At 34.9% G+C, this 461373-nt stretch carries 360 protein-coding genes, 5 tRNA genes and 1 riboswitch (2 of these 366 running past the window's edge); of the genes, 193 read left to right on the top strand and 172 right to left on the bottom strand.

What is annotated here, in order from left to right:
- The 6 genes from IEV84_RS02385 to IEV84_RS02360 form a co-directional block, all read left to right on the top strand.
- On the top strand, window positions 1–805 hold the final stretch of the coding sequence (locus IEV84_RS02385) for a BatD family protein (protein ID WP_188492036.1). It extends 827 nt beyond the left edge of the window; only the last 805 of its 1632 coding nucleotides appear in the window; its start codon lies beyond the left edge, outside the window; it ends in the stop codon at window positions 803–805.
- Window positions 805–1806 carry a vWA domain-containing protein gene (locus IEV84_RS02380; protein ID WP_188492033.1) on the top strand — a complete coding sequence of 334 codons (1002 nt, stop codon included), beginning with the start codon at window positions 805–807 and terminating at the stop codon, window positions 1804–1806. The genes IEV84_RS02385 and IEV84_RS02380 overlap by 1 nt, the downstream gene beginning before the upstream one ends.
- Window positions 1807–1934: 128 nt before the next feature.
- Window positions 1935–2969, top strand: a complete 1035-nt coding sequence (locus IEV84_RS02375; RefSeq protein ID WP_188492032.1) for a VWA domain-containing protein — start codon at window positions 1935–1937, stop codon at window positions 2967–2969.
- A 37-nt stretch (window positions 2970–3006) separates the two neighbouring features.
- Window positions 3007–3768, top strand: coding sequence for a tetratricopeptide repeat protein (locus IEV84_RS02370; protein WP_188492030.1), 762 nt, complete (start codon window positions 3007–3009; stop codon window positions 3766–3768).
- 49 nt (window positions 3769–3817) lie between these two features.
- Complete coding sequence (locus IEV84_RS02365) at window positions 3818–5566, top strand: BatD family protein (protein ID WP_188492028.1); 1749 nt, start codon at window positions 3818–3820, stop codon at window positions 5564–5566.
- 231 nt (window positions 5567–5797) lie between these two features.
- Window positions 5798–6541, top strand: a complete 744-nt coding sequence (locus IEV84_RS02360; RefSeq protein WP_188492026.1) for a tetratricopeptide repeat protein — start codon at window positions 5798–5800, stop codon at window positions 6539–6541.
- A 2-nt stretch (window positions 6542–6543) separates the two neighbouring features.
- Here IEV84_RS02360 and IEV84_RS02355 read toward each other — a convergent pair whose 3' ends face one another.
- The 5 genes from IEV84_RS02355 to IEV84_RS02335 form a co-directional block, all read right to left on the bottom strand.
- On the bottom strand, window positions 6544–6882 hold the full coding sequence (locus IEV84_RS02355; protein ID WP_188492024.1) for a 2Fe-2S iron-sulfur cluster-binding protein: 339 nt from the start codon (window positions 6880–6882) through the stop codon (window positions 6544–6546).
- Window positions 6883–7138: 256 nt separating this feature from the next.
- Window positions 7139–7549, bottom strand: a complete 411-nt coding sequence (locus IEV84_RS02350) for a BrxA/BrxB family bacilliredoxin (protein WP_026713989.1) — start codon at window positions 7547–7549, stop codon at window positions 7139–7141.
- Window positions 7550–7662: 113 nt separating this feature from the next.
- Window positions 7663–8808 (bottom strand): lycopene cyclase family protein, encoded by a 1146-nt coding sequence (locus IEV84_RS02345; protein WP_188492022.1) that lies wholly within the window; start codon window positions 8806–8808, stop codon window positions 7663–7665.
- A 35-nt stretch (window positions 8809–8843) separates the two neighbouring features.
- A complete protein-coding gene (locus tag IEV84_RS02340) occupies window positions 8844–9308 on the bottom strand; it encodes a thioredoxin family protein (RefSeq protein WP_188492020.1) in 465 nt (154 codons plus the stop codon).
- Window positions 9309–9310: 2 nt separating this feature from the next.
- Window positions 9311–11563 (bottom strand): TonB-dependent receptor, encoded by a 2253-nt coding sequence (locus IEV84_RS02335; RefSeq protein WP_188492018.1) that lies wholly within the window; start codon window positions 11561–11563, stop codon window positions 9311–9313.
- A gap of 441 nt (window positions 11564–12004) precedes the next feature.
- On the opposite strand from IEV84_RS02335, the gene IEV84_RS02330 reads away from it, so the two are divergent.
- Window positions 12005–13876 (top strand): Nramp family divalent metal transporter, encoded by a 1872-nt coding sequence (locus IEV84_RS02330; protein WP_188492017.1) that lies wholly within the window; start codon window positions 12005–12007, stop codon window positions 13874–13876.
- A gap of 93 nt (window positions 13877–13969) precedes the next feature.
- Window positions 13970–14623: a metal-dependent transcriptional regulator gene (locus IEV84_RS02325; RefSeq protein WP_188492016.1), complete on the top strand. Its 654-nt coding sequence runs from the start codon at window positions 13970–13972 to the stop codon at window positions 14621–14623.
- Between the two features lie 110 nt (window positions 14624–14733).
- Here the strand turns inward: IEV84_RS02325 and IEV84_RS02320 are convergent, their stop codons facing one another.
- From IEV84_RS02320 to IEV84_RS02265, 12 genes are all read right to left on the bottom strand, one after another.
- Window positions 14734–14859: a FeoB-associated Cys-rich membrane protein gene (locus tag IEV84_RS02320; protein ID WP_188492015.1), complete on the bottom strand. Its 126-nt coding sequence runs from the start codon at window positions 14857–14859 to the stop codon at window positions 14734–14736.
- Between the two features lie 7 nt (window positions 14860–14866).
- Window positions 14867–16966, bottom strand: coding sequence for a ferrous iron transport protein B (gene feoB, locus IEV84_RS02315; RefSeq protein ID WP_188492014.1), 2100 nt, complete (start codon window positions 16964–16966; stop codon window positions 14867–14869).
- Window positions 16966–17205: a FeoA family protein gene (locus IEV84_RS02310; protein ID WP_188492013.1), complete on the bottom strand. Its 240-nt coding sequence runs from the start codon at window positions 17203–17205 to the stop codon at window positions 16966–16968. The genes feoB and IEV84_RS02310 overlap by 1 nt, the downstream gene beginning before the upstream one ends.
- Window positions 17206–17320: 115 nt before the next feature.
- The gene (locus IEV84_RS02305) at window positions 17321–17998 is read right to left on the bottom strand and encodes an SCO family protein (protein ID WP_188492012.1); all 678 of its coding nucleotides are present in this window, start codon (window positions 17996–17998) and stop codon (window positions 17321–17323) included.
- A gap of 50 nt (window positions 17999–18048) precedes the next feature.
- Window positions 18049–18993: a DMT family transporter gene (locus IEV84_RS02300; RefSeq protein WP_188492011.1), complete on the bottom strand. Its 945-nt coding sequence runs from the start codon at window positions 18991–18993 to the stop codon at window positions 18049–18051.
- Between the two features lie 4 nt (window positions 18994–18997).
- A complete protein-coding gene (locus IEV84_RS02295; RefSeq protein ID WP_188492009.1) occupies window positions 18998–19822 on the bottom strand; it encodes an NAD-dependent epimerase/dehydratase family protein in 825 nt (274 codons plus the stop codon).
- A 164-nt stretch (window positions 19823–19986) separates the two neighbouring features.
- A complete protein-coding gene (locus IEV84_RS02290) occupies window positions 19987–20355 on the bottom strand; it encodes a hypothetical protein (protein WP_188492007.1) in 369 nt (122 codons plus the stop codon).
- A 220-nt stretch (window positions 20356–20575) separates the two neighbouring features.
- Complete coding sequence (pyk, locus tag IEV84_RS02285; RefSeq protein ID WP_188492959.1) at window positions 20576–22009, bottom strand: pyruvate kinase; 1434 nt, start codon at window positions 22007–22009, stop codon at window positions 20576–20578.
- An 8-nt stretch (window positions 22010–22017) separates the two neighbouring features.
- Window positions 22018–22506, bottom strand: a complete 489-nt coding sequence (locus IEV84_RS02280; RefSeq protein ID WP_188492005.1) for an IPExxxVDY family protein — start codon at window positions 22504–22506, stop codon at window positions 22018–22020.
- 114 nt (window positions 22507–22620) lie between these two features.
- On the bottom strand, window positions 22621–23361 hold the full coding sequence (gene rnc / locus IEV84_RS02275; protein ID WP_188492003.1) for a ribonuclease III: 741 nt from the start codon (window positions 23359–23361) through the stop codon (window positions 22621–22623).
- A gap of 9 nt (window positions 23362–23370) precedes the next feature.
- Window positions 23371–24624 (bottom strand): beta-ketoacyl-ACP synthase II, encoded by a 1254-nt coding sequence (gene fabF, locus IEV84_RS02270; RefSeq protein ID WP_188492001.1) that lies wholly within the window; start codon window positions 24622–24624, stop codon window positions 23371–23373.
- 235 nt (window positions 24625–24859) lie between these two features.
- Window positions 24860–25096, bottom strand: a complete 237-nt coding sequence (locus tag IEV84_RS02265; protein WP_007137004.1) for an acyl carrier protein — start codon at window positions 25094–25096, stop codon at window positions 24860–24862.
- A 174-nt stretch (window positions 25097–25270) separates the two neighbouring features.
- Between IEV84_RS02265 and purN the strand changes: the two genes are divergently transcribed.
- The 4 genes from purN (at window position 25271) to IEV84_RS02245 (ending at window position 29404) form a co-directional block, all read left to right on the top strand.
- On the top strand, window positions 25271–25840 hold the full coding sequence (gene purN, locus IEV84_RS02260; protein WP_188492000.1) for a phosphoribosylglycinamide formyltransferase: 570 nt from the start codon (window positions 25271–25273) through the stop codon (window positions 25838–25840).
- A gap of 2 nt (window positions 25841–25842) precedes the next feature.
- On the top strand, window positions 25843–26322 hold the full coding sequence (rnhA, locus tag IEV84_RS02255) for a ribonuclease HI (RefSeq protein ID WP_188491998.1): 480 nt from the start codon (window positions 25843–25845) through the stop codon (window positions 26320–26322).
- Window positions 26323–26397: 75 nt separating this feature from the next.
- Window positions 26398–27321, top strand: coding sequence for a PfkB family carbohydrate kinase (locus tag IEV84_RS02250; protein WP_188491996.1), 924 nt, complete (start codon window positions 26398–26400; stop codon window positions 27319–27321).
- Window positions 27322–27505: 184 nt separating this feature from the next.
- Entirely contained in the window at window positions 27506–29404 is a 1899-nt protein-coding gene (locus IEV84_RS02245) for an amidophosphoribosyltransferase (protein WP_188491994.1), read from the top strand.
- A 368-nt stretch (window positions 29405–29772) separates the two neighbouring features.
- On the opposite strand, the gene IEV84_RS02240 is transcribed toward IEV84_RS02245, so the two are convergent.
- Both IEV84_RS02240 and IEV84_RS02235 read right to left on the bottom strand, forming a co-directional pair.
- Entirely contained in the window at window positions 29773–30381 is a 609-nt protein-coding gene (locus tag IEV84_RS02240; protein WP_188491992.1) for a superoxide dismutase, read from the bottom strand.
- A 121-nt stretch (window positions 30382–30502) separates the two neighbouring features.
- A complete protein-coding gene (locus tag IEV84_RS02235) occupies window positions 30503–31186 on the bottom strand; it encodes a ComF family protein (RefSeq protein WP_188491990.1) in 684 nt (227 codons plus the stop codon).
- Window positions 31187–31282: 96 nt separating this feature from the next.
- On the opposite strand from IEV84_RS02235, the gene IEV84_RS02230 reads away from it, so the two are divergent.
- The 5 genes from IEV84_RS02230 to IEV84_RS02210 all read left to right on the top strand — a co-directional run bounded on the left by IEV84_RS02230 (window position 31283) and on the right by IEV84_RS02210 (window position 37498).
- Window positions 31283–32824, top strand: a complete 1542-nt coding sequence (locus IEV84_RS02230; protein WP_188491988.1) for a glycine--tRNA ligase — start codon at window positions 31283–31285, stop codon at window positions 32822–32824.
- Window positions 32825–33156: 332 nt separating this feature from the next.
- Window positions 33157–34020 (top strand): LytR/AlgR family response regulator transcription factor, encoded by an 864-nt coding sequence (locus IEV84_RS02225; protein WP_229732573.1) that lies wholly within the window; start codon window positions 33157–33159, stop codon window positions 34018–34020.
- Window positions 34021–34372: 352 nt separating this feature from the next.
- Complete coding sequence (locus tag IEV84_RS02220) at window positions 34373–34630, top strand: hypothetical protein (protein ID WP_188491986.1); 258 nt, start codon at window positions 34373–34375, stop codon at window positions 34628–34630.
- Between the two features lie 120 nt (window positions 34631–34750).
- Window positions 34751–36805: a tetratricopeptide repeat-containing sensor histidine kinase gene (locus IEV84_RS02215; RefSeq protein ID WP_188491984.1), complete on the top strand. Its 2055-nt coding sequence runs from the start codon at window positions 34751–34753 to the stop codon at window positions 36803–36805.
- Window positions 36806–36811: 6 nt separating this feature from the next.
- Window positions 36812–37498, top strand: coding sequence for a response regulator (locus IEV84_RS02210; protein WP_188491982.1), 687 nt, complete (start codon window positions 36812–36814; stop codon window positions 37496–37498).
- A gap of 200 nt (window positions 37499–37698) precedes the next feature.
- Here the strand turns inward: IEV84_RS02210 and IEV84_RS02205 are convergent, their stop codons facing one another.
- Window positions 37699–38175 (bottom strand): regulatory protein RecX, encoded by a 477-nt coding sequence (locus IEV84_RS02205; RefSeq protein ID WP_188491980.1) that lies wholly within the window; start codon window positions 38173–38175, stop codon window positions 37699–37701.
- A 216-nt stretch (window positions 38176–38391) separates the two neighbouring features.
- On the opposite strand from IEV84_RS02205, the gene IEV84_RS02200 reads away from it, so the two are divergent.
- Both IEV84_RS02200 and IEV84_RS02195 read left to right on the top strand, forming a co-directional pair.
- A complete protein-coding gene (locus IEV84_RS02200) occupies window positions 38392–41601 on the top strand; it encodes a RemA C-terminal-like gliding motility protein (protein WP_188491979.1) in 3210 nt (1069 codons plus the stop codon).
- Between the two features lie 298 nt (window positions 41602–41899).
- Window positions 41900–45475 (top strand): beta strand repeat-containing protein, encoded by a 3576-nt coding sequence (locus IEV84_RS02195; RefSeq protein ID WP_188491978.1) that lies wholly within the window; start codon window positions 41900–41902, stop codon window positions 45473–45475.
- A gap of 86 nt (window positions 45476–45561) precedes the next feature.
- Here the strand turns inward: IEV84_RS02195 and radA are convergent, their stop codons facing one another.
- The 4 genes from radA to panC form a co-directional block, all read right to left on the bottom strand.
- Complete coding sequence (gene radA / locus IEV84_RS02190; RefSeq protein WP_188491977.1) at window positions 45562–46923, bottom strand: DNA repair protein RadA; 1362 nt, start codon at window positions 46921–46923, stop codon at window positions 45562–45564.
- Window positions 46923–48062, bottom strand: coding sequence for an alpha/beta hydrolase (locus tag IEV84_RS02185; RefSeq protein WP_188491976.1), 1140 nt, complete (start codon window positions 48060–48062; stop codon window positions 46923–46925). The genes radA and IEV84_RS02185 overlap by 1 nt, the downstream gene beginning before the upstream one ends.
- A gap of 139 nt (window positions 48063–48201) precedes the next feature.
- The gene (panD, locus tag IEV84_RS02180; RefSeq protein WP_128193109.1) at window positions 48202–48552 is read right to left on the bottom strand and encodes an aspartate 1-decarboxylase; all 351 of its coding nucleotides are present in this window, start codon (window positions 48550–48552) and stop codon (window positions 48202–48204) included.
- Between the two features lie 14 nt (window positions 48553–48566).
- Window positions 48567–49445, bottom strand: a complete 879-nt coding sequence (gene panC / locus IEV84_RS02175) for a pantoate--beta-alanine ligase (protein WP_188491975.1) — start codon at window positions 49443–49445, stop codon at window positions 48567–48569.
- Window positions 49446–49524: 79 nt separating this feature from the next.
- Here panC and IEV84_RS02170 point away from each other — a divergent pair, with 79 nt between their 5' ends.
- The 11 genes from IEV84_RS02170 to IEV84_RS02120 all read left to right on the top strand — a co-directional run bounded on the left by IEV84_RS02170 (window position 49525) and on the right by IEV84_RS02120 (window position 66988).
- Window positions 49525–50328, top strand: coding sequence for a glycogen/starch synthase (locus tag IEV84_RS02170; RefSeq protein ID WP_188491974.1), 804 nt, complete (start codon window positions 49525–49527; stop codon window positions 50326–50328).
- A gap of 22 nt (window positions 50329–50350) precedes the next feature.
- Window positions 50351–52075, top strand: a complete 1725-nt coding sequence (bamH, locus tag IEV84_RS02165; protein ID WP_188491973.1) for a BamH family beta-barrel-assembly machinery protein — start codon at window positions 50351–50353, stop codon at window positions 52073–52075.
- Window positions 52076–52086: 11 nt separating this feature from the next.
- Complete coding sequence (gene glmS / locus IEV84_RS02160; protein WP_188491971.1) at window positions 52087–53931, top strand: glutamine--fructose-6-phosphate transaminase (isomerizing); 1845 nt, start codon at window positions 52087–52089, stop codon at window positions 53929–53931.
- Window positions 53932–54135: 204 nt separating this feature from the next.
- Window positions 54136–57018 carry a TonB-dependent receptor domain-containing protein gene (locus IEV84_RS02155; protein ID WP_188491969.1) on the top strand — a complete coding sequence of 961 codons (2883 nt, stop codon included), beginning with the start codon at window positions 54136–54138 and terminating at the stop codon, window positions 57016–57018.
- Window positions 57019–57340: 322 nt separating this feature from the next.
- Complete coding sequence (gene atpD, locus IEV84_RS02150; RefSeq protein ID WP_188491968.1) at window positions 57341–58852, top strand: F0F1 ATP synthase subunit beta; 1512 nt, start codon at window positions 57341–57343, stop codon at window positions 58850–58852.
- Window positions 58853–58925: 73 nt separating this feature from the next.
- Window positions 58926–59207, top strand: a complete 282-nt coding sequence (locus tag IEV84_RS02145) for a F0F1 ATP synthase subunit delta/epsilon (RefSeq protein WP_188491966.1) — start codon at window positions 58926–58928, stop codon at window positions 59205–59207.
- A 62-nt stretch (window positions 59208–59269) separates the two neighbouring features.
- Window positions 59270–60436 (top strand): aminotransferase class I/II-fold pyridoxal phosphate-dependent enzyme, encoded by a 1167-nt coding sequence (locus IEV84_RS02140; RefSeq protein ID WP_188491965.1) that lies wholly within the window; start codon window positions 59270–59272, stop codon window positions 60434–60436.
- Between the two features lie 52 nt (window positions 60437–60488).
- Window positions 60489–61121, top strand: coding sequence for a dethiobiotin synthase (bioD, locus tag IEV84_RS02135; RefSeq protein WP_188491963.1), 633 nt, complete (start codon window positions 60489–60491; stop codon window positions 61119–61121).
- A gap of 103 nt (window positions 61122–61224) precedes the next feature.
- On the top strand, window positions 61225–62496 hold the full coding sequence (gene bioA / locus IEV84_RS02130; protein ID WP_188491962.1) for an adenosylmethionine--8-amino-7-oxononanoate transaminase: 1272 nt from the start codon (window positions 61225–61227) through the stop codon (window positions 62494–62496).
- A 77-nt stretch (window positions 62497–62573) separates the two neighbouring features.
- Complete coding sequence (locus IEV84_RS02125) at window positions 62574–63728, top strand: beta-ketoacyl synthase N-terminal-like domain-containing protein (protein WP_188491960.1); 1155 nt, start codon at window positions 62574–62576, stop codon at window positions 63726–63728.
- A gap of 293 nt (window positions 63729–64021) precedes the next feature.
- Window positions 64022–66988, top strand: coding sequence for a RemA C-terminal-like gliding motility protein (locus IEV84_RS02120; protein WP_188491958.1), 2967 nt, complete (start codon window positions 64022–64024; stop codon window positions 66986–66988).
- Between the two features lie 66 nt (window positions 66989–67054).
- Here IEV84_RS02120 and bioB read toward each other — a convergent pair whose 3' ends face one another.
- The 4 genes from bioB to IEV84_RS02100 all read right to left on the bottom strand — a co-directional run bounded on the left by bioB (window position 67055) and on the right by IEV84_RS02100 (window position 70194).
- Window positions 67055–68140, bottom strand: a complete 1086-nt coding sequence (gene bioB / locus IEV84_RS02115; RefSeq protein ID WP_188491957.1) for a biotin synthase BioB — start codon at window positions 68138–68140, stop codon at window positions 67055–67057.
- A gap of 83 nt (window positions 68141–68223) precedes the next feature.
- Complete coding sequence (locus tag IEV84_RS02110) at window positions 68224–68664, bottom strand: hypothetical protein (protein ID WP_188491956.1); 441 nt, start codon at window positions 68662–68664, stop codon at window positions 68224–68226.
- 49 nt (window positions 68665–68713) lie between these two features.
- A complete protein-coding gene (locus IEV84_RS02105; protein ID WP_188491954.1) occupies window positions 68714–69151 on the bottom strand; it encodes a hypothetical protein in 438 nt (145 codons plus the stop codon).
- A 104-nt stretch (window positions 69152–69255) separates the two neighbouring features.
- Window positions 69256–70194, bottom strand: a complete 939-nt coding sequence (locus IEV84_RS02100; RefSeq protein WP_188491952.1) for a bifunctional riboflavin kinase/FAD synthetase — start codon at window positions 70192–70194, stop codon at window positions 69256–69258.
- Between the two features lie 212 nt (window positions 70195–70406).
- Here IEV84_RS02100 and IEV84_RS02095 point away from each other — a divergent pair, with 212 nt between their 5' ends.
- Complete coding sequence (locus tag IEV84_RS02095) at window positions 70407–73100, top strand: reprolysin-like metallopeptidase (protein WP_188491951.1); 2694 nt, start codon at window positions 70407–70409, stop codon at window positions 73098–73100.
- A gap of 48 nt (window positions 73101–73148) precedes the next feature.
- On the opposite strand, the gene pth is transcribed toward IEV84_RS02095, so the two are convergent.
- The 5 genes from pth to IEV84_RS02070 form a co-directional block, all read right to left on the bottom strand.
- Window positions 73149–73775 (bottom strand): aminoacyl-tRNA hydrolase, encoded by a 627-nt coding sequence (gene pth / locus IEV84_RS02090; protein ID WP_188491946.1) that lies wholly within the window; start codon window positions 73773–73775, stop codon window positions 73149–73151.
- Between the two features lie 86 nt (window positions 73776–73861).
- Window positions 73862–74266, bottom strand: coding sequence for a response regulator (locus tag IEV84_RS02085; RefSeq protein ID WP_188491943.1), 405 nt, complete (start codon window positions 74264–74266; stop codon window positions 73862–73864).
- Entirely contained in the window at window positions 74263–75372 is a 1110-nt protein-coding gene (locus tag IEV84_RS02080; RefSeq protein ID WP_188491940.1) for a PAS domain-containing sensor histidine kinase, read from the bottom strand. Before IEV84_RS02080 ends, IEV84_RS02085 begins: the two co-directional genes overlap by 4 nt.
- A 293-nt stretch (window positions 75373–75665) precedes the next feature.
- Entirely contained in the window at window positions 75666–76277 is a 612-nt protein-coding gene (locus IEV84_RS02075; protein ID WP_188491935.1) for a 50S ribosomal protein L25/general stress protein Ctc, read from the bottom strand.
- A gap of 65 nt (window positions 76278–76342) precedes the next feature.
- Window positions 76343–77284 (bottom strand): ribose-phosphate pyrophosphokinase, encoded by a 942-nt coding sequence (locus IEV84_RS02070; RefSeq protein ID WP_188491932.1) that lies wholly within the window; start codon window positions 77282–77284, stop codon window positions 76343–76345.
- A gap of 287 nt (window positions 77285–77571) precedes the next feature.
- On the opposite strand from IEV84_RS02070, the gene IEV84_RS02065 reads away from it, so the two are divergent.
- The 21 genes from IEV84_RS02065 to IEV84_RS01965 all read left to right on the top strand — a co-directional run bounded on the left by IEV84_RS02065 (window position 77572) and on the right by IEV84_RS01965 (window position 119064).
- Window positions 77572–77651, top strand: a tRNA-Leu gene (locus tag IEV84_RS02065).
- Between the two features lie 454 nt (window positions 77652–78105).
- Window positions 78106–81225 carry a beta-galactosidase, LacZ type gene (lacZ, locus tag IEV84_RS02060; protein ID WP_188491929.1) on the top strand — a complete coding sequence of 1040 codons (3120 nt, stop codon included), beginning with the start codon at window positions 78106–78108 and terminating at the stop codon, window positions 81223–81225.
- 223 nt (window positions 81226–81448) lie between these two features.
- Window positions 81449–85543, top strand: a complete 4095-nt coding sequence (locus tag IEV84_RS02055; RefSeq protein WP_188491927.1) for a hybrid sensor histidine kinase/response regulator transcription factor — start codon at window positions 81449–81451, stop codon at window positions 85541–85543.
- 58 nt (window positions 85544–85601) lie between these two features.
- A complete protein-coding gene (locus tag IEV84_RS02050; RefSeq protein WP_188491925.1) occupies window positions 85602–86747 on the top strand; it encodes a glycoside hydrolase family 88/105 protein in 1146 nt (381 codons plus the stop codon).
- Between the two features lie 335 nt (window positions 86748–87082).
- Window positions 87083–92269, top strand: coding sequence for a glycosyl hydrolase (locus IEV84_RS02045; protein ID WP_188491923.1), 5187 nt, complete (start codon window positions 87083–87085; stop codon window positions 92267–92269).
- 514 nt (window positions 92270–92783) lie between these two features.
- Window positions 92784–96026 carry a SusC/RagA family TonB-linked outer membrane protein gene (locus tag IEV84_RS02040; protein ID WP_188491921.1) on the top strand — a complete coding sequence of 1081 codons (3243 nt, stop codon included), beginning with the start codon at window positions 92784–92786 and terminating at the stop codon, window positions 96024–96026.
- 42 nt (window positions 96027–96068) lie between these two features.
- Window positions 96069–98039, top strand: coding sequence for a RagB/SusD family nutrient uptake outer membrane protein (locus IEV84_RS02035; protein ID WP_229732572.1), 1971 nt, complete (start codon window positions 96069–96071; stop codon window positions 98037–98039).
- A 19-nt stretch (window positions 98040–98058) separates the two neighbouring features.
- Window positions 98059–99258, top strand: coding sequence for a DUF5000 domain-containing lipoprotein (locus tag IEV84_RS02030; protein WP_188491919.1), 1200 nt, complete (start codon window positions 98059–98061; stop codon window positions 99256–99258).
- A gap of 28 nt (window positions 99259–99286) precedes the next feature.
- The gene (locus IEV84_RS02025) at window positions 99287–100510 is read left to right on the top strand and encodes a DUF4998 domain-containing protein (protein WP_188491917.1); all 1224 of its coding nucleotides are present in this window, start codon (window positions 99287–99289) and stop codon (window positions 100508–100510) included.
- A gap of 385 nt (window positions 100511–100895) precedes the next feature.
- Window positions 100896–102068 carry a glycoside hydrolase family 16 protein gene (locus IEV84_RS02020; protein WP_188491915.1) on the top strand — a complete coding sequence of 391 codons (1173 nt, stop codon included), beginning with the start codon at window positions 100896–100898 and terminating at the stop codon, window positions 102066–102068.
- An 88-nt stretch (window positions 102069–102156) separates the two neighbouring features.
- Entirely contained in the window at window positions 102157–103278 is a 1122-nt protein-coding gene (locus IEV84_RS02015) for a glycoside hydrolase family 43 protein (RefSeq protein WP_188491913.1), read from the top strand.
- Window positions 103279–103300: 22 nt separating this feature from the next.
- Entirely contained in the window at window positions 103301–104494 is a 1194-nt protein-coding gene (locus IEV84_RS02010; protein WP_188491912.1) for a hypothetical protein, read from the top strand.
- 52 nt (window positions 104495–104546) lie between these two features.
- Window positions 104547–105038 (top strand): DUF4488 domain-containing protein, encoded by a 492-nt coding sequence (locus IEV84_RS02005; protein ID WP_188491910.1) that lies wholly within the window; start codon window positions 104547–104549, stop codon window positions 105036–105038.
- Between the two features lie 215 nt (window positions 105039–105253).
- Window positions 105254–106630: a DUF2927 domain-containing protein gene (locus IEV84_RS02000; protein WP_188491908.1), complete on the top strand. Its 1377-nt coding sequence runs from the start codon at window positions 105254–105256 to the stop codon at window positions 106628–106630.
- A gap of 183 nt (window positions 106631–106813) precedes the next feature.
- Window positions 106814–110368 (top strand): family 78 glycoside hydrolase catalytic domain, encoded by a 3555-nt coding sequence (locus IEV84_RS01995; protein WP_188491906.1) that lies wholly within the window; start codon window positions 106814–106816, stop codon window positions 110366–110368.
- Between the two features lie 19 nt (window positions 110369–110387).
- Window positions 110388–112823 carry a glycoside hydrolase family 2 TIM barrel-domain containing protein gene (locus IEV84_RS01990; RefSeq protein WP_188491904.1) on the top strand — a complete coding sequence of 812 codons (2436 nt, stop codon included), beginning with the start codon at window positions 110388–110390 and terminating at the stop codon, window positions 112821–112823.
- A gap of 191 nt (window positions 112824–113014) precedes the next feature.
- Entirely contained in the window at window positions 113015–114031 is a 1017-nt protein-coding gene (locus IEV84_RS01985) for an aldose epimerase family protein (RefSeq protein WP_188491902.1), read from the top strand.
- A 47-nt stretch (window positions 114032–114078) separates the two neighbouring features.
- Entirely contained in the window at window positions 114079–115245 is a 1167-nt protein-coding gene (gene galK / locus IEV84_RS01980; RefSeq protein WP_188491900.1) for a galactokinase, read from the top strand.
- Window positions 115246–115250: 5 nt separating this feature from the next.
- A complete protein-coding gene (locus tag IEV84_RS01975) occupies window positions 115251–116303 on the top strand; it encodes a UDP-glucose--hexose-1-phosphate uridylyltransferase (protein ID WP_188491898.1) in 1053 nt (350 codons plus the stop codon).
- A gap of 24 nt (window positions 116304–116327) precedes the next feature.
- Window positions 116328–117341 carry a UDP-glucose 4-epimerase GalE gene (gene galE, locus IEV84_RS01970; protein WP_188491896.1) on the top strand — a complete coding sequence of 338 codons (1014 nt, stop codon included), beginning with the start codon at window positions 116328–116330 and terminating at the stop codon, window positions 117339–117341.
- A 37-nt stretch (window positions 117342–117378) separates the two neighbouring features.
- On the top strand, window positions 117379–119064 hold the full coding sequence (locus IEV84_RS01965; protein WP_188491894.1) for a sodium/sugar symporter: 1686 nt from the start codon (window positions 117379–117381) through the stop codon (window positions 119062–119064).
- Window positions 119065–119388: 324 nt separating this feature from the next.
- On the opposite strand, the gene IEV84_RS01960 is transcribed toward IEV84_RS01965, so the two are convergent.
- The 3 genes from IEV84_RS01960 to IEV84_RS01950 all read right to left on the bottom strand — a co-directional run bounded on the left by IEV84_RS01960 (window position 119389) and on the right by IEV84_RS01950 (window position 121860).
- Window positions 119389–119922, bottom strand: coding sequence for a putative outer membrane beta-barrel protein (locus IEV84_RS01960; protein ID WP_188491892.1), 534 nt, complete (start codon window positions 119920–119922; stop codon window positions 119389–119391).
- 232 nt (window positions 119923–120154) lie between these two features.
- Complete coding sequence (locus IEV84_RS01955; protein WP_188491890.1) at window positions 120155–120595, bottom strand: LexA family protein; 441 nt, start codon at window positions 120593–120595, stop codon at window positions 120155–120157.
- Window positions 120586–121860 (bottom strand): Y-family DNA polymerase, encoded by a 1275-nt coding sequence (locus IEV84_RS01950; RefSeq protein WP_188491889.1) that lies wholly within the window; start codon window positions 121858–121860, stop codon window positions 120586–120588. The genes IEV84_RS01955 and IEV84_RS01950 overlap by 10 nt, the downstream gene beginning before the upstream one ends.
- A gap of 290 nt (window positions 121861–122150) precedes the next feature.
- Between IEV84_RS01950 and IEV84_RS01945 the strand changes: the two genes are divergently transcribed.
- Both IEV84_RS01945 and IEV84_RS01940 read left to right on the top strand, forming a co-directional pair.
- Window positions 122151–122552, top strand: a complete 402-nt coding sequence (locus IEV84_RS01945; RefSeq protein WP_188491887.1) for a T9SS type A sorting domain-containing protein — start codon at window positions 122151–122153, stop codon at window positions 122550–122552.
- 241 nt (window positions 122553–122793) lie between these two features.
- Window positions 122794–124173, top strand: coding sequence for an MFS transporter (locus IEV84_RS01940; protein ID WP_188491885.1), 1380 nt, complete (start codon window positions 122794–122796; stop codon window positions 124171–124173).
- 18 nt (window positions 124174–124191) lie between these two features.
- Here the strand turns inward: IEV84_RS01940 and IEV84_RS01935 are convergent, their stop codons facing one another.
- A complete protein-coding gene (locus tag IEV84_RS01935) occupies window positions 124192–124911 on the bottom strand; it encodes an NUDIX hydrolase (RefSeq protein ID WP_188491883.1) in 720 nt (239 codons plus the stop codon).
- Window positions 124912–125214: 303 nt separating this feature from the next.
- On the opposite strand from IEV84_RS01935, the gene IEV84_RS01930 reads away from it, so the two are divergent.
- The 10 genes from IEV84_RS01930 (at window position 125215) to IEV84_RS01885 (ending at window position 144943) form a co-directional block, all read left to right on the top strand.
- Window positions 125215–128307, top strand: coding sequence for a SusC/RagA family TonB-linked outer membrane protein (locus tag IEV84_RS01930; protein WP_188491880.1), 3093 nt, complete (start codon window positions 125215–125217; stop codon window positions 128305–128307).
- A 10-nt stretch (window positions 128308–128317) separates the two neighbouring features.
- On the top strand, window positions 128318–129904 hold the full coding sequence (locus IEV84_RS01925; protein WP_188491879.1) for a RagB/SusD family nutrient uptake outer membrane protein: 1587 nt from the start codon (window positions 128318–128320) through the stop codon (window positions 129902–129904).
- Between the two features lie 21 nt (window positions 129905–129925).
- Window positions 129926–130789: a hypothetical protein gene (locus tag IEV84_RS01920; protein WP_229732571.1), complete on the top strand. Its 864-nt coding sequence runs from the start codon at window positions 129926–129928 to the stop codon at window positions 130787–130789.
- A gap of 167 nt (window positions 130790–130956) precedes the next feature.
- A complete protein-coding gene (locus IEV84_RS01915) occupies window positions 130957–133356 on the top strand; it encodes a glycoside hydrolase family 31 protein (RefSeq protein WP_188491875.1) in 2400 nt (799 codons plus the stop codon).
- A gap of 89 nt (window positions 133357–133445) precedes the next feature.
- On the top strand, window positions 133446–135455 hold the full coding sequence (locus tag IEV84_RS01910; RefSeq protein WP_188491873.1) for a glycoside hydrolase family 97 protein: 2010 nt from the start codon (window positions 133446–133448) through the stop codon (window positions 135453–135455).
- A 53-nt stretch (window positions 135456–135508) separates the two neighbouring features.
- The gene (locus tag IEV84_RS01905; protein ID WP_188491871.1) at window positions 135509–137086 is read left to right on the top strand and encodes a GH39 family glycosyl hydrolase; all 1578 of its coding nucleotides are present in this window, start codon (window positions 135509–135511) and stop codon (window positions 137084–137086) included.
- A 42-nt stretch (window positions 137087–137128) separates the two neighbouring features.
- A complete protein-coding gene (locus IEV84_RS01900; RefSeq protein ID WP_188491869.1) occupies window positions 137129–139357 on the top strand; it encodes a glycoside hydrolase family 3 C-terminal domain-containing protein in 2229 nt (742 codons plus the stop codon).
- 24 nt (window positions 139358–139381) lie between these two features.
- Window positions 139382–141466: a beta-galactosidase gene (locus IEV84_RS01895; protein WP_188491866.1), complete on the top strand. Its 2085-nt coding sequence runs from the start codon at window positions 139382–139384 to the stop codon at window positions 141464–141466.
- A gap of 28 nt (window positions 141467–141494) precedes the next feature.
- Window positions 141495–143444, top strand: a complete 1950-nt coding sequence (locus IEV84_RS01890) for a sialate O-acetylesterase (RefSeq protein WP_188491864.1) — start codon at window positions 141495–141497, stop codon at window positions 143442–143444.
- Complete coding sequence (locus tag IEV84_RS01885; protein ID WP_229732570.1) at window positions 143444–144943, top strand: family 43 glycosylhydrolase; 1500 nt, start codon at window positions 143444–143446, stop codon at window positions 144941–144943. Before IEV84_RS01890 ends, IEV84_RS01885 begins: the two co-directional genes overlap by 1 nt.
- Before the next feature lie 221 nt (window positions 144944–145164).
- On the opposite strand, the gene IEV84_RS01880 is transcribed toward IEV84_RS01885, so the two are convergent.
- A complete protein-coding gene (locus IEV84_RS01880; protein ID WP_188491862.1) occupies window positions 145165–146034 on the bottom strand; it encodes an AraC family transcriptional regulator in 870 nt (289 codons plus the stop codon).
- Window positions 146035–146224: 190 nt separating this feature from the next.
- On the opposite strand from IEV84_RS01880, the gene IEV84_RS01875 reads away from it, so the two are divergent.
- A complete protein-coding gene (locus IEV84_RS01875; protein ID WP_188491861.1) occupies window positions 146225–146596 on the top strand; it encodes a T9SS type A sorting domain-containing protein in 372 nt (123 codons plus the stop codon).
- Between the two features lie 151 nt (window positions 146597–146747).
- Here IEV84_RS01875 and IEV84_RS01870 read toward each other — a convergent pair whose 3' ends face one another.
- The 18 genes from IEV84_RS01870 to aspS all read right to left on the bottom strand — a co-directional run bounded on the left by IEV84_RS01870 (window position 146748) and on the right by aspS (window position 164183).
- Complete coding sequence (locus IEV84_RS01870; protein WP_188491859.1) at window positions 146748–147737, bottom strand: Gfo/Idh/MocA family protein; 990 nt, start codon at window positions 147735–147737, stop codon at window positions 146748–146750.
- Between the two features lie 10 nt (window positions 147738–147747).
- Window positions 147748–148464, bottom strand: a complete 717-nt coding sequence (locus IEV84_RS01865; RefSeq protein WP_188491857.1) for a DsbA family oxidoreductase — start codon at window positions 148462–148464, stop codon at window positions 147748–147750.
- A 154-nt stretch (window positions 148465–148618) separates the two neighbouring features.
- A complete protein-coding gene (locus IEV84_RS01860) occupies window positions 148619–149986 on the bottom strand; it encodes an NADH-quinone oxidoreductase subunit N (protein WP_188491855.1) in 1368 nt (455 codons plus the stop codon).
- Between the two features lie 70 nt (window positions 149987–150056).
- The gene (locus IEV84_RS01855) at window positions 150057–151499 is read right to left on the bottom strand and encodes a complex I subunit 4 family protein (RefSeq protein WP_188491853.1); all 1443 of its coding nucleotides are present in this window, start codon (window positions 151497–151499) and stop codon (window positions 150057–150059) included.
- Between the two features lie 9 nt (window positions 151500–151508).
- Complete coding sequence (gene nuoL, locus IEV84_RS01850; protein ID WP_188491851.1) at window positions 151509–153392, bottom strand: NADH-quinone oxidoreductase subunit L; 1884 nt, start codon at window positions 153390–153392, stop codon at window positions 151509–151511.
- Between the two features lie 6 nt (window positions 153393–153398).
- A complete protein-coding gene (gene nuoK, locus IEV84_RS01845) occupies window positions 153399–153719 on the bottom strand; it encodes an NADH-quinone oxidoreductase subunit NuoK (protein WP_026712543.1) in 321 nt (106 codons plus the stop codon).
- 1 nt (window position 153720) lies between these two features.
- A complete protein-coding gene (locus tag IEV84_RS01840) occupies window positions 153721–154260 on the bottom strand; it encodes an NADH-quinone oxidoreductase subunit J family protein (RefSeq protein WP_188491850.1) in 540 nt (179 codons plus the stop codon).
- A complete protein-coding gene (locus IEV84_RS01835) occupies window positions 154261–154806 on the bottom strand; it encodes a NuoI/complex I 23 kDa subunit family protein (protein ID WP_188491848.1) in 546 nt (181 codons plus the stop codon).
- A gap of 69 nt (window positions 154807–154875) precedes the next feature.
- Window positions 154876–155928: an NADH-quinone oxidoreductase subunit NuoH gene (nuoH, locus tag IEV84_RS01830; protein ID WP_188491845.1), complete on the bottom strand. Its 1053-nt coding sequence runs from the start codon at window positions 155926–155928 to the stop codon at window positions 154876–154878.
- 3 nt (window positions 155929–155931) lie between these two features.
- Entirely contained in the window at window positions 155932–156981 is a 1050-nt protein-coding gene (locus tag IEV84_RS01825) for an NADH-quinone oxidoreductase subunit G (RefSeq protein ID WP_188491843.1), read from the bottom strand.
- Window positions 156982–157051: 70 nt separating this feature from the next.
- Window positions 157052–158419, bottom strand: a complete 1368-nt coding sequence (nuoF, locus tag IEV84_RS01820) for an NADH-quinone oxidoreductase subunit NuoF (RefSeq protein WP_188491841.1) — start codon at window positions 158417–158419, stop codon at window positions 157052–157054.
- A gap of 1 nt (window position 158420) precedes the next feature.
- Window positions 158421–158951 (bottom strand): complex I 24 kDa subunit family protein, encoded by a 531-nt coding sequence (locus tag IEV84_RS01815; RefSeq protein WP_188491839.1) that lies wholly within the window; start codon window positions 158949–158951, stop codon window positions 158421–158423.
- A gap of 75 nt (window positions 158952–159026) precedes the next feature.
- Window positions 159027–160265: an NADH-quinone oxidoreductase subunit D gene (locus IEV84_RS01810; RefSeq protein ID WP_188491837.1), complete on the bottom strand. Its 1239-nt coding sequence runs from the start codon at window positions 160263–160265 to the stop codon at window positions 159027–159029.
- Between the two features lie 31 nt (window positions 160266–160296).
- Complete coding sequence (locus IEV84_RS01805) at window positions 160297–160818, bottom strand: NADH-quinone oxidoreductase subunit C (protein ID WP_188491835.1); 522 nt, start codon at window positions 160816–160818, stop codon at window positions 160297–160299.
- A 1-nt stretch (window position 160819) separates the two neighbouring features.
- Window positions 160820–161368, bottom strand: a complete 549-nt coding sequence (locus tag IEV84_RS01800) for an NADH-quinone oxidoreductase subunit B (protein WP_188491833.1) — start codon at window positions 161366–161368, stop codon at window positions 160820–160822.
- A 143-nt stretch (window positions 161369–161511) separates the two neighbouring features.
- Window positions 161512–161877, bottom strand: coding sequence for an NADH-quinone oxidoreductase subunit A (locus IEV84_RS01795; RefSeq protein WP_188491831.1), 366 nt, complete (start codon window positions 161875–161877; stop codon window positions 161512–161514).
- A 234-nt stretch (window positions 161878–162111) separates the two neighbouring features.
- Window positions 162112–162306 carry a cold-shock protein gene (locus tag IEV84_RS01790; RefSeq protein WP_035634121.1) on the bottom strand — a complete coding sequence of 65 codons (195 nt, stop codon included), beginning with the start codon at window positions 162304–162306 and terminating at the stop codon, window positions 162112–162114.
- 128 nt (window positions 162307–162434) lie between these two features.
- On the bottom strand, window positions 162435–164183 hold the full coding sequence (gene aspS, locus IEV84_RS01785) for an aspartate--tRNA ligase (RefSeq protein ID WP_188491829.1): 1749 nt from the start codon (window positions 164181–164183) through the stop codon (window positions 162435–162437).
- A gap of 235 nt (window positions 164184–164418) precedes the next feature.
- On the opposite strand from aspS, the gene IEV84_RS01780 reads away from it, so the two are divergent.
- Window positions 164419–164766: a toxin-antitoxin system YwqK family antitoxin gene (locus tag IEV84_RS01780; RefSeq protein ID WP_188491827.1), complete on the top strand. Its 348-nt coding sequence runs from the start codon at window positions 164419–164421 to the stop codon at window positions 164764–164766.
- A gap of 86 nt (window positions 164767–164852) precedes the next feature.
- Here IEV84_RS01780 and IEV84_RS01775 read toward each other — a convergent pair whose 3' ends face one another.
- The 5 genes from IEV84_RS01775 to IEV84_RS01755 all read right to left on the bottom strand — a co-directional run bounded on the left by IEV84_RS01775 (window position 164853) and on the right by IEV84_RS01755 (window position 170818).
- A complete protein-coding gene (locus IEV84_RS01775; RefSeq protein WP_188491825.1) occupies window positions 164853–166397 on the bottom strand; it encodes a PepSY-associated TM helix domain-containing protein in 1545 nt (514 codons plus the stop codon).
- Window positions 166398–166400: 3 nt separating this feature from the next.
- Complete coding sequence (locus tag IEV84_RS01770; RefSeq protein WP_188491823.1) at window positions 166401–166703, bottom strand: hypothetical protein; 303 nt, start codon at window positions 166701–166703, stop codon at window positions 166401–166403.
- Window positions 166704–166717: 14 nt separating this feature from the next.
- Entirely contained in the window at window positions 166718–167047 is a 330-nt protein-coding gene (locus IEV84_RS01765) for a hypothetical protein (RefSeq protein ID WP_188491821.1), read from the bottom strand.
- 61 nt (window positions 167048–167108) lie between these two features.
- On the bottom strand, window positions 167109–169595 hold the full coding sequence (locus IEV84_RS01760) for a TonB-dependent receptor (protein ID WP_188491819.1): 2487 nt from the start codon (window positions 169593–169595) through the stop codon (window positions 167109–167111).
- A 92-nt stretch (window positions 169596–169687) separates the two neighbouring features.
- On the bottom strand, window positions 169688–170818 hold the full coding sequence (locus IEV84_RS01755; protein ID WP_188491817.1) for an ATP-binding protein: 1131 nt from the start codon (window positions 170816–170818) through the stop codon (window positions 169688–169690).
- Window positions 170819–171170: 352 nt separating this feature from the next.
- On the opposite strand from IEV84_RS01755, the gene IEV84_RS01750 reads away from it, so the two are divergent.
- Complete coding sequence (locus IEV84_RS01750) at window positions 171171–171581, top strand: carboxymuconolactone decarboxylase family protein (protein ID WP_188491815.1); 411 nt, start codon at window positions 171171–171173, stop codon at window positions 171579–171581.
- Window positions 171571–171771 (top strand): hypothetical protein, encoded by a 201-nt coding sequence (locus IEV84_RS01745; protein ID WP_188491813.1) that lies wholly within the window; start codon window positions 171571–171573, stop codon window positions 171769–171771. The genes IEV84_RS01750 and IEV84_RS01745 overlap by 11 nt, the downstream gene beginning before the upstream one ends.
- Before the next feature lie 133 nt (window positions 171772–171904).
- Here IEV84_RS01745 and IEV84_RS01740 read toward each other — a convergent pair whose 3' ends face one another.
- From IEV84_RS01740 to IEV84_RS01720, 5 genes are all read right to left on the bottom strand, one after another.
- Window positions 171905–175081, bottom strand: a complete 3177-nt coding sequence (locus IEV84_RS01740) for an efflux RND transporter permease subunit (protein WP_188491811.1) — start codon at window positions 175079–175081, stop codon at window positions 171905–171907.
- A 124-nt stretch (window positions 175082–175205) separates the two neighbouring features.
- On the bottom strand, window positions 175206–176273 hold the full coding sequence (locus IEV84_RS01735) for an efflux RND transporter periplasmic adaptor subunit (RefSeq protein ID WP_188491809.1): 1068 nt from the start codon (window positions 176271–176273) through the stop codon (window positions 175206–175208).
- Between the two features lies 1 nt (window position 176274).
- A complete protein-coding gene (locus IEV84_RS01730; RefSeq protein WP_188491807.1) occupies window positions 176275–177615 on the bottom strand; it encodes a TolC family protein in 1341 nt (446 codons plus the stop codon).
- Entirely contained in the window at window positions 177615–178211 is a 597-nt protein-coding gene (locus IEV84_RS01725) for a TetR/AcrR family transcriptional regulator (protein WP_188491806.1), read from the bottom strand. Before IEV84_RS01725 ends, IEV84_RS01730 begins: the two co-directional genes overlap by 1 nt.
- Window positions 178212–178243: 32 nt before the next feature.
- Window positions 178244–178765, bottom strand: coding sequence for a YceI family protein (locus tag IEV84_RS01720; protein ID WP_188491804.1), 522 nt, complete (start codon window positions 178763–178765; stop codon window positions 178244–178246).
- Window positions 178766–178959: 194 nt separating this feature from the next.
- On the opposite strand from IEV84_RS01720, the gene IEV84_RS01715 reads away from it, so the two are divergent.
- Genes IEV84_RS01715 through IEV84_RS01705 form a run of 3 tightly spaced genes read left to right on the top strand, consistent with a single transcriptional unit; the run spans window position 178960 to window position 181028 of the window.
- Window positions 178960–179934 (top strand): polyprenyl synthetase family protein, encoded by a 975-nt coding sequence (locus tag IEV84_RS01715; protein WP_188491802.1) that lies wholly within the window; start codon window positions 178960–178962, stop codon window positions 179932–179934.
- 2 nt (window positions 179935–179936) lie between these two features.
- Window positions 179937–180671: a hypothetical protein gene (locus IEV84_RS01710; protein WP_188491801.1), complete on the top strand. Its 735-nt coding sequence runs from the start codon at window positions 179937–179939 to the stop codon at window positions 180669–180671.
- A complete protein-coding gene (locus tag IEV84_RS01705) occupies window positions 180672–181028 on the top strand; it encodes a hypothetical protein (protein WP_188491799.1) in 357 nt (118 codons plus the stop codon). It begins immediately after the preceding gene.
- A gap of 77 nt (window positions 181029–181105) precedes the next feature.
- Here the strand turns inward: IEV84_RS01705 and IEV84_RS01700 are convergent, their stop codons facing one another.
- Window positions 181106–181651 carry a hypothetical protein gene (locus IEV84_RS01700; RefSeq protein WP_188491797.1) on the bottom strand — a complete coding sequence of 182 codons (546 nt, stop codon included), beginning with the start codon at window positions 181649–181651 and terminating at the stop codon, window positions 181106–181108.
- 116 nt (window positions 181652–181767) lie between these two features.
- Here IEV84_RS01700 and IEV84_RS01695 point away from each other — a divergent pair, with 116 nt between their 5' ends.
- The 4 genes from IEV84_RS01695 to IEV84_RS01680 all read left to right on the top strand — a co-directional run bounded on the left by IEV84_RS01695 (window position 181768) and on the right by IEV84_RS01680 (window position 187523).
- The gene (locus tag IEV84_RS01695; protein WP_188491796.1) at window positions 181768–184557 is read left to right on the top strand and encodes a 2-oxoglutarate dehydrogenase E1 component; all 2790 of its coding nucleotides are present in this window, start codon (window positions 181768–181770) and stop codon (window positions 184555–184557) included.
- A gap of 189 nt (window positions 184558–184746) precedes the next feature.
- Complete coding sequence (odhB, locus tag IEV84_RS01690) at window positions 184747–185961, top strand: 2-oxoglutarate dehydrogenase complex dihydrolipoyllysine-residue succinyltransferase (protein ID WP_188491795.1); 1215 nt, start codon at window positions 184747–184749, stop codon at window positions 185959–185961.
- 324 nt (window positions 185962–186285) lie between these two features.
- The gene (locus IEV84_RS01685) at window positions 186286–186702 is read left to right on the top strand and encodes an endonuclease domain-containing protein (protein WP_188491794.1); all 417 of its coding nucleotides are present in this window, start codon (window positions 186286–186288) and stop codon (window positions 186700–186702) included.
- A gap of 29 nt (window positions 186703–186731) precedes the next feature.
- Window positions 186732–187523 (top strand): ThuA domain-containing protein, encoded by a 792-nt coding sequence (locus IEV84_RS01680; RefSeq protein ID WP_188491792.1) that lies wholly within the window; start codon window positions 186732–186734, stop codon window positions 187521–187523.
- Between the two features lie 73 nt (window positions 187524–187596).
- Here the strand turns inward: IEV84_RS01680 and IEV84_RS01675 are convergent, their stop codons facing one another.
- From IEV84_RS01675 to IEV84_RS01655, 5 genes are all read right to left on the bottom strand, one after another.
- The gene (locus tag IEV84_RS01675) at window positions 187597–188361 is read right to left on the bottom strand and encodes a hypothetical protein (RefSeq protein ID WP_229732568.1); all 765 of its coding nucleotides are present in this window, start codon (window positions 188359–188361) and stop codon (window positions 187597–187599) included.
- Window positions 188362–188382: 21 nt separating this feature from the next.
- Complete coding sequence (locus IEV84_RS01670; protein WP_188491790.1) at window positions 188383–188820, bottom strand: retropepsin-like aspartic protease; 438 nt, start codon at window positions 188818–188820, stop codon at window positions 188383–188385.
- A complete protein-coding gene (locus IEV84_RS01665) occupies window positions 188817–191381 on the bottom strand; it encodes a CHAT domain-containing protein (protein ID WP_188491788.1) in 2565 nt (854 codons plus the stop codon). Before IEV84_RS01665 ends, IEV84_RS01670 begins: the two co-directional genes overlap by 4 nt.
- A 158-nt stretch (window positions 191382–191539) precedes the next feature.
- On the bottom strand, window positions 191540–193495 hold the full coding sequence (locus tag IEV84_RS01660) for a PKD domain-containing protein (protein ID WP_188491786.1): 1956 nt from the start codon (window positions 193493–193495) through the stop codon (window positions 191540–191542).
- A gap of 124 nt (window positions 193496–193619) precedes the next feature.
- Complete coding sequence (locus tag IEV84_RS01655) at window positions 193620–194594, bottom strand: hypothetical protein (protein WP_188491784.1); 975 nt, start codon at window positions 194592–194594, stop codon at window positions 193620–193622.
- A 285-nt stretch (window positions 194595–194879) separates the two neighbouring features.
- Here IEV84_RS01655 and IEV84_RS01650 point away from each other — a divergent pair, with 285 nt between their 5' ends.
- The 6 genes from IEV84_RS01650 to IEV84_RS01625 all read left to right on the top strand — a co-directional run bounded on the left by IEV84_RS01650 (window position 194880) and on the right by IEV84_RS01625 (window position 199793).
- The gene (locus IEV84_RS01650) at window positions 194880–195461 is read left to right on the top strand and encodes an RNA polymerase sigma factor (protein ID WP_188491782.1); all 582 of its coding nucleotides are present in this window, start codon (window positions 194880–194882) and stop codon (window positions 195459–195461) included.
- A 5-nt stretch (window positions 195462–195466) separates the two neighbouring features.
- Entirely contained in the window at window positions 195467–196189 is a 723-nt protein-coding gene (locus IEV84_RS01645) for a tetratricopeptide repeat protein (RefSeq protein ID WP_188491780.1), read from the top strand.
- Between the two features lie 464 nt (window positions 196190–196653).
- Window positions 196654–197433, top strand: coding sequence for a TatD family hydrolase (locus IEV84_RS01640; RefSeq protein ID WP_188491778.1), 780 nt, complete (start codon window positions 196654–196656; stop codon window positions 197431–197433).
- Window positions 197434–197494: 61 nt separating this feature from the next.
- Window positions 197495–198637 carry a 1-acyl-sn-glycerol-3-phosphate acyltransferase gene (locus tag IEV84_RS01635; protein WP_188491776.1) on the top strand — a complete coding sequence of 381 codons (1143 nt, stop codon included), beginning with the start codon at window positions 197495–197497 and terminating at the stop codon, window positions 198635–198637.
- Window positions 198621–199649, top strand: a complete 1029-nt coding sequence (locus IEV84_RS01630) for an asparaginase (protein ID WP_188491774.1) — start codon at window positions 198621–198623, stop codon at window positions 199647–199649. The genes IEV84_RS01635 and IEV84_RS01630 overlap by 17 nt, the downstream gene beginning before the upstream one ends.
- A gap of 57 nt (window positions 199650–199706) precedes the next feature.
- Window positions 199707–199793, top strand: a tRNA-Ser gene (locus tag IEV84_RS01625).
- 132 nt (window positions 199794–199925) lie between these two features.
- Here IEV84_RS01625 and IEV84_RS01620 read toward each other — a convergent pair.
- The 10 genes from IEV84_RS01620 to IEV84_RS01575 all read right to left on the bottom strand — a co-directional run bounded on the left by IEV84_RS01620 (window position 199926) and on the right by IEV84_RS01575 (window position 217759).
- A complete protein-coding gene (locus IEV84_RS01620) occupies window positions 199926–201560 on the bottom strand; it encodes a glycoside hydrolase family 32 protein (protein WP_188491772.1) in 1635 nt (544 codons plus the stop codon).
- A 326-nt stretch (window positions 201561–201886) separates the two neighbouring features.
- Window positions 201887–202792 (bottom strand): carbohydrate kinase family protein, encoded by a 906-nt coding sequence (locus tag IEV84_RS01615; RefSeq protein WP_188491770.1) that lies wholly within the window; start codon window positions 202790–202792, stop codon window positions 201887–201889.
- A 19-nt stretch (window positions 202793–202811) separates the two neighbouring features.
- Window positions 202812–204368 carry a glycoside hydrolase family 32 protein gene (locus IEV84_RS01610; protein ID WP_188491768.1) on the bottom strand — a complete coding sequence of 519 codons (1557 nt, stop codon included), beginning with the start codon at window positions 204366–204368 and terminating at the stop codon, window positions 202812–202814.
- Window positions 204369–204387: 19 nt separating this feature from the next.
- Window positions 204388–205785, bottom strand: a complete 1398-nt coding sequence (locus tag IEV84_RS01605) for a DUF4960 domain-containing protein (RefSeq protein ID WP_188491766.1) — start codon at window positions 205783–205785, stop codon at window positions 204388–204390.
- 19 nt (window positions 205786–205804) lie between these two features.
- Complete coding sequence (locus tag IEV84_RS01600) at window positions 205805–207496, bottom strand: RagB/SusD family nutrient uptake outer membrane protein (protein WP_188491764.1); 1692 nt, start codon at window positions 207494–207496, stop codon at window positions 205805–205807.
- A 22-nt stretch (window positions 207497–207518) separates the two neighbouring features.
- Window positions 207519–210623 (bottom strand): SusC/RagA family TonB-linked outer membrane protein, encoded by a 3105-nt coding sequence (locus tag IEV84_RS01595; protein WP_188491762.1) that lies wholly within the window; start codon window positions 210621–210623, stop codon window positions 207519–207521.
- A 13-nt stretch (window positions 210624–210636) separates the two neighbouring features.
- Entirely contained in the window at window positions 210637–212238 is a 1602-nt protein-coding gene (locus tag IEV84_RS01590) for a glycoside hydrolase family 32 protein (RefSeq protein WP_188491761.1), read from the bottom strand.
- Window positions 212201–213556 carry a sugar porter family MFS transporter gene (locus tag IEV84_RS01585; protein ID WP_188491759.1) on the bottom strand — a complete coding sequence of 452 codons (1356 nt, stop codon included), beginning with the start codon at window positions 213554–213556 and terminating at the stop codon, window positions 212201–212203. The genes IEV84_RS01590 and IEV84_RS01585 overlap by 38 nt, the downstream gene beginning before the upstream one ends.
- A gap of 229 nt (window positions 213557–213785) precedes the next feature.
- Window positions 213786–216521 carry a substrate-binding domain-containing protein gene (locus IEV84_RS01580; protein ID WP_188491757.1) on the bottom strand — a complete coding sequence of 912 codons (2736 nt, stop codon included), beginning with the start codon at window positions 216519–216521 and terminating at the stop codon, window positions 213786–213788.
- Between the two features lie 239 nt (window positions 216522–216760).
- Window positions 216761–217759, bottom strand: coding sequence for a GntR family transcriptional regulator (locus tag IEV84_RS01575; protein ID WP_188491755.1), 999 nt, complete (start codon window positions 217757–217759; stop codon window positions 216761–216763).
- A gap of 398 nt (window positions 217760–218157) precedes the next feature.
- On the opposite strand from IEV84_RS01575, the gene IEV84_RS01570 reads away from it, so the two are divergent.
- From IEV84_RS01570 to uxuA, 6 genes are all read left to right on the top strand, one after another.
- Window positions 218158–219417 (top strand): BNR repeat-containing protein, encoded by a 1260-nt coding sequence (locus tag IEV84_RS01570; protein WP_229732567.1) that lies wholly within the window; start codon window positions 218158–218160, stop codon window positions 219415–219417.
- Window positions 219418–219471: 54 nt separating this feature from the next.
- Window positions 219472–222600, top strand: a complete 3129-nt coding sequence (lacZ, locus tag IEV84_RS01565; RefSeq protein ID WP_188491753.1) for a beta-galactosidase, LacZ type — start codon at window positions 219472–219474, stop codon at window positions 222598–222600.
- A 222-nt stretch (window positions 222601–222822) separates the two neighbouring features.
- The gene (locus IEV84_RS01560) at window positions 222823–224979 is read left to right on the top strand and encodes a glycoside hydrolase family 43 protein (protein WP_188491751.1); all 2157 of its coding nucleotides are present in this window, start codon (window positions 222823–222825) and stop codon (window positions 224977–224979) included.
- A gap of 268 nt (window positions 224980–225247) precedes the next feature.
- Complete coding sequence (locus IEV84_RS01555; protein ID WP_188491748.1) at window positions 225248–226447, top strand: BT3233 family polysaccharide utilization protein; 1200 nt, start codon at window positions 225248–225250, stop codon at window positions 226445–226447.
- 42 nt (window positions 226448–226489) lie between these two features.
- Window positions 226490–227329 carry an SDR family oxidoreductase gene (locus IEV84_RS01550; protein ID WP_188491747.1) on the top strand — a complete coding sequence of 280 codons (840 nt, stop codon included), beginning with the start codon at window positions 226490–226492 and terminating at the stop codon, window positions 227327–227329.
- A 30-nt stretch (window positions 227330–227359) separates the two neighbouring features.
- Window positions 227360–228538, top strand: a complete 1179-nt coding sequence (gene uxuA / locus IEV84_RS01545; RefSeq protein WP_229732606.1) for a mannonate dehydratase — start codon at window positions 227360–227362, stop codon at window positions 228536–228538.
- A 540-nt stretch (window positions 228539–229078) separates the two neighbouring features.
- On the opposite strand, the gene IEV84_RS01540 is transcribed toward uxuA, so the two are convergent.
- Both IEV84_RS01540 and IEV84_RS01535 read right to left on the bottom strand, forming a co-directional pair.
- Complete coding sequence (locus IEV84_RS01540) at window positions 229079–229480, bottom strand: DUF6896 domain-containing protein (protein WP_188491743.1); 402 nt, start codon at window positions 229478–229480, stop codon at window positions 229079–229081.
- Between the two features lie 12 nt (window positions 229481–229492).
- Window positions 229493–229798, bottom strand: a complete 306-nt coding sequence (locus IEV84_RS01535) for a ParB N-terminal domain-containing protein (RefSeq protein WP_188491741.1) — start codon at window positions 229796–229798, stop codon at window positions 229493–229495.
- A gap of 315 nt (window positions 229799–230113) precedes the next feature.
- On the opposite strand from IEV84_RS01535, the gene IEV84_RS01530 reads away from it, so the two are divergent.
- Window positions 230114–230833, top strand: a complete 720-nt coding sequence (locus IEV84_RS01530) for a porin family protein (protein ID WP_188491739.1) — start codon at window positions 230114–230116, stop codon at window positions 230831–230833.
- On the opposite strand, the gene IEV84_RS01525 is transcribed toward IEV84_RS01530, so the two are convergent.
- Window positions 230821–231447, bottom strand: a complete 627-nt coding sequence (locus tag IEV84_RS01525) for a hypothetical protein (protein ID WP_188491738.1) — start codon at window positions 231445–231447, stop codon at window positions 230821–230823. The genes IEV84_RS01530 and IEV84_RS01525 overlap by 13 nt on opposite strands.
- Window positions 231448–231616: 169 nt before the next feature.
- Between IEV84_RS01525 and IEV84_RS01520 the strand changes: the two genes are divergently transcribed.
- The 3 genes from IEV84_RS01520 to IEV84_RS01510 all read left to right on the top strand — a co-directional run bounded on the left by IEV84_RS01520 (window position 231617) and on the right by IEV84_RS01510 (window position 235735).
- The gene (locus IEV84_RS01520) at window positions 231617–234061 is read left to right on the top strand and encodes a bifunctional UDP-N-acetylmuramoyl-tripeptide:D-alanyl-D-alanine ligase/alanine racemase (protein ID WP_188491736.1); all 2445 of its coding nucleotides are present in this window, start codon (window positions 231617–231619) and stop codon (window positions 234059–234061) included.
- A 90-nt stretch (window positions 234062–234151) separates the two neighbouring features.
- The gene (mscL, locus tag IEV84_RS01515; protein ID WP_188491734.1) at window positions 234152–234571 is read left to right on the top strand and encodes a large-conductance mechanosensitive channel protein MscL; all 420 of its coding nucleotides are present in this window, start codon (window positions 234152–234154) and stop codon (window positions 234569–234571) included.
- 168 nt (window positions 234572–234739) lie between these two features.
- Complete coding sequence (locus tag IEV84_RS01510) at window positions 234740–235735, top strand: aspartate-semialdehyde dehydrogenase (RefSeq protein ID WP_188491732.1); 996 nt, start codon at window positions 234740–234742, stop codon at window positions 235733–235735.
- A 165-nt stretch (window positions 235736–235900) separates the two neighbouring features.
- Here the strand turns inward: IEV84_RS01510 and IEV84_RS01505 are convergent, their stop codons facing one another.
- The 3 genes from IEV84_RS01505 to IEV84_RS01495 all read right to left on the bottom strand — a co-directional run bounded on the left by IEV84_RS01505 (window position 235901) and on the right by IEV84_RS01495 (window position 237757).
- Window positions 235901–236191 carry a helix-turn-helix domain-containing protein gene (locus tag IEV84_RS01505; protein ID WP_188491730.1) on the bottom strand — a complete coding sequence of 97 codons (291 nt, stop codon included), beginning with the start codon at window positions 236189–236191 and terminating at the stop codon, window positions 235901–235903.
- Window positions 236181–236534, bottom strand: a complete 354-nt coding sequence (locus IEV84_RS01500) for a type II toxin-antitoxin system RelE/ParE family toxin (RefSeq protein WP_188491728.1) — start codon at window positions 236532–236534, stop codon at window positions 236181–236183. Before IEV84_RS01500 ends, IEV84_RS01505 begins: the two co-directional genes overlap by 11 nt.
- Window positions 236535–236761: 227 nt before the next feature.
- Window positions 236762–237757 (bottom strand): hypothetical protein, encoded by a 996-nt coding sequence (locus tag IEV84_RS01495; protein WP_188491726.1) that lies wholly within the window; start codon window positions 237755–237757, stop codon window positions 236762–236764.
- A gap of 161 nt (window positions 237758–237918) precedes the next feature.
- Between IEV84_RS01495 and IEV84_RS01490 the strand changes: the two genes are divergently transcribed.
- From IEV84_RS01490 to IEV84_RS01475, 4 genes are all read left to right on the top strand, one after another.
- Entirely contained in the window at window positions 237919–238269 is a 351-nt protein-coding gene (locus IEV84_RS01490) for a hypothetical protein (RefSeq protein WP_188491724.1), read from the top strand.
- Window positions 238270–238461: 192 nt separating this feature from the next.
- Window positions 238462–240732, top strand: a complete 2271-nt coding sequence (locus IEV84_RS01485; protein ID WP_188491722.1) for a TonB-dependent receptor — start codon at window positions 238462–238464, stop codon at window positions 240730–240732.
- Window positions 240733–241053: 321 nt separating this feature from the next.
- Window positions 241054–243123, top strand: a complete 2070-nt coding sequence (locus tag IEV84_RS01480; protein ID WP_373282892.1) for a prolyl oligopeptidase family serine peptidase — start codon at window positions 241054–241056, stop codon at window positions 243121–243123.
- A 106-nt stretch (window positions 243124–243229) separates the two neighbouring features.
- Window positions 243230–243544 carry an HPF/RaiA family ribosome-associated protein gene (locus IEV84_RS01475; RefSeq protein WP_188491718.1) on the top strand — a complete coding sequence of 105 codons (315 nt, stop codon included), beginning with the start codon at window positions 243230–243232 and terminating at the stop codon, window positions 243542–243544.
- An 86-nt stretch (window positions 243545–243630) separates the two neighbouring features.
- On the opposite strand, the gene IEV84_RS01470 is transcribed toward IEV84_RS01475, so the two are convergent.
- Window positions 243631–245214, bottom strand: a complete 1584-nt coding sequence (locus IEV84_RS01470; RefSeq protein ID WP_188491717.1) for a L,D-transpeptidase family protein — start codon at window positions 245212–245214, stop codon at window positions 243631–243633.
- Between the two features lie 319 nt (window positions 245215–245533).
- Here IEV84_RS01470 and IEV84_RS01465 point away from each other — a divergent pair, with 319 nt between their 5' ends.
- From IEV84_RS01465 to IEV84_RS01430, 8 genes are all read left to right on the top strand, one after another.
- Window positions 245534–246898 carry an ammonium transporter gene (locus tag IEV84_RS01465; RefSeq protein WP_188491715.1) on the top strand — a complete coding sequence of 455 codons (1365 nt, stop codon included), beginning with the start codon at window positions 245534–245536 and terminating at the stop codon, window positions 246896–246898.
- A 106-nt stretch (window positions 246899–247004) separates the two neighbouring features.
- The gene (gene trmB / locus IEV84_RS01460) at window positions 247005–247682 is read left to right on the top strand and encodes a tRNA (guanosine(46)-N7)-methyltransferase TrmB (RefSeq protein ID WP_188491713.1); all 678 of its coding nucleotides are present in this window, start codon (window positions 247005–247007) and stop codon (window positions 247680–247682) included.
- A 39-nt stretch (window positions 247683–247721) separates the two neighbouring features.
- Window positions 247722–248357 carry a LysE family transporter gene (locus tag IEV84_RS01455; protein ID WP_188491711.1) on the top strand — a complete coding sequence of 212 codons (636 nt, stop codon included), beginning with the start codon at window positions 247722–247724 and terminating at the stop codon, window positions 248355–248357.
- 134 nt (window positions 248358–248491) lie between these two features.
- On the top strand, window positions 248492–249631 hold the full coding sequence (locus tag IEV84_RS01450; RefSeq protein ID WP_188491709.1) for a helix-turn-helix domain-containing protein: 1140 nt from the start codon (window positions 248492–248494) through the stop codon (window positions 249629–249631).
- A 6-nt stretch (window positions 249632–249637) separates the two neighbouring features.
- Window positions 249638–249970: an MGMT family protein gene (locus IEV84_RS01445; RefSeq protein ID WP_188491707.1), complete on the top strand. Its 333-nt coding sequence runs from the start codon at window positions 249638–249640 to the stop codon at window positions 249968–249970.
- Between the two features lie 182 nt (window positions 249971–250152).
- On the top strand, window positions 250153–251280 hold the full coding sequence (locus IEV84_RS01440) for an Mrp/NBP35 family ATP-binding protein (protein ID WP_188491705.1): 1128 nt from the start codon (window positions 250153–250155) through the stop codon (window positions 251278–251280).
- Window positions 251281–251294: 14 nt separating this feature from the next.
- Window positions 251295–251534, top strand: coding sequence for a NifU family protein (locus IEV84_RS01435; RefSeq protein WP_026712465.1), 240 nt, complete (start codon window positions 251295–251297; stop codon window positions 251532–251534).
- 77 nt (window positions 251535–251611) lie between these two features.
- Window positions 251612–251929: a 2Fe-2S iron-sulfur cluster-binding family protein gene (locus IEV84_RS01430; RefSeq protein ID WP_071184061.1), complete on the top strand. Its 318-nt coding sequence runs from the start codon at window positions 251612–251614 to the stop codon at window positions 251927–251929.
- Window positions 251930–251990: 61 nt separating this feature from the next.
- Here IEV84_RS01430 and IEV84_RS01425 read toward each other — a convergent pair whose 3' ends face one another.
- From IEV84_RS01425 to IEV84_RS01400, 6 genes are all read right to left on the bottom strand, one after another.
- The gene (locus IEV84_RS01425; protein WP_188491703.1) at window positions 251991–252737 is read right to left on the bottom strand and encodes an SGNH/GDSL hydrolase family protein; all 747 of its coding nucleotides are present in this window, start codon (window positions 252735–252737) and stop codon (window positions 251991–251993) included.
- Window positions 252738–252802: 65 nt separating this feature from the next.
- Window positions 252803–253585, bottom strand: a complete 783-nt coding sequence (locus tag IEV84_RS01420; RefSeq protein WP_188491702.1) for a DUF3050 domain-containing protein — start codon at window positions 253583–253585, stop codon at window positions 252803–252805.
- Between the two features lie 158 nt (window positions 253586–253743).
- Entirely contained in the window at window positions 253744–254922 is a 1179-nt protein-coding gene (locus IEV84_RS01415; protein ID WP_188491700.1) for an acyl-CoA dehydrogenase family protein, read from the bottom strand.
- Window positions 254923–255046: 124 nt separating this feature from the next.
- The gene (locus tag IEV84_RS01410; RefSeq protein ID WP_188491698.1) at window positions 255047–255754 is read right to left on the bottom strand and encodes a tRNA1(Val) (adenine(37)-N6)-methyltransferase; all 708 of its coding nucleotides are present in this window, start codon (window positions 255752–255754) and stop codon (window positions 255047–255049) included.
- Between the two features lie 98 nt (window positions 255755–255852).
- Window positions 255853–256377, bottom strand: coding sequence for a ribosome maturation factor RimM (gene rimM / locus IEV84_RS01405; protein ID WP_188491696.1), 525 nt, complete (start codon window positions 256375–256377; stop codon window positions 255853–255855).
- A gap of 14 nt (window positions 256378–256391) precedes the next feature.
- A complete protein-coding gene (locus IEV84_RS01400; RefSeq protein WP_188491694.1) occupies window positions 256392–256943 on the bottom strand; it encodes a 30S ribosomal protein S16 in 552 nt (183 codons plus the stop codon).
- 197 nt (window positions 256944–257140) lie between these two features.
- Here IEV84_RS01400 and IEV84_RS01395 point away from each other — a divergent pair, with 197 nt between their 5' ends.
- Both IEV84_RS01395 and rbp read left to right on the top strand, forming a co-directional pair.
- Entirely contained in the window at window positions 257141–257620 is a 480-nt protein-coding gene (locus tag IEV84_RS01395) for a DUF6252 domain-containing protein (RefSeq protein ID WP_188491692.1), read from the top strand.
- A gap of 156 nt (window positions 257621–257776) precedes the next feature.
- Entirely contained in the window at window positions 257777–258121 is a 345-nt protein-coding gene (gene rbp / locus IEV84_RS01390; RefSeq protein WP_071184049.1) for an RNA-binding regulator, read from the top strand.
- A 260-nt stretch (window positions 258122–258381) separates the two neighbouring features.
- Here the strand turns inward: rbp and IEV84_RS01385 are convergent, their stop codons facing one another.
- The 12 genes from IEV84_RS01385 to IEV84_RS01330 all read right to left on the bottom strand — a co-directional run bounded on the left by IEV84_RS01385 (window position 258382) and on the right by IEV84_RS01330 (window position 277846).
- The gene (locus IEV84_RS01385) at window positions 258382–258687 is read right to left on the bottom strand and encodes a hypothetical protein (protein ID WP_188491690.1); all 306 of its coding nucleotides are present in this window, start codon (window positions 258685–258687) and stop codon (window positions 258382–258384) included.
- A 198-nt stretch (window positions 258688–258885) separates the two neighbouring features.
- Entirely contained in the window at window positions 258886–260745 is a 1860-nt protein-coding gene (locus IEV84_RS01380) for a rhamnogalacturonan lyase (RefSeq protein ID WP_188491688.1), read from the bottom strand.
- Window positions 260746–261151: 406 nt separating this feature from the next.
- Window positions 261152–263281 (bottom strand): hypothetical protein, encoded by a 2130-nt coding sequence (locus IEV84_RS01375; protein ID WP_188491686.1) that lies wholly within the window; start codon window positions 263279–263281, stop codon window positions 261152–261154.
- Window positions 263282–263285: 4 nt separating this feature from the next.
- Window positions 263286–264365 (bottom strand): glycoside hydrolase family protein, encoded by a 1080-nt coding sequence (locus tag IEV84_RS01370; protein WP_188491684.1) that lies wholly within the window; start codon window positions 264363–264365, stop codon window positions 263286–263288.
- A 1-nt stretch (window position 264366) separates the two neighbouring features.
- Window positions 264367–267996, bottom strand: a complete 3630-nt coding sequence (locus IEV84_RS01365) for a DUF4450 domain-containing protein (protein WP_188491682.1) — start codon at window positions 267994–267996, stop codon at window positions 264367–264369.
- Between the two features lie 145 nt (window positions 267997–268141).
- Window positions 268142–269602: a glycoside hydrolase family 28 protein gene (locus tag IEV84_RS01360; RefSeq protein WP_188491681.1), complete on the bottom strand. Its 1461-nt coding sequence runs from the start codon at window positions 269600–269602 to the stop codon at window positions 268142–268144.
- Between the two features lie 156 nt (window positions 269603–269758).
- Complete coding sequence (locus tag IEV84_RS01355; RefSeq protein ID WP_188491679.1) at window positions 269759–271129, bottom strand: sulfatase-like hydrolase/transferase; 1371 nt, start codon at window positions 271127–271129, stop codon at window positions 269759–269761.
- A gap of 23 nt (window positions 271130–271152) precedes the next feature.
- Window positions 271153–272520: a glycoside hydrolase family 88/105 protein gene (locus IEV84_RS01350; protein WP_229732566.1), complete on the bottom strand. Its 1368-nt coding sequence runs from the start codon at window positions 272518–272520 to the stop codon at window positions 271153–271155.
- Window positions 272521–272559: 39 nt separating this feature from the next.
- Window positions 272560–273672 carry a PKD domain-containing protein gene (locus IEV84_RS01345; protein ID WP_229732565.1) on the bottom strand — a complete coding sequence of 371 codons (1113 nt, stop codon included), beginning with the start codon at window positions 273670–273672 and terminating at the stop codon, window positions 272560–272562.
- 353 nt (window positions 273673–274025) lie between these two features.
- Entirely contained in the window at window positions 274026–275351 is a 1326-nt protein-coding gene (gene xylA, locus IEV84_RS01340; protein ID WP_188491677.1) for a xylose isomerase, read from the bottom strand.
- Between the two features lie 11 nt (window positions 275352–275362).
- Window positions 275363–276844 (bottom strand): xylulokinase, encoded by a 1482-nt coding sequence (locus IEV84_RS01335; protein ID WP_188491675.1) that lies wholly within the window; start codon window positions 276842–276844, stop codon window positions 275363–275365.
- A 3-nt stretch (window positions 276845–276847) separates the two neighbouring features.
- The gene (locus IEV84_RS01330) at window positions 276848–277846 is read right to left on the bottom strand and encodes a GntR family transcriptional regulator (protein WP_188491673.1); all 999 of its coding nucleotides are present in this window, start codon (window positions 277844–277846) and stop codon (window positions 276848–276850) included.
- Between the two features lie 596 nt (window positions 277847–278442).
- Here IEV84_RS01330 and IEV84_RS01325 point away from each other — a divergent pair.
- From IEV84_RS01325 to IEV84_RS01290, 8 genes are all read left to right on the top strand, one after another.
- Window positions 278443–280689 carry a fasciclin domain-containing protein gene (locus IEV84_RS01325; RefSeq protein WP_188491671.1) on the top strand — a complete coding sequence of 749 codons (2247 nt, stop codon included), beginning with the start codon at window positions 278443–278445 and terminating at the stop codon, window positions 280687–280689.
- Window positions 280690–280696: 7 nt separating this feature from the next.
- A complete protein-coding gene (locus IEV84_RS01320; protein WP_188491669.1) occupies window positions 280697–283972 on the top strand; it encodes a SusC/RagA family TonB-linked outer membrane protein in 3276 nt (1091 codons plus the stop codon).
- 18 nt (window positions 283973–283990) lie between these two features.
- Complete coding sequence (locus IEV84_RS01315) at window positions 283991–285487, top strand: RagB/SusD family nutrient uptake outer membrane protein (protein ID WP_188491667.1); 1497 nt, start codon at window positions 283991–283993, stop codon at window positions 285485–285487.
- Window positions 285488–285501: 14 nt separating this feature from the next.
- Window positions 285502–287220, top strand: a complete 1719-nt coding sequence (locus IEV84_RS01310) for a fasciclin domain-containing protein (protein ID WP_188491665.1) — start codon at window positions 285502–285504, stop codon at window positions 287218–287220.
- A gap of 31 nt (window positions 287221–287251) precedes the next feature.
- Window positions 287252–288724, top strand: a complete 1473-nt coding sequence (locus IEV84_RS01305) for a fasciclin domain-containing protein (protein ID WP_188491663.1) — start codon at window positions 287252–287254, stop codon at window positions 288722–288724.
- Between the two features lie 22 nt (window positions 288725–288746).
- On the top strand, window positions 288747–291935 hold the full coding sequence (locus tag IEV84_RS01300) for a SusC/RagA family TonB-linked outer membrane protein (RefSeq protein WP_188491662.1): 3189 nt from the start codon (window positions 288747–288749) through the stop codon (window positions 291933–291935).
- Window positions 291936–291965: 30 nt separating this feature from the next.
- On the top strand, window positions 291966–293723 hold the full coding sequence (locus IEV84_RS01295; RefSeq protein WP_188491660.1) for a RagB/SusD family nutrient uptake outer membrane protein: 1758 nt from the start codon (window positions 291966–291968) through the stop codon (window positions 293721–293723).
- Between the two features lie 174 nt (window positions 293724–293897).
- Window positions 293898–294302, top strand: coding sequence for a hypothetical protein (locus tag IEV84_RS01290; protein WP_188491658.1), 405 nt, complete (start codon window positions 293898–293900; stop codon window positions 294300–294302).
- 77 nt (window positions 294303–294379) lie between these two features.
- On the opposite strand, the gene IEV84_RS01285 is transcribed toward IEV84_RS01290, so the two are convergent.
- The 7 genes from IEV84_RS01285 to IEV84_RS01255 all read right to left on the bottom strand — a co-directional run bounded on the left by IEV84_RS01285 (window position 294380) and on the right by IEV84_RS01255 (window position 300837).
- A complete protein-coding gene (locus IEV84_RS01285; RefSeq protein WP_188491656.1) occupies window positions 294380–295273 on the bottom strand; it encodes a pseudouridine synthase in 894 nt (297 codons plus the stop codon).
- Window positions 295274–295419: 146 nt separating this feature from the next.
- Window positions 295420–296376: a geranylgeranylglycerol-phosphate geranylgeranyltransferase gene (locus IEV84_RS01280; RefSeq protein ID WP_188491654.1), complete on the bottom strand. Its 957-nt coding sequence runs from the start codon at window positions 296374–296376 to the stop codon at window positions 295420–295422.
- A 130-nt stretch (window positions 296377–296506) separates the two neighbouring features.
- Window positions 296507–297943 (bottom strand): sensor histidine kinase, encoded by a 1437-nt coding sequence (locus tag IEV84_RS01275; RefSeq protein ID WP_188491653.1) that lies wholly within the window; start codon window positions 297941–297943, stop codon window positions 296507–296509.
- 204 nt (window positions 297944–298147) lie between these two features.
- Window positions 298148–299086 carry a mevalonate kinase family protein gene (locus IEV84_RS01270; protein WP_188491651.1) on the bottom strand — a complete coding sequence of 313 codons (939 nt, stop codon included), beginning with the start codon at window positions 299084–299086 and terminating at the stop codon, window positions 298148–298150.
- A gap of 112 nt (window positions 299087–299198) precedes the next feature.
- Window positions 299199–299486 (bottom strand): type II toxin-antitoxin system RelE/ParE family toxin, encoded by a 288-nt coding sequence (locus IEV84_RS01265; protein WP_188491649.1) that lies wholly within the window; start codon window positions 299484–299486, stop codon window positions 299199–299201.
- A gap of 2 nt (window positions 299487–299488) precedes the next feature.
- Window positions 299489–299707 (bottom strand): hypothetical protein, encoded by a 219-nt coding sequence (locus IEV84_RS01260; RefSeq protein WP_188491647.1) that lies wholly within the window; start codon window positions 299705–299707, stop codon window positions 299489–299491.
- A 29-nt stretch (window positions 299708–299736) separates the two neighbouring features.
- Window positions 299737–300837, bottom strand: a complete 1101-nt coding sequence (locus IEV84_RS01255) for a diphosphomevalonate decarboxylase (RefSeq protein WP_188491645.1) — start codon at window positions 300835–300837, stop codon at window positions 299737–299739.
- Between the two features lie 101 nt (window positions 300838–300938).
- On the opposite strand from IEV84_RS01255, the gene IEV84_RS01250 reads away from it, so the two are divergent.
- Window positions 300939–301415 carry a TspO/MBR family protein gene (locus IEV84_RS01250; RefSeq protein ID WP_188491643.1) on the top strand — a complete coding sequence of 159 codons (477 nt, stop codon included), beginning with the start codon at window positions 300939–300941 and terminating at the stop codon, window positions 301413–301415.
- Window positions 301416–301469: 54 nt separating this feature from the next.
- Here the strand turns inward: IEV84_RS01250 and IEV84_RS01245 are convergent, their stop codons facing one another.
- From IEV84_RS01245 to IEV84_RS01190, 12 genes are all read right to left on the bottom strand, one after another.
- A complete protein-coding gene (locus IEV84_RS01245; RefSeq protein ID WP_188491641.1) occupies window positions 301470–302213 on the bottom strand; it encodes a BamP family beta-assembly machinery protein in 744 nt (247 codons plus the stop codon).
- A 118-nt stretch (window positions 302214–302331) separates the two neighbouring features.
- Window positions 302332–302802, bottom strand: a complete 471-nt coding sequence (locus tag IEV84_RS01240; RefSeq protein ID WP_188491639.1) for a DUF1905 domain-containing protein — start codon at window positions 302800–302802, stop codon at window positions 302332–302334.
- Between the two features lie 24 nt (window positions 302803–302826).
- The gene (locus IEV84_RS01235; RefSeq protein ID WP_188491637.1) at window positions 302827–303180 is read right to left on the bottom strand and encodes an iron chaperone; all 354 of its coding nucleotides are present in this window, start codon (window positions 303178–303180) and stop codon (window positions 302827–302829) included.
- A 27-nt stretch (window positions 303181–303207) separates the two neighbouring features.
- Window positions 303208–304419 (bottom strand): BaiN/RdsA family NAD(P)/FAD-dependent oxidoreductase, encoded by a 1212-nt coding sequence (locus IEV84_RS01230; protein ID WP_188491635.1) that lies wholly within the window; start codon window positions 304417–304419, stop codon window positions 303208–303210.
- Window positions 304416–305093 (bottom strand): glycerophosphodiester phosphodiesterase, encoded by a 678-nt coding sequence (locus IEV84_RS01225; RefSeq protein WP_188491633.1) that lies wholly within the window; start codon window positions 305091–305093, stop codon window positions 304416–304418. Before IEV84_RS01225 ends, IEV84_RS01230 begins: the two co-directional genes overlap by 4 nt.
- 393 nt (window positions 305094–305486) lie before the next feature.
- Window positions 305487–307292, bottom strand: a complete 1806-nt coding sequence (locus IEV84_RS01220; protein WP_188491632.1) for a glycoside hydrolase family 13 protein — start codon at window positions 307290–307292, stop codon at window positions 305487–305489.
- Window positions 307293–307477: 185 nt separating this feature from the next.
- Complete coding sequence (gene acs / locus IEV84_RS01215) at window positions 307478–309385, bottom strand: acetate--CoA ligase (protein WP_188491630.1); 1908 nt, start codon at window positions 309383–309385, stop codon at window positions 307478–307480.
- A gap of 24 nt (window positions 309386–309409) precedes the next feature.
- Window positions 309410–309772 carry a response regulator transcription factor gene (locus IEV84_RS01210; protein ID WP_188491628.1) on the bottom strand — a complete coding sequence of 121 codons (363 nt, stop codon included), beginning with the start codon at window positions 309770–309772 and terminating at the stop codon, window positions 309410–309412.
- Window positions 309769–312471, bottom strand: coding sequence for an ATP-binding protein (locus IEV84_RS01205; protein ID WP_188491626.1), 2703 nt, complete (start codon window positions 312469–312471; stop codon window positions 309769–309771). Before IEV84_RS01205 ends, IEV84_RS01210 begins: the two co-directional genes overlap by 4 nt.
- The gene (locus IEV84_RS01200) at window positions 312464–312658 is read right to left on the bottom strand and encodes a hypothetical protein (protein WP_188491625.1); all 195 of its coding nucleotides are present in this window, start codon (window positions 312656–312658) and stop codon (window positions 312464–312466) included. Before IEV84_RS01200 ends, IEV84_RS01205 begins: the two co-directional genes overlap by 8 nt.
- Window positions 312659–312799: 141 nt before the next feature.
- Window positions 312800–313360, bottom strand: a complete 561-nt coding sequence (locus IEV84_RS01195; RefSeq protein WP_188491623.1) for an acetate uptake transporter — start codon at window positions 313358–313360, stop codon at window positions 312800–312802.
- A gap of 104 nt (window positions 313361–313464) precedes the next feature.
- Window positions 313465–313884, bottom strand: a complete 420-nt coding sequence (locus IEV84_RS01190) for an IS1/IS1595 family N-terminal zinc-binding domain-containing protein (protein ID WP_188491621.1) — start codon at window positions 313882–313884, stop codon at window positions 313465–313467.
- 333 nt (window positions 313885–314217) lie between these two features.
- Here IEV84_RS01190 and IEV84_RS01185 point away from each other — a divergent pair, with 333 nt between their 5' ends.
- The 7 genes from IEV84_RS01185 to chrA all read left to right on the top strand — a co-directional run bounded on the left by IEV84_RS01185 (window position 314218) and on the right by chrA (window position 327893).
- Entirely contained in the window at window positions 314218–314826 is a 609-nt protein-coding gene (locus IEV84_RS01185) for an RNA polymerase sigma factor (protein ID WP_188491619.1), read from the top strand.
- Window positions 314827–314898: 72 nt separating this feature from the next.
- Window positions 314899–316014 carry a FecR family protein gene (locus tag IEV84_RS01180; protein WP_188491616.1) on the top strand — a complete coding sequence of 372 codons (1116 nt, stop codon included), beginning with the start codon at window positions 314899–314901 and terminating at the stop codon, window positions 316012–316014.
- Window positions 316015–316161: 147 nt separating this feature from the next.
- A complete protein-coding gene (locus IEV84_RS01175) occupies window positions 316162–319626 on the top strand; it encodes a TonB-dependent receptor (RefSeq protein WP_229732564.1) in 3465 nt (1154 codons plus the stop codon).
- 7 nt (window positions 319627–319633) lie between these two features.
- Complete coding sequence (locus tag IEV84_RS01170) at window positions 319634–321172, top strand: RagB/SusD family nutrient uptake outer membrane protein (protein ID WP_188491614.1); 1539 nt, start codon at window positions 319634–319636, stop codon at window positions 321170–321172.
- 147 nt (window positions 321173–321319) lie between these two features.
- Complete coding sequence (locus IEV84_RS01165) at window positions 321320–323935, top strand: alpha-L-arabinofuranosidase family protein (RefSeq protein WP_229732563.1); 2616 nt, start codon at window positions 321320–321322, stop codon at window positions 323933–323935.
- Window positions 323936–324251: 316 nt separating this feature from the next.
- On the top strand, window positions 324252–326624 hold the full coding sequence (locus IEV84_RS01160; RefSeq protein ID WP_188491613.1) for a glycoside hydrolase family 127 protein: 2373 nt from the start codon (window positions 324252–324254) through the stop codon (window positions 326622–326624).
- A gap of 138 nt (window positions 326625–326762) precedes the next feature.
- The gene (gene chrA, locus IEV84_RS01155) at window positions 326763–327893 is read left to right on the top strand and encodes a chromate efflux transporter (RefSeq protein WP_188491611.1); all 1131 of its coding nucleotides are present in this window, start codon (window positions 326763–326765) and stop codon (window positions 327891–327893) included.
- A gap of 191 nt (window positions 327894–328084) precedes the next feature.
- Here chrA and IEV84_RS01150 read toward each other — a convergent pair whose 3' ends face one another.
- Both IEV84_RS01150 and IEV84_RS01145 read right to left on the bottom strand, forming a co-directional pair.
- The gene (locus IEV84_RS01150; protein ID WP_188491609.1) at window positions 328085–328372 is read right to left on the bottom strand and encodes a GIY-YIG nuclease family protein; all 288 of its coding nucleotides are present in this window, start codon (window positions 328370–328372) and stop codon (window positions 328085–328087) included.
- A 52-nt stretch (window positions 328373–328424) separates the two neighbouring features.
- Window positions 328425–328497: transfer RNA gene (locus tag IEV84_RS01145), tRNA-Phe, on the bottom strand.
- Window positions 328498–328596: 99 nt separating this feature from the next.
- Between IEV84_RS01145 and IEV84_RS01140 the strand changes: the two genes are divergently transcribed.
- The 6 genes from IEV84_RS01140 to IEV84_RS01115 all read left to right on the top strand — a co-directional run bounded on the left by IEV84_RS01140 (window position 328597) and on the right by IEV84_RS01115 (window position 334860).
- Window positions 328597–329331, top strand: a complete 735-nt coding sequence (locus IEV84_RS01140) for a type III pantothenate kinase (protein WP_188491607.1) — start codon at window positions 328597–328599, stop codon at window positions 329329–329331.
- The gene (bamG, locus tag IEV84_RS01135) at window positions 329324–330574 is read left to right on the top strand and encodes a BamG family beta-barrel-assembly machinery protein (protein ID WP_188491605.1); all 1251 of its coding nucleotides are present in this window, start codon (window positions 329324–329326) and stop codon (window positions 330572–330574) included. Before IEV84_RS01140 ends, bamG begins: the two co-directional genes overlap by 8 nt.
- A gap of 73 nt (window positions 330575–330647) precedes the next feature.
- A complete protein-coding gene (gene lptC / locus IEV84_RS01130) occupies window positions 330648–331178 on the top strand; it encodes an LPS export ABC transporter periplasmic protein LptC (protein ID WP_229732562.1) in 531 nt (176 codons plus the stop codon).
- 17 nt (window positions 331179–331195) lie between these two features.
- Window positions 331196–331390 (top strand): DUF6526 family protein, encoded by a 195-nt coding sequence (locus IEV84_RS01125; protein ID WP_188491601.1) that lies wholly within the window; start codon window positions 331196–331198, stop codon window positions 331388–331390.
- 3 nt (window positions 331391–331393) lie between these two features.
- Window positions 331394–332653 (top strand): hemolysin family protein, encoded by a 1260-nt coding sequence (locus IEV84_RS01120; protein ID WP_188491599.1) that lies wholly within the window; start codon window positions 331394–331396, stop codon window positions 332651–332653.
- Between the two features lie 107 nt (window positions 332654–332760).
- On the top strand, window positions 332761–334860 hold the full coding sequence (locus IEV84_RS01115; RefSeq protein ID WP_188491597.1) for a peptidylprolyl isomerase: 2100 nt from the start codon (window positions 332761–332763) through the stop codon (window positions 334858–334860).
- A 268-nt stretch (window positions 334861–335128) separates the two neighbouring features.
- Here the strand turns inward: IEV84_RS01115 and IEV84_RS01110 are convergent, their stop codons facing one another.
- Together IEV84_RS01110 and IEV84_RS01105 are read right to left on the bottom strand one after the other, a co-directional pair.
- A complete protein-coding gene (locus IEV84_RS01110) occupies window positions 335129–336061 on the bottom strand; it encodes a GYDIA family GHMP kinase (RefSeq protein ID WP_188491595.1) in 933 nt (310 codons plus the stop codon).
- Window positions 336062–336091: 30 nt separating this feature from the next.
- Entirely contained in the window at window positions 336092–337408 is a 1317-nt protein-coding gene (locus IEV84_RS01105) for a hydroxymethylglutaryl-CoA reductase, degradative (RefSeq protein WP_188492940.1), read from the bottom strand.
- 180 nt (window positions 337409–337588) lie between these two features.
- Between IEV84_RS01105 and IEV84_RS01100 the strand changes: the two genes are divergently transcribed.
- From IEV84_RS01100 to IEV84_RS01090, 3 genes are all read left to right on the top strand, one after another.
- A complete protein-coding gene (locus IEV84_RS01100) occupies window positions 337589–339757 on the top strand; it encodes a S9 family peptidase (protein WP_188491593.1) in 2169 nt (722 codons plus the stop codon).
- A 225-nt stretch (window positions 339758–339982) separates the two neighbouring features.
- Window positions 339983–341524, top strand: a complete 1542-nt coding sequence (locus IEV84_RS01095; protein WP_188491591.1) for a peptide MFS transporter — start codon at window positions 339983–339985, stop codon at window positions 341522–341524.
- Window positions 341525–341578: 54 nt separating this feature from the next.
- Entirely contained in the window at window positions 341579–342040 is a 462-nt protein-coding gene (locus IEV84_RS01090; RefSeq protein WP_188491589.1) for a thioredoxin family protein, read from the top strand.
- Window positions 342041–342049: 9 nt separating this feature from the next.
- Here the strand turns inward: IEV84_RS01090 and IEV84_RS01085 are convergent, their stop codons facing one another.
- The 4 genes from IEV84_RS01085 to surE all read right to left on the bottom strand — a co-directional run bounded on the left by IEV84_RS01085 (window position 342050) and on the right by surE (window position 346565).
- Window positions 342050–344074, bottom strand: a complete 2025-nt coding sequence (locus tag IEV84_RS01085; RefSeq protein WP_188491587.1) for a ComEC/Rec2 family competence protein — start codon at window positions 344072–344074, stop codon at window positions 342050–342052.
- Between the two features lie 39 nt (window positions 344075–344113).
- The gene (locus IEV84_RS01080; RefSeq protein WP_188491584.1) at window positions 344114–344605 is read right to left on the bottom strand and encodes a C40 family peptidase; all 492 of its coding nucleotides are present in this window, start codon (window positions 344603–344605) and stop codon (window positions 344114–344116) included.
- Window positions 344598–345713, bottom strand: coding sequence for a lipid-A-disaccharide synthase (lpxB, locus tag IEV84_RS01075; protein WP_188491582.1), 1116 nt, complete (start codon window positions 345711–345713; stop codon window positions 344598–344600). The genes IEV84_RS01080 and lpxB overlap by 8 nt, the downstream gene beginning before the upstream one ends.
- 72 nt (window positions 345714–345785) lie before the next feature.
- Complete coding sequence (gene surE / locus IEV84_RS01070) at window positions 345786–346565, bottom strand: 5'/3'-nucleotidase SurE (RefSeq protein WP_188491581.1); 780 nt, start codon at window positions 346563–346565, stop codon at window positions 345786–345788.
- Window positions 346566–346760: 195 nt separating this feature from the next.
- On the opposite strand from surE, the gene IEV84_RS01065 reads away from it, so the two are divergent.
- Window positions 346761–349028 (top strand): carboxy terminal-processing peptidase, encoded by a 2268-nt coding sequence (locus tag IEV84_RS01065; RefSeq protein WP_188491579.1) that lies wholly within the window; start codon window positions 346761–346763, stop codon window positions 349026–349028.
- A 75-nt stretch (window positions 349029–349103) separates the two neighbouring features.
- The gene (locus tag IEV84_RS01060; RefSeq protein ID WP_188491577.1) at window positions 349104–349886 is read left to right on the top strand and encodes a DNA/RNA non-specific endonuclease; all 783 of its coding nucleotides are present in this window, start codon (window positions 349104–349106) and stop codon (window positions 349884–349886) included.
- A gap of 11 nt (window positions 349887–349897) precedes the next feature.
- Here IEV84_RS01060 and rodA read toward each other — a convergent pair whose 3' ends face one another.
- The 6 genes from rodA to purH form a co-directional block, all read right to left on the bottom strand.
- A complete protein-coding gene (rodA, locus tag IEV84_RS01055) occupies window positions 349898–351130 on the bottom strand; it encodes a rod shape-determining protein RodA (RefSeq protein ID WP_188491575.1) in 1233 nt (410 codons plus the stop codon).
- Between the two features lie 15 nt (window positions 351131–351145).
- Complete coding sequence (gene mrdA, locus IEV84_RS01050; protein WP_188491573.1) at window positions 351146–353083, bottom strand: penicillin-binding protein 2; 1938 nt, start codon at window positions 353081–353083, stop codon at window positions 351146–351148.
- On the bottom strand, window positions 353080–353586 hold the full coding sequence (locus IEV84_RS16455) for a rod shape-determining protein MreD (protein ID WP_229732560.1): 507 nt from the start codon (window positions 353584–353586) through the stop codon (window positions 353080–353082). The genes mrdA and IEV84_RS16455 overlap by 4 nt, the downstream gene beginning before the upstream one ends.
- Window positions 353579–354406 carry a rod shape-determining protein MreC gene (gene mreC, locus IEV84_RS01045; protein ID WP_188491571.1) on the bottom strand — a complete coding sequence of 276 codons (828 nt, stop codon included), beginning with the start codon at window positions 354404–354406 and terminating at the stop codon, window positions 353579–353581. The genes IEV84_RS16455 and mreC overlap by 8 nt, the downstream gene beginning before the upstream one ends.
- 92 nt (window positions 354407–354498) lie before the next feature.
- Window positions 354499–355527, bottom strand: a complete 1029-nt coding sequence (locus IEV84_RS01040) for a rod shape-determining protein (RefSeq protein WP_071183962.1) — start codon at window positions 355525–355527, stop codon at window positions 354499–354501.
- Window positions 355528–355581: 54 nt separating this feature from the next.
- Window positions 355582–357108, bottom strand: a complete 1527-nt coding sequence (purH, locus tag IEV84_RS01035) for a bifunctional phosphoribosylaminoimidazolecarboxamide formyltransferase/IMP cyclohydrolase (protein WP_188491569.1) — start codon at window positions 357106–357108, stop codon at window positions 355582–355584.
- Window positions 357109–357303: 195 nt separating this feature from the next.
- Here purH and IEV84_RS01030 point away from each other — a divergent pair, with 195 nt between their 5' ends.
- On the top strand, window positions 357304–358554 hold the full coding sequence (locus IEV84_RS01030; protein ID WP_188491567.1) for an ABC transporter permease: 1251 nt from the start codon (window positions 357304–357306) through the stop codon (window positions 358552–358554).
- Window positions 358555–358765: 211 nt separating this feature from the next.
- On the opposite strand, the gene accD is transcribed toward IEV84_RS01030, so the two are convergent.
- The 3 genes from accD to tamL all read right to left on the bottom strand — a co-directional run bounded on the left by accD (window position 358766) and on the right by tamL (window position 363379).
- Window positions 358766–359620 (bottom strand): acetyl-CoA carboxylase, carboxyltransferase subunit beta, encoded by an 855-nt coding sequence (gene accD / locus IEV84_RS01025; protein WP_188491565.1) that lies wholly within the window; start codon window positions 359618–359620, stop codon window positions 358766–358768.
- 70 nt (window positions 359621–359690) lie between these two features.
- A complete protein-coding gene (gene fbaA, locus IEV84_RS01020; RefSeq protein WP_188491563.1) occupies window positions 359691–360758 on the bottom strand; it encodes a class II fructose-bisphosphate aldolase in 1068 nt (355 codons plus the stop codon).
- A gap of 71 nt (window positions 360759–360829) precedes the next feature.
- Window positions 360830–363379 carry a translocation and assembly module lipoprotein TamL gene (gene tamL / locus IEV84_RS01015; RefSeq protein ID WP_188491561.1) on the bottom strand — a complete coding sequence of 850 codons (2550 nt, stop codon included), beginning with the start codon at window positions 363377–363379 and terminating at the stop codon, window positions 360830–360832.
- A gap of 37 nt (window positions 363380–363416) precedes the next feature.
- Here tamL and IEV84_RS01010 point away from each other — a divergent pair, with 37 nt between their 5' ends.
- The gene (locus tag IEV84_RS01010; protein ID WP_188491559.1) at window positions 363417–364148 is read left to right on the top strand and encodes a TrmH family RNA methyltransferase; all 732 of its coding nucleotides are present in this window, start codon (window positions 363417–363419) and stop codon (window positions 364146–364148) included.
- A gap of 5 nt (window positions 364149–364153) precedes the next feature.
- On the opposite strand, the gene porT is transcribed toward IEV84_RS01010, so the two are convergent.
- Window positions 364154–364858 (bottom strand): type IX secretion/gliding motility protein PorT/SprT, encoded by a 705-nt coding sequence (gene porT / locus IEV84_RS01005; RefSeq protein WP_188491557.1) that lies wholly within the window; start codon window positions 364856–364858, stop codon window positions 364154–364156.
- 12 nt (window positions 364859–364870) lie between these two features.
- The gene (ubiE, locus tag IEV84_RS01000; protein WP_188491555.1) at window positions 364871–365602 is read right to left on the bottom strand and encodes a bifunctional demethylmenaquinone methyltransferase/2-methoxy-6-polyprenyl-1,4-benzoquinol methylase UbiE; all 732 of its coding nucleotides are present in this window, start codon (window positions 365600–365602) and stop codon (window positions 364871–364873) included.
- Between the two features lie 168 nt (window positions 365603–365770).
- Here ubiE and IEV84_RS00995 point away from each other — a divergent pair, with 168 nt between their 5' ends.
- Complete coding sequence (locus tag IEV84_RS00995; RefSeq protein ID WP_229732558.1) at window positions 365771–366091, top strand: hypothetical protein; 321 nt, start codon at window positions 365771–365773, stop codon at window positions 366089–366091.
- Window positions 366092–366177: 86 nt separating this feature from the next.
- Here IEV84_RS00995 and metK read toward each other — a convergent pair whose 3' ends face one another.
- A complete protein-coding gene (gene metK, locus IEV84_RS00990) occupies window positions 366178–367428 on the bottom strand; it encodes a methionine adenosyltransferase (protein ID WP_188491553.1) in 1251 nt (416 codons plus the stop codon).
- A 995-nt stretch (window positions 367429–368423) separates the two neighbouring features.
- Between metK and IEV84_RS00985 the strand changes: the two genes are divergently transcribed.
- From IEV84_RS00985 to IEV84_RS00960, 6 genes are all read left to right on the top strand, one after another.
- On the top strand, window positions 368424–368615 hold the full coding sequence (locus tag IEV84_RS00985; RefSeq protein ID WP_188492995.1) for a hypothetical protein: 192 nt from the start codon (window positions 368424–368426) through the stop codon (window positions 368613–368615).
- A gap of 174 nt (window positions 368616–368789) precedes the next feature.
- Window positions 368790–368895: riboswitch (SAM riboswitch) on the top strand.
- Window positions 368896–368966: 71 nt separating this feature from the next.
- Window positions 368967–369929 (top strand): alpha/beta fold hydrolase, encoded by a 963-nt coding sequence (locus IEV84_RS00980; RefSeq protein ID WP_229732556.1) that lies wholly within the window; start codon window positions 368967–368969, stop codon window positions 369927–369929.
- A 23-nt stretch (window positions 369930–369952) separates the two neighbouring features.
- Window positions 369953–372364 carry a bifunctional aspartate kinase/homoserine dehydrogenase I gene (gene thrA, locus IEV84_RS00975; protein WP_188491549.1) on the top strand — a complete coding sequence of 804 codons (2412 nt, stop codon included), beginning with the start codon at window positions 369953–369955 and terminating at the stop codon, window positions 372362–372364.
- Window positions 372365–372375: 11 nt separating this feature from the next.
- The gene (locus tag IEV84_RS00970; RefSeq protein ID WP_188491547.1) at window positions 372376–372678 is read left to right on the top strand and encodes a DUF1330 domain-containing protein; all 303 of its coding nucleotides are present in this window, start codon (window positions 372376–372378) and stop codon (window positions 372676–372678) included.
- A gap of 30 nt (window positions 372679–372708) precedes the next feature.
- Window positions 372709–373140, top strand: coding sequence for an OsmC family protein (locus tag IEV84_RS00965; protein WP_055094582.1), 432 nt, complete (start codon window positions 372709–372711; stop codon window positions 373138–373140).
- 116 nt (window positions 373141–373256) lie between these two features.
- Window positions 373257–374429, top strand: coding sequence for a trans-sulfuration enzyme family protein (locus IEV84_RS00960; protein ID WP_188491545.1), 1173 nt, complete (start codon window positions 373257–373259; stop codon window positions 374427–374429).
- Window positions 374430–374495: 66 nt separating this feature from the next.
- On the opposite strand, the gene IEV84_RS00955 is transcribed toward IEV84_RS00960, so the two are convergent.
- Window positions 374496–375152, bottom strand: a complete 657-nt coding sequence (locus IEV84_RS00955; protein WP_188491544.1) for an outer membrane protein — start codon at window positions 375150–375152, stop codon at window positions 374496–374498.
- 212 nt (window positions 375153–375364) lie between these two features.
- Between IEV84_RS00955 and IEV84_RS00950 the strand changes: the two genes are divergently transcribed.
- Entirely contained in the window at window positions 375365–375775 is a 411-nt protein-coding gene (locus IEV84_RS00950; protein ID WP_188491542.1) for an RrF2 family transcriptional regulator, read from the top strand.
- 86 nt (window positions 375776–375861) lie between these two features.
- On the opposite strand, the gene IEV84_RS00945 is transcribed toward IEV84_RS00950, so the two are convergent.
- Window positions 375862–376644, bottom strand: a complete 783-nt coding sequence (locus IEV84_RS00945) for a sulfite exporter TauE/SafE family protein (RefSeq protein WP_188491540.1) — start codon at window positions 376642–376644, stop codon at window positions 375862–375864.
- Between the two features lie 338 nt (window positions 376645–376982).
- Here IEV84_RS00945 and IEV84_RS00940 point away from each other — a divergent pair, with 338 nt between their 5' ends.
- The 12 genes from IEV84_RS00940 to IEV84_RS00885 all read left to right on the top strand — a co-directional run bounded on the left by IEV84_RS00940 (window position 376983) and on the right by IEV84_RS00885 (window position 393647).
- On the top strand, window positions 376983–377684 hold the full coding sequence (locus tag IEV84_RS00940) for a phosphoadenylyl-sulfate reductase (protein WP_188491538.1): 702 nt from the start codon (window positions 376983–376985) through the stop codon (window positions 377682–377684).
- Between the two features lie 95 nt (window positions 377685–377779).
- Window positions 377780–378679: a sulfate adenylyltransferase subunit CysD gene (cysD, locus tag IEV84_RS00935; RefSeq protein WP_188491536.1), complete on the top strand. Its 900-nt coding sequence runs from the start codon at window positions 377780–377782 to the stop codon at window positions 378677–378679.
- A gap of 102 nt (window positions 378680–378781) precedes the next feature.
- Window positions 378782–380026 carry a sulfate adenylyltransferase subunit 1 gene (locus IEV84_RS00930; protein ID WP_188491534.1) on the top strand — a complete coding sequence of 415 codons (1245 nt, stop codon included), beginning with the start codon at window positions 378782–378784 and terminating at the stop codon, window positions 380024–380026.
- An 87-nt stretch (window positions 380027–380113) separates the two neighbouring features.
- A complete protein-coding gene (locus IEV84_RS00925; RefSeq protein WP_188491532.1) occupies window positions 380114–382204 on the top strand; it encodes a ferredoxin-like domain-containing protein in 2091 nt (696 codons plus the stop codon).
- Between the two features lie 12 nt (window positions 382205–382216).
- Window positions 382217–382840 (top strand): precorrin-2 dehydrogenase/sirohydrochlorin ferrochelatase family protein, encoded by a 624-nt coding sequence (locus IEV84_RS00920; protein WP_188491531.1) that lies wholly within the window; start codon window positions 382217–382219, stop codon window positions 382838–382840.
- 151 nt (window positions 382841–382991) lie between these two features.
- On the top strand, window positions 382992–384044 hold the full coding sequence (locus IEV84_RS00915; protein ID WP_066328690.1) for an NAD(P)/FAD-dependent oxidoreductase: 1053 nt from the start codon (window positions 382992–382994) through the stop codon (window positions 384042–384044).
- A 326-nt stretch (window positions 384045–384370) separates the two neighbouring features.
- Window positions 384371–385372 (top strand): homocysteine S-methyltransferase family protein, encoded by a 1002-nt coding sequence (locus IEV84_RS00910; RefSeq protein ID WP_188491529.1) that lies wholly within the window; start codon window positions 384371–384373, stop codon window positions 385370–385372.
- Between the two features lie 93 nt (window positions 385373–385465).
- Window positions 385466–386218, top strand: a complete 753-nt coding sequence (locus tag IEV84_RS00905; protein WP_188491527.1) for a Cthe_2314 family HEPN domain-containing protein — start codon at window positions 385466–385468, stop codon at window positions 386216–386218.
- A 307-nt stretch (window positions 386219–386525) separates the two neighbouring features.
- Window positions 386526–389210, top strand: coding sequence for a methionine synthase (gene metH, locus IEV84_RS00900; protein ID WP_188491525.1), 2685 nt, complete (start codon window positions 386526–386528; stop codon window positions 389208–389210).
- Window positions 389211–389268: 58 nt separating this feature from the next.
- Window positions 389269–390222 carry a methylenetetrahydrofolate reductase [NAD(P)H] gene (metF, locus tag IEV84_RS00895; RefSeq protein WP_188491523.1) on the top strand — a complete coding sequence of 318 codons (954 nt, stop codon included), beginning with the start codon at window positions 389269–389271 and terminating at the stop codon, window positions 390220–390222.
- Window positions 390223–390364: 142 nt separating this feature from the next.
- Window positions 390365–392737, top strand: coding sequence for a TonB-dependent receptor (locus IEV84_RS00890; RefSeq protein WP_188491521.1), 2373 nt, complete (start codon window positions 390365–390367; stop codon window positions 392735–392737).
- A gap of 313 nt (window positions 392738–393050) precedes the next feature.
- Window positions 393051–393647: a hypothetical protein gene (locus tag IEV84_RS00885; protein ID WP_188491519.1), complete on the top strand. Its 597-nt coding sequence runs from the start codon at window positions 393051–393053 to the stop codon at window positions 393645–393647.
- A 55-nt stretch (window positions 393648–393702) separates the two neighbouring features.
- On the opposite strand, the gene gldA is transcribed toward IEV84_RS00885, so the two are convergent.
- A complete protein-coding gene (gene gldA, locus IEV84_RS00880; protein WP_188491516.1) occupies window positions 393703–394599 on the bottom strand; it encodes a gliding motility-associated ABC transporter ATP-binding subunit GldA in 897 nt (298 codons plus the stop codon).
- A gap of 292 nt (window positions 394600–394891) precedes the next feature.
- Between gldA and IEV84_RS00875 the strand changes: the two genes are divergently transcribed.
- From IEV84_RS00875 to IEV84_RS00840, 8 genes are all read left to right on the top strand, one after another.
- Window positions 394892–395728, top strand: a complete 837-nt coding sequence (locus tag IEV84_RS00875; protein ID WP_188491514.1) for a prephenate dehydratase — start codon at window positions 394892–394894, stop codon at window positions 395726–395728.
- Window positions 395729–395786: 58 nt separating this feature from the next.
- A complete protein-coding gene (locus IEV84_RS00870; RefSeq protein WP_188491512.1) occupies window positions 395787–396932 on the top strand; it encodes a pyridoxal phosphate-dependent aminotransferase in 1146 nt (381 codons plus the stop codon).
- A 76-nt stretch (window positions 396933–397008) separates the two neighbouring features.
- A complete protein-coding gene (locus IEV84_RS00865) occupies window positions 397009–397866 on the top strand; it encodes a prephenate dehydrogenase (protein ID WP_188491510.1) in 858 nt (285 codons plus the stop codon).
- 55 nt (window positions 397867–397921) lie between these two features.
- Window positions 397922–399001 (top strand): bifunctional 3-deoxy-7-phosphoheptulonate synthase/chorismate mutase type II, encoded by a 1080-nt coding sequence (locus IEV84_RS00860; protein WP_188491508.1) that lies wholly within the window; start codon window positions 397922–397924, stop codon window positions 398999–399001.
- 168 nt (window positions 399002–399169) lie between these two features.
- Complete coding sequence (rsgA, locus tag IEV84_RS00855; RefSeq protein WP_188491506.1) at window positions 399170–400147, top strand: ribosome small subunit-dependent GTPase A; 978 nt, start codon at window positions 399170–399172, stop codon at window positions 400145–400147.
- Complete coding sequence (dtd, locus tag IEV84_RS00850; RefSeq protein ID WP_188491505.1) at window positions 400147–400599, top strand: D-aminoacyl-tRNA deacylase; 453 nt, start codon at window positions 400147–400149, stop codon at window positions 400597–400599. Before rsgA ends, dtd begins: the two co-directional genes overlap by 1 nt.
- 189 nt (window positions 400600–400788) lie before the next feature.
- The gene (locus IEV84_RS00845) at window positions 400789–403200 is read left to right on the top strand and encodes an aminotransferase class I/II-fold pyridoxal phosphate-dependent enzyme (protein WP_188491503.1); all 2412 of its coding nucleotides are present in this window, start codon (window positions 400789–400791) and stop codon (window positions 403198–403200) included.
- 123 nt (window positions 403201–403323) lie between these two features.
- Window positions 403324–403716: a DUF7793 family protein gene (locus tag IEV84_RS00840; protein ID WP_188491501.1), complete on the top strand. Its 393-nt coding sequence runs from the start codon at window positions 403324–403326 to the stop codon at window positions 403714–403716.
- On the opposite strand, the gene IEV84_RS16605 is transcribed toward IEV84_RS00840, so the two are convergent.
- The gene (locus tag IEV84_RS16605) at window positions 403684–403797 is read right to left on the bottom strand and encodes a hypothetical protein (protein ID WP_188492936.1); all 114 of its coding nucleotides are present in this window, start codon (window positions 403795–403797) and stop codon (window positions 403684–403686) included. The two genes, IEV84_RS00840 and IEV84_RS16605, sit on opposite strands and share 33 nt — an antisense overlap.
- A 153-nt stretch (window positions 403798–403950) precedes the next feature.
- Here IEV84_RS16605 and IEV84_RS00830 point away from each other — a divergent pair, with 153 nt between their 5' ends.
- The 7 genes from IEV84_RS00830 (at window position 403951) to queA (ending at window position 414524) form a co-directional block, all read left to right on the top strand.
- The gene (locus tag IEV84_RS00830) at window positions 403951–405429 is read left to right on the top strand and encodes a response regulator (RefSeq protein ID WP_188491499.1); all 1479 of its coding nucleotides are present in this window, start codon (window positions 403951–403953) and stop codon (window positions 405427–405429) included.
- A gap of 262 nt (window positions 405430–405691) precedes the next feature.
- Window positions 405692–407602 (top strand): DUF3858 domain-containing protein, encoded by a 1911-nt coding sequence (locus IEV84_RS00825; protein ID WP_188491497.1) that lies wholly within the window; start codon window positions 405692–405694, stop codon window positions 407600–407602.
- Window positions 407603–407607: 5 nt separating this feature from the next.
- Entirely contained in the window at window positions 407608–409626 is a 2019-nt protein-coding gene (locus IEV84_RS00820) for a DUF3857 domain-containing protein (protein ID WP_188491495.1), read from the top strand.
- A gap of 5 nt (window positions 409627–409631) precedes the next feature.
- Window positions 409632–411629, top strand: coding sequence for a DUF3858 domain-containing protein (locus tag IEV84_RS00815; RefSeq protein WP_188491493.1), 1998 nt, complete (start codon window positions 409632–409634; stop codon window positions 411627–411629).
- 2 nt (window positions 411630–411631) lie between these two features.
- Window positions 411632–411958, top strand: a complete 327-nt coding sequence (locus IEV84_RS00810; protein WP_188491491.1) for a nucleotide pyrophosphohydrolase — start codon at window positions 411632–411634, stop codon at window positions 411956–411958.
- Window positions 411959–412070: 112 nt separating this feature from the next.
- On the top strand, window positions 412071–413300 hold the full coding sequence (gene aroA / locus IEV84_RS00805; RefSeq protein WP_188491489.1) for a 3-phosphoshikimate 1-carboxyvinyltransferase: 1230 nt from the start codon (window positions 412071–412073) through the stop codon (window positions 413298–413300).
- Between the two features lie 174 nt (window positions 413301–413474).
- Complete coding sequence (gene queA, locus IEV84_RS00800; protein ID WP_188491487.1) at window positions 413475–414524, top strand: tRNA preQ1(34) S-adenosylmethionine ribosyltransferase-isomerase QueA; 1050 nt, start codon at window positions 413475–413477, stop codon at window positions 414522–414524.
- A 227-nt stretch (window positions 414525–414751) separates the two neighbouring features.
- Here queA and IEV84_RS00795 read toward each other — a convergent pair whose 3' ends face one another.
- Together IEV84_RS00795 and IEV84_RS00790 are read right to left on the bottom strand one after the other, a co-directional pair.
- Window positions 414752–415942, bottom strand: coding sequence for a pyridoxal phosphate-dependent aminotransferase (locus IEV84_RS00795; protein WP_188491485.1), 1191 nt, complete (start codon window positions 415940–415942; stop codon window positions 414752–414754).
- Between the two features lie 101 nt (window positions 415943–416043).
- Window positions 416044–417138 (bottom strand): fatty acid desaturase family protein, encoded by a 1095-nt coding sequence (locus tag IEV84_RS00790; RefSeq protein WP_188491483.1) that lies wholly within the window; start codon window positions 417136–417138, stop codon window positions 416044–416046.
- A gap of 109 nt (window positions 417139–417247) precedes the next feature.
- On the opposite strand from IEV84_RS00790, the gene rsmG reads away from it, so the two are divergent.
- On the top strand, window positions 417248–417877 hold the full coding sequence (rsmG, locus tag IEV84_RS00785; RefSeq protein WP_188491481.1) for a 16S rRNA (guanine(527)-N(7))-methyltransferase RsmG: 630 nt from the start codon (window positions 417248–417250) through the stop codon (window positions 417875–417877).
- Between the two features lie 71 nt (window positions 417878–417948).
- Here rsmG and pruA read toward each other — a convergent pair whose 3' ends face one another.
- The 12 genes from pruA to IEV84_RS00725 form a co-directional block, all read right to left on the bottom strand.
- Entirely contained in the window at window positions 417949–419577 is a 1629-nt protein-coding gene (gene pruA / locus IEV84_RS00780) for an L-glutamate gamma-semialdehyde dehydrogenase (RefSeq protein WP_188491479.1), read from the bottom strand.
- Window positions 419578–419728: 151 nt separating this feature from the next.
- Window positions 419729–420115 (bottom strand): Co2+/Mg2+ efflux facilitator ApaG/CorD, encoded by a 387-nt coding sequence (apaG, locus tag IEV84_RS00775; protein WP_066326834.1) that lies wholly within the window; start codon window positions 420113–420115, stop codon window positions 419729–419731.
- A gap of 81 nt (window positions 420116–420196) precedes the next feature.
- Entirely contained in the window at window positions 420197–421453 is a 1257-nt protein-coding gene (locus IEV84_RS00770; RefSeq protein ID WP_188491477.1) for a type IX secretion system plug protein, read from the bottom strand.
- A gap of 76 nt (window positions 421454–421529) precedes the next feature.
- Window positions 421530–422294, bottom strand: coding sequence for a class I SAM-dependent methyltransferase (locus IEV84_RS00765; protein ID WP_188491475.1), 765 nt, complete (start codon window positions 422292–422294; stop codon window positions 421530–421532).
- Between the two features lie 88 nt (window positions 422295–422382).
- Entirely contained in the window at window positions 422383–422757 is a 375-nt protein-coding gene (locus IEV84_RS00760) for a GxxExxY protein (RefSeq protein WP_188491473.1), read from the bottom strand.
- A 52-nt stretch (window positions 422758–422809) separates the two neighbouring features.
- A complete protein-coding gene (gene map / locus IEV84_RS00755) occupies window positions 422810–423628 on the bottom strand; it encodes a type I methionyl aminopeptidase (RefSeq protein ID WP_188491471.1) in 819 nt (272 codons plus the stop codon).
- 41 nt (window positions 423629–423669) lie between these two features.
- On the bottom strand, window positions 423670–425079 hold the full coding sequence (locus IEV84_RS00750; protein WP_188491469.1) for a TolC family protein: 1410 nt from the start codon (window positions 425077–425079) through the stop codon (window positions 423670–423672).
- Window positions 425079–426434 carry an HlyD family secretion protein gene (locus IEV84_RS00745; RefSeq protein WP_188491467.1) on the bottom strand — a complete coding sequence of 452 codons (1356 nt, stop codon included), beginning with the start codon at window positions 426432–426434 and terminating at the stop codon, window positions 425079–425081. Before IEV84_RS00745 ends, IEV84_RS00750 begins: the two co-directional genes overlap by 1 nt.
- A 4-nt stretch (window positions 426435–426438) precedes the next feature.
- Complete coding sequence (locus IEV84_RS00740; RefSeq protein WP_188491465.1) at window positions 426439–428097, bottom strand: peptidase domain-containing ABC transporter; 1659 nt, start codon at window positions 428095–428097, stop codon at window positions 426439–426441.
- A gap of 6 nt (window positions 428098–428103) precedes the next feature.
- Complete coding sequence (locus IEV84_RS00735; RefSeq protein WP_188491463.1) at window positions 428104–428775, bottom strand: TetR/AcrR family transcriptional regulator; 672 nt, start codon at window positions 428773–428775, stop codon at window positions 428104–428106.
- Window positions 428776–429012: 237 nt separating this feature from the next.
- On the bottom strand, window positions 429013–430536 hold the full coding sequence (gene gpmI, locus IEV84_RS00730) for a 2,3-bisphosphoglycerate-independent phosphoglycerate mutase (RefSeq protein ID WP_188491461.1): 1524 nt from the start codon (window positions 430534–430536) through the stop codon (window positions 429013–429015).
- A gap of 142 nt (window positions 430537–430678) precedes the next feature.
- Window positions 430679–433015 (bottom strand): DUF5916 domain-containing protein, encoded by a 2337-nt coding sequence (locus IEV84_RS00725; RefSeq protein WP_306451624.1) that lies wholly within the window; start codon window positions 433013–433015, stop codon window positions 430679–430681.
- Between the two features lie 354 nt (window positions 433016–433369).
- Between IEV84_RS00725 and IEV84_RS00720 the strand changes: the two genes are divergently transcribed.
- The 3 genes from IEV84_RS00720 (at window position 433370) to IEV84_RS00710 (ending at window position 434374) form a co-directional block, all read left to right on the top strand.
- On the top strand, window positions 433370–434002 hold the full coding sequence (locus tag IEV84_RS00720) for a murein L,D-transpeptidase catalytic domain family protein (protein WP_229732554.1): 633 nt from the start codon (window positions 433370–433372) through the stop codon (window positions 434000–434002).
- A 141-nt stretch (window positions 434003–434143) separates the two neighbouring features.
- Window positions 434144–434216: transfer RNA gene (locus IEV84_RS00715), tRNA-Gly, on the top strand.
- 85 nt (window positions 434217–434301) lie between these two features.
- A tRNA-Gly gene (locus IEV84_RS00710) sits at window positions 434302–434374 on the top strand.
- A 37-nt stretch (window positions 434375–434411) separates the two neighbouring features.
- Here the strand turns inward: IEV84_RS00710 and pepE are convergent.
- Entirely contained in the window at window positions 434412–435119 is a 708-nt protein-coding gene (gene pepE, locus IEV84_RS00705) for a dipeptidase PepE (protein WP_188491455.1), read from the bottom strand.
- A gap of 129 nt (window positions 435120–435248) precedes the next feature.
- On the opposite strand from pepE, the gene IEV84_RS00700 reads away from it, so the two are divergent.
- From IEV84_RS00700 to IEV84_RS00680, 5 genes are all read left to right on the top strand, one after another.
- Window positions 435249–435986 (top strand): hypothetical protein, encoded by a 738-nt coding sequence (locus IEV84_RS00700; RefSeq protein WP_188491453.1) that lies wholly within the window; start codon window positions 435249–435251, stop codon window positions 435984–435986.
- Window positions 435973–436695, top strand: coding sequence for a peptidase associated/transthyretin-like domain-containing protein (locus tag IEV84_RS00695; protein ID WP_188491451.1), 723 nt, complete (start codon window positions 435973–435975; stop codon window positions 436693–436695). Before IEV84_RS00700 ends, IEV84_RS00695 begins: the two co-directional genes overlap by 14 nt.
- Window positions 436685–437434 carry a BamP family beta-barrel-assembly machinery protein gene (bamP, locus tag IEV84_RS00690; protein WP_229732552.1) on the top strand — a complete coding sequence of 250 codons (750 nt, stop codon included), beginning with the start codon at window positions 436685–436687 and terminating at the stop codon, window positions 437432–437434. Before IEV84_RS00695 ends, bamP begins: the two co-directional genes overlap by 11 nt.
- A gap of 108 nt (window positions 437435–437542) precedes the next feature.
- Window positions 437543–437869, top strand: coding sequence for a Sec-independent protein translocase subunit TatA/TatB (locus IEV84_RS00685; protein WP_188491450.1), 327 nt, complete (start codon window positions 437543–437545; stop codon window positions 437867–437869).
- Window positions 437869–438432, top strand: a complete 564-nt coding sequence (locus IEV84_RS00680) for a phosphatase PAP2 family protein (protein WP_188491448.1) — start codon at window positions 437869–437871, stop codon at window positions 438430–438432. The genes IEV84_RS00685 and IEV84_RS00680 overlap by 1 nt, the downstream gene beginning before the upstream one ends.
- 73 nt (window positions 438433–438505) lie before the next feature.
- Here IEV84_RS00680 and IEV84_RS00675 read toward each other — a convergent pair whose 3' ends face one another.
- Together IEV84_RS00675 and IEV84_RS00670 are read right to left on the bottom strand one after the other, a co-directional pair.
- Window positions 438506–439147: an O-methyltransferase gene (locus IEV84_RS00675; protein ID WP_188491446.1), complete on the bottom strand. Its 642-nt coding sequence runs from the start codon at window positions 439145–439147 to the stop codon at window positions 438506–438508.
- Window positions 439148–439403: 256 nt separating this feature from the next.
- The gene (locus IEV84_RS00670; protein ID WP_188491444.1) at window positions 439404–439700 is read right to left on the bottom strand and encodes a hypothetical protein; all 297 of its coding nucleotides are present in this window, start codon (window positions 439698–439700) and stop codon (window positions 439404–439406) included.
- 91 nt (window positions 439701–439791) lie between these two features.
- Between IEV84_RS00670 and rlmN the strand changes: the two genes are divergently transcribed.
- Window positions 439792–440832: a dual-specificity RNA methyltransferase RlmN gene (rlmN, locus tag IEV84_RS00665; RefSeq protein WP_188491442.1), complete on the top strand. Its 1041-nt coding sequence runs from the start codon at window positions 439792–439794 to the stop codon at window positions 440830–440832.
- Between the two features lie 77 nt (window positions 440833–440909).
- On the opposite strand, the gene IEV84_RS00660 is transcribed toward rlmN, so the two are convergent.
- Window positions 440910–441767, bottom strand: a complete 858-nt coding sequence (locus IEV84_RS00660) for a hypothetical protein (RefSeq protein WP_188491440.1) — start codon at window positions 441765–441767, stop codon at window positions 440910–440912.
- 179 nt (window positions 441768–441946) lie between these two features.
- On the opposite strand from IEV84_RS00660, the gene IEV84_RS00655 reads away from it, so the two are divergent.
- Both IEV84_RS00655 and dnaG read left to right on the top strand, forming a co-directional pair.
- Complete coding sequence (locus tag IEV84_RS00655) at window positions 441947–442924, top strand: polyprenyl synthetase family protein (RefSeq protein WP_188491438.1); 978 nt, start codon at window positions 441947–441949, stop codon at window positions 442922–442924.
- A gap of 151 nt (window positions 442925–443075) precedes the next feature.
- Entirely contained in the window at window positions 443076–445130 is a 2055-nt protein-coding gene (gene dnaG / locus IEV84_RS00650) for a DNA primase (protein ID WP_188491435.1), read from the top strand.
- Window position 445131: 1 nt separating this feature from the next.
- On the opposite strand, the gene IEV84_RS00645 is transcribed toward dnaG, so the two are convergent.
- On the bottom strand, window positions 445132–445761 hold the full coding sequence (locus tag IEV84_RS00645) for a response regulator transcription factor (protein WP_188491433.1): 630 nt from the start codon (window positions 445759–445761) through the stop codon (window positions 445132–445134).
- A gap of 96 nt (window positions 445762–445857) precedes the next feature.
- On the bottom strand, window positions 445858–446658 hold the full coding sequence (nadE, locus tag IEV84_RS00640; protein WP_188491431.1) for an NAD(+) synthase: 801 nt from the start codon (window positions 446656–446658) through the stop codon (window positions 445858–445860).
- A gap of 103 nt (window positions 446659–446761) precedes the next feature.
- On the opposite strand from nadE, the gene gldB reads away from it, so the two are divergent.
- The gene (gldB, locus tag IEV84_RS00635) at window positions 446762–447721 is read left to right on the top strand and encodes a gliding motility lipoprotein GldB (RefSeq protein WP_188491429.1); all 960 of its coding nucleotides are present in this window, start codon (window positions 446762–446764) and stop codon (window positions 447719–447721) included.
- On the top strand, window positions 447721–448056 hold the full coding sequence (gene gldC / locus IEV84_RS00630) for a gliding motility protein GldC (protein WP_188491428.1): 336 nt from the start codon (window positions 447721–447723) through the stop codon (window positions 448054–448056). The genes gldB and gldC overlap by 1 nt, the downstream gene beginning before the upstream one ends.
- 119 nt (window positions 448057–448175) lie before the next feature.
- On the opposite strand, the gene yihA is transcribed toward gldC, so the two are convergent.
- Both yihA and IEV84_RS00620 read right to left on the bottom strand, forming a co-directional pair.
- Entirely contained in the window at window positions 448176–448796 is a 621-nt protein-coding gene (gene yihA / locus IEV84_RS00625; protein WP_188491426.1) for a ribosome biogenesis GTP-binding protein YihA/YsxC, read from the bottom strand.
- Window positions 448797–448821: 25 nt separating this feature from the next.
- Window positions 448822–449601, bottom strand: coding sequence for an alpha/beta fold hydrolase (locus tag IEV84_RS00620; RefSeq protein ID WP_188491424.1), 780 nt, complete (start codon window positions 449599–449601; stop codon window positions 448822–448824).
- Between the two features lie 381 nt (window positions 449602–449982).
- Here IEV84_RS00620 and mraZ point away from each other — a divergent pair, with 381 nt between their 5' ends.
- From mraZ to murC, 10 genes are all read left to right on the top strand, one after another.
- Window positions 449983–450453 (top strand): division/cell wall cluster transcriptional repressor MraZ, encoded by a 471-nt coding sequence (gene mraZ, locus IEV84_RS00615; protein WP_188491422.1) that lies wholly within the window; start codon window positions 449983–449985, stop codon window positions 450451–450453.
- Window positions 450428–451336 carry a 16S rRNA (cytosine(1402)-N(4))-methyltransferase RsmH gene (gene rsmH, locus IEV84_RS00610; protein ID WP_188491420.1) on the top strand — a complete coding sequence of 303 codons (909 nt, stop codon included), beginning with the start codon at window positions 450428–450430 and terminating at the stop codon, window positions 451334–451336. Before mraZ ends, rsmH begins: the two co-directional genes overlap by 26 nt.
- Before the next feature lie 7 nt (window positions 451337–451343).
- The gene (locus tag IEV84_RS00605; RefSeq protein ID WP_188491418.1) at window positions 451344–451691 is read left to right on the top strand and encodes an FtsL-like putative cell division protein; all 348 of its coding nucleotides are present in this window, start codon (window positions 451344–451346) and stop codon (window positions 451689–451691) included.
- Window positions 451682–453685: a PASTA domain-containing penicillin-binding protein gene (locus IEV84_RS00600; protein ID WP_188491416.1), complete on the top strand. Its 2004-nt coding sequence runs from the start codon at window positions 451682–451684 to the stop codon at window positions 453683–453685. Before IEV84_RS00605 ends, IEV84_RS00600 begins: the two co-directional genes overlap by 10 nt.
- Window positions 453686–453728: 43 nt before the next feature.
- Window positions 453729–455195, top strand: coding sequence for a UDP-N-acetylmuramoyl-L-alanyl-D-glutamate--2,6-diaminopimelate ligase (locus IEV84_RS00595; protein ID WP_188491414.1), 1467 nt, complete (start codon window positions 453729–453731; stop codon window positions 455193–455195).
- 7 nt (window positions 455196–455202) lie between these two features.
- Window positions 455203–456432, top strand: a complete 1230-nt coding sequence (gene mraY / locus IEV84_RS00590; RefSeq protein ID WP_188491413.1) for a phospho-N-acetylmuramoyl-pentapeptide-transferase — start codon at window positions 455203–455205, stop codon at window positions 456430–456432.
- 1 nt (window position 456433) lies between these two features.
- The gene (murD, locus tag IEV84_RS00585; protein ID WP_188491411.1) at window positions 456434–457765 is read left to right on the top strand and encodes a UDP-N-acetylmuramoyl-L-alanine--D-glutamate ligase; all 1332 of its coding nucleotides are present in this window, start codon (window positions 456434–456436) and stop codon (window positions 457763–457765) included.
- Window positions 457766–457841: 76 nt separating this feature from the next.
- Window positions 457842–459134, top strand: coding sequence for an FtsW/RodA/SpoVE family cell cycle protein (locus tag IEV84_RS00580; RefSeq protein WP_188491409.1), 1293 nt, complete (start codon window positions 457842–457844; stop codon window positions 459132–459134).
- Window positions 459135–459144: 10 nt separating this feature from the next.
- Window positions 459145–460233 (top strand): undecaprenyldiphospho-muramoylpentapeptide beta-N-acetylglucosaminyltransferase, encoded by a 1089-nt coding sequence (murG, locus tag IEV84_RS00575; RefSeq protein WP_188491407.1) that lies wholly within the window; start codon window positions 459145–459147, stop codon window positions 460231–460233.
- Window positions 460234–460356: 123 nt separating this feature from the next.
- A protein-coding gene (gene murC, locus IEV84_RS00570) for a UDP-N-acetylmuramate--L-alanine ligase (RefSeq protein ID WP_188492932.1) crosses the window boundary here: on the top strand, window positions 460357–461373 show its 5' portion. Its footprint extends 336 nt past the window's final position; 1017 of the gene's 1353 nt are visible here — the first part of the coding sequence; the start codon lies at window positions 460357–460359; the stop codon falls past the right edge of the window.

Below are 461373 nucleotides of genomic sequence, written 5' to 3'. Positions count from 1 at the left end.
ACCTTTGGAATTTGAAATTACCGAAGACCGAAATAAAATCCAAAAAGCAATTTTAACCTTAGACAGTTCGATTCCGGTAGAAGTTGCTGTTGAAGATGACGTTTTGTTGAACGAAGCACAAAGACAGAAACAAATTGCGATTCAATTAAAGAAAAAAAGAAGGCAAAATATTATTACAGCCATTGCAACGGTTGTTTTCTTATTGATGGCAACCACTATTTTCCTGATGGTAACTAAAGGTTTTGATTATGTTAAAGACAATATCATTGGGCATCCGTCAAAAGAATTGCTTGAGGGCGAATGGGTGAAGAGCGAGTACGGAAATCCGGCAATAAAAATCGAAACGCCTAAGGTGTTAGTGCGTACCGATTTAACCAAAACATTGCCTAAAGAAGGTTTGGCATTAGTGAAAGAAATGCAGTCTTTTGTTTATGGCAGTTTGATAGATCAGTTTTATTTGATGGTTGCCACTTTTAAATACAAACAGGAAGGTCAGGTTGATTTGAAAAAATCAATGGAACTGTATCTGCAAACTTTAGAATTGCAAGGAGCACAAAACATGATTGTAAAACAGGAGGATTATGAAACCAGAGAAGGCGTTTCCGGTTTAAAAGCTTATGGAACTTTTTCAAGAGAAAATCCAATAACCAATGATAAAGAAAGAGTTTATTATGAAGTATTATTGTTTAGTCATGAAGGAGGATTACAACAAATTTTGATTTTACATCAGGAAGGTGATCAATATGCAAATGAAATTTCAGAGCGCGTATTAAGCTCAGTTGAATTAAAACAAGAAAGTAGATAATGGCAAAAATAACTTTTTTAAATCCGGAGTTTTTTTGGTTGTTTCTTTTGATTCCAATGGCTGTTATTTGGTTGGTTTTAAAGAAAAATCAGCAATCGGCAACTTTAAAAGTGAGTTCGATTAAAGGTTTTAAAACTTCGCCATCAACATTAGCAAAGCTAAAGCCTTATTTGAATGTGCTTCGATTATTAGCGTTAAGTTCTTTAATCGTGGCTATGGCAAGACCCCGAACAGTAGATATCAGTAATAAAACCAAAACTACTAAAGGAATTGATATTGTCATGGCGGTGGACGTTTCAGGAAGTATGCTTGCCAAGGATTTGAAGCCTAATCGTATGGAAGCTTTGAAAAGAGTGGCAATTGATTTTGTGGAACAAAGACCTAATGATCGAATTGGATTAGTGGTTTATGCCTCTGAAGCTTATACAAAAACGCCTGTAACCAGTGATAAAGCTATTGTTGAAGAAGCTATAGGAAGTATCAAATACGATAATGTTTTACAGGACGGAACCGGAATTGGGATGGGATTAGCAACAGCCGTGAACCGATTGAAGGACAGTCAGGCCAAGAGTAAAGTAATTATTTTACTGACTGATGGTGTTAATAATGCCGGTTTTATAGAACCGGAAACGGCAGCCGATATTGCTAAACAATACGGAATAAAAGTATATACTATTGGAATTGGAACCAATGGAATGGCAATGTTTCCTTATGCTATTGGTGCCAATGGAGAGTTTTTGTTTCAAATGATGAAAGTGGAAATCGATGAGCGACTGATGCGAAGCATTGCTCAAAAAACCGATGGAAGGTATTTTAGAGCTACCAGTAATAATAGGTTGGAAGAAATTTATGCCGAGATTAATAAACTGGAAACAACTGAAATAGAAGAGTTGAAATTTTATGATTATGACGAAAAATACAGAGCTTTTGTGTGGTTAGCCGGATTTTTAGTTTTACTCGAAATAGGATTGAGAAATACGGTTTACAGAAGCTTTATTTAAGAAATATTGAATTTAAGTAATTCAATATTTCTTAAATAAAACAAAAATCAATTTTTTAAATTCCAAATTCCAATGGTTAGAATGGAAATTTGGAATTTGGAATTTTTTTATTGGAATTTATATAATTTATGGAATTAGACGAAAAAAAATATTTGTACTTACTTATTATACTGCCTCTTGTGGTGTTGCTTTTTCTTTTCAATATGTATTGGAAAAGAAAAAAACAACAGGAATTTGGGGATTTGGAAATTATAAAAAAACTAAGTCCGGAGCGTTCTGTTTTTAAACCTGTTTTAAAATTGGTAGTGCTTGTTTTGGCATTATTAGGACTAATTATCGGATTGGTTAATCCTAAAATTGGAACAAAATTAGAAACGGTAAAAAGAGAAGGAATTGATATTGTTTTTGCAATGGACGTTTCTAAAAGTATGCTTGCCGAAGATGTAGCGCCCAACAGATTGGAGAAAAGTAAACAAGTAGTTTCACAAATTATCAATCAGTTAGGGAGTGACCGAATAGGAATTGTGGCTTATGCCGGAAGCGCTTTTCCGGTTTTACCTATCACAACCGATTATAGTGTAGCCAAGATGTTTTTGCAAAGCATGAATACTGATATTGTTTCTTCCAGGGGAACTTCGCTGGATGAGGCCATTAAATTATCGGCAACTTATTTTGATGAAAAAAGCAAAACTTCTAAGTTATTGATTTTAATTTCGGATGGAGAAGATCATTCCGAAGGAGCGCAGGATGCAGCCGAAGAAGCTAATAAACTGGGAATGCGCATCGTTACAGTGGGAATAGGAACTCCAAAAGGTGGAACTATTCCGTTAAGAGTAAATGGTGTTGTACAAAGTTATAAAAGAGATCAAAATGACGAAGTAGTCATTACCAAATTAAATCAACCTGATTTAGAAGCTATAGCTAAAGCGACTAAAGGAGGTTATGTAAGCGGAAATAATACCAAAGAAGTTGTGGAGTATATTAGGAAAACATTAGATAATATTCAGAAAACCGAATTTGAATCGACTCAAATGGCCGATTTTCAATCCCAATTTCAATGGTTTTTAGGATTTGCCTTTGTGCTGTTATTTTTGGATTTATTCCTTTTAGAGAAAAAAACCAATTGGGTGAAGAAGTTAAACCTGTTTAACGAAGAAAAATAAATGTCAATTCCTCCGGAAAGAACATAAAAGAATGAAAATGAAGAATTTTATAAAATACAGATTTACTTTTTTGACATTGCTGTTTTTAGGGCTGGGAGGCGTTTTTGCACAGGAAAAAGACAAAACGCTGCCTAAAGCAAATGAAGCATACAATGAAAGTAGATATGCAGAAGCAGAAGCTGATTACAGAATATCTAATTCTAAGTTTCCCAATCGTTCCGTTGCGCCTTATAATTTAGGGAATGCTATTTATAAGCAAAATCAGGCTTCTGAGGCCAAATATGCCTATGCAAAAGCTTTACAACATGCCAGATCGAGCATCCAAAGACACAAAGCGCTTCACAATTTGGGAAATGTATTTATGAAAGAGAAAAATTATACCGAAGCGGTAGAAGCTTATAAAAATGCGTTGAGGAACAATCCTAATGATGAGGAAACCCGATACAATTTTGCATTGGCTAAAAAGATGCTAAAAGAAAATCCTCCAAAAAACGATAAAAACGACAAGGACAAAAATAAAAACAAAGACAAAAATAAGGATAAGCAGGATCAGGATAAAAAAGACCAGGATAAAAAGAATCAGGACAAACAAAATCAAGACAAGCAAAATCAGGATAAGAAAGAAGGAAAAGACAAGCAAGATCCTAATCAGCCGCCAAAGCCACAACCCGGTGGAATTTCTAAAGAACGTTTAGAAAATCTTTTAGATGCGGTTAATAATGAAGAAAAGAAAATTCAGGATAAGGTTAACGCTAAAAAAGTAAAAGGGAAACCGGTTCAAACAGAAAAAGACTGGTAATGTCAATTACAAAAATGTATTCAGATAAAAGAATAAGGATTGCATAAAAATGAAAAGATATTTAGTATTCATATTGTTAAGTTTTCAGGGGCTTTGGGCTCAGGTACAGTTTGAGACCCGGGTGAGCAAAAACACGCTTGGTCTCAACGAAAGATTACAAGTTGATTTTTTCATGAATATTGATGGAGACAATTTTGACGAACCTTCTTTTGAAGGTTTTCGTGTTGTAGCCGGTCCCATGCAACAGGTGAGCCAGTCGTGGATAAACGGTAGAAGTTCTTTTGAAAAGATTTATACGTATTATCTTTTGCCAAATCAAAAAGGAACTTTAGTTATCAAGCAGGCAACTATCGAATACAACGGAAAGATCTATAAAACTTCTCCGGTAAAAGTAAATGTGACTAATGCTGTTGAGCAGCCTAGAGATCCTAATGATATTAGTGTTTCGGCCGATCATAATTTGTATTTAGTTGCCGATGTTTCAAAAACCAATCCGTATATCAATGAGCCTATTACATTGGTTTATAAATTGTATTTTAATAACATCGGAATCACAAATTCGGCAGAAGTAAACAAACCAAAATACAATGATTTTTGGAGTCAAAATATTGATGTTAAGCAGTTTGTTGTCGAAGAAGGAATGTTCAGGGGGCAGAATTTCCGTTATATCGTACTTAAAAAAGTAGTTTTATATCCTCAAAAATCAGGAAAACTAACCATTGAACCGCTTTCTTTGGATATTGATGTGCAGTTGCCTACTAATCGCAGAAATGTGTTTGGACAAATGCTTATCAAAGAAGATCGTAAAAGAGTTTCTACCGGAGCTAAGACTATTTCGGTAAAAGCATTGCCTGAAGCAGGAAAACCTGCTGATTTTTCGGGTGCTGTAGGTAGTTTTGATTTTAGAGTTACGCCAACAAAAACCAGTCTTAAAAATGGTGAAAGTCTGGATTTAGTAGTAAGTGTAGCCGGAAAAGGGAATTTAAAATTATTTAATTTGCCAAAACCCGAAGTTCCTAATGCTTTAGAAATGTATGATGCGGTACATAATGAGAAGGTAAATACACCGCTTTCGGGAATGACAGGGAAAATATCCGATAGTTACACTATTATCCCGCAATACAAAGGCGATTATCCTATAAAACCGTTGCAGTTTTCTTATTTTGATTTAAAAACAGGAAGATATAAAACTATTACTTCGCAGCAAATAGTGATAAGTGTTCTTGATGGACCAACTCCTACTGATGCAGTTGCAACTCCGTCCGGAAGTCAAAAAAATACAGCGGTTGCTAATGAGCAATTCAAGTATATCAAATTGGAAACCAAGTTAGAACCAATGGTAATTAAAGATTTTTTTGGTTCCAAATTATTCTACAGTTTATTGCTGATTCCTTTTGGATTAATACCTGTCATTGTATTGGCTAAGAAGAAAAAAGAAGCCATTGACGGCGATGTTGTAGGTAACCGAATCAAGAGAAATAACCGCCTGGCTAAGAAATATTTGTCGGAAGCTAAAAAGCATATCAACAACAAAGAACCGTTTTATGTGGCATTGGAAAAAGCAATGCACAATTTCCTGAAGGCTAAACTGCATATTGAAACTTCCGAGATGAGTAAAGACAATATCAAAGAAATTTTGTTGTCTAAAAATGCGAATCCGGAAGCTGTAAATGAGTTTATCACTCTAACAGAAAACTGTGAGTTTGCCCGATACGCACCTTCGTCGAGTGCAAGTATTCAGAAAGATTATGAAAAAGCGGTAAGTATAATTTCGGATTTAGAAAAGCAGCTTAGTTAAAGAAGATAACCACAAAGGGCACAAAAATAATGACTGAAAACGAAATAAAAACACCCCGGTCTTCGACCACCCCTCTAAAAGAGGGGAATGACGTTCGAAATTCCCCTCCTCTGGAGGAGTGCCCAACGGGCGGGGTGGCTATAAAAATGTATATATAATGCACTACGGCTTAGTAAAAGTAGGATTGTTTAAATAAGACAATAATTAATTCTTTGTGTTTAAAATAATTTTATGAAAAATATAGTTTATATAATAGTATTAGTAAGCCAGGTTTTCTTTGCTCAAAATAATTTTGAAAAAGGAAATAGTTTGTATAAAAGTGGTAAATATGAACAAGCCATTGATGCTTATACGTCCGAATTGACGGCTAAAAAACATTCGGCAGAGTTGTATTTTAATTTGGGGAATTGTTATTATAAATTGAATAAAGTAGCGCCGGCTATTTATAATTACGAGAAAGCTTTGGTGCTGAATCCTAATGATAGCGAGATTCTCAACAACTTGAAATTTGCTCAAAAACGTACGGTAGATGAGATAAAAGTTGTTCCTACAGTAGGATTTGCAAAATTGCTGCGTGATTTCACAGCTATCTGTCATTACAACAGCTGGGCCTGGATTTCGGTTGGGTTTTCGGTGTTGTTTTTAGTATCATTTTTAGGATATTATTTTTCGGCTTTAACATTGCACAAAAGGTTGTTTTTTGCCGGAATGTTTGTCCTGTTTTTACTTTTATTAATCAGTGTTGCTTCGGCTATTTTTGAGAAAAGTCATTTTAAAAAGGAAAGACCGGCGATTGTTTTTGCCGAAATGACCGACGTAAAAAGTGAACCTCAGAATAAGGGAAACAGCGTTGTAATTTTGCACGAAGGAACCAAAGTCTTTGTAAAAGAAACGGTAGATAACTGGAAAAAAATCCAGTTAACTGACGGAAGCGAAGGCTGGATTGACAGTAATGCAATTCAAGAAGTGAAGTAGCATTACAGTTCCAAAATTTTGATTTCGGCATCGTTTACGTTTAAATCAGCGGTAATATAGATTTGGCAGGAAAGCCGAATATTGGCTTCGTCAAATCCCAATTTGGATAAGGTTGCGGGTTCGTTGCGGTCTTTTACGGCTGAATTTCCCGTAATTCCGGAGGTTTGTACCACACAGGTCGCACATCGTCCTACGCCACCGCATTCGCCAAAACTTTCCAATTGCAATTCTTCCTTAAGCAAATACATTAGACTGGGATATCTGCCATGACGTGTTGTAATGGGGATTTGAATTCCGTTTTCTGTAACAGTGAAGCAGATATTTTTGAGTTCTTTTTCCAAGGTTTTTTACCGCAAAGATGCAAAGGTTTTTCGCAAAGTTCGTTAAGTTTTTTAACCATTAAGGTATTAAGCTCGGTTAAGAAGAGTTCCTTTATCTTTAATCTTTGCTTTCTTTGCGAAAAGGCTTTGAGTCCTTTGCGGTTAAATATTAGATCCTAAATTTCCTAAATTTCTTAATGGTTTAAAACAAAAAACCGCAAATTCACTATTGTGTGTGGAATCTGCGGTAAATTATTTTGTGTCTTTTGTGCTTAAATTAGCAAAATTCGTTGTAAGCATCTTGTAAGTTCTCAGCAATCATTTCAGCCGGACGACCTTCAATGTGGTGACGCTCTAACATGTGAACCAATTCTCCGTTTTTGAACAAAGCCATAGATGGAGATGATGGAGGAAAAGGAAACATGTGTTGTCTGGCTGCATCAACCGCTTCTTTATCAACACCTGCAAAAACAGTAATTAAATGATCCGGTTTTTTAGCACCTTCTAAACTCATTTTTGCTCCCGGACGTGCATTTCTTGCAGCGCAACCGCAAACTGAATTAACAACTACTAATGTTGTTCCTTCCGCTTTGATAGCGTTATCAACTTCTTGTGCACTATGTAAATCTTGAAATCCTGCAGCTGTTAGTTCCGCCTGCATTGGAATTACCATTTCTTGTGGATACATATCTCTTGTGTTTAAATTTGTAATTTTTGAATAGGCAAAGTTACAAAGAATCTCCCGAATTACTTGGTTTGGATTATAAAGTTTTGTTATAGTTTGATAGCCTTTTGTGAACTTTATAAATAGCGGCCTGATTGTAATAATGCTTTTATAAAAAGCAATTTTGGGCATTTTAAAATCACTTGAATATCTTCAATTACTGAAGTTTCTTCGTCCAGAAATTTAAAAATCAGTGCCGGATTTCCGTTTTTAAACATCGAAGAAAAAATGCGGGAACCCAATTCATTTTTTCTGTCCAGAATATCCAATAAAAGCAGGTCGTAAAACCAGAATTTAGTTTTACGGTGGAATTTTTTAAAGTCCGTTTCCTGTTGAAGAAAAGCTACTAATTGTGAAGATTTTTTATCCGCATTTTTAAAAGTATAACCTGTGCTGGCTTTTGTCCATCCGCCGGCAGTACCTATGTTGAGTACTCTTTTGGTGTTTTTTTTCCAAAATGGGTAACAAGTCATCGGGATGCTGCCTTGTTCTTTTTCGATGATTTGGTAGTTTTTAATGACGAGTTTTTTGATGTAATTTTCAATCTCATTTTCGTATTCTGATTTTGCTAAAAGCGAATGCGAAAACAAGGTGTATTCCAGTAAAGCTTCGGTTTCAGATGTTGGCAAAACATACATAAAACGTGTGTTTCCTTTTTGAGCTACTGAAAAATCCATAAAAGTAGCCTGTTCCGGACTGAAAACGGCCTCTTCTGATTTTATTTTCCAACCAATAAAATGCTGCTGTAAAACCGGAAATTTCGTTTGATTGCTTACAACAGCTTTGTTGTAAACGGAATTAAAAACCTGATCACAAGTAAACGAATTATTTTCAGTAGCCACATAAACATGCTTTTCCAATTCGTTAATATCAGTTACTTTTTCATTTAAAAAAGTGATGTTTTTTTGTTTTATAAGTAATTCAAAAACCAAATTGTAAAAATCCAATCCCTGAATCATTTTGTATTGATAGGGTTGAATTTCTAAATTTCGATTGAAATTTTCATTAGCAAACAAAGCCGAATCCCATTTTTTTGAAACGATGGAGTCCCAAATTGCATTTTCTTTTTCCCAGAAACACCAGGTTCGGTCGTTGGTTTTTTTAGGATTTTCATCTAAAAGTAAAATAGTTTTGTCTTTAAATTTTTCGGATGAGACCATTTTATAGACCGTCATTAAAGCAGCGAGGCCTGTTCCGGTAAAAATATAATGGTAGTGTTTCATATTGGTTTTAGAAGATGCTTCCCAAAAGTAACCAATTATTTTATTTTCTCAAGAATTTCAAGTAAGTCTTGGGCTTTTAGATATGAAGCTTGCTGGAATAAGATAGAATAGTCCGGATCTAAAATAGTCAATGTAGGATAAGTGACCTGATTGTTGCTAGTAGCTAATGCTGTTGCAAGTTCGTGAATACCGGTATTGGTTCCGGTGGGTTTGTATTGAAAGGTATGTTTGTTGAAAGTAATGTCTTTTTTGTCTTCAGCATCTAAAGTGACAAAATAAAAGCTGTCGTTGAGTATGGAGATAATTTCAGGATTTTTAAAAGTGGAATTCTCCATCAATTTGCAGTATTTGCACCAATTGGTATGAATGAAAACAATAATGGGTTTTGGGTTTTCTTTCGATAATTGTTCTGCTTCTTCAAACGTATGTGTTTTCAATTGGGCAAAACCCGATGGAATTGCCCAAAAGAAAAACAGTACTATGAAAACGAGTTTTTTCATCCTTATTTTAAAGTATAACGCAATCCGAAAAAGCTGCGAATGCCTTGGTTGGGACCATAAACATAACCTGGATCAAAAGTCAAAGCATACGGGTTATCAGGAGTTGCCTGAACATTTCCGTTAGTGTCATATTCAACATTTTTGTCGAATGGATCGTTGGCGCGGGCAATAATAAACGGATTTCCTTTGTTCGGGGTCCAGTTCAACAGATTTTTTATACCGGCATAAATTTCGATATTTTTAAATTTATTGAAAGTGAACTGAATGTTTTGAATACTCCAGGTAGGCGAATAGTCTTTTCTCGGATCCAATTCGCCCAAAGTAGGTAAACGCATCGGTCCGTAGAGATTTCCGGTGTAATCTATATCCAGGAAAAGTTTGTTAATTCGGTACGAAATAGCCCAGGTTCCTGTAAATTTTTCGGTCAACATCTGACGGGTTTTTATTCCGTCTTCGGTTTTGGAAACATCCATTAACGTTGCACCTACAATGACTTTGAGACCGTTTTGAAAAACCATATCAATATTGGTACTGATTCCTTTGGTAATGGCATATCCATCTAAATTTTTATAAATAATCTGATTCGGATTAGTATCATAATCAGGTATAATCGAATTGGTAAAATGCGTGTACCATGCCGAGGTTTCCAAGCCGATGAAATTGCCGTTTTTAGTGTATATTTTTTTCAGGTAATTCAAATTCGCATTGTACGAACGTTCGGGTTTTAATTCTTCTAAAACAATTACATCGCGAGATCCGGTCAGAGCGGCATGTTCTTCGGTAAACAGATTGACAATTCTAAAACCGGTTCCGGTATTGAATCGAACAATATTATTATCGTTGATTTTCCATTTGTATGCCAGTCTGGGTGTAAAAATAGAACCGTGATTGCGGTTGTAATCATAGCGTGCGCCTAAAAGCAATTTGTGTTTTTCGGCTAAAGTTATTTCGTCCTGAACAAATAAACTCGGAATCCAATTAATGTCTTCCTGTGTTGTTGCAGGTGTATTGTCGTTATAATATTGATAACGGAGAGCTGTTCCAAAGAGCATATCATGTGATGCTATTTTTTTGTCCCAAGTCAATTGTCCAAAACCGATGCGTTGTTTTGCCAGATAGGGAGTATTCCCATAAACCGAATTTTGATCGTGATCGGTGTATGAAAAAGAAAACAGCATCTTTTCTGTAAAAGGCAATTCATAAGCTCCTAATAATTCCCAGCGTTTGGTATAGATACTTTCTCCATAAACATCACTTCCGCCGCGGTATTTTTTCTCCCATTGCAATTCACCACCCCATCGGTCTTCGTAGAAAAAGCGTCCGGCCATGGAAAACAGTTTGTTGCTTTTTCGATTGAAGTTCCATTTTTGAAAAACTGAAGTTCGGTCTTGCAAAGTTACATCAGTGAAATTATCGTTATTGTTATCAATAGGATTGCTGTAATTGAAATAATTAATTCCGGTTAATACCGAAGCCGTTTTGCTGACATTTCCTTTGAAACCTAAATCAATATTCATTTCTCCCCAATCGGTAGTAAAAGCATCAGCTGAGAAAACAGCTGCATTTTTTGGGTTTTTAGTAATAATATTGATTAAACCACCTACAGCTTCACTTCCGTAAAGTGAAGAAGCAGGTCCTTTTACGATTTCTATTCGTTCCAGTAAAGAGTTAGGGATTCCCGATAAACCATAAACGGTTGAAAGTCCGCTCACAATAGGCATTCCGTCTATTAAAACTAAAGTATAAGGTCCTTCGAGTCCGTTGATGTGAATATCTCCCGTATTACAAACATTGCAATTTAATTGTGGACGTACACCATTGACGTTTTGCAAAGCTTCGAAAACATTGGCGGTTGGATTTTTTTTGAAAAAAGCCGGTTTGTAAACCTCTACAGGAACCGGACTTTCCATACGGTTAACCGCTTTGAGTGTTCCTGTAACCACCACTTCATCCAGAGTATTATTTTCTTTTAGATAAAAATCAATAATAACCGCAGTAGTATCAGTAATAATGATTTTTTGAGTTTCAGTTTTTAAACCGGAATAGGAAGCAACAATTTCATACTCGCCCGGATTGATGTTTTTAAAAGTATAAAAACCTTCTGTATCGCTCATAGTCGAAAGCTTGGATTTCTTTAAAACAAGGTTAGCCTGATGCAATGGTGTTCCTTCCGACATAATCCTTCCCTTGATGCTGGTTTGAGCTAAAATAAGTGTTGGTAAAAGAAAGACAAAAGATAAAATTAGATTTTTCACAATTATGATTTAGTTTGTAATAAACAAATATTTAGACAAAACTAAAAATAATATTTGATTAACGAAACAAAATTTTAAATTAATTCAGAAAACCAATTGTTTAAGTTCTAAATGAATTCTTTATCATACAAAAAAGGCATACATTGCTGTATGCCCTTGAGTTATTTTTTGAAAGAAAATTAGTGTCCCGCACTGTTTTCATGACCAAAAATAGTTATTCTGTATGGTGTATTAGACGTTTTTTTTCTTAAAATGCCATTTGGTTACTTGTTTGGATTAGGTAGAACCCTGTTTTAAGCTTCCTGAAAATTATTTGGTCAAAGAAGTCAATTTTACATTATCGGGCTTGTGCCCGTGATGCGCTTAAATTTAGACTTGACTAAAAAAAATATTTGATTCATGTGATTTTTCTATATATTTGCCTTAATTAGTTACAATACAATGGGAAAATCACTCGAAGAAGTTCATCAGTCCGTTTCAACACAGAATAAAAAGTCCGTTTTTAGAAAGATACTTGCTTTTTTTGGTCCTGCTTATTTGGTAAGCGTGGGTTATATGGATCCCGGAAACTGGGCCACTGATATTGCAGGAGGAAGTCAGTTTGGTTATTCGTTGTTATGGGTTTTATTGATGAGTAATTTAATGGCTTTGTTGTTGCAAAGTTTAAGCGCAAGACTTGGAATTGTTACCCAGCGTGATTTGGCGCAGGCCTCAAGAGAAACCTACTCTAAACCGGTTAATTATATTCTTTATTTTTTAGCCGAAATAGCTATTGCTGCCTGCGATCTTGCCGAAGTTTTAGGAATGGCAATCGGGATTAATTTATTGTTTGATATTCCGCTTATTGAAGGGGTTTTAATCACGGTTCTGGATACCTTTTTACTGCTTTTTTTAATTAATAAAGGTATCCGAAAAATGGAAGCTTTTATTATTGTATTAGTAGCAATTATTGGGTTTTCGTTTGTTTTCGAAATGATTTTTGCCCAGCCTGAACTGGATAAAGTAGTCTATGGTTTAGTGCCTTCGATACCTAGTGAAGCCGCTTTGTATATTGCCATCGGGATTATCGGGGCAACGGTTATGCCGCACAATTTGTACCTGCATTCTTCATTAGTACAAACCAGAAATTTTGACAGAAGTCCGGCTGGAATCAAGCAGGCATTGAAATATAATTTTATCGATTCGACCATTGCTTTGAATTTAGCTTTCTTAGTCAATGCTGCTATTTTAATTTTGGCAGCAGCCACATTTTACAGAAACGGAATGTATGAAGTTGCCGAAATTCAGGATGCTCATAAATTTTTACAACCTCTTTTAGGGACTAAATGGGCACCTGTTTTATTTGCTGTAGCCTTAATTGCAGCGGGACAAAGTTCGACAATTACAGGAACTTTGGCAGGACAAATTGTGATGGAGGGTTATTTGAATTTAAGAATCCAACCTTGGGTACGAAGAATCATTACCCGATTAATTGCCATTGTTCCGGCAGTTATTGTGATTTATGTTTTTGGCGAAAGCGTAACCGGAAAATTATTGATTTTAAGTCAGGTAATTTTGAGTTTACAATTGGGTTTTGCTATCATTCCGTTGATCCATTTTGTGAGTGATAAAACAAAAATGAAAGGATTTCAGGTTTCCAGAATCACTCAAATTGCTGCCTGGATTATTGCTTCGATTATTGTTTCACTGAATGCCAAATTAGTTTATAATGAAATTACAGATTGGCTTGAAATTTCAGAAAATCCTATTGTGTTATGGCTTACAGTTGTTCCGTTGGCATTTTTCTTCTTAGGATTGCTACTTTTTATTGTTTTTAAACCCTTTATTACTAAGGCAAAACAGGACATTCAAAATCATTCACCACACCATTTGAAACTGCAATTTTCAAAATCAGAAAGTTATACTAAAAAAAATATAGCGGTTTCGGTCGATTTTTCTTCTGCTGATGAAATTGCTTTAAACAGTGCTTTCGAATTGGGAGGCATGGATGCTAAATATACTTTGATTCACGTAGTAGAAACGGTTGGAGCGATGGTTTATGGCGAAAAAATAGACGATCATGAAACCTTAATCGACGAGAAGTTATTATTGCAATACAAAGAGATGCTTTCGCAAAAAGGATTCAACGTAGCAACCGAATTGGGATTTGGTAAACCTAATAAGGTGATTCCTGCTATTGTCAACAAAGCCGGTTTTGATATTTTGGTGATGGGAACTCACGGCCATACGGGCTTTAAAGATTTGGTTTTTGGTACTACCGTCGATAAATTAAGACATAAAATTTCGATACCTTTGTTGATTGTTAAAAAATAAAAGTATTAAGTAAGTTGTATCAAGTATTAAGATTTTAATTTCAGATTCCTAAAATCTGCAATCTAAAATCTGCAATCTAAAATCTGCAATCCAATGACTTTTTCAGAAGAAAATTATCTTAAAGCGATATACCATCTTACCGTAGTTTCCGGATCGGGAGTAAGCACTAATGCCATTGCCGAAGTAATGGAAACTAAGGCCTCTTCGGTGACGGATATGTTGAAGAAGTTGGCCGAAAAAGATTTGGTTAATTATAAAAAATACCAGGGTGTTACACTAACCGATAAGGGGAAATTAGAGGCTAAAATGATTGTTAGAAAACACCGTCTTTGGGAAGTTTTCCTGGTCGAAAAATTAGCTTTTTCCTGGGATGAAGTGCATGATATTGCCGAACAATTGGAACACATCAAATCGGAAAAACTGATTAATAAACTTGATGATTTTTTAGGGAATCCTACCGAAGATCCTCATGGTGATCCTATTCCTAATGCGCAGGGATTGCTTCCTAAAATTGATAAACAATTACTTTCGGAGTTGGCTGAAGGACAAAAAGGGATTTGTGTGGGGGTAAAAGATACATCTTCAGAATTTTTAAAATACCTGGATAAACAAGGAATTGCTTTGGGTTCTACAATTGAAATTTTAGGAAAAGAAAGTTTCGATTTGTCGCTTCGAATCAAAGTGGGTGAACAACATTTAAATATTTCGAATAAAATTGCCAGTAATTTATTTGTGAAACTATCTTAGTTGTATAAAGAAAATTTACCGCAAATTCGCAAATTTTAATTTCTTTTGAAAGAGAAATAATTTGCGAATTTGCGGTAATAATTTTGAATAATTTTTCTGTTCGGAAAATATTAATGACACCCACAATCGTCACCTCCGCAATTTTTATCCTTTTTTTTCTTCTTTAAAAAGAATTTTTGAAAAAGATAAACAACGGCAATACCAAGGATTAAAAAGGCTATAATTTCCTGAAACATATCGGATTTATTTTAAAATTTGATAAGCTAATAAGGCTGTCAGATAAGCAAAACTACTCATGAAAAGTAATTGCCCCAGAGGCCATTTCCAACTGTTGGTTTCCTTTTTAGTGATGGCAAGTGTACTGGCACATTGCAAGGCAAAAGCATAGAATAACAATAACGATATTCCGCTGGCAAAATTGAATATTTTAGTTCCTGTTTCAGGATGAATTTCAGATGCCATTTTGTTTTTAATAGTCGTTTCGTTGTCTGTTCCGCCCACGCTGTAAATAGTTGCCAGGGTTCCTACAAATACTTCTCTGGCGGCAAAAGAACTAATGATGGCAATACCTATTTTCCAGTCGTATCCTAAGGGAGAAATAACCGGTTCGATGGTTTTTCCCATAATCCCGATGTATGAATTCTCCAGTTTTTGAGAAGCAACGGCATTTTCAAAATCTACTTCGTTTAAAGGCTTTTCGGCTGTTCTTTCTTTTACAATAGTTTCGGCTTCGTTAAAATCTTTTCCGGGTCCGTAAGAGGCTAAAAACCATAAGATAATCGAAATAGCTAAGATTATCTTTCCTGCTCCCGAGATAAAAGCTTTTGTTTTTTCAACTACATTGATGGCAACGTTTTTAAATAATGGCAGTTTGTAGTTGGGCATTTCGACTACAAAGAAAGTTTTGCCACTTATTTTCATAATTTTATTCAGGATATAAGCCGAAAATATTGCCATCCCAAAACCTAAAAGATACAATAACATCAACGCCAGTCCTTGAAGATTTAAAAATCCCAATATGCGGTCATTAGGGATTACCAGCGCAATGATAATGGCATAAACGGGTAATCGGGCCGAACAAGTGGTAAACGGAGTGACCAGAATGGTAATGAGACGTTCTTTCCAGCTTTCGATATTTCGGGTAGCCATGATCGCGGGAATGGCACAGGCAGTTCCGGAGATTAACGGAACGACACTTTTTCCTGATAACCCAAAACGGCGCATGATTTTGTCCATAATAAAAACCACACGGCTCATATAGCCACTTTCTTCTAGTATGGAGATAAATAGAAATAAAAAGGCAATTTGTGGAATAAAAATCAGGATTCCTCCAATTCCGGGAATGATTCCCTGTGAAATTAAATCGGTTAAAATGCCCGAAGGAAGTTCCTCGGCAGCCATATTACTTAAGGAAGCAAAAGTACTGTCGATGAAATCCATTGGAATTGAAGACCAATTAAATATAGATTGGAAAATCACAAAAAGAATGGCAAAGAAAATAATGTATCCCCAAAATTTATGGGTTAATACACGGTCTAATTTAGAACGAAAATCTTTTGCCACACTGCTGTCAACAGTTAATCCTACTTTTAAAACATCATTGATAAACTGGTAACGTTTGATGGTTTCCTGCTGCTGTAAGCGTTTTAATTCGCTGTGCGATTTGGTAAACGAACTCTGGATTTTTTTTCTTTCTAAATTTAAAAAGTTAACATCCTGCGTGATTACTAACCAAAGTTTGTACAATAACAAGTCCGGAAAGGCTTTTTGTAAATTGTTAAAATATTCTTTATCAATAATCGAGGCATTCAAACAAGGTTCGGTCGAAATGGATTTGTAGGTTACAATAAGGTCTTTAAGTTCCTCAATTCCTTGTGATTTTCTCGAACTGATTAGTGCAATTTTTGTTTTTAATTGCTCTTCCAGAAACGGAATATCAAGAGAAATTCCTTTGCTTTCCATGCGGTCAGCCATATTAATAACTAAGATAGTTGGAATTTCAAGGTCTTTGATTTGGGTAAAAAGCAGTAAGTTTCTCTTTAGATTTTCAACATCAGAAACTACTAATGCGACATCAGGATACAACTTGTCGTTTTTATTTAAAAGCAATTCTATTACCACATTTTCATCAATAGAACTGGCGTTTAAGCTGTACGTTCCCGGTAAATCAAGAATGTTGGCTTTGATATTATGAGGCAATTTGCAAAAACCTATTTTTTTCTCTACCGTAATTCCCGGATAATTCCCTACCTGTTGGTTTAAACCTGTAAGTTGATTAAAAACCGAAGTCTTCCCTACGTTGGGATTTCCAATTAAAGCTACGTTAATATTTTGATGAATCATTAAAGCGCATTTTTGATAAGTTCTACTTCAATTTCTTTGGCAGTTTCCAGACGAATAGCCAGATGAGAACCATTGACATCTAAATACAACGGATCTCCAAAAGGAGCTATTTGAAGTAATTCGACCGTGTTTCCCGGCAAGCAACCCATTTCAAGTAACTTTAAAGGAATGATGTCGATATCAAAATCTTTGATAATTGCTTTTTCGTTTTTTCGTAATGAATGTATAGTGGTACGCAAAGTCTTATTTAGATTGAATTAAGATTGTAAAAATACGTATTATATTGTAAAATCGAATACTAATTGCGGCGTTTTATGCTTCAAATAGCGTTAATTAAAGCATAAAAGTTGTTTTTTAATCTGCTTCTTTTCCGTTGCTTAAAAACTGAATGTCTTCAATTAATTTCCGGATGTCTTCTTTTTTAGTACCGTCATAAAAACCGCGAACTCTTTTTTTAGTATCTACCAATACAAAATTTTCGGTATGAACCATATCGTATAATTGGCTGGGTTTGCCCAGTTTTACAGCCAAATAGGATTTTCTGGCCATCTTATAAATTTCCTTTTTGTCTCCCGTAACCAAATTCCATTTGCTATCGTCAACACCATGATCTAAAGCATATCTTTTTAGCACCGGTACACTATCCACTTCGGGAAAAACGGTGTGCGACAACAACATTACTTTGGGATTATTGCGAATTGCTTTTTGAACTTCGGCTAAATTGGTGGTCATTTTAGGGCAAATAGTACCACAGGTTGTGAAAAAGAAATCAGCCACATAAATTTTTCCTTCGTAATCTTTTTGAGTAATGGTTTTTCCGTTTTGATTCGTAAACGAAAAATCAGCAATTGTATGGTATTTACTCACATATTGCACGGTGCTGTCCACCAGTTCCGGATTTACATCGGCAGGATTGTAAATAGGAAGCGTTTTTTGAGGCTTTAGCGCATTGTAAAAAAGACTAAGCGTAATTGCCGAAAAAACTACAAAGATACCAATGAAAATGCGGTATTTATATAAAACAGATTTCATGAATTTTTTTTGCAAAAATACAAAAACTGTATTGGAAATCAGGATGCTCTTTATTTAATTAAAATGTTTGTTTTTTTACGGCTTTTTCGTAGCGATTGATTGACCAGGTACAAACCAAAAAGAGTGACAATTCCGCCTAATGCAATTGAAATACTCAGGCTTTCGCCAAAAATAATCGAACCTAAAAGAACCGCCACCACGGGATTCATATAGGCATAAAGACTACTGACTTCGGGAGGGAGATGCTGTAAGGAATAGATAAAAACGGTAAAAGTGATTAAGGAACCTACAATGACCAGATAAGCTATGGCAAGCCATGTGTTAAGCGGAATTTGGTTAAGATTAACCGAAATTCCGGTAGCACCGTTGTAGGCAAATAAAAGCAGACCCGATATAAACATTTGCAATCCAAGACTGAAATAAGGATTGAAAGTAGCTGCTTTTTTCTTGGTATATAAGGTGCCAAAAGCCCATGTAATGGTAGCAATAACCGATAGTATAATTCCCAGTCTGAAATCAGGAATCAGGAAATCGCCCAGATGTTCATAAAAGATAACACAAATACCTGCAAAACTAATCAGGGTGCCTGTTACGGCTAATTTAGCAATACGTTCCCCTCTAAAAAAAGAAATGAGTACCACCCAAATAGGGAAAATAGCAGCAATAATAGCACCTAATCCGCTGCTGATGTATTTTACACCCGCTGTACTCAAACCATTACTTAAGGTAAAATTCAAAATGGCAAGGATAACGATGGTTTTCCATTGTTTGCCTTTAGGCCAGGGAGCTTTAGTAAGCAAAAAAAAGACAATATAAAGTAATCCCGCAATAAACTGACGAATAGCTGCCATTTGAATTCCCGGAATATAGCGCACTCCTTCTTTGGAAGCAATCCAGGTAGTGCCCCAGAAAAAACCAACCCAAATCAGTGCCAGAATGGGTAGTCCAATGGCATTGATTTTAGTTGAAAAGCTGTTTTTTATCTTAGTAAGCAATGGGTTATAATGTTTTTTTTATAAAAGTATAGTTCAGTTTTTCTATCAAATAATCACTTAAAATGGTTTTTCCTGTCGAAGGATTTTGATAGTTAAATGTAGGTGGAACCAAATTTTCGGCTACCGCTTTTTCGGTATAATAGACTTCCCTGCTGGGATGAAAAGGAGTTACCGCATTTAGAGTTGTGTTCCAGCAGTTTGTTTCAATAATTTTCAGAATAATGCCGATACAATCTTTGAGATCAATTAAGTTGATTGGCGCTTCGGGATTAGGAACATTTTCTTTCCCGGCTAAGAATCGTGCGGGATTGCGGTCTTCGCCAATTAAACCTCCAAAACGCAAAATAGTAGTTTTGAAATGAGTATTCGCTAATAATAATTGCTCAATTTCCAATAATTGTTTACCGCTTTCGGTAACAGGAACAGCAGGACTGTTTTGGTCAATTATCTCATTAGCTTCACCGTAAACTGCTGTCGAACTGATGAAAAGCACGTTTTCTACAGAAGATTTTTCAATAAAAGGCAATAGATTTTCGATTTTTTTGACAAAAGAATTATGCTGAGCATCGGAATAATCCTTGTTTTTTCCTCTTAATTTAGGCGGAATGGCAATAATCAGGGTTTTGCTTCCTGCTAAAAAATCAGCAAATATATTCGGAACAGTATTGGAATCTAAGGTTAATAAAAAGCTTTGAATTCCGGCATTTGTTAATGTTTCCAGTTTTTCGGTTGATGTGGTTGAACCTTTAACTAAAAAGTTTTCTTTCAGTAAGGCTTTCGCCAAAGGCAATCCCAGCCATCCGCAACCCAGTATGCTAATTTGTGTCATTTTACCTTAGATTATTTCAGGATGTAAATTTCCATATAATTATTGGACTTTTGGGATTACAGATTGTTCTTTTTTTGTGGTATTGAATTGGTTAAAATAAAAAGTTTCATTTCCACAAACCTATTTGTAGCAATGAAACTTTTTTGTTTAAGATATTGAAATGTTTAATTACTGCTCAGTGTAATCTTCATTTTATCGCTGTCTAATATCACTTGGTCATCTGTTATGGTGCTTTCAAAAGAGAATGGAGTGCCGTTTTCATCTTTGATGACCAGATTTTTGCCTTTTTTGGTCAAGGCATAGGTACCGTCATTTATTTCGCTTTCCAGATAGCCGCTTACATGTCCGTCCTTAGTAAAAGTCAAAGTTCCATTGCTTAGAATGTCGTTTTTGACAGAATCAAGCTGAGGTGTTTTGGCTTCTACTCCGGTAACTTTCCAGGTGTTGACTAAGTTGTTTCGCTTTTGATTACAGGAAATAATCAGTGCTGTTAATAACGCAGCACCAAAGATAAATAATTGAGACTTTTTCATGATTTTTTGGGTATTAGGTTATACTGTACAAGTTACGAAAAATAGAAATTCAAAATATCAATTTGTAAATAATTGATTTCGTATAACTTATTGCTGGTTAATCATGCTGTTTTGAAAACAAAAAAATGACCGAAATTGAATTTCAAAATCGGTCATTTTTATTTTTTATTCAAAAGCTGTATTTGCTTTTGAATGTATTTTTGTGTTGAAGAAAAGAGATTTAACTGATTTCTGAAACTCTCATAGTGTTTACCATTCCTTTTTCGGAAATAGGCATAGAAGCCAGATTGATGATATAATCACCAGCTGCAACATGTCCTTTTTCTTTAGCGATTTTGTTGATATCAGTTACAGTTGTGTCGGTACTTTCTTCTTTGTCGTAGAAATAAGTTCTAACCCCCCATAGTAAACTCAATTGGGTAAGGATTCTTTTGTTTGAAGTAAAAACTAAAATTTCAGAAGTTTTAGGTCTCCAGGCTGATAATTGAAAAGCAGTATAACCACTATTAGTCATTGTAGAAATTGCTTTTGCCTGAATCGTATTAGACATTTCAGCCGCCTGACGACAGATGGTTTTTGTGATAAAACGATTCGTTTTGATTTGTGGAGTGTTTTGTGGTACCTGAATTAAATCAGAGTTTTCTACGGCCTCACAAATTTGAGTCATTTTTTGGATTACCTGTACTGGGTAATTTCCGGCAGCAGTTTCTCCCGAAAGCATTACCGCATCAGCACCGTCCATTACTGAGTTAGCTACGTCGTTAACTTCGGCTCTGGTAGGAGTTAAGCTGGTAATCATGGTTTCCATCATTTGCGTAGCAACGATAACAGGGATTCTGGCAGTTTTAGCTCTGCGGATTAAGTCTTTTTGTACCAATGGCACTTCGTGAGCAGGAAGTTCCACTCCAAGGTCTCCACGAGCCACCATTAATGCGTCACAGTAAGCCACAATTTTATCCATGTTTTCTAATGCTTCCGGCATTTCGATTTTGGCAACAATTGGAATTTTGTTTTCAGAATGCTCAGCTATTAAGTCTTGAAGATCTTTTAAATCCTGAGGTGTTTTTACGAAAGAAAGTGCAATCCAATCTACTTTTTGACCAATTGCAAAAATAGCGTCAGCAATATCTTTTTCAGTCAAAGCTGGAAGAGAAATTTTAGTATTAGGAAGGTTAACTCCTTTTTTAGATTTTAATTCACCACCCTGAACTACTTTAGCAACTACTTCTGATTTTTTATCAGTAGAAACGATTTCGAAAATTAATTTTCCATCATCCAATAAGATTCTTTCTCCCGGATTAACATCGTTTGGAAAGTTTTGGTATTTCATGAAAACTCTTTCAGCAGTTCCAATAATGTCTTCGGCTGTAGTAAATGTGATTAAATCACCATCGTTAACAACAACACCGTCGTTCATTACCCCAACACGAAGTTTAGGTCCTTGTAAGTCTGCTAGTATGGCTGTAGTATAACCGAATTCTTCATTAAGATCACGAATGATTTTTATTCTGTTTTCTACATCAGTATAATCAGCATGAGAGAAGTTAATTCTAAATACGTTTACACCAGCTTCAACCATGTCCTTTATGATTTCTCTTGTGCTGCAAGCAGGCCCAAGGGTAGCCACAATTTTAGTTTTCTTGTTTGTTGTAATCATTTGCATTAAAAAATTAGATTGTTTTTAGATTTTATTTGTTCTGTATCAACAGTATAAACTGTTGTTATGTTGTCTATAGTGTTTAATATTGTTTTTATTTGATTGATGTCAATGCTGTCATCGGTATTGTCTATTTTTAAAAAATAATCGGCTTTTTTAAATTCAGGCAATAGATAGACTTTTGTCGAAATGCTCTCAGTCGAACTTGAAAATAAGTTCTGGATTTGATCATTTTGTTCCTGAACAACCTCGTTTTTGTTCTGAACTAAATTCCAGGCAACAGTATTTTCTTCGTCATAATAATAAAATCTCGAAAATTTTGTTTCTCCTTCTTTGATATTTATTTGAACTTCATCAGCACTCTTTGCTAGATTTATAGGAAGTTTTTGATTGATAAAATATGCCAATCGGTAATCTTCTAAAGAAGTATGAATTGCGATAAGGTTGTAATCAATCTCATCAAATTCGTCAAGACTTAATTTATGAACAGCCATCTTCATTAAAAATAAAGATGTAAATATACTATTTCTATCGAAGTTTAAGTGTTGAAAATATAATGATTTCGTTAAATTTAAAACGAAAACGTTATAGCTTTGAGGAAATTACTATTATTTTTTGTTCATTTTTTCCTGAAATGCAAAATAGGCGCGTTGAGAAGCTTTTTCTTCGGCTTTCTTTTTAGAAGTGGCTCTTGCTTTTGCAATTACTTTTTCGTCAATGCTCAATTTGACTCCAAATAGTCTTTGCCCGTCTATGGCGTTATCTTCAAAAATGTCATAATGAAATTGTTTTTTTTCTTTTTGACACCATTCGATAATTAAACTTTTGTAGCTGATTACTTTTCCTTCGAGTCTGGAAATATCAACATAAGGGATGATGACTCTTTGTTGGATAAATTTTTCGCAAAAAGGGTAACCTTTGTCAAGATAAATGGCTCCAATGAGTGATTCAAAAATATTTCCGTGTATGTTTTCGCCAAAATGCTGTACCGGAACTTTACTTTCGACAAAACGAATCAGGTCGAGATCTTTTCCTAACTCATTTAGGTGTTCCCGGCTCACAATTTTAGAGCGCATTTTAGTAAGATAGCCCTCGTCTCCGTAAGGTGCTTCGTTAAATAAATGTGCTGCAATTACAGAACTTAACATAGCGTCTCCCAAAAATTCCAAACGTTCGTAACTTATAGCATTACCAGCAGTGTCCAGTTTTCCTGAAGATCGGTGGGTAAAGGCTTTGTGATAATGATTCAGTTCATTTGGGGAAAAACCAAGAATTTTTTGGATGGCATCAAAAAAAATCCCGTCTTCTTGAGAACGGGATTTCTTGAATATTTTTTTAAATATACTCATAGTATCAAATTAGATTCCTAATTTTTTTACTAATACACAAGCATTATGACCTCCAAAACCAAAAGTGTTACTCATTACAACATTCATTTCTCTTTTTTGAGCCGTGTTGAAAGTGAAGTTTAACTTAGGGTCAATTTTTTCATCATCTGTGAAATGATTAATAGTAGGAGGAACGATTCCGTGTTTTATAGAAAGAATAGCAGAAATTGTTTCAATTGCTCCTGCAGCTCCCAGTAAGTGACCTGTCATGGATTTTGTTGAATTCAAATTCATGGTGTAAGCATGTTCTCCAAAAACTTGTTCGATTGCTTTACTTTCAGCCATGTCTCCCAGAGGTGTTGAAGTTCCGTGCATGTTTACTCCGTCAACATCAGTTGGTTTTAAACCGGCATCTCTTAAACAGTTCAGCATTACGTTTCTGGCACCTAGCCCTTCCGGATGCGGAGCTGTAATATGATGCGCATCTGCCGACATACCGCCACCACCTATTTCGCAATAGATTTTAGCACCACGTGCTACAGCATGTTCGTATTCTTCAAGAATGATGGCTCCCGCACCTTCTCCAAGTACAAATCCGTCACGGTCTTTGTCCATTGGTCTTGAAGCTGTTTTAGGATCGTCATTTCTGGTTGATAAGGCATGCATAGCATTAAAACCTCCCATACCTGCAATAGTTACTGCGGCTTCTGAACCTCCGGTTACCATGATGTCAGCATGACCTAATCTAATGTAGTTGAATGCATCAATAATAGCGTTTGTAGAAGAAGCACAGGCAGAAACAGTTCCGAAGTTAGGTCCTCTGAAACCGTATTTTATAGAAATATGTCCACAAGCAATATCACCAATCATTTTTGGGATAAAAAATGGATTGAATCGAGGTGATCCGTCACCAGCAGCAAAATTAAGAACTTCGATCTGGAAAGTTTCTAAACCTCCAATTCCTGAACCCCAGATTACTCCTGCGCGATCTTTGTCTACTTTTTCTAAATCAAAATTAGCGTCTTTCATTGCTTCGTCAGAAGAAACCATGGCATATTGAGCATAACGGTCCATTTTTCTGGCTTCTTTTCGATCTATAAATTCTTCAACATTGAAGTTTTTAAGTTCGCAAGCAAATTGAGTTCTAAATTTTGAAGCATCAAAATAAGTTATTGGTGCAGCCCCACTAACTCCGTTAATTAGACCATTCCAATACTCTTCTATATTGTTTCCAATAGGAGTAAGGGCACCTAAACCTGTTACAACAACTCGTCTTAATACCATATATTCTGTATTTTGTTATCTTTAAACAAGCAAAACCCACGCTTTCTTTTGTTTTTATACCTAAGAGCCATGGGTGTTACATTATGTGTAATTGATTGAAATTCAATCGGACTTTTAATTTAAAAAAAATAATAACACCCGAATTTCTAAAAATATCAATTTTCAAAAAACAAATTCCAATTTTGGGATTTGGATATTCAAATTTTAGAATTTTTAGAAACCGGGTGCAAGTGTATTATTTTTTAGCTTCTTCGATGTAAGAAATAGCTTGACCAACAGTAGCAATGTTTTCAGCTTGATCGTCTGGAATTTGAATGTCAAATTCTTTTTCGAACTCCATAATAAGCTCAACAGTGTCTAATGAGTCAGCTCCTAAATCATTAGTGAAGCTTGCTTCTGTTACAACTTCGTTTTCGTCAACGCCTAATTTGTCTACGATAATCGCTTTTACTCTTGATGCAATGTCTGACATAATCTTTAATTTTAGAATTTAATTTGTGGCAAAAATAAAAAACTTTATTTTAAAACAATCATTTAGTTGATAAATGTAACGTCTAAAATAAAAAATAATTTTGAACAAAGACTTCCTAATGCTATTTAATTTCGTTTTTTATTCTTTTTTTTGTGTGCTTAAATGAGATGAATTATGAAAAAAATTGTTGTTTTTGCTTCCGGATCCGGTACTAATGCTGAGAATATTATTAGACACTTTAAAGGAGGGTCTGTTGGTACTGTTGTAAGTGTTTTTACAAATAACGCAAAAGCAAAGGTGATAGACAGAGCTAAAAATCATGCGGTTCCAGTTGAGATTTTTACGAAATCGGAGTTGTATGAGGATGTTTTGGTTCAAAAAATAAAGGCTATACAGCCGGATTTAATCGTTCTGGCGGGATTTTTATTGAAATTTCCGGATGCTCTTATCGCTGCTTATCCTGATAAAATAATAAATGTGCATCCGGCTTTGTTGCCAAAATATGGTGGAAAAGGAATGTATGGTATGCATGTGCACAGAGCTGTTGTGGAGAATAAAGAAAAAGAATCGGGAATAACCATTCATTATGTGAATGAGAATTATGACGAAGGTGCTATTATTTTTCAAAAACAGGTAACGGTATTGACGACCGATACGCCGGAGGTAGTTGCTGAAAAAATTCATGAATTAGAGCAAAAGTATTTTCCGGGAGTTGTCGAAGATTTGTTAACGGCTAAATCATAAATTTGGATTATCAGGTACATATATATACTGACGGAGCTGCAAAGGGAAATCCCGGGCCTGGTGGTTATGGGGTAGTGATGGAGTTGGTAGGAACCGCGCATAAAAAAGAATTTTACGAAGGTTTTCGGTATACTACTAATAACAGAATGGAATTACTGGCGGTGATTGTTGGTCTCGAAAAGCTAAAAAATCCAAATATGAAGGTTCTGGTGGTTTCTGATTCTAAATATGTGGTGGACTCTGTTGTGAAAAAATGGGTTTTAGGATGGGAAAAGAAAGCTTTTACAGGAAGAAAAAATGCTGACTTATGGCAGCGCTTTTTGCGGGTTTATCGAAAACATCAGGTTGATTTTAAATGGATAAAAGGACATAATAATCATCCCCAAAACGAACGCTGTGATGCTTTAGCAGTTTTTGCATCCAACCAAAAAAACTTATCAATTGATGCTTTTTATGAGAATGAAGAGGGTAAAATATTATGATAATTTTGCCAATTTTAACTTTTGCAAGATTGTAACTTATAAACTATCTTTGCACTTTAATTCGAAATTCATAAAATGAATAAATTATTGATTGTTGGAACAGTCGCTTTCGACGCAATTGAAACTCCTTTCGGTAAAACCGATAAAATTTTAGGCGGAGCCGGAACTTACATAGGACTTTCTGCGGCTTTTTTCAACTTACAATCAGCTATTGTATCTGTAGTAGGTGATGATTTTCCTCAGGAATATTTAGATTTACTAACAGAAAGAAATATCGATATTTCTGGTCTTGAAGTAGTGAACGGAGGGAAGACATTTTTTTGGAGCGGTCGTTATCATAATGACTTGAATTCAAGAGATACCTTAGATACACAATTAAACGTTTTGGCGGATTTTCAGCCAAAAGTCCCTGAAGATTATAAAAATGCCGATGTGGTGATGTTAGGAAACTTGCATCCTCTAGTGCAAAGCAGTGTTTTAGATCAGTTGGAATCGAAGCCAAAATTAGTGGTTTTAGATACTATGAATTTTTGGATGGACTGCGCTTTACCTGAATTATTAGATGTAATCAAGCGTGTAGACGTAATTACTATTAATGATGAGGAAGCAAGACAGCTTTCGGGAGAATATTCATTAGTAAAAGCTGCTGCTAAAATTCATGCTATGGGGCCTGAATTTGTGGTGATTAAAAAGGGAGAACACGGAGCCTTGTTGTTTCATGGAAATCAGGTTTTCTTTGCACCGGCACTTCCTTTAGAAGAAGTCTTTGATCCAACAGGAGCTGGAGATACTTTTGCAGGAGGTTTTGCAGGATTTATTGCTCAGAGTGAAAATGTTTCTTTTGAGAACATGAAAAACGCAATTATATATGGTTCCAATTTAGCTTCTTTTTGTGTAGAGAAGTTCGGAACTGAACGAATGGTGAGTTTGGATAAACAAGAGGTTGTGTCTCGATTAAAGCAATTTAAGTCATTAACACAATTTGATATAGAATTATAATGCTTTGAAGCCTCGGAAACGAGGCTTTTTTTGTTCAATATCTAATACTAACCGGGTTTCTTAATTTAGATTAAGGGATATAAAGGTGAAAAAAATGGAATTTTGTAATTCCAAAATAACAAAGTAAACTTTAGCAATAAAGTTTGATAAAATAGAATAACACAACAACACAAATACAACTACAATGAGCGATGCTTTAAAACATGAATGTGGAATAGCTTTAGTTAGACTACTGAAACCGCTTGAATTTTACAAAGAAAAGTACGGTTCTGCTTTTTATGGGATACAAAAAATGTATCTAATGATGGAGAAACAGCACAATCGTGGGCAGGATGGCGCCGGTTTTGCAAGTATAAAACTAGATGTTGAGCCGGGTGAGCGATATATTAGCAGAGTGCGTTCTAATCAGGCACAACCTATTCAGGATGTGTTTGCTCAAATTAATGAGCGAATTAATGATGAAATGACAAATCATCCGGAATATGCGGATGATGTGGCAGCGCAAAAAGCAAATATTCCTTACATAGGGGAATTGTTTTTAGGACACGTTCGTTATGGTACTTTTGGGAAAAACAGTATCGAAAGTGTACACCCTTTCTTGCGTCAAAATAACTGGATGCATCGAAATTTGATTTTGGCAGGGAATTTTAATATGACTAATGTTAAAGAGCTTTTTCAAAATCTTATCGATTTAGGTCAGCATCCAAAAGAAATGGCAGATACGGTTACAGTGATGGAGAAAATAGGACATTTCCTTGATAATGCAGTAACTGATTTGTACCAGGAATGTAAAAACGAAGGATATAATAAGCGAGAAGCTTCACCTGTAATTGCTGAAAGGTTAGATATTGCCAGAATTTTAACCAGAGCATCTAAAAACTTAGACGGAGGTTATGCAATGGCAGGACTTTTAGGGCATGGTGATGCTTTTGTTTTTAGGGATCCTGCGGGAATTCGTCCGGCATATTACTATCAGGATGATGAAGTTGTAGTAGTGGCTTCAGAAAGACCTGTGATCCAAACGGTTTTCAATGTGCCATTTGATCAGGTAAAAGAGATTGATCCGGGAAGTGCTTTGATTATTAAGAAAAGTGGATTGGTTTCGATGAAAGAGATTTTAACTCCAACAGTTAAAAAGGCTTGTTCTTTTGAGCGAATCTATTTTTCAAGAGGAAGTGATGCCGAAATTTATCAGGAAAGAAAGAATTTAGGGAAATTGATTTTGCCTGCGGTTCTTGATGCTATCGATCAGGATACTGATAACACGGTGTTTTCATATATTCCTAATACTGCCGAAACTTCTTTTTATGGATTGGTTGAAGCGGCTCAGGATTTCTTAAACCAAAGAAAGAACAATTATATTTTAGCTAATAGAAATACTTTAACTGCTGAGACTTTACAGGAATTGCTGGCGGTAAAAATCAGAACTGAAAAAGTAGCTATTAAAGATGCTAAACTTAGAACTTTTATTACTGCTGATGACAGTCGTGATGATTTAGTGGCTCACGTTTATGATGTGACTTACGGAGTGATTAAGCCTGAGGATAATTTGGTGATTATTGATGATAGTATTGTTAGGGGTACAACTCTTAAAAAGAGTATCATAAAAATGATGGATCGTTTGAATCCAAAACGTATTGTGATTGTTTCTTCGGCACCACAAATTCGTTATCCGGATTGCTACGGAATTGATATGGCTAAATTAGAGGGTTTAGTTGCTTTTAGAGCGGCTCTTGAGCTTTTGAAAGAAAGAGACCTGTATCATATTGTTGATGAAGTGTATGCTAAATGTAAGGCACAAGAGAATTACAAGGATACTGATGTGGTGAATTATGTTTCTGCAATTTATGAGCCGTTCTCAGATCAGGAGATTTCAGATAAAATCGCTGAAATGTTAAGTTCGCCTGAAATTAAAGCTGAGGTTAAGATTATATTCCAAACTGTAGAAGATTTGCATGTTGCTTGTCCTAAGAATTTAGGGGATTGGTACTTTACGGGAGATTATCCTACAGCGGGTGGAAACAGGGTGGTAAACCGTGCTTTCATGAATTTTTACGAAGGTAAGGACGCAAGAGCTTATTAATTGGTAAATTGAGTTATTTATCGGTTTTTTAGGTTGTTTATCCTAAATGTTTGTGTGCAATTTATTATCGCCATAAATTTGATATACCATAATATTAGTAGGTTAAGTTTATGGTAGATTTGGGGCAAAAAAGGTGGAAGCAATTCCACCTTTTTTATTGGAATAAAGTGAGGAAGAAAATAGAAAATAGAAAATAGAAAATAGAAAATAGAATAAAGAGGAGAGACGAGCGAATTTTGTATTTGGCTCGTCTTTTTTATTAGAATAAAGTTTAAAAAGAGAAAATTACTATGGAATAGATATAAAAAAAATAGACAAACAACTTTCAAGTCATCTGTCTATTTTCTGTATTCTTTTATCTAAAAATACTATTTTTCTAAAGCATATCTTTTAGCTACTTCAGTCCAGTTGATTACATTGAAGAAAGCTTCGATATAATCAGGTCTTCTGTTTTGGTAGTTTAAGTAGTAAGCGTGCTCCCAAACGTCCATTCCTAAGATTGGAGTTCCTCCGCATCCAACACCCGGCATTAATGGGTTGTCTTGGTTTGGAGTTCCGCAAACATCTAATTTCCCACCTTTTTGAACACATAACCAAGCCCATCCTGAACCAAATTGTGTTGCTCCGGCTTTGCTGAATTTAGCTTTGAATTCTTCAAATGATCCAAAAGCAGCTTCGATAGCAGCTAATAATTCTCCGGTTGGTTGTCCGCCACCGTTAGGAGACATAACAGTCCAAAAAAGATTGTGGTTGTAAAAACCTCCACCATTGTTACGAACGGCAGCATTAGCCATATCAAGATTAATCAGGATATTTTCGATTGTTTTACCTTCCATATCCGTTCCGGCAATAGCAGCGTTAAGGTTAGTAGTGTAAGCATTATGATGCTTTGTGTGGTGGATTTCCATTGTACGAGCATCAATATGTGGTTCTAGTGCGTCATACGCATAAGGTAATTGCGGTAATTCAAAAGCCATGATATTTTGTTTAAGGATTTATAAAAAATTTATCCAAAATTAAACATTTAAGTTTGCAATTGGAAATTCTTGTTCGTTAAATAAATGAGATAATGTGGTTTTTTGTTATTTTTTCAGTTTATTAAGATTGAGCCATTGCCATGCAAACGATGCTGATTTTGACTCCCGGAATCTTTAATAAGGCGCGTGAACAGGCTTCAAGTGTGGCGCCTGTTGTCATGACATCATCAATAATAATAAAATGTTTGTTGTGGTCTTTTTCGGTAAAATGAACGTCAAAAATAGTTTCAATTCCTTCTGTTCTGCCTAATAGGTTTTTCTTGGATTGGGTTTTCGAATATACTTTTCGAAATAAAATAGTCTCATTATAATCAAGTTCCAGTTTTTCAGCAAGTGATTTCCCAAAAGTACTCACTTGATTATAGCCTCTTTCTTTGTGCTTTTTAGGATGTAATGGAACGGGAATGATTTCGTCGGCTTTTAAGGAGGAAATGATTTCTTTTAAATCTTCGGTGTACCATTCGCCTAAAAGTGTTCCTACTTCTTCGTGACCTTTGTATTTTAAATTGTGAATCAGTTTTTGGACTATCCCTTTTTTGTGAAAATAAAGAAATGCTGAGGCATATTCGACAGGAATTCGACCGTAAAATTTCTTGAAAGCTTCGTTTTCTGTTAATAAATGGTGATTGGTAAGCGGGATATTGTGCCTGCAAATGCTGCAAATTACTTTTTCGTTAGCTAATAAAATAGCATCACAACCGGAACAGCTTTTTGGGAAGAATAGATTAATGATGCTTTTAAACATACAAAGTGTTTTTTATTCTAAAAATATAAAAATCAATGCTTCAAACTTTAATTTTTTTCTTTTTTTTAAACTCACTTTTTATATTTTTGCACCACTATGGCAAAACAAGAAGATATTTTTAAGAATGTAGTTTCGCATGCAAAAGAGTACGGATTTATTTTTCCGTCAAGCGAAGTATACGATGGTTTAAGTGCGGTTTATGATTATGCACAAAACGGAGTAGAGTTAAAAAAGAACATCCGTGAATATTGGTGGAAAGCAATGGTTCAGATGAACGATAATATTGTAGGTCTTGATGCCGCAATATTAATGCATCCAACTACCTGGAAAGCTTCAGGACACGTAGATGCATTTAACGATCCATTAATTGATAATAAAGATTCGAAAAAACGATATAGAGCCGATGTTTTAATTGAAGATTATGCTGAGAAGCTAAATCAAAAAGCAATTAAAGAAATCGAAAAAGCAAGAGTCCGTTTTGGAGATGCTTTCAACGAAGCTGAATTTGTTGCTACAAATGCCAGAGTAGTTGAATATAAAGCTAAAGAAAGAGAAATTCTGGAAAGAATGGCTCGTTCTTTAGGAAATGATGATTTGGCTGATGTAAAAGCATTGATTGAGGAATTGGAAATTGCCTGTCCGGAATCAGGTTCCAGAAACTGGACTGAAGTAAAACAGTTCAATTTGATGTTTGGTACTAAATTAGGTGCTTCTGCTGATTCGGCTATGGATTTGTATTTGCGTCCGGAAACAGCTCAGGGGATTTTTGTTAATTTCCTGAATGTTCAAAAATCAGGAAGAATGAAGGTTCCTTTTGGAATTGCTCAAACGGGTAAAGCGTTCAGAAATGAGATTGTTGCAAGACAATTCATTTTCCGTATGCGTGAATTTGAACAAATGGAAATGCAGTTTTTTGTACGTCCGGGAGAAGAAATGAAGCATTATGAATTCTGGAAAGAAGCGCGTTTAAAATGGCATTTGTCTTTAGGTTTAGGAAGAGAAAATTACCGTTTCCACGACCATGAAAAATTAGCGCACTACGCCAATGCTGCAGCGGATATTGAATTTAATTTTCCTTTTGGTTTTAAAGAATTAGAAGGAATTCACTCTCGTACTGATTTTGATTTAAAAGCACACGAACAATATTCTGGTAGAAAATTGCAATATTTTGATCCTGAATTGAATGAGAACTATGTTCCTTATGTGGTGGAGACATCTGTTGGATTAGACAGAATGTTCTTAGCTGTTTTTGCTACTTCTTTAAAAGAAGAAACTTTGGAAGACGGTTCTACAAGAACGGTATTGAAATTACCTGCGGTTTTGGCTCCAACAAAAGCAGCTGTGTTGCCATTGGTTAAAAAAGACGGATTGCCGGAAATTGCACATCAAATTATTGCAGATTTAAAATGGGATTTTAATGTAGCTTATGATGAGAAAGATGCTGTGGGACGTCGTTACAGAAGGCAAGATGCATTAGGTACGCCATTTTGTATTACAGTAGATCATCAAACTGTGGAAGATCAAACGGTGACAATACGCCATAGAGATACAATGAAACAGGATCGTGTTAAAATAGCCGATTTGAAATCAATTATAGAAAGCGAAGTTTCAATGAGAAACTGGTTGATGAAAATGTAAGCATTTTTCATCTTTAATAGCAAAAGGCTCACCGTTTTGGTGGGCCTTTTTTTTGTTTTACAGAGTGTTTTGTAGGAAATGGTTGTAATAATTTGTTGCTAAAATAAAGTTTCAAATGTCCTTTATCGGATTTATTTACCCTTTGTCAATTAGTATTAACACTTCATCGATTTCTATTGTGAACTAATTATAAGAATGACTTAAATGTGTATTTTTAGATTCTAGAATATTGGTTTTTTTTACTAAATATTCAGTATAGTTTCCCCAAAACTACCTCATTAATTTTCTGATAAGTGGTTGAAGTATTTATATTTCAAGTGCTATAGCTATTTATGCCTAATCATTGGGAATTGCCATATATGAATTATTCATACATCATAATTGATGATAATCAAGAAAGTGCTCAAAAGACGAAAACTATCACGGATGGTTTTTCAGAGCTTATATTTTTGGGTATTGCCAGTAATTATGATGAAGGGCTTAATTTAATTCTGGAACACAAACCAAAATTAATTTTTCTTGAAATTGAACCTGCTGATAAAAAAAGTAATTTATCGTTGGCGCTTATAAGTGAATTGTATAGATACTTAAATGTAGTTCCTAAAATTATTGTGACAACTTCTAAAAAAGAATTAGCATTTGAAGCTATTCAATATGAAGTGTCGGACTATTTTATCAAGCCGGTTACTCGCTTTGATATGGTGAAATCGTTGTTGAAAATTGGAAAGTCTAATAAAACGGATTATGCGGAGCCTGTATATGTTACTCCTAAAATAGTAGAAGCTGAACCAGATGAAATTATTGTTCCAAGTGTGGTTCGGGCTGAAACTCTCGGAATTCAGCATGAACCTCTTATATTGTGTGTTAAATCTTATGGTGATTATAGGTACATAGATACCAGAGATATTGCTTATTTTCAGGCAGATAATAATTCGACTGATATTCATTTAATCAATGGTGAAATGGTTACGGCTTTTAAAACGCTTAAGCTTTTTGAAGGAGTTTTGCCTTATCCTTTTGTTCGTATTCATAACAGTTATATTGTTAATAGTAATTGTATTTCCAGAATACACACCGGTAATGCATTGTGTTACATTAAAAACACAGCAATAAAATTACCTTTCTCTAAATCCTATAAAGCAAATATTGATCTTATTATTTCCGAAATATCAAACGGAAATTACTTAGAAATCTAAAAAAGTATATCCATAGCTTTATTATAATAGTGTTTGATTTCCAGAATCCATACCGGAAATACAGTTGCTATATCAAGAATTCCGCGGCTAAAAATACCATTCTCTAAGTCAGATAAGACTAATATTGATCTTATTGTTTCTGAAATTTCAAATGGGAATTATTTAGAAATTTAAAAAATAGCCATTCACCAAGATTTGAGGTTCATTCACTCACAAACAATGTCATTCTACCATAAACGCCTGAAAACACGACAGAAATACGGGTAAGCTATATAATTTTACTACAAGAAAAAGCAACAAAGCGATTTCAATAAACAAGTAAAAAAGTATAAAAACATAAAAAACCCAAATCATGAAAAAATCTATCGTAACAATCGGACTTTTCTCTTTAGTGATGATCTTAACATCTTTTACAACTTCTTCAACTAATGAAGGAGGGACAAGAAAAATTAAAACAGACAGTTATATATCAAGTGACGAAGGTGGAACTAGAAAAATTAAAACAGATAATTTTACATCAAGTGATGAAGGCGGAACAAGAAAAATTAAAACTGATAATTTTACGTCAGGTGATGAAGGCGGAACAAGAAAAATTAAAACTGATAATTAATTAGAAATATATCAGTTTTTTAAATATAGAATTTAAAATCATAAAAAAGCTACCTAAATGGTAGCTTTTTTTATACAGCTAATTTAAAATTAGTATTTTTGGTCAAATTGAAAATTACTATTGAAAACAAATACTGTTAAATTAACTTTTTGGATATTATTGTCTGTCTTTTTGGGATGTACTCAAAAAAAGACAGATAATCAATTGATTCAAACATCCAATGATAGTCTTCCAGTTTATTTTACTTTAGCCAATGATTTTAATTTATCAAGACAGAAAAGATTAGAGTATATTAGGAAAGCTAATGATATTGTGATTAGCCATAAGAATGATTCTCTTAATAGAGTAGATCTTTTTAAAATAGCCAACAGATATTATAATATTGGTGACTGGAAAGAATATAGTAAGACAGTAAATTTAGTTCTAAATAATTCTGAAAATGCTGGTGATACTATCAGTATGGCTAAAGCTTATGGTTATTTAGGCGATTATTATCTTCGAAAATCAATTTCTGATTCGGCTTTTTTGTATTATTATAAGGCAGAAAAAATCTATGCTACATTAAATGATAATTATCAGCTTGCAAGAACAATTATCAATAAGGCGGAATTGTTATTTAGAGTAGGTGATTTTATTGGGAGTGAAAAAGAAGTGTTTAAGGGACTTCGAATAATTAAAGACGATGAAAATGAGGTTGCAAATGAAATTAATTATGATGCCAATAATATGTTAGGTATGGTTTATAATGGTATGGGAGAGTATGAAAATGCAATTTCATATCATAAAAAAGCATTGGAAGTACTTGATAAAATGCAAATAATAGGAATAAGTCAAACCAAGGCAATTTCTTACTTGAATCTGGGCTTGGTTTATGTGAAATTAAAGAATTACAAAGTTGCAAGTGATTATTTTTTAAAAGGAATTGAGCAGCAAAAAATGGATAATCAGGATCCTAGTGTTTACGCATTGCTTTTGGATAATTTGGGTTATTCAAAGTTTAAATTGGGAGAGAATGAAGGGTTGCCTGATTTGCTTTATCAGTCTTTAAAAATAAGAGATAGTTTAAAACTTAATTCAGAAATCCCTGTAAATAAAATACATCTTTCAGAATATTATCAGTCTAAGAATAATCAAGCAAAATCTTTACAGTTTGCAAAAGAAGCACTTGTTTTGGCTCGAAAGATGAATATGCCTCGTGAGACTTTGCTTTCTTTAAAACAGATTACGGCTGTTGATCCTCAAAACGCTTCGAGTTATACAAAAGAGTATATTCGTATTAATGAAGAATTGCAACAATATGAACGTAAAATTGGAGAGAAATTTTCCCGCATACAATACGAAACAGATACGATTAAAGGAGAGTATTCGGATTTAGAGACTAAAAATCGGAATCTGGTTTATTTCTTTAGTGGTTTGACTATTTTGGGACTCTTTTTGTATATCATTAAAGCACAAAAAACTAAAAACAGAGAGTTGCTGTACAAACAACAGCAACAAAAAGCCAATGAGGATATTTATAACCTGATGATTTCCCAGCAAAATACCATCGAAGCCAATAGGGTAAAAGAGAAAAAAAGGGTAGCTCAGGAACTCCATGATGGTGTTTTAGGCAGAATGTTTGGCGTGCGTATGAATTTAGAAGGTTTGAATCAGTTTAACGATGATTTAGCTGTTGATCAGCGAAATGCTTATTTGTCTGAATTGAAAAATATTGAGCAGGATATTCGTGAAATTTCACATGATTTGAATAGAGAAAAATCAGAATTAATTAATAACTTCGTCGCAATCGTTGATAATCTTTTTGAGGAACAACGAAAAACATTTTCTTGTAAATTGTTTTCCAGTATTGATTCAAATATAAAATGGGATTTGGCTGTCAATTCAGTAAAGATCAATTTATATCGGATTATTCAGGAATCATTGCAGAATATTAATAAGTATGCCAATGCAACAACTGTTAAAGTGGAGTTGAAAAAACAGGGAAATAATATCGAATTAACTATTGTTGATGATGGAGTTGGTTTTAATGTTAATTTGAAGAAAAAAGGGATTGGTTTACAAAATATGATTTCGCGTGCTAAAGAATGTAATGGAGAATTTCATGTGAAATCTAAAAAAGGAGAAGGTACAACAATTACGGTTATTATTCCGTTAGAAACAACAACAAATACCTAATAATAAATGACAATTGAAACTGCTGAAGCAAAGCTCAAAAAGAACATCTTAATTGTTGATGATCACCCTTTTATTATTCAAGGCTATAAAAATGCCATCACCCGATATGAACCTAATCGATACGAATTTTCTATCTTAGAGGCTAAAGATTGTGAGTCGGCTTATCACGTGATTACAAATCCTGAAGTTAGTTTCGATATTGCTTTTTTAGATATTAGTATGCCTTCTTATGAGGCAATGAATCTTTATTCCGGCGAAGATTTGGCAAAGTTGATTTTGGAATATATGCCAAATTGTAAGATTATAATGCTCACTATGTTTACAGAGTTTTTAAAGTTAAAAACTCTGATTAATAATGTAAACCCAAGAGGTTTGGTAATAAAAAATGATTTAACATTTGATGAATTATTGCACGCATTTGATAAGGTTATTAAAGATCAAATTTATTACAGTAAATCTATTTTGGCAATGTTAGAGTCTCATGATAATTCCATTGAGATTGATTTATTCGATAAGCAAATATTATTTCATTTGTCCAAAGGAACCCAAATTCATGATATGCCACAATTTATTCCAATATCGTTAAATGCTATTGAATCCAGAAAGTTAAATCTTAAAGAGCTACTGAATGTAGTAGGAGCAGAGGATGAAGAACTTGTAAAAGCTGCTAAAAATAAAGGGCTGATTTTTTAATTTTCCAAATTAGATATTCATTTCGATCTAAGATATGAAGTAAAAAAGACCAATATTGTTTTTCAGTATTGGTCTTTTTCTATCTAAAATTAGTTTTACAAAAGCACCGTTATTCTGTTGTTGTTTAAATTGCTTAGATAATTGGTGTGCGATGTCTTTAGTTAAAAAAAGCGAATTGATTCCGGATGGTTAAATAACTCTTATGATTCAGTATTTTCTAATTCCCGGACTTTGTCATAAATAAGATTACTCTCAAATCCGCGTCTTAGCATAAAATCGCAAAATTTCTTTCGTTTTTTGAGTAAATTTTTTTCCTGAATGGATTCCCAATGCCTGTTTGCCAGAGTGTCAAAAGTGCTGTAATATTCTTCGGAACTGATTTCTTTCAAAGCAATAGTAATCAAAGTTTGATTAATGCCTCTGAACTTTAATTCATTGGTAATACGGGTTTTTCCCCAATGTTTGATACGGTGTTTTCCTCGGGCAAAACTACAGGCAAAGCGCTCTTCGTTTAGAAAATTATCCTGAATGAGATGGGTTATTATTTGGTCGATTTCATCCGAATCCATTTTCATACTACGCAATTTTTGTTCCACTTCTTCGTGACAACGTTCCTGATAAGCGCAATAATGTTCTATTTTATGAATGGCTTCTTTGATCGTAAACACTTCTTTCATTTTATAATAGCATTCCGGATTTAGTATCAGGTAAATGTAGCGATATTTTGTTGCAGTTTACGGCTTTTTTCACGTATGAATTTACAGGAGTAAAAAAAGGTCGGTTAGCGGTAAAATTTGCCGATTGTCGATTTTGTTTTAAGTACTGATTATTAATGTTTTACTTTAAAGGGTTTCTTTTTTGTGAGAATTAAGTGTTTTTTAATCATCTTATTTATGAGAATAACTTTACTCAGGATTGCTCTGGTTTACATCCTTTTAATCTTCTGTTTCAATATGTCAGCTCAGTGCAGTTTGACTACATCAACTAATTCAGGTTCTCTAAGTTGTGGTAGTGGTGTTTTAAGTTCGTGTAATGGTACTATAACTATAGGAAGCGGAACGACACCTATAACCTTGACCATGGATGCCGATTTAGATTTGACAACATGTGGTGTCGTTCAGTTGGTTGTTAATAATGCAACACTTGATTTTTCTGTGGCAAATAAACGGTTGTATCTTTCGGAGGGTTCATCGATTGTATTTGTAAATGGAGGAAGTTTATATCCTTCGGGCGGTACAGGCGGAGGTTGTACAGGCAATGACAGGGTTTATATTGGCGGGGTTTTATTAGCTGCCTGTCAGGGTAGTGCCGGTTTGCTGGGTTTTGATGATTTAATTTCTTTTGGAGGGACAGGAAGTGCAAATTCCAACACGCCGGTTTGCTCAGGAAATACCATTAATCTTTCGGCAACATCTCCTCCTGTTGGTACTTACACTTATTCCTGGTCTGGTCCCGGTCTCAGCGCAACAACTTACAGTAGTAATGCCAATTATTCTTTGACAGCTACAACAACTCCTGTTACAGCCGGTGTTTATACAGTAGCGATGAAAAGAGCATCAGATAGTAAAATTATTACTGCTACCACGACTGTATCAGTAATTGAGACACCAGTTATAACCACTCAGCCTGTTAATCAATTGGATTGCGAAGGTGCTTCGGTTAAATTTAAAGTAATTGCTTCGGGTTCTGGTTTGACATATACCTGGCAACGAAAGCGACCTACAGATTCAGGTTTTACAACTATTTTAGACGGTACAGACAAAACCAAAAATGCTTTGACAAACGAAATTACCGTTGAAAATGTGAGTAGTGCCCAATATCCTGATGGTACACAATTTCAGGTAATTGTATCTAATGGCAATTGTAGTGTGACTTCTAGTGCAGTAACTCTTACTGTAAATGAAATTACTAATGTTTCCGGTGGTACAAATGTTAAGCAGTGTTTTAGTACTAATTATTCTTATACTGTTACGACTTCTTATCCTGCGAATGTGCTTTCTTATCAGTGGAAAAAATCAGTTGCTTCTGGAGTTTGGGATGAAATTAGTGATGGAGGGGCTTATTCGGGAGCCAAGACTGCTACATTGAATATTACCGGAGGAACTCCGGCTGAATCCGCAGAATATCGAGTTTATATTACTTTTCAGGCTTCGGGTGCTGATTGTAATGTAGCTAGTTATACCAGAACACGTAAGATTACTTTTTTACCTCAGTTGACAACTCCGGTAATCACTATTACACAGCCAACATGTTCAGTAAAAACGGGGACTATTACAGTAACTGTACAAAGTATTACCGATGAATATAGTTTTGATAACGGAGTCACTTATCAAAGTAGTAATGTCAAGTCTGGTTTAGCTGTAGGTTCGTATAACGTTATTATTAAGAATGAAAAAGATTGTCTGTCTCCAATAACGTCTTGTCAAATAATTAGTGAAACTTCAATCTGGGATGGAGTCAGCTGGCTCAATGGACTTCCGGATACGACCAGAGGAATTGTTTTCGAAGAAGATTTTAATTCAACCTCAGATATAGAAGCCTGTTCCTGTGAGCTTACCAATGGAGCAAATGTAGTTATAAACAGTGCTCATACATTACGGGTGGTTAATTCAGTTGATGTTACTAATGGCATTTTAACTTTCGAAAACAATGCCAGTTTGGTTCAGGTAAATGATGCTGCGGCAAACACAGGAAATATTAACTATAAACGTTATACTGCTCCTGTAAGGAGATACGATTTTACGTATTGGTCTTCACCGGTTGCAGGACAAACATTGAAAAATCTATCACCCAATACTTTATATGATAAGTATTATGGTTACAATCCCAATACGGGTTGGGCGATTTATTATCATGGTGCTAAAGTAATGGATCCGGGAAATGGATATTTAGTGCGGGCACCTCAGGATTTTAGTCTTTCTACAGCTACAATTGATTATAATCCGCTTTTTATTGGTGTTCCTAATAATGGTGCGTTTAATTTATTGCTATCGGGAAGCAAAACCTATCTTTTAGGAAATCCATATCCGTCGGCTATTGATGCCGATACTTTTTTAGATATAAATTCAGCTGTTTTAGAAGGGACACTTTATTTTTGGACACATAATACCGCACCAAGTAATACCATCTCAGGTTCTTTTGCAGCTAATTATTCTGTTGATGATTATGCAACTTACAACAGAACAGGAGGAGTTGGTTCTCGTGTTTCTTCTGCAGAAGCTGCAGCTACCGGAGGATTTGTGCCAACAGGTAAAATTGCAGCGGGGCAGGGATTTTTTGCTCCGTCAAGTACTAATGGAGGAACATTGATTTTTAATAATAGTATGCGGGTTTCTGGTGGAGCTTCGGGGACAAATAATTCGCAGTTTTTTAAACTCAACAGAAATTCTAAACCGACTGCAACCGCTCCAGTAACAGAGAAAAATAACGTTTGGTTGAATTTAACCAACAATGAAGGCGCTTTCAAACAAACGCTGATTGGATATATAACAGGGGCTACCAATCATTATGATGCAGGTTTTGATGGTGTAATTTATGATGGAAATCAAATGGTTGATTTTTATAGTGTGAATCAGGGTGCACATTTATCTATTCAAGGACGCGCTTTGCCTTTTGTACAGCAAGACAGTGTGTTTTTAGGTTATAAATCAACAATTAAAGGTGAGTTCCAAATTAGTATTGATCACACAAGTGGAATTTTAGACAATCAACAGCTTTATTTAGAAGATAAAGAATTGAAAGTAGTACATAATCTTAGAAAAATGTCTTATACTTTTAGTACCGAAAATGGAGAGTTTAATAATCGTTTTGTAATGCGTTATGCAGCTAATGATGAGGCTGAAAAAGAAGCGGCGATAGAAGCGGTTTCTAATAATGAAGAAGTTGTTGTTTCAGTATTGAGTAATGTAATCAGTGTAAGTTCAGTAGATAATTTGATTGCAGAAATCAGGATTTATGATGTCACGGGAACAATGATTTTCCAAAAAATGAAAGTGTCGGCTAAAGATGTTTTAATCCAAAATCTGAATATGGCTCATCAGGTATTGCTTGTTAAAGTAGTTTTGGAAAACAGTGATAGTATTGTGGCAAAAATTGTCTATTGATTGTAGAGCCATCCCCAAAATAGTATTTCAACTCGTTATCCTGATTATGAAAATAGTCAGGATTTTTTTTTAGATGAATAGAATGTTTAAGAAGGATGAGAAATCAGTGGATTGTTCTCTGAATCCTTTGTTTACAGGGTGTTTGCAAGTGTTAAATATGCACTTCAACGAGAAAACAAGTACATGAACGTTTTTAGTTTTTGGAACAAGAAATTACATTTAATCTTGCTTCATAATTCATTTTTATGGATTGAAAATTAAAGTTTTAAGGCTTGTGCCTGCTCCAAATAGATATTTTATGAGACTAATTTTACCTAAGAAATTTTTTTTTATATTTTTAATTGTTTTGTTTTTTTCTGTTGAAGGATTTTCACAAACATATACAATAACAGGAAATGTTAATGCTTCTAGTTATAGTTGTAGTACATTTTCAGGTTATAATGTTATAAGTATAGGAAATGGAACAACTACTACGGTATTAACAATTAATTCTGGCTTTGATTTAAGTTGTCTAGGGCAGATTAATTTTGTTGTTAAAAATAATGCTACAATTTTGTTTGAAAATGGAGCTAATGATAGAATTACACTTGCAGAGGGGTCAACTATTACTATTAATTCTGGAGCAAATATTGATGGAGGAAATCAATGTACAGCATCTGATAGAATTTACATAGGAGGTTTATTAGTTTCCACTTGTAATGGTCAAGCAAATTCAAATTCTAGTTTTGATGATTTAGAATCATTAGGAGGTACAGGTTCAGTAAATTCCAATTCTCCCGTTTGTGTTGGTAGTTCAATTAATTTAACGGCAACACCACCACCAAATGGTACTTTTACTTACTCCTGGACTGGACCTAATTCATTTACAAGTACGTCTCAAAACCCAACATTTACTGCTACTGCTTCAAGTGGAGGTGAGTATAATGTAGTTATGACAAGAACTTCAGATAGTAAAAAGGCTTATGGTCGAGTTGCAGTAACAGTTAATTCTCTTCCTACCGTGGCAGCTATTGGAGGAGAAGCAACAACAGTATGTGTTAATACGTCAACATCAGCATTTACAAATACAACATCTGGTGGAACTTGGTCAATAACGAATGGTACAGGTACAGCTAGTATAACTACAGGAGGAGTTGTTACAGGTATGACAGCGGGAACTGTAACTGTAAATTATACGATTTCTAATGGGACTTGTTCTAATACTGTTACAAAAAGTTTAACAGTTAATGCTTTACCATCTGCTGGTTTGACAAGTAGTGATGCCGATAATACATTTTGTTCCGGTACTTCAGTTACTTTTACAGCTACTGGAGGGACAAATTATAATTTTAGAGTTGGAGGTTCAAGTGTTCAAAATAGTACGTCCTCTACTTATACTACCACAGCTTTAACTAATGGGCAAGTAGTTGATGTTATAGTTACTAATGCTTCTGGTTGTACAGCAACTAGTTTAGGGATTACTAATACAGTTAATAATTTACCATCTGCTGGTTTGACAAGTAGTGATACCGATAATACATTTTGTACTGGGACTTCAGTGATTTTTACAGCTACGGGGGGCACAAATTATAATTTTAGAGTTGGAGGTTCAAGTGTTCAAAATGGTACGTCCTCTACTTATACTACCACAGTTTTAACTAATGGGCAAGTAGTTGATGTTATAGTTACTAATGCTTCTGGTTGTACAGCAACTAGTTCAGGTATTACCAATACAGTTAATGCTTTACCAACAGCTGGTTTGACAAGTAGTGATGCTGATAATACATTTTGTTCCGGTACTTCAGTGACTTTTACAGCTACCGGAGGGACAAATTATGATTTTAGAATTGGAGGTTCAAGTGTTCAAAATGGTGCGGTCTCCACTTATATTACCACAGTATTAACTAATGGTCAGGTAGTTGATGTTATAGTTACTAATACTTCTGGTTGTACAACAACTAGTTCAGGTATTACCAATACAGTTAATAGTTTACCATCCACCCCAACAGCAGGAACTCCAACAAATCCAACTTGTACAGTACCAACAGGAAGCGTAGTTTTGAGTAATTTACCAGCATCCGGAACTATTACTCGAACAGGAAGTTATAGTAATGATTCTTATGTAATTACTGGTGGTGGAAGCCAATTGATTACCGATCTTTTGCCAGGGGTTTACTATTTTGCGGTTACCAATGGAAGTTGTACTTCGAATACTGTAACAGTTACTATTGTTGCTCCTGAAACAAATACCTGGTCAGGTTCCTGGTCAAATGGGGCCCCTACAATTAATCAAAGATTAGTTTTTGCTTCAGATTACACCAATGCAAATGATGTTGATATCGAAGGCTGTTCTTGTCAGGTTACGGGAACAACTATTGTTACCATAAAATCAGGGCGTACATTAAAAATTGAAAATGGAGTTGAGGTTCAGCCAAATGCGAAATTGATTTTCGAAAATGATGCGAGTTTAGTTCAAATGAATGATGCCGCTGTAAATTCTGGAAATATCAATTACAAACGCCATACTGGCTTTGTAAAACGTTATGATTTTACCTATTGGTCTTCGCCGGTTACTTCTTTAGTAGATCCACAAACTTTAAAAAAATTATCTCCTAATACGCTTTTTGATAAATACTATAGCTATAGTCCAACTTCGGGATGGAAAATAGAATATAATGGAACTGCTATAATGGAAAAGGGACGTGGTTATATTATTAGAGCACCGCAAACATTTAGTATTACTGTACCTGCTGTTGATACAGCTCCGGAGTTTGTTGGAGTACCTAATAACGGATTGGTTTCTTATGAAGTGCCCTCTAGTTTAGTAAACCTGATAGGAAATCCTTATCCGTCGGCTATTGATGCAGATAAGTTTATAGCTGCAAATTCAACTTCATTAGAAGGGACACTTTATTTTTGGACTCATAATACATCGCCAAGTAAAGACATTGCAGGAGATGCTATTTATAATTATACCACAAATGATTATGTTACTTACAATAAAACAGGAGGGGTTAATCTCGCTACAGGTAAAATAGCAGCAGGTCAAAGTTTTTTTGCACCTTCAACTGCAACCGGAGGGACAGTAGTATTTAATAATGCTATGCGATATACTGATGGACAATCTAATTATGATAATTCACAGTTTTATAAATTGAGTAGTACTTCCAAAACAACTGCTAAAGCTACGGCTGAAACCGAAAAAAGCCGAATTTGGTTGAATTTAACCAATAAAGAAGGTGCTTATAAGCAAATGTTAATAGGCTATATCGCCGGAGCGACTAATGATTACGATCGCGGTTTTGATGGTGTGAGTTATGATGGGAATCAGTATGTTGATTTTTACAGTGTGAATCAGGGGACAAAATTGTCTATCCAGGGGCGTGCGGTACCTTTTGTAAAGCAAGACAGCGTGGCTTTAGGTTATAAATCGACTATAGTGGGTGAGTTCCAAATCAGTATCGATCATACTGATGGTGTATTGTCTTCACAGAATGTTTTTTTAGAAGATAAAGATTTAAATATCCTTCATGATCTTAAAAAAGGAGCTTATACTTTCAGTACTGTAAAAGGAACATTTAAGAATCGTTTTGTATTGCGTTATGTAGATAAAAATGCTGTTGAACCGGAACCAGTGATTGAAACACCTCAGGTTGATGAAGTTGATAAAACGATTATGGTTTCAGTGAATAATAATGAAATTACAGTAAGTTCATCTGAAGATTTGATTTCGAAAATCATTATTTATGACGTTTCAGGAAAAATAATTTATCAAAAGGAAAATGTATCTGCCAATGATTTTGTGATCCAGAATTTGCTCTCTAGTCAGCAACTTCTTTTAGTAAGCTTAGTTCTTGAAAATGGCAAAACAATTGCAACAAAAGTGCTTTACTAGTTGAGAGACCTTTTAAAGATTGTAAAAAAAAAATGACCGATACTGAAAAATCAATATCGGTCATTTTTTTATAGTCTATTTTTTTTTTACCCAAAAAGCATACTCGCCACATCTTCAATTTTAGCAACTAATTCAATTTTGATTCCCGTATTTTTTAAGGCTATTTTATTGTATTTAGAAACAAAAATAGTTGAGAAACCTAATTTTTCGGCTTCCTGAATGCGCTGATCTACACGGTTTACGGGGCGGATTTCGCCTGAAAGTCCGACCTCACCGGCAAAACAGAATCCCTTATCTACGGGAATATCTTCATTAGATGATAAAATAGCCGCAACAACTGCCAAATCAATTGCCGGATCATCAACCGAAATTCCTCCTGTAATGTTCAGGAAAACGTCTTTGGCACCAAGCCTGAAACCGGCTCTTTTTTCTAAAACTGCCAAAATCATATTCAGTCTTTTGGCATTGTAACCAGTGGTGCTGCGTTGCGGAGTTCCATAAACGGCGGTACTGACCAAAGATTGAATTTCTATCATCAACGGACGCATTCCTTCTAAAGTTGTGGCAATGGCGGTTCCTGACAATTCTTCGTCTTTGTGCGAAATTAATATTTCTGAAGGATTGGAAACTTCTCTTAATCCGCTGCCGAGCATTTCATAAATTCCAATTTCTGCCGTTGAACCAAAACGGTTTTTAAGTGAGCGTAAAATGCGATAAACATGATTTCTGTCGCCTTCAAATTGTAAAACCGTATCCACCATGTGTTCCAATATTTTGGGTCCGGCAATGTTTCCGTCTTTGGTAATATGACCAATAAGGATGACAGGAATATTGGTTTCTTTTGCAAACTTAATCAGTTCAGCGGTGGTTTCTCTAATTTGAGAAATGCTTCCCGCAGTCGATTCGATATAATCAGTATGAAGTGTTTGAATGGAATCGATAATGACTATTTCAGGCTCGATAGTCTCAATTTGCTTAAAGATGTTTTGCGTTTTGGTTTCTGTCAGAATATAGCAATTATCGCTTGAAGGTATAATTCTTTCGGCACGCATTTTTATTTGTTTCTGACTTTCTTCGCCCGAAACATACAAGGTTTTATAAGGTAGCTTTAATGAAATTTGAAGTAACAATGTACTTTTTCCAATTCCGGGTTCGCCGCCTAAAAGCGTTAGTGAGCCGGGAACAATTCCTCCGCCCAATACACGATTTAATTCCGTATCCGTGGTATCCATTCGGATTTCTTCGGTAGAATCGATTTCGGTAATTTTCAGGGGTTTTGGTGCTCTGTTAGCGGAAGTTGGTTCGCTTTTCCAGGCAACTTTGTCTTGCTTTTGAATGATTTCTTCGGCAATGGTATTCCATTCTTTACAGGCGTTGCATTGTCCCTGCCATTTGGCATAGGAAGTCCCGCAACTCTGACAGAAAAAAGATGTTTTAATTTTCGACATTATTTTACACTTAAACTTTTCATATCATCGTACTTATTGTACATCATTTCTTTGGTCAAATCACCAATTTCTTCCAGTTGCGAAGCGCGTTGGTATTTGGTGGCAGCCTTTTTAGTATCTCCGGTTTTTTCATACATCAAACCTAATTCGTAATCTGCAAGCATGGTTTTTGGGTAATTTTTATTGGCTAACTGGGCTAATTGTTCTAATTCATCGTAAGCCTTGTTTTTTAAAATGGCGGCTTCGATGGCTTTGAAATCGTTGATTCGAATAGGCATTTGCAAGCCTAATTTTTCGGTAGTGTTTTGGTATTTTTTAATTAAATAAACAACGTAGCCTGATGGCAAAATTGCGATTTTTTCGGTAAATTCTGTTGAAGAAATGGGTTTGTAGCTATCAAAAATTTGATACAATGCATTAGGTACTGAAAACAAAACCAAGGAATAATGGGAAGCATTAGTAAATTTATTGTATTGATAATTGACTAATGGATTTGTGACTGATTTTAAGTTGCCGTCCAGTTCTTCTATAGGCAGAAGCAATTGTTTGATATCGCCATCGGCCGAAGACTGATAGTAGAATAATGGTTTTTTAGTATTGTTTAAACTCGTAGCAATTTGGTTTTCCATTCCCGGAGCGAGTTCCGGACTGAGTGAAATGTAAGCGTTAAAAAAAGAGTTTTCTTTGTAAAGAAAGAAATTTAAAAATCCTGCTGTGGTATCATGTCCGGCAATAATTCTAAAAGGAGCCGTGCGGTATTTTTTATCAATAAAAGGAATGAGTTCTTCGCCAATGAAATTGTAAAAAGCAGCGGCTCTTTTGGTTGGAGTGCCTTCTGTCGGGTCAAAAGCACAATCGTTCATACGGCTGTTTTTTTGATTAATTCCTATGATGATTATTTCGGGTAAGTCGTCCCAATACTCCCCATATTTTAATGCTCCCTGAAAAGGATCAAATAAGTAATCTCCGTCTAATAATAATAGAATGGGATATCTTTTAGTTGGATTGGTTTCGTAAGAAGCAGGCAGGCTGATGCTGATTTCTCTGGTTTCTCCGAGTTTATTCGACTTAATTAATTCGGTAGTTTTTTGAGCAAATAATGAAATGGTAAAGAAGAATAAAAGTAGTGTTTGTTTCATGATTTGAGAGTTTTAAAATGAGAATTCTAAATGCAACAGCAAGATACTACTTTTTAGTCAAAGTAAGATATAGCCTAAAAAACAAGAAGCGTTCCTTTTAGGAAACGCTTCAATTATTGTATGTTTTTTAAATACTGATTTAGGTCAATGAATTGTCATTTTCATTTGGGAAAATAATCCAAGGTTGGAAAGTCTTTGCTTCTTCGAAATCTATAGTTGCATAAGAAATGATAATGATAATATCGTCTCTTTGTACTTTTCTAGCCGCTGGGCCATTAAGAGTGATTTCGCCAGAATTTCTTTCTCCTTTTATGGCGTAGGTGTCAAAACGTTCTCCGTTGTTGATGTTAACAATAGAAACTTTTTCTCCTTCAATAATATTAGATGCTTCTAATAAGGTTTCATCGATGGTAATACTGCCAATGTAATTTAAATCGGCTCCTGTTACTTTTACCCGATGAATTTTTGATTTTAATACTTGAATTTGCATGGCACAAAAGTAAATTATTTTAGCGAAATGGTATCAATCAATCGGATATTATTAACAAAAACGGCTATAAATGCACGATAATTTTTATTTTTTAATTGTTCGCTACAAGGAAGAAGTGTTTCTTCATCGGCAATTTCAAAATATTCCAAATCAAAGCTACTGTTGGATTCAAAGACTTTTGTAACCCAGTTTTTTACTTCTTGGCAGCTTTGAGTTTTGAATTTTTCTTTGGCTTCAAGCAGGGTTTTGTATATAATGGAGGCTTCTTCTCTTTCGGTTTTTGATAAGCGTTCGTTTCGGGAGCTCATCGCCAGTCCGTTTTTTTCTCTATAGATATCGCAACCAATAATGTTTACTTCCAAATGGTTTTTACTGACCATTTTTTTGACAATTTGCAATTGCTGGAAATCTTTTTCTCCAAAATAGGCGTTGGTCGGAGATACAATTTCGAACAATCTTTTTACGATAGTTCCCACTCCGTTAAAATGTCCCGGTCTGAATTTGCCTTCCATTTGGTTTTCCAGTCCGTCAAAATCAAAATCCTGTGATGCGACTTTTCCTTCGTAAATATCATCTACCGTTGGGGCGTAGATAATTATATTTGAATCTAGCTGAGCAATTTTCAGAGTGTCTGCTTCTAAGGTTCGGGGGTATTTTTCTAAATCTTCCGGATTGTTAAATTGGGTAGGATTAACAAATATACTCACTACGGTAGTATTGTTTTCTGCTAGTGATTGCTGCATCAACGAAAGATGTCCTTGGTGCAAAGCGCCCATGGTAGGGACAAAACCAATAGTGGAATGAGGCGTTTTAATGGAATTTAAAAAATCGATTAAAGCGGCTTTTCCATAGAAAATAGGCATGGTTATTTTATTAAAATTAAATGCAAACATAATATATTAGTTAATAACTGCATAAAATTTTGTAATTTTGCGTGGTTTTTATTACCAACTTAACTAAGTAAATTACAATATGAAAGATAAGAGGATATTATACGTATCATCTGAAGTGGTGCCCTATCTGGCTGAAAATGAGGTTTCTTTAATGTCTTATGATGTTCCTAAGATGGTAAACGACCAAGGGGGACAGATTCGAATTTTTATGCCAAGATATGGAAATATCAACGAAAGACGTCACCAATTGCATGAAGTAATTCGTCTATCTGGAATGAATTTGGTAGTAAATGACTTAGATATGCCTTTGATTATTAAGGTAGCTTCAATTCCTAAAGAAAGAATTCAGGTGTATTTTATTGATAATGACGAATATTTTAAAAGAAAAGCTACGTTTGCCGATGAAGATGGAAAACTATATCCGGATAACGATGAACGTGCTATCTTTTTTGCAAAAGGAGTTGTCGAAACAGTAAAAAAACTCAACTGGGTTCCTGATATTATTCACGTTCATGGTTGGATGGCAGCCATGTTGCCTGTTTATATGAAGCATTTCTATAAAAATGAAGCTTTGTTTTCGGATACTAAGATTGTGACTTCGGTTTACGGTCAGTCTTTTGACGGTACACTGGATGTTGAAATGATTAACAAAGTTAAGCTTGACGGAGTTCCACAAGAGGAAGTAGCCATGCTTTCGACTCCTGATTATGAGAATATTATTAAAGCAACTGTCATGCATTCGGACGGAGTAATTGTTGCTTCTCCAAATGTGAGTTCAAGTTTAACAAAATTTATTGAAACTTCAGGAAAACCTTTTCTATCTTACGTCCCTAAAGATTCTTTCGCTGATGCGTACAATAATTTTTACAAAGAAATGCTTTAATACCAATTTTTTATTATCAAATATGCGTAATAATTCTTTTTTTAAGATAATCCTACTAGCAATTACGGTCGTTTTTTTTACTTCATGCGATAAAGATTTTAATTCTATCGGAGAAGATTTAATAGGTAATGACCATTTTGGTTTAGTGCCTGAAAGCTATGAAGTACAGGCTTATAATCAAAAAACAGGAGCGGTACAGTCTAATAATTTACCTGTAAATCCTTTAGGGATTTATGATGATCCTGTTTTTGGTACTACCGAAGCCAGTTTTGTTACTCAGGTTGTTTTGTCTCCTTCGAATCCCATTTCAGTAAATCCAGTTATTGGTGCTAATCCTGAGATACAGAGTGTAATTTTAAATATTCCTTATTTTAGTCATGTTGATCCTGATGTAGCAATTACTAGTTCAGGAGACAGTACTTATATTTTGGACTCGATTTATGGACCAGCAAAATCAAGAATAAAATTGAGTGTGTATGAGTCAGGTTATTTTATGAGGGATTTAGATCCTGCAACTGGTTTTTTAGAACCTCAAAAATTCTATACCGATCAGGCTGGTGATTTTAATAATTTGATAGCATCGGCTCGATTAAATGATGATGCCGACGTATCTCAAAATGATGGTTTTTTCTTTAATCCTGCTGAACGCAAAGAAACAACTACGGTTGATGAAAAGGAAACGGTCACACGTTTTGCACCGGCAATGCGTTTATCTTTAAATAAAGCTTATTTTAAAACGAAAATTATTGATGCGGCTAAAAAAAGTGACGGTACTGATCCCGGGAAATTAACAACTAATGATGTTTTCAAAAACTTCTTTAGAGGTTTGTATTTTAAAGTAGAAAAATCGGGTTCAGATGCAGGTCAAATAGCAATGATGAATTTTAAAGCAGGAACTGTTACTGTTACTTACAAAGAAGATTATACTACAACAACAAAAGATGCTAACGGTAATGACGTAACAAAAACAGAAAGAGTAGATAAAACCATAGTACTTAATTTAACCGGAAATACAGTTAGTTTGTTATCAAATACAAACAATCCGGCTTATGATACAGCAATTAATAACCCAAATAGTACTACCGGAGACAGTAGATTGTATTTAAAAGGAGGTCAGGGATCGATGGCGGTATTGGACCTTTTTAATAAAACCGATGTACGAGGATATGATTCAGCTGGAAATCCTACAGTTGGTAAAAATAATGTTCCTGACGAGTTAGACGATTTAAAACAGCTTTCAGCTACTAAAAAGTTATTGGTAAACGAGGCTAATCTTGTTTTTCATGTTGATGGTGCTGCTATGGGATCTAATGAATTACCTAGACGTATTTATTTATATGATTTAACTAATAGTATGCCGGTTCAGGATTATCTATTTGATGGAACAGCAGTAGCGACTGCTAAGACTGGACATTTAATTTATAGTGGTTTATTAAATACTTTGAAAGCAGAAGATAAAACCTATAAGATTCGATTAACAAATCAAATCAGGAGTTTGGTAAAAAACAGAGATTCTGTAAATGTTAAGTTGGGAGTAGTTATTACCGAAGACATCAATAATGTTACAATGAATAAATTGCGTACATCAGTAGTTTTACCAGATAATGTAACAACATTTTCTAAAGTGCCTCAGGCTTCAGTGATGAGTCCTATTGGGGTTGTATTATTTGGAAACAACATTCCTGTAGGAAATGCTGATTATGACAAAAGATTAAAATTAGAAATTTATTACACAAAACCCGATTAATATAAAAATTTATGTGTGGAATAGTTGGTTATATAGGTCACAGAGAGGCTTATCCTATTGTTATTAAAGGTTTAAAAAGACTAGAGTACAGGGGTTACGACAGTGCTGGTGTAATGGTTTACGATGGTGCGATTAAAGTTTGTAAAACAAAAGGAAAGGTTGTTGCTCTTGAAGAAAAGGCACAAAAAGAGATTGCAACAAATGGAACTATTGGAATAGGTCATACCCGTTGGGCAACACATGGTGTTCCGAATGATGTGAATTCGCATCCTCATCTTTCGAATTCAGGTGAATTAGCGATTGTTCACAACGGAATTATCGAAAATTACGCGCCATTAAAAGAAGAATTAATGAAGCGTGGTTATGTTTTTCATTCAGATACTGATACGGAGGTATTAGTGAATTTGATTGAAGAAGTTCAGAAAAAAGAAAAACTAAAATTAGGAAAAGCAGTTCAGTTAGCGCTTAATCAAGTGGTAGGAGCTTATGCAATTGCTGTTTTTGATACTAAAAATCCAGACGAAATTGTTGCTGCCCGTTTGGGAAGTCCTTTGGCAATTGGTGTTGGGGAAGAAGAGTATTTTATTGCTTCTGATGCATCGCCTTTTATTGAATATACTTCAAATGCAGTATATTTAGAAGATGGTGAAATGGCTAATATTAATCTTCGTAAGCCAATTAAGATTAGAAAAATAAAAGACGATAGTTTGGTTGATCCTTATATTCAGGAACTTCAAATGAATTTGGAGCAAATCGAAAAAGGAGGATTTGATCACTTTATGTTGAAAGAGATTTTTGAGCAACCAAGTGTTATCAAAGATACTTACAGAGGAAGATTGCATGCAGATAAGGGGATTGTTCAAATGTCGGGAATTGAAGATAATTTGGAAAAATTCTTAAATGCTGAAAGAATAATTATTGTAGCCTGTGGTACTTCCTGGCATGCCGGTTTAGTAGCAGAATATATTATCGAAGAGTTTGCACGTATTTCAGTAGAAGTAGAATATGCTTCTGAATTCAGATACAGAAATCCAATTATAAAAAGTACCGATGTAGTTATTGCTATTTCTCAGTCAGGAGAAACTGCGGATACTATGGCGGCTATCAAGTTGGCTAAAGAACATGGTGCTTTTGTTTTCGGAGTTTGTAATGTGGTTGGCTCTTCTATTTCAAGAGAATCACATGCAGGTGCTTATACGCACGCAGGTCCGGAAATTGGAGTAGCTTCAACTAAAGCGTTTACAACTCAGATTACTGTGTTGACCATGTTGGCTTTGCGTTTGGCGAAAGCAAAAGGAACTTTATCTCATTCTGATTTCCACAGGTATTTGTTGGAATTAGAATTGATTCCTGAAAAAGTAAAAGAAGCTTTGGGAACCATTGAAAGAGCAAAAGAAATTGCTGCAGCATTCAAGGATGCTCCTAATTGTTTGTACTTAGGTCGTGGTTATAATTTCCCTGTTGCTTTAGAAGGTGCTTTGAAGCTTAAAGAGATATCTTATATTCATGCTGAAGGATATCCTGCTGCTGAAATGAAGCACGGTCCGATTGCTTTGATTGACGAGCAAATGCCGGTTGTGGTAATTGCACCTAAACAAGGGCACTATGATAAAATTGTAAGTAATATTCAGGAAATTAAATCCAGAAGCGGTAAAATTATTGCTGTGGTAACTAAAGGAGATACTCAGGTTAGGGAATTAGCCGATTATGTTATCGAAATCCCTGAAACTTCAGATGCTTTATCGCCTTTGATTACAACTATTCCGTTGCAATTACTGTCTTATTATATTGCTGTTTACAGAGATTGTAATGTAGATCAGCCTCGTAATCTGGCAAAATCAGTTACTGTAGAGTAAAAATTGTTCAAAATAAAATTTTAAAAAGCAAGACGATCTGTCTTGCTTTTTTTATGCAAAAAAAATCCGGTTTTCCCAGTGGTATTCAAAATTGAATTTTCCGACTTATTTTTTGTTAAAACAGCGATTTTTTTGCTTAATTTTAATTAATCGAAAGCCCTTAGGCTGTTTTTGCTTGTCCCAAATCAATAAAAAACTAAATCTATGAGAGCGTATTTATTTCTTTTGTCATTGTTGTTTTGCTCTGTTTCAAACGCGCAAAACACTATTCAGGGAGCAGTTACTGAAATTAATAATCTGCCAATTATCGGGGCGAATATCAGAGTTATTGGCGATTCTGCCGGTACTATTACTGATAGTGAAGGAAAATTTATTCTGAATACTTCTAAGGAACTTCCTTATGAAATAGAGGTGAGTTTTATTGGTTTTGAATCAAAAAAAATAACCATTAATTCTAAAAAACAGCAAATTTCGATTGTTCTTATTGAAAAACATAATTTGCTGGATGAAATTGTGGTTTCGGCTTCCCGAACTCCTGAAAGAGTTTTTGAATCACCTGTTACTATCGAGCGAATGGGTATTGCAGATGTAAAAAAATCGGCATCTCCAACGTTTTATGATGGTTTGGAAAATTTGAAAGAAGTGCAAATGAACACCAGTAGTCTGACTTTTAAATCTATTAATACCCGTGGATTCGCAACTGTGGCCAATTCCCGTTTTCTGCAATTAGTGGACGGCATGGATAATTCATCTCCTTTGTTGAATTTTGTTTTGGGTAATATGGTAGGGATTTCTGAAATCGATGTTCAAAATGTCGAGTTGTTACCGGGTGCTTCTTCGGCTTTGTATGGTGCCAATGCTTTTAACGGTATTATGTTTATGAATAGTAAAAGTCCATTTGCATATCAGGGAATAACAGCTTATGCTAAATACGGACAAACCAGTCAAAAAGCCGCGGGCGTTAATGATTATATTGATTACGGAATTAGAATGGCGCACGCTTTTGATAAGCATTTTGCTGCTAAGGCAAATTTCACATATATGCGCGGTACCGATTGGTATGCTACTAATTACAGAGACAAAACCGTAAGCGGAAGAGACAGAAATCATCAAAATTATGATGGTATAAATATTTATGGCGATGAAGTTGCTACTAATATATATACGGTTGGGCAAACAATGGTAGCTAATAATTTGCTTCCGTCGGGACTGGCGGCATTATTGCCTAATGAAAACGTGTCAAGAACAGGTTACAATGAGGTGGATCTAACAGATAATAAAGCCAGTAATACTAAAATTGATCTTTCGTTGCATTTCAGGCCTTTTGGAGATGAAAATTTTGAAATTATTTGGTTGAGTAAATTTGGTTTTGGAAATGCCGTTTACCAGGGTGCCAATCGCTATTATTTGAATAACTTTTTTATGCAACAGCATAAAATAGAATTCAAGGGCAAGAATTTTTTCCTGAGAGGATATACAACTTCTGAGGATGGTGGTCAATCTTATGATATGCAATTTACAGGAATTAATATCAACAGAGTCTGGAAATCAGATAATGATTGGTTCGGGCAATACGCTGGTGCTTATTCTCAGGCTTATGCCGGTTTGTTTGGTCCGACTTATACAGGAAACGCAGCCGCGTCGCATGCTTTTGCACGTGCTGCTGCCGAAACAGGAAGACTGATTCCGGGAACAGCGGCATTTAATAATGCTTTTAATCAGGTTATTTCTAATCCTGATGTGTTGTCGGGTTCTAAATTAGTTGATAATTCTAAAATTTATCATGCGGATGTGAATTACAATTTTAAAGATTTAATTTCTTTTGCAGAAATTCAAATAGGGGGTTCCTATAGAAAATATGAGTTAAACTCATTTGGAAGAATTTATACAGATGCTAATGGAACTATAAATTACAATGAGTATGGAGCTTATACGCAACTGATGAAAAAGTTTATGGATGAAAGATTGAAATTCACAGGTTCTATTCGTTATGATAAATCTAAAAATTTTGAAGGGAATTATTCGCCAAGATTGTCATTAGTATATTCCGGAGGGGAAAATAAAAATCACAATTTCAGAGGGTCGTTTCAAACCGGTTTTAGAAATCCTACTACACAGGATCAATACATCGGTTTTAATGTAGGGAATGCAGTTTTAATAGGTTCGGCACCGGATAATTTATCACGATATTCAGAAGTGAGGCCGGTTGCCAATGGTTCACCTGCTGTCGGGCAGTTGTATGCGGGGGGTTCTTCGGTAACAATGACAGGTGATAATGCTTATAATAATTCCTATACTGCATCTTCAGTAATGGCTTTTGCGGCTTTTGCAGCGGCTAATCCTGGTAATACACCGGGAGCGGCTGCATTATTACAAAAAACAGATGTTAATTATGTAAAACCCGAAGAAGTAAAAGCATTTGAATTAGGTTACCGTTCCCGTGTTAAAGGGGTGATAGTTGATATAAGTACTTATTATAATATTTACAATAATTTTATAGGAAGTGCCAATGCTATTGCGCCTTTATATGGTAAGGCGTCTAATACTTTTGATTTTGTTTCGGGTGCGCCTAATTATACTACTAATCCCGAAGTGCAATCGTTGCATGCTTTAGCAAATGGGAATTTCAGGATATACCAATTGTACACCAACACGGATGTTGAAATAAAATCATTTGGTTTCGGACTGGGGCTTTCCAGAAAAGTGTATAAGGATTTCGAACTTGGAATAAATTATAATTATGCTGAGTTTAGTTTTGATCAGGCAAAAGACCCTAGTTTTGAAGCGGGTTTTAATACTCCTAAACACAGAGTAAAGGCGACATTTGGAAATGAAAAGCTATTTGAAAATTTTGGATTTAATGTTAGCGGAAGATGGAATAGTGACTACTTGTGGCAATCTGCTATGGTAGATGGTATGGTAGATGGAGCGACTGTTATTGATGCGCAAATAAATTATAGTATTCCGTCCCTTAAATCTACATTAAAAATAGGAGCTTCTAATATTGGTGGAAAAGAATATACACAGGTTTTAGGTGCGGGTTTAATAGGACAACAATATTTTGTTTCTTGGACAGTAAATCCGTAATGGTGTAGATTTAAAATTATATGTACTAATTGTAATTTGGTTCGTTGGTGTCATAACAATTGTAGAGAGTGTTATTTATTTTGACAAAAATCACTTGTTTTTGTAAAGAAGTGATTTTTTGTTTTTTAGGAAAAGTGCCTTTTAAAAGTCGGTTTTAGGGCTGTTTTTATGTCTCATTTTATTTTTTTATGTTTTTTGAATAAAATTGTTGATTTTTTATTTTAAAAAATTATCTTTGCGCTCTGAAAAAACACCTAATTCATTGAATTTTGATAAGGTAAGTTTCGTAAACCTAAATAGCTGTTTAATAAATACATAAGTAATGTCTAGAGTAATAGGAAAAGTTGCCCAAATCATTGGCCCAGTAGTTGACGTTGTTTTCAACGGTAAGGATGTTGAACTTCCAAAAATTTATGATTCATTAGAAATCACTAAAAAAGATGGTACTAAATTAATCCTTGAGGTACAATCTCACATTGGAGAAAATACTGTTCGTACCATTTCGATGGATTCAACAGATGGTTTGAGCAGAGGATATGAAGTAGTAGGAACAGGTAATCCTATTCAAATGCCGATTGGAGCAGATGTTTACGGTCGTTTATTTAACGTAGTAGGTGATGCTATTGATGGTTTGCCAGAATTGCCAAAAACTGGTGAGAATGGTATGTCAATCCACCGTCAGGCACCAAAATTTGAAGATTTATCTACATCTTCTGAAGTTTTATTTACAGGTATTAAAGTAATCGATTTGATTGAGCCTTATGCAAAAGGAGGTAAAATTGGATTGTTCGGTGGTGCCGGAGTAGGTAAAACCGTATTGATTCAGGAGTTGATTAACAATATTGCAAAAGGTCACGGTGGACTTTCAGTATTCGCAGGAGTAGGAGAAAGAACACGTGAAGGAAATGACTTGCTTCGTGAGATGTTAGAGTCAGGAATTATTAAATACGGTGAGGAATTCATGCACTCTATGGAAAATGGAGGATGGGATTTATCTAAAGTAGATTTGCCAGGAATGAGAGAGTCTAAAGCTACTTTCGTTTTCGGACAAATGAATGAGCCACCAGGAGCTCGTGCTCGTGTTGCACTTTCAGGATTATCTATTGCTGAGTATTTCCGTGATGGTGCAGGATCTGATCAAGGAAAAGACGTATTATTCTTCGTTGATAATATCTTCCGTTTTACACAAGCAGGTTCTGAGGTATCGGCACTTTTAGGTCGTATGCCATCTGCGGTAGGTTACCAACCAACATTAGCAACTGAGATGGGTGCAATGCAAGAGCGTATTACATCTACAAACAAAGGATCTATTACATCTGTACAAGCGGTTTACGTTCCTGCGGATGACTTAACTGACCCTGCGCCAGCAACAACTTTCGCGCACTTAGATGCTACAACTGTATTGTCTCGTAAAATTGCTGAGTTAGGTATTTATCCTGCGGTAGATCCATTGGATTCTACTTCTAGAATTTTAACTCCACACATCTTAGGTGATGATCACTATAACTGTGCACAAAGAGTAAAAGAGATTCTTCAAAAATACAAACAATTACAAGATATCATCGCGATCTTAGGTATGGAAGAGTTGTCTGAAGAAGATAAATTAGCTGTATCAAGAGCACGTCGTGTACAACGTTTCTTGTCTCAACCGTTCCACGTAGCTGAGCAATTTACAGGTATTCCGGGTGTATTAGTTGATATTAAAGATACTATCAAAGGATTTAACATGATTATTGATGGTGAATTAGATCACTTGCCAGAATCAGCTTTCAACCTTAAAGGAACTATCGAAGAAGCTATCGAGGCTGGAGAAAAAATGTTAGCGGAAGCGTAATCAGTTTATAGTTTATTGTTAGTAGTTTATAGTTGACTACAAACCATAAACAATAAACCAAAAACTAAAAAAAATGATTTTAGAAATAGTATCACCAGAGGCATCTTTATTCAAAGGAGAAATAACGTCAGTAACCTTACCGGGTGTTGATGGAAGTTTCCAGATTTTGAATAATCACGCTCCAATTGTTTCCTTGCTTCAAAAAGGAACTGTAAAAATTACAGCACCGGAATTTAAGTTTAGCAAAGAATCAGCAAAGTTGTTTTCGAAAGTAAATGATCAAAACTATACTTTAGCTATTTCTTCAGGAACTATTGAAATGAAAGACAATAAAATAATTGTTTTAGCTGACTAAGACAACTTATATTTATACAAAAACGTCAAGCTTAGCTTGGCGTTTTTTTTTATTTTTGATTTATGAGAAATCTTCCTAATAACCTCAAAGTAAAACTGGAATCCAGAGTTCAAAATAACGCATTGCGTCAATTGCCATTGGGTAATAATTTAATCGATTTTTCTTCCAATGATTATCTTGATTTTTCAAAGTCAGAGTCGATTTTTAATGCAACACATCAGTATTTAGTAGATAATAATTGTATTCAAAACGGAGCCACAGGTTCGCGATTGCTTTCGGGGAATCATAATTTGTATGATGTAACGGAAAATTTTATTGCTCAATTTCATCAATCAGAATCGGCTTTAATTTTTAATTCGGGTTATGATGCCAATGTGGGATTTTTCAGTGCTGTGCCACAGCGAAACGATGTTATTTTGTATGATGAATTGAGTCATGCTTCCATTCGTGACGGAATTTCTATGTCGAATGCCAAATCATATAAGTTTAAACACAATGATTTTGAAGATTTAGAACGTTTGATTCTGAAATCCAAACCATTAACCATCAACCATCAACCATCAACGATTTATATTGTTACCGAAAGTGTTTTCTCTATGGATGGTGATTGCCCCAATATAGAAGAGTTGGTTGCTGTTTCTGAAAAATACGGTTGTTATTTGGTTTTCGATGAAGCTCATGCTTTGGGTGTTTTTGGTACAAACGGGAAAGGATTGGTTCAGCAGTTTGGCTTACAGGATAAGGTTTTTGCCCGAATCATGACCTTTGGGAAAGGTTTGGGATGTCATGGAGCAGCAGTTCTAGGAAGTCAGGAATTAAAACAATATTTGGTGAATTTCGCCAGAAGTTTTATTTATACAACGGGACTTTCACCTCATTCTGTTGCCACAATTTTAGTTGCTTATCAGCATTTGGAAATCGAAAACAATGACATTCATTTGTTGAGAGAAAATATCATTCACTTTAATCAGCAAAAGAATCTGTTAGGTTTAAAGCCAATATTTGTCCGAAGCAAATCGGCAATACATTCGGCGATTATTCCCGGAAATGAAAAAGTGAAATGGATTGCCAAACAAATTCAGGAAAAAGGATTTGATGTAAAACCTATACTTTCGCCAACTGTTCCGGAAGGACAGGAGCGTTTGCGTTTTTGTTTGCATGCTTTTAATTCGAAAGAGGAAATTTCGAATGTTTTGCAGTTGTTGGGTGAATTGGTTTTTAAAAGTTAATTCTTTGTGGACTTTGCGCTTTCTTTGCGAACTTTGTGGTTAAACTCAAATTATGAAATTATTTATAACAGGAATAGGAACTGATGTAGGTAAAACGATTGCTTCGGCAATTATAACAGAAGCTTTAGAAGCTGATTATTGGAAACCCATTCAGGCAGGTGACTTACATACTTCAGATAGCCATAAAATAAAAGCCTATTTGTCGAACGATAAGACGGTAATTCATCCCAATAGCTATGCTTTACAAACGCCAGCAAGTCCGCATTTGGCTGCCGAATTGGATAATATTGTTATTGATTTGAAGAAAATAACAGAGCACAATCCCGATAGCTATCGGGACAATAATCATCTTGTAGTTGAGGGTGCAGGAGGAATATTTGTCCCATTGAATGATACCGATTGTGTCATTGATTTAATAAAACCTGATTATAAAGTAATTGTAGTTTCCCGTCATTATTTGGGAAGTATTAATCATACATTGCTCACAATTGAAGCATTACAAAATAGAAAAATCGCTATAGCTGGGATTCTTTTTAACGGAAAAGAAAATCCGTCCACTGAGTCAATTATTTTGAAAAAAACCGGAATCAATTGTATTGGAAGAATTGATGAAGAGCCCTATTTTGACAAAAATGTAATCCGTGAATATGCCGATTTGTTTCGGGAAAAATTAATGAATTTATAAGAGAAAATAGAGAATAGAATAAAGAGAATAGACTTTCTTATCTTTGTCGAAAATTATAGCGTTTAGTCTTTTTTCTATTCTCTATTCTCTATATTCTTATCATATGAACTTAATCGAAAAAGACAGCCAATACCTTTGGCATCCTTATACCCAACATAAAACTGCTCAAACTCCCATTGCTATTACCAAAGGCGAAGGCGCTTTGCTTTGGGATGAAAATAACAAAGAATACATTGATGCGATTGCTTCGTGGTGGGTGAATCCTTTTGGGCATTCCAATAAATTTATCGCCGATGCGATTTATAAGCAATTAACGACTTTAGAACACGTGCTTTTTGGTGGGTTTACGCATGAGCCCGCAGTGGTTTTAGCTGAAAAGCTGATGCAGATTTTACCTGAAAACCAACAAAAAATATTCTTTTCTGATAATGGTTCTACTTCGGTAGAAGTAGCTATAAAAGTGGCTTTGCAGTATTTTTTCAATAAAGGAGAAAAACGAACCACTATTATTGCATTTGAAGATGCTTTTCACGGCGACACTTTTGCGGCTATGGCAGCCAGCGGAATTTCGTTTTATACTCAGGCTTTTCAAGGAATGTTTATTGATGTGGTGCGTATTCCGGTTCCTGTAAAAGGACGTAAACAGGCTAGTTTTGATGCTTTGAAAAAAGTGATTCAGGAGTACAATTGTGCCGGATTTATATTTGAACCTTTGGTGCAGGGAGCCGCTGGAATGGTGATGTATGAAGCAGAAGCTTTGGATGAGTTAATTAAAATTTGCAAAGAAAATAACGTACTGACCATTGCCGATGAAGTGATGACTGGTTTTGGAAAAACCGGAAAAACTTTTGCTATGGATTATGCTGAGCAAAAACCGGATATGATGTGTTTGTCTAAGGCTTTGACAGCTGGAACAATCCCGATGGCGATTACCACATTTACTCAGGAAATATTTGAAGCTTTTTATGATGATGATATCAATAAAGCACTGTTTCACGGACATACTTTTACAGCCAATCCTACAGGTTGTGCAGCGGCTTTAGCCAGTTTAGAGTTATTGCAGACTACGGAAATGCAGGCTAATTTGGTTCGGGTGAATGCAAATCACTTGGCGTTTCAGGAGCGTATTAAGAATCATCTAAAAGTGACAACTACCCGGGTTTTAGGGACTATTTTCGCATTGGAAATTAAAAAAGAAAATGAAGAAACTTATTACGGAACCATGCGTACTAAATTGTATAATTTCTTTATCGAAAACGGAATCATTTTGCGTCCTGTAGGGAATATTGTTTACATTTTGCCACCTTATATTATTACTGATACGCAATTGCAAAAAGTTTATGAAGTGGTTGAACAAGCTATAGAAATGATCTAAATTAATGTCATAATTATTTAAAGGTTTGTGAACTTTGCGGAAAACTTTGCGACCTTTGCGGTTAAAAATAAAAAGTCTTGTCAACAATAATTTCAATAACAGCTTTAGCTTCCATTTCTCCATTGGGTAATGACCCAAAAACCATTTGGGAAAATTACCTTTCTGAGAAACATTTTTTCTCTAAAAAGTATTTAGACAATCAGGAAAGCTGGGTGGCTACGCTGAATGATGACTCGAAAGAAATAGTGTCCAAATTACAAGCTTCAGATATTAAATATAAATCTTTAGATAATTCGGTTTTGTATGCCATGGCAGCTTCACGAAAAGCTGTTAAGGATGCTGGTTGGGATAAAGATGCTGTTTTTGGAATCAATATTGGTTCTTCGCGTGGAGCGACTGATTTGTTTGAAAGACATTTTCAGGAATATTTAGAAACCGGTAAAGCTCAAATTTTGGCTTCACCAACAACCACTTTAGGGAATATTTCTTCCTGGGTGGGACATGATTTACAAAGTACCGGACCTGAAATTTCGCATTCTATTACCTGTTCTACGGCTTTGCATTCGCTTTTAAATGGCGTGGCTTGGTTACGTGCCGGTATGGCTGATAAATTTTTGGTTGGTGGAAGTGAAGCACCTCTTACCGATTTTACCATTGGCCAAATGAGAGCTTTAAAAATATATTCTCACAGCGAAGAAGCTTATCCAAATCAGGCATTGAATTTAGAGAAAAAGCTCAACTCGATGATTCTGGGTGAAGGCGCTTCGGTGTGTTGTCTCGAAATAGGGAAAAAAGAAAATGCCTTGGCTTTCATCGAAGGAATTGGTTATGCCACAGAGATTTTAGAACACAATATTTCTATTTCGGCAGAAGCAACTTGTTTCCAGAAATCAATGAAAATGGCTTTGCAAAATACAAATCCTGACGAAGTTGATGCCATTGTAATGCACGCTCCGGGAACTAAAGCCGGCGATTTAACCGAGTATAAAGCGATTCAAAAAATCTTTGGCGACAGCCTACCTTTATTAACTACAAATAAGTGGAAAATAGGTCATACTTTTGGAGCTTCAGGGATTTTAAGTGTGGAATTAGCTATTTTGATGATGCAACACAATCAGTTTATCGGAGTTCCTTTTGCGAAAGCACAAACACAAGCGAAGCCTATAAATAAGGTGTTGGTTAATGCAGTTGGTTTTGGCGGGAATGCCGTGAGTGTTTTGTTGTCAGTTTAAATGTGTTTTTGACTTTATAAGATTGTTAAAAAACATATTTTGAAAGTAAAATACTTCTTTTTAAAAGTTTTTTTTAATACTTTTATTTCGATTTTTTAGACCCCCTAAAAAAATTATTGTTGACTCGGTATTATCATATCGAGCAGCTGTTTAATTTTTAAAATGGGGCTATGAATAATCATCACTTTCTTTTCTGCATATCAATTAAAACAAAGGGGGCGGCAGTCTGTTTCTCATTTGTATTGTGTTTTTTAATTCCTTTTTTTTCTTATAGTCAGGCCATAAATAAAACTTTGACTTCTTCTGGAAACCTTGAGGTACCCGCAGGGGTTAGTAGTTTGTCTGTTCAATGTTGGGGAGCTGGTGGCGGTGGCGGTGGTTCTAATAATACACTGTCGGCTGCAGGTGGAGGTGGTGGTGGTGCTTTTTCACAAGGAACTGTGACAGTTGGCACTGATAAAGATAATATTAGGGTGTCATATACGGTTGGAGCAGGAGGCACTGGAGGATTATCTGCTAATATTAATGGTTCGGTAGGTGGAACTACAGTTTTTTCTACTATTTCTGCAAATGGAGGAGCGGGAGGTCAAGGAGGAACTTCGTTAATACAATATGGTATTGGAGGTGCAGGAGGAGCTGCGGGAACTTATAAAGGAGGAAATGGAGCTAATGCTTATCTTTTAGGGGCTTCATTAATACCATTAGTTTTAGAAGCAAATGTGAGTGGTGGTGGTGGAAGTAGTGCGGGAATAGCATCAAATGGTAATAATGCTTCGGGTAAGATTGGAGGAACTGCTGTGTCAGGAGGAGGTGCAGGAGGTGCAGGAAATTCTCAAAATGTAATCGATTTATTGTTGTCACCTAATAATCCCGGTTCGTCAGGGAGTTTACCGGGTGGAGGTGGTGGAGGTGCTGTTGGAGTAGGTGTCGTAAATGGAGTAGTTGGAGGGCTTATTAATGGATATATTGCAGCAAGTAATGGAGGAAACGGAGGAAACGGTCAAATAAAAGTCGGTTATACTTGTCCTACTTATAGTATTTCAAGTCTTAGTGTTGATGCTGCTTGTATTCAGGCATCAGTTGTCCGTTTGACGGGAAATTTACCTATAGGGACTTATACTGTAACTTACAATAGAAGTGTTCCTATGGCAACAGGGCTTACAGCTACTATGGTGGTTGAAACAGCTGGAACAGGGACTATTGATGTAGCCGGTTTGCCTGTTTCGGGTTCAAGTATAATTACTATTACAGAATTAAAGTCGGTAGATTGTGTGAGTGCTGTAAATGTGTTTGTTGAGTTTAATAGAGCAGTAACACCAGTTGTCGATGTAGTAACTCATCCTACTTGTGCTGAACCTCTAGGTACTGTGGTTTTAAGTAATTTAGTAATTGGAGGAACAATTCGCCAAACAGGGGTTTCAGTTGCTTCTTATGCAGTAACCGAAAACCCTCAAGCAATAACAGGTTTGGATTCTGGAAACTATAATTTTGTTGTTTCTAATGGACTTTGTAGTTCTTTAACGGTTTCTGATGTTGTAGCTGTTAGCATCAATAATCCGCCACCTGTAAGAACTTGGAATGGATGTTGGGATGCAATTCCTACTCTTGAAAATAAAGTGATATTTGCTCAAAGTTATAATGATGATCCTGAAAATCCTGATGAAAATGTTGATATCGAGGCTTGTTCCTGCGAAGTGAATTCGGGTGCTCATGTGACTTTTAAAACTGGACGATATTTAAAAATTAGAAATGAATTAAAAGTTGATACTGGTGGTTCACTCACTTTTGAGAATTATGCGAGTTTGGTTCAAATAAATGATGATAGTGAGAACGAGGGGGAAATTGTTTATAAACGTCATACAAAACCAGTAAAAAGATATGATTTTACCTATTGGTCTTCTCCGGTAGAAGGGCAAACTCTTAAATCTTTGTCTCCTAATACACTTTATGATAAATATTATGGATATGTGCCTACTCAGGGTTGGAAAATTCATTATCATGGTAATGAAGAAATGTCTCCGGCAGAAGGTTATATTATTAGAGCGCCACAAACCTTTAGTATTACATCGGCTGCTATAGATTACAATCCTAAGTTTGAGGGAAAACCTCATAATGGAGAAATAAGAAAGGAACTAACCGGAGGTTTGGTTTATCTTTTAGGAAACCCATATCCTTCGGCAATGAGTGCGGACGCTTTTTTGGATGAAAATGCGATACAGCTGCAAGGGACACTTTATTTTTGGACACATAATTCACCACCAAGTAATGCTGTAGGTACTTTTCCCGGAAATGATGCTGCTATTTATAATTATACGACTAATGATTATGCCGCCTATAATAGAACTGGTGGAGTAGCAACTCATGCCGCTATTCAGGATGATGACGAAAATGATCCTAATGATAATTTTAATAATGCCGAGCCATCAGGGAAAATTGCTGCTGCCCAAGGTTTTTTTGCACCGACAAGTGCAGAAGGCGGAGAAATTGTTTTTAATAATGGTATGCGTCTTTTAGATAATGCCGTGATGGATAATACGCAGTTTTTCAAATTGGGAACAACACAAAGAAAAACTGATGCTGTAGAAAAAAATCGGTTGTGGCTGAATTTGACTAATGCACAGGGTGTTTTTAAACAAGCATTAATCGGATATATATCAGGAGCGACTAACGGTTATGAAGGAAGTTTTGACGGTATGAGTTATGATGGTAATCAGTATGCCGATTTTTATAGTATTAATCAGGGGACTAATTTGTCCATACAGGGGCGTGCAATCCCGTTTCAAAAACAGGACAGCATTGCTTTAGGTTATAAAACTACTATTGCAGGCGATTTTAAAATCAGTATTGATCATGCCGATGGAGTATTGGCTTCGCAAAAAGTGTTTTTGGAAGATAAATTATTGCAAGTATTACATGATTTGAAAGAACCTTATTCTTTTATAACTGAAAAAGGTGTTTTTAACGATAGGTTTGTTTTACGCTATCAGGACAAAAATGCTATAAATGAAGATACAACTGAGGTTGCGGTTGAAGGAGTTTCGATTGCCACAAATAATAAAGTAATCAAAATTAATTCAGTTGATGTTTTAATTGATGCGGTTTATATTTATGATTTTTCAGGCAAATTGGTATATGCTGATGCAGCAGTTCATACAGCAGCTGCTACTATCAGTGATTTGCTACTGGATTATAAAGCCTTAATTGTGCAAATAGTATTGGAGAATGGCAAAAAAGCAGTGAAAAAGATAATATATGAATAAACTGTTTTTAAATAAAAAAACCATTAGATTTTAGGTTTCTAATGGTTTTTTTATGTGTTTTTAAAACTATTTTCCTTTAACAGATGCTTCTACATTACGTTCAATAGTATGTCCGGGACGAGACCATTTTGGTTTTTCGCCCAAAGGAGCAAATTGAGAATCGGCGGCTTCAACTGTTTTTGGTTGTGAAACCTTTGTAAAAGGTTTTTGCGGATTTAAACCTAACATTTCAAACATTTTCATGTCTTCGTTAACATCAGGATTAGGAGTTGTTAGCAATTTATCACCTGCAAAAATAGAATTAGCACCCGCAAAAAAGCACATAGCCTGTCCTTCTCTGCTCATATTTGTTCTTCCTGCTGATAAACGTACCTGAGTTTCCGGCATTACAATACGAGTTGTTGCTACCATACGAATCATTTCCCAAATTTCTACCGGTTTTTCTTCTTCAAGAGGAGTTCCTTCTACGGCCACTAAGGCGTTAATTGGTACTGATTCCGGTTGTGGGTTCAAGGTAGAAAGAGCAACCAGCATACCTGCACGGTCTTCGATGCTTTCTCCCATTCCAATAATTCCTCCGCTACAAACCGTAACATTGGTTTTGCGAACATTTTCTATAGTTTCTAAACGATCTTCGAATCCTCTGGTTGAAATTACTTCTTTGTAATATTCCTCAGAAGTATCAAGGTTGTGGTTGTAAGCATAAAGTCCTGCTTCGGCTAAACGTTGTGCCTGATTTTCGGTAATCATACCAAGGGTACAACATACTTCCATATCCAGTTTATTGATGGTACGAACCATTTCCAATACCTGATCAAATTCAGGACCGTCTTTTACGTTTCTCCAGGCTGCTCCCATACATACACGGGACGAACCGGATTCTTTAGCACGTAAAGCTTGGGCTTTTACCTGATTAACTGACATCAGGTCGTTTCCTTCAACACCAGTGTGATAGCGTGCTGCCTGAGGACAATAACCACAATCTTCCGGACAACCTCCTGTTTTAATAGATAATAAAGTAGATACCTGAACCACATTAGGATCATGATGTTCCCTGTGAATGGAAGCTGCTTCAAATAGCAAATCCATCATGGGTTTATTATATATGGCGATAATTTCTTCTTTTGTCCAATCGTGTTTTGTAATACTCATTGTATTGTTTTTTTGATGGCTCAAAAGTAGTCAAATTGTTCAAAATGGCAATGCAATAGCTTTAAAAAGGAGGCTGACTGTTATTAATCGGATAAAAAACGATTGTTCCAGTATAACATTAATAAAAGAGTGACAATTATTGATGAGGCAATACCCTCAAATAAAAGTGATATTGAATAAGCATCAATTGAAGGATTGCCTCCAAAGAGAAATGTTGCCGATAAAGATTGTACAAAGCCATCTCCGCCCTGTAAATAACTGTAAATAACAAGCCCGATGATGCTTAAAATAACACCAACTACTGAGGTAACTATTGCTGAAACTGCATTTGAAACAAATTTGTTTTTACCTTCCTGAAGATTCATTTGAATGGTTCTGTTGACTCCGTAAAACACAAAAAAGATGTTTAGTAAACGCAAATAAAATAAATGAGCCAGATTTAATGCTTCCATTAGCAAAAAGTAAATACTGATAGTTATGAAAATAATAAATCCGTTGGTGATTTCTTTTGGTGGTGGTTTCATTTTGGTCGTATTAAAATTATAACATCAATTAAAATAACCATGAAGTTTTCTAGTCTGACGGATATTTTTTCTTCCAATATAGCATTAAAGAAAAAGTTACAATCACAGCCGAAACGATTCCTTCAAAAAGTAAAGAAATGTTATAAGTCATCACCGAAGGGCTTCCTACAAACAATAATGATTCGGATAATGTTCTGATGTAGGCATCTCCTCCTTTAGAATAAATATAGGCTACTAAGCCCATTATGCTTAAAAGCACACCTGTTAATGCTGTTAGTAATGCTGAAATAGCATTTTCGGCAAAGTCGGTTTTTCCTTCAATAAAATTAGATTTTAAGGTTTTGTTGACACCGTAATAGATAAATACGATATTAAAAAGTCTTAAAAAAACCTGATTAGAAAGGTGTAAAACCTCCATTAATACAAAATATAGAGCAATACCTGTAAAAATAATAACTCCGTTGTATAATTCTTTTGGCAGTTTCATACGCTTGATTTTTTAAGGTTAAAAAATAATTGTTTGATATACAGGGTAGTGTCTATCAAATTTACGTAAAAAACAGGAGTTTATTTAATAAAATTCAGGTTTTTTTATTTGGTTTCAAGCTCTTTAATATAAGAAAGCGTTAGGGTTTTATCTTTCTCAATTTGTTCTTTTAATAGGGTTACTGACTCAAATTTTTCTTCTCCCCGGATGCGTTTAAGAATTGAAACGCTAATTTTTTGGTTGTATAAATCGCCATCAAAGTCAAGGTAGTGGACTTCTATCGATAAATCTTCGCCATCAACAGTAGGATTATGACCTATGTTCATCATGCCATATACTTTCTGTCCGTTGATTTCACTGCTTACAATATATACTCCTTTTAGCGGAATCAATTTGTAGTCTTCTTCTATTTTTAAATTGGCGGTTGGAAAACCAATGGTTCTTCCCAGTTGTTTTCCATGGCTGACTGTTCCGGTTACAATGTAATCATAGCCCAGGTATTTGTTGGCCAAAAGCATGTTTCCTTCCTGAATAGCAGTTCTTATTTTGGTAGAACTTACCGAAATGGCATTGATTTCCTGTGCCGAAATTTGCTCAACCTCAAAATTATATTTTTTGCCAAATTCAATCAGATTGTTGATATCGGCGGTTCTGTTTCTTCCGAAACGGTGGTCGTAACCAATGATTATTTTGTGAATTTTAAATTGTTCCACCAATACTGTTTTTACAAAGTCTTCGGCGGTTAATCTTGAAAAACTTTCGTCAAAAGGGTGTATAACAAGATTTTGTATTCCCAATTGCTCCAGTAGATTTATTTTTTCAGAAATAGTATTGAGTAATTTTATTTCGGAACGTTCCTGTAAAATCATTCTTGGATGCGGGAAAAAGGTTAAAACAGCACTTTCGTATTTTTCGTCAAGAGTGTTTTGAATTACTTTTTCCAGTATTTTTTTATGTCCAATGTGAACCCCGTCAAAGGTGCCTAGAGTAAGGATAGTTTTTTTAGGGGAACTGAAATCTTTTATAGAATGAAAAATCTTCAAAGCAATTATTTTATAGTAGTGCAAATTTATGTTATCTAATTTGAATTTTAAGGTATGCTTATTCTATTTTTTGAAGTATTTTGGTTGATTTTGATAAAATAGCAAATAAAATGCAATAAAATCAAATGGTTTCCAGAGTTGAATTAAAACCAGTTTGTTGAATATTTTTTGATGAAAATGCTTTATTTTTGAGACTTAAATATTAGCTGGTCATGAAAATAAATAGTCTATTAGTATTTCTTTTATTGTGGTTTTCATTTATTCATGCCCAAGATAAAGATCCTTGGAAAAGAATCAATTCTTCAACAACTGCAACTTCGGCTAAATTGTTAGGAAAGTTAGATGCTAAAAATGCTATTTTATTTCAGCTTGACGAAGAAGTTTTAAAGGCTAAACTCAAGGAAGTGCAGGACAAAGTACTTTCAAAAACTTCGATACAAATTACGGTTCCAAATGCTCAGGGAGTTTTGGAAAAATTCATCATTCACGAAGATTCTAATTTTGAGCCAGAATTGCAGGCGAAATATCCTGAAATTCGTTCGTATTCAGGAACAGGTCTTACCGATCCTACTGCGGTTTTAAATTTCAGTATGTCTCCATTGGGGATGCAAACAATGATTAGTCGGAAAGGAAATCAGATGGAATTTATTGAAAAAGACACTGAAAATAATAATGATGTTTATGTTGTTTTTGATTCCAAGAGCAAATTAAAAGAACAGCTGCCTTTTAATTGTGCTACTGTCGAGGAACGGATCTTAACAAAAAAGATAAGTAATCAAGCAGCTAAATTAGTGTCGAGTGATAAGAAATTCAGGACTTTAAAACTGGCTTTGTCCTGTACTGGTGAATATGCTAAATTTCATAGTGGTAGTGCCACTCCTACTGTAGCTATAGCTCTGGCGGCAATGAACAATACAATGACCAGAGTAAATGGTATTTTTAGCAGAGATTTGGCGGTAAAATTACTGCTGATTGCCAATAATAATCTTATTGTTTATACTGATGCAATAACTGATCCTTATTCGGCATCTGATGTTGGAGTAGGTGATGAGGATACGCCCGGAACTTGGGGACCGGAATTGCAGAATAATTTAACAACTGTTATTGGTAGTGCAAATTATGATATTGGTCATTTATTTGGTGATAGTGGAGGCGGTGGAAATGCAGGTTGTATAGGCTGTGTGTGCGATGCAGGAAAAGGTAGTGCTTATACTTCTCCTGCTAATGACAGACCTGTAGGAGATGCTTTTGATATTGACTTTGTAGCTCATGAAATGGGACATCAGTTAGGAGCTAATCATACTTTTTCTTTTGATATCGAAGGAACAGGTGTAAGTGTGGAACCCGGAAGTGGTTCTACGATAATGGGTTATGCCGGAATCACGACCGATTATGATGTAGAGCAGCGTTCGGATGATTATTTTTCTTTTGTGAGTATTAGTCAAATTCAGGGTAATTTAGCAACAAAAACATGTCCTGTAATTACAACTATTAGTGCTAACGAGCCTGCTGTCAATGCCGGTTCTGATTATACGATTCCTAAAGGAACGGCTTTTGTTTTAAAAGGAACCGGAGGGTCTTCGACTGCTTTAACTTATGCCTGGGAACAAAATGATTCAGCCACATCAGCTGACGGAGATACCAGTATTGCTTTGAGTACTAAGACTGACGGACCACTATTTCGATCTTTCCCTCCGGTGAGTACAACGCTAAGGTATATGCCTAGTTTCGAAAATGTTTTAGCAGGAAGATTAAGAAGCCGATGGGAATCGGTATCAGATGTTGCCAGAACACTTCATTTTGTTTTAACCGCCAGGGACAATGCTGCCGAAGGATTGGCACAAACTGTTTCGGACGAAATGATAGTGAATGTAAGTGCTTCAGCCGGACCATTTGAGATAACTTCTCAAAATATTGATAATTTGAGTTGGTTTCAGGATACCAATCAAACGGTTAGCTGGAACGTTAACGGAACAAATTCATTAGCGGGTGCATCCAGAGTGAATATTAAGCTTTCTATTGATAATGGTGTGACATTTCCAATTGTTCTGGCATCGGCTGTGGCTAATGATGGTTCAGAAACGGTTAGAGTGCCCAATGTGGCTTCCCGATTTTGCAGAATTTTAATCGAACCAACAGATAATATTTTTTATGCAGTTAATAGTAAAGCATTTGCTATAGGGTATTTGGTGGGGTCAGAATGTCAGACTTTTAATTTTAATGCGCAATTTCCTTATGCTATTCCGGAACAGGGTAATTTTGCTGTTATCAATGCGACTGTTCCGTCTTCTGATTCTTTTGTTTCTGATGTCAATGTCAATGTGGATATTTCGCATAGCTATTTTTCCGATGTTCAGATGGAGCTCAGGAGTCCGCAGGCTACAACAGTTAAATTGCTTTATAACGGTTGCGGAACTAGTGATAGTAGTTTAAAGATTAATTTTGACGATGCCGGAGGGGATTTGGTTTGTGGTAATACTGCTTTGCAAACTGTTGCTCCTTTAGGTGTTTTGAGTGATTTTAATGGTGAAAATCCACAAGGAACATGGTCGTTGCGTATTCGTGATATTTTTACCAATGATACCGGGGTTTTAAATGCGGCTTCGGTAACTATTTGTACACAGAATTATACTTTGGTGCCTTATGAAGAGATAAATAAGGATTTAATAGTGAGTTCGATGGCTAATGATGAGAATTTCAATGTGAAATACATCAGTACCAGTTCGAATGATATTGAAATTTTAGTTTATGATATTTCAGGTAAAAGATTATTTGATGAAAAATTTCAAAATAATGGAGGTTTTAATGAGGATATTAAATTGCAAAATAAACCACAATCAGGAATATATTTTGTGACTTTGTTAGATGGTAAAATAAAAAAGACAGCTAAAATTATTATTAGGTAGGAGTTTTGGATTTATAATAGAAAGGCTGGAAAGATATTCCAGCCTTTTTTATTTTCCGTTAAATGATGTCATGGTGTTTTCTAAACCAGCGGTTCCAAAGGATTTTATTGCTTCTACGGCTATTTCTAAACGCTCCGGCAGTGCTTCTTTTTCGTGGTCATTCCATTCGCCCAGAACATAATCTACTTGTCTTCCTTTTTTGAATTCATCGCTAATTCCAAAACGAAAACGGGTATATTGATTGGTGTTTAGAACTAAATTGATGTTTTTTAATCCGTTGTGGCCGCCGTCACTACCTTTAGGTTTGATGCGGATGGTTCCAAAAGGAAGGTTTAAATCGTCTGTGATGACAAAGATGTTTTCTAGAGGTATATTCTCTTTTTCCATCCAATATTGAACGGCTTTACCGCTCAAATTCATATAAGTATTGGGTTTTAAAAGAAAAAAACTTCTTCCTTTGAATTTGTATTCGGCTAAAGAACCCAATTTTACAGTTTGGAAATCAAGACTTTCTTTTTTAGCTAAATAATCCAATACCTTAAAACCAATATTGTGACGGGTGTTTGCGTATTCGGCACCGATATTTCCTAGTCCTACGATTAGAAATTTCTTCATATAATCTGTTTTGTCTGTTGTTTTTGCTGGTGAAAACAACTGGTTGATCCAGTTTAACATGGTGCAAAAGTAATTTAATTTGTTAATTCATAAATTTGATGCAAGAAAAAAAATAGGATTAACTGTAATATTACTGAAGTATTTTATTAATTGGAGATGTGTTGATTTAATATATCGATTAATTTTATTCGGGATATGGGTTTGATGATGTAACCGGAAACAGTGCTTAATGTTTTTGCTCTTTCAACATCATGTGGAGAAATGGATGAAGTGCAGATGTATATAGTTATTTTGTTTAGATGATTCGATTTTACCTCTGTAAATTCGCTAAGAAACTGCCATCCGTCCATTATGGGCATGAATAAATCAAGAAATAAGATATTCGGTAAAATGCCTTCCTCTTTTGAATGTTGTTTTAGATAAGTCAAAGCTTCGAGTCCATTCATGAAAGTGTTTATCTGTTCCACATTTTGTTGTTGTTCTAAAATCTTTTTTGTTATAAAGAGATAAGTTGTGTCGTCATCAACTAATGCTATTTTTACTGTTTTCATCTTTTTTGATTGTTAATTTTTATAAAGAAAGTTGATCCAGTCTGTTCCTGGCTCTCTACCCAAATTTCTCCGTTCATAGCGTCAATTTGGGTTTTTGTCATAAACAAACCAAGTCCTTTTGCATCTGGATGTTTATGAAAGGTTCTGCGTATTTTAAATATAGCGTCCTTGTGTCGTTCTAAATTTATGCCTAACCCATTATCTTCTATTGAAAGAAGTATGTGGTTTTTAATTTGTTGGGTTTTAATTTTTATGACTAAATTTCTATCGGGAGACCGGTATTTAATGGCATTACTTATCAGATTTGAAAAGATGCTGTCTAGGTATTTTTCAGGATAATAAACTGTTGGAACTTCATCACAGTCAATTTCTACAGTTATATTGTACTCCTTGATTTGTGTTTGAAAATCGATTAGAGATTTCTCTATACATTTACTGAAATTTAGTTTTTCCGATTGTATTTCTATATCCTGTTTTACTTGTAATGATTCTACTAATTTGTTGAATATTTCGTTGATGTGATTGACAACCGGACGTATTCTTTGAAAAGCTTCTTCTTTTTCGTCTTCTTTTTCGGTTTCCTCCATAAAATCCAGTAGCATTGAGATGTTTACTAAAGGAGCTCTGAGGTTGTGAGAAATAATGTTACAGAAGTCGATGAGCTGTTTGTTTTGGTACTCGGCTTTGATTAGCATTTTTTTAATTTCTTCTTCTCCTCTTTTTTTATCTGTAATGTCAGATCGAATAGCAACATATTGATAGGGTTTTCCCATTTGATTTAAAAAAGGAATTATTGTGGTGTCAACCCAATAATAAGTGCCGTCTTTGGCTTTGTTTTTTAATTCACCCTTCCATATTTTGCCGTTGGCTATTGTTGTCCATATACTTTTAATAAAATCCTTGGAATGATATCCGGAATTAATAATTCGATGATCTTGTCCTAGTAATTCCTCTTTAGGGTATTTAGAGATTTTGCAGAAGTTCTTATTAACATAGGTGATAATTCCTTTTTGATCCGTTATTGCAACAATGGAAGACTGATCAAGCGCGTACTTGTAATATGAAAGTTCGTTGTTTTCTTCTTGTATTTTATTTAAAGTATCCATGATTGTTTTCTTGTCGTCTGATGAATTTTATGTTGTATGTACTTAGTCAAAAGACAGCGTTGTTATTTTAAATAAGTCAAAAAAGTTGTATAAATATATTAAAAAAAGAAATTACTAAGGTGTTTTTTTGGTTAAAAAATAATATTTAGATTACAATTGATTTGTTGTTAATTTGAATAGATGAGCTAAAGAGTTTTTTTGTGTGTGGATAAGTTAAATGGTGTTGGATAAAATAAAAACAAAAAAAAGCACCAATCTTTCGATTGATGCTTTTTGTATTGAGTTGAAAAAAATTATTTTTTCTTTCCTTTTGCAGGAGCTTTTGCAGCTTTTGCAGCTTCTTGAGCAGCTTTCATAGCCGCACGAGACATCTTCACTTGGCAAATAACTGTGTTATCTGGGTGCATGATTTTGAAGTCTGGTGTAGGTACTTTAGTAACGTATAATTTGTTACCCATGTCAAGAGGAGTGATATCAGCTTCAACGAAATCCGGAAGATTTTTAGGTAAAGCTTTAACTTTTAATTTACGGTTGTTGATACGTAAATCTCCACCTGCCATAACTCCTTTAGAGTTACCAACGATTTTTACAGGAACTTCAATAGTGATTTCTTTGTTATCATACAATTGGAAAAAGTCAATGTGTAAGATTTTGTCAGATACCGGGTGAACTTGGATGTCTTGTAAAATGGCATTGAATGATTTACCGTTACCTAATTCGATCACAACTGTGTGAGCGTTTGGAGTGTAAACCAAGTTTTTGAATGCTTTTTCTTCTGCTGAAAAATGAACTGGTTGATCTCCTCCGTATAACACGCAAGGAACCGCTCCAGCATTACGTAGGGCTTTAGTAGCAACTTTGCCCACGCTTTCTCTTTCTGATCCTTTAATTGTAATCGATTTCATTTTAAATATTTATATAGTTATTAATTAAACTCTTTTTTAATTCCCTTTTAGGGGGCTAGGGGTAATTACATGATAAACTTTCCGCTGATGGAATTGTTGTTTTGTACCATGTGCATTACTTCTGCGAAAAGCGGAGCGCAACTTACCACTTTGATTTTATTTGATTCTTTCTTCAATGGAATAGAATCGGTAACGATTAATTCGCTTAATTTGGATTCTTCTATTTTTTCGTAAGCACCGCCTGATAAAATAGCGTGAGTACAAATAGCTCTAACACTTAACGCACCTCTTTCCATCATTAAATCGGCTGCTTTTGCTAATGTTCCTCCGGTATCAATCATATCGTCAACAAGGATTACATTACGACCTTTTACTTCGCCAATTAACTCCATGGTGTCAATAACGTTGGCTTGTTTTCTTTGTTTGTAGCAAATAACTACGTCGGACTCTAAGAATTTAGAATAAGCATAAGCTCTTTTTGAACCACCCATGTCTGGTGAAGCTATAGTTAAGTTATCTAACTTAAGGCTTTCTACATAAGGTAGGAATATAGTTGAAGCAAACAGATGGTCAACCGGTTTTTCAAAGAATCCCTGAATTTGGTCTGCGTGCAAATCCATAGTCATGATTCTTGTTGCTCCGGCTGCTTCCAGCATTTTAGCTATCAATTTTGCTCCAATCGGAACTCTTGGTTTGTCTTTTCTGTCTTGTCTTGCCCAACCAAAGTAAGGCATAACAGCAGTAATATGTCTTGCTGAAGCGCGTTTAGCGGCATCAATCATTAATAATAACTCCATTAAATTGTCTGCATTCGGAAATGTAGAGCAAATAATAAAAACACGTAATCCTCTGATCGATTCTTCGAAAGATGGTTGGAACTCGCCGTCACTGTAGTGAGACATTGATACTTTACCTAGAGGGATTCCGTATGCTTCAGAAATTTTTTCCGCCAGATAGACACTTTGTGAACAAGCAAAAATTTTAGCTTCCGGTTCTTTATGTGACATTTAATTTGTTGTTTTTATTCCGCTGCGCTCCATACTATTTGGTTTTTACTTTTTTTATAAAACCGAACATGTATAAATGCCTCGGGTGGAGTGAGTTAGTGTATGTTGTTTTAACGAGCTGCAAATTTAGAAAATTAATTTGACTGTGAAAGTAAAATTTTAAGATTTTTTCTTAGAATGTTTAAGAATATTTTCTACATTTGCACCGTGTTAAAGAAAAGACATTTGGTCTCAGACTAATTTTCTTTATTGCGTTAGAATAATTGTTTATTATTCTTGTCTGCTAAGCCCGGATGGCGGAATTGGTAGACGCGCTGGTCTCAAACACCTGTGGGAAACCGTGCCGGTTCGACTCCGGCTCCGGGTACAAAAGCCTCTTCGAAAGAAGAGGCTTTTTTTGTTTTTAATATTTTTTCGTAATTTTTTGGATTGATTCCGGATTCATCTTTTGAAGGTATTTTTTATCGATAAGAGTGATTTTAGGTATAAAAAATCGCATTTTTCAGCCTCATTTTTTTAAATGAATGTTCAGGTGGTTTTTAACCTGTTTTAAAAGACTTTTGTTGAAATTATCGAAATAAAAGTTGTTTTTAGGCTGTTAATGCTGAAATACCCCCGTTATTGTATCGTATTACCCCTCATGTCTTTTGGGCTGTTGACTAAATTTGTAAGCTGGATTTTGTCATTCCTTATTTAAGCTGGCTATTTTTATTTTTTGGTTAATAATTAGGATGGTTTTTTAATGTGTTTTTTATTAAGCTGATTTGGAATGACAATTTTCTGTTTTTGTAATTAAAATTTAGATAATCAAAAATAGTTAGATGAAGAATGTTTTTTTAGCAGTTGTTTTGCTTTTAGGTTTGCAAGATAATTTTGCCCAGACTAATGAATGGGAAAACCCACAAATTTTAGACAGAGGTAAAGAATCGGGAAGAAGTTCGTTTCTTTTGTTTAGTAATGAAGCTGAATTAAAAGGCAATGATCCAAAGAAATCAGCATTGTATCAAAGTTTAAACGGACTTTGGAAGTTTGATATTGTGAAAAATCCAACACAAAGACCAATGGATTTCTTTGCAACTAATCTGGATGTTGCTAAATGGAAAGAGATACAAGTGCCATCTAACTGGGAAATGCAAGGCCATGATATTCCTATTTATACCAATATTACGTATCCATTTCCTAAAAATCCTCCTTTTATAGGTGGTGATTACAATCCTGTGGCAAGTTACCGACGTACTTTTTCGGTTTCAGATTCCTGGAAAGACAAAGAAATTATGCTTCATTTTGGCTCTATTACAGGTTATGCCAGAGTGTTCCTGAATGGAAAAGAAGTAGGAATGACTAAGGCTTCTAAAACACCGGCAGAGTTTAATATTACTTCATTTTTAAAGCAAGGAGAGAACCTAATTGCAGTTCAGGTTTTTCGCTGGCATGACGGAAGTTATTTAGAAGATCAGGATTTCTGGCGATTAAGCGGAATTGAGCGCGACGTGTATTTACAGGCAATGCCTAAAACGACAGTTTGGGATTATTTTGTAAAAAGTGATTTAGATAATCAGTATAAAAACGGGATTTTTAATCTTGATGTTACTTTAAAATCTTTTGCAAATACGAATATTAAAAATCCTGCTGTAAAAGTGGATTTGTTTGATAAAGAAGGCAAGGTTGTTTTTTCGGAAACTAAAAAAGTAAGTCCGAAACAACAAAAAATCAGTTTTGAAAAGACTGTTGAAAATGTAAAACAATGGAATGCCGAAACTCCAAATTTGTATCATTACACCATTACTTTGCTTGATAATAAAGGGAAAGTATTAGAGATTGTATCTAAAAAAACAGGTTTTAGAAAAATTGAAATCAAAGACGCTCAATTATTGGTTAACGGTAAAGCGGTTCTGGTAAAAGGGGTAAATATCCATGAACATGATGATGTAAACGGGCATGTTCCTAATAAGGATTTGATGATAAAAGATCTTCAGTTAATGAAGCAATACAATATCAATTCGATTAGAATGTGTCATTATCCACATGATACGCAGTTTTATGATTTATGTGATGAATATGGTTTTTATGTGGTGGATGAGGCTAATATAGAAACCCACGGAATGGGGGCTGAATGGCAAAGTTGGTTCGATCAAAAAAAGCATCCTGCTTATTTACCGGAATGGGCACCGGCACATTTGGATCGTGTAAAAAGAATGTTTGCTTTCGATAAAAATCATCCTTCAATTATTATCTGGTCTTTAGGAAATGAATGTGGAAATGGTCCTGTTTTTTATGATGCTTACAATTGGTTAAAACAAGTAGATGCTACGCGTCCGGTTCAGTTTGAGCAGGCGGGAGAAAACAGCAATACAGATATTGTATGCCCGATGTATCCAAGTATTAAAAGCATGAAAACCTATGCTGAGGCCGATAAAAAGCGTCCGTATATCATGTGTGAATATTCACATGCGATGGGGAATAGTAGCGGGAATTTTCAGGAATATTGGGATATTATTCACGGTAGCAAACACATGCAGGGTGGTTTTATCTGGGATTGGGTAGATCAGGGTATCAAAACCAAAAACGAAAAAGGAGTTGAGTTTTGGGCTTATGGAGGTGATTTGGGAGGAGCTAAATTGCAAAATGACGAAAATTTCTGTGCTAATGGTTTGGTGTCTGCTAACAGAATTCCGCATCCTGGTTTGTTTGAAGTTAAAAAAGTGTATCAGGATATTCAATTTCAATTAAAAAATGAAACAGATTTGTTGGTTAAAAATTATTTTAATTTCACTAATCTGTCTAATTATAGTTTCAAATGGGAGTTGATTAAAAATGGGCTAAAAGTGAAGGAAGCTACATTTGATTTGGATGTCAATCCTGAGCAAACTAAAGAATTTCATTTGGATTTAGGAGCTTTAGATGCTAATTCAGAATATTATGTCAATGTATATGCTTTTTCAAAATACGATACGCCTTTAGTTGCTAAAGGACATGAATTTGCCAGAGAACAATTTGCTATTGGTAAGGGAAATTATTTTAAGAATAATGCAATGGTATCTAAAAGTCCGGCTAAATTGAAGTACAGCGTTAAAAATAATGTGCTTTCTTTTGAGACCGAAAGTATTGTAGGAGCATTTGATTTGCAAAAAGGAGAAATATTAAAATATACATCTAAAAATGCGGCTAATGTTTTGATTTCAAATTTTCCAACACCTTATTTTTGGCGTGCGCCAACAGATAATGATTTTGGAAGTGGCATGCAGAATAAATTGGTTCTTTGGCGGGAAGCACATAAAAATCCAACAGTATTAAGTATTGATTTAGACAAAAAATCTCCTGAAGGATTGTTGATTAAAGTGGTTTACAAACTAGCTCAAATAGATGTTCCTTATACTGTGGATTATTTAATTCAAAATGATGGCGCAATAAAGGTTACAGCAGCTATTGATATGACCGGGAAAGATTTGCCTGAATTACCACGTTTTGGTATGCGATTAAAATTAAACGGAGATTATGATAATTTGAATTATTACGGAAGAGGGCCTTGGGAAAATTATTCTGACAGAAACACTGCTTCTTTCATGGGAGTTTATTCAGATAAAGTGATTAATCAATATACAAGAAATTACATTCGTCCTCAGGAATCGGGCTATAAAACCGATGTTCGTTGGTTGATGTTGAGCAATTCAAAAGGTCAGGGTTTAAAAATAGAAGGAAAGCAGGCTATTGGTTTTAGTGCATTGAATATTCCAACAGAAGATTTGGATCCTGGCAAACGAAAATCACAACGTCATCCATCCGATTTGGATTTGAATTCTAAAGATGCGGTTTATCTGCATTTAGATTACAAACAAAGAGGTGTTGGAGGAGATGACAGCTGGGGAAGTTTGCCTCATGATAACTACCGATTATTAGATAAAAAATATAACTATACTTATATAATTTCATTGGTTGATTAGGTAAGTGGTTTTTGTGTGTTTCTTTAGGAAAACCTATGATGTTTATTCATGGGTTTTTCTAATTTTAGAGCTTATAACATTCTGGAGCATTTTTATTAGAATAATTTGATTTTTTATTCATTGTTAGCCAAGTCTTAGTTATTTTAGGCGTTTTATAAAATCAGGCAAAAGAATGAGAATTAGATTGAAATTTTTTTGCTTAATCCCAAAAGAACCGAATATTTTGAGAGATAGATTGCTACTGTTTTTGTTGTTATTAGTTTGTTTTACAGCTCAATCGCAAGCTGTAAAAGGGCTGCCTGTGCCAAATTACAATCAGGAAAAATACGATATTGGCTATTTAGGAATCGAAAACGGATTGGCTAATAATGCTGTGACTTCTGTTTATAAAGACAAACGGGGCTTAATGTGGTTTGGTACTTATGACGGAATAAGTAGGTATGACGGATATAGTTTTACTAATTACAGAAACGAGCCTAATGATGTAAATTCATTAATCAATAACAGAGTTGTAACTATTTGTGGTAATCAAAATGAGATTTGGATTGGTACAAAAACCGGTTTGAGTATTTATAGCTATTCAACCAATCGTTTTAGCACAAGACGCTGCCAGAATCCTAAAACAGCTAAGAATGAATTAATTGATATTGCTATAAATGATATTAAGGATTATCGAGGCAAAATGTATATCGCCACAGCTGGCAGAGGATTGCTTTATTGTTCTGAAAAAGGAGGTGAAATTACTCCAATTCCGCTTTATGTAAACGGAAAATTACAGTGGGATTATCATGTTCAGGGTATTGATTTTGATAGATCAGGGACATTATGGGGTTTTGTTCAGGGAGCCGGACTTGTAATGCTGAAGCCAAATACAAAAAAAATAACGATAGCATTTGCGGGTGTTTTAAGTGGAGGTTGTGTTTTTTATGATGGATTCTCAAATATATGGGTTGCTGTTGAAGGAGGTTTGCTGAAATACAATATAGTTGATAAAACATACAGGTTTTATAATAATCAGGAAATTCAATATCCTATTGCTGATGTAATGTATAAGCCCGATTCAAAAGAACTTTGGATTGCTACAAACGGAAACGGTGTTGTAAAATATAATTTCACTTCAGATTCTTTTTCGCTGTTAAGTACAGGTTTGAATAACGGAAAGTTAAATAGCAATGCTATTTCTTCGTTGTTTTTAGACCGTGAAAACAGGGTTTGGATAGGTACATTAAGAGGAGGTGTGAACAGAATTGAGAATAAGAAAACTCCTTTTTCGACTATTTCTAAAAATGAAAAAACAACAAATACTTTGCCCAGCGATTTTATTTTGTCTTTATGTGAACAAGATAGTAATCATCTTTGGATAGGAACTGACGGAGCCGGAGCCAGTTTATGGGATAGAAAAAATAATGTGTTCACCAATTATTCTTACAATCCCAATAATCCTAATTCGTTAACGAATAATTTCGTTTCGACAATTGTAAAAGACCATAAAGGAACCTGGTTTGGAACTTATGGGGGAGGGGTTTGTCTTTTTAATGCTCAGACCCGGAGTTTTAAAAGATACCAGCTTTTTAATCTTAAATACAATATTGTTCAAAGGAATATCTGGGTACTTTTTCATAGTAAAGATGGGGTTTTGTGGGCTGCCTCTCCGGACGAAGAGGGATTGTATCGTTATAATGCAACTATCGATCAGTTTGATTATGTTGATGCCAAAATCAGTGGGATTATTTCGATGGCTCAAGATGCACTGGGAAATCTTTGGTTAGGGAATTTTACAAAATTAATTAAACTCAATCCAAAGACATTGGAGCGTCAGGAAATTGAGATTAAATATCCTGTGCGGTCTATTGTTTCTGTTTCTAATACAAAAATGCTTGTTGGTACTGAGGGTGATGGTTTGATGATTTTTAATCCTCAAACTTCTCAAAAAAAATTTCTGACTCAGGCAAATGGAATTTCGAATAATTCAGTTTTAAATATTATTCGCGACAATCAGGGTGCATACTGGTGCAGTACCTACAACGGAATTTTTGTATATAATCCGGTTAACGGAAAAATCACTACTTATCATGATGCCGACGGACTTCAGAGCAATCAGTTTAACTATAATGCAGCACTAAAACTTGCTACAGGAGAAATTGTTTTTGGAGGAATTAAAGGTTTTAATATTATTGATACTAAGGTAAACAGCTTAATACATGCTTTTCCTAAACTGGTAATTACTTCGATTAAAGTTAATAATAAAGCTATTGAAGAATCAGGTTTGACAGCATTTGGGATTAATAAATTAGAACTTCCCTACGATGAGTCGATGTTGAATATAGAATTTGCTGCATTAGAGTATAGCTTGCCTGAAAAAATATCTTATGCTTATTTTTTAGAAGGATGGGATTCGCAATGGCATTATGTTGATAATATCCGAAGTGCTAATTATTCCAGATTGACAGAGGGGAATTATACTTTAAAGATTAAATCGACAAATGCAGAAGGGATTTGGAATTCTAAAACCATTTCGCTGCCTGTTACTATTTTACCGCCTTGGTATAGAAGCTGGTTTGCTTATCTAATCTATTTATTAGGAATTGGTTTTGTAATTTATGTTGTTGATAAATACCAAAGAAAACAGGCTCAGTTGAAGTATGAGGTGCAGCTTTCGCAGGATTTGGCTAAACAGGAAAAAGAGTTAAATGAAAAAAAACTAACCTTTTTTACCAATATTTCTCATGAGTTTCGGTCTCCTTTAACAATGATTATCAATCCGCTGAAAGATATTATTTATGGCGATAAACAGCAAATAGATTCCGGGGCAATAGAAATGGTGTACAGCAATTCCCGAAGATTATTGAGTCTAGTAGATCAGTTGTTGCTTTTTAGAAAAACAGAAACTGAGACGGGAAAACTTAAAATTGCAAAAATTGATATTGTTGAATTGTGTAAAGAGGTATTTAGCTGTTTTGTACATCATGCCAAAACTAAAAAAATAGACTATAGTTTTAGTATTTCTGAAGAAACTATCTACGTTTATGCCGATCGGGAAAAAATTGAGATGGCTTTGTTTAATTTGATTTCAAATGCCCTGAAATTTACCGAAAAAGAAAATGGAGCAGTCTCTGTTAATTTGCGTTCTATTGGTAATGAGGTTGTTATAAATGTTGTTGATAATGGAGAAGGAGTTCCGGAGGCTGATAAGGAGAAAATATTTAATCTGTTTTATCAGTCGAATAAAAATATTAAAAACAACCGAAAAGGGTTTGGTATAGGGCTTTATCTGGTGAAACAATTTGTCAATCAGCATCATGGGAAGGTGAGTTGTGCTGATAATGAAAAAGGAGGAGCGACATTTGAAATTAGACTGTTTTTAGGGAAAGAGCATTTTGGAGATATAGAAATACGCGAAGATTTAAGTGACAGAACCTTGTTTTTAGAAGAATTTTTAGAAGACAAAGTAGAGGAAGATACATTGGCTAAGGATGAAGAATCTGAAATTACAGAAGAGTTAATAAAAGATGCCAAAAGTATTTTAGTTGTGGATGATAATCCTCAGATAAGAAATTATTTGAAGAAAATATTGGCACCTAAATACAGTGTAACTGCTGCTGAAAGTGCAGAAAAGGCATTGGAAATAATCAGGAAAGTACAGCCGGATTTAATTATCTCGGATGTGGTGATGGGCGATATGAATGGTGTGGCTTTCTGTAAACATGTAAAATCAGATGAGGAGTTAAAACACATTCCGATAATATTGCTTACCGGAGGAACTTCCGAAGAGGTGAAGTTGAAAGGAGCCGAAGTAGGAGCGGACGATTACATTACAAAACCATTCGATAATGATTATTTGCTGGCACGAATTAATGGAATTTTAACTCGTCGTGATAGTGAACAGAATTATCTCCTTAATTCGGTTACAAAAAATGTCGCAAGTCCAAAATTGTCTGATGAAGACAAAAAACTGCTGGATAAAATAGTGGAAGTAATTGATGCTAATTTAGATGTTGAAAGTTTTAATGTTCAGGATTTAGCAATTGAGTTAGGGATGAGTCATTCTTTGGTATATAAAAAAATTAAAAAAATTACGGGTAAATCAGTTTCTGAATTTACTCGAAATGTGCGATTAAGAAAAGTAGCGACCTTGTTGATTACAACCGATTTGCAGATTAGTCAGGCTGCTTCAATGGCTGGTTTTGGCGATATTAAATATTTTAGAAAGCAATTCCAGCAATTTTATGATATGAATCCTTCTGAATTCAGGAAGAAATATCAAAATGTAAAAGATAACAAATATATATTGAATGAAAGTTTCTGGAAATCAACCTGATTTTATTCATGCCAATTTACCATCTAAAATAATAAATTATTAATCTAATCTATAACCAATGAATTTAAAACAGACACTTTTAGCACTAATAATTGCTGTAACAGTTGTTAGTTGTAAAAGTACCGCAGTAAAAGAAACAGCAATAAAGCAATCTAAAAAAGAGATTGTTGCCATTATTGATAAGGTAAACAATCATTGGCAGGAAACGCATTCGGAATTGGGCAATGCTTTCTGGAATGTTGCTGCTTATCATACCGGAAATATGGAAGCCTATAAGGTTACCAAAAACAAAAAATATTTGGATTATTCGAATGCCTGGGCAGAGAAAAACCAATGGATGGGGGCTAAATCTCAAAATAAATCAGAATGGAAATACAATTACGGAGAAACCGATAAGCATGTGTTGTTTGGCGATTGGCAGATTTGTTTTCAAACCTATATTGATCTGTACAATTTTACAGGAAAAAAAGAGGCGTATAAAATTGCCCGTGCCCGGGAAGTAATGGAATATCAGATGAGTACTGCTGCCAATGATTATTGGTGGTGGGTTGACGGTTTGTATATGGTGATGCCGGTAATGACTAAGTTGTATAAAGTAACCGGAAACGAAATGTATTTAGAAAAGTTGCATTCCTATTTAAGTCATGCCAACAGCATTATGTATGACGATGAGGAGAAATTGTATTTCCGCGATGCAAAATACATTTATCCTAAACACAAAAGTGCTAATGGTAAAAAAGATTTTTGGGCCAGAGGAGACGGATGGATTTTTGCGGGTTATGCGAAAATTATTCAGGATTTACCAAAGAATGCCAAACACAGACAGGAATACATCAACCGATATAAAGACATGGCTAAGTCATTGGCGGCAGCACAACAAAAAGAAGGCTATTGGACCAGAAGTATTCTAGATCCGGAACATGCTCCGGGGCCTGAAACCAGCGGAACAGCCTTTTTTACTTACGGCTATTTATGGGGAATCAATAATGGTATTTTGGATAAAAAGACTTATTTGCCTGTGGTTGAAAAATCATGGAATTACTTAACTAATGTTGCATTGCAGGCTAACGGGGCCGTGGGGTATGTGCAGCCTATTGGCGAAAAAGCCATTCCCGGACAAGTAGTTGATAAAAACTCTACAGCCGATTTTGGTGTGGGGGCTTTTTTATTGGCAGCATCAGAGATGTATCGTTTTGTGGAATAGTTTTATAAAAACTTAAATAAATCGGCTGTGTTTCAATTAGGAAATACAGCCGATTTTGTTTTGTGTAAAAAACAATAGTATGGGGTTTAGTCGAAACTCTTGTTTGGTAAAAAGTTAAATAATTTTTGTATTGTCAGATAATTTGCATTTTATTTATTTATGATGTAAAAATTAGCTGTTTTAATTGTGTAAATACTAATACTACCCTTTTTAAATATTATAATCTCCCCCTCAGTGTCAAAACTGTTAAGGTAAATTTGGACAGTTAATGAGGACTTTATTGCTCTCATGGCAGAGTTTATAACGAGTATATAATAATTTAAAATGATTTCAGTATGAGGAACAATTACACAATTTTATTATTATTTTTAATAGCCTTCGTGTACAAAATACGGGCACAGGCTCCCAGTCTTCCTGTTAAACCAGGACTAGCCACAAGTTTGAGTGGTTCTAAAACTTTTAGTAACAGTACGGACTCAGACATTGTAGTGTTTCCATTGTCTAATCCAAACGAATTTACCTTAGAGGTCAAAGCCAAAATAAATGCAGCTCAGGGAAGAGGTTTGGATGTAGAGCTAAAAAATGCTTCGGGACTTGGAGTAAGGACATCATTAGATAAAACTACTTTTAATAATTCAACCAACTTGTCTTCAATTAGTAATCTGAGTACTTCGGTTGATAACGGACAAGAACAAACGTATAGATATGCCGTAAAAGACGGAGTAGCGCATATTTATCAGGATGGACATTATTTAACGTCTAAAACACTTGATTTTGTAACGGATGCTAATGCGGGTACTCAACCGATTGTATACGGGACAGATAATTTATTGGGAAGATGGGCCGGAATTGTTGGGAATAATTCAGGAAAGCCTACTGATTACGGATGGGCTAATACCTATGCCAGCCTGCCTTGGAACACTGCTAATTCCACAAGTGGTGTCAGGTATTTAGATGTGACTTCGGGGCATACTTATGAATCAGATGGCACGGTTTTCAAAGGACGCATCATGTATATGCGTTGGGATGGCAGCGCCTATTCTTCATCTACTTACAGTTATCCAATAAAATTAGAAAAAGGTTTGCAGTATGAATTTTCATGGTTGTATGAATATGTGTCCAATGCTGCTGCCGGAGCTAAAATGAATGTGTCCATTTCATCTGCGGCTAATGGTACGGGTGCAATAACTTCAAAAACATTTGTTACCGGTAGTGCCAATAAATTGAGAAAAGGCGATTTTACCTTTGTGTCTCAGTCAGATGGGACTTACTATTTGACAATAACGGGTGATTATGCTCTTTTTGGTATTGCTAATCTCAAAATTAAATCGACTAATCTAATCAATAACTGGGATGGTCTAGCCGAAAATAGTGCCGGGAAACCATCAGATTATGGTTGGGTTAATTCAAGTGACCCTGCTGTTTTTAATACAGCTAATTCAACAAGCGGTGTAAGGTATATGGATGTTACTTCGGGACATACTTTCGAAACGGATGGCTCTAATTATTCAGGAAGATTGATGTATATCAGATGGGATAATACGGTTATTGAAAATTCAACCTACTCTTTTCCGGTACAGTTAGAGGCTTCGAGAGATTATCAGTTTTCGTGGATTTATGATTACATTTCAAATGGAGCTCCTAATGATAAAATAAAAGTATCTATAACAGATGCTACGGGAGCTGTTCTTGCTACAAAAATTTTTACATCAGGAGCTATTAATAAATTGAGAAAGGGAGATTTGTCTTTCCAGTCTCAAAGTGCAGGGACTTATTATATTAAGATAACAGGGGATAAGGCACTTTTTGGAATCGGAGATTTAAAAGTTGTATTAGAACAAGTTCCAAAGATTGTAATAGGGAAAAACTATAGTGTTGGAGCTGTAGATATGGTAGTGAATTCGGTGACTTATGAAGATGTTGCCTATGCTCCTGAAAAGATTATAGATCCTTCAGCACAAAGTTTAGAAACTACAACTAACTTAAATGTTGGTGCTTTGTCCAAAACAAAAATGGTTTTAAAATCATCGGCTTCTTTGTATTTAAATAACGCATATAATCCTTTAATTAATTCAACTGTAGATTTGAATTCAACCGATGCCCGTGTGTATTTTGAGAATGTTGAACCATCTGAAGTTATTAGTTCATATCTGAAATTAATATCAGTAAACGGTGTTGCTGCAGGCAATAATGCCAATGTATTTGTCACAACTTATGGAAACGGAGCAGTAGTTGTTCCTCATTCATCAGATTATCAGCCTTTGGAAGTGTTTTCGGGAGAAAATTATGGAGGAGATGCTAAGCAATATAAAATAGTTACTCCCAATACTAACTTAGGTGCTTTTGATAATAATATAAAATCATTTAAACTGAAAAAAGGGTATATGGTAACCTTTGCTTCTAATTCGAATGGAACCGGTTATAGCAGGGTTTATGTAGCCGAAAGTCAGGATTTGATGGTGCCTGTTTTACCGGCTTATTTAAATGGAACGATTTCTTTTATCAGAACGATGAGGTGGAATGAAGTTACTAAAAAAGGATTGGCAGGAGGTAGTCAAGCTGCTCAGGATGCTTTGAATATTTCCTGGTATTACAACTGGAATACAGGCGGAAATACAACTCCTAATATTGAATATGTTCCTATCCGACAAACACTTTATTGGCCGGATTTTGGACCTGCAAATACTAAAGAAGGTTATACTCACTTTTTAGGATATAATGAGCCAGATCGTCCCGATCAGTCCAATATGACAGTTGATCAGGCTATTGGTGGTTGGCCAAGTTTTATGCAATCAGGTTTAAGATTAGGTTCGCCGGTTACATCTGATCCTTTTAATCCTTGGATGGCTAGTTTTATGACCGAGGCAGAGAAACGTAATTATCGTATAGATTATGTTGTGCTTCATTGTTATTGGTACAAAACCGCTGCTCAATGGGCTAGTGATTTACAGACGATTTATAATAAGTACAAAAGACCAATATGGATAACAGAGTGGAATATAGGAGCCAATTGGACAGGAAATAATTTTCCTGATGGACCTACCTTACTTACTGATGCCAATGCGACCAAACATAAAAATGATTTGATTGCGGTTTTAAATGTGTTGGAAAGTGCTGATTATGTAGAACGTTATTCTATATACAATTGGGTTCAGGATGCCAGAGCTATGTATGTTACCATTGATGATGCTTTTAAAACAAGAAACCCTAATTGGGCTAATTATGCTTGGCTACAAACAGCTCCAGTGATAGCAAAATCAGGAACTGATAATATTGTTTTGACTCCGGCCGGGGAATATCATGCTAAAAACCCATCTAAAAAGGCTTATAATCCGGCTAGAGAATATGTTAGTGTGTGGAAACCTAAAGTTGAAACCTTGAGTTATGTACTGTCATCAGATTATAAAAATATTACAATTAATTGGACAGGTACTAATCAAGATTTAGTAAATAAATATGTTCTTGAAAGAAAATTAGAGGGTGAAACAGCATTTTCAGTTTTTTATGAATCAACAGACTATAAGATTGTTAAAATTATTGACCAGGTTCATTCAAAAGCAGAATATAGAATTAAAGTTGTTGGGAAAGATAATACGGAAACAGCTTATTCAGCTATACTGATTTTTGAACAATCAGCACTCGCTGCTACTCCGGCTAATGTAGAAGGGCAAGCATTATCTACTTCAATAATTAAATTAAAATGGTCTGCTGCAGAAGGGGCTTTAAGTTATGATGTCAAAAGATCAGGAGCTGTTGATGGTATTTATGAAAGTATAGCTTCTTATGTAAAAGACACTATTTTTGAAGATACAAATTTAGCAGAGAATACAAATTACTACTATAAAGTTGCATCACAAAATTCGGGAGGAGAAAGTGAAAATTCTACTCCTTTGGAAGTTAAAACATTGACTTTGCAAATTCCAAATGCAGTATCAAATGCCAACTTGTCCTACGGTGATGCAAAAGTGAATCTGGAATGGGATTTTATGTATGATGCTCATTTTTATATAAAAAGAGCAACTTCTTATTCAGGTCCATTTACTACTATAGCTACTGTTGAATCAAATGAATATACAGATATGGCAGTTGAAAACGGAAAGATTTATTTTTATAAAATCTCAGCCTTTAATTCTTTGGGAGAAGGAGCTGAATCAAGTTTATTGATTGGAAAGCCAAACCAGGGAGAAAAAATCACCGGTACTATAATTGGTCATCAGGGATCTTATCAAAATAACGGGTTAACGATAGAAAAAGCTTTTGATGGAAATATAACGACCTATGTGGATGGTCCTACTTCGATAGGGTATTTAGGATATGACTTTGGAGCTGGTATGGGAGCTAATTTAACAGCTATAAAATATATTCCTCGTAATGGTTTTGGAAATCGTATGTCAGGAACTCAGATTCGAGGTTCTAATAGTGATGATTATCTAAATGATTATGAGGTTTTACATACTATAACACAAATACCAGCTGTGAATGTTTTTACTGAAGACAAAGGTTTAGCAACAGGAAATTATCGATATATTTATTGGTATTCACCAAATGGATATGGAAATATCGCTGAGCTTGAATTTTATGGTACTGTTAGTGAAATTGCCGATGATGATCAAGATGGGGTTACAAAAAGTAATGATTGTAATGATAATGATGCAACTGTTCATGTGCCAATGCTATATTATTTAGATACAGATAAGGACGGATTTGGATCAACAGTAACGGAAATGCTGTGTACATCAGTTGCTCCTGAAGGTTATGCAACAAATAATACTGATTGTGATGATAGTAAATTATTATATGCTGATAATGATGGTGATGGATTTGGGGCAGGTATTCCAGTGGCATGTGGTGTAGAGAACAATGATGATTGTGATGATTCAAATGCTATTCAATTGGCGGCATCAATCCCTGATGTTTATGCGATTAATAATGCACAGGAAAAAAATACTATCTATGTTGGTTATGGATCATCTTCGTTGCCAATCAAAGTTATTCCAGTAGGTGGAACAGCACCATATTCTTATTTATGGAGTACAAACCAAATTACTGAGGCAATATCAGTATCAACTGGTGGAAACTACAACGTATTAATAACTGATGCCAATGGTTGTCAAACTTCAGCTTCGATTAATATTAATGTAATAAATGTACAATGTGGCAACTCAGGCGATAAGGTTATAGTGTGTCATAATGGTCAGGAAATCTGTATAAGTTCAAGTGCTGTTCAAGTGCATCTTAATCATGGAGATAAACTGGGAAGTTGCAATACCACTCCTGCGACTATTATTGAAAACGTTACTCTTTTTCCAAATCCAGTTATGACAGTTTTAAATGTTAAAGTAGATAAAGTTTATGACGGAGCAGAACTAGAGTTGTATGATATTTTAGCGAAAAAAGTTAAATGGGAACCATTAATAAGTACAATGCATCAAATGTCTTTGGGTGATTTAAATAGAGGAGTCTACTTCTTGCATGTTAAGAATGGAAAATATTATACTATAAAATCGATTGTGAAAAAATAACTAATTGTGAGTCGGTCCTAAGATAGGTTGACAGATTGATATAAATTTCCCGATTGCATTATGTAGTCGGGATTTTCATTTATATACCTGCTCAGGTGTCTTTATCTTTAAGGGTAAATAAGGTCTTTTATTGGTTTAAAAATTTAAGGTCAGCCCTAGTTAAATTGAGGCTGGCTTTTTTATTTGTATTAAAGAGTGAAATTCGTTTTGTTGTTTTTTTAGAATGATTAATATGTTGTTTTTTATATAAATTTTTGCTATACCTATAAAAATAAGCTGTTTTTATTGGTAAATACTAATTTACCCCTTTTTTATTATTATAATTCCCCCCCTTAAACAATTAGTGTTCTGCTAGATTTGTAATGTGAATTAAATGTTAATATAATTTGGATTAATCATAAAGAATGTATAAAATAGTTCTTTGGGTGTTTTTCATTTATATTATAAAAGTCACGAACTAACAAACTATTAATTAACCAAAAAATTACAAGCAAACATGACAAAATTTATTAGGATGAAAAAGGTTCCTGATTGTGCATTTGGATTTGATTTGAGAAAGAAACTTACATTGTTTTGTGTACTCGCTTCTTTGTCACAGGCGCAGGCGTACACGATCAATTATGCAAGTGAAAAAGGACTTCTGAAAGTACAACAGCAAAAAAGTATAAGTGGGCAGATTAATGACGAAAACGGAATGCCTCTACCGGGTGCAACGGTTTCGATAAGGGACACTAAAATAGGAACTATAACCGATTTTGACGGAAAATTTACTTTGAAGATAGATGCTAATTCAAAGGTGTTAGTTGTGAGTTCTATAGGCTATCAAACAATTGAATTACAAATAGGAAATCGTACTGATTTTAAAGTGCAATTGAAACCAAGTTCAGAAGGCTTAGAAGAAGTTGTTGTAGTGGGATTTGGAACTCAAAAGAAAGAAAGTGTAGTTAGTGCTATTACAACTATTCCTGTTGGAGAAATCAAAGGCCCTTCGAGTAACTTGACAACAATGATGGCGGGAAGAGTATCTGGTATGATTGCTTATCAAAGAAGTGGAGAACCTGGATCTGATAATTCTGATTTCTTTATTCGAGGACTGGGGTCTTTTGGGTCAGGTAAAGTAAATCCATTAATATTAATTGATGGTATTGAATCAACTGCTACAGATATGGCACGTGTACAGCCTGATGATATTGAGTCTTTTTCAGTTTTAAAAGATGCTTCAGCAGCTTCTATTTATGGTGCCCGTGGAGCTAATGGAGTAGTATTGATTACTACTAAATCAGGTAAGGATGGAAAACTTAAAGTGAAATTTAGACAAGAGAATAAAATCTCAGGTAATACTAAGAATTTTAAATTTGCAGACAATATTACTTATATGCAATTAGCTAATGAAGCTGTATTGACTAGAAATCCAATAGGAGTTTTACCTTATTCTCAAACAAAAATAGACCGAACAGCAGCTGGAGCAGATCCTATTCTATACCCTAATAATAATTGGATTGACCAATTAATAAAAGATTATACTTTTAATCAAGGTTATAATTTAAGCGTTAGTGGAGGTAGTGATAAGGCACAATATTATGTGGCAAGTACCTATAATATAGACAATGGAGTATTGAAAGTAGATAATTTGAATAATTTTAACAGTAATATTAAATTAAGGAATTACTCTTTCAGATCCAATGTTAATATGAAATTAACTCCTTCTACTGAGGCTATCGTTAGATTGTATGGACAGTTTGATGATTATACAGGACCACTAGGAGGGAATGATGCTAATGGAAATTGGGTGTCTGGTGGAGGAAACATATTCAATAAAGCAGTTTGGTCTAATCCCGTGGCTTTTCCGGCAACTTATCCAAATGAATTGCTTCCTTATATAGAACATCCATTATTTGGAGGAGCTGTTACGGGTAACGGAAGTACCACTTTGTTGACAAATCCTTATGCCGAAATGGTTAAAGGATATGAAGTTTATAAAGCTTCAACAATTCAAACTCAAATTGAGTTGAAACAGGATCTTAAAGCTTTTACTCCTGGTTTAAGAGCAAGAGCAATGGGTTATGTAAGAAGATATTCATATTACAGGGTATCCAGACAATACAATCCTTTCTTTTATAGTGCAATGGTTAATCCTGATACAGAAGAAATCAGTTTAACACTTTTGAACAGTGGAACAGAAGGTTCTATTGGTACTCCCGGTACTGAATATTTGAATTATAGTGAGGGAGCTAAAAATCTTACTTCAACTTTATATTTAGAAACAGCAGTTAATTATAATAGAGTTTTTGCAGAAAAACATGATGTCTCCGGAATGTTAATTAATATTATGCAAACTAATGAATCAGGTAATGCCGGAAATCTTCAGTCTTCATTACCAAGTAGAAACTTTGGGCTTTCGGGTCGTTTTACCTATGCTTATGATTCCAGATATTTAGCTGAGATTAATTTTGGTTACAATGGATCAGAACGATTTGCTCAAAACAACAGATTTGGATTCTTTCCTTCTTTTGCTGTAGGTTATTCAATCTCAAATGAAAAGTTTTTTGAGCCTTTACTTGATGTTGTAAGCAGTTTAAAGTTTAGAGCCAGTTACGGATGGGTAGGGAATGACCAAATTGGAAATTCAGCAGACCGATTTTTTTACTTGTCTAATGTAAATTTGAATGATGCAAATTATGGGGCTAGTTTTGGGGATTTGAATGGTTATTATCGTCCGGGAGTTTCTATTTCCAGATATGCTAATGAGAAAATTAGTTGGGAGCGTTCCAAGCAAATTAATATTGGTATGGATTTAAAATTATTTAATTCGATTAATATTGTTGTTGATGCTTTTAAACAAACCCGTTCTAATATTCTTCAAACTCGTTCTAATATAGGATCTACTTTAGGACTTGCGGTAACTCCTTCAACTAATTTTGGTCAGGCTGAAAGTCAAGGTATGGACATGTCTATCAATTATAATGAGCATTTTGGAGATAATTGGTTTGTTAACTTCAGAGGAAACTTAACTTATTCTACAAGTAAAATATTGAAATACGATGAGAATTATTATCCGCCGGAATTGGATTATTTGTATAGAAAAGGAAATTCAATTGCACAAAGTTATGGATACATTGCCGAAAGACTATTTGTTGATGATCAGGAAGCTGCCAATTCACCAAGACAATTTGGTACTTATGGCGGAGGAGATATTAAATATAGAGATGTTAATGGTGATGGAGTAATTACTTCTTTAGATCAGGTGCCTATTGGATATCCAACTTCGCCGGAAATTATTTATGGTTTTGGGGGTACATTGGGATATAAAGACTTTGACTTTAGTTTGTTTTTTCAAGGTTCTGCTCGTTCTTCATTTTTTATTAACCCGAGAAATATTTCTCCTTTTGTTACTAATGGAGGGGCTCAAAACGGATTGTTAAAAGTAGTGGCTGATGACCATTGGTCTGAGGATAATAGAGATGTATATGCTTTTTGGCCTCGATTAAGTAATAATTTTATTGATAATAATAATCAATCATCAACTTGGTGGATGAGAAACGGTGCGTTCTTAAGACTTAAAAGTGTTGAGTTAGGATATAATTTACCTGATAAAATTGTGGATAAATTCCATATCTCAGGTTTAAGAGTATATGCCAATACAACAAATCCAGTGGTATTTAGTCAATTTAAATTATGGGATCCTGAGATGGGTGGAAATGGTCTGGGTTATCCTGTTCAATCAACATACAATTTTGGGATATTGCTTGATTTATAAGAGAGTGTTATAAAGTAAAAGCATTAATAAAAACGAAAAATTATGAAACATAATAATAAAATAACCAATAGATTAAGAAAGTCTATTTTACCAATTGCAACTTCTTTTATGGCGTTGTTAGCTCTGGAATCCTGTTCGAGTGATTTTTTAGATGTGGTACCGGATAACGTTGCTACTATTGAAAACGCTTTTAAATTGAGAAATGAAGCCGAAAAATATTTATATACCTGTTATTCCTATCTTCCTAAAGACGGAAGCATATATCATAACACAGGATTTCTTGCAGGAGACGAAATGTGGATTCCGTATCAAACCTCTATTTATAGTGACTCGTTTGAGATAGCAAGAGGAAGTCAAAGAATTTCAAATCCATTTGTAAATGTATGGGATGGAAATTATACAGGAGGTGGACCAAGTGATAGGTATAAAATGTATATTGGAATACGTCATTGTAATATTTTTTTAGAAAATTTGAATGATCTTACTAAAGTACCGGATATTAATTTTGCCGAAAGACAGCGTTGGATAGGAGAAGTAGAGTTTTTGAAAGCCTATTATCATTTTTATTTGTTAAGAATGTATGGGCCAATACCATTGGCTGATAAGAACATAGATATTGATGCTCCTGAAAATGAAATAAACGTAAAAAGACAACCGGTAGATGAGTGTGTAACTTTTATTACAAATCTATTAGATGCAGCTACGGAAAAATTGCCAAATGATAACGAAATTATCTCTACAACTGAAGCAGGCAGAATAACAAAGACTATTGCTTTAAGTGTAAAAGCAAAGGTATTATTGATGGCAGCAAGTCCATTGTTTAACGGAAATAATGATTTTGCAGCTTTGACCAATAAAGATGGGACAAAATTGTTTAATCCTACTTATGATCAAAATAAATGGAAGTTAGCTTCTGATGCAGCATTGGCAGCTATTGAATCGGCAGAAGCAAATGCAAAAAGTTTGTATGTTTTTCCTCAATCACCATTTACGCTTACAGCAGGAACGATGACGCAAATGAGTATTCGTCAGGCGGTATGCGAAAGATGGAATTCTGAAATTATTTGGGGAAATCCTAACAGTCAAACATCTGAATTGCAACAACTATGTATGGCTCCTTTAGATGTAAATCACAATCATAATGATGCCAGAAAAATTTTGTCTCCACCACTTAAAATTGCCAGAATGTTTTATTCTAAAAATGGAGTGCCTATTAATGAAGATAAAACACTTGATTTTACTGACGAGAAAGAATTGCGAACAGCTACTAATGATGAACGATTTAATATAAAAGCAGGTTTTCAAACAGCAAGAATCAATTTTGACAGAGAACCTCGTTTTTATGCTGATTTGTGTTTCGACGGAGGAGTTTGGTATAAATATGATAGTCCTTCTAAAACAGATGACGGAACAGTTTGGGGATTAAAAGGTAAATTTGGAGATCCGGCAGGTGCAACTCATGCGTTTCATACCAATGAGACAGGTTATTTTGTGAAAAAATTAGTCGATTGGAATCAGGTGACCGGTACTACAGGAGGTTCAGTTTACAAGGCTTATGCCTGGCCTGAAATTCGTTTAGCCGAATTGTACTTGATGTATGCAGAAGCTTTAAATGAATCTGAAGGACCATCAGAAGTAGTTTATGAGTATTTAGATCGTATTAGAACAAGAGCAGGATTAGCAGGAGTGGTTCAGTCATGGACAGATTATTCTAATAATCCATCAAAACCAAGTACACAATCAGGTCTTCGTGATATTATTCAACAAGAAAGATTAATCGAATTGGCTTTTGAAGGACACCGTTTTTGGGATTTACGCAGATGGAAAAAAGCGGCTGAAGTTTTAAATACACCTATTACAGGGTGGAATGTTAAAGGAGTTGATGCGCTATCATATTATCAGGTTAGAACGGTATATCAACAAACATTCGTGGCTCCAAGAGATTATTTTTGGCCAATACCGGAGAGTGCAATGATTCAAAATCCAAATTTAGTTCAAAATTTAGGATGGTAATTTTAAAAAAAAATTAGATATGAAATTGAAAATAGTATTTAGAAGTGTTTTCACAGTTGCAATAGCTTCATTAGTTATTAGTTGTGATCAAAATAATCTGGAGCCATTGGAGAATAATACAACACCTCCAGCGCAGGTTCAAAATATAATCGTAGAGAATTTACCGGGTAAGGCAAAAATTACCTACACTTTGCCTTCAGATCAGGATTTATTATATGTAAAAGCAGAATATACACTTGCAAGTGGTAAAACGATGGAAGTAAAATCGTCTTACTATAAAAACTCTCTTGAGGTGGAAGGTTTCGCTAATGAAGGGGAATATGATGTTAAATTGTATAGTGTGAATAGAAGTGAGGCTGAATCTGCTCCGGTTGTGGTAAAAATTCATCCGTTAGAATCGTCTATTTGGGATGTGTTTAGAAGTCTTGATATTAAGGCTGCTTTTGGAGGTCTTCGTATAGAAGCTGCTAATCCTAATCGTGAGGATCTTTCTATTTTAGTTATGGAAAAAAATAATCTTGGGGATTGGGTTGTGGATACAAAAAGTATTTATACTTCTACCGATTTAGTTTCTAAAACTCTTAGAGGATATAGTGTGACAGAGCATAATTATGCTATTACAGTTAGAGACAGATGGTTGAATACAACCGATACACTGTTTACAACAATTACACCTATTTTAGAATTATCTCTTCCTAAATCTGCATACAAACATTTTCCATTACCAGGAGATACTAAAACTCATACCAGTGCAGTTCCTGCGGGTATGTGGGATGGGAATATAATGGACTGGCCAAAAGTTTTCCTGACAAATGGAGCCGAACCGGGACAACACGTAGTAACTATTGATACAGGAGTATTGGCTAAAATGAGCCGTATTGTTATTTGGGATTATCCGGAATATTATTTAGGGAGATCTTATTATTATATTGGGAATCTAAAAGAGTTTGAAATTTATGGGTCAGCGAGTCCTAATCCTGATGGAAGTTTAGATGATACCTGGGTGAAATTAGGAACTTATAATGCTGTTAAACCTTCAGGATTACCATATGGACAGCAATCTAATGAAGATTATGAAACTGCCCGTGCAGGATTTAGTTGGGAATTTGATGTAGCAGCTCCTAAAGTTCGTTACTTGAGAATCAAATCGCTAAAAAACTGGGCAGGTATTGGAACTATGGCAATTGGAGAAATTCAGGTATATGGTAATCCTAATTAATGATGTTTAACAATAAAAAAGTATTATTATGAATACAATGAAAAAATATTTTGTACATGCTTTTGCTTTTCTGCTTGTGGCAGTAGTAATTAGCTCTTGTACATCGATGGATGAAGGTTATAAGGATTTTATTAAGGACGGCGAAATATCCTATACGGGAAAAATAGATTCTCTTCACATCTATTCAGGTAGAAACAGAGTTCAGGTGAAAGGACTTTTTATTTCAGATCCAAAAATAACGGAATGTAGAATTTATTGGGACAATAGAGCCGATTCTGTTGTAGTACCAATTACCAGAACTCAAGGAGTTGATGAGTTAGATATTATCATCGACGATTTAGTAGAAAATGTACATAATTTTGAAGTGCGTACTTTTGATAAATTAGGAAACGTATCAATTCCTGTGTATAAAATTGGTGCGGTTTATGGAGATCGTTATCAAACGTCTTTATATAACAGACCAATAGCAACTAAGTATTTCTCTCCAAAATTAACAACCATAAATTTTGCTTCAATGGATTTATCTACGGGTGCTTATGCGGTTGAAGTGACTTATACAACTACTAGTAATGTAAGTGCTACAGTACAGCTTCCTATTGCGCAGTCAAGATTAGATCTAACTGATTTTAAAATGGGTACTTCATTTACCTATAAAACATTGTTTAGGCCTAATGCAACTAGTATAGATACTTTTGAATCAGTTACTACAACTGTTACCGGAAATGAGATTCAGTATTTGAATAATTTTTATTATCCTTTTGCCAGACTGGCTTATGATGGAGCAAGATGGGGAACTCCTACAGAATGGACTGTTAATGCTGCTGCAAAAAGTCATATTACAGCAGGTGTTAATTATGGAGGATTAGATGCCTTGTATTTTAGTTTTGAGAGTGGCTGGGGACAACCTGCAATTAACAATGGCAAAATTTATCAAACTATGACATTGCCAGCGGGAACTTATAATTATACGGTAAATATAAATGGTACAAGTTATGCTGCCGATGCAAATGACAGAGGGTATTTTGTAGTAGCAACTGGAAACACCTTGCCCGATGTTACTTTAGTTGAAACTTCAGCTAGTACTTTAAAGTGGGAAAGAGTAAAAAACGTAGCTCCACTTATAAAAACTTTAAGTTTTACATTAGCAGTAGATACTGAGGTTTCTGTTGGAGTGGTGACTACCTCGGCGGTGATGACAGGGTCAACAGGTAGGCATTTGAAAATTAATTCTTTGAAATTAGTTAAACAGTAAAAAAGTGAGCAGCATAATAAGTAAGTTATTATGCTGCCTTTTTATGGTTTACTTCTATATAATTAATTTACTCTTTTTTTAACCAAAAACGTTTGAGAACATAAATAATAATTGTCTGTGAAAATAGGCTTAATAGATAACTATGCTCTAAAAGAAAAGAGAAATTTATTCTGATTTCTAATTTATGGTTATGGTAAAATGTGGTTTGTTGAATGAGTGTAGCAATCATTTTTGAGATTCAACTATAGGTGTCAAAGTAAAATCTGATTTAATTGTTCAATGTCTCTCGGGACAATTTTGTAAAATGATTTGTAAAAAAAACGAATATGAGTTTTAATGTTTTAAAGAAACATAAAAGCAATTATTGTTTTTTAAAAAATATGATATGAGTAAAAATAAAAATATCGAGTTTTTTTGTTTAGTTGTCATTGCCATTTTAACCTTAAGCTGTTCAAGCGGCAGTGTTAACGGTTCGGATACGGGGGATTCTGATAGCAATCCGGTTATAGAAAATGTGTTGCCTCAGGTGCAAACAATCGAGGTTAAGAATGTTACAAAAACAAGTGCATCAGTTGATGCAAAATTAATAGATAATGGAAGTGCATCCATTATAAGAAGAGGTGTTTGTTGGAATACTACAGATAATCCAACACTGGAAAATGGAGAGTCATTAAATGCAACAACGGTTAAAGGTTCCGGTGAATTTTCGGCAGAATTATCTAACCTCAAAGATGGACAAATTTTTTATATCAGAGCTTTTGCAACCTCAAATGCCGGAACGGCTTATGGAGAAGTAAAAACGTTTACGACCATCAGAATTCCTAAACCAATTGTGTATTTAGATTCATCCTGTTTTGATAGTAAAGAAAAATTTGATGCAGAATGGAATATGCTTTATCCTTGGGGTTCAGATCACAATGGTTCGGCACGTATGTTTGCCGAAAATGTAACATTACAAACAGGAGGAATTCTTCAAATAAAGTCAGAATGGACTAATTGGGCTTGGGAAGGATACAGTACTGCAGAGCCTAAGCTAAGAATTACGTTTCACTCAGGCGCAATTCATGCAAAAGACCAAATTAAAGTAACTTCTGAGTTACCCTATTGGGAAATTAGCGGCGATTTTAAAGCACCAATAACACCAAGTTCCTGGCCCGCTTTCTGGATAACCGGAGCCTGGAGTTGGCCTCCGGAAGTTGATATTTTAGAGTTTAAAGGAACTTCAAGCACTTTACAAAACACGGTTACCGGACCGGCTTGGAATCAAACAGTTTGGACTTCAGTTCTTACTGCAATACCTGATGCTGCAACAACTTGGCACAATTATAAGTTGACAATGGAAAAAGTTTCAAGTACTGATGTGGTGGTTAAAATGTACATAGATGGTTCACTTAAAACAACAGCTACTAAGGACTTTGTGGGCAAACCATTTTGGTTAATTATGAATATGCAAATGGAGGGAGCAAGCGGAACTACTAATGATAATTCGGTAGTAAGAACCACTCCTCAATATTTTCAGGGAAAAAATATATATGTGGCAGCAACGCCTAAAGAATAATAATGCTGTTTAAAAAGATACAGGCTGCTTATTTGCAGCTTGTATAAATGGATTACTATCTGGTAAAAAAGTAATTAAATATATTAAGATGAAGGTTTTGTCTTTTTTTGTGATGGTTTTAAGTTTAACAACTTCTTTCGTTTTCAGTCAAAGTAATTCTTTTATTCCAGGAAAGCAATGGAAAGACACTGACGGAGTGCATATCAATGCACATGGAGGAGGAGTTATTTATGATAATGGAACTTATTATTGGTATGGAGAATACAAGACTTCGGGCCGTAGTGGAAATACTTCTTTACAAGGTATTAGTTGTTATTCATCAAAAGATTTATACAATTGGGAAAATGAAGGAATTGTTCTAAAAGTTGAAAATGACCTTAATTCTGAAATAACCAAAGGTTGTATTATAGAACGTCCCAAAGTAGTTTTTAATAAAAAGACAGGCAAATACATCATGTGGTTTCATTTGGAACTAAAAAATCAAGGTTATAATGCTGCCAGAGCAGCCGTTGCTGTAAGCGATTCGCCTAAAGGACCTTTTGTGTATAAAAAATCTTTTCGTCCAAATAAAGGGGTTTGGCCAATGGATTTTGATGATAAATTCAAATCAGCATCAATTGGTGAGAATAGATTAAAATCCTGGACTCCTGAATGGTTAGAGGCAATCAAAAACGGAATGCTGGTTCGTAGGGATTTTGACAAAGGGCAAATGTCCAGAGACATGACTGTTTTTGTGGATGATAATGATAAAGCTTATTTGATACATTCATCAGAAGATAATTTGACACTTCATATATCAGAACTTACCGATGATTATTTAGATTTTACAGAAAAATGGACAAGGGTTGCGCCCGCAGGTCATAACGAAGCACCGGCAATTTTTAAAAAGAATGGAATTTATTATATGATTACTTCCGGATGTACGGGTTGGGATCCTAATGAAGCCCGTTCTTTTAGGTCAAAATCTATTTGGGGACCATGGGAATCGTTAGGGAATCCATGTGTTGGAAGAGATGCGGAACTTACATTTTATTCACAGAGTACTTATATTTTACCAGTACAAGGGAAAATAGACCAATTCATATTTATGGCCGACCGATGGAAACCGGATAACCCAATTGATGGAAGCTATATTTGGCTTCCTATAAAATTTGATAAGGAAAAACCAGTTTTAAATTGGTTAGGAACTTGGAATTTAGATGTTTTTTAGAAAATTAATAAAACAAAAAAATATGAAAAAAAGTATTGATTTATTTCTGTTGTTATTATTTGTTATTTGTTCCTGTTCTTCAGGAAGTTCTTCTGAAATTGTTGAGACAGAAGAACCGGATAATTTGGGAGAGTTGGCCACTTTAAAAACAAATGAAGCCGAAGAAATTGCTGCTAAACAAGCTGTAGTATGGGGTGTGCTTCAGGATAATGGAGGAACTAGCGTTTTTGAAAGAGGTGTATGTTATGGAACCACTGCGAATCCTGTTTATGAAGGAACAAAAAAAATAGCAAGTGTTACTAAAGGATCAGGTGAGTTTAAAGCAGAACTTGCTAATCTGGAAGGAGGCACACTTTATTATGCCCGGGCTTATGTGGTGAATAAGAAAGGAGTTGCTTATGGCAATCAGATAAGTTTTAAAACTAAAGATGCAGCTTCTCCATTATTGGTTTTAGGCACCATAAAAGTTGCCGGAGCACATGATTTGTTTTTTGATGTAGAATTAAAAGAACAAGGTGATTTAATTATTCAGGAAATAGGATTGGTGTATAATACCGTGAAAGAGCCCACTGTTGCAAATAATAAAATAGCCAGAAGTACGGTGGAGAGTAAGTTTAAACAGCGTATTTCTAGTTTAACACCGGAGACTTTGTATTATGTCAGACCTTATGCGGCTACACCTTCAAAGGTTTTATATGGTGAAGAGTTTGTAATCAGTACTATTAAAAAAGGGAATTTTACCTATTCTTTTAATCAAAACGGAGCTGATGCTGCTACTGTAACCAGAATAAAAGCAGCATTTGATTTGGCAACAACCTATTACAATAATTTCACATCCATTGTAAAACATGTTACTGTGAATTATTCGCCGGGAACACCTACTGCCGATGCGAATTTTTCAGGATGGATTAATATGGGAGCTAATTCGTCTTACCAAAAAGCCGGTACAGCAATGCACGAAATGGCACATGCAGTGGGAGTGGGGCAACATTCAAAATACACTGAATTAATGAAAACTACCTGGCAGGGAAAACGTGCTAACGAAATTTTACAAATGATGACAAATAATCCGGCTGCGGTTGTAAAAGGAGACGGAATGCACTTTTGGCCTTACGGTGTCAATGGAGCGCATGAGGATGATGGAAGTGATTTTCTGTATATGATGAATGCGTTAATTTTACAAGGAATGAAAACGGATGGTTTGCCTAGTAATTAATCTTAAATAAAGATTTTGTAATTATAATTTTTAGGAACCAAAAAAACTTATTATGAAGCACATTCTTGCATTGTTAATTCTTGTTTTTTCTGCAACATTATCGGCGCAGACAGAACAAAAACATATTCCTGTTTCAAAATCAATTGTTGGAATTTGGCGGCGAATAGACGAAAGAAAACTTGTTAATGGTGAATCTATAAAAATAGTAACAGGAGACTACAAAGTAATTAATGCTGATGGCACCTATTACACCTTTGCAACTTTGCCTTATGAAACAATAATTGTACAATATGGATCTTATGAAATAGAATCAGACAGTACTTTAGTGGAGCACATCATACAGAATGTACTACACCCTCGTCTAAGTGGAAAAGATTCACCTATCAAATACAGCTTGATAGATGAAAATACAATGACGGTGGCTTGGAGTTATAATCTTGAAGGTAAAATTTGGCTAAATGAAAAATGGATTCGTTTACCTTTGGCTGTGCCAACAAGCGTCAGTGGTGTGAAATTTATACAACCTGGGACTCAAAAGCATTAATTGTGGATGACTTTGAGGTTTAATAAAAAAACACTAACCCATACAATATAAAAAAAATATTTATCGATTTATATCTCTAAGTTATTTAACTTATTAAGCATCGAAGCATAAATAGAGTCTCTGAAATTCGAAAGAATATTGGATTTTATTTATGCTTTATTTTTTATCTAGTAGTTTTATAGTTTATCAAGGATGATTATCAAAAAATACTTGTAATGAAAATTCAAAATACAATAAATATCTTTTGCAGACTCATATTAGTTTATTGTTGTACCTCGTGTAGCTTTGATCAGTCTAGCAAGCAAAAAATCCTAGATCAATATGGATTGGAGGTTATTAACTATTTTTATGAAACGGCTTTTCATGAAGACACAAATACAGATGTTTTAAATAATGCTTATAAATGGAAAGATGATATTAAGGTTTCTTTACAAGGTAATTTATTGAAAAATGATTCTTTATTTGTAAAACAAGCCCTTGCTAAAATAAATGCTCTTAATATACCTATTTCAATACATCTTGTTACAGATTCCAAGAAAAGTAACTTAAAAATATTTTTTGGAAATCTTAAAACCTTACAAGATTCTCTAAAATTTAAACTTGAACCTAAACTCTTAGGTGTGGGTCATATAAAAAATAATACTCGGCATCTTACATCTGGAATAATAGGTATTCGAAACGACCCGAAAATTGATTCTCTTGATACTGATGAGTCTTCTTATTTAATGAGAAAAAAAGTAATTTTAGAAGAAATAACTCAAGCTTTGGGGATAATTGGAGATAGTTATACTTATTATGAAAGCCTCTTTTTTGAAGGTAATAATAATGTGGCGGATTTATCTGATATTGATAAAAAGACGATAGAATTTTTGTACGATAAAAATGTATTTAAAGGCTATAAAATTAACAGAAAAGATTTTGAAAAAATGTTTTTTAATGAACTATACTCCTCTTTGGATACTAATAAACTTTACAATTTGGCAGATGAATATGGTTTAGATAATAGTGATCTCTATAGTTTGAAAAAAATAATCTTTAGCGATAAAAGTAAAGAAAAGGGAGTTTTTACAAAATTTGCTAGAAAAAATTTCTTAAAAATTTATGGAGATTCAACGAAAGATCAGTTAGATTTTTGTAAAGCTTTTGCAGTAGAGTTAAGTAGTTTTTCACCCTATTTTCAATTAGAATATGCAGAAAAAACCACAGCGTTTAATAAGATACCTCCTATTGTTATAAATTATAATGAAGCAGAAGAATATAAAGGAAGAATTAGAGTTGTGTCAAATTATTATACAAGTAAAAACATGACTTTTCCGTACAAAATAACAGGAGGAATATTTGTTGATTATTGTAATCCAAATAAAGAAATTATGACTTATTCAGAAGCAATGTTAGTGCATAATCTAAGTGTTGTTGTTTCAGTTTTTAAAATGTTAGGGCTAAATTTCTCAAAAGAATCTTTACTCGATAAAAAATTAAATTTAAAGATTAGCAATAAGCAAAAAAGTTATTTCAAGTTTGTTTACGACCCTCGTTTTCCGAGTCGCATTTCCGAATCAGATTATGAAGAGTTATTAAGAAGAATTAAATAACATGAAAGTATTGGTGTTAACTTGTATACATTCCAGAATTATACATATAACAATTATTATGCCTTCTGTTTTATCTAGTAGCTATGTTTTAAAAACTGGTAGGAACCGGTATTGAAAATTGGATTTAATACATAGCTTTGAATTTCATGCTTTTTAATAACCAGTCTTCTAATTGTATATTTAATGAAAATATTTAAATTAATTTTCTTACTCATCTTTGCTCTGCCTACTCATGTTTTTGGAGCTGATATCCAAATTACTAATCTTAAGGTAGAAAATGCGGTAACTCCTATTGGACTAGATGTTATTCAGCCTGTTTTTAGTTGGCAAATGAAAGCAGCTAACCAAGATAGAGGGTATTCTCAAAAGGCATATCAAATTATTGTAACTAATAATTTAGGAAATGAGGTTTGGAATACAACTAAAGTGATAAGTGGAACTTCTATTAATATCAAATACAATGGAGAAAAGTTAAAAGCTACATCACTTTACAATTGGACCGTTTATGTTTGGGATCAAAAAGGGAAAAAGCATACTTCAAAATCATGGTTTGAAACGGGTTTGCTGAATCCAAAAATGGTAACGAATTCGGATTCAGATAAAGAAACAACCGCCTGGTCAGGGGCTAAGTGGATTGGCGGAAATGCTAATGATATGGTTTTATATTCCCAATACCTTCCTGTTTTTATAATTAATAATACCATCCAACTTGATAAAAAAACGCAATCTAGTCGCGCCTCTTTAATTTTTGGAGCTAATGATCAGCGTTTAATGGATCGAAATAAAAATTTTTATAAGCTGGAGAATAAAAAAGGAGACAGCTATATTCAGGTTGAATTGGATATTGTTGCTTTAAAATCAAATGGAAATGCCAAGTTGAATATTTATAGGGTGGGCTATCATCCAAATGATAAAAAAGATATTCCTCTTAAAAGTTTTTCAATTTCAAATACCATTATCAATAAAGAAAACAGCTATAATGCTCATTCTATAAGCATTCAAATATGCCTAGGAGCTACTAAGATTTATATCGATGGAAATTCAAAAGAGAATTTGGTGGCTAATATCAATTTAAATCCATTAGGTTCCGGTGGTGATTTTATTGCTTTTCCGGTTGTGGGTGATATTGGTTTTTCAGTTCCCAAAGGACAAAAAGCCGCATTTTCAAAAATTGAAATTAAAAATTTTAGAAGTCCTTCTAATATAATTTTTTCGGATACTATTACTACTAATCAAGGTTTGTTTTCATCGTTCCAAGAAGTAACAATTGAGAATAATTCTTATTCAGTAACGGGAGGAAATAATGGAGCTTTTGTTCTGGCTAATCCAAGTCAGAATTCCATGCCTATGCTGCGTACCGTATTTGGAATTGATTCGCCTAAAATAAATAAAGCCCGATTGTATGTCACAGCACGCGGTATTTATGATGTTTATTTAAACGGTAAAAAAATTGGAGACGACTATTTTAATCCGGGATTGACACAATACAACAAAACCCATTTGTACCAAACTTTTGATGTGACCGCAAACGTTCAGGAGGGAAATAATGTTTTAGGAGCAATTCTGGCTGAAGGCTGGTGGAGCGGTGGAAGCACATTTGTTGGAGATAACTGGAATTTTTTTGGAGATCGTCAATCGATACTGGCTAAACTGGTAGTTACTTATACTGATGGCAGTGAAAAAATTATCACAAGTAATCCTGAAACATGGCAGTATTTTAATGATGGACCAGTACAATATGGTAGTTTTTTTCAAGGCGAAATATATGATGCTACAAAAGAAAAAGCAATCGAAAATTGGAGCACCGAAAAATACAATGCATTAGCTTGGCATCAGGCTGTAGCTATAGGAACCGAAGGATTTGTAAGTTCAGAAGGAACGGCGAATTTGCCCAACTTTAACAATTTTAATGATGCCCAATTAATAGGGCAATTTGGTACAACTGTTAAACCAATAAAAGAATTAACAGCTCAATCGGTTACCGAAGTTCGTCCGGGAGTATTTGTTTATGACATGGGACAAAATATGGTTGGTGTTCCAAAAATCACATTGGAAAATATAGAAAAAGGAAAAACAATCACATTGCGTTATGCCGAAGTTCTGTATCCTGATTTGCCTGAATACAAAGGAAATGAGCAGATGCTCATGCTTGAAAATGTTAGGGCTGCCATGTCGCAGGATACTTATGTAGCCAAAGGAGGAACGGAAACCATAACTCCCCGATTTACATTTCACGGATACCGTTATATAGAAATCACAGGAATAGATAAAGCATTGCCATTAACCGATGTAAAAGGAACAGTATTAAGTTCGATACAGCAATTGTCGTCTCAGTATCAAACATCAAATCCTTTGGTCAATAAATTATGGGAGAATATTACCTGGTCAATGCGTGGTAATTTTTTATCGATACCTACCGATTGTCCTCAGCGTAACGAACGCCTGGGATGGAGTGGCGATATTTCGGTTTTTTCCAGAACTGCTGTTCATTTATCCGATGTGAAGCAATTCCTGAAAAGACACATGCTGGCTATGAGGGATATTCAAAGAGAAGACGGACGTTTTCCGGATGTGGCTCCTATAGGTGTTGGATTTGGAGAAACCATGTGGGGAAGTGCCGGAATTACTGTTGCCTGGGAAAATTACCTGCAATACGGGGATGTGAGTTTATTAGAAGAGCATTATCAGGCTATGAAGAGTTACGTCAATTATCTTCTAGCCGATATTGATAAGGAAACCGGTGTTTTCAAAGAAAAAGAAAGAAAGACCTGGGGCTCTTTAGGAGATTGGTTGAGTTTAGAAGATTCTAAAAATGAAAAAACACTATTTTGGGAAGCTTATCTTATTTATGATTTAGAGATTTTATCTAAGGTTGCTGCAATATTAGATAAGAAGGAAGATTGGGAATATTTTTCTAAATATTATAAAGAACGAAAAGATTTTTTCAATAAAACCTACATTGATAAAGCAACTGGAAAAACTTCTTTCAGAGGTAAGATGATAGATACACAAACGTCTTATGTGTTGCCTTTTGCTTTTAATATTTTGAATAAAGAGAATGCAGATTTAGCGATTAAACAGTTTGTAGCTTCCATAAAAAGAGAAAACAAAACAGATCAAGGCGTTGTTTGTCCACCATATTCTTTAATGACCGGATTTATTGGTACGGCGTGGATCAATAAAGCGCTTTCGGATAATGGGTATTCTAATGTAGCTTATCAGTTGTTGCAACAAACTTCTTATCCGTCATGGTTGTATCCCGTAAGCCAAGGGGCGACGACTATTTGGGAACGATTAAATTCCTATACGCATAAAGATGGATTTGGAGGAAATAATCGAATGAATTCGTTTAATCATTATGCTTTTGGAGCAGTGGGAGCATGGATGTATAATTATTCTCTGGGGATTGTGAGAGATGATAATTCGCCGGGATTTAAACATTTTGTATTACAACCGGAACCCGATACTACCACACAAATGACATTTGCTAATGGTTATTATGACTCCATGTATGGACGTATTGAAAGCAGCTGGGAAAGAAAAAACGGTAAGTATAATTTTCATTTTGTTGTGCCTGCAAATACAACTGCAAAGCTTTATTTGCCAGCCATAAAAGAAAGCGATGTGAAAATAAATGGAAAAAAGAACGGAATACAGTTTGTGAATATAAAAAATAATAAAGCTGTTTTTAAAATTGAATCTGGAGAATATTGGTTTGAAACCGATATAAAAAAATAAATTATTTAAAGTAAAAAGAATGATTAAGAAGGTATTTTTATTGTCTTTGTTGAGTTTGTTTGTGGTGAATTGTGTTTCAGCTCAAACCAACGAAAAGTCTGATTTTGAGAGAAAACAAAATTTTGATAATGATTGGAAATTCGCTTTAGGAGATTCACCTGAGAATAGTTCGGTGAATTTTGACGATGGCAATTGGAGAAAATTAGACTTACCTCACGATTGGAGTATTGAAGGAAAATCAGAAAAAAACAATCCAAGTGGTGGCGATGGTGGTTTTTATCCAATGGGAACAGCCTGGTACAGAAAAGTATTTTCGGTTCCTGCCGAATGGAAAAACCAAAAAACAGCCATTTATTTCGAAGGAGTTTACATGAATGCTACTGTTTTTGTTAATGGAAAATCAGTAGGAATGCAGCCTTATGGTTACACTTCTTTCGAATATGATTTGACACCTTACTTAAAATTTGGACAACAAAATACCATTGCGGTTAAAGTGGATAATTCGCAACAAAAAAACAGCAGATGGTATAGCGGTTCCGGGATTTATCGCCATGTTTGGTTAAAGGTTCGAAATCCAATTCACATAACAACATGGGGAGTTGCTATTACTACTCCAAAAGTGACTAATGAAAAAGCTTTAGTTGAGGTTAAAACTAATGTGAAAAATGAAACTGCTTCTTCTCAAAAAGTGGCTCTTTTGATTGATGTAAAAGATGCTAAAGGAAATAATGCAGCAAGTAAAGAAGTTACCGTAGAACTTAAAGCCAATGAAGAAAAGGAAATCGAGCAACAGCTAACCGTTGATAAACCATTATTGTGGTCGCCCGAAACACCAGATCTTTATAAGGCAGAAATAAAAATTATAAAAGTTGGAGAAATAAAAGCTGGCGATGAACCAATTGATGTTGTTACTAAAAATTTCGGAATTAGAACAATTGAATTTTCTGCCGAAAAAGGATTTGTATTAAACGGTAAAAAGACATTGCTCAATGGAGGTTGTGTGCATCATGATAATGGCGCTTTGGGTGCTGCGGCTTATGATCGTGCCGAAGTGAGAAAAGTAGAATTGCTGAAAAAAGCAGGTTTTAATGCGGTGAGAACTTCACATAATTTACCTTCGGAAGCTTTTTTGGATACCTGTGACCGTTTGGGTTTAATGGTTATTGATGAAGCTTTTGATGGATGGAAAGAGTCAAAAACACCTTATGATTATTCGACTCTTTTTGATAAATGGTGGAAACATGATGTAGCATCGATGGTTTTGCGTGACAGAAATCATCCGTCTATCATTATGTGGAGTATAGGGAATGAGATTATCGAACGAGCCAAACCGGAAGCAGTTGAAACGGCAAAGATGTTGGCTAATGCAGTTCGTGCTATTGATCCAACTCGTCCGGTAACATCGGCAATGACTACCTGGACTAAAGATTGGGAAATTTTTGATCCGTTAATGTCAGCTCATGATGTAGCGGGTTATAATTATCAATTGCATCGTGCCGAATCCGATCATGCCAGAGTGCCGTCGCGCATTATTGTACAAACAGAATCTTATCCAAAAGATGCTTTTGCAAATTGGAATCTGGTTCAAAAACACAATTATATCATAGGTGATTTTGTGTGGACAGCAATGGATTATTTGGGCGAATCAGGTATTGGTCGTTATGTGTATCCGGGAGAACCAGCAGGAGAACATTGGGAAGGAAATTTATATCCCTGGCATGGCGCTTATTGTGGTGATGTGGATTTAACAGGTTGGAGAAAACCTATTTCGCATTATCGAAGTATGCTGTATAATAATACTGAGAAATTATATATGGCTGTTCGCGAACCTAATCCGGAAAGTGGAGCAATTAAATTGACTTCCTGGGCAGTATGGCCTACTTGGGAAAGCTGGACCTGGCCCGGTCATGAAGGGAAAAATATTGAAGTTGAGGTGTATTCGAAATATCCAAAAGTAAGGTTGTATCTAAACGGAAAAGTTATTGGCGAAAAAGAAACTAGCCAGCAACAAGAGTTTAAAGCGACTTTTACAATCCCTTATGCAGCAGGCGAATTGAAAGCTGTTGGCGTAGAAAATGATAAGGAAGTAGAAACAACAATTTTAAAAACAGCTAAAAAAGCAGCAAAAATTAAATTAACTGCCGATAGAAAAGAAATTACTGCTGATGGTCAGGATTTGTCGTATGTAGTTGTCGAACTTTTAGACGAAAACGGAGTTTTAGATCCAAATGCTACAAACCAACTTACATTCAATATTTCAGGTGCTGGAACTATTGTTGGTGTAGATAATGCCAGCTTAAAGGATACTGATTTATATGTTGCTAACACTCGTAAAGCCTGGAACGGACGCGCAATGGTAATTATTAAAAGTACTAAAAAAGCTGGAGTTATTAACTTTGAAGTTACTTCGCCAAGTTTAGAAAAATCAACTTTAAAATTAAAAACGATTCAATAGAAGTTAACGGTTTATAAAAGAAAAAGCACAAATAAAGTCTTTTAAATTCGGAAGAATACTAGATTTTATTTGTGCTTTTTTATATCTAGTGGCTAATTTTAAAAACTGGTAGGTAGTGGTATAGTTTAATGCGCTTTATTTCTATTTTTGCTTTTCGTAACCAAATAAACAAAAAAATAAACCATTATTCTATGTCTGCATCTGAAAATAATTCCAATTTAGAATCTGCTGTTGCGAATTTTTATGAGTTAACTAATAAAAACGGAGCAAAATTAAGTGTAATTCCTTTTGGAGCTACAGTAACTTCATTGAAAATTCCAACTAAGAATAATGAATTAGTGGATGTGGTTTTAGGATTTGATACTATTGAGGGATATGAAAAGTCTTTTCAATTAGAAGGTAAACCTTATTTGGGAGCTACTGTTGGACGATATGCGGGTAGAATTAGTGAAGGAAAATTTGAACTAAACGGGAAAACGTACCAATTAGCAATCAACAATGGTGTTAATTCTTTACACGGAGGAATTGACAACTTTAGTCAAAAAAACTGGATAGTAGAATCAGTTACTACTGGCGAAAATCCATCAATCACATTGAGTTATGTTAGTGCGGCTAATGAAGAAAATTATCCGGGCGAACTTTCAGTAAGTTTGACTTATACTTTATCTGAAGAAAACGAATTGATTTTGGAATACAAAGCAACTACTACCGAAGATACGGTTATCAATTTAACACATCATAGTTATTTTAATTTGGACGGACATCAATCGGATGTTGCCGGACAGGATTTAATTGTGCATGCGCAAAAAGTAGTAGAAACAAGAGAAGATTGTATTCCAACAGGAACTATTCTGGAAGTGGCTAATACGGTTTTCGATTACAGAACAGCTAAAAAATGCCCTAAAAACATCGACAACACTTTTGTGGTTGAGAATAATGACGAAGTGAAAGCGACGCTGTTTAGTCCAAAGACCAATTTAAAAATGGATGTTTATACCGATCAGCCGGGAGTGCATATTTATGTGGGCGGAAATTGCGGTCCTGATTTAAAAGGAAAAGAAAATGCAAGTTATCATGCTTTAAGCGGAATTTGCTTTGAAACGCAAAACTTCCCTGACGCGCCAAATCACGCTAACTTTCCAAATGCTGTTTTGAAAAAAGGCGATGTTTACACCCAAAAAACTACTTATAAATTCGAAGCTCTGTAAAGAGTTTTTATCAAAATAACAGTAACACTATACCAATTTTTTAACTAATGAATGATATTTTAATTAACAAAACGGCGGCTTCTTTTAAAGAAATCTTTGGTAATGAGCCGGATAAAATAGTTCTTTCTCCGGGAAGGATTAATATTATTGGAGAACATATTGATTATAATGACGGTTATGTTTTGCCTGCGGCTATCGATAAGATTATTTGTTTTGCTTTTGCAAAAAACAATAGCAATACTTCCAGAGTAGTAGCTTTAGACCTTAACGATGAGTTTGAAATTGATGTTACGGCTGAGGTAAGTTTAGATACAAACGAATGGACTAACTACATCAGAGGAATTATTAATCAGTTAAAAATAAACGGATTTCAATTTGAAGGTGTAAACTGTGTTTTCAGCAGTAATATTCCTGTTGGTTCCGGTTTGTCTTCTTCGGCAGCCTTAGAATGTGGTTTCTTATTCGGGATGAACGATTTGTTCAATTTGAATATAAAACCTATCGACATCGCTTTGTTAGGTCAAAAAGCCGAGCATTGGGTAGGAATCAAATGCGGAATTATGGATCAGTTCTCCAGTGTGATGGGGCAGGAAAACAAAGTGATCAAGATTGATTGCCGCACTTTAGATTATACTTATCACGATGCTAACTTTGCTGATTATTCGTTGATTTTATTTGATTCGAATGTAAAACATTCGCTAATGACTTCGGCTTATAACGAAAGAAGACAGCAATGTGAAGAAGGAATTGCTATTGTAAAAGCAAATTTCCCTGAGATAAAAAGTTTCAGAGATTGTACGGAGCAAACCATAATCGATCTAAAAGACAAAATGAGTCATGACGTTTTCAGACGTTCTCTTTTTGTGGTAAAAGAAATCAACCGCGTGATTCAGGCTTGTGAGGCTTTGGATAACGGAAAAATTGAATTGTTGGGAGAGTTAATGTTTGCCACACACGATGGTTTGTCTAAAGACTATGAAGTAAGCTGCGAAGAGCTGGATTTATTAGTTGATTTAGCTAAAGAAGAAGCTGCAGTTATCGGTTCCCGATTAATGGGAGGTGGTTTCGGAGGTTGTACCATCAACTTAGTTAAAAAAGGACACGAACAGGAAATTAAAGATAAATTCTCAAAATTATATACCGAAGCTTTCGGAATCGAATTGAAAATTTACGACGTTAAAGTAAGTAACGGAACATCACTATACACTAAATAATGACTATGAGACAGTTTGATATTAATGAAGATCCGCATAGAAGATATAACCCTTTAATAAACGAATGGGTTTTAGTTTCACCACACAGAGCTAAAAGACCTTGGCAAGGACAAAAAGAAGCTATAAATACGGTAGCATTACCAGAATATGATCCGGAATGTTATTTATGTGCCGGAAATGTTCGCGCTAATGGCGAAGTAAATCCGCCTTACGAAAGTAGTTTTGTTTTCGAAAATGACTTTGCGGCTTTAAAACAGGAAGCGATTGCTTTTGACGGAAATGCGGAAGGAAGTTTCTTTAAAGCACAACCTGAAAGAGGAATTTCAAGAGTGGTTTGTTTTTCACCAAGACACGATTTGACTTTACCTGAAATGGATGTAAACGGTATTGTGAATATTATCCACACCTGGCAAAAAGAATACACTACTTTAGGAAGTGTAGATTATATCAATCACGTACAGATTTTTGAAAATAAAGGAAGTGTAATGGGATGTAGTAATCCGCATCCACACGGACAAATCTGGGCTCAGTCTTCGTTGCCAACACAGGTTCAAAAAACACAGGATAATTTAAAAGCTTATTTTGAAAAAAACGGAACCAATCTTTTACAGGATTATTTAAATGAAGAATTAAAAGTAAAAGAACGTGTTGTTGTTGAGAACGATCATTTTGCTGCTATTGTTCCTTTCTGGGCAATCTGGCCTTATGAAACTATGATTATCAGCAAACGTCATATCACTAAAATCACTGATTTTACTGAGGATGAAGTAGCTGCTTTTGCTGAAGTTTTGAAAAAACTAACAACAAAGTACGATAATCTTTTCGAAACATCTTTTCCTTATTCGTCAGGAATTCACCAGGCACCAACAGACGGTGAAGAGCATCCGGAATGGCAATTCCACATGCATTTTTATCCGCCATTGTTGCGTTCGGCTTCAGTAAAAAAATTCATGGTAGGTTATGAAATGATGGGAGAATCTCAAAGAGATATTACACCGGAGAAAAGTGCTGAAATGTTGCGAAACTTATCTGAGGTACATTATAAACAAAACAGTTAGACTGTTATTTAAATAAAACAAATTATGAAAATACTAGTTACGGGAGGTTTAGGTTTCATAGGTTCGCATACTGTAGTCGAATTGCAAAATGAAGGTTTTGAGGTGGTTGTTATTGATAATTTATCCAATTCATCTGAAGATGTTTTAAAAGGAATCGAAGCTATTACAGGGAAAAAACCACTTTTTGAAAAACTGGATTTAAGAGAAAAAGCGGCAGTTCAGGATTTTTTCAAAAAGCATGCTGATGTAAATGGAGTAATTCATTTTGCGGCTTCTAAAGCAGTTGGAGAAAGTGTGGGGAATCCTTTGTTGTATTACGAAAACAACATTAATGCCTTAGTATATATATTGCAGGAATTAGAGAAAAAACAGGAAGCTAATTTTATCTTCAGTTCTTCCTGTACGGTTTATGGTCAGGCCGAAACAATGCCAATTAACGAAAATTCGGCGGTTCAACCAGCGATGTCTCCTTATGGAAATACCAAACAAATAGGAGAAGAAATCATCACTGATGTTGCTAAGGTAAGCGGAATCAACGCTATTTTATTGCGTTATTTTAACCCAATTGGAGCCCATCCTTCTGTTGAAATTGGTGAATTGCCAATAGGAGTTCCACAAAATTTAGTGCCATTCATCACGCAAACCGGAATTGGATTACGTAAAGAATTAATGGTTTACGGTAGTGATTATCCAACGCCGGACGGAACCTGTATTCGTGATTACATCCATGTGGTTGATTTGGCAAAAGCCCATGTTGTGGCTTTGCAACGCTTATTGAACAAAAAGAATCAGGACAAAGTGGAAACTTTTAACTTGGGAACAGGAGTAGGAAGTTCTGTTTTAGAAGTGATTCATGCTTTCGAAAAAGTGAGTGGTCAAAAATTAGCTTATCAAATCGTTGACAGAAGAGAAGGTGATGTGACTTTGGCTTATGCCGATACTACTAAAGCCAATGAAGTGCTTGGGTGGAAAACACAATCTACGCTGGAACAAGCGATGGAAAGTGCCTGGAAATGGGAACAAAAAATCAGAAGCTAAACGCTAAAACCAATTAATAATTTTAAATAAAATATCTATGAGCTCAAGTCTCGGATTTGCAGATTATGCAGTCTTTATCATCTACTTTTTAGTAGTTTCTATCTACGGATATATTATCTATCGCAAACGCGAAAAAAACGAACACGATGCTAAGGCGTATTTCTTAGCCGAAGGAACATTAACATGGTGGGCTATTGGGGCTTCGTTAATTGCTTCTAACATTTCAGCCGAGCAGTTTATCGGGATGAGTGGGGAAGGATTCTTCTTAGGGGTAGCTGTTGCCGCTTACGAATGGGTTGCTGCCATTGCATTGATTATTATCGCCATTTGGTTTATTCCTGTTTATTTAAAAAACAAGATTTACACCATGCCTCAGTTTTTGAAAACGAGATATAACGAAACTACGGCTTTGATTATGGCTGTTTTCTGGTTGTTTTTGTATGTTTTTGTAAACTTAACTTCTATTTTATACTTAGGAGCTGTTGCTATTAACGGATTAGCCGGAGGAGATTATCTTCACGTGATCATGTTAGGATTGGCGATTTTTGCGTTGATTATCTCTCTTGGAGGTATGAAGGTTGTTGCTTATACTGACGTTATTCAGGTTGCTGTATTGATCATTGGAGGTTTGGTAACTTCTTATATCGCTTTAACTACAGTAGGGGAATATTTCGGAGTAGGAAAAGATGCTATTGCAGGATTCAATGTTTTGATGGAAAAAGCTCCTGAGCATTTCAAAATGATTATCCCGAGACCAACAGCTACTTCTACACAATTAGAAATTGATAAATACCTTACTTTCCCGGGAATGCTATCTTATTTAGCAGGTATCTGGATTATCAATCTGAACTATTGGGGATGTAACCAATACATCACGCAAAGAGCTTTGGGGGCTGATTTGACTACGGCTCGCACAGGTATTTTGTTTGCTGGTTTATTGAAGTTATTAATGCCTGTAATTGTAATGTTACCTGGTATTGCAGCTTATGTATTGTATCAGGGAGGACATTTACCGCAATTAGTAGGAGGAAAGGACGGAGCTTACTCGGCTATGTTGACTTTCTTGCCTACAGGATTAAAAGGATTATCCGTTGCGGCTTTGACTGCTGCGATTGTGGCTTCATTGGCTGGTAAAGTAAACAGTATTTCGACTATTTATACCTTAGACGTTCATAAAAAATACATTCAAAAAGGAGCTTCAGACAGAGCTCAGGTAAACATTGGTCGTTATGCTGTTTTTGCTTCTATGGTTTTGGCAGTGTTATTCACATGGAATGATGTTTTAGGAATTGGAGGAGTAGGAGGATTTACCTATATCCAAAAATATACAGGATTTATTAGTCCGGGAGTATTTGCGATGTTCTTCTTAGGAATGTTCTGGAAGAGAACAACGGGAACGGCTGCTATTGTGGGAGTATTAGCTGGTTTCTTATTATCAGTATTGTTTAATGAATATGCACCGGCATTGTTTGGTAACGAAACATTGCTATACACGGCTTGGCCAAATGGTAAAGGTGGTTTCGAAATTCCGTTCCACATTTGTATGGGATTGTCATTCTTCTTTACAATGTTGTTGATGATTGGAATCAGTTTTGCAGGACCAAAAGTGAATCCAAAAGCATTCGAATTAGATACTGAAATGTTCAAGGTAAAACCTCAAACTACAGTATTAATTATCATTACATTATTAATTATCGCTGCTTTGTACGTGAAGTTCTGGTAAAAGAAAATAATAGTTTTAAATGTGAAAATGTGGAATCGAATTCGTTTGATTTCACATTTTTTGTTTTCACTTAGTAGAACTCCCTGATTTATACTCTTCAATTTATACGACAAAGAAAATACAATAGACACTTTTTAATAGGTAATTAAAGTAAATCTTTTTCTTACATTTTGTTGAAAGAGATGAGTAGAAAATATAAGTTTGTGGGCACGAATAAGATGCTCGCGCGAGCTGGAGAGTTGGGGAAGTTCTGGTAATATTTAAATAATTTTTATACTTTTTGAAAGTGCGAATTAAAAAGAATTAATTCGCACTTTTTTTGTTTTAGAAGTGTAACGCAAATCCAATGTTTAATTGAAATACATCATCATAAAAATCATCGTTTAATGATACATTATAACGAATCCCCGGCTCGATTGAAACGTTTTTATTTAAGAAAATAGCATAACCACCCTGTAAACCTAAATAGGAAGGGTTTTCGTCGAAATCTTCATAATTCACTCCATTGTACGAAATTTCTAAAGGGAATTTACCTGCGGCATAATACTTCAATCCTAATTTGTAAGCAAAGCTACTTGCAGAGTAATATTCGCCAAAAGCATCATCGTAAAAAGAAGTTTCACCAAATCCTAATCCAAATTTTAAGGCTAATTTATCATCAACAAAATATCCTGCTTCAGCACCAATATTATAATCTGTTTGTCCATCTTCTGACCATAAGCCTATTGAAGTGTTTCCAACTTTCTCGCCAAAACCAGTGTTTGCTTCAATTAACCAACTTCCTTCAGAAATCTGCGATTGTGCATTGGCTGAACCAAATGCTAAAACAGCCATAGCTGCAAAAATTAATTTTTTCATTTTGTATTTCTTTTTTTTTTAAACAAGAATGTAAAACGTCTTTTGCAATCATTTATTTTAGGGTTGTTTACAAGAAAATATCAAAAAACAATAATGTTCTAAAAAATAGTAACTTAATAATCATGTATTCCAACATAACGATTAAGGTAAGTTAGAGTATTCTAGTTGATAAAATTCAAAATAGCTTATGTGCTTTGCGTCTTCTTTTTGCCCTTTGTGGTAAAGCAAGCACTTACATTTTTTTTATCACATAGGTTACAATCCCCCAAATGATGAGCTGGTTTTCTTCTGTGACTTTTATCGGACTGTAATTGCTGTTTTCGGGCATTAGGTAGAGGCAGTCTTTTTCCAGTTTGATGCGTTTTACGGTAAATTCCCCGTCAATATAGCAAATGGCAATTTTGTTGTCCTGCGGTTCAATGCTACGATCCACAATTAGTACATCTTTGTCTTCAATACCGGCATCAATCATCGAATTTCCTTTTACCTTAATATAAAAGGTAGCTAAGGGATTTTCGCTTAACTCTTTATTCAAATCGATATTGTTTTCCATAAAATCAGCCGCCGGCGAGGGAAATCCTGCCGAAACACCGTCGGGGATGAAAGGAATTCGTAGTTCGCTTTCATAATCCGGTTTGTAAAAGCTGAGTTTTTGGTTTTTGTTTATTGACATCGTATTTCGAGAATCTCTTTGAAATTAGTGGTGTATTTATTCGATAAATGTTTCTGGTTCATATCCCAGGTTAGTCTTAAATTCTGGCTGGCCAGTTTTACTTTGGTTTCACCAATTTTAGCGTTGAGACGATCCATAGTTTTCATCAGTGCCAGATGTTTTGGATTTTCTTCTTCGAATAGTTGCAATTGTTTTTGGTTTTCGCCAATGAGTTCGCTGACAATTACGCCTGCTTTTTTAAATTTCAAATGTTCGTTTCCCTGATGCAATTGTTTTAGTAATTCGACAGCGGTATTGGCAATTGTCAAAGTCGAATTGGTGGCATAGGGCAAAGTGATGGCGCTATTAAAATAGTATTTGGATGTTTTTATGGTATGCTTGTCCACAACGAGCATCACAATAATAGTATGACAACAGGATTCCTGTTTACGTAATTTTTCGGCACAAACGGCTGCAAATGTCGTGATGCGTTCCCGCAGTAAATCAAAATCGGCGATTTGTTTGGGGAAACTTCGGGTAATGGCAATGCTTTTCTTTTGCTCAACAATAGGCTCTAAATCTAAAACAGATTGTCCCTCTAACTCCGCTTTTAATCGAAGTCCGGTTACGCCCATAGTATTTTTTATCCAGGCTTCGTGTTGTGGCTGAATAAAATCGAAGGCAGTGTTGATATTGCGCAGTTTTACTTTTTTAGTCATTCGGTAGCCAATGCCCCAAACATCTTCAATTTTGGTCCATTTTAAGGCTTTGATGCGTTTTTCTTCGGAGTCAATAACATAAACGCCCTGAGTTCTGTCCTGGAATTTTTTGGCAATTTTATTGGCTACTTTCGATAAGGCTTTGGTTTCTGCAAATCCTATACATATTGGAATTCCAAGCCATTTTCGAATACGATGCCTCATCTGAAGCCCATAATCATGGTAGTCTACTATGGTTAAACCATCAAAATTCAGGAAGGCTTCGTCTATGCTGTAAATTTCAACATTGGGAGTAAACTGATTCAGAATTGCCATGACACGGCCGCTTAAATCGCCATAAAGCGCATAATTAGACGAAAAGATTTTGATGTTTTTCTCTTTTACCAAGTCTTTAATCTGGAATGCAGGCGCACCCATAGGAATTCCGGCCGCTTTAGCTTCTTCGCTTCTGGAAATTACGCAACCATCGTTGTTCGATAAAACCGCAATGGGTTTGCCATTGAGTTCCGGTTGGAAAACACGTTCGCAGGAAGCATAGAAATTATTACAATCGACTAAAGCATACATGATGCAAAATTAAGCAATACTGCTTTTGAGGAATCTTGTTTCCGAGTTAATTTTTAGCGATTTTGAAAAGAATTTTGATTTTTTCAGAAAGATAATAAAATTGTGAATATTGCTTTTAACTATGCTATTTTACCCACAAACTGTTTGAAATTATCATTTTTTAACTAAAACGTTTTCGTAAAAGGTAATATAGCATACAAATATGAAAAATTACTGAAGTTCAAATAGATACTGACACAGTATCTTTGACCCATATAAAAAAGGAATTATAAATCTAAAAATTCTAAATTATGAAAAAGATTATAAAACTTAGTTTCGTATTAATAGTAGTACTACTTGCTATGAATACTCGTGCAACCGGTGTTAAATTTTCTAAAAATGAAAAAGCCAGTTCAAAAAAGATGGTAACTTTTGCTCTAAATGACATAAACAAAGCTAATGTTTCGATTTATGATGCAAATAATAAATTATTACACACAGAGAAAGTGTACACGTTAAATCTGAATCCGCTTAAATCAAACGAAAAAATCGTGAAAACTTACGATTTGAATCCTTTGGCTGATGGAATTTATTACTTAGTAGCTGAGTCTAATACTAAGATAGTAAAATATGAAATTCTTGTAGTGAATGAAACTGCAACAATCATGTCAGATCCTTATTCAGAAGTGCATAAAACGGTTGCTGTTAAATAATTAAATTGGTTAGGTTAGTAGTAAAGAAGACTCCTTTTAGGGGTCTTTTTTTGTTATATAAACAGGGTACTTATATAAAAACTAGTTATACTAAATAATTAACGAGTCTTCATAGCATTTTGTTTTGAAGCTAATAGTATTATATTTAGATAAAAAACATTAGCAAGTTTGGTGAGTATTGTACTTAATTTTATTATCCTTGTATTGTTATATAACTGGATGTTTAAGTTTCTAAGATTAAATGCGAAATAAGATTAGCTTTAAAGAAAAAGTTGGTTACGGCTTAGGAGATGCTGCTTCTTCAATCTTTTGGAAGATTTTTAGCGTGTATCTTATGTTCTTTTACACTGATGTTTATGGTTTAGCACCTGCTGTGGTAGGGACCATGTTTTTAATAACCAGAATATGGGATTCCTGTTTTGATGTTGTTGTGGGAATTATTGCTGATAGGACTAAAACTCGTTGGGGAAAATTCAGACCTTATTTGTTATGGGTGGCAATTCCTTTTGCGTTAATTGGGGTGTTAACATTTTATACTCCTGATTTTGACGATAAAGGAAAAATTGTTTACGCATATATAACTTACTCTTTGATGATGATGATTTATTCGTTAATCAACGTTCCTTATGCTTCTCTTTTAGGAGTAATGACTTCAGAAAGAAAAGAACGCACTGCACTTTCATCTTATAGAATGTTCTTTGCCTTTGGTGGAAGTTTGTTAGCTTTATGGTTAATTGAGCCATTGGTTTATTATTTTGGTAAAAGTTTAAAATCAGAATCCGGTTGGTTGGGTATGATTGTGGTTTTTGGCATTATTACTACCATTTTTTTCTGGCTTTCCTTTTCTTGGACTAAAGAAAGAATTCAGCCTATAAATGAGAAAGTTAATTTAAAAGAAGATATGAAAGATCTTTGGGCCAATAAACCCTTGTGGATTTTATTAGGTTCAGGGATAGGTATTTTAATATTCAATTCCATTCGAGATGGTTCGGCTGTTTATTATTTTAAATATTATATAGACAGTAGCCAAAGTTATAGCTTAACATTACTTTCGGAGCATTTTATTATCACTCCTACTACCCTTTATTTAGTTTTAGGGCAAGCAGCTAATCTTATTGGGGTTATTGTTGCCACACCGATTGCTAATAAAATAGGGAAGAAAAATACTTTTATGATAGCTACAGTTTTAATCGCTATTTTAAGTGTTTTGTTTTATTTTTTTAAGAAAGAAGATATCGCATTAATTATGTCTTTTCAGGTGTTGATAAGTGTTTGTGCAGGTTGTATATTTCCTTTAATTTGGTCTATGTATGCTGATAGTGCTGATTATTCGGAATGGAAAACAGGGCGACGTGCAACAGGACTTATCTTTTCTGCTTCTTCAATGTCGCAAAAAATAGGGTGGACTATTGGTGGTGCAGGTACGGGTTGGCTTTTAGGATATTATGGTTTTGAAGCTAATGTGGCTCAAAGTTTATTGGTGCAAAATGGAATTTTATTAATGATGAGTATTCTTCCGGCGATAGCAGCTGTTATTGCGTTATTATGTATTTTATGTTATTCTCTTGATGAGAAAAAATTACAAATTATAGAAGATCAACTCGCAGGCAGAAGAGATTAGCTTCTTAAAAAAAACAAATTAAAACTCAAAATTGAATCCTTTTTGAGTTAACAAATCATATATTTCCTGGTCAAATTGGTAGAGTTTAGCTGCTCTGTGTGATACATCTTGCTGTCTTTCATCTAAAGGTTTTAATAACTTCATGTGTAATATTTTTCTTCTGAAATTAGATTTGTCCATTTCTACATCTAAAATTTCTTCATAGAGTTTCATTAGTTGTAATAATGTAAATTTCTCAGGTAAAAGATTGAAACCTATTGGGGCTTGACGTACTCTATTGCGTAAATGTTTTAAGCTGTAATTAATGATTTCATTGTGATCAAAAATTAAATTCGGAATATTTTTAATTTTAAACCATTTAGCATCAGTTAATACTAAGCTGGCTTTCAGTTTGTCGTCTTCTCTTTTTATTAAAGCATAGTAACCTATTGTGAGTACTCTTCTAAAAGATACACGATTTGGGTCTCCAAAAACTTTTAATTGTTCCAGAAAAACATTGTCAAGTCCGGTAAGCTCTTCCAATAAACGATTAGCAGCGTTGTCAATACTTTCATCTTTTTTTATCCAGCCACCCGGAAGCCCCCATTCTCCTTTACTGTCTCCTTCTCCGTGTTGTACTAAAAGAACCTCGAGGATTCCATTACTAAAACCAAATATTACACAGTCAATAGAAATATCATCAATAGCTGATCCTTCAATTATTGGCACAGATTCAATATCATTTTTCTGATTAGACATAAATAGCATAATATTTTACGAAAATAATAAAATATAAGTAATAATGCTTTTGTGGGATATATTATTTGTTATATGTGTATAAATTCTTAAATATAATTGTCTAATATGTTTTTTATTGCTTAAAATTTTGTTAATGTAAAAAAAAGCTATATACTTGTGGTCAATTTAACCATAAGATTGTTTTTTAAATCTTTTTGAAAATCATTCTGTCTTTAAAATGAGTGTTTTGAAATTTTGAGAGTACTTAAATAATTATCATTAAAAAACCATTAACTAAAAAAATTAACCAATTATTAAATTATTATGAAAAGAAAATATTGTATTTCGACAATGCTTCCCTTTTGTATAGCAGTCTTGTTTAGCATGTTTATGCTGCAATCAGGTTTTGCACAACAGCGATCTCTTTCTGTAAGTGGAAAGATAACATCTAGTGACGACGGTATGGGTATCCCGGGAGCTACTGTTATAGTAGAAGGGACTAAAAAAAGTACCACGACCGATTTTGATGGTAAATATCAAATTAATGCAGAATCTGACGCTGTGTTAAAAATCAGCTATATGGGTTATAAAACACAGCAAGTATCAATAAAAAATCAAACAGTAGTAAATGTTGCCATGCAAGTGGAATCAGCAGATCTTAAAGAGGTAGTTGTAATAGGGTATGGTTCACAGAAGAAAAAAGTATCAACAGCCGCTACTTCATTAGTTTCGGGAAAAGATATTCAGCAAGTTGCCAGTCTTGATGTTGTTAATGCTTTACAGGGACAAAGTTCAGGGGTGTCTATTACCTCTACTTCAGGACAACCGGGAGCTGGAATGGCTGTAAATATACGTGGTGTGGGAACGGCAGGAAACAGCTCTCCGCTTTATGTTGTAGATGGAGTTGTTGTGGATAATGGTATTGGGTATCTTGATCCATCCATTATTGAAAGAGTCGATGTGCTTAAAGATGCTTCAGCTGCATCTATTTATGGAGCCAGAGCAGCTAATGGAGTTATATTAGTGACTACTAAAAAAGGTAAAGACGGTAAAATGAATGTGTCTTTAAATAGTTATGCAGGATATCAGGAAGTTGCTAAAAGATTAGACATGCTTAATTCAAATGAATATGCGGTTATTATGAATGAGTCAAGAGTGAATTCCGGTTTTACTCCTTTGTATACTCAAGCGCAAATAGCTGCACTTCCTAATCACGATTGGCAAAAAGATTTATTTAATAATGGAGCTGCAAAACAAAATCACTCCTTAATGATTACGGGTGGGGATAAAAAATCGACTATTGCTACAGGATTATCTTATTATGGACAAGAAGGGCTTATAGGTAGTCAAACTAATCAATCTCAGTATGACCGTATAACATTTAATGTTAATACTACATCTGAAGTTATAGAGAATCATTTGAAGATTGGAGAAAATTTCTCTTTTGCTAATATCAAAAGTAACGGTGTTTCTGATCAGGGATTATACAATAACAGCATAAGAAGTTTTTTAAATGCATCTCCTTTAGATGCGGCATATAATGCTGATGGCAGTTTTGCAACTTCAATTATTGCGGCTGATGTTTTTAACCCGGTAGCTTCTCTGTATCACAATAATTTTAAAGAAGATAAAGTAAATCGTTATGTGGGAAATATATTTGCAGAAGCAAAATTTTTGAAGAATGTTACATTCAAAACGAGTTTTGGAGTGGATATGACGGATAGTTCTTTTCGTTCTTTTAAACCCGTTTATAATGAAACACTTTTTGACAATAACCTTATCTCAAGTGTTACACAAAGTTCCAATAAAAGCAGGGGTTGGTTGTGGGAAAACACATTGCAATATAAAGCTGCTATCAATGATATCCATCATTTTGATGTGTTGTTAGGAACTTCTGCTAAGTCAAACATTTCAGAAAGTATGGGGGCTACAGGTAAAAATTTAACTTTTAATGATTTTGATCACGCCTATTTAAGCAATGCAACGGATAAAACATCAAACACAGTAAATGGTGAAAGATATGATTATAGAATCCAATCTTATTTTGGAAGATTATTATATGATTACAACGATAAATATTTATTCACTGCAACGATAAGAAGAGATGGTTCTTCTGAATTTGGTTCCAATAATAAATACGCTTACTTTCCAGCGGTATCAGCAGGATGGAATGTAGATCGTGAAAATTTCTTTCCACAAAACAGCTTTATAAAATCGTTTAAAATAAGAGCCAGTTGGGGACAAAATGGTAATGATCAATTTTCAAAACGATTTGCTTACATGTCTACGATAAACTCTTATGATAAAAACTATCATTTCGGAACAGGACCTAATGAAACACTTTACACAGGTTCCAGTCCGGATGCACTTTCAAATCCTGATTTGAAATGGGAAACATCTGAGCAAACAGATTTTGGTTTTGATGCTACATTGTTCTCAAATCTTACTTTAACATTCGATTATTATAACAAAACAACCAAAGACTGGTTAGTCCAGGCATCAATTCCTGAAATTGCCGGGGCTACTGCTCCCTTTATTAATGGTGGTGATGTTAATAACAAAGGGATTGAGTTAGGAGTAGGATATAGAACTAATTTTGGGAAAGACTGGTCATTTTCTATAAACGGAAATATATCCCATAATAAGAACGAAGTACTTCGTGTTGCTAATTCTGAAGGTATCATCCATGGAGAAACGAACCTGCTTTTTCAAGGTTTAGATGAAATGAATCGTGTAGAGGTAGGACAACCAATAGGTTATTTCTACGGACTTAAAACCGATGGAATTTTTCAAAATGCAGCTGAAGTAGCAGCGGGAGTTCAGCCTAATGCACTTCCTGGGGACGTTCGTTTTGTTGACTTAAACGCTGATGGGAAAATTGATGCCAGCGATAAAACTAACATTGGAAATCCAAATCCGGACTTTACTTATGGATTAAACCTGGAGCTGTCTTACAAAGCTTTTGATTTTTCAATTTATACTTATGGAGTTTCAGGAAACCAAAATGTTATTGGGCTTCGCAGTATCGAACGTCCTTATTCTAATTATACAACCACAATCTTGAACCGTTGGACAACAGAGGGAAGTTCTAATTCTATACCAAGAGTTACTTATGGTTCGGATGCGAATGGGAATTATACTAAAATGTCTGATTTGTATGTTCAGGATGCGAGCTTCTTTAGAATTAAATCGGCTACCTTAGGTTGTGATTTGACAAAACTAACAAGCAGATTAAATTTCTTTTCTAAATTCAGATTATATGTTGCCGCCAACAATCTATACACTTTTACCAAGTATAGAGGAATGGATCCGGAAATTGGGTTTGGAAACGTAAACCAATCATGGGCAAAAGGGATTGATGTGGGCTACTATCCACAGCCAAGAACTTATATGATGGGACTTAATGTTAACTTCTAATTATCAAAAAATGAAAAATTATATTAAACTTTTTACAGCATCAACTCTATTAGTATTAGGTTCTTGCTCGAATGATTTTTTAGACACTGCACCTGTAACCGAAAAGGTTTCAGAGAATTTTTATACAACTCCGAAAGATGCTTTTGAAGGACTTGTTTCCATATATGATGTATTGCAACAAGAAGGCGGCTGGGCAGGATTTCAGATGATCACAGAAGAAGCTTCAGATAATTGTTTTGGAGGTTTTGGAACTGCTGACGGAATAGCTGTTTTAGACTGGGATCGTTTTAAAAACAGTTCAGATCCGGAAATGAATAATGTCATCTGGCAAAGTTGCTATAAAGGAATATACAGAGCCAATATTTTATTAGAAAATTTAGATAAAGTAAACTGGGGTGCTGATACAGCGCTTAAAGCAAAATATGAGGCGGAAGCCCGTTTTTTAAGAGCCCATTTCCATTTTGAATTGGCGAGAATTTTTGGAGATATTGTTCCACTTGATCATTCTATTAATACAAGCGAATTTAATTCTCCAAGATTGGCTCCGGAAGTTACTTATGCTTTAATTGCCAATGATTTAAAATTTGCGATAGAAAATCTTGGTAATGAAAATTATTCTCAGGTAGGAAATACAAATTATGGTCGCATCACTAAATGGGCTGCTGAATCTTATTTGGCGAAAGCTTTTATATTCTATACAGATTATTATACTAAACCTGATTTAGCAGGTGTAGTGACCAAAGCCCAGGCAGTGACCTATATTAATGATGTTGTGAATAATAGTGGTCACGCTTTAATCGCAGATTATTCCCGTCTATGGCTGGCTGCATCACTTGCGAATTATGCAGGGGAAGGTAATACAGAAATGGTTTGGGCTATTCGTTATAACGGAAGCGGTAAAGGAGATTGGAATCTTCACGAAGGAAATCGTTTGTCAGTATTAATTGCGCCACGTGGCGGAAATATAGGACGATATGCTTACGGTTGGGGTGGACTTCCTGTTACACCTAGTCTTTACAACGCATACGAAGTAGGGGATACCCGTAGGGATGCCACCATCATCAATTTTGCAGGAGAAGGATTGAATTTTGATCCGGCACCAAATAAAAGAGATCAACGCCAATATACAGGATATGCCTGGAAAAAATATTGTCCGGTTACCAATGAAGCCGGAATTGCCGACGTGACTGCCAATGGTGGGAATTTCCAAATTGACAATGTTGAAGATTATGCGGTAATACGATTTTCGGATGTATTGCTAATGGCTGCCGAACTTAATCTCGGTACAAATGATGCTTTTGCAAAAGACTGTCTTGATAAAGTTCGTGATCGTGCATTCCAAAATGCCAATCATCGAGTAGCTGCTAATTTACCAAACATTATGAAGGAGCGTCAATTAGAACTTGCATTAGAAGGACAACGTTTTTTTGACCTAATCAGACAAAGTATGGCTATCACTAAAGCTGCTATTGACAATACAAATAGTGATTCTCAATTTAACGTAACATTTAGACCGGAAACACTAGGATGGTTTGCAATACCTCAATCACAAATTGTACTTTCTAACGGAGCAATAAAACAAAATCCAGGTTGGTAATAACCTTAAAAAATAATGATTATGAAAAATATATTTTTAACATTCGTAACTATAATTACACTAGGGTCGTTGTTTTCTTGCGAACCGATAGAAGACCGCAATAGTCTTCCTGCAATGACGCTTGAGCCCGCAGATCTGAATTTTACAGCTGTAGTAAATGGAAATAAAATAGAATTAAAAAACTTAACTCCCGACGTTATACCTTATTGGAGTTATGTTGATTCAAAAGGGAATGAATTAGGACATTCAAATCTAAATGAAACAACTATTCCAATGCCATTTGCGGGTACTTATACCATTAATTTTTCAGCCTATACAAAAGGTGGTTCAGTAACAGCTTCAAAAACGGTAACCATTTCGGCAAACGATCAAACGTTATTTAGTGACCCCAGATGGGCAATGCTTACTAACGGTATAGCCGGAAAAACATGGGTGTTTAATATGGTTACTGAAAGTCCATTTGCATTTGTTGGAACTGGATATATAAACAAGACAGTAGAAGGAGATTGGGCTTGGTACCCAGGGAGTATCAATGATGTTTCCTGGTCAGGTATAGAAAACAAAGATTGGGGAGAAGTTACTTTCGACCTGAATGGAGGTTATAATGTTAAAGTAACACAAACTTCATTGACTACAGGAAGTGCCGTAAAAACTACTAAGTCGGGAACCTACAATTTTAGTCTTACGACAGCTTCTGTAAATGACAGAATTATAATAAATGGAGGAATTGAAATGCTGCATACTAATGCTTATTATGATCAAACAATGTCAGGTTTTTCATTTTCTAATGTTAGGTTAATAGAGCTTACAGCAAGTTCTTTGAGATATGCTGCGATTCGTAATGATGGCGTACAGGTAGTTATGAATTTAATTCCTAAGAGTTAAATAGAACACCAGAAAAGTTCTTGAATCATATTGATTGATGTTCTATAGTAATTCAGGTATTTAATGAACTAAATAAATTAGAATTAATGCTAAGTTTTAAAGAGCTTAAAGTAATACTATATTTACATCAGTCAAATGATTTAATTAAAAAAATAATAAATATAAAAATGAAGAAAACTCATATAACTACTCTGTTTTCAATCTTTGTTTTTGGGATTCTGGCTATTCCAAATGCAACAGCACAAATTCAAAATGCAGATGTGTTAAATGCACCAATAGATATCAGCAAGGATTTCCAGAATTATCTGAATACCTTTTATTTTGCTGATGAGTTAACCAATTTTGACCCTGCTACAGGAAAGGGAACTATAAAATATTTGCGTTACAATTATCAGACACGTCAGGCTTTCAATAATATGATGATGAAACCTGCTGTAGTTCCTGCTAATGAATTTCCAACGACAGAGTATGAAGTTTCTCCTGAATTGCCTTTTCAGATTCAGTTTGTATCGGATCGTTCTATTCGTATCAAAACTACTTCCGGGCCACAATTTCATCCTGAAAAAGAGTCTTTAATGTTGGTTGATGGAGTAGCTCCAAATCATCCGGAATTATGGAAGTCTTCTAAAATAGAAGGGGGGTACAAATACACAAGCAAGCATGGTTCTGTTGAGATTTTGTCAAAACCATGGCATGTGAAAATTTATGACGAAAAAGGAAAATTACTAACCAGTACACTTCACGATTCTGATTTTAAAAATACTTATACACCAACACTTCCGTTTTCGTTTGTTCGTAGAAACAGCGATTATTCAAGAAGTATGGGAGCTGCTTTTAGCTTAGAACCGGACGAAAAAATATTTGGTTGTGGTGAATCTTTCACACAGTTTAACAAAAGAGGGCAAAAAGTAGTTTTATGGACAGATGATGCCAATGGTATTCAAAACGAAACGATGTACAAACCGGTTCCGTTTTATATGAGCAGCCGTGGTTATGGAGTTTTCATGCACCATTCGACTCCAATTACAGTAGATTTTGGTAGATATTTTAATAGTGCCAATGAAATGTATATTGGCGATGACGAAGCTGATTTATTTTTCTTCATTGGAGAACCAAAAGAAGTTCTGGACGAATATACCAACTTGACAGGGAAAGCTGCAATGCCTCCGCTTTGGTCATTTGGCTTCTGGATGAGTCGTATTACTTATTTCTCAGAAAAAGAAGGACGCGATGTTGCAAAAGATTTACGTAAATATAAAATCCCAACCGACGTGATTCACTTCGATACAGGTTGGTTTGATGTAGATTGGAGAAACAATTACGAGTTTGCTAAATCCCGTTTTCCAGATGCGCAAAAAATGATGTCGGATTTGAAAGACGACGGATACCATGTGTGTTTATGGCAATTGCCTTATTTCACACCAAAAAATACATTGTTCAATGAAATTATGGACAAAAATCTGGCAGTAAGAGATCGCAAAGGGAATCTTCCTTATGAAGATGCTGTGTTGGATTTCTCTAATCCTGAAACGGTGACTTGGTATCAGGGAAAATTAAAGAAATTATTCGATCAGGGAGTTTCAGTTTTCAAAGTAGATTTTGGTGAAGCTGCACCGCCGGAAGGAATTTATCATTCGGGGCGTACAGGTTTCTATGAGCATAATTTATATCCATTACGTTACAACAAAGCAGTTGCCGAAATTACTCAAAAAGAAAAAGGATATACTTTAATCTGGGCCAGAAGTACTTGGGCAGGTAGCCAGCGTTACCCATTACATTGGGGTGGTGATGCCGAAACAAGTAACGGAGCAATGTCTGCCGAATTAAGAGGAGGACTTTCATTAGGATTAAGCGGATTCAGTTTTTGGAGTCATGACGTAGGAGGATTTGCAACTAAATCTCCTGAAAATTTATACAGAAGATGGGCTCCTTTCGGGATGTTTACTTCACATGTAAGAAGTCACGGTGAGCCTCCGCGTGAACCTTGGTTGTACAGTAAAGACTTTTTGGAAGGATTTAGAAAAGCCGATAATATGCGTTATGAGTTGATGCCATATATCTATGCTCAGGCAAAAGAAAGTTCTCAAAAAGGATTACCAATGATGCGTGCTCTGTTCTTGGAATATCCAAATGATCCGGGTGCCTGGTTAGTGGATAATGAGTATTTATTTGGGTCGAGTATTTTGGTCGCACCACTTTTTGAAGAAGTTACAGAAAGAGACGTTTATCTTCCGGCAGGAACCTGGATTGATTACCAAACTAAAAAAGTATACCAAGGAGGATGGCATAAAATTCAGGCTGGCGAAGTGCCAATTGTAGTTTTAGTTAAAGACGGAACAGCAATTCCTCATATTGGATTAGCACAATCTACCAAAGATATGGATTGGAGCAAATTGACTTTAAAAGTATATGCATCTGATGCTACAACAACTGCTACTGCTAAAGTTTTCTTGCCAGAAAGTGAAGCGGTACAAACGATTACTGTTTCTAAAAAAGGGAACAATTTTGAAACAACTTCAAATCCATTAACTGGAAAAACCACTTTCAAAACAGAGTGGATAAAATAAATAAGTTGAGTTTGGTTTAAATTGAAAGTGGGGGTTAGTTAGGTTAGTGCTAACCCCGATTTTTTTAAAATTACAATTAAAAAAACATCATGTTAAAAAACATCATAATTCCGGCATTTTTAGTTGCACTGACAGTTGTCAGTACTGCCCAGGCTCAAAAAAGCAATTCTTATGAACTGGCTTCTCCAGGAGGAATAAACAAAATTAAATTTAACCTCGATAAATCGGCTCCAAAATATGAAGTTTCACACGGGAAAATCCAAGTGATTACTCCATCGGATATGGGTTTTATGCTGAAAAACAATGAAGATTTCAGTTCCAATTTCGAAATAACAAACGTAAAAAAATCAACTTTCGATGAGACTTGGGAACAAGTTTGGGGAGAAAAGAAAAACATAAGAAACCATTATAATCAGTTAGTGGTTCAATTGCAACAAAAGGACAAGAATAAGCGCAAATTGGAAATTCAGTTCCGTGCTTATGATGATGGAATTGCTTTTAGATATGTATATCCAAAACAAGAAACGAAAGACAGCATCTTTATCATGGATGAAAAAACAACTTTCAACCTGAAAGAAGATGGGAAAGCATGGTGGATTCCTGCTAATAGAGAAAATCGCGACGAATATTTGTTTAAAGATGCTCCCGTAAGTACTCTTGATACCGTTTTGACACCGCTTACTATTGAGAGTAAAAGCGGATTGGCGCTAAGTTTTCATGAAGCAAATCTAAAAGATTTTGCCAGTATGACTTTGGTAAACAATATTGGAACACAGCTTAAATCTGATTTAGTGCCTTGGGCTGATGGTGTAAAAGTTCGTGTAAAAGATACGTTTACCTCTTCCTGGAGAACGCTTCAAATTGGTGAAAAACCAGCAGATTTGATTACTTCTTATTTGATTCTGAATCTAAATGACCCAAATAAATTAGGAAATGTAAATTATTTTAAACCTTATAAATATTTCGGAATCTGGTGGGGAATGCATATCGGGAAATACACATTTTGGGAAAGTGACAAGCAAGGTGCCACAACCAAACGTGCCGAAGAATACATGGATTTTACAGCCAAAGAGGGTTTTCATCATTTGCTGATTGAAGGATGGAATAAAGGATGGACTCCAGCCTGGTATGAAAACAAAATGCACATGTTTAGTTTTACAAAAAGTGCAGACAATTTTGATTTAGAAAAAGTAGTAGAGTATGGAAATAAAAAAGGCGTTGCGCTAATTGGCTACCACGAAACAGGTTCAAACCTTATTAATTATTTAAAAGAAGTTGATGATGCTTTCGCTTTGTATAAAAAACTGGGAATGCATTCGGTAAAAATTGGTCACGTAGGTTCTAAATTAAACATGAAAGAAAATCACTTTGGACAATTTGGAGTGAATTATTTCAGATATATTTTAGAAAAAGCAGCTCAATATGATTTGGCAGTATTGTATCATGAATCGATAAAAGATACGGGAGAACGTAGAACTTTCCCAAATATGATTTCAAGAGAAGCGGCAAGAGGACAGGAGTATAATGCGTGGAGCGAAGGAAATCCGCCAAATCACTTAACCATTATTCCGTTCACAAGATTGCTTTCCGGACCAATGGATTTTACACCTGGAATTTTTGATGTTGAGGTAAAACAAGGATTTCCAAGCAAAAGAGTTCATGGCACAACGGCTCAGCAATTGGCATTGTATTTAACCATTTATGCGCCAATACAAATGATGGCCGACCTTCCTGAAAATTACGAAGGAAAACCAGCATTACAATTCTTAAAAGACGTTCCGACAGATTGGGAAGATACCAAAGTTTTAGAGGGTAAAATAGGAGAATACATCACAACCGCCCGTAAAGACAGAAACAGCGCCGATTGGTATTTAGGAACGATTACAAACGAAAAAGCCCGCGATGTAAATGTTTCATTATCATTCTTAGATCCAAAAGTTACTTACGAAGCACAGATATATGCTGATGCAGAAGGAACAGATGAAACACACAATCCATCTGCGGTTGCCATTTCTAAAAAAACAGTAAAAGCTTCAGATGTATTAAAATTACATTTAGGTGGAGCCGGCGGAACTGCAATCCGATTTAAAAAAATATAAATTAATCATATCCGACAGGTTTTTTAAAGTCAGTTGGGTTTATAAAGTTTAATATGAAACAGTATTTATTAGCAGTCCTTTTATTATTTCTGACTTTTTCAAAAATTTCAGGACAAACTGCCAATGCTTCTAAAAGAGTTATAAAAGTCGACTATAATAAATCGGATGGGAAAATGAACACCATGTTCAAAGAATGTATTGGTGCTGGTCGTGCCAATGAAGGCCTAAGAGCTGATTGGCAACAGCAATTGGCTATGGCCAAAAAAGAATGTGATTTCAAATACATTCGCATGCATGGTTTATTGACCGATGACATGGCGGTATATCGTGAGGATAGTAAAGGAAATCCGGAATATAATTATCAATATATTGATGCTTTATATGATTTTCTTATCAGTATCAAAATGAAACCATTTGTAGAATTAGGATTTATGCCTAATGCCTTAGCAAGTGGAAGTCAAACTATTTTTTGGTGGAAAGGCAATGTTACACCACCAAAAGATTATAATAAATGGGGGGATTTAATTAAAAACCTAACACAACATTTTACAGAACGTTATGGATCTGAGGAAGTAAAAACCTGGTATTTTGAAGTTTGGAATGAACCTAACTTATCGCCTGGTTTTTGGACAGGCACTCAGGCAGAATATTTCAAATTATATGAATACGCTGCAAAAGCCATTAAAAGTGTAAATCCAGATTATAAGGTAGGAGGTCCTGCAACTGCCGGAGCTGGCTGGGTTCCCGAAACAATCGATTTTTGTGCTAAAAATAATGTCCCGTTAGATTTTATTTCTACACATACGTATGGAGTGAGTCAGGGATATTTAGATGAATACGGTTCAACAGGGACAGTCTTGAATAAAGATGATTCAAGCGTGAGTGGAGATGTTATCAATTCCGGAAAACAAATCGCAAATTCGGCTAAACCAAATCTTGAATTGCATTATACCGAATGGAGTTCATCCTATACTCCTGCCGATCCAATTCATGATAGTTATCATTCGGCTGCTTATATTCTTCAAAAATTAAAACAAGTGGGGAATGCTCCAAATTCGATGTCTTATTGGGTTTTTACCGATATTTTTGAAGAGCCTGGACCTAGATTCACTCCTTTTCACGGAGGATTTGGATTATTAAACACTCAGGGAATTAAAAAGCCAGCCTATTTCTCTTATTATTTAATGAATAAATTGGGAGAAACTGAACTTAAAAATACTGATACTTCATCCTGGGTGACTAAAAACTCCAAGGGAGATGTACAAGTTTTATTTTGGGATTCTACTTATACACTACCTGAAAAGGATGTTAATAATCAGGCGTATTACATCAAAGATTTACTATCAAAACCAAAAGGAGAAGTAAAAATTGAAGTGGAAGGTTTGCAGAAAGGAAAATACAATCTGGAGATTTATAAAGTAGGATATAAAGTAAATGATGCTTACACCGATTATTTAGCGATGGGCAAACCAAGTCAGCTAAATCGTGAACAGCTAAAATCAATCAAACAAAAAGTTAATGGTGAACCAATTTCAACTGAAAAAGTAACTATTGATGCCTCCGGAAAGTATAGTAGAAGTTATAAGATAAATGAGAACGATGTTGTCTTCTTCAATTTTGTAAAACAATAGGGAATAGAATTTCGGACATTAATAAATTTTAATAATATCATAATGAAAAATACAATCAAATATGTCGCAATGGCTGTATCTATCCTGGCATTTGCTGATGGTCATGCACAATCGGCAAAATCTAAAAAGCAACAAACCATTTATAAAGGTAATGAAATAACTAGCGAGTATGATACTCAGATTAGCAAGTTAATTTCGCAAATGACTTTGGAAGAAAAAATTGGAATGTTGCATGGAAACAGTATGTTTAGTTCTGGAGGAGTTAAACGTTTGGGTATTCCTGAATTAAAAATGGCAGATGGTCCACTTGGAGTTCGTGAAGAAATTTCCCGTGATAATTGGTCTCCTGCAGGGTTAACCAATGATTTTGCGACTTATTATCCGGCTGGAGGGGCATTAGCAGCTACCTGGAATTCTGAGATGGGCTATACTTTTGGTAATAGTTTAGGACAGGAAATGCGTGCCAGAGATAAAGATATGTTGCTTTCGCCGGCTATTAATATCGTTAGAACTCCGCTAGGTGGTAGAACGTATGAATACATGAGTGAAGATCCATTCTTGAACAAAAAAATAGCTGTGCCTTTAATTGTTGGTTTACAGGACAATGATGTTATGGCTTGTGTAAAACATTTTGCAGCTAATAATCAGGAAACGAATCGTGATTTTGTAGATGTTCAAATTGATGAGCGTGCACTTCGTGAAATTTATTTACCTGCTTTTGAAGCCTCAGTAAAGGAAGCTAAAGCGTATAGTATAATGGGAGCTTACAATAAATTCAGAGGTGAATATTTATGTGAGAATGATTATATGCTTAACAAAGTATTGCGCGACGAATGGGGTTTCAAAGGAATTGTAGTTTCTGACTGGGCTGCTGTACATTCTACTGTAAAATCTTTAGAAAGCGGTTTGGATGTTGAAATGGGAACACCAAAAAAGTTCAATGAATTTTTTCTGGCAGATAAATTATTAGCTGCGGTTAAAAACGGTGAAATATCAGAAAAGGAAATTGATAAACATGTGAACCGAATTTTGCATACTTTATATCAGGTAAAAGCAATGGGTGGTAAAAAGCGTGTTACCGGAAGTATTTCAACCGAAGCTCATTATCAGGACGCTTACAAAATTGCTTCAGAAGCGATAGTATTATTGAAAAATGATAACAAGATGTTGCCTTTAAAACTAGATGGGGTAAAATCAATTGCTGTTATTGGTAATAATGCAACTAAAGTAAATGCATTACGTGGATTTGGTGCTGGTGTAAAAACTAAAAGAGAGGTTACACCATTAGATGGATTGAAAAATAGATTGCCAGAATCCATTAAAATCAATTATGCTGAAGGCTATTTAGAGCGTTACGAAGTAAAAAATAAAGGGAATTTGGGCGACATTACCATGAATGGTCCCGTAACGATAGATCAATTGGATCCTGTTAAATTGCAAGAAGCTATAGAGGCAGCAAAAAACTCTGATGTTGCAGTAGTTTTTGCCGGTTCAAACCGTGATTACGAAACTGAAGCTTCAGACCGTAGAGGCTTACATTTACCTTTCGGTCAGGAAGAATTGATTAAAAAGGTGTTAGAGGTAAATTCAAGAACGATTGTGGTTTTGATAGCCGGAGCTCCTTTTCAAATTGATGATTTAAGTAAAAAAACGAACACTTTGGTATGGAGCTGGTTTAATGGATCTGAGGGTGGAAATGCTTTAGCAGATGTTTTGCTAGGGAAAACAAATCCTTCAGGGAAATTACCTTGGACAATGCCAAAAAGCATTATGGATTCTCCTGCTCATGCAACCAATAGTTTTCCCGGAGATAAAACTGTTGAATATAAAGAAGGAATTTTGGTTGGTTACAGATGGTTTGATACTAAAAATGTAGCTCCTTTATATCCTTTCGGATACGGATTATCATACACGACTTTTTCTTTCGCTGGTGCTAAAACTGATAAAGCTTCTTACGGTGTTGATGATACAATCATAGTTTCGGTAACTGTTAAAAATACTGGAAAAGTAGAAGGGAAAGAAGTGGTGCAATTGTATACTTCTAAATCAGATTCGAAAATTGAGCGTGCTGCACAGGAATTAAAAGGATTCCAAAAGGTATCAGTTAGCGCAGGAAAATCATCAACGGTAACAATTCAAGTTCCTGTAAAAGAACTGGCATATTACAACGTAGCAACCAAAAGTTGGACAGTTGAGCCAGGGAAATATACTTTGAATATTGGTAATTCTTCTCGTGATATCAAAAATAAAATTGATATTGTCATAAAATAACATCTGCTATAAACCAACCAAAAAGTGAAAAACATATTTTATATAGCGGTATTATTTTTATTGGTCATCAACATAGTTAGTGCACAAGATAGTTCCCGTTTCTTTCCCAAAAAAGATTTAATGACTTTTGGTGTATATTATTATCCTGAACATTGGGATTCGTTAGAATGGGAGCGCGATATCAGGAATATATCAAATTTAGGATTTCAGTTCATTCATATTGCTGAATTTGCATGGATAGATATGGAACCCGAAGAAGGTAAGTATAATTTTAAGTGGTTAGATACAGTTATTGGTTTAGCTGCTAAATACCATTTGAAAGTTATTTTGGGAACACCCACGTCGATTTCTCCGGTTTGGATGGGAATAAAATATCCGGAGATTTATGTTTTGAATTCCAATTATCAAAGAGCTGAACATGGTACAAGAGGGGTTCAAAGCTTATCTAATCCGGTTTGGAGAGATTTTTCTAAAAAAATTATCACTCAAATGGGACAGCGATATGGTAATAATACCACCGTTATAGGTTGGCAATTGGATAATGAACCTGAAGGAAGAGAAGATTATAGCGCTTCCTCACAAGTAGCTTTTCAGCTTTGGCTTAAAAACAAATATCAAACAATTGCAGCATTGAATAATGCTTGGGGAGCCGCTTTTTGGAATCAAAGTTTTAGTGATTTTGGTCAGATTAAAATTTATAATGCTAATCTTGTAGGTTGGTGGGGAGCAAATCCTCATGCACTATTAGACTTCAAACGTTACACCGCTGATGCACAGGCAGATTTTTTGGATTTTCAAGCTACAATACTTCGGTCTCTAATTTCTAAAAATCAGTATGTTACGACTAATTATACCGCTACATCAGCTGGTGCTGACCCAAGAAGAACCTATAAATTAGATTTTAATTCATTTACTTCTTACCCCAATAAGGGTAATGCTAATATTGGTGACAAAGGTTTTAGATTAGGTGATCCTAAAGAACTTTCTTTTGGTTTGAGTTTTTTTAAACAAGAACATACTAATGCCGGAATTATGGAGCTTCAGCCGGGTTGTGTAAATTGGGGAGCTATAAATCCTTTATTGGAACCGGGCACAGTACGTATGTGGTTGTACCATTGTTTTGGAGGTAATTTATCTTTTGTCTGTTCGTATCGTTATCGTCAAATAAATTATGGTTCAGAACAGTATCATGCCGGAATTACCAAATTAGATGGAGTAACGCTTTCCCAGGGAGGAAAAGACTATCAGCAAACAATAAGTGAAATGAAAATTTTACAAAAAGCATACAATCCTGATGCTAAAATGCCTAAAATAATTCAGGCTCGTAAAACCGCTGTGTTGTGGAATTATGATAATTATTGGAGCATGGGAAGGCAAGGTCAAACGACCCAGTGGAATACTTTGTCATTTTTTCAGAAATATCTGGAAATCGCAAAATCATTTGGAGCTCCAGCTGATATTGTATATGAAAATGATGATTTGAATGAGTACAACATAGTAATCGCTCCGGCATTTGAATTGGTTGATAAAACGCTTATTAGCAAATGGGAAAACTATGTGAAACAAGGAGGGAATTTAGTTTTAACGGTTCGAACGGGAGTAAAAGATAGAAACGGACATATTTTTAGATCGGGTTGGGGAGAAATAATTTCACCTCTTATTGATGCTAAGATTGATAATTTTGATCATTTACCGGCTAATGTTGAAGGGAAAATATCAGCTTTAGGAAAGAGTTATTCTTGGAATAACTGGGCCGATTTAATTGAAGCGAATCAAAAAAAGAATGTTTTGGCAATTTATGCTGATCAGTTTTATGCCGGGAAAGCAGCCGTTGTTACTAATACCATTGGAAAAGGAACCGTTACATATATTGGTGTAGATACAGATGATGCTAGTTTAGAGCGTGATGTTTTGAGAAAAGTATATGAACAAGCAGGAGCAACTACCGAAAATTATCCTGAAGGAGTTTATGTTCAATGGCGTGATGGATTTTGGGTCGCAGTAAATTATTCATCAACAGATTACCAATTACAAATTCCTGCCAAATCAGAAATCCTTATAGGTAACGCTACAGTAAAACCTGCAGGAGTAACTGTTTGGAAAGAGTAGGTTTTTAGATAATTTAAAACTTAAAAAAATGAAGAAAAACATAGCATTTCTTTTTTTGATGTGTAGCATAGTAGTCAATGCAAATGTTCGTATGCCTTTGCTGTTTTCTGACGGAATGGTTTTGCAAAGAAATAAACCAATTCCGGTTTGGGGCTGGGCTAATCCTGATGAAAAAGTAGAAATTCACTTTAATAAACAAGCCAAAATGGTTCAAGCCGACAAAAACGGTAAATGGATGGTAAGTTTGAGTGCTGAAAAAGCTGGAGGACCTTTTGAACTAATCATTACAGGGAAAAACAAAATTGTAATTAAGGATGTTTTAGTTGGCGAAGTTTGGATTTGTTCGGGACAATCTAATATGGAATTCCAAATGTATAAGCTTCCTGATTTTGAAACTCAAAAAGCACAGTCAAATGAGCCAATGATTCGTCAGTTTTTAGTCGTTCAGGATTTAAGCGGTACACCAAAAGAAGATTTAAAGGAAGGAAAATGGACGGTTTCTAACAAAGAAAACATAAAAGATTTCACTGCTGTGGGGTATTTCTTTGCCAAAAAAATATATACCGAATTAAAGATTCCAATCGGGATTATCAATACTTCCTGGGGTGGAACCTGTGTGGAAACATGGACAAGCCGTGAAGCTTTTCAAAAAAGTGCCGAATTCAAAGATATGATTGCCACTGTGCCTTCGGTAAATATGGATGCTATTTTTGAAACTTATAAAAAATCACTTTTAGATAATATCCAAAAAATTCAAGGTTTTGAAGTAACTGATGCCAATCAGGAACAATTTAAAGAACCGGATTTTAAAGATGCCAATTGGCCTGAAATTAAAGTGCCTTCATTGTGGGAAAACCAGCAAATCGGAAATATTGACGGGGTAGTCTGGATGCGAAAAACCATTATTTTAACAGCAGAGCAAGCCAAAAAAGAAGCCATTTTGTATTTGTCAAAAGTAGACGATGAAGACCAAACCTATGTTAACGGAGTACAAGTAGGAACCAATAACATTTGGGATGCTAAAAGAATTTACAAAATTCCTGCTGGAGTTTTAAAAGAAGGAGCAAATGTAATTGCTGTTAAAATTACAGATTATTCTGGAGGTGGAGGTATTTACGGAGATTCAGCCGAATTGAAAATCGATTTCAACGGCTCGTCCATTGCACTTGATGGATTTTGGAAGTTTAAAGTAGTGAATGTTAAAGTTTCGGTTTCGCCAAACAGTTACCCTTCGTTATTGTACAATGCAATGATTAATCCATTAATTCCATATGCTTTCGAAGGTGTTTTGTGGTATCAGGGAGAAGCGAATGTAAGCAGAGCCAATCAGTACAAAAAAGCATTCCCTTTAATGATAACCGATTGGAGAACTAAATGGAATCAAGGCCGTTTTCCTTTCTATTTTGTACAATTGTCAACCTATGATGAGTTTGGTGGAAACAGTACCAAAGGAAGCCGTTGGGCAGAACTTCGCGAAGCACAAACAGAAACGCTGAAATTACCAAACACAGGAATGACAGTAACTACGGATATTGGAAATGCAAAAGACATTCACCCAACTAACAAAAAAGATGTAGGATTGCGTTTGTCTGCAATAGCATTAAATAATGTTTATGGTAAAAAACAAGTGTATAGCGGACCACTGTACAAAGCAATGGAGGTTAAAGGAAACCAAATCGCATTAAGTTTTACTAGTATTGGAACTGGATTATCAACTTCTGATAAAAATGGAATTTTGAAAGGTTTTGAAATTGCAGGTGCAGATAAAGTTTTTTACCCTGCCACTGCCATTATCAAGGACAACAAAGTGGTTGTTGCCAGCGAAAAAGTGCCAAACCCAGTTGCCGTTCATTATGGTTGGGCAGATGATGATACCGAAATCAATCTTTTCAATAGAGAAAATTTCCCTGCATCTCCTTTTAGAACCGATAATTGGGATATGATTACAGCAGAAGAAAAATATAGTGTCAGTAAATAATGAAGAACATATTTCGAATACTTATCATTTTAATGTCGCTTGCTATAAACGCACAGCATCAAAAAAGCCGGCAAAACGCTGAAATATATAAAAATCCAATCTTTGCAGGAGATTATCCAGACCCTTCTATCATTAGAGATGGAGAAGATTATTATATCGTACATTCTTCCTTTAATTATTATCCGGGATTATTAATTTGGACTTCAAAAGATTTAGTCAATTGGAGACCCATTACTCATGCACTAAAAAAGAGTGTTGGTTCGGTTTGGGCTCCAGATTTGGTTAAATACAATAATAAATTCTACATCTATTTTCCTGCCAATAATACCAATTATGTGGTTTGGGCAGATACTATAAATGGGCCATGGAGTGATCCTGTTGACTTGAAGATTGGGAGTATAGATCCAGGACATTTTGTAGATAATAAAGGCAATCGTTTTATTTATTTTAGTAATGGTAGTTATGTACCACTTTCTAAGGACGGACTTTCGGTAACAGGGAAAGAAATACATGCTTATGATGGTTGGAAGATACCAAGGGAATGGTCTATAGAATGTTTTTGTCTTGAAGGACCAAAAATGATTAAAAAGGGAGAATATTATTATCTAACCGTTGCCGAAGGAGGTACAGCAGGACCGGCAACAAGTCACATGGTCATTTCAGCTCGTTCGAAATCTCCTTTTGGACCTTGGGAAAACGCACCCAATAATCCAATCATTAGAACAAATGACAGTTCCGAGAAATGGTGGTCGAAAGGACATGCCTCTATCATTGACGATGTTAAAGGAAATTGGTGGATGGTTTTTCACGGTTATGAAAATGGTTATTATAACATGGGGCGTCAAACACTTTTGCAGCCTATAGAATGGACAAAGGATGGCTGGTTCAAAATGAAAGAAGGAATTAAAACCGAAGACGAGATAAAAAAACCAGTAGGTCAATCCATAAAAAGTGATTTCAAGCTATCAGATACTTTTACAGGAACACAACTTAATCAGCAATGGCAATTTTTTGATGAATATGATTCCCAAAGAATTACATTTTCTTCAAATGGAATAAAAATCAAAGGTAAAGGAAAAAGTATTGGTGAAAGTTCCCCTTTATTATGTACCCCTTCAGACCATTCATACAGGGCTGAAGTTGAGGTTGAAATTGAGGGGAATGGATCGGCTGGATTGGTTCTATTCTATGATACTAAACTATATACAGGTATTGCTTTCGATAAAGAAAATATTATGGCGATTCTTAGGGTTTGGCAATTTCCAACTGAAAAAGGAGTGAACAAAAGACACTTGTTTTTGCGTTTGGAAAAAAAGGAACAAGTTGTAAATATGTTTTATAGCATGGATGGAAAGGGTTGGTTGAAAATTGAAAATTCTGCCGAGGTTTCATCGTTTAATCACAATGTTTTAAGCGGTTTTATGAGTTTGAAATTAGGGCTTTCATCTGTTGGTGAAGGATCTGTAACATTCAGGAATTTTGTTTATAGACCAAAATAAATAATATCTTTGGGCGTGACTGAATTTATAAAAAGTGTTATTTAATTTATTGACTATTAATGTTTTATTTTAAATTTGCTTGGTCTGTTCACGCTACTTTGGTAGCTGGTTTTTTATCTCTGAAGATGAAAATTATCCCTAAATATTTTAGCGTTGGAATTAAAACAAAGAAAATTAGTGAATGTTTTTGGAATAAATGTTACCAGAAAATAAGATAACATTTACTCTAAAAACGATTTTAATTCATGTCTGTATTCTGAGGCATTTTTGCCTGTGAATTCTTTGAATGTTTTGTTGAAATGACTGAAATTGTTAAAACCACTTTCAAAAGCTATTGCCGATATACTGATGGGTTTTTCGGCTAATAATTTACAGGCATGAACCAATCGGTAATCGTTGACGAACTTCGTAAAGGTTTTATGGGTTATTTTTTTGAAATAACGGCAAAATGAAGGTACAGTCATGCTTACTTTTTCGGCAATTTCTTCCAGTTTAATGTGCTCTTTAAAGTTGTCTTTTACATAATTAAAAATAAAATTGATTCTTTCGTTGTCCTGAACGTGCATTTCCATTCGGAAACCTTCGGCATTTAAAACAGTGGCATCTTCGGTGGCTAATTCCAGATAATTGAAAATTTCGATAATACTCAGTAAGCGTTCAAAGGGAGTTTGGTTTTCCATTTTTTCGATTTTCTTCCCAATTTTTCTTTTGGTTTTTCCTCCAAAAGTAATTCCGGATTTAGCCTGTTGCAGTAGGTTTTTGATATTGACCATTTCAGGAATATCGAAAAAATGTTCTCCCAAAAAATCAGGTTTCATTTGGATAACAATTTCATTTTTATTTCCCGTTAGTTCGTCAGTAAAACCACAATGAGGTAAATTACTGCCTATTAAAGTCAAATCGCCATTGGTATAATACGAGATATGACTTCCTACCTGACGTTTTCCGGCTCCGCCATTTACAAATATCAATTCTATTTCTGGGTGATAATGCCAAAAATGCGAGTTGTAATTAATATTGTATTTGGTTAATGTGAACGAACTTCCAAAAGAAGGCTCTATAATCTTGAGTGTTGGCAGGTTTGATTTCATTTTAGTTGTTAGTTGGTTTGGTTATTACTAAGTTAACAAATAAATATGTGATATTATCAAAATTAAGCTAAAACGTTTTCGTAAAAGGTAAAATAACATATTAACAGGAAAATCTACAGTCCTTTTCAAAATCAAGCTTGTGCTATCTTTGGTATTATTAAATGATTATAAATCTAAAAAACATTGTATTATGAAAAAGATTTTAAAAATTAGTTTGGTGTTAGGAATCGTTTTATTAGCGATGAATGTGTATGCAGTTGCAGTTAATTTTTCATTACATAATAAATTTCGTCAGGAAAAAATGATCTCTTTTGGTTTAGAAGATAAAGACCGGGTTAAGATTAGCATTTATGATGCCAATGATAAATTAATTCACAGTGAGAATCTTACGGTAAATGGAAAGCTGGTTAGGAGTTATGATTTGAATAACTTTAGTGAAGGAGTCTATTATTTAGTAGAAGAATCTAAAACTAAAATTACTAAATATGAAGTTTTGGTTTTGAGTGATTCAGCAACAATAATGTCTGATCCTCTTTCAGAAGTTGTAAAAGCTGCTTTGTAATTTAGAAAATTATTTAGAAAAAAAGTTTAAAATTAATTTTTGGCACGAATTATGATAATGATTAATAGGTTAGAAATTTGCTATTTGTTAGTAATTAATTAGTTTGTGTAGTTAAAAAAAAGCTTCGGGTGGTTCCGAAGCTTTTTTTATTTTATAACACATTCATAATGCGATCCATAACCCAGCTGGTATGTTTGGCTGATTCTCCGTTAGAAGGATGGGCTCGCTGTTCTAATAATTGTTCTTTCATTTGTTGTACATGATGGAGCTGTACGTTTTCAGGATGTTCAATAAAGAGTTCGATTTTGCCATTTTCATTGTTAAGAATTACGGGATTTTCATCAAATATGGAGAATTCTATTGTTCCCTGACTTCCGTAAATAATTACTTTGTCTTCTCTGGTTGCTGTGCCAAAATTCCAACTTCCTGTTCCTGTAATTCCATTTTCGTGAAGCCAACAGGCAGCAAGAGCATCTTTAGCTGAATATAAATTTTGTTGGTTAACGCTTATACCGGATACTTCTTTTATGTTTCCCAAAAGATAATTGAATAAATCCAATCCGTGACTGGCTAAATCATCAAAATAACCTCCTTTAGCAATTGCAGCATCGGTACGCCAATTGTAAAAACCTGATAAATCCTGCGCAGAAGCAGGTTTGCTCAGATGCCAGTTGATATGTCTGATTTGTCCAATACTGTTTGCTTCTAACCATTTTTTAATTTGTTTAAAGCGGGGTAACGAACGTCGATAGTAGGCCACAAAAAGAGGAATATCTTTCTTTTGAAATGCTTCATAAATGGCTTTGCTGTCTTCATAACTTGGGGCCAATGGTTTTTCGATGCAACATATTTTACCGGCTTCGGCAACTTTTAAACCGTATAATTTATGTGAATCGGGAGGAGTTGCTATATAAACCGCATCTACTTCGGGATCGTTGATAAGGGCATCTGCGTCTGAATAGAACTTGCTTATTCCATGTCTTTTAGCATAATCCGCTGCCTTTTCAGCATCGCGTCGCATCACGGCGACAATTTCGAATCCTTCTGTTTTTTGATAAGCCGGACCGCTTTTTTTCTCGGTTACATCGCCGCAGCCGATGATTCCCCAACGTATTATTTTGTTCTGTTTTTTGTTGTTCATTTTAGTTCAATTAATTACAACCATCAATACCACAGCTGTCGGCTGAAGTAGCGTTCAAGATAGTAATTTTTGAATCGAATTGCCCTTCTTCCCAAACTTTTTCGAGTGTTTTTACAAAAGTTTCTACATGTTGTGCTCCCGAAATGGCATATTTATTGTCGAAAACAAAGAAGGGAACACCCTGAACTCCTATTTTTTGAGCCATTAGCATATCTTCTTCGACTTCTTTAGTGAAGGAATTTGAATTGATTACTTCATCAATTTTATTGGTATCAAGACCGGCTTCAATGCCTAAGTTTTTGAGTGTTTCCTTATCATTTACATCTTTTCCATCAGTGAAATAAGCTTTAAAAAGTAATTCTTTTAATTCAGATCCCAGTTGGTGTTGTTTAGCCAAATGCAATAAACGATGCCCATTTAAGGAATTAGCCATAACCGATTTCTCAAAGTGAAATTCTAATCCTGAATTAGCGGCATTTTGAGTCATGTTCTCCAGCATTTCTGTAGCCCAATCTCTGTCTTTTCGGTATTTTTCAGCAAGATGTTCCGTTAGATTATCATCTTCCGAAGCTATAAAATTGGGGTCTAACTGGAAACTTTTCCATTCGATTTCAATAGCATCCTGATGACCAAATTGGGTGATTGCATTTTCTAATCTTCTTTTTCCAATATAACAAAACGGACACATAATATCCGACCAGATTTGTATTTTTAGTTTATTTTCCATTTTATTTTAATATCGACAAATTTGTTTGTATATACAAATGTAGTTAAAAGATTTTGGAAGTGTTGGGGTTTTATATTTTTATTGGGAAACCCACATATCAAAAAAAACCATCAAAACGAATCTTGATGGTTTCTAATATAGATTATAGATGATATTACAATAAGTCTAAAACAAAAGAAGGGAACAATCCTAAGGCAATATTTAATACAATAGCAATTACAGCAACGGCATAATACACTGTTGGAGTAGGGATTTTAGTTTCGTTTGGTTCTTTAGTGTACATAGCTAAAATCAGTTTGAAATAGTAACCCACACTAATGATTGAATTGATTACCGCTATGATAACTAATGCAATAAATTCGGCCTGGATAGCCTGATTGAATAAAAACAGTTTAGCAAAGAAACCTCCAAAAACAGGAATTCCTGCCATGGATAATAATGAAGCGGTTAAAATTGCCGCCATTAAAGGATTGTTTTTTCCCAGACCGTGAAAATTAGTAATGTCTTCGTTTTCCTTGGTTTTACAAACGTATAAAATCACTGAGAACGCAGCAATTCCTGCAAGTGCATAAGCCGAAGTATAATATAATAATGTCCCGGATGATTTGGAAATGCTTAATAGTGTCATTAGCATAAATCCGGCGTGAGAAATACCAGAGAAAGCCAACATACGTTTCACATTTACCTGACGCAGAGCCATGATATTTCCAACGGTCATCGATGCGATGGATACAATTACAATGATTAATTGAAATGCAGGGGAAATATCCGCATTCATGGTTTTTACTAATTTGTATAAGGTAGCAACAGCCACAACCTTTGCCAAAGTACTCATTAATGCAGTTGTCAAAGCCGGAGATCCTTCGTAAACATCTGGTGCCCAGAAATGGAAAGGTACAGCGGCAATTTTGAAAAGCATTCCAATAAATACTAAAACAATTCCTATTGGAAACCAGATAGGTAATTCGGCTGAACGGGATAATTCGCTAATTTCAGTAACATCAAAACTACCCATTGCTCCATAAATTAAACAGATACCAAACAGGATAATTCCCGAAGCAAAAGAACCCATCAGGAAATATTTTAATCCTGCTTCGTTACTTTTGATGCTCAATCGGTTGCTTGATGCCAAAACATACAAGGCAATTGATAAAACTTCGATTCCTAAAAAGAACATTGCTAAGTTTCCAAAAGAAACCATAGCTACAGCTCCGGCTAATAAAAATATTTTTATGGCAATAAAATCGGAGATTTTTGTTTGATGATTTTCGTAAAATTTATGAGATAAACTCACTAAGAAAATGGTTAGTATGATAAATAATCCTGAAAATCCCGAAGAAAATTTACCTACTATCAGCATATTGTTATAGTAAGTATTAGGGTTGTTGTATTCAGAGATGTCTAACCCCAGTATCGCTAATAAACCAATAACAACTATTGGAATGATTGCTTTTCTGGCATCAAAAATTTCAAATAAAAGGCATAAAATACCTAATCCTATTATTGCTATTAATGTATTCATATTTTATTTTGTGATTCAGGATTTGAGCTTATAAACACGCAAATCTTTAGTTTGAATTTAATTTTTAATATTATTGAATTCTATTTAATGTTCTTAAAATCTGATCCAAACTAGGAGTGATTAATTCGTTAATAGGTCTTGGATACAATCCAAAAAAGAAAATAACCGCAATAATGATTACCAAAACTAAGGTTTCATGAAAATTTACATCGGCAAATACCTTTGAATTGGTTTCTCCAAGCATTACTTGTTGGTACATTTTCAACATATAATAAGCTCCTAATATAATTGTCGTTCCGCCTAATAGGGCAAACCATACATTAATTTGATACAAACTGTATAAAACGGTAAACTCTCCAACAAAGTTAAAAGTGGTAGGCAATGCTACTGAAGCTAAAACCAAAATCATAAATAAAGAAGCAAATTTTGGTGCCTGAGTTCTGATTCCTCCCATATCGGCAATTGTTCTGGTTCCAAATCTTCTGTAAATGATTTCAGCAGCAAAGAATAATCCCACTACTACAAAACCGTGAGCCAGCATTTGTAAAACGGCTCCTCTTAAACCATCAATGTTTAATGTGTAACATCCCGCAGCAATTAATCCAACGTGTGCCAATGAAGAATAAGCCAGTAATTTTTTCAAATCTTTTTGTCTCAAGGCTACAATGGAACCATAGATTACACCTGCAATTCCAAAACCGATTAATATTGGTAAATAGGTTTTTGAAGCGATTGGAGTTATTGGAATTTGCCAACGTAAAACACTGTATAATCCCATTTTAAGCATAATACCTGATAAAAGCATAGTCCCAACCGTAGGTGCTTTTTGATATACTTTTGCCTGCCAGGTGTGGAAAGGAATAATCGGAATTTTGATGGCATAAGCCAAGAAGAATGCCCAGAATATCCAGAATTGCTCCATTCTGCTTAATTCTACTTTGTGTAAATCCTGAATTAGGAAACTACCTGCTTTTTGGTACAAATAAACAAAAGCAATTAGCATAAATAAAGATCCTGCAAGTGTATAAATAAAGAACTTAACTACTGCTTTTTTGCGCTCTTCAGTATCTCCATTACCCCAAATTAAAGCAATGAAATAAATAGGGATTAATGCTAATTCCCAGAAAATATAATATAAAAGTCCGTCAGATGCTAGGAATGTTCCTGACATTGCAAATGTCATAAACAGGATTAGCGCATAAAAAGACTTAGCATTTTTATATTCATTTCCAAAAGAAGAATAAATAATCAAAGGAGTCAATGTCGTTGTCAATAACAGCATGATCAATGATAATCCGTCAGCTGTAAATGAATAGGAAACAGATGGATTGTTAATCCAATATTTAAAGAAACTGATGTTTTCGCCAACATTATAAGCATTCAATAATGCAATAGAAGTTCCTAAAGCGACTAAGCTGAATAATAATGCCACTTTTGAAGCCAGTTTGTCACCGGCAAAGTAAGTAGCAAATGCGCCAACAAGAAGTATAATTAATAGTAGTGATACGTTCATGATATAAAATTATTGAGCTAAAAATAAATAAGTTACTATGCTGCAAAGTCCTAAAACAAATACAAACAAGTAAAAACCAATACTTCCTGTTTGTAATTTTTTCCCTTGGTAACTTAATTCGTTGGTTACTTTCCCTAATCCAAATACTAATGATGATAAAGACGTTTCTACATAATCTCTGAAGAATCGAGATAAGACATTTGTGGATTTTACAAAAATAGCATCATAGATTTCGTCCACATAATATTTGTTGTAAAGTACTTTGGCAAAACCTGTAATTTCAGCATCTTCAGCCGGAACCTGGTTTTGTTTGATGTATTTTACAAAAGCAATTGTAATTCCAATGATTCCACCAAGAACTGCAACAGCCATCAAAGTGTATTCTGTAGTTCCAAAATGATGTGCTTCGTGCGCTTCTTTGGAAAATAAAGGTGCTAAATATCCGTTTAACCAGCTTCCTGTTGGCAAGCTGATAGCTCCGCCAATAGTGGCTAAAATTGCCAAAACAATAAGAGGGAAAGTAATTAAAGCCGGGCTTTCATGTAAATGAGATTTTTGGTGTTCAGTTCCTCTGAATTCTTTGAAGAAAGTCAAATACAACAAACGGAACATATAAAAAGCAGTCATTAATGAAGCCAGCGAAGCGATAACCCAAAGTGCAATGTTATTGTGAAAAGCAGTCATCAAGATTTCGTCTTTTGAGAAAAACCCTGAAAAAGGAGGTATTCCTGAAATGGCTAATGATGAAAGTAAGAAAGTTATAAAAGTAATTCCCATTACTTTTTTCACTCCACCCATTCTGCGCATATCCTGTTCTCCGTGAAGAGCGTGAATTACTGACCCTGATCCTAAGAACAAACAAGCCTTAAAGAAAGCGTGTGTGATTACGTGGAAAACGGCAATTTCATAAGCTCCAAAACCTAAAGCCAGGAACATTAATCCCAATTGAGAAACTGTTGAATAAGCCAATACTTTTTTGATGTCCGTTTGAACCAAAGCAATCGTTGCAGCGACAAGTGAAGTTACAGCTCCAATAATGGCAATGATATTTTGTACTTCAGGAGCCAAATCAAATACATAATTCAATCTCGTAATCATGAAAATACCGGCAGTTACCATTGTTGCAGCGTGAATCAAAGCCGAAACCGGTGTTGGTCCCGCCATCGCATCAGGTAACCAGGTGTATAATGGAATTTGAGCTGATTTACCACAAGCTCCAATAAACAAGGCAAAAGCAGCAAGCGAAATCATACTAATATCTAAATTATTAGAAGAGGCAATAGCTGTTTTTAAAGTAGTATAATCTAAAGTAGGGAACAAAGAACCAATGATGAAAATACCAATCAATAATCCTAAATCCCCAATTCGGTTCATGATAAAAGCTTTTTTAGCTGCATCATTGTATTCCTGATTCTTATGCCAAAATCCGATAAGTAGGTAAGAGCAAAGTCCAACACCTTCCCAACCAATGAATAATACTAATAAGTTGCTTCCGATAACTAACGTAATCATGAAAAAGATGAACAAATTCAAATACGCAAAAAACTTGTGCATATTCTCATCGTCGTGCATATAGCTAATCGAGTAGAGGTGGATTAAAGAACCAATTCCTGTTACAAATAGCAACCATAAAATAGATAATTGGTCTAAAAGGAAACCAAAATCTACTCGGAAATTGCTAATTTGAATCCAATTGAACAATTGAATTTGTATAGGTTGCTGGTCGATATTAATTTTCGAAAAGAAACAAAGTGTAAGAGCAAATGATAAAACTACAGTTAGTGTTCCCACTACACCGGAAGCCGTTTTTCCTATCTTTTTTCCAAAGAAAATATTAAATAAAAATCCTAAAAAAGGAGCTAATAATAAGAGTAAAGCTAAATTCGTATTCATTATTGTTTATCCTTTTAAGTTTTTTAAATTATTAATATCAATCGAACCTAAATTTCTAAAAATCGATACCAAAATCGCTAAACCTACCGCCACTTCGGCCGCAGCTACCGCCATAGAGAAAAACACAAATACCTGACCTTGTGCATCCTGATGATAGGTTGAAAATGCCACAAACAAAAGATTTACTGCATTTAGCATAATTTCGATCGACATAAATACGATGATAGCATTTCGTCTGTATAAAACTCCGAATACTCCAATACAAAAAAGTATTACAGAAAGGAAAATATAGTTTTCTATGCCTATTTCATTTAAAATATTAGTCATTTTATTTCTCAGTTTTTTCTTTTTTAGACAATAATACTACTCCAATCATCGCAGTTAAAAGCAGGATAGAAGCAAATTCAAAAGGAACCATGTATTCGTTTAATAAAACACGTCCTAATACTTTTATCGATTGGTAATCTTCTCCTGTTGCAATGTATTCTCCGGCTATAGGTTTTGAATTGATAAAAACTAAAATCAAAACAATACAAATTAAGCAAAAGGAAACAATGGCTCCCAGTCGGGTAATACGGGGTTTGTGGACTTCATTTTCTTTATTCAAATTCATTAACATGATGGTGAATAAGAATAAAATCATAATGGCTCCAGAGTAAACAATAACGTGAACAATAGCCAAAAACTGAGAATTCAACAGTAAATAATGTCCTGCAATCGAGAAAAATGAAATAACAAGATAAAGTGCACTATGAATTGGATTTCTGCTGAATATGGCTAAAAAAGCCGTAATTACAGTGATAAACGCTAAGAAACAAAATGTAATTTGTACAGTAGATGCGTGTGCAAAATCAGGAATATGTATCATTTAGTTAGCATTTTTAAGTTGGGTGTTTTTAATAGCCATTTCTAAAGGCATCACTAATTTGTCTTTTCCAAAAATAAAATCCTCTCTTTCATAGCTGGAAGGAACTAATACTTTTGAAGTAGTCAAATAAATTGCATCTTTTGGACAGGCTTCCTCGCAAAGTCCGCAAAAAATACAACGCAACATATTGATTTCATATATTTCGGCATATTTCTCCTCGCGGTACAAATGTTTTTCATTTGGTTTGCGTTCCGCAGCTTTCATCGTAATGGCTTCCGCAGGACATGACAAAGCACATAAACCGCAGGCAGTACAGTTTTCTCTTCCCTGTTCGTCACGCTTTAACATGTGTTGTCCACGATATACCGGACTCATGGTACGTACTTGCTCAGGATACTGAATGGTAACCTTTCTTGAAAACAAGTGTTTCAACGTAATAAATAATCCTTTTACAATCGCAACAAGATATAAACGCTCTAAAAAAGTCATCTCTTTGTTAGAGACTTGTTTTTTTCTTCCCGATAAGGATATGGTTTCTATTGACATCTTTTTTTATTTTTATTTTTTAGCTTCCCGATAGCTATCGGGACGGGACTAATAGTAATCTTTGCTAATTTAAAATCCTAAAAACGCTATAATTTCGTGTCTCAAAATTACAATTCCTGTAATCATGATATTCAATATTGATAACGGAATTAATATTCTCCATCCCAAATTCATCAATTGATCGTATCTGAATCTTGGAATAGTCCATCTTACCCACATATAGAAAAAGATGAAGAAACATATTTTTGCAAATAAAACTCCAATTCCTATTAGGTTTGCTAAATTTACGCCCCAGTTTTCTACTGCCCAACTCATTCCCGGATAATTATAGCCTCCAAAGAATAAAACGGCAAGAATGGTTGAAGAGATAAACATATTTGCATATTCAGCAAATAAGTAGAATCCCATTTTCATAGAAGAATACTCCGTATGATAACCTCCAATTAATTCACTCTCACATTCTGCTAAGTCAAAAGGGGTTCTGTTCGATTCAGCAAAAGCACAGATTAAGAAGATTAAGAACGAAAGCGGTTGGTAGAACACATTCCAGTGCATACCTTGTTGTTGTAAACTAATTTCTCTTAGACTCAATGTTCCTGTCATCATTAATAAAGCAATGATGGATAAACCCATGGCTATTTCGTAAGAAACCATTTGAGATGTAGCTCTTACGGCACTCATTAGAGAGAATTTATTGTTGGATGCCCATCCACCGATGATGATTCCGTAAACACCTACTGAAACTACTCCGAAGAAATACAATAAAGCGACATCAATATCGGCAGCCTGCAGGATGATATCTCTCCCAAAAAGATGGAATTTGTCTCCCCATGGTATTACAGCACTTGTCATTAAAGCTGTACTCATGGCTACTGCCGGTCCAACATAAAATAAAAATTTATTAGGTGTGTTAGGCTCAAATTCTTCTTTTGAGAATAATTTTAAACCATCAGCTAATGGTTGTAAAATCCCACCTTTTCCGGCTCTGTTCGGACCAATACGGTCTTGTAACCAGGCTGCAATTTTTCGTTCTGCAAGTGTAGAATACATTGCCATGACCATAGTAATGGCAAAGACAACCAAAATGATAACACTTTTTTCTATAATAATTGTACTGTCCATTTTTTATAGGTTACCATTGTTAAATTCTTCCTGCTCTTCTTTTTTTAACGGGATTGCCGTCATACTGATTTTTTTACGGTCTTGTTCTCTGCCTTTCAGAATCCCTTCTTCGGTAGCAATATGAACTGTCTCCATTTCTCGGGTGTAATTATTTTGATTGATAACCGAATCTTTATCAAATTTTCTTGGTCCTTCAATAACCCAGTCAGTAACTTCTTTTTTGTCAAAACGACAAGTGTTGCATATAAAATCTTCTACTTCGTGGTATTGGTCTTTTCTTCCGGTAACTCTTTGTATTTCATTTCCAAACATCCAAACCGTAGTTTTTCCGCAACATCCCGGAGTAGTACATTCTCTGTGCGCATTGAAAGGTTTGTTGAACCAAACTCTTGATTTGAAACGGAAAGTTTTATCAGTCAAAGCACCTACAGGACATACATCAATCATGTTTCCTGAGAATTCATTATCGATGGCTTTCGAAATACAAGTCGAAATATTAGCATGATCACCACGATCTAAAACACCATGAACTCTTTTGTCAGTCAATTGATCGGCAACCTGTACACAACGTTGACATAAAATACAACGGTTCATGTGCAATTGAATATTTGGACCAATATCTTCCGGTTCAAATGTTCTTTTTTCTTCTATAAAACGGGTTTTTGATTTTCCGTGTTCAAAGCTTAAATCCTGCAAATCGCATTCTCCTGCCTGATCACAAATAGGACAATCCAATGGGTGATTGATTAATAAAAATTCAGTAACCGATTGACGTGCTTCACGTACTCTGTCTGAATTTTTACTGTTGACTTCCATACCGTCCATACATCCTGTTACACAAGATGCCATCAATTTTGGCATGGGTCTTGGGTCAGCTTCACTTCCTTTGGAAACTTCAACTAAACAACAACGGCATTTTCCACCGCTGCCTTTTAGTTTAGAATAATAACACATTGCAGGCGGAACTGATTCTCCTCCTATCATACGTGCCGCTTGTAGAATGGTTGTTCCTGGTTCTACTTCTATGCTTTGACCGTCTATTGTTACTTTCATTATTACAATATTTTACTCCTGAGAGTGTCTTGTTTTTGAAATCAATCCCGATAATCATCGGGACGTTATTTTAAATCACTTGCTTGCTTACCAAATGTCTTACTTTATCAAAAGGCTCATTCACAAAGTGATCTCTGTTTTTTATTCTTTCCGGGAAACGAACATGGTATTCAAATTCTTCTCTGAAATGACGAATAGCTGCTGCTACCGGCCATGAAGCCGCATCACCAAGAGGACAAATAGTATTTCCTTCTATTTTAGATTGAATGCTCCACAACAAATCGATGTCTTCTTCACGTCCGTGACCTGTTTCGATTCTATGCAATACTTTTTCCAACCAGCCTGTTCCTTCTCTACATGGAGTACATTGTCCGCAAGATTCATGGTGATAGAAACGGGAGAAATTCCAAGTGTTGCGTACAATACAAGCGGTATCATCATAAACGATAAATCCTCCTGAACCCAGCATTGAACCTGTTGCAAATCCACCGTCGCTCAATGATTCGTAAGTCATTAAACGATCTTCACCATTTGCTGTTTTGAAAATCAAATCGGCTGGTAAAATTGGCACTGATGAACCTCCCGGTACTAAGGCTTTCAAAGGTCTATTGGATGACATTCCTCCCAAATATTCGTCAGAATTCATGAATTCATCTACGCTTAATCCCAATTCGATTTCGTAAACTCCCGGATTTATAATATTTCCTGAAGCAGATATCAATTTAGTTCCTGTTGATCTTCCAACACCAATTTTAGCATAATCATCACCTGAATTGTTTACAATCCAAGGTACTGCTGCAATAGTTTCTACGTTGTTCACGACTGTTGGGTTTGCCCAAAGTCCGGAAACAGCTGGGAAAGGCGGTTTGATACGTGGATTTCCTCTTTTACCTTCCAAAGATTCGATCAAAGCGGTTTCTTCTCCACAAATGTAAGCTCCGGCTCCACAGTGAACGTGTAATTCTAAATCATATCCTGTTCCTAAAATATTTTTTCCTAACCATCCTGCAGCTTTAGCTTCGGCAATGGCTCTTTCTAATATTTTAAAAACCCACATGTATTCTCCACGAATGTAGATGTACGAGCGGTTTGCTCCCAAAGCAAAACTGGAAGTAATCATTCCTTCAATCAATAAATGAGGAATAAATTCCATCAAATATCGGTCTTTGAAAGTTCCCGGTTCTGATTCGTCGGCATTGCAAACCAAGTGTCTTGGTTTACCTGATTTTTTATCAATAAAACTCCATTTCATTCCGGCAGGGAAACCTGCACCACCACGACCACGAAGCCCTGATTTTTTCACTTCCTCCACAACTTCATCAGGAGTCATTGATTTTATGGCTTTTTCTACCGAAGCATAACCACCATGTTGGCGATATACTTCGTAGGTTTTAATCCCCGGAACGTTGATTTTGTCTAATAATATTTTCTTTGACATCTTATTTATCGTGTAATATTATTTTATTATCTCGGCAATCAGCAATTAACTGATCGATTTTTTCTTTTGTCAAATGCTCTTTGTAGAAATCGCCTAATTGCATCATTGGAGCATAACCACAAGCGCCTAAACATTCAACACCTCTTACTTCAAAAAGTCCGTCAGCGGTAGTTTCTCCAATGCCAACACCTAATTTTTCGCAGGTATAATCCATTAAATCTTCTACTCCGTTTAGACAGCAGCAAGATGTTTGGCAAAATTCAAACATGTATTTCCCAATTGGTTTTAGGTTGTACATGGTATAGAAAGTGGCAACTTCGTAAACTTCGATAGGCAAAATTTCAAGAATTTCGGCAACCTTATCCATTAGTTCGATACTCAGCCAGTTGTCGTGAGCGTCCTGAACTTCGTGTAAAACAGGCAACAAAGCTGATTTCTTCTTGTCTTCAGGATAATGACTAATCAATTCATTGATGCGGTTCATCAATGCGTCAGTCATGTTTATTTCTTGTTTGTAATGTACTCTTTCCATTCTGTATTTTAGATTTTAGACTTTAGATTTTAGATTTTACAATCTGAATTCTGCAATCTGTATTCTGCAATCTTTTTATGCGTCTAATTCTCCGGCAATAACATTTAAACTTGATAAAATAACAATGGCATCTGATAGCAATGCTCCTTTTATCATCTCCGGATAAGCCTGGTAATAGATAAAACAAGGTCTTCTAAAGTGAAGTCTGTATGGAGTACGGCTTCCGTCAGTTACTAAATAGAAACCTATTTCTCCATTTCCTCCTTCTACCGGATGGTAAATTTCGGCAACCGGAACAGGAACTTCTCCCATTACAATTTTGAAATGATAAATTAAAGATTCCATGTTGTGGTAAACATCTTCTTTAGGAGGCAAATAGTAATCAGGAACTTCAGCGTGATACTCATTTCCTGCCGGCATTTTTTCCAAAGCCTGACGAATAATACTTAAACTTTCCCAAACTTCAGCATTACGCACACAAAAACGATCGTAAGTGTCTCCTGATTTTCCTACCGGAATTTGGAAATCAAAATCCTCGTAAGAACTATAAGGCTGAGCTACACGTACATCATAATCTACACCGGCAGCACGTAAGTTTGGTCCTGTAAAACCGTAAGCCATTGCTTTTTCAGCTGAAATAGCACCTACATTAACTGTTCTGTCAATAAAAATTCTGTTTCTTTCGAATAGGTTTTCGAATTCTTTCCAGGCCGGAGGGAATTCTTCAAGAAAGGTGTTTAATAATTCGAAAGCTTTTGGTGACCAGTCTCTTTCGAAACCACCAATTCTTCCCATATTGGTTGTTAAACGAGCTCCACAAATTTCTTCGTAGATTTCATATACTTTTTCTCTAAATTGAAAAACATAAAGGAAACCGGTGTAAGCTCCGGTATCAACTCCTAAAATCGAATTACAAATCAGGTGATCGGTAATTCTTGCTAATTCCATTACAATAACTCTTAAATATTGCGCTCTTTTAGGAACTTCAATATTCAGTAATTTTTCTAAAGTCATCCACCATCCCATATTGTTGATAGGAGAGGAGCAATAGTTCATACGGTCAGTAAGTGGCGTAATTTGATAAAACGGACGATTTTCGGCAATTTTTTCAAAAGCACGGTGGATATAACCGATAGTAGGTTCAGCATCTATAATTCGTTCCCCATCCATCAATAGAATATTTTGGAAAATTCCGTGAGTAGCCGGGTGAGTAGGTCCTAAATTCAGGATGGAAAGCTCGTTTCCGTCTTCATTTAGATGCTCCTTTATTATTTTAGCATAGCGATGCTCTGGTGGTAATAATAGTTCTGACATTTATAGAATGTGAAAAATTATATATTGTTTTTTAGCAATTGTCTATTGTTCTACCGAAGAAACGATCGTCTTTATCGGTTCTTCCGCCATCTTCCATTGGGAATTCTTTACGCATTGGAAAAGAAATCATTTCATCCATATTCAAAATACGTTTTAATTGTGGATGTCCAATGAAATTGATTCCGAAGAAATCATAGGTTTCTCTTTCCATCCAGTTTGATGTGAGGAAGATATTAGTAACCGTTTTGATTTCAGGATTTTCTCCGTTAAGGTAAGCTTTTATTCGAATACGTTTGTTTTCGTACCAATTGTGCATGTGGTAAACAATTGCAAATTGTTTTTCGACCGGATTATCCGGGTAGTGAATACCACATAAGTCGGTTAAGAAATGAAAACGTAAGTCAGGATCGTTTTTTAAGAATAAAATGATTGCGGTATTATTATTAGCATTGATTTCAAAAGAAAAAATGTCTCTTTCCTGTTGGAAATTAAAAACATCTCCTGCAAAAGTTGCTGCTAATTTTTCTTGAATAGCGGTGTTTTCTAATGCCATTTTATTTGATATTATAAGAAGCTAATAATTCTTGATACTCCGGTGAACTTCTTCTTCTTACCGATTCTGATTTTACCAGTTCTTGTAATTTCATCACGCCATCTACAATTTGCTCCGGTCTTGGCGGGCAACCCGGTACATAAACGTCAACCGGAATTACTTTGTCAATCCCCTGAAGAACGGAGTAAGTATCGAAAATTCCGCCTGAACAGGCACAGGCACCAACAGAGATTACCCATCTTGGCTCCGACATTTGTTCGTAAACCTGACGTAAGATTGGAGCCATTTTTTTAGAAATAGTTCCCATAACCATCAACATATCGGCCTGACGAGGGGAGAAACTTACACGCTCTGAACCAAAACGTGCCAAGTCATAATGAGATGCCATTGTGGCCATAAATTCAATACCACAACAAGAAGTTGCAAAAGGCAATGGCCAAAGTGAATTGGCACGGGCCAAACCTACAACGTCATTTAGTTTTGTGGCAAAAAAACCTTCACCAACAACACCTTCCGGAGGGGCAACCATTTTTATTTTTGAATCGCTCATTTTTATTTTAGATTTCTGATTTTAGATTTTAGATTTTGAGAAATGCTAAAAAGTAAAATCAATTTTTTAAATCAGTATTTTATAGTTTGAAGAGTTTTTGATTTTAAATCTGAATTCTGAGATCTAAAATCTGAAATCTCTTTTTATTCCCACTGTAATGCTTTCTTTTTGATGATGTAGAAAAAACCAACTAAAAGTAAAGCCATAAACACAATCATTTTTATCATTCCTTCTATTCCCAACTCTTTGAAGTTGATTGCCCAAGGATAAAGGAAAATAACCTCGATATCAAACAATACAAACAATATAGCTACAAGGAAATATTTTACCGAGAAAGGAATACGTGCATTACCAACAGATTCAATTCCGCACTCAAAATTCTTGTCCTTGGCAGCTGATTTTCGTTTAGGTCCTAATTTTCCTGAAATAAAGATAGTAGTGACAACAAAACCAATTGCAAGTAGCGCTTGCATTAGTATTGGAAGATAATTGAATTGTTCTGTTTGCATAATAATATTTTTCGCTAAAATAAGTCACAAAGATATGCTTCAATGTTATAAAACACAAGTAGGCAATGAAAATTAGTGGTTGGTTTTAAGACGTTTTTTTCTAGTTTTTAATGATTATAAATAAGCTTTTTTCTGTTTTCTTAAAAAAAACTAAAAATTTAACTTTTCATTATAAAAAAAGCGTCCCGATAATTATCGGGACGCTTAACATTCGGTAACAAAAAAATATTTTGTTTAGATAACTGCAACTTTAGCAGCAACTTTTCCTTTTCTTCCTTCTTCTTCTTCGTAGCTAACTCTGTCACCTTCGCGTAATTCTTCCGCGCTGATTCCTGAAGCATGAACAAAAATGTCTTTTCCTGTTTCTTCGTCTGTAATGAATCCGTAACCTTTTGATTCATTGAAAAATTTAACTGTACCTGTACGCATTGTAATAGTAATAATAATTTATAATAAGACAAATGTAATGTTTAATATCATACGAAAATGATTAATATCAAATTTTTTAATAAAATAATTGATATTCAGTGTATTCAAGGGTTTTCGAAAGATATTTATTATAAATCCAATTGAATGTGTAATTCGTTTAATTGTGCGCTGTCAATAGCCGAAGGTGCATCAATCATCACGTCTCTTCCCGAGTTGTTTTTAGGGAAAGCGATGAAATCTCGGATAGTTTCCTGACCTCCAAGAATGGCTACTAATCGATCTAATCCAAAAGCCAATCCTCCGTGTGGTGGTGCTCCAAATTGGAAAGCATCCATCAGGAATCCAAATTGTGCTTTTGCTTCTTCATCGGAGAATCCTAAATATTTAAACATCAATTGTTGCGTAGCTTTGTCGTGAATACGAATTGAACCACCGCCAATTTCATTTCCGTTCAAAACCATGTCGTAAGCATTGGCACGAACCTGACCCGGATTAGTTTCCAGTAGGGCAATATCTTCTGGTTTTGGAGAAGTAAATGGATGGTGCATCGCATGGTAACGACCGCTTTCTTCGTCAAATTCCAATAAAGGGAAATCAACAACCCAAAGTGGAGCAAATACTTCCGGATTACGCAAGCCTAAGCGAGTGGCTAATTCCATACGTAAAGCACTTAATTGTGCTCTGGTTTTGTTAGCAGGTCCAGAAAGTACAAAAATCATATCTCCGGCTTTAGCTCCGGTTGTTTTAGCCCAATTTGCTAAATCCTCCTGATCGTAGAATTTATCTACTGATGATTTGTAAGTTCCGTCTTCATTGCATTTTACATAAACCATTCCGCTGGCGCCTACTTGTGGACGTTTTACCCAGTCAATCAATGCATCGATTTCTTTACGGGTATAATTTCCGGCTCCGGGAACAGCAATTCCTACTACTAATTCGGCTGCATTGAAAACAGGGAATTCTTTATGTTGAGCAAATTGATTTAATTCTCCAAATTCCATTCCGAAACGGATATCCGGTTTGTCATTTCCATACGTTTTCATCGCGTGCTCATACGTCATGCGAGGGAATTTGTCTACATCAATACCTTTTAATTCTTTTAATAAATGACGAGTCAAACCTTCGAAAATATTTAAAATGTCTTCCTGTTCTACAAATGCCATTTCACAGTCAATCTGAGTAAACTCCGGTTGACGGTCGGCACGCAAATCCTCATCACGGAAACATTTCACAATTTGGAAATACTTATCCATTCCGCCTACCATTAATAATTGCTTGAAAGTTTGTGGTGATTGTGGCAAGGCATAAAATTGTCCTTCGTTCATTCGGGAAGGAACAACAAAATCTCTGGCACCTTCCGGAGTCGATTTAATTAAATACGGAGTTTCCACTTCACAAAAATCCAAATCAGATAAATATTTACGAACTTCCATCGCTACTTTGTGACGGAATAGCAAGCTGTTTTTTACAGGATTTCTTCTAATGTCAAGGTAACGGTATTTCATTCGGATGTCTTCTCCACCATCCGTTTCATCTTCAATAGTGAATGGAGGCGTCAAAGCAGCATTTAATATGTTTAGTTCTGAAACTAAAATTTCGATTTCACCCGTTGGGATATTTTTGTTTTTAGCCTCTCTTTCGATAACGGTTCCTTTAACTTGAATTACAAATTCGCGTCCAAGTGTTTTTGCTAATTCGAATACGGTTTTTTCAGTACGACTTTCGTCAAAAATTAATTGTGTTATTCCATAACGGTCTCTTAAATCGACCCAATTCATGAATCCTTTATCACGTGATTTTTGAACCCAACCTGCAAGTGTTACTTCGGTGTTGGTATGTGAGGCGTTTAACTCGCCACAGTTATGACTTCTGTACATTATCGAAAATTTTAATTATTTGGTTTATAAGTCAGAAAAAAAGACCCGGCTGCAAATTTAGAACTAATTATGTACATTGAATTGAGAAAATTGATTTTTTAACGCCTGCTGTGATTTCTGTTTTTATTTCCAATGTTAAGTTTTTGTTCTATGTTATTAAATTGTTACCAAATTGTTTTTTAAATGTAAATTAATATCTAAATTTGATAAAAGAAATCACTTAAAATTTTAGATTATGAAAAAATATATAGTTATCGGAGCCGTTTTGATTTCAGGAATGATTTTTGCGCAAACCCCAAAACCACAATTAGAAGCCGTAGGAAATAAAGTAAAAGCGACTTATTTTTATGAAAATGGAAAGGTTCAGCAAGTAGGTTTCTTTAAAAACGGAAAATTAGAAGGAAAATGGACTTCTTATGATCAGGATGGAAATAAATTAGCTATTGCCGAATATAATAATGGAGAAAAAGTTGGGAAATGGTTTTTCTGGAATGAATCTACTTTGAGTGAAGTGGATTATTCAAATAACCAAATTGCTTCTGTAAAAAATTGGAAAAAGGAAGCAATAGTTAATATGGATTAAATTTTACACTAGTTAATTATTAATTACGAAAAAGGCTTTTCAGGAAATTCCCGGAAAAGCCTTTTTTTATGAGATTGATTTCTGAATTATTTTGCAGTAGTTCTTAATTTATAAGCTGTATATAATGTCACACCTGAGAGTATAACCCAAAATACATCTACAAAGAACAATTGAAATTGATGATTTGTAAATGACATCCAAAACCAGTTTCCGGTTTTTATTCCGTTGGAAATTGGAATTATAAAACCAAGAATACTTCCTGAAAACAGACAAAATCGATTAGTGAAGTTGTTGTTTTTCTTTAGGATAAAAAAGATGCTCAATAGCAGCCAACTGATAAAATACACGTTATATAGATTATTTTGTCCCAAAGGATAAAAAACTTTGGCGGCTATAAAACTCATTGCTGTTACCGGAAACATACTCAAACAAATGGCTAAGTAAATCCGAACTACTCCTTCGTTAAAGCGTCTTTTTTTCTCTGGCACATTTTTCTTGTCACGGGCAACAAGCCAAATCATAACTCCCGAAATGATGACAAAACAAGTCAGAATTCCCAATACAAAGCTGATAATTTTTAAGGCATAACCACCATAATCCCCAAAATGGATCCGATACAGCACATTTTTCACTATGTCTAAATAGCTGCTGGACGTATAAGGATCTTTCTTAACAACAATTTCTCCGTTTGCTACTTTGTAAACTATTTTGCCAATTGCAGTAAATTTTTTATCGTAGGTTACTTCCCCTTCTACAAGCAGGTGCATATTAGTATCGCCGTAGTTTTGAATTTCTACACGGGTAATGTCAAAATCAGTCCAGTTTTTCTTAGTTGCAGCAACAATTTCGTTAATACTGAAAGATTTGGTTAGTGGTTGGTTTGCAAAATCATAATTGTTTCCGGTGTATTCCAGTTCTTTGTATAATTGATCCTGATCACCCTGATACAAAAACTGAACTGCGGGTGCAACAATTAGCAATTTAATCATAAAAAAGGCTCCGGTTACCGCATATACAAATTGGAAAGGAAGTCCCAAAATACCTAAAGAAGTATGCGCATCTGTCCACCAGGTTTTTAATTTTTCTTTTGGTCTGAAAACATAAAAATTAGATATAATTTTTTTCCAATGCAACAAAACTCCGGTTACAATGGCAAAAAGAAAAAATAAGGCGATAAATCCCGATAAATAATAACCAACAGGGTAGGGAATTTGAGCTAAAAAGTGCAAACGATAGATAAATTCCCCCAGATTATAGGATTCAACATAGGTAGAAGTCTTGTATGTTGCATTGTTCAGGTAAAGAAATTGTCCTTCCCGGGCTTTTTTTGTGGCTAAGCTGTCTTTTGTAGCTTCAAGGGAAACGGCAATGTTTTTTTCGTTGTGGGATTGAGAAATTGTAATTTTTCTGCCTTGTAAATCGTAAGCGGTGTCTAATACTTTTAAAGCTTGATCGTAATTTAATTGGATTTCGTTAGAAATCACTGCCGATTCTCCGCGTTCCCAATTGACAATATCATCTCTGAAAAATGAAAAAGAACCTGCAAAAAATATCACATACAAAACCACGCTGATAACAATGCCACTAATGGTGTGGGTATGAAAAAAGATGTTGTAATTTCTATTATTCATCGTTTATTTTGTTATCGGATTATAGGTTTGACCTAAATACATTAGTCCGGTAAAAAGGAGACTTAAGCCTAAATAGACTAGCCAGATTTTCCAGCCATTTTTAGCTAAAAAAGCCACAATCATTAAGGCTACCCAAAGTATAAAACCGCTAAAAGCCATTGTGATGATAATATTGGCTTTATTGAACCAACTGGCCAGTGCCAGGTGAAAACTAATGGAAACCAAATAACCGCCTAAAATTGCTGCGGTTATCTTGGCAAAACGTTGCCATTTGGATTGGGTTAAATATTTTGGATTTGCCGGCATTTTTTAAAAGTGTGTTAAGAATAAATTTCGAAAAAAACAGCAAGGAAAAGTATCCCTAGTATAAATCGATGATTAATGATTTTTAATGGAGCAAGGATTACAACCAGACTTCCGATAGTCATAATTTGGATTAAAAAAATAAGCGTTGAGGCTCCTGCTGCTTTCCATGAAATCAATATGCTGTAAGCAATTACTAAAAAACCTAATCCAATACAACGCGAAGGTTTCGTGTTTTGCTGAATCCATCTTTCAAGAGGGAAGTTAGTTGATAAAGTTGCTTTTTTAGAGGTATTATACAAAACATAAAAAGCAAAAAATACAGTCAGGCTAACTAATGAAATCATGATTATTTATTTAAGAAACAGCTTTCTTTATGTGAATAAGAAAGCTGTTTTTGTTTGTTTTTTAAAATTTATAAGAGAAACTGGCAGATGCACTTCTCATATTTCGGGGATGAATTGTTGACCATCCATCATAAGTATCCACATTGGCAATATTGTCGATTTTTAAAGTTAAAGTGAATTTTTCATTTCCATAGAAAATAGAAGAATTCAGTACGGTGTATTCTGGAATTGTAAAAGTCCCTGTTACTAAACCATTAGTAATTTTATTTTCTCCGGAATAATTACCTCCAAATCCTAAACCGAAACCTTTTAAAGCATTTTCCTGAAAACGGTAGCTAGCCCATAAATTTGCGGTATTGTATGCTCCGGCACTGGTAGGTCTGTAACCAATGGTGTTAATATCTCCTTTAGTAACATTGGCATCTACATAACTATATCCGGCTACAATATTGAATCCCGGGATTGGATTTGCTATAATTTCCGCTTCAAAACCTTCGTTTTTCTGTGCGCCATTTTGATAGTAAGTAATATCAGTAGCTGAATTTCGGATGTTATAAACGCGATCAGTTACTTTAATTTTGTAATAATTAAAAGTAGCGTATAATTTGTCTTCAAATAAGTTCAATTTTGTTCCAAATTCTAATTGATCAGCATGTTCCGGATTAAAAACACGTGGCGTTCTTGTTGTTCCATTAATATCTTCGGCAGGAGCAACATTTGTAAATCCATTCATGTAGTTAGCAAAAAGCGATACTTTGTCTAAAATAGGTTGGAAAACCACACCAAATTTTGGAGAAAGTGCTGTTTGATTGTAAGTCCCGTTTTGTGCATTCATAAAGCGATCTACACGTAAACTTGCCATAGCAGATAAACTTGGTAAAAAGTTGATTACGTTGGAAACATAAGCGCTGTAAGCTTCCTGTTTTGTTTTACTATTATTTACAGTTGCTCCGGCTAATAAAGCATCGGTTGCATTTTTACTCAATTTACCATTATCACCTGTCCTGATATATTGAGCCGGATTAGTGATTTTGAATATTACTTCATTAACAGTTTGTAAATTATCTTCTCCGATATATACTGCTCCGTTTTGTATATAACCTGTACCATTGTCTATTATTTGACGGTTGAAATAATCCAGTCCGGCAACAAGGCGGTTTCTCATGTTTCCAATTTTGAAATCTCCAATAAAGTTTTGTTGGATATCAGTAGCTAATGTGGTTGAATTTTGATAGTTTATAAACCTTTCAAATACAAGACCGTTGTCAATACCCTCATATTTTCGTACTGTAGAATTGGCTAATCGTAGGTCGGTATTGTCAAACAAATAACTGTAATATCCTTCTGATTTGGCTGAAGTTTTGGAAATAGCGGTTTGTGAAGTCCAAGAATCATTGATTTTATAAAACATTTGTCCTTGTAAGTTGTACGAAGGTGTTTTAATAGATAATTGATTACTGGTGTACGAACGTTTATTGTTGTATCCTAATTCGTCCATATTGTGTACGCGCAATGGAAAAGAACGAGTTAAAAACAACATAGTTGTATTAGTAGCTTCGTTACTTAAGAATTCGGTATTAAATAAAAACGAAAGTTTTTCTGAAGCTTTGTATGACAATGATGGAGCGACAAATATGGCCTTTCTGAATCCGGCATCCTGAAAGCTGTTTTCGTTGTGGTAAGCTGTATTAATTCTGAAATTAACCGTTTTGTCTTCGTTTAATGGTGTGTTGACATCTGTCGTTACCCGGTTTAGACCGTATGAACCTGTGGTGTAGTTGATTTCTCCTCCAAAATGATCATAAGGTGTTTTAGTTGTAATATTAATTAAACCACCGTAAGAGGTTATCGTATTTCCGAATAAAGTTCCCGAAGGACCTTTAATTACTTCTATTTTTTCGATGTTGGCCGGGTCTAAGCTACCGTTTGAGATACCCGGTAATCCATTAAGTGCTCTGGGTTGAACGGAGAATCCTCTTAATGCAAAATATCCTGCACCATCACTTCCACGACCTGTTGAAGTCCAAAGCGGTTGTATTCCCGGCGCATTTTTAAGCGCATCGTCAATATTAGTAACCACCTGCTCTTTTAATAATTCTGAGGAGATTGTTGTATAAACCTGTGGGTTTTCCAGATTTTTCAGAGGTAGTCTTGAAACCTGGACATTTTCTTTTTTAGCAAAATGATTTTTTCTGCCACCGTTAATCAGTACTTCGCTGAGTTCTTCTGAATTTACATTTATAGTTGCATCTTGTGTAAGTTCCTGACCAATGCCTAAACTTATCTTAAGTTCTTTCGTAATATATCCTATTGCTGAAATTTTTAAGGTATAATTTCCAGCTTTGATATTTTTTAGTCTGTAATTTCCTTTGGAATCGGTTATGGTACCTAAACCGGTTCCTTTTAGAATTACAGAAATGTTTTCTGGTGATTGTTTATCGTTTAAAGTGATTTGTCCTTTGATTGTTCCTTTTTCCTGTGCCCAGGTTGTATTGGTTAACAGAACAAAAAATAAGCATAAAACAGCTAGGGTAGATTTTATTTTCATCTTATTTAGAATTGTTATTGATAGCACAAAAGTAAAGCGCAAAATGTTACAAAGCAAATAATTTTAATTTATTCTAAATAATAATAATTTCACTATTGTTTTAATAAGAACTCCTCATAATTTTCAGGCGTAACTATTTTGGAGCTTACATTGTTATAATTGGTCGAAAAAGTCACTGGAATTTTATACTTGGCTTTGGCGTTCCATTTGATTTCACAAGCTAAAATCTGATCTTCGTTTTTTTCAATATAATCGATTTCTTGTTGCTGTGTGGTTCTCCAAAAATACGGACTGGCTTCGCTTTGTTGAATGTTCAAATATTTGATGCGCTCGCTAATAATATAGTTTTCCCATAAACTACCAATGTCAGTTCTTTGTGATAAAGGATTGAAATTCCCTGTAACGGCATTGATAATTCCATTGTCATAAAAATAGATTTTCTTGCCTTTTTTTATTTCGTTTCGAACATTATTGGACAACGCAGGAAGCTTAAAAATCACGAATGCTTTTTCGAGTAAATCGATATATTTTTCCACCGTTTTGTTGTCTATTTGAATCAGTTTACTCAATTCGTTATAATTGACTTCGCTACCTACTTGCAATGCCAATGCCTTTACAATTTTTTGTAGTAAAACCGGTTTCGAAATTTGTTCTAACAAAAACAAATCCTTGTACAAATAACTGTTGGCAATCAATTTGATGTGTTCTTTGGCGTCTATCGGATTGGTTATTATTTCAGGATAATTGCCGTAAATCAAGCGTTGTTCCAAAGCTCTTTTTTCTTCTAATAATCCATTGTGATTGACCATTTCTGAAAAGGCAATTGGATATAAAAACATTTCGTATTTCCTTCCTGTCAAAGGTTCGTTAAGTTGGTTTGCTAATTCAAAACTTGACGAACCCGTAGCAATGACCTGCACTGATTTAATTTGATCCACAATAATTTTGAGTACAATGCCAATATTGGTAATGCGCTGGGCTTCATCAATAACCAGAATTTCGTTATCGCCAATAATGTTTTTTAGTTTCGTTACGTTTGGACTTTCGAATAAAACCAGCACATCCGACTCGTCTCCGTTTAGAAAAAGTGTTTTTTTATTTAAGTTGGTAATTAGGTTTTGGACAAAAGTAGTTTTGCCCACTTGTCTTGGACCAAAAACCAAAAGTGCTTTCCCTTTGAATAATCGTGCTTTGGCGTAGTTGCTTTGTTCTCTTCTTACCATAATGAATTGATTTTGAAGAAACAAAAATAATTAAATTGGGTATTATTCCAAAATTATTATGTTTTTATTGGAATCAATTCCAAAATTATTATGTTTTTTTAGGAATTAATTCCAAAATTATCATGTTATTGCAGAAAGCAGTTTAGTAAACCAATCGATTCCAGATATTGCTAAGAAAAGGGAACAACATTTATTGTTATCAATATTTTCTTTTTTGAAATTTTTAATATTGTTTTACTTTATTGTAAATCAGTTGTTTGATTGGTTTTGTTGGCTTTTTTTTGTAAATTTATAGGTCAAATTTTTATGAAATCCAGATTGGAAATTATTGTATTAAAAATTAGCAAAAAAGATGGCAACAGCTAGAAATCGTTCAGAAGTAGAAGCCGAAATCAGAGAGCATTTAGGCATTGTTCCGGGATTTATGAAAGATATTCCCGAGGCGTATTTAGATTTTGAATGGGAATTATTCAAAAGCCTTCAATTGGGGGAAACACTAATTCCGAATAAATACAAAGAATTAATGGGTGTAGCATTACATTCAGAAACTAAATGCAGATATTGTACCTTGTTTCATGCAGAGACCGCAAAACTCTTTGGTGCAACAGATGAAGAAATACAGGAAGCGGTTCATTATGCAAAAATGTCGCTTGGCTGGAGTGCCTACCTCAATGGCATGCAAACGGATTATGACGAGTTTGCCGGTGAATTGAAACAGATAGGTAATTATGTGAAAGAAAATATGGCACAACATGCACATTGAAAAGAAAAATAATCTGGTTTTTCATATTACACTCAGCGGTTACGAACTAGCTACTTTAATTTCATCGGCACGCTGGGTGGCTGAAGGCGCCAAAGGCGAACTTACAGCTGAAGCTATTCAACAGTTGAAACAGGTAGTTTCCAACTATGATAAAGCAGCTGATAAGCTTACAGAACGGGAAGCAAAATAAAGAGTTTTTATTATGATTCTCGTTTTTTTTTGAGAGTTGTAAACAGTATAGCAAAAGAATCCATTCCTACAAAAACAAAAAACCACCTAAAAATTAAATTTCAGGTGGTTTCTTTTATTATAACGTGAAGATTTTACATCGTGTGTTTTGGGTTAAAACCGTCTTCACTTAGTTCTTTGTGGTCGTAATCGGCAACCATTTCGGCTTCGTAATCGATTTTTTCTCCTTTAGAGAATTTGGCAATGATTTTTTCCATGATTTCATAAATCACCGGAACGATAATCAAAGTAAGGAATAAAGATGAAATCAAACCTCCGATAATTACCCAGGCCAAACCGTTTTTCCACTCAGCTCCGGCTCCTGATGCCAATGCAATTGGAAACATACCAAATACCATCGCAATGGTAGTCATCAAAATAGGACGCAAACGGGCATGATTCGCCTGAATCAATGCTGTTCTGATGGATTCTCCGGCTGCTCTTCGCTGATTGGTATAATCCACAAGCATAATCGCATTTTTACATACTAATCCAATCAACATGATGATACCTAAAATGGTGAAGATGTTTAATGAATTGTTAGTTAATGCTAAGGCCAGCATCGCTCCAATGAACGAAAGCGGGATAGCAAATAATACCACAAACGGGTGAACAAAACTGTCATACAATCCAACCATTACTAAGTAAACTAAGATAATCGCAGCTAATAATGCAATCCCAAGTGTACCAAAACCTTCCGATTGGTTTTCCTGATCACCACCCCAAATGTAACTTACACCGGTAGGTTTTTCTAATTTGTCGAGTTTCTCCTGCCATTGAGCAACAATGGTTCCGGCCGGAACTCCAATGTTTTGACCTTGTACTGTAACCGAAGCCGCTTTGTCTCTTCGTTCCAGTTTACTAGGTCCGGAACCTTCGGTAATAGTGGCGAATTGAGATAATTTAATTTGTTGTCCTAAGTCATTAATGAAAATTAAATTACTTACATCAGTAATATTCTTTCTGTCAAAAGCATTGTATTTGATGTTGATGTCGTACTCATATTCTCCTGCTCTGAATTTGCCGTCTGTATTTCCGCTGTAAGCCGTTTGCATGGTCATACCTACAGTTTGTAACGATAATCCAAGTGCGGCCATTTTATCACGATCCACCTGAACGTTAATCTCTGGATTTCCGTCTTCAACGGTTAATTTAATCTCTGTTGTTCCGGGAATAGTTCTTAATTCAGCTTCCGCTAATTTGGCAAATTTCATTGCACTTTCTACATTAGGACCGGTTACAATCAATCCAAGAGTAGCATCTTCAGCAGTTCCCATAATACCTACAGGAACGGTTTTTACTTTGGCACCCACCAGAACTTTTTCTAATTGGCGTTTCATTTTAGCAGCATAAACAGATGCTTCGTCAGTTCGGTCTTTTTGGTCAATCATTTTAACATCAATCTCCGCTTTATAAGTAGTAGCCTGAGAAGCACCCATTCCTTCTGAAGTTTGACCTACAGTTGTAATTTGGCTATGCACATATTTTTGTTGTTTCAAATAGGCTTCAGCTTTTTGAGTCATAAAGTTGGTTTGTTCCAATGAAGCGTCTTTTGGCATTTCAATTTGAACTAAAAACTCTCCACTATCAGAAGCAGCAAAGAATTCTCCACCGATAAATCCACCGCCCATTAATCCAATAGTCGATGTAAAGAACAATACCACTACAATAACAATAGTTTTGATATAATGGTCTAAACTCCATTTTAAAATTTCGGTAACCCAGTTAGTAAAACGGCTTAACATACTTTCGAAACCAAGAATAATTCTTCCAAAAAGATTTTTGCCTTCAATATGTTCCAGTTTTCCAAAACGGGAAGACAACCATGGAATAATAGTAAAAGAGGCTAAAAGAGATAATAAAGTAGAAATTACTACAGTCATACAAAACTGTGTAATAATATTTGATACTAATCCTGTACTCATGGAAATAGGTAAAAATACTACCACAATTACTAAGGTAATCGAAGTTACTGTTCCTCCAATTTCGGCTGTTCCGTCAAAAGAGGCACGAATACGGCTTTTACCCATTTCCATGTGCCTGTAAATGTTTTCCAATACTACAATGGCGTCATCCACCAGAATACCCACAACCAGAGATAATCCTAATAAACTCATTAAGTTTAAGGTATATCCTAAAAGATAAATACCAATAAAAGTAGCAATCAAAGAGGCAGGAATAGAAATCATTACAATTAATGAGTTTCTGATACTGTGCAGGAAGAACAACATTACTAATGCTACCAGAATTACAGCAATTAATAAATCGTGTAGTACAGAGTCGGCAGCTTCCAGAGTGAAAATGGTACTGTCTTTGGCAGTCTCTAATTTTAAATCATTGACTTTGTAATCACTTTCTAATTTTGCAACGGTTTTAGCAACCAGCTCACTTACCGCAACGGCATTAGCATCTGATTGTTTTACAATTTGCAATACGATAGCACTTTTTTGATCGACGCGGGCAATCTTTTCGGCTATTTTTTGAGTGTCCTGAACATCGGCAATGTCTTGTAAACGAACCTGAATTCCGTTTTTAGAAGAAACCACTAAGTTTCTTAATTCGTTCACATTTTTATATTTACCCGCTAAACGAATTAATATTTTTTGTTCACGGGTTTGAATGTTTCCGGTAGGGAAATCTAAGTTTGATGACAAGATAGTTTGTTGTACCTGTGGAATTGACAAACCGTATCCCTGCATTTTTGTAGCATCAAGGTTTACCTGAATTTCACGTTCCTGACCACCAATGATGTTTACCTGAGCTACACCCTGTACACGGGATAAAACGGGAGCAATTTTTTTATCAATCAAATCATAGAATGCAGCTTCGTCCATTTTTCCGTTGGCACCAATGGTAATAATTGGCATATCGCTCAGCGAGAATTTATTTAGCGAAGGCGTTTTGGCATCCTCGGGCAAATCACTTAAAATGGCATTGATCTTTCGCTGGGCATCATTCATCGAAACATCAACATTGGCATTAGAAGTCAGGGTGATGGAAACCACCGAAAGACTTTCGTAAGACTTAGAATCAATTTTCTTGATGTTTTCCAAGGAGGCTATGGCGTCCTCCATTTTCTTGGTAACCGTGTTTTCAACCTCACTCGGAGAAGCTCCGGGATACACTGTTGAAACCGTAATTACATTCATTTCAAATTTAGGAATCAATTCATAGCCCAGCTGGCTGTAACTGAATATTCCCCCAAGGATTAGTATCGTAAAGAGAACGATAACTAACGAAGGACGTTTTATGGATATTTCTGCTAATTTCATATATTTCTTCTTTTAAGAAGGTTGTTATTTGTTATGCGTTAAAAGCTATTCGTTATGCGATATAGGTTAGCTATTTTAAAACCAGTAAGTCTTAACTTCTAACATATAACTCCTAACATATAACTTATTTAATGATTTCTACTTTACTTCCTTCCTGTAAGTTGATTTGTCCTGTTGTGATAACCGTTTCTCCGTCTGATAAACCGTTTAAGATTTCCACTTTATCACCCAGAATTCTTCCGGCGGTAACTGTTTTTAACTTTGCAACTCCGTTTTCGACAACAAAAACCTGATTACTGCTCACACTACCTACAAAAGCGGTTCTTGGTATTACAGTCATTGTTTGTTTTTGTTGTGCCGATTTGAATACTGCAGTCCCATACATACCTGCTTTAAGGTCGTTGTTACTATTATTTGTAATTTCAATTTCAACCGGGAAATTCAAACTGCTGTCAGCTTTAGCAGCGATAAAAGTAATTTTTCCTGAGAATTCTTTGTCAGGATAAACACTGCTGGTTACAGTAATATTGTTGCCTGTTTTTAAGTTTGCTACCTGAGATTCGTTTACTGTTACTTTTAATTTTAAAGTGTTTACATTTACAATATCGAACATTTTAGTAGGAGGCATAGCAGAAAGCATAGAACCTGGCTCGATCATTTTAGCATTAATAATTCCGTTTATTGGAGCTTTAATTCTAGTGTCACCTACATTAATTTTTGCTTGTTTGTAGTTGGCTTCAGCATTTGTCAAAGCTACTTTTGCCTGATCCAGTTGTTGCTTAGTAACACCACCGGTTTTATAAGCATTTTCAAAACGATTGTAATCTGATTTTGCGTTTTGGTAAGCAGCTTCTGCAGCTTGTGCATTAACATTAATCGCATCACCTCGCATAATAGCCAGAGTTTGCCCTACAGTTACACGATCTCCTTCTTTAGCCAAAACTTTAATTACTTTTCCTGATTTTTCAGCTTCTAAGCTTAGTTCCTGTTTTGGTTCAAAGTTTCCATTAGCGACAAAATCCATTGAAACTTCTTCTGTTTTTACAGCAGCCACTTTTACAGATACGCTGGCATTTTTTTCGGCAACGACAGCAATTTTTGCTTCGTTCTCGGCTTTATTCTTCGTTAAAATAAATCCTATTAAAGCTAGTGAAGCTATAATGACAATTCCGGTAGTTATGTATTTTTTCATGTTATTTATTGATAAGAGTTTTTAGTTCGCCTTTTGATTTGATAAGTTTGATTTCTGCCAGTTTGTAATCTAAAATTGCCGCAGTATAATTGTTCTGAGCTTCGATAGAAGCATTTTCGGCATCCAGTAAATCAGTTAATGATGCCAAACCTTGTAAATAATTGTTGTTGATGTTTTTGAGGATTTCATCAGCCAGTCTCATGTTTTCTTTTTGGTTTTGAAGCGTGATGATGCTGTTTTCAATTTGAGTTTTAGCATTTTTATAATCTAAATCCAATGCTAACTGAGTGTCTTTAATATCTTCCTGAATGGTTCTTAGTTCCACATCAGCCTGTCTTACTTTGGCTCTGGTTCCAAAACCTGAAAAAATAGGTACTCTCAGATTCAATCCTATGGAAGAGAAATCAGACCAGTAAACACCATTAGAAGGTTTTGCAAATAAAGGCATTTCAGGTCCCTGACCAATGTAGTTGTAGTTTGCAGAAAGAGAAAGAGTAGGATAATAACCCGCGATCACTGATTTTTTTTGTAGTTCTAGTAATTCTTCTTGTTTTTTTAATATTAAAAATTCGCTTCTGTTAGCCACATTCGGAGCTTCTGAAAAGGCAGCCGGAGTTACTTCAAATTCTGATTGCGGGATGTCTATTTGAGCATCAATAGGCATTCCGATATAGAATTTCAGTGCGTTTTCCTGTAACTGAACTGAATTGATGATTTGTTGTTTTTGGGTGTTGATATTGGACAGGTTCACCGTCATTCGGTCTAAATCGATTTTTTTAGCTAAACCGTTATCATATTGTCCTTTTACAATGTCACGAACTTTAGTCGTTGTTTTTAAATTGGTTTCCACCAAGGCTAATTTTTGGCGTAACACATACACCTGATAGTAATTGTTAGCTACTCTTTCAATTACTTCTTCTTCGGTGAGTTGATTGTTTATTTGATAAAACTCACGAGTAGTTCTGGCTGCTTTTAAACCTGTAAATACCGATTGGTCAAACAATGCCTGTGTTAAAGAAATGCCTGCTGTAGAAGTCCATTTTTGTCCTAAGGGTGCTAAAAGTGTAGTTCCGGGAGCACCAAAAAAATCTCCCGGTAAAGCATTTAATTGCAAAATAGGATTGTAAGTCATATTTCCGTTAGCCGAAATTTGTGGCAAAGCTCTGGAACGTACTTCCTGAATTTGGTATTCGCTGTTTTCAATTTTTAATTTTGCTTTTTTAGCATCTGCCTTGTTTTCAAGGGCGTATTTAATCGCCTCTTTGAGTGTTAGCGATGTTTTTTCCTGTGCATTTACAATACTTGCAAATGTTAGAATGGTTATTATTAGTAATTGCTTCATTATTTAGTTATATTAAGTAAATTTTTTTCGAGTTCGATAATTCCTTTTTCGGTTGCAATTGCTCTTGTATGATATTCCAATGCTTTTCCTTCCAGTTCGTAAGCGTCTCTTTCTAAAACAGTATTTTCATTTATTGAAAAGACTAATGTGTAATAAAATTGTGTCGCGGATACTATATCAACATTCGGTCTGTAAAGTCCTTGTTCAATTCCTTTGACAATATTTTGAGAGAACATTTGTCGGCAATCTTCCATTTCATTAGTCATCATTTTTTCATAAATATCAGGATAATGTTTTTTTAACTGATAGGCAGGGGAATGATCAAAGGATTGAAACATTTCTTTAAACATTTTACGCATTTCAAAATTTTCTTCGATAGCGTTGTAGTTCTTAGAAATAACTTCATCCATCAGTTTGTGTATGTTTTGATGAATTACCTCGGTTCCTTCTTCAATGAGTTTTTCTTTGTTGCAAAAATATTTGTAAATCGTTTTTTTTGAAATACACATTTCTCCGGCAATATCATCCATAGTTACGCTTTTGAAACCCAGTTTCAAGAACATGTCTGTTGCTTTTGATACAATTTTCTCTTTCATTTTCTCTTAATCAATAATTATATTTTGTGTTGTTAAATGCCAAATTCAACATTAGCTACCAGTTTAATATCTTGTCCTATTGCCAATCCGTTGTTGGAGTGAAATGAATTCGATGCCAATCCGAAATCTTTTCTGTTAATATCGGCGGTAAGTTCAAATGCCAGCTTTTTATTTCCGTCTAAAGAATCTGTTTCTATCAGTTCCACATCGAGTTCGACGGTTTTGGTGATGTCTTTAATTGTTAAATCGCCTTTTAAGAAATTGATGTTTTTGTTTATCTTTTGAAATGATGTCGATTTAAAACTGATGGTTGGGTATTTATTTACATCAAAAAAATCGTTTAGTTTTAAATAGTTGCTAAACTGCTCCAGTTTGGACTCTCTGTTTTTCACATCTAATGAAAAGGCTATTTCGGCATCTTCAATTTCATTGTTGTTAAAATTGGCATGACCCTCAAAATTATTCACAGTTCCTCCGAGATAGGCAATTATTGAATGTTTCATTCGAATTAAAACATCGGATTGGTTTGAATTGACTTTCCACTTTGTTTTCATGCTTCTTAATTTATTTGTCGTATTCAAGGATTTATTAGCTAACGAATTTGATTGTTAAATTCTGTGCAAATATAGAACGGAAACTTTAAACACCAAAATAGTTTCCGTTGTATTTAAGATAATTTAACATTTCATTTATAAACGAAGTTTGTAATCCAGTGCGAATGCTGTAAATTAGCCGCAAAATTAAGTTTATGCACTCCGTTAGTCAATATCAAGAATTTGTAATAGAATATCTTCAGTCACAATTAGAAGTTAAAGAGCCTAAAAATTTATACGAACCTATACATTATATATTAGGACTTGGGGGAAAAAGAATTCGTCCTGTTTTGACTATTATGAGTGCCGAAATTTTTGATGTTTCGTATAAAAAAGCTTTGCCGGCAGCTTTGGCGGTTGAGGTTTTTCATAATTTTTCGTTAGTGCATGATGATATTATGGATGATGCGCCTTTGAGAAGAGGAAATACTACCGTGCATGAAAAATGGAATACGAATACGGCAATTTTGTCTGGAGATGCCATGTTGATTTTGGCTTACCAATATTTTGAATACTACGAACCAAAGATTTTCAGGAAGTTAGCCAAGTTGTTTAGTAAAACCGCTTTGCAGGTTTGTGAAGGTCAGCAGTTGGATGTTGATTTTGAGACACGTCAGGATGTGACGATTCCCGAATACATGAAAATGATTGAATATAAAACTGCGGTTTTGGTAGCGGCAGCTATAAAAATGGGTGCTATTATTGCGGAGGCTTCTACTGAGAATTCCGATTTGATTTATGATTTTGGATTGAATTTAGGTTTGGCTTTCCAGTTGCAGGATGATTATTTAGATGCTTTTGGTGATCCGGAAACTTTTGGAAAGCAAGTGGGAGGTGATATCATCGAAAATAAAAAAACCTATTTGTATTTAAAAACTATGGAATTTGCCGGCGAAGCCGATCAACAAAAACTAAGTGATTTGTTTTCGAATAAAGCGATTGATAATTCGGCTAAAATTGAGCAAACAAAAGAATTATTCGTTAATTCAGGTGCGGCTGAGGCAACGCAAAAAGCAATAGAAGCTTATACTTTTAAAGCTTTTGAATTATTGGATCAAATGAAAATTAAAGAAGACCGAAGAGAAATGCTGAGGGCTTTTGGTCAGAGATTGATGGGGCGTAAAGTGTAAAAATGATAAACAGAATTTTATTCCTTAGTGAAAAACCGAATGCGGGGATGCAGTTACTGCTTGCTTTTTTGTTTCCCTTTTTCACTATTGTTGCGCTGGGAATTGATTCGGTATTGTTTGCGGAACGGTATTTTGACGGAAGGCAAATCACAAACGTTCTTTCGATAGCTTATTTTCTGATTTTCTTTTTTGCTTCCGATTCCTATTTGAGGAAATTAATGTTTACAATGGTTTTTTTGTCTTATTTGGGAGAAATCATTTTTTGTAAATTATTAGGAATGTACCATTACAGGAATGATGCTATTCCTTTGTATGTCCCATTTGGTCATGCAATAGTGTATGCTTCGGGTTATGTTTTTGCACATACAAAATGGGCATTTGAGAATGAGCGAATTTTAAAGAAATATTTCGTAATTGGTTTTTCGTTGCTGTTTGTGTTGGTTGGGATTCTTCTGAATGATGTTTTCTCTTTGATTTCCGGAGTTCTTTTCTTTTTGCTTTTAAAAAGGAAAAAATGGCAAAATTTATATTTTTTTATCGCTCTGTGTGTTGTGTTTATTGAGTTAGCGGGAACTTATTTTCAATGTTGGAAATGGGTTCCGAAAATTTTTGGGTCCGTCCCAACGGTCAATCCGCCTATGGGAGCTGTTTTTTACTATTCAGGAGGAGATGTTCTTTTAGTGAAAATGGTGGCGTTATGGAAAAATAAAAAATTAAAACAAATAATACCTTCTTAAATGAGTTTCATTGCGCCAATATCAACCGATTTATTACTTTCAGAGGCTGAAAGTCAGGATTTGTATCTTAAATTAATAGAGCAGTTAAACAAGGATTTTAATCTGGCTAATGAAGGAGTTGATTTTCCTAAGAGTATTTCTCCTGACGAGTTAAAGATTCAGTTGCACGAAAAAATCTATCGACTGATTCAGTACAAGTTTGCCGAATATCTGAATTTGCTTTATGTAATTGATGTTTCAGAAGAAGAAGTGAAAAAACTCGATGGTTCTGATTTAGTCGTTCTCGCCGAAGATGTTGCTTTTTTGATACTAAAAAGAGAATGGCAAAAAGTCTGGTTTCGAAATAATTTTAAGTAAGTTTCTAAGTGGCTAAGGTTTTTAGATTTTTGAATCATAAATAGCTTAGTGGCTTAGAGTCTCAGCAACTTAGGGTCTCAAAAATAAAACCTCACAAAAGGCATAAAGGCGTCACTGTAAGCACTTTTGTTTTCATCATGTAATATATTGTAGCGTGCGCCAATGGTTACATTATTGCTGCGGTAACCGGCGCCTAAAAACAAACCGGTATTCCAAAAATTGTCGCTGAAATTATTAGTACCAATTCCTTTAACATTGACTCTTAGTTGTTCCAGTTCAGCCGAAAGTTGGATTTCAGGAATGGGGTTGAACAGAGTTATTAAACTCCCTCCGTATAAATTTGAGTTGTAAAAATCTTTTTGCTTTACATAAGTATATTGAGCACCCAGACCCACTGCAAAATATTCGTTGACATTGTAAATAGCACTTGGTGCAACCGAAATATCGGTGTATCGGTTGCCGAAACTTAAACCTAATCCGCCTCCAAATTGTACTTTTTGCCAAAAATCACTATTGGACCTAAATCCTGAATCCTGATATTGAGCCGATAATTGAGTAGAAATAAATACTAATAAGGCAGTCAAAATTGATTTTGAAACGATTGAAGCGTATTTTTTTCTCATAAGTATTGAGGTTTTTAACATTTTAACAGTTAAAAGTGTTTTAATTTTCAAGTAAATTTAGTTGATTATTGTACTTTTGCCAAACTATTTTAACAAAAAGTATATTCAGTAACATTATGGATAGGTTTTCATTTTTAAATGCAGCGCATACCGAGTTTTTCGCACAATTATACGAGCAATATTTACATAGTCCAGATAGCGTAGAGCCAAGCTGGAGAAGTTTTTTTCAAGGTTTCGATTTCGGAATGGAAACTTATAACGATGAAAATCCAGTTCAATACGTTAGAGAAGTAGCTTCAACATCTTCAGTGGCTTCGGCTCCTGCAGATAACAGTAAAATTTCTGAGCAACTTCAAAAAGAATTTAAAGTTGTAAAATTAATTGACGGATACCGTTCCAGAGGTCACTTGTTTACTAAAACAAACCCGGTTAGAGAGCGTAGAACTTTTTCGCCAACTTTAGATATTGAGAACTTCGGTTTGAGTTCAGCTGATTTGAATACTACTTTTGATGCAGCAAAAATATTAGGTTTACAACCTTCTACTTTGTCTCAAATTATCAATCACTTAACTACTGTTTATTGTCAGCATATTGGTATCGAGTATATGTATATTCGTCGTCCGGAAGTGGTAGACTGGATTCAGGACAGATTAAATGTTAATGAAAATCGTCCTACTTTTAATGCTGATGAGAAAAAGGCAATTTTAAATAAATTAAATCAGGCAGTTTCTTTCGAGAACTTCCTGCATACTAAATATGTAGGTCAAAAACGTTTCTCTCTTGAAGGAGGAGAATCTATCATTCCTGCTTTGGACGCTTTGATTGAAAGAGCTGCCGAAAAAGGAGTAGAGCAATTTGTAATGGGAATGGCTCACCGTGGTCGTTTGAACGTTTTGGCGAATATCTTTGGTAAATCTACTCAGGATATTTTCTCTGAATTTGATGGTAAAGATTACGATCAGGAGTATTTTGACGGTGACGTAAAATACCACTTAGGACTTACAGCTGACAAAATCACTAAGTCAGGTAAAAAAATCAATATCAATTTAGCTCCAAACCCTTCGCACTTAGAAACTGTAGGTGCTGTTATTGAGGGTATTACCAGAGCAAAACAAGATAAATATTTCCCTGGGGATTTTTCTAAAGTATTACCTATTGCCGTTCACGGGGATGCTGCTATTGCAGGACAGGGTATTCTTTATGAAATCATCCAAATGGCTCAGTTAGATGGTTACAAAACAGGAGGAACAATCCATATTGTAATCAACAACCAGGTTGGTTTTACAACTAACTACTTAGACGCTCGTTCTTCTACTTATTGTACTGACGTTGCTAAGGTGACATTATCTCCGGTATTACACGTAAATGCTGATGATGCAGAATCTGTAGTTCACGCGATGCAGTTTGCGTTGGATTTCAGAATGCAGTTTGGACGTGACGTATTTATTGACTTATTAGGATACAGAAAATATGGTCACAATGAAGGTGATGAGCCTCGTTTTACACAACCATTATTATATAAAATCATTGCTAAGCACAGAAATCCAAGAGATATCTATGCTGAGAAATTATTATCTGAAGGAATTATCGATGCTAGTTTAGTGTCAACTTTAGAAAAAGAATACAAAGACGATTTAGATCATAACTTAGAAGCTTCCCGTAAAAAAGACCTGACTATCATCACTCCGTTTATGCAGGATGAATGGAAAGGATTCAAACAAGTTTCTGATGATGTGATGTTACAAAAAGTAGATACAAAAGTAGATAGAGCTACTTTAGATTCTATTATCAACACGATTTCTTCTTTACCGGAAGATAAAAAATTCATCAACAAGATTAGAAAAATTGTTACGGACAGAAAAGCAGGTTATGACAATAATACCTTAGATTGGGGAACTGCTGAAGCATTGGCTTACGGATCTTTATTGACAGAAGGTTTTGATATTCGTATCTCTGGACAGGACGTAGAACGTGGTACTTTCTCTCACCGTCATGCGGTTGTGAAAGTAGAAGATTCTGAAGAAGAAGTAGTATTGTTAGACAAAATCGAGAATAAAAAAGGAAATTTCCGTATTTTCAACTCTTTCTTATCTGAATACGGAGTATTAGGATTTGATTATGGTTATGCTTTAGCTAATCCAAACTCTTTGACAATTTGGGAAGCACAATTTGGAGATTTCTCTAACGGTGCTCAAATTATGATTGACCAATACATTTCTTGTGGCGAAGACAAATGGAACAATCAAAACGGATTGGTAATGTTATTGCCTCACGGATATGAAGGACAAGGTGCTGAGCACTCTTCTGCACGTATGGAGCGTTATTTACAATTATGTGCCCGTCATAACATGTATGTGGCTGATTGTACTACTCCGGCTAACTTTTTCCACTTGTTAAGAAGACAAATGAAAACAGATTACCGTAAACCATTGGTAGTATTCTCTCCAAAAAGTTTATTGCGTGATCCAAGATGTGTGTCAACAGTTGAAGAATTGGCTAATGGTGAATTCCAGGAAACAATCGACGATACTACAGTAAACAAAAAAGATGTGAAAACATTAGTTTTCTGTACAGGTAAATTCTATTATGATATCGTTGCCGAGAGAGAAAACAATAGTCGTAATGATGTGGCAGTTGTTCGTGTCGAACAATTATTCCCATTACCAGTGGAGCAATTAAAAGCGATTATTGCACAATATCCAAATGCTGATGATTATGTTTGGGCACAGGAGGAACCTAAAAACATGGGAGCTTATACGTATATGTTAGCTAACTTTGATTTGGTAAAATGGAGATTAGCTTCATTAAAAGCCTATTCAGCACCGGCAGCAGGAAGTTATACGAGAGCTAAACGTCGTCACGCTGATGCTATCAGAATGGTATTTGATAAAAATTTATTTAGATAGTCATTGCGAGAAAAGAAGCAATTGCAATAAAATATTTTTTAGAAGCTATTCCTGCTATACGCTGTATCTTTTTCTTTTTAAAGGAAAAAGAAAAAGGATGCCGCTGCTATCAGGGCTAGAATAAAAAAACAAAAGAGATAACAGTTTACAATTAAAAAAAATAAAATTCATAATTTAAAATAATAGGACATGGTTTTAGAAATGAAAGTCCCATCACCAGGGGAATCAATTAAAGAAGTTGAGATTGCAACTTGGTTAGTAAAAGACGGAGATTATGTAGAAAAAGACCAAGCAATTGCTGAGGTTGACTCTGATAAAGCTACATTAGAATTACCTGCAGAAGCAAGTGGAATCATTACTCTTAAAGCAGAAGAAGGTGATGCAGTAGCAGTAGGAGCAGTAGTTTGTCATATTGATACTTCTGCAGCTAAACCATCTGGATCTGCGCCAGCGCCAGCACCTGCAGCTGAAGCGCCAAAAGCAGCACCTGCGCCAGCGGCTCCTGCAGCACCAGCAGCTACTTATGCAACTGGAACTCCATCTCCGGCAGCTAAAAAAATATTAGACGAGAAAAATATCGAACCCGCAACTGTAACTGGAACTGGTAAAGGTGGAAGAATCACTAAAGACGATGCAGTAAATGCTGTTCCATCAATGGGAACTCCTACAGGTGGAAGCCGTGGTGTGGAGCGTACTAAATTATCAATGCTACGTCGTAAAGTGGCAGAAAGATTAGTTGCTGCTAAAAACGAAACAGCCATGTTGACTACTTTCAATGAAGTAAACATGACACCTATCAACCAATTGCGTAATGAATACAAAGACGCATTCAAAGCAAAACATGGTGGTGTAGGTTTAGGATATATGTCATTCTTTACAAAAGCGGTAACAAGAGCTTTAGAATTGTTCCCTGATGTAAACTCTATGATGGACGGTGACCACAAAATTGGTTTTGATTTCTGTGATATCTCTATCGCGGTTTCCGGACCTAAAGGATTAATGGTTCCTGTTGTTCGTAACGCTGAGAATTTAACATTCCGTGGAATTGAGGCTGAAATCAAAAGATTGGCTTTAAGAGCTCGTGATGGTCAAATTACTGTTGATGATATGACAGGTGGTACTTTTACAATCACTAATGGTGGTGTATTTGGTTCTATGTTGTCTACGCCAATCATCAACCCTCCACAGTCTGGAATCTTGGGAATGCATAACATTATCGAGCGTCCTATTGCTGTAAACGGTAAGGTTGAAATTCATCCAATGATGTACATCGCTTTATCTTATGACCACAGAATTATCGACGGTCGTGAGTCTGTTGGTTTCTTAGTTGCTGTTAAAGAAGCTTTAGAAAACCCGGTTGAATTGCTTTGCGGTGGAAACCCTAAAAAAGCATTTGAATTGTAAAAAAAGAGAATTCAAAATATTTAAAATCCCAAATTCCAATTTTTAAGGAATTTGGGATTTTCTTTTTATATTCGGAAATGGTATTATGCGTAAATAACACCCCGCCCTACGGGCACCCCTCTTAAAAAGAGGGGAAGGTGACGTTTATTTATAATACGTTTTTTTAAGAAAACTAAGTTTTTCCTTCTCAGGATTAGTGGAGAAGGTTAAGTATAGCGTTTATTTTTAATGCGTTTTTTTAAGAAAGCTAAATTTCCCCTCCTCAGGAGGGGTGCCCGTAGGGCGGGGTGGTTACTATACTTGAAACAAAAAACAAATCAGCTTATGAAACCTGAAATTGTTACTTATATTCATGAGAAACCTATTTACAGGAGAAGTGTCGGGATATTACCGCGTAATAAAGCATTATCTGGCAGAGCAAAAGCCTTGCGAAAAGCGGGAGTTTTGTCGGAAGTTATTTTTTGGAGACAAGTACGAAATAATACTTTTTGGTCTGTTGATTTTGACAGGCAGCGAATTATAGGTAGTTTTATTGTTGATTTTTATGTAAAGTCGCTTGGGTTGATTATAGAAATTGATGGTTCGAGTCATGATGGTAAACAAGAATACGATACCATGAGAGAGGTGTTTTTGACTAATTTAGGATTACATGTTTACAGGATTTCTGATTTTAGAGTGAAACACGATTTGGATAATGTGATGAAAGAATTAGAAAATTATATTATTCAGGAATTCGGTTAATTATTATAAAATGATATAAAAAGAAAAATATGAAAATCAAATTACTATTGCTCACCGTTGTTTTGGGTTTAGGTTCAGTTTTTGCAAATCCGCCGGCTAAAAAACGAATTTTGGTTTATACCAAAAACGGCAAAGGCTATGTGCATAAAAATATTCCTTTCAGTGTGGAGGCCTGGAAAAAAATTGCTGAAGCAAATAATCTGATTGTGGATGTTTCTGATGATCCGGCAGTAATGAATACTGAAAATCTGGCAAAATACAGCTGTCTGGTTTTTTCGAATACCTGTAATGATATTTTTGATACCGAAGAGCAAAAACAGGCCTTGGTTGATTATATTCATCGTGGAGGCGCTTTTGTAGGTGTTCACAGTGCATCTGATTCTGAAAAAGACTGGCCTTGGTACGCAGCAATGGTAGGAGGAAAATTTAAAAGGCATCCGGCTTTTCAGCCTTTCGAAATAAAAGTGATTAATAAAAATCATCCAGCGACTTCGATGTTAGGTGAAACATGGAAAAAAGAAGATGAATGTTACTATATGAATGAATTTAATCCTAATAATCAGATCCTTTTAGCTGCCGATATGCGAACAGTGAAAGACAGTGAAAAAGAGGTCTATCCGGGGCGTACTTTTGGAGATTATTTACCATTGGCCTGGTGCCATGAATTTGAAGGAGGCAGGGTGTTTTATACGGCTCTTGGACATGACAGTAAGGATTATGGCGATCCTGTATTTGTTCAGCATCTTACAGGCGGACTTTTGTGGGCTTTAGGAGAAAATCCAAAAGAATCTCATTCGAAGAAAAAATCAAAAAGTAAATAAATAGTTTTAAAAAATTAACCACAGGTTTATTTTTTTTAATTTGCGAATCTGCGGTTAAATAAAGGTGATGATTTTATTTGAACTCTACCCAGTCGAATAAGGCGTAGTTTTGTGTATAAGGAATATGATCTCCTATAAAAGTTAGATTTTCGACACTACAGAAAATTTTAAATTTAGTTGCTGTGCCGTAAGTAAGAGTTGCGGATGATAAAACTACATTGTCAATTTTCCAGGTAGTAACGTATTTTTTCTTGGAATTTAAGGCCAATTCAATGGTTAGCGTGTACCATTGTTCTCTTTTGATTTTGCTTTGAAATGAATGATACGGATTCGCTTGTGAAGTATTATAAACAATTAGCTCATCTGAAGCGGCATTTAATTGCTGACGGATTGCCCGATTGCCGTAGCCAATTTCAAAATCGAGTTCGTGCGTATCATTATTGTATAAAAAAGCACCAATACTTGCCATATCACCTACCCCCATTGTCGGTACATAAACTCTCCAGGAATAACTTCCGGTAGCGTAGGTAGCAACCGATTTTACTTTGGTTCTGTCCCAGGTATTGGCATTGGTAAAAAGATGAAGGTAACCATTGTTTGTATCAATAAAATAATTTGGATTTCCTACCTGGGTGGCATCTTCCCATTCATTTAAATCATTAAATTCCCAAATTTTTGGAGCTGTAGGTTTCGTAGGGGCCATTTTTGACATTTTGGTAGTACTTGAATTAGTCGTTGTCGAAGGGTCTTGACTTTCGTCTGTTAAGTCTTGGGTAGAACAGGAAAACAAAAGCATTGTCAGGGCAAAAGCTGCCGCTTTAAAGTAGTTGTTTTTCATGTTATTTTGGTTTAAGGTTGGTTATAGCAAATACAAATAGTAATTGGCATAATCTATTATGGCTTTTCCTTTTAATAATACATCAGCGCCAATAATTCCATCTACCGTTTTTGATTTGTAGGCTGTCAAGGCTTCATTGACATGAGACATGTCAAAAATTATCAAATCAAAATTGTGGTTTTTCCATGTTCCCAGCTCTAATTTATTAGCTGTAGCCGTTTGTGTCAACATTCCTGTTGCTCCCGCTCCCGAAGCTCTGGTTTTGGAATCTTCGGCGTTTAAATTAAATAATTCAATGTGTTCAAAGCCTACGCAGCTATTAGAAGCTCCTGTGTCTAAAATAAAATTCCCTTTAACTCCGTTTATTTTGGCTTTTATTAATAGATGTTGGGTTTTGGTAATCTTAAATTTGACTTTTTTGTATTGATGCTTTTTTAGGATTTCGTGTAGGTTTTTCATTTTCTGTAGCGATTGAAAATCAAAAGTAAACCAATTAAAATCAATATACCAAATATATAAAAAATATAAGTATTTGATTCATTGTTGGTCTGTAAATCACCATAATACACAAAAGCACTCCAGTAATAAGGTGATTTTTTAGCGTTGGAAACAGCGGAGTTTTTTAAGAAATCCCTTTTAGCGTTCGCATTGGCTTCCAGATAAGATTGACCGTTTTTGATATTTTGATAAAAAGAATCCATAAAAATCGAAGTGGTGTAATCGTTGACTTTCCATAACGAAAACAACAGGTTTTGCGCTCCGGCAAATTGAAATCCGCGGGCAATGCTCATGCTTCCTTCGCCTTTGAATAGTTTGCCGATTCCGGTTTCACAGGCACTTAGAACCACCAAATCAGGGTTAAGATTTAGATGATATAATTCGGAATACAGGATTTCCTGATCGTAAAATTTAATGCTTGCCGGAGTTTCGATATCGCCTGATGAGGCGTGGGTGGAAAGATGTAAAATACCGTAATCAGCAGCATTTTTTTTGAAATTTTTAAAAGTAGCAGTCGTATTTTGAAAATACTTTCCGTTGAAATTCTTCTGAATCGAATGCAATTCGTCTTTCGAATAAGTCAGTGTATAAGGTGTATTTTCGAAAACGGGAAAAATGCCTAAAACGGTTTCTTTTTGCTGTTTTTTATTTTGGTCTGCAGCCAAATAAAACTGAGCCGAATTTTGATAACCAATGTTGTAATCGTTCAACAAATAATGCATTTGGGCAAAATTAGTTGTTGAAGATTCTTTTGTGATTAAAGCTTCAAAAGGAAGGAAATTCAAAATTCCATCGGGAATGATGATGAGGTTTTTGTGGTTAGTTTTTTTTGGAAGTTGCAATACTCTATAAGTCGCAAAAGCTTCTTTTTTGAATAAATCAAGATATTCAGTAATTGTATTTGCATTATGAAAAAAGCTTATAAATGTTATAATAGGAGTGTTACATATCATAGAAATGTCGTAGCAAAAAGGTCTCATAGAAATTTTGCTGTTTTGAATAGTAAATGAATATGCTTTTTCTGTTCCACAAAAATATTCAACCATAATAGCATCGTCTTTTTTTAATTGGGTATATAAATCATTCAAATTGATATTTTTATTCAATTTTTCAGAGGTTTTAACTTGAATTTGTTTTAGTTGCAACATCAATTCATTTTGCTTTTGGATCGCTTTATTTATTGTTTCGATGTTAGCCAAATCTCCTTTTTGTTGTTCTTTGAGGATAGTGGTATTTTGATTTTCCAACTGTTGTAATAGTGCTTTTTCTTTGAAAGAAGTTTTGAAATTGTTCTTTACTCGCTCCTTTAAAACAACAGACTTTGTTTTTTCGACCAATTGAAATGCATCTTCGATGTAACTTTGATTTTTTTCTTTTTCGAATAAAGATTGGTAAATCGCAACACACTTTTCAATGCGTTTTCGATTTCGCGTTTGGGTGATAATTTTTGAATTTTCATAAACGATGAGGTTTTGAAATAAATCTTCAATATGAAAAGCAAGAGTATAACTTTCCAATGCTTTTTTTGGTCTGTTTTGTATGCTAAACAGTTCGGCTTGAAAGTCAAGCGCATCAAGTAAGATAGTTTCGGCGTAGAGGTCATTCTTTTTTGGCAGAATGCCTTTTTGTATAGAATAATTCGGGATTAAGGTTTTAAAAACGGTTTTGAGTACGGTTTGAGTTTCTGTTAATTTGTTTTGTTCTAATAGTAAATGAATTTTTTCTAAATAGAATTGAGCCTTGTACCTTGGACTTTTGTTGTGTAGATTTTCAAAAATCACCCTTGCTTTTTCGTAATAATTCAATGCTTCATTTCGACGAAAATTGATGCTAAGTTTGTATAAATTGAGATAGCTGTTTATTAATGCTTCCTGTTGTGATTTGTCTTGTTTTAATAGAGGAATTGCTTTTAAAAAGGAGTTTTCGGCGTTAGAAGGATCTTTATTTATATTTCTTAAGAGGTAATTGTTCCCCAAATTATTCAATAAAATCCCTTTTTGAGTATTCGATAATTTTTCGTTTCGAATAGTTTTTTCAAGTAAATCAATCGCCTCATTTATGCGTCCCGAATTTTGATATACATTCGATAAATTGAGTACGGCAGCATATTGTTGCTGTTGGTTTTTTTGTTGGGTAGCAATGTAGTAATATTGTTTGATGGTGTTTTCGGCATTGTCATAATCGCCGATGATAGTGTATAAATTGCCCAAAGGTTTCAGGCAGAATTCGACTATATCATAGTCTTTGAGATGGTATTTTTGGTAGGTTTTCCAAGCGGTTTCATAGCTGGAAACGGCTTTTTGAAGTTGGTTAAATTGATTTTCGTAATAGGCTTTGTTGCAGTGTAAAACAACCAATGCCAGCAGTTCGTTTTTGTTTTTTGTAAGCGTTGAGATGTTTTTACTGAAAGACTCCAGTTTTTTTAAACTTTCTTCATTGGGATTGGCAACAAAAGCATCAACGGTATTGTAGATTTTATCTTCTAAAGTGATGCTTTGTGCAAAAGTAAATTGTGTTATCAACAGAATTAATGTAGTGAAAATAGTTTTAACACAGCTTGTCATTCCGACGAAGGAGGAATCCCACTTGATGAGATTGCTTCGCCAGTTCGCTATCGCTCGTGTCCTCCTTCGTCGGAATGACAAGATTAACTTTTGTGACTTATGTGGTTTAAACAAAACTAAAACTTCCATATTCCATACACTTGAACATAATTGAAATTTTCTTTGAAATTCATCACATAGCGCGCTCCTAAACTCGGGCCGATGCGGGCTGCACCAACGGTTAAATCAAACAGTAATCCGGTTTTTAAATTGCTAAAGGTTTTACTGTTGGAGATGCTGTTTTCTTCTGTTTTATAAGGTGCCATATCTATTTTATCTGATTCGAAATATTCGATTTTCGTATGTTGCTCTTGTTTTTCAGAAGCATTAATATTGGCTTGAACTCCGGCACCAATACCAATGAAATTGTTGATATTGTAACGAACCAGTAACGGAATTTCATTGTTGAAATTAGAATAGGCTGTGGTTTTTGTAGTTCGGACAGGTTGACGAACTCCATTGCTAGTGGTTACAAAACTTGTAGTAATGTTAATGGCTGAATTGAAATCATGGATACTATTAATTAATTCGGCCTGCCAATAGAGACGATAGGATTTGTACGGCGAAATAGTAGCACCCACAAAATAACTTCTGGATTTATCTAAGTTTGGATAAAAATTATAACCGGCTTTGGCACCAATGGAAATTCCGGGAAGGAATCGGGTAGTGGCGTAGTTGGTGATTATGGGTTCGTTTTTGTCGAAAATAATGGCGGTTCTGCTTCGGGTATTTACCTTGTGAAAGTCTTCGTTGAATTTCATCGAATATTTCACAAAACCCTTGGTACTGTCTTTTTCTTTTACATTTTTTTGTTCGCTTCCCGGCAGGTAAATATTTTTAAACGTAAAGAAGATTTGTTTTTGTTTGATAATGGTATCCAGACAACTCACAGTTGGGATTTCGTCTTTAGGGCAAATGGGGCATTTGGGATACATGTCTTCAATTTGGAATGTTTTTTTGTCAAACATATCCGGAATATCAGTTTCCAGACGAATCATTCTTGCCGGACCTTCGCCGTTGTTTTGAAAGCGGGTTTTGAAATTGACCCTTTTAAAACGCACCAAGCGGTAATTCATGAAACTTCCGTTAGAACCCATTTTGTTGGGGTCGTGGGAAGTAACAATTTCCATTTCCAGATTTTTTACCTTATGATTTTTATAACTGCGATTTGGGACATAAATTCCGCGCATGGTTATGGTAGCACTGGTGTCTTTCAGCATTTCGGGAGTGGTTTTGAAAGTATAAAAAACATTGCGGGTTTCCTGCGGATTAGCTTCGTCAAATTCTAAGATTGAAACGTTTTTGAAGGTTTTATGTGCTTCGGCTAAACTCGCGTCCAAATCTTCTTCGGTGGTGGTGTTTAGGTATTTTTTTATTGGAAAAGAATTGTCGTTTGAGGCTAAATAAGTATTTGTTTTATCGAGGTCGTTAACAGCTGCGAAGTTGTTTTCTTTTACTTCTCTTTCGCCGGCATAGGTTCGGAAACTGCTTAATTCAAAGTTGTTGTCTTTGAATTGTTTTTCGTTGTAAAACAGATAGATTTTTCCGCTTGTAACATAGTTCTCCAGATTTTGATAACTTAGGATTAGCTCCATTTCCTGATCAGGGATTGGATCGCAGTTTTTTTGAAGGGCAAAACCATTTTGGTCTGCAACGGAGGCTATTTCGTCAAAATTTTTATCTGATATGTCATTAACAACTACTTTTTTTGGTCGGGTAGCGGGCGGTTTTCCGTTGTCGTAATTGTTGGTTACGGTTAGTCGGGTGTTGTAAGTTCCTTTGTTCTTATAAGTATGTTTAGGTTCGGGAGCCTTGCTGTAAGTACCATCGCCAAATTCCCATAGATAAGAAAAACTGGGTTTTGGTGCACCGGCAATGGGGATTAGTGGCGGTGTTTCGGGTTTGTATGAAACACTATTTCCATTTTGATTATAAGTTATAGTGGCTCTTCGGGTAACGGTATCTTTGACTTTTTTTTGGGAAAATAAGAGCAAAGAACAAAGAAGAAAGAGCATAGATAGTAGTGGTCTCATGGTCAGTTTTTGGTTTATAGGGATAGCTACTAATTCTTAATTGGTTAAGGTTAAAAAACTTTTAAAAATAGAAAAAAGTGATGAGCAAATCACCACTTTTTTCAGAATTTAAATTTGGGAATCTTTATTGGATCGCATTGATTGCGGCAATTAATTGGGCTTCGGTTCCTACGGTGGTTTCAGCCATTGTAAAAGTATATACATCATTGGCCTGAATAGTCACTCCTTTTATGGCGTATCTCCAGTTTCCATTGTCTTCGGTTGCAAAGATAATGTGGCAAGCAAGACCCACCGGAATTTGACCGTAGTGTTCGCTAAATAATCCTTCGGCGGTGTAAGTGTCCAATTTAGCAAGTGCATTTGTTCCTTCGCCATCATAAGACAGGTAGATGGCACAGTTGTTATTGTCATATCCTTCCGGAGCTTCAACAAGGATAGTAGTTTTAGGTCTTGGGTCGCTGTAGAATTTATCCACATTAGTCCATCCAAAGTTTCCAAAACTTACATAATAATTGTTTCCTTCGGCTTGTACACCGCCTTTTCCACCGTTTGTACCATCGGCTTTACGGGCATCTTCCCAGGCTAAGTTTCCTTCGTCATCAATAATTCCTTTCCATAAGGTCATAGCATTGTCAACGCCGTCTGTAAGTGATCCCGGAACAAGTAAAGTAATATTACAAGTTGTTGCTAATTCTTTGCCGTTTTGAGTGGCTTTGATAAAGAATTCGCCTCCTGAGATTAATAAATTTCTATTTCCATCTCCCATAATTCCCATTGTAGGCTTGTTAGTTACTAACATGTTTCCTTTGTCAAAAAGTTCTACATATTCAATTTTTACGTCGCCGGTTACAGGGTTTCCGTCTTTGGTTAAGCAGTTTCCGTTGATGGTAATTTTTACACCGTTTTCAGAAGTTAAGGTTGTGGCACCATCTTCGGCTTTAATGGTAAATTCCTGAGTGATTTTGTCTAAGGCAGCTTGTCTTACATCTGCAAATTCTGCCGCTGTTGCCGGCGTGTTTTCGTTGTTCTCGTTTTCGCAGCTTACCAATGAAATTGCTGCTAAAAATAAAAGTCCGATGGTTTTAAAATTTGTTCTCATGATTTCTTGATTTTAATTATTGTTTAAAATGATTTTCGTTGTTTATACTGTTATATCAATTCGGGTTTTAAATTGTTACCCTTGTTTTTCAAAATATTTTTTTGTTCTTGTTTTATATGAGTATATCAAGATGTGTTTTGAATTGTTACCCTTTAATCTGAATTATTTTCAGATTTTTTTCAAACAGCTTTATTTTTTCAAATGTTAAAGAACGTTTACAGTTGTATATCAATCCGGTTTTAAAATGTTACCCCATTTTTTAGTATTTTCGAAAAAAAGTTTTCCATGGCAAAAAACACTGTACATCCTGATCAGTATTTAATTGAAGGATTGGCTAATAATGATTCGGCGATAATTCGATCTATTTATAAGAAGTTTGTTCCCAAGGTGGTTTCTTATATCAGGAACAATTCAGGCGATGAAGATCAGGCGCAGGATGTGGTACAGGAAATTATGATTTTACTGTTCAATCAGGCAAAAGCCAAGCAATTACAATTGACTTGTCCATTTGATGCTTATTTTTTTTTGTTATGCAAAAGAAAATGGCTCAACGAACTCAAAAAAACTTCGAATAAAGCGGTAACAATTTCCGATGATTTTACATCTACTAATGAACCCACAGCCGAGATGGTGTCGCAAACAGAAGTATTTGAAGAGAAACAACAGCTTTTTGATGCGATGTTTCAAAGATTAGGCGAAAAATGTCAGGAAGTTTTAAAGTGGAGTTTTACTTTAAAATCGATGGAAGAAGTAGCCGAAAAACTCAATGTAACCTATGGTTATGTTCGAAAGAAAAAATCTTTGTGTACAGGACAATTAACGCAATGGATTCAGGAACACAGTAGTTTTAAATCATTAAAAAAATAGTAGCCATGAAAGAAGAAAAATATATCCTGTTCGACCAATACCTTCAAGGCGAATTGACAGACGAAGCCCGATTGGATTTTGAAAAAAAGCTTTCAGAAAACCACGAATTGGCATCTGAATTTGAAACTTTCAAGGAAGTCCAAATCCAGTTGGAAACCAAATTTGATTTTGCAGCCGACAGAGATGCTTTTACAGCAAATCTAAAAACGATTTCGAAAGAACATTTTGAACCCGAAAAAACCAAGGTGATTTCAATAAAACCGTGGATGTACATGATTGCCGCTTCGGTGGTGCTTTTGCTGGGACTGTTTTTGTTTAATCCTTCCAAACCTGGTTTTGAAGAATACAATCAATACGAAAATGCTTATTTAACCGAAAGAGGAACTGTATCCGAAAATTTAAAACAAGCTGAAACCGCTTTTAATGCTAAGGATTACAAAGCCGCGATTCCGTTTTTCGAAACTGTTTTAAAAGAAAATAAATCGGCAGAAATTCAATATTTTTATGGTGTTTCTTTATTAGAAGATAATCAGATTCAAAAAGCGGAAACGGTGTTTAACGAAATCAAATCAGGTAATTCTATTTATAAAAATAAAGCGATTTATGCTTTGGCTTTGGCTAAATTAAAACAGAAAGACTATCAATCCTGCAAAGAAATCCTGTTGACGATTCCGTCGGATTATGAACATTATGATAAGGTTCATGAGTTGTTGGATAAGCTGGATTAAGGGTTATATCACAAAGATTCACAAAGATTTTTCACGAAGCCACACAAAGATTTATTGTTTTTGTGTGGCTTTTTTTATTTGTAAATCTTATGTGATGTTGTTGTCAGAGTTAGATTAAAGATATGGTTTGCAAAGATTTGCGAAGATTTGCGAAAATTGTATTGAACTTATTTAAACTTTTTTGATAATGCTCCAGAGGAGCATCCTGTTTCTAGAAATTTATGTGTTCCCCGGATATTAGCTCCGTTAGGAGCGGTCTGTTAATTATACAGTTCGCTCCTAACGGAGCTTTTTTTGTAAATAATTTGTTTTCTATAAACAGTTCGTCCCTATGGGACGTGTTATTTTATAGAGGATACGTTTAGTAAAAAGTTTAAATCACTTTATTATTTCTTTGCGCTACTTTGTGTTGTCTTTGCGAATCTTTGTGTAATAACTTAATTTTGCGTCCTAAAGAAAACCACTTGGAAACAAAACCCATAATTACCGATACCCACACCCATTTATACAGCGAAGAATTTGATCAGGACAGGGACGAAATGATGCAGCGTGCTTTAGCGGCTGGCGTCACTCGTTTTTTTATTCCTGCTATCGATTCGGCTTATACCGAAGCTATGTATGATTTGGAAGCCAAATATCCAGAGCATATTTTTTTGATGACAGGTGTGCATCCTACTCATATAAAAGACAATTATCTGGACGAATTAACGCATGTAGAAGAAGAACTGAAAAAGAGAAAATTCTATGCTATTGGCGAAATTGGAGTCGATTTATACTGGGACAAAACCCATTTGAAAGAACAGCAATTGGCTTTTAAAAGACAAATCCAACTGGCAAAAGAATATAAATTACCTATTGTGATTCATTGTCGTGAAGCTTTTAATGAAGTTTTTGAAGTTTTAGAAGAAGAAAAATCGGCTGATTTATTTGGAATTTTTCATTGTTTTTCGGGGACTTATGAGCAGGCTTTACAGGCTTTGTCTTATAATATGAAATTAGGAATTGGCGGAGTAGTTACTTTTAAAAATGGTAAAATCGATCAGTTTTTGAATCAAATTGATATCAAATATATTGTTTTAGAAACCGATGCGCCTTATTTGGCTCCGGTTCCTTTTAGGGGCAAAAGAAATGAAAGTAGTTATCTGGTAAATGTAATTGATAAGTTATCAAATATTTACGGTATTTCTGCAGGTGAAATCGCCAGAATTACTACTGATAATTCGAAAGCAATTTTTGGGATTTAAAATAGAATTCGCTAAAATTTAATATTTTTTTTGTTCATTTGTTTTTCTAATAATACCATAAATGCAAAAGTTTGACGAGATTCGGCCCTATTATGATACCGAAATAAATAAAGCGATAAGAAAAGTACTTCATCATCCTATGTTGAAGTCGTTGATGAATTTTTCTTTCCCTGATGTTGATGATGAAGTTTGGAAAGAACAATTATTGAAAACGCATTCTATTCGTGATTTTCAGTGTAATTTTATTTACCAATCAGTTCAAAAAGTATTAGAAAAAAGTTCCGAAGGTTTGTCGACTTCGGGTTTTGAACACTTAGAGCCTAATACTCCGTATTTGTTTATTTCTAATCATCGCGATATTCTTTTAGATACCACTTTGTTAAATGCTATTTTATTTGAACATGATTTGGTGATGACGGCTTCGGCAATTGGAGATAATTTGGTCAAACAGCCTTTCTTGAATGTTTTGGCTAAGTTGAACCGAAATTTCCTGGTACAACGAGGTTTAGGTCCTAGAGAGATGCTGCAAAGTTCTAAAACATTATCAGAGTATATCAGTCAGTTGTTGCAGCACGAAAACCGCTCGGTTTGGATTGCACAACGCGAAGGACGAACAAAAGACGGAAATGATGCTACTAATCCGGGCGTTTTAAAAATGATAGGAATGGCTTCTGATGAAGCGAATCTGATGGATTATTTCAAAAAACTGAAGATTGTTCCGGTTTCCATTTCCTATGAATATGATCCTACCGATGCTTTAAAAATGCCTCAATTACTGGCTGAAGCAAATAATGAAGTATATGTAAAACAGGAGAATGAGGATTTTATGACCATTTTAAGCGGTGCTTTAGGTCCTAAAAAACGTATTTTTATCCATATCGGAAAAGTTCTAGATACAGAAATTGATGCTATTGTTGCCGAAAACGACAATGTGAATAAACAGATTCAGGCTTTGGCACAAGCCATTGACGATTCGATTTTGACCAGCTATAAATTGTGGCCAACGAATTATATTGCTTACGATATTTTGAATAATACTGATAAATATTCGAATCAATATACTGAGGATGAAAAGGCTGTTTTTGTTCGTAGATTAGAAAAACGAATTGATGCTTCAAATCCTATTGCCTTCCAGGGAATATTAGCCATGTATGCTAATCCGGTGGTCAATAAATTGAAATATACCCATGAACTCAAGGACTAAAATTCTTTTAATTTACACTGGGGGAACCATTGGAATGCGCAAGGATTTTACAACCGGAGCACTGAGGGTTTTCAACTTTAGTAAATTATTACAAAGAATTCCTGAGTTGAAACAATTGGATTGTGATATAGAAACCATTTCGTTTCAGAATCCAATTGATTCTTCTAATATGAAACCCGAAAAATGGGCTGAAATTGTTGAAATAATTACAGCTAATTATTCCGGATTTGATGGTTTTGTGGTGCTTCATGGTTCAGATACCATGTCGTATACGGCTTCTGCTTTGAGTTTTATGCTCGAAAATTTGTCCAAACCGGTTATTTTAACGGGTTCGCAACTACCTATTGGTGATTTACGCACTGATGCCAAGGAAAATCTCATAACGGCAATTCAAATAGCCTCTTTGCAGGAAAATAACAAGCCTGTAATTACCGAAGTTTGCCTTTATTTTGAATACAAATTGTATCGTGGTAATCGAACAACTAAGATTAATTCGGAGCATTTTAACGCTTTTGCCTCGCCCAATTATCCTGCTTTGGTAGAATCAGGTGTGAATTTGCATTTTAAAACCGAATTGTTTTTGGCTAAAGAAAGTGCCAAAGAATTGAAGGTTCATGCTGCTTTAGATACAAATGTGATTATCATAAAAATGTTTCCGGGCATAGGGGAAACGGTTTTTGCCGCCCTGCTTGCTATTCCAAATCTAAAAGGAATTGTTCTGGAAACTTATGGTTCCGGAAATGCACCAACAGAAGAATGGTTCTTACATTTAATAGAAAAGGCTATTGCCAAAGGTTTGCATATTGTCAATGTAACCCAATGCACCAGTGGAAGTGTCAATATGGGACAGTATGAAGTAAGTTCTGCATTAAAACAAATAGGAGTGATTTCAGGAAAAGACTGTACTACCGAGGCTGCGATTACCAAATTAATGTATTTGTTAGGGCAAAATATTCCAGCCAAAGACTTTCAAACAGTATTTGAAACTCCTTTAAGAGGAGAAATGTCATAAAAAATGCAATTTGGCTTTTCTAATTCAGATTTTTTAATGTTATTTGCAATCCGAAATAGAGAGGTGTCCGAGTGGTTGAAGGAGCTAGCCTGGAAAGCTAGTATATGGGTAACTGTATCGAGGGTTCGAATCCCTTTCTCTCTGCTAGATAAAAAGCAAAAAACCTCGAAAACACTATGGTTTTCGAGGTTTTTTTTATGCAATTAATTAAAAAAACTAAATTCTTTTTTAAAGGAGTGAGAACTCAGGAAATGATGTTAAGAATTCAAAATCTCATCAAGGTTTCGTCACTTTAATATCGTAAAAAGAAGCTGTGCTATTATCGGTAAAGATACCCCAGCTGGTATTTGATGCTTTATACACCCTGCTGCTAAGGGCAACTTCATTATTAATATATACAGTAAGGATAGAATTTTCTATCACTATCTGAATGTCATATAGTATGTTAGGGCTAAAAGTGTATGGAACATCATTATAGGCTACAGTGCTTGTATTTAATTGAGAACGAACAGTTTTGTCAAGGCTAAATCTATTTTGCGAAGGTACAAACCTGAGGCTATAGAAATTTTCATAACCGTCACATGCTCCAATCATAAAACCGAAATCTTTGTTGCAACTGCTAAAAGATACACTCGCACTTATTTTATACTGTGCCAAATTTATAGGGTCATAAATTATGTTTGCAACATCAAAATTTGATGTACTGCTTAACTGATAAGACAATCCGCCCGATAATGAAGTTATATTTCCCCATTGACTATTTTGAACCGGAGTATAATTTGTAGTTTCCATCTTGTTTTTTAAAGTATGTGGAATAGCAACTGCAAGATCTCCATTAGCTTTTTGATACAATTTATGCACAGCAAGATTGCCTCCCCATGCCCAAGTGCCTGAATCGGTATTGCCTGTCAAAATATTAGTCCAGGCAAAAATATATCTGTCTGTTCCATTAGTTGCCGTTTTAGCTGCATAAAATCCGGTACCATCAAAACGATCAGATCCAGAAGGCATGCTCCATGGACCATTTATGGAGCTGCTTTTTCTGTAATATAGAAATTTACTGTTTATGTCAGAGAATAGTAAGTAATAAGTACTTCCAATGTTAAATATTTCTGGGGTTTCCATCATAAAGAAATTTTGTGAGCCACCATCATAAAGTACTCCTTGATAGGTCCAATTGATTAGGTTAGTAGAAGTATATTTTACAATAACGCCTTTCCATGTTCCACTAACATTTTTTCGTGCAGAGACAAGCATAATATATTGAGAAGAATTAGCGTCCCAAAAGACATACGGATCTCTAAAATTATCATTCTCGTCAAATCCTTGTCCTGTAGGAGGGTATATGGTTGCAAAAGAAGTGTTAGGAGTAAAGTTCGTATTAAGACTCGTTGAGGTGGCTAACATAATTCCTTCTTTTTTAGTCACACAAGAAGATGGATAATTTGGGTTGTGTCCCGTGTAAAAAGCATAATAATTACTTCCGTTCTTAATAATATTACCTGTGCCTAAAGCAAAATCTTGTGTACAGATGTTTGTATTGCAACTCAAAATTTCGCCAGCTGAAAGTTCTGAATAAGAATAAAAATCAGTTGTTTTAAAGCCATACCAAGGATGTCTTTTATTTGTCGAGTCATTCCAGATGTCTTTCAAATAATAAACATAAAAAGAATTGCTGGTAGCATCATAATAAGGCATAACATCTCCAATGCGGCTTCCATCTGCTGTCATTCTATAGATACTATAGTCTGTTTGTTCTGCCTGAGCGTTACATGAAAGTGAGGATGTTGTTAATAATGCTACATCTGATGTTACTGAAGAATCTTTTAAAGCTTCAGAACTACATCCGTTCAATAAAAAAATGAAGAATCCTAAGCAAAGGGCTTTTTGAAATAAATAAATAATTTTCATAATAAATAATGGTTTTTGGTTACTTGGTTAAATAATTATAAACGCAGTCATTTTTGAAAAAACAACTGTTTTAAGAGGTAATAATATGTTCTTATCGTATTTTAAAAACGGTTACTTTTTATAAATACGACACATATAAAATCATCTTTATATTCCTTAAGGAATTCTAAAAAAAAATAAGTTTTGTTTTAGAAATTAAATAGTACACCATTCATAACTTATTTAATTATGGATGGAGTTGAATGAGGTTCAAAGTATTCAACAAACGAGATAGTACTAACAAAAAACAAAAGCCTGCAAACATTTGCAGACTTTTGAATTATAAATTACACGTTTACTTTAGCCATTAAATTATCAATAGCTGAAAGTGAAATGTCTGGATTGGCTCCTGACGCCTGAGCTACTAAGGCTCCAATGGCACAGGCAAAATCAATAGATTCTTGAGGTGCTTTTCCAGTTAACAAGGATGTAATTAAAGCGGCTAAAAAAGAATCTCCAGCTCCAACAGTGTCTGAAACCATAACCGGATAACCTTCGTTTTTGTAAAGTTGTCCTTCCCAAAGCAGTAAAGCGCCATGTTTTCCTTTGGTCACACAGATAGCTGTTGCTGAGGTTTTTTTAGCGAAAAAAAGCATATTTTCTTCAAGAGTTTCAAAAGGAGAATGCATGGCTGTGGCTATTTCTAACAGCTCCTCATCATTGAACTTAATGAAATTAGCTGAATTCATTAATTGCTCCAGAATTTCATAGTTGTAATGCGGCTTTCGCAAATTAACATCAAATACTTTGTAAACATCCATTAGTAGTAATTCTTCAAGTGCTTGTCTTGATACCTGATCTCTGCAAATCAAACTGCCGTAAATTAATACATCAGCTTCTGAAACTAAATTTTTAGCAACATCATTCAATATAATTTTATCCCAAGCCGATGGATAAGCAATTTCATAGCTAGCCGAACCTCGCTCATTTAAAGTTACATTCACCAATCCTGTTGGAAAATCTTCCGATTTAATGATAGCAGCTGTTTCAAGTCCTAAACTTTTAACATGATTAATTATAGCTTCTCCGTCCTCATCATTTCCTACGCAGCTAATCATTCCTGCTTCACAACCTAATGTTTTCATGCGTAAAGCTACATTCAGTGGTGCTCCGCCGATCTTTTTTTCGTTGCCAAAAACATCCCAAAGCACTTCTCCATAAGCAACCGCCTTAAGTTTTTTTCCGTTATTCATACTTTATCCTTTTTTAATGTTATTCAGCTTGTGAAAGCTGAAGATTGCTAACAGTAGCGTTTTGTCCTTCAGTAATAACTCCCCATTTATACTTATCTCTTCCGTAAACACGATTAGTCAAAGCTGCTTTTCCATTAATATAAAGGACAACTACGCTTCCTTCGGTAATTATTTCCACATTGTATTTTGTATTTGCCTGCAATCCAAATGGTATTTTGGTTGTTTCTTGTGAAGCTGAATTGTATCCTATAATAGCATTTTTTGTAGCATCTAAAACAATTTTATAATAACTTCCCGTATTATTAGTATGAAAAACAAATCCGGTACTACCACTTGTATTGGTCAAAGTAAGCTCCGCATTTATTTTGGCTCTTTTACCAATAGGTTTGAAAGTAACCATTGCTTTATTAGTGGTACTACTCAAACTGTAATTACCATTATTTGCAGTAACATTACCTACAGTAGCATCGACTTCAATAGTACTATTTTTAGAAAACAAACTTTTTACTGCCTGTGGTGTCTGAGTTCCTAAAGTTCCATCTGAATTTTGTGTTAATTCATGGATTACCATATTTCCGGCCCAATCTTTATTGCCTAAATCAGTTTCCGGAGTTTTTCTGGCGTTCCAACCAAAAACATATCTTTTGTTTCCATCCGAAGCTGTTTTTCCAGCATAAAAATATTCTCCATCGATTCTGTCATTTTGCGGTGTTGTCCAAGGTCCGTTGATAGAAGTTGCTATTTTATAATGTGTTCCTTTGTTAGCACTCCAATTTTCAGAAAACATCAAATACCAATAATTACCCATTTTAAAAATATCAGCACATTCCATCATTAAATAATTTTCCTGTGGAGTGGTGGTATAAATAGGTGCCTGAACTTCCCAGTTTCCAGAAGCAGGATCAGCGCTGGTAAAATGTAACAAAACCGCTTTTCTGCCCGGTTCGGTTTGTGTACTTACTAACATTGAATATTTATTTAAATCCTCGTTGTAAAAAACATGTGGATCTCTAAAATCAAAATTATAATATCCAGCAGGTGCTGTAATTTTAAATGAAGGTATTTTTGTCCAATTTTTTAAATCCGGACTTGTGGCACACAATACACTTTCTCTGGGGTTTGATTGTAAAAAAGCAGCGATTCCATTGTGACCTGTGTAATAAAAGTAGTAAAGATTACCAATTTTAACAACAGAACCTGTACCTACTCCAAAATCAGCTTCGGTAGTTGTTCCATAAGGAATGACTTGTCCTTCGTAACTGAAATGAGCCAAATCAGTACTTTGAAATTCATGAATATCATGAAATCCTTTTCCTGCCGGTTTATTTTGTGCATCATGAAGAAAGTAAATATGAAATTTTCCATTATCGAAAAAGGGCATAATATCTCCGGTATAACCTGCACTGTAATAGGGTTCACTTTCTCCGGCTATCCATAATGATGGCGGTACCGGGAAAATATTGGCTATTTCTGATTCTCCACCCGAAATTGAACCTCCAATATAAGTATCATCCTGACTACAGGAGACAACTGATAAGAAAATGGAAGCCATTGTTATTATATTTCTATAGTTCATTTTGTTGATTTTAATATGGTTAATTTCCAGCTAAATAATTGATGCTGTTTTGTGTCAAAAGTTTGATATTACCAATGAATTCATTGGCCTGACTAGGAACTCCGTTGCTATTATCTTCATTATACCAATCATAAGCTCCCATCGAAATCACAATTGCATTTTTATTGGCATTGTTATTTGGCCATTCTGCAATAGTTACACGACCGTCTAAATTATCATCCCAACCTTCACTGGCTAAGTTTGTCCCAGCTGTTTGATCTCTCCATCCAGCTCCATTTACATATCCGCCCCATTCCGGTACAAACCACCAGGCAGTATGGTTTAATCTATAAGTTCCGCTTTGAAGTAAGTAGGCTTTTCCTGTTTCATAAGTGGTAAGACCATTAAAAATAGGATGTGATTCATGACCTCTAAACGACATTCCCCATGAATTTCCATCAACCCATCCTGCTGGCAAAAAGTCTCCAAAAACATTATTTGGTCCTTTTCCGGAAGGAACAATTCCTAGAGCATCCACATATTGCGAAGCAAAAGAAGTCAGCAATAAGTTTCCTCCATTTGTTCTAAAGTTTTTAAGAGCTGTAGTCACTGCCGGATTATATGCCACAGCAGGTAAATTAGTAGCCGAATCAAAATGCCACCAAATGACATCTACATTGCTTAAATCAGCACCATTTAAAACACTGTCAAAAGAGATGTATCTGGCTCCTGTAAAATTATCAAACAACCAGTTGACAGCGGTAATTTCGTCCATATTAGTAATTGCTGCTCTTGTTGCAGCAGTTCCTAAAAAGGCTACAGTCAAACCACTATTAGGAACTCCAACATTGGCAGTATAGTTTACTGATTTTCCGTTGGCAGTAATTACAAAAGTTACTGTATTAGAAAAATCAATTGTAGTTCCTGATGCTGGCGAAATAGAAACTCCTTGTGTTAATTCGATAACAGGCTGCAATCCAGTAAGATTAGTATTCTCAGGCAATGTCATCGTAATCGTTTTACTGACATCGTTGATGGTTGCTGCTACATTATTGATTTTAAAGCTTTTTATCGGACTTAAAACCGTAACATTTACCGTGTAATCTTTGTATAAATTACCGTTGATAACTCTAAATTTTACCGGGTTTGTAAAGTTGATAGCTGTATTCAAATTCAAATTTGATGTTGCTCCTTCCTGCAAAATAATTTCAGGATTTACAGCAGTAATATCGGTGCCATAAGGCAATGTTACTGCAATTGTTGCTGTTTTTTGATCGATAGTTGCAGTAACTCCATTTATCTCAAATGATGTTACATTTGAAGGAGAATCGACATCAAGACCATTATTGTCGAAGTTGTCTTCGCAAGCAGAAACCATAAAAATCAATGCCAGTATCAAAGACCATTTTGTCCAGTTTTTATATATAAAATTTTTCATGTTGGTTTTCGTAAATAGATTAATAATCCAGATTTTGTTTGTATAATCCCTGACTGAAATTAATTTGCTTCAACGGAATTGGGCAATATTCTTCCTTATTGGCATCAAAAAAAGCATCTTGATAATAACTGCGTTTTGTTTTTTCCTCAGCATAAAAAGCATTCATTACTTCTTCCGTAACTCCCCAACGAACCAAGTCAAAAAAGCGGCTTCCTTCCATCGCTAGTTCTAAACGTCGTTCCCAACGCAAGGCTTTGCGGGCAAATTCCTGTGTCCAGTTGCAATTTGTTCCATCTACATAAGTGTTGATTTTAAAATTAGTCACATAAGGCAGTCTTCCTGTACTTTGCGCCGCTCTTTCTCTGATTTCATTGATTAATGGTAAGGCTTCTGATTGTCTTCCTAATTCAATTAAGGCTTCGGCGCGCATCAAAATCACATCGGCATAACGAATTTGGATTCTGTTTTTTGAATTTCCATAAAAAGGGTCAATGTTAACCACACAACTACAATTTGGTGCTACATTTTCTTTTAACGAAGCATAATAACCATAAGTTCCAGGAGAACGTACCCAGGCTTCTACATATAAAAACTCCGGATCATATTTATACGGTAATCCCGGCATGGCAACGGTATGATACAATCTTGGATCTACGGTATTAGCATCAATATTTTTATAATCGAAATCTTCATCATTATAAGTGTCAAATTCAGGCAAACCATTAGCTCCGGTTTTAAAAGCATTCACTAAGTTTTGACTTGGTTTATGGAAATCACAACATCCTAAACCTTGAGGAGTAGAAAGAACATCGGAGAAATTTAATCTTCCATACAAAGTACCATCATTATCAGAAAACTGAATGGCGAAAATAGATTCTGGCCCGTTTTCAAAAGTTCCCGGTAAAAAGTTATTTGCAAAATCGGGCTCTAAATTTGCTTTGCCAATTACCTTATCCGTTGCTGCAATTACTTCTTCTAAATGTTGTGTATTTGTTCCTGTAACAGTATAAGTTTCATCCTGAGTATAGGCTTGATACAAACGTGTTTTGGCTAAATAAGCATAAGCAGCTTTTTGTGTAGCACGTCCCACTTGTGGTTGTGTTTCCGGTAAATCATTAGCTGCAGCCTGAAAATCTTCGGCAATTTTATTCCAAAGTTCCACGTTTGAAAATTCTTTGTTCGATATGTTTTTATAATCTTCAACAGGAATTTCTTCTGTTATGTATGGTACACTTCGGAACATAATTTTCAGCATGAAATAAAAATGTCCTCTTAAAAAACGCATCTCCGCCATACGTCTTTTTTTCAACGGATATTCTGATTCCGAAATTTGTTCTAAGGCTTTCAAAGCTTTATTGGCTCTGGAAACTCCAACATAACTGATGTACCAAAAATTGTCTAATTCGCCAAAATCAGGTCGGATATTATTAGAGACTTCAAAAAAGTGAAAATTCTGAATATCATTCGTTCCACTACCGCCTTTGTAAGCATCGTCAGAACGAACATTTCCAAAAGGCCATAAACTATAAGGCGAATCATAATGGTCGTTTCCAAGCTGTGCATAAGCTGCATTCATAAATCCTTCAATCGATTCGGGAGTAACAATATCTTCTTCTGATAATACACCGCGAGGGTTGTTTTCCAGAAAATCCGAGCAGGAAGTAAATACTCCCAGCACTAAAAATCCTATTATATATGCTATCTGTTTCATGTTTTTCGATTTAATCTTTTTGTTAAAATGTAAAATTAAGACCCGCTGTAAAAGTGGTAGGTTGCGGATATCCAAATCCTGCATTTTCAGGATCTACACCCGTGAAATTTTTAGCATCGAGGATTAGTAAATTTTGTCCGCTGATGTAAAATCTGAAACTTTCTAAGCTCAATTTTTCAAGTAAAAGTTTTGGTAAACTATAACCAAGTTGTAAAACACGAAGTTTAACATAGTTTCCATTTTCTACGTAGTAAGTTGAAAATCGTGACTCTGCGTTTCTGTCCACAGTTGTTAATGCAGGAATAGATGAATTTGGATTGTCTAAAGACCAGGCGTTTAATAAGCGAGTTCCTTTGTTGGAACCTACATCGTCCACACTCCAAAAATCAGTTTGGAATTTGGTATTGTTAACAATATCAACATTGGCAGTTCCTTCCCAAAAAGTAGTGAAATCGAAATTTTTATATCCTAATCCTAAATTAAATCCATAAATCAAACCCGGATTTGGGTTTCCTATCCAAGTACGGTCTTTGTCTGTAATTACTCCGTCTCCGTTTAGATCTTTATAACGAATGCGCCCAAGACCTTTTCCTTCCTGATCCGCTGAAAGATCAACTTCATCCTGACTTCTAAACAAACCGTCAGCAACATAACCATACATAGAATTAATTGGACGACCTAAAATATTATCTTCCAGTCCATCACCTCCGTAATTGTTTTTTACTTCATCTGGTAACTGTGTGATTTTATTTTTATTTCCCGAAATATTAGCAGAGATGTCGTATTTTAATCCAAATGATGTTTCATCATGGTAGGCTAAGGAAGCTTCCCAACCTTTATTTTCCATCGAAGCACCATTTACCCAACGACTTCCTCCTTCGCCAATTACGCCTAAATAAGGAGGTAATACTAAAATGTCTTCTGTTTTTTTAATGTAATAATCCACAGTACCACTCAATTTTTGGTTGAATAATCCAAAATCCAAACCGATATTCGTTTGCGTGGTGGTTTCCCATTTCAAATCGTCGTTACCGGATTGTGTTGCAATAAAACCGGAAGGCAGTAAACCATTTCCGTTTCCTGCAATATCATAAGCAGTACCAAAAGAAGTCGCCCAAGTAGGACTTCCGCCGGCATAACTGGCTAAATAAAGAGAATAAACAGCAGTATTACTAATTTCCTGATTTCCGGTTTGTCCCCAACCAGCTCTTAATTTTAAATCAGAAATAAAAGGTGCTTTGTCTTTTATGAAATTTTCATTACTGATTTTCCAACCCGCTGAAACTGCCGGAAATACTCCAAATTGATTGTTTTTTCCAAAACGGGAAGAACCATCACGACGAATGGTAGCCGAAAGTAAATAACGATTATCGAACTCATAATCTGCTTTTCCAAAATAAGAAAGTAGTGAATAAGCTGTTGAAGTTCCGCTGGTAAACGATTCTCCTGTTCCGGCATCTGGGTACATATAATCAGGAGTTTCAATCAAAAAGTCATTTTTGCGTAAGCCTGTATTATCAAAAGTTTCTCTGTACATCTCAGTTCCCGCCATCAGATTCAAATTGTTTTTTCCAAAATTCAAGCTGTAAATAGCGGTATTTGTCCAAGTCCATTTGTCGCTAATGGACTGATCAATGCTAACCGAAGTTTGATCATTTTGCAAATAACCCGATTGGTAACTTCTTTGTAAACTGCGCTTTTTGAAAAAGCCGTAATCAATACCAAAACTAGTTTTGATGTGTAAGTTTTTAACTAGCTCTAAATCGGCATACATGTTTCCAAAAAGACGTAAATAATCGTATTTGTTGTCTTTATTGTATTCTAAAAGACGAACAGGATTTTGTCGGTCATTCATTCCGCCTACCGGACCTCCCCAGCCTTTTCCATCAACAGTACGTACCGGAATTATAGGTAAAGCACGAAGCGCCGGATCTAAAACACCTGGATCAGTAACTTCATTAGTGCGATTAAAACTAAAGTTTTCTCCAATGACTAATTTGCCGTCAAAATAGTTATAAGAGCTATTCATTCTGGCAGTAATTCTTTCAAAATTGGTAGTTTTAACAACACCTTGGTTGCCATAATATCCTAAAGAGAAAACATAACTTCCTTTATCTGAAGCATTAGATACCGACAAATCATAAGAATTAGCTATTCCGGTTTGTGCTATTTCATCATACCAATTGGTGTTGGCCGATTTTAATGTTTGATTAGCATCTGAATATTCCGGAACCAAAACATTATTTAATTGAGGTTTATTATTCACTACAGACCAATCAAATTGATAACGCAAATTGTTATTGTTTGGATTTAATCCATCGTTAACATTGGCTTGCCAAAGTGCTTGTCCAAATTGATTTGCATTTAAAACATTCAATTTTCTTGAATAATCAGAAAAAGCAGTATAAGCACCGAAATTAATTCTCATTTTACCCGCTTTTCCTTTTTTGGTGGTAATGATAATTACTCCGTTTGAAGCTCTCGATCCATAAATACTCGCTGAAGAAGCATCTTTTAAAACCTGAATTGTTTCAATATCATTTGGATTCAATTCATGCATTCCTGATTTTGTTGGCATTCCATCAATTACATAAAGAGGATCCGTATTATTCAGCGTTCCCACTCCACGAATAACCACTTTAGTATTTCCTCCACTTGGCGAACCATCAGAAGATACTTTAACCCCAGCAATTCTTCCTTGTAAAGCTTTAATAGGATTAGGTTCCGGCTGTTTCATTAGATCTTTCATGTCTACAACAGCAACAGCTCCGGTGATGTCACTTTTCTTTTGTTTGGAATATCCCGTAACAACAACTTCATTCAGTTTATTGTCATCTACTTGTAAAGTTATCGTGATTACTTTTTGATTTTTTACTGCAATAGACTGCGAAGCATATCCAACAAAAGAGATCACAATAGTAGCATCAGCATTGATTTTTTGGAAAGAAAAATTTCCATCAAAATCAGTATTTGTACTCGTTTTTGTGCCTGAAATAAGTACAGTAGCTCCTGGAAGTGGCATTCCGTCATCAGACGAAATGACTGTTCCTTTGATTCCTGTTTCCTGTGCCTGCATAGCGGACACTGCGAAGAGGAAACATAAAAAATAAATTAATTTACATTTCATTAGTTAGTTGTTTTTAGTTAATATTTAGTTGGTTAATTTCTAAATCCTCAATTTCGATTTTCCCTTTAGATACCACATCCAGTTTGGTAAAAGGGGAGCTGTTAAAAAAGATTTCAGTTATTACTTTTTCTCCATTGTTAAAGAAAATCTCTATAGATGTTTTGTCCAAAATGATTTTAAAAGAAGCCTCTTTTTGATTTGCATCCAAAATAGCTTTGGTAATTGTGGAAGCAAATTTTTCAGAGAAATTGTTTTTTCCGGATTTTGTTCTGTCTAAAAACAAATAGTGATCGGAATTATTGATGCCAAAAGTCAAAGATTCTCCTTCTTTGTTAGACAAAACGAAAGTGTAGGTTTCGGCTTCTAAATTTTTTAAATTCAAATTGATAACTGCTTTTGTCAGGTCGATTTTATTATCCTTTACAAGCGTTATGTTTTCATTAGCTCTTATTTTTTTCTTTTTAATAGACTTTGAAGTGTATTTTTCTAATTCACTAACAGGAGTGCTTATTAAACTATAGTGATCCTCTTTTTTAATTAATTTCAATTCACGGGCAATAGTTGTGCTTCCTCTCCATTGATTAGTAGGAACTTGTTGCGCATAATCCCAGTTTGACATCCATCCGATAATCACTCTTTTGTTATCAGGAACATTGTCAAAAGATACACTGGCATAATTATCCCTTCCCATATCCAGCCAGGCTACTTTTTCTTTTTGCAGTTGTTTTGTAAAGAGTGGATCCATTTCGAATTTTTTGCCATCAAAATCGCCTACAAAATATTGTGCAGCCGAACCGCCATTGGAACCACCCGGATTGATGTTAACAATCAGAACCCATTTTTCTTCATCTGTTCCGGCTACTTTTATTGGGAAAAGATCAGGACATTCCCAAACACCTCCATGACCGCCAACATCTTTACCAAATTCGGAAAGAAAAGTCCAGTCTTTCAGGTTTTTTGAGCCATAAAAATGTTGTCTGTCCTGTGCTGCCAATCCCATTACCCATTGTTCTCTTTTAGCATCCCAGAAAACTTTAGGGTCTCGGAAATCTTTAATTCCCGGATTTTTCAATACAGGATTGTTGCTGTATTTGGTCCAGGTTTTTCCGTTATCCAATGAATAAGCTATTGCCTGAGACTGAGCATCGATTGCTCCCGCTTGCTCCTTTTTCATGTCGTGGTAGGTAAAAATTGCTACTATCGGTACATTCTTCCCATCACCAAAACCGGATGTGTTATCTTTATCCACAACAGCACTCCCGGAGAATATCGCTCCTTTCTCATCATAGGCAATCGCAGGAGTTAGTTCTTCCCATTTTATAAGATCGTTACTTATGGCGTGTCCCCAGTGCATTTTGCTAAAATCAGGAACACTTTGAAACGGCGTATGCTGGAAAAATAAATGATAAGTGCCATTGAGGTAAAACATTCCGTTAGGATCATTCATCCAGCCTTTTTTAGGAGTAAAATGAAAATTAGGACGGTACATTTGTTCTTCGGTAGCCACTTTTGTATCAGCAGTCGTTTGCGCTGCAGTTGATGTGGTTTTGCAACTTGTTATTAATAGCAATACTGCACTACAAAATACTAGCGGTAGTTGTTTCTTTAATTTCATTTTGGGTGTTTTTGTTGGTTAGATTTTCGCTTAAAGTTTCTAAAGAAATCCCTTTAGTTTCGGGCATCATGAATGCTACAAACAAAAGCTGTAAAACCATCATGATGGTAAAAATTAAGAAGACTACGTCTGGTCCAATTTCTGAAAATAACATTGGGATTAAAGAGGGAATAATCGCCGCCAAAACCCAGTGTACTGAACTTCCAAAAGCCTGTCCTGAAGCGCGAATATGGTTTGGAAAAATTTCAGAAATAAATACCCAAATTACAGCTCCCTGACCAATGGCGTGCGAAGCAATGAATAAGAAAAGAAAAGCAGGTACCGATAATCCTCCCCAGCCATAATAAAAAGCAGCAGAGACCAAACCTAAGGAAATAATATAGCCAACAGAACCAATGTACATTAACAACTTTCTTCCTAATTTGTCAATTAATGCTACTCCTATTAAAGTAAAAATTAGATTAGTAATCCCAATTCCGATACTGCTTAATAAGGCGGTATTTTGTCCTAAGCCGGCTTCTTCAAAAATTCTTGGAGCATAATATAAGAAAGCATTAATTCCGGAAAACTGATTGAAAAAAGCAATTAAGAAGGCTAACATCAACGGAAAACGGTATTTTTTCATGAAGATATTCTCGTGCTTGGTAACACCATTTTCTCTGGAATCGTCCATTATGTCACTCAGTTTTGCAGTTGGATCAATTTGGAACAACACTTTACGTGCTTCTTCATCACGATTTTTAGACAGCAACCATCTTGGACTTTCCGGAATTGTAATTATGCAAAGAATATAAATCACTGATGGAAAAGCCTGAACGCCTACCATCCATCTCCAGGCATTTTCTCCTATATCCTTTAAAAAATAATTAGATATAAAAGCAATCAAAATCCCTAAAACGATGTTGAATTGGTACAAAGCAACTAATCGTCCTCGCTTGTCAGCAGGAGCAATTTCAGAAACATAAGCAGGAGCAGCAATAGTTGAAGCGCCAACTCCAAGACCTCCAATAAAACGAAATGCAGCAAATACATAAGGATCATTTGCAAAAGCAGCACCTATTGCTGAAACAAAGTATAAAATCCCAATCCAAAATAAAGTTTTTTTACGACCTATTTCGTTAGTAGGGATTCCTCCAAAAATGGCTCCTATCACCGTTCCCCAAAGTGCCATTGCCATAACAACAGATCCGTGAAAAGCATCTGATGAATGCCATAAAAGCTGTAATTGTTTATCAGCTCCAGAAATAACTACGGTATCAAAACCGAAAAGAAAACCTGCCAGTGCAGCAGTAACAGACCAAAGTAATATCTTATTCATTGTACATGTATTAAAAACTTGTTGCTAAGATATATTCAGTAAAAACAACTTATTTTTAATGATGTTACAATTTAATTACATAAATACTGATGTTTTGATATTTTTCAGAAATCTCTTTGTTTTCAAGGCTTTAGCGTTTTACTTTTTTATTTACGAAAACCGTGTAGGTATGATATTGTTACTTTTGCTTCGAAATTGTTACTCAAAATGTGTCAATTTCGAAGCTGAATCATAGATTAGATTTGTATTCCTTTGGTGAAATCCCAAATTTATTCTTAAAAGCGGTAGAAAAGTAGTTGGAAGAAGAGAATCCAAGAGAATGAGCAATTTCTGTAATATTCATTTCATTGGCTTTTAAAAGTTCGGCAGCCTTCTCTAATTTTATATTATTGATATGGTCACTAATATTAATTCCTATAATGGCTTTTACCTTTCGATACAATTGCACTCTGGAAATACCTAATTTCTCAGCTAAATCTTCAACAGAGAATTTAGGGTTTTCTATATTTATCTTAATCAGATCATTCATTTTTGTAATGAAGGATTGTTCCTGATTTCCAAATTTAGATTCAGGTTCTACACGATAAATATTGTTAGTATAATAGTAGTGTAGTTTTTCTCTGTTGAATAGTAAACTTGAAATGGATTGCTTTAAAATAGAAAGACTGAATGGTTTTGTAAGGTATTGATCCACTCCTGTTTGTAAACCTTTTAAAACAGCTTCTTTGTTGCTTTGTGCTGTTAAAATAATAATTGGAATATGAGAAGTGCGTAAATCTTTTTTTAATGCGCTGCTTATTTCATAACCATCTTTGTCAACTAAATTGATGTCGCAAATGATGATATCCGGAACAATTTCGGTTGCTTTTTCGATGGCGTCACTACCGTCAGAAGTATGTACTACATATTCATTAGATAATTTACTTCTTAAAAAATAAACCAAATCAGCATTGTCTTCAATCAGCAGAAGAGAATGTTTTTCTGATTCTGAAATTAGATTTTCCTCTTTAAAGTCAAAATCTGTATCAGAATTATCAGTTATTAAATTACTAATATTGTTTTGAAAATCTAATTTGTCACTGATTTCAGAAGTTTGAAAATGTTTGTTCCCTTTTAATAAAGTGATTACAAATTCGCTGCCGTGTTTTGATTTTAATTCAATTTTTCCATGATGCAAAAGCACAAATTCTTTTGACAAATGAAGTCCAATTCCGGAACTGTTTTTATCATTATTGGAGGCTCTGAAAAAGGGACTAAAAACAGTATCTAATTCTTCTTCAGGTATTCCAATTCCGGAATCTTTAAAACTTATTTTTACGGTATTATCCTGGATTTCTGTTATTGAAATACTTATTTTTCCGTTATCCGGAGTGAATTTAAAGGCATTGGAAAGTAAATTATAATAAACCTTATCCATTAATTCTTTATCAATAAAGAGTTCCAGGTTTTTGTTTTTGCAAATCAGCTGAAAATCAATATTTCTTCTGATTGCTTCTCCTTTAAAATTGGTCATTACTTCGTTAGTAAAATCATAGATTTTGGTGTTTGAAGCTCTTAAAGTAAACTTTTGGTCTTCTACTTTTCTAAAATCGAGTAACTGATTAATGAGTCGTAACAATCGGTTGGAGTTTTTATGAATCAATTTTACTTCGTCGATTAGTTTAGTTTCTTTAATTTTTTCATTTTCTATTAAAGATTCTACATAACTCATGATTAGTGTTATTGGTGTTTTGAATTCATGCGAAAGCCCTGTGAAAAAATTGAGTCTGTTTTCATTGTTCTGCTTGATTTGTTCTGCAAATTTTTTTATTTCATTTCTTTGACTGACAACCTTTGCATTGGTTTTTTCAAGTTCTTTGTTTTTCCTGTTTATTATTATACGGGAATAAATACTATGTGCTGCAAATAAAAATAATAGCAGACTCAGAGTAATTGAGATTTTTAAAAGATTGCTTTGAGTACTGTATTTTTCTAATTGATCTTTAATGAAATTTTGTTGATTTTCGATATCGGATTGCTGTAGCGATATTTTGTCAAATTGACTACTCATAATGTCGGCATTTAGAGTATCAATAAATGTAGTAGTGAGCTTGTTGTTTTTAGGAACTATTTCTTTGTTGATTATTCTTAAGGCTAGCTTAATTGCTTCAGCTCCGCCTGTTGGGTACAATATAGTGCCGGTAAAAACGCCATCCTTAACAAATTGTAAGCCTCCATTAGGACCATTAAGTCCATCGACTCCAATAAATTTAATTGTATTGTGAGGTTTTTTCTTTTTAGAAATTTTCCAGGCATTATAGGCTATAACGTCATTAAAGGCAAATACATAATCAATATTAGGTAAGCTGTCTAATATTTTTACATACCTACTGTTTGCTGAGTTAAAATCATCTGCATCAATACTTATTTTATTGATATTAGGGAATTGATCGGTTATTTGCTTGAACCCCAGGCTTCTTTCTGTCCCCGGAGATGTTACTGATTCACTTCTGATTTCAACAACATTAGCACGGCCTTTGGATAATGAAACTATTTGCTTACCGGCAATCCTGCCTACTTCAATATTATCGGCTCCTAAAAATGCAGTATAATTAGAAGTGTTTACTTTTCTATCCACTATAATGACCGGAATTCCTCTTAAGTTTGCTTTTTCAATTACCGGAACAATAGAGTCTGATTCATAAGGTGCAATGATAATTGCATCCATACCTTGTTCGATCATTTTATCAATATCCTGAATTTGTTTTTTTACATCGCGATCGGCATTGTAAATAGTTAGTTTAATTTCAGGGTGAAGTGATGCCTCAATTTTCATAGCATGATCCATCGATTTTCGCCACATATCATTATCTATAATTTGAGAAAAACCAATAGCTATTGATTCTTTTTTTTCATTAGTTGAATCACATGAATTCAAGAAATATCCAAAAAATAGCAGGATGGTGATTGTATATATTTTTGACATAAAATTTCAATTGTTTTAAAAAGAAGAAATTGTATAGAGTAAATTTTAAATAGCTGTCTAAACGGAGTGTTTAACGTATAAGAATTTGAATTACTTAAAAAATTTCGAAATTGATACGACTGTGTTTAAGTAATTGAATCTTGTGGAATGATTGTTTTTTTATATCAAAATTACCATTTAGGTAATGGTATTGATAATCACAAATATAAAAAATAAATGCAGATTATTTTTTATATGTTTCACAAAGAACTCCTCATAATCAAACTACTTTTATTCTCAATTTGTTCTTTTCTTTGGTTGAGAATCAACTCGGCCAGTAGGCGTCCCATTTCATTAAAATCAGTGGAAATAGTAGTGATTCCATCGGTTACAACTTTTTTTAACGGAGTGTCATTGTAAGAGATGATACCAATATCCTGACCGATAACTAATTTTTGTTTTTTAGATTGTTCGATTACATTTACCAGATGGCGGTCATCAGGAATGATGTAAAGATCACCAGTTTGAATTTCGTTACTTTCAAAATTAGAGATGATGTCGTAATGAAATTGATGCTTTTGGCAAAAATCGATAAAGCCTTCCCGCATCCCGATGGGTTGTTTGTAGCTGGAGAAAATCAGAATGAGTTTTTTGTATTTTTCGATTTGGTTTTTTCCTGACTCTAATGCATTGAAAGTATCTTTAGCATGGTTTTGATGAACTGATGGATAGTCTTTTAATTCAGTATTGGTTTGGTCCAGAATGAATACGTCTTCTGCCGGTAAGGTTTTGATTATTGATGCCGCATTGACCAAATTAGTAGGCATGATAATGTATTTAGAATAATTTCCATTGCTATCATGGATGAGTTTTTTAAAAACTTCGGGATTAAAATAATGGAAGAAAATATCTATTTCAGCATTTCGATTGATGGTTTCCATAAACGAATTATAAAGGTCTTCCTTAAAGGCGTTTAATTCGTCGAATAATAAGAAGATACGCTGTTCAAAACTAAAATCTTCACTTTTCACATAATAGCCTTTTCCTAAAATAGCATAAATAATTCCTCTTTTTTTGAGTTCGTCATAGGCCAAAAGAACGGTGTCTCTCGAAATTCCAAATTCAAGGGAAACTTTATTTACCGAAGGCAGTTTATCTCCTCTTTTCAGGCGTTTTTCGGCTATTGCTATTTCGACAGACAAGATAATTTGTTTGTATTTTGGGAGATTCTGTCTTTTGTTGATGGATATTATTTTCATAAGAAAATTTTAAGGCTATAAATATATAAAAAATTAACTGGTGTATAGTGGTATGGTTTTGTTAATGTGTTTTTTGAAAATAACTATTTGGTTGCTATACAGATTCATTTTATCCAGTTCCAGGTGAAATTTGTTTGTAGTTATTCATTATTTCTGGTAGATAAATTCAAAAACTGGTTGGTGCTGGTTTGTTTTTGCAAATGTTGTACATACATTTGTTATTTACTCCATAAAAAAAACATTGAAAAAAAATAAATTTGCTATTTTATTCTAAATTCTATTGAGGCAAAATAGGATTTTGAACATAAGAAGTGGCTACGTTATAAAAAAATAGTATGAATAGAGATTTGATGAGGTGTTCAAATAAAATTACTGTCGTTGTAAAGAGTTTGCTTTTAATGATGACTTTTTTTTCTTCTGTAGCCAATGCTCAATTAAAAACCAAGGTAACGGAGGTTGGTTTAGGATGGAGCAATAATTCGGTCAATACTGTTATTTTTAGAAATAGTGCACTCACTACTTTTAAGAAGGTACAATATACTGCTTATTATAATCCCGAAGGTAAAATGGTTCTGGCCAAACGTAATTTGAATTCAAAAAAATGGGATGTAGTGGTAACTCCATACAGCGGAAATGTAAGGGATGCACATAACGATATTAGTATTGCTATTGATGTCGAAGGTTATTTGCATGTGAGTTGGGACCATCATGATACACGTTTGCGATATGCTAAAAGCAAAGTGCCCTTTAGTTTAGAATTAGGAGAAGAATTGTCAATGACCGGCAAAGATGAAGCTAAAGTTACTTATCCCGAATTTCATAATTTACCTGATGGGAAATTGTTGTTTTGTTACCGTTCGGGAGCTTCAGGAAGAGGGAATATGATTATAAAATCCTATGATGTGACGACTAAAAAATGGACTTCATTACAAAATAATCTAATTGACGGCGAAAATCAGCGTTCTGCCTATTGGCAAATTTGCGTAGGCAAAAAAGGGATTTACCTTTCGTGGGTGTGGAGAGAAAGTTGGGATGTATCTACTAATAATGATATCTGTTATGCTTTTTCGGCTGATGGCGGGAAAAGCTGGCAAAAATCGACTGGCGAAAAATATCATGTGCCAATAACAAAAACAACTGCTGAAATTGCCTGGAATGTTCCGCAAAACAACAGCCTGATCAATCAGACTTCGATGACTGTTGATGAGGCGGGGAATCCTTATATTGCAACCTATTGGGCTACTAATGGCGTACCGCAATACAAAGTGGTGTATTGGTCTGATAAAAAATGGAATTTAATCGATACTAATTTTCATTCGAAGCCATTTACTTTAGGCGGCGGTGGAACCAAAAGAATTCCGATTTCGAGGCCTAAAATTTTGGTCGATAAATCGATGTTGTATTTGCTTTTCAGGGACGAGGAAAGAGATAGTAAAATCACATTGGGCTATACCAATTTAGATGAAAAACAATGGGAGTTGAAAGACGTAACGGCATATTCGGTAGGGCAATGGGAGCCTAATTTTGATGTGTCACTTTGGAAGAAGAAAAAACAATTGCATATTTTTTCTCAAAATGTAAGTCAGGCCGATGGGGAAGGATTGGCTAAGGTAGATCCTCAGCCTGTAAGAGTTGTTGAATTAGAAAAATTGCCTTAAGCAAAAGGTCGCTTAATTGGAAAACACACTAAAACCACTAAATATAAACTGAGAATGAAAAGAAAAATTATTGTATCGCTTTTGTTTGCTATGCAGCTCATTAGTGCACAGCAACAAAAAAATGAATGGGAAACTCCGGACATTGTAGAGAGAAACAAAGAAGCAGGGAGGACTTCATTTGTTTTATATCAAAATGAAACGGCAGCAGCGACTAATCAAGCGGAGCAATCTTCGTATTATAAAAGCTTAGACGGGGAATGGAAATTCAATATTGTTAAAAAACCAGCCGACAGACCTTTGGATTTTCATAAAGTCGATTTGGATGATAAAAGCTGGGCTAACATTACTGTGCCGTCCAACTGGGAAATGCAGGGTTTTGATATTCCTATTTATACTAATATTACCTATCCTTTTCCGCGAAATCCGCCTTTTGTAGCTCATAATTACAACCCGGTTGGGACTTATAGAAAAACATTTACTGTGCCCGAAAATTGGAATGGTAAAGAGGTGATTCTTCATTTTGGTTCTATTTCAGGTTACGCCTGTGTTTACCTTAACGGGAAAGAAGTAGGAATGAGCAAAGCTGCCAAAACAGCAGCCGAATTTGATGTGACTCCGTTTTTACAAAAAGGAGAAAATGTACTGGCAGTTCAGGTTTTCCGTTGGCATGATGGAAGTTATTTAGAAGATCAGGATTTCTGGAGATTGAGCGGTATTGAGCGCAGTGTGTATTTGCAGGCTGTTCCAAAACTGACGGTTTGGGATTATTTTGTACACAGCGATTTAGACGAAAATTACACTAACGGACTTTTTAAAACCGCCGTTCAGCTAAGAGCTTTTCAGCAAAATAAAATCAAAAATGCCAATCTAACGCTGACTTTGTTAGATGCTCAAGGCAAAAAAGTATATGCCGAAACTAAAAAAGTTACGAATACAACTAAGGAAGTTACTTTTAATTCTACTGTCAATAATGTGAACAAATGGAGTTCAGAAACGCCTTATTTGTATCGTTATATCATAAAACTGGAAAGTGCTAACCCTGATGAAAATTCAGTTATTTATGGGAAAACAGGTTTCAGAAAAGTCGAAATGAAAAACGCCCAACTTTTAGTCAATGGCAAAGCAATATTGGTGCGTGGTGTAAATACTCAGGATCATCACGAAACCAAAGGACACGTTCCTGACCACCCAACGATGCGCAGGGATATAGAATTGATGAAACAAAATAATATCAATGCTGTCCGAATGAGCCATTATCCGCATGATCCTTATTTGTATCAGTTATGTGATGAGTACGGACTTTATGTGGTGGATGAAGCCAATATAGAAAGCCACGGAATGGGGGTTGAGGGGCAAAACATTTCTGCTGAGTCTAAGCATCCTTCTTATGTGCCAATGTGGTTTCCGGCGCATTTAGATCGTATCAAACGTATGTTGGAAATCAATAAAAATCATCCTTCGGTTATTATCTGGTCTATGGGGAACGAATGCGGTAACGGGCCTGTTTTTTATGAAGCATACAAGTGGTTGAAAAACAGAGATGCGTCTCGATTGGTACATTCGGAACAGGCTAAAGAAAATGCGAATACTGATATTGTGGCTCCAATGTATCCAACCATAAAATACATGAAAGAATATGCCGCAGCAACGGATAAAACCCGACCTTTTATCATGTGTGAATACTCACATGCTATGGGAAACAGTAACGGTAATTTTCAGGAGTATTTTGACATTATCAACAGTAGTCCACACATGCAGGGTGGATTTATTTGGGATTGGGTTGATCAGGGAATTAAAACCAAAGATGAAAACGGAACTCCTTTTTATGCTTACGGAGGTGATTTAGGTGGAAAAGATTTGCTTAATGACGAGAATTTTTGTGCTAACGGATTAGTAAATGCAGGCAGGATTCCACATCCGGGATTAGCTGAGGTGAAAAAAGTATATCAGGATATTTTGTTTAGTCTGAAAGGACAAAACCAATTGACAATCAAAAATATATTTCATTATACTAATTTGAATCAGTACCAATTTAAGTTTGAATTACTCAAAAATGGCCAGTTAATTCAGGAAAACACATTCAATACAGATTGTGATCCGGAGCAGAGTGTAACGATTGATTTGCCTCTTGAAACTTTGAGTGCTAAGGGGGAATATTTCCTAAACGTTTATGCTTACACAAAAACAGCTACTGATTTAGTTCCTGTAAATCACGAAGTAGCCAGAGAGCAATTTGCCATCGGAAAAGGGAATTTCTTTGCTGAAAAAACAATGGAAATTTCGAAAAAGAAGGAATTGAAAATCAAGAAAAGAGGGGATGAATTGTCTTTTGAGACCAATGCAATTACCGGAACTTTTGATTTGGCTAAAGGTGTTATTAAAAGTTATCAGTTAAAAAATGATAATGCCGAAGTTGTGACTCATTTTCCAACACCTTATTTCTGGAGAGCACCAACAGACAATGATTTTGGGAACAAAATGCAGGAGAAATTAGTGGCATGGAGAGAAGCTCATTCAAATCCGGAAGTAAAATCGGTTACGGTAGGAAAACAAACGGAATCAGGATTGCCAATTGCCGTTGAATATGCTTTGGCTGAAGCCAAAATACCTTACATTGTCAATTATTTGATTCAAAATAACGGAGCAATAAAAGTAACGGCAAATATTGATATTACCGATAAAAAAATGCCTGAAATGCCTCGTTTTGGGATGCGTTTAGAGCTTCCGGGAGCTTATGAGAATCTGAGCTATTATGGTCGTGGGCCATTAGAAAATTATTCGGACAGAAAAACAGCTTCTTTCTTGGGAATTCATCAGGATAAGGTGGCGAATCAGTTTGTTTGGGAATACATCCGTCCGCAGGAGTGTGGAAATAAAACCGATGCAAGATGGTTTAGTCTGCAAAATAGCAAAGGATTAGGCTTGAAAATCACCGGAGAGCAGCCGCTAAGTTTTAGTACGTTAAATGTTTCAACGGAATCTTTAGACCCGGGGAAAACTAAAATGCAACGCCATACCAATGATGTGAAACCGCAGGACAAGGTATTTGTACATGTAGATTTAGCACAACGCGGTGTGGGAGGTGATGATAGCTGGAAATCACTACCACATGAGCAATATTTGCTTACCGCACCAAAATACAGCTATAGCTATACTTTGAGTTTGTTGGATTCAAATAATTAATAATATGATTGTCCGCTAAGCGGACTAAATAAAGACAGGACACAGATGACACAGATTGAATAAATAAAAACGGATTTTTTGTAGTTTTTCAATCTGTGATAATCTGCTAAAATCAGTCCCGATAGCTATCGGGATTGTTCCATTTTTTATATTGAAATAAGAAATAAAAAGTCATAATTAACAATGCCTATTCTTTTAAAAAAACAAATAGTATCTACAAATATGAAACAAATACAAGCTATATTTTTAGCTATTTCAATAAGTTTGGTTTTAGTACTCTTCTCTTCTTGCAGCGTCACTAAAAAAGTTGCCGAAAATAACAGTGCTTACCTGTTTGTCTATTTCACAGGAAATGCAAAAACAGACGAAGCCATTCGTTTTGCCATCAGTAAAGACGGCTATAATTATTATGCGTTGAATGACAATAAACCCGTTATTGCTTCGGAGACAATCAGTACTACAGGAGGTGTGCGTGATCCTCATATTTTAAGAGGAACCGATGGAACTTTTTACATGACTGTAACCGATTTACAAACCGCAAACGGCTGGGATAATCAGGCCATGATTCTTTTAAAATCGACTGATTTAGTAAATTGGACTTCTTCCAAAGTAGATATTTCAAAAGTGTTTTCGGGATTTAAAGATGTTACCAGAGTTTGGGCGCCACAAACTATTTATGATGCTAAGGCTAAGAAATACATGCTGTACTTCTCGATGTTACAACCGGGAGGAAAGGATATTGTTTATTATTCGTATGCCAATAAAGATTTTACAGCATTGGAAACCGTGCCAAAACAACTGTTTTTCAGTCCAACAAAAGGTTCCTGCATTGATGCCGATATTATCGAAAAAGACGGGAAATTTCATTTGTTCTTAAAAACAGAAGACACTGCCGATAAAGGAATTAAGGTAGCCATTTCAGATAAACTGACTTCGGGATATGTGTTGAAAGACGAATATGTGGATCAGACTAATGAATCGGTTGAAGGTTCGGGTGTTTTTAAATTAAACAATTCCGATACTTATATCTTAATGTACGATATGTACAGAAAAGGGAAATACCAGTTTACCTCTTCAACTGATTTGAAAAATTTCAAAGTAATTGATGAGAATATTTCGATGAATTTCCATCCAAGACATGGTACGGTTTTACCAATTACCAAAACGGAAGCACAAAGGTTAATTGATAAATTTGGGTGGTTTTCAAATGGAGCTGTAGCAACGCAATCAGCAGCTATCAAACAAAATAATATTGTAGTTGATGTCGAAAATAAAAAAATGTTGCTTCCGGTAAAAAGCGGAACTGATTTGAAACATTTTGATCCGGAATTTAAAACCAATCAAGGTGTATCAGTAAGTCCGTCCGCTGCTCAGGATTTTTCTCAAAAAGCAGTGAAATATGATTTTGAATTGGGCGATTTAGGAAAAATGACTGTAGATGTAGAAGCGTTAGTTAGAAATAATCCATCATTAACGGGCTATTATGCTGATCCTGAAATTTTATATTCTAACAAGGATAATCGTTTCCATTTGTATCCTACCAGCGATGGTTTTTTTGAATGGAGTGGCGATTCTTTCAAGAGTTTTTCATCCACTAATTTAGTCGATTGGACAGATGACGGCATTTTGTTGGATTTGAAAAAAGATGTTGTCTGGACCGATGTAAAAGCCTGGGCGCCTGCAGCAGCCGAGAAAAAAATAAACGGACAATACAAATATTTCTTTTATTACACTGGGGAAGGGAAAATCGGCGTAGCAGTAAGCGATAATCCGCAGGGACCGTTTACGGATATTGGAAAGCCATTAGTAGCTACAAAACCTAACGGAATTACAAGAGGTCAGATTATTGATCCGGATGTGTTTACTGATCCTGTTTCGGGAAAAAGTTATTTGTATTATGGGAACGGATTTATGGTGGGAGTCGAATTGAATGACGACATGATTTCTGTAAAAGAAAATACTTTGACAGTCTTAAAACCAGACCGTACTTTTAGAGAAGGCACCGAGGTTTTTTACAGAAAAGGGAAGTATTATTTCTTATGGTCAGAAGATGATACCCGAAGCGAAAACTACAGAGTGCGTTACGCAACGTCTGATTCTCCGCTGGGGAATTTTAATATTCCTACAGATAATTTAATATTGGCTAAAGATCCTTCTCAGGGAATTTATGGCACAGGTCACAACTCGGTAATCCAGATTCCGGGAACGGATGAATGGTATATGGTTTATCACCGTTTTACCATTCCAAAAGGAATTACAATGGGACGTTCAGCAGGATATAACCGGGAAGTGTGTATTGACCGATTGTATTTTGACGAAGAAGGAAATATCATTGCTGCCAAACCTACATTGGAAGGAATTCAACCTCTGAAAAAATAAATTATTTTTTACCATTAAGGGATTAAGTTACATTAAGTCTAAATTCTCTTAATTTCTTAATGGTGAAAATAAAACATAATGTTTAATAAACAGCCCGCTCCGACGGAGCTAAAAAAACGTAAAAATTCATTTTACTACAAATAGTTCGCTCCATACGGAGCTCAAATCAGTCCCATCGGGACGAACTATTTGTAGAAAAAAAGAGTCCTGGTAAGGAAGCTCCATCGGAGCGAACGGTTTGTTTTTTTGATAATCAATTTTAGAATTTATGAGAAACGATATGAATTTGTGGAAATGTTTGTTCGTGTTTTTTTCGTTTTCTGTTTTGGCGAATGCCCAAAATAAATTCACAAAAATTTCAGTAAAAAACAATTTGGATTTCTCACGTAATGAAGTGGTAGCTGTTTCAGGAAAACCGCTTTTGGATTTGGTAAAAGGCAATAAACAGCAAGATCTTCGAATCAAAAAAGCAGGAACATCTGAATTTGTTGTTCTGCAATGGATTGATTACAATCAGGATGGAATTGGAGATGAACTGTTGTTTCAGGCGGAAGTTTCGGCGAAAGCAACGGCGAATTATGAAGTTATTTTTGATGGAAATATCACTTTGCTGGAAAGTCAAGTTACTACTTATTCCCGTTTTGTGCCGGAACGTACCGATGATTATGCCTGGGAAAATGATAAGGTCGCTTTTAGAACCTATGGCCCTGATGCTCAAAAAAGAGTTGAAGAAAAACGCCCTGATGGCACATTGAGCAGCGGAATCGATCTTTGGCTCAAAAGAACCGACAAATCCATTATCAATAAATGGTATGCCGAGAATGTAAAAAAACCGGGCTATTACCATATTGATCACGGTGAGGGTTATGATCCGTATCATGTAGGTGCAAGTCGTGGTACAGGAGGAAGCGGAATTTGGGAAAACAATAAATTGGCAGTTTCTAAAAATTTTGTGAGTTACAAAACCATTGCTGTTGGACCGTTGCGTACTGTTTTCGAACTGACTTATGCACCCTGGAGTTCGTATGAGGTTAAGGAAATCAAAAGGATTTCGTTAGATTTAGGTTCGAATTTTTCTAAGTTTGAAATTACAATTGATGCCCAAAAACAAATCCCGAATTACGCCACAGGAATTTCTCTGCACGAAAACAAAGGCGAAGTAAAAATCAATAAAAAAGAAGGCTGGTTCCGTCATGGGGAAACAATTGATGGTGTTTTCTTAGGCGAAGGAATTGTGATGAATCCAAAGTTAGTGAGTGATGCTTTTTCGAATGTTTCCAAAGAGAAAGATCAAAGTAATTTATTGGTAATTACAAAACCAAAAGAAAATAAGTTGACTTACTACGCTGGTTTTGCCTGGCAAAAAAGCGGTCAGGTTTCCAATCAGGCAGACTGGGATACTTTATTACAAAAACAAGCCAAATTGTTAGCTAATCCGCTTAAGATAACGATTAAAGGAAATAAATAAATCTTTTTTTGTAGTTTCGCTAAAACTTACAAAAAAAGCAGAATGGATATAATTACAGGACTAAAAGATAAGGTAGTCGTAATAACTGGAGGTGCTGGAGTATTAGGTGCCGGATTTACAAATGCACTGGCAAAACAAGGTGCTAAGGTTGCCATATTAGGAAGAGATTTGGCAAAAGCTCAAAAACTAGCTGAAGAAGTTAATAATGCAGGTGGGAAAGCAATAGGTGTTTCTGCTGATGTTTGTGATGAAGCGAGTTTAAGAAAAGCACACAAGGAAATTAATGAAGAACTAGGTTTAGTTGATATTTTAATTAACGGAGCAGGAGGAAATCATCCAAAAGGAACTAGTGCTGATGTTTCATTTGACAGAGAAAATAAAGCAGAAGGTTTACAAACATTTTTTGGTTTAGATACGGAAGGATTACGTTTTGTATTCGACCTGAATTTTATTGGTACTTTGTTGCCAACTCAGGTTTTTGCTGCCGATATGATAGGAAGAGAAGGATGCAGTATCCTGAACATTTCTTCAGTAAGTGCTTTTCATCCTTTGACAAAAGTTGTTGCTTACAGTGCTGCCAAAGCGGCAATTAGTAATTTAACAGAATGGCTTTCGGTTTATTTTGCTAAAGAAGGAATCCGTGTCAATGCACTTTCACCAGGCTTTTTCTTAACCGAACAAAACAGAACTTTATTGACTAACGAAGACGGAAGTTTGACCGAAAGAGGAAATAAAATCCTTTCACAAACACCAATGGGACGATTTGGTCAGCCAAATGATTTAGACAGTACTTTGCTTTGGCTTTGTAATCCTGATTCGCGTTTTGTAACCGGAATTGTTGTTGCCGTAGATGGAGGATTTTTAGCTTATTCTGGAGTTTAAAACACATAAAATAATCAAAATAAAATGGGAATAGAACAAACCTGGAGATGGTACGGACCAAAAGATACTGTGCCACTTTCTCATATTAAAATGGCGGGAGCTACCGGAATTGTAACGGCTTTGCACCACATTCCGAACGGAACTGTTTGGACAGTTGAAGAAATTCAAAAAAGAAAAAAAGAAATCGAAGATGCCGGATTGACCTGGTCAGTTGTTGAAAGTATCCCGGTTCACGAAAACATCAAAACCCGTAAAGGAGATTATAAAAAATACATTGAAAATTACTGTCAAAGTATAGCAAATTTAGGTGCTTGTGGTATCGATACGGTTTGTTATAATTTCATGCCGGTTTTAGACTGGACAAGAACTGATTTGTCTTTTGAAGTTGCCGATGGTTCTAAAGCTTTGCGTTTTGACAGAATGGAATTTGCTGCTTTCGAATTGTTTTTGTTAAAAAGAAAAGGAGCTGAAAACGATTATACAGCGGAAGAAGTAGCCAAAGCAACGAAGGTTTTCGAAGCGATGAACGAAGACCAAAAAACATTATTGGTTAAAAATATTATTGCCGGATTACCAGGAGCTGAAGAAGGATATACTGTTGAGCAATTGCAGACAGCATTAGACGATTATGCAGAAATAGGTGATGCCGAATTGAGAAATAATCTATACGAATTCCTAAAAGAAATTATTCCGGCTGCTGAAAAAGCTGGAATTGTAATGGCAATCCATCCTGATGATCCGCCTTATGCAATTTTAGGTTTGCCAAGGGTTGTAAGTACTGAAGCTGATGCGAAACAATTGATTGAAGTAGTAGATAGTAAAAGTAACGGATTGTGTTTTTGTACCGGTTCTTACGGTGTAAGAGAAGATAATGACTTGGTTGGAATGGTAGAACGTTTAGGTCACCGTATCAATTTTATTCACTTAAGAGCAACTAAACGTGATGCTGAAGGAAATTTCTACGAAGCAGACCATTTGGATGGCGATGTGGATATGTACGGCGTGATGAAAGCTATTGTTGAAGAACAGGATAAGAGAATTGCTAATGGTCGTCCGGATTACAGATTGCCAATGCGTCCTGATCACGGTCACCAGATGCTGGATGATTTAGATAAGAAAATGAATCCGGGTTATTCTGCAATTGGTCGATTAAGAGGTTTAGCCGAATTAAGAGGTCTTGAAAGAGGAATCAGAGGAAATCAAAGATAAAGTATAAAGAGGAGCAATTTTTGCTCCTTTTTTGTTTTAGTCACTCAACAGTTTCATTTTCAATAGCGTCAGGCTTTAGCCAGATGATTGAGTTTTGTAAATGATAAGGCTTTAGCCAAAATTTAATACGTTTTGGCTAAAGCCAATTTGGGATCTTAATTATAGAACGGGCTAAAGCCCATCCCTATTGATGTTTTACATAAAATAAGCAATCAGATTTCCATAAAACATTGTACCTCTGGAATAAAAAAAAGTTGTAGTTTTTTATTACTACAACTTTTTTATTTCTACTTTGCGGGCACAGGCAAAAGCCTGCGCTAACTTTTATCTAATGCTACAAGTTCGAACAATCGGGTTAACACACAACCGCCCAGACTTACCCCAATCGTTAGCGGAGGTATTTACCCACAAAGATTGTCAAAACAAATCTGATAAAACAATACATTTTAAAAAACTCCATTTCAATCATAAAAAAAAATGTGAAATCGAAGCAATTTGATTTCACATTCTAATATTAAAAATACTGCTTAAATCATAAAACTACATAACAACCCTATATGTTTTGTAGGTGCGTCCCATTATAACTAACCATGATAATATCCCTTTATCTATAAGTTTAGCTAATTCATTTTCTATATCTTCTGAACTATATTTTAGTAAACTATATTTTGGATGCGTTCTAATGAATTCGGAAAATTTCCATAACGAAAACTCAATTTCATTTTCAACAAAAGCAGAAATGTCATAAGCATAAATAACACTATCTTTTTCGGCAGTACATCCAGATCCATGAAACCAATAATCTATACCATTAATAGTTCCCTTTCTTTCAAAAACGCTACCTGCAATAGTACAAGGATTTTTACTTGTGTTATACTTAATTTTAAGAGAGTTTTCAAATGCTCTTATAAAACCCACGTATTCTCTTAATATATTTTCCATAAAAATTTTATTTTAAAAATGTAGTCCAGCCCAGATTTCCTCTATTTTAGTTGCAAACTTTCCATACATTTTCATTCCACTTAATTCAATGGCTTCTATAGTTCCACCAGATCTAATCGCTGCCTCTATTCTATGATGTCCATCTAAAATATATCTTTCACCTTTGTAAAGATAGGTATATACAGCTTCAGCTTGAAGAGACATATCACCAGCTTTCATTTTTCCCATGATTTCAATAATTGCTTTCTCACTTTGAGCGGCAAATTCAGTACTTTTTAAAGCTGTAAGTCCCTTCCCAGAATACTGTACAAATTTCATTGCTCCTCCACCTGATATAAACCCCGATCGCGCAGTTTTGCCTCAATCGTTAGCGCAGGTATTTACCTGTGCCCAATCCTATTAAAGATCAAATATAAAACTATTTTTTTCGTTTTATTTATATTCAAAAAGTTGTAACAGCTTTTAGGATTACAATTTTTTTGCTCTTTTTTTGTTTTAAATACTTAAGAGTTGTGTTTTAAAAAGCTAATTTTACCATTAAGAAATTAAGAAAGTTTAGGCTTAATAAACTTAATTTCTTAATGGTGAAAAATAAGTGTTAAAGGTGAAATTTTAAAGGAAAAACAGCGAACAATGAAGCGACTTCAAAATCAATTTAGAGAAAAGTTATTTTTTAGTGTTTTGCTATTATTGTCTTTTTTTAGTCTTTTTGGACAAGAGGACAAACAGGCTCCAAAGGAGGTTAAAATAGATTCTTTATACAGAGAAGATCAGTTTTATTTTGGGTTTAACTACAATACATTGCAGGAATTGCCGGCAGGAGTATCTCAGCAAAAATTCTCAATTGGTATTTCGGGTGGTTTTTTAAGAGATATGCCCATTAATAAATTGCGAACCAAAGCTTTTGCAACCGGTTTAGGAGTGAGTTATAATAATTACAACCAAAATATAGGAATTACCGGAACCGCTCAGGAGGCAATGTATAGCGTTTTAGGATCGTCGGGTTTTGATAAAAATAAATTTACCCAGTTATTAATCGATGTGCCTGTTGAGTTCAGATGGCGTACTTCTACTTATGAAAGTTATAAGTTTTGGCGTATTTACGGCGGAATGAAATTTAGTTATCTGGCATACAGTAAGTCGGTGCTGGAAAATAGCGAAGGGCGTACAGTGATTACCAATAATGCCGATTTTAATAAATTCCTCTACGGATTGTACTTGTCGGCCGGTTATAATACTTTTAATGTATATGCTTATTATGGCTTGAATCCTATTTTCAAATCAGCTGAAATTGATGGGCAGAAAATAAATACCAATGCAGTTACGGTAGGTGTGATTTTCTATATATTGTAAGCATAACCCAGCCATACAAACAGTAAAAGTATTTGTGGAATACTTCCTAAAAGTACTCCAATAATCAATTCTTTGGGTGTGTGCGCTTTCATTGTTAATCTTGATGAAGCCACAAAACCATTCATTAAAACCAGAAAAACTATTAGAGAGGTATTGGGAGTCTGATGGTGTAAACTCAAGCCGAAAACAAAAAAAGTTAAGGCGCTTATTCCCATCATGTGCAAGCTGGCTTTGATGTTAAAAAATAAGAGCGATAATGCCATCAAAGTACTGAATAATGCGGCTAACAGAAAAAAATGCAGTTCAGGATAAAGTTCGAGTGTGATGCTTTTTCGAACCAAAAGTATAATCAGAAAACATTGAATGATTAGAGGAAATTTTCGCTCTGATAATTCAGGTACCATGACTGAACTAATTTTTCCAATTCGTCGAAGCAGGAAAAAAAAGAGTATTGGAATAACAAAGGTGATGATGCTTACCTGAAGCAAAACCAAATATTTTTCTTTATTTATAAAATAAGATTGGTTAGAGAAAAGGTAAAAAAGCGTAGCGTATATCGGGATGAATACCGGATGAAAAATATAAGAGAAAAAAGGGAAAATTCTTTTTGGCATTGTGAAACAGCTTAGACTCACAAATATAACGAAAGTTGTAAAAAGTCATTGTCTATTCTGATTAGTTTTATTTTGAGTCCCTTTTTTTAACTTCAACTGTGTGGTTTCAATTTAAAAAGAAGTCTTATTTTTGAGGAAGTATTTAGTCTTAATTCCGTTTTTTAAATCAATGAGTATAATAATCAAAAACTGCATCTCCATTCTGGACGCTAAATGGTTTGGGATTAATCCCGAAGCAACCATAGATAATATATCGATTGATAGCCGTTCGCTGCAAAATAGTACACATACGCTGTTTTTTGCTTTAGTTGGTCCTAACAATGATGCGCACCATTATATCAAAGATTTAATTGAAAACGGAGTGAAAAATTTTGTGGTGACTCATGTTCCGCCAAATTGTGAGGATAGTGCCAATTTTTTAATTGTAGAAAATACTTTAGCGGCTTTGCAGCAGTTTGCCGCTTATTACCGTTCTCTTTTCGAATTTCCAATTATTGGTTTAACCGGAAGTAACGGAAAAACAATTGTCAAAGAATGGCTTAATTTTCTTTTAAGCCCTGATTATAATGTGATTCGAAGTCCTAAGAGTTATAATTCTCAGGTGGGAGTGCCGTTATCGGTAATTGCGATTAATGAAAAACACAATCTGGGCATTTTTGAAGCGGGGATTTCTACCGTTTCCGAAATGGATAAACTGGAAACAATCATCAAGCCTACTATTGGTGTGTTGACTAATATAGGTTCCTCACATGACGAAGGTTTTGCTGATTTGGAAGAAAAAATCCAGCAAAAAATGCTGTTGTTTCAGGATGCCGAAGTTTTGATTTATCAAAAAAGCGCACAGATTGAAAAACATATCAGTGCTAAAACTAAAGCTTTTTCCTGGAGTTTTAAAGATGAAAATGCCAATGTTTTTGTGTTTAAAAAAGAAATTGCTAGTCACGAAACAACTTTGTTTTATACTTACAAAGGCAATTCTTATGAATTAAAAATTCCTTTTATTGATAAGGCTTCTATTGAAAATGCGATTTCCTGCTTAATGGTGTTGCTGTATTTTGATTACGAAAGTGATGCAATTCAATCGAGAATGGAAATGCTTTTTCCGGTCGAAATGCGTCTGGAAGTGAAAAACGGAATCAACAATTGTACAATCATTGACGATAGTTACAGCTCCGATTTTCAGTCGCTTAAGATTGCTTTGGATGTTTTAGAAAGTCAGAATCAATTCCAAAAGAAAACCGTGATACTTTCGGATATTTTTCAGAGTGGTTTTCCTAACGAACAATTGTATGCTAAGGTAGCGCAGTTGATTGTTTCGAACAAAATTAATCGCGTTATCGGAATTGGTACAACTATTTCGGAGTTTAAAGATACATTTTCGAATTGTATTACGTTTAAAACCACAGCCGAGTTCATCTCGAATTTTGAAAAACTGGATTTTTCCAATGAAAGTATTCTGATAAAAGGAGCGCGTTCGTTTCAGTTTGAAGAGATTGTAACTTTACTCGAAGAGAAAACCCATGAAACCGTTCTGGAAATTAACCTGAATGCAATCAGTTATAATCTGAATTTCTTTAAATCAAAGTTGAAACCCAAGGTCAAAATAATGGTGATGGTCAAGGCTTTTGGTTATGGAAATGGCGGACTCGAAATAGCCAAATTACTCGAACATCACAAAGTGGATTATCTGGGTGTGGCTTTCGCCGATGAAGGAATTTCGTTAAAAAATGGCGGAATCAAATTGCCAATTATGGTTTTGAATCCGGAGAGTACCAGTTTTTCTGCGATTATTCAGTATGGATTAGAACCTGAAATATATAGTTTGAAAGGTTTGCATGCCTTTTTGAAAATTGCCAAACAAAAGAATCTCAGTCATTTTCCAATTCATATTAAACTGGACACGGGCATGCATCGTTTGGGATTTGAAGAAAATACCGTTGACGAAATGATTGCGATTTTAAAGGGGAATACTAATGTAAGGGTTCAAAGCATATTGTCGCACATGGCTACGAGCGATGATTCTAAATATTATGATTTTGCGCTTTCGCAAATTGTACTTTATGATAAATTATCTTCAAAGATTATGACTGAATTAGAAATCCATCCTATTCGTCATATTTTGAATACTTCTGGAATTTCTAATTTCCCGGATACGCAATTTGATATGGTGCGTCTGGGAATTGGTTTGTATGGTGTTTCTAACGATGCCGAGGAGCAAAAAAAGTTAGAAAATGTGGGGACATTAAAATCCATTATTTCTCAAATCAGAACTATTCCGGCGGGAGATAGTGTGGGTTATGGTCGAAGATTTATGGCTGATAAACAAACCAAAGTCGCTACAATTCCGATAGGTTATGCCGATGGTATTGCCAGAGCCTGGGGTAATGGTGTTGGTTATGTAACTATAAAAGAGCAAAAAGCAACTATCCTGGGCAGTGTTTGTATGGATATGCTGATGGTGGATGTCACTGAAATTGATTGTGCCGAAGGTGATGAAGTGATCATCTTTGGAGAAAATCCCAATGTTTCTTTCATTGCCGAAAAACTCAATACCATTCCATACGAAATATTGACCAGTATTTCGCAGCGGGTGAAACGAGTGTTCTATCGTTAGTATGTTTTTTTTGTTGAAATGTTTTTTTTGTTAAAAAAAATATTAATTTAGAAAAATCAAAAATTAGTGTAATTATAAAAAGGATAAATTATGGGATTTTTTAGCGATTTTAAAGCCTCTCTAATGAAAGGCGACGTATTGAGTTTAGCCACTGCTGTTGTTATTGGTGGTGCTTTTGGTAAAATTGTGGGTTCTGCAGTTGAAGATGTTATCATGCCAATCGTAGGTTTATTGACAGGTGGAATCGATTTTACTACCAAGTTTATTTCTTTAGACGGAAATAGTTATGCTGATTTGGCTGCTGCTAAAGCTGCCGGGGCTTCAGTAATAACTTATGGTAACTTTGTTCAGGCAGTAATTAACTTTGTGATTATTTCATTCTTTATTTTTGTTGTTTTAAGAGCTGCTGAGAAAATGAAAAAGAAAGAAGAAGCTCCTGCACCTGCTGCACCAGCTGGACCAACTCAAGAAGAGTTATTAACTCAAATTAGAGACTTGTTAAAAAAGTAATACCGCTTCACTATATGTTCAACTAAACCACTCCATAAAGGGGTGGTTTTTCTATTTTGTTAAATTTGTAACTTTTTGTTACTTTTTGTGAACACGCTTGTTTTCCTTTGAATAATACTTACTTTTGCAGTTCAAAATTTGATTTTAATAAAATAACAATATACAGATATGAAAATAGCAGTTGTGGGTGCAACCGGGATGGTTGGAGAAGTAATGTTACAGGTTTTGGCAGAAAGAAACTTTGTGAAAGCTAATGACGAATTAATCCTTGTAGCTTCTGAGCGTTCAGTAGGTAAAGAAATGGAATTTCAAGGAAAAACATACAAAGTAGTTGGATTAGCTACTGCTGTGGAAATGAAACCTGAAATTGCTTTATTCTCTGCTGGTGGAGGAACTTCATTAGAGTGGGCTCCAAAATTTGCTGAAGTAGGTACAACTGTTGTGGATAACTCTTCGGCTTGGAGAATGGATCCTACTAAAAAATTAATTGTTCCTGAAATAAATGCTGACCAATTAACAAAAGAGGACAAAATCATTGCTAACCCAAACTGTTCGACTATTCAAATGGTTTTGGCTTTGGCACCTTTGCATAAAAAATACAACATCAAACGTGTAATTGTTTCTACTTACCAATCTATCACTGGAACTGGTGTAAAAGCGGTTAAACAATTAGAAAACGAGTACGCCGGAATTGACGGAGAAATGGCTTATAAATACCAAATCCACCGTAATGCGATTCCTCAATGTGATGTTTTTGAAGATAACGGATACACTAAAGAAGAGATGAAATTAGTTAAAGAAACTAAGAAAATCTTAAGTGATGATTCTGTTAAAGTTACGGCTACTGCAGTTCGTGTGCCAATCGTAGGAGGACACTCTGAGGCGGTTAACGTAGAATTCTCAAATGATTTTGATATCAATGAAGTAAGAAGTATTTTAGAAAACACTGATGGAGTTGTGGTTCAGGATAACTTACAAGAGTTTGAATACCCAATGCCATTATTCGCTCAAGGTAAAAACGAAGTTTTCGTAGGTCGTTTAAGAAGAGACGAGTCACAAGCTAATACTTTAAACATGTGGATTGTTGCCGATAACTTAAGAAAAGGTGCTGCAACTAACACAATTCAAATTGCTGAATATTTAGTAGCGAACAACTTAGTGTAATTACTAAATCACTATAAACAGAAAAGCTTCTCGATTGAGAAGCTTTTTTTATGGACTACATTGTCATTGCGAGCGCAGCGAAGCAATCTCATCTTGCTGGGAACAGAAAGCAATGCTTCGCTTGCTTTTATGTATATCTGAGCGGTTGGGATTTTTTGTGCAAAATTAGATTTCAATATTGATAGTAACTTTTCCGCCAAAACCTTTTTCTACAATATCATAAAGCGTTTTTAGTGTTAAGTTGCTTCCGTTGTTTTCAATTCGGGAAATGTATTCACGTTTTTTATCAATGCGTTCACCAAGTTCTGTTTGAGTAAGATGTTTGGCTTCACGGGCTTTTTTTAATTGTAAGCCAATTTTAAAACCTTCAAAATCTCGTTCCAGTTCGTCACGTCTTTCGGTTCCTTTTTCACCGTAAACAGTATCTTTAATTTCTTTCCAACTTTTAGTTTCCATGTTCATTTGATTTTTCCTGATAATACTGATTCATTAATCGTAACGCTTTTTCAATCTCATTTTTTGGAGTTTTTTGCGTTTTCTTTTGAAAGCCATTGAGAAGAATCACTAGTTTGCCATTGTCGAAAAAACAAAAAACTCTCCAGATATTAGAAGCCAGTTGTATTCTTGCTTCATAAAGTCCGTTAGTTCCTTCCATCGATTTTAAATAATTGGATGGAACACGTTCGAGAGTTTCAATCGCTTCAATAATCTTAAAAATTTTGTCCTGAACTTTTCTAGGCTGTTCCAGAAGAAAATTTTCAAAATAGTTTTTGTAAGCTATGACTTCACGTACTTTCATTTTCCAAAGGTAACTTAAAAGTTACGCAATTGCAAGTTTTTTTAAATCAATAGATTGGCTTTATTGAGTTTTGTTTTTCATTAGAAGTCAGTTTCCGCAATTTTGTCATTCCGAGGAACGAGGAATCTCATCCAGAAACTTATAAGTATTGAGTTTTATTTTTATTCACTGTTGCGGAATGCAATGCAGCGCTAACGTTTGTGTATATTCGAGCGATTGGGTGTTTTTTAATAATTTAAAATATTAAAAATTTCTTGTGTTTTGAATCTTATCAATTCACTGTGGTTTTCATTTTTAACTTCAATTTCGTCAATGTATTTAATAATTTCATCCTTGTTATTTTTATATAGTTCAGTGTAATTTACTCTTATTTTTTCAGAATATTCAAGTTGACTTATCATAGTTGCAGATCTTTGGAGAATTGCGTCGAAAAATTCTCTCTGTATTGCTAAGTTTTTTGATGCAAATGACATAATCTGTTCGTTAATTTTTAGTATCCGAATTATTGGATGAGGATGACTGTTTTCTCTGTAGTAGATTTTCTGAAATAAGTTTCCAGAAAAAATGATTATTATATTTCCTGTTGTGAATAGCAGTGCAGTTAAAAAATTAAACAAATCAAATATCTCGAATTGATTATTGATGTTTTTTATTTTTTCTAGTAATTTATACGTACTCATTGATGAACCAAAAAGATCAGCGTCAAATTCGTAGATATGCTGTCTAATATCAAATGGTCTTTCATTTGAATATTGTTCTTGAAGATCAAATGTATTACTTTCTTTAGCTTCACTTGATTGAATCACGTGTGCAAGTTCATGATAGAAGAGATAGTAAATACAACATGTAGTTGAAATTTTTTTTAATCTTTCTTTTTCACTTTCTTGAATAATTAAACTTGCAATATTTTCATAAAGAAAAAGCTCAATAGACTCATATATAATATTTTCTAACTTTTCAATTAGTCCTATGTTGAATGTAATTAATGAATGTTGTTTTCTTACAGTCGCTTTTGCATTAAAAGCATAATTATAATTAACTGCGAAGTTTAAATTGATTTTCAGTTTTTCAGATGCGTTGTTGCATAACTCAACACACTTATTAATACATTTCAAGGCAAAATCTTCGTTTTTAAATATTTTGAATTCTGACTCATCAAGTAAGTGTAGTCTTAACTCAGGAAAATGAATTTTAGCTTGATGAATGTGAGTAGAATAGTTCATAAAATATTTAATGAATTTTATATACACTCAATTTTAGTTGAGTTTTATTTATTTTCAAATATATTAAAATATTCTTACAAATTTTTCAAAAAGCTTTTTAAAGAAAAATCAAAATCAGCCCACCTTGGATTTCTTAATCCCACCGCTTACCTTTGCAGTCTATGAAAAGAAAACAGCTGATATTTAGTTTTACTCTGGCAGCGGCGGTATTGTTCTCAATACTGTTCCAGTCTTTTCATAGTTATGAGCATTTAGAAGAACAACTTTCTCATAAATTCTGTCATCACGACACCACTAAGAATAAGTCAGAACTAACCCATGAACACAAAGTAATTGAGCATTGTGCCATTTGCCAGTTTGCCTTTGGGAGTTGTTTGTATCCTAAATTTATAAGTTATCATTTCTTTTCTGATTTTAGAGCGATTCCTTTTTTCGCTACTAATCCGAAAGAAATTCTTTCCTTCTCAGGGAGTTTATTTGCGCACCGCGGCCCTCCTGCAAGTATTGTTTAATACAATTTAATTCATAAATCAGAACCGCAAACTTGTCATTCCGACGAAGGAGGAATCTTCGTTGCGTGAGTCGCTTGATGAGATTCCTCCTTCGTCGGAATGACAAATTAACATGGTTTTTCTGTTAAGAAACTCTTTCTATTCATAATTTCTCATTTTGATTATGAGAAATCAAACAATACAATCATTTCAATGAAAAAATATATAATTGCCCTGTTTATGGGGTTTTCGGCTTTATTGCAGGCTCAAAATACCGTTTTGGGAACAGTAACCGATGGAACTAATCAACCTATAATTGGAGCTTCGGTTTATATTCCGGAACTGCACAAAGGAACTACTACTGATGCCGATGGAAAATACGCTTTTAAAAATTTGCCCAACGGAAGTTTCAGGATTGCTTTTTCTTATGTGGGTTTTAAGACCATAAATCAATGGATCGAAAAACTCACTAAAAATACCGTTGTGAATATCCAAATGGAAAATGCTATTCTGGAGATTGATGAGGTAATTGTTTCTACTCCTTTTAATAAAATGCAATCGCAAAACGTGATGAAAGTAGAACACGAAAGTATAGAAAGTTTACAGCAAAAAGGGACTTCGACTTTAATAGAAGGACTGGCAACTATTCCCGGTGTTTCCCAGATTTCTACCGGAACTTCCATTGGGAAACCGGTGATTCGTGGTTTGAGCGGGAATCGTGTTTTAGTGTATTCTCAGGGAGTTCGTATCGAAAATCAGCAGTTTGGAGCGGAGCATGGTTTGGGGTTAAATGATGCAGGAGTCGAAAGTGTTGAGGTGATCAAAGGGCCGGCTTCGTTATTATACGGTTCGGATGCCATGGGAGGGGTTTTGTATTTTAATCCGGAAAAATTTGCCAATGCGCACACTTTTAAAGCAAATTTTAATCAAAAATATTTCAGTAATACATTGGGGAGCAATGCTTCAGTGGGACTGAAAACATCCACGGATAACTGGAAATTTTTAGCCAGAGGAACTCACAATACGCATTCGGATTATAAAACCGGGCAAGGAGATCGGGTAACCAATAGCCGTTACAACGAAACCGATTTTAAAACCGGAATAGGATACAACAACAGCAAATTTTCTACTGTTGTCCGATACAATTTTAACAAACTGGATTTAGGAATTCCCGAAGAAGGTTTGGCGGAGCAAACTTACAGTAAAGATCCTGAATCTCCCCGTCAGGAAGTGTACAATCATTTATTGAGTTTAAATAATGTGATTTATTTTGGCAATTCAAAATTAGATGTCGATTTAGGTTATATTTCTAATAATCGTATGGAATATGAAGAAGGCAATGAGGCTTCTTTAGACATGCTGCTGAATACTTACAATTATAATGCAAAATACCATTTGCCAAAAACGGGGCGTTTTGAAACGGTTTTAGGAATTCAGGGAATGCACCAAACCAATAAAAATCGTGGAGAAGAATATTTGATTCCGGATGCTACTACGAATGATTTTGGTGTTTTTGGAACGGTGAATTACGAATGGGGAACAAGTGTTTTGCAGGCAGGATTGCGTTTTGATAACCGTAATTTAAATTCTTTGGCACATGAAGCCGGAGAGGAGGAGCATCATGATGAAGAAACTGAGGAAGAACATGAGCATGATCACGAACATCATGGTGGCGATTTTGATGCCCTGAACCGATCTTTCAATAGTGTAAATGTTTCGTTAGGATATAAAACCAATATTTCAAAAGAATTAGTACTGCGTATGAATGTGGCTTCGGGTTTTAGAGCACCTAATTTGGCCGAGTTGACTTCTAATGGAGTGCATCATGGAACGAATCGTTACGAGATAGGAAACGCTAATTTGAAAACCGAGCAAAACCTGCAAACCGATATTAATTTAGAGTACGGAAATACGCATTTTGAGTTTTTTGTAAACGGATTTTACAATCATATCAATAATTACATTTATACCTCGCCTACGGGTGAGATTATGGATGATACTGATGTGTTTGAATATGTTCAGGATAATGCCAAGTTGTACGGAGGTGAAGTAGGTTTGCATCTTCACCCGCATCCGTTGGATTGGTTGCATTACGAAACCAGTTTTGAAACCGTTACCGGAAAAAAGTCCCGAAGTGTCGGGAGTGATTTTCTACCTTTAATTCCGGCTAATAATTGGAACAATACCATCAGAACCGAATTTAAAATTAAGAATTGGTTCGAAGAAGGTTTTGCCAGTTTGAATGTCAATACCACTTTTAATCAAGATAAGGTGAGCGGTTTTGAAACCAGTTCTAACGGCTATACTTTAGTGAATTTAGGTTTTGGAGGAAAAGTAAAATGGGGAAAAACCGAATTTAATGTTAATTTAAACGGTAACAATTTATTCGATAAAAAATACATCGCCCATTTTTCAAGATTAAAAACCGATGGGATTCCTAATATTGGAAGAAACATTGTTCTGGGGATGAATTTTAATTTATAAGATGTTTTAACCGCAAAGAAAATAAGGTTTAACGCAAAGCTCACAAAGCTTTGTGTACTTCGTGGTTAAACAGTATTTAAACCATTAAGATATTTAAGAGAGTTGAGTTTGGAACTTAATTTTTTAAATATCTTAATGGTTTATTTTTTTAATCTGTAGAATTTTTAACTGCAAAGTTCACAAGAAATATTTACCACGGATTCGCAGATTATAAATTTTTAATTTGTGAATTTGCGGTTTTTTTATCCCTATTTTTGTTTGAATCAATAGTATGATGCTATGCTAAAAACAATTATTATAACAACTATTATCACTTCAGTAATGACTTCATTTGCCCAAACTTCAAAATCCATTCATTATCCTGAAACCAGAAAAGATAAAACAGTTGACGATTATTTTGGTACAAAAGTAAACGATCCGTATCGCTGGCTGGAAGACGACCGTTCGGTTGAAACTGCAGGATGGGTGAAATTGCAAAATCAGGTTACGAATGCTTATCTGGAACAAATTCCGTTCAGAAATCAATTAAAAACCAGATTGGAGCAATTGTGGAATTATGAAAAAATAAAAGAACCTTTTATCGAAGGGGATTTTAGCTATTATTTTAAAAATGACGGTTTGCAAAATCAATCGGTTTTGTATCGAAAAGATGCCGCAGGAAAAGAAACTGTTTTTTTGGATCCGAATACTTTTTCGAAAGAAGGAACGACTTCTTTGGGCGAATTGGCATTTTCTAAAGATGGTTCAAAAGTAGCTTATTCTATTTCCGAAGGTGGCAGCGACTGGCGGAAAGTAATTGTTATGGATGCTTTGTCTAAGCAAATTATAGGAGATACTTTGCTCGATGTAAAATTCAGTGGTTTGTCCTGGAAAGGCAATGAAGGATTTTATTATTCGAGTTACGAAAAACCCGAAGGAAGTGAATTATCGGCTAAAACGGACCAACATAAATTGTATTTCCATACGCTGGGAACAACTCAAAAAGAAGACAAAGTTATTTTTGGCGAAGACCAAAAACGCCGCTATGTTGGTGGTAGCGTTACCGAAGATGATCGTTATTTGGTTATTACAGCCGCAACTTCGACTTATGGAAACGAATTGTACATTCAGGATTTGACAAAACCGCAAAGTCCTATTGTGACTATTGTGGATAATTTTGATAGTGACAACACGATTATCGATAATGAAGGAACAAAATTATTTATTGTAACCGATAAGAATGCGCCTAACAAACGCATTGTAACCGTGGATTTTAGTAATCCAAAACCGGAAAACTGGAAAGATTTAATTCCCGAAACGACTCAGGTTTTAGAGCCGACCACTTGTAGCGGCTACATTTTTGCGCATTATATGAAAGATGCAGTTTCATTGGTAAAACAATACGATTACTCGGGGAAATTATTGCGAGAAATCCAGCTTCCAGGATTAGGAACGGCTGATGGTTTTAGCGGAAAGAAGAAGGATAAAACGGCGTATTATACCTTTACCAATTATATCACGCCGGCTACTATTTTTGCATTCGAACCTAATTCAGGGATATCGGAAGTGTATCGAAAATCGAAATGTCAATTTCAATCAGAAAATTACGAATCCAAGCAGGTGTTTTACACTTCGAAAGACGGAACGAAAATCCCTATGCTCATTACCCACAAAAAAGGATTGAAACTAGATGGGAAAAATCCAACCATTCTTTATGGTTACGGCGGTTTTAACATCAGTCTGACGCCCAATTTTAGTATTGCTAACGCAGTCTGGATGGAAAACGGAGGTGTATTTGCAGTGCCTAATTTACGTGGCGGTGGCGAATACGGAAAAGAATGGCACGATGCGGGAACACAGTTACGTAAACAAAATGTCTTTGACGATTTCATTGCTGCAGCCGAATATTTAGTCAAAGAAAAATATACGAGTTCCGACTTTCTGGCTATTCGCGGAGGTTCTAATGGCGGTTTGCTGGTAGGAGCGGTAATGACGCAGCGTCCGGACTTGGCTAAGGTAGCTTTGCCCGCAGTTGGCGTTTTGGATATGTTGCGTTACCACACTTTTACCGCAGGAGCAGGTTGGGCTTATGATTACGGAACGGCTCAGGACAGCGCAGCAATGTTTGCGTATTTAAAAGACTATTCGCCTTTGCATAACATAAAAAAAGGAGTGCAATATCCTGCTACAATGATTACTACTGGAGATCATGACGATAGAGTAGTGCCTGCACACAGTTTTAAATTTGCCGCCGAATTGCAATCCAAACAATCTGGTGAAAATCCTGTTTTAATCCGAATTGATGTTAAAGCGGGTCATGGTGCCGGAAAATCAGTCACGGCAACTATTCAGGAAAATGCCGATATTCAGGCTTTTACTTTGTTTAATATGGGAATTAGTCAATTGCCTTAATAATCCATTTGTTATTAAAAATAATAATCATAATGTTTTACTAATGTGTTCGCTTTTTAGATTGCGGTTGGTTAATTTAGGGAAATAATCATAAACAAAACAGACTATGAAAATCCAATTTAATACAGACAGAAACGTAGAAGGTCACGAGAGAGCAGAAGCTTATTTTTCTGCAGAATTAGAAACAGCATTAGCCCGTTTTGAAGAAAAAATTACCCGTATTGAAGTGCATTTTGGAGATGAGAACAGTGCGAAATTTGGAGTAAACGATAAGCGTTGTTTAATTGAAGTGCGTCCTGCAAAACTACAACCTGTTGTGGTAACAGAACATGCCGATAGTGTAGAAAAAGCTTTTAGAGGTGCACTGGACAAAATCAAGAAAACGTTGGCAACTACGTTTGAAAAACAAAAAGCCTTTTAAATAAATTCATTTGAAGAATTAAATACAAAAGACAGTTACTTTTAATGGTAACTGTCTTTTTTTTATATTCAAAATGCTATCAAAATTTATTGTTCAAATAATAAAGTAGCGAGTGTTTCGTCTCTCTTATAAATGTCATTGTAAAAATGAATCGTTCCATCATTATCTACCCAGGCGGTAAAATAGCCAATATATACAGGAATTTTTTCTTTTAAGGTGAGCCAGGTTTCCTTGCCGCTGTGCATAGCCGAATCAATTTTTTCGGGAGTCCATTCGGGATTGTCTTTGAGGATTTCGATAGCTAATTCTTTGGGTTTGGCCACACGGATGCAACCATGGCTGAAGGCTCTGGTTTCTTTTTCAAATAAATTTTTAGAAGGGGTGTCGTGCAGGTAAATATCATTGGAATTAGGAAATAAAAATTTGATTAATCCAAGGGAGTTTTTAGGTCCCGGTTTTTGTCTGATGTTATTGCCGTTCCATTCCATGTTGTGTTCGGTCAAATAATTAGGGTTTTTAGCAATGGCAGGAAGGATTTCATTTTTTTTGATACTCGCAGGAACATTCCAGTAGGGACTAAAAACGATGTATTTCATAGGTGCGCTAAAAATCACGGTTTTGTTCAGGATTTTACCCACTACAACTTTGGAACGCAAAACCACCTCTTGATTTTTAAAATAAGATAATTGAAAAGAAGGGATGTTAATAGCAATTAATTCTTTGGCTTTCGGAATATCACTCGATACCCAACGGCAGCGTTCCATGTTAACAATAATGGTTTTGATACGTTGGCTAACAGGGATGTTCAGGTCTTCAATGAGTGCATTAGTAATTGTGCTGTTCGAAAGAAAACCTCTTCTTTCTTTGTAATTTAAAATTCCTTTGGATAATTCGCTGTCATAAATGGGACTTCCCGAATCGGATTTCAGGTCTTCGGAGAGAAACAGTCGTTTTCTGATTGCTGCAATAACGGAAGCACTGTCGCCAATTTTATAAGAAGTAACAGCGGTATCAATATTGATGTTGTTCCAGCCTCCTTTTTTTTCTATTTGGCGGTACTTTTGGAGTGCTTTTTTGAGTAAAAAGTATTGGCTGAAAAGATTTTTTTCGTCTTTGTTGATTAAAGCCGGATTGGTTAGTAGTGAATCCAGGTAGTTAATGTAGGATTGTTTTTTACGGGGAATATACCATTCTGCTTCTTTGGATTTGTCGGTGTCCAGCCCATGATATACTTTCATGACATAGAAAAAATATAAGGAGGAGTGGAGAAGTTCAGTTTCAATATTTGGTTTTGAGTCTCCGTTTAAGCTGTTGTGAATTCCGTCAAACTTGGCTTTGTAAGGTACATTGGTAGCAACACCTTCTTCTTCCAGATTATTTGTTTTGTCATATAAAAGATTGGCAAATTCGTTGATGCCGTTTTTGTCAAACCAAATGTAACGGTATTGGTGTTTTCGGTATAGTTTTTTTACTTCGGGCTGGTATTCTTTTAATTGGGGATAGGTTACGAAAAAATCGTCTATAGCGGTGCTGTCAAAAGTAGTTTGCTGTCCTTCAATTACGGCAGGTGGCTGGATGTTTTGACTTTGCTCATTAGCATTTTTGCATGATAATAATGAGGAGAAAACAACCGCTGTAATAATTGAAAAAGTGAAAACTATTTTTTTCATGTAGTAACTATTTTAGGTTAATACTGTGATGCAAAACAGAATAAAGAGTCTTTGTTCTATGAAAAATTACAACTTTTTTTTCGAATTTTAGAGTTTGAAGTCTTTTTTGTTTGATTTTTCTAAAAAGCCGAAAAATATTTTTCTCATTGAAAAGATTGAATTTCTTTAAAATCGATATTTTTTTTAGATAAAATTCTCCTTGGAGGCTTAAAAAGGCATTATTTGTTACATAGTTTTCTATTTTGGGTGGGGTAGAGTCTGAAATGTAAATTATTTTTAAATTTGCCCCCAACAAATTAATGGGTTAAAGTTAAAAAATATGAAAATCGAGAAACGTTGGATCATTTCTTTTGTAGTTATTAGTATTGTTTGTATTTCAGGACTTTTTTGGGAAGCACCTTTAGAGCCTAAAACTGTTCATTCCCAATTTGGAACAACTGACCAGATTGTTGCTGCCGATGTAGCCTGGATGCTTACCTCCTGCTGTTTGGTGTTGATTATGACACCTGGTTTAGCTTTTTTCTATGGTGGAATGGTAGGAAAGAAAAACGTGATTTCTACTATGTTGCAAAGTTTCATTTGTATGGGAGTTGTAACGTTGATATGGGTTGTTGTAGGTTTTAGTTTGGCCTTTGGAGAGCCGCTTGGCGTTCAGATAGGAGAGGGTTTTTATAGTTTTGTGGGTGATCCTTCAACGTTTACCTTTATGGATTTTGTGGGGGTTTTGCCTCATAAAGACATTGCTAAAACGGTGCCTTTCATGCTTTTTGCTTTGTTTCAAATGAAGTTTGCGGTTATTGCGCCGGCTATCATTACCGGTTCGTTTGCTGAGCGTGTGCGTTTTATTTCATATTTGCTTTTTATCTGTTTGTTCAGCATTTTCATTTACTCTCCATTGTGTCATGCAGTTTGGTATCCAACAGGAATTTTAGGTTCTTTCTTTGGAGTGAAGGATTTTGCCGGAGGAACAGTAGTACACATGAGCGCCGGATTTGCAGCTTTGGCGGGAGTTTTGGTATTAGGAAAAAGAAAAAACAGTAATCATGTGCCAACCAATATTCCATTTGTTTTATTAGGAACAGGGATGCTTTGGTTTGGGTGGATTGGTTTTAATGCGGGTTCTTCAATGGAAGCTAATGGGGTTGCAGCTATGGCTTTTGGAACAACTACTACAGCATCTGCTGCGGCCATGCTTACCTGGATATTTTTTGACCGAATCAATGGCAGAAAAGTATCAGCTCTTGGAGCTTGTATCGGGGCAGTTGTGGGGTTGGTATCTATTACACCTGCGGCAGGTTATGTAACGGTTCCTGAAAGTATGTTTTTTGGATTTGTAGCGGCTTTGGTTTCTAATTATGCAGTATATTCTAAGTATTTACATGGGGTTGATGATACCTTAGATGTTTTTGCCTGTCATGGTGTGGGCGGAATTATGGGGATGATTTTGACAGCTATCTTTGCTCATGGTGAAGATGCCAGTTTGTTGCACGGAGGCTGGGGCGTTTTTGGACATCACATGACGGCTTTGTTGTTGGTTTCAATTTATACTTTTTTTGGTGCTTTTCTTCTTTTTAAAATTACCAACAGAATCATTCCGATGCGTGTAACGGAAGAGGCTGAAAAAATGGGATTGGATTTATCGCAACACGATGAAACTCTGTTTCCTATTGAGTGTGCCGATTAAGTTGTTTTTAAGCTAAAGTTTATAAGCTCGGGCAAGTTTTTATTTTGTAAAAGCTTGCCCGAGGTCTTATTTATTTGATTAATTTTGCGCAAATATTTAAAAAACAGTGGGAAGTAAAAATAAATTAAAAAGATTCAAGGAGAACGAAACATTCGATAACGTTTTTCAACCAACAAGAGAAGAAGTAGTAAGTAATTCGTTTCCTTTGAGAGGAAAATGGAATACGGACTTTTTTAAAAATGACAATCCTTTAGTATTGGAATTAGGTTGTGGAAAAGGGGAATACTCCGTTGGCTTAGCCGAAAGATATCCTAATAAAAACTTTATTGGTATTGATATTAAAGGAGCGCGTTTTTGGCGTGGTGCTAAAACTGCTGTAGAAACAGGATTACATAATGTAGCCTTTGTTCGTACTCAAATCGAATTGATTAATCATATTTTTGCTGAAAACGAAGTAGATGAAATCTGGATTACATTCCCGGATCCTCAAATCAAATACAAACGCACCAAACACAGAATGACGAATTCGCAGTTTTTACAATTGTATAAAAAAATCCTTAAAAAAGATGGTGTAGTCAATTTGAAAACAGATAGTGAATTCATGCACGGTTATACTTTAGGTTTGCTTCACGGAGAAGGACATGAGGTTTTGTATGCTAATCACAACGTTTATGTAAATGAAGGAAGCCCTGAGGAAGTGACTGCTTTTCAAACTTTTTATGAAAAACAATATTTAGAAATTAATAAAGCCATCACATACATTCGTTTTAAAATTAAAGAGTAGTTCTCGGGAATTTTGAAACCCAATTTAAAAGACTTTCCTATGAACTTAATTATATCCTTGTTTTCTGGTTTTATTTCGGCGTTCATAGGAATTACTCCACCGGGCTTGCTTAATATGACTGCGGCTAAAGTAAGCATGAAGGAGGGAAAGCGCAATGCTTTTTGGTTTGTTTTAGGTGCATTATTGGTTATTTTTTGTCAGGTCTATATCGCGGTACTATTTGCCCGGATTATCAATGCCCGTCCGGATATTATCCTGTTGTTGCGGGAAGTAGGCTTTGTTATTTTTGCAGTTTTAACGGTTTATTTTTTGTGGATTGCCAAGCAGCCTAAAATAAAGCAGCCTAAAATTAAAAAACACAGTAAAAAGAAGCGTTTTTTTATGGGGATGCTCCTTTCGGGACTCAATTTTTTTCCTATTCCCTATTATGTTTTTGTGAGTATTTGGCTGTCGTCTTATGCTATTTTTTCTTTTGATTTTACTTCTGTTTCTATTTTTGTAAGTGGAGCCGTTTTAGGTTCTTTACTTGTGTTTTATTTTTATATTGGTTTTTTTAAAAAAATAGAAAAGAAAGCCGATTTTATTCTTAAAAATATGAATACGATTATTGGAGGCATTACCGGTTTGGTTTCGGTGATTACTTTGATTAATATATTGGAACATTATTTGGGTTAGGCTGATGGTTTTTTAAGTATTTGTTTTTGCATATTCAAAACAGTGCTAAAAAAATCAAACTATCCTTTTTTGATGATTGATAAGAAAGTTGGGTAATTGCATGTCTTTTTGTTTTAAGTAAATTGTAGTTAAATATGTTTTTAAGTGTATTGTTTCTTATAACGGGATTGTTGGGCTTTCTGACTTTTACTGTTGTGGCTACGCAATACCAATGGAACAGAAAGGTTAATTTTTATCTTTTAATTTTACTTATTGCTGCCTCATTTCGGTTCTTCTTTAATGGGATTCATGTTTTGATTCCTTTTCCAATAGATGAAAAGACTGGAATGTTTTTTAGAACTTTTGGCTGTATCATTTTTCCTTGTATTTATTTGTATTTTAAAAATTTGATAGCGGATAAAAAAAATCCATCAGCCGTTCATCTGCTGCATTTTGTATTTCCTGTATTGTTTGGTTGTTCACTTTTTTGGGCTCGTGAAAATGCTCCTTTTTTGGTGCTTTATTATTATTTTTTGTTTGCGGGAATAGCATTGTTTTATCTGTATTTGAGTTATAGGGAATTAAGAGATAAATTATGGTTTCGGAAATCGGAAAAAAGTAATGTGATTCATCAGCAGGAAGTTTTGATTCAGGACTGGGCAATCTTTTTTTTCATTGTTGTTGTATTAACGATATTGCGTTTAGTGATTACGGTTTTCTTTGATTTGTGGGTTGCAACTTATTCGGATGGGGAAACTTGTTTGTGGATTACTGCTGTTGTGGCTTGTGTTTTGTTTTTCAAAATTTTATTGACCGATGAAACTTTGTTTACTTTTGCTGTAAACAAAGAGGTTAAGAAAAAGTTAGACTTAGTTTTTGATGATTTTTGGATTTTGTCTCATGCTGTTTTGGTTGATAATGCTGATTTGAAACTTAAGTGTGTTGTAGAGGAAAAATTATTAATCTACCTTCAGGAAATTGAGCGAATGGTTTTGAAACAATTGTATTTTAGGACGCCATCAGTTTCTTTAAGTGATTTTTCGGCAAGATTAAATATTCCTAAGAGTCATTTGATTTATATTTTTAAGTATCACGCTACAGTTAGTTTTGTGGAATTTAAAAGAATAATACAAATTTATGATTCAGTCGATATGATCGATGAGGGGTATTTGCAATCAAAAACACTACAATCGTTATCTAAAAAAGCGGGTTTTTCTGCTTATGATCCATTTTTGATTAGTTTTAAAGAGATTACAGGGGTGGTTCCGCAGGAATATGAAAAAATGATAAAATAAATTGCAATGGATTCCAATCAGACTAATTTTTTTGAGAGAGTTTATGAAGTTGCCAGACAAATTCCATACGGGAGAGTGACTTCTTATGGAGCTATTGCAAAGGCTCTTGGAGCTGCCCGATCAGCAAGAATGGTGGGTTGGGCCATGAATGCTTCTCATGCCATGGAGGATGTTCCGGCACATCGGGTGGTTAACAGAAAAGGTTTGCTAACGGGGAAATTCCATTTTGACGGAACTAATTTAATGCAGCAATTATTAGAAAGTGAAGGTGTGAAAGTAGTCGATAATCAAATAGTCGATTTTGAAAAATACTTTTGGGATCCGCAAAATAAAGATTAGGTTATTTCGATTATAAAAATCACAGCAAAGCACTTAATAGTTAGAACTAATTTGGCTATTAATAAATACAATTTAAATCCTTTAAATTAAGAACTTAATCTCTTATCTTTGCAATCTCAAATCAGTTTAAATAAATACTTATTTTGACTGGGATTAGCAATTGAAAAACAGTAAACTTAGTAATGAAATTAGATAGAAAAGAAATTCTGAAAGCTTTAGAGACAATTACTATTGCAGGAGAAGGAAAAAATATGGTAGAAAGTGGTGCTGTTACCAATGTACTCACTTTTGGCGATGAGGTAGTGGTTGAGTTAGTTTTGAATACACCGGCAATGCACATAAAAAAACGTGCTGAGGACGATATCAAAAAAACAATTCACGATTTAGTTTATGCCGACGCTAAGGTTAAGGTTAATATAAAAGTTGAAGTTCCTGAGAAACCTGAAATTAAAGGAAAGTCTATTCCTGGAATTAAAAATATTATTGCTGTAGCTTCCGGAAAAGGAGGAGTGGGTAAATCTACTGTTACGGCAAATTTGGCTGTTAGTTTGGCTAAGATGGGATTCAGTGTAGGTGTTCTTGATGCCGATATTTACGGGCCATCTATGCCAATCATGTTTGATGTTGAAGCTGAGAAACCGGTTTCGGTTCTTGTTGACGGAAAATCAAAAATGAAACCTATTGAGAGTTATGAAATCAAAATGCTTTCAATCGGCTTTTTTACTTCGCCAAGTCAGGCTGTAATCTGGAGAGGACCTATGGCTTCTAAAGCGTTAAATCAAATGATTTTTGATGCCGATTGGGGAGAATTAGATTTTATGCTAATCGATTTGCCACCGGGAACAGGAGATATTCATTTGTCAATCATGCAATCACTTCCGGTTACCGGAGCAGTAGTGGTAAGTACACCTCAGGCGGTGGCTTTGGCTGATGCCAAAAAAGGAGTTTCGATGTTCTTATCAGAGGCAATCAATGTACCGGTACTTGGAATAATCGAAAACATGGCTTACTTCACTCCTGAAGAATTGCCTAATAATAAATATTATATTTTTGGACAGGAAGGTGCAAAAAATCTTGCTGAAGATTTAGCAGTACCGTTTTTAGGTGAAGTGCCAATTGTACAATCTATCCGTGAAGCAGGAGATTATGGTCGTCCGGCAGCATTGCAAACAGGATCAGTAATTGAAACTGTTTTTGAAAATATTACACGTAAAGTAGTGGAAGAAACGGTAAGCAGAAACGAAAACTTACCTGCTACTGAAGCAATAAAAATTACTACTATGGCTGGATGTTCAGCAGTAAAAAAATAATTTAATAAAAGAAAATGACAACAGAAGAATTAACAATCGAAGTTCAAAAAGCACTTGATGAAATCAGACCTTTTTTAGAGTCTGATGGAGGTAATATTACCCTTATCTCTATTGAAGAGGATAAGCATGTAAAAGTGCGTCTTGAAGGTGCTTGTACTAATTGTAGTGTGAATCAAATGACGCTTAAAGCGGGTGTTGAGACTACTATTAAAAAGTTTGCTCCGCAAATAGAAACTGTTGTAAATATCTTGTAAGGCTGTTTTGTCTTAGTTTGGATTATTTACTGAAAACTGTTATATTCTTAAATTCAATCAATTCCAAATAGTGAAAAATGGATGTATTAATAAAAATTAAAGATAGAGAAGGAGTAGTTCACGAATTACAGGCTCCTACAGATATGGCTATGAATATTATGGAACTTTGCAAGGCTTATGAACTGCCTGTTGAAGGAACCTGCGGTGGAATGGCTATGTGTGCTTCCTGTCAATGTTATGTTTTGAACGATGTAAGTTTGCCTGAAATGGGAGAAGATGAAGAGGCAATGCTTTCTGAGGCTTTCTATGTTAAGTCAAATAGTCGTTTAGGTTGTCAAATTCCAATTACAGTTGACTTAGAAGGTTTGGAATTAGAATTGGCTCCTGAGAGTTAGAATTTATTTTAAAATATAAAAAAAACGGCTGTTTTCGCATAGAAAAACAGCCGTTTTTTAGTTATTGTAATAGTGCAACTGCTTTTGGTAGCAGTCGCTGTACAAATAAGGAATAAGCTTCTTTTGAAGGATGTAGTCCGTCATTAGCAACTAAACCGGTATTGTTTAATCCCTGACGTGTAATATCAGTAATGTTGATGTAGCTAATGGCATATGCTTCACAGTATGATTTTGCAAACGCATTATAACGGTCAATTTCGCTTGAAATTGTGCTCGGATTGCCATAGTTTTGTCCGAAAGGAGTATAAGCGTAATCCGGTATCGAAACAACAATGAGTTTGTTTTTATCTCCTTTTACCAGGCTAATCGCTTTGGTAACTAATTCCGGAAATTCTTTTTCATAAATACTAAAGCTGATGTTTTGATATTGGTTGTTAACGCCTATTAAAAGTGTAACTAAATCATATTTTTCAGTTGGTTTATTGCTTTCAATTGCCGAAATTAAATTAGTTGTTGTCCAGCCTGTTCGGGCAATAATATCTAATGAAAAATTATTTTGAAAGTTTAAATTTTTTAAAGCAGTTTTGAGTTGTTCCGGAAATCGGCAAGTTTCACATACGCTTTCGCCAATGGTGTAACTGTCGCCAAGAGCTAAATAGTTGATGGTTTCAGAACGGCTTGGGATTTGAAGTGCATGATTTGTTGGCGTGGGAGTGGTTCCTGATTCTGTCATTGGGCTTTCGCTGCTACAGCTTGTGGTTATAACATAGGTGAAAAACGTAACTATTATTTTTAAAGTCGTTGTCATTATTATGGGATTAAGTTTTCCGTCTTAATAATAGTTACGTTTTTTCTCTAATGTTGGATTGAAATTTAAGCCATTTCAACTTTCATTATGATTATTTCTTCGATGGCATTCCAAAGTTCAATTCTTTTTTCGAGTGCCAGAATTGATACTTCTTTAACTTCTTCCCATTTTTGGATGTCTTTTTCGCAAAGTTCTTCAATCATTGTCATTGCCATAGGACCGTGTTCGTCGGCATCTAATTCGATATGTCTTTCGAAATAATAAATCAGTTTACTCAAATCGGTTTCCGGAAATTGCTCCTGGAAGTTTTTTAAAATGGCAAAAAACATACCCGGTATTAAATCTTCTCTTCCAAAGGTAAAAGCAGCGGCAATTTCATGAGGCTTTCCTTCTTCGATTACTCTGAAGGTAAAATCCAGAAAAGCTTTGATGCTTGGGTGTAAATCACTTTTTTTAATAGCAACAAATATGTTTTGCAAAGATTGAATCTCTGCTAAGAAATGTTCTATTTTGGAAGTGTCAGCACCACAGGCTTCCATGGCCTCAATGTACATTTCGTAGTGGCTCAGATGTCTGCCGTCAAGAGTTAAATCCGTTTCTTCGGCTAAAACAATTTCGTTAATTAAATATCTTGTTTCCGGGTTTGTAGTGGCAAACCAAGGCGTAGTGGTACAGGTTAATCGGGCTTGTAAGGCTTTTAATAATGACATGAAATCCCAAACAGCATAAACGTGGCATTCTAAGAAGGTGCGCAAATCTTCTATTGTTTTTACCTTATTGTAAAGCGAATGCTGTAATAATGTGTTTTTTTGAGTTTCGATGCTTTTATGGATATGCTGAATGTTCATTGTGAAATAATTTGATGTAAAGATAAAAAAGCTGTTATTTTTCAAAAGATTTAACCATCAATTTTATCAATACTTTAATAAGTGTTTATTTTATACGATTGCTAAATTCCTTTTATACTATTTACGAATTTATTGGAACAAAGGTTTTTGAGATAATGTTATTTAAAAGCTGAAATTCCGGTAATATCCATTCCGGTAATTAATAGGTGAATATCGTGTGTTCCTTCATAAGTAATCACCGATTCCAGGTTCATCATGTGTCTCATAACGGAATAGTCTCCGGTAATTCCCATAGCTCCTAAAATCTGACGTGCCTCACGGGCAATGTTAATAGCCATATTTACATTATTTCTTTTCGCCATCGAAATTTGAGCTGATGTTGCTTTGTTCTCATTTCTTAAAACGCCCAAGCGCCAGGTTAATAATTGTGCTTTGGTAATTTCAGTAATCATTTCTGCTAATTTTTTTTGTTGCAATTGCATTCCTGCGATGGGTTTGTCAAATTGGATTCGTTCTTTCGCATAGCGCAAAGCGGTATCATAACAATCCATAGCTGCGCCAATAGCTCCCCAGGCAATGCCGTAACGCGCCGAATCTAAACAACCAAGCGGAGCACTTAAACCGGATTTATTAGGTAGCAGATTTTCTTTTGGAATTTTTACATTATCAAAAATTAATTCTCCTGTTGCCGATGCGCGAAGTGACCATTTGTTGTGGGTTTCCGGAGTAGAAAAACCTTCCATTCCGCGTTCAACAATCAGTCCGTGGATTCTGCCTTCTTCATTTTTTGCCCATACAATAGCAATGTCAGCAAATGGAGCGTTAGAAATCCACATTTTGGCACCGTTTAATAAATAGTAATCGCCAATGTCTTTGAAATTTGTAGTCATGCTTCCCGGATCAGAACCGTGATTGGGTTCAGTCAATCCAAAACAGCCCATTAATTCACCAGTGGCTAATTTGGGAAGGTATTTTAGTTTTTGTTCTTCACTGCCGTATTTCCAAATAGGATACATGACCAGTGAAGATTGTACGGAAGAAGTAGATCGAATACCGGAATCGCCACGTTCTATTTCCTGCATGATTAAGCCATAAGAGATTTGGTCTAAGCCGGCACCGCCATATTCAGCAGGTATGTACGGACCAAAACCGCCTATTTCTGCCAGTCCTTTAATGATGTGTTGAGGAAACTCAGCTTTTTGGGCATACTCTTCAATAATGGGAGAAACTTCTCGTTTAACCCATTCGCGTGCGGCATCACGAATCAATTTATGTTCGTCCGTTAATAATTCGTCAAGGTTATAATAATCCGGCGCTTGAAATAAGTCTGGTTTCATGATGGCTGCTTTGTGGGTTGAATTTATGCCTAATGGTGTTAAGTTACATCATAAATTTACACAAAGCAATTTAACAATTTATCAAAAATGAAGTTAAATTTTGATGGATTGAATTGTTGTTAAATTACATCTTCAAATAAAAATCCTTTGTCAATTCAATGTATTCGGCGGTATATTGATGTCTGGCGGTTTCTATAACTAATTCGTCAATTTCAATAGTTGAAACTTCATTGCGAGTAAAAGCCAGAAGACTGCGTTTGATTTCGGAAGTTGGAGTTCCTTTTACACGGGTAATTTTGATGGGATACAATTCAAATTCATTGGCAAGAGCCAGAAAATTTTCTTCTTCTTTATGGGGAATGATAACAGAGAAAATTCCGTTTTCAGATAGTAGTAAGGCAGCTGCTTCGATTAATTCTTCGAAAGGCATCGCATCCTGAAAACGAGCTAAGTCGCGTTGTTCACTGTTTGATTTGTAATCTTCAGCATAAAAAGGCGGATTGGAAACAATTAAATCATACTCATCTTCAGGTTCTTCAACAAATTCGTCTAAACCGGCGTGAAAACAAAATAGTCGATCTCCCCAGGGTGAGTTTTCGAAATTTTCTACGGCTTGTTCGTAAGCGTCTTCATCAATTTCAAGAGCGTCAATTTGTTCGGCATGACTTCTTTGTGCTAACATCAAAGCAATAATTCCGGTTCCCGCGCCAATGTCCAAAATACTAAACGGGTTGTGGTTTATGGGAGTCCAGGATCCTAGCAAAACACCGTCAGTGCCTACTTTCATAGCGCATCGGTCTTGATGAATTGAGAATTGTTTGAACTGGAACAACTTGATTTCAGATTGTAGATTAACGTTCCGATAGCTATCGGAATTGATTTTAGGTTTTTTAGCGACTGAACACTAATAACTGAATACTAACCACTGGATTAAAGATACATCTCCACTAATCCCTCAGGTAAATCCATGATGATTTTTTTGTTTTCCCTGTCAACTTTGACTAAAAAATGGTCAATTATTGGGATTAGGATTTCGGCTCCGTCTTTTGTTACTTCAAAAAGAGCCTGTGCAGTGGTGTCGTTAACGGATTGTATTTCTCCAACGTATCCTAGTCTTTTGTCTTCGATTTCAAAACCAATGACTTCGTGGAAATAGAATTTGTTTCCGCTAAGTTTAGGTAGCATTTTTAAAGGAAGATAAATGTCGCTGCCAATAAGGTTGTCAGCATCAGCTTCGGTATTGATGTCTTCAAAAAGGACTCTTAGGAAATCGTTTTTGTGTAATGAGCTGTTTTCAATAAAAAAAGGAATCAAGTGTTTGTTTTGTTCAACAAACACTGATTCCAGATTTTCGTATAACTCAGGTTCATCCGTATCTAAATAGATAAGAACTTCTCCTTTAAAACTAAATTTTTTGGCGATTTTGCCTAAATAGAAACAATCTTCTTTACGCATCTTCGCTGTTAAAATTATGCTTGAGTTTCTTCGTTGTTTTCTTCTGCAACTGGAGCTTCTTCTTCAGTTTCAGTTGTAGCTTCTTCAGCTTGAGCAGCAGCAATTGCATCAGCTTCAGCCTGAGCAGCAGCAGCGATACGTTTGGCGTTTACTTCTTGTTCAGCTTTCAAAGCTTTAGCTTTAGCATCAGCTTGTGCTTTAGATAAACCATCTTTTTTAGCATCAACTTTACCAGCTTTAGCTTCTAACCAAGCAGCTAATTTTGCATCAGCTTGTTCTTGAGTTAAGGCTCCTTTACGAACTCCTCCGTCAAGGTGGTGTTTCAATAAAGCTCCTTTGTAAGAAAGAATTGCTTTAGCAGTATCAGTTGGTTGAGCACCATTGTGTAACCATTTAACTGCGCTATCAAGGTTTAAGTCGATAGTTGCCGGGTTAGTATTAGGATTGTAAGTACCGATTTTTTCTAAGTATCTACCATCTCTTTTTGAGCGTGCATCTGCAGCTACTACCCAGTAAAAAGGTTTTCCTTTTTTACCGTGTCTTTGTAATCTAATTTTTACTGACATAATCTTTATGATTAAATTTTGAGGTACTCGACCTCGATTAATTAAGGATGCAAAGATACATTATTTTTTTATACCACAAGTGTAAATTTACTATTTTGATATGTAATTGTTTAGTAGGTTTTTTGGAGTCTTTTTTTGGCGATTAAATAGATGATTTTAGTATTAAAAGTTTATTTTTGTTTGTAAAATTTTTATTTATGAAAAAACATTTGCTGTTTTTGATGGTGTTGTTTTCTTTGTTTTCGTGTGAGGAAGACGTCAGATTTAATAATCCTTCTTTTCAGGGAACTAAGGATAATGAATCTTGGAGAGCTGTTCAGGCTATTGCTACGGTGAACTCAGGTGGTTCATTGGTTATAGAGGCATATACTGCAACTGAAGTTGTAACTTTAAAAACAAATTCGGCTTTGGTAGGTACCTATTATATTGGTACTACACCAACTACTACTGCTTCTTATGTTTTTACAGATCCTTTAACTAAAGAAACGTTGGATTTTTCTTCCGGTTTCAATGTTGGTGATGGTCAAATTGTTATTACGGAATACGATGTGGCAGGAAAGACTGTTTCGGGCACATTCAAATTTAATATTGTCAATACTTTTGATAATCCTCTGGCTGGTCCTACTTTGAATTTTCAACACGGAGTTTTTTACAAGATTCCGGTTATTGTGCAATAATGCGGAGTTAACTCGCTTCGTTATTTTTTAAAGTTTTCTATATTAATTGTAGTCTGCTTTAGTTTAATATTTCCAAATACAATATAAATAAGCTTATTTATAGTTGGTTATAGAAAAATAAGATTACATTTGTGACTGTTATTTAAATAAGTATATATGAATATTTTTGTTGGAAGCCTTCCATTCAGTATTGAGGAAGCAGATTTAAGAGAGTCTTTTGAGGCTTATGGAGCAGTTGACTCTGTTAAAATTATTACTGATAAATTTACAGGAAGAAGTAAAGGATTCGGTTTTGTTGAGATGCCTGTTGATGCTGAAGCTCAAAAAGCAATTGACGAATTGAACGGTGCGACTGTTCAGGGACGTACAATTGTAGTTAACAAATCAGAGCCAAAACCTGAAGGTGAAAGAAGAAGTTACAACAACAACCGTGGAGGAGATTCTCGCGGAGGTTACAGTAACAACCGTGGTGGTGACCGTGGAAACAGAGGAGGATATTAATATTTTTTTTCTTTATATAAAAACTGCCCGAAAAGTAATTTTCGGGCAGTTTTTTTTTATAATAATGTTGTGATTATTTATTCTTTACAAAAGATAAAAAGGCACGCAGATTTTGCAGATTTGAGCCGAAAAAGTATTCAGTAATCTGAGGGAATCTGCAAAATCTGTGTGAAAATCTACTATTTCGAACGCGAAAGGATTTGCAATGTCTAAATGCTTGTTACAGAAAGTTGTCGTTCTTTTGACTTTTATGTATATTCTTATACTTTATGCGGCATGTAAAATTCTACTTTTTCACATTTCGGACAAACGTATAAATCGAATTTTTCTCTGTTAACAAAAGCCTCCAATAAATTTCCAAAAAAACCAACCTTTGCACCTTCGTGAAATTTGTATTCCCCTGAAAATATTAAAGGAATTTTGCATCTTAAACATTCTATTTCTCTGTTGTCTTTTGTAGTTGCTTTGAATTCAATAATCTTGTTTTCAGTCATGCTATAATTACAATTCCAGCATAAATCCCAATTATCTTCAATTTCTGATTTGCAGTTCGGACAAGTTTTCATGTTTTTTTTAATTATTCTGTATTTACAATTGGCTCTAACTTGTATATAACTTCCACAAAGTAGCGATTATACACCTAAATTTAGGTAGATTGTCGCTATAAATAGTTATTTCGCTAAATTAAATAAAAAATATTTTTCTTACAAAATAAAAAAGCACAGCTTACACTGTGCTTTTAAAAATATTTTCTAAAAAACGTTTTAAGGAACCAATTTAATATTCGGTTTTGGGGCTGGTTTCATTCCTGTTCCCATATAAAAACTGGTATGTGGCGGCTGGTTGTAGCCTACGTTTTGCCAGGCAATTGCCAGTCGGTATTGCGAATCGTGCATTAGGGTGTATTGTCTTATTGTGGTTGGAATCGTAGTAGAATAAATACGCAGTTCGCTATTGTCTTCACTTCTTAAAATGAGTTCTTCTCTCCAGTCGCCTAAAATGTCGGCAGAAAGGGCAGGAGTGGATTTGGTTCCATTGTTAGATCGCGCGCCATCTGCTGTAAACAGTCGGCCTTTTCCGTATTTGTCAATATAATTGGAATTCAGGATTTCTCTTGAAGCATCACCATCCCAGTAAATTAAGAAATTAATTGATTTTGGAGCTTCACCAATTTTATTTCCTTTGATATCATATAAACCACGTGAGCCTGACCACCACATTTGAGCGCCCACTCTTGTTGGGTCGATATTATCAGCAACACCTCTTCCTATGTCCTGATCGTCCATGGCGGTATATAATACTTTTCCATTGGTCGCCGAAAACAGTGCTACTCCAGGACCTTTGGTGCCTTCTTCGATTTCATGTACACCAAAAACTTCCTGACCAGGGATTTCAGGATCTAAATCGCTTACATGAAGTGCGTCTCCATGTCTGAAACCTGTGGTGTATAATCCCTTTCCATCGTTGTCCACAACCATGGAACCAAAAACAATTTCGTCTTTTCCGTCATTATCGACATCGGCAACTGAGAGTCCGTGATTTCCCATTCCTGAAAAAGGATTGTTCCCATCTTTGGTATCAAAAACCCATTTTGAGCTTAGCTGTTTATTTTTAAAATCCCAGGCAGCCATAACAATGCGGCCATAATAACCTCTACACATCACCACACTTGGATGCACTCCGTCAAGGTAGGCAATGCAAGCAGTAAAACGATCGACTCTGTTTCCAGTTCTGTCATTTTTTCCATTTCCGCCTTTTCCTCCCCATTTTCCAATGTCGCCTCTTTCAGGAATATAAGGAACCGTGTTGACTATTTTTCCCGTTTTACCATCAAAAACAGTCAGGTATTCAGGACCTTGTAAAATTTTACCAAAAGTGGGTGAATTTTTATTCAAATCTCGCCAGTCTTTTGATGCGTCTCCCACAACATTATTGGCACTATCGGTAGTTCCATCGGCGGTTTTACAAACCAATTCGGCTATTCCATCTCCGTCTAAATCATACACCATAAACTGGGTGTAATGCGCTCCTTCACGGATGTTTTTACCCAAATTGATTTCCCATAAAAAAGTACCATCTAAAGTATAAGCTTGAAAAACAGGAGGGTCAGTTAATCCTGTAAAAGAATTGTCTTTTCCAATTCCGGTCATGTGAACAATCAATTCATAACGTCCATCGCCATCTAAATCTGCTGTTGAAGCATCGTTTGGCGTGTAGCCTTGTTTGGCTTTTATTGGTATGGATAAATAATTTTTATCGGGACTATTGGCTGCAATAGTAAAACTCCCTTTTGCCTCTTTTTCGACTCCGCTTAAAACCGTTTTTACAAACCAGCTGTTTTCTTCGCCTGGATTGGCTTTTTCATCAATTAGATTGGTTGCTCCGCTAATGGGTTTGTCGTTGACAAGAATAGCTTTATTGTTTCCGCTTTTTCGATATACATTGAAAGCTAAATTATCAGCATCGGTGCCTAAAACGCGCCAGCTAATATAAAAATGACTTTTTTCTTTTACTGCAATCAATCCTCTGTCGAGCGATTCCATTTGCCTTTGGCTGAATAATAAAGAACAGGATAGTTGAAAAGTCAGTAGTATTAAAAGTTTTTTATTCCAGGTATTTTTCATGTGTTGGTTGGTTTGGTTATAAAGATGCTTTTAGTTATCAATTTTTATACCATTAGACTGTAAAAAAGTGAAGATGTTTAACGTGTTAGGGGCTTTTTTGTTAAAAAAGTATAAGACTGCTCAAATTAATAGTTTTAATAATTTTCTTTTTTGCTTGATCAAAAAAGAAACAAAAAAATCAAGTCTTACGCTTCCTCGTCGGTCAAATTAGTTTTCGAACGCTAAAAGAAAAGAACTCGCTTCGCTCAGACAGCTTTTCTTTTTACGCATTCTTCAAACATTTGACACTCGACTGCGGCAGCTAAGGACGGTAGAATCTCATAAGCAAAAAAGATTTGGTTACAATTGACATTTACTTTTTATAAAAAAAAATCCTGAGAATTAAAAACTCTCAGGATTTAGCTTATTAAAACATTTTTTCAAGACCTTCCCATCTTACATTCCATTTCCCATCTTTTGGGAAACCCGGATTCTTTTCGGTAGTGCCATCCCATCCTGCACACATCATGGCCACGGCAGTAAGCACTCCTCCATTTCCGGGTAAATAAATAGGCAAACGACCTTCCTGATAGTTATGTCCGTTTACTAAATAGGTATTGGTTTGTACATTCATGAACAAGGCGTCAACCGCTTTATCAGGCATTTCTAAACGGGCTGCTGTCATCGCTGTCATTGGGAAATCCCAACCCCAGGTTTCTTTCCATGACCAGGTTTTCCAAATCAAATCGAAGGTGTTTTTCATGATAGTTTTGTCCAGTAAAGTCGTTTCAGGCAACATACCATAAGTTCCAAAAACCGAAGGATGATCGGTTTTGTATTCCGGATTGGTGTAAGAATCGGTAGCGCTTTCGGTAGCTAAATATACATTTTCCTGAACAGGCAATTTTGATAATTGAGTTACCACGTCTTTCCATTTGGCAACTTCCGGTTCGCCAACGCGTTTTTTCCATTCTAAAGCAGTGTTTAATGCCCAATTCCAATAAGCCAATTCGTAAGTAGGATTGAAAGTTTCGTCGGCTTTGAAACGTTCCTGCGCCGGAATTACTCCAGGCCCTAGAATGTATCTTTTTTTCTCATTGTCGTAATAAGCAAAAGAAGCCATAAAATCGGCAGTAGCAAAAACGCGTTTTTTGTATAAATCCAAAGTCGCTTTGTCTTTATGATTGCGATACATTAATTCAGCATAAGTAATGAAATGCGGCTGTTGCCAAATTAATAATGCTCCAATTGAAGAAGGCGCTTCATTACCATCCGGGTCGGTCATTTTTTGCCATCTTACTCCATCATATCCCTGTCTTACGGCAATTTTTTTAGCATTATCATAAACTTTGTTGTACCAAGGCAGACTTTTTTCTAAAAGTGCAGCTCTTCCCCAAAGCGGATAATGAACCCCATGCCACCAGTGCATTTCTAAGTGTGGTTTTCCGTACCAGCTGTTATAGGTTAATCCGGTTTCCTGTGGCGGTTCGTTTCCGGCACATTGCAATTTAGTTAGATATTGTGATAAAATAACTCTGCGTTCCAATTCGAAAGCACGGCTGTCGGTACATTTTGAAAAATCAACGGCAGCTCCGCTTTTCCAGAATTTTTCCCAGCCATTAATACTGCTGGATTGGATTGCCGCCACATCAGGAGTTTGCATTTTTCCTTTGTATGCCGGAGCAAACTCGCAACTGAATTCAAATTGCTTGTCTTTTGGAGTAACAATATAATAATGCGCTTCTTTTTGAGCAATAGCAGCGTTTCCTTTCCATTTTAGACCAATGTTATAGGTAATCGAATCCATTTTATGCTTGATAATGGCTTCGTTTTTCCCGTTGTTTGAAAGTGTACTGGTATAAGCTAAATCGGCTTTCCACAGGTTTCCGTTGTCTCCCCATTTCATTGTTGGGAACGGAATGCGCAGACGGATTTTCAATTGTCCTTTTTTTATTAAATCGGAAGCTACTTTTACTCCAATAGCATCTTTTTCCTGATGCGAAGCTGTCCAGACTTTTACCGGACTTCCTTCAAAAGTAAAGGAACTTTCAATTTCTCCGGTCCAGACATTGAGTGTTTGTTTGATGTTCTTAATATCCGATGGTTGCCCTAAGGTTCCATCTTTTTTATAGAATTCAAATCCTAAATTTCCCAGTTGCAATCGATGTGCATTGGCACGAAAATATTCTACAGCATTTTTAACCTGTTCTGTGGATTTTTGTTGAACAGAATAAGAAACCTGTCTTCCGTTTTGCTGGAAATTTTTTAAGCTTTCTTCAAATTTATAATTTTCAGTATTCGGAACAGCGTCCCATCCCCATTCCGACTGGGTTCCCAGTGGTACTCCTGCCTGATAATAATCAGGAAAAGTTTGTAAACCTGTAGCGTCAACCGTGAAGGCGAAAGTTCCGTTTCCAACAGATAAAGAGCCCAAAGTGTCAATTTTTGTGATATTGACATTGTGCCTTGTTACCAATGCTTTTCGGTCTATTTTTTCCTGTGCTTTTGCTGTGGTTAAAAGCAAACACAATGAGACTGCGATGAATACTTTCTTCATAAAATTATAATTTTTGATTGATTTTAAAAATAAAGGCTGAAGCCGTTTCGTACTTTCCACCCTGCGAGGCAGTAAAAAGATAGGTCGGTTCCCCTTTTTGAAATAATAATTGCGGACGTTCCACTCTGCCGTAACGGTTTAAATGTTTTGGGGCAGATGGTTGTGTAATATATTTGCTGAGTTCCTGATAGCCAATTTGTGGTTTTGACCAATTTTTGCCGTCTTTGGATTCCATATACAATCCTTTGTTAATTCCGAAAACGCCCATGTCACGGGCTAGCATTTTGAATTTTCTGTCTTCGTACCAAACGTAGGCGTCTTCACATTGCTGGTTGTTTCCCATATTGTGAAAATCAACAACCGGATTGCCTTTGTATTTGATATAAGGTCCTTCTAACGATTTGGCTATAGCCAAGCCATATTTTCGATTTCCTTTAATCTCAAATTTTGGATGAACATAACCTTCTGTATCCAATGATTTGTAGTAAAGCCAATATTCGCCATTATGTTTTATAAAAGAAGGATTAGTGGTCAATAAATCGTCCCAATCGCCTTCTTTTCCCGGAAGCAATAAAGGTTCGTCGGGTCTTTTCCAGGGACCATAAAGAGAATCTGCAGTTGCTAATCCAATGCGTTTGCTATCCATTTTTCCATTCGAATTACCTAAAAAGAATAAGGCATATTTCCCATCAACATAATGAATGCTCGGGTTGTGACAGGTGGTGGCATCCCAAAAACCGGGACCACGAGGTGAAAGTACCGTACTCACATACTCATAGGGTCCTTCGGGTTTATCGGCAACGGCATGAGCAATTTCGGAACTATTGATCCAGCCGCCCATTCCTTTGGCTTTTGGCCAACGGGAAAAAAACACATGGATTTTTCCATCCGGTCCTTCTGTCGGGCTGTTGCACCACACATAATAATCTTCAAATTCCAAAGCGCGACCAACAGGAGTCAGGCTTTTTTCGAAGTCGGAAAGTTTGGGTTGCTCATCGATAGCCAAAAAATCATGAGCATGCACAGGAAGCATGGCTGCTAATGAAGCCAGAAATGTGGTGCTGATAAATTCTTTTCTATTCATTTTATTCGCGGTTCAACGTTAAACTCATAATCCCAATGACAACTTCATTGGCAATGGCTTTGATTTCTAAGCTTTTCAGGTTTTTATTTTTATCCAATGGAATATCAATAATTGTTCCGGCTCCGCCTTCCACTCCAAAATCACTGAAACCTTTTATTGATTTAAAATAATTAAAGTCTCTGCTAATCGTTCCCGTTTTTAGATAGACTCTTGGCGGTTTTTGAGCATTGGTGGTAAAAGCATAGCCGTCGGTATAATAATCCTGTTCTATAGGCCACCAATTTTCCGGATTTTTCAGTTCCAGTTTCTCGCTGCTGCCGTCGGTGTAAGTTACAATTATTTCGCCATTGGTAAAACGGCTTTGCATTGGGTTAGTGGTTCCTGCCATCATCAAATAAGCGTGAGAAGCTTTTCCCGAAAGGGGAATGGCAACTGATTTAGGGAAATTATCCCATTGCGAAACAAAAGCAATGTTTTTTTGTTCAGAATTAGATGGAGTTGCAAATGGAACTCCTAGTGGACTGATAATTTGATTGTTCGTTCCTGCTTTTGCTCTTAATCCAGAGTCATCAATTATAGGTTTTATAAGTGGATAGCACCAGTTTCCAATGCCTTGTGTCGGAATTTGAAGACTTGGGGATTGTGCTCTTGGACTCAGGTATTTGTTTTCGAAAACATTCGTGACTTTATCATTGAAAATACCATCCAGTTTTACGGTTTCCCAGTTTGTTTTTGAATTGGATTGAATGTCCCAGTTGGTGAGATTTAATTTTGTTTTGGAACCATCTTCAGCAGTTATTTCAACAGTATTTGTTCCTGAAACTAATTGTGTCAAAGGAATTTCGATATTGTTCTCTGAATTGGCTTTCAGGCTGATTTTAGTGCTGTTTGCTTTTTGATTCGAAATAAGTAATCCATTTACCGATTTAGACAGATTGTTTTTGATTGTCACAACTGTATTTTCTCCTTTTATCGAATTGGAAACAATTTCAAATTTTGGAGTGATTTTAATGTCAATTGCCTGCCACCAAATCATTTCTTTTTGTTTCAGTTTTACAAAGAAAGATTTATTGCCTAATCCATTTGCTACAGCATTGATTTCGTTATTGCTTACTACAGCGTTTACCAATGCGTTTTGGGTACCTTTTATTTCTAAAATTGTGGCTTTATTGGTTGTGATTTTGATGTTTTCGCCTTCGCAAATGGTGGAAACCGCTGTTGGCTGTTCCAAAAGGGCATCGCTCCAAACGACTTCCACTTTATAGGAATTGGCATACGGATTTTCGATACTGATTTTTGGACTTCCAACAGTTCCATCAATCATTTTCCATGGCACTTCTTTACCGTTTACGGTCACTTTACTGATGCTTTCATGTGTGGCATTCACTAATAATTGCAAATTCATTTTGGTAGCAAAATGAGGCGTAATTTGGTAAACGTCGGTGTTTTTTGTTCTTTCGAAAGCAAAAGCCACATCAGGAATTTCAAGCGAAGCATTATTCCATGATTTTGGTAATCCGGGCTGAATCGTTAAAGTATTTTTAAGCGCATCTGGCTGGATTCCGAAAAGTCCTTCTACTAAAGTTCTGCCAGCCATCCCTACCGGGTCGGCAAAATCGCGATACAATTCGCCACGAATTGCATCCTGAAACAACAATTGTTCAAAACCACCCGGCGAAGCACCCAGATACATGCTTTCGATTAAGCCACTTTCCCAAAGTTGGTAGGCTTTTTCAGCTTGTCCTCCCTGCCAGTAAGCCAATGAGGTGTGCAAAATTTCTGCCAGAGCCACATTGTTCAGCGACCAGGTGTAAGGCTGCCAGTTGGTTGTGGATATCAGTTCCAAATTGTTTTTGTCCAGACCTTCGGCAGCAACCGGGATATGCGGGATTTCGGTATCTACATAGTGCAGGGCTTGGTAGGCTTGAAACGGATTGGCAATTTCACTGTCTAAGGCGTGATAAATAGTCCAGATTGCAGGAGTGTCATGGGTAAGTTGGTTACCCAGAAGATCTTTATATTCCGCAAAAGTACCTTTGTTGTTCTTCCATAATTTTCCCTGAATTGCCTGATGAATGTGAGCGGCTTCTTTGGTGTAAGGAGCGCTGTCTTCGCCTGCAATTTTTGCTAATTCAGCTGCCATTTTATTGGCATAATAATTATATGCCGATGTATGAGTCACACCTCCGCCGCTATATTGCAGCGCATCACTTGCCCAAATAGCTGCGTAAGCATCATACAATCCGTCGCCATCAACATCGTAATTTCTTTTTTCCCAGGCCAGGTGTCTTTTGATAACAGGCCACATTTTTTTCAGAAAATCAATATCTCCCGTCCATTTAAAATGACGAATTAATTGGTCTATAAAAACCAAATTCATATCATAATGATGCGCTATTTTGTTGTTGTTAGGATTGCGGCTGATGTAACCACTACTAAACATTGAAGTGCCCATTTTTTCCAGTTGGCGAGCAAAATTTCTTGTAGTATCCGGAACAACCGGACCTGATTCTGGTTCGATTACCTGAGAGTTTCCATAGCTTTCAAAATGGGTTTTGGCTCTGTCATGCCAGCCCAACGGATCGGCAACATAGGCACCACGCCAAGCGTTTAAGTACATGCGCCAGGCCACAGCTCCATGCAAATAAGCGGGATTTTCCCAGATGGCATCGGCAGCCATAGCAAGTGCGCCGCCCAATGTATTGATGTAAGGATCGGGTGTGTTTATTTTGATTCGGTTAGCTAAAAGCTGACTTTGAGCAATGGCTTTTTTGAATTTTTCAGCTACTGCTTTTTGAGTGCTATTTTCAATTTTAGCAGTGTTTTCGAACAACCAATAATTTCCTTCTTTCGAAAATTGGTTCAGTTGTCCAACAATCATTGGAACCGAATCTGCTTTCGAATTATAATTTTCTAAAGGTGTTTTTAGGAAATTGGCACTAGCCAAATGTACTTTCGAATCCGGAAAAACAGCGTTGATTAACTGAGTATTTTCGGTTGCTTTTTTATTGCTCGCTGAACCATAAGAAACACTAAAATTGTTTTTATTAATCTGGTATTGATTGTTAATGCAATATTCCGGTTGTAGATAAAACACCGATTCAGGATCGCCGCCAATATCACCATTTCGGGAGAATTTTTTACCACTGGCACCACCATAAGCCCAGATGAGCGAAGTGTTTTTAGGGATGTTATTTCCAATAACTTTCAGGATAAAACCATCACTATCCGCCAGAGCGACAATTTGAATGGTTAAAGTTGCATTGGCAAGTAAAGCATCTTTTATTTCATACTCGACCGTTCCGGGAGTGTATTTGGTGTTTATTTTATCGGCTTCGGTGATCCATTTGCTGTTTTTTCCATTGACTAAACCCAATTTGAAATTCCCTCCCATACCCGGCATGTACATAGCAAATTCAGGCAAATCACCGGCTTCGACTCTAAAAGCAGTGTTGGTTCCGTACAAGGCACGGTTGAATTTTCGGGTTCCGTTTTGTAGAACAAAACTTTTGCCTTCAGGTGTATAATGGATTTTTCGCTTTTCTCCATGCCATAGTTTTTGACTTTGAGCAGTCAAATTAGGTATAGCTAGAGAAAGACAGATAAGAGAAATGGGAACTTTAAATTTCATTGTATTCTTTGGTATCAAATAAAGTTTAAAACGATGTGCTTTTAGTACATCTTTCACTTTAGCTTTTAAAATTTTATACCGCAAATTCGCAAATTATTCTAAATTACCACTATTTTTAAAATTTGCGAATTTGCGGTAAATATCGTTAATCCAATTTTGCAGCTTTAGAAAAATCTACATTCTTTGAATTTTCAATTTTTAGTGTCGAATTATCTAAAGCATTAATCGTTACATTGTCTAAAATCCAATTGCTGCTGTAATTGATATTTCCTGCAGTTTCGGCTGTAATATGGACATTTTTAAGAGTGATGTTTTCTACAATAGACTCTTTTAATCCCGCTACCGAAATGGCTTTTTTAGCTCCTTTGATGTCGATATTTTTCAGATAAATATTTCTGAAAGCAGGAATACCTTTGGAGGCGGGTTCTACTTTAGTTAGCATTTTTTTCCAGTGTGGAGGTAAGCTTTCTTCGGTGTAGCCAGCCGGAAGTTTGGAGTAGCTATAAGCCGGATTCCAGTTCATCGAAATAGTGATAAAAGTCCCTACGCTTTCCATTTTGATGTTTTCCATATAAACATCTTCTACAGTTCCGCCACGGTTTGTCGCCGATTTTATGTTGAGTCCGTTTTTAGTACCAAAACCCTGAATATTGGAAGCATAAACGTGGCGAATACTTCCCGAAGTTTCGCTTCCCAGAGTAAATAAACCAGCTCCCTGACGGGCAATGCAATTGCGTACCACCACATATTCGGTTGGTTTGTTTACACGCAATCCGTCCCAATCACGACCTGCTTTCAGACAGAAATTATCATCGTTACAATCGATATCGCAGTTTTGTACCAATATCCATCTTGACGAATCGATATCCACTCCGTCGGTACTTGGGCCATGCCCGCCGATGTTGTTTCTTATTTTGATGCCATCAACGGTAATGTATTCCGAGTACAAAACCTGTACGGTCCAGAATCCCGCTCTTTGGATGTTTAGATCTTTAAGAAAAACGTTTTTAGAGTTTGTGATTAAGATGGTTCTTGGACGTTTGGCATCATAATCCACAATCCATCGCAAGTCTTTGGCTTCGTATTCCTTGCGTAAATTCCAATAGTAATCCCAGTGCACTTTTCCCTGACCATCGATAATGCCTTCGCCATCAATAGTTACATTTTTTTGATCTAGTACGTTGATTAGAGCAGCAGGCCATTTCATTTCAATTCCGGCAACACGGGTATCAATTTCCAGATAATCGGCAATGTTTTCACTGCCTAAAATAGTGACGTCTTTTGGAACAGAAAAATGAACTCCTTCTTTAATAAATAAGGAACCTGTTAGGTAATTTCCGGGTTTGAAAGTCAGTGTTCCGCCGCCATTTTTACTGCATTCGTCTATGGCTTTTTGAATGTTTTTAGTCGAAAGTGTTTTGCCATCATTTATCGCTCCAAAATCGTTCGCGTAATAGGTTTTAGCTTTAAAAGTATTTTTTTTAGCACCCACTTTATTAATCCATTCCGGTTCAAAATTAGTGGAACGATTGGTTGTTTGTGCTGTTCCTTTGCAGGAAAAAAGCAAAATAAACAGGGAGCTTAAAATGACTTGGTATTGTTTCATTACGATTGATTTTATATCCGAAAATCTTTATTTTATATCGAAATGGTATCCTGTACTTGCCTGATTTTAGATTAAAATCCTGTAAATGGATAAAAAAGAAATAGTTTTGGATAATTTAGCTTTTAATTTTCCGAAAACGTTATAGTTTTTTCGGGTTTATTCTCCTCCTAAATTGACCTCTTTAGCGTCCTTGTTGAATTGTTCTTCCAGCTTATTTTTTAAATTTTCGGCTAGTTTTTCATGTTGCTGCAATACATTTTGTTTTTCTTCAGGATCTTTTTCGATATTAAACAGTTCGAAAACAGTTGGTGTATTTTTATGTCTGGTGCGGATTAATTTCCATGGTTTTTCGGTAATGCTTTCCTGTAAATGGCCACGAATGTAGATGGATTGATTTGGGATAGAATCATTAGAAACAATTGACTTCCAAATGTTTTTTCCTTCTACTGTTGCCGGAATGGATTTGGCTCCTGCCAATGTTAAAATAGTTGGCATAAAATCGTTTACAGAAATGTAATTTTTGTTTAAAGAAGCATTGATTTTGTTTTTCCAATAGATGATGCCGGGAACTCTTACCGCGCCTTCGTAGTTACTAGTTTTCCAGTCGCGTAAAGGATAATTGCTTCCTAAAACGTCATTGGCTGCATGTCTTCCTTTGTATTGGTTTCCCGGAATCCATTTGTCCATAGCGCCATTATCACTCATGAAAATTACAACGGTATTTTGGTCTAAATGCTGTTGTTTTAAAAATTTTAGTACTTGCCCGATGCTGTAATCCAGATGCGACATCGCAGCGGCATAGTCTCTTCGGGAATTATTTTTAATGGTTTTTAAATAGGGTTTTTTCCATTTGTCTTCTTCCTGCAAAGGAAAATGCGGAGCGCTGTAACTCAGTTGGATATAGAAGTTTTTGGAAGGATCTCTTTTAGTTTTAAGCCACATTAAAGCTTCGTTTTCAATCAGGTCAGTTACATGACCTTTTTCAGTTATGAATTCGCCATTTCGATGCCAACTTGGATCTCCGTTTTTGTATTCATGACTGTATTGGTCAATTTGCCCGTGTAAAAAACCATAAGAATAATCAAAACCGTAGGCTTTAGGGCCGCTGGATGGATTTAAACCTAAATGCCATTTGCCAAATAAAGCTGTTTGGTAATTTTGCTGATGTAAGGCTTGTGGCAAAGTAGTTACATCGTTAGGCAGACTTAAATTGCTTTTATCACTTATTGGAGCTACAATTCCCATACGGCTTGAAGGTCTTCCGGTAAAAAAACTCGCTCTGGACGGTGAACAGGTAGGAGCAGCGTACAAACGATTGAGTTGAGAACCATTTTTGGCAAGCCAGTCGATATTGGGCGTATGGATTTCCGAACCATTATAGCCTACATCATTCCAGCCTGCATCATCAGCAACAATAACCACAAAATTGGGTGTAATAGCAGGGTTTGTTTTTTTTTCAGTTGATTGACCAAAAGTTGCAATCCATAAAAATAATACGGCTATGCTGCTGATGAAATGGCTGTTCATGAATGAAGTGAGTTTTTAAAAAATTATTTAGATGCTTTTAATTGTAAAGAACTGTCGTTGATTTCAAATTGGTTGTTTTTCAGCATTAAAATGATTTCAGCTCCTGCTAAAATTACAGGACCGTAACCATGAGCTGCAAAAACATTAATTGGGCGATAGTAGTAAAAGGCTGGGTCAAATCCCATTCCGGTTCCCACACAGGTTCCTTCCACTTCTCCTTTGTCATTGACTTTTGTGGCTACGGCATTCCATGCCAATAATGCAGCAGGAGCATAAGCCGCTTTGTCAATATAACCTCTGTTAATAGCGCGGGTGATGGAATAAGCATAAATAGCAGTGGCTGATGTTTCTAAATAGGTGTCGTTACGGTCAATTAACTGATGCCAGAAACCTGTTCCGTCTTGATAAGCAACCAGCCCTTTGATATGTGCTCTTAATTGGTTTGAAACCATATTGTATCCCGGATGGTCTTTTGGTAAAACTTCTAATAGTTCCACCATAGTCATTACTGCCCAGCCATTGGCGCGAGCCCAATGAAATTGCGGATTTTCTTCCATTGATTGTACCCAGCCATGCATGTATAAGTTTTTTTGGCTGTTGTACATACGATCTGAGAATTGTTTGACCTGTTTTACGGCATCGTCATAATATTTAACATCCCCTGTTAGTTTCCCCATTTGTGCCAAAGCAGGAACTGACATGAATAAGTCATCCAGCCATAAAGTATTAGGTTGCGGTCTGTTTCTTGCTAAAGTTCCATCCGTTAAACGAAATTCCTTGTTACTGATGTAGTCCATGAAATGGTCAATTAATGGTCTCAGGTCGGTTTTTGATCCTGCTCTTTGTGCTTTAATCATCGAAGCGGTAACGGCTCCACCATCGTCCAAAGCGTGTGGCATTAAGAAACCGTGTACCGGAGAAGGAAATTTACTGTTTTTAGCAAGCTCTTTTTTGTAATAAGGAGCAATGTCGGCGATTAGTTTTAATCGTTTGTTAGTGTAGTCGGCATATTTTTGATCTCCTGTAGCCTCAGTTGCTAAAAGCATTCCGGCATAAGTAACCCCCCATTCATAGCTGGTTAATCTAAAAGTTCCGGGAGCAAATACGGTGTTTTCGTCCAGTTTTTTTAAATCGGTAACTTCCTGTTTGGTTTTGCTGTTGATGAGACCTGCAGGAGTTGTTTTTTCTAAAAAAGCATATACTTTATCAATAGTAGCTTTGATTTCCTGAGCTGATTTAGCTCCATAAGGAGTTGGGTAATCGGGTTGCAAAAGATGCAAAGGTGCTGTAACATCGTTAGCAGGTTGTTGTGCGCTTACAATTGTTGGGATTCCCATTAGGACTGCCGCAACTCCGATTTTAATTCCGGTTGTGAATGGTTTGGTTTTCATTTTGGTTTGGTATTATATTAATGGTTTGTTAGTATGTTTTTATTTGACAGCAACATCCCAAACTTTGGAAAGTTGAGAGATGCCTTTTGGACCTTGAATCTTTAAAATTACAACATATTTTCCGGCTTCTTTATATTGATGAATTGGATTTTGTTCAGTTGAAGTTGTTCCATCACCAAAATCCCAATTCCAGGAGGTAATTTCACCCTCAGATTCATCAACGAAAGCCACTTCTCTTTTTGCCATATTTACAACTTTAAAAGACCATTTGGCATCGATTTCTTTTTTGTATTGCTTTTCCAAAGGCATCAGTTTAAAAGGCAAAGAGTAAGAAGCATTTCCATACATTTTATGTTCTTTCGATAGGTTCCAAAAGCCGTTGTTTTCGGTTTTGTTTACATCATCATAATCGATAATTGCCCAGCAAAGACCGATGTTTTTGTTTTCTTCCAAGATGGATTCTACAGCCCTTGAAGGATTATTTCCTGCATAATCAAAAGGAGTAATCCAGAATTCCAATGTCAATTTTCCACCCTGTCCTGGTTTGAAATCATATTTGTAAGACGCATTCGCATAAGGCAGATTTTTAATCCAGGGCTGACTTCCCCAAACCATAGTCCAGTCTTTTTCTACAGCGGGAGTGAAGATATGATAGTTTTGTGCGTGAACTCCGTGATACGAAAAATAAGCATCCATTGTGTTGGTCAGATTTGGATTGGGATGAAAACGGTCAATAAACGGACCGCCTGATTGGTCGGCATCAACTATCAATTCAAAAGTATCGTTGTGTAATCCCGGCAATGAAAAATCCCAATAATCATCATAGGCTTCATAAAGAAAATACAAACGATTCAATCCTTTTACCCAGCCTATTTTTACACTAACAGCCAGATTTTTTGGATCGGCTTTGGGTTGTTTTCCGCTGTCGTCCCATAATTGATCCATTCCCACGATGTAATTTTCAGGAACTATTTTCCAATCTTCGCTATTTCCGTCAATCGTAGGGATTTTATTGGCAGGAAATTGAAAAATCTGAAAACTTCTATTGTCTTGTGCATTAGTTTGTGAAGTTATGAGTGCCATTAATACTAAAGGCAAGCCGTATTTTGCTTTTGTCTTAAGATTGAAAAAGGATTTGATTCTAAAAAGCATTGGATAAAGGTTATTTGTTCTGAATGACTAAGTTAAAAAAGCCCCAACAAAAGTTAGGGCTCAAAACTAAAAACTCACTCTGAAACTAAACTAAAAACTAATTATATTGATCCCCAAAAGGATTGAATTGCTCTATGGATAATTTTATTCAAGCAAACTTTGGCTTTTTATAAAATTAAAAAAATAAACCCAATTCATTTTGGGGATTATTAATAGACCAATATTAAAATTTTAATTTGATATTAGAATCCTGTACTGTCCTGTTAAAAAAAACAATACAGCCAATAGTACCCTTTTTAGTACTATTGGCTGTTGTTAAATGGAAAGGTTTTAAAATTAAAAAGAAGTTCTTTTTAGATATATTGGTTGATAATATTTTCAAAAAGCTCTTGTTTTCCGCTTTTTAATTCTAATTCACCGTTTTCTAAGGCAATTTTGTATAAGTCTTCTAAACCTAATTTTCCGTTTTCGAAATCTTTACCTTTTCCGGTATCAAAAGAACTGTATCTTTCTGTTCTTAATTTGTTGTAAGCAGATGAAGTGATGATTTTATCCGCAGTCAATAAGGCTCTTGCAAATGTATCGGCACCACCAATGTGAGCTAAGAATACATCTTCCATATCCGTTGAGTTTCTTCTGATTTTAGCATCAAAATTTACTCCTCCGCCTTGTAAACCACCTGCTTTTAAGAACACCAACATGGCTTCTGTAGTTTCCTGAATGTTGTTCGGGAATTGATCAGTATCCCATCCGTTTTGGTAATCACCACGGTTAGCATCTAAACTTCCAAGCATTCCGGCATTAGCAGCTACTTCAATTTCGTGTTGGAAAGTATGTTGTGCTAATGTAGCGTGATTTACTTCGATGTTGATTTTGAAATCATCTTGTAAACCGTATTTGTTCAAGAAACCAATAGCGGTAGCCGAATCAAAATCATATTGATGTTTCATTGGTTCCATTGGCTTTGGCTCAATGAAGAAGTTTCCTTTGAATCCTTGCGCACGAGCATAGTCTCTGGCTTTGATAAGAAATTGTCCCATGTGGTCTAATTCACGTCCCATATCAGTATTCAATAAAGACATGTAACCTTCACGTCCTCCCCAGAAAACATAATTCTCCCCATCTAGAGCGATAGTTGCATCCAAGGCTAATTTTACCTGTCCACCAGCTCTGGCTAACACGTTGAAATCAGGATTTGTTGAAGCTCCGTTCATGTATCTTGGGTTCGAAAAACAGTTTGCTGTTCCCCAAAGTAATTTAATTCCTGATTCGGCTTTCTTTTGTTTTAAATATTCTGTGATCGCTGCTAATCTGCTTTCTGATTCTGCAAATGTTGCTCCTTCCTGAATCAAATCATAATCATGGAAACAGAAATAATCAAATCCCATTTTGCTGATAAATTCAAAAGCAGCATCTGCTTTGTCTTTTGCTGCCTGAAGCGGATCGTTTGATAAATCCCAAGCAAAGTTTTGTGTTCCAGGTCCGAATGGGTCAGAACCCTGTCCGCAGAAAGTATGCCAGTAGGCAATAGAAAATTTAAAATGCTCACGCATCGTTTTTCCAGCTACGATTTGGTCTGGATTATAGTATTTGAATGCTAACGGATTGTCAGATTCTTTTCCTTCAAATTTAATTTCGCCAATACCCTTAAAGTATTCTTTACTCCCAATGATTGCCATTTTTTATATATTTATTTGTTAATGATTATTTCCAGTTCTTTTTTCCAATTTTGATATGCTTCCAAATAAGGTTCGTCATTTTTTAACGGCATATAGGTCATTACATGATCGTTTTTGATAATGTTTTCACCAAATGTTTCATAATCGCCATCGATTAAACCTACAGCTCTGGCGGCACCAACAGCTCCTGTGGTATTGTAAATTTCTATTTCATGACCAATTAATGTGGCTACGGTATTCGAAAATATTTCAGAGCGGAATAAATTGTCATTTCCTGCACGAATAACATTTATTTGAGTGTTGTCGTTTTTCATGATTTCCATACCGTAAACAAACGCAAAAGCAATTCCTTCCAAAGTAGCGCGGTACAAATGACCGTGAGTGTGTTTGTTTAAATTGAGATTTAGGAAATGACTGCCAATGTTTTTGTTGTTTAACATTCGTTCAGCTCCGTTTCCAAAAGGAATCACAATGACACCGTCAGAACCTACCGGAATTTCTTCGGCTTTAAGGTTCATGTTTTCGTAAGAATCCAGACCACAATGGTTGCGCAGCCAACGGTATTGGATTCCTGCACCGTTTATACATAATAATTTACCTATAGTAGGACTTGATTTGGTGTAATTAACATGTACAAAACTGTTGATTCTCGAAGTTTCTTTCGATTTTAATTTATCGGTAACAGCATATACAACCCCAGATGTTCCTCCGGTTGCTGCCACTTCGCCCGGTTTCAAAATGTTTAGCGATAAGGCGTTGTTAGGTTGGTCACCTGCTCGATACACTACAGGGATGCCTACAGGAAGTCCCGATTCTTTTGCTCCTTTTTCGTTCAGGAAGCTTTGATTGGTAAAATTATCTACAATTGCAGGTGTCAAAGATGGATCAATTCCATAATATTTCAATAGCCAATCGGCGACTTCATTTTCTTTGTAATCCCATAGTATTCCTTCCGACAGACCGTTTTTAGTGGTGTTGATTGCACCGGTTAATTTATAAGCAATAAAGTCGCCTGGTAACATGTATTTGTAAATTTGCTCGTAAATCTCAGGTTCGTTTTCTTTCACCCAGGTTAATTTAGAAGCGGTGAAATTCCCTGGAGAATTCAATAGGTGAGTGGCACATTGTTCTTCGCCTAATTCTTCAAAAGCATGGTCGCCAATTTCCACTGCCCGGCTATCACACCAAATAATGGAATTTCGGAGTGATTTTCCTTCTTTGTTAACTACAACTAAGCCGTGCATTTGGTACGAAATACCTACGCCAGTTATTTTGGAAGCATCGATATTTGCTTCTTTGATAGCTCTTTTGCTGGCAATACAGCAGTATTCCCACCACATTTCAGGGTCTTGCTCGGCCCAGTCTTTATGGTAGGCAGTAATTGCCATTTCGTCGGCAGGTTCGTGTAGCGTTATAATTTTTTTTCCTGTAGCTGCTTCAACCAAGGCAACCTTGACTGAAGAACTTCCAATATCATATCCTATATAGTACATAATTTATAATGATTCTCTTGTTATTAAATTGGTTGGTATGTAAATTTTCATGGGTTCTTCTTTGGTAACAAATTCGGCAGCTTTTATTCCTAATTCGTTAAAATCAGTTGTAACGACTGAAATGCCTTTGTAGATAAATTTTTTCATAGGCGTTTCATTATAGGATAAGAAGCCAATGTCTTTTCCGGGTTCTAAATTTTTCTCCCGACATTGTTCTAAAAACATTCCCAGAATTCGATCGCTCACACTAATGTAAGCGGTGTTCTTTTGAAGATTAAAATCACTGAGCTTGTAGATGATTTTATATTTAAGATTAAAATCAGAACAGAATTTTTTAAAATATTCCAAAGTCTCTTTAGGGTGATAGGTAAAGGGAGGGTAGATGAAAACTGTTTCCTGATATTTGTGAAATAAATCTTTTCCTTGTTTTAGTGCGTCGTAAAATGATTTGCCGAAATCCTGAAACACATAATTGTTTTTTGGTTTCGAATGGATATTCCAGTCAATCAATAATAATTTCTCGTTTGAGATTGATGTTAATGTTGATGCTACTTCTTTGTCATCAAAATTCATCACTACATATTTATAGTATTTCCCGATGCTATTATTAATGATGTTTTTGAAGTTGTCTATATTATAATGATGAAATTGTACATCGACAATAATATTGTCGGCCAGATTGTCAACGAAAGAATGATAGAGAACTTCTTTATAGGCTTTGAAGGTGTCCAGGACTAATAATACTTTCCTGGTTTCTCCGGCAACAAAATATCCTTTGTTAGGAACAGAGTCAATTAGTTTTTGTTCTTTTAAAATAGAATAGGCTTTGAAAACAGTGTCTCTTGATAATTGGTTTTTTTGACAAATGCTGTTAACAGATGGTAGTTGCTCTCCTTTTGCGAGTATGTTTTCAGCAATAGCATTGTTGATTGAATTAACTAATTGCTGGTATTTTGGGATATCGCTATCGTGATTGATTTTAAAAGTGAATTTCTTCTCCATATCTATACTGTTCTGTTCCGGTATGCAAATATAGATTTATTTTTTATATTTTAAATATGTTGAGATGAATTTTTAAAGTTTCGAGTGTTTTGTTTATGTTAATCATCTGTAATGCAGTTTGTTGTGTTTTTTTTGTATTTTTATAATGGTTTTGTTTGTAGTATTTTGCTTGAGTAAGTAGTTGGTTTTCTGGTTTTTTGTTGTTTTGAGAAGAGGGATTTAGTTTTTTTAGCATTTTTTTAGGATTTCTGTGATGTAAGAGGTGGAGTTTTAAAATGTGAATTAGGATGTTTTGTTTTGAAAAAAATGTAAAATATATGTTAATTTGGTATATATGTTTTTTTTACATTTCTAAAACATAGGGACTCGGACTGGAATCCCAATAAATACTGTGGTTTTTCAATTGTCAAAATATTAGCAAATAGAATGTGATATGTATATTTAATAGTTGATTTTTTTAAACATGTATAAAAAACAGGATACAGCAGGATAGATGTAATATGTTGAACCTATAAATTTGAAAAGTTAAAACTTAGTAATAAAAAGTTAAAAAAAACACAATTAATTTATTCACCACTTTATAAGCTAACCAAACAATGAAGAGAAAAATTAACTATTATTTATTAATTCTACCCCTTCTGGCAATCTTTGCCAGTTGTAGTCGAGACGTATTTGACGAATATTATGCGCGTCCGGATTACTTAGAAGATCCCATTTACCAAAGATTAGAGGAGCTGGGCAATTTTAAAAATTTCACAGCTTTAATTGAAAAAGCAGGTTATAAGGATATCCTAAGTAAATCAGGCTATTGGACAATGTTTGCGCCTAATGATGCGGCTTTTACAACGTATTTTCAGGAAAAAGGAATTTCAAATGTAAGTCAGATTGATGAGGCTACTGCAGCTAAGATTGTAAGATATGCATTGGTTTATAATGCTTTTAGAGAAGATCAGCTTTCTGATTATCAAAGTGCGCAAGGATGGGTAAAAGATAATGCCTTTAGAAGAAGAACAGCGTATTATGATGGTTATCAAAATAAAATAGTAAACGGAACACCAATGGTTGTAGTTGATGCAAACCGTAATGGAGGTTACGCTTTTGCGGATAATAATAATAAGTATGTTACCTATTTTACTGATGAGTATTTTGCAGCTAAAACTTTAAGTGATGTAGATTTTAACTATTTCTATCCGGGTAAGGAATATACTGGTTTTAATTTATTTGACGGGGGGGTTCAACAAGCTGATATAGTTGCCGAGAATGGTATTATTCATGAAGTAGATAAAGTTAGTTTGCCTCCATTAAGTATAGGTCAGTATTTAGAAGAAGATAATGCTAAAGGAACAGCTAGTAAGTACAGTGAGTTTTATAAAATGCTTGAAGAACATTTGGTTACCTATGTTTTTAATCAAACTGTAACAACAAGTTATAAGAATTTTACCGGAAAATCAGATGATGTTTATATTAAGTTTTATAATTCCGGATTAACATTTTCCCCTAACAGTGAGAACTATCTTAAGGAAGCAGACAATGATGGACAAAGTGATGGTTTTACCATGATTGCACCGGATAACACTGCTATGGAGCCTTTTGTAAGAGATATTCTTTTAAAGCATTTCCCATCAGTAGATAAACTTCCTTTATATGTTTTTCAGGATTTCATTAATGCTCATATGGTTCAAAATGCTGTATGGCCATCAAAAACGGCAAGCTACGATAATGGTTTAGGGGAAGATTTACGATTCGATTTTAATGCCAATATTATTGATAAAAAAATATTAAGTAATGGTTTCTTTTATGGCTCAAATGTAATACAGAAATCGAATTTATTTTATAGTGTTTATACATCAGCATACTTAGATCCTGCTTTTACACTTGCCACAAGATTGTATAATAGTACAGAGATTAAACAGATGATTAGTAATATCAGAAATAAATTTGTTTTGTTTTTGCCTTCTGATACTTTGCTTCGTTCTTTAGGTTACAATTATGACATTAATAGTTCTCAATGGGTTTATACCTCTCCAACAACAGGGTTAAGCGTTTCAGGAGGAGCAGCAAGTTCACGTTTGTACCGTATTCTTTATAATAGTATAGTAGCCACTCCAAATGGAGAGTTAGATAATATTCTTACTTCTTCTGGAATTATACGTACCGGAGATATGGATTTTCCAGGAGAGTATATTAAATGGGATCATGGAAAATTGTATTCGGCTGGTAATGAAGCAGCGGGAACTGTTGTTAATATAGTAGGAGAACCGGATGTTCAACAAAATGGAGTAACTTATTATATAGATAATTTACTTGGATTTACAGATAGGGCGCAAGGTTTAGAAATAAAAGAATTAGCTGAAATGCCGGGTTCTCAATTTTCGTCATTTTTTAATTATCTAAAAAACTCAATATTGTACAATACTACAACAGGTGCTATTCAGGGTGTTAGTTTAGGAACTTCTTACACTTTTGTTGTGCCTAATAACGCAGCAATTACTCAGGCAGTTCGTGACGGTGTGTTACCAGGAACACCTTCTACAGGAGTTGCTAATTATACACCATCATTGCAAGGTGATAAAGATAAAGTAGCTGATTTTATTAGTTACCATATTTTAACTAATGTAACAGCTTCTGATGATGGTTTGACTACAGGTCAATTTGAAACACTTAGAAAAGATAGTTTTGGAGAAAAAACCTATATACAGGTTGAGAGTACAAGGTCACCAAGTACATTGGTATTTAAAAGTATTACAGCTAATAGTTCATCTGCAAATTATATTAAAGCTTCAAGTAATAACTTGGCAGACAGATCTTTAATCCATTTAGTAGATAACTATCTTAAATTCTAGGAATAAAATGAGACAACAAATTACAAATATATTACGCAATTTTACCTTTGCCTTAATTATTCTGGCAACGTTACCAGTATTAGCGCAACAGCCTGCTACAGCAACGATCTTACGTGGTCAGGTATTTGATGCAGGGGATAATTTATCTATTCCCGGAGCAACCGTTATTGAGCAGGATGCAGAGAATCGTACCGTAGGATCTACTGTAACCGATTTTGATGGAAATTTTGCCTTACGAATTAAAAATCCAAATAATAAAATAGTAGTTTCTACTATTGGATATAAATCACAGACTATTACTATTAATGGGAGGCAATCCATTAAAGTTAAATTGGTTTCCAGTGTGGAATCATTAAAGGAGATTGTTCTTACTGCTACTAAATCATCAGATAATGGTTTGATGAGAATTGCTGATCGTGATCGTACTACGAGTTCGGTAAGTATTAATGCAGCTGATTTAGAGAACACTCAGGCAGCTTCTATTGATGAGGCTTTACAAGGACGTTTGTCGGGTGTAGATATCGTAGCTAGTAGTGGAGATCCAGGTGCAGGTATGCAAATTCGTATCCGTGGAACTTCTTCTATTACAGGTTCTTCAGATCCATTAATTGTGGTTGACGGAATGCCTTATGAAACGTCAGTTCCTGACGATTTTAACTTTGGATCAGCTGATGATCAGAGTTATGCAGCTTTAATTAATATTGCACCATCTGATATTGAAACTATTACTATTCTAAAAGATGCTGCAGCTACTGCTATCTGGGGATCTCGTGCTGCTGCAGGGGTTTTATTAATTACAACTAAGCGTGGGTCAGTAGGCGCGCCAAAGATTACTTATACTTACAGAGGGACTTATTCTAAGTTGCCTCCTACTATTCCTATGTTAAGCGGAGATCAATATTCACAATTAATTCCAGAGGCATTTATGAATAGAAATGGGGTGCCTTTGAATACGCTTACTGTAAAAGAGTTTCAATACGATCCACAAGATGTGTATTATTTTAATAATTACAGTCAAAATACCAATTGGGTAGATGCCATTACTCAACCTGGTATTACAGGAGATCATAACCTTTCTTTACAAGGAGGTGGACAAAAAGCAAGATACTTTACTTCGGTGGGTTATTATAAACAAAAAGGAGTTACTATAGGTACTGGATTAGAAAGAGTCAATGCAAGGTTGAACTTGGATTATGTGGTGTCTGATCGTATTAAGTTTAAAACGGATATATCTTATACGCATACAGATACGCAACGTAATTATGTTAATTCTAAAGATAGTGAAGACAAATTAAGAGGAGTCGCTTATACTAAAATGCCTAATATGAGTATTTATGAGTATGACGAAGTAGGAAATCTTACACCTAATTATTTTTCACCAGCATTTAATGTTCAAGGGACTTATGGTGGAACTTATAATCCGCTTGCTATGGCAAAGTTAGCAATTAATGATATAGCAGAAGATCGTATTGTTCCTCACTTTAATTTGAGTGTAAGTATCATTCCTAAGGTATTTATGTCCACTTTTGATTTGCAATTTGATTATGCTTCAAGAAAGAATAAATCTTTTTTACCACAAAATGCTACAGGTCGTCCTTTTACTGAAACAGTGGTAAACAGAGCTTATGATGGTGATTCAGATCAATCTAGTATTATTACCAAAACAAATTTTATATACACACCTAATATAGGAGAAAAACAAACTTTTCAGGCTTTACTGTCATTACAGTCGAATGATTTTCGTTATACTGCTCATCAGGTAATGACTTCTAATACTGCTACGTCATTATTGACAGATCCTTCCAATCCATCCAGAACACAAACAGGTTCATTATTTACGTCTAATACTCAGGCAAGAAACGTAGGAGCGGTATTTAGTGCTCAATATGGTTTGTTAGACCGTTATTTGATAAATGTAGGTTTGAGAGCTGATGGAAATTCAAAATTTGCAGATAATAATAAATACGGTTATTTCCCTTCTGTTTCAGCGCGTTGGAGAATTTCCGGGGAGCCGTTTATGAAGAATTTTGAAAAAATTGATGACTTGAGTATGCGATTGAGTTATGGACATTCAGGAGGTGCGCCTAAAGACGATTATGTTTTTTATAATATTTATAACAATTATCAAACAGAATATTTAGGACTAAATGGTGTTGTTCCAGGAAATATGCAGTTGAACAATTTACGTTGGGAGACAAAAATTGGTTCCAATTTAGGGTTCAATCTTCAAATGTTTAATAAACGTTTGAGTATAGATGCTGAGATATATAAAACAACCACTAAAGATCTTCGATTTGAGGACCTTGGAGTAAGTTCTGTTTCCGGATATAATATTATTTCTGATCAAAACGTAGGAACGTTGGAAAATAGAGGATGGGAAATAGGCCTTAATGCAACTCCTTATAAATCTGGAAAATGGAAAATAGATTTTAATTTCAATATTGCTGCAAATCAAAACATGATTACTGAAATTTCTGAGTTTGTTGCTACTGAAAGTGGAAATACAGATAGAAATGGACAGTTCAAGCGTTTCCTTCAGGTGGATAATCCTTTTGGATCATTTTATGGTTATAGATTTAAAGGGGTTTATACAGATCTTGAAGCTACAAAAGCAAGAGATGCCCGTGGAAATATAATTATAGGACCTAATGGTCAGGAAGTATTTATGCGTTTTAATTATCCATTAACTGATTATACATTTCAACCAGGTGATGCTATCTATGAAGATATTAACAAAGATGGTAATATTGATAGTCGAGACGTAGTGTATTTAGGGAACAGTAATCCTAAACTAGCGGGAGGTTTTGGTCCAAATGTTAGTTTTAATAACCAATGGAAATTGAATCTTTTCTTTACGTATCGTTTGAATTATGATATTATAAACGGTACAGATATGAATACTACTAATATGTATGGATGGAGTAACCAAAGTACTGCAACTTTAGCAAGATGGCGTAATCCGGGCGATGTTACTAATATGCCAAGAGCAGTTTATGGAGCAGGATACAACTGGTTAGGTTCTGATCGTTATGTGGAGGACGCTTCTTTTGTTCGTCTTCGTTCAGTAACTGTTAGTTATAATTGGGGTAAAAATCTGTTAAAGAAATTGAATTTAGAAGAAGTAAGAATGTATGTAACAGCAGATAACTTATATACATTTACAAAATACAGAGGTCAGGATCCTGAGGTAAGTATGGGAAGAGGTGCTTTTGGAATTTCAATAGATAACGCATCTACACCACCTACAAAACGTTTTTCATTTGGTCTAACTACCCGTTTTTAAACGATAAAAAATTGATTTATGCAAACTAAAATAAGAACAATATTAGCAATCTTTATAATTTTTGTATCGGCAAGTTCCTGCGATAGTTATTTGGATTTACGTCCTCAGGATGGAATTATACGAGAGGAATTTTGGAAAACCAAAGAGGATATTCAGGCAGCCGTAATAGGAATTTATTCTTCCATGTTAAATTCTCCTCCAGGTGTAAATGATTTTCCTTTGTCTCAATATTTATTTATGTATGGAGAATTGAGAGGTGATATGATTGCTCCCGGAGGTAATGTTACCGAAGATCAAAGAGATATTATGAATTCTAATATCATTGCTTCTAATGAATTAACCGATTGGTCAATTTTTTACAGAACAATTAACTATTGCAATACAGTAATTGATTTAGCGCCAGCGGTTAGAGAAAAGGATCCAACCCTAACCCAAACACAGTTGAATCATTTTCTTTCAGAAGCGTTGGCTATTAGAGCCTATTTGTATTTTACATTAGCTCGTACTTTTAGAGATGTGCCTTTGAAATTAGATGCAACTTTAAGTGATGCCGATAATTTCCAATTGCCAACTAATACTCAAAGTGAGGTTTTTGCTCAGGTGATAAAAGATTTGGAATTAGCTGAACAATATGGAGTAGAAGATTACGGAAATAATCCATCCAATAGAGGTCGTATAACTACTTATGCTATTAATGCAATGCAGGCAGATGTTTATTTATGGGTGGAAGATTATGAAAAAGCAGTCGTAGCTGCAGATAAGGTAATAGCTTCACCTAGATTTAGCTTAATACAAGCTTCTAGCAACTGGTTTAATACTGTATATGCTCAAGGTAACTCTACAGAAAGCATTTTTGAATTTCAATTTACACCATCTAACTTAAATTCTTTCTATAGTATTTTTTATCTGAGACCTCAGTTTTTAGGAGGAGTGGAAGTACTTGAAGATGTCTTTGGTATTGATTTAGAAAATGCTAATAATAGGGATGTTCGTGGTGAACGTGCATCTTTAGTTCCGGGAACTGCTCAAATCTATAAGTATGTAGGGTTGAATTTTAATGATCTAAAAGAAGTACAAAGTTCAGATACCCATTGGTTTGTTTATCGTTTTGCTGATGTTTTGTTAATGAAGGCAGAAGCACTTACCGAATTAAACAGAGGGGCAGAAGCAATAGAAATTATTGAAGAAATACGATTAAAACGAAATGCTTTGGAAGTAACATCACAAGAACCAGGTTCTGAGAATAAAATAGAAATTATAAATTATCTGTTGGAAGAACGTGCCCGTGAATTTGCTTATGAAGGGAAGCGATGGTTTGATCTTCTGCGTAATGCTAAAAGAAATAATTATGAAAGATTGGATATTTTACTTTCTGCGGGTATTGTTGGAGCTCTTCCAGAACAACAGCAATCCGTACTTGCCAAATTAAGAGATCCAAATAGTCATTATTTACCTATAAATACCAATGAACTTTTTGCTAATAAAGCACTTGTACAAAACCCTTTTTATAAATAAAAAAAATTTAAGTCATGAAAAGATTACTAAGATTACCTAGCCTGTTGAGACTTACTTTAGTTTTTTTAATAGCTTTAGTGTTTCAAAATTGTTCTGAACAAAAAATAAAAGAAACTACCGATGAAACTCTTAATATAACTGAATATTTAAGAACAAATTCGGATTATTCTATGTTTTTAGAAATTCTGGATATTACTAATTATGCTGCATTCATGAATACTTATGGAACTTATACCATTTTTATTCCAACTAATGATGCTGTACAAGCCTATTTGAATGATGTAGGAGCTACTTCATTGAGTCAGGTTCCAATTACTGATTTACAAAATATTGCTAAACTGCATATTTTAGATCAAAAAGTAAATACAACTTCTTTTACGGATGGTAAAATTGCTACTCCTAGTTTATATGGTCAATATTTAGTAACGGGAGCTTCAAATAAAAATGGAGTTTCTTCTACAACTGTGAATAAAGATGCAAGTATAGTAGCTTCTAATATTGAATTAGGAAATGGAGTAGTTCATGTTATTGATAAAGTATTGCGTGTTGCCGATAAAACTTTAGCACAAACTATTGAAGCTGACCCAAAACTTTCTTTGTTTACTGAGGTTTTAAAAGAAACAGGCTGGTACGATAAATTAAATCAACCTTTAACAGATATTACTGATATTGATAGTTATTTAACTGTTTTAGCCCAAACTAATGAAGTGTTTCAAGAGGCTGGATATACTACCTTGGATCAACTAAAAAACAGATACAGTCATTTGAACAATCCATTGGATTTAAAAGACAGCTTAAATTTGTTTGTTAGCTACCGTATTTTGCCAAGATTGCAGTATTTAGCTGATATCGCTATAACGCCTTCTTTAGTTACAAAAGCGCCTTTAGAAGTAATAAGTACAAAGTTGAGTAAGGATACTATTTTATTAAATGAAGATATATTTAATGGAGTATTAGAAAAAGGGGTTGCTATTGATAGAAGTGTAAGTGATGTAACAGCTTCTAATGGGGTTTTACATTATATAAAAGGGAATGTTGCCATTAAGAAACGTATTCCGGCTCCGGTATATTTTGAGTTTACTGATATAGCTGAATTCAGAAGATTAACTGCTTTTTGGAAAAAACCTGCAGCTACTCTGCAGACTCTTTTCGTTGGTGATGCAGGAATTGATGTTACCTGGGATGCAAAGGCAGGAGATGGAGCTGCATGGATAGGTTATCGAAAAGATGCAGATGGAACAAGTATACTTAATGGTGTTGGGAATTGCTGGGGTGCTGATGCTATTGATATTAACCGTTTTAGAGACGCCAATGCTCAAAATATTAGGTTTAAGACGCCAGTAATTATTAAAGGAAGATATAAAATTTGGATTTCTTACAGACAAAAAGGAACTAAATTGGGTAATGTAAAAGTTTTTTTTAATGGAATAGAAATGCCTAGACAAATAAACTTACACGAGGGAGGTAATACGGATACCGCTAATACACCTGAAACCGTATTGGAATCTCAGGGTTATAAACGTTATGCTTCCCCATGGTCTAACAGAGTAAATTGTAGATTAGTTGGTGTAGTAGATGTGCCAACTACAGGAAGACATACTTTAACTTTGCAAAGTCAGGGAAGTTTCTCAGATGGAGCTTGGTTTGATATGGCAGAATTCCGTCCTGTTGAAATGGATCAGTTATGGCCAAAATTTGCAGCAGGTAAAAGTACTTTAGTTCAGAAGCCGTAATCAATCAATTAATAAATTTAATAAATTAAAAATGATCATATTAAAATCTAAATATGCAAGGTTATTAGCTAGTGTTTTGACACTAGCTATAATCTCTTGTTCTAATCCTTGGGATGATCGCACAGATAACGGTGATGCTAATCTGGGAGTTACACTTAATGAGGCTATAAGTAAGACATCTGAAACTTCCCAGTTTGCTGAATTGTTGGTTCAAACGGGGTACGATGAAATATTAGCTTCATCTAAGACATTCACTGTTTTTGTTCCTACCAATGCCGCTATGGCAGAAGTTGAAAGTAGTATATTGAACAATCCAGAAGCTGTTAGGGCATTTGTAGCGAATCATATTACTCTTACTGCTTATTCTTCTATTAGAACCAATCAGCAGGAAAGAATCAAAATGTTTACTAATAAAAATTTGATTTTCAAAGGGAGTACAATGATAGATGATGCTACTATCGTTAATCCGGATCAGTATGCTAAGAACGGTGTTTTTCATATCATCGATAAAGCGCTGACGCCTAAATTAAATATCTGGCAGTATATCAATTCTCAAGCAGGTGTTTCGGCTACTAGTGATTATTTATTGAGTTTGAAAGATTTTAGTATTTATACTTCAGATATTACTGCTAAAGCTTTATCTGTAGAAAGAGGTGTTGGTTATCTTTCTGATTCTTTGACCAATTCTTATTTAAGAAATGTTTACAATTTGAATAATGAGAATAATTTATATACATTATTTTTAATGGAAGATGCCGGGTACACAGCTGAAGTTGATAAAATGAAGCCCTATTTGATTAAAACTTCAAATGAACCGACAATTGATTCTACGGCTATTTATGCTAAATATTTTACGTTAAGAGATATGGCTTTTGCTAAAAAGTATGAGTTGGATGAATTACCGGCAACATTAACCTCAAGATTTGGAGTTGAAGTGCCAATAGACAAAACTCAGATTGTTCAACAAATTCATTTAAGTAATGGAATTGTTTACATTATGAAAAAAGTTGATGTTCCGCTTGCTAAACGTTTATTGACTACACGAATTGAGGGGGAGAAGAATAGCGGTTATATAGGCTCTCGAACACCTATTCTTTATCGGGACAGAAGAGATCCTTTAGGGGTTTTGTTTAATGATATTATGGTACAAGCTCCTACCAGAGCTAAGTTTACATTATTTTATAATGCAAGAGATATGTATAGTACTACCTATAAGGTGTATTGGAGAGCAATTAATGATAGAACGACATCTACTCTTTTTCAACAAAAATTAGGAATAGGAGGTTCGATAGTGTTGACTGGTAGTACCTATGATGTAGCTAATTTTACTGAAGCGGTTCCTCTGACAATTATTCCTTTTAATAATTATGATGAAATTCTTGTAGGACAATTTACAATGACTACTGCTGGTAATATTGACATGATTTCCCTAATAGGTGGAGCCACAACTGCAACAAGTGGACTTACTCTCGATTATTTGAAATTTGTTCCTGTTCTTAAATAATATATTCTATAAAAAATTAGTTATGCTAAAAATTATAAAACTAAGCTGTCTTGTGAGCCTATTTTTTGCAGCGGAATTCTATACACCATTGTATGCACAGGAAGTCCAGGATTCTACTGCTACTGCAACGACAAATCAAAATAAAACTATACAAGGCATTTTAGTAAAAGGTGTTGTAAAAAGTGCTAAAACAAAATCTGCTTTATCAGGGATAAATGTTGCTGTCGATGGTTTTTCGGCAGCTATTACCCATGACGACGGTAGTTTTGATATTAAAGTCCCTAATTTAGAAGCACTTCTTAAAATTAGTGGAGAAAATTTTCAAACAAAGGTATATGCTTTAAGACGACAAGAATCAGGAATTGAAATATTTTTAAGTGAAGCTCATTATGCTCCTACTTATGAAGTGGCCAATTTAGCTGCAGGAGAAAAAATACAGTATAATAACACCACAGCAGCAACTGTTGTTGATTTCAAAAATGATCAATGGTCTGCTCCTGTTAATGAATCGGTTGGAGGTTTTCTTCAGGGAAAAATAGCAGGTTTAAATACCGTTAGAAATTCAGGCGTTCCAGGTGCAGGAACCTATTTGTCATTAAGAGGTTTTACATCATTGTATGCCTCTAATAAACCGTTGATTATTGTTGACGGAATGATTTATGATGATGAAGATTACGGTTCAGGTATCCTCCAAAATAATATGTCTTCACCCTTAAGCAATATTGATGTTAAGGATATTGAAGATGTTACAGTTATAAAGGATGGTTCCTCTTTATATGGAACTAAAGGAGCTAATGGAGTAATTAAAATTACTACCACTCGTGCAACTGAATTATCTACTAAGATTGATTTTACCATGCATGGGAGTGTTAATCAAACACCTGATGAGCTGCCTTTATTGGACTCAAATGGGTATCGCACACATTTATCGCAATTAGAATTGGGACGTGGTTTATCACCAGTACAGATTTCTTATTTACCGTATATGAATGATGTAGTAGGTTCAGCGGGATATTATAAATATCATAATAATACAAACTGGCAGGATCAGGTTTTTAAATCTAGTGTAAATCAGAATTATTTTCTTAAAGTTCGTGGAGGAGATGAAATAGCTAAGTTTGGTTTATCAGTAGGTTATTTAGATAGCAAAGGAATTATAGATCAAACTAATACTAAAAGATACAGTACGCGCTTAAACGCAGCTTTAAAATTGACAAACAAACTTTCTGTTGATGCTAATTTGTCTTTTATCAATAATGTTCAGGAACAATGGGATCAGGGTTTTGCCTATAAAACCAATCCTTTGTATTTAGCATTGACTAAAGCTCCATTTTTAACAGTTAATGATATTAATGATGCGGGTGAAGTTTCTCCTAATCTGGCTGATGTGGATGATTTTAATGTAGGTAACCCAAAGGCTATTTTTACTAATGGATTTGGAAGAAATAACAACTATCGTTTCTTTGGAAATCTTAAATTTAAGTATGTTTTGAATAAGTCTTGGGATATTAATACTATCTTGGGATTAACTCTTAACAAAGAGAGAGAAAGTTTCTTTATTCCGGATCAGGGAGTTGCTAATATTGTTCTTCCTACTGCCATTGGTACTAATCGTTCAGGAAGCGAAATTCAAATATATAATAGTCTTTACACAGATACTTATGCTAATTATTTTAAAAATTTTAATAATGACCATAATTTGGAAGTTCGCTTTGGTGTTCGAACTCAACGCAATAAATCAGAAAGTGATTTAGGTTTGGGGTACAATTCATCAACGGATGATTTTACTTCTGTAGGAGCAGGTTCTAACTTGTTACGTCAGGTAGGCGGTGTTTTAGGCGAATGGAACTGGTTGAATATTTATGCTAATGCAGATTATAATTATCGCAATAAATATTTTTTGACTACAAGTTATGCTGTTGATGGTTCAAGTAGATTCGGAGATAAAAATAATGGTGCTAATAGATATGCCCTAATGACATCTATTACCGGAGCCTGGTTAGTGTCTTCTGAAGGTTTTATGAAGAATGTAAAGGCTATTGATTATTTGAAATTGAGAGCTACTTTGGGACATAGTGGTAATGATGATATAGGGAATTTCACAGCACAGAAATATTATATTTCTCAAAATTTATTAGGAATGCAAGGTATAGTAAGAGGTAATATTGCTAATCCAGACTTGCAATGGGAAACAGTTAAGAAATTCAATGTTGGTGCCGATTTAGGTATTTTTAACGAAAGATTGAATGCTTCTATTGATGTCTTTTCTAATAAAACAGACAATATGATTGTCTATGAAACAGTTAGTGATGCAAGCGGTTTTGATTTTGCTGCCTCTAATAATGCTTCAATGAGAACTATAGGAGCAGACTTGTCATTGAAAGCCCGTATTATTAAATCAACTGACTTTACTTTTGATTTAGGAGTAAATGTGAGTCGTTATAAAAACGAAATCCAGTCACTGCCTAATGGAGATATTTTTACTCAGTTTGCAGGTGCTACTTATTTAACATCAGTGGGGAAAGACGCTAATTTGTTTTATGGTTTAAAAGCAGCAGGAGTATATAGCACTACTGCTGAAGCAAATGCAGCCGGTTTGAACCGTCGATTGACTAATGGGGAGTTAATTCCTTTTACAGCAGGAGATATGCGATTTGTAGATACTAATAATGATAAGGTTATTGATGCCGATGACCGTATGGTAATAGGTAACCCTAATCCGGATGTATTGGGTAGCTTTTCAACTAATTTCACTTACAAACGTTTTAGTCTTCAGGCTTTGTTTAATTTTTCAATTGGTAATGATATTTATAACGGATTGCGTTATAATTTAGAGAAAATGAGTGGTTATGAAAACCAAAGTGCTGCAGTAGCCAATCGTTGGAGAGCAGAAGGACAAGTGACTGATGTTCCAAAAGCAAGCTGGGGAGATCCAATGGGGAATTCTGAATTCTCAAGCAGATGGATTGAAGATGGTTCTTATTTAAGATTGAAAACTTTAGTATTAGGATATGATTTTAAAGTTAATGATGCTAATTATGTTAAGTATATCAAGCTTTATGCAACTGCTAATAACTTGCTTACTTTTACTAAATATCTTGGATATGATCCTGAGTTCAGTGCAACTTCCTCTATTTTTGGTCAGGGGACGGATATTGGTTTAGCGCCTCAGTTTACTTCATTTCAACTTGGTTTGCGTTTAGGACTTTAAATTATTTACTCTTATAGAAAGAACATACAGATGGTAACAACAATAAAAACAAAAACAACAAAAAGTATCGTATCGATTCTATCGGCTATGACACTATTATTTAGTCTTGGTTCCTGCCAGGACTATCTGGATGTACAACCTGAAGATAAGCTTGTAGGAGATCAGTTGTATCGTAATGTTTACGATGCTGATGCAGCTGTAATAGGAATTTATGGTAAGTTTATGAATTTGGCTGAAAAGCATGTTATTTTGAATGAGATGCGTGCCGATTTGATGACGACTACCAGAAATTCAAATCCTTATTTAGAGCAATTATCAGAGCATAATGTTGCAGAAAATAATCCTTATATTAGTCCTAAGCAATTTTATGAAGTGATTCAAAATTGTAATGATGCCTTAAAGAATTTTGACATCATGTTAGCTGATAAGAAATTTACACAATCGCAATATGAGCAACGTTATGCGGATATTGCCTGCATTCGTTCTTGGATCTACCTGCAATTAGGAATTCATTTTGGAAGTGTGCCGTACATCACAGAACCAATTGAAACATTAGAGGATGTTAAAAATATTAAAAAATATCCAAGAATTCCTTTTGATCAGCTTTTAGATCAATTGGTCACTTTTACAGAAGCTTTAACGTATAAAAATATTTATGATGGGCAAAGTAGTTTGTTGGTGACAGTAGATGGTTATGATACCAGAAAATTCTTTATTAATAAGGAATGTTTATTGGGTGATTTGCAGCTATGGAAAGGGAATTATCAGTTAGCTGCTGCTCATTACAAAAATGTGATGGAAGAAACGCCAGCTGGTGGTGTACAAACCGTAGATAATTACCGCGTGAAATATGCAGAGGTTATTACTAATGAGGATTTGGCTGTGGGTTATTTAAGAAATTTTGAGACAGATGCGACCACTTTGGTAGATAGTAATACTAAAGGATGGCGTTCAATTTTTGGAAGAACCAGAGATGTCTTGTGGAATTCAGAGTGGATTTGGTCTTTGCCATTTGAGAGTAGTTTTGCTCCAGCAAATCCTTTTATTGCTTTCTTTTCTAAAACATCAGGCGATTATTTGGCCAAACCATCACAGCATGCAATAGATCTTTGGAATTCAAATAATCAGGTTTTCGGTTCTATATTTGGTTATCCTTATGATGCCCGTGGACCAAAATTTACTTATAAAATGGTAGCTGGGGATCCTGTGATTATGAAATATATCTATAAATTTGAAGGAGCAAATGATCAGTTTAAGAGAAATGGAGATTGGTTTTTGTATCGTGCTGCTAAGTTACATTTGCGTTATGCTGAAGCGGCAAACAGAGATAATCAGCAAAAAATTGCTTATGCGTTGTTGAATCAAGGAATTAAATCAGCCTATACTCCTGATCCTAATAATATTCCTGCTGATGTGACAAATATTCAACAGACCAACGAGTCCTTTCCTTATAATTTTGATGCTCGACAAGGAGATTTTCCTAATTATAGAGCGCCATGGCATCGTAACACTGGAGTACGTGGACGTGCCAGATTACAATCGGTTGGTGCAATTGGTGATGATGTGATTACCACTGAAAATAATATTATTGCTGAAGCTGCTTTAGAGCTGGCTTACGAAGGAAACCGTTGGGAAGATTTAGTGCGTGTTTCCAGACGCAGAAATGATCCTGCTTTCTTAGCTGATAAAATCTATGAGAAATTGAGTAAAGACGGAAATGCTAAAGCTGATGAGGTAAGAGCTAAATTAATGAATCCAAATAACTGGTATTTGCCTTTTAAATGGTAATTATATAGATTGAATAATTTGTAGTTAAAAGAGGTTTGTTGGTTTATCCCGACAAACCTTTTTTGTTTAAAAAAACAAAGAAAAAACTTGTTAATTTAAAAATAAAATATTAGTTTTGAGTGAGTTGAAAAAAAACAACTTGTAAAATTTTATTAACCCAAATTTATTTAAATTATGAAAAAATTAACCATTTTCTTTGTTCTATTATTGAGTTTCTTTTTTGTTGAAATGTCAGCCCAACAATCTATAAGATGGGAACTAACTTGTCAAGGTTCTTTAGAAATTCGAGTAAATGGAGTTACAAAAGTGAATTGTACAGTTGTTGGTGTTAATGCAAATGGTCCTACTTCAGGGGTTATAAGTGCGGAGGAAGGTGAAGTAATAGAGGTCTTTGGTACAAGTACTAATGGAACGATACACCCTATAGTTGTTGATGATGACTCAGGAATGATTGAAAGTGCTAGACAACCATATGTTGAGTATGATTATTATTGGCCTGAGTATGGAATTACTAATTCGTATGATACTTTTATTATGCCTTCTGGGATTGATTTTTATGTAGAAATAGGAATTAATTAATGATATTATACATAAGTAAGAAGAAAGCCGCCTCAAATATAAAATTAGAGCCGGCTTTTTTGTAATTTAAAGAAAAACTAAACGTTCTTTAAATTGATAATTTCCTGTTCGGTAAGTAATCTCCAGTTGCCTCTTGGTAAGTTTTTCTTAGTCAAACCGGCAAAGGCTACACGATCAATTTTTAAAACATCATAATCAAAATGTTCAAAAATAGAACGCACTACTTTTACATTAGCCGTTTTTAATTTCAATCCAATTTCACTTTTGGCTTCACCTTCAATATAGCTTACTTCTTCTACAAAAACACGATGACCGTCAAGGACTAATCCCTTGTTGATTTTTTCTAAATCTTCAAATTTTAAGTTTTTGTCTAATGAAACCTGGTATATTTTTGATGACTTCTGATTAGGTAACGAAAATTTTCTAATCATGTCTGTATCATTGGTAAATAATAATAATCCCGTAGTGTTTTTATCCATGCGTCCTACAGCCGCAATTTTTGCTGTAGTGGATCCCTTAACTAATTCCAGTACATTTCGGTATTCCTGACCTTCGTCAAGAGCTGTCGTGAAGTTTTTAGGTTTGTTTAGTAAGATGTACACTTTTTTCTCAGGGGTTAATTTTACGCCGTCAAAATTTACTTCATCTCCCGGTTTTACCAAATAACCCATTTCGGTAACCGGAACACCGTTGACTTTTACATTGCCCGATTGGATATAGATATCGGCATCACGACGTGAGCAAACACCGGAATTGGAAATGTATTTATTTAAACGAATTTCGTCTTTTGCTTTAGGTCTTTTAGCAACCGGATTTGGTTTCTTTTCTGTTTTTTTTGCGGCCTCATCGGCAGCTTTAGCACTAAATTTAGGTTTTTTAGGTCCCTGTGCTCTTTTTGGCAAAGCAGCTTTTGGCTTATTAGAACTTGGTCTGGAACCACCTCTTTTGTTATTGCCTTCTTTATTATTCATATTATTCGATAATTTACTTTGTCAATTAGGACTTTGAGTTCAAAGTGTTTGCAAAGATAGTATTTATATAGTTGCTAATTGATTAAATGCTAATTATAAAACACTAAGTCTCGTTAAGAAGAATAATTTGCTGTGTAGTATTTTGTTTAAAAAGAGAATAACAGTTTTTTTCCGTGCCACAAAACACTTGGATTGATTAAAATAATGCAGAAAACTCCTGAAACAATTAGAAATTTAAGTACGTTATGAAGTAATAAAAATTGCGCCTTAGTGTTGGATTCCCATAAATATTTTAAGAAGAAAATTAAAATAATCAGGCAGGAATAGAAATAAATATCCATGTAACCCACATCGTAAATTTCGATTAAAAGATAAACCGGAAATAGTGTTAAAAGACTCAGGAGACTAATTATTTTTTTAGAGGTCATTTCTCCATAGAGTACAGGGATTGTTCGGTAGTTATCCACTAAATCGCCTTTGATATTTTCTAAATCTTTAATCATTTCTCTGATAAGTAATAGTAAAAATAAAAATGTAGCATGGGCAGAAATGACAACAAATTGACTTTTGTAGGTTTCAATTTCGTAAAAAGGAAGCTTAGTATAATAATACAACAATATGGCAAAGAAAGGCATTACAGCTAAAAAAGACGCCATAAGATTACCTATGAATGCGTATTTTTTAATTTTATGAGAGTAAAACCAAATTAGAAAAATGTATGCTGAAAAAAACAGGAAAGCCCGCCAGGAAAGGTATGCTGCTACTAAAGCGGCAATAAAATTAAGCAGGAAATACACTTTAAGTTTGGTGCTTTGACTTACTAATCGGTCGAGCATTGACTTAGTAGGCCGATTGATTAAATCTTTCCTACTGTCATAAAAGTTATTAATGATATAGCCTGAAGCAATGGTTACTGTTGAGGCAAAAACAATCAGAAACAAACTAAAATCCAATACAACATCCAATGCTCTTATTTCGGGAGCCAGAATAAAAATGGCGGATAAATATTGTGCCAAAATAATAATGGGAATGTTGTAACCTCTAACAACAGAGAACAAACTAATAATTTTTAACGCTAAAAGTTTGTGCTTTCTACTAATCATTTTTTTGTTTTTCTGTCAATTTCGATGGTCTGAGAAGAATAATATTCAGTATTCAAATTTAATGGTTTGTTTTTTAAAACGCGCTTGTTTGGATTAAAATAACTAAAAATTAAGGACTTTAGTATTGTAATCAGAGGGTTATTTGATCGTATTTTTTGGGTAAACTGATCGTGAATTTGGTGCCAATGTTAATTTTTGAAGTGATTTCAATGGTTCCGTTTAAGGTTTTAATTGCATCTTTTACCAGATAAAGTCCCAAACCTGTTCCTTTATTGTTGTTATTAGTCACAAAAAACATATCAAATATTTTGTTTTGATATTCAGGTTTTATACCAATACCGTTATCTGAAATCACAATTTTATTTCCTTCATCGTCTTCGTAAGTATTAATAGTAATATAACAGTTGTCTTTTCCTGAATCCGAATATTTGATGGCATTGGTCAATAAGTTATTAATAATGATTTTAAGTTTTAATTCATCACTGTCAATACTGTCAATATTCAGTGTTTTGTTGATGCTGATTTTTTTTGTTCCCTGTCTGTATTGGTTTTGGCCAATTGCTTCTTCTATTGTTTGGACCAAACTCACTTTTTTGATGGCAAGTTTTGCTTTTTTATTCTTAGAATACTCGATAATGTCTCTTATAAATTGATCTTGTTTGTCCAGATTTTGATTCATCAGTGCCAGATAAGCTCTTAATTGTGTAACATTATTTTCGGTATTCATAATTTCGATTAAACCTTTTAAAGAAGAAATAGGCGATCTTAAATCATGTGAAGCACTGTAAACAAATTTGTCCAATTCTTTGTTAACGATAGTTAAATTTTTGTTGGTTTCTTCGGTTTCTGTTTTAGAACGTTTTAATTTAGAAACGATTACCCAATAATAAATGCTGACACTTCCTAGAATCATTAATGAAAAGAAAATATTAACCAGCAAAAGTAGATTTGTAATAGAACGTGATCCGGAACTTAATTTTTTAGAAAATTCTTTTTCGTTTTGGCTCAGTTTTATACTTAAAGTATTTATTTTTTTTAAGATGCTTTTTTTGTCAGTATCATTTAAGTTATGAGCAGTTATTTTCTGATTTACATGTTGCCCAAGTGCTGCTAACTTGTCTATTAATACATCTCCGTTTTCCCATTCTTTTAATGCTTTTGCAAAAAAAGAAACCGATTTAAAGTTTTTAAAAAGCCATATCAGGTCGTCAAAATCTTCGGGATTATTTCTTCCGGCTTTTAGACCGGCTTCAATGGTTTCAATGGGCGCATCATTGATAAGGCCTAATCGGGCAATTTTATCTCCTTTCGGAACGCTTAATTCCTTGTTGAATAAATCCCATTCGTTAAGGTCATTGGTTAAAAGATAAGTAGTTAAATGGCGTGTTGCATCTTTTTGTCCTTTCGAATAATGAGATTCGCCATTGATGTAGGCTCTTGATGCGGACAATATTTTTATAGTCAGATAATTACTGCTTATTAAAAGAGCGCAAGATATGGCAACTACCAGTAATGGAATCAGAATATTGCCTAATCTAACTTTTTTGGGAAGAGTATTTTTAAGCATATTGTTTTTATTTAGTTATAAATAGAAAACGAAGTTTAAAGATACACTGTTTTTTTATAAAAAATGTAGGAATCTGTCAAGTTGTTTAGTGAAATAAAAACGTTTTATACCACTTCGGAAAATTATTGGATAAAGGCAATAGAACAGCTAAAAGTATTGAGTGAATCAATACCTTTTTAGTATAATATTAAAAGAAAGATAAAATTAAAATTGATAAACTACTTCAAGTTTATAATCTTTCAAGGAAGCCTTGGCGCGTTCTAAATCTTCAGTAAAACCAAGAATATAACCACCTCCGCCTGAGCCGCATAGTTTTAAATAATAATCATTGGTTTCAATGCCTCTTTGCCAAATTTCATGAAATTGTTCCGGAATCATTGGTTTAAAATGATTTAAAACCACGCTCGACAATTTTTTAGTATTGATGAACAACGATTTCATATCGCCACCAAGGAAGTTTTCTACGCAGGCATCGGTATATTTTACAAACTGATTTTTAAGCATGGTGCGGAAACCTTTGTCTTTTAGGTTTTCCATAAAAATATTAATCATAGGAGCTGTTTCGCCTATAATTCCTGAATCTAATAAGAAAACAGCAGCTTTTCCATCAAAACTTTGATTAGGAATTCCGGTAGCTTCGATATGATCTTTCGAATTAATTAAAATCGGAATACTCAAATAGCTGTTTAAAGGATCTAATCCCGAACTTTTTCCGTGGAAAAAACTCTCCATTTGAGAAAATATATTTTTTAACTGCAATAGTTTTTCGCGGGTTAAATTCTCCAGAACGGTGATTTTATTATGGGCATATTTATCATAAATAGCCGCTACTAATGCACCACTACTTCCTACACCATAACCTTGCGGAATGCTGGAGTCAAAATACATTCCGGTTTCAATGTCATTTTTTAAAGATTGTAAATCAAAAGAAACCAAGTTTGTTTTTTCGTTTTCTAAAGTTTGCAAATAATCAGCAAAACGCTTCAAACTCGCATTTGAAGCAATGGCTTCGGCTGAAGGACTTTCGCTTTTTTTCAAAGCTCCGTTATAGAAATTATAAGGAATAGATAAACCTTTAGAATCACGAATAATTCCGTATTCTCCAAAGAGTAATATTTTTGAGTAAAATAAAGGTCCTTTCATATATGTGGAAATTATTTTTTAGTTGTCATATATGTTATCGCCTTTTATTTGTTGGTATTTGCTTGTGCAAAGTTTTTGTTAGTGGCGATTTCATAATTTTATTTTAAATCTTTCAATTTATTTGGTTTTGTCTGGTGTCAAAAATTGAGACTATGACAATATGTTTAGAGTTGAAATGATAAAACAAACTGGTTTGTTTACTGATAACAACTTTTCTAATCTTTTTATTTGTGTTTGAAATTGGAAATAATTCCGGATTTTCAATAATTAATTTTATAGCAGCATTCACTTTAGTTGAAAATTTCTTCTTGATTTCATTATTCCACTTTGCTTCTATATAATTAAAAATGTTTTCAACTTCAATTTTGGCTCTGGGAGTAATTACAACCTCTCTTTTCATTCTTAAAGATGCGGTTTTATAAAGTCATCAAAAGAAGAAAAATTACCTTTTTCATATTCTTCTAAAGATTCATTTATTATATTTTGTTGTTCCTCAGTTAAATCGTTCCAAAAATCTTTTTTCCTTGAATTGAAAATGTTTTTAATAGATGCAATAATAGATTCATCATTGGTTTCAGCCAATAATTTTATCAACTCTAATTTCTCTAATTGAATATCCATAATCTAAAATTTTACTAAAGATACAAAAATTACAATTGCATTGCACCGTTTCCAATTTCGTCACAAAGGTACTGCCCATTTTGACAAAAGTCAACTAATTCGTCCTTAATAAATTGCAATACGCTTTCTTTATTTTTATTTGGATACAAAACATGCACATTAGCACCGGCATCAAGAGTGAAACAAACCGGGATTTGAGTTTCGTTTCTGAATTTCCAAATAGTATTGATAATCTGCAATGTGTTTGGTTTCATCAGGATATAATACGGCATCGAAGTCATCATCATGGCGTGCAAAGTCAGGGCTTCACTTTCAACTATTTTAATGAATTCGTCCAAATTTCCTTTTTCGAAAATTGCAATGAGTTTGTCTAAGTTTTCGTGCGCCTGCGCAAATCGTCTTTCGGCAAAAGGATGGTTGTGCATCAGGTCATGCCCTACAGTACTCGAAACCTGTTTTTCTCCTTTGTCAACTAGCAAAATTGTATCCTGATAATTTTTGAAATTTTCATGAATGCTATATGGAAATTCGATTCCATATTCATCCGAGCTTCCTTTAATATTTGCCTGGTTGCCCCAAGCTACAACTTCACCTTTTACGCTTCGGCAAGCACTTCCGGAACCTAATCGGGCTAAAAGTGATGCTTTTTGATAAAAATATTCATCAGACATTGCTGGATTCAAAGCTTTTTCCAAACTCATTAGGTTCATTGCCAATGCCGCCATTCCTGATGCCGAAGAAGCAATTCCGGAACTGTGCGGAAAAGTATTCTCGGTATCAATTGTAAAATGATACTCTTTCAGGAACGGCAAATAGATTTCAATTCGCTCGAAGAATTTCTGGATTTTTGGTTTGAAATCTTCTTTTGGTTTTCCTTCAAAAAATAAATCAAATGAAAATTTATTTGTCACATCGAGCGGAGTCGAGATGTTTTTTTTCTCGAAAGCCAATTTGGTAATCGTTTTACAGTTATTCAAAGTAAAACTCACCGAAGGATTAGCCGGAATTTGATTCGCTTTTTTTCCCCAATATTTCACCAAAGCGATATTGCTGGGTGCGCTCCATTGAAATTGACCGCTTTCTATAGTTTGAGAATATTGACTTGGAATAAAATCGTTTGCTGTAAACATGAATGATAAAATTTGCGCAAAGATACTTTTTTTGGGATATAACCAGATGGCTTTATTTGTTGAATCGGTATAAAGTTTAGTATTTTTGGAAAAAAAATAAAATGAATAAGATTACTAAAATACTTGTTGCCGTTGCTATATGTCTGGCCGTGGGATATTTTTCAGGAACTGTAACGCGTTCTGCTATAACAGATTGGTATCCTACTTTGAATAAGCCAAGTTTTAATCCACCTAATTGGGTCTTTGCGCCTGTTTGGACACTGTTGTACGTGATGATGGGAGTGGCTGCCGGACTGGTTTGGGACCGAATTGCTTACGAAAGTGAAATTGTTCAAAAAGCCATGCTGTTTTTTATCATTCAGTTGGGATTAAACGCTTTGTGGTCCTATCTTTTCTTTGGTTTGAAGAATCCAATGTTGGCCGGAGTAGAAATTATTCTTTTATGGCTGATGATTTACGAAACCTATTTTCAGTTTGCTAAAATCAATAAAATTGCAGGGTATTTATTGATTCCGTATTTGGCTTGGGTGAGTTTTGCTGCGGTATTGAACGCAAGTATTTGGTGGTTGAATCGATAGAATAAAAATGACAATTGCAAAAATCAATAGCAATGTCAAATAAAAAACAAACGATTATTCCGGAGCGTTGATTTTCTTAAATTCAACGCTTTTTTTGTATAAAAAATCCATTAATTCAAGATCATTCGAATTTTTGGATAACATTTTTTTGGATTCGGGATCAAAATCGCAGAAAGTGAGGAAGGTTTCGATTTCTTCTTTCTTCAACTTTAGGTTTTCGGTATAGAATTTTTGATCAAAGTTAGTTGCTACAATCTCTTTGAATGGAACTATGGAATTTTCTTTTTTAGCAGGTTCTTTTTTAAGTTTTAGCATCTTAAATAAATCTTTTCCCATTCGAATAAAGTCAATTCCATTTTCAATTGTTCCCATATTCACGCCAATAACTTTTGGAGTATTTACGGCTTTTTCTAAAGCATATTTATCAAGTTTTCCTTGTTCCCATTTTTTATCTTTGCTCAACTTAATTGATGGCGTTTTAGTGATTACTACTTCTTTTAATTCTTCTGCTTTTAGTATTAATTCAATACTTAAATCTTTATTATTTAAGATGAAAGTATTTATTATGATTTTTTTAAGTTCATAGTTTTTGGTTATAAAAACGAGTGTGTCATTCATTTTTGCAACAATTGAAAAGTAGCCGTTAGCATCTGAAATGCTATGTGTTTTTGAGTTTGTATTGACAACATCTACCTTTGGAATTACATGACTATTGCATACAATTTTCCCTTTTATTGTTTGTGAAAAAATAAATGGAGAAGTAATAAAAAGAAAGAAACCAAGTAATTTTACTTTCATAGATGTTGTTATAATGTGTTGAAAGTAAAATTATTAGATTCTTCTTAATGAAAACTTACTAAATATGTAAAATCTTGTTAATTATTTTTTGTAGTAGAAATCATTTGGTGGTGTTTGGTTAAATTTTTTCTCCCTTAATGATTTTTTTGATTGTAGTTGCTATTCGTTCTACTTTAGTCTCATCTTTTTTTGCCGAATAAATCCAGTCAATGAAAGCTTTTTGTTCTCCTTCTTTTAGTTTGACAAAAGTTTCGTAAGCCAGCGGTTCGTCTTTGAGACAAACTACTAATTCGTCAGGAATTTCAATAGGTGAATCATCTTTGTATAAAATCACTTTTACATAATCACCTGCTTCTTTTTTAATTTGTTTTCTCACAGCAGCTTTCAATGGAAGGAATAATTTTCCATTCCCCATTGGCATAAGTTTGTAATTTTTGAATTCATAATCGTCAATGCTGCCCCGAACTTTTACCCAGCCAAAAGGAGCTTTTTTGTCCTGTAAAACCTCAGGAATAGCCGCAAATGTCCATCCTCCTTTTCCGGGGAATTTTTCTAAAAGATATTCTTTATTAACAATAGGTTCTTCCATAATTTCAGGTTGTTTACAGCGCTATTATTTTTTGAATTTATCGGTGTTTTCCCGAGCTCTAAAAATCACTATTTGCCTGATTAGCTCATAAGGCATAGGAGCATCAAGAGGAAATTGGACAGAACCTTTGCCTTGTTTGTATTTTGATAGTTCATTCGAAAATTGCTCATGCCCTGAAGGGGTAGCATACAAACCAATATGATTTTTATAAACAGCAAAATAAACTAAGGGTTTGCCAAATGTTTTGTAAGCCGGCATTCCATAAGAAATGCTTTCAACACAATCGGGAGCTTCATTTTTAATAATACTTCTTATTTCTTGAGCTATCTTTTGAATTGCAATTGGGAGTACGTTAATATATTCTTCTACTTCTTTCATTTTCAAAAAGCTATTCGTTGTTTGAAATTACGAAATCCCATTCGCTAAAATAAACCCACTTGTCCAGGCATTTTGGAAATTAAAACCTCCGGTAATTGCATCGATATTTACAATTTCACCTGCAAAATAAAGATTTTCATGCAGTTTGCTTTCCATGGTTTTGAAATTGATTTCTTTTAAATCGATTCCGCCGGCGATGACAAATTCTTCTTTAAAAGTACTTTTTCCATTGACCTGAAAAGTTGCATTTGTCAATTGGCTGGCTAGATTTTGCAATTGAATTTTGGATAAATCTGCCCATTTGGTTTCTGATGAAATACCGGAAGCTAAAACCAGACTTTCCCAAAGTCGGTTCGTCAATTCAAAAGGCGATTTTTTAGAGACCGTTTTCTTTACGTGTTCTTGTTTCAGGTCTTTCAGTAATTGCACAGCATCATTGGTTTCAACGTCATTAAGCCAATTCACAAAAATGCTAAACTGATAATTTTTATCATGTAAAATGCGTGCGCCCCAAGCTGATAATTTCAAAATTGCCGGACCGCTCATGCCCCAGTGCGTAATCAATAAAGGACCGGTTGAAGTCAGTTTTGTGTCTTTTACTTTTACTGTAGCTAATGCCGAAACACCGGGTAATTCCTTAATTCTGGAATCTTTGATGTTGAAAGTAAACAGCGAAGGAACTGGACTAATAATGGCGTGACCTTGTTGTTGCAACATTTCCCATATTTTAGGATTACTGCCTGTTGCCATGATTAATTTTTCGCAAACAAATTGTTGGTTTTGAGTATCAATTTTCCAGATGGTTTCCTTTTTGAAAATAGATTGTACACTTTGTCCGGTTAGGACTGTAATTCCCAATTTTTGAGTGGCTTTCAGGAAACAATCGATAATGGTTTGCGAAGAATTAGAAACAGGAAACATGCGTCCGTCTTCTTCGATTTTTAACTCTACTCCATGTTTTTCAAACCATTCTATCGTATCACCAGAACAAAATTGGTGAAAAGGACCTCGTAATTCTTTTTCGCCTCGGGGATAAAATTTCACCAGTTCGTTAGGTTCAAAACAGGCATGGGTTACATTGCAACGTCCACCGCCGGAAATACGGACTTTTTGTAAAACTTCGGTACCGCGTTCCAGAATGGCTACTTTCAACTTCGGGTTTTTTTCGACTATGTTGATGGCTGTAAAAAATCCTGCTGCGCCACCGCCAACAATTATTATGTCAAAATTTTGATTCATATTCTATCTGGGAAATCGGAGATGATTCCGTTTACGTTAAAGGATTGCATTCTTTCTATGTCGGCTGTTTTGTTTACTGTCCATGGATAAACTTCAAAACCGTTTTCCTGTAGTCTTTTAATGTTTTCAATGTTTAGTAATTGAAAATCAGGATTGATGGCTTTTGCCTGAATTATTTTGGCGAAAGCCAGAGCCTTATCTACATCTGTTTCGGTCAATACCGCAATTGGAATTTCAGGATTGACAAAATTAACTTCTTCTAAGGCATCCCAATTGAAACTGGAGACAATGAAATCAGTATAATTCCATTTTTTTTTATGGATATATTTTTCGATTAAGGCAACTACTTTGGCTGCCGTTTCAAAAGTTTTTAATTCGATATTGATAAAACAACGGCGGTCAGCCAAATCAAAAACTGCTGAAAGAGTTGGGATTTTTTCTTTGCCTTCAATGCTGAAATTTTCTAATTCCGCTCTTGTAAATGAGTTTACTAAACCTTTACCATTAGTTGTTCGGTCAATGGTTTCATCGTGAATCACCATAAGTTCGCCATCGGCACTTAAATGCACGTCGAGTTCAATGCCATCAACTTTTAAATCGATTGCTTTTTGAAAACTACTCAGAGTGTTTTCAGCTGTGTATCCTCTGGCGCCACGATGACCTATTTTGAGCATGGAATTTTTTTAACTACAAAGTTCGCAAAGTTTTAGGCAAGCTTCGCAAAGTTTGGGGTTTTATTTTCACAAAGATTCGATAAGTAAACACAGAGAAACACAAAGTTTTGTTCTTTTAAAAATGAAACTTTTCTTTGTGGTTGATTTTTGCTTCAGATTTTAAAAAAATCTTAGCTAATTTTGGCACGCAGATTAAACGGATTTCGGCAGATTTTTTTCTATTCTTTTGATGAAAAATAATTATGAAAAAGGCTTTAGCTAAATTCTAAAATAGAATTTTGGCTAAAGCCTTATCTGTTTTTGTTATTATCAATAGGGCTGAAGCCCTATTCTATTGAAATTAATTTTAATCTGTGTTAATCCGTTGCATCCGTTTTATCTGCGTGCCAATTATTATTCTAATTCTAAAATCAATCCTGATTTTCCTTCGATAGAAATAGCTTTTGATAAATCAAAATTTATGTTTGTTATAATTTCCTTCCCGGTTGTATAATTCCTGATGTTTTCCTGGAATCGTTCGGTGTCGATATTTTGATTTTCAGGATTATTATTGATAATTACCATGACACTTTTATTTGAATCGTACCTAAAATAAACATAAACATTGTTTTCGGGAATGTAATGTGTGGTTTTACCAAAATGTACCGCTTCGTTTGTTTTTCGCCAATGGAATAATTTGGAAGTGAAATCAAAATAGGCTTTTTGGCATTCAGAGCGGGTTTTATGATGAAAAGCGTTATTTTGATCGGTTTCCCATCCACCTGGAAAATCCCTTCGGATATCTGAATCGCCCAGATTTTGATCGCCTGTCATTCCAATTTCAGAACCATAATATAATTGCGGAATTCCACGCAAAGTAGCAAGCATAATCATTGCCATTTTGTATTTTCGAATGTCGTTATTGTAAATGTGATTCAATCGTCTGGTATCGTGATTTTCCCCAAAAATCAATAAGTTGTTGACATTTGGGAATAAAAAATCTTTAGAAAGAATATCATAAATTTTTGTAATTCCCTGATCCCAGCTGTCATCATCTTCGTTGAAAACAACTAGCAAAGCATCGGATAGGGCAAAATCCATCACGCTGGGTAAATGGGAATTGAAGTTCTGAATTTTTCCTATCGGGCTGTCTTTTTGCCAATAGGAAAGTAAACCCTGATTGCGCATCGTAATTTCGCCAACCAGATTGAAATTCGGGTATTCGTCAGTGATTGCTTTTGTCCACTTAGCAATATATTCCGGTTCGGAGTAATTATAAGTATCAACCCTGAAGCCGTCCAGATTAGCATATTCAATCCACCAAATAGCATTTTGACAAATGTAGTTAAACACTAGTGGATTGGTGATGTTCAAGTCGGGCATTGAGGGTACAAACCAGCCGTTCAGACAAATGTTTCGGTCAATTTTTGAGGCATTAATGTCGCTTATAGTACTTCTTTTATGATTGGTTTCGGTGTAATTTTCAAATTGATGAATCCAGTTTTTTGTGGGTGAATCCTGAAGCATCCAGTGCGATAATCCCCAATGATTTGTGACATAATCCATAACTAGTTTCATGTCTCTTTTGTGGATTTCTTCGGCTAAACGTACATAATCTTCATTGGTTCCAAAACGAGGATCAATTTTGTACACATCCGATTGAGCATAGCCATGATAAGAGAATTCTGCTTCGTTGTTTTCGCAAAGTGGTGTGCACCATATCGTGGTGATTCCCAGTGATTGTATGTAATCCAAATTTTGAATGATGCCTTCGATATCGCCGCCATGTCGTCCTCCGGGTAAATCCCGATTGTATTTTTCGACAGTAGTAATGTCGTTTTGATTGTTTGGGTTTCCATTAGCAAAACGATCGGGCATTAAGAGATAAATGCTGTCGGAAGAATCAAAACTTTTTCTGACGGAGGAGTTTTTTCTTCGTTTTCTTAGCTCATATTTTTGGATAAAAGTAGATTTGTCTTTTCGTTTGAAGATAAAATCAATTTGGGGTGTTTTTATTTTTTGAGTATTGATTGTTACGAAAAGAAAGTTCGGGTTTTCAGTGCGTTTTACATTGTTTACAGCAGTACTGTTTTCTATCGTAATTTGGCATTGAGCAATATTAGTTCCGTAAAAAAGGATTTGGAGTAGGGGATTGTGCATTCCGGAAAACCAAAAGGGAGGTTCAATTCTTTGTATTTGTGTGTTTAACTCAGTATTCATAAAAAATAGAGAAATTAAAGCTCATGGGTTAAAGTCAGAAAACTAATCGCGTACTCTTAGTTAACGAATGTAGCAAAAATATAGCATTTTGGTATGAATTTAATTTGAATAATTATTTTATAAAAATCAAAAGCTACCCGGTTTTCGAGTAGCTTTTGGTTTTTTATACAATTGAAATTAAAAAATTATAGTTTTTCATTTTTAATTTCGTCCACGATTTCCGGGTTTAATAATGTTGTAGTGTCCCCAAAGTTTGAAAAATCACCTTCGGCAATCTTACGAAGAATGCGACGCATGATTTTTCCGGAACGTGTTTTTGGTAATCCGGATACAAATTGAATCTTATCTAATTTGGCAATAGGTCCAATGTGATCGGCAATATGTTGGTTGATTTCTTTTGCCAAATTAGCTTTGTCTCGTTTTTCACCGGTTTCTTTCAGGATTACAAAACCATACAAAGCATTTCCTTTGATGTCATGAGGGAAACCTACAATGGCACTTTCAGCAACTGCCGGATGTTCGTTGATGGCATCTTCAATAGGAGCAGTTCCTAAATTATGTCCTGAAACAATAATTACATCATCCACACGGCCTGTGATTCTGTAATAACCTACTTCATCACGCAAAGCACCGTCACCACTGAAATATTTTCCTGGGAAAGTAGAGAAATAAGTTTCTTTATAACGCTTGTGATCGCCCCAGATAGTTCGGGCAATTCCAGGCCAAGGGAATTTAATACACAAACTTCCTACTACCTGATTGTCTTCAATCTCGTTGCGTTTTTCATCCATCAAAACAGCCTGAATTCCCGGAAGAGGTAAGGTAGCATACGTTGGTTTGGTTGGTGTAATAAACGGAATTGGCGAGATAAGAATTCCTCCGGTTTCAGTTTGCCACCAGGTATCTACAACCGGACAGCGTTTTCCGCCTACGTGGTCGTTGTACCAGTGCCAAGCCTCTTCGTTGATAGGTTCTCCAACGGATCCAATTACTTTTAACGAACTTAAAGGGTATTTTTGAACATAATCCAAACTTTCTTTGGCTAAAGCTCTGATGGCTGTAGGTGCAGTATAGAATTGGTTTACTTTATGTTTTTCTATTACTTCCCAAAAACGACTGAAATCAGGATAAGAAGGGACACCTTCGAAAATAACCGTAGTCGCTCCGTTTAATAATGGTCCGTATAGAATATAAGAATGTCCGGTAATCCAACCAATATCGGCAGTACACCAGAAAACATCATTTTCTTCGTAGTTAAATACGTTTTGGAAAGTGTAAGCAGTATAAACCATATAACCTGCTGTGGTGTGTACCATTCCTTTAGGTTTTCCAGTTGAACCCGAAGTGTAAAGGATGAACAATGGATCTTCGGCATCCATAATTTCTGCAGCATTGTTGTCGGAAGCTTTTTCTACAAGAGGAGCCAGCCATTGGTCACGTCCTTCTTTCAATTGAACATCCGTATTGGTTCTTTTAGCAACTAATACTTTTTCTACCGATGGGCAGTTTACTAATGCTTCATCAACAATTCCTTTTAAGTCAATTGTTTTGTTTCCGCGGTAACCTCCGTCAGAAGTGATAACCATTTTACATTCGCTATCGTTGATTCGGGCAGCAACTGCCGAAGCAGAAAATCCGGCAAAAACTACTGAGTGAATGGCTCCAATACGGGCGCAGGCAAGTGTAGCAATGGCCAGTTCCGGAATCATTGGTAAATAAATACAAACACGGTCACCTTTTTGAATACCCTGGCTTAATAATACATTCGCCATTTTGCTTACTTTTTGGTGCAATTCGTTGTAAGTGAATGATTGGCTGGCTTCGTCCGGGTTGTTTGGTTCGAAAATGATGGCTGTTTTATCTCCCTTTTTAGCCAAATGACGATCAATACAGTTTTTAGTAATGTTGACTTTAGCATCTACAAACCATTTGATTTCAGCTTCAGCCATATTAAAATCAACAACTTTGTCCCATTCCTGATACCAGGTAAAATTTTCAGAGGCAATTTTGTCCCAAAATTTCTTAGGGTCTTTAATCGATTTTTTGTATTCTTTGAAGTACTCTTCGAAATTACTTATCTTGTAACGACTCATGATTTTTGTTTATATTTAGTTTTGTTAGTTTATTAATTCTTGTACTTGTTCTACTAATTTTTTCAGCGAAAAAGGTTTGGTGATATAAAGGTTGGCTCCTAAAGCAAGTCCTTTTTGAATGTCTTGTTCTTTGTTTTTGGCTGAAAGAAAAACCACTTTACAGTTTTCTAATTCCGGGTTTTTCTTGATTTGTTCCAAAGTGCTGTAACCATCTACCATAGGCATCATCACATCAAGGATGATGATGTCCGGATGATGATTTTGTAAAGTGTCTAATGCTTCCTGCCCGTCGCGCGCTATGAATACTTCAAAATTATTTTTTTTGAAAGTGTATTCCAGCGACATTACAATATTGGGTTCGTCATCTACAATTAATATTTTCTTCATTTTTCAGATGTATTGTAATTGGGCAATGTAAAAGTAATGGTTGTTCCGTTACTTTTTGAACTTTCTGCCCATATTTTTCCTTTATGGTGTTCGATAATTTTTTTACAAATGGCTAATCCTAAGCCGCTTCCTATGGGTTTTTTGATGTTTTGATTTCGGGATTGATAGAATTTGTCAAAAACAGCTTCTAAATCTTCCGGATTAATTTCTTTTCCGTTATTGTGAATGCTTACCGACACAAAATCGGGATTTTCGATTAATTGAATAGTAATTTTTCCGGCTATGCTTTCGCAAAATTTAATCGCATTCGAAAATAAATTATGCAACACCTGAATGATGCGTTCTTCATCATAAAAAGCTTTTATTTCACGGGATTGATTTTTGAAATCAACGTAAATGTTTTTGTTAGCAATTAATTGTTGCAGCGATTCCAGAGTGTTATTAATAGTTTGAGAAAGGTTGTTTTTAGAAAGATAAATTTTTTGTTTTCCGGTTTCAAATTTTTCTAAATCCAATATTTTATCAATCAAACGATTGAGTCGGTCTGATTCTGAGATGATATTTTGCAGAAATTTTTGGCGAACTTCGGCAGGAATATTCTCGTCGTCGTGCAGAATTTCTGTTGCAGCTCTGATTGCCGTAATCGGAGTTCTTAGTTCGTGTGTAACAGTGTCGAGGAATTCGTCTTTTTGAATGTCTTTGTTTATGAGTTCTTTATTTGCAATTTGAAGTTGCTCAGATATTTTTTTTAATTCATTTGAGTTTTCAGTCAGCTTTTTATTGATAACAATATTTTCTTTGGATTCTTCCAGAATTCGTAAAACTTCGGGCAGACTTATTTTGTCTTCTTTGGTAACGCTGGCAATAACTATTTTGGCGGAAGCCGTACCAATATGTCCTGTCAATAAATTTTCGGCAAATTTGATAAAACGCGCATCGGCAATTTTGTTGTCTTTGTCGATGTTGTATTTCAGCTTAAAAATGGTCATGGCGCGTTGGGTTCTTTCAATTCCCAGAAAACGCTCTAATATTTTTTGAATGTCTGAAATATTCGCTGTTCCTTTCCAAACATAGGCATTCTCGTGATTAGTGATGTATTTGTCAATATCGACAAACATTTCGGCATAATTACGCTCCCGATAATTGCCACTAAAACTTACCGAAACCGCCATGTAACTTAAGAAGTTGACTAACAAACTCCAAAAAACCGCCTGTGGAATTGGCTCTAAATAATCCAGTCCAAAAAGCTGAAAAGGTTTCAGTAGTGCTATTCCCCAGGGACCTTCCTGAACAAAAGTACTTCCTGAATTTGTTGTTCCGAGGGCATAGGGAATTAATAAGGTGTAAAAACAAACTGAAAAGCCTAGAATGATTCCCGTTACTGCTCCTTTTTTAGAACCCCTTCGCCAGAATAGACCACCAAAAAAGGCCGGAGCTAATTGGGCTATGATAACAAAAGAAACCAGTCCGATGGAAACTAAGGTGTAGTCTAAAATAAAAACCCGATAGATAATATAGCCCAGAATGATGAGTGAAAAGATTCCTATTTTTCGACTAAGGACAATTCGTTTGATATTCTTTTCAGGTGAGGTGTTTTTTAATGAACCAATAAAACCATACGGAATTAAAAGGTTGTTACTAAGCATGGTTGCCAGTGTGATTGAAGAAACAATAATCATTGAAATAGCAGCCGAAAATCCTCCTAGAAAGACTAAGACTGTCAGGAAATTATTGTTGAAATATTGCGGAATCAATAATGAATAAGTGTCTGAGTTAAGTCCTTGATTTTCAAAAAGAATGTTTCCTCCCCAGGCAATCGGGAAGACAAAAATATTAAAAAGCAATAAGTAGAGTGGGAGTAACCAAATGGCCGTTCGGATGTGTTTTTCCTGATTATTTTCGACAATCGCAGTGTGAAATTGTCTTGGTAAAATAAAGATGGCAAACATAGAAATCAAACAAAGGAAAAACCAGTTGAGTCCGTTAGTTAAATTTCCGATGGTATTTTTTTTGTCAAAATCTTCTAAAACGGATGCTTGTTTGTAAATATCGTCAAAACCGTCAAAAACAAAGTAAGTAACATAGATACCAATGATTAAAAAGAATACTAATTTAAGAATCGATTCAATGGCAATAGCGGTTACAATTCCGCGTCTTTTTTCGGAAGCATCTACATATTTATTACCATAATAAGAAGCAAATAAGGCCAGAGCAATACAGATATAGGTAGTATTGTCTGTAAAAATATTGGAACTCGCCTGTGTTTTTGTTACAACATGAAAAGTATCGGATATGGCTTTTAGTTGTAAGGCAATATAGGGAACAATTCCAAAAATAGAAATTAAAGTAACTAAGGCGCCCAGTGATCGGCTGTTACCGTATCGCAACGAAATAAAATCGGCAATACTGGTTATTTTATTGACTCTGGAAATTCGAATGATTCTTTTTAAAATAATAATCCAGGTGGGAATGATAATTATTGGTCCCAGATAAATAGGCAAATAATCCAGACCCGTTTGTGCCGCTAAACCTATGCTTCCGTAATAAGTCCAGGCAGTACAATAAACAGCCAGCGAAAAGGAATAGACATAAGGATTGTTAGTCCATTTAGAATGACTTCTTTTTTCAGACCAATGTGCAATGTAAAAAAGCATTACGACATAGATGGCCAGAATTAATAAGAGTCCCAGACTACTCATAGTATCTTTTAATAATTAAGTAGGTGATACCAATGGAGAATAAGCAAGCCGAAAAGATGTAGATATAGGTCACGGGAAAGCCAAACAGGGCTTTTGAACTGTCAAATAAGAGAATAAGCGGAATGTTCAATGCTAAAATCATTAGCATCGAAAGGATAATTAATTTTTGTTCATGTCTTTTTTTCATCGAAATAAAAAATATAATGCACTTTTAGTGCATTATATGAATGTTATTATAACCACCCCGCCCGTTGGGCACACCTCCAAAGGAGGGGAATAACGCTCGGAATTCCCCTCTTTTAGAGGGGTGGTCGAAGACCGGGGTGTTTTATAATGGTAAAACCTGTTTGCCCAGTTTTTCGTTGATTACAATTGCTGCTGCTTCATAAAAAGCAAAAAAGCCGCATAAAATTCCTTCGTAACCTGCAATGGTATGAATTTGTTCGCTTCCTGTAAAACTGGCAGCAGATAATAGTCCAAACAGAATTACAAGTGATCCAAAAATCAATTTTCCAATAGTGTTTCCGTTTAATGTTCCTATGAAAAAAGCAAATGTAAACAAGCCCCACATTCCTAAATAGCATCCCATCGAAGCACCGTCAGGTTTGTTTACTCCCATTAACGGCAGTAACCATAAAGCAACAAGAGATAACCAGAAAAAACCATAAGAAGTAAATGCTGCCATGGCAAAACCATTTCCTTTTTTCCATTCCATTATTCCGGCAATAACCTGTTGGGTTCCCCCAAAGAATATTCCCATACCCATAATCATAGCGTTGAGGTCGAAGAACCCTGCATTGTGGATGTTTAATAAAATAGTGGTCATTCCGAAGCCGAAAAGTCCCAGTGGTGCCGGATTGGCCGTAGTGTCTTTCATTACTTGTTCCATAATTGGTTTAAATTTTTAAGGTTGTTTTGGGTTAAATAGACCGGCAAATTCAGATTTTTTGTTTGTATAAAAAAATAAGATATATATAATTGTAAAGAATATAGTTATTTTTTAAATCGTTCCCATTTGATAAGCATGAATTTATCGCCAAGTTCGGTAATAATCATTCCTGCGCCTGAGATGGTTTCTTTGTTTTTGATGTATTCGACTAATTCTAAGTGGTTTAAAATTTTATAAGTAGGGTGGTAATTGGAATTAGCCGGTTTTTTAATGTTGAATGATTTGATCCAATTACTGATACTCACATGCGAAACACCAATAATGCGTTCTATTTCTCTGTAGCTCAGTCCTTCGAGATAAAGTTGTAAAGCTTTGGTAACATAGTAGTCGTCTATTTTTTTACCCATTTTACTCACGGTAAAAAAGTAGTTGCAGTTTTTGCATAAATACCTTTGTTTTTGCTTTATAACACCACTTTTTACTATTTTATTTTCCTGGCATTTTGGGCAGTTAATGTCTTCCATGTATATAAAATTTGCATAAATATACTAAATTAGCAAATATCTTGTAATAAAACGCTTTTTATTATAATGTAGTAATGAATTTTGCAGAAAAACAGCTTTGTTGCTATGGCAAAAATAAGGGATTTAGCTTTTTTTTATACGAAATAAAAAAAAAGTTATAATTTAATGAGTATATAATAAAAAAGCTGTCCTTTATATAAGAAAGAACTTTTTTTGAATGTGATTTTGGTTAGTCATATAGTTGGTAAAAAGAGTTGCTAATTAAACAGCAACTCTTTTTTTAAGAGAGTAAAGAGGTTTATAAAATAATAATTTAGTAGCAATCTTTTGAATTTGAAAAAGCAAATTTTACATAACGCAATTCTTGACGATAATGAATTATGGGCGGAGGTGAAAGCTGGAGATGAAAAGGCTTTTTCTATACTGTTTAAAAGATACTATGGGTATCTGATTCAGTATGGTAATTCGTTTTCGCCGTTTTCTGAAAAAATCCAGGATTGTGTTCAGGACGTTTTTACAGATATCTGGGTATATAGAAATAGTTTGAGTGATACCGTAGTGGTAAAAGCTTATTTGTTGTCCTCTGTTCGCAAACGCATTGTGCGTTTACAACAACGGGATAAGATTTTTAGTAAAACAACTTCGGTAGATGCAGTTGCTTTTTTACTTGATTTTTCGGTGGAACATCAATTAATTTCTGATGAATCGACTGCCGGAAAAGTAGCACGCCTGAATAAGTTGTTGAATGTTTTGCCTGCCCGACAAAAAGAAGCCTTGTATTTAAGATATCATCACGGCTTAAATGTAGATCAGGTGGCAGAAATATTGAATGTTAATTACCAGTCGGCTAATAATTTATTACATCGGGCTTTGGTAAACATTCGTAAAGATTGGAAGGTGGATCTGGCTTTGTTTTTAGTTTTTTTGACTAATTGGATGTAAATAAAGTTAGAATTTAGTGAGTATGTATGTTAGATGCTGTCCTTATTAAGATAGTGTAAAAGTTTTTTTAAAATGAAGAATCGTAATCAATATAGTGAAATAGAAGATTTTTTGGCGGATGAGTCATTCCGATTGTGGATGCGGTCAAAAGAAGATTCAAAGGGTTGGGAAGAGTGGACTTTAGAAAATCCTAAAAGAGCCAAGCTGGTCGAAGAAGCTCGTATGTGGCTTTTGGCGATGGAAGTTCCGGAGTCTGATGTGTCACAGCAACAACTGGATGCTGCCCTGCAAAATACATGGATGAAAATTGAAAAAGTAGAGCAGGAGCGTAAAATGGAGGTAAAACTGGTGCAGTTGTGGAATACTGCCTGGTTTAGAAAAGTTGCTGCTATTTTGGTAGTTGGTTTCCTTTCTTTTTATGCTTATAACACTTATTTTAATGCAGCCGAAAATTATTCTAATTACGAGCAAATAGTTAGTAATCTGGATGAGGAAGGTTTGATTGAGCAAATTAATAATTCGAATAAACCTCAAATTTTAACCTTGTCCGACGGGAGTTCGGTATTGTTACAGCCAAAGAGTAAGTTGAGTTATCCAAAGATATTTAAAGGGAACGAGCGTAACGTCTATTTATCAGGAGAAGCCTTTTTTGAAATTAGCAAAAATCCTAAAAAACCTTTTTTTGTTCATGCTAATGAAATTGTAACCAAGGTGGTAGGAACTAGTTTTCGAATCAAAGCTTATACGGATGAATCTGATGTGGAAGTTATAGTCAGAACAGGAAAGGTAAAAGTAAATGCTGCAAAACTAATTCGGAATTCTTCACAGGAGGAAATAGTGCTTTTGCCTAATGAGGCATTGCGATTTGAGCGTAAAAATCAAACTTTTGATAAAATTACAGATATTACTTTGGATAAAACGATTAACAGTTCAGTGAAAAGTATTGAGCAGTTGAGTTTTGAATTTAGCGACATACCTGTAAGTCAGATTTTTAAAACTATAGAACAGGCTTACGCGGTGGAGATTGATTTTCCAAAAAAAGCATTAGAAAAGTGTCATTTAACCACTTCGTTAAGTGATCAGCCTTTGCCTGAAAAATTAAAGATTATATGCAAAAGTATAGGTGAAAATTCCAGTTATACCATGAACGGAAATCAAATAACAATTATTTCCAAGGGTTGTAATTAAATGAAAAGATTAGTAAAATACATATAAAAAAGCGTCGATATGCTGCAACATAATCGACGCCTAAAGCTTCTTCCTCACTCTGCAAAGTGGGGTTGAAATGTTTCTTAGAATACCCACAAATAGTATTAATTAAAACAAACCAAAATTATGAAAAAAACCGTAGTAAAACAACGATTACTAATCCGACTCATGAAGATGACTTTATACCAATTTGTATTAGCGCTGGTTTTCTCAACTGTAACTATGGCAAATAGCCTGGGGCAGGGAAAATTAGATACCAAAGTAACCATTTCGATATCAGATATGAACTTAAATAAGGCATTGTCTGAATTAGGAAAATCAGCCGATGTTAAGTTTTCGTATAATTCCAGAATGGTTCCTTTTGATCAAAAAGTGAGTGTTGAAGCCACTAATGAGATCCTATCTACAGTGCTTTCCAGAGTATTAAAACCACTTAATATTACTTACACTGTTGTTAGTAATCAAATTGTTTTGCAAAAAGCAAAATCAAACGAAGAAAGAAATGTTTCCTTGGATGATCAACAACAAAAAGTGCTTACAGGGGTAGTTGTAGATGCCAGCGGACTTTCTTTGCCAGGTGCCACTGTTCTTGTAAAAGGAACTACTAACAGCACTTCAACGGATATGGATGGAAAGTTTTCTATTCGTGTTGATGATTCCGCTAAAACATTGGTGATTTCTTTTGTTGGTTATGATGCTATTGAAATTCCAATTGGTAATAAAACAGATTTTAAAATTTCTTTAAAAGAATCTTCGCAATCACTCAATGAAGTGGTTGTTGTGGGGTATGGTACCCAAAAGAAAAAATTAACTACAGGTTCTTTGTCTTCTATTAAGACTGATAATTTTGTTGAAAGACCTATTTCAAGGGTAGATCAAGGGATGGTAGGTCAAATTTCTGGAGTTAGAGTTAAACAAACATCAGGTTTACCAGGCCAACCATTTAGTATCAATATTAGAGGGACTGGGTCAATATCTGCTGGGAATGAACCTTTGTATGTAATTGATGGATTTCCAATTACCACAGAAAGTTCTAATAGCAATGGGAATTTTGCAAACGGTAGTCCATTAGATAATATGAATCCAAATGATATTGCTTCTATCGAAGTTTTAAAAGATGCTGCTGCTGCTGCAATTTACGGATCTAGAGCTGCTAATGGTGTTGTGATTATTACTACAAAAAGAGGTAAGACAGGAAAGCCTAAATTCACTTTCAATACTTATGCCGGATTGTCAAAAGAAGCTAAAAGAGTAGATATGCTGGATGGTGAACAATGGATAAAAAGAGCTAAAACGGTTATCGATACTCAGTGGGTTACTTCGGGAATACCTGGCGCAACAGCTACTCAAACGATTGATGAACGAAGAGATTTATACAATCTAAACAGAAATCCGGATATTGCAGCTGGAGCTTTTGATGTTCGTTATATGTATGATCCAAGATGGGATATGCCTGGTCATCCAGGATTAGATTTTGTGGATTGGCAAGATAGAATTTTCCGAACTGGTGAATTTAACAACTATCAATTATCGGCTTCTGGAGCTACTGAAGTTGTTAATTATTATGTTTCGGGAAGCTATCAAAAAAACAAAGGATATATTATTGGGACTGATTACGAATTATTTTCAGCAAGAGCCAATATGGATATTAAATTGTCTGAGAATGTTAAAATTGGGATCAATATAGCTCCGTCTTATTCCATAAAGAATGACCCTGGAGTTGAAGGAAAAGACAATACTTTGCATAAAGCGATTTCAGCTACACCTGTGTTTGAGAGTGCTGTTAATAGTGCCGGAGAAAAATACACCACAAGGTATCTTTGGGGGAGTAGCACAACTGACATGCTTAGTGCTTTAGCAAGAAAAGGCAAGAATGCAATGTTTAGAAATTTGATTTCTTCTTATGTTGATTATAAAATTATTGAGGGGTTAAATGTTAAGAGCAGTATCAATTTTGATAATACAGATAACACTACTGAAAGTTATACTCCAAATGATGTTTTAGCAAGTATTCGTGGTGCCTATAATACTTATAGAAGACAAAATATTGTTAATGAAAATACTTTGAATTATACTAAATCACTAGGGAATCATAATTTTAATTTTCTTGTAGGTCAATCTTTTAGTGCAAACCAAATTACTAGGTCTTCACTTTCATCAGGCAGTTTATATACCAGTCCTACTATCGAAACTTTGCCGAATGGTTCAACAGGTTCTACTAGTTCAGAAAAAAATACCTTACTTTCTTATTTTGGAAGAATTCAATATGATTACAATGAAAAATATTTGTTGTCTGCCAGTTTTAGACGAGATGGATCCTCCAGATTTGGTTCAGACAGACAATGGGGGATTTTCCCTTCTTTGTCGTTAGGATGGAGAGTTACTGAGGAAAACTTTATGAAAGAAGTAAGTTGGCTTAATGACTTAAAACTTAGAGCGAGTGGTGGTATAAATGGAAGCAACAATATTGGGAATTATGATCAATTTTCAAAACTTGGACCATTTAATTATGCCCTTGGAGGTGCTACAGGTTTAGGACAAGGAAATACATCTATTCCAAATCCACTATTGCACTGGGAAGAATCTCAAAGTATTGGTGTAGGACTTGATTTTTCTATATTAAAACATAGAATTTCTGGAACATTTGATTATTACAGAAAAGAAAATAGTGAATTACTAATGCAAGTTCCGGTTCCTGCTTCTTCGGGTTTTACAAGTTATCTTTCTAATATTGGAAAAGTACAAAATGAAGGTTGGGAATTTGAATTGAACACTACTAATATTGCTACTAAAGATTTTCAATGGAAAACCTCAGCTAACATAAGTTTCAATCAAAATAAAGTTTTAGCCTTAGGTCCTGATCAGGATAAAATCGAAATTACTTCAGCACATAGTGGTACTCCTTTTATAAAATTAGAAGTTGGAAAACCTATGTACACTATATTCACTGTAGTGCAAGATGGTGTTGTTACTCAAGCTGATATTGATAATGGCGGAACTACTTTTGGAGGAAATCCACTAGTGTTAGGAGATCCAAGATATGTTGACCAAAATGGAGATAAAAAGATTAACGCCGATGATCGAGTTGATGTAGGTAATCCTGCTCCTAAATATACATGGGGTATTACTAATACGTTTAAATATAAAGATTTTGATTTGAATGTTTTGGTTCAAGGGCAAAATGGTGGTTATGTATATGGATTAATTGGTAGAGCAATAGATCGTACGGGTATGTCTTACGGAGAAAATACAATAGATGTGGATCCTGCTGTAAGAGGAAACTGGAGGACTACTTTTGGATTTCAGCCTAACACGGATTGGTTGTATAAATCAGATTACATTAGTATTAGAAACATAACCTTAGGATACAATCTTTCAAAATTGGTAAAATCAGTATCAAGAATTGATAATGCCAGACTTTATTTAAGTGCAGAAAACTGGTTTTATTGGGATAAATACAAAGTAGGTTATAATCCTGAAGCAGTAAACAATGCAGGAAGTAGTGATGGTAGATTTCCAGTTCCTGTTGATTACGGAGGTGCTCCAATGGCTAAATCATTAGTTTTAGGACTTAATATTAATTTTAATTAAAATGAAAATGAAGAAATATATATATATCGCAGTAAATATCTTTGTGCTATTTATTCTGGTTTCATGTGATGACGAACTCAATCAAATCCCATTGTCAACAGGAACAATTGAGAATTTTTATTCTACCCCTGCTGAATTTATCCAGGCTAGAAACGCCACTTATGCGGTAGCATTTCATGGTTCAGGGACTTATGGTTACGCTAATAGAATATTAAATTTGAGCGAAACGAGATCGGATAATTTCTATGCTACTACTCAGGCTTCAAGAGAATGGGAAGGTATTAATAACTTCTCAACTGGAATCAGTTCGAATTCTTACATTAGAGAAGCTTATACTAGTAACTATAATGCAATCTACAAAGCAAATCAGTTATTGGAGAAAATAGCAGAAAAAGGAGATGATATTTTCATCAATCCATTAGATAAAAGTACTATGATAGCAGAGGCTCGTTTTCTCAGAGCATTTTGTTATTTCGATTTAGTTAGATGGTTCGGTAGAGTTCCTTTGATAGACAAAACAGTAACTCCTCAAGAGGCTCTAACTTATGGGAGAGCGCCTGTTACAGATGTTTATGATTTGATTATCTCTGATTTATTAGCGGCTATTGCAGATCTTCCACCAACTTATGATAATGCAAATTTTGGAAGAGTTACTACTTATGGTGCAAAAGGCTTATTAGCAATGGTATATATGATACGTTCTAGTCCAACCTATGATATAGATGGAGCTACATTAGGACTAAACGAATGGGATAAGGCCTATGAGCAATTGAATGACATAAAGACAAGTAATTTGTTTGTTTTCTCACCAACTTATAGTCCTATTTTTAGAACTGAAGGAAATGCAAACAAAGAGAATGTATTGACTATTCCTTACACTCAAAGTACAGGTAATACTGTAGGTGGAAATTTCATGGTCGAAGTTGGCTACGAACCATATTTTGCTTCTTTAAATTTATCACAACAAGGATCTCTTGAAGGGAGGCCTATCTCAACTAGTTTTAGAGCTATGTTTAGTGCTTCTGATCAAAGAGCTATATTTGGAATTGCAGATACTTATAATGTTACATCAGGGACTTATCTGGGTACGCACAATTATCCTGTTTTTAAAAAATATATCGATCCAAGTAGATATGGAACTGCTGGTCGTGAAGACTGGGGAGTAGATTTTATGGTAATGCGATATACAGATGTATTGATGTTAATGGCTGAGTGTACCCTTCATGGTGGTGGTGGAACTCAAGCTGATGTTGATGATATTGTAAATGATGTGAGAGAACGTGCAGGCTTAGCCAGAGATGCTTCAAACATAACTTTGAGTCAATTATTTGACGAAAGAAGAAAAGAGTTCTTTTCTGAGGGAACAAGATGGTTTGATTTAATCAGATCCGGTAATGTTTTGACAATTATGAATGCTTGGAAAGATTTAGAAGATACTTCGGGCGATATAGGGACTATTGATAAAAATATGTTGCTTTATCCTATTCCACTTCAAGAACTTTTAGCTGCTCCAGGACTTTATAATCAAAATATTGGATATGATTAATTTCTGAAAATCTTGTATTTATTAAATACCCTCAAATTGTATTTTACATTTTGGGGGTATTTTTTTATAATTATTTAAGCTTGAATTAATAAATGTTTTTTTTACATTTGTTAATTCCAAACCAAAATTTTATAAAGAATAAAACCAATGAAAAATAAAATGAAACTGCATATTGTTGCATTTGTGATGAGTTTTGTAATGGTCTTACCCGCTTTTGCAAAGAACAATAGTAAGTCAGCCCACCCGGGTTCAGTATATTTATTTGCTTATACGCCTGAAAATTTATCAGGAAGGACAGGATTACAATTTGCTTGGAGTGTCGATAAGAAAAATTGGCATTCGGTGGGGAAGAATTATAATTTTTTACTTTCCGATTACGGAAGATGGGGCTCACAAAAAAAGATGATAGCGCCTTATCTTTTTAAAGCTGCTGACGGAATGTGGCATTGTGTATGGAGTCTGAACGATAAAGACGGTACTTTTGCTCATGCTGCTTCTAAAGATTTAATCACTTGGGGACGTCAATCCTATCCTTTGGTCATGAAGGACAATAATTGCTTGAAGCCAATTCTTTCTCAAAATAATGGCGTTTTTAACGTGTCATGGAAAAGTTCGGCTAATTCTAAAAACGAATTTCACGCGGTAACTACAACTAATTTTGTGAATTATGCTGCAACCAAATCAATTCAGGATTCAGAGCGTGTTGATTTGAGAGAATCTGCTGTAATTGCCGGGATTCCTCAAAACGGAATGGTAAATAAAGTTTCTTGGGAATTAGTAAATAATTTAATTAAGACTGAACAATTGGTGAGTTATAAAAACCAATTGAATGGGGAAACTTCAAAAACAGATGATGTTCGTTTCGCGAATCTTAAAAATGTAAATGTTACCATTACTGTAAATGCTGCTCAAAGCAAAAAAATAAGCGACATGCTTACCGGAGTGTTTTTTGAAGATATTAATTATGCTGCCGATGGCGGATTGTATGCCGAATTGATTCAGAACCGTGATTTTGAATATGCGTTGAGCGATAAAGAAGGTCGCGATAAATCATGGAATAGCACTAAAGCCTGGAGTTTAGCAGGAAATAAAAATGCATTTACGATTGATTCGCTTTCGCCAATTCATGAAAATAACAAGCATTATGCGGTTTTAAAAACGGCTGAGGTTGGAAAAGGATTATCGAATGAAGGTTTTGACGGCATTGCTTTGAAAGCGGGGGAGAAATATGATTTTTCATTATTTGTTCGAAATTTGGCTGCAGCCAATACAAAACTACTCATTCGTTTAACGGGGAAAAACGGGGAAAAATATGCTGAGACTGCTATCAATTCGAATAGTAACAATTGGAAAAAATACAACGCAGTTTTAACAGTTAACAAAACAGTAGCTGATGCTAAATTAGAAATTGTTCCTCAAACTACAGGAAGTATCGCATTGGATATGATTTCGCTGTTTCCGCAAAAAACATTCAAAGGACGCAAAAATGGTTTGCGTGCCGATTTAGCTCAGACTATTGCTGATATCAAGCCAAAATTCATGCGTTTTCCAGGCGGATGCGTAGCTCATGGTGATGGTTTAGGGAATATTTATCATTGGAAAAATACCATCGGACCATTAGAATCAAGAAAAGGGCAACGTAATCTTTGGGGTTATCATCAATCGATGGGATTAGGGTATTTTGAGTATTTTCAGTTTTGTGAAGATATGGGAGCAGCGCCTTTGCCGGTGGTGTCGGCGGGAGTTCCTTGTCAGAATTCCGGTGTAGGAGGAGCAGGACAACAAGGCGGAATTCCGATGGAGGATATGGACGAATATGTTCAGGATGTTTTGGATTTAATCGAATATGCGAATGGTGGAGTGAATACCAAATGGGGAAAGAAAAGAGCCGAAGCAGGTCATCCAAAACCATTTAATTTAAAATACATTGGGGTAGGAAACGAAGATTTGATTACTGATGTTTTTGAAGAACGTTTCACGATGATTTTTAATGCCGTAAAAGCGAAATATCCTGAAATTACGGTAATTGGTACTGTTGGGCCATTTTATGAAGGAACGGATTATAATGAAGGTTGGGCAATTGCCGATAAATTAAATATCCCAATGGTGGACGAACATTATTACGAATCAGTGGGCTGGTTTATCAATAATCAGGATTTCTATGATAAATACGATCGTTCTAAAGCCAAAGTTTATTTAGGAGAATATGCTGCATTTTTACCAGGACGTCCTAATAATATTGAAACTGCTTTGGCAGAGGCCTTATATTTAACATCCATTGAACGCAACGGCGATGTGGTAAGTATGGCTTCGATTGCACCAATGTTGGCTAAGGAAGGTCATACACAATGGAATCCGGATATTATATATTTTAATAATTCGGAAGTGAAACCTACGGTGGGTTATCAGGTTCAAAAAATGTATGGAAACCATGCAGGTGATGTGTATTTGCCAAATGAGATTAAGCTTTCTGATGCTAATGAATCAGTTCGAAAACGCATCGGAGTTTCGGTTGTGAGAGATACTAAAAGCAATGATTTAATTTTGAAATTAGTCAATATGCTTCCAGTTGCTGTAAATACCCAATTGGATTTGAAAGATTTAGGAGTAACCAATTCGAAAGCAAGTCGCATTGTTTTAACCGGAGCACCAGATAGTAAAACGGCATTGCCAAAAACAGATACAATTGCTGTAAGCGAGGCATTTTCTTCTGAATTACCGGCTTATTCATTTACGCTTATTCGTATAAAAAAACAAAAATAATTTTTTTCGATGTCCTTAGCTTTCGCAGTCGAGTGTCAAATGTTTGAAGAATGCGTAAAAAGAAAAGCTGTTTGAGTCCCGAAAGCTTTCGGGACGAGTTCTTTTCTTTTAGCATTCGAAAACTAATTTGACCGACGAGGAAGCGCAAGACTTGATTTTTTTGTTTCTTTTTTGATCAAGCAAAAAAGAAAATTAGTAATTCGAAACGGCAGAGTTGTTTGTTGAAATGCTCAGACTAACTAAGAAATATTTTAATCATTTAGGAACAAACCCAGGAGGAGTTTGTTTTTCGTTAACCAACCAAAAACAAAAAATTATGATATTAAAAAAAGTAAAAAACAATCTATGGTCGGTTGTTTTACTTAGCCTAAGTGCTGCTACTTATGGGCAACAAGGGCAATTGCAAAGTTTTCCGTTATCGTCAGTTCGTTTGTTGGACAGCCCTTTTCAAAAGGCGCAGCAAACGGATATGAAATATATTCTATCACTGGATGCGGATAGATTGTTGGCACCTTATTTAAAAGAGGCGGGAATAACTCCGTTAAAGGAGAATTATGGCAACTGGGAAAATACAGGATTAGATGGTCATATTGGCGGACATTATCTTTCCGCTTTGTCGGAGATGTATGCCGCAACGGGCAATCAGCAAATAAAAGAGCGTCTCGATTATATGCTGGATAATTTAGAAAAATGCCAATTAAAAAATGGAGACGGATACATAGGCGGTGTTCCCGGTAGCAAAGCACTATGGGCTGATATAGCCAAAGGCAAGATTGATGCAGGAGGTTTTTCATTAAACGGAAAATGGGTTCCTTGGTATAATGTCCATAAGGTTTATGCCGGTCTTGTAGATGCTTACAAATTAACGGGGAATGAGAAGGCTAAAAGAATGCTAATCCAGTTGTCTGATTGGTGTTTGAAATTAGTTGCAAATCTCTCAGATGAGCAGATTCAGACAATGCTAAAAAGTGAGCATGGTGGAATGAACGAAGTTTTTGCCGATGTGGCTGCTATTACCGGAGATAAAAAATATTTGGCTTTGGCTGAAAAATTTTCACATAAAACGATTCTGAATCCATTGTTGAAAGATGAGGATAAATTAAACGGAATCCATGCCAATACGCAAATTCCTAAAGTAATCGGTTTTATGCGTGTTGCCGAAGTCAGCGGAGATGCCAAATGGGCTGATGCGGCTAACTTTTTTTGGAAAACAGTGGTAGAAAACAGAACTATTTCTATTGGAGGAAATAGCGTGAGGGAACATTTCAATCCTTCGAATGATTTTTCGTCAATGTTGGAATCTCGAGAAGGTCCTGAAACTTGCAATAGTTACAATATGCTTAAATTGAGTAAGCATTTGTTTTTGGTGCATCCGGATGCAAAATACATGGATTATTATGAGCGTACCACTTACAATCATATTTTGTCATCGCAGCATCCTGATGGCGGATTTGTGTATTTCACGCCAATTCGTCCGCGTCATTACCGCGTATATTCGGAACCGCAGGAATCTTTTTGGTGTTGTGTGGGTTCCGGATTAGAAAATCACGGAAAATATGGCGAAATGATTTATGCTCATGATACTAATAGTTTGTATGTGAATCTTTTTATTCCATCCACTTTAGAATGGAAAGAAAAAGGATTAAAACTAACACAGAATACCAAATTTCCTTTCGAAGAACAATCTGTTTTTACTTTGGATTTGAAAAAAGCTCAAAAGTTTGCAGTTAAGTTCAGATATCCTTCCTGGGTAACTAACGGAGAATTAAAAATTAAGGTGAATGGCAAAGAAGTAGCGATTGAAAAAGATGCGAATTCTTATGTCTCTATTAATCGAAAATGGAAATCAGGAGATGTAATTTCGATTGTATTGCCAATGCACAGTAAAACAGAGCAGCTTCCGGATAAATCAGCCTGGGTTTCTTTTGTGCACGGTCCGATTGTTTTGGCAGCCGTTACAGATACAGCGGATTTAAATGGATTGAAAGCTGATGGAAGCCGAATGGGTCATATTGCCAGTGGGCCAATCTATCCAATTGAAGAAGCGCCAATGTTGGTTTCCGATTCGAATGATTTAGCACAGTCTATAACAGCAGTAAAAAACAAACCATTTACGTATTCGATTTCGGATATTACCTATCAGGAGCAATTTAAAAACTTAAAATTGGTTCCTTTTTTCCAAATTCATGATGCGAGATACATGCTGTATTGGCCTTATACGACAAAAGAAAAGTTACCGGAATTACAGGCTGCAATGAAAGAAAGGGAAGATGCTAAAATGAAACTGGAAGCTGTAACAGTTGATTTAGTTACAGCCGGAGAGCAACAACCAGAAAACGACCATAATTTTAAAGGAGAAAAAACCGATACGGGAATTTATAAAGAACGTCATTACCGAAACGGAACGGGATTTTTTAGTTACGAATTGAAAAACCCAAAAGGGGAAGCACGTATGCTAAGAATCACTTATTTTGGTTCGGATAAAAACAGGAATTTTGATGTTTATATCAATTCGGTTTTAATTGCTTCGATAGCTATGGATGGAAAAGAAGGCAATCAGTTTATTGATAAAACAATCGAAATTCCAGCTGATGTTCTAAAATCGAATGCCAAATTATTGGAAGTGAAATTTCAGGCAAAATCGAATTCGTCCATCACGGGAATTTACGAAGTACGTTTAATGAAATAGATTAAAAAAAATGATTGTATAGCCTTTTGGAAACAAAAGGCTTTTTTGCTATAAAAAGTTTTTTATTTTAGTGCGGCAATCCTAGTCGATAAATAATCACCAATTAAAAACAATATTTTGACAAAGGATTGATGAATAATGGAAGCTAAGACGAATTTAAAAGAGCTGGCAAAACTTTTTTTAAAACTGGGTATAATTGGTTTTGGTGGTCCTGCGGCTCATATTGCGATGATGCGGGAAGAAGTTGTTGTGAAAAGAAAATGGCTCACCGAACAACATTTTCTGGATTTGATAGGCGCGACCAATTTAATTCCGGGGCCTAACAGTACTGAAATGGCTATTCATATTGGGCATGAAAAAGGAGGTTGGAAAGGTTTGCTTATTGCAGGACTTTGCTTTATTCTGCCGGCGGTTTTTATAACAGGAATTTTTGCATGGCTTTACAAACAATACGGGCAAATTCCGGAAGTACAGCCTTTTGTTTATGGAATCAAACCAGCCATTATTGCCATTATTCTTGCGGCTGTTTTTCCATTAGCCAAAAAATCATTGAAATCATTCGAACTGCTAATTATTGGGCTTATCGTTTTAAGCTGTTCCTTGCTGAATTATAATGAAATTTACCTGATGTTTGGAGCCGGTTTTCTGGCTTTGTTCCTGTCTTACATCCGTAACAGGAAATTGGAAAATAGGAATAGTGTTTTTCCTTTAACTTTTTTGCAAATAAGCAATGCCGCATTTTTTTCGGCAACCAACTCGAATCTGTTTTTTATATTTCTAAAGATTGGTGCTATTCTTTATGGCAGTGGTTATGTTTTGTTTGCTTTTTTGGATACCGAATTAGTCGCAACAGGACTTTTATCAAGACAACAACTGATTGATGCTATTGCGGTGGGACAGTTTACACCCGGACCCGTTTTTTCTTCAGTAACGTTTATTGGTTATCAAATTAATGGATTCTCAGGAGCTATTGTTTCCACTATCGGAATTTTTCTGCCTTCTTTTGTTTTTGTAGCCTTGTTGAATCCTTTGGTTAAGAAAATGCGAAACTCAAAAATGTTTTCCGTTTTTTTAGATGCGGTAAATGTGGCTTCGGTTGCTATTATTGTTGCTGTTTGTATTGCTATGGGCAAAGAAACTATTACCGACTGGAAAACCATTTTTATAGCCGCTTTGAGTATTGTAATTGCATTTGGTTACAAAAAAATAAACAGTGCATTTGTTGTTCTCGGCGGTTCTTTATTGGGTTATTTGTTGACTTTAATTTGAAAATTTTCTTGAAATTACAATTTTCTAAATCTTAATGATTGTTTTACTCATCCCCAGCTTTTGCTACTGATTCCTGATTCATCAGCGTTCCATAACTTTTTCAAAACCTATAAAAACAAAAAACCCGAACTCTAAGAATTCGGGTTTTGTGGTACCTCCAGCCCCGAAGCTTCGGGGGAACCAGGGACATGTTATAATTTTCTTTTAGAAAGAATATCTTTCAGAATAGATGGATTGGCTATTATTTTCTCATTAAAGATTTTGCTTTTCATTCTTTTGATGAAGTTCTCAAGATATATTGCTTCGTCTTTATCTTTGCAATTAAAAGTTAAAACAATTTTCCAGTCATTAGCAATTTTGGTAAAAGAATTTGAATAATAATGGTTTTGATGTTTCAAAAGACGTTCTTCCATATTATTGGTTTCTCCAATATAGAATTTTTGAGATGATTCTGAGAAAAGAATATACAAGTAATGCATATTAAAAATAGATTAAAAACAAAAAACCCGAACTCTAAGAATTCGGGTTTTGTGGTACCTCCAGGGATCGAACCAGGGACACATGGATTTTCAGTCCATTGCTCTACCATCTGAGCTAAGGTACCTTGCTTGTTGCGGGTGCAAATATAGAACCATTTTTAATATATCCAAAACATTTTTATGAAAAAATCTATTTGTACCTTCGTGCTATCAAAATGTAAAATATGATAGTAACTGTTGATGTGGGGAATACCCGAATTAAAGCGGCTGTTTTTGAGGGTGATACCATTTTACAGCGTTTTGTTTTTGATAAAACAGCTCTTGAAAAAAACATAAAAAATATTTTAGAAAAATTTGGAGCAATAGTTTGTTTGGTAGTTTCTTCGGTTGGAGATGTTGAAAAAAACACTTTTTTAGCATTCGAAAAAAAGCTTAAGGTTCATTTTGTATCGCATCAGGATGTTTTTCCGTTTATTAATAATTACGAAACGCCCAAAACCTTAGGAATCGACCGCATGGTGCTGGCTGCCGGAGCTACTTTGTTATATCCTAATCAAAACCGATTGATAATTGATGCCGGAACCTGTGTTACCTATGATTTTGTCGATGAAAACAATGTGTATCAGGGTGGTGCAATTTCTCCGGGAATGCGATTGCGGTATGAATCCATGCATAACTTTACAGCAAAATTGCCATTGCTGACTCTGGAAAGTCCCGAATCTTATGTGGGGAAATCAACAACTCAGGCGATTCATTCCGGAGTGGTCAACGGATTGGTCTATGAAATTGACGGTTTTATAGATGAATATAAGGCTGCTTGTAAAAATATTATCATAATTTTAACGGGTGGTGATGCAGATTTTTTGGCTAAACGATTAAAAAATACCATATTTGCCAATTCAAATTTCCTTTTAGAGAGTTTGAACCAAACATTTCAATATAAAATCAAAAATGATTAGAAAAATTATAACAAGCTTTTGCTTGCTTTTGTCTTTAGCTTCTTTTGCTCAGGAGGGAACTGCTTCGCCTTATTCTTTTTACGGAATTGGAGATGTGCGATTTAAAGGAACTATCGAAAGTCGTTCGATGGCTGGTGTGCAGGTAGAGCAGGACAGTATTCATATTAATTTAGATAATCCGGCGAGTTTTTCTAATCTTAAGTTGACCACTTTTACTGTGGGAGGAACTTACAATCAAACAACATTAAAAAACAGCAGTGCTTCTGAACAGGCTAAAAGAACCACCTTTGACTATTTGGCAGTTGGATTGCCTATGGGAAAATTAGGAGTAGGGTTTGGTTTGATTCCATATTCTTCGGTTGGTTATAAAATAACGAACACTTCAGATGAAGCAGGAGGGTCAAATACTCGTGATTTTGGTACGGGAGGAGTAAATAAAGCTTTTTTTGCTGCGTCTTATAAATTGTTTCCTAATTTAAGTTTAGGTGCTAATGTGGAATATAATTTTGGTCGTATCGAAACTACTAATTTGCAATATATCAACGGAGTTGTTTTAGGAAGTCGAGAATTGAACAGAGCTGATTTATCAGGTGTAAACTTCAATTTCGGGGCTTTATATCAGGCAAAATTGACTAAAAAACTGAGTTTGTATGGAAGTTTGAGTTATAAATTAGAAAGCACACTGGCTTCTGATAATACCCGAAACAGAGATGTTGTTAGTCTTAATTCTGATTTTGATGTGACTTCGGTAGAAGCATTGGATGAGGAAAAAGAATCAGAAGATTTGACTTTGCCAAGTGAATTAAGATTTGGTTTAGGTATTGGAGAATCTAAAAAATGGTTGGTTGGAGCGCAAATTATTTCAGCTAGCCAAGGTGATTTAGCAAATACCTATAATTCTCTTAGTAATGTGTCTTATGAGAAAGCAATGAAATATAGTTTGGGAGGTTATTTTATTCCTAATTATAGTTCGTTTTCCAGTTATGCTAAGCGAATAGTTTACAGAGCAGGTTTGAAATATGAAGAAACCGGTTTGGTTGTTAATTCTCAGTCCATAAAAGATAAAGGTGTTAGTTTAGGATTTGGATTACCTATTACAGGAAGTTTTTCTAATATCAATCTTGGTTTCGAATTTGGAAAACGTGGAACGACTTCTGCTGGTTTAATTCAGGAAAATTATGTAAAACTTAGTGTTGGGCTTTCGTTTAATGACAGATGGTTTGTGAAGAGAAAGTTTGATTAATAAGGTTTTGAAAAAATGTTTTCGTACTTACCTTATTCTGTTTAAAACTATGTTTGTAGTAAAAAAAAATAAAATGTTCACGGTAGTCACGGCCTTAGCTGTGACTCTGTTTTTTGGGTGTGAAAGTAATTTTAAAAAAGTACAGCAAATTAATTTCACTGAGTTTACTCCAACAGGAGATGCCGATAAAGTGCATCTAAAATATACTGATTCAGGCTTGATAAAAGTGGTTTTGCTTAGTCCAAAAATGCTCGATTATGCTACCGTTGATTTCCCCTTTACCGAATTCCCTAAAGGAGTTGATGTTACTTTGTATGATAAGAAAGCTAAAAAAACCAGAGTAACATCTAATTATGCGGTTTCTTATAAACAAACTAATATTGTTGATTTGCAGGGAAAAGTAAAAATTGTTTCTCAGGACGGACAAATGTTAGAGACCGAACAATTGTATTACGATCAAAAAAACGAATGGTTTTTTACCGAGAAAAAGTTTAAATTTACTGATTTAAAAGGAGCTTCAAATGGTCAGGGAATTGATTTTAGCAAAGATTTTAAAGTAATTAATTCGCAAAGAATAACCGGTGAAGTGCAAACCGCCGAATAATCATTAATTTTTATACTATGAGTTTTTTAAAATATACTCCTTATGTTTATCTTATTTTGGCAGCTTTTTTTATTTATGATGCTGTTGAAAAATGGAATGTCGAGAATGCAACACCTGTGTTGAGTCTTTTAATGGCAGGCTTAGGGATTTTTATGTTTTTCTTCAGAAGGAGATTTGCTAAAAAAATGCAGGACCGTAACGGTAAATCGTAATTTATGGAAATTAGTATTATAATTTTATGTCTAATACTATCTGCATTCTTTTCAGGGATGGAAATTGCGTTCATCTCTTCCAATAAAATTTATCTCGAACTGGAGAAAAAACAAGAAGGTTTTATCTCCGGCATACTCACTAAGCTTACCGAAAAACCATCTAAGTTTATAGCTGCAATGCTTATTGGGAACAATATAGCATTAGTGGTTTATGGTTTTTTTATGGGAGATCTCATTATGGAATGGGTAACTTCTTTCAGTTACCATTTTTCAGATTTTTTGAGTTTGTTTATCCAGACAATCATCTCTACTATGATTGTTCTGATAACAGCAGAGTTTTTACCCAAGGTTTTTTTTCAGATTTATTCCAATAATTTGATCAAGTTTTTTGCTGTTCCGGCCTATGGTTTCTATTTGTTGTTCTATTTTATTTCGACGTTTTTAATTTGGGTTTCCGATTTTATTTTGAAGAAATTCTTCCGAACCGAAGGCGATCAGGTTCAGTTGTATTTTTCGAAAGTAGAATTAGGGAATTATATCACCGAGCAAATGAGTACGGTGGAAGATGATGAGGAGGTAGATTCGGAAATTCAGATTTTTCAAAATGCACTGGAATTTTCAGGAGTGAAAGCCCGCGACATCATGACACCAAGAACCGAGATTGTAGCGGTGGATTTGTATGATTCGGTGGCTGAACTCAAAGAGTTATTTGTGGAAACAGGTTATTCTAAAATTGTAGTTTATGAGAATTCATTGGACGAAATTGTAGGTTATGTGCATTCGTTTGATTTGTTTAAGAAACCCAAACACATCAAATCAGTAGTTATTGCTGTCGAATATGTTCCTGAAACCATTTATATTAAAGATGTCATGGATTTGCTGACTAAAAAGCGAAAAAGTGTTGCGGTAGTTTTAGACGAATATGGTGGGACCTCGGGTATTATTACTGTGGAAGATATTGTCGAGGAACTTTTTGGAGAAATCGAAGATGAACACGATTTGGACGAAGAATTAATTGAAAAAGAACTCGAAGAAGGGAGTTATCTTTTTTCCACGCGTTTTGATGTGGAGTATTTGAATCAAACCTATAAATTTCAGATTCCGGAAAGTGATTCTTACGGAACTTTAGGTGGATTTATTGTCGATTTTACAAAAGAAATTCCTCAAAAAGGCGATGTAATCACCATTGGGAACTATCATTTTGTGATTGAAGAAGCAACAAATAAAAAAATTGAATTAGTAAAAATGACGGTAAAAGAGTAATTTTTTTAGAAAAGTGAAAAATCTTTTAAAATAAAACGTTACTTGTATTGTTATTAGCGAGATAATTGTATTTTCGCAAACTGAATATAAAATTAACAACAATAAAAATGGCAGTTTTATCAAAAATTAGACAACGATCCGCTTTAATGATTGCAGTAATTGCACTGGCTTTATTTGCATTTCTAATAGGTGATTTGTTTCAGAGTGGTACATTTAGCAGTACTTCAAAAGATGTAGGAAGCATCAATGGAAAGGATATTTCATTTGAAGATTTTAGACTTAAAGTAAGTGAGGTTGAAAAAAGTGGTCAGGGAATCACTGCTACAGCTGCAGCTAACAGAGTTTGGGAACAAGAGGTTTCTGTTGCTTTATTAAGTTCTGAATTTGATAAATTAGGATTAAGAGTAGGTGAAAAACACATCATTGAAATCTTAAAAGCTGACCAAAATATAGGTCAAAATCCAATGTTTTTGAATGCTGCAGGCATGTTTGATTTGGCTAAATTCAAAGAGTATTTTAAAGCAAATCCAGCACAGGCCGAATTTTTGAAACAAAGAGAAAAAGATGCTGAACTAAATGCAAAATACCAAATTTACAGCAGCTTAATTCAGGCAGCTTCTTATACAACTAAGGCTGAAGGTAAATTGAAATATAAAATGGAAGCTGATAAGGCTAACTTCTCTTATGTTGGAGCATTGTTTTCTTCAATCAAGGACAGTGAAGTAAAAGTAACTGATGCTGAGATTTTAGAGTACATGAAGAAAAATGAAAAAAGATACAAAGCTGAAGAATCTCGTTCGGTAGAATATGTTTTAATCGAAGATAAACCATCTGCAGCTGATGTAGCAGAAGTTAAAACCAGAGTAAATGCTTTGTTGTCAGGAAGTGTGGTTTACAATCAGGCAACAGCTAAAAATGATACTTTAGCCGGATTTAAAACAGCTGCTAACGTTGTTGAATTTGTAAATTCAAATTCAGACATTCCTTATGATTCAACTTATGTTGCCAAAAAAGATTTGCCTGCTGTAGATGCTGACAGATTATTTAATTTGGCTCCGGGTGAAGTTTACGGTCCTTATGTTTTTGGAGATTACTATTGTATTTCAAAATCTTTAGGAAAAAAATTAGGCGTAAATGCTAAGGCAAGCCATATTTTAATTAGCTATGAAGGAGCTCAGGTTCCTAATCAAAGAGAAAAGAGAACTAAAGAAGAAGCAAAAATAAAAGCAGAAGAAGTATTAGCTCAGGTAAATGCTAATCCGGATAGTTTTATGATGTTGGCTTTCCAATATTCTGATGATTCATCTGCACAACAAGGTGGTGATTTAGGATATTTTGGTCCAAACCAAATGGTAAAGCCTTTTAATGATTTTGTATTCAATAGTGCCATTGGAAAAATTGGTTTAGTAGAAACTAATTTTGGATTCCACATTATTAAAGTTACTGATAAGCAGGACGGAATTCGTTTGGCTACTGTAGCTCAAAAACTGGAAGCTTCAGAATCGACTTCAGATGAAATTTTTGCTAAGGCAACTAAATTCGAAATGGAGGCAGCTGATAAAGATTTTAATAAATTGGCAAAAGAAATGAAACTTGCTGTAGTTCCTGCGGTTTCAGTAAAAGCAATGGATGAGGCTTTTGGTGCTTTAGGAAATCAAAGAAATATCATTAGATGGGCATTTGAAGATGGTACTAAAGTGGGTTCAGTAAAACGTTTTGAAGTAGCCAATATTGGTAACGTAATTGCAACAGTTAAAAATATTGATGATTCCGGTTTTGCTCCAATTGATCAGGTTAGACCATTCATTGAAACGAAATTAAAGAATGCTAAAAAAGCCGAATTATTGAAAGCTAAAATGAGTGGAAGTTCATTGGAAGCTATTGCTAAGGCTACAGGAAGCAAAGTAGAGCAGGCTGTTAATGTTACTTTGGATAATCCGGTATTGAACGGAGGAGTTGGTCAGGAACCAAGAGTAGTAGGAAACGCATTTGCTTTGGCTGCTAACAAAATCTCAGCTCCGATTGAAGGAAATACAGGTGTTTATGTAGTTAAAACTACAAGTATTGTTAAAGCTCCGGCAGTAAAAGATGTTGCTCCTTATGTAGCAAAAGTAAAAGCACAATCAGCAGGAGATGTTAACAGAGTTTTACCAGCTCTTAAAGATATTGCGGATATTAAAGACAACAGAAAATTATTTAATTACTAGTTTTTTTATTAGTTAGATTAATTTTAATTTCACATAAAAAAAAAACCGATACAATTTGTATCGGTTTTTTTTATCCGTCACTTCGAGTGATTTTAAAAAGTAATGCGACAGCTTTACTGTTTAAAATTGTATCGAGAAGTTTTTTGTTAATAGTTCTCGATACATTTTATTAAAAAAGTTGTTACATTTTTAAATAAAACACTCGAACAGACGAAGGTAAATCTTTATTTAAATTAACATCGAGTTTCTAAATATAAACTATTGTAAATTATTTGCTTGATTCTAATATCATATCCTTGTACGGCAGGATAGTATCAAAACCTTTAGATTTAAAATAAGTAACAGGGCTTACTTCAGAAACGACCATGATGAAATCCCCACCCCAGGCCCCGAGGCTTTTTATTTCGCCCATAAAATCAGAAAACAGTTTTTCTTTTACGGTTACAGTTTCTAAAATATGACTCATTGTGGCTTCATGTTTCGCAATGGCATGTGCTAGTGCAGTATCATTTTTAGCATGAATAATTTCGTGGGTTAGTTTGTCTATTTTGGCAATATCTTTTTCAATATCACCGGACTTGTTGTTTTGGTATTTGGCTATAGCCGTTTTGCTGTTTTGCTTTTTATTTAGATAAACAAAATAAATTTTATCAGCATAATTAGGTTGAAAGTGTACTGTTTCTACCTTTGGTTTACCGTGTTTTAATTGGTATGTAATCGGGCTGTCATTTTGTGCGCAGGCGATGTCATAACCGCTGCCTCCAAAACTATTGTTTAATAATTCAAAGGCATCAATTTTGAGCCATTGCGCCATATTGTTGATAAGCGTGGAAGAAGTGCCTAATCCCCATTTTTTCGGGAAAGTCAGTTCGGTACTTATTTTATATCCTTTTTCCTGATTTAAAAAGACATGATCTAGAAGATAGGCTTCATGTAAGATCTGTATTAAAGTATTTTTTATAGATTCAATTTCGGTGTTTTTAGGTTCTTTTATTTCTGAAAAAAGGATTTCCTCTTCAAACCAAATACTGCCATCGGCATCATAACTGGTCCATTTTATTTCCTGATAGTCGCCTTCTTCAATAATTAAATTTTGCCCAAATTTAGTTGGTAATGCTAATGCTTTGGCTCCGTCTAGTACCAAATATTCAGCGGTAATTAATAATTTTCCGTTGCTGTAAAATGTTTTTTTTGTATCCATTTTTCGAATTGAATTAAAATCGCTGTTTTGTTATTTTCTAATGCTTTCAATAAAATTCACGACTCCGCTATGTGATACCACATGATTTTTGAAGTGTTTTTGTACCAAAGTACGTTCTTCAGCGGTGGCTTCAAATTGATTCAAAATATTGTTTAGGTGCATTTTCATGTGTCCGTCCTGAATTCCGGTTGTAGTCAGTGAACGTAAAGCGGCAAAGTTTTGTGCCAGTCCGGCAACGGCTACAATTTCCATTAATTCTTTAGCAGATGGATTTTCCAGCATTTCTAATGAAAGTTTTACCAAAGGATGCAAACTCGTTAATCCGCCCACAGTTCCTAAGGCTAACGGAACTTCGAGCCAAAAACTGAAAATACCATTTTCTATTTTAGCATGAGACAAACTGCTGTAATGCCCCGCTTTGGCTGCATAAGCATGAACTCCCGCTTCAACGGCTCTGAAATCATTACCTGTAGCCAGAATGACAGCATCAATCCCGTTCATGATTCCTTTGTTATGCGTTACAGCTCGAAAAGGTTCTACTTCGGCAATTTTTACAGCCTGAACAAAACGTTCTGCAAAAAGTTGCGGATTTTCAATGTGTTTTTCGGCTAATTCTTCTACAGGACAGGAAACTTCTGCGCGAACAATACAATTGGGAACATAGTTCGAAAGAATACTCATCACCACTTCGATGTTTTTTTCTTCCTCGGTAAAAATTTCATAAGCCTGCGCTTCCGATTTTAAGATGTTAGCAAATTGTTCCAAACAGGAGTTGATAAAATTAGCTCCCATGCTGTCTTTGGTTTCAAAAGTAGCATGGAGTTGGAAATAATTAGCCAATAGAGTGGTTTTGTCTTCGAGTGTAATGTCCAGGATTCCGCCGCCACGTTGTTGCATGTTTTTGGTCAGATGTTCTGTTTCTGAAAAGAATTTGGCTTTGGTTTGTGTAAAAAACAAATCCAGTTTAGAAACATCTCCTTTATACAAAAAATGAACCTGACCGATTTTTTCGGTATTTATAACTGTGGTTTTAAATCCGCCACGACTTGCCCAAAATTTAGCCGATTTAGAAGCTGCAGCCACAACCGAACTTTCTTCGATAGCCATTGGAATCGTATGGTATTTTCCGTTGATAAGGAAGTTAGGAGCAACACCCAGTGGGATATAGAAATTACTGATGGTGTTTTCTATAAATTCATCGTGTAATTTTTGGAGTTTTTCGTCGCTGTTCCAGTATTTTTTTAATAATTGGATGGCATTTTCCGGATTGGAAAAATAGGCTGAAGCTATCCAGTTTATTTTTTCTTCTTTTGATAATTTAGAGAATCCTGCTACGGCTTTGTTCATTTTCAATGGATTATAGTGTAATGTGGCGCAAAGATACGTTTTAGCCTTTTTATTTGCCATTAATTTAGTGTCAATAATAACATATATTGTTATTTTACGAATTGCATTTAAATGAATTTAATGTGAGATAATTGTGATTTTTTTATTAAAATTGAATACATTTTATTTATACCTCAAATTATGAACTATAAGTTACTGCCCTTCGTTTTATTTTTGTTCACTTTTACTGTTTTTGGACAACAAAAAATAACCGTTGAATCAATTTATCGCGGCATGTTCCGGACTCAGGATATGGATGAATTACATTCGTTAAAAAAGTCTAATCAATACACGGTTTTGAATTACAATGGGTCGGATCTATCCACGCAGATTGACTTGTATGATTTTGCGACTTTACAAAAAACAGCCACGATTATTGATACTAAAGATCATAAAGGAATGCCGGCTATTGATAGCTATACTTTTGATTCGAATGAAAAAATGCTGTTGTTGGCCTGTAATACTTCGCCAATTTACCGTCGTTCCTCAACAGCCAATTATTATTTATATGATATTTCGAAAAAAGAATTGGCTGAATTGTTCAACTTCCAAATTCAGGAACCTGTTTTTTCTCCTGATGGAACGAAGATTGCTTTTGCCAGAGAAAATAATTTATATGTTTACGATATAGCTTCGAAAACAACTACACAGATTACGACTGACGGAAAGAAGAATGCCATAATTAACGGAATTTGCGACTGGGTTTACGAAGAAGAATTTGAATTTGTAAGGGCTTTTGATTGGTCAAAGGATAGTAAAAAGATTGCGTACATCCGATTTGATGAATCACAGGTGCCTGAATTTTCAATGAATATTTTTAGCCAACAATTGTATCCTGCTAATCAAACTTTTAAGTATCCAAAAGCAGGGGAGAAGAATTCGGAGGTTTCGTTACATATTTTTGATGTGACTTCGAAAAATTCCAAAACGGTGAATTTGAGCAATTATTCGGATTTTTATATTGCCAGAATACAATGGACTAATGATGCCAATGTTTTGTCGGCTCAGGTTTTGAACCGTCATCAGGATAATTTAGACTTGTTGTTTATTGACGGAAATTCAGCGGCTAAAAAAGTGGTTTTGAATGAAAAAGATAAGGCTTATGTTAGTGTAACTAATAATCTCACTTTTCTAAAAGACAATAGTTTTATTTGGACAAGCGAAAAAGATGGATTCAATCATATTTATTATTACGATAAAACAGGAGCGTTAAAAAATCAGGTGACTAAAGGAAACTGGGAAGTGACTGCTTTTTACGGATTGGATGAAAAAAACAATACTGTTTTTTATCAATCAACCGAAAATGGTTCTGTCAATCGAGGTGTTTATAAAATAGGATTGAAGGGAAATAATAAGGTGGCTTTGTCAAATGAATTGGGAACAAATGAAGCAGCTTTTAGTCCCAATTTTGAATATTATATTCGTACTTTTTCAAGTGCAACTCAGGCTACTACTTATACTTTGAACGAAGCTAAATCAGGCAAAGAATTAAAAATAATACAAAATAATGCTTCGCTAACCAGCCGACTAAAAGAGTACAATTTACCAGCTAAGGAGTTTTTTGTTTTAAAAACCGAAAAAGGAAATGAACTGAATGCCTGGATTATCAAACCAAAAGATTTTGATGCTTCTAAGAAATATCCTGTTTTTATGACGCAATATTCGGGTCCTGGTTCGCAACAGGTGGCTAATCAATGGAATTCTCTTGATGATTACTGGTGTTTGATGCTTTCGCAGCAAGATTACATCATTGTTTGTGTGGATGGCAGAGGGACCGGTTTTAAAGGGGCGGCTTTCAAGAAAGTAACCCAATTACAATTAGGGAAATACGAAGTGGAAGATCAGATTGATGCTGCTAAAGTGATAGGGAATTACCCTTATGTGGATAAAAGCAGAATTGGGATTTTTGGCTGGTCTTACGGCGGATTTATGGCTTCCAATTGTATTTTGAAAGGAGACGATATTTTTAAAATGGCCATTGCAGTAGCTCCGGTGACGAATTGGCGTTTTTATGATTCGGTTTATACCGAAAGATACATGCACACACCACAGGAAAATGCGAGTGGATATGATGATAATTCGCCTATTAATTTTGCTAATCGCTTAAAAGGAAAATATCTGTTGATTCACGGCAGTGCCGATGACAATGTGCATGTTCAAAATTCGATGGAAATGATGAATGCCTTAATTCAGGCGAATAAACAATTTGATTCTCAAATTTATCCCGATTGCAATCACGGAATTTACGGTGGAATGACCCGAATTCAGTTGTTCAATAAGCTGACGCATTTTATAAATGAAAATCTGTAAATCAAATTAAGAGTCTGTTTAGATTTCTTTAAAAAAAGAAATTTTCTTTTCCCCTCCCTAAAGGGTGGAAAATTTCTTAAAGATTCATCAAAATTACACCCTTTAGGGACGGGAAATTAATTTTGATGAATTTTAAACAGATTCTAACAAGTTAGAATTTTAGAACTATATTTGGAATAATTTTTTTTTGGAACCTGAAAATACCAACCTGCTAACACCTTATTTATGAATCAAGATACGCCAAATGATTTTTTTAAAAGTTCTGTTTTAGGACATCCTGCGGGTTTATTTGTGTTGTTTTTTACCGAAATGTGGGAGCGTTTTTCCTATTATGGAATGAGAGCCTTATTGGTTTTATTTTTGACAACTTCAATTGCTAATGGCGGTTGGGCATGGAAAGTGGAAGATGCGATGGCATTGTACGGAACCTATACTATGGTGGTTTATTTTACGCCAATTATTGGAGGATTTATCGCAGATCGATACATAGGTTATCGCTGGGCGGTAGTAATTGGTGCTTTTGTAATGACCTTAGGGCATGCTGCTATGGCGGTTGAAACACCAACATTTCTATACATTGGTATTATTTGTTTGATGATAGGAAATGGTTTGTTTAAGCCAAATATGACTTCGATTATTTCAAATGCTTATGAAAAACATCCGGAAAAAAAAGACGGAGCTTATTCTTTATTTTATATGGGAGTGAATGCAGGAGCTTTTTTAGGAATTATGCTTTGTGGTTATATTGGTGAAAAAGTCTCTTGGAGTTTAGGATTTGGATTGGCAGGAATATTTATGTTTTTTGGAATGTTACAATTTTATTTCACTCAGAATATTTTTGGAAATATAGGATTGCCGCCTACATCGGAAACTAAATTAGCAATTAAAGAAAAGGAAGCGCAAGAAAACGTTGCTCCAAATATTATTAGAGACCGAATAATTGCAGTGTTTATTTTTTCTGTTTTTTCTGTTTTCTTTTGGGCTGCATTTGAGCAGGCGGGAGGTTCGATGACTATTTTTGCTGAAAAATTTACACAACGGGAATTGTTTGGTAATACAGCTTGGATTTTTAAAATCACCGATGCTTTATTGACCATTATTCCGTTGATGGTAATTAGTTATGTTTTGTTAAAATTATTTTCAAAAACTGTAAAAGAGTATGCTTTAGGAAATGGTGTTTTATCGTTGAGTTTCATTATAATTTGGGGAATTGTAATCTGGAAAATAAACAGAGATTTTTCAACAACAGAGACTGAGGTTCCTGCTTCCTGGTTCGGTATTTTGAATTCGTTGTTTATTATTTGCTTTGCTCCGTTTTTTTCAAAATGGTGGGAGAGTAAATACAATATTTCAGGACCAATGAAATTTGGACTTGGACTGTCTTTGTTAGGATTAGGTTTTGGATTTTTAGCCTACGGAAGTATGGGAATTACTGCTGATTCAGTTGTAAGGGTGAGTATGGTCTGGCTTATTGCGGCTTATTTGTTTCATACTTTGGGCGAATTGTGTATTTCGCCAGTTAGTTTGTCTTATATCAGTAAGCTGGTGCCGGCAAGTTGGATTGGGATTATGTTTGGAGTCTATTATCTGTTTTTAGGAATGGGGAATAAACTGGCGGGTTCTATGGGAGGATTAATTGAAACGATTACTGAGCAATACAGTTTGTCTACTTTTTTCTTAATATTTACAGTTATCCCAGTAGGATTAGGTGTTATTATGGTATTGCTTTCTCCTTTGATGAAAAAAATAATGCACGGTGTCAGCTAGAGTACATTTACTGGTGTTATTTTTGTGTAAATTTGTTCAAAATAAATCTCAATTATGAAAAAAATATATATTATAGCCGTTTTCTTTATAGGTCTTGTTGCAACTCAGGCTCAGGAACTAAAATGGCATACAGATGTTAAAGAAGCAATGGCAATTGGAATTAAAGAAAAGAAACCTTTGTTGTTGTTTTTTACCGGAAGCGACTGGTGCGGCTGGTGTATTCGTTTGCAAAAAGAAGTTTTAAAAACTCCTGAATTTTCTAAATGGGCAAAAGAGAAAGTAATATTAGTAGAATTAGATTATCCCAGAAGTGTACCGCAAACTCAGGAGCTTCAACAACAAAACTACGGATTACAAAATGCTTTTGGAGTACAGGGATATCCAACCGTTTGGTTTGCAACGCCTCAGTTTAAAGATGGAAAACCAAGTTTTGGCGGTTTAGGAAAAACAGGTTATGTAGCTGGTGGTCCGGTGGCCTGGTTGGAAGTGGCTAACGGAATTTTAAATCAGAAATAAAAATACAACTTAGTTTAATTGGAAGAATCCCTTTTCGGCAGTAGCGTGAAAAGGGATTTTTTGTTTGTTACAACTCGCTTTCCAGAGTTTTAAAACGCTTTTGTAATTAGAGCCATCGGCAATAACTAATTTTGGTTTTAAAGATAATAACATGCGTTCCAGATTGATTTTTGGACTTTTTGTTAATAATACAATGTCCGCTTTGATGTTTTTTGGAAAAATACCAACACTATCCAAAATAAGGATTTTATTCCCCTTAAAATAAGCCGTGTGATTGAGTAATTCCTGCTTTTTCAGCTGAGCGAAATTGCCAAGCAAATAGGAATTGAGTGTTTTGTTTTTTGCAACAGCATTATCATTTGAGTAAATAATTGCTTCATTTCCGTTTCGTTGCACAATGAGTGTTTTCTTTTTTTGATGAAAAACAATCCATTCTTCCTGATGTTGAATCTGCCATTTGTTCCATAAAAATACCGATTGTAATGTGAGTATAGCGCATAAAACAATTAGGAGTTTATTAAAGTGCGGTTTTTTTAGCCAAATGATTATTGATAAAATTAAAAGATAAGAAGCTGTGAGTAATAGAAAATTAAACGGTATCTCTTTGATGATAAATTGCTCGAAAGAAGCAATGGTATTGATGATTTTGTTTAGTAAAAGAATACTCCATTCTAAGGGTTTTGTTAGCCAAAATTCGGTAAATCCTATTGCAGCAAATGACATCACAACAACGCCTACAAACATAATTATACTAACCAGCGGAATCACAGCCAGATTAGTGATGAAAAACAATCCCGGGAATTGATGGAAATAATACAAACTTAATGGCAAAGTGCCTATTTGTGCTGCAAATGAAACGGTAATGATATCCCAGCCGTATTTTGCAATTTTATTTTTCGGTTCCCAATAAGAAGCTAAAATGGGTTGAAACCAAACGATGAAAAACACCGCCAGATAACTGAGTTGAAAGCCTACATCGAATAAAAAATACGCCTGAAAAAGCAATATCAGCAGAATCGAAACTAATAAAGTGTGGTAAATATTGACGCTTCTTCGAAGGTGTAATCCAATAGCAACAAAGGAAAACATTACAACTGAGCGGACTATGGATGGTGATAAACCTGCAATTAGGGCAAAAAGGAATAAGTTGGTTAGTGTTGCTGTTAATTTTATAAAAGAGCCTTTTCGGGTATTAGGAATAGGGCTTAACAGGAATTTTATAAGCAGAAAAATAAACCCCACATGTAAACCCGAAACCGATAAAATATGTACTGCTCCGGCATATTGATAATCCTGAATAATATCGGGGTCAATGTCCTGTCGTTGGCCTAAAATCAGAGCGGATGCAACGGCTAAAGTGGTTTTGTCAAAATGCGATTGTTCTAAATTGTGGGTAATTCGGGAATTGAGTTTGGCAACATAAAACCAAATGTCTTTTTTTATTTCAGTACTGATTTTAATAGTTGCCCGACGGGTATATAACTGCGCATAAATTTGTTTGCTGTTGAGATAATTGCCGTAATCAAATTGATTGGGATTGTCGGGCTTTTTATTACGTTGTAACTGTCCTTTGATGTTGAGTATTGTGCCAATTTGAAATGGATTCAATTGGGCTTTTGGAATGTTTAACAATATTCTTCCGCTGTAATTTTTGTTGTCGATCGATTGAACTAAGGCTATGTAACGTTCGTTATAAAGACTGTTTTTTAATTTTTCTCTGAGAATTAGTGTAATGCTGTGTTCTTTTTCAAAAACAGTTTTGTGATTGCTGTAATTGTTTTTTTGGAAAGAATCGGTTTGAATCATTAAACTGCTCATCCCGATTAAAAGGGAAATAAAGTAGGTGAGAATCGAGCAATACGTTTTTGTGTTTTGGTTGGTTTTTGTTCCAAAAAACAAAATGTTTAAAAGAATTAGGAATACCAAAAGAAGTCCGAAAACCCATTTTGGATTGAGTGAACAATAGAAAGCAATCAGGATTCCCAGCAGGAAAGCCAATGTAATTTTTGCCAAAGGAAATTCGAGTACTTTCATAATTCTAAAGTACGATTTTTCGGCAATAAAATATTTTTTTTAAGGCAAAATTCTGTTAAGCTGACTAAAAGCTCTTTCGTAGTAAGCTTCTTTAGTTGAAGATATTATAACGCCTCTGGAAGTCGAAGCGTGTATGAATTGAAGTTCGTCGTCTTTGGCTTCAACAACAATACCTACGTGGTTGATTTTACTTCGATTATTGGTTTTAAAAAAGATTAAATCGCCTTTTTGTGCTTTCGAAATGTTTTTTCCTAAATCGATTCCTATTTTGGCCTGTTCGGCTGAACTTCTGGGTAATTTAATGTCAAATTGATTAAAAGTCATGAAAACTAATCCCGAACAATCAAAACCGGCTTTGGTTGTTCCGGCTGCTTTGTATGGCACACCAATGTTTTCGGTAGCAGAATTAATTATTTTCTCAGCAAGACGAGTTGATGATGTAGCGGTTGCCCCAGATGTTGATTTACAGGAAGTGAATGCAATCGGAAGCAGGATGATAATCAATAAGGGTTTTAAAAGTTGTTTAAGCATTCAAATCGGCAATAATTAATTGAGCTGTTTTTTCGCTGGCACCTGTTCCTCCTAATTTTTGTTCTAAAGCGTCGTATTGAGCCAATAGATTTTCACGATATTCAGTATCCAGTATTTTAGTTAACTCTTTTTTGATGTTTTTAGTATTGCAATCGTCCTGAATTAATTCGGTTACCACTTCTTTGTCCATAATCAGGTTGACTAATGAAATGTATTTTAAGGTAATAATGCGTTTTGCAATTTGGTACGAAATAGAACTTCCTTTGTAGCAAACTACTTCCGGAACTTTAAAAAGTGCCGTTTCTAAAGTTGCTGTTCCTGAAGTTACTAAGGCCGCATGAGCAATTTTTAATAAATCATAGGTTTTATTAGAAATGAATTTGATGTTTTTGTTGGTGATAAAACTCTCGTAAAAAGCAAATTCCTGACTCGGAGCTCCGGCAATTACAAATTGATAATCCGGGAAATCATCAACTACGCTTAGCATTACCGAAAGCATTTTAGTAATTTCCTGTTTTCTGCTGCCGGGAAGTAAGGCAATAACAGGCTTTTCGTCTAAATTGTTTTCAGCTCTAAAAGTCGCTGCATCGATTGGTTTTTGATTTTGAATAGCATCAATCAACGGATGTCCCACAAATTCCACGGGATAATGATGTTTCTTTTCGTAAAAGTCTTTTTCGAAAGGCAAAATCACATACATTTTATCCACATCTCTTTTGATGGCCTTGATTCGGCTTTCTTTCCAGGCCCAAATTTGTGGCGAAATATAATAATGGGTTTTAATTCCTTTTTCTTTAGCCCATTGGGCAATGCGCATATTGAAACCCGGGTAATCAATAAAAATAATTACATCAGGCTGGAATTGTGAAATATCATCTTTGCAGATTTTGATATTATTTAAAATGGTTTTTAAATTAAACAACACTTCCACAAAACCCATAAAAGCCAAATCGCGATAGTGTTTCACTAAAGTTCCGCCAACAGCCTGCATTAAATCGCCGCCCCAAAAGCGGATTTCAGCTTTTTCATCTTCTTTCAGGAGTGCTTTCATTAAATTCGAACCGTGTAAGTCGCCCGATGCTTCTCCTGCTATAATGTAGTATTTCATTGTTGCTGTTTAATTAAAAATCGAAATCAAAATTAGCTATTCCATTTTCAGGAATCAAATAAAGCTTTTAATTTATTCGTTCCAGTTCCAGGTGTTGAGTTGTTTTGTTGCGTGGTAAGCAGTTAAATCAAATTGCACAGGAACAATGGAAATATAACCGTTTTTCAACGCCCATTCGTCGGTGTCTTCGCCCTGATCCTGATTTACAAATTCGCCCGATAACCAGTAATAATCACGTCCTTGTGGTGTCTTGCGTTTGTGGAATTTTTCCATCCAAAGTGCTTTCGCCTGACGGCAAATCTTGATTCCTTTGATTGCTTCTCGTTTTAATTTCGGAAAATTAACATTCAAAACCACATCTTGTGGCAGTTTGTTTTGCAATGTTTCCAGTGTTATTTTTCGAATAAAAGGCTTGATTTCTTCAAAATTAGCATTCCAGTCAAAATCTAAAAGTGAAAAACCAATGGCAGGAATTCCTTCGATTCCGGCTTCAATGGCAGCACTCATCGTTCCTGAATAGATTACGTTTATAGAAGAATTGGAGCCGTGATTAATACCCGAAACACATAAATCAGGTTTTCTTTTCAGGACTTCGTTAGTGGCAATTTTGACACAATCGGCCGGAGTTCCTGAGCAGCTGTAAATAGTAATGGCATCGTTTTCGGTCGAAATGGTATTGAGATATAAAGTTTCGTTGGTGGTAATGGCGTGTCCCATTCCGCTTTGCGGTTTGTCCGGAGCTACCACTACAATTTCTCCAATTTCCGACATCACTTCAATTAGTGTTTTGATTCCGGGAGCCGAAACACCATCGTCGTTAGTAATTAGTATCAGGGGTTTATTAGTATTCATGGGGAGTAGATTATTTGATTTTTTGGACTTTAAAAAAGCATAAAGTACTACTTTTTTGAACAAAGTAAACAAATTTTATTTAGTTGCATGATTATTGCTATTAAGAAAAAAACAATTTTATATCTTTAACAAAAAATTATGGAAGCCTTATCATTGTTGGCTTGGTTTTTCCTGTAACTTAGTTTAAAAAATTAGATGAATACTATTATTAGTCTTATGAAGAGAAATTATAAAATACTTCTTGTCGTTGCATTTTTATCGGTAACCTTGTTTGCTTTTAAAATAAATTCGGCTTCTGAAACCAATCCTGATAAAGATAAGCTACTTTTAGAATTATTAACTTTTGTGATTGAGAAAGGACATTATAGTCCATCGGCAATAGATGATACTTTTTCTAAAGGTGTTTACAAAGATTATATTCAGGCATTAGATCCATCGAAACGTTTCTTTTTGCAGTCGGATATTGATGAATTTTCAAAATACGAATTACAACTTGACGATGAGTTGATGAATAAAGATTTGACTTTTTTTACATTAACTTATGAGCGTTTGATGCAAAGAATGAAGGAAAGCCAGGGTTTTTATAAAGATATTTTAAAGAATCCTTTCGACTATAACATAGACGAGACTTTCAATACCGATTATGAGAAAGCACCTTATGCTAAAACGGATGCCGAATTAAAAGAACGCTGGAGAAAACAGTTAAAGTTAACTACACTTTCTTCATTGACGGATCGTTTAAAAATGCAGGAAAATAAAGGGAAAGTTACTAAGGATGTAACTGCAGTTCCATTGAATCCATTGGAAGAAGTTGAAGATAATCCGGTTACAACTCAAAAAGAGACTACGGCAGCAGACAGCAAACCAAAATCTTTTGAAGAGTTAGAAAAAGAAACCAGAGAAAGTACTTCTAAATCTTTGGATGAGTATTTTGGATTTATGAAAGATTTGGATCGTAACGATTGGTTTTCGGTATATATCAATTCGATTACTGCTCGTTTTGACCCTCATACTAATTATTTTGCACCTGAAGAAAAAGAACGTTTTGATGTAAGCATCAGCGGAACATTAGAAGGTATTGGAGCTCGTTTGCAAAAGAAAAATGAATATACTGAAATTTCTGAGTTGATTTCGGGCGGACCGGCATGGAGAGGAAAACAACTGGAAGCCGGTGATATTGTGATGAAAGTAGCACAGGGTGAAGGTCAGCCGGTAGATGTAGTAGGAATGCGTCTGGATGATGTTGTGAAGAAGATTAAAGGACCAAAAGGTACCGAAGTTCGTTTGACTATCAAAAAAGTGGACGGAACGATTAAGGTCATTTCGATTATCAGAGATATTGTTGAAATTGAAGAAACCTACGCTAAATCAAGTATCGTTAACAAAAACGGATTGAAATACGGAGTGATTTATTTACCTAAATTCTATATCAATTTTGAAAATAAAGACGGTAGAGATGCCGGAAAAGACATTGCTCTGGAAGTAGAACGATTGAAACAAGCCAAAGTGGACGGAATTGTTTTGGATGTGCGTGATGATGGAGGAGGTTCATTATCTACTGTTGTGGATATAGCCGGATTATTTATAGAGCAAGGACCGATTGTTCAAATCAAATCGGCTGGCAGAAAGAAAGAAGTTTTGTATGATAAAGATAAAAAGATTGAGTGGGACGGACCATTAGTAATTATGGTCAATAGTTTTTCAGCTTCAGCTTCTGAGATTTTGGCAGCAGCAATTCAGGATTACAAACGTGGAGTTATCATTGGAAGTAAACAAACTTACGGAAAAGGTACGGTTCAAAATGTGATTGATTTGAACCAGTTTGTACGCAGTAATGAGTTAGGCGATTTAGGAGCATTGAAAACAACTACTCAAAAATTTTACAGAATTAATGGTGGTTCTACACAGCTGGAAGGGGTAAGCAGTGATATTGTAATGCCGGATCGTTATTCTTATTTAAAAATGGGAGAACGTGATGTTGAAAATGCAATGCCATGGGATAAGATAGATGCCGCTGATTATAATGTTTGGAATAACAACAGTAATTTTGCAAAAGCAATTTTGCACAGTAAAGAGCGTATTGCAGCTAACCCACAATTCAAGTTAATTGAGGAAAATGCAAAATGGATTGATACCCGTAGTGAAGAAAATGAGTACAGTCTGAACATTGATAAATTCAGAAAGGCACAAACGGCTATTGAGGAAAAAGCGAAGAAATTCAAGCCTATTTCTGATTATAAAAACAATTTAAAATTTACTTCTTTGCCTTATGAAATGGAACAAATGGGGAAAGACAATATTTTAAAGGAAAAAAGAGATCGTTGGCATGAAAGTTTGGCAAAGGATATTTATGTAGAAGAAGCTTTAAATATTTTGGATGATTTACAAACCAAAGTGAATTTGAAAAGCAATACGATTTCGGCTAATAAATTAAAAAAAGAAAAGCTAGCTAAAACAAATTAGAAATAAGTACTAATATAGTAACGCTCTGGAAATTGGATTTAATTTTCAGAGCGTTTTTTATTTAAAGTAAAAATCATGAAACATCGTTTTTTGTTGAACAGTTTTGTCTTTGGATTGATTCTTTTAGTTGGTGTGGTAAATGGACAACAACATTTTAGTGCCAATCAAATTAGTACAGATTTGGAATTCTATTTGCCCGCATCAACAAATTCTCAAATTATAAAACACCGCTATTATACGTTATCCTATAATGAAAAAGCAGAGCAGGCTGAGTGGGTAGCTTATCAATTGAAGAAAGATTACGTAAAAAGAAGCGATTTTAAACGCCCCTTTTTTATTGAAGATCCCAAAGTGAAAACACAATCTGCCGATTGGAGAAATTACCGGAAATCAGGTTTTGATAAAGGGCATTTGTGTCCCGCAGCTGATATGGAATTTGATATCAATGCCTATAATGATACTTTTTTTACATCCAATATTAGTCCTCAGAATCATGGTTTCAATTCAGGAATTTGGAATCGATTAGAGCAAAAAGTACGATTTTGGGCGGTTAAGAATGATGGGCTTTTTGTTGTTACCGGAGGAGTTTTGAAAGGAAATTTAAAAACAATAGGAAAAGAAAAGGTGCTTGTTCCTAAATATTTCTATAAGATTTTGTTGAGCAATTCAAAAGGGAAATATAAAATGATTGCTTTTTTAATTCCCAATGAAAATAGCAGTGAATCTATTTATAAATATGTGGTTGCTGTAGATAAAATAGAAACTATTACAGGAATTGATTTCTTTCCTAAGCTGGAAGATCAATTAGAGAACAACTTAGAAAAGAATGTCGATTTGAATTTATGGCTTGCAAAATAAACGTTTGCACGCTACCACTCATTCACTTTATTAGCATCCATTTTGAGGAATATAAAAAGCAAAATAGTAAATCCCCATAATCCGGAGCCTCCATAGGAAAAGAAAGGCAGCGGCACCCCGATAGTTGGGAAAATACCAATAACCATAGCAATGTTTACAAAGAAATGGATGAATAAAATTCCGGCGCAACAGTAACCATAGACCCTGCTGAATTTGGTTTTTTGTCTTTCGGCAAGATATATTAATCTTAGAAGTAAGATTACAAATAACGCAATTACTGCCAGCGAACCTACAAAACCCCATTCTTCACCTACAGTTGTAAAAATATAATCGGTGTGTTGTTCGGGTACAAAACCACCTTTGGTTTGTGTTCCTTCGAGAAAGCCTTTTCCAAATAAACCTCCTGATCCAATAGCTATTTCTGATTGATTGGTATTATAACCAATTCCTTTTAAATCGACGGTTTTACCCAGTAAGATATTGAAACGGTCTCTGTGGTGCTGTTTAAAAACATTTTCGAAAACATAGTTTACAGACAATACAAAAGCGGCAATGAGAACAAATACAATGCTGCTTGCTACAATGTTTCTGTCTGCCAGTCTGGATCTCCAATAAACAATTAGTATGGCTATTAAAGCCATTAATATTACATATTGGGGTTCAAAAATTAAAGTAAAAATAAATAAAACAACAGCTACAAAACCAGTCCAAATGTACCAGGCAGGTAAGCCTTCGCGATACAAAACAATTAGAAAAATGGTGTAAATTAAAGCACTTCCGGGGTCGTGTGGAACGATTAGAAATATAGGTAAAGCTAAGATAGACAGAACCTGAATTTGCCTGTTTGTGTCTTTTAAATTGATTTGGCTGTCACTTAAATATTTAGCAATTGCCAGTGCGGTTGCTGTTTTTACAAATTCGGAAGGCTGTAAACCAAAGGAACCAAATGAATACCAGTTGGTTTGTCCTTTAATCGTCTTACCGAAAACAAATAAACCCGCAAGCGACAATAATCCTATGATATAAATAACACTCGAATATTTCTCGTAAAATTTAGCGTCAACAGCAAGTATGGTAAAGATTAAAGGAATAGTTAAAAAAATAAAAATTAATTGTTTTTGATAGGTGTCCTCCAGCGAAGACAGCGATGAAGAATAGATATTTAACCATCCTAAAATTACCAATACGCTATAAATAATAACGCATATCCAGTCAATATTTTTTTTAACACTTTGATTTTTCATCAGTAAATGAATGGCTTAGTTACTTTTTTTTGTGGTATCGGTTGCTGTATTTGTTTTTGTCTCCTTGTATTTTTGGATAGTATCTTTAGGAGTGCTTTCAATGGCATTGGCTTCTTTCATTCCTCCTAAAATTGCATAGCGGTCTCTCAAACTTCTTTCCAGAATTCTTTTTTCTAAATCCGTTCGGGTGATTTTTTTTCTCAAATATTTTTCAATCATCAAACTTGCAATAGGTCCGGCAATGGTAGCTCCATATCCTCCGTTTTCAACCATAACGGCAATAGCAATTTTCGGATTGTCTTTTGGTGCAAAAGCCACAAATATAGAGTGGTCTTCGAGTTTGACTCTTTTGCCGTCTATTTTTGCAAAGTTTTCTGCTGTTCCTGTTTTTCCGCAAATATCAATTCCGTCAACTCTTAGTCCTCTGGCTGTTCCCAGATTATAAACATCAAATAACCCATTGATTATAGGAGTAAAATATTCTTTGTTTATTGTAGTTGTATGTTTAACCTTGAATTTAGGATCAATATTTTCACCTTTAATTTTCTTAATGATGTGAGGCGTATAATAATAACCCTGATTGGCAACGGTTGCCATCATGTTAGCCAATTGAATCGGAGTCATTAACACTTCACCCTGTCCAATGGCATTAGAAACGATAGCGGTGCTTCTCCAGCCTCCGTTTGGATAAATACGTTTGTAGGTTTTAGAGCTTGGAATATTACCTCTTCTTCCTGTTGGTAAATCGTATCCCATAAACTGCCCCAAACCAAAACTCTTCACGTGGTTGCTCCAAACATCTACTGCGTAAGAAGGTTTTACATATTTGTTAATGGTTTTCATGTAAGCTGTTCCAAAATAAGCATTACAGGATTCGTAGATTCCCCTATGCAGTTGCAGCGCGCCTCCATGACAGTGACATCTCATGAAACGTCCTCTGGCATAACTAAATCCATGTCGGCAAAATACCGTAAATTGTTCGTCGATGACGCCTTCTTGTAAAGCAACGAGTCCTGTTAAAATTTTAAATGGAGAACCCGGAGGGTATTCGGCAAGCAAACCTCTGTCGTATAATGGTTTTGCGATTGAATCATTGTAAAGTAAAGTGTAGTTTTTAGAACGTTGACGTCCAACTAAAATCGAAGGATCGTAGGAAGGAGCAGTAATTAAAGCCAGAATTTCTCCTGTTTTAGGCTCAATAGCAACAATTCCTCCTCTTTTATTAACCATCAGTTGTTCGCCATAACGTTGGATTTCGGCATCAATGGTAAGATTAATGTCTTCTCCCTGTACGGCAATGGTATCGTATTTTCCGTTTTTATAGGAACCTATCAGACGGTTGTATTTGTCTTTCTGGAAATATTTAACCCCTTTAACCCCTCGTAAAATTTCTTCGTAGTATTGTTCAACCCCTTGTTTTCCGATTAAATCGCCACTTTTGTAGTAGGGATTTTCTTTTATAATTTGTTCGTTTACTTGGGTAATTGAACCAAAAACATTAGCACCAAAGTCAACTTCATAATCACGAAGGGAACGTTTTTGCACATAAAAACCTTGGAATTTTCTAATTTTTTCCTGAAAGGCGGCATATTCGCTTTTATTTAATTGTGGTAAAAAAACTGATGGCAGTCTGGGACTATAGACAGTAGCCTTTTCTATTTTTTTAATGAATTCTTCTTTGGTAATATCTAATAGTTGGCAAAATTCCAGGGTATCTAAATTTTTTATTTCCCTTGGAATAACCATGATGTCATAAGAAGCCTGATTAGCTACTAAAAGTTTACCGTTTCGGTCGTAAATATATCCTCGTTCAGGATATTCGTATTGTATTTTAATAGCATTGTTTTCTGATTTCAATTTGAAAGTATCATTGATTACCTGCAAATAGAAAATCCGAATTAGTAGCAAAGATGCTGCGACGATAATGATAGAAGGCAGCAGAAGTTTTCTCATCGTTTGTTTGACTTAATAAGATATATTATAATAATGCAACTAATAATTGTAAATACGGTACTGAGTAAGGATCGAATTAAAATGTCTAAAATAAAACTAACCTGAAAGGCTTCGAGAATAAACAGTGTTAAATGGTGCAGCACCACAGCTAAAAATATAAATGAAAACCGTTCAGGAGTTAATGATTCATTTAATTTAATAGTTTGGTATTCGTAACTAACTCCAAATGCAAATTTAAAGAGATAAGGTCGGTAATAAGCCAGAATTAAACAGGCTGTTGTGTGAATTCCACCTGAATTTGAAAATAAATCCATAATAATTCCAAGTGCAAAGCTGCTTATAATTAAAGCGGATCTGTTGGAGTTAACCGGATATAAGATAATGAAAAGGATGTAGGGTAAGGGCATTATAAAACCTAAAAACGTCATATTGTTGAATACGACAATTTGAAGGGCTAATAATGAAATAAACCTTAAAATATTGAGTAACAAAGTGCTATTCATCTTTTTTGTTTCCTTTTTCTAAATTAGTAACTTCCTCTTTGTCTCTGCTTTTGATGATATAAACGTGACCTAAATTAGTCATGTCATTAAATAATTTTACATCTATAACATAATAGTTAGTGTTCTCTTCGTAGTAATATTTGTGTATAGTTCCAATGTTAATGTTCTCCGGGAAAATAACCGATTGTCCTCCGGTTACAATAGTATCTCCTTTTCTGACAGAAGCCAATCGCGGAACATCGACTAACTGAACAAACCCAGTATTTTTCCCATTCCAGGTTAATGACCCAAAATGATTGGATTTTTTGATTTTAGCATTAATCTGCGATTTCGTATTTAAAATACTCACGACAGTAGCATATCTTGGTGATGTTCTGTCAATGATACCCACAATTCCTAAGCTGTTAATAACACCCATATCGGCTTTGATACCGTCGTTTGCACCAGAATTTAATGTCAGGAAGTTTTCGTGAGAGTTATAGGTGTTGTGAATTACTTTCGAAACTATAATGTCATTTGGCCCAACACCTTTAAGGTTTTCAGGTTTTTTTATAGTTGTAGTGTCTTTAGTGTTGAAAAGAATGCTTTTAAGTCTGGCGTTTTCAAGTGCCAGAGCTTCATTTTCTGTTTTCAGATTTAAGTATTCGGTAATGTTGTTGATTTCTTCATAAACACCTCCTGTGAAAAAATTAGCCGAACTAATAATTCTGCTTTTATGGTAAGAATGAGACTGTATCGTAAGTAAAAACGAAATGCTTAATAACAGCAAAAACAGTATTCGGGTACTGTTTTTGAATATAAAATTAAATATTTGCTGCATTCTCTAGTTTGATTATTAATTTCAGGATATGCGAATATTGTATTCTAATATCTAAAGTGCTATAATTATTGAATTACAGCACTTTGGATGTTTTATTTTATTAAAATACTTTTGAATTTTCCAATGTTTTTCAAGGCCATTCCTGTTCCTCTTACTACGGCTCTTAATGGGTCTTCGGCAATGTAAACCGGTAAATCCGTTTTTTGAGAAATTCGTTTGTCTAATCCTCTAAGCATAGAACCTCCACCGGCCAAGTAAATTCCTGTGTTGTAGATGTCGGCAGCTAATTCAGGAGGAGTTTGAGACAGCGTTTCCATTACTGCATCTTCAATTCGTTGAATTGATTTATCTAAAGCTTTTGCAATTTCTCTATAAGATACATCTACTTGTTTTGGTTTTCCTGTTAGCAAATCTCTACCCTGAACCGACATGTCTTCAGGAGGAGTTTCTAAATCTTCAATAGAAGCACCAATTTGAATTTTTATTTTTTCAGCTGTACTTTCTCCTACAAATAAATTGTGTTGGGTACGCATATAATATACGATATCATTCGTGAAAACGTCACCGGCAATTTTTACCGATTTGTCACATACAATCCCGCCTAAAGCAATTACCGCAATTTCAGTAGTACCACCTCCAATATCTACAATCATGTTTCCTTTTGGTTGCATGATATCAATTCCGATACCGATTGCTGCTGCCATTGGCTCGTGAATTAAGTAAACTTCTTTTCCGTTTACACGTTCACAAGATTCTTTTACAGCTCTCATTTCTACTTCAGTAATTCCTGAAGGAATACAAACCACCATTCTTAAAGCGGGAGTAAACATTCTTTTTTTCAATGCAGGTATGCTTTTGATAAACATACTGATCATTTTTTCAGAAGCATCAAAATCAGCGATTACACCATCCTTTAAAGGCCTTATCGTTTTAATGTTTTCATGTGTTTTACCTTGCATCAGGTTGGCTTCTTTACCAACGGCAATGATTTTGCCAGAAATTCTGTCACGGGCAACAATTGACGGACTGTCAATAACTACCTTGTCATTGTGAATGATTAGTGTGTTTGCGGTACCAAGGTCTATCGCAATATCCTCGGTCATGAAATCAAAAAATCCCATAAGTTTTTTAAGGGTTTATAAGTTAAAAATTAGGAGCGTACAAAGTTATACAAATTAATGTTTGAAATGACGTGTCCCTGTAAATACCATTGCCAAATTATTTTCGTTGCAATAATCAATGCTTAATTGGTCTTTAATAGATCCGCCCGGTTGGATTACAGCAGTAATTCCTGCTTCTTTTGCCAGGGCAACACAATCAGGGAAAGGGAAGAAAGCATCACTTGCCATAGAAGCACCTGTTAGGTCAAATCCAAAGTGTTTTGCTTTTTCAACAGCTTGTTGCAAAGCATCAACTCTTGAAGTTTGTCCTGTTCCGGATGAGATTAAAGTTCCGTTTTTAGCAAAAACAATCGTGTTTGATTTGGTGTTTTTACAAATTTTAGAAGCAAAAATTAAATCTTCAATTTCCTGCTCCGTTGGACTTGTAATGGTAACGGTAGTTAAATCTTTTTTATTGTCTGTAATGTTATTTCTGTCCTGAATTAACAATCCGTTAAGACAAGTACGCACTTGTTTTTGCGGTAATTCTACATCATTTTGGACTAATATAATTCGGTTTTTCTTTTCCTGTAAAATGCTTACAGCTTCAGCATCATAAGCAGGAGCAATAACTACTTCGCAGAATAATTTATTGATTTCTGATGCTGTTTCAACATCAATTTTAGTATTCGAAATTAGAACTCCTCCAAAAGCCGAAGTTGGATCGCAAGCTAATGCCGCTAAATAAGCTTCGCTAATAGTTTTTCTTGAGGCTAATCCGCAAGCATTGTTATGTTTTAAGATAGCAAATGTAGGTCCGTCAGTTTTGAATTCGTTAATTAAATTAACCGCTGCATCTACATCTAATAAGTTATTGTATGATAATTCTTTTCCGTGTAATTTTTGGAACATAGCGTCAAAATCGCCAAAGAAGAATCCTTTTTGGTGTGGATTTTCTCCGTAACGCAATACCTGACCATTGTCGATACTTGCTTTGTAAATTGTTTCATCAGTATTGAAATAGCTAAAAATAGCTCCGTCGTAGTGTGAAGATACGTGGAATGCTTTGGTAGCTAATAATTTTCTGTCTTCAAGAGTGGTAGCTCCGTTTTGTTTTGTAATCATGTCCAGGAACAAAGCGTATTCGTTCATAGAAGGTACAATTACAGTGTCTTTGAAATTTTTAGCAGCAGCGCGAATTAATGAAATTCCTCCAATATCGATTTTTTCAATAATATCTTGTTCACTTGCTCCTGAAGCTACTGTTTTTTCAAATGGATATAAGTCAACTATAACTAAGTCAATCTGCGGAATGTTGAATTCCTGCATTTGTAGAACATCACTTTCGTTATCCTGACGGTTAAGGATTCCTCCGAAAATTTTTGGGTGTAATGTTTTTACTCTTCCGCCTAAAATTTCAGGAAACGCAGTAATGTCTTCAACAGCAACAACAGGTATGCCTAAATTTTTGATAAATTCCTCAGTTCCTCCTGTTGAATAAAGAGTCACATTTTGACTGTGTAATAATTTAACAATAGGCTCAAGACCTTCTTTCGAGAAAACCGAAATTAATGCAGATTGAATTGTTTTTGAAGTGCTCATGAATAGTTTTAATTATAAAATGCAAAAATAGTTTTTTAATGTGAAAATTAAGCTATCTTAAAATGAGATAATTTGTATTTAATTACGCTTTTTTAAGATGATGGCGAAATAGCTGGATTTTATTGTGTTAAAAGAAATTTATATTAGGATTTTGAATATTATTTACAGAATTTTACCTTATTAAAAATAGATTTTATGTTGTTATATCTTCGATTGTTGAAAGAAAGTTTTGCTTTTGCTCTAAATGCACTGCGAAATAATAAGTTAAGAACGCTTCTTTCTTTGCTTGGAGTAACTATTGGAATCTTTTCAATTATAGCCGTTTTGGCAGCAGTAGATTCTCTGGATAGAAAAATCACACAAGATTTAAGTGGTTTGGATAAGAATACGATTTATTTAATGAAATTTTCTTTTGGACCTACGGATATTCCAAATTGGAAAAGAGAACAGTTCCCTAATGTTAAATACGATGAATATATTTATTTGAAAGGTGCAATGACAAATACAGCCGAATTGGGTTATCAGATTTTTACCAAAACAGAAACCATAAAATATGATTCCAAAATAGTGAGCGATGTAAATATTGTTCCGGTTTCTCATGAATTTATAGATATTCAGGGACTTGAATTTGAAAAAGGTCGTTTTTATAATGAATCAGAAGCGAATTCGGCTGCCAGAGTTATTGTTATAGGGAATGAAATTGCAACTACTTTATTTGAAGATTCAGATCCTATTGGGAAAGACGTTCGGTTGTATGGACAACGTTTTACGGTAATTGGGGTTTTAAAGAAAAAAGGAGCAGGAATTTTTGGAGACAGTAATGATTCGGCAGTGTTTATTCCGGTTAATTTTATCCGACAAAAATTTGGTGATAATAATACTTCACTCACCAATGTTATTATTTTTAAACCGGTTGATGGGGTAGATATGGAGGAGTACAAGGCAGAAATATCCCAAAAATTACGCGCTTACCGAGGTGTTAAAGCCGGAGAAATTGATAATTTTTTTATTAATGTTTTTTCCGGATTTACTGATTTTATTGATGGAATTATCGGAAGTATGAAACTGGGCGGCTGGGTAATTAGCGGATTTTCGCTGTTAGTAGGCGGTTTCGGAATTGCGAATATCATGTTTGTTTCGGTAAAAGAACGCACCCACTTAATAGGAATTCAAAAATCATTAGGAGCTAAAAACCGATTTATTCTCTTCCAGTTTTTATTCGAAGCGATTATTTTGTCGGTTATTGGCGGATTGATAGGTTTGCTGATGGTTTGGGGAATAGCTGTTGGATTGAGCAAAGCGCTGGACTTTGAGTTTGTACTCGGGCTGGATAATATCCTTCTGGGAGCTGGCTTGGCAGGAATTATAGGTTTGATTTCGGGAATTTTACCGGCTATTTCAGCTTCTCGATTAGATCCTGTAGAGGCAATTAGAACGGGGATGTAGTTTTAGATTGCAGAGTCATTGCGAGGCACGAAGCAATCACACGAAAGAAATTCCGCTTAGTTTTGAAATTCTTTGTGTGCACAAGCAAGATGCTTGCGCCTGCTGGGGGAGGTGTTCATTGAAAAATGATAATCGTTCTGTTTCTAAAAAAAGAAAAACGCTTCTATGAAGATTTAAAGCAAAAAAAATCCCGATTGCTCGGGATTTTGATTTATCTAATTTCATTATTCTGAATCAAATCTAAGTACAAGTTAATCTTGTCTTTTAATTCTTTTCTGGCTGTGATAAAGTCTAAGAAACCGTGCTCTAAAAGGAATTCAGCTGTTTGGAAACCTTCCGGTAAATCTTTACCTGTAGTGTCTTTTACAACACGTGGTCCTGCAAATCCAATTAAGGCACCCGGCTCAGCAATGTTGATGTCTCCTAACATGGCGTAAGAAGCAGTTGTTCCTCCGGTAGTTGGGTCAGTACACAAAGAGATATAAGGTAATTTAGCTTCCGAAAGTTGGGCTAGTTTTACTGATGTTTTAGCTAATTGCATTAATGAGTATGCAGCTTCCATCATTCTGGCTCCTCCTGATTTTGAAATCATTACAAATGGTAATTTGTGTTTGATGGCATAATCAATTCCTCGGGCGATTTTTTCTCCTACAACTGCTCCCATAGAACCTCCAATAAAGGCAAAATCCATAGCGCAAACTACCAAATCTTTACCTTTAGATTTACCAACTGCTGTGCGAACAGCATCTTTCAGTTTGGTTTTTTCCATAACATCTTTTAAACGCTCTGAGTATTTCTTTGTGTCCACAAAGTTCAAAGGATCTTTAGAAGTAATGTTTGGGTCTAATTCAGTAAACTCGTTGTTGTCGAATAAGATTTCGAAATAAGTAGCACTACTTATTCTTACGTGAAAACCATCTTCAGGGCTTACAAATAAGTTACGTTCCAGTTCTTCGGCATCAATAATTTTTCCGGTAGGAGATTTGTACCAAAGTCCTTTTGGAACGTCCATTTTCTGTTCGGTAGGAGTCGTGATTCCTTTTTCGTGTCTTTTAAACCAAGCCATTTTTTTGTTATTTATAGTTTTTGGTTTATGGTTTGTGGTTTGCTAAACTACAAACCATAAACTATAAACATTAAAGTGTATTTACGTTGTTCAAGTCAGCAAAAGCTTGTTCCAGTCTTGCGTTGAAAGTAACTTCTCCTTCACGCAACCATTTTCTTGGATCGTAATATTTTTTGTTAGGAGCATCAGCACCTGTTGGGTTACCAATTTGAGTTTTTAAGTAATCAATATTGTTTACCATGAAATCACGAATTCCTTCTGTGAAAGCAAATTGTAAGTCAGTATCAATGTTCATTTTGATAACTCCGTAGCTAATTCCTTCTCTGATTTCTTCAAGAGTAGAACCTGATCCACCGTGGAATACAAAATCAACCGGGTTGTTTCCTGTGTTGAATTTTGCCTGTACGAAATCCTGAGAATTTTTTAAGATTTTTGGAGTTAATTTTACGTTTCCTGGTTTGTAAACTCCGTGAACATTTCCAAAAGCAGCAGCGATAGTGAATTTTGGACTTACTTTAGATAATTCTTCGTAAGCATAAGCTACTTCTTCCGGTTGTGTGTATAATTTTGAACTGTCAACATCAGAGTTGTCAACACCATCTTCTTCACCACCTGTGATTCCAAGTTCGATTTCTAATGTCATTCCGATTTTGCTCATTCTTTCTAAGTAAGTTTTGCAAATTTCGATGTTTTCTTCTAATGGCTCTTCTGATAAGTCAATCATGTGAGAGCTGAATAATGATTTTCCGGTTGCAGCAAAATGCTCTTCAGAAGCGTCTAATAAACCATCAATCCAAGGCAATAATTTTTTTGCGCAGTGGTCTGTATGTAAAATTACAGTTGCTCCGTAAGCTTCTGCTAAAGTGTGGATACTTTTTGCTCCGGCAATTGCTCCGGCGATAGCTGCTTTTTCTCCCGCATTAGAAAGTCCTTTTCCTGCATTAAATTGTGCTCCTCCGTTTGAGAATTGGATAATAACCGGTGCGTTTAGTTTTGCAGCTGTTTCAAGTACACCATTAATTGTGTTTGATCCTGTAACGTTTACAGCAGGAAGTGCAAATCCTTTTTCTTTGGCATAATTAAAAATTTCCTGTACTTGATCACCAGTTGCTACACCAGGCTTAATGTTGTGTCCCATTTTGTTTTTGTTTTTAGTAGTTAGATTTTTTGTTTTTAGATTAAGACCGCAAAAATAAGAATTTATTAGGATTAGAACGGATAATTTATTCCAAAATTTAAAACCGAGTGTCCAAAGTTGTAATCTCTAAACCATTTTTTACCCGATTCTTCGGCAGGATTATAGGTTTTAAAACCAAAATCAAAGCGAACTACAAAGAAGTTTAAATCGTATCTAAGACCAAATCCAGAACCCAAGGCGATGTCTTTTAAGCTGGAAAAATTCTTAAAAGTTGATTTTTCATCGGTTACGTTGTCAAAAACATTCCAAATGTTTCCTGCATCGGCAAATAATGCGCCTTTTAAATCGCCTAGAATTTTAAATCTAAATTCGCCACTTACGGCAATTTTCATGTTGGCTTCATTAAAATCATTAGTGGCGCCGCTGCTTCCCGGACCCAGGCTGTAGGGTTGCCAGGCGCGATTGTCATTTGACCCTCCTGAGAAATAACTTCGGGAAAAAGGGATATAGTCAGAATTTCCAAAAGGGATGGCGATTCCAAAAAAGCTGCGTACAGCCAGTACTTTTTCGTGCTTTAAATCCCAGTGTTTGATGTAATCCAATTCGGTTTTAATGTATTCCGAATATTCCAGATTAAATAATTCACGATTTCCGTTTTGATTTCTGTTTATGTTTGTTGCATTTCCAATTAGAGATAATAAAGAACCTGCTGATTCGATTTTAGTTTTAAAAAGATAAAAATTATTGTCGGCTAAATCAGTTTTTGTTGTTTTGCTGAAACTAAAGTTGGTTGCAAGAATAAAATCGTTTTCCGTTAGTCGGACTCTTCTTTCTTCGATGCTTTTTACTTCATTAAAGTCATTTGTTGGTAAATTGGTTACTCCAGTTAAAACATCGTTGATAAATCCATTAGTTCCTGATTCGATAATCAGGTTGTTCTTGTCGTCAACATAGTCAGTGTTGGTGTTGTATGTTTTTCCTATTGTATTTAACGCATCATAAGAGGAGCCGTAAACATTAAAATAGTTTTGAGAATTTAAGTTTCTAACATACTGAATGTTAAAAAGGTCAAAACGTGCGGTGTTGTTCCTTTTGGGATTCCAATTGTATGAAAAAGTTCCGGTGAAATTTTCTTTGTCCAGTCCGATGTTTCTTTGTGTAGCATAACCAATACCGATTAGTGTGGATGGTATCATGCTTTTTGGGATGATTTTTTCGGTAGGAAAAGGCAAAAATATTCTGGGAAAATTCAGTTTAAAATCGACTCCGTACTCAGACACGTTAAAAAACTGGTTATTCGGATTGGCTAAATCTCTTGAAGAACCAATATTAGCACGGGTTGAAATTTCTAAAGTTTCGGCGCCATTAAAGATATTTCGAATACTTAATGAAGGACTAAATGAAATTCCGATGTCCTGAATATTGGAGTGGGTAAGGTCAAATGAAGCCTGGAAACTGTACTTTTTTCTGGGCGTCAGATAAATTTTTGCGATAAGCGAATTCTGAAGAGTATCTTTTTTATCTACTTCATATTGTATGCTCGGAGCGTTGAAAACTTTAAGATTGTTAAGGTATCTGGAGGTTAAAACTGTTTTATAATCGGCAAAAGAAGTTCCTTTAGTGATAAAAATAGCGTCGGTTATGGCGTGCGGTTTGTATCTTAATTTACCGCGGCTGTAAATATTAAAGTTTTGGTGCGAAATACTGTCGGTAATATTTTGTTTGCTGGTGTTAGGTAAATAATCGGTGTAGATGTCAACGCTGCTTATTTTGTATAATTTAAAAGATTCAGTTTTTGTTGAATCTTTATCCTGATAGCTATAATCGCTGATGTTTACAGTTACATCGGCTTTGTTTTTTTTGCCAATGGTATCAATGTCAAAAACAACCGCTGTGGGCTGAAAATAATAAGCACCGTGATTTCTGAAATAGCTTGCAATACGATTTTTTTCATCTGAAAAATCGATTGTTTTGTATTGATTTCCCGATTTAATTAGTGCGTTTTGCTTGCTGTTATTGTACAAAGAGTCTAAGGCAGGCGAACTGATATTGGTTTTTATCGAGTCTAAAATATAAGCTTTGTTAGAGGTAATATTGTATTTGATCTTTCCTCTTTTTAAACTCAGCGTGTCGTGCTCAAAATTAGCTTCGACATTAAAAAAGCCATTATTGAAAAAATAATATTGAAGGCGGGAAAGTGATTTTTGCGTTTTAGTCGAATCAATAATTACAGGAGCTTCTCCGGTTTTCTTTAAAAAATCATGAATACCATGGTACCAGAAAGATTGTCCCAGTCGATCCACCTGTTTTGCCGAAAGCCATTTGGATTTTCGTTCGTATTTACCGGGATTATTAGTGAATTTTGCCTGATAGGTGGAGTCCGGATTGAGATTGGCTAAATTGTATAGATGCAATCGCAAACGGTAACCGAGTAACTTACTGTTCGGTTTTTGATACAATTGGTTTGAGATGTCTTCGTCGTTGGTTTTTTTACCATTTACAAAAATTTGATTACTTGCAAGTAGTTGTTTGCCGTCAGGAACTCTTTTTTCGGCGTTACAGGCAGATATAATTATTCCTATTAGAATAAATAGTGATATTTTTGTCGAAATTTTTTTCAAGAGGTCTAAAATATTTAATTCAAAAGTACATATTTTTATGGTTAGTAAAAACCAAATAAAACTTATAACTAGTTTACAGCAAAAAAAGTATCGAATTAATAATCAATTATTTTTTGCTGAAGGTGTAAAAGTAATTCAGGAGCTTTTACAATCTAATTTTGAATTAGAACATTTATATACTACACAGTTTGATTTTGAAGAAGTTCCGGCTGCTAAAAAGTCATTAATCCATGAAAATGATTTAAAGAAAATAAGTGCATTAGCAACTCCTAATAGCTGTTTGGCTGTTTTTAAAATTCCTGTTCAAAAAGAAATTAATAATTCAGGTTTAATTATCGCATTGGATGATGTAAGAGATCCGGGAAATATGGGGACTATTTTGCGTTTGTGTGATTGGTTTGGAATTCAACAAGTAGTTTGTACTAAAGAAACAGTGGATATTTATAATCCTAAAGTAGTTCAGGCAACTATGGGATCCATAACCCGGGTAAATGTTAGTTATGTTGATTTATCCGAATATATTTCTGAAACTCAGTTGCCGGTTTTTGGGACTTTTATGGATGGCGAAAACATCTATAAAACAGCTTTACCTCAGGAAGGCATAATTATTATGGGAAATGAAGCGAACGGTATTTCAGAAGAAATTGAAAAAACAATCAAAAACCGACTTTCGATTCCCCGTTTTGGTGATTTGCAAAAAACAGAAAGTTTAAATGTAGCCACTGCTACTGCAATTATTTTAAGCGAATTTAAACGAAATTTAGCCTGATAATATTAATGGAAAGTAAAGTTAATAAAGATGGCTCTGCTTTTAAGTGATTCAATATTTCCGGTCCAGGGGCTATTAGGGTTATTGTCTCTGATGAGCTCGTCTTTAAGGCTGAAACAACCTCGGATGGAGGGAGAAAAGATAAAGTATTCAGAGAAAAAGTCAATACCGAATCCCAATTCATAATTGGTACTCCATGGTTTTACTCTGAATTTTTGTTGTTCATTATCGTCAATAGATTTCGAATTTCCTGATAAATTAAGTGTGGTTGATAATCCGCCCACAAGGTATGGACGAATGTTTCCGGTACGCAATGCGGAAAATTTTAATAACAAAGGAAAATGGATGTAAGTACTGTTTACTTCTCTGAGAGCATCAAGTTCTGTTGTGAAATTAGGATAATGAAGTGTTCTTTTAGTATAGTACAAGCCGGGTTCAAAACGAAGGTTGATGTATTCCTGAAGTTTTAAATCGGCAACAACGCCCACATTGAATCCGGTAGATTTTTCTACCTGAATGTCCGGTCCGACTGTTTTATAATCTATTTTAAAATCGAAGGAGTTAAAACCTAAATAGTATCCAAAATACAAACGCTGTTTTTGAAAATTTTCCAAATGAATAATGGGGTCTTTGCTAAACATACCTTTAGACTGTGAATATCCGTTCAAACACAGTGTAAGGAGTAAAATAAAGACGGCAATTTTTTTCATTTTCAATTTAACTTATTGTTTGGATGCAACATAAATGGTAGCAACTCCAAAAGTTTGCGGCATTGCTTTTACATCTATAAACCCAATTTTTCTTAAAATATTGTTCAATGCTTCGCCATAAGGAAAAGCGGCAGCCGATTCGGATAAATAACCATAAGCAACATTGTCTTTTGAGAATAATTTACCTATAATAGGAAGAATGTTGTTGCTGTAAAAATGATAACCTTGTTTGTATGGTGTTTTTTCAGGAACCGATGTTTCCAGAATGACAAAAGTTCCTCCGGGTTTTAATACACGCAATATTTCGGCTAATCCTTTTTCAAGATTCTCAAAATTTCGAACACCAAAAGCTACTGTGATAGCATCAAAGTGATGGTCAGGAAAAGGAATGTTTTCTGAATCTCCCAAAATCATTTCGATAGTGTTGGATAGGTTTTTTTGAGCAATTTTTTTTACTCCTACTTCCAGCATTCCTGCTGAGATGTCTAAGCCTGTAATTTGTCTGGCATTGGTATTTGCCATTAAAATAGCTAAATCGCCAGTTCCTGTTGCTATATCTAATATGGTTTCAGGATTTGTGTCGGCAACTATTTTTAAAACTTTTTTTCTCCATTTTACGTCAATGCCAAAAGAAATAACACGGTTCAGATTGTCGTAGTTTCCGGAAATAGTATCAAACATTTTAGCTACCTGTTCTTTTTTGCCTAATTCCGAGTCTTTATAAGGGGTGATGTTTTTTGACATTTTTTAAATTTTGACAAATATACTATAATGGATTTTAAGTTGAAACTGAAATTAATTTTCAATTGTAATTGCTTTTATTTTGAGAATTTATAATTGAAAAAATCACGGAAAGTGGGTATTGTGATGTAAGATTATTATTCTCAATTTTACCAAATGAATTTACTTGTGATGGATAATAAGGAATTAATGGTTCAACTCAGATGGTTGTTTTTTGCGTTGGCAATATCATTTGTTCTTGTGATTTGTTTTGACGGTGCTGTTTTGTTTAAAAACGGTACTTTAAAAGAAGCGCAAAATACGTTCTTAGGATTCAATTTATTTTTGGAAATTTTCATTTTCATTTCCTTTACTACCTTTGTGGTATTTGGTATTAAAGGGTGTTTCGAGATGTTTTCTCGAAAGATTGCAAATAGAATCATTTTCGTTTCGGGAATGGGATTGCTATTTGCTAATTTGGTGTTAGTGTGTCAATTTATTTTTCAAGACTAGAACTGTTTCCTTATTGTTGTTGCAATTTAAAGACATTAAAAAAGCCATTCGAATCCGAATGGCTTTTGTTTTTTGTAATTAAGGGATTATAATCCGAATGCTGTTTTAATCTGCTCAACATAGTCCAGTTTTTCCCATGTAAACAATTCTACAGTTACTGTTTTTTCATCGCCTCCCGGAGCTGAGAAAGTTTTTGTAACCACTTCCGGTGTACGTCCCATGTGTCCGTAAGCGGCAGTTTCACTATAGATAGGGTTTCTTAATTTTAAACGTTGCTCGATAAAATAAGGACGCATATCAAAAATAGCTTCTACTTTTTTAGCAATTTCACCATCGGTTAGATTTACTTTTGCTTTGCCATAAGTATTTACAAAAATACCCATTGGTTCGGCAACTCCAATAGCGTAAGAAACCTGAACTAAAATTTCGTCAGCAACTCCTGCGGCTACTAAGTTTTTAGCAATATGACGTGTTGCATAAGCAGCACTTCTGTCTACTTTACTTGGATCTTTTCCTGAGAAAGCACCACCACCATGAGCTCCTTTTCCGCCATAAGTATCTACGATAATTTTTCTTCCTGTTAGACCGGTATCTCCGTGAGGGCCTCCAATAACGAATTTTCCTGTAGGATTGATGTGGTAGTTAATTTTATCGTTGAATAAATGGGCGTGTTCCGGATTTTTAGCGATAATTCTTGGAATCAAAATTTCAACAATATCTTTTTTGATTTTAGCAAGCATTGCGGCTTCTTCGTCAAAATCGTCATGTTGAGTCGAGATTACAATGGTATCAATACGTGTAGGTATGTTGTCATCGCTGTATTCAAGGGTAACCTGAGATTTTGCATCCGGACGTAAATAAGTGATTTCGTTATTTTCACGTCTTAAAGCTGCTAATTCTTTTAAAAGTTTGTGTGATAAATCAAGTGCCAACGGCATGTAGTTTTCGGTTTCATTAGTAGCATAACCAAACATCATTCCCTGGTCACCGGCACCTTGTTCTTCAGGACTTTTTCTGTCAACTCCTTGATTAATATCAGCTGATTGTTCATGAATAGCTGAAAGAACACCGCATGAATTAGCTTCAAACATGTATTCGCTTTTCGTGTATCCGATTTTTTTGATTACATCACGAGCAATTTGCTGAACGTCTAAATACGTATTGGATTTTACTTCTCCTGCCAAAATAACCTGACCGGTAGTTACTAAAGTCTCGCAAGCTACTTTTGAGTCAGCATCAAATGCCAGAAAATTATCAATTAATGCATCTGAAATTTGATCTGCAATTTTATCCGGATGTCCTTCGCTCACAGATTCTGACGTAAATAAATAGGCCATAATATATAATTTGTTTAAAATTAGGCGAGGAAAATGAATTGCAAAAAAAAGACTAAAGGAGGGTTTCTGCTTTAGCATTTTTTTCTACTGAAATTTTTCAGTATTCATAATGATTTTGTTTCATTATGAAGAGGTTGCAATCAGTTCAAATTTTTCCTCTTGTATTTTGAGGTGCAAAGGTATGAAACCATTTTCGAAATGTAAATTAATCTGAGCTAATTTTTTTAATTAAAAAATACAAGTGTTTGGTTAGTTTATGAAAGTTTGAAATTCTTCAGAAAAAAATGAAATTGTCTGTGTGTGTATTAGGTGTTTTTTAAAACATTATAATGATTTTAATTTAAACTACAGTTAACATTGGATTTGGATTTCTGTTATATCTTTGAAACATCAAATCAGGAGAGCGGAATGGAGTTAATTTTTTAAATTATCTTGGAGAAAAGGCTTTTTTTTTGATTTGTTTTTTAGGTCTGAGTCAAAAAATGATGTTAAAAAGCATAAAGAACTGTTAATTAATGCGATTAACTCAATTTTTTTAAAAAAAATAATGAGTCATAAATATTAATTTGTATATTTGTGACTCTAAACAAAAACAAGAAATGAATTTTATTATTTGTAAAAAATCAATGGTTAAAGCGAAAGAAATCGACGGGAGTGCGATAGCTTAATTTTTTTATTCAAATAAGATTAAAAATATAGCAAAAGCCTCCCGAGAAATCAGGAGGCTTTTTTGTTAAAACACAAATAATTAAAAATTCAATTACAATTAAAATTACAATGATTACTATTACTATTAAGAACAATAAGCAGTTTACTACAGTCTCTATGTCTTGCGCAAAGTTACTGGTCTGTTGATTTCCAAAAGTATCGTTTATAAGTAGATAAACCCTTTTGGTACAGTAACCAAAAGGGTTTTTTTATAGAAAATAAATTCAAAATAATAACAAACAATAAAGTTAAATTAATTAAATTCAAACATCATGAGCACAAAAAGAATGATTACAAGGGCGTTAGAACTTATAAGGAACATAAGGAGTACTAACATTGAGAAAAAAGAAAATAGAGTAGAATTGACAAATGCCAGATTTGGTATTAATTTAGATCCAAATTTTAAAGATCAAAAGAAAGCAGTCAATTCATTAACGTTTATGATGTATTCTAAAGAAAATGAAACACTGTTCATCTAAGTATAGTTTTGTAAATATAGGTTTCAAACGCAGGTGATTTCTGGATTTTGTGTTCAGTGATGACTTGCGTTTGTTTGTTATGTTACCGCTGGTTTTAATCTATAATCAGCAAAATTTGTTTGTTTGAAAAAATAGTGGTTACTTTGCCACTTTAAAGTTCGTAAGCATATTGAAATGTTATAAAGAAAGGACGAGGGATTAGACCCGATGATGCCTTAGCAACCCTTCGATTGTCGAAGAAGGTGCTACATTCTATCCGCCACGGCGGAAAAGATAACAATGTAAATCTTCTAGTTTATTGAACTTTCTTTTTAATATTTCCATAATCAATCCTATATTAAAGATTTGAAATTGGAAAATAAACCCAATCACATTATAATTCAAAATTTCACTACCGAGAGTGGTGCATTATATCCTGTTTTAAATTTAAGCTACCAGATTTTTGGTCCTGAATTGAATACAGCGCCTGTTGTTTTGGTTAATCACGCATTGACTGGAAATTCTCAGGTTATTGGTCCGTCAGGATGGTGGAATGACTTAATTGGAGAAAATAAAACTATTGATACTAATAAATATTCTATTCTGGCTTTTAATGTTCCGGGAAATGGATACGATGGCACAATTGTAGAAAACTATTTGGATTTTACTGCCAGAGATATTGCAAGGCTTTTTATTGAAGGAGTAAAGTATCTTAAAATTCAACAATTGTATGCTATTATCGGAGGCTCAGTAGGAGGTGGAATTGCCTGGGAGATGATTGCTTTAGAACCTAAGTTGGCTTTACATTTAATTCCTATTGCTACCGATTGGAAGTCGACCGATTGGTTGATAGCCAATTGTTTTTTACAGGAACAAATTTTGAAAAATTCGTCAAATCCTATTGAAGATGCCCGTATTCATGCAATGCTGTGTTACAGAACACCGGAATCTTTTAAGATGAAATTTGATCGAACTATTAATGAGGAATTAGCGATATTTAATATCGAAAGTTGGCTGCTTCATCACGGGAAAAAATTGCAAAAACGTTTTCAATTGGCATCTTATAAAATGATGAATCAATTATTAAAAACGATTGATGTAACCAGAAACAGAGATTCTTTCGAAGTTTTTGCTTCAAAAATTGAAGCAACAATTCATATAATTGGTATAAATTCAGATTTGTTTTTTACCGCAAAAGAAAATAAAGACACTTATCAGGAATTAAAAAAACATCAGGTGAATGTTTTTTATAAAGAAATAGAATCCATTCACGGACACGATGCTTTCCTGATTGAGTTTGAACAATTAAACAACTTACTTGCTCCTATTTTTTAGTAGCAACACAAAATACAATTGAAATGAAAATATTAAAATTTGGAGGTAAATCTTTATCGAATGGTGAAGGAATCAATAAAGTTGTTTCTATAATAGCTGATAAAGTAAATCAAGGAGAGGAAATTGCTGTTGTGGTTTCGGCGCGTGGAAATGCAACCGATGAACTGGAAGAAATTTTGGGAGTAGCTGCTAAAAACGGCGATTATAAAGTTTTGCTTGAAAAATTCAAACAATACCAGCAGGATGATTATGCTAAAGTGGACTTGTCTGAAGAATTTGCTGTTTTGGATAAATTATACGAAGGTGTAAGCTTGATAGGAGATTATAGTTCAAAAATCAAAGACCAAATTCTTTCGGTTGGGGAATTGCTTTCGGCTAAATTATTGACTGCAATTTTGATTGAAAAAGGAATCAATGCCAAGTTTGCCGATTCCAGAATTTTTCTAAAAACCGATTCAAAATTTGGTGACGCACAACCATTAGAACAGGTTTCCAAGAAAAATGTCATTCAGTATTTTAAAGAAAATGCCAATTTTGTAAATATCGTTACCGGTTTTATAGGTTCCAATATTAATAATGTTACCACTACTTTAGGACGTAACGGAAGTAATTATACGGCTTCTTTATTGGCAAATTATTTGAATGCCAAAGAACTTCAGAATTACACCCACGTTGATGGGATTTATACCGCTAATCCGGATTTAGTAGCCGATGCAAAAAAAATTGACCATTTGACTTTTAATGAAGCGAATGAGTTGGCTAATTTTGGAGCTACCATTTTACATGCTAAAACCATCATTCCATTGATAGAGAAAAATATTCCTTTGCGAATATTAAATACTTTCAATCATGAAAATGAAGGGACATTAATTACATCGACTTCAAAATCCGGTGGAATTAAAACGCTTTCGGTTTTAGAAAATCTGGCTTTAGTAAATCTTGAAGGTAGAGGATTACTGGGAAAAACAGGAGTAGATGCCCGTATTTTTAAAGTAATGGGGGATAATAATATCAGTGTAAGTATTATTTCTCAGGGATCTTCCGAAAGAGGGATTGGTTTAGTAGTGGCCGAATCGCAGGCTACTAAAGCAATGATAGAATTGGAAAAAGAATTCGAAAATGATTTTTATTCTAAGGATGTCAACAAAATTTCGGTAACCGATGATGTTTCGGTAATTTCAATTATCGGGCAGGATTTAAGTACGTTTCACAAGCCTTATACCGCTTTAATTAGAAATAAAATTATTCCAATTTTATTCAATAATACTGTTACGGGTAAAAATGTGAGTTTGGTTGTTAAGAAACACGAACTTAATAAAGCTTTAAACGTAATTCACGGAGAGATTTTTGGAGTTTCTAAAAAAATCAATATTGCCATTTTTGGTCATGGATTAGTGGGAGGAACTTTGATTAATCAAATTTTAGAATCTGCTAAGGCTATAGAGAAAAGAAAGGATATTAAACTTAATATTTTTGCTATTGCCAATTCTAAAAATGTATTACTGAATAAAGATGGCGTAACACCAAACTGGATAAACGAAATCCAGACGAATGGATTTTCATATACAATCAAAGATGTTATCGCTTATGCTAATGAGCATCATTTAGCGAATTTAATTGCGGTGGACAACACAGCCAGTGCCGCATTTGTAGAAAATTATATTCCATTGGTTGAAAATGGATTTGATTTGATTTCCTCGAATAAAGTAGCCAATACGTTGAGTTATGGTTTCTATAAAGAACTGAGAAAGGTATTGGTAGAAAATCAAAAGAATTATTTGTACGAAACCAATGTGGGAGCGGGATTACCGTTGATTGATACAATAAAATTATTACATCTTTCGGGTGAAAATATTACTAAGATTAAAGGTGTTTTCTCTGGAACATTGAGTTATTTATTCAATAATTTCTCTGCTAAAGACGTTCCGTTTAGTGATATTTTGAAAGAAGCGATTGATAATGGTTATACCGAACCGGATCCTCGTGAGGATTTATGCGGAAATGACGTAGGTAGAAAATTATTGATTTTGGCCAGAGAATTGGACTTGCAAAATGAATTTGAAGAAATTGCTATTCAGAATTTAATTCCGGAGCATTTACGAGAAGGAAGTGCCGCTGATTTCCTGACAAAATTAAAAGAGTTCGACCCAATTTATACGAAGATAAAAGAGGAACAAAAACCAAATCACGTGCTGCGTTACATAGGTGAATTATCAGGTGATTTGCAGAATGACAAAGGAATATTAGAAGTGAAATTAGTTTCGGTTCCTTCAGATACGGCTTTAGGCGGATTAAAAGGTTCGGATTCTTTCTTTGAAATTTATACGGAATCTTACGGAGACCGACCTATTGTAATTCAGGGAGCCGGAGCGGGTTCTGCTGTAACGGCAAGAGGTGTTTTTGGAGATATCCTGAGATTGTCCGATAAAGGATAAGATTTTAGCAAATGGTATTTATAACGCAATTCATATATGTAATCGAAGGACAGGAAGAGGTTTTTCAGCAGTTTGAAAATATTGCTATTCCAACGATTTTGAGATACAACGGACAATTATTATTTCGGGTGCGTCCGGATGAAAAGAATTATATTGAGAGCAATATAGAGAAACCTTATGAAATTCATTTGGTGGAGTTTGCTTCTGAAGAAGATTTTGAGAATTTTAAGAAGGATGAAGAGCGAAAAAAGTTTCTTCATTTGAAAGAACAGTCCATAAAATCGGTTTTGTCGATAAAAGGAACTAAACTTTGATAATAAAAGGTAAAAAATAAAAACAGCACAATGAAAATAACATTAGACAGAGTTAACGAAAACTTCCACTTTCAATTGAAAAATGAAAGAGGACATATAGTAAATGTAGATGCGCGTCCTGATTTTGGAGGAAATGATATGGGGCCAAGCCCAATGGAATTAGTTTTGATGGGGGTTGCAGGATGTAGCGGAATTGATATGATTTCGATTCTAAAAAAACAACGTCAGGAAATTACTTCTTTTAAAGCTGAGGTAGAAGGAGAGCGTGTTCAGGTAGGAGAAGCAAAACCTTTCAAAAATATTTATGTAGTATTTTCTTTGGAAGGCAATATCAAAGAAGACAAAGCGGCAAAAGCAGCGCAATTGTCTTTTGAAAAATATTGCTCGGTTTCTAAAACGGTAGAGCCTACTGCGACTATTCATTACAAAGTAATTTTGAACGGAGTAGAATTAGCGAAATAATTAAGAATATAAAAAATAAAGATTAAACTGGTTTTTCATATAGTTTAGTCAGTGAAATTTAAAACAATATGAATTTGTGCTAATTTGTGCAATTTGTGTTAAAAAATAAAAAAAAAATGGACGAACAAGAATTTGGTTTTGAAACCCAAGCAATACGTACACATATAGACAGATCGCAATATCAGGAACACTCAACTCCTTTGTTTTTATCTTCAAGTTTTGTTTTTGAAGATGCTGAGGATATGAGAGCTTCTTTTACGGAAGAAAAAGTACGTAATATCTATAGTCGTTTTTCTAATCCAAACACGACCGAGTTTGTAGATAAGGTTTGTGCTATGGAAGGAGCTGAAGCAGGTTATGCTTTTGCTACCGGAATGGCAGCGATCTATTCTACTTTCGCGGCTTTGTTAAGTTCAGGTGATCATATTGTTTCTGCCGGAAGTGTTTTTGGTTCTACGCATGCGTTGTTTATGACTTATTTTCCAAAATGGAATATTACCACTTCTTATTTTGATATTAATCAGCCGGAAACAATTGAAAGTTTTATTCAACCGAATTCTAAAATTTTATATGTTGAAACACCTACAAATCCAGGTGTTGATGTGATTGATTTGGAATTGTTAGGTGAGATTGCTAAAAAACACAATTTGATTTTGGTTGTGGATAACTGTTTTGCAACGCCTTATATTCAGCAGCCTATAAAATATGGTGCTCACATTGTGGTACATTCAGCAACGAAGTTGATGGATGGTCAGGGAAGAGTTTTAGGCGGAGTTGCAGTAGGTCAAGCCGATTTGATTCGCCAGATTTATCTTTTCTCCAGAAATACAGGTCCGGCAATGTCACCATTCAATGCCTGGGTGTTGTCTAAAAGTATGGAAACTTTGGCTATTCGTGTAGATAGACATTGTGAAAATGCGTTGAAAGTAGCCGAGTTTTTGGAAAGTCACCCCAATGTAAACAGCGTGAAATATCCTTTCCTGAAATCACATCCTAAATATGAAGTGGCTAAAAAGCAAATGCTTTTAGGAGGAAACATTATTGCTTTTGAAATTAAAGGAGGTATTGAAGCCGGTAGAGCATTTTTGGATAAAATAAAATTATGTTCACTTTCGGCTAATATTGGAGATGCAAAAACGATTGTGACGCATCCTGCTTCTACAACGCATAGTAAGTTATCAATCGAAGAAAAATTAGCGGTTGGTATTACCGAAGGTTTGGTACGTGTTTCTGTAGGTTTAGAAACTGTAAAAGACGTAATTGCCGATTTAGAGCAGGCGCTTTCTTAGTAAGATGGCTTTATAAATATAAAAGGGTTAGCTTGTTTTGCTAACCCTTTTTTGTTTGGTTCATTTTTATTTTAAAAATACGCTGATACCAGCATTTGCAACAAAAGCACCGGAATTTATTTTTACACCATCATTTTTGAATGAATAGTTAGTATAGCCTAAACCTAAATCAAGTGCTATATTTTCCGTGATTAAGAAAATTAAACCTCCATTAGCTGTCCAAACAAAACCATCATTTTTGGTTTCCGAGCTCGAAAAAAGAATGTCTCCGGATGAATTATACATTGTGTAATTATTCTTGTTTTTAGTATTTGCAAATCCGACTCCTGTATTTAAATAAGGTCTTGTTTTTCCTTCGGAAAAGAAATAGGTTACATTCGGAATGATAGAAAGTGTTGTTTGTTTTTCTTTAGTTCCATTTGTAAATGTTGGATCGTAAGGAGATTCAATTTCTGTTCCGGCTTTTATTTTAGTCGTAGATGTTTTGTAATCTAACGCTAATCCAAGTGCTAAATTATCAACAATAAAATAACCAGCATTAGGCGAGATAGTAAAAGTATTTGTTTTTGAACCATCAAAGGTTTGTCCTTGAGCTTTGTATTTTATAGTATTGGAGGTGAAACCTAAATTAGTTTTTCCGCTGATAAAAAATGAGCCTTTTTCTGTTTGTGCCGAGATTACGCCAAAAAAGGCAAGAGATGCTGCTAAAAATAGTTTTTTCATTTTGGTTTGATTAAATTTTGAAACAAATATATGTAAGATTATTTTTGGTTTAAAAATAAGAACAAGAAAATAATGTGATTTTTTTCTTAATTATTTTGGTTTGAGGGATTGATATTGTTGGAGAATATTTTTGATTGACAATTTTTGATTGTAGATTTGTTTTTTGAACATGAATTATTAATATCGAAAATCGTTTTACAATAAACATTTAAATGATTTCTAAAAAGACAAAATACGGAATAAAAGCATTGACTTATTTGGCGCGCCAGGAAGATCAAACGCCTGTTGCTATTGCAGATATTGCTAAGAGCGAAAATATTTCGATTAAGTTTTTGGAGAGTATTTTGTTGCTACTTCGTAATTCGGGCTTTTTAGGAGCCAAAAAAGGAAAAGGCGGAGGTTATTATTTGATTAAAGATCCTAAAGAAATCAGCATGGCAAAAGTCTATCGCATTCTTGAAGGACCTATTGCCTTACTGCCTTGTGCAAGTCATAATTTTTATGAAAAATGTGATGATTGTGAAGATGAAGCGACTTGTGCAGCACGTCGTTTAATGACCGAGATTAGGGATAATACCTTAATGGTTTTGGAAAATAACTCTTTGGCTGATATAGCGTTTTAATTTTTTGAGAACGTATAAAATCTAAAAGCCCCTTTCGCTGTAAGAACAATGAAAGGGGCTTTTACTATTTTTCTGTTTTGTGATATTTAGAATATCAAATTGTATCCTACAAAAAATAGCATTACTGCAATTGCATTTCTAAGGAATAAGTCAGGTACTTTTCCGCTCAGCATACTGCCTACGTAAATTCCCGGAAGTGATCCCATTAGTAATTGTCCTAGTAAAACTAAATCCAGATTTCCCATAGAAGCATGTCCTAACCCTGCTACAAGTGTTAATGGAACTGCATGAGCAATTTCCGTTCCTACCAGTCTTGGGGTTGGTAACAGTGGGTACAAAAAGAATAATGTAACCGTACCTAATGCTCCGGCACCAATTGAAGTAAGAGTTACTGTAGCTCCTAATAAAACTCCGATAGCTACAGTTAAAAGGTTTTGTGTTTTGCTTTCACTGTGGAATTTGTCTCCGGCATGTTTTTGAGAAAAGTCAAGCAATTTCTTTTTGAATAAAATGGCTACCGAAGTAAATAATAGTGCCCATCCTAAACTGTATTTTATCACAGTATTAATTGCGGTAACATCTGTTTTTATGTTGTTTAAAATCCATAAAGTGAATAAGGCTGCCGGAATACTTCCCAGGGAAAGCCAGCCGGTTATAACCCAGTTTACATTTCTTTTTTTATGATGTACAAGGATTCCTCCGGTTTTTGTAAATGCAGCATATAGTAAATCAGTACCAACAGCCTTTGTAGGCGGAATACCAAAATACAACAAAATAGGTGTCATTAGCGAGCCTCCGCCTACACCGGTCATACCTACTATAAAACCAACAAATAAACCTGCAACAATAAGTCCAATTTCAAAATCCATAAAAAATATTTTTTTGCAAAAGTACAATTGTTTTATAATAATCCTATAGATGTAGTAGAATTTATTTTTTTATTATAAATGTTTGTTTGAAAAGTGAATTTAGAAAGTCTGGATTTAAAAAAGTAGGATGCTGACTTTTTTAGTTATTAAATAATTTTAGTTTTAAAAGTAGGTTTTGTTTGTTAATTGTTGATTTTTAGTATTTTAATTCTGTAGTTTTATATCTTAATAATTATAAAAAAGTTGAAATATGTTTTGAAATTTAGAAATAAGTAGTATTTTTGCACAGTAATCTACTAAACCGATAGGGTAATAGATTTGAAATAAAAAAGAATACAATGAGTGCAACAGTAGTAAATGAGTTATTAGAAAAAACAGCAGGGTTTTCCATTGAGGAAACTTTTGCTTTTTTGGCTGAGGAATATAAAGGTGAAGTTGTTTTTTCAACTTCTTTTGGTCAGGAGGATCAGGTAATAACTGATTTAATTGAAAAAAGCGGTGCTGCGATAAAAATTTTCACTTTAGATACAGGACGTTTGTTTCAGGAAACTTATGATGTTTTTCACAGAACACAAAAAAAATACAAAACACCGATTAAAGTGTATTTTCCTGAAGCTAAAGCGGTAGAGGAATTGTTAGAGAAAAAAGGACCTAATAGTTTCTTTGAATCAGTTGAAAACAGAAAAGAATGTTGTTTTATTCGTAAGGTGGTACCTTTGAAAAAAGCATTGGTCGGGAATGAAATTTGGATTACAGGTTTAAGAGCGGAGCAATCAGAAAACAGAAGCGATTTGCATTTGTTTGAATATGATGCTAATTTTGCAATCGTAAAATTCAATCCGTTGTTGAAATGGACATTGGAAGAAGTACAAAAATATATTGACGATCATAATGTGCCACAAAATAGTTTACACAAAAAAGGATTCGTAAGTATTGGTTGTGCACCATGTACCAGAGCCATTGTAGAAGGTGAAGATATCAGAGCAGGAAGATGGTATTGGGAACAAAGCCATAAGGAATGTGGTTTGCACGGGAAATAATTAAAGAATAGAGAGAAGAGAATAAAGAGAGTAGATGAAAAGACAGGCAATTAGCAATCTTTTAGTCTTTCAATTTTAATATTTAAATTAAAAAAATGAGTTCAGTTTTAAAAACAAATGCTTTAGAAAGCGAAGCGATTTACATATTTAGAGAAGTTGTTTCTCAATTTGAGAAACCTGTGTTGCTTTTTTCAGGAGGAAAAGATTCTATTACTTTAGTGAGATTAGCGCAAAAAGCGTTCTTTCCTGCTAAAATTCCTTTCCCATTGTTGCACGTAGATACAGGTCATAACTTTCCTGAGACTATCGAATTCAGAGACAAATTAGTTGCTGAATTAGGATTAGAGTTAATCGTTCGTAATGTACAGGATGCTATCGATCAGGGAAAAGTAGTTGAAGAAACAGGTCGTTATGCAAGTAGAAACAGTTTGCAAACAACCTCTCTTTTGGATGCTATCGACGAATTTAAATTTGATGCTTGTATTGGTGGAGCGCGTCGTGACGAAGAAAAAGCAAGAGCTAAAGAACGTATTTTCTCTGTTCGTGACGATTTCGGTCAATGGGATGAGAAAAATCAACGTCCTGAGTTATTTGATTTATTGAACGGAAAAATTGAATTAGGACAAAATGTTCGTGTGTTCCCAATTTCAAACTGGACAGAATTAGATGTTTGGAGTTATATCGAACAAGAGCAAATTGAAATTCCATCTATTTATTTCTCTCATACTCGTAAAGTATTTGTTAGAGACGGAATGATTTGGTCTCACTCTCCATTTGTTTACCAGGATGAAGATGAGGAGATTGAAGAAAGAGTAGTTCGTTTTAGAACTGTTGGAGATATGAGTTGTACTGCTGCTGTTGAATCTTATGCAGGTACTATTGCTGAAGTTGTTGGTGAAATTAGACAATCTACTATTTCTGAGCGTGGAGCGCGTATTGACGATAAACGTTCGGAAGCAGCGATGGAGAAAAGAAAACAACAAGGATACTTTTAATAAGTTAGAAGTTAAGAGTTAGAAGTTAGAAGAATCAAAAAAACATACAGATTTAAGTTTCGAAAGAACCTGAAACTTTAAATCTGAAACAAAATATTTAGAATGGAAGTTTTAAAAATAGCAACAGCAGGAAGTGTAGATGACGGAAAAAGTACATTAATCGGAAGATTGTTGTATGATACACAATCATTGACTACAGATAAATTAGAGGCAATTGAAAAAAGCAGTAAGCAAAAAGGATATGATTATTTAGATTTTTCTTTGGCTACTGACGGATTAGTTGCAGAGAGAGAACAAGGGATTACAATTGACGTAGCGCATATTTATTTTTCTACAGCTAAGAAAAGTTATATCATTGCTGATACTCCGGGACACGTGGAATATACACGTAACATGGTTACAGGTGCTTCAACTTCTCAGGTTTCTATCATTTTGATTGACGCTCGTAAAGGGGTAATTGAACAAACGTATCGTCACTTTTTTATCAATAACTTATTGAGAGTAAAAGATGTGATTGTTGCAATCAACAAAATGGACTTAGTGGATTATTCAGAAGAAGTTTTCAATAAAATCAAAGCTGATTTCCAGGCATTGAATGCTAAGAGTTCTTATAAAGAACAAAATGTAAGCTATATTCCTTTAAGTGCTTTAACTGGAGATAATGTTGTGGAATCATTAGGGAAAATGCCTTGGTACACCGGACAAACAATCTTACAGCATTTAGAAGCTTTAGAGTCAAAAGATATTTATGATAATGGAAAAACCCGTTTCCCGGTTCAAACTGTAATTCGTCCTAAAACCGAAGAATACCACGATTTTAGAGGATACGCCGGAAAATTGAACGGAAATAATATTAAAGTGGGAGATGCTGTTACGGTTTTACCTTCTTTAACAGAATCTGTGGTGACTAAAATTCACTTCTTTGATAAACAATATGATGAAGCAGTTGCCGGTTCTTCAATCACAATTGAATTAGAAAATGATATCAATGTGACCAGAGGAGATATGATTGTGAAATCTAACGAGTTGCCAAAAATTGAAAAAGAAATCACAACAACAGTTTGTTGGATGGATAGCAAAAAATTAGTTGCCGGAACTAAATATTTGGTTCAACATAATACTAACAGAGTTTTAGCTAAGGTGGATAGCATCAATAATGTAATTGCTACGGATTATTCAGGAACTACACCAGCTTCTCAGTTAGCTATTAACGAAATTGGTGAAGTAACTATTAAATTGAGCAAAGCTTTATATTTTGATACTTACGAAGAGAATAAGTCAAATGGAGCATTCATCTTAATTGATCCTAATACTAATACAACTGCAGGAGTAGGGTTTATTAGATAGTCTTTGGCTTTTTAGCCTCATACAAATAAATGAGAATAACCATTACACGCATTAGTTAATGACTAATAGCAAAAAGAAAAAAGAAAGATGCAAAGTTTTAGAACAGAAATAGAGGATCCGATTGTCCAAAAAGAGATTATCGATTTAGAAAAAAAGATACATTTATTCCGTGGTGGAAAAATTGATGACGAGCGTTTTCGTAGTCTTCGTTTAGCACGTGGTATTTACGGTCAGCGTCAGGAAGGCGTACAAATGATTCGTATTAAATTGCCTTACGGAAAAGTAACGAGTGAGCAATTAAGAAGAATTACCGATGTCTCAGAAAAATATTCTACGGGTCGTTTACACATTACTACACGTCAGGATATCCAAATTCACTATGTGAGTTTAGACAGAACTCCTGAACTTTGGGCTGATTTGGCTAAAGATGATATTACATTGAGAGAAGCTTGTGGAAACACAGTGCGTAATATTACAGGAAGTGAATTAGCAGGTGTAGATGTTGATGAGCCATTTGATGTGACTCCTTATGCACACGGTTTATTTCAATATTTGTTGCGTAACCCAATCTGTCAGGAAATGGGGCGTAAATTCAAAATTTCATTTTCTTCTTCAGAAAAAGATTCTGCTTTGAGTTATTTACACGATTTAGGATTCATTCCTAAAATTGTAGACGGACAAAAAGGTTTTAAAGTGATGTTAGGTGGTGGATTAGGTTCTCAGCCTTCTCACGCCGAATTGCTTTCTGAGTTTATTCCGGTAAACCAAATTATCCCAACTGCCGAAGGTGTAATTCGTATTTTTGACCGTTATGGTGAAAGAGCAAAACGTCTGAAAGCACGTTTGAAATTCTTAATCAAAGATTTAGGTCGTGATGAATTTTTACGTTTGGTAGAAGAAGAGAAAAAAGCATTGCCTTTCCATAGTTATGAAATTGATACTACTGCTTTTGAAGGTCCAATTGCTGAGCCTTTATTAGAAGTACCAACAGTAACTATTGAGGATGTAGCGGCTTATGAAGCCTGGAAAAAAGCAAATGTTATTGCTCAAAAACAAGCGGGTTATGTAGCTATTGGTGTAAAAGTACTTTTAGGAGATTTTTACATTGACAAAGCAAGATTATTAGCTGATTTGATTAAAAACTACGGAGCTAATGAATTGCGTTTTTCATTACGTCAAAACATTGTAATCCGTAATATTAAAGAAGAAAATTTACCATTCTTCTACCAGGAGTTAGCCAAATTAGACATGGTTGCTTTGGGGTACAATACTATTGGAGATATTACAGCTTGTCCGGGTACTGATACTTGTAACTTAGGTATTGCAAGTAGTACAGGTATTGCTGATGAATTAGAAAGAGTGTTAAAAGCAGAATACCCACAATTTGCAAATAACCAGGATATTGCAATCAAAATTAGTGGTTGTATGAATGCTTGTGGACAACACAACATGGCTGAAATTGGTTTCCAGGGAATGTCAATCAACGCTGGTAAATTAGTTGCTCCGGCTTTACAGGTATTATTAGGTGGTGGAATTTTAGGAAACGGAAACGGTCGTTTTGCTGATAAAGTGATCAAAATTCCTAGCCGTCGTGGTCCTGAAGCTTTGCGTTTAATCTTAAATGATTTTGAAGCAAATGCTAACGGAGCTAAATTCTTAGATTATTACGATGCTAACGGAGAGAAATATTTCTACGAATTCTTAAAACCATTGGCTGATGTTACTAATCTTACCGAAGAAGATTTCGTGGATTGGGGTAATGCCGATAACTATGTAAAAGCTGTAGGTGTTGGAGAATGTGCTGGTGTGGTAATTGACTTGGTTGCTACTTTATTATTCGAAGCTAAAGATAAAATTACTGTAGCTCAGGAATTATTAGAAGAGCAAAAATGGTCAGATGCTATTTACCTTGCTTATGCAGGTTTTGTAAATGGTGCCAAAGCATTATTGCTTGCTGAAAAAGAAAAAACAAATACACACGCAGGAATTATTGATTCATTCGATACTGTTTTTGTTGCAGGGAATAAAATTGAATTGGCTACTTCTTTCAGAGAATTGGTTTACCAAATCAATAAAAACGAGCCTACTGAAGCTTTCGCAAAACAATACATTGAGCAAGCAGTTGAGTTTTTCAATAAATTAGAAGCTTACAGAGAGCAAGATTTGGCTCAAGCATAAATAAAAGAAAAGATGAGTGATATAAAAGATGCCGCTGGTAACGATTCAAATAGCGAGGAACGCAATGAATTGTATCCAATATTTTTAAAACTGCATAACCTTAGCGTGCTTATTGTAGGTGGAGGAAATGTAGGTTTAGAAAAGCTGTCTTTTTTGCTTAAATCGAGCCCTAATGCTAAGGTTGAGGTTGTTGCGCCGCGTTTTATTGATGAATTAGTTACTCTGGCAGAAAAACATCCTGCTGTGAAATTAACTAATAAAAAATTCAAGAAAAAAATGCTGAAAAAGCGCCATATGGTAATCGCCTGTACAGATGATTTTAAGGTAAATAAACGCGTGTATGAATTGTCCCGAAAAAGATATTTGATATGCAATATTGCCGATACACCTGATTTGTGCGATTATTATTTGGGGGGAATCGTGACTAAAGGAAACGTGAAAATTGCGATTTCAACCAATGGAAAATCACCTACAACTGCTAAGCGCTTGAGAGAGTTTTTTGAGGAAGTAATACCTGAGGATATCAATCAAATGGTACAAAACCTTAATGATTATCGCAAAACATTGAAGGGTGATTTTGAAGAAAAAGTTCAAAAAATGAATGAAATCACAGCTTCGTTAAAAAATAAAGAATAAGACAAAGAATGCACAGCTGATATTTGTCATTAAAAACAAAATAGAGCTTTCGTTTCTTTGAAGAAAATAAAATAAGTATAACACAAGCTTTCTGTTTAGTATTCCTCTCATTAATAAGAGGAACTGGGGAGAAAAATAATTAATAATAAAAATGATAGAAACAGATATCCTTATAATAGGAGCCGGTCCAACTGGTTTATTTGCCGTTTTTGAAGCAGGATTGTTAAAATTAAAATGTCACATCTTAGATGCATTGCCACAACCAGGTGGACAATTAGCGGAGTTATATCCTAAAAAGCCTATCTATGATATTCCGGGATTTCCTGAAGTTTTAGCTGGAGATTTAGTGGATAACTTAATGGAACAAATTAAGCAGTTTGAACCGGGTTTTACACTTGGAGAGCGTGCTGAAACTATTGTAAAACAAGAGGACGGAAGTTTTATTGTAACTTCTAATGAAGGAACTGAATTCCATGCTAAAGTAATTGCTATTGCTGGTGGATTAGGAAGTTTCGAACCTAGAAAACCTTTAATCGAGGATATCGAGTTTTACGAAAATAAAGGAGTAAAATACTTTATCAAAAATCCTGAAGAATTTAGAAACAAACGTGTAGTTATTGCCGGAGGTGGAGATTCTGCTTTGGATTGGAGTATCTTCTTAGCTGATGTAGCTTCTGAAGTGACTTTAGTTCACCGTCGTAACGAATTCCGTGGTGCTTTGGATTCAGTAGAAAAAGTACAGGAATTGAAAGATAAAGGTAAAATTCATTTGATTACTCCTGCAGAGGTTGTTGGAATCAACGGTGCAGAGCATGTTGAATCAGTAGATTTAGAGGAAAACGGTGCACACCGTAACATTCCTTGTGATTATTTCATTCCACTTTTCGGATTGACTCCTAAATTAGGACCTATCGGAAACTGGGGCTTAGAAATCGAGAAAAATGCCATCAAAGTAAACAATGCTTTGGATTACCAAACCAATATTCCTGGAATCTTCGCTATCGGAGATATCAATACTTATCCTGGGAAATTAAAGTTAATCCTTTGTGGTTTCCACGAAGCAACTTTAATGTGTCAGGCAGCTTACCAAATCATCAATCCTGGAAAACGTTATGTATTGAAATACACAACCGTATCAGGAGTTGATGGATTTGACGGAACTCGTAAAGAAGCACCAAAAGCGGTTGTAAAAGCGATAAACTAAAAACACCTAGTTGTTTACAATTATAAATAGCCTTATCACTTGCAAGTGGTAAGGCTATTGCTTTACTTTGCATTTCCAAATTTGGAAAATAATTAGGAGCACAGCATAAGGCATTTTAGGGAATATAGTTCCCGCTTTTCGCTTTAATCTTGTGTCGGCATAAATGCCTGCCGCCACAAGGATTTCCACTAGAATCGGGGCTATAGAGCCACAATTGTTTTTGGAAAATTTACTCCTGCAAGGTTTTAAAAACCTTGTAGGTATTAGTATAGAATTAGATACCTACAAGGTCAAAACAGACTTTGCAGGAAAATAAAAAATAAGTTATGCCAAGCATTCAGGAAGAAATCAAAAAAAGAATACTCGTTCTCGACGGAGCAATGGGAACCATGTTGCAACGCTACAATTTTTCGGAAGAAGATTTTAGAGGCGAACGCTTCAAGGATTTTCCACATCCGTTAAAAGGAAACAACGATTTATTGTCGCTTACCCAACCGAAAGCCATTGCCGAAGTTCATGCTGCTTATTTTGAAGCAGGAGCAGATATTGTAGAAACCAATACCTTCTCAGGAACCACAATTGGTATGGCTGACTATCACATGGAAGACTTGGTTTACGAGTTGAACTACGAGTCGGCTAAAATTGCTCGCAAAGTAGCCGATGAATTCACAGCCAAAAATCCGGAAAAACCTCGTTTTGTAGCCGGTTCTATCGGGCCAACAAACCGTACAGCTTCGATGTCTCCGGATGTAAATGACCCGGGATACAGAGCGGTAACTTTTGATGATTTGCGTATTGCTTACAAGCAACAGGTAGAAGCTTTGATGGATGGCGGATGTGATTTGTTGTTGGTAGAAACGATTTTCGATACCCTAAATGCTAAAGCAGCTCTTTTTGCTATCGAAGAAGTAAAAGAAGAGCGTGGAATTGATATTCCAATCATGGTTTCAGGAACGATTACCGATGCTTCCGGAAGAACGCTTTCCGGGCAAACGGTGGAAGCATTTTTGATTTCGGTGTCACATATTCCGTTGTTAAGTGTTGGTTTTAATTGTGCTTTAGGTGCCGATTTGTTGAAACCTTATTTGCAAACCCTGTCTTCGCATACATCTTTTAATGTGTCGGCGCATCCTAATGCGGGATTGCCAAATGCTTTTGGAGAATATGATGAAACACCACAGGAAATGCAGGCACAAATTAAGAGTTATCTGGATGATAATTTAATTAATATCATTGGTGGTTGTTGTGGTACAACGCCAGATCATATCCGATTAATTGCAGATATCGCTAAGGATTATAAGCCGAGAGTTTCGACAGCGAGTTTGTAATTTTTCCTGTAAGGTTTTTTTAACCTTGTAGGTATGTTTGAAAATGGGTACGAGTAAGATGCTCGCATCAGCGTGGGAATTTAATTTGAAAAGATGAATACAGATGCTTTAATAATGCATAGTTTTTATCAGCAAATGATTGAGGATACAAAGCCTTTCTTAAAAGGTGTTAAAGTGTCTGATAAATATATAGTTGATAAAAATGAAAATGACATGTCTGATTCAGAACATTATATTCGTTATACGTCTTTTTATTCTGTTCATTTATTTGGACTTTGTTGTCAACTTGAAAGAGCTGTAAAATTATTGTCTAATTTTAGAGATGACAATAAAAATGAAATTGGAAGAGGTTATCATTTGTCTTACAATATTGAAAATTATTTCATTAGATTGGATTCTCTTTATGATCGTATTCTTCAATTAGTGAATGCCATTTTTAATTTTGGTTTTGATGATAGTAAAGTTAAAAAAGATAAAGTATTAAAAAAAATAAGTGAGGTTGATGGTTATAGTGAGTTAATGAATTCTCTTTATGAGTTAAATAATGTTTTAAAAAAATATTCAGATGAAAAAAGAAATATTATTGTTCATCGGTATTCTTATTTTGACAAAGAATTAGATATGATTGAGATGTTTTATGATCCAATTTATTCAAAGATTATATTACAAAATACTGATAATGTTGAAAATTTTAAACAAATTAGAAAAGAACGATTATCATTTTATCTTCGTAAAAAGAAAAAAGAGTTTAACGAAATCAATGAGGAGTGCTTTGAAAAATTGTTTTTGATTTTAAATGAAATTGAAAAAGAATATACTTTGAAAAAACAAGAATTAAGTTTTTAAATCCGTGTTCATAAAGAGAATAAAAATATAAAGGTTTTGTCATTGCTTCGCATGTTCGCTCGCGCTCGAGTCCGAGGGACGAATGAATCACATAACGAGAGCAAAGGATGAGATTCCTCCTTCGTCGGAATGACAAAAATGAGGATTTAGATAGTGAGATTGCTTCGTTCCTCGCAATGACTAGCACGAGTAAAAAAATAAAGTTCCGTAGGAACGATACATTTTGTAGCAACGGATTAAATCCGTTGATGAAATAAGATGATAAATGAAAACGGAATGAATACCGTTGGCATAAAAAAATAAAAAAATGGCAGAAGCAGAAGCAAGAAGAAATTTAGTTTTATCGGGATTAGAACCGTTAATTATTACGCCGGAGAGTGTTTTTGTAAACATAGGTGAGCGTACCAATGTAACAGGTTCCAGAAAATTTCTTCGATTAATTAAAGAAGAAAAATACGATGAAGCCTTAGATATCGCCAGACAGCAGGTAGAAGGTGGAGCACAAATCATCGATATTAATATGGATGAGGGAATGCTTGATGGTGAATATGCAATGGTGAAATTTTTAAACCTGATTGCTGCCGAACCGGATATTGCCCGTGTACCTATTATGATTGACAGTTCGAAATGGCACATTATTGAGGCTGGATTGAAAGTAGTACAAGGGAAATGTGTAGTGAACTCGATTTCGTTAAAAGAAGGAGAAGAGGCTTTTATTAATCACGCCCAATTGATTAAGCGTTACGGAGCTGCGGTAATAGTGATGGCTTTTGACGAGGTAGGTCAGGCGGATAATTACGAGCGTCGTGTTGAAATTTGCCAACGTTCGTATGACATTTTGGTAAACAAAGTAAACTTCCCACCACAGGATATCATTTTCGATTTGAATATATTTCCGGTAGCAACCGGGATGGAAGAACACCGTTTGAATGCTTTGGATTTCTTCAGAGGAACTAAATGGGTTCGCGAAAATTTACCACACGCACATATCAGTGGAGGTGTGAGTAATGTTTCTTTCTCTTTCCGTGGAAATGATGTGGTACGTGAAGCCATGCACTCGGTTTTCTTATACCATGCTATCAAGGCTGGTATGACCATGGGAATTGTGAATCCGGAGATGTTGACTATTTATGACGATATTCCGAAAGATTTATTGGAACATGTTGAAGATGTAATTTTGGACAGACGTGATGATGCTACGGAACGTTTATTGGATTTTGCTGAAAGTGTAAAAGGAACAGGTTCTAAAAACACAGAAGCCGAAGTACAGGAATGGCGTTCAGGAACCGTACAGGAAAGAATTACACACTCTTTGGTAAAAGGAGTTGATGCTTTTATTGAAGAAGATGTAGAAGAAGCACGTTTAGCTGCAACCAAACCTATCGAAGTTATCGAAATCAACTTAATGGCTGGTATGAACGTAGTAGGGGACTTATTTGGTTCCGGAAAAATGTTTTTGCCACAGGTGGTTAAATCGGCTCGTGTAATGAAAAAAGCGGTGGCTTATTTATTGCCATTTATTGAAGCTTCAAAACAAGCAGGAGATAAGGAAGGAAATGGAAAAATATTAATGGCAACCGTAAAAGGGGATGTTCATGATATTGGTAAAAATATTGTTTCGGTAGTGTTGGCCTGTAATAATTACGAAATCATTGACCTTGGGGTAATGGTTCCACCTGAAAAAATTATTGCTGCAGCCTTAGAACACGAAGTAGATATTATTGGTTTGAGCGGACTGATTACGCCTTCGCTGGACGAAATGGTGTTTTTGGCCAAAGAACTAGATAAACGCAATATGAAAATACCGGTGATGATTGGAGGAGCTACAACTTCACGCGCACATACCGCTGTGAAAATCGCACCGCAATACAAAGCAACCGTAGTTCACGTAAACGATGCTTCGAGAGCAGTAACAGTAGCCGGAAATTTATTAGATGATAATAAAGAAACGTATACGACTGCTATTCGTGAAGAATATGATAATTTAAGAGAGCAGTTCTTAAATCGTTCGAGAGATAAAAATTTCCTGTCAATTGAAGATGCCCGTAAAAATAAATTACAATTGGATTGGGAGCAATATTCACCAGTAAAACCAAAGCAGATTGGGGTACAAACTATTGAAATAGATTTGGATGTTTTAGTGCCTTACATCGATTGGACGCCATTTTTTCAAACATGGGAATTGCACGGAAAATATCCTGCGATCTTAACGGATGAGGTAGTAGGAGAGCAGGCAACGTCAGTGTTTAAAGATGCTCAGGCAATGCTGGATGTGATTTTGAAAGAAAAGAAATTACAGGCCAAAGGTGTTTATGGATTATTCCCCGCAAACCAAGTGAATGATGATGATATCCAATTGTATGATGAAAATGGAAGAGAATTAGAAAAATTCCTAACCTTGCGTCAACAATCACAAAAAACCAAAGGCGCTCCAAATATTGCCTTGGCGGATTTTATTGCGCCAAAAGATAATGGAGTAACCGATTACATGGGCGCTTTCTGTGTAACAACTGGTTTTGGAGTAGACGAATGGGCGGATGCTTATCGCGATAATTTGGATGATTACAATTCGATTATGGTTAAAGCTTTGGCCGATCGTTTAGCTGAAGCCTTTGCAGAATACCTACATGAAAAAGTTCGTAAAGAGTTTTGGGGTTATGATGCCGAAGAATCATTGTCTAATGAGGAATTAATTAAGGAAAATTATAAAGGAATCCGACCTGCCCCTGGTTATCCTGCCTGTCCGGATCACTTGGAAAAACCAACCATTTGGAAACTATTAAAAGTAGAAGAAAAGATTGGTGTGACTTTGACAGAAAGTATGGCAATGTGGCCTGCTTCATCAGTTTCGGGGTATTATTTTGGAAATCCAGAAAGCAGGTATTTCGGACTGGGGAAAATAAAAGAAGATCAGGTTGTTGATTATGCCAAACGTAGAAGTATTTCAACTGACAAAGCCGTAAAATGGTTAAGTCCTAATATTGCAGATTAAAAAAATAGTCATATAGTCCAAAGCGCTGACTTTTGACATTCAAACTTTAAGACTTGAAATGAAAGTAACACAACATTTAGAAGCAGCAAAAGGTAAACCTTTGTTTTCCTTTGAAATTGTACCGCCTCAAAAAGGAAGTAATATTAAAGATTTATATGCTAATATAGATCCTTTAATGGAGTTTAAGCCTCCTTTTATTGATGTAACGACTTCGAGAGAAGAATATGTGTACATTGAAAAAGATGGACTTTTTGATCGTCGTATCACTCGAATGCGTCCGGGAACAGTTGGAATTTGTGCTTCTATCCAACATAAATATGGTGTAGATGCCATTCCGCACGTTTTGTGTGGCGGATTTACAAGAGAGGAGACAGAATATTTATTGGTAGATTGTCATTATTTAGGAATAGAAAATTTAGTGGCATTACGAGGCGACCCAATGAAAGGGGAGAAGTATTTTGAGCCTACAGTGGGAGGAAATGCTTATGCGGTTGATTTAGTAAAACAAATCAAAGCCATGAATAATGGGAAGTTTTTGCATGGTGAATTGCCTATTCAAAATGCACCTGATTTTTGTGTGGGTGTTGCAGGTTATCCTGAAAAGCATATTGAAGCGCCAAGTCTTGAAGCCGATTTGAAAAGACTGAAAGAAAAAGTAGATGCCGGTGCCGATTATATTGTAACCCAAATGTTTTTTGATAATCAGCGTTATTTTAAATTTGTTGAAGCGGCTCGTGCTATTGGGATTACAGTGCCAATTATTCCGGGAATCAAACCGGTAGCAGTGAAACGTCATTTGCAATTATTGCCTCAGGTTTTTTGGCTGGATATGCCGGAAGAATTGATTAGTGCTATTGAAAATGCAAAAGACAACGCAGCCGTTCGTCAGATTGGAGTAGAATTTGCAGTTCAGCAATCTAAAGAGTTAATGGAATTTGGTGTGCCTTGTTTGCATTATTATTCGATGGGTAAATCTGACAATATTTATCAAATAGCAAGTCAGGTTTTTTAATATCAAATTTTGAACTCGTATAAATATTATACGGGTTTTTTTATGCTTTTTTATAATGTATTAATTTAGAATAAATAAAAATAATTTTGAAACAGTTTTTTTATTGTATAGTTTTGCACCTTATTAACTAAAAATAAATAAAATGGATTTTGTTTCAACTTATAAGTTTAAAAATTATACTTATCTAAGTTTCTTACTGCTTTTTTTCGCTACTGTTGGATATTCACAAACTAACAAAGGTTCGGTTTCAGGAATCGTTAGAGATGTTTCAGGAAAACCAATTGAAACTGTAATTGTTGTAGTTAAAAAAATCAACAAAAGAGCATATACTGATGAAAACGGATATTTTATTTTGAATAATTTACCAATTGGACAAAATGTTATTATAGTAAGAGGATTAGGTTATCTAACTGTAGAAAAAAATATCGAGGTGAAAAAGGATATAAATAATACGATTGATGACATTATTTTAAATGAAGATTTGACTCAGCTTGACGAAGTGAGTATTTTTAGTCATAAAAATAAATTTGCAAAGAAAGAGACGGAATCTGTAGCTCGTTTACCGCTAAAGAATCTCGAAAATCCTCAGGTTTATAATATAGTGGGGAAAGATTTGATGAAGGAACAAGTTGTTTTAGAACGTACCGATATATACAGAAATGTTCCGGGAGCAGTCCCGAATTATTCTGCAGGTGGTTCGCAAGGACTAACAATGCGAGGTTTTTCTAATACCAGTGGAATGCTTAATGGAATGAATACGAGTCCGGTTTATCCATTAAATCCGGCAATTTTAGAACGTGTTGAATTTATTAAAGGACCATCAGGTACTTTGTTTGGAGGTACCAGAAATACTTCTTTTGGGGGTGTTTATAATTACGTAACTAAAAAAGCTTATGAGAATTTTGGAGGAGAAGTTAGTTTAGTTGGAGGGAGTTTTAGTTTTACCAGAGTTACTGCAGATATAAATACACCATTAAATAAGGAGAAAACAGCTTTATTTAGATTGAATGTTGCTGGTCAGTCTGAAGGTTCTTTTCAAGATCAAGGATATGCTAAGAATTATGTTTTTGCACCTACTTTTTCTTATCAGGTAACTGATCGATTAAAGTTCTCTGTGGATTTAGATATCACAAAAAGTGCTTATACGATGACCACTATTTCAATAGGTTCTTTGACAAATGTTAAAGCAAAGAGTTTTAAAGATTTGCAATTAAATTATAATCGTTCCTATGGAAATAATGATGTAGATGCCGAAATTGGAGTTAATAATCTTGGAATGCAGATAGATTATAAAATATCTGACCAATGGAAATCGGAAACTAAATTTTTGAGTTCAGTGGGATATTATAAACATTTACTTTGGACAAATTTGAATGTTCTAACAGATTCTACAGCCACCAGAGTTATTAGGAATCAAACTCCTGAAACATTTGGGAACATTCAGTTGCAACAAAATTTTACAGGAGATTTTAAAATAGGATCTCTTAGAAATAGAATGTTAATTGGCTTAGATTATAATAATGCTTACAATGAATTAAATCGTGTGACTGGTATAAATTACGATGTTATTAATGTAAATCAGCCTGTAAATGATTTCAATTCAGAAAAAATAATTGATCTTTCATACGCAAAAGGTTTTAGCGCAAGTACAACTAAAGCGGAGACTTATGGCTTGTATGTTTCAGATGTTATCAATTTGACTCCGTCCTTAATGGCAATGTTGAGTTTGCGTGTAGATAGATTTTCTACTAAAGGTTCTTATGATGTAAGAACAGGAGCTTATACAGCTAACTCAGAATATCAACAAACCTCATTAGCGCCAAAATTTGGATTAGTGTATCAATTAATTAAAGACAAAATATCTGTATTTGGAAACTATATGAATGGTTTTACAAATTTAGCTCCGGTGGTTCAGTCAGATAATAGTGTGTTAAAATTGGATACTCAATATGGTACACAATGGGAAACAGGTGTGAAATTTGATATAGTAAGAAACAGATTAAATGCTACTGTCAGTTATTATGATATTTCGGTAACAAATTCAACTTATAAAGATGCTGCAACAAATAATACTATTCAGGATGGAACTCAAAATAGTAAAGGTGTTGATGTTGAGGTTATAGCTAATCCTGTTGCGGGCTTAAATATTGTTGCAGGATATGCTTTTAATGAAAATACATATACTAAATCAAGTCCGGCTTTATTAGGAAAATCACTTGCTGCCAGTCCGAAAAATGCGGCTAATATTTGGGCGAGTTACACTCTGCCAGAAGGTAAAATGAAAGGTTTAGGAATAGGAGTAGGAGGAAATTATGTTAGTGATTCCTGGTTTGAAACAACTAATACGTTTGTTCTTCCGTCTTATACGTTGTTGAATGGAGCGTTGTTTTATGATCAGCCAAAATATAGGATATCTTTAAAAGGGAACAATCTTTTGAATGAGAAATACTGGAACGCAACGGGAATGCCTCAGAAAACGATAAATTTTTTAGTTAGTCTTGCTATTAAGTTGTAATTTTTTATCATAAATTTAAAGAGCATCGTTTTAATAAGGCGATGCTTTTTTTGTATTTATTCTTTAGTTATGATAATTTGGCTAAGTCATTAGGGTTTTGAGGTGGTTTTAAAAAACATGTAGTGCAATGTTTTTTTCTTAGCGTTTATAAACAAGTTTTTTCAAAGTTATGTAATAGTCGATTAGAGTTGTTGTCTGTTTGAAATCAAATAGAGTTACATTGAAAAATGATTAATATAAATTGAAATGGTAATGTTTTGATTTTTAGCTGTTAAAATAGTATATTTGAGTTCACTGTAATAGTTTTTTCAAGATGAAACAAATTTATTATACATTTTTAGCTACCGTCATTGTTTTTACCTCTTGTAAAAACAATGACACTAAGAAAGCACAAGCAACAGATGGGATTGTAGTGCCTTTTACACAGCAAACTACGACCGTTTTGCCTAATCAAAGCGCGCAAACTCCAGTAGTTGAAAAGCATAATTTGTTTCGTGAAAATAATGTGAGCACGACTTCGGCTGTTGTTACAGCTGTTAATCCTCCACATGGGCAGCCATATCACCGTTGCGATATTGCAGTTGGGGCGCCATTGAATAGTGCTCCAAACAAGAGTGTTACCTCTGTGGGGCAAGCAAATGTAAAACCTCAATCTGCTCAGGTAATAACCTCTAAAATGTCCACGTCTAAAGTAGTAACTGCAAAAGGAATGAATCCGCCTCACGGAGAGCCAGGGCATCGTTGTGATATTGCGGTTGGTGCACCATTAAATTCTAAGCCAGTTGTAAATGCCGCAACATCAACTCAGATTACACCAAATGACAATGTTCAGCGTTCTGTTCCGGCTTTGTTGGCTACTGATGGTGTAGAAACAAAAGCTCCTGAGGATGTAAAATCACCAACGGAGTAAAGAAAATTGTGAGGTGTTAGGGTTGATGTTATTTAGTTAAAAGTGGTTGAAAAAATCACTTCGTAATCTCTCTAAATATCGCTTCCAGATTTTTATTTTTCTGATTCAGTTGAAGGGTTTTCAAGCCATTGGCAGTGGCAAAATCAAAGACTACAGAACGCATGTCTTTGTCGGTTTTAAAAACCAGTTCCCAGGTCATGTCGTGCGTATTTTTATAAGAAATTAAATTCTCGATTTTAGCAATGGCCTGTTCCTCGATTTTATAATCGAATTCGACTTCGATAATTTGTTCTTTTTCTTCCGAAATAAGATGGTCTAATTTTTTATCGGCAACTATTTTTCCGTTGTTAATAATAATCACGCGATCACAAATAGCTTCTACTTCCTGCATGATATGTGTGGAAAGAAAAACCGTTTTGTCTTTTCCGGCATTTTTAATCAGGTTGCGAATTTCTAAAAGTTGGTTTGGGTCTAGACCAGTTGTTGGTTCGTCTAGAATTAACACATCAGGATTGTGCAGCAAAGCATTTGCTAGTCCTACACGCTGACGGTATCCTTTAGAAAGTTCTGCTATTTTTTTATGGCTTTCGGCGCTTAAACCTGTAAGCTGAATTACTTCTTCAATGCGGGATTTGGCAATTTTATAAACATCGGCATTAAAAGCCAGATATTCTCTCACGTATAAATCCAGATATAACGGATTGTGCTCCGGCAAATAACCAATAGAAAGTTGAACTGCCTTTGGGTTAGTGTTTACATCTTGTCCGTTAACCAATGCTGTACCTTCGTCGGAGGCAAGGTAGGTTGTCAATATTTTCATCAATGTAGATTTCCCGGCTCCATTTGGACCTAAAAAACCAACGATTTCTCCTTTTTTTATAGAAAATGAAATGTTGTCCAAAGCTTTTTGGTCACCATAACTTTTAGATATATTTTTTACTTCTATTGACATGTTTTTTTATTTGATTACAAAAATAAACAGAAAAAGCATTGTTTTGTTTTTTTTGAAAAAAAACAAAAATATTTTTGTGTTGTTGGAAATATGTTATATATTTGCCAGCGTTAAAAATAATCATTCGAGAGAATAATATTTAATTAAGATGTCAAATAACCGTTTCTATTTTAGCTTTTCTTTTTATTTCTTTAGCGAGAGATAAGGATTGTGCTATGGTAATTTGAAAAATAAATAAACAAATAAAACTAATATACAATCCTGATGAAAATCAGGATTTTTTTTTGAATAAATGGAAGCAAAAATTGCAATACAAGGTATAATAGGTTCTTTTCACCATCAGGTGGCTCAGGAGTATTATGGTCAGCAGGTAGTTGTTGATGAATGTATGTCTTTTGAGGAATTAGTAGATAGTCTTTTGTCTGGGAAGTCAACTCAGGCGGTAATGGCTATCGAGAATTCTATTGCAGGTCCTATTATTCCTAATTATGCTTTGATTGATAAGAATAAATTGCACATTATTGGGGAACATTATTTAAGTATTCATCAAAACCTGATGGCTTTAAGAGGTCAGAAGATTGAAGATATTACCGAAGTATATTCGCATCCGATGGCTTTGTTGCAGTGTATGGATTTTTTGAAAAAATACCCGCATATTAAATTAGTAGAAGATAAGGATACGGCTGAAACAGCAAGAAGAATTCAGGAGAAACAATTAACAGGTATTGCTGCAATTGCGAGTAAAACAGCGGCAGAAATGTATGATTTGGAAATTCTGGCTCCCGAAATCCAAACGATTAAAAACAATATGACCCGTTTTGTGATTATTCAAAAGGAGAATTCATTTGTTTCGGAAGAAGAGATAAACAGAGCTTCTTTAAAATTTGAATTGGATCACAAACGCGGAAGTTTGGCGGCAGTTTTGAATGTAATGAGCGATTGTAAAATGAATTTGACTAAAATTCAATCGTTGCCAAAAATAGAAACGCCCTGGAAATATTCTTTTTTTGTTGATGTTACTTTCGAAAAATATGAAGATTATGCAAAAGCGAAATCTTTGTTAGAGATTATGGCAGAATATTTTAAAGTGTTAGGCGAGTATACCAATACAAAACCTAGTTTGATTTAAATAAAACAGTAAAAGCAGATTGTCAATTTGAACTAAGTTCAAAAGCCAAAGAATAAAAATGATTACAACAGCAAACAGATTAAATACAGTTGAAGAATACTACTTCTCATCAAAATTGAGAGAGGTAAGACAATTGGCAGCAGAAGGTAAGCCTATTATCAATATGGGGATTGGAAGCCCTGATTTGGCTCCGGCACAGGCTGTGATTGACGCGGTTGCTTTAGCTATGCAGGATGTAAATGCACATGGTTATCAAAGTTATCAGGGATTGCCTGAGTTGCGAAAAAGCATGGCTGATTTTTATCAGAACAATTTTCAGGTAGAGTTAAATCCAAATACGGAGATTTTGCCTTTGATGGGTTCGAAAGAAGGAATCATGCATATTTCAATGGCATTTTTGAATGAAGGAGATCAGGTTTTAATTCCTAATCCGGGTTATCCAACGTATACTTCGGTAACGAATTTAGTTGGAGCAGAAGCAGTTTATTATGATTTGGCTGAAGCTAATAATTGGGAACCTGATTTTGAGGCTTTAGAAAAATTAGATTTATCCAAAGTGAAATTGATGTGGATAGGTTATCCGCACATGCCTACAGGAGCCAGAGGAAGTTTAGCTTTGTTTGAAAAGTTAGTGGCTTTCGCCAAAAAACATCAGATATTGTTAGTCAATGACAATCCGTACAGTTTTGTTTTGAATGACAATCCGATGAGTTTGTTACAGGTGGAAGGAGCTAAAGAAGTAGCTTTGGAATTGAACTCTCTGAGCAAGACTTTTAACATGGCAGGATGGAGAGTAGGAATGGTTTCCGGAAATGCTGAATTGATTGATGCTGTTTTAAGAGTGAAAAGTAATATGGATAGCGGAATGTTTTTTGGAATCCAAAAAGGCGCTATCGAAGCATTAAAAAGTGATAAATCATGGTTTGATTCCATGAATGAAATATATAAAAAACGCCGCGTTTTAACCGAGCAATTGGCTGAAAAATTAGGCTGTAAAGTTTATAAAGAAGGAGTAGGTTTATTTGTTTGGGCAAAATTGCCGGAAGGAATTCAATCGGCTGAGAAGTTCATCGATCAGATATTGCACGAGAAATATATTTTTATTGCACCGGGAACTATTTTCGGTTCAAACGGAGAAGGATATATTCGATTTGCATTATGTGTGAAAGAAGAAAAAGTACAGGAAGCAATAAGCCGATTTTAGGTTTTAGATCTCAGATTTTAGATTAATCAAAGTTTGGAATTTGGAATTTTAAAAGTTTGGAATTTAAAGAAATAAAATGAAAGTATTTGTAATAGGTATTGGTTTAATAGGTGGTTCGATGGTTTTAGACATCAAAGCGCTGTATCCGAATGCCACTATTTACGGAATAGACAATAACGAAAAACACTTGCAACAGGCATTAGAGTTAGGCGTTATTGATGTTGCCACTACAATGGAAGATTTGCCTGAGGCAGATTTTGTAATTGTTTCGGTTCCTGTAAATGTAGCTATTGGGTTATTACCTAAAGTATTGGATTTGGTTGGTGATAATGCTATTGTTTTTGAAGTAGGTTCAACTAAAAATCCTATTTGTCAGGCAATCGCTAATCATCCTAAAAGAAGAAATTTTATTGCCACTCATCCTATTGCGGGAACAGAATTTTCAGGACCTTCGGCAGCGTTGAGAGATTTGTTTCGAGGAAAAACAAATATCATTTGCGAAGTAGAGAAAACGGCTTTCAAATTACAGGAAAAAGCATTAGAGGTTTTCAATAAAATGGGAATGCGTATTCGTTATATGGATCCAAAATCACATGATAAACATATTGCTTATGTTTCTCATTTATCGCACATCAGTTCCTTTATGTTAGGAAAAACGGTGATAAATAAAGAAAAAGACGAGCAGGATATTTTTGATATGGCGGGTTCCGGATTTGAAAGCACGGTACGTTTGGCTAAAAGTTCACCGGCAATGTGGACGCCAATTTTTGAACAGAATAAAGCTCAGGTTTTAGAATCATTAGAAGAGTATATTTCGAATCTAACTCAGTTTAGGGATTTATTGGTGCAGGATGATTACAATGCGATTTACGAAGAAATGGCAAGTGTCAATAAAATTAGAGAAATATTAAACGGAATAGGCGTTAAAAAATAGGAGTAAAAAGAATAAATATATACAACACAAATTAAAAAGAAATAAATTTTAAAAGATGGAAAACAACAAAGAAATGAGAAATTGGTTGGATGCTTTCAAATTGAATCATCCATTTGTGATTGCAGGACCTTGTAGTGCTGAAACTGAAGAGCAGGTATTGAAAATTGCTCATGAACTGAAAAATTCAGATGTAAGCGTATTCAGAGCAGGAATTTGGAAACCAAGAACTCGTCCGGGAGGATTTGAAGGAATTGGGGAAATAGGATTAAAATGGTTGAAAAAAGCTAAAGAAGAAACAGGATTGTTGATGGGAACTGAGGTTGCTACAGCAGCTCACTGTAAATTAGCTTTAGAATATGATATCGATGTATTATGGGTTGGAGCTCGTACAACAGCTAATCCATTTGCAGTTCAGGAAATTGCTGATACATTGGCTGGAACTGATAAAATCGTTTTGGTTAAAAACCCTGTAAACCCTGATATGGCTTTATGGTTAGGTGGTGTTGAGCGTTTACACATGGCTGGAATCAAAAACTTAGGAGTTATTCACAGAGGTTTCTCTACTTATGAGAAAACTAAATACAGAAACATTCCTGAGTGGCAAATTGCTATCGAATTGCAAAACAAATTCCCTGATTTGCCATTAATCATCGATCCGTCTCACATTACAGGAAACCGTAACATGATTCTTGAAGTAACTCAGGAAGCTTTAGATTTGAACTATGACGGTATGATTATCGAAACGCATATTGATCCTGATAACGCTTGGTCTGATGCTGCTCAACAAGTTACTCCAGATGCTTTGAAACAAATCTTGAAAGATTTGAAAGTAAGAAAAGTGAGTGGAGATAGCGATTTTGAAAATAAAATGACAAAATTAAGAACCAATATCGACGTTTTGGATGCTAACTTATTAGATCTTTTAGGAAAAAGAATGAAAGTAGCTGATGAAATTGGTCAGGTGAAAAAAGAAAACAATGTTGCAGTATTGCAAAACAACCGTTGGAATGAAATCCAGGAGAAAATGGTTGCTGAAGGTGCTAAAAAAGGATTGTCAGAAGAATTTATCACTAAATTGTTCAAATCAATTCACCAGGAAAGTATCGAACACCAAGAAAAAATTATCAACGGATAATTGATTCGTGATTTAAGAACTCGATAATTTAAATTTATAAAATCCTAAGACTTTATGTTTTGGGATTTTTTTTGTTTTAGAGAGTTCTAAAATTAAAATCCTCCATAAATCCTTTATCTTTGCAAACATTCTAATCTAAAATCTGAATTCGGAAATCTAAAATTGCAAATGACAGGAATCGTTTATAAATCAACAGGAAGCTGGTACACGGTAAAATCCGATGAAGGGAATTTTGTGGAGTGTAGAATTAAAGGAAAGTTTAGGATGAAAGGTATTAAGAGTACCAATCCTATAGCTGTAGGCGACCGTGTTGATTTTGAACTGGAGGAATCTAACGATCAGGTTACGGGAGTGATTAATACCATTCAGGACAGGAAAAATTATATTGTTCGAAAATCAGTTAATCTTTCTAAGCAGACGCATATTATTGCATCTAATATTGATATTGTTTTCTTGTTGGTAACTATTAATAATCCTCCTACAACTACCAGTTTTATAGATCGTTTTTTAGTCACTGCTGAGGCTTATGGTATCGAAGCGATTTTGGTTTTTAATAAAATCGACACTTTTGATGAGGCGGCTTTAGACGAGCAGCTGTATTTACAATATATTTATGAGAATATAGGTTACCAATGTCTGCGCGTTTCGGCTCAGGAGCGCAAAGGTTTGGATAAACTGATGTTATTAATGAAAAATAAGGTGAGTATGTTTTCGGGGCATTCAGGAGTTGGAAAATCCACTTTGGTAAACGCAATAGAGCCGGGATTGAATTTGAAAACCAAACAAATTTCAGATTCGCATTCACAAGGACAACATACTACCACTTTTGCTGAGATGTTTGATCTTTCTTTTGGAGCCAAAATTATTGACACACCCGGAATTAGAGGTTTTGGAGTGGTTGATATGGAAAAAGAAGAAATAAGTGATTACTTTCCGGAGTTTTTTAAGCTAAAAGACAAATGTAAGTTCAATAACTGTCTGCATAAAGAAGAACCAAAATGTGCTGTCAAAGAAGCCTTGGAAAAAGAAGAGATAGCCTGGTCGCGTTACAATAGTTATCTCAAAATATTAGAAGGAGATGACGAACATTATCGAACTGATATTTATGACGAGGACCGAAAAAACAGCGATAAATCCAGAGGTTAATGCGAGTTGTAATTCAAAGAGTTGCTGAAGCTTCGGTTACGATTGATTCTCAAATAGTAGCTTCCATTCAAAAAGGTTTATTGGTTCTTGTAGGTGTTGAAGATGCTGATACACCAGAAGATATCGATTGGCTTACAGCTAAAATTGCTAAAATCCGCATTTTTGGAGACGAAAATGATGTCATGAATTTATCGGTTCAGGATGTTGATGGCGATATTATTGTAGTTAGTCAGTTTACACTTCACGCCGGTACTAAAAAAGGAAACCGTCCTTCTTATATAAAAGCGTCTAAGCCTGAAATTGCCATTCCACTTTATGAGAATTTTGTTCGAAAATTAGAACAGGAACTCGGCAAAAAAGTACAAACAGGTCAGTTTGGTGCTGATATGAAAGTAGCATTGGTTAATGATGGTCCTGTTACGATACTAATTGATAGTAAAAATAAGGAGTGAAAAACTTGATTTGAAAATGCAACAGCTCCAATAGGGGCTTTTTTTTGTTATATTTGGTTGTATTCATGAAGGATAGTTTTTTACAATTCAATACTGTTTTGCCCCGAAATAGTTTTGTGTTTGTTATTGCTTCGTTGTTATTACAATGACTAAAAAACAAATCAAATTATTAATTAAAATTTCGGAATTTTGGCAAAGATAAATCATAATAATTATTTGGATGTTGTTGATAATGTGTGGACCTCTGCAAAAGAAAAGGGGATTATGCATATAAACTCAGAGGAGCAAACTTTTAATGGAACGAAATTCAGAATCAAAGGGCGAGATTTAATTAATTTTGGAACTTGTGGGTATTTAGGTTTAGAGATGCATCCTGATTTAGTAGCTGGTTCAATCGAATTAACGAAGAAATTTGGAACACAATTATCGATGTCCAGAGCATACATTCGACCATCATATATTCAGGAATTAGAAGAGTTGATGTCTCAAATATTTGATGGCAATAAAGTGATTTGTTATACTTCAACATCCAATGCTCATATTTCGGTTATTGCTACAATTATAAAACCGGATGATTTAATTATTCTTGACCAACAAGTACATTTTAGTGTGCAGTTTCCTTCTAAAAACACCAAATTACAAGGGACAGAAGTAAAAATGGTCAGGCATTCTAATTATGAAATGCTGGAGGAAATGATTCGGGAAAACTACAATAAATACAAACGTATTTGGTATATGGCTGATGGAGTGTATTCAATGCACGGTGATTTGCCCGATACCATTATCTTAAAAAGATTATTGGGTAAATACCCAAAATTGCATTTGTATTTTGATGATGCGCATGGAATGGGATGGGCTGGAAAAAATGGAGCCGGCTATATTTATGACCGATTAGGAGTTAATGAGCGTATTGTAATCATATCAACACTGGCTAAAGGTTTTGGTTGTGTAGGAGGAACGGCTATTTTTGCCGACCCAGAGATGTATAGAAGAACTGATATTTTTGGAGGGCCATTAAGTTATTCGCACCCGTTGTCACCAGCCAATGTTGGAGCTGCTATTGCTTCGGCAAAAATTCATTTGTCTGACGATATTTATACCTATCAGTCCGAATTAAAAGAATTGATGGATTATATGAATCTACGTTTGAAAGAAAAAAATCTCACGAATATTTCTTCTCCGGATTCTCCTATTTATTTTATTGGAAGTGGCTTGAATAAGGTAACCCGTAATTTTGTGCATCGTATTTTGCAAGAAGGAATTTATGTAAACACAGCTACATTTCCGGTTGTTCCTAATGATAAATCCGGTTTGCGATTTACTTTAACGCGTCATAATACAAAAGCAGATATCGATTTGTTAACCGATGTATTAGCATATCATTTGCCTAAAGCTATAGAAGAGGAGGGAGATAGTGTAGAAAGAGTTTATAAAGAATTTGGTTTTCATTTTCAACAAGATAATAATGATTTTAAACTGGAATCAAAAAATAATTCGAACTTAATTGTTGAAGAATATGCTACAATACACGCTATAAATGCTGCTGATTGGGACTTGATGTTTAAGGACAGAGGAAATATCAGCCATTCGGGAATGCAGTGTATGGAAGAAATTTTTTCGAATAATGAAAAACCGGAAGAGAACTGGAGTTTTCATTACATTATTGTTAGAGATAGTAAGGGGAAAATAGTTTTGGCTACTTTTTTTACCGGGGCAATTTATAAAGACGATATGCTTGCTCAGGAAAATGTTTCGAAACAAATAGAAGAAGTACGCAAGACTGATCCTTATTATTTGTGTTCAAAAACATTAGCGATGGGGTCTTTGTTTTGTGAAGGAGATTTTGTTTATTTGGATGTTGAACATACTGAGTGGAGAAATGCAACGAATCGTTTGTTTGAATTTGTTGCCAAAGTGAAAAAGGAAATTGATGCCACAGCTGTTGTCTTAAGAGATTTTGAAGCAGAACATCCTTTAAACTCATTATTGAAAGATGAAGGCTATGTACAGATGAAAATGCCTAATAGTAATATTGTTAGTCATCCAAAATGGAATTCGAAAGAGGAATTATTGGCGCTTTTAGATTCAAAAAATAATGTTAGAAATATTAATCGCTACGTTTTTAGATATGAACATCTATTTAATGTTACGATAAAAAAAACATTAACAAATTTAGAAGCTGAAAAACATTATCAGTTATTTCTAAATGTTAAGAAAGTTAATTTAGCTTTTAATTTTTTTTCTTTTCCAGTTAAGATTGCAAAAATTATATCTAAATATTCTGATTGGGAGTTTATGGAGTTTCGTCTTAAAGATTCAGAAGAATTAATAGCTTGTGTATGGTCTTTTTTAGGGAAAGATCATATTTGTCATCTTATTTTAGGGTTGAATTATGATTATAATGAATCACATCATTTATATAAACAAATTATGTATCGTATGGTGAAGAGAGGAAATGATTTAGAAAAATCTAAAATCTACCTAGGTTTGACAGCTGATTATGAAAAACAAAAATATGGAGCAAAATCAGTAGCTCTTTTGGGTTATATTAAGGTCGATGATATGTATAATTTAGATTTGTTATCTTCGCTGAGCGGTTAAATTTTTAAAATAAAGGTTGTCCCTAAAACTTGTAATTTGTTTACATGTATTGTTTATTCCAGTATTATTAAAGTTTTAGATGTTTAAAATACTGTTGTTCTAATTTTAATTAAAAAAAATAAAATGGTAATTAAATTCGTTGAAAATGATTTTATTAAGTATTGGATAGAAGATGATATTCTCTATTCTGAATTTAAAAAACCTACTATTGGAACTAAAGAAAACTTGAAAGCTTTAATAGATTTAAGACATCAAATATCAGCAGGTGAAAAACAATATTGGTGTTATGATTTCGCTGGTATACAATCTTATGACAAAGATGCGCGTGATTATGCCGATCAATATGGACAGGAATATTTACATGCGTGTGCTGTAATATTGAATTCTCATATAACTAAATTTATTCTGAATACATTCATGAAATTGAAATCAGCTTCTGTTCCTTTGAAAGGTTTTACTAAAAAAAGTGAAGCAGTTAAATGGTTAAACGAATTGAAGGAAAAGAATAATCAATAAATTATTTAATATTTGTGAGTTGCTGCTTTTATATAAGTAAATACCGATTTTGTTGCTAAAGCTTAAAGAACATGATTCTATAACTTAATGCAATATTTTTTTAATTTAACAATATGATGTTGTTTTTTTTAAAAGATATTTCTTATATTTATTTTTTTAATACGTAATAATAATTTTACTTTTTCGTTAAACAAAAAAACGCTGTTCATTTTAAATTGATTATAAGAGATTTAGATGTCTAAACTGGAAAAAATATTAGCCTTAGTACGTTCCATAAACCAAGATGAGTTTCAGGAGCAACTCACTTATGGGGATAGTCTGGATGATGTTTATGATGAGTTGTTATTTTTGGCTGAGAAAATTGATTCCAAAAAGAAAAGAACATCTGTTATTGTTGAGCAAATATCAAATTGCTTTGCGGGTGATTTTTTTAATTATTTGCCTATTTCAGATGCGCATGATGAGCTGGATGTATTTTGTATGGGCTTCAATACCTATATTGAAGAGTTAAAAGCGGCTATGGTTTCTAAAAAATTAGTAGAAACCATCAATGAAAAATTAGTAGAAGAAAAAGACCGCACTGATAAGTTAACATTGTCAAGAAATGAATTCCTGTTTAATGTGAGTCATGAAATACGTACACCACTAAATGGTATTTTAGGGTTCACAGATTTATTACTAAAAAATCCTGCATTAGGTTCGGAGGAGAAGAATCAATTAGAATATATCCGGATGTCGGGAGCTATTTTGCTAGTAATTATTAATGACATCTTAGATTTAGTCAAGATGGATGCAAAACAGCTCGTTTTTTCCAATAAACCGTTTCAGATAAATCAGTTAATTCGTGTGGTACAAGAGACTTTTTTGATAAAATTCCAACAAAAACAGATAGATTTTCAAGTATCCATTGATGAAGAATTACCAACAGTCCTTAATGGTGATTCGACCAGGATTACACAAATTTTATTCAATTTAATCAACAATGCCATTCAAGGTACAGCTGAGAAAGGTAGTATTAGATTGAAAGTCAAGTTTCAGGATGAAGAAGATGATTTTTATCTTGTTCGGATAGTTGTGAGTAATTCCGGAACAGAAATAGCTGAAGATAAATTAGCGGAAGTTTTTAATCCTTTTGTCCAAATGAGTGATGATTCTAATTCCGGTCTTAGTTTAACCGTTGTTAAAAGAATTGTTTCTTTGATGAAAGGAGATATTCAGGTGAAAAGTAAGCCTGGTGATGGAACGAAATTTATTATTACACTCCCTTTTTCTAAAAATGACTATTATTTTTCTGTTTCTAAATCTTTTATAAATAAAAAGCCAATTGATAAGAACAGACCTGTAAGAGTGCTTTTGGCTGAAGATAATCGGATGAATCAAATTTTAGTTGAAAAACTATTGTCACAATTCAACATGAATTGTGTAGCGGTTGCTAACGGACAATTAGCTATTGATGTCGTTATTCAGGAAGATTTTGATGTGATTATAATGGATTTGATGATGCCGGTTATGAATGGTTACGAAGCTACATCGACCATTAGAAGTTTGAAAGACCATACTAAAAAGAATATTCCCATTATTGCCCTGTCGGCAGTTGTTAACAGTACGGTAGCCAAAGCCTGTAAAGCAGTAGGGATTAATAAATACATTTCTAAGCCGTTTGATTCAGATGAATTACATGCTGCACTTATGGAGTTGATTAGGAGAGAGTGATGTGGTTGGTTTGTAATGTTTTCATTGCTTCCGAATAATTTTAAAATCTGTTTTTAAAATTGTCATAGAAACAGTTTTTTCAATAAGTTTTTCGAGTAGTATTCTGCAACAAGGATTTCTTGTTAAAAAAAATAAAAAATATTTCCTTGTATTTTGTATGATTTGTTTTATTTTTGAGAATAATAGATAGTTGTTTAGAAAAAAATAAAGTGTTTATTTTCTTTACCTCTTCTTGGAAATTATTTATATTTTCAAAATTTATATGAAAATCAAAAAAATACAACTTGCAATCATCTTAATGTTTTTTGCCTTACAACTTCAGGCACAAAATAACGAATATCCTCTTACGCTTATTGCTGATAGTTTAAAAGAAAATGCGAACGCTATTGTTCGACTGTATCAAATAGATGTAGCTATTTCTTCTCAGAGGAGTATGAACATTAAAACAAAAAGAGTTGTTTCTGTTTTTAATGAAAGTGGTTTGTCTGCAATAGATGCTTTTGAAAATTACGACAAAACAACTTCAGTTAAGAATATTGAAGCAAGGATAATTAATGCTTTTGGTAATGAAATTAAAAGAATAAGGAGAAAGGAGTTTAAAGATGTAAGTGCTATAAGTGGGAGTACACTCTTTTCGGATTCCAGATATATTTATTTAGATTACACACCTACACAGTATCCTTTTACTATAATTTATGAAAGTGAAGTAGAAACTTCAAATACCGCTTTTATACCTAGTTGGTTTCCTGTTCAGGATTATCTTGTGGGTGTAGAACAGAGTATTTTAAATGTAATGCATCCTAATAACCTTGGTTTTAAAAAGAAAGAATTTAATTTCTCAGGTTTTAATATTCAAAAAGAGACTGATACTGATACACAATTGAGTTATAAAGCTACTGGAATTTTAGCTCAAAGGCAGGAACCTTATTGTAATGTCTCAGCCATTTTTCCTAAACTAATAATGGGTTTAGAGTATTTTAATCTTGAAGGGGAAGATGGAACTGCAAAGTCATGGAAAGAATTTGGAAAATGGTATTATGATGAAATTTTGACAGGAACTACCCAGTTATCTCCGGAAACGGTCAGTAAGATAAAAGCTCTTGTAGGAAGTGAAATTGATCCTATTGCGAAAGCCAAAATGATCTATGATTATGTTCAAAAGAAATCAAGATATGTTAGTATTCAAGTGGGTATAGGTGGATGGAAACCAATGTTAGCCAATGATGTTGATCGACTGGGATATGGTGATTGTAAGGCTTTAACTAATTATACCAGATCACTTTTAGACATTGTTGGAGTGCCATCTTATAACACGATTCTTTATGGTGATACTCATAAAAGAGATATTGTTTCAGATTTTGTTTCAATGCAGGGAAATCACATGATTTTGGCAATACCAACTGAAAATGATTATGTGTGGTTAGAGTGTACTAGTCAGGATGATCCTTTTGGTTACCAAGGGAAATTTACCGATGACAGAGCTGTACTGGTAATAAAACCAACCGGGGGTGAAATAGTTCATACTAAAATTTATGATGATAAGACTAATTTACAAAATAGTAAAGGGGGGTACAGTATTGATGAGAAAGGCAATTTTTCAGGAAATATAAATATTGCTTCGGAAGGATCTCAATATAGTAATAAAGCAAATCTGGAAAATAGTCAGCCTATTGAAAGAGAGACTCATTATAAGGAATATTGGAGTAATATTAATAATTTGAAATTAAATAAGATTACTTTTTCTAATGATAAAGAAAAAGTAGTATTTGTAGAAAAAGTAGATTTAAATGCGTTTAATTACGCAACTGTTTCAGGAACAAAAATGATTTTTACACTGAATGCTTATAATCAATTTGCTGCTTCGGTGAAACGAATAAGAAATCGTAAAAATCCATTTGAAATTGAGCGTGGGTACGTAGATATAGATGAGGTAGAAGTAGTCTTGCCATTAAATTATACCATTGAATTTCTTCCGTCTAATTTTGAATTGAATTCAAAGTTTGGAGATTATAAGACAGAGATAATAAAAAAAGATGCTACACACTTAGTCTATAAGAGAACATTATCTGTTAATAAAGGGTCATATTCTAATACTGATTATGATCAATACCGTCTTTTTATGGAACAAGTTTCCAGAAATGATAATGCTAAAATTATTCTAACTAAAAATTAAACCAAATGAGAAATAGGTTTTTAATAACAATAGTTTTGTTTTCTTTTATAATTTTTAATTCTAATGCACAAGACTTTAGATTGGGAAGAGTTTCAATAGAGGAATTGAAAGAAAAAAATCATCCTAAAGATTCATCGGCAGTTGCAGCAGTGCTTTTTGAAAAAGCAGAGAATAAAATGGTGTATAACCAAGGGAATGGTTTTGAGACAGAATTAGTAGTTAGAACAAGAATTAAGATATATAAAAAAGAAGGTTATGAATGGGCTAATAAAAAAGTACGTTACTATTTAGATAGTAATTTAAGAGAAAAGGTTTCGTTTGCCGAAGTAGTGACCTATAATTTAGTTGATGGAAAGATAGAAAAAACAAAGTTAAAGAGTGATGGGGAATTTGATGAGCATGTCAATAAATATTGGGGACAAAAAAAAATAGTAATGCCTAATGTAAAAGAAGGTTCTGTTATTGAATATCAATACACATTATATTCACCTAGTATAGGAAATCCAAGAGATTGGTATTTTCAATCAGATATTCCTGTCAATTATTCGGAATATATTAGTTGTGTTCCTGAATATTTTGTTTTTAATACCAATGTAAAAGGAATTTTAAGACCTAAAATTACTGAAACAAAAGTTGCTAAGGTTATAAATATGGATTTTAAAGAAAAAATGGTTGGTTTTATGGGACGTGTTACTACAAATCATAACACAGATAATATTTCTTATACGGAAACAAGAACAACTTATCTAACCGAAAATATGCCGGCGATTAAAGAAGAGGCTTTTGTTAATAATGTTAGAAATTACACGACTAGTTTAGAGCAGGAATTATCGATGACTAAGTTTCCTAATGCCATGCATAAAATGTACTCAACTAATTGGGAGGCTGTAGTAAAAACAATATATGAGTATGATGATTTTGGACCAGAATTAAACAAAACGGGTTATTTTGAAGAGGATTTAAAAACGGTACTTACGGGATTAAATACGCAGGATGAGAAAATTAATGCAATATTAAAATTTGTAAAATCAACTGTAAAGTGGAATGATTATTATGGCTATTCTTGTAATGATGGTGTGAGAAAAGCCTATAAGGATAAGACAGGAAATATAGCCGAAATCAATTTGATGCTTACCGCAATGTTACGTTATGCAGGTTTAAATGCAAATCCGGTTTTAGTGAGTACCCGGTCAAATGGAATTTCGTTCTTTCCTAACAGAACTGCTTTTAATTATGTAATTGCAGCTGTTGAAAATGGTGAAGACATGATCTTGTTAGATGCATCAGATGCTTTTTCTACACCGAATGTTTTACCTTTTAGGGCTTTAAATTGGTTAGGAAGATTAGTGCGTAAAGACGGAACTTCATCTTCTGTTGATTTAATGCCTAAAAAAGCAGCTGTGGAACTTAATTCTTTGAATTATTCTGTTAATGATAAAGGAGAGATTTTAGGAAAGTTAAGAAGCCAAAAGACAGCACATAATGCGATGCTTTTTAGAGAAGAAATAAAAGGTGTTAAAGAAGATACTTATCTTGAAAAATTAGAAAATGCCAACAATAAAATTGAAATAAAAGAGTATTCATTGCAAAATGAAAAAGATTTTAGTTTGCCGGTAATAGAAACGTATTCTTTTACAGCCAATAATTTATGTGAATTGATAGGAGGGAAAATATACATTAATCCAATGTTGTTTTTTACTAAAAAACAAAATCCGTTTAAGCAGGAAAATAGAGAGTATCCTGTAGATTATGGTTTCCCGTTTCAGGATAAATACGCAATAAATATTCAAATTCCCGAGGGCTACAAGGTGGAGAATTTACCTCCATCCATTACATTAACAATGAATGGGAACTTGGGCGTTTTTAGATATTTGACTAATTTAAATGGGAATGCTATACAGATTTCTATTTCAAATCAGATTAATTCTTCCATAGTTCTTTCGGAAGATTATGTTGCCTTAAAATCATATTATCAAAATATGATTGAAAAACAGAACGAGAAAATTATTCTAACTAAAATTTAAACCGAATGAAAAATAGGTTTTTGATAACAGCAGTTTTGTTTTGTTTGGTAATTTTTAATTCTAATTCACAAGATTTTAGATTAGGGAAAGTTTCGATAGAGGAATTAAAAGAAAAAAATCATCCAAAGGATTCATCGGCTGTTGCGGCAATATTATGTAAAAAAGGGAAAACTTATTTTGATTATGATTTTAAGAAAGGTTTTGTTGCTAATCATGAAATCCAAATCAGAATAAAAATATATAAAAAAGAAGGTTTAGATTGGGCTAATTTTGAAGTTCCTTATTATGTAGGCTATCAGAATTTAAGCGATGAAATGGTTCGTTTTTCAGATGGGATTACCTATAATATTGAAAATGGAAGTATTGTAAAAACTAAATTAAATAGCGAAGGAACATTTAAAGAAAATGTAAATGAAAATTGGAAAAAAGCCACTATAGCAATGCCAGCTGTAAGAGTAGGTTCTGTTATTGAATTGAAATATACAATTAAGTCAGAGAATTTAACCAAATTCCCTGTCTTTCAAATCCAATATTCAGTTCCGGTAAATCATGTAGAGTTTTGTAGTGAGATACCAGAGTATTTTATTTACAAACAATTACTAACCGGATATGTTGATGTAAAATCCGATTCAAAGTTAGAACAAACCTCCAAGACTTTTGATAATGAATACAGGCAGACAAGTTCAATAAACTATCAGCAAATAAAATCTACTTTTGTAGCGGATGATGTGCCTCAGCTAGAAAAAGAAAGTTATGTGGATAATATAAATAATTATAGGTCCTCATTGCAATATGAATTAGAAACAACAAGATATCCAAACCAACCCGTAAAAGATTATTCTCAAACTTGGGATGGGGTTGTCAAAACAATTTATGAAGATAAAGATTTTGGTAAGGAGTTACAGGAGCGATTGTATCTTTTGGACGATTTAAAGAAAATCATAAATAGTAATGAAAATATATCCGATTTCGATAAAATAAACATTGTGTTTAAGTTTATGCAGAGTAAAATGAATTGGAATGGAGAATACGGTTATTATACAGAAAAGGGAGTGAAAAAAGCTTATCTTGAGCAAACAGGAAATGTTGCTGAAATCAATTTTAACTTAATTAATATGTTGAATTTGGCAGGAATTTCAGCATATCCGGTATTGGTGAGTACCAGAGAACATGGGATTCCTGTTTTTCCTAATAGAGCCGTTTTTAATTATACTATTGCTGCTGTTGAGATGAATGAAGAAAAGATTCTGTTAGATGCTGTAAATAAATATACGGCACCTAATATTTTGCCTTTAAGTGTCTTAAATTGGAAAGGGAGACTTGTCAGGCAGGATGGAACTTCTGAAGAAATTAATTTAGTGCCTAATAAGGCATCTAAACAACATCATAATTTAAGTGTTGCTGTGGCTAAGAATGGATATATTTCAGGTAAATATTTAGTACAAAAAACGGATTATGAGGCACTAATATTCAGAGAAAGAGAGGCTAATGTTCAAAAGGAAAATTATCTTGAGAAAAAAGAGAATGAATTTAACGGGATTGAAATTAATGATTATACCATTGAAAATAAGGGTACTGATTTGTCAAAAGCTGTTGTGGAAAAATTTACTTTTGCAAGTAACAATCATTGCGAGATGGTAGGAGGTAAAATGTTTATTAATCCGCTATTGTTTTTTACAATGGAGAAAAATCCTTTTGTTCAGGAAAAAAGGAAAATGCCTATCTATTTTGGATACCCAAGACAAGAGAAGTATAATTTTAATTTTGAAATCCCCGAGGGTTATCAGGTAGAATCAATTCCTAAAGCCATGAGAATTGCAACAGACGATAAGATGTTGGTGTTTTCTGTAAACAGTTTGTTTAGTGGGAATAATATTCAAATTTCAGTGACAAAAGAAATAAATACTGGAATGGCTTCGGCAGATTTTTATGATGGTTTAAAAGAATTTTATCAAAAAATGATTGAAAAGCAACACGAAAAAATTGTACTTAAAAAAATATAATAATGAACCTAAAAAATGCCCAATTAGACGTAGATACCTGGATTAAAGAACACGGTGTGCGTTATTTTAATGAATTGACTAATATGGCTCAGCTTACCGAAGAAGTAGGTGAGGTAGCCCGTATTATTGCCCGTCGTTATGGGGAGCAATCGGAAAAAGAATCAGATAAAAATAAAGATTTAGGCGAAGAATTAGCCGATGTGGTTTTTGTGGTTTTGTGTTTAGCTAACCAAACCGGAATCGATTTGCAGGCGGCATTTGATAAAAAAATGGATTTAAAATCCCTTCGCGATAAAGACCGTCATAAGAATAACGAAAAATTGAAATAATTATCAGTGATGAATTATGAATTGTGAATGAGGAGTGGTAAATTGCGCCCGCAAATTATTTGACTTTCAATTAGAGTTGATAATTTACAATTCAGAACTAATAATTTAAAAAATGAATTTACTACTACAAACAACCCATTCTAATCTAAATGCTCAAATAGCGGTTACAGGATCTAAAAGCGAAACTAATAGATTGTTATTGTTGCAGGCTTTGTTCCCAAATATTACTTTGGCAAATACTTCAAATTCTGATGATAGCGAAGTAATGCAAATGGCATTGAGCGGCAATGAAGAAGTGGTAGATATTCATCATGCAGGAACAGCAATGCGTTTTCTTACAGCATATTTTGCTGTAAAAGAAGGTCGCGAAGTGGTGTTGACTGGTTCCAGCCGTATGCAGGAGCGTCCGGTTAAAATTTTAGTGGAAGCCTTACGTCAATTAGGGGCTGATATTTCTTTCCTGAAAGAAGAAGGTTATCCACCAATTAAAATTAAGGGACAAAAAATCACTCAGTCTAAAGTTACTATGGCTGCTAATGTGAGTAGTCAGTATATTTCGGCTTTATTATTAGTAGCTCCAAAATTAGAAAACGGTATCGAGTTAACCTTAGAAGGTGAAATTACTTCTATTCCTTATATCAAAATGACTTTGGCTTTGTTGAATGATTTAGATATTCAAACCAGTTTTGAAGGAAATGTAATTAAGGTATGTCCGAAACAATCGGTGGAATCCAAAGTAATGACTGTAGAATCCGATTGGAGTTCGGCTTCTTATTTCTTCAGTTTAGCGGCTTTGTCTGATGAAGCGAATATTTCATTAACAAGTTACAAAGAGTCAAGTTTACAGGGAGATTCTGCTTTGGTTTCTATATATAAAGAAATGGGGGTTGAAACCCAATTCAACAACGGAACGATTACTTTGACTAAAACTAAGAAATTTAAGTATCAGGATGTAACTTTCGATTTGAATAATACACCGGATATAGCTCAAACTATTGTGGTTACTTGTCTTGGATTAGGAATTGGTTGTCATTTGACAGGTTTGCATACTTTAAAAATTAAAGAAACAGACAGACTTGAAGCTTTACGAATTGAATTAAGCAAGCTAGGCGCTAATATTTCGGTTACTAATGATAGTTTGACGCTTGTGGCTACTTCAGAAATTAATTCGAACATAAAAATTGGAACTTATAATGATCACCGAATGGCAATGGCTTTTGCTCCATTAGCATTAAAAGTGCCAATTATTATCGAAAATGCCGATGTAGTTTCAAAATCATATCCGGATTTTTGGGATGATATGAGAAAATTAGGTTATAAAGTTTCGGATTTAGTAGGTTAAAAATCGCTGTTAAACCTCTAAAGTCTTGGTCGTTTCGGGTTTTATGGTTTTAATTCTAAATTAAACAGTAAAATACTTGACATCGCCTGTTTGACAATCGTATATTTGCAGCCGATTATAATATTAAGAATCAAAACTTAAGACTTATAACTCATAAACTTATAACTTTTTTGAATGAAATTATCACATTTTAATTTTGACTTACCAAAAGAACTTCTGGCTGAATTTCCGGCAGAAAACAGAGACGAAGCCCGTTTAATGGTAATTGATAGAAAAAAACAAACCATAGAACACAAGATGTTCAAAGACGTTATCGATTATTTTGATGATGGGGATGTTATGATTTTGAATAATACCAAAGTTTTTCCTGCTCGTTTATACGGTAACAAAGAAAAAACAGGAGCAAGAATCGAAGTGTTTTTGCTTAGAGAATTAAATGCTGAGCAACGTCTTTGGGACGTTTTAGTGGATCCGGCGCGTAAAATCAGAATTGGTAACAAATTATATTTTGGCGATGACGATTCGTTAGTTGCTGAGGTTATTGATAATACTACTTCCCGTGGAAGAACTTTGCGTTTCCTTTACGATGGTTCTTATGAAGAATTCAGAAATAAATTGACCGAACTTGGAGAAACTCCAATTCCTAAATATATTAACAGAGAAGTTACTCCTGAAGATGCTGAGCGTTACCAAACTATTTATGCTAAAGAAGAAGGAGCTGTTGCTGCACCAACTGCAGGATTGCACTTCTCTAAACATTTATTGAAACGTTTAGAAATAAAAGGAGTGAATTTTGCTGAAGTAACGCTTCACGTAGGTTTGGGAACTTTCAACCCGGTTGAGGTAGAAGATTTATCCAAACACAAAATGGATTCTGAGGAATTAAAAATTACTCAGGAAGCCTGTGATATTGTTAATGAGGCTAAAGCAAAAAGAAAACGTGTTTGTGCTGTAGGAACGACTTCTATGCGTGCTATTGAAAGTTCAGTTTCTTCACAAAACACTTTGAATCCATACGAAGGTTGGACTAACAAGTTTATCTTTCCTCCACATGATTTTAGTGTGGCTAACTGTATGATTACTAATTTTCATACGCCAAAATCAACTTTGTTAATGATGATCTCAGCATTTTGTGGACACGATTTAATGAAGAAAGCTTACGAAGAAGCTATTAAAGAAAAATATAAATTCTATTCTTACGGTGACGCAATGTTAATTCTATAATCACCATTAAAGGTTAATTCACTTAAGAAAACTCGTCAGTTATGACGGGTTTTTTTTATGTTGTCTTGTCTGAAAAAGTTGATAGTAAGTTGTTTTAGATTTCAGTAGAAAGAAAAGAATTCAAAAAAAATCGGAACAGAATTAACTCTGTTCCGATTGATTAATTTTATAGAATTAACAGAGTCAGCTTTTTTAGGGCAACTCTGAATGAGTTGGTCTTTCGGCTATTATCCAGCCAAAGCGTCTTTAATTCTTTTTAAAGCTTCTTTTAATAAATCGTCGCTTGTTGCATAAGAGAAACGGATACAGTTAGGGTTACCAAAAGCGTCACCTGTTACTGTTGCTACATTAGCCTCAGCTAAAAGATACATCGAAACATCGTTAGCATCTTTAATTTCTTTTCCTCTCAATGTTTTTCCGAAGAAAGAAGAAACGTCTGGGAATACGTAGAAAGCTCCTTCTGGAACGTTGATTTTTACTCCTGGAATTTCTTTCAATAATCCAACAACTAAATCTCTACGGCTATGGAACGCCTGAACCATGTGGTTCAATACAGATGGATCAGCATCTACAGCTGTGATTGTAGCACGTTGTGCAATAGAGTTAGCTCCTGAAGTTACCTGTCCTTGAATTTTAGTACAAGCCTTAGCGATAAATTCTGGTGCTCCAATGTATCCAATTCTGTATCCTGTCATAGCGAAAGCTTTAGCAACTCCGTTTACAGTAACTGTTCTTTCGAACATTCCAGGGATAGAAGCAATACTGCAGAAAGTTCCTGAGAAGTTGATGTGCTCATAGATTTCGTCAGCTACTACATAGATATTTGGGTGTTTTTCTAAAACTTTAGCTAAAGCAGTTAACTCTTCTCTGTTGTAAACAGATCCTGAAGGATTACATGGAGAAGAGAACCACATCATTTTAGTTTTTGGTGTGATCGCTGCTTCTAATTGTTCTGGTGTAATTTTGAAATCAGTTTCTACAGAAGTCGGAACTTCTACAGGAACACCACCTGATAATTTTACGATTTCGAAGTAAGAAACCCAGTAAGGAGCCGGTAAGATTACTTCGTCACCGTCGTTTAACATTACCTGTGCAATGTTGTATAAAGATTGTTTTGCTCCTGTAGAAACTACGATTTGAGATGGTTTGTAATCTAAACCGTTGTCTCTTTTGAATTTTCTGCATATAGCGTCTTTCAATTCAGCATATCCGTCAACCGGAGAATAAGTGCTGTAGTTTTCGTCAATCGCTTTTTTAGCAGCTTCTTTAATGAAGTCTGGCGTGTTAAAGTCAGGTTCTCCTAAACTTAAACTGATGATGTCTTTACCTTGCGCTTTTAATTCTCTAGCCAAAGCTGCCATTGCTAATGTTTGTGATGTAGCAAGATTGTTAATTCTGTCTGAAAGTGGATTACTCATTAATAAAGTGTTGAAAGCCTCGAATTGTTAATTCCGAATTCAAGGAGGTTAATTATTTGTTTTAATTAATTATTGTCGATGCACCGCAGTGTCTCTTTTTTTTAAGCCATTTCTGGTTTCATTCCTAATTCTTTTAAATGCCTGAAATGTGCAATTACGGCACTTCTCATGGTTTTGTATTCATAATAAGGCAAGTTGCATTCCTGTGCGGTTTCACGAACAATTTTTGCAATTTTACTATAATGAATGTGACTGATATTTGGAAAAATATGATGTTCAATTTGGTGATTCAAACCTCCGGTGTACCAGTTTACCAGCCAGTTTTTTGGAGCAAAATTAGTTGTGGTGAACAATTGGTGAATGGCCCAGGTGTTTTCCATTTCGCCTAATTCATTTGGAGAAGGATTTTCTGTTTCTTCTACAACATGCGCTAATTGGAATACAATGCTTAAAATTAATCCTGCCGTATAATGCATTACAAAAAAACCAATAAGTACTTTCCACCATACGATTCCTATAACAATTGGTAAAACAATCCAGATAGCAACGTAGATTATTTTAGTGATAATTAAAGTTGTCCATAGAATTTTAGGGCTTTTAGGCTCACCATACGATAATTTTCTTTTCAGGTAGTTTCTCATTTGCTTAAAATCCGTTGTCAATGCCCAATTGAAAGTCAATAATCCGTATAGAAAAACAGAATAATAATGCTGAAAACGATGAAAGGAATGCCATTTGGCACTTTTAGTGAAACGGATAATTCTTCCCGCATCTAAATCCTCATCATGACCGGGAATATTAGTATAAGTATGATGCAAAACATTATGCTGTACCTGCCAGTTATAGACATTTCCGGCAAGGACATAAATAGTGCCACCCATGAATTTATTAACCCAGTTTTTATTGGAATAGGAACCATGATTTCCATCGTGCATTACGTTCATCCCTAATCCGGCCATACCAATTCCCATAACGATGGTTAAAAGCAGGTGAGCCCAAAAAGGCATATCCAGAGTAAGAATTAAAAAGTAAGGAACCAGAAAAACGGTAAAAAGGATAACTGCTTTTAAATGCAGTTTCCAATTTCCTGCTTTTGAAATGTTGTTTTCTTTGAAGTAATTGTTTACCCGCGAGTTAAGCGTTCTGAAAAACTTTAATTTGTCTTGCTTAGCAAATGTAGGTGCGTTAGTATTCATATCATTCAAAAATAGCGTTCAAAGATAATTATTTATAAATTTTAACTCTGCAAAATTGAGTTAAATATTTCAAACTTAAAAATAGTACTTTTGTTAAAAAATTAAAACCATGGATGAGATTCTGAAGTATTTTCCAGATTTAACCGATATTCAAAAAGAACAATTCCAAAAACTGGATTTTTTATACCACGATTGGAATGAAAAAATAAATGTAATTTCCCGAAAAGACATTGATTCTTTGTATACTAAACATGTTTTGCATTCATTAGGAATTGCTAAAATTATGAAATTCGAACCGGGAAGTTATGTCCTTGATGTAGGAACCGGAGGAGGATTTCCGGGAATTCCCTTGGCGATTTTGTTTCCCGAAACTCGTTTTTATCTGATAGATGTTATCGCTAAAAAAATAAAAGTGGTACAAGGCGTTGCTGATGCTTTAGGGCTTAAAAACGTAAAAGCGGAGCAAATTCGTGCTGAAAATGTAAAAGGCGATTTCGATTTTATCGTAAGTCGTGCGGTGACCAATATGCCTGATTTTGTTTCCTGGATAAAAACCAAAATCAAGAAACAACAAAAACACGAATTGAAAAACGGAATTCTTTACTTAAAAGGAGGTGATTTAACCGAAGAGTTAAAAGATTTCCCAAAAGCAACACAATACGACTTAGCTAATTTCTTTGAAGATGAATTCTTTGAAACGAAGAAAGTAGTTCATTTGCCTTTGAAGTTTGTAGTTTAAGTCATAGCGAGGAACGAAGCAATCTCATAACGAGAGCAACAAGTGTGATTGCTTCGTTCCTCGCTATGACGCTATTCTCCTAAAAACGGATATCTGTAATTTTCAGGACTCACAAAAACTTCTTTGATGGTTCTTGGTGAAACCCAGCGCAACAAGTTCATTGCCGAACCAGCTTTGTCATTCGTTCCCGAAGCTCTGGCCCCGCCAAAAGGTTGTTGCCCTACAACCGCTCCGGTACATTTATCATTGATATAAAGGTTTCCTGCTGCGTTTTGTAATTTCACGGTGGCTTGTTCAATAGCATAACGATCCTGACTAAAGATAGCTCCGGTTAAAGCATATTTTGAAGTTTGATCGATGAGTTCCAAAGTTTCATTCCATTTTGAATCTTCATAAACATAAATCGTTAAAACAGGGCCGAATAATTCGGTTTCCATCGTAACGTATTTTGGATTGGTAGTCAGTAAAACCGTCGGTTCGATGAAATAACCAACCGACTTATCATAGTTTCCTCCAATGATAATTTCTACATCAGTATCTTTTTTAGCTTGGTCAATATAACTTGCCAATTTATCGAAAGCGCCTTCATGAATCACAGCAGTAATAAAGTTGCTGAAATCTTCGGGAGACCCCATTTTTATGGATTGAATATCAATGGTAAGCTGTTCTTTAATAGCTGGCCACAAACTTTGCGGAATATAAACTCTCGATGCAGCCGAACATTTTTGACCCTGAAATTCGAAAGCACCACGAATAATTCCGGTTACGGCTTGTTTGACATTGGCACTCGGGTGTACCATAACAAAATCTTTTCCGCCTGTTTCGCCTACAATTCTTGGGTAAGTTTTGTAATTATGAATGTTGGCTCCAATTTTTGCCCAAAGTTCTTTGAATACAAAGGTGGAACCTGTGTAATGTAATCCGGCAAAATCACGACTCGCTAAAACGGTATCGGTAATCATTGTTGCATCGCCAAAAACCACATTGATTACACCATCAGGAAGTCCGGCTTCTTTGAAAATTTCGATAATAATTTTTGCTGAAAAAACCTGACTGTCACTCGGTTTCCAAACCACTACATTACCCATCATGGCGGCGCTTGCCGGAAGATTGGCGGCAATAGCGGTAAAGTTAAACGGCGTGATGGCATATACAAAACCTTCCAATGGACGGTATTCGATTCGGTTCCAGATAGTAGATTCCGAAGTAGGCTGGTCTGCATAAATTTGCGTCATGAATTCCACGTTGAAACGCAGGAAGTCAATGAATTCACAGGCAGCATCAATTTCTGCCTGATGTATAGTTTTGGATTGCCCAATCATTGTTGCGGCATTAATTTTTGCTCTATATGGTCCTGCAATTAGTTCAGCTGCTTTTAAAAATATGGCAGCGCGTTGTTCCCAAGCCATATTTGCCCAGGCAGTTCTTGATTCCAGTGCATTTGCGATAGCTTTTTCTACGTGTTTTTTTTCGGCAAGATGATAGCTTCCTACAACGTGTTTATGGTCGTGTGGAGGAGTAATGTTTCGGGTATTTCCGGTTCTGATTTCTTCGTTACCGATGTATAAAGGAACATCAATTTTTTCGTTCCACATTTTTTTATAAGCAGCGAGAACGGCTTCTTTTTCGGGTGAATTTGGAGCGTATCCTTTTACAGGTTCGTTTATTGCTTTGGGTACTTTAAAAAATCCTTTTAGCATTGTGTTTTGTATTTTGTTAATCTAAAAAATAGATGCAATTAGTAAAATGAATTCAAAAAATGAATAATCAGTATGCTAACAAAAATACAAAAGCAGAATTTAAAACTTTTATAAAGAAGTTATAATAGTTTTAAAAATGTTAAAACAGGAATTAATTTAGTGCAAAAGGAGCACACAATCTGAAAGTAGGAATGATAACTTTAAAGTTTTTAGTATTGGTAAAGTTAATCATGTTGAAATGTCCTTTCATGGCTCCGTAAGGAGAAGAAAGCAGGCATCCTGAACTGTAAGTGTGATTTTCTCCCGGTTTTAAAACTGGTTTTTTACCAATGATTCCTTCACCATCAACTATTTCGATATTATTTAAGGAATCAAAGATTTCCCAATGACGGGAAGTGAGTTGTACTGAATCTTTACTGTGGTTTTCGATGGTGATATGGTAACTAAAGGCAAAGTGAATTTTGTAGTTTTTGAAGTAGGTGCCTTCAAAACTAGTCAAAACGGTGATTTTTATGCCTCTTGTTATTTGAGAAACCATACTACAGTGGTAAATAGTTGTGCTTAACTGGTTCAAAATTACAAAATTTTCATTTGCTTTTGTTTATTTTTAAATGTTTTTTTAATTAATGATGTTCAGTGAATTAGCTGTTCCTTTTCCGATGATTCTGTCATAGCGTCCGGTGTTTTCTTTATAGTAAACCAGAATCGTATATTCGTTTTCGGTTTGATAGAAATTTCCGTCAATTGTATTGGCGTTATCAACGATTCCTTTATTGTCAGCTACAGTATATTTGAAATTGGTGAAACCTTGTTTGATTAAGACTGCTTTTTCATAAACGCCCTTTTTTTCGTTGTACTCCATCGTGTATTCAGGAGACAGACTGTAATTATTGAACATTCCGCCAATATAGATGTTTTTGTTCAATCGGAAAGTAGGGGCTGAGAGACTAAAATAAACCCAGGCATAATCGGCTTCAACTTCGTTATTGGTGGCGTTGGTGTTTTTTACAATAAAATTACCATTGATATCTTCAAATTGAGTGTAAGTAGTATTCGCTCTGGCATTGTTGGTGTACAGTAGGCAATTGTAGATGTCTGTGCTAAAATCAACACGGGCTATAAAATTGCTGGCAACCCGAATATCTTTGTTTTCGAAATAAAGAAATTCATTACCTGCCCAAAATTGGGTTTCGGTATCGTATTTATAAATTAAATCATTGCCAATGGTGTATTGTGGTTTGATGTTTTTTATTTCGGTGTGGAAATCTCCGTTTTGAAACAGACTTAGTTTGATGTTTTTTAATGGATTTTGAAAAGTAATTGTATTAGACTTTACAGCAAAATCTAAATTGTGCATGTATTCGATGTTGCTTACGTTTCGGGCTCTTTTTATTTGCAAAGGAACGGTAGCGATATTTTCGTAGAGCATGAATTTCCTTGAAAAGACAACTTCTTTGTCGTCGTTTAGAATTTTTAAAATATAATTTCCACTAAGGCGTAATTGTTGTGTAAATTGATTAGGGATACTTAAATTGTAATGGGAATAGATTTGCAGGGTGTTGAAAGAGTTGGTGTAGTTTTGAATTCTTTGATTGTCAAATCCTTGTAAATATTCGTTTTTGGGTATATTGGTAGGGATCCAGTTGTAATCACAATGAATGATTTCATAATAATAATTGGCTTCGTTGCCAAAAAGATCATCAAACTGGAATTGAAAACCGCTTCCTAATTCGAAAACAGGAACTGCATTTTGATTGTTTTGTACAAAAGTAACGGTTTTTATATTGTACGGTGGAAGTACTTCATTTTGAATTTGAGCTGTTGCCAAATTAAAAATCAAAAGAAAGAAGGTTCCAAAAAGAAAAGATTTAGCCATAAAACTATAATTGCTATCGTGTAAATATAACAAAATAAGCAATAAAATAGTATGAGTGAGAAAGCTCTTTTAGCGATTATTTAAAGCAAACGGGGATAATTTCTCCTTTGGCCAGACAGTATTTCTCTACTAATTCAGGACTTATTTTGTTTGTATAATCTTCTTCGATTACATTGAAACCAATACTTCTTAATTTATCAAAATAATCACGACCATAAATACGAACATGGTCGTATTGTCCGAAAATTTTAGCGCGTTCTTTTTGATCTGTAATCGAATCGTCAGCAAAAGTAACTTCCCGATTTAGGTCTTGCGGGATTTGCAAAATAGCCATTCCACCCGGTTTCAATACGCGATACAATTCCTGCATAGCCTTAGTATCGTCAGGAATGTGTTCTAAAACGTGATTACAAAGGATAACATCATATTGATTGTCTTTGAAAGGTAAATTGCAAATATCCGCTTTTACATCGGCAAGAGGCGAAAACAAATCGGTTGTGGTGTAATCCAGGTTTCTTTGCTTGCGGAACAATTTGTAAAAAGCCTGTTCAGGAGCAAAGTGTAATACTTTCTTTGGTGCTGTAAAAAAATCGGTTTTTTCGTTTAAATACAACCAAAGCAAACGATGTCTTTCCAGTGAAAGTGTACTGGGTGAAAGTACATTGTTTCTTTGCTTTTCGTATCCGTAAGGCAGCATTGATTTGAAACTTTTTCCATCGATAGGATCAGTAAATTTATCTCCTTTTAAAGAAAAAGCAATAATAGGACGCGCAACATAACTTAAACGAATAAGTAGAGGACGCGGAATGGTATTAAGTACGAGTTTAAATAACGATTTCACAGATTATTTCTAAAAAAAACTAAACACAAATTTCACAGATTATCACAGATTGAGTTCTGCAAAATATATGTTTAATATAGTAAATTAATTATAGGATTATTCGTTTGTGTTTTAAACTATCTTCTCCAAAATTGGCTAACAAACCAATTTTATTTTTTGAAGCAGCCAGATAATTTAAAGTTTGTTTTACTTCACTACTAGTAAGTTCTTTTATTGCTTTTAATTCCAAAATAATTTCTTCAAAAACAACAAAATCAGCATAATAATATGTCGGTAATATTATTTCTTTATATTCAATATTGTATTTTACTTCACGAGAATAAGGAATTTCGTTTTTTTGGAATTCATATTCCAAAGCATCACCATAAACTTTTTCACTATGTCCTTTTCCTAATATTTTATGAACTTCCATGCAGATTCCGATTATTCTATAGGTTTCTTCTTTTAAATAAAAATTTTCCATATTTTAATTTCAGAATAACTATTTAATTTGTGGTAATCTGTGAAATCCGTGTTTAGATAACTAAAGGCACTTTTCTGAATTCATCTTCTTCGTTGCTTTCAATTCCTAATGCTTTATAGATATATGCAAAAGTGGAAAGCAATTCCGGTTTACCATCTACTAAAGCAACGTCGTGTTCAAAATGTGCCGAGGGTTTTCCGTCGGCAGTCAGGATTGTCCAGCCGTCTTTTAGTTGTTTGATGTTGCGGGTTCCCTGATTAATCATGGGCTCAAGTGCAACAACCATTCCTTCAACAAAAAGTTTTCCGCGACCTTTTTTACCATAATTAGGCATTTCAGGATCTTCGTGCATTTTTTGTCCTAATCCGTGACCAACTAATTCACGAACTACTCCATAACCATGTCCTTCGGTATATTTTTGGATAGCATTCCCTACATCTTCTACACGATTTCCGGCTTTGAATTCGCGCATTCCAACGTATAAGGATTCTTTGGTAACCTGTAATAATTTTTTAGTTTCAGGAGCCACTTCGCCTACTTCAAAAGTATAGGCGTGATCACCGTGAAAACCATTTTTGTAAGCACCACAATCGATAGAGATAATATCACCGTTAACAAGAGGAGTGTTATTTGGAATCCCGTGTACTACCTGAGCATTTGGACTCATACAAAGTGAGTTGGGGAAACCGTATAAGCCTAAAAAACTAGGTACGGCGCCGTGATCACGAATGAATTCTTCGGCTAATTTATCGAGGTGTAAAGTGGTAACTCCTTCTTTTACTTCAGAAGCAAGCATTCCTAATGTTTTGGATACAATTAAGGCACTTTCGCGCATTAATTCTATTTCTTCACGTGATTTTACTACAATCATAGTTTGAATTTTGAGTTTGCAAAATTACGATTTTAATTGATTTAATCAGGATTTGCAATAATTTTATACAATTCGGAGTTGGAATTGCAAAAATCATTTCGCAAAGCAATTGCATTCAACTGTGCTGTAATCAAACTACTTTCTCTGCTGTTGATTAAAAATAAAGAGCTTTCTCCAAAGGAAAACAGCCGTTCTTCAGATTGTAACATGGTTTTGTAATTAGCAACTAAATCATTTGCCAAAATGTATTGTTTGTTCAATGATGTAATGACTTCTTTTTGGGCTTTGATTTTGTTCGAAAGCTGCAAACGCTCTAAATTAAGACTGTTTGTAGTCTCCTGAATTTTATATTTGGCTAATTTGAGTCCGCCTCTTTCTTTTCTTAGGAATATAGGATAACTAAAATTGACTCCTATTTTATAATTTTCAAACTTGTAGTTGTCGATGTATTGCGGTTCGGACAGATAGGAGTAACTCAAATCAATTTTAGGCAATAGCATATTTGCTTTTAGCTTTTGATCAACTTCCAGCATATCAAGTTTAGTTTCCATTGCACTTATCTTAGGATGATTGTCAATGGTGACATCCTGAGTCAATAAATCATTTGTTTTTAAGGTTTCCTGAATAGTATTTTCAATTTGTTGTTCGGGAAAAAGCGTTTCAGAAAGTTCCATGGGTATTGAATTTTCTAACCACAAGAAATTAGAAAGTTCCAGTCTGGCTTTATAGAGTTTCAGTTTCGAATTTTCTAAACTCAACTGACGGCTTTTTAAGCTAATTCCTGCTTCTATGCTGTCAATTGCCCGTTTGTCACCTTGTTCAATAGAAGTTATAATGGCATTATAACGCGTTTGTGCATTGGTGGTGTACTGGCTGTACATTTGGAATTCTTCGTAATTTTTTTTCCAGTTAAAATAAGCAATCGAAGCATCATATAATATAGCAACGGCTTGTAATTTTCGTTCAGCCTGACTCAGTTGAATTTGCATTTTTGCTTTGCGCAAATCAGCCATTCTTTGGTTAATAAAAAGCCCCTGACCTACAGGAACTGAAATTCCAAATGAGGTTAAACCAGGATTAGGAACTGTATTTTCAGGGTTGAGGTAATAACCTTCGTTTTGGTCAAAACCCGCTTTGATTTCGATTCCGTACCAGGTAGGGATTTTAAAACTACTGTTCAAAATAGAATAATAGTCGGTGCCTTTGAATTGTTTTTTGTCAAAATCAACTCCGATTTTTGGGTCAAATGCACCTCTGGCAGTCATCAAATTAGCCTGTGCTTTACTGATTTCTAAATTAGCCGTTTTGACTAATGGATGGAATTTTTTGACATAGCCTAAATATTCATTGAAAGTAAATTCAGAATTTTTAGGCAGTTCTGTTTCCTCATTTGTTTGTTGCGCCTGAAGAATAAAAGTAAAGTGTAGTAAAAATAAAATGAGGTATTTCATTATTTTTTTTCTTTAGATTTACTAGTTTTTTCTTGTACTTGATAATAGTCAGGAGGGAAGCCATTGAGGATTCTCCATACTTCAAACCAAACAGGAACTGTGTTTAATAAAGCAATAGTTTGTGCTCCTGAGCCAATACTGATTTGTTTAGGCCATGGTGCTTCCTGTGGATCGGGAGCAATTAATACTCTGAATTTTCCATTGTCACTAATAAAATTTTCAACAGCTACAATTGTTCCGCCAAATGTTCCGTAAGAGATGTCCGGCCATCCTGAGAATACGATGGTTGGCCATCCGTCAAACCAAATTCTGACTTTTGCACCCTTTGAAATTAAAGGTAAATCTAGCGGATTGACATAGGTTTCCACTGCAATATCATATTCTGAAGGCATTATGGTTGCTATAGGAGTTCCTTCTTTAATAGTTTCGCCAATTCCTGCCTGCAAAGCTCTGTTGATGTAGCCATTTTGAGCGGCTTTGATATAATACATTCCGTTACGAATGCTGTAATTGGTATATTGATTTTTTAATTTATTGACCTGTGCATCGGTATCGTATTGACTGCTTAATGCGGTGAATTGATCGCTTTTGGCTTTGGCTACTTTTTCACTGTATTCCGCATCAATTCGATTAAGTTCAACTTTAGCGTTGATTAATTCGTTTTTGCTGGTTAGTAATTTATTTTCCTGCGTAATAATTTTGGCTTCAACTTCCTGAAGTTTTAATCGTTTTTCTTCAACGTCGGTTAGGGGTTTTAAGCCTTCTTTGTTTAATTGTACGGTACGATTAAATTGTGTGTTGGCAATTTTGAGCTGCGTTTTTACTGCAATCAAATCAATAGAGTCACTTTTGATTTTAAAAAGTGATTGTGTTATTTTGTTTCTTGCCTGTTCCAGTTTAAGTAGTTTTTCATTTTGAATTGCCTGAATTTGTACAGACAATGCGCTTACCTTAGAGTCATAAGATTCTAAAGCTTGTTTTTTAGCATCAAGCTGATTCTTAGTGTTTTCAACTAAGTTAGGATCCATGTAATCTTCTTTGATTTCAGAAATATAAAGGATGGTATCTCCTTTATGAACAAAATCACCTTCCTGAACATACCATTTTTCAATTCTGCCCGAAATCACACTTTGTATTGATTGTGGTCTCTGATTGGGTTTTAATGTTGTTACGGCACCTTTTCCTGAGATATTTTGCGTCCAGGGAAGGAATAATCCAATTAATGCCAGAATGGAAACAATCGTTATTATTCGGTTCAGTATTTTATAATGCGGTCTCTTTGCCAGTGACTTAACGGTGTTGTAGCGATCCAAAAATGTGGAACCGTGTTCGTTATTATTAGAAATATTAAGCATGATTTTAATTTTTAGTATCTAAAATAATTTTTCCTTTTTGCATAGTAATTTTTCTATTGCATTTTGTTTTCCAATACGGATTTTTTGAAGAGACAACAATAGTCCATTTGTGTTCATCGGAGGTTAAAAAGTCAATGATTTCATTGGCTACTTTTTCATCCATAGTGTCTGTTGGATCTTCGAGGAATAAAATTTTAGGTTTGTTGACAATACTTCTGGCCAGTAATATTTTTTGAGCATTAGAAGATGATAATTGTCTTCCTTCGGGAAAAATAGGAGTCATTAAACCTTTTGGTAATGATTTTATAAAACCACTAAGTTGTACACCATCAAATGCCCATTTCAAATTTTCATCGGTAATATTTTTGTTTTTAAAAGTTATGTTGTCAATAACAGTGCCTTCAAAAGGAGTTTCTCCATAAATAATACTCGAAATTTGTGCCCGGTATTGATTGAGGTTTATTTTTGTAAAGCTGTCGTCGTTGATATAAATAGCCCCTGAAGACGGTTGGATAAGTCCTGATAAAATTCGAATCAGGGTGGTTTTTCCGGAACCATTTTCGCCATCTATAAAAATGTGCTCCGACTGTTGGATTTTTAGTGAAATATTGTCTAAAATTTTGTTCTTAGAATCAGGGAATTTAAAACTAACATCATCAACTTCCAGTGTTATTGAACTGTAACAATTGTCAAAGTCAATAGGGAATTCTTCTTCTAAATCCATATCGGTTATGGTACCTATTTTTTCTATCGAAGTCAACACGTCATAGAAAGTTTCCAGTCCCAGAATTATTTTTTCGACTGAATTAATAACCAATAAAATGATGATTTCGGCAGCCACAAATTGTCCAATATTCATTTCTTGTGCCAGTACAAGGTAGCCTCCTATAGAAAGTAAACTGGCAGTAATGATCACTTTGAATACAATTAACTGACTAAATTGTGATTTAATAACAGCAAAGTGATTTTCTCTTGAATTGAGGTAATTGGATAGGATTCTGTCGTTTTTCTCTAAAGCGTAATCATGGTGTAATTGGTTTCTGAAACTAAAATTGTTTCTGGCTATTTCCTGAAGCCAGCCCGCTATTTTATATTTGAATTTAGACTCTGTTAAACTGGTGTTCAGACCGGAAACGTAAGAAAATTTAAAAATAAAGTATAATAGAGCGAAGAGTAAAATACCGAAAAAGATAAAATAACTATGGTACAATGAAAGTAAGATGAGTCCAAAAACAATTTGGAGTAATGCAGCTGAAAAATCTAATAATAATTTTGAAGTTCCTTTTTGGATTGTTAAGGTGTCAAAAAAGCGGTTAGCCAGTTCCGGGGGGTAGTTGTTGTAGAATTCCTCAAATTTTATCTTTGGAAGTCGTACAGCAAATTCATAAGAAGACCGGATGAATATTTTTTGTTGTAAATTTTCAGTTATTCGCAACTGCATTAATGATAAAATACCCACTAAAGCAACACCAAAAACAACCAGGATAATTAACATAATCCACGAAACACTTGCTCTTCCTGATTGAATAAAATTAGTTATAGCCTGAATTCCTAAAGGCAATGATAAACTGATTATTCCTGAAAAAATAGAATAAAAGAACAACTGATAAACGTCTTTTTTGTCCAGTTTTAATAAGTTAAAAAATCGTTGTAAGGGCTTCATAAATATTTATTTTTTTAAGGCGTTGGTTATAAGGTCAAGATAGAAGTCAGTTGGCGAAATCTGATCCGTACAATCGGTTATAGTTTGTAAATGTTCATTAAGAAAGTGCTGATGCAAACTTCCTTCGACTAATGTGGAAGCTAAGCTCTTAGCATAGGGATAATCAGGGTTAACTTCATAAAATATAGTTGCTAACTGATTGATTACTTTTTTATAAACTAAAAAATATCCTTCCTTGTTGTCTTCATCTACCTCTTTGGTGTATAGTGTTTTGTTGAATTCAGAGATGATGATTTTATTTAAAATTGCTTCATTAATATGTTTGGTGTTGTCATCATCCTTTACTTTTTCTGTGACAACTATTATGGCTTTGGTTAATTTTTCCTTAGGATTCTCAATGTTATTAGTCGCTAAAACGAGTTTGTATTCCATCCAGGTCCAATACCAACTCGATAAATAGATTGCTAATTTATGTTTGTTTTCAAAATAACGGTAAATGGAGCTTTCGTTAGACTGGATTTGTTCACCAAGTTTTTTAAATGTAAAACTTTCCAAACCAATTTCGTCTATTAATAAAATGCTTTGTTGAATGATCTTTTTTCCTAATTCAGATGTTTCAGGATCTTTCAGATACAGCTTTTCGTTTACTTTGATTTTTAAATTTGCTAACAAATCCATTGTTAATCATTTTTGTGCAAATTTAATAGCAATACTGTTAATTTTGTGTTTTTAACATTTAATTATGCAAAAACAAAGCGTTTTCTAATGTTATTTTAATGTTGTTTTAATGTTGTTTTAGTTTTGGTCTTTTTGTTGTTAAAAATGATAATTGTTGAGTCAATTCAGCAGTTGGTAAATAACAAACGGCTGTCCTTATTTGAACAGCCGTTTGATGAAATAGTATAAAATAATCTATTATTTCGCTAATAACGAATGACTCGACATAGCAGCAGGTTGAGCTACTCCCATCAAATCTAAAATAGTAGGGGCAATATCTCCTAAAACACCGTCCTGAATAGCTATTTGATCATTGTCAACTAATATAAAAGGTACCGGATTAGTGGTGTGAGCCGTGTTAGGACTTCCGTCAGGGTTAATCATTGTTTCGCAGTTACCGTGGTCGGCAATTACAATGGTTGAATATCCGTTTTCCAGTGCGGTAGTGATTACTTGTTCGACACATTTATCTACGGCTTCACAAGCTTTGATAGCAGCTTCCATAATTCCGGTGTGTCCTACCATGTCCCCGTTGGCAAAGTTTAAACATACAAAATCCACTTCTCCTTTTTCAAGTTCAGGACAAAGTGCATCGGCTAATTCATAAGCACTCATTTCCGGTTGTAAATCGTAAGTAGCTACTTTTGGAGAGTTTCTCAAAATACGGGATTCTCCCTCAAACGGCACTTCTCTACCTCCTGAAAAGAAGAAAGTCACGTGTGGATATTTCTCGGTTTCGGCAATACGAATTTGTTTTTTTCCTGCTTTTTCTAAAACTTCTCCTAATGTTTCAGTGATGTTATCTTTGTTGTAAACCACTTTTACATTTTGGTAAGTCTCATCATAATTAGTCAATGTAACATAATACAAGTCTAATTTATGCATGTTTTGTTCGTGGAAATCCTGCTGCGAAAGTGCTTCAGTCAATTCACGTCCTCTATCAGTTCTGAAGTTGAAGAAAATAACCACATCGTCATCCTGAATAGTTGCTAATGGTTTTTCGTCAGCACCTACAGCTATAAGAGGTTCAATGAATTCGTCTGTAATGTCGTTTCCGTAACTCGTAGCGATTGAAGTCACTATATTGTGTGTTGGAGTTCCTTTTCCATGAACAACTAAATCATAAGCCAGTTTTACTCTCTCCCAACGTTTGTCACGATCCATCGCATAGTAACGACCAATTACAGAAGCAATTTTTACCGGAGTATTGGCAATATAATCCGTTAAATCCTGAATGTATTTTTTTCCTGATTTAGGGTCAACATCTCTACCGTCAGTGAAGGCGTGGATGAAAACCTGATCTAAACCATAATCCTGAGTGGCATCAATTAATCCACGCAAGTGAGAAGTATGTGAGTGCACACCTCCGTCAGAAACTAATCCTAGGAAATGTACTTTTTTGTTATTGTCTTTTGCGTACTGAAAAGCATCTTTTAAGACTTGTTCCTGTGCTAAAGTTTTATTGGCTACAGCCAAATTAATTTTAGCCAAATCCTGATAAACAATTCTCCCGGCACCAAGATTCATGTGTCCTACTTCGCTGTTTCCCATTTGACCTTCCGGTAAACCTACATGTAAACCGTCGGTTCTAAGTTGTGCACTAGGGTATTTAGTGTAAAGACTGTTTATAAAGGGAACATTTGCATTGTCAATTGCAGATACTTTCGGATCAGGAGATTTTCCCCAACCATCCAAAATCATTAAGATTACTTTTTTGCTCATTATAGTTTTTGTTTTGCACAAAGATAAATTATTTCTAAAATCTTCGTTAGCAATAAAACGACTATTATGTATTCGGGAATTTAGCCGTAGTAAAAATGTTAATTCTTTTACAGAAGAGCTGTTTTATTGAAATTAATACGGTTTAGAATTTAGTTTTCACCGAATTATAGTCAATAAAATAACGCAAACTAATAGAGAAAATATTAGTCATATTAGCGTTAAAAATAGAGTTGATGTTCTTGTTTAAGTTTCTTTGAATGATATTGGTTTCTTCCTGAGAGTAATTTCGATATAATAATGAAAGCTGGCTGCCAGGAGCAAACCACCAGGAATAAGATAAATCAAAATTCCAGGAATTAAAATTTCTGTTTTTATTGGTATTGTAGCTGTTATTAGCTGTTAAATGCCCATTGTCTTCTAAGTTATAGAAATTTTTATTTGACGAATACGACCAATAATAACGGGCATTAAGGTTTATTGTCATCTTGTTGTTGATGGAGTATTTGCCTGTAAGATTGTTTTGTAAAGTTGATACGTTTCGTTTGGCGAAAATAATCTCGGTATCGTTGTTGTCAACCCAGCCAATATTGTTTCTTTCATTTGTATAATCTGTATAAAAACCGATAGATAATTTATCGTTAAACCGGTATTTAGGACCGGCATAAATTCGGTATGAAAATCGCTTGTTTTCGTCAAATTTTTCGACAGAAGGCGTTATGTCGAATGTTAGGTTGTTGTTTTTATTGGATTCCATTTCTAAGTAAGCAGAAAATTTTCTGGGAATGCTCAAAAACCTGCCTGTTTGGCGCGGTTCATAGAAATCAAATGTTTCAAAGGGAAGTAAATTAATTCCAAGTTGAAAATAGAATAATTTTAAAGTAGTAGCGGTTACAATGGTTTGTATCCAGCTGGTGTTTTGTAATCTGTTAGTGCTGTTGTCAACGTCTAAATTTACTTCCTGTTCGATTTTTAAGGTGTTGAAAAACTTTGTAGGATTTAGAATACGATAGCTGGTATTAACAAAGCCGCTGTAATAATCAGTGTAGAACAAAATCCCCAAATCGTTTGAATCAAAGTTTTTTGAAGTGTATTTTCCGTTAAAAAGGTAGCGGTATTTTCCGCTGGTTTTGGCAAAATTAATAAAGCTTTTAATTCCGTTATAATTTTTAGAATCATTGATGCTACTGTATTTGAAATCGCCTGAAAGATTATAGGTGTTTCCTTTAGTGTTTAAATCAAATACTAATCCCGTAATGTTGGCGTCTCTAAAACTGCCATTACGAGTGGTATTAGTGTTAATGAAAGAAACTGATGAATTTTGTCTGAATCGTTGATCTAATACAAGGATGTTGTAGTTTGTTAAAGGTTCGATAACTTCTGTTCTGGTATTGTTGTTATCCGTGTTTTTTATTGTGGCAAAAGTTTTTTCGGTTACAGCATTAAGAAATCCTATTCCTAAACCGTTTTTTGTTCTTCCGGAGATTTTTAGACCATTAATAAGTTTTACAGTGTTTGGGTATTCAGAAATACTTTCTGTATTTCCTAAACCGCTTTCAACTTCCTCTTTGCTTACAATAGGATTACCGCCAATTCGTCTGGAATAAAATAAATTTCCAATATTAAATAAGTTCGTTCCTTCGGTAAAAAAAGGTCGGTTTTCGTCTAATTTTTGTTCAAAAGGTTGTAGATTTAGAATTGCATTGTCAAATTTAGTTTGTCCAAAATCAGGAATTAAAATGGCATCCAGCGTAAAAGCATCATTAATTCCATATTTAATGTCTAATCCTGCTTTTAGTGTTTTGTCGGCAGAAAAATTGTCTTTTTGGTAATAAGCCGAAGTATAAGGAATTAGAAATAAGCGGGTAGGTGTATTGATATTTTCTATTCCTTCCAATATTCCTGATTGAGTCAATACGGCTCCTATTCTGGTGTCGATATGATTCCAAGTGAATTTTTGCGCATTTCTTTTAATTTCGCGCATGAAATTGATTCCCCAGATTTGTTTTTTGCTTTTAGGAAAACGGATTGCAGCATAAGGAATTTTCATTTCTACCGTCCAGCCAAAAGAAGTTAATTTGACATTGCTTTGCCATATAGCATCCCAGGTAAAATCTTCGGTTTCTTCGGTGGCCAAACAATCCATTTGTACCCCGGTAGAACTCACATAAAATCGATAATCCTGTTGCCCGTCATTAAATCCGTTTATAAAAACGGCAAAATGATCGGCTACGCCAAATACATCTCTTTCTGTTAATTCGCGTTGGATTTTGTCAGGTTCGTCATCATACATAACAGCCGAAATATATATGGCTTCATTGTCATATACAACTTTGACTTCTGTTTTTTTATTTTCGCTTATGGGTTTGCCGTTATCGGGTTCAAACATAATGAAATTGGAAGCGACCTCAGTATTTTGTGTCCATTCGTCTTCGTCAATTTTTCCGTCAATAGCAAGTTCCTTTGTCTTTGATTTTGCCAAAACACTCTTTTTTTGGGCAAAAAGACTCAGGTTTAATAACGCTAAGAGACAATATATTGATAAACGGAATAACTTCATGCAGGAATGATATCTTAGGCAAAAATAAGAAAACTAGTGAAATTAACAACTTTTTAACAGCTATATGTGTAATAAAAGAACTACTAACAGGTTAAAACTATCTTATTAATGTTGTTTTGTTTTTTTATAGAGTGCTTTTTTTATATTTTTGGCAGCATAATTAAGTTTTTAAGTAATTAGTATTCAATGGTTTGTAGGGGTTTTTTGGGTTGTTTGTTGCTCGTGTTTTTCTTAGGAACTACTAATGTCTTTTTTTCAAAAGAAAACAAAAAAGAGGTGATTATCAAGACGCATCAGTTGAGTGATTTTACAGAGCCAAGCATAGAGGAGATTTATAATAAGTTGCATTCGGTAAATTATGATTTGCCTAAGTTAGAAAGTTTTAAGAAGGCTTTAGAAGGTTTTTATAAGTTAAAGGCTCAGGGAGTTGTTTCTAAAAATATAATTACCCTGATTGATTTTAGCATGTCGGCTAATGTTAAAAGGCTTTGGGTGATTGATTTGGATACTGATGTTATTTTGTATCATTCTCTGGTAGCTCATGGCAGAAATACCGGAGGAGAGTTTGCGAATAGTTTTTCTAATGCTCCGGAATCGTATAAAAGCAGTTTGGGTTTTTATGTTACCGGTGAAGTGTATAATGGAAAGCATGGAAAGTCGTTGAAACTGGATGGTTTGGAAAAAGGAATCAATGACAATGCCAGAGGAAGGGCAGTTGTTGTTCATGGTGCTGATTATGTTTCGGATGCTTTTATTCATAACAACAAAAGATTGGGAAGAAGTCTTGGCTGTCCGGCAATTCCTGTAGAAATAACTGAAGAATTGATTCGTACTATCAAGGATAAATCCTGTTTGTTTATCTATTATCCTTCAGAATCGTATCAGCATTTGTCAAAATTGGTTTCCTAGATTGTTTTTTTTGAAAAAAAACTTAGGGGTAACAGTTTCGTTTTAAAAAAGTTATGCTTTAAAATGTTTTTGAGATAAAAAAATATGCTTTAAAAATTTGTTTTCAACTTAACTTATTCTTTATATTTGCACCACGCTAATGCGGAAGTAGCTCAGTTGGTAGAGCTCCAGCCTTCCAAGCTGGTTGTCGCGAGTTCGAGCCTCGTCTTCCGCTCATAGAAACCGAAATTTAATAGTTTCGGTTTTTTTAAAATAAAATTTGGAGGTGTTTGAATAATTTGTATATTTGCACCCGTTATGCGGAAGTAGCTCAGTTGGTAGAGCTCCAGCCTTCCAAGCTGGTTGTCGCGAGTTCGAGCCTCGTCTTCCGCTCATAATAGAAAGCCGAAACTTCATAGTTTCGGTTTTTTTATTGTATAAAACTCAATTCTGAGTTTGGTTTTAGTTCAATCGGAATTCGGTTTTTTTGGAATAATTTAGCTGATAATTTTCCTTTCAAAATTATTTTTCCTTCTTTTATCTTGAGCCAACTCCCTTCTTTTAGTCCCAGAACAGGAAAATTATTGAATTGGTGAAATTCGTTGATTCTGGTTTCACGGGTCTCTCCCATGTGTGTTGATTGGGAATCGGTATCCAGAAAATGTACATTTAAATTAAAAGGAATCAATCCCAGGGTTTGAAAACTTGGAGGATAAACAATAGGCATGTCATTGGTAGTTTGCATGCTGAGTCCGGCAATATTGCTTCCGGCACTGGTACCAAGATACGGAGTTCCTTTTTCCAGCGTTTCTTTTAATGTAGTCATGATTTTTTCATGGTACAGTTGTTTTACCAGCAGGAAAGTGTTGCCTCCGCCTGTAAATATGCCTTCGGCATTTTGAATGGCTAGTGCCGGGTTTTCGTATTCGTGAATCCCTTTTATGGAAATATTGATTTTGGCGAAAGCCGAAGCTGTTTTTTGGGTGTATTCCTCATGCGTAATTCCGCTTGGTCTGGCGTAAGGAATAAATAGTATAGTTTTGCAATTTTTGAAATGTAGTTTTAATTTAGGGAGAAGGTATTCTAAGTAGCTGCTTCCATAAAGGGTGGAGGTACTGGCTAATAGTAGGTTTTTCATTGTTTTTTTTGATTTAAAGATATAAAAACGATTAGCTTTTTGGGTGGATTTATTAACAAATTTTTATCAGCTCCTTAGTATCAAATTGGGATGGGTCTGATTTATTTTTACTGCTTGAGAATGTGTAAGATGAAAGGATTTGTGGTTGCGTTTTTTATTTTGTTTGCTACAGTTGTTTTTGGGCAGGCAAATAAAGCTCCTGAGATAAAAGGTCAGGTGAGTGCTAATGTGCTAAATTTGGATAACATCTATGTTATTAATTTAGCATCGGAGCAAACGGTTTTTACAGATACAAACGGAGAATTTGTGATTGAGGCTAATGTGGGCGATACTTTGCTTTTTTCGAGCTTGCAGACTAAGCGTAAAGAATTAGTATTGTGCAGTGAAGATTTTCAGAAAACCATTTTAAATGTATATTTAATTCCAATGGTTCATGAGTTGAATGAAGTAGTGGTTAGAAATTATAATTCCATTAGTGCGGAATCGCTTGGAATTGTTTCTTCAGATCAAAAAAAATATACACCGGCCGAAAGAAAATATGCTACTGCGAGTTCGGCACGATTAAATCCGATGGGTTTAGATCCTGTAATTAATCTTATTTCGGGTCGTAGTAAGATGCTGAAAAAAGAGATAGCAATCGAGAAAAAAGAATCTTATATGGTGATGTTGGAAAAAATGTTTGACAGGGAACATTTTATTAATACATTGCAACTGCCTTTGGAGTATATAAAAGGTTTTGAGTATTATGTGGTGGATAATGAAAAATTTACCAAAATATTAGAGATGAAAAATAAAACTACAATTGAATTTTTGTTGGGAGAATTGGCAGTAAAATACAAAGCGATAATTGCCCTTGAAAACAAATAATCTTTTTTTACTATTTCTTTTTTTATTTTGTCAGATTGTTTTTAGTCAGGATGACAGAAAACAAATTCACGGAATCATTCGTGTTGATTCAACTTTGGTTGAAGGTGTTAATATTGTGAATGAGACTACTCAAAAAACAACTTCAAGTGATGTGAATGGGAGTTTTATGCTTTTAGTAAAAGAAGGTGATCAACTGCTGTTTTCTGCTGTAAATCTTGTAACTTTACGTAGAAAGATAGTCCGGGCCGATTTAGAAAAAGCTGTTTTAATGATTCAGTTACAAATTGAAAGTATTCCGCTCAAAGAAGTAATTATCAAAGAAGATTCTAAGATTAGTGCTGAAAGTTTAGGGATTATTCCAAGTGGACAAAAAAAATACACGGTTGCCGAAAGGCGATTGTATTCTGCAAGATCGGGTTTTTTAGACAGACCTTTAAACTGGATGTCGGGAAGAACTGCTATGTTGAAAAAAGAGTTAATTGTTGCTGAAAAAGAACAATTGATGGCTAAATTAGAATATCTTTTTGAAGAAAATTTTTATATTGAGACATTAAAAGTTAAAAAAGAATATATCAGGGATTTTCAGTTGTATTGTATCGAAAATAATGATTTTGTATCTTCATTAAAATCAAAAAATAAAACCCTGTCCAAGTTCTATATTTTAACTCTGGCTAAGAATTATAATAAAATAACGGTATATGAAAACTAAAGTAAGCATTTTAATTTTTCTTCTCTTTGCTCAATTTTCTTTTAGTCAAATAGGTGCGCAAAGAACACTTAAAGGACAGGTGCGAAATAATTTGGTTCCGGTTGAAAACGTAATTGTTTTTAATGTGAATTCTAATGTGGGAGATGTGGTAGATCAATTCGGACTTTTTGAAGTCAAGGCAAAAGTTTATGATACCTTAGTATTTTCCAGTTTGTCTTTTAAATCGAAAAGAATTGTTCTTACCGAAGCTGATTTTGCTGCGCCTAAGCTGATTGTGAATTTGGATATTTTTACGAATGAACTGGCTGAGGTTTTAATTCGGGCCAAGAAGGAATTAAGCCCGCTTGAAGGGAATACGCAAAAATATGTTGATATGAAATATTTTGACGATGCTAAATCTTCTCCTAAAAATAAAACTTTACCTCCTATAGGTGGTATAGAAAACGGGGTCGATTTTGTAAGGATTTATAAAGACGTACTAGGTGTTTTAAGAAAAAATAATCCGCAAAAAGTCGATTTTTACAAAGAAACTAGTTTTTCTGAAGTGGTAATGAATAAGGTGAATTACAGCTTTTTTTCTAATACTTTGCATCTAAAGGATGATGAGATTAAATTGTTTTTGATTTACTGCGAGAACGATTCTAAGTCAAGACAACTGATGCAGCCAAGTGAAGAGTTTCGATTAATGGATTTTCTGGTTACTAAGAATGTAGAGTATCAAAAAATAACAAAACACTAGAAGAACAGTATTTGTTTGAAAAAACATTGGTTTTTTATTTTAAGAAAAAATTTAAAAATAGACTTTTTTAATTTTGGTATATTTGCATTTTAAAAAAATAGATAGAATATGTTTGGTATTGGAGGAGGAGAGTTAATCTTTATAATGTTTGTAGTGTTGTTGTTGTTTGGGTCGGATAAAATTCCGGAAATTGCCCGTACAATGGGAAAAGCGATGGCGCAATTAAAAAATGCCACAAATGATATCAAACATGAGATTCAAAAAGGAGCAGAAGAAAACGGTTTAGATGCAAAATCATTGTCAGAAATGACAGGTGGTATCAATACTCAAATTGATAAGATAAAAGAAGATGTTTTAGGAGATGGTGTTGTTCAGGCAACTAAAATCAAAGAAGATATTGAAGATATCACAGGTCCTGTAAAACGTAGTCGATAATGTTAGACAAACTCCTTTCTTTAGATATTCAACTATTAGTCTATTTGAATGGACTAGGTTCTGAATCTTACGATGGTTTGTGGCTTTTTATAACTAAACAAACCAATTGGATTCCACTTTTTTTACTGTTGCTTTATATTATTTACAGAAAAATCGGAGGTAAGCAAACTTTGTATGTTCTTCTGTTTATTGCACTGCTGATTTTAATTACCGATCAATGTACTAATTTGTTTAAACATGGAGTTCAGCGATTACGTCCTTGTAATAATCCCGATATTTATTCGATAATCAGGGTGGTTAAAAAAACAAAATCGTTTAGTTTTTTCTCAGGACATGCGGCCAATAGTATGGCGGCAGCGGTGTTTATTTATCATCTGATTAAGCCGTATTTTAAATATACGTTTTTGTTGTTTCTCTGGCCTTTAATTTTTGCCTACAGTCGTATTTATTTGGGGTTACATTATCCTTTAGATATATTATCGGGTTATTTATTTGGAGCGTTAACAGGATGGTTTGTTTTTAAAATATATCAATTTACACAAATAAAATATTTTCCGCTTTAAGAGTTTTATCAAAATTTAAAAACGCATATCCGTAAACTATGAATATGCGTTTTTTTAAATAAATAATAATATCTTAAAGAACTCTGCTTACTGTTAATCCATCGCGAATAGGGAGTAAAACGGTTTCAACCCTTGGGTCTTCTTTTAATAATTTATTGTAATCGAGTAAGACTTTTGTGCTGATGTCTTTTGGATGTAAAGGTTCTAAAACTTTTCCACTCCAGAGTACATTGTCTGATAAAATAATACCTCCTTTGTTCATTCTGGGAACAATCAGTTCAAAATAATTCAGATAATTTTCTTTGTCGGCATCAATAAAAACCAAATCAAATTTAATGTCAAGTGTGGGGATTATGTCAATTGCTTCTCCTAAATGCTGTACAATTTGATTTCCCCAGGGGGATTTATCAAAATGTTTTCTTTGAAAATCGACTAACTCTTCTTTGATGTCTATGGTGTGCAACTGACCATTTTCCTGCATTCCTTCGCATAAACACAATGCTGAATAACCGGTGTAGGTTCCAATTTCAAGAATGTTTACCGGGCGTATCAGTTTTGAGAGCATACTCAAAACACGTCCTTGAAAATGCCCGCTAAGCATTCGGGGTAAAAGAATTTTTTGATAAGTTTCTTTGTTTAATGCTGCTAATAATTCTGGTTCGTTTTCAGAATGTTGTTCAACATAATCTTCTAATTCCTGGGATATGAAATGCATTATTTTAGACTTTTTATAGGGTCGCGTTGGGAGTTAAAAATTTTGATTATTCTAATTTGGTTGCTTTCAAATTGATATAAAATTTTGTAATTGCCTTCAATTATTCTTCTGCAATCTTTTCTGTATTCATCAATTTGAAATTGTTCTGGAAAAATAATTTGTTCAGGAGCTTTATAAATAGCTTTAAATTTGGAATCTGAAATTATGGTTCTAAGTTTTTTTTAGGTCGTTTAATGCGCTAATTGACCATTTAATTTCATATTTCATTTTTCCAACTTTTGATTTCTTTTAAAAGTTGTTCATGAGAAATAGACCTGCCATTTTTAAAATCTTCAATTCCTTTGTCGATTTCCTGATTGTATTCTTCTAGGGTTAAAGGTTTTCCTGTTATGTTGTACGCTACTATAGATTCGTCAACAGTATTGTTTTTAGTTTCGACTATTGGTTCTTCATTCAAATAATTATCAAAAACAGATGAAACGATACGTAATAAACGTTCGTCCGCATTCTCAATTTGCATTTGAATTTTTTGTTTTAATTCTGGAAGTCCCATGACGGATTGTTTTATAAAACAAAGTTACAAAATATAATTTTGTGGCTTAGAAAAATTCAGTATAATTCAAAATTGTAATTAACTTTGCGCCATGATTGAGAAAAAAGACATACGGGCCTTATCTAAAGAAGAATTACGCCATTTTTTTGTGGCGAATAATGATAAAGCATTTCGTGGAAATCAGGTTTATGAATGGTTGTGGAGTAAGGGTGCGCACAGTTTTGAAGATATGACTAATATCTCCAAAGGAACTCGTGGAATGCTCGAAGCCAACTTTGTTATCAATCACATTAAAGTTGATACCATGCAGCGTTCGGATGACGGAACGGTAAAAAATGCGGTTCGTTTGCATGATGGTTTGGTGGTAGAATCGGTTTTGATTCCTACAGAAACACGTACTACAGCCTGTGTTTCGAGTCAGGTGGGTTGTAGTTTAGATTGTAATTTTTGTGCTACTGCCCGATTAAAAAGAATGCGAAATTTAGAGCCAGCCGAGATTTACGATCAGGTTCTTGCCATAGACAGAGAAAGTCGTTTGTACTTTAATCATCCTTTGTCGAATATTGTTTTTATGGGAATGGGTGAGCCATTGATGAATTATAATAACGTAATCAAAGCGATTGATATGATTACTTCGGAAGAAGGATTAGGGATGTCACCTAAGCGTATTGTAGTTTCTACTTCGGGGATTCCAAAAATGATTAAGAAAATGGCCGATGATGAGGTGAAATTCAAATTGGCAGTTTCGCTGCACTCGGCAATTGACGAAATCCGAGCCCGAATTATGCCTTTTTCTAAAAATTTCCCGTTGACTGATTTGCGTGAAGCTTTGGAATATTGGTATAAGAAAACTAAAAGCAAGATTTCTTATGAATATGTGGTTTGGAAGGGAATTAATGATAATAAGGCTTCGGTGGATGCTTTGGTGAAATTTTGCAAATATGTGCCTTGTAAAGTGAACCTGATTGAATACAACCCGATTGATGATGGAGAGTTCCAACAGGCTTCGGAAGAATCGATTAATGCTTATGTCAAAGCGCTTGAAGCTATAGGTATTGTAGTTAAGGTGAGAAGAAGCCGGGGTAAAGATATTGATGCGGCCTGCGGGCAACTGGCCAATAAAGAAGCTTAATTTTTTTAAATAAAAAAGCATCCGATTGTTGAATTAAAAAGAAACAATAATCGGATGCTTTTTAGTTTTTAGGACTGTTATTTTCTTAAAGAAATTTCGGTTCTTACATTGTCGATAGTTATTGTTGCGAGGGAGTCGCAATCGCCATCTCCAAAATCTAATGTTGCAGTTGAATTGTTTTTAGTTATTGTTTTAGTTCCGGAAATCGGGAATGGAGATCTGCAACTCATCTCAAAACGTAATGGATTAGTAATTGTACAAGTAATTACGGTTCCGTCTTTTTTAGTAATATTGCTATTTCCTGTTACTAAGAAAACATTGTCTTCCCATTCCAGTGGAGTGCTGAATCCTTCGACCATTTCTCTTGTTCTGGTTCCTGTTATTTTATAAATTTTCCCATCATCAAATGTCACAGTCATGTCAATTGAGTGTGTCATAACAGGATGGATTTCATTAAGTAAATCAGTTGTTTTTTTTGTGTAAGTTGTGTTTTTATTTCCTTCAATTAACTTTCCATTGTGGTAGAATCCTTCAAAAGTATAGGAAATTGAATGTGTCGAAGTACTAAAATCATTTGTAAAACTAATAATGATTTTTCCTTTGATAGTATTGCCGTTAGCTAAGGTACATCCTTCTGTGCCAAAATTGATAGTTCTTGTCCAGACATTGTTAGTTAAAACTGTGTTGATGGTTGCGCAGCTGGGCAAGATACTTTTTCGGTAACTGTCAATTTTTCCTGAGATACTTTGTTGCGCATTAAATTGGTCTTCGGTAATGGCATCGATATCTTCCAGCGAAGTGTCGATTTTTGCAGTTAATGCTACATCATCAGAAGAAACTACTGCTGTATTATCAGCTGTAGCGTCGTTGGAACTACAACTGAAAAAAGTTAGTATGGTAAAAAACACTGCGATTAATAAAATTTTTGTTTTCATAATTCTTAGGTTTTTGGTTTAGAGTAAGATGGCGAAATTTTTAAATGGTTTAATGGGGCAATTTTGTAAATTTTAAAAACGCAATTTTGAGTTTTATAGTATAAAATTAACTAATAAAATAGATAAGTATTTAAAAAAGCGAATGTCTTTTTATTTAAAATAGTATATTTGAAACCTAAATGAATGTCACTTCTCAAATAAAACAGCCCATATTTAATGAGATGGAACTTTTTGAAAAAAAGTTCTATGAGTCGATGTCTTCCCAAGTGGCGCTGTTAAACAGAATTACTTATTACATTGTTAACAGAAAAGGAAAACAAATGCGTCCGATGTTTGTTTTTCTAACCGCTAAGATGATTTCCGGTGGAAGTGTAAACGAAAGAACCTATCGAGGCGCTTCGGTAATTGAGTTGATTCATACTGCAACTTTAGTTCATGACGATGTGGTGGACGACAGTAACCGTCGTCGAGGATTTTTCTCCATTAATGCACTTTGGAAAAATAAAATTGCCGTTTTGGTTGGTGATTATTTGTTATCGAAAGGATTGTTGCTTTCGATAGACAATGGTGATTTTGATTTGCTTCAAATTATTTCTGTCGCTGTTCGCGAAATGAGTGAAGGAGAATTATTGCAAATAGAAAAAGCTCGAAGATTAGATATTACCGAAGGAGTTTACTACGAAATTATCCGAAAAAAAACCGCTACGCTTATTGCGGCTTGTTGTGCATTGGGAGCCAAATCGGTTTCTGAAGATACGGTTCAGGTGGAGAATATGCGAAAGTTTGGTGAATTGATAGGAATGGCTTTCCAGATAAAAGACGATTTGTTTGATTATACAGAGGAGGCTATTGGAAAACCTACAGGGATTGACATCAAAGAGCAAAAAATGACTCTGCCTTTAATTCATGTTTTGAATAATTGTACTTCTAAAGAAAAGTCGTGGTTAATTAATTCGATTAAAAACCACAATAAAGACAAAAAGAGAGTCAAAGAAGTCATTGCTTTTGTCAAAAATAATAACGGTCTGACCTATGCCGAAAATAAAATGGTCGAATTCCAACAAGAAGCTCTTTCCTTACTTCAAAATTATCCTGATTCCGAATTCAAAGACGCTTTAACTTTGATGGTGAATTACGTGATTGAGAGAAAAAAATAGACAATTTCAATATCAAAAATCAATTTTAAAAAACTGGATTTAAAGTTAATATTGAAATTGAAAATTGTCATCACCATTGTCATTGCTATTGCTATTGAAAATTACCATTGATATTGTATCTTTGATGCTTTCCAACTTTATTCTTTAAAAATTGATTTCAAAAGCTACGATAGATACTGTTTTCGAAACTGCCCGTGTTGAGGAAGTTATTGGTGATTTTGTGCAATTAAAACGTGCCGGAAGTAATTTTAAAGGACTGAGTCCGTTTTCTGATGAGCGCTCGCCATCGTTTATGGTTTCGCCGGCTAAAGGAATCTGGAAGGATTTTAGCTCGGGAAAAGGAGGTAATGCTGTGGCTTTCCTGATGGAACACTCACATTTTACGTATCCGGAAGCCATTCGTTATTTGGCTAAAAAGTACAATATCGAAATTGAGGAAACCGAGCAAACCGATGCTGAAAAGGCCAATATGGATGCTCGTGAAAGTATGTATTTGGTTTCTGAATTTGCAAAAGATTATTTTCATAAAACCCTATTAAATACCGAAGAAGGAAAAGCAATTGGACTTTCGTATTTTAAAGAAAGAGGTTTTACTCTTGATACTATTGAAAAGTTTAGTTTAGGATATTCGCCTGAAGCCTGGGATGCTTTGACTAAAGAAGCTTTAGGGAAAGGTTATAAATTGGAATTTCTGGAGAGTACCGGTTTGACCATTCCGAGAGAAGACCGTCCTTTTGACCGATTTAAAGGTCGTGTGATGTTCCCTATCCAAAGTATGTCCGGAAGGATTTTAGGTTTTGGAGGACGAATCTTGACCAATGATAAAAAAGCGGCAAAATACCTGAATTCGCCTGAGAGTGAAATTTACCATAAGAGTAAAGTGCTTTACGGAATTTTTCAGGCCAAACAATCTATAGCCAAATTGAACAATTGTTTTTTGGTGGAAGGTTATACTGATGTGATTCAGTTCAATCAGGCGGGAATTGAGAACGTGGTGGCTTCTTCGGGAACGGCATTGACTCCGGACCAAATTCGCTTAATCAACCGATTGACCAGAAATATTACCGTTCTTTTTGATGGTGATGCTGCGGGACTTCGTGCTTCAGTTCGAGGAATCGATTTGATTTTGGAAGAAGGGATGAATGTTAAGGTTTGTACTTTTCCTGATGGAGAGGATCCGGATAGTTTTGCTAAGAAAACACCACACGATGAGTTGGTGGCTTATCTGGAAAATAACGCTAAAGATTTTATCCAGTTCAAAGCTTCACTTTTGATGGATGAAGCTAAGAACGATCCTATCAAGAAAGCTGATTTGATTCGTGATATGGTCGGAAGTATTTCTAAAATACCGGACCGTATTCAACGTGAAGTTTACATTCAGGAATGTTCCCGTATTATGGATATTTCGGAGCAGGTGCTTATTAGTACTTTGGCTCAGTTAATTCAAAAAGATGCTACTGAAGTTGCTAAAAAGCAAAAACAAGAGCAAAAACCTTTTGAAGTTCTTAGAAATCCAAACCCAAAAAGTGCGGGCTATTCAGGAGGAGATCCGGAAGATCCCAGATTTGGTCCACCGGAGGATTATCCGGGAGAACCAGGGTATGCAAGCGAGCCTACAGAAAGAGTAGATGTTTTGTATCGTTTGGAACGCAAAATAATCGAGATTTTACTTTTGTACGGAAATAAAACCGAAGAGTTTGAGGATGTCTTGATGAAAACCAACGATGAAGGTGAGATAGTGAATGTTTCTGAAATGAAATCCTATAAAGTTTTTCAGCGTATTTATTTGAGTTTGCAGGAAGATGAGGTAGAATTAGCCAATCCTTTGTTTCGCGGTATTTTTAATGATTTGATTAATTATTATCTTCAAAATGACAGCTTTAGTTTAGAGCAGTATTTAATGCGTTTGCCGGCTGAATATGCTCAGGAAGTTACTGATATTCTGATGGAAGACGAGCGTTTAGTAATGCACAACTGGGAAGGACAAAATATTTTTCCAAAAACCAAGCAGGATACCATAAGTCAAAATGTTTCTGAAACCATTTTAACCTTAAGGTGGTACTTAGTTGGGCGAATCATTGAGGAATTAAAAAACTCCATATCACCTGATCAGGATAATATGGAGTCTATGATGATGATAAAAGATTATAATGAACTCACTCGTGCTTTTTCAAAAAAACTCGGCAGAGTCATGTCTCGTTTTTAAATTAAACGATTTCTAAACTTTTAGCTTTGTTTACTAAGTCAACTAAATTAGTAACATTTAGTTTAGTTAATAAACGTAATTTGTACGTACTGATAGTTTTTTCGTTTAGACTTAAGATTTCTGCAATCTCGTGGTTTTTCTTACCACCACTTAAATAACGTAAAACCTCTACCTCACGGTTAGAAAGTTTACGGTACAGGCGCTCGCTTTTACTTTGTTTAGCAATTAAAGCCAGGTTTTTCTTAACTGTTTCGTTCATGATAATTTTACCTTGATGAACTTTGATTATAGATTGCCCAAGAGTCTCTAATTTCTCTTTTTTGTGAACATATCCGGAAACTCCAGCTTTGATGGCATTTGGAGCATAAATTTGTTCAGAAAGTCCGCTGAAAATAATAATTTTAGTTTTAGGGAAATTCTTTAAAAGCGATTTAACTTCAAAAATACTCGAAAGACCTTCTAGTTCTAAGTCTAAGACAAGAACGTCAATTTCTTTTGTTAAGAGTATATCTCTTATCATCAAAAAACTACCTACATTAGCAGTTATTGAGATGTCTGAATGGTCTTTGAAGTACGACTTTACTCCAAAATGTACTACCGGAAAATTATCGGCTAGACAAACTTTAATCATGATTTTATTTTTTTAGGGTTGTTTATTTGTGTGAAATGTATATATAAATTTAGGTAAAAAAAAGGAATAATGCTATTTTTTATAGATAAAATAGTATTAAATCCGATTAATTACACAAACTGGTATCGGATTCATCTTGTGTTGGTTGATTGTGTTGAGTTTTTTGTAGATTTCAAACACCTTTTTTTCTCTTTCAGTATAATTGTCCTGAGAATTTTTATGTTCATCTTCCAACATTGCCCATTCTAATTCGTCGTAGCTGGCACCTAATTGTTGTTCATCGGTTTTTTCATCTCCAAATAAACCATCCGAAGGTTGTGCTGTTAATATAGAATTGGGAACTTCTAAATAGGAAGCTAAAGCAAAAACATCCGATTTCATTAAATCGGCAATCGGACTTAAATCGACACCGCCATCGCCATATTTAGTGTAGAAGCCTACACCAAAATCTTCTACTTTGTTACCTGTACCGGCAACTAAAAGTCCGTGAACTCCTGCGTAGTAGTACAAAGTTGTCATTCTTAATCGGGCACGGGTATTGGCTAAAGTTAGGTTGAGTTTGTTTTCTTCAAAGTTGGTAGGAACTTCATTTTTGAAAGTTTCAAATACAGCCGTTAAGTCAGTGTGAACACTGCTGACATTAGAAAAACGCTTTTTGAGTTGTTCAATGTGTTCTTTAGCGCGACTTACATGACTTGCATGCTGGTGTATTGGCATTTCGACACATAACACCTGAAGTCCGGTTTGAGCACATAAAGTAGAGGTTACAGCCGAATCGACACCTCCTGAAACTCCAACCACAAAACCATTTACTTTTGTGGATTCAGCATAAGATTTTAACCAATTGACAATCTGAGTGTTTACCTGATCAACTTTTAGGGTGCTTTTTTTAGTCATAAATAGTTCAAATTTTAACCATCAGGAAATGTATCTTTGCATCAAATCTTCGTTAACATACTGGTTGTTCCTGATATAATGCTGCAAATTTAATTAAAATAAAATGAAAACTTGTGTATTTTCCTTAGTTCTGTTGTTCTTTTTTTTATCATGCGAGACTAAAAATAATAAAGAAAAAGCGGTAGAGGCTATTTCGGTTGATTTGGAAGTGGTTCGATTTGATAAGATTTTTTTCGAAACTCCTCCTGAAGATTTGCCTAAAATAAAAAAAGAATTTCCTTTTTTCTTTCCAGCTGGTAATGATGATAATGTTTGGTTGGAAAAAATGCAAAATCCGCTTTGGCGTGAATTGTACGGTGAGGTTCAAAAAAAGTTTTCTGATTTTGATTCTTATAAAGTAGAGTTAGAAAGCGTTTTTAAACGTATAAAATATAATTTCCCTAAAACACAAACACCTAAAATATATACTATTATAGCTGAAATGGATTATAATAATAAGGTAATTTATGCGGATAGTTTGTTGATTGTTTCGCTTGAAATGTATTTGGGAAAAGAACATAAGTTTTATCAGTTTCCTAATTATATCAAACAGAATTTTGAGTCAAAACAAATGATGCCTGATGTGGTGGAGAGTTTTGCCAGAAGACAAATACCTCCGGCTATGGAGAAAAGCTTTTTGGCTGCGATGATTTATTCAGGAAAGCAGTTGTATCTTAAGGATGTGTTGTTGTCTGAAGATTATATTGATGCTGATAAAATAGGTTACACGCCGGAGCAATTGCTTTGGTGTCAGGAAAACGAAAGTTATATGTGGCGTTATTTTATCGAAGATCAATTATTATATAATGATGATCCGAAGTTGATTCCGAGATTTATCAGTCCGGCGCCATTTTCTAAATTTTATTTGGAAATCGATAATGAGTCTCCTGGAAGAGTAGGGGCTTGGATAGGCTGGCAAATTGTTCGTTCGTATATGAAAAATAATGAAGTATCTTTGCCGCAATTAATGCAAACAAGTGCAAAAGAAATTTTTGAAAAATCAAACTATAAACCTAAAAAGTAATGTCAAACACAAATAAATCAGAAATAAATTTTCTTGTAGAATTAGATGAAAACCGTATTCCGGAAAAATTGTATTGGACGGCAAAAGACGGCGGAATTGAATTAGAAGAATCAAAAGCAATTATGTTGTCGGTTTGGGATAGTAAAGCGAAGGAAAGTATGCGTATCGATTTATGGACTAAAGATATGCCTGTGGATGAAATGAAGATTTTCTTTCACCAAACTTTAGTAGCCATGTCGGATACTTTTCATCGTGCTACCGGTGATGAGAAAATGTCAGCAACCATGAAGGATTTCTGTGAATATTTTGCAGAGAAATTAGATTTGACAAAATAATCCCGAAGTGTTGGGATGAAAATTCCAACATAAAAAATCCCAAATTCCAATTGTTAAACTTGGAATTTGGGGTTTTTTTGTATTTTATTTTTGGGATTTGGAATTTCTAAAATTGGAATTTAAAACCCGCTGTTGTTTTTAAAAATTTCTTGATTGACTTCATCGATATAATTCAGTACTTCTTCTTTTCCGGTGCCTTCAGTTGATGAAGTTACAAAATAAGGAGGCATTTCGGCCCAATGGTTAGCGAACATTTGTTTTTTGTAAGCAGCAACATGGGAATCGATTTTTACCTTACTGATTTTGTCGGCTTTTGTAAAAATAATGCAGAAAGGAATTTCGCTTTCGCCCATATAACTCATGAACTCAATATCAATTGCCTGTGCTTCATGGCGAATATCAATTAGTACAAAGGCGCAAGCCAGTTGCTGTCTTTTTTCAAAATAATCAGTGATAAATTGTTGGAAGACCGATTTGGTTTTCTTTGAAACTTTAGCATAACCATAGCCTGGTAAATCAACCAGAAACCAATTATTGTTGATTAAAAAGTGATTGATTAATTGGGTTTTTCCAGGTCTTCCGGATGTTTTAGCTAATTTTTGTCGGTTAGTCAACATGTTGATTAATGAAGACTTGCCTACATTTGACCTGCCTATAAAAGCATATTCCGGCAAAAAATCCTTAGGACATTTGCTTACGTCTGAGTTGCTAATTACGAATTCGGCGGTATTGATTTTCATGTTTTTTAATGTAAAAAAAGCGGTTTTATGCCGAAGCTGCTTTCAGATTAGTTTTTGTCAGCCATTCTTCCAGCAATTTATTGAATTCATCGGGATGCTCCATCATGGCTGCATGACCACATTGATCAATCCAGTACAAGGTTGAATTAGGTAATAATTTGTTGAATTCTTCAGCTACATCAGGAGGGGTGACTTTGTCGTTTTTTCCCCAGATAATGCAGGTTTGAACGTGCATTTTGGGTAAATCTTTAGCCATATTATGACGAATAGCACTTTTGGCAATGGTTAAAGTTTTAATCAGTTTTATGCGGTCATTTACCGTTGCATATACTTCATCAATAAGATCGGGAGTAGCAATTTTTGGGTCGTAAAATACATCTTCGGCTTTTTTCTTGATGTATTCATAGTCGCCGCGTTTTGGGTAGCTGTCTCCCATGGCGCTTTCATAAAGTCCTGAACTTCCTGTAATTACAAGTCCGGCTACTTTTTCAGGATACATTTTGGTGTGGTATAAAGCGATGTGTCCTCCAAGTGAATTTCCTAAAAGAATTACTCGGTCAAAACCTTTAAAAGTGATAAAATCCTTTACATATTTGGCAAAAGCTTTTACGTTAGTTTTTAGTAGACTTTGGGTGTATATAGGTAGGTCTGGAATTACAATTTTGTATCCTTTGTCAGAGAAGTAACGAGCTACGCCATCAAAGTTGCTTAGTCCTCCCATTAAGCCGTGTAAAATGACAATGGGGGTCCCTTCTCCTGCTTCATAATAGCTGTATCTTCCTTCTTTTTTATAGTTTTTTTCCATGCTTTTGGATGCGAATTTCAATTTCGACAAATATAGGATATAATCAGTTAAAAAGAATTTTTGAAAACATTTTTTCGAACAGAATCTGCCAAGTCTTTTTTGTGGCAGCGTAGTGTTAGCTTGTTTATGTTATTGAGTGTCTATGCTTTTTTTGTGAAATTATGTTGCTTTTAGGGTTGAAAAAAGAAGCTGCTTTGTGTCTTGTTTTTCGAATTGAATTTTGTTGTTTGTAAGAAATCGCATTTTGGCTAATGTTCTGATTGTCTAAAAATTAAGGGTTTTGGGTTTGAAGTGGGTAAACTTATCAACAAAGTGGTAGAAAGTGGTAAAAGGTGGTAAATTTTTTTATATTTTTGCTCTATATCATTTAAAGCGATTCTTTTGAATGCAATTGTAGGGACATACGAGTGTAAAGTCGATGCTAAAGGGAGGGTTTTGTTGCCTTCTCCTTTAAAAAAGCAATTGGCTTCTTCTCTTCAGGATGGTTTTGTCCTGAAGCGTTCGTTGTTTCAGCCTTGTTTGGAGTTGTATCCTATGGAAGAATGGAATTTGATGATGCAAAAAATCAATAAGCTGAATCGATTTGTTAAGAAGAACAACGACTTTATCCGCAAGTTTACTGCTGGTGTTAAGATGGTTGAGATTGATGCTTTGGGGCGTTTATTAGTGCCTAAGGATTTGGTGAATTTTGCCAGTATTACTAAAGATGTGGTTTTTTCATCTGCGGTGAATATTGTGGAGATTTGGGATAAAGATTTGTATGAGCAGTCGATAGATGACGGAGTTGATTTTGCAGATTTGGCTGAAGAAGTAATGGGTAATATAAATGACGACAACGATGGAATATCATAATCCGGTTTTGCTTAAAGAGACGGTAGATGGTTTAAATATTAAGCCGGACGGAGTGTATGTTGATGTGACTTTTGGTGGTGGTGGTCATTCGAAAGAAATTTTAAGACGATTAGGTCCTGATGGGAAATTATTCGCTTTTGATCAGGATGAAGATGCGCTTGCAAATGCGCTTCCTGATGAGCGATTTGTGTTAATTAATGAAAATTTCAGACATATAAAACGATTTTTGCGTTTTCATGGTGTGAGAAATGTTGATGGGATTTTAGGCGATTTAGGAGTCTCTTCTCATCAATTTGATGTGCCGGAAAGAGGTTTTTCAACCCGATTTGATGCTGGATTAGACATGAGAATGAGTCAGAAAAACGATCTTAATGCTTATAAAGTAGTTAATGAGTATGACGATGCTAATTTGAGAAGGGTTTTTTATGATTACGGAGAGTTGAAAAATGCACCTGCTTTATCAAGAACTATTATTGAAGCCAGAGTACACAGACCGATAAAAACTACCGACGAATTGAAGGAGGTTTTGGCGAAATATTTACCGGAAAGAGTTCGAAATAAAGTGTTAGCACAAATTTATCAGGCTATTCGAATTGAAGTGAATCAGGAAATGGATGTTTTAAAAGAATTTTTAGAACAATCATTAGAGATTTTGAATCCCGGGGGACGATTAAGTGTGATTTCGTATCATTCTCTGGAAGATCGTTTGGTTAAAAGATTTATAAAAAACGGCATGTTTGAAGGAGAACCTGAACGTGACTTTTTTGGGAATTTTTCGGTTCCGTTCAAAACTATCGGGAAATTAATTGTTCCTGATAACGAAGAGATTAAAGTTAATAACAGAGCAAGAAGTGCTAAGTTAAGAATTGCTGAAAAGATTTAGATAAACCATGAAAACGAGTATTTACAATCTGTTAAAAGCAAGGTTTTTAATCGATGAAGATGCGATTAAAAATTGGCGTTTTATTGTTTTTTTGATTGTTCTGGCAATAATTATGATTGCAAATACACAGCGATACGAACAAAAAGTGTTTAAAATAGCCGAATTAACCTCAGAGGTTAAAGAATTGCGCTCAGAATTTGTTGACAGACGTTCGGAATTAATGAAGTTGCGAATGGAATCAACCGTTTCTGAAAAGATGGTGGAAAAACAAATTTTTCCGTCAACTGTACCTCCAGTGAAAATAAAAGTGAAGAAAGAAGAAGAGAAAAGTTTCCTTAAGAAATTATGGCAGTAGATGATAAATACATATCGTACCGTATCTATTTAGTTGCTTGTGGTATCTTTTTGATGGCAATAGCAATTGCGGTTAAGCTGACTAATATTCAGTGGGTTGAAGGTGAGTATTATAGAGAGTTAGCTAAAGAAAGAACGGTTCGAAATTTTGTTATTCCTGCTAACAAAGGAAATATTTATTCGGCAGACGGGAGTTTATTGGCTACTTCAATTCCAAAATACATCATCCGATTTGATGCTTTGGCACCAAAGAGAGAAACTTTCGAGAAAAATGTTAATGCTCTTGCCGATTCGTTAGCTACTGTTTTAGGAAAACCAGCGGGATATTATCAAAACGAATTGAGAAAAGCCAGAGCCAATAATAATCGCTATTATTTGGTTGCCAGAGATTTGAGCTATACCGATTATATGAAAATAAAGAGCTTTCCTTTATTTGAATTAGGTGCTTACAAAGGCGGAATTATAATCGAACAAAAAACGGTACGTGAGCATCCTATTGGTAAAATTGCCGAAAGAACCATTGGTTACGAAAGAAAATATGACGCAGGACATTCGGATGGAAAAGGAATCGAATGGGCTTACAGAGATTATCTGAATGGTAAGGATGGTAAAATTTTAAAGCAAAAAATTGCTAAAGGACAGTGGAAACCTATCAGAGATTTGAATGAGGTGGATCCTCAGGATGGATACGATGTAATCTCGACAATTGATGTGTATATTCAGGATATTGCACATCATGCTTTATTGAAACAATTACAAGATTACGAAGCCGATCATGGTTGTGTGGTGGTAATGGAAACCCACACAGGTCAGGTAAAAGCAATTTCTAATTTAGGAAGAGCTAGTGATGGAACCTATTATGAAACTACTAATTACGCAGTAGCCGAATCTCACGAACCAGGATCTACTTTTAAATTGGTTGATTTAATGACTATTTTAGAAGATAAAGTTGCCGATACCAGTACGGTTTATGATACACATGGAGGAATAATAAAATATTCTGGTAAGTCGGTTAGAGATTCGCACCAAGGTGGTTACGGAAAAATTTCTTTAGGAAGAGGTTTTGAATTATCGTCAAACACGGTTTTGGTTCAGGCGGTGTATGATAATTACAAAAACAATCCGTCTAAGTTTGTGAATCGTGTTAATTCTTACGGTTTCAACAAAAGGTTGAATATGGATTTTAAAGGGGAAGGACGTCCATTTATTCCGCAGCCTACGGATAAAAACTGGTCTAATATTTCATTACCATGGATGGCTTTTGGTTACGGCGTTTCTGTAACTCCAATGCAAACCTTAGCTTTTTATAATGCTGTGGCTAATAATGGAGTGATGGTGAAGCCACAATTTGTTTCTGAAATTAAAGAATGGAATAAAACCATCAAAAAAATAGAACCGGAAGTGATTAATCCAAAGGTTTGTTCGCAAGCAACACTTTTGAAGCTAAAAGCGGTTTTGAAAAATGTGGTACAAAAAGGAACAGCTTCTAAATTATATTCGAAAGATTTTTCGATGGCTGGAAAGACAGGAACAGCACAGGTGAACTATGGGAAAAGAGATGGTACTCCAATGCATTATGCTTCTTCTTTTGTAGGTTATTTTCCGGCTGATCATCCTAAATATTCCTGTATTGTAGTGGTTCATAAACCAAGTACAGCAAAAGGGGATTTTTATGGAGCAGGAGTTGCGGGACCAGTTTTTAAACGAATAGCCCAAAAGATTTTTACTGAAGTGCCTTCGACAAATGAAATCAAAAAACTGGACAGAAAGATTCCTAAACAAGAGAAAAATTACAATGAGTATTATGCAAAACTTCAAAAAAACCAGCAGTTAATACCAGATGTAAAAGGGATGCCGGGAATGGATGCTATTGCTTTGTTGGAAAATTTAGGGATGAAAGTGAGAACTAACGGAATGGGCAAGGTAAAAAAACAATCGTTACAGGCAGGGCAGAATATTGTAAAAAATACTACTATAACCTTAGAATTATTGTAGCTTCAACTAAGCTCTTTGTGAAAAGAGTGGAAAAATAAAAGATATGAGTAAATTATTAAAAGACATATTATACAAAGTAGCCATCGAAGCGGTTCACGGATCGACAGATGTTGTTATTGGGAAATTGGATTTTGATTCCAGAAAAATAGAAGCTAATGATGTGTTTGTTGCTATTCGTGGGTCTATTTCTGATGGACATGATTATATTCAAAAAGCTATTGATTTAGGTGCTAAAGCCATTATCTGCGATACTTTTCCGGAGCAATTTGTTAGTGAGGTTACTTATGTTCAGGTGAATGATACTAACAAAGCATTGGCTTTTATGGCGGCTAATTATTTTGGAAATCCATCCGAAAAATTAAAATTAGTGGGAATCACCGGTACTAACGGAAAAACTACCATTGCTTCTTTGTTATATCAGTTATTTAAAAAAGCAGGATTCAAAGTGGGTTTGCTTTCTACTGTGAAAATATTGGTTGATGATCTGGAGTATAAAGCTACGCATACTACTCCCGACTCGATTACAATCAATCATTTTTTGAATGAAATGATTCATGCAGGAGTTGAATATTGTTTTATGGAAGTGAGTTCGCATGGAATTCACCAGAAACGTACCGAAGCCTTGCATTTTGCAGGTGGTGTATTTACTAATTTGTCTCACGATCATTTAGATTATCACCCAACTTTTGCCGAATACAGAGATGTTAAAAAATCATTTTTTGACAACTTACCCAAAACAGCTTTTGCGATTTCTAATATCGACGACAAAAATGGAGCGGTGATGCTGCAAAATACATCAGCAAAAAAACGTACTTACGCACTTAAATCCTATGCCGATTACAAAGCACAAATTCTGGAAAATTTATTATCAGGTTTGTTGCTTAAAATTGAAGGCAATGAGGTTTGGGTAAAACTAATTGGTGTTTTCAATGCTTATAATTTGTTAGCGATTTATGGAACAGCTATCGAATTAGGTTTGGATAACCTGGAAACACTTCGTTTATTGTCAGAATTAGAAAGTGTTTCGGGAAGATTCCAATACATAGTTTCGGATTCGAATGTTACCGCCATAGTTGATTATGCACATACTCCGGATGCCTTAGAAAATGTATTGAAAACTATCAATGAAGTACGTACAAAGAACGAACAATTAATCACTATTGTTGGTTGTGGCGGAAACAGAGACAAAGCCAAACGACCAATTATGGCCGGAATTGCTGCCGAGTTAAGTAATAAAACCATTTTGACATCGGATAATCCCCGAGATGAAGATCCGGAAGTAATTATTGGTGAAATGGAAGCCGGAGTGCCACCACAAAATCATAAAAAAGTTTTTGCTGTAACTGATAGAAAACAAGCTATCAAAATTGCCTGCCAATTGGCTCAGCCCAATGATATTATCTTAATTGCCGGAAAAGGACATGAGACATATCAGGAAATCAAAGGTGTTCGCACTGAATTTGATGATATGAAGATTGTTAAAACCATTTTAGAAGAACTACATAAATAGTGAAATTATGCTGTATTATTTATTTGATTATTTCAACAAAACATTGAACATTTCCGGAACAGGAGTTTTTCAATACATTACATTTAGATCGGCATTAGCTTTTATCCTTTCGTTATTGTTGTCAACAATTTATGGAAAAAGAGTGATTCGCTTTTTACAAAAACAGCAAGTAGGAGAGACCATTAGGGAGCTGGGTTTACAAGGTCAAAATGAGAAAGCTGGAACTCCTACCATGGGAGGATTGATTATCATTTTTGCAACTTTAATTCCTGTTTTGTTGTTTGCCAAATTGCATAATATCTATATTGTTTTGTTGATTGTGACAACTTTATGGATGGGAACAATTGGTTTTGTGGACGATTATATCAAAATTTTCAAAAAAGACAAACAAGGATTAAAAGGAATCTTTAAAGTTTTTGGTCAGGTTGGATTAGGATTGATTGTGGGAAGTGTATTGTATTTTAATCCGCAGGTAACGGTTAGAACTGATACCGGAAAAACAGATGTTTTTAAAATAACTACAGAAACGGTTGTAACACCAGCTCCGGTTGAAGAAAAATCGACGGCAACTACAATTCCGTTTTTTAAGAATAACGAATTTGATTATGCTGAAGTTTTGGCATGGACAGGTGAAGGTTATGAGAAATGGGCTTGGTTAGTTTTTATTCCGGTAGTGATTTTTATCATCACGGCGGTTTCTAACGGTGCTAACTTAACCGACGGTATCGACGGATTGGCGGCAGGAACTTCGGCAATTTCGGTATTAGCCTTAGCGATTTTTACTTTCGTTTCGGGGAATATTATATTTTCCAATTATCTCAATATTATGTACATCCCTAATTCGGGGGAAATGACGGTTTTTATTGCCGCTTTTGTTGGTTCGCTTATTGGATTTTTATGGTACAACTCTTATCCGGCCTCGGTTTTTATGGGAGATACAGGAAGTTTAACAATTGGAGGAATCATTGCAGTATTGGCAATTGCGGTTCGAAAAGAACTATTGATTCCACTTTTATGCGGAATTTTTCTGGTCGAAAATCTTTCGGTGGTTTTACAGGTGAGCTACTTTAAATACACCAAGAAACGTTTTGGCGAAGGACGAAGAATTTTCCTTATGTCACCATTACATCATCATTACCAAAAGAAAGGTTATCACGAAAGTAAAATTGTTACCCGATTTTGGATTGTGGCCATCATGCTGGCGATACTTTCTATTGTTACCTTAAAACTAAGATAATATGAGATTAGTAGTATTAGGCGGAGGCGAAAGCGGAGTAGGAACAGCCATTCTGGGAAAAGAAAAAGGATATGATGTTTTTGTATCTGATTTTGGAAAAATAAAAGAAAATTACAAAGAAGTTCTTATAAATAAAGGCATCGAATGGGAGGATGAAAAGCATACTGAATCCCTGATCCTAAATGCCGATGTGGTGATGAAAAGCCCGGGTATTCCTGAGAAAGCAGCCATCGTGAAAAAACTGGTTGAGAAAGGAATTGCGGTAATTTCTGAAATAGAATTTGCTGCTCCTTTTACTAAAGCAATTACGATAGGGATAACAGGAAGTAACGGAAAGACAACGACAACGATGTTAACCTATCATTTGCTGAAATCAGCAGGATTGAATGTAGGACTGGCAGGAAATATCGGAAAGAGTTTTGCTGAACAAGTGGCAGAAGACAAATACGATAGTTATGTGTTAGAGTTGAGTAGTTTTCAGTTGGACGGAATCATCAATTATAAGCCGCATATTGCGATTATAACCAATATCAGTCCCGATCATTTAGACCGATACGATTATAAATATGAGAATTACATTGATTCGAAATTTAGAATAACAATGAATCAGACTGAAGAGGATTATCTCATTTATGATGCAGATGACGAAGCGATTTCGGAATGGTTACAAAAGAACAAAACAAGAGCAAAATTAATTCCTTTCTCATTGACAAAAACATTTAGTGAGGGAGCCTTTATAAAAAATAACACAATGGAAGCAATAATCAATCAAGAGGAATTTCAAATGGAAACAGCAGCAATTGCCTTGGAAGGAAAACATAATTTTAAAAATGCAATGGCAGCAACTTCTGTAGCTAAATTGATGCAAATTAGAAAAGCAACAATTCGCGAAAGTTTATCAAATTTTCAGGGTGTAGAACACCGTCTTGAGAAAGTATTGAAAATCCAAAATGTACAATACATCAATGATTCGAAAGCAACTAATGTAAATGCTACTTTTTTTGCTTTAGACAGTATGAATACACCAACAGTTTGGATAGTTGGAGGTGTTGATAAAGGAAATGATTATAACGAATTGATGGCATTGGTTCGTGAGAAAGTAAAAGCCATTATTTGTCTTGGGGTGGATAACAGAAAAATTATTGATGCTTTTGGAAATGTGGTTGATGTTATGGTTGAAGTCAACACGATGACCGAAGCCGTAAGAATGGCGCAACATATTTCAGAAAAAGGAGATACAGTTTTATTGTCACCTGCCTGCGCTAGTTTTGACTTGTTTGAAAACTATGAAGACAGAGGAAGGCAATTTAAAGATGCAGTGCATAATTTGTAAAAAGTTAGAAGCAGGAAGTCAGGAGTTAGAAGATATATATGTTATCTATAACTCAAAACCCATAACTTAAAAAAACATGAAAGAACTAATTAGCAGATTAAAAGGAGATAAAGGGATTTGGTCTTTTGTGGCCTTATTGGCCTTGTTTTCCTTTATGCCTGTTTTTAGTGCCAGTAGTAACCTGGCTTATTTGGGTCATGGGACAGGAAATACGTTAGGGTATTTGTTAAAACATCTGATTCATATTTGTTGTGGTTTCGCGATTATTTATGCGGTACACAATGTTCCGTATCATTATTTTCGATCTATTTCTAAATTGTTATTGCCTGTAGTTTGGGTAGTTTTAGGAATTGCAATGATAAAAGGAACAGTGATAGGTGGGGCGAATGCCAGTAGATGGCTCCAAATTCCGTTTGTAGGTTTGTCGTTTCAGCCTTCGGCCTTTGCAGCTCTGGTTTTATTTGTGTTCGTAGCGCGTTATTTGTCTAAAACCCGAACGGAGCCTATCGATTTTGTCGATTCGCTAAGAGAGCTTTGGTTGCCTGTTTTTATTACGCTCATGTTAATTCTTCCTTCGAATTTTTCAACTACTGCTTTGATTTTTTCGATGGTAATCATGTTAGTGTTTATTGGAAAATATCCGGTAAAATACATCGGGTTTATTGTAGGTTCGGGGATTGTGTTTCTGACTTTTTTCGTGTTGATTTCAAAAGCATTTCCTGATGCCAAGTTTTTCAGCAGGGTTAGAACCTGGGAAAGCCGTATTGAAAATTTCAGTACTGATAAACCAGATGAAGACGATTATCAAATAGAAAAAGCCAAAATTGCCATTGCATCCGGGAAAATTTATGGATTAGGTCCGGGAAAAAGTGTTCAGAAAAACTTCCTGCCACAATCTTCTTCCGACTTTATTTATGCCATTATTGTTGAAGAATATGGACTGCTTGGCGGTCTAGGAGTGTTGTGTTTGTATTTGTTATTGCTTGTTCGTTTTGTAGTAGCTTCACATAAAGCTAATACACTTTTTGGGAAATTAGTGGTCATAGGACTTGGTTTTCCAATGATTTTTCAGGCAATGATTAATATGGCGGTTGCGGTAGAATTATTACCGGTTACAGGACAAACGCTGCCATTAATAAGTAGTGGAGGAACATCCATCTGGATGACTTGTATTGCCTTGGGAATTATCATTGGTGTGACCAAAAAAGAAGAAGAAATAGAGCAGGAACAGAAAGAAGCGGCTAAAAGAGAAGAAGCACTTCAACGATTGATTGATGCTGAATTGGCTGCTGAAGAACAAAAACAGCATGAAGCTTACTCGATAGAAGATAAAATGTCTAATCCGATGAATGCTGTTTTGAATAAATAAATTGGAAGCAATGAAACACTATAAATTCATATTAAGCGGCGGAGGAACAGGAGGGCATATTTACCCTGCCATTGCCATTGCCAATGAATTAAAATCAAGATTTCCTGATGCGGAGTTTCTATTTGTAGGAGCCGAAGATAAGATGGAAATGCAGAAAGTACCACAGGCAGGATATGCTATCAAAGGTTTGTGGATTGCCGGACTGCAACGAAAATTGACATTGCAAAATGCGATGTTCCCGCTCAAATTAGTGAGTAGTTTATGGAAATCCAGAAAAATAATTAAAGAATTTAAGCCTGATGTTGTTATCGGTACCGGTGGTTTTGCCAGCGGACCATTATTGCAAATGGCCAATATGTTGGGTATTCCAACGCTCATTCAGGAGCAAAATTCCTTTCCGGGAATTACAAATAAATTATTGAGTAAAAAAGCCAATGCTATTTGTGTGGCTTATGAAAATCTGGAGCGATTTTTCCCGAAAGGAAAAATGATTTTGACCGGAAATCCGGTGCGTCAGGATTTGATTGATATCCAAAATAAAAGAGCAGAAGCAATTGCATATTTTAAATTGGATGCCAATAAAAAAATACTTTTGGTTCTTGGTGGAAGTTTAGGAGCCAGAAGAATCAATCAGTTGATTGAGAAAGAACTGGAAAATATATTGGCTCAGAATGTTCAGATTATCTGGCAATGTGGAAAATTATATTTTGAAGAATATAAAAAATATAATTCAGACAATGTTCAGGTGGTAGCTTTTATTGAAAAGATGGATTTTGTTTACGCAGCAGCCGATGTTATTATTTCGCGTGCCGGTGCTTCTTCGGTATCAGAATTATGTATTGTGGGTAAACCTGTAATTTTTATTCCATCACCTAATGTTGCTGAAGATCATCAGACAAAAAATGCAAAAGCAATTGTGGATAAAAAAGGAGCTATTTTGCTTAAAGAATCACAATTAGATGCTGAATTCAGTTTGGTTTTCGAAGCTTTATTAAAAGATCCGGAAAAGCAAAAACAATTGAGTGAAAACATAAAAGAATTGGCGCTTCCTGAAGCAACGAAGCAAATTGTGGATGAGATTGTGAAATTGATTAAATAGCAATAGCAATTAATTGTTAATGACAATTTCAAAAACAGAAGAATAAAATTAGAATAATTAATCCAATCATAATGTCAATTATTGAATATTGATATTGTTATTGAAATTGAAATTGAAATTGAAATGAATCTAAATCAAATACAGAACGTCTATTTTATCGGTATCGGTGGTATTGGTATGAGTGCTTTGGCGCGTTATTTTAAATATATCGGGAAACAAGTTTCGGGTTATGATAAAACGCCAACGATTTTAACCAATGAGTTAATCGAAAGTGGAATTGATATTCATTTTGAAGACGATATTAATTTAATTCCTAAGGATTATTTTGTCGAAAATACCTTGGTTATTATTACGCCTGCTGTTCCAAAAATGCATGCGGAATGGAATTACTTTTTAGAGCGTGATTATCAGGTGAAAAAGCGAGCTGAAGTTTTAGGAATTATTACTAAAGATACTTTTTGTTTTGCAGTGGCAGGAACACATGGGAAAACCACAACCTCTAGTATTCTAGGGCATATTTTACATGAAAGCGGAGCTGATGTTACGGCTTTTATAGGAGGGATTGTTGAGAATTATGATTCGAATTTAATAGGAAGTGGAAAAACCGTGACTGTTGTTGAAGCTGATGAATTTGACCGTTCTTTTTTGCATTTGCATCCTAATATTGCCTGCGTAACTTCTATGGATGCTGATCATTTGGATATTTATGGAACTGATGAAGCAATTAAAGAATCGTTTACAGAATTTGCAGCAAAAGTAGAAGATCAGTCAAAATTGTTTGTTACTACCGATTTGCCACTTTCAGGAATAACTGTGGGAGTAAATGAGGAAGCAGTTTACAATGCTTTTAATATAAGAATTGAAAACGGAAACTATGTTTTTGACGTAAAAACACCTAATGGAGTTTTAACAGATTTTCGTTTTGGATTACCAGGAAGACACAATTTGATGAATGCTTTAATGGCTTTTGCAATGGCAGTAAATTTCGGCACCCCAACCGATGCCATTGCAAAAGCCTTAGCTTCTTTCAAAGGAATAAGAAGACGTTTTTCTTATCAAATAAGAACTGAAAATTTGGTTTATATTGATGATTATGCGCATCATCCTACCGAGATAAATGCGGTACATCAGGCGGTAAGA

The sequence above is a fragment of the Flavobacterium palustre genome, from assembly GCF_014639535.1.
Taxonomy (GTDB): domain Bacteria; phylum Bacteroidota; class Bacteroidia; order Flavobacteriales; family Flavobacteriaceae; genus Flavobacterium; species Flavobacterium palustre.
The sequence above is the reverse complement of the archived record's forward strand: the minus strand, read 5'-3'. Positions and strand labels throughout refer to the sequence as shown.

Bases quoted from the DNA above. Each gene is read 5' to 3' on its own strand.
- IEV84_RS02380 (WP_188492033.1), top strand. From the start codon at position 805: ATGGCAAAAATAACTTTTTTAAATCCGGAGTTTTTTTGGTTGTTTCTT.
- IEV84_RS02375 (WP_188492032.1), top strand. From the start codon at position 1,935: ATGGAATTAGACGAAAAAAAATATTTGTACTTACTTATTATACTGCCT.
- IEV84_RS02370 (WP_188492030.1), top strand. From the start codon at position 3,007: ATGAAGAATTTTATAAAATACAGATTTACTTTTTTGACATTGCTGTTT.
- IEV84_RS02365 (WP_188492028.1), top strand. From the start codon at position 3,818: ATGAAAAGATATTTAGTATTCATATTGTTAAGTTTTCAGGGGCTTTGG.
- IEV84_RS02360 (WP_188492026.1), top strand. From the start codon at position 5,798: ATGAAAAATATAGTTTATATAATAGTATTAGTAAGCCAGGTTTTCTTT.
- IEV84_RS02350 (WP_026713989.1), bottom strand. From the start codon at position 7,549: ATGTATCCACAAGAAATGGTAATTCCAATGCAGGCGGAACTAACAGCT.
- IEV84_RS02345 (WP_188492022.1), bottom strand. From the start codon at position 8,808: ATGAAACACTACCATTATATTTTTACCGGAACAGGCCTCGCTGCTTTA.
- IEV84_RS02340 (WP_188492020.1), bottom strand. From the start codon at position 9,308: ATGAAAAAACTCGTTTTCATAGTACTGTTTTTCTTTTGGGCAATTCCA.
- IEV84_RS02330 (WP_188492017.1), top strand. From the start codon at position 12,005: ATGGGAAAATCACTCGAAGAAGTTCATCAGTCCGTTTCAACACAGAAT.
- IEV84_RS02325 (WP_188492016.1), top strand. From the start codon at position 13,970: ATGACTTTTTCAGAAGAAAATTATCTTAAAGCGATATACCATCTTACC.
- IEV84_RS02320 (WP_188492015.1), bottom strand. From the start codon at position 14,859: ATGTTTCAGGAAATTATAGCCTTTTTAATCCTTGGTATTGCCGTTGTT.
- feoB (WP_188492014.1), bottom strand. From the start codon at position 16,966: ATGATTCATCAAAATATTAACGTAGCTTTAATTGGAAATCCCAACGTA.
- IEV84_RS02305 (WP_188492012.1), bottom strand. From the start codon at position 17,998: ATGAAATCTGTTTTATATAAATACCGCATTTTCATTGGTATCTTTGTA.
- IEV84_RS02295 (WP_188492009.1), bottom strand. From the start codon at position 19,822: ATGACACAAATTAGCATACTGGGTTGCGGATGGCTGGGATTGCCTTTG.
- IEV84_RS02290 (WP_188492007.1), bottom strand. From the start codon at position 20,355: ATGAAAAAGTCTCAATTATTTATCTTTGGTGCTGCGTTATTAACAGCA.
- IEV84_RS02280 (WP_188492005.1), bottom strand. From the start codon at position 22,506: ATGGCTGTTCATAAATTAAGTCTTGACGAATTTGATGAGATTGATTAC.
- rnc (WP_188492003.1), bottom strand. From the start codon at position 23,361: ATGAGTATATTTAAAAAAATATTCAAGAAATCCCGTTCTCAAGAAGAC.
- fabF (WP_188492001.1), bottom strand. From the start codon at position 24,624: ATGGTATTAAGACGAGTTGTTGTAACAGGTTTAGGTGCCCTTACTCCT.
- IEV84_RS02265 (WP_007137004.1), bottom strand. From the start codon at position 25,096: ATGTCAGACATTGCATCAAGAGTAAAAGCGATTATCGTAGACAAATTA.
- purN (WP_188492000.1), top strand. From the start codon at position 25,271: ATGAAAAAAATTGTTGTTTTTGCTTCCGGATCCGGTACTAATGCTGAG.
- IEV84_RS02250 (WP_188491996.1), top strand. From the start codon at position 26,398: ATGAATAAATTATTGATTGTTGGAACAGTCGCTTTCGACGCAATTGAA.
- IEV84_RS02245 (WP_188491994.1), top strand. From the start codon at position 27,506: ATGAGCGATGCTTTAAAACATGAATGTGGAATAGCTTTAGTTAGACTA.
- IEV84_RS02240 (WP_188491992.1), bottom strand. From the start codon at position 30,381: ATGGCTTTTGAATTACCGCAATTACCTTATGCGTATGACGCACTAGAA.
- IEV84_RS02235 (WP_188491990.1), bottom strand. From the start codon at position 31,186: ATGTTTAAAAGCATCATTAATCTATTCTTCCCAAAAAGCTGTTCCGGT.
- IEV84_RS02230 (WP_188491988.1), top strand. From the start codon at position 31,283: ATGGCAAAACAAGAAGATATTTTTAAGAATGTAGTTTCGCATGCAAAA.
- IEV84_RS02225 (WP_229732573.1), top strand. From the start codon at position 33,157: ATGCCTAATCATTGGGAATTGCCATATATGAATTATTCATACATCATA.
- IEV84_RS02220 (WP_188491986.1), top strand. From the start codon at position 34,373: ATGAAAAAATCTATCGTAACAATCGGACTTTTCTCTTTAGTGATGATC.
- IEV84_RS02210 (WP_188491982.1), top strand. From the start codon at position 36,812: ATGACAATTGAAACTGCTGAAGCAAAGCTCAAAAAGAACATCTTAATT.
- IEV84_RS02205 (WP_188491980.1), bottom strand. From the start codon at position 38,175: ATGAAAGAAGTGTTTACGATCAAAGAAGCCATTCATAAAATAGAACAT.
- IEV84_RS02200 (WP_188491979.1), top strand. From the start codon at position 38,392: ATGAGAATAACTTTACTCAGGATTGCTCTGGTTTACATCCTTTTAATC.
- IEV84_RS02195 (WP_188491978.1), top strand. From the start codon at position 41,900: ATGAGACTAATTTTACCTAAGAAATTTTTTTTTATATTTTTAATTGTT.
- radA (WP_188491977.1), bottom strand. From the start codon at position 46,923: ATGTCGAAAATTAAAACATCTTTTTTCTGTCAGAGTTGCGGGACTTCC.
- IEV84_RS02185 (WP_188491976.1), bottom strand. From the start codon at position 48,062: ATGAAACAAACACTACTTTTATTCTTCTTTACCATTTCATTATTTGCT.
- panD (WP_128193109.1), bottom strand. From the start codon at position 48,552: ATGCAAATTCAAGTATTAAAATCAAAAATTCATCGGGTAAAAGTAACA.
- panC (WP_188491975.1), bottom strand. From the start codon at position 49,445: ATGTTTGCATTTAATTTTAATAAAATAACCATGCCTATTTTCTATGGA.
- IEV84_RS02170 (WP_188491974.1), top strand. From the start codon at position 49,525: ATGAAAGATAAGAGGATATTATACGTATCATCTGAAGTGGTGCCCTAT.
- bamH (WP_188491973.1), top strand. From the start codon at position 50,351: ATGCGTAATAATTCTTTTTTTAAGATAATCCTACTAGCAATTACGGTC.
- glmS (WP_188491971.1), top strand. From the start codon at position 52,087: ATGTGTGGAATAGTTGGTTATATAGGTCACAGAGAGGCTTATCCTATT.
- IEV84_RS02155 (WP_188491969.1), top strand. From the start codon at position 54,136: ATGAGAGCGTATTTATTTCTTTTGTCATTGTTGTTTTGCTCTGTTTCA.
- atpD (WP_188491968.1), top strand. From the start codon at position 57,341: ATGTCTAGAGTAATAGGAAAAGTTGCCCAAATCATTGGCCCAGTAGTT.
- IEV84_RS02145 (WP_188491966.1), top strand. From the start codon at position 58,926: ATGATTTTAGAAATAGTATCACCAGAGGCATCTTTATTCAAAGGAGAA.
- IEV84_RS02140 (WP_188491965.1), top strand. From the start codon at position 59,270: ATGAGAAATCTTCCTAATAACCTCAAAGTAAAACTGGAATCCAGAGTT.
- bioD (WP_188491963.1), top strand. From the start codon at position 60,489: ATGAAATTATTTATAACAGGAATAGGAACTGATGTAGGTAAAACGATT.
- bioA (WP_188491962.1), top strand. From the start codon at position 61,225: ATGAACTTAATCGAAAAAGACAGCCAATACCTTTGGCATCCTTATACC.
- bioB (WP_188491957.1), bottom strand. From the start codon at position 68,140: ATGAGTATTACAAAACACGATTGGACAAAAGAAGAAATTATCGCCATA.
- IEV84_RS02110 (WP_188491956.1), bottom strand. From the start codon at position 68,664: ATGAAACCACCACCAAAAGAAATCACCAACGGATTTATTATTTTCATA.
- IEV84_RS02105 (WP_188491954.1), bottom strand. From the start codon at position 69,151: ATGAAACTGCCAAAAGAATTATACAACGGAGTTATTATTTTTACAGGT.
- IEV84_RS02095 (WP_188491951.1), top strand. From the start codon at position 70,407: ATGAAAATAAATAGTCTATTAGTATTTCTTTTATTGTGGTTTTCATTT.
- pth (WP_188491946.1), bottom strand. From the start codon at position 73,775: ATGTTAAACTGGATCAACCAGTTGTTTTCACCAGCAAAAACAACAGAC.
- IEV84_RS02085 (WP_188491943.1), bottom strand. From the start codon at position 74,266: ATGAAAACAGTAAAAATAGCATTAGTTGATGACGACACAACTTATCTC.
- IEV84_RS02080 (WP_188491940.1), bottom strand. From the start codon at position 75,372: ATGGATACTTTAAATAAAATACAAGAAGAAAACAACGAACTTTCATAT.
- IEV84_RS02075 (WP_188491935.1), bottom strand. From the start codon at position 76,277: ATGAAATCGATTACAATTAAAGGATCAGAAAGAGAAAGCGTGGGCAAA.
- IEV84_RS02070 (WP_188491932.1), bottom strand. From the start codon at position 77,284: ATGTCACATAAAGAACCGGAAGCTAAAATTTTTGCTTGTTCACAAAGT.
- lacZ (WP_188491929.1), top strand. From the start codon at position 78,106: ATGAAGAATGTTTTTTTAGCAGTTGTTTTGCTTTTAGGTTTGCAAGAT.
- IEV84_RS02050 (WP_188491925.1), top strand. From the start codon at position 85,602: ATGAATTTAAAACAGACACTTTTAGCACTAATAATTGCTGTAACAGTT.
- IEV84_RS02045 (WP_188491923.1), top strand. From the start codon at position 87,083: ATGAGGAACAATTACACAATTTTATTATTATTTTTAATAGCCTTCGTG.
- IEV84_RS02040 (WP_188491921.1), top strand. From the start codon at position 92,784: ATGAAAAAGGTTCCTGATTGTGCATTTGGATTTGATTTGAGAAAGAAA.
- IEV84_RS02035 (WP_229732572.1), top strand. From the start codon at position 96,069: ATGAAACATAATAATAAAATAACCAATAGATTAAGAAAGTCTATTTTA.
- IEV84_RS02030 (WP_188491919.1), top strand. From the start codon at position 98,059: ATGAAATTGAAAATAGTATTTAGAAGTGTTTTCACAGTTGCAATAGCT.
- IEV84_RS02025 (WP_188491917.1), top strand. From the start codon at position 99,287: ATGAATACAATGAAAAAATATTTTGTACATGCTTTTGCTTTTCTGCTT.
- IEV84_RS02020 (WP_188491915.1), top strand. From the start codon at position 100,896: ATGAGTAAAAATAAAAATATCGAGTTTTTTTGTTTAGTTGTCATTGCC.
- IEV84_RS02015 (WP_188491913.1), top strand. From the start codon at position 102,157: ATGAAGGTTTTGTCTTTTTTTGTGATGGTTTTAAGTTTAACAACTTCT.
- IEV84_RS02010 (WP_188491912.1), top strand. From the start codon at position 103,301: ATGAAAAAAAGTATTGATTTATTTCTGTTGTTATTATTTGTTATTTGT.
- IEV84_RS02005 (WP_188491910.1), top strand. From the start codon at position 104,547: ATGAAGCACATTCTTGCATTGTTAATTCTTGTTTTTTCTGCAACATTA.
- IEV84_RS02000 (WP_188491908.1), top strand. From the start codon at position 105,254: ATGAAAATTCAAAATACAATAAATATCTTTTGCAGACTCATATTAGTT.
- IEV84_RS01995 (WP_188491906.1), top strand. From the start codon at position 106,814: ATGAAAATATTTAAATTAATTTTCTTACTCATCTTTGCTCTGCCTACT.
- IEV84_RS01990 (WP_188491904.1), top strand. From the start codon at position 110,388: ATGATTAAGAAGGTATTTTTATTGTCTTTGTTGAGTTTGTTTGTGGTG.
- IEV84_RS01985 (WP_188491902.1), top strand. From the start codon at position 113,015: ATGTCTGCATCTGAAAATAATTCCAATTTAGAATCTGCTGTTGCGAAT.
- galK (WP_188491900.1), top strand. From the start codon at position 114,079: ATGAATGATATTTTAATTAACAAAACGGCGGCTTCTTTTAAAGAAATC.
- IEV84_RS01975 (WP_188491898.1), top strand. From the start codon at position 115,251: ATGAGACAGTTTGATATTAATGAAGATCCGCATAGAAGATATAACCCT.
- galE (WP_188491896.1), top strand. From the start codon at position 116,328: ATGAAAATACTAGTTACGGGAGGTTTAGGTTTCATAGGTTCGCATACT.
- IEV84_RS01965 (WP_188491894.1), top strand. From the start codon at position 117,379: ATGAGCTCAAGTCTCGGATTTGCAGATTATGCAGTCTTTATCATCTAC.
- IEV84_RS01960 (WP_188491892.1), bottom strand. From the start codon at position 119,922: ATGAAAAAATTAATTTTTGCAGCTATGGCTGTTTTAGCATTTGGTTCA.
- IEV84_RS01955 (WP_188491890.1), bottom strand. From the start codon at position 120,595: ATGTCAATAAACAAAAACCAAAAACTCAGCTTTTACAAACCGGATTAT.
- IEV84_RS01950 (WP_188491889.1), bottom strand. From the start codon at position 121,860: ATGTATGCTTTAGTCGATTGTAATAATTTCTATGCTTCCTGCGAACGT.
- IEV84_RS01945 (WP_188491887.1), top strand. From the start codon at position 122,151: ATGAAAAAGATTATAAAACTTAGTTTCGTATTAATAGTAGTACTACTT.
- IEV84_RS01940 (WP_188491885.1), top strand. From the start codon at position 122,794: ATGCGAAATAAGATTAGCTTTAAAGAAAAAGTTGGTTACGGCTTAGGA.
- IEV84_RS01935 (WP_188491883.1), bottom strand. From the start codon at position 124,911: ATGTCTAATCAGAAAAATGATATTGAATCTGTGCCAATAATTGAAGGA.
- IEV84_RS01930 (WP_188491880.1), top strand. From the start codon at position 125,215: ATGAAAAGAAAATATTGTATTTCGACAATGCTTCCCTTTTGTATAGCA.
- IEV84_RS01925 (WP_188491879.1), top strand. From the start codon at position 128,318: ATGAAAAATTATATTAAACTTTTTACAGCATCAACTCTATTAGTATTA.
- IEV84_RS01920 (WP_229732571.1), top strand. From the start codon at position 129,926: ATGAAAAATATATTTTTAACATTCGTAACTATAATTACACTAGGGTCG.
- IEV84_RS01915 (WP_188491875.1), top strand. From the start codon at position 130,957: ATGAAGAAAACTCATATAACTACTCTGTTTTCAATCTTTGTTTTTGGG.
- IEV84_RS01910 (WP_188491873.1), top strand. From the start codon at position 133,446: ATGTTAAAAAACATCATAATTCCGGCATTTTTAGTTGCACTGACAGTT.
- IEV84_RS01905 (WP_188491871.1), top strand. From the start codon at position 135,509: ATGAAACAGTATTTATTAGCAGTCCTTTTATTATTTCTGACTTTTTCA.
- IEV84_RS01900 (WP_188491869.1), top strand. From the start codon at position 137,129: ATGAAAAATACAATCAAATATGTCGCAATGGCTGTATCTATCCTGGCA.
- IEV84_RS01890 (WP_188491864.1), top strand. From the start codon at position 141,495: ATGAAGAAAAACATAGCATTTCTTTTTTTGATGTGTAGCATAGTAGTC.
- IEV84_RS01885 (WP_229732570.1), top strand. From the start codon at position 143,444: ATGAAGAACATATTTCGAATACTTATCATTTTAATGTCGCTTGCTATA.
- IEV84_RS01880 (WP_188491862.1), bottom strand. From the start codon at position 146,034: ATGAAATCAAACCTGCCAACACTCAAGATTATAGAGCCTTCTTTTGGA.
- IEV84_RS01875 (WP_188491861.1), top strand. From the start codon at position 146,225: ATGAAAAAGATTTTAAAAATTAGTTTGGTGTTAGGAATCGTTTTATTA.
- IEV84_RS01870 (WP_188491859.1), bottom strand. From the start codon at position 147,737: ATGAACAACAAAAAACAGAACAAAATAATACGTTGGGGAATCATCGGC.
- IEV84_RS01865 (WP_188491857.1), bottom strand. From the start codon at position 148,464: ATGGAAAATAAACTAAAAATACAAATCTGGTCGGATATTATGTGTCCG.
- IEV84_RS01860 (WP_188491855.1), bottom strand. From the start codon at position 149,986: ATGAATACATTAATAGCAATAATAGGATTAGGTATTTTATGCCTTTTA.
- IEV84_RS01855 (WP_188491853.1), bottom strand. From the start codon at position 151,499: ATGAACGTATCACTACTATTAATTATACTTCTTGTTGGCGCATTTGCT.
- nuoL (WP_188491851.1), bottom strand. From the start codon at position 153,392: ATGAATACGAATTTAGCTTTACTCTTATTATTAGCTCCTTTTTTAGGA.
- nuoK (WP_026712543.1), bottom strand. From the start codon at position 153,719: ATGACTAATATTTTAAATGAAATAGGCATAGAAAACTATATTTTCCTT.
- IEV84_RS01840 (WP_188491850.1), bottom strand. From the start codon at position 154,260: ATGATACATATTCCTGATTTTGCACACGCATCTACTGTACAAATTACA.
- IEV84_RS01835 (WP_188491848.1), bottom strand. From the start codon at position 154,806: ATGTCAATAGAAACCATATCCTTATCGGGAAGAAAAAAACAAGTCTCT.
- nuoH (WP_188491845.1), bottom strand. From the start codon at position 155,928: ATGGACAGTACAATTATTATAGAAAAAAGTGTTATCATTTTGGTTGTC.
- IEV84_RS01825 (WP_188491843.1), bottom strand. From the start codon at position 156,981: ATGAAAGTAACAATAGACGGTCAAAGCATAGAAGTAGAACCAGGAACA.
- nuoF (WP_188491841.1), bottom strand. From the start codon at position 158,419: ATGTCAAAGAAAATATTATTAGACAAAATCAACGTTCCGGGGATTAAA.
- IEV84_RS01815 (WP_188491839.1), bottom strand. From the start codon at position 158,951: ATGGAAAGAGTACATTACAAACAAGAAATAAACATGACTGACGCATTG.
- IEV84_RS01810 (WP_188491837.1), bottom strand. From the start codon at position 160,265: ATGTCAGAACTATTATTACCACCAGAGCATCGCTATGCTAAAATAATA.
- IEV84_RS01805 (WP_188491835.1), bottom strand. From the start codon at position 160,818: ATGGCATTAGAAAACACCGCTATTCAAGAAAAATTAGCAGCAACTTTT.
- IEV84_RS01800 (WP_188491833.1), bottom strand. From the start codon at position 161,368: ATGAGCGATTCAAAAATAAAAATGGTTGCCCCTCCGGAAGGTGTTGTT.
- IEV84_RS01795 (WP_188491831.1), bottom strand. From the start codon at position 161,877: ATGCAAACAGAACAATTCAATTATCTTCCAATACTAATGCAAGCGCTA.
- IEV84_RS01790 (WP_035634121.1), bottom strand. From the start codon at position 162,306: ATGCGTACAGGTACAGTTAAATTTTTCAATGAATCAAAAGGTTACGGA.
- aspS (WP_188491829.1), bottom strand. From the start codon at position 164,183: ATGTACAGAAGTCATAACTGTGGCGAGTTAAACGCCTCACATACCAAC.
- IEV84_RS01780 (WP_188491827.1), top strand. From the start codon at position 164,419: ATGAAAAAATATATAGTTATCGGAGCCGTTTTGATTTCAGGAATGATT.
- IEV84_RS01775 (WP_188491825.1), bottom strand. From the start codon at position 166,397: ATGAATAATAGAAATTACAACATCTTTTTTCATACCCACACCATTAGT.
- IEV84_RS01770 (WP_188491823.1), bottom strand. From the start codon at position 166,703: ATGCCGGCAAATCCAAAATATTTAACCCAATCCAAATGGCAACGTTTT.
- IEV84_RS01765 (WP_188491821.1), bottom strand. From the start codon at position 167,047: ATGATTTCATTAGTTAGCCTGACTGTATTTTTTGCTTTTTATGTTTTG.
- IEV84_RS01760 (WP_188491819.1), bottom strand. From the start codon at position 169,595: ATGAAAATAAAATCTACCCTAGCTGTTTTATGCTTATTTTTTGTTCTG.
- IEV84_RS01755 (WP_188491817.1), bottom strand. From the start codon at position 170,818: ATGGTAAGAAGAGAACAAAGCAACTACGCCAAAGCACGATTATTCAAA.
- IEV84_RS01750 (WP_188491815.1), top strand. From the start codon at position 171,171: ATGGCAACAGCTAGAAATCGTTCAGAAGTAGAAGCCGAAATCAGAGAG.
- IEV84_RS01745 (WP_188491813.1), top strand. From the start codon at position 171,571: ATGCACATTGAAAAGAAAAATAATCTGGTTTTTCATATTACACTCAGC.
- IEV84_RS01740 (WP_188491811.1), bottom strand. From the start codon at position 175,081: ATGAAATTAGCAGAAATATCCATAAAACGTCCTTCGTTAGTTATCGTT.
- IEV84_RS01735 (WP_188491809.1), bottom strand. From the start codon at position 176,273: ATGAAAAAATACATAACTACCGGAATTGTCATTATAGCTTCACTAGCT.
- IEV84_RS01730 (WP_188491807.1), bottom strand. From the start codon at position 177,615: ATGAAGCAATTACTAATAATAACCATTCTAACATTTGCAAGTATTGTA.
- IEV84_RS01725 (WP_188491806.1), bottom strand. From the start codon at position 178,211: ATGAAAGAGAAAATTGTATCAAAAGCAACAGACATGTTCTTGAAACTG.
- IEV84_RS01720 (WP_188491804.1), bottom strand. From the start codon at position 178,765: ATGAAAACAAAGTGGAAAGTCAATTCAAACCAATCCGATGTTTTAATT.
- IEV84_RS01715 (WP_188491802.1), top strand. From the start codon at position 178,960: ATGCACTCCGTTAGTCAATATCAAGAATTTGTAATAGAATATCTTCAG.
- IEV84_RS01710 (WP_188491801.1), top strand. From the start codon at position 179,937: ATGATAAACAGAATTTTATTCCTTAGTGAAAAACCGAATGCGGGGATG.
- IEV84_RS01705 (WP_188491799.1), top strand. From the start codon at position 180,672: ATGAGTTTCATTGCGCCAATATCAACCGATTTATTACTTTCAGAGGCT.
- IEV84_RS01700 (WP_188491797.1), bottom strand. From the start codon at position 181,651: ATGAGAAAAAAATACGCTTCAATCGTTTCAAAATCAATTTTGACTGCC.
- IEV84_RS01695 (WP_188491796.1), top strand. From the start codon at position 181,768: ATGGATAGGTTTTCATTTTTAAATGCAGCGCATACCGAGTTTTTCGCA.
- odhB (WP_188491795.1), top strand. From the start codon at position 184,747: ATGGTTTTAGAAATGAAAGTCCCATCACCAGGGGAATCAATTAAAGAA.
- IEV84_RS01685 (WP_188491794.1), top strand. From the start codon at position 186,286: ATGAAACCTGAAATTGTTACTTATATTCATGAGAAACCTATTTACAGG.
- IEV84_RS01680 (WP_188491792.1), top strand. From the start codon at position 186,732: ATGAAAATCAAATTACTATTGCTCACCGTTGTTTTGGGTTTAGGTTCA.
- IEV84_RS01675 (WP_229732568.1), bottom strand. From the start codon at position 188,361: ATGAAAAACAACTACTTTAAAGCGGCAGCTTTTGCCCTGACAATGCTT.
- IEV84_RS01670 (WP_188491790.1), bottom strand. From the start codon at position 188,820: ATGAAAAACCTACACGAAATCCTAAAAAAGCATCAATACAAAAAAGTC.
- IEV84_RS01660 (WP_188491786.1), bottom strand. From the start codon at position 193,495: ATGAGACCACTACTATCTATGCTCTTTCTTCTTTGTTCTTTGCTCTTA.
- IEV84_RS01655 (WP_188491784.1), bottom strand. From the start codon at position 194,594: ATGAGAACAAATTTTAAAACCATCGGACTTTTATTTTTAGCAGCAATT.
- IEV84_RS01650 (WP_188491782.1), top strand. From the start codon at position 194,880: ATGGCAAAAAACACTGTACATCCTGATCAGTATTTAATTGAAGGATTG.
- IEV84_RS01645 (WP_188491780.1), top strand. From the start codon at position 195,467: ATGAAAGAAGAAAAATATATCCTGTTCGACCAATACCTTCAAGGCGAA.
- IEV84_RS01635 (WP_188491776.1), top strand. From the start codon at position 197,495: ATGCAAAAGTTTGACGAGATTCGGCCCTATTATGATACCGAAATAAAT.
- IEV84_RS01630 (WP_188491774.1), top strand. From the start codon at position 198,621: ATGAACTCAAGGACTAAAATTCTTTTAATTTACACTGGGGGAACCATT.
- IEV84_RS01620 (WP_188491772.1), bottom strand. From the start codon at position 201,560: ATGAAAATTATTTATTTATTTCAAAAAGCCCTTTGCTTAGGATTCTTC.
- IEV84_RS01615 (WP_188491770.1), bottom strand. From the start codon at position 202,792: ATGAATAACGGAAAAAAACTTAAGGCGGTTGCTTATGGAGAAGTGCTT.
- IEV84_RS01610 (WP_188491768.1), bottom strand. From the start codon at position 204,368: ATGAACTATAGAAATATAATAACAATGGCTTCCATTTTCTTATCAGTT.
- IEV84_RS01605 (WP_188491766.1), bottom strand. From the start codon at position 205,785: ATGAAAAATTTTATATATAAAAACTGGACAAAATGGTCTTTGATACTG.
- IEV84_RS01600 (WP_188491764.1), bottom strand. From the start codon at position 207,496: ATGAAACAGATAGCATATATAATAGGATTTTTAGTGCTGGGAGTATTT.
- IEV84_RS01595 (WP_188491762.1), bottom strand. From the start codon at position 210,623: ATGAAATGTAAATTAATTTATTTTTTATGTTTCCTCTTCGCAGTGTCC.
- IEV84_RS01590 (WP_188491761.1), bottom strand. From the start codon at position 212,238: ATGAAATTAAAGAAACAACTACCGCTAGTATTTTGTAGTGCAGTATTG.
- IEV84_RS01585 (WP_188491759.1), bottom strand. From the start codon at position 213,556: ATGAATAAGATATTACTTTGGTCTGTTACTGCTGCACTGGCAGGTTTT.
- IEV84_RS01580 (WP_188491757.1), bottom strand. From the start codon at position 216,521: ATGTCAAAAATATATACAATCACCATCCTGCTATTTTTTGGATATTTC.
- IEV84_RS01575 (WP_188491755.1), bottom strand. From the start codon at position 217,759: ATGAAAATAATATCCATCAACAAAAGACAGAATCTCCCAAAATACAAA.
- IEV84_RS01570 (WP_229732567.1), top strand. From the start codon at position 218,158: ATGATGACTTTTTTTTCTTCTGTAGCCAATGCTCAATTAAAAACCAAG.
- lacZ (WP_188491753.1), top strand. From the start codon at position 219,472: ATGAAAAGAAAAATTATTGTATCGCTTTTGTTTGCTATGCAGCTCATT.
- IEV84_RS01560 (WP_188491751.1), top strand. From the start codon at position 222,823: ATGAAACAAATACAAGCTATATTTTTAGCTATTTCAATAAGTTTGGTT.
- IEV84_RS01555 (WP_188491748.1), top strand. From the start codon at position 225,248: ATGAGAAACGATATGAATTTGTGGAAATGTTTGTTCGTGTTTTTTTCG.
- IEV84_RS01550 (WP_188491747.1), top strand. From the start codon at position 226,490: ATGGATATAATTACAGGACTAAAAGATAAGGTAGTCGTAATAACTGGA.
- IEV84_RS01540 (WP_188491743.1), bottom strand. From the start codon at position 229,480: ATGGAAAATATATTAAGAGAATACGTGGGTTTTATAAGAGCATTTGAA.
- IEV84_RS01535 (WP_188491741.1), bottom strand. From the start codon at position 229,798: ATGAAATTTGTACAGTATTCTGGGAAGGGACTTACAGCTTTAAAAAGT.
- IEV84_RS01530 (WP_188491739.1), top strand. From the start codon at position 230,114: ATGAAGCGACTTCAAAATCAATTTAGAGAAAAGTTATTTTTTAGTGTT.
- IEV84_RS01525 (WP_188491738.1), bottom strand. From the start codon at position 231,447: ATGCCAAAAAGAATTTTCCCTTTTTTCTCTTATATTTTTCATCCGGTA.
- IEV84_RS01520 (WP_188491736.1), top strand. From the start codon at position 231,617: ATGAGTATAATAATCAAAAACTGCATCTCCATTCTGGACGCTAAATGG.
- mscL (WP_188491734.1), top strand. From the start codon at position 234,152: ATGGGATTTTTTAGCGATTTTAAAGCCTCTCTAATGAAAGGCGACGTA.
- IEV84_RS01510 (WP_188491732.1), top strand. From the start codon at position 234,740: ATGAAAATAGCAGTTGTGGGTGCAACCGGGATGGTTGGAGAAGTAATG.
- IEV84_RS01505 (WP_188491730.1), bottom strand. From the start codon at position 236,191: ATGGAAACTAAAAGTTGGAAAGAAATTAAAGATACTGTTTACGGTGAA.
- IEV84_RS01500 (WP_188491728.1), bottom strand. From the start codon at position 236,534: ATGAAAGTACGTGAAGTCATAGCTTACAAAAACTATTTTGAAAATTTT.
- IEV84_RS01495 (WP_188491726.1), bottom strand. From the start codon at position 237,757: ATGAACTATTCTACTCACATTCATCAAGCTAAAATTCATTTTCCTGAG.
- IEV84_RS01490 (WP_188491724.1), top strand. From the start codon at position 237,919: ATGAAAAGAAAACAGCTGATATTTAGTTTTACTCTGGCAGCGGCGGTA.
- IEV84_RS01485 (WP_188491722.1), top strand. From the start codon at position 238,462: ATGAAAAAATATATAATTGCCCTGTTTATGGGGTTTTCGGCTTTATTG.
- IEV84_RS01480 (WP_373282892.1), top strand. From the start codon at position 241,054: ATGACTTCATTTGCCCAAACTTCAAAATCCATTCATTATCCTGAAACC.
- IEV84_RS01475 (WP_188491718.1), top strand. From the start codon at position 243,230: ATGAAAATCCAATTTAATACAGACAGAAACGTAGAAGGTCACGAGAGA.
- IEV84_RS01470 (WP_188491717.1), bottom strand. From the start codon at position 245,214: ATGAAAAAAATAGTTTTCACTTTTTCAATTATTACAGCGGTTGTTTTC.
- IEV84_RS01465 (WP_188491715.1), top strand. From the start codon at position 245,534: ATGAAAATCGAGAAACGTTGGATCATTTCTTTTGTAGTTATTAGTATT.
- IEV84_RS01455 (WP_188491711.1), top strand. From the start codon at position 247,722: ATGAACTTAATTATATCCTTGTTTTCTGGTTTTATTTCGGCGTTCATA.
- IEV84_RS01450 (WP_188491709.1), top strand. From the start codon at position 248,492: ATGTTTTTAAGTGTATTGTTTCTTATAACGGGATTGTTGGGCTTTCTG.
- IEV84_RS01445 (WP_188491707.1), top strand. From the start codon at position 249,638: ATGGATTCCAATCAGACTAATTTTTTTGAGAGAGTTTATGAAGTTGCC.
- IEV84_RS01440 (WP_188491705.1), top strand. From the start codon at position 250,153: ATGAAATTAGATAGAAAAGAAATTCTGAAAGCTTTAGAGACAATTACT.
- IEV84_RS01435 (WP_026712465.1), top strand. From the start codon at position 251,295: ATGACAACAGAAGAATTAACAATCGAAGTTCAAAAAGCACTTGATGAA.
- IEV84_RS01430 (WP_071184061.1), top strand. From the start codon at position 251,612: ATGGATGTATTAATAAAAATTAAAGATAGAGAAGGAGTAGTTCACGAA.
- IEV84_RS01425 (WP_188491703.1), bottom strand. From the start codon at position 252,737: ATGACAACGACTTTAAAAATAATAGTTACGTTTTTCACCTATGTTATA.
- IEV84_RS01420 (WP_188491702.1), bottom strand. From the start codon at position 253,585: ATGAACATTCAGCATATCCATAAAAGCATCGAAACTCAAAAAAACACA.
- IEV84_RS01415 (WP_188491700.1), bottom strand. From the start codon at position 254,922: ATGAAACCAGACTTATTTCAAGCGCCGGATTATTATAACCTTGACGAA.
- rimM (WP_188491696.1), bottom strand. From the start codon at position 256,377: ATGCGTAAAGAAGATTGTTTCTATTTAGGCAAAATCGCCAAAAAATTT.
- IEV84_RS01400 (WP_188491694.1), bottom strand. From the start codon at position 256,943: ATGTCAGTAAAAATTAGATTACAAAGACACGGTAAAAAAGGAAAACCT.
- IEV84_RS01395 (WP_188491692.1), top strand. From the start codon at position 257,141: ATGAAAAAACATTTGCTGTTTTTGATGGTGTTGTTTTCTTTGTTTTCG.
- rbp (WP_071184049.1), top strand. From the start codon at position 257,777: ATGAATATTTTTGTTGGAAGCCTTCCATTCAGTATTGAGGAAGCAGAT.
- IEV84_RS01385 (WP_188491690.1), bottom strand. From the start codon at position 258,687: ATGAAAACTTGTCCGAACTGCAAATCAGAAATTGAAGATAATTGGGAT.
- IEV84_RS01380 (WP_188491688.1), bottom strand. From the start codon at position 260,745: ATGAAAAATACCTGGAATAAAAAACTTTTAATACTACTGACTTTTCAA.
- IEV84_RS01375 (WP_188491686.1), bottom strand. From the start codon at position 263,281: ATGAAGAAAGTATTCATCGCAGTCTCATTGTGTTTGCTTTTAACCACA.
- IEV84_RS01370 (WP_188491684.1), bottom strand. From the start codon at position 264,365: ATGAATAGAAAAGAATTTATCAGCACCACATTTCTGGCTTCATTAGCA.
- IEV84_RS01365 (WP_188491682.1), bottom strand. From the start codon at position 267,996: ATGAAATTTAAAGTTCCCATTTCTCTTATCTGTCTTTCTCTAGCTATA.
- IEV84_RS01360 (WP_188491681.1), bottom strand. From the start codon at position 269,602: ATGAAACAATACCAAGTCATTTTAAGCTCCCTGTTTATTTTGCTTTTT.
- IEV84_RS01355 (WP_188491679.1), bottom strand. From the start codon at position 271,129: ATGAACAGCCATTTCATCAGCAGCATAGCCGTATTATTTTTATGGATT.
- IEV84_RS01350 (WP_229732566.1), bottom strand. From the start codon at position 272,520: ATGAAAACCAAACCATTCACAACCGGAATTAAAATCGGAGTTGCGGCA.
- IEV84_RS01345 (WP_229732565.1), bottom strand. From the start codon at position 273,672: ATGCTTTTTAGAATCAAATCCTTTTTCAATCTTAAGACAAAAGCAAAA.
- xylA (WP_188491677.1), bottom strand. From the start codon at position 275,351: ATGGCAATCATTGGGAGTAAAGAATACTTTAAGGGTATTGGCGAAATT.
- IEV84_RS01335 (WP_188491675.1), bottom strand. From the start codon at position 276,844: ATGTACTATATAGGATATGATATTGGAAGTTCTTCAGTCAAGGTTGCC.
- IEV84_RS01330 (WP_188491673.1), bottom strand. From the start codon at position 277,846: ATGGAGAAGAAATTCACTTTTAAAATCAATCACGATAGCGATATCCCA.
- IEV84_RS01325 (WP_188491671.1), top strand. From the start codon at position 278,443: ATGAAGAGAAAAATTAACTATTATTTATTAATTCTACCCCTTCTGGCA.
- IEV84_RS01320 (WP_188491669.1), top strand. From the start codon at position 280,697: ATGAGACAACAAATTACAAATATATTACGCAATTTTACCTTTGCCTTA.
- IEV84_RS01315 (WP_188491667.1), top strand. From the start codon at position 283,991: ATGCAAACTAAAATAAGAACAATATTAGCAATCTTTATAATTTTTGTA.
- IEV84_RS01310 (WP_188491665.1), top strand. From the start codon at position 285,502: ATGAAAAGATTACTAAGATTACCTAGCCTGTTGAGACTTACTTTAGTT.
- IEV84_RS01305 (WP_188491663.1), top strand. From the start codon at position 287,252: ATGATCATATTAAAATCTAAATATGCAAGGTTATTAGCTAGTGTTTTG.
- IEV84_RS01300 (WP_188491662.1), top strand. From the start codon at position 288,747: ATGCTAAAAATTATAAAACTAAGCTGTCTTGTGAGCCTATTTTTTGCA.
- IEV84_RS01295 (WP_188491660.1), top strand. From the start codon at position 291,966: ATGGTAACAACAATAAAAACAAAAACAACAAAAAGTATCGTATCGATT.
- IEV84_RS01290 (WP_188491658.1), top strand. From the start codon at position 293,898: ATGAAAAAATTAACCATTTTCTTTGTTCTATTATTGAGTTTCTTTTTT.
- IEV84_RS01285 (WP_188491656.1), bottom strand. From the start codon at position 295,273: ATGAATAATAAAGAAGGCAATAACAAAAGAGGTGGTTCCAGACCAAGT.
- IEV84_RS01280 (WP_188491654.1), bottom strand. From the start codon at position 296,376: ATGATTAGTAGAAAGCACAAACTTTTAGCGTTAAAAATTATTAGTTTG.
- IEV84_RS01275 (WP_188491653.1), bottom strand. From the start codon at position 297,943: ATGCTTAAAAATACTCTTCCCAAAAAAGTTAGATTAGGCAATATTCTG.
- IEV84_RS01270 (WP_188491651.1), bottom strand. From the start codon at position 299,086: ATGAAAGGACCTTTATTTTACTCAAAAATATTACTCTTTGGAGAATAC.
- IEV84_RS01265 (WP_188491649.1), bottom strand. From the start codon at position 299,486: ATGAAAAGAGAGGTTGTAATTACTCCCAGAGCCAAAATTGAAGTTGAA.
- IEV84_RS01260 (WP_188491647.1), bottom strand. From the start codon at position 299,707: ATGGATATTCAATTAGAGAAATTAGAGTTGATAAAATTATTGGCTGAA.
- IEV84_RS01255 (WP_188491645.1), bottom strand. From the start codon at position 300,837: ATGTTTACAGCAAACGATTTTATTCCAAGTCAATATTCTCAAACTATA.
- IEV84_RS01250 (WP_188491643.1), top strand. From the start codon at position 300,939: ATGAATAAGATTACTAAAATACTTGTTGCCGTTGCTATATGTCTGGCC.
- IEV84_RS01245 (WP_188491641.1), bottom strand. From the start codon at position 302,213: ATGAAAGTAAAATTACTTGGTTTCTTTCTTTTTATTACTTCTCCATTT.
- IEV84_RS01240 (WP_188491639.1), bottom strand. From the start codon at position 302,802: ATGGAAGAACCTATTGTTAATAAAGAATATCTTTTAGAAAAATTCCCC.
- IEV84_RS01235 (WP_188491637.1), bottom strand. From the start codon at position 303,180: ATGAAAGAAGTAGAAGAATATATTAACGTACTCCCAATTGCAATTCAA.
- IEV84_RS01230 (WP_188491635.1), bottom strand. From the start codon at position 304,419: ATGAATCAAAATTTTGACATAATAATTGTTGGCGGTGGCGCAGCAGGA.
- IEV84_RS01225 (WP_188491633.1), bottom strand. From the start codon at position 305,093: ATGCTCAAAATAGGTCATCGTGGCGCCAGAGGATACACAGCTGAAAAC.
- IEV84_RS01220 (WP_188491632.1), bottom strand. From the start codon at position 307,292: ATGAATACTGAGTTAAACACACAAATACAAAGAATTGAACCTCCCTTT.
- acs (WP_188491630.1), bottom strand. From the start codon at position 309,385: ATGAGTCGTTACAAGATAAGTAATTTCGAAGAGTACTTCAAAGAATAC.
- IEV84_RS01210 (WP_188491628.1), bottom strand. From the start codon at position 309,772: ATGAAGAAAATATTAATTGTAGATGACGAACCCAATATTGTAATGTCG.
- IEV84_RS01205 (WP_188491626.1), bottom strand. From the start codon at position 312,471: ATGAGTAGTCTGGGACTCTTATTAATTCTGGCCATCTATGTCGTAATG.
- IEV84_RS01200 (WP_188491625.1), bottom strand. From the start codon at position 312,658: ATGAAAAAAAGACATGAACAAAAATTAATTATCCTTTCGATGCTAATG.
- IEV84_RS01195 (WP_188491623.1), bottom strand. From the start codon at position 313,360: ATGGAACAAGTAATGAAAGACACTACGGCCAATCCGGCACCACTGGGA.
- IEV84_RS01190 (WP_188491621.1), bottom strand. From the start codon at position 313,884: ATGGAAGACATTAACTGCCCAAAATGCCAGGAAAATAAAATAGTAAAA.
- IEV84_RS01180 (WP_188491616.1), top strand. From the start codon at position 314,899: ATGAAGAATCGTAATCAATATAGTGAAATAGAAGATTTTTTGGCGGAT.
- IEV84_RS01175 (WP_229732564.1), top strand. From the start codon at position 316,162: ATGAAAAAAACCGTAGTAAAACAACGATTACTAATCCGACTCATGAAG.
- IEV84_RS01170 (WP_188491614.1), top strand. From the start codon at position 319,634: ATGAAGAAATATATATATATCGCAGTAAATATCTTTGTGCTATTTATT.
- IEV84_RS01165 (WP_229732563.1), top strand. From the start codon at position 321,320: ATGAAAAATAAAATGAAACTGCATATTGTTGCATTTGTGATGAGTTTT.
- IEV84_RS01160 (WP_188491613.1), top strand. From the start codon at position 324,252: ATGATATTAAAAAAAGTAAAAAACAATCTATGGTCGGTTGTTTTACTT.
- chrA (WP_188491611.1), top strand. From the start codon at position 326,763: ATGGAAGCTAAGACGAATTTAAAAGAGCTGGCAAAACTTTTTTTAAAA.
- IEV84_RS01150 (WP_188491609.1), bottom strand. From the start codon at position 328,372: ATGCATTACTTGTATATTCTTTTCTCAGAATCATCTCAAAAATTCTAT.
- IEV84_RS01140 (WP_188491607.1), top strand. From the start codon at position 328,597: ATGATAGTAACTGTTGATGTGGGGAATACCCGAATTAAAGCGGCTGTT.
- bamG (WP_188491605.1), top strand. From the start codon at position 329,324: ATGATTAGAAAAATTATAACAAGCTTTTGCTTGCTTTTGTCTTTAGCT.
- lptC (WP_229732562.1), top strand. From the start codon at position 330,648: ATGTTCACGGTAGTCACGGCCTTAGCTGTGACTCTGTTTTTTGGGTGT.
- IEV84_RS01125 (WP_188491601.1), top strand. From the start codon at position 331,196: ATGAGTTTTTTAAAATATACTCCTTATGTTTATCTTATTTTGGCAGCT.
- IEV84_RS01120 (WP_188491599.1), top strand. From the start codon at position 331,394: ATGGAAATTAGTATTATAATTTTATGTCTAATACTATCTGCATTCTTT.
- IEV84_RS01115 (WP_188491597.1), top strand. From the start codon at position 332,761: ATGGCAGTTTTATCAAAAATTAGACAACGATCCGCTTTAATGATTGCA.
- IEV84_RS01110 (WP_188491595.1), bottom strand. From the start codon at position 336,061: ATGGATACAAAAAAAACATTTTACAGCAACGGAAAATTATTAATTACC.
- IEV84_RS01105 (WP_188492940.1), bottom strand. From the start codon at position 337,408: ATGAACAAAGCCGTAGCAGGATTCTCTAAATTATCAAAAGAAGAAAAA.
- IEV84_RS01100 (WP_188491593.1), top strand. From the start codon at position 337,589: ATGAACTATAAGTTACTGCCCTTCGTTTTATTTTTGTTCACTTTTACT.
- IEV84_RS01095 (WP_188491591.1), top strand. From the start codon at position 339,983: ATGAATCAAGATACGCCAAATGATTTTTTTAAAAGTTCTGTTTTAGGA.
- IEV84_RS01090 (WP_188491589.1), top strand. From the start codon at position 341,579: ATGAAAAAAATATATATTATAGCCGTTTTCTTTATAGGTCTTGTTGCA.
- IEV84_RS01085 (WP_188491587.1), bottom strand. From the start codon at position 344,074: ATGAAAGTACTCGAATTTCCTTTGGCAAAAATTACATTGGCTTTCCTG.
- IEV84_RS01080 (WP_188491584.1), bottom strand. From the start codon at position 344,605: ATGCTTAAACAACTTTTAAAACCCTTATTGATTATCATCCTGCTTCCG.
- lpxB (WP_188491582.1), bottom strand. From the start codon at position 345,713: ATGAAATACTACATTATAGCAGGAGAAGCATCGGGCGACTTACACGGT.
- surE (WP_188491581.1), bottom strand. From the start codon at position 346,565: ATGAATACTAATAAACCCCTGATACTAATTACTAACGACGATGGTGTT.
- IEV84_RS01065 (WP_188491579.1), top strand. From the start codon at position 346,761: ATGAATACTATTATTAGTCTTATGAAGAGAAATTATAAAATACTTCTT.
- IEV84_RS01060 (WP_188491577.1), top strand. From the start codon at position 349,104: ATGAAACATCGTTTTTTGTTGAACAGTTTTGTCTTTGGATTGATTCTT.
- rodA (WP_188491575.1), bottom strand. From the start codon at position 351,130: ATGAAAAATCAAAGTGTTAAAAAAAATATTGACTGGATATGCGTTATT.
- mrdA (WP_188491573.1), bottom strand. From the start codon at position 353,083: ATGAGAAAACTTCTGCTGCCTTCTATCATTATCGTCGCAGCATCTTTG.
- IEV84_RS16455 (WP_229732560.1), bottom strand. From the start codon at position 353,586: ATGAATAGCACTTTGTTACTCAATATTTTAAGGTTTATTTCATTATTA.
- mreC (WP_188491571.1), bottom strand. From the start codon at position 354,406: ATGCAGCAAATATTTAATTTTATATTCAAAAACAGTACCCGAATACTG.
- IEV84_RS01040 (WP_071183962.1), bottom strand. From the start codon at position 355,527: ATGGGATTTTTTGATTTCATGACCGAGGATATTGCGATAGACCTTGGT.
- purH (WP_188491569.1), bottom strand. From the start codon at position 357,108: ATGAGCACTTCAAAAACAATTCAATCTGCATTAATTTCGGTTTTCTCG.
- IEV84_RS01030 (WP_188491567.1), top strand. From the start codon at position 357,304: ATGTTGTTATATCTTCGATTGTTGAAAGAAAGTTTTGCTTTTGCTCTA.
- accD (WP_188491565.1), bottom strand. From the start codon at position 359,620: ATGGCTTGGTTTAAAAGACACGAAAAAGGAATCACGACTCCTACCGAA.
- fbaA (WP_188491563.1), bottom strand. From the start codon at position 360,758: ATGGGACACAACATTAAGCCTGGTGTAGCAACTGGTGATCAAGTACAG.
- IEV84_RS01010 (WP_188491559.1), top strand. From the start codon at position 363,417: ATGGTTAGTAAAAACCAAATAAAACTTATAACTAGTTTACAGCAAAAA.
- porT (WP_188491557.1), bottom strand. From the start codon at position 364,858: ATGAAAAAAATTGCCGTCTTTATTTTACTCCTTACACTGTGTTTGAAC.
- ubiE (WP_188491555.1), bottom strand. From the start codon at position 365,602: ATGTCAAAAAACATCACCCCTTATAAAGACTCGGAATTAGGCAAAAAA.
- IEV84_RS00995 (WP_229732558.1), top strand. From the start codon at position 365,771: ATGGATAATAAGGAATTAATGGTTCAACTCAGATGGTTGTTTTTTGCG.
- metK (WP_188491553.1), bottom strand. From the start codon at position 367,428: ATGGCCTATTTATTTACGTCAGAATCTGTGAGCGAAGGACATCCGGAT.
- IEV84_RS00985 (WP_188492995.1), top strand. From the start codon at position 368,424: ATGATTACAAGGGCGTTAGAACTTATAAGGAACATAAGGAGTACTAAC.
- thrA (WP_188491549.1), top strand. From the start codon at position 369,953: ATGAAAATATTAAAATTTGGAGGTAAATCTTTATCGAATGGTGAAGGA.
- IEV84_RS00970 (WP_188491547.1), top strand. From the start codon at position 372,376: ATGGTATTTATAACGCAATTCATATATGTAATCGAAGGACAGGAAGAG.
- IEV84_RS00965 (WP_055094582.1), top strand. From the start codon at position 372,709: ATGAAAATAACATTAGACAGAGTTAACGAAAACTTCCACTTTCAATTG.
- IEV84_RS00960 (WP_188491545.1), top strand. From the start codon at position 373,257: ATGGACGAACAAGAATTTGGTTTTGAAACCCAAGCAATACGTACACAT.
- IEV84_RS00955 (WP_188491544.1), bottom strand. From the start codon at position 375,152: ATGAAAAAACTATTTTTAGCAGCATCTCTTGCCTTTTTTGGCGTAATC.
- IEV84_RS00950 (WP_188491542.1), top strand. From the start codon at position 375,365: ATGATTTCTAAAAAGACAAAATACGGAATAAAAGCATTGACTTATTTG.
- IEV84_RS00945 (WP_188491540.1), bottom strand. From the start codon at position 376,644: ATGGATTTTGAAATTGGACTTATTGTTGCAGGTTTATTTGTTGGTTTT.
- IEV84_RS00940 (WP_188491538.1), top strand. From the start codon at position 376,983: ATGAGTGCAACAGTAGTAAATGAGTTATTAGAAAAAACAGCAGGGTTT.
- cysD (WP_188491536.1), top strand. From the start codon at position 377,780: ATGAGTTCAGTTTTAAAAACAAATGCTTTAGAAAGCGAAGCGATTTAC.
- IEV84_RS00930 (WP_188491534.1), top strand. From the start codon at position 378,782: ATGGAAGTTTTAAAAATAGCAACAGCAGGAAGTGTAGATGACGGAAAA.
- IEV84_RS00925 (WP_188491532.1), top strand. From the start codon at position 380,114: ATGCAAAGTTTTAGAACAGAAATAGAGGATCCGATTGTCCAAAAAGAG.
- IEV84_RS00920 (WP_188491531.1), top strand. From the start codon at position 382,217: ATGAGTGATATAAAAGATGCCGCTGGTAACGATTCAAATAGCGAGGAA.
- IEV84_RS00915 (WP_066328690.1), top strand. From the start codon at position 382,992: ATGATAGAAACAGATATCCTTATAATAGGAGCCGGTCCAACTGGTTTA.
- IEV84_RS00910 (WP_188491529.1), top strand. From the start codon at position 384,371: ATGCCAAGCATTCAGGAAGAAATCAAAAAAAGAATACTCGTTCTCGAC.
- IEV84_RS00905 (WP_188491527.1), top strand. From the start codon at position 385,466: ATGAATACAGATGCTTTAATAATGCATAGTTTTTATCAGCAAATGATT.
- metH (WP_188491525.1), top strand. From the start codon at position 386,526: ATGGCAGAAGCAGAAGCAAGAAGAAATTTAGTTTTATCGGGATTAGAA.
- metF (WP_188491523.1), top strand. From the start codon at position 389,269: ATGAAAGTAACACAACATTTAGAAGCAGCAAAAGGTAAACCTTTGTTT.
- IEV84_RS00890 (WP_188491521.1), top strand. From the start codon at position 390,365: ATGGATTTTGTTTCAACTTATAAGTTTAAAAATTATACTTATCTAAGT.
- IEV84_RS00885 (WP_188491519.1), top strand. From the start codon at position 393,051: ATGAAACAAATTTATTATACATTTTTAGCTACCGTCATTGTTTTTACC.
- gldA (WP_188491516.1), bottom strand. From the start codon at position 394,599: ATGTCAATAGAAGTAAAAAATATATCTAAAAGTTATGGTGACCAAAAA.
- IEV84_RS00875 (WP_188491514.1), top strand. From the start codon at position 394,892: ATGGAAGCAAAAATTGCAATACAAGGTATAATAGGTTCTTTTCACCAT.
- IEV84_RS00870 (WP_188491512.1), top strand. From the start codon at position 395,787: ATGATTACAACAGCAAACAGATTAAATACAGTTGAAGAATACTACTTC.
- IEV84_RS00865 (WP_188491510.1), top strand. From the start codon at position 397,009: ATGAAAGTATTTGTAATAGGTATTGGTTTAATAGGTGGTTCGATGGTT.
- IEV84_RS00860 (WP_188491508.1), top strand. From the start codon at position 397,922: ATGGAAAACAACAAAGAAATGAGAAATTGGTTGGATGCTTTCAAATTG.
- rsgA (WP_188491506.1), top strand. From the start codon at position 399,170: ATGACAGGAATCGTTTATAAATCAACAGGAAGCTGGTACACGGTAAAA.
- dtd (WP_188491505.1), top strand. From the start codon at position 400,147: ATGCGAGTTGTAATTCAAAGAGTTGCTGAAGCTTCGGTTACGATTGAT.
- IEV84_RS00840 (WP_188491501.1), top strand. From the start codon at position 403,324: ATGGTAATTAAATTCGTTGAAAATGATTTTATTAAGTATTGGATAGAA.
- IEV84_RS00830 (WP_188491499.1), top strand. From the start codon at position 403,951: ATGTCTAAACTGGAAAAAATATTAGCCTTAGTACGTTCCATAAACCAA.
- IEV84_RS00825 (WP_188491497.1), top strand. From the start codon at position 405,692: ATGAAAATCAAAAAAATACAACTTGCAATCATCTTAATGTTTTTTGCC.
- IEV84_RS00820 (WP_188491495.1), top strand. From the start codon at position 407,608: ATGAGAAATAGGTTTTTAATAACAATAGTTTTGTTTTCTTTTATAATT.
- IEV84_RS00815 (WP_188491493.1), top strand. From the start codon at position 409,632: ATGAAAAATAGGTTTTTGATAACAGCAGTTTTGTTTTGTTTGGTAATT.
- IEV84_RS00810 (WP_188491491.1), top strand. From the start codon at position 411,632: ATGAACCTAAAAAATGCCCAATTAGACGTAGATACCTGGATTAAAGAA.
- aroA (WP_188491489.1), top strand. From the start codon at position 412,071: ATGAATTTACTACTACAAACAACCCATTCTAATCTAAATGCTCAAATA.
- queA (WP_188491487.1), top strand. From the start codon at position 413,475: ATGAAATTATCACATTTTAATTTTGACTTACCAAAAGAACTTCTGGCT.
- IEV84_RS00795 (WP_188491485.1), bottom strand. From the start codon at position 415,942: ATGAGTAATCCACTTTCAGACAGAATTAACAATCTTGCTACATCACAA.
- IEV84_RS00790 (WP_188491483.1), bottom strand. From the start codon at position 417,138: ATGAATACTAACGCACCTACATTTGCTAAGCAAGACAAATTAAAGTTT.
- rsmG (WP_188491481.1), top strand. From the start codon at position 417,248: ATGGATGAGATTCTGAAGTATTTTCCAGATTTAACCGATATTCAAAAA.
- pruA (WP_188491479.1), bottom strand. From the start codon at position 419,577: ATGCTAAAAGGATTTTTTAAAGTACCCAAAGCAATAAACGAACCTGTA.
- apaG (WP_066326834.1), bottom strand. From the start codon at position 420,115: ATGGTTTCTCAAATAACAAGAGGCATAAAAATCACCGTTTTGACTAGT.
- IEV84_RS00770 (WP_188491477.1), bottom strand. From the start codon at position 421,453: ATGGCTAAATCTTTTCTTTTTGGAACCTTCTTTCTTTTGATTTTTAAT.
- IEV84_RS00760 (WP_188491473.1), bottom strand. From the start codon at position 422,757: ATGGAAAATTTTTATTTAAAAGAAGAAACCTATAGAATAATCGGAATC.
- map (WP_188491471.1), bottom strand. From the start codon at position 423,628: ATGATTGTAGTAAAATCACGTGAAGAAATAGAATTAATGCGCGAAAGT.
- IEV84_RS00750 (WP_188491469.1), bottom strand. From the start codon at position 425,079: ATGAAATACCTCATTTTATTTTTACTACACTTTACTTTTATTCTTCAG.
- IEV84_RS00745 (WP_188491467.1), bottom strand. From the start codon at position 426,434: ATGCTTAATATTTCTAATAATAACGAACACGGTTCCACATTTTTGGAT.
- IEV84_RS00740 (WP_188491465.1), bottom strand. From the start codon at position 428,097: ATGAAGCCCTTACAACGATTTTTTAACTTATTAAAACTGGACAAAAAA.
- IEV84_RS00735 (WP_188491463.1), bottom strand. From the start codon at position 428,775: ATGGATTTGTTAGCAAATTTAAAAATCAAAGTAAACGAAAAGCTGTAT.
- gpmI (WP_188491461.1), bottom strand. From the start codon at position 430,536: ATGAGCAAAAAAGTAATCTTAATGATTTTGGATGGTTGGGGAAAATCT.
- pepE (WP_188491455.1), bottom strand. From the start codon at position 435,119: ATGAAAAACCTACTATTAGCCAGTACCTCCACCCTTTATGGAAGCAGC.
- IEV84_RS00700 (WP_188491453.1), top strand. From the start codon at position 435,249: ATGAAAGGATTTGTGGTTGCGTTTTTTATTTTGTTTGCTACAGTTGTT.
- bamP (WP_229732552.1), top strand. From the start codon at position 436,685: ATGAAAACTAAAGTAAGCATTTTAATTTTTCTTCTCTTTGCTCAATTT.
- IEV84_RS00685 (WP_188491450.1), top strand. From the start codon at position 437,543: ATGTTTGGTATTGGAGGAGGAGAGTTAATCTTTATAATGTTTGTAGTG.
- IEV84_RS00680 (WP_188491448.1), top strand. From the start codon at position 437,869: ATGTTAGACAAACTCCTTTCTTTAGATATTCAACTATTAGTCTATTTG.
- IEV84_RS00675 (WP_188491446.1), bottom strand. From the start codon at position 439,147: ATGCATTTCATATCCCAGGAATTAGAAGATTATGTTGAACAACATTCT.
- IEV84_RS00670 (WP_188491444.1), bottom strand. From the start codon at position 439,700: ATGGGACTTCCAGAATTAAAACAAAAAATTCAAATGCAAATTGAGAAT.
- rlmN (WP_188491442.1), top strand. From the start codon at position 439,792: ATGATTGAGAAAAAAGACATACGGGCCTTATCTAAAGAAGAATTACGC.
- IEV84_RS00660 (WP_188491440.1), bottom strand. From the start codon at position 441,767: ATGAAAACAAAAATTTTATTAATCGCAGTGTTTTTTACCATACTAACT.
- IEV84_RS00655 (WP_188491438.1), top strand. From the start codon at position 441,947: ATGAATGTCACTTCTCAAATAAAACAGCCCATATTTAATGAGATGGAA.
- IEV84_RS00645 (WP_188491433.1), bottom strand. From the start codon at position 445,761: ATGATTAAAGTTTGTCTAGCCGATAATTTTCCGGTAGTACATTTTGGA.
- nadE (WP_188491431.1), bottom strand. From the start codon at position 446,658: ATGACTAAAAAAAGCACCCTAAAAGTTGATCAGGTAAACACTCAGATT.
- gldB (WP_188491429.1), top strand. From the start codon at position 446,762: ATGAAAACTTGTGTATTTTCCTTAGTTCTGTTGTTCTTTTTTTTATCA.
- gldC (WP_188491428.1), top strand. From the start codon at position 447,721: ATGTCAAACACAAATAAATCAGAAATAAATTTTCTTGTAGAATTAGAT.
- yihA (WP_188491426.1), bottom strand. From the start codon at position 448,796: ATGAAAATCAATACCGCCGAATTCGTAATTAGCAACTCAGACGTAAGC.
- IEV84_RS00620 (WP_188491424.1), bottom strand. From the start codon at position 449,601: ATGGAAAAAAACTATAAAAAAGAAGGAAGATACAGCTATTATGAAGCA.
- rsmH (WP_188491420.1), top strand. From the start codon at position 450,428: ATGACGACAACGATGGAATATCATAATCCGGTTTTGCTTAAAGAGACG.
- IEV84_RS00605 (WP_188491418.1), top strand. From the start codon at position 451,344: ATGAAAACGAGTATTTACAATCTGTTAAAAGCAAGGTTTTTAATCGAT.
- IEV84_RS00600 (WP_188491416.1), top strand. From the start codon at position 451,682: ATGGCAGTAGATGATAAATACATATCGTACCGTATCTATTTAGTTGCT.
- IEV84_RS00595 (WP_188491414.1), top strand. From the start codon at position 453,729: ATGAGTAAATTATTAAAAGACATATTATACAAAGTAGCCATCGAAGCG.
- mraY (WP_188491413.1), top strand. From the start codon at position 455,203: ATGCTGTATTATTTATTTGATTATTTCAACAAAACATTGAACATTTCC.
- murD (WP_188491411.1), top strand. From the start codon at position 456,434: ATGAGATTAGTAGTATTAGGCGGAGGCGAAAGCGGAGTAGGAACAGCC.
- IEV84_RS00580 (WP_188491409.1), top strand. From the start codon at position 457,842: ATGAAAGAACTAATTAGCAGATTAAAAGGAGATAAAGGGATTTGGTCT.
- murG (WP_188491407.1), top strand. From the start codon at position 459,145: ATGAAACACTATAAATTCATATTAAGCGGCGGAGGAACAGGAGGGCAT.